We start from the raw sequence: 461,373 nt of genomic DNA, 5'->3' as shown, positions 1-461,373 counted from the left end.
GTCTGCTCGAATTTTATCGGCGAAGCCGCCGCGATTCATAATGGTTGCGGTGCTGCCCTGCTGGCAGTTGATCTGGCTGCCGCTGATACACGCATCGCAGTGGCCGCAGCTTCTTGCCGTCCAGCCGATGCCGACGCGTTGGCCGACTTTTAGCCCTTTGTTCTGTGCTGCCGACCCCAGCGCATGCACGCGGCCAATCACCTCATGCCCGGCAACCAGCGGATACTGCGAGAACCCCCATTCGTTGTCGATCATCGACAGATCGGAATGGCAGATGCCGCAATAATCGACCTTAACCTCGACATCCTCCGGCAGCAGATCCCCCGCGTCGAAATCCTGAAGCGCCAGCTCCGCACCGGCCTTTGGCGCGGCATAACTTTTGATAACAGACATTCGCTCTTCCTCTGTGTTGGGCTCTGCAACCAGTTTAGAACATTGGGCGAGACTGGAACCTGGTGGAATGTGCCCTGCCGGACTAAAGCGTTACCCAGCCGCCGCCCTGTTCCGCCGAAGCGTAGAGCGAGGCGACGATCTGCTGCACGACATAACCCTGTTCGGCATCGGCCACCATAGCCGCCTCGCCCTGAACGTGGCGGACAAAGCTTTCCATGGCGCGGAAATGGCGGCGATCGTCGGCTGTCTCCCGGCGCTGGAGCGTTTCCAGCTTGCCGTCGCGGTCGTGATAAATATGGGTCGGGAACAGCCTGGCACCGGCGCGTTCACCGCAGAATTCAACGTTCATTTGCGAGGTTTCTTCCACGTTGAGAATAAAAGAGGTGTCTAAACGTAGAATGCCGCCGCCCTCGAACTCCACCACGCCGAACAGCGCGTCTTCAACCGTATAAAGCGCCGGATCCCACTCGCCAAACTGGCCGCTGTTTTTGGTGTTGCCCAGCCTGCGGAAGCTGTGGGCCATCACCCGCGTCACCTTCGGGAAGCCGAGCACGTAAAGCGCGGCGTCGAGCATATGAATGCCGAGATCGATCAGCGGGCCGCCGCCCTGCGAATCCTTGCTGATGAAATTTCCCCACGACGGCACGCCGCTGCGGCGCAGCGCTTTGGCCGTGGTGATATAGACATCCCCCAGCGCCCCGGCCTGAACCTGCTCGCGCAGCAGGGCGCTGTCCAGCGCAAAGCGATGATGGAAATTGTAGGCCAGCACGCGGTTGGCCTTTTGCGCCGCTTGCCGCATCTCGTCTGCCTGCGCCACCGTCATCGCCGGAGGCTTCTCGCAGAGCACATGGCAACCCGCCTCCAGCGCCTGCATCACATGCTCGAAGTGCAGAATATTGGGCGAGCAAACACTGACGATCTCCGGCTTCGCCTCACGCAGCATCTGCCCGACATCGTCGTATGCAGAGGGAATATTTAACTTATCCGCAAATGCCCGAGTACGCGCCAGATCGCGTCCGCAGGCCGCCACTAACACCAGAGAAGGATTAGTCGCATAGTAAGCCGCGTGCACGTTCTCGGCGATCTGCCCCGGCCCGATGATAGCGACGCGCATGGGGGATGTGGGGTTGGGATTGGGCATGGGGGCTCCGTTGGGTGGCCAGGCTGAAAGCAAATCACATCGCAAACGAGCGGGAATGTAAACCGCAGAGTTGTTCATAGAAGTGACTGGGAAGAAAACGGCAGGCCGCTGAAAAATTCAGCACTTAACGCCACTTACGCACAGCGCCGCTTGCAAGGCCGCCAGCGACAGGTATAATCCACAGCGTTTCCGCATACCCCTTCAGTGCCGAAGTGGCGAAATCGGTAGACGCAGTTGATTCAAAATCAACCGTAGAAATACGTGCCGGTTCGAGTCCGGCCTTCGGCACCATCGATATGCAAATGAAAGCTACCTACGGGTGGCTTTTTTTGTGTCTGAGAATTAGAAATTATCCTTGTTTTATTATTACACTGGAAATAATTATTCTTAACTAGTGTGTTCGATAAGTAATGGTTATGTGTGACTTCAGAAAGTCAACTACTTAAATTAGTAGTTGGTGCTAGTAATTACATAATAATTTCCGCAGTAATAGAAATTATAAATATCACTTTTAATGTTCAAGGTATTAGTGGTTTTCTGTAATGAATCAAGTAAAAGTTCTATGGAGATCATTAATTAGCTCGTATAAAATAGGCTAATTCTTACTTTAGAGAACATGAAGTTATGAGCGCGATCACATTACGTAAAGCGTTAGGTGTACTTGCGAAGTCATCTTCGTTTTCAGTTACTACGGTGACAGATCGACAAAAGAATGATTTCGATCAGTTAAAGGAACAACTTTTTGTTAAACAAGAGATTGAAACCGAATTACAACGCTATCTGGATGTTGCTAAACTCGGTGAAATCATTTTTTTGTGTGGTAGTAGCGGGGACGGAAAATCCGAGATTTTAACCCGCTGTCAGTCAGATCCGCGTTATCAGCGGAGATTTATTTTTCATCTGGATGCCACTCATAGCTTTGCCCCTCGACAATCGGCCATTGATGCTTTGAATGAGTTATTTGCTAATCATCATCAGCAGTCATCTCCATTGCTCATTGGCATCAACACCGGAATGCTTGCTAACTTTGCCCGAGAAGGTGCTGAATGCCATAAGGTGATCCGGTCTGCAATTGACTCATTTTTATCAGGGCAGCAGGATGCAAGCCGTCCTTACCGTAACGAGAATTGTTCTTTTTTTGATTTTGAACATTACCCTAAATTCCAGTTTGACGAAAATAAAAACTATTCACCATTTATTAAAAGCTTATTAGATAATTTAACTCGCGATGATGATAATAATTTATTTCAGTTTATCTTTCGGAGCGATGAGTCAGTTAATCCAGATCTAAAAGAAGTCGCAAACTTTAAATTGCTTTGCTTGCCTGGTGTACAGAATATTTTAATTACGCAGCTATTCAAAGCCCGATTAATTAAAGACCAGTTTGTAACAACCAGAACTCTATTAGATTTTCTACATCATCTGCTGATGGGGCCAGGTTACTTATTTGATAATCTTTTCACTGGTGTAGAAAATGATCTGATTAAAAAGGTATCTGATTTCGATCCCGCTAGATTGCATACTTATGAGCTTGATCAGTTTATTTTACGCTATGAGCTTGGGCTGGTCGATGCAGAACTCGATGATTTTTTAGTCGCACTTGATACGTTGTACATTAAGTTTGATCGCCAGTGCGTTAAGCCAGGTGATGCAACCTCATTGATCCGGCTTTTTTGGCTTTTGCAACATGAATTATTGGGAAATGACTATCACCATAATTTTTCAGAATTCTTTAAAGAATCGTTGTTTGAACATTACTCAGAAATCTGGCGTCTGCATAGAAATTATACTGCAGCCCCTGAACAAAAAAAATTACTGAATCGCTTCTATACTTTTGAACTTATCGCTGCTATTCAACGCTATGCCAACCGAAAAGCACCGGAATTAAGTATGCAAAAAGAAGAGTTTTTTTTGGGCGAATTTGGTGGGGTTAAAATAACTGCACCAGTAGAATTAAAGCCTGACTGGGACGCGATCCGTAATAAGAATACGACCCTTTCAACTGGTTTTGATATATATTTAAAAGTTGGACAGCACTCTCTTCCTCCTATTCGTATTGGGCTCAACCTCTTTGAACTTTTGCATAAGTTGAACAATGGATATCGCCCGAATAAATACGATAAAAATGCCATAGTCCTATTGGATGAGCTAGTTGAGTTAATTACTGAACAGGCTAAGTCTAGTAGTGACATAAAATTCTACGATGGTAGGTCCATGGTTTATCGTGCAAAAGCAGATGACGACATAATTTCAATTAGCTACATGGAGGGATAACATAATGTATCCCATAACACTAAAAAAATTGAAAGTAAGAATTAATACAGTCGATAGCTACTTACCTGTGCGTAATAGTAATAATAATATTAATTGGAAAATAGTTACTGGTCTGGTACTTAGCTATGCACTTAAACATAAAATAGATGCCTACGATTTCGTACAATTTCAAAAAGCTTGTAAAGCTGATTTGCAGGATATGCTTGAAGATCAAGAATTTTGGTCAATACTCGAAAAGATGTACTTTACGAACGATGATATTTTCCGCGTATCTCCGCTTTTTTTACTATTCCATGCACAATTCTCTGATGAAAAAATCAATGTAGGTTCTACGGCAGATAAGCGTCTAGCTATTCTTTTTTCTAATTTAATCGGTGGTTTTTCATTAAGTTATCCTATACAAGACAAGCTAAACTTCATTGAACAAAAAATGATGGATAAACTTGGTGAAAATATAAAACCTTTTTTGGGAAGAGGTCCGTTCACAGAAGAACAACCATACCTACCCTACATGGTGGAGTGTTTTCAGGCGGATCTTTCATTTTTAGCTGAACATCCAAAGTATCTTTTACAAGAACTCACTAATACTCTTCGATTGTATGCCTTCAGCTGGTGTGCTCAATTAGCGCTCAACATTGATAACTGGAAAGAAGGAGCACCAAAAAGCAAGTCATTATTTTTTATTCTTGATAGTGAAAAAGCCAGTTCTGAACGCGATATGTTAAAACGTTACGGCTACAAGTTATTTTCAAGTCAATGTGAAAAACTTTTCCCGATGCTCTCTGCATTAGAGGTGCTGCAATGGGAAAAGGGTGAGAAAAAACGTCCGTTATGGCAAGTCTATCAAGATGTAATAAATTATTCTGACCCTTCCTCTCAGATACTAAATGAACTTAACAGATATTTGGGTGAGTTTATTGATAATCGTAAACTTAAAGTTAGAGATAAAGCAATAAATCTTGAAGGCGCTTTTGACCAATTTTTTACTGTTGCTCTTGAACAATTCCAAGATAAAAAAGATAGGGCAACAGTAAATCGGAAGTATATAAATGAGTTGGAAAGTGAAATCTGTACAGGCTTCATTCAGGTGCGTGGTCGGGCAGGGAAAGTGCTGGTGCTGAATCAGGATCGTCTTCTGTTACTGACCAATCTAACTGTGGGCAAAAATGACAAACTCCGCCTGCATGAACTGCTGCGTGGTTTTCAACAGCGCGGTTTTTATCTGGACAACCAGTCGGCGCAGACGCTGGTGGCGTTTTATGAACGCATGGGAAATGTAGAGCGAATGAGTGATAGTGGAGACGCCGTGTATGTCCGCAAAACAGTATGAAACCTATCTGGCAGAAACTTTTATTGAATGGGTAGGTGGCATCATTCAGCCCGGCGAGCGCTTCCAGTTCAAATCTCCCGATCCCGATAATGCCCTAAAACTGTGGGAAGCATTCGTCTCTCTGGCGGACGGCAATCAGTTGGAAATAGCGCCAGGGCAATATATTGATTGCCTCCTCTACAATGGTGTTCAGCTTATTCCTGTACTGCACGGAGCTGAGGCCCCAGCATTCACAGAAAATTACATTTCTCATTTGCGCGATGAAGTTGCAGGGCGCAGCGGCGTTTTTGCCCAAACAGCGCTGTTGATTATTCATAACAGTATGCTCGATACCCTGATTAACAGCACGAAAGACGTAGCTGCACCGGATGCTATTTGGTACCCACAAACTTTCAGTCATCAACTGGAAAAGCTCATTACTACTAATGGTAACCGTTCGGAATTGTCCCGCTGTTTGCTGGAGGATCAACTGGCGACGGTATTGGATGAAGGCGCGACCGTATTTGGTTTCTCGTCGCTGTATCGCTTGCTGGATGATGGCAATCTGGATTTCTCTGAGCTTCATCTGTTTAAAGATGATGAACTACTGAACTATAGCCAGAAGCAGCTACGCACCCGACTGAATGAAAACCGGAAATTATATCGCCAGATAGAAGACTGCGTTGAACGCTACAGCGGACAGCTGGAGAATGTACTACCTGAATTCAGTACAAAATTCATTCAGGAGCATTTTTACGATAAAGGCGACTGGCGTGAGCTAGATTTCTCTGACTACAGGAAAGAAAAAGAGCAGAACAGCGAACAAAAACTAGTGCTGGAGAATGTCTCCGTCGAAAACGGCGAAATTTGGCTACGAGCAAAAAGTGCCAGTAAGGCGGGCAAGCGTGACATCAGCCTACTGGTGCAGGTGCAGCCAGGGCAATCAAAGGCTGAGCTGGAGTTTAGTTTTCAGGGTAATGATCTTCAGGATAACCAGATAAAGATTGCCCATAACCGCCAGTTAAAGAATACATCTTTCTGGCGTACTAACCGGGCGGGAGGCAAGACTTCTCGCATTATGGCATCGGTGCCTTTTGACGGGCATCCCTGCTTCTTTAGTCTCGAACTGACCAACCGCAATAATTCAGCCGAAGAGTATAAATTTCGCCTGTTGTTGGTCGAGCAGGGACAATTCTGGCTAAACGATATTCAGCACTGCTACCGCGTTGAGCCAGGTAAAGAACAAATAACACTGCAACTGGAAGATAACACGCTGCGTATTGCCGAGTCTGGCAACCTAACCTGTATGTTGGATGACGAGAGCGAAGACATCGACTGCCAGCATTATGCTCAGGTGGATTTTGAGACGCTGGTAAATCAAAGTGACTTGGTTCAGTTTGCACTCGTTTCCGGTGATTCCCGTCTGTCGTTTAACATCGAGGGGCCGGGAGCAGAAGAAGGGCTAACGCTGCCGCTGCTTTTTGACCAAAGTCGTTTCAATAGGTTGTTCAAAGAAGAGGGCAATGCAACCTGGAACCGACTAAAAGGGCGCATCATACTCGATAATACCGAACACAAGGTCGTCGGTGTACGCCAGCAGTTGTTGATACTGGAAGCTTCATTAATTGAGCAACGTCTGCTGGGTACGGGAAGTGGCGATAGCGAGTTTGCGCTGGATGAACTTCTTACCAGCTACCCCGATCTTCATAACGCCTACGAGCGGTTATTTGCCTACTATTATCGTCGTAACACCCTACCGAGTCTGGTGTCGTGGTCAACGGAATATCGCACACTGGTCAGCTACATTGTTACTACGTTTGAACAGTCACTCAAGCAAATCGGCCAGAGCAGAGCGCTGACAGCGCAGGAGAAACGTCTTCTGCATCTGGGGATCTGCCGCAATGATATCCATGAGCGTCTCTCACCACTGCACCCATTAGTGTTGGCCTACCATCTACAATTGACAGAAACTATCGTTGCAGAGTCGGAACAGCACGATTCGGCTTCATTTGCCACATTACCGCCGGTCACTCTTGATCGCTTGATGGTTTCTGGCTTAATGCCGTTTGTTTATCACAGTGAGCATGAATACGCGCAACTACAGCCTGTGGAGGAGAACCGCTTCTGGATTGATGTAGTTCCTCAGCGACAGGTTAGTCATGACTACATTAAGCGTCTGGTAAAAGACAAACTTAATGAGTTCACGGACGCCTACGCTCTATTGTTCCAGAGCGCTGGTAACAATGCATTGATTATCAATGCTATTAATCAGGGTAATGCTAAAGAACTTTTTTTGGGATTAGTTGAATATTTTAAGCTGGAAAAAGAACAAGCTATTTCGGTGCATGTGAACTGCTACGATGAACGTTTGCTACCCAATATGTTCGATCACTTTGCCGAAAGTGGAAGCTATGAGCAGCTTAAAAACGATCTCGATCTGAACAGCGGTGTATGGCGTGCGGAAGCCGATATGCTGATTGATCTGCTGCGTAGCCGGTTAACGTTCAGCAAGTTTGTCCTGCCGTCAGAAAGCGACAAGCTTGCCTATGCACATCTGGCATTTTTCACCAATACAGCACCGGTGGATTGTCGCCAGATCCGCATTGAAGATGCGTCCAGCGGGGTATTGTGTCATGGATTGATCGCTGGGGAAGGTGCCGAAACGCAGGGGGATGCTTACTTTACCGCGTTTGGACTGCGTGATGTGGATACTGAGTCCTACTACGCCCTGCGTCTTGCCCGACTAATTGGCTGCCTGTGGCAACCTGCACGTCAAAGCAACAGCCAGTATCATGGACAAGGGATCGGTCTGGCTGTGAGCGGCAATTTTAAACAGCTGCTCAATTACTCCTACAATAGCGCGCTCTGGACCACCATTATTGATCCAAAAGTCACTCTCGACTTTTTTACCAGTCAGAAAGATGTGGTGCTTATCCACTATTCTGACCAGTACACCAGTTGCGCAGGCTACGATGCCGTCACCGTCACGAAGCAGGTTGATTTGTTCCTGAGGTTGCTCCAGACCGGAAGACAGTCAGGGCAACCTGCTGTTGATAGTCAGCATTTGCTGGCTGAATTTAATGCCTTTAACGGCGAATGGCTGCTGAAAATGCTGCGCTCCAATGAAAGAGAGCGTAAAGAGAAGCACGGCATTATAGGTGCGTACAAATTTGTGCAATCTATGTTGCACCAGTCCGACATTTGCTGGATTCCGTTATCGGTGGCCGAAATGATCCGTGTGTCCGGCAATGTCGGGCTGAAAATGAAAGAGAGCGATTTATCGAGAAATTTACAGGGTTATCGTAACGGCGCGATCTCTGATGATGTGCTCTTTGTGGGTTTCAAAGAAAACCGCCTCTATCTGTTACCGCTGGAAGTTAAAACCGGGGCGCGGCCTGACTACAGCTATGCAGGCCAACAGGCTCGTGAGCTGAAACGTTATTTACAGCAGGACATTCTGGAACCACAAACGCTGGCATCACAGCTGTATCGGGCACTCTTTATTCGTCAGGTGTTGATGCAAGTGGAGAAACTGCGTCTGTACGGTGTGCTGGACAGCAACAAACTGACTCCCTTGCTGGATCGACGCGAATGGTGGTTAACGGGCGACTATCAGTTAGGTGAGTTGGCCGACTATGTGGACGGCTTCGTCGTGGCGCATGTGGACAGCGCAACCTGTTTCGATCTCTCTTATAAAGAGACAGCGGAGAATATCTTACAGATCGAAATTCCTTATTCACTGCTGCCTTCGCTGATTGCTGCGCAGGGGGATGAACCACTGCTGGCTGAACGTTATCGGGTGCCGGAAAAATACCGGCTTAAGTCAGAGTGTGATGCCAGTCCGTCACAACCCGAAGTCGTGGTAGAAGTCACAACGCCGACTACTGCACAGTCCATTTCGGAACCAGAGTCGTTACAGCCTGTTGTACCGGTGGCGATTCCGGATATTAGCGATACTCCATTACAGATCCTGTTTGGTCATGATGCTGCGCGTCAGAGCCCGTTACATTGGGAGCCAACCAACACCGCGAAGTTCATGAATACCAATACCGGCATTATTGGAACGATGGGCACCGGTAAAACCCAGTTTACTAAATCGCTGGTCACACAATTGATGCGTAATCAGTCCTGTAACGTTGATGGTAAATCTATCGGTTTGCTGATCTTCGACTATAAATCAGACTATGTGGATGAGGCTTTTCTTGATGCTACGGGTGCTAAAAAGTACAAGTTATTTAAGCTGCCTTACAACCCCTTATCTCTGTTTGGCGACACGCCAATGCTACCAATCCACACTGCTGGTGGACTATCTGAAACGATGGCGAAAGCTTATGGGCTGGGGCATAAGCAGCAGCTCAAATTAGAAAATCTAATTTTAGAATGCTACGAAGCGGCAGGTATTTCGCCGGAAGATCCGACAACATGGTCAAGAACTGCACCGACGATTGAAGATGTATGGCAGCGCTTCCTCGCTCAGGAGAAGGTTGAAGAAGATTCGCTTTACGCAGCACTTTCTAAACTGGCGCGTTACAAGATATTCGAGACTAACCCGGAGAAGATGACCAGCTTGTACGAATTGATTGACGGCGTCACCGTGATCGAACTGGCTGGTTACCCGCCAGAAGTGCAAAACCTGGTAGTCGCACTTACGCTGGATCTGTTTTACGCTCAGATGCAAAAGCGCGGTAAACCGGTGGTGCGGGGGAATTATCGTCAGCTCACCAAAATGATTCTGGTGGACGAAGCCGATAACTTTATGCGTCAGGATTTTTCCAGCCTGCGTAAGATCCTTAAAGAAGGCCGTGAGTATGGTGTTGGTGCGATCCTGTCAACGCAGGAGATTACTCACTTTAAGACCGGGGAAAATAATTATGCTTCCTATATTTTGACATGGGTGATCCATCGTGTTTCTGAGATTAGGAATGCGGATATTAAGGCGGTATTTAACGTCGATGATAAAGGTGAGCAGGAGTCTTTGATGGGACAGATTCGGCAGCTTGAGAAGCATTTTAGCCTGTATGTGGATGGAGATAAGCGGGTTAAGAAAATGCGGGATCGTGCATTTTGGGAGTTAGTTAAATGACGATTATTGAAGCTATCGTAAATGTATTAAAGGAACATGGAAAACCTTTGTCACATAAGGATATTTATGATTGCATTATAAATAAAGAGTATTATTCATTTGGTGCAAAAGATCCTGTGGCAGTAGTTCGGGGGGAAATTAGAAAACATTGCTATGGCATTGATTTTCCTAGTGCATCTCCACGAAAAATATTTATTGAGGTTAAATCTGTAGGGCAATCAAAGCCATTATACGACCTATGGCAGGGACAAGCATCAAATGCTAGCCCTCTTAAAATTGAAAAGGTAACAAAAGATCAACTACCTGAAGAGATAATTCATGGGAAGTATATTGAGCATATTAAAACTATTAAAGAACAATTGCTTGATGCTATTAATTCTTCGGATCCAGCTTTCTTTGAGAGACTTGTTGTTACACTTTTATTAAAAATGGGTTATGGGTGGCACGAGTCTGAGGCAGGCAAGGTTGTTGGTGGCGCTGGGGATGAGGGCATAGATGGCATTATTAATGAAGATAAATTAGGTTTGGAAAAAATATATATCCAAGCTAAAAGATATAATAGTAAAAAGGTACCACCTAGCGAAATTAGAGAGTTTATTGGTTCGATGAACCAAAAAGGAGCACATAAAGGGGTGTTTTTTTCATCTTCATGTTTTACCGAACAGGCAATTAATAGTTCGGAAAAAGCACAAGGCATGAACATCACTCTTGTTGATGGTGAACAGTTATGTGAATATTTAGTCCAAAATGGCATGGGGGTTGCGAAGGTAAGTACATATGAAATTTATGAAATAGATAAAAATTTCTTTGATTTATAATTTTTATATAAAAATGGGGTATCCCCCCATTTTGTTAAATTTGTTTTTTTATCTCGTCCTTAAAATCTCTTATCTTATTGAAAAAACAGTTTTTTATCGTGTCTAATTCCTTTCTTATTTTTTCAATTTGACCTGAAATCTCCTTGCATTTTTCAGTATTTTGATTTTCATCGCTTGTTTCAAGATCTATTATAAGTTTCCTTAGTTCTACGGTTTTTTCCTTATAACTATCTACACATTTTTTAGGTTCAAAAGCGCCTATTGATAGTAAGAGGCTGGAAGCCATGTTTTGTTCTTTAAAAGCAGGGTAAACCTTTTCAGAGGACTCTTTTTCTTTATCACTAAAGCTTCCCTCTAATGGTTTACTACCAGGATCGCTCAATGTTTTATACTTTCTGTGTTTGTTCGAGGCATATAACCCTACAGCATCGGAAAATAGGCAAAAACAATCGAAGGCTTTATATAGTAGCTCAACTTCTTTTTCATAAATTTTGCTACGAGCAGTTTGATTAGGTGTTTTAAAAAAAATATAACAGGTTAAAAGTATTATTACCACAGAGCTAATTAAACTCCCTATGGAGGTCACGTAATCTACCCAATCTTTGCTGGTAACTATTTCTGTTAGTTCTTTAATCTGCTCAAAAGTAATTTCCATTTTATTTCCTTAATTACCAGTGCATAACGCACTGGCATAATAGTTATCATTACAATGAAATTAAAAAGTCTTTTAAATTTCGATGGTTTCTAACTGAAGCGATTCCATCCTCAACATGTGCTGCCCATGCTTTAATTATCAATTTTTGGTCGAGCTTAGGATAAAGCATCTTCAATACCAATTCTGTAGTCTGCAATGTTTCCCCCAGCCACGTTATTTTATCCAGCACCAGAGAGCCATCCAGCTTCTTACTATCCCGCTCAGGCGAATAACGAAACTCACTCTCCACCGAGCGGAAAAATGCCAGCCGAGCAGCTACATTGGGCGTGATCCCAGTATATCCTTTTAACTTCTTGAGCTGGTCTTCAGTCTGACGACTAAGCACCATTCGATTCGGGAGCATCAAACAGCCTCCTTAGTTAGTTCCCAGAAATAGCCAGGTTTCAGCGCAGATGATTTGGTATGCGCATTAAACACAATCTCATAAGCATGAGAAATATCATCACGCAGCTGATCGACGAAATAACGCTCGTCTACTTCTGTATCGGTGGACAACAGCACAACCTGATGGCTGGCCTCCGGGAAATAATGATTAATCAACTTATCCCGATGCTGAGAATCCAGACGCCCTAACGGCGTATCAATAATCACCGGGAAATCCCGCCCAGAGGTTTTTGCCAGCGCCTCAAGAATGGCAATCGCATAAATCTGCTTTTCACCCGCAGAAAGCAGCTTACGATTAATCACCGAACCCTTTTCATCCACCAGTTCAACATCAAATGTCTGTGGATTTATGTGCGCATTAAGCTGTAAATCCTCTTTACGAGCCAGCTTGTGGTAGGCAATTTCAAAGTTAGCAGATAATTTTTTCACTCGCGCCTGCGTTAGTACATCGCTGTAGTAATCGAGCAGGTTAATGGTCTCCTGTGCATTTTTAAATGCACTGCTAAGACCATATTGGCTACGCTTGATGTCATGTGCTTTCTGTACCTGGCGAACACAGTCCAGTTGCTGCTGTTTCGTCCGTTTAGCCTCTTCCAGTAGTGAGCGGTATTTTTGCCGCTGTTTTTCACGCTTATGATCGAGCTCGCGTAATGCTGCAAAGAGATCCATTAACTGCTCGTCTTCCGGGGCACGAGCAATGTTAGCAGCGGCCTGCTCCAGTTGTTGTTCAATATCCGCTAATTGATGGCGGTACATATCAAAACGCTGCCATGCCTTTTTGCTATCCTGCTCAATGGACTGCTGTAGCATACCGGCTTCACGTTCAGAAATATCAAACAGCAAATCACCTTTTGGTTTCGCTGCCATATATGAGTCCAAATTATTGGTAATCGCTTCGGTAGTGATGGCTCTGGTACTGCTCTCACTGCTGGAACGGAACGCGATATCATTTTTTAGTTGAGTTAAAAATTGATTTAACTCCGCCTCAAAATTTTTCGCCTGTTTGATCTGTGCTTCATTGGCAATTTTTTCCAGCAGCCGCGACAACGTATTAGGCGCTAACGCATAGGGCAACGATCCATCGCATTCCTGTCGTAACGCTTTTTCCAGACGTTCTTTTTCTTTGAGCAGCGTTTCAACTTTCTGTTTTTCCTGTGCTTTGGTCTGGGCAAATGCGCCGCCCTGCGCATTTAACAATCCCTCATGGCGAATAATGTCCTGGGATAAAAATTCAATCCGCGAGTTTACGAAATCGGCCTCTTCCAGCAATTTCTCTGCCTGACCGGCAAGCGTTTTAATCTTCGTCTCAAGCGCTTCGATCTGCTGTTGCTGGGGGCCACCTAACTGCGAGGTTTGCTGTTTTTTGACAAAAATCATCAGATCATTTTGCAGTCTGGCGATCAGATCCAGTCCCAACAAGCGACGCACCGCTGTACGCAGAATATTGCCGGATTCATCTTCCGCCAGCTCTGCAATCTTCTCTCCATCAAAAAAGAAAAGATCGGCAACACCGTGAGGAATTAATTCATTCAAAAAACCCTGGCACTGGTCATAACTGAGCTCACTACGCGGTTGTCCATCCTGCTGCAAAGAGAGACGATCTTTCTTTCCTTTCTTCCAGCTACGCGTGACGGTGAATTCAGTCTCATGGCCGTTTTGGTTGTAGGTAAAGGTCAGTTCTACTGCGGCCTCATCTGGGCGCTCTGCTGTATACGTCCCGTTGTGCACCAGTGCACCGAGTTGTTCAACATACTCCTGCTCGTGCATTGCCGAGCCAAATGCTAAACGCCCATACAGTGCCAGTCGAATTGCCGACAAAATAGATGTTTTCCCTGCACCATTTAAACCACCAAATAGAACAATCGGGCGAGGGTTTACTTCATGCGGACGCTTTCTGGGAGCCAGATCGATGGTGTGTGTGCCGCAAAATACGCGAAAATTATGTAATACTAGTTGCTTAATGAGCACGTTCATTTTCCTCGTCGATAAGCACAGACGATTCGCCCGCATCGATAATTCTGCGCTGTAAAGTCTGGAGTTCAGCTTCTAGCTTATCCACCTCATCCTGATGAATATCCCGATCGTTACGTTTTTGCAGCGTTGCCTGTTGCTGTTGGATCTCTTCCAGGCTGCCCCAGTCCTGCTTCAAAATTGTGCCGAGCTTGTCAAAAATCCCCTGACGACGACTTAACCCTTCCATCGAGGTTTCCAACTCAATCAGTTTCATTACCATTTCAGGTACTACGTCGAACCCTTGCGTTATCTGCGCCAGCAAATCAGCATCGTTGGCATCAAAGCGCGACTGATCGTCAACCACCCAATTCAGATCCTGCTGATATACCTCGCGATAAATCCCCGGTAATGTGTCATGCCAGTCTGGCTCGTTAGGATCTTTCAACCACTCCTGACGGATAGCGTGCAGCTCCGGCTGGGTAATTAACGTAATCGTGTGGCCCTGGACGTTTAAATCACGCTCAATTTCCAGTAAGTCTTTCAACCACTGCTGGCGGTATTTGAGCCAGTAGGGACCAGGAACATGCTTACGCTCTGCACTGCGATCTTCACCGTCTTTAGCGTACTGATAGCTCACCTTACCGGTGCGACGTTTATAGTTGCGATAAGTGTCTTTATTCGCCGGATCGGTGGTAAACGCCAGCAGATCACGATATTTCAGCAATGGTGACATCCACTCTTCGCCATTTTTGATCAGACTTTCCATCGCTTTATCTTTGGTGACTACAGTACAGGTCCAGCAGCCAAAGCGAGAATTCCCGCAAGAGGGGGTACTTTCGTCGATCACCAGGGGACACTCACCCTGTGCGGAAGAGTCCATATACAGCGTCCACAGAGGACGGTTGTTTCCACCCCACGGGCTTTCCCATTCGTCGATATCTTCAGGAGCATAGCGGAACGCGCCGCGCAGCAGTTTCCATACGTCTTCTACATCCCAAGTATCAATAGGGGTATAGATAAACGCATTTGCCAGAGTGGTATGCCGGGCCAGGCGTGAGCCATCAATTTTATGCTTGGCAATGACCTGCGCACGGGAGGCACTCTCGCTACTACGTGAGCCGAGGACAACAATCACTTCATCAAACTGGCTGACCTTATCTTTAATGAAGTCGCTCACCGGATTGATTTTCATACGCTCGGTACACCAGCGAAAACTACGGGTTGGGGCTGGATAACCTTTCCCCAGTAAATTGACCCAGAAGGTTTCATTAGTTTTAGGCATCACGGCATGTTGAGTGATCGGCAGGCCATTACGTTTTGCGCCTGCCTCAATCTGCACCATGGTTTTCTTAATCAGATCCACGACCACTGGTGTTTCCACCAGTGTATCTGATGACACCAGAAAAATATCTTTACTGCGCATTTCCGGGGGCAGACCGAGCAGGGCCAGATACACCAGCGTGATCACGGCGGAAGAATCTTTCCCCCCGCTATAGCCAATTACCCACGGTCGCTTATCCGCACAATAAATTCTTTGGACCTCAGCAACATATTCGGCCAGAGGGCGTCCAGCGAACTGCTCCTGATTAATAAAATCTTCGTATTCGGCCAAATCGTAGGCCTGAACTAATTTACTCATGAGACAACCATTTGAGCTTCAAGCTCCTGTTCTTCAGGAGTGAGGGGAATTGAGAGCGAGGTTTTTAGTGCATTGCAGGTAAGCTGGATTGCCGTACTGGTTTTACTCAGCTTGCCGTGCTGCATCGCGCGTTTGATCAGATCCGGATTGTTTCTGCGCCAATTAAAGGTTTTGAGTGCAGCAATTTTCTCCGGCCACTGCTCGGGGTAGTCTATAAGCAAGGTATACCCCAGCTGTCCGAGTGCCTGCAAACCAATGCCGTGAGCGTGGACATAGTCCTGACGTAGTTGAACCGGTGAAACTTCTTTTTTTGCGGCTAACTGCCAGTCCGGCATTACATGATAAATAGCCTGCCAATAGCGAGTTGCTATCTGGGTACATTCTTCAAAATTGCCCTCTTTAGGATCTTTTCCCAGCAACGCACGGGTAGCTTGTTTGATACTGCTTAACGTAAATAATTTATTTGACCGCTGACTGATACCGGATTTTTCCAGCTCAGTCATTCCGACAAATGGCTCTACGGACATTGCTAGATAGCGTGCCAGATTTGAACTGGCATCCCGATGATCATACAACGATGCCAGTGACGGGCTGGGGCGAATAGCGTATTTATTCAGATCGGCAAACATCTGTTGGCTGCGTTTTAATCCTTCATCGACAAAAAACAGCACCGGAATGTTGTCCTGCCCCAACTCTGGGCGTGCTTCTAAAGCATCTTCAATTGCTTTACGACGATGCTGACCGTCATTGATCAGAATTTGCGCATCCATCGGTACGCATAACGTTCCCAGGTTGTTTGTACCTGGGTGCTCATCAAACTGGACGTCAACGGCAATGGATGCTGTAAGTGCAGAGAACACATAATCTTTTGGATTTTCCAGAAGATAACGCACCATTTCGGGGATACGCGATTTATTCAGCGTGCGCTGTGCACGTAGCTCAGGCGGTACGTCATTTTCATCAAAGCTGAATATCTTGGGGATGATGCGCATCGGGCACGTGGCGATGTAGAAAGGACGACCAGCCTGAATGCCACGTATAGCTGGAAACGAATAGCAGTAATCTGCATCAACACTAGCCATGCTGTTATCCATGTAAAAAGTGAATGAACTTATGTACGCAATATTTTACGTAACGAATGAGTTGATTTACAGTCTTTTTTACGTAATATTTTGCGTACTAAGATCCATTAATCCATGTAATATTAGTGGTTATCAGTGGCTGAGAAGCTGCTGCACGTTTTTGTACCTAAATTAAGCTGCATCAAACTAGTCGGAGCTCGTTTCGTACCTGCTATTGCACGATACCTTAAAAAAGGGAAACAGATGATTGGCCAAGTAGACACGATGAGTCGTTACGCAGTTGATTATTTCCGCTTTCTTTAACAATGAGGTTTTTTTGTTAACCTGGACCTGTCATTTCTTTTGACATGCTCGAAGCGAGTCGGCTGTCTTTTGTCATTGAGCAGATAGCGTTACATGACACCCAATATATAACTCAATTATTCAAGTGCTGATATCTATGAACAGCGTTAAGCGGTAATTCTCTGTTTCAGAATATGTGGTGGAAAAATCTTAAAAGAGTTGAGCGTTATCTAAATGTGTTCTCGGCTCAAGTGAAAATATCATAATAAATTAGGTGATTTTATATGAATGGTAAATATGGGTCTTTGATCGTGAAAACGATGATTACAGCCATACTCCCTCTTTTTTTTGGGAGCTTGCTGTTTTCAGGATTGATTGAAAGCTATAAGAATGATATGAGCTCTCGGAAAGAAATCTTAAACGATTATTATCGTCCAATGAGAGATGCACGGAATGATTGCCATAAGAAACATAACGAGCTTTTTTTGCAGTATGGTTTAGTTGCTGGGGCTTTAAAGCTTTTTGCAGATGAAACGAAGCGGGTAAGTAAAATGAATTTTAATAGGATCACATATGAACAAGCAATTTTTTATGTTTCAGTAGTTGATACATTTCGCACTGAGCAGGGAAAATTGAATGAGCTCAAAAAAAATGTATCTGATTGCACTAGTGTGTTGAATCGTATGTATACAGAGTTATCAGTTGTTACGGGCAGCTATGATGAATTTGTAAGGATTCTTGCACAAAGAACAGCGTTAATAAATGATCTGTATAGAAAAAGGGCCGATTTTGTGAAGAACTCAAATGGCGATCTAAACGAAGATGAATATATGAAGATGATTCATGAGTTTATTTCATTAGACTTTTCAAATGACGCACTAATAGCTGAAAAATTGGAATCTATGCAAAGTGTGATTCTACCGTTGGTTCCAACTTATTTGGGCATTGGTGAGAATGAGAGAAAAGTTTTTGATGCAGAGTATGATATGTTTGTAAAGTTGAATGAAATATATTTAGAGGAAATGAATTCTCGTTTTAAGAGAGGGGTTATTGCACGTTTGTTTTTCTGATTTTATTATTGTGGGTAATTCTGATGTTTTTTATTGTGCTGTAGGTTTGTGCTATTCTTGAGTTATTTTACATGCGAAATGAAATTTTTCATAGGAATATTAATTTTTTAGGTGATTTATCAAGTTATACGAACCTAAGGCTCAGGCATTAATATGCCGGAGCCTTTAGCAAGTCTGCCAAGTGGTTTCTGTGCTTATAGGTTTTTAATACCTCTAAACAACCTCTTCCTTTCAATCACCACCCCATCTTCCCCGACATACCGCTCAGGCCATATCTCACTCGGATGCACCTCAAGCGCCTTGGCTATCAAAAACTCACCTTTCGGCCAAGGTCGCGTAAGCGCATTTGCCAGCGTTGAAGAGGCCAGGCCAGATTCTCGTGAAAGTGCCGCCAACGATGTTCCTTTCTTGCGTAAACCGGCAATGATATCCGCCGGATGCCAACCTTTAGTCATGATTCCCTCCACATATTTATGTAACAGTTATCTCTTAGTTCGAAGGCTAATTTAGAGGGAATAGTCAAGGTTGGATACTACGAAGAACGTAGTATTACTTCTTCTTTAAAGATGTACCACTCGCCCTTATCGAAGGACTTATTCGTCATGGGAAGTTATTTTTCACTAGTTGAGGATCTCCACAGTTTTTTTGTTTTATTTTCTTTATCATTGTTGTCAATGACATTTAAAATAAATAATCATGGCATTTGGTATGATTGTTTATTTTATGTAAAGAATAATCCCCATGAATAATTAAGGATGAATGTTTATGGCTGTGATTCCAATAATGCCGCGGGAAGGTACGAGTTTAATTATGAAAAATATGCGCGAGGCAAGGTCAAATGGCATGAGCCGCAATATGGCGTTGCCGCAAACGTACTACTGGTTTTATCAAAAAGTTAGAAATCGCGGCCCATGGGACTACAAACAGCAAGACAGAAATCTGGCTAACTTTGGCAATTTTAACTATGGTGCTTCGGGGTTTGCTGCTGGTATACCCGAAGAAACGCTATTTATTGCCGCGGGATTTGCTCAGAACCGCGCCGGAACATCGCAACCGCAATGGGGAACATGGTATGGTCCATTCCCGTATGGAGACGATCCACACGATCAATTCTGGATTAAACAGGGAATAGATTATGCCAAACAACACGGTTATTAAGAGCCTGCACTGTACGTTAACGGCTGTGCTTTTATTGCTTGTGGGGGGTTATGCGGCATATCAGTATTATTTCAATGGTCCACCGGATGATGTGTTTTTCTCCCGTCAAAAAGTCACCGATACTACGTTCTTATATATCACCCGCTACAACGGTGGAGGCGCTACGGTTTCGGATGTCTATCGCTATTATTTGGATGGCAATCTAGCGGGCGATCCAATGGATCATCTGAAGAAGCGTGCCCCGTTTTTGATATCAGCAGTAAGCAATGCGAAGGTTACGGGTTATGGCAGCCACGTTAACGTCACGCTCACTGGCCGCGTGTATTCGTTTACCAACTCTGACTTGTTCTATTCCGATGGCGTCGCGATTATGCCGGTTATCAGCTTTACGGCTAACGGCAGCCGTTAAAACCCCCGCACCAGTCGCGCCGGGCTGCCAACATAAACCCCGGCCACCAGAATATCCTTCGTCACCACGCTGCCTGCGCCAATCACCGCGCCGCTGCAAATATGCTCCGTCAGAATGGTGCTGCCACTGCCGATGGTGACGTTATCGCCGAGGGTGATGGCTATCCAGTTCTCCGGGTTGGGGTCTGGCCTGCCGCTGCGGAACAGGTCGTTGGCGAAGGTGACGCCGTGGCCGATAAAGCAGTTTTTGCCGGTGGTGACGTTTTCGCACAGGAACGAGTGGGACTGGATGCGGGTACCGGAGCCGATCACGCAGTGGCGTTGGATTTCGACAAAAGGCCCAACGAATACGCCGCTTTGCAGCGTACATTCGTAGAGGTTAACTGGCTCCACAACGGTGACATCGTCGCTGGCAATCACGTCGCGGATGCCGCTTTTGAGGATTTTCATACATGCCTGCCCTGGTTCATTAGTCCCGTCCATTAAACAGAAGCCCCGGCCTCCCTGCCAGGACTTTGCATACCGCTACTTCCTATAAAACTTATAGGTCGCCGTGTAAGGCACTTTTAGCGTCGCGCCAAAGGTTGCCGGGTCGCAAACCGTTGGGCTGGTCACGCCGCCGTGGGTGTCCACGCGCTGGATGCTGCTCACGTTGGCGAACAGGCCTGGCTGCGCGTCGGATGTACCGGTCAGCAGCAGCCACGGAATCGAGCCTTTATCTTTCGACGGGCGAGTGGCGCTTAGCGCTCCGGCCACTACGCTGCCGTCCGTGGCCTGCCAGTGCGGGCCGTCGAAGTGTTTGCCGACGAGGTGCTTCAGTCCTTTGTCGCTGAACAGGTCAGCTTCCGGGGCCTGGAACACCCAACTCCCGGTTTTTGCCTCTGCGTCCGCCGCCGCGCAGCGGTAGATTTGCACCCCGCGGGCATAAAGCTCGGTTTGCAGGTGTTCACCTTTGGGCGCATCGATGGAAGTCTCTGCCGCATTCGCCAGGGCCGGAAGCCCGCCCATCATCAGCGTGAAACACGCAACTGTTAAGACGCGTTTGCTCATGACGTCACTCCACAAACCATACGCGCACCGCCGCCGCCGAGCATTGCCGGGTGGTCAGAGTGGTTGTCGCCGCCGGCGTGGATCATCAGCGAGTGGCCTTTTAAATCAGACATGCGAAGGCGAGGGGCCAGCACCGGGTAGGTCGCGGTGCCGTCGCTGTCGACGTACAGCGCAGGCAGGTCGCCGAGGTGGCCGTTGCCCCACGGGCCTTCATGCTTGCCGGTGTGGGCCGGATCTAAGTGGCCGCCAGCCGCCAGGCCAGCCACCATTTTGCCGTCCTGCATGCCCGGGCCGCAGTTCGGATTAGTGTGAACGTGGAAGCCGTGAATCCCCGGCGGCAGGCCTTTAAGGTTTGGCGTAAAGACCACGCCGTACTGGGTGGCGTGGTATTCAATGGTGCCCGCCGGGGTGGACGTGCCGCTGGCGTCCACGGTGTTCATGGCGACAGTGGCGGCCTGCGCCAGCCCGGTGCAGGCGAGGGCGGTAATACACAGCGTCAGTTTTAGTGTTTTTAACTTATTCATCGTTTAACCCCGTACTTTTATTAGAAGGTGCAAAGCAATAGATGTCGCAAAATTTTGTGCTGCGGTCTTGTGCGCGGCAGTAAGCTGGTTATAACAAACTGTTTTGCGGCGTGTTTGATTGCTCTGATAGGTGAAATTGTGGGTTGAAAATCAGCGTGAAGATTTTTAAAAACAGTATTTTCATGAGGTTATCCAGTGGTCGGGAACAATTAAAGGGAGAAGCCTGAATGAAAAGAGAAACGGATAAAGCAGTAAAAAGGGAGAGTGAAAACGACCTGCTAACGATCGTTAAAAATTATGTCGCTGCTGTGCCTTTAATAAAGTGTAGATGAATACGCTGAGCGGGTTGAAAGCGGTCGCTGAAAATCTTGAGATTGTTTAAAAATCCCTTAATTTTCATGCGGCTTGATAAATGAGATATATCCGAATGGCAAAAGGGCCGCTTAGCGGCCCTTGAAGTCAATAAAAAGATTTAAGCGAGTGGGCGGGAGCCAATCATTCGGGCGCTCTTAATCCACGCCACAGATCCCATCACCGCAATCGCCGTCAGCAGGATATACTCCAGCGACATGGCATACACGCCCTGAATGGCGTAAATCACCACGCTAATCACGTCGATAATCACCCAAAGCAGCCAGTTCTCGACGTATTTACGCGTCATCAGCACCATTGCGGCAATCGACAGGATCAGCATCGCGGAATCCCACAGCGGGAAGGCATCTGGCTGCAGCTGCGGCATCTCAACCGCCACGCCAAGGCTCTGCATAATGCCTACCGCAATGTGGGTCAGCACGGCGAAGACCGGGTCGATGAAGAAGGTCATCAGCGCGATGGCGACCAGACAAACCGCCGCCAGCGTGAACGCCTTGCTGCGTGACAGCCAGCGGATCTTCAGCGCGGCCTCGTTGGCCTCGTTCTGGCGGCTCCACGCGTACCAGCCGTACAGGTTGGCGGCGAAGAAGAACACCTGTAGCAACAAGCTGGCGTAAAGCTGGATCTGGAAGAAGATCGCCGCAAACAGCGTGACGTTAATCAGGCCGAACAGGTAGTTGATGATTTTCTCTTTGCTGGCGAACCAGATGCAGAGCAGGCCGAAGACGGTGCCGATGGCCTCGATCCACGACAGCGCGTAGCCGCCTTCGCCGAGCGGAATGGTGACCATCACATTCTTAATGCTGAAGAAATCCATGATTACTGCTCCTGGCTGTCAAGGTAGAGCGCTTCGAGGGCGAGTAAAATCTCGCGGGATTCACCCTGCAGGCAGGAGTGTTCCTGCTGCTGGTAGTTATTAATGCCTTCTTCCAGATTGCCGCTGTGCTCCACCACCACGTTAAGCACGGAGGCGATGCGCAGGCCGCGCAATGCGCCGACCACCATCAGCGGCGCCGTTTCCATATCCGCAGCAAGAATGCCTTTGCCGGACCAGAACTGGTTAATCTCGTCTTCGCGTTCGGTGTAGAAGCTGTCGTGGCTGCGCACATAGCCGCAATGGCTGGCGTAGCCCAGGCGTTTGGCCTGCTGGGTCAGATGGTGTACCAGGCCGATGTCCGCACAGGCCGGGTAGCCTTTGTCGATGTACATCTGGCTGGTGCCGTCGTCCCGCACGGCGGCGGTGGCGATCACCAGGTCGCCGAGGCGAATGTGGTTTTGCATTGCCCCACAGCTGCCGATGCGGATCAGGTTGGTGACGCCAATCTGGCGTAGCTCTTCCACGGCGATGGCGGTAGAAGGCCCGCCCATGCCGGTGGACATCACCAGCACTTCCACGCCGCGGAACCAGCCGCGCAGGGCGCGATATTCCCGGTTGCTGCCGAAGTCTTCCACGTTGTCCAGAAACTGTGCGACGTGTTCCACGCGTTTCGGATCGCCCGGCAGGAGCGCATAACGGGCGTGCGTCATCTCCCGGCTGAGCCGGATATGGGGCTGGAGTTGGGTCATGATAGTTACCTGGCGTTAAACGAGCCATTTGGCATGGCTCAGGATTGGCTGCTGTTATTTAATGTTCGGCGTGCTGGCGCAGGCGCTGAGGGTCGAGAACCTGAATCTGCTCGCCGTGAATCGCAATAATATTGTCTTCCCGCAGTTCGGATAAAATGCGGTTAATGCTGCGCGGGGCCACCGCAAACTGCTCGCTTAATTGCTGCTTATTAAGCGGGATGCTGCCTTGTATTGGCTGGTATTTCTGCCACAGCACCAGGCAAATACGCTGATGTAACGAATAAAGAATGTCTTCCCCGGCCTTTTTGGAGAGCTGATAATATTGATCGCTCACGGCCTGTAATATCTTTTGATTAAAGTAATTGTCTAACCCCAGCCAGCGAATAAACTCTTCCCGCGTCAGCACTAAAAGTGCCGCGTCGCTAACTGCTTCTACCGAGCAGATGTATTGCCGCCGCTCGAAGATTTCCAGCTCCCCCAGAATGTCGCCTTTTTTATAGCGCGCCTGGGAATATTTTCGCCCGTCATCGGCGGTGGTGAAAACGTCGATTTCCCCTTTGACGATCAGGTGGAATTCATCGCAAATTTCTCCCTGACGAAAAATCAGCGAGCCACGAGGGTAATGTTTTAGCTGCCAGCTGCGCAGAATATCCAGAGGGCAATACTTCAGCAGCTCATACAGCACCGGGTCGCCGGTCACTCGCTCAATGACGTTCAGCCAGTCGCCGGGCCTGCTCTCGTTTTTCATGCTGTTCACTATAAAATTTCCCGTCAAATAAGGACAGGACGCCCGTCCTGCGTTGCCCACAGATTAGCGTGAAAACTGCCAGCGGGATCTGAAATCCGTATCGTCGCCGGGACATTTGTCCCGCCGTGGCGCTGGCGGAGTGGGCGATCTGTTTGTTTTTCGTACATACTGTTTTTGATGTTCATCCAATCTATTAACTGTTTATGATTTTAATCAAGGAGTTAACATGTCTGGTTGGTTCGAATTAAGCAAAAGCAGCGACGGGCAATTTAAATTCGTACTCAAGGCGGGCAATGGCGAAGTGGTGCTTACCAGTGAGCTGTATAAAACCCGTGCCTCGGCGGACAACGGCATCGCCTCCGTGCGCACCAACAGCCCGCTGGAGGAGCGCTACGACAAGAAGGTCGCCAGCAACGGGAAGTTCTACTTTAACCTCAAGGCCGGCAATCATCAGGTGATTGGCACCAGCCAGATGTACGCCACGGAGCAATCCCGGGATAAAGGCATTGCCTCGGTGAAAAATAACGGTGGAACCGAAACGGTGAAAGACAAGACTTAACCGGAACCAGGGCGGCGGGGCAATCCGCGAGCATTCACCTGGGTGATGTGTTCGCGTGAAGCTGCCCCGGTCGCTTTTTCCCGGCCGCAGCCTCAATGGCTTGTTGTTTATCGCCGGGAGCCTGGCCGTAAAAATGAAAGTTGAATCTACCCCTGTGGCGTATCGCCCTTTAGAGCTGCACCTGGCCGTAGCGAGTAAAACGCCAGGTACGGACCTCCCGCAGCTTGTCTCGCAAATCAAAGACAAAACCGGCATCGTGCCTGCGCACCTTATCCCGCTTCAAAAAGTCGCCTCGGAACACAATTGCATCATTGGTGTTCGCCCGGTGGACAAGCTGGCGACGGCGCTGATTGAGGCCGGGCATCCGACCAAAGGTTTTCACATTAAGGGGAAAAGTGCCTCGTGGGGGCCGCAGGCGGGGTTTATCTGCGTGGAGCAGCGGTTCAGCAAGCTGGAGAACGCTTCGCCCGAGCGGATCGCGAAGTCTAACCTGCAAACTCAGGCCTGTATTACCGAAGGGCATGCCGCAGCCGTGCCGCTGGAAGTTTCCCAGAGTCGTCTGCACGACCTGTTTGAGCAGGGGCTTATCGACAAGCTGTCGCTTGAGAACGCCAGCGGCGTGAGCCATCTCCGGGCCAGCGGTCCAGGCGGCGAGCGATATGCGTTTGAGGCCCGGCGTCTGCCGGGCTGCGGAGAAGCGCGATATCAAATTTCCCATCAGGGCGTGCCCCTGCAGGTGCTTGCCCCACACGCCGAAGCCCGGCCCTTCACCGCGGATTACGATCTGCTGGTTATCGCCCCGCACGTCAGCGAATTAGGGCCTGAGGATAATTTGCAGGTGCCGGATGTTTCCCATCAGGTCTTTCGCCAGCGGCTGGAAAATTACCGCACGCTGCCTGAGCATCAGGCGTTGCGCGGGGACTATGACAATCCGGCGAGCTTCTACCGCAAGAGCGATGATGAAATAGGCAACGCGAGCGAGCGTGCCCGCCGGATGATTGGCGTACTGAACCAGGCGCTGGTGGGGGAAGGGGAGAAAGTGGTGCATCACGCCACGGACAGCGCCAACCCGGTGACCGATCCGGAGAGCAACTACCCGGCCACGTTCGCGCTGCCGCATAAAATTGGTCGCTTCGATCCTTTGTGTATCATTGAAAACAAAGACGATCTGGCTGAACTGGTGCTGCAGGCCAAGAACGCGGGCTACCACGTGCCGCTGAATCCACTTTGGGAAAAGGAGGTCCTTGGCGTGCGCAGCGACAGGTTTACCGCCGCGAAGCTGACGCTGGAGGCGGCTCAGCTCACAAGGCCGATTCGGCAGCGCTAAAATTGTGTTTTGCGAGGCGGGCCGATATATCGCCGGGAGAAATCCCAAAAGCGCATTCATTGTTCAAAAAATAATCGTCAGCGGGTCGATACTCAAAACATAAGCATATGACTTACCCAAAAGTTAACTCACAGAGGGATATGCTGATGAACAGAGACCTACAGGCAGTGAAGAATTTTGATTTTCTGGCGCGCAGCTTTGCGCATATGCAGGCTTCGGGGCAGCAGGTGAATCTCCAGGCCGTGACCGGCAACATGAGCCGCGAGCAAAAAACGTGGTTCTGTGAACGGTTCAACCAGTATTGCGAAGAAGAATCCCGGGCCGCCGAGCTCGAGCACTGAAATAACGGGCCTGGTGGCCCGTTAAAGTTGCTGACAAAGAAGGAAAAAGCGTGGTTTTTCCTTCTTTGTGGCGAGCAGCCGAAAATCAATGAATTGATTTTCCAGTTTATTTTTCTGGTGACAGATTGCAGAATTTTATCCGCATGAGGTTTGTCATCAGTCTCGACGGGCCTGATGGCCCGTTATCTGTTTTAGCCCTTCAAAACGTTAATTTCATCCAGGCTCTCGTCAATTATCGGTTATCCGGCTGGGCGCGAACATTGTTCAGCCCGGTGGTGTTGATCCGGTATGGCTGCCCATTGCTGGATTTAATCAGCTTCTTGGTTCTGAGCTTTTTGAACACGGCCAGCGTACAGTCGCTTAGCAGCAACCCTTCGCGGGAATAACATTCAACGGCGGTGATGCGGCCTGAAGAGTCGCGGGTGTGAACGATTCGTCCCCCTTTCGCTAAAACGTGGAGGGTACGCTGTTCCTGACGGGATAAATTCATGCTGAAAAACCTTTTCATCATCATGTGCAAAACGTGCCAACACAACGCGTGTGTTCGCATACGGATTAAGCGCAGTGATAATCAGTCCGTCCTTTGGTGGGCGGGAAACTGATTATCGGATGATGACATTCTCCAGCATCAGGCCTCTGAGTGACTTTGGTTGAGGAAACGGGCGAATAATAACACATAAAAACTAAAGGGGAATAACTAAGGGATCCAGTTATCCCACGCCGGCTGCGGTGAAAGCTCCTCCACCAGGAAATCAATAAACGATCTGACCTTAGGGTTGCTGTATTTGCTCGGGAAGTAGAGGGCGTACAGCGCATGGGTTTCATAAGTGATGATGCCGTCCAGCAGCAGCGGGGTTAGCTCATCCTTTTGAATATGGTCGCCAATCAGGTAGGTGGGCAGGTAGGCTACGCCCTGGTTTTCCAGTACGGATTTAAGCAGCACCAGGCTGCTGTTGGCCTGGATTGGCGTACGCATTTTTAGCAGGTGCTGCCGTTCGTGCTCGTCGGTAGTTTTAATCAGCGGCGTTAACCCAGGGTAAACCAGGCAGTCGTGCGTGACCAGATCCGTGCGTTTGCCCGGCATCCCTTTCTTGCTGAGATAGTCTGCGGTGGCACAGTAAGCCCAGCGTACTGGTGCCAGTTTGCGCATGGCGTAATTTTGTGGCGGAGAAGTGGATATTCGCAGGGCGATATCGAAGTCGGATTCATTAAGATTAATAAAGTTATCGTTGAGATCAATATAAAGATTCACGTCGGGGAAACTTGCCCGATATTTATCAACAAGGTTGACCAGCCTGGCGTAACCGAACGCAATCGAGCAGGTGATGCGCAATTCCCCTTGAGGATTATTGTAATAGCTGGATGTGGTATTTAACGTATCGTCGAACTCTTTAATTAATTTATTAGCGCGGTTAAACAAATATTGCCCGGCGTCGGTCAGCGTAATGCTGCGTGTCGTTCTTTTGATAAGCGTTGTGCCCAGCAAATCCTCCAGCGCCGCCAGACTCTTGCTCACCGCCGAAGGCGACACGCTGAGCTGCGCCGCCGCTTCAGACAGCCCGCCGCAATCGATAATTTTGACGAATACCTCGAGATGCTTGAGTGAAATCGGCGCGCTCATTTTTTCCTTTTATTCACAAGTGATTTGCGGAAACGGTATTAATTCCCCATACCAATCCAATTTTAAAAGTGTAACTATTGCTCTGTAGTAAATAAAGAAGTCAGAAAATGAATTTTATACACTATTAGTGATTTGCATCACAAAAGCCCGGGGATTTAATTACAGCAGTTGGTAATTGTGATTTTCGTCCCAGTTATTATTACTTTTATTGAGAAGGTATCCTTTATGTGGACACGCCTCGAACCCTACAAATCATCATTTGTTCTTTTATTTGCTCTTATTGTCGGCGGCTTGCTGGGTATTTATGCCCCGACTTACGCCATTAAACTACAGCCCGTCGGGCAAATATTCCTCAACCTGTTGTTTATGATTATTGTGCCGCTGGTTGGCGTCAGCGTGATGTCTTCTATTGCCGGCATGACCGACCTTAAAAGGTTGGGGCGCATCATGGTGGTTATTTTTATTGTTTCCATCGCCATGGCGCTGATTCCCGCCGCAGGCATTGTGCTGTTGGCGCTTTGGTACAACCCGGCTCAGGGTGTGACCATCGATCTTTCCCATTCGGTGAAAGGCGGTTCGGGGGAGATGGATTTTGTTAGCATGGTCACCACCAGCGACTTCGTCGGCCTGTTCTCCAAGTCGAATATTCTGGCGCTGATCGTCATCGCGATTATCGCCGGTGTGGCGATTGGCCAGTCGGCGGATGCAGGCAAACGCATCGCCGCTCTGCTGCAGGACGCCAACACCGTTATCATGAAAATTGTCTCTATTATCATGAAGGTGGCACCTGTCGGCCTGGGTTGTTATTTCGCCGCAACCATGGCGAGCCAGGATGCCGCGCTGCTGATGACCTTTGCCCGGGCCATCGGGCTATTTATGGCGGCAACGCTTATCTATTACGTGCTGGGCTCCATTTTCTACTCGTGGATTGGCGGCGGGCTTCCGGCGGTGAAAGCGTTCTGGCGGCACGCCATTGAACCTTCAGCCACCGCGCTGGGCACCTGCTCTTCGCTCGGTACACTGCCGGTCACGCTGCGCGCTGGCAAAGCGATGGGCATCAATCCTGAAATTGTCGATGTCTCAATTCCGCTGCTGGTGAACCTCAATAAAGGCGGCGTGGCGATGATTGCTGCGCTGAAAATTGTCTTTATCTATTCGGTTCTCGGCCTGCCGTTTACCAGCGAAACCTTTTTCCTCGCGATGCTGATTGCCGTGCTGTCGGCCATCATCGTTGGCGGCGTGCCGGGCGGCGCGTTCCTCGGGGAAATCTTTATCGTCACGACGCTGGGGCTGCCAATGGAAGCCATCCCGCTGCTGGTGGTGCTTGGCACCATTACTGATGCACCGGCCACGCTTATCAACGTGATCCACGATCTTAATGCGGCACAAATCGTTGAACGCTTCGCCGGAAAGAAGCGCCATGAGCCGCAGGCAAGCGCCCCGCTGGCCGCAAACAGCATCGCTGGCTAATCCCTTTGAATGGAATGAATCAGGCAATAACAGGAGAATTTTATGAACCAGAAAAGTCATCTTGAAACTCAACTGGTCACCGCCGGGCGGGAAAAACGCTACACCCAGGGCGCGGTCAATGCGGTGATTCAGCGCGCTTCCTCGCTGGTTTTTGATAGCGTAAAAGACAAAAAATTTGCCACTGCCAACCGGGCAAACGGCGAACTGTTCTATGGCCGCAGAGGCACGCTGACGCATTTTTCCTTCCAGAAGGCGATGACGGAGTTAGAAGGTGGTGCCGGGTGCTCGCTTTATCCGTGCGGTGCGGCGGCGGTTACCAATGCGATTCTGGCTTTTGTCAGCGGCGGGGATCATATCCTGATGACCGGCGCGACCTACGAGCCCACGCAGGATTTCTGCAATAAGATCCTGAGCAAATTCAATGTCTCAACGACGTATTACGATCCGCTGATTGGCGCCGGGATCGCTGAGCTTATCCAGCCCAATACCCGCGTCGTTTTCCTTGAGTCTCCGGGCTCAATTACCATGGAAGTTCAGGACGTTCCCGGCATGATTAAGGCGATTCGCGCCGTTAACCCGGAAATTGTTGTCATGCTGGACAACACCTGGGCCGCCGGGGTGCTATTCCGCGCGTTGGATTATGGTGTAGATATCTCGATTCAGGCCGGAACCAAATACACCATCGGCCATTCGGACGGCATGTTGGGGACGGCAGTTGCCAACGAGCGCTGCTGGGATCGCCTGCGCGAAAACTCATACCTGATGGGCCAGACGCTGGATGCCGATACGGCGTATATGGCTGCCCGCGGCCTGCGCACGCTGGGAGTCAGGCTGAAGCAGCATGAGGAAAGCAGCCTCGCGATTGCCCGCTGGCTGTCGGCCCATCCGCTGGTGGAGCGGGTTAACCATCCCGCGCTGGCCGAATGTCCGGGGCATGCGTTTTTCGAACGCGATTTTTCCGGCAGCTCCGGCCTGTTCTCCTTCGTGCTGAAAAAGCGCCTCACAGACGAGCAGCTTGCGGGCTATCTCGACAACTTCACGCTGTTCCATATGGCGTATTCCTGGGGCGGGTTTGAGTCACTGATCCTGGCCAACCAGCCGGAAGAGCTGAACGAAATTCGTCCGGCAGGTAAGGTGGACTTCAGCGGCACGCTGGTGCGAGTGCACATTGGCCTGGAGAACGTTGAAGAATTAATTGCTGATCTGGAAGCCGGTTTCGCCCGCATCGCCTGATCCCCTCTTTTGCCGCTCGTAAGGGCGGCTTTCTCGCCTGAATTATTCTGCTATTCCCTTTTCGTTGGAATAAAATATTCGTGATTGTGTTCACGCACATGGAATAAAATATTCCATACTATGCACAACAGAACACACATAACGGATGCCCCGATGAAAATTAACTTAACCAAACTGGTCACCGAAGGCCGCAATCCGGCCAGCGCGGAAATCGACACGCTGCCAACCTTAGAGATGCTTAAAGTTATCAATAACGAAGACAAGCAGGTACCGCTGGCGGTGGAAGCCACGCTGCCGCAGGTCGCTCAGGTTGTCGATAAAGTGGTGGCTGCTTTCGCCCAGGGCGGCAGGCTGATTTACAGCGGCGCGGGAACGTCCGGCCGCCTGGGTATCCTGGATGCAAGTGAGTGCCCGCCAACTTTCGGCACGCCGCGTGAGCAGGTCGTCGGGCTGATTGCCGGTGGGCATCCGGCCATTCTGCAGGCGGTAGAAAACGCCGAAGATAACCGTGAAATGGGCGAGCAGGATCTGCGTAACCTGAATTTCAGCGCACGCGACGTGCTGGTGGGGATTGCCGCCAGCGGACGCACGCCCTACGTGCTGGGCGCCATGGCCTATGCAAAAAGCGTGGGTGCCACCGTGGCCGCGATCTCCTGTAATCCGGGCAGTGAAATGAGCCTGGCGGCGGATATCGCCATCGAGCCGGTCGTCGGCCCGGAAATCGTCACCGGCTCTTCACGCATGAAGGCCGGGACCGCACAGAAACTGATTCTGAATATGATCACTACCGGATCGATGATCCGCAGCGGCAAAGTCTACGGCAACCTGATGGTGGATGTGGAAGCCACCAACGCCAAGCTGATCCAGCGGCAGGTCAATATCGTGGTGGCGGCGACCGAATGTAGCGCGGAGCAGGCCGAAGCGGCGCTTAGCGCCTGTCACCGCCACTGTAAAACGGCGATCTTCATGCTGCTGAGCGGCCTGTCAGCCGAAGAGGCAAGCGATCTACTGGCGAAAAAACAAGGCTTTATACGTGAAGCATTGCGGGGGTTAAACGGGTAGCTATGGCGAAAATCACCGGCTCGATGATGGCAGACATCCTGCGCCTGACGGGCGGCAGCGGCAATATCCTTGTCTGTGGCAACTGCATGACGCGCCTCAGGCTGACGCTTAAAAACAGAGATCTCGTTCAGCACGACGACCTGAAAAAAATTCCCGGCGTGATGGGCGTGGTCAACGGCGACGACCAGCTGCAAATTATTCTCGGCCCTGGCAAAGCGCAAACCGCCAGCGAGCTGATGAATTCGATGCTCAAGCAGGAGGGCTTAAGCGAGCCGGAGCGTGGCGAAAGCGCGGATTTGGCCGCGCTCGCCAGTCAGAACAAACAGCAGATGAAGGCGAAGCAGAACAGCGCGGTGCATAACTTCCTCACTAAGTTTGCCACCATCTTCACGCCGCTGATCCCGGGCTTTATTGCCGCCGGGCTGCTGCTGGGGATTGCCACGCTGCTGCAGCAAACATTGGTGGTAGAAGGCACAACCCCTGCGGCCTGGCTGACCCAGCTTATCGCCTATATGAAGGTGTTCAGCATCGGGCTGTTTACCTTCCTGAGTATTCTGATTGGCTTCAACACCCAGAAAGCTTTCGGCGGCACCGGCGTAAACGGGGCTATTATCGCCTCGCTGTTTATTCTGCGCTACGTGCCGGAAGGCAAAGTCGGCTATTACGCCGGGATGGATACTTTCTTCGGGCTGACTATCGACCCTCGAGGCAACATTATTGGCGTGCTGCTGGCCTGTATGCTTGGGGCGTGGATCGAACGTCAGGTTCGGCGGATGATCCCGGATAACCTGGATATGATCCTCACTTCGACGATCACTTTATTGATCACCGGGGCGATCACCTTTGTGGCGATTATGCCCATCGGCGGCGAGCTGTTCAAAGGCATGTCCTGGCTGTTTATGCACCTGAACGGCAACCCGTTCGGCACGGCAATTCTGGCCGGGCTGTTCCTGATCGCCGTGGTGTTTGGTATTCATCAGGGATTTGTGCCGGTCTACTTTGCGCTGATGGATGCCCAGGGCTTTAACTCGCTGTTCCCGATTCTGGCGATGGCCGGTGCGGGGCAGGTGGGCGCGGCACTGGCGCTGTTTGCCCGTTCGCCGAAAGGCTCGGTCCTGCGTACGCAAATCAAAGGGGCGATTATTCCTGGCCTGCTGGGCATTGGTGAGCCGCTGATTTACGGCGTAACGCTGCCGCGCCTGAAGCCTTTTATCACCGCCTGTATCGGCGGCGGGATCGGCGGGTTCTTCATCGGGCTGGTGGCCTGGCTGGGGCTGCCTGTCGGGCTGAATACGGTGTTTGGGCCGTCGGGTTTGGTGTCGATTCCGCTGATGACTTCCCACCAGGGGATCTTCGCCGGGATGGCGGTTTACGTTGCCGGGATTGTGATTGCCTATGTAGCCGGGTTCATCATGACCTGGTGCTTTGGCAGCAAGAATGTTGATTTAACTTAAGTTAATATGACTCTGCCCGCCCGCGTTCTGCGGGCGGCGTTATTCCTGCCTGACAGCTAACCTTGCCCACTTTTTTTCTAATGACGGAAAGGCATTAGCGATAATTTTTTATTCTTTTATGGAATCGTTGCCGTTGGAAATACTGCTCTCTCCCCCGAGACAGGAGCAGAATCATGGCAGCAAAACGACACTCACTCTGGCTGGTTGCACTGGCCCTTATTGCGGCTCAGGCCCACGCGGTGGACGTCACCGTGGCGTATCAAACCTCCGCGGAACCAGCCAAAGTTGCGCAAGCCGACGACGCTTTTGCCAAAGACAGCGGGGCGAAAGTGGAATGGCGTAAGTTCGACAGCGGCGCGAGCGTGGTACGTGCGCTGGCCTCGGGCGATGTGCAAATCGGTAATATTGGCTCCAGCCCGCTGGCCGTTGCCGCCAGCCAGAACGTACCGATTGAAGTCTTCCTGCTGGCCTCCCAGCTCGGTAACTCTGAAGCGCTGGTGGTCAAAAAAGGCATCAAAACGCCGCAGGACTTGATCGGCAAACGTATCGCCGTGCCGTTTATTTCTACTACACATTACAGCCTATTGGCTTCCCTCAAGCATTGGGGCATCAAGCCGGACCAGGTGCAAATCCTTAATCTTCAGCCTCCGGCAATTATCGCCGCCTGGCAGCGCGGGGACATCGACGCCGCCTATGTCTGGGCTCCGGCGGTGAACGAGCTGGAAAAAGACGGCAACGTGCTGACGGACTCGGCGCAGGTGGGCAAATGGGGCTCCCCGACGCTCGACGTCTGGGTCGTGCGTAAAGACTTTGCTGAAAAACATCCTGATGTGGTCACCGCTTTTGCCCGCAGCGCCGTTGCGGCTCAGCAAAGCTACCTCACCAACCCGGATGGCTGGCTTAAACAGCCGGACAACCTGAACAAGCTTTCGCGCCTGAGCGGCGTACCGGAAGGCGACGTCCCGGGGCTGGTGAAGGGCAATACCTACCTGACGGCGAAGCAGCAGGTTGAGCAGCTTAGCGGCCCGGTGAATAAAGCCATTGTGGACACAGCACACTTCCTGAAAGAGCAGGGCAAAGTGCCGGCGGTAGCCACCGACTATAGCCAGTTTGTGACCGACCGCTTCGTGAAGCCGCTGGCGCAGTAAACAGGAGACACGGCGATGCTACAGGTTTCGCATCTCAGCGCGGAGTACGGCGGCAAGCCGGTACTCGACGACATTAATCTGACGGTGGATGAGGGCGAGCTGCTGGTGGTGCTCGGCCCTTCCGGCTGCGGTAAGACCACGCTGCTTAACCTGATCGCCGGTTTCGTACCGTATCACTCCGGCAGCATTACGCTGCAGGGCAAAACGGTTGCAGGCCCCGGCGCCGAGCGCGGGGTTGTTTTTCAGAACGAAGGGCTGCTGCCCTGGCGCTCGGCGCTGCATAACGTGGCCTTCGGGCTGCAGCTTGCCGGGCAGGCTAAGCCCGAGCGGGAAGAGATTGCGCTCGACATGCTGCGCAAGGTTGGGCTGGAAGATAAGGCGAGAAACGCCATCTGGCAGCTTTCTGGCGGGCAGCGGCAGCGGGTGGGCATTGCCCGGGCGCTGGCGACGAAGCCCCAGCTTTTGCTGCTGGACGAACCCTTCGGCGCGCTGGATGCCTTTACCCGCGAGCAGATGCAAACTCTGCTGCTGAAGCTGTGGCTCGAGAGCCGTCGCCAGGTGCTGCTGATCACCCACGATATTGAAGAGGCAGTGTTTCTGGCGACGGAGCTGGTCTTGCTGTCGCCTGGCCCCGGCCGCGTCCTGGAGCGTCTCCAGCTTGATTTTGGCCGCCGCTTTGCCGCCGGGGAGCCGTGCCGCAGTATCAAATCTGACCCGGAATTTATCGCCAAACGTGAATACGTGCTGAGCCGCGTGTTCGATCAGCGGGAGGGCTTCTTATGAGCGTAGTCATTCAGGACAAACCCGTGCGTCGCAGATTAGCGTGGCGCTGGCCGTTTTCGCGTCAGCTCACCCTGAGCGCAACCACGCTGGTGGTGTTGGTGCTGCTGTGGTGGTGGGTCGCGGCGCAGCACTGGATAAGCCCGCTGTTTCTGCCGCCGCCGGGACAGGTGCTGGCGAAGCTTATCACCATCGCCGGGCCGCAGGGCTTTATGGACGCCACGCTTTGGCAGCATCTGGCCGCGAGCCTGGGGCGCATTCTTACCGCGCTTGCCGCGGCGGTACTGATTGGTATTCCGGTGGGCATTGCGATGGGGTTGAGTCCCACCGTGCGCGGCATTCTTGATCCGCTGATCGAGCTTTACCGTCCGGTGCCGCCGCTGGCCTATTTACCGCTGATGGTGATTTGGTTTGGTATTGGCGAAACATCCAAAATCTTGCTGATTTATCTCGCGATTTTTGCACCTGTAGCCATGTCCACCATGGCTGGCGTGCGCAGCGCGAAGCAGGTACGCATTCGCGCCGCTCAGGCGCTCGGCGCATCTCGCTGGCAGGTTATCTGGCATGTGATTTTGCCGGGCGCGCTGCCGGAAATTCTGACCGGGTTCCGCATCGGGCTGGGCGTGGGCTGGTCCACGCTGGTGGCCGCAGAGCTTATCGCTGCCACGCGCGGGTTGGGTTTTATGGTGCAGTCCGCCGGTGAGTTTCTGGCGACCGACGTGGTGCTGGCCGGGATCGGCGTCATTGCCGTCATCGCATTTTGTTTAGAACTGGGGCTGCGGGCGCTACAGCGCCGCCTGACCCCGTGGCATGGAGAAGGGCAATGAGTGAAAAAGTGAACATTAAGCCGTTGGGGCCGTACATCGGGGCGCAGGTTGACGGCGTGGATTTAACGCGCGGCCTGAGCGACAACCAGTTTGAGCAGATTTACCACGCGCTGATCCGCCACCAGGTGCTGTTCTTCCGCGAACAGGAAATTACGCCCGAGCAGCAACGTGCGCTGGCTCTGCGCTTCGGTGACCTGCATATCCACCCGGTTTACCCCCATGCCGAAGGCGTGGAAGAAATTATCGTGCTGGATACCCACAACGATAATCCGCCGGATAACGACAACTGGCACACCGACGTGACCTTTATTGAAACGCCGCCTGCCGGGGCGATTCTGGCGGCGAAGCAGCTGCCGGAAACCGGCGGAGATACGCTGTGGACCAGCGGGATTGCCGCTTATGAGGCGCTGTCTGAACCGTTCAAAAAGCTGCTGTCCGGGCTTGAGGCCGAGCACGATTTCCGTAAATCGTTCCAGGAGTACAAGTACGCCCGCAGCGAAGTCGAACACCAGCGCTGGCGTGAAGCCGTGGCGAAGAACCCGCCGCTGCGCCATCCAGTGATTCGCACGCACCCGGTCAGCGGCAAGCAGGCGCTTTTCGTCAACGAAGGCTTTACCACGCGCATTGTTAACCTGACGGAGAAAGAGAGCGAGACGCTGCTGGGCTTCCTGTTTGCCCACATCACCAAACCGGAGTTCCAGGTGCGCTGGCGCTGGCAGCAAAACGATATTGCCATTTGGGACAACCGCGTGACGCAGCACTACGCCAATGCCGATTATCTCCCTGCTCGCCGCATCATGCACCGCGCGACAATCCTCGGGGATAAGCCTTTCTGGCGTGGTTGATAAAAAAATAGCGCCTAATTCAAGGCGCTATTTTTAGCTGTTTTTAAGCCCGAACCTTCACTGCAACCAGCACAGCCGTCAGCAGCATCAGGCTGCCGGACAGGATAAGCGGGGCCAGCAGGCCGAGGTTATCCAGCGCCAGACCGCCGACGGCAGCGCCGCAGGTGTTGGCCAACTGGATCACGGCCACCTGAATCGACCCGGCTTTTTCCGCCTGATCTGCCAGCGAGCGGGTGATCCATGTCGACCAGCCGACCGGCACCAGGGCAAAGGCCAGCCCCCAGACAATAGCAATCACTGACGCCACGGCTTTGTTCGCCCCCCAAAATACCAGTACCGCGGCGCTAATAGCGAGAATTAATGGCGCACAGGCCAGGGCCAGCTTGAGCGAGCGTTTCAGGATTGGGGCGGAAAGAGAGGTGCCGACGAAGCTGGCGATACCGAAGCTCAGCAGCACCAGCGTCAGGCCGTCCACGTCAAAGCCCGACAGGGTCATATAAACCGGGCGGATATAGGTAAAGAACGAGAACTGCCCGGCGAACGCCATGAAAATAGCCAGCATACCCGCCAGCACGCCCGGCCGCTTGAGCAGGCCAAACATGTTTTGCTTCTGGTGCGCCGCTTCGCCCGGCAGAGAAGGCAGCGCTTTCCAGACCCAAATAATACAGGCGACACCCATCAGCGCGGCGGCGTTAAAGACGTTGCGCCAGCCGATGATCCCCCCGAGGAAGCTGCCCAGCGGGGCGGCAATCACTAGTGCAATCGAGACGGCCCCGAAGATAACGGACAGCGCCTTAGGCACCGTGCGCGCGGGAACAAGGCGCATGGTCAGCGAGGCCGACATGGCCCAGAACCCGCCCAATGCCAGCCCAAGGCACGCGCGACCAAGCAGCAGCAGAGAAAAATTACCCGCGAACGAAACCAGCAGGCAGGAGGCGGTGAGCAGAACGGCAAAAAGCAGCACCACGCGGCGACGATCGGTCGATCCGATCAGGTTGGTGATAAACAGGCTGGCAAACATCGCTACAAAGGCTGTAACCGTAACCGACTGCCCGGCAAGGCCTTCGGAGATATTCAGTTCCTGCGCCATCGGCGTCAGCAGGCTAACCGGCAAAAATTCAACGGTAATCAGGCAGGCCACGCAAAACGCGATGGCAAAGACTGCCGACCAGTTGGGGCGGGTTATCGAGGTTGCCGGAATGGCGTGGAGGGCTGTTTCATTCATCCTGAAGTCCTGGGTCAAAGTGCGGGGCAAGCCTTCCAGTGTATCACCGCTTGCGCAACGTCTTTAACCTTTTGGCAACTTCACTCAGTATTGCGCATTAGGTGTTCAAAACCCGCCTTCCTTGATGAAACAAAAAATAAACAAATTTAACAAAAAATGAACAATATTCTGGTGCTCAGAGAACAATATAACCCCCTAAATTAACGAGCCTTTTATCCCTTTTTGCCCGTTTTCCCGAAATGTTTCCCTGGTGATTTCTTAGGTCTCATTAAGACCGCGCTTATATAACATAAAGAATTGGCATCTGTTACTTAATTCAAATTTGGCTTAATTTAGCCACACTTCGTAACCCATCACGAATATATAAAAATTTCATCTTGAATTATTAAGAATAACGTCGTTCGGCGCATTAAATAATGCGCTGGGGAAGCGTTTGTCTTTAATTCTAATGAAAACACTAAGCATTCTAAGGAATTCCCACAGGATGTGGGGAATGCGTTATGCGGTCATTTAAGACCGATGATGATTCAAACGGAGTCACGAAGGATGCCTGACTCCGATGTGCGTTTTATATATGAAGGAATACCCATGAAATTAAGCAAAATCGCCTCTTCTCTGATCGCCACCGTTGCTCTGGTCAGCAGCGCCGCTAACGCAGCAGATCCTGTTACCGTTAATGGCGGGACCGTGCACTTCCAGGGCGAGCTGGTTAACGCCGCTTGCGCAGTGAGCACGCAGTCCGACGGCCAGATCGTTAAACTGGGCCAGTACCGTACCGCAGCTTTCACCAAAGTGGGCGATACCTCTTCCCAGATCCCATTCAACATCGTTCTGACCGACTGCGATAGCACCGTTGCGGCCACCGCTTCTGTGGCATTCACCGGCCAGACTGATGCGACCGACCCAACGCTGCTGGCGGTAAACTCCGGCGGTAACGCAACTACCGCGAAAGGCGTAGGTATCGAGATCCTGGATCGTACCTCTAAGACCCTGTCTCCGAACGGTTCTACCTTCTCTACCGCTCAGACTCTGAACGACGGTGAGAACACCATTCCGTTCACCGCTCGCTATAAAGCAACCGCTGCCACCGCCACTGCCGGTGCTGCGAACGCGGACGCAACTTTCGTGATGAAATACGAATAATCAGCCACGGCTGAGCGCGCAGGGATGATTCAGCCTCACGGATGAGGCTTGTTCGACGCGAGTCCAGAGAGGACGATGATGATAAGGAAAATCCTGCTCCTGGCTATGCTGGCTGCGGTGAATCCCGTTCAGGCAAAGCGCATTGTGGTTATCCACGGTGGGGAAGTGCATATGCAGGGTGAGCTGGTTAACGGAGCCTGCGCTGTCGCGCCTGAAAGTCAGGAAATGACGGTGCAAATGGGCCAGTACCCGAGCAACGTATTTAAAGATGTTGGCAGTTACGCGCCGCCCAGCATCCCTTTTACCCTTCGGCTGACGGACTGTCGCCCGGAGGTTTATGACCATGTGGGCATCGCGTTTCAGGGATCTACCCCGGCGGAAGATCCTCTGGTCTTTCTGGCCACATCCAGCGTAAGTGGCAATGACGCCAGCAGCGGCATTGGCCTCGCGTTATTCGACCAACAGCAGCAGTTGATTATTCCCAATAGCGAACCGGCGTCTTATTCGGAAATAACCGCGCAGGAAATGAGTTTTCATTTTACTGCCCGTTATCGTGCGGTTTCTAAACATATGTCGCCCGGAAATATTCGCTCTGACGTCTGGTTCACGCTGGTTTATCCCTGAACCTCTGCTTCTCCATTCTGGCTATTTTGATGGTACCTGTCGTGATGAACAAATTATATAAAGCCGCTTCGGCACTGATGCTCTCTTTAATGATGATGACTTTTAATGCGCAGGCTGCGGGTGGTATTGCCCTGGGCGCGACGCGCGTTATTTATCCGGCCGACGCGAAACAAACTTCTTTGGCAATCACCAACAGCGATCCGAAAGAACGCTTCCTGGTGAATTCCTGGATCGAGAATGATCTGGGTCAGAAAGAGAAAAGTTTTGTGGTCACGCCGCCGCTGTTTGTCAGCGAGCCAAAAAGCGAAAACACGCTGCGTATTATCTACGCTGGACCTGCGCTGCCGACGGATCGTGAGTCTATTTTCTGGATGAACGTGAAGGCCATTCCTTCCGTGGATAAAAACAGCGTTGAGGGCAAAAACGTCCTTCAGCTGGCGGTGCTGTCCCGCATCAAGCTGTTCGTGCGTCCTAAAAATCTGCAGATGCAGCCGGAAGATGCGCTGAAAGAGATTCGCTTCGCGCGTAACGGTCAGTACCTGAAGATAAGCAACCCTTCGCCTTACTACGTTTCGCTGGTCAACCTGAAGATGGGGAGTGAAAAACTGCCTAACACCATGGTGGCACCGAAAAATAGCGTGCAGGTTGCGGTGCCGTCCGGCGTTCAGGGGGCTGTGAGCTTCCAGACCGTGAACGACTACGGCGCGGTGACCAAAGCACAAGCGGGTGTCATGCAGTAACGCCAGGCTGGCAAAGGGAAGCCGATAAATCATGAAGAGATCAGTCTCGCGTAAGGTGTTTACGCTAGCGCCGCTGGCGGCGACCATTGTGGCCTCACTCTGGCCCGCGTTCGCTGCCGCTGAGAGCTATTTCAACCCGGCATTTTTGTCGGACGATACCGCGACGGTGGCGGATCTGTCTCGTTTCGAAAAAGGCAGCAGCCAGCCGCCGGGCGTTTATCGCGTGGACATCTGGCGCAACGATGAATTTGTTGCCACCGAAGACGTGCATTTTGCTGCGACGGAATCGAAAGTCCCTGCTTCTGAAGCCGTGAAGTCCGGCGGGCTGACGGCCTGCCTCGACGTTGACTGGCTGAAGCGTCTTGGGCTGAATATGTTGGCGTATCCCGAGCTGGCGAAATATAAATCCGGCGAGTGCGTCCCCGTGACGACAGCGGTGCCCGGTGCAGAAGTTAGCTATGACTTTTCCCGACTGCGGCTTGATATCAGCCTGCCTCAGGCCTCTTTAATCAACAGCGCCCGCGGCTACATTCCGCCCGACCAGTGGGATGAAGGGATCCCTGCGGCGCTGTTGAACTATACCTTCACCGGCAACCGCGGCACGTACAACGACAGCTATTATCTGAACCTGCAAAGCGGCCTGAACCTTGGGCCGTGGCGTCTGCGCAACAACGGCGCATGGAACTACACCAGCGGCGATGGCCACCACCAGAATCAATGGCAGAACATCAGCACCACGCTGCAGCGCACGATTATTCCGCTCAAGGGCGAACTGGTCATGGGCGACAGCAACACCGGCAGCGATGTGTTCGACAGCCTCGGGTTTCGCGGGGCGCGCCTCTATTCTTCCGACAGCATGTACCCGGACAGCCTGCAGGGCTACGCGCCAACCGTGCGCGGGATTGCCCGTACCAACGCTAAAATTGTCGTCCGCCAGAATGGCTACGTGATTTATCAGAGCTACGTCTCTCCGGGCGCGTTCGCCATCAGCGACCTTAACCCGACCTCTTCCAGCGGTGACTTAGAAGTTACGGTAGAAGAGAAAGACGGTTCTGTGCAGAAGTACACGGTGCCTTATTCCACCGTGCCGATGCTGCAGCGTGAAGGCCGGTTTAAATATGACGTGGTGATGGGGGATTTCCGCAGCGGGAATAACCAGCAGGATAAGCCGTTCTTTACACAGGGCACGCTGATTGCCGGCCTGCCGAACGGCTATACCGCCTATGGCGGGACACAGCTTGCGGAGCGCTATACCGCCGTCGCGTTAGGCGCCGGTAAAAACCTCGGCGACTGGGGGGCCATTTCGCTCGATCTGACTCATGCGCGCAGCAAGCTGGCGGATGACAGTGAGCATCAGGGGCAGTCGCTGCGCTTCCTGTATGCCAAATCCCTGAGCGGCTTCGGGACCAACTTCCAGCTGCTGGGCTATCGCTACTCCACGCGCGGTTTTTACACCCTCGATGATGTGGCTTACCGGAACATGGAAGGCTACCAGTACGAGTGGCAAAACAACGACAGCAACCGGCAGGAGCTGGTGGCGACCAGCTATCACAACCTGCGCTATAACAAAAAGGGCCGATTTCAGGTCAACATCTCCCAGTCGCTGGGGGATTACGGCTCGGTCTATGTTTCCGGCAGCCAGCAAACTTACTGGGGAACCGATCAGGACAACACCTGGTACCAGCTGGGCTACTCCAGCGGCTGGCGCGGGATCAGCTACTCGCTTTCCTGGTCGTGGAGTAAGTCGCTCGGCCTGGCAGACACCAACCGGATTGTCGCCTTCAACCTTTCGATTCCGTTTAGCACGCTGCTTGGGCACGGTTATTCGCGCGATACGGCGCTGGATCGTGCCTATGCCACGCTGGCCACAAGCCGCAGCTCTGACGGCAAAAACAGCTGGCAAACCGGGGTCGGCGGCACGCTGCTGGAAGGCCGCAACCTGAACTACAGCGTCAGTCAGGGGCATACCAGCAATAACGGCTACTCCGGCAGCGCCACCGCCAACTGGCAGGCCACGTACGGCACGCTTGGCCTGGGCTACAACTATGACCGCAACCAGCATGACTTCAACTGGCAGGCTTCCGGCGGCGTGGTCGGCCATGCGGACGGGGTGACTTTCAGCCAGCCGCTGGGGGATACCAACGTATTGATTAAAGCGCCAGGCGCTTCCGGCGTCAGCATTGAAAACCAGACCGGGGTGAAAACCGACTGGCGTGGCTATGCGGTGATGCCGTACGCGACGGTTTACCGCTACAACCGCGTAGCGCTGGACACCAACACAATGGACAACCACACCGACATTGAAAACAACGTCAGCAGCGTTGTGCCGACGGAGGGCGCTCTGGTTCGTGCCACCTTCGACGCCAGAATTGGTGTGCGTGCGATCCTCACCGTTAAACGCGGCGATCGGCCGGTGCCGTTTGGTTCCGTGGTGCGGGAAGAGCAAAGCGGCGTGACCAGCATGGCCGGTGACGACGGGCAGATTTACCTCAGCGGCCTGCCGCTGAAGGGCAAGCTGCTGATCCAGTGGGGCGACGGGAAAGGTTCCCAGTGCCGCGCTAACTATTCCCTGCCGGAAGAGAGCCTGAAGCAGGCTGTCGTCATGGCAACCGCCACCTGTTCGTAGCGTGCGGAGAGATTCAGGAAGATGAAAATGAAACTGAACAATGTTATTGCGGGTGGCTTGCTGCTGCTCTGCGCGGGCCCTGCTGCGGCGACAGTCTGCTCAAACGAGAACGGCATTCCGACCGATATTCCTTATGATTTATCGGACAAATTTAACAGCAGTAATAACAACGTCGGGCAGATCATAACGCTGTCCGAAAAATCAGGGTTGATTGGGGTGAATGCGATTTGCCCGAAGGGGACATCGGGGAATACCACCAAGCGTAGCTATGTGACAGATTTGCCCATTCAGGAAGTGGTAGGCAGCTATAAGTACCTAAAAATAAATGACTACCTTAACGGCGCAATGAAAATCAACGACAGCTATGCCGGTGATTTTTATCCGCCGGTGAACTACATGCAAATGGGTTCGCACCCTAACGTGTCGAAGAATAAGCCTTTTGGCGTCACGGACTCGAAACTGGTGTTTCGCCTTAAGGTCACCCGCCGTTTTATCAATATGGTGCCCATTCCACAGCAGACGATGTTCCGTGTCTATGTGACCACCACTAACGCTGACCCGTTAAGCACGGTGGTTTATACCATCAGCTACAGCGGCAAAGTTGAAGTCCCGCAGACCTGTGAAATCAACGCCGGGCAGGTGGTGGAGTTTGATTTTGGCAGCATTGGCGCGTCGCTGTTCAGCCAGGCTGGGGCCGGGAACCGTCCGCAAAGCGTAACGCCGCAAAGTAAAACGGTCGGCATCAAATGCACCAATATTGATGCCCAGGCTTACCTCACTCTGCGCCTTGAGGCTGAGAAAAGCAGCGGCAATATGATGATATCCGATAACAGCGATCTGGGCTTTATCGTGGCGAACGCCAGCGGTACGCCGCTGACGCCAAACAATCTTGGCAGCAAGATTAATTTCCAGCTTGATGACGCCGCGTCGGCCAGAGTGGGGATTCGCGCCTGGCCGGTCAGCGTGACGGGCGTCAAGCCGAAGGAAGGGCCGTTCACGGCCCGTGGCTATCTGCGTGTTGATTTCGATTAAGGGGGCAGGATGAACAAATTTTTCCTGAGCGCGCTGGCGCTGGCCCCGATAGTGTTCATGTCCTCTGCGAAAGCCGCTACCCCGTTGGGTGAGATAAACGTTGAGTTGCGTGGGAACATTGTGGATTACACCTGTGTGGTGGAGACCGGCAGCGACAACAAGACCGTGAAGCTGGGATCGTGGCCGACCAAACAGCTGCGCACCGCCGGGAGCACAACTCAGGCAATGCCTTTCAACCTGAAGCTAACCGGCTGCCCGCCGAGCGGCACCGCATCTATCACCTTCAACGGCAAGAGTACCGGCACGGGGCTGCTGGCGCTCAACGCGGCCAGTACGGCGAAGAACGTGGCCATTGAGCTGCTGAATGAGGATAAGAGCCGATTGTTGCTGAATAACGCCAGTAAAACGATGCAGGTTGATGCCAACGGCGATGTGACACTGAAGTTCTGGGCCAACTACATTGCCACAGCGGACAATGCGGATGCCGGGCTGGCGAATGCGGATGCGACGTTTCTGATTAACTACAACTAAAGAGTCTTAATGGTTCCTGAAAATAACCGGGAGGAGCATTCCCGGTATTTCCGCTTCCAGTGCACAATGGTCCTTTATAGCAGTTCATGCACCTTGGCATAGTCAATCAGCTCGACAATGGAAGTGAGTCCGAGTTTAGAGAATATATTAGCTTTATGTGCGCTAATGGTTTTATTGCTAAGCAATAGCTGCTCGGCAATCTCTTTATTCGACAGACCGTTTGCCAAATAGCGTAAGACAGTGATTTCACGGTTGGATAATGGCATGTCGTCCATCGTTCCCCGGCGTGATTTATGGCTGCTGATAAAGTGCAGCGTTTCCGAAGGGAAAAAGGAGTAGCCCGAAAGCAACATTTCAACCGCGTTAAATATATCTTCCTGTTCCTTACGTTTGCTCACAAATCCGTTAGCACCTGCCTGAATGGCGCGTCCGGCGTAAAAAGATTCTGATTTTGAAGACAGGAAGAGGATCTTGGTTTTTTCCTGTATTCCTTTGATTCTCTTGAGTAATGTGAAGCCGTCGGTGTTGGGGAGTTCAATATCAAGAATCACCAGGTCGACCGGATTCGCTCGCATATAGTCGATAACTTCCCGACCATCATCTGTTTTTAAGACAACATTAATATCTTTATTTTTCTGGAGCAGGACTTCTATCGACATTCTGACAATAGGGTGTTCGTCCATAATGATTACGGATGCCGGTTTCATTTTTTTTGCCTCGATTGTTTGATAAAAACATCGCTTTGACACAGCGTCAATGGCAGCGAAAGTGATAAACAGTGAGTTGGCGGTTGCCGGTCTTTATGCGGGAACCTCCTTGTTTACTTTAAAACATATCCCTTTTTTAAATTCGTTATTCGCGGCGGGAGAATGAATGCCTAAATAACTTCACATTTAAACGTTATAAATGCCCTGGCAAATATAAATATGTGATGAGGTGATTATACAGCGCAGTTTTTGTGGGAAAAGTCTGATGTTCCTGGGCGTAATCCGAGCCAATACGAAATGCTGTCTAGTTAATTGGCCTTTTTCTAAATTGAATTAACGAACCTAAATTTTAAGTTAAGATGGTTTAAAAGACTTTTTATTGCAGAAAAAATGACATTTAGTTCTAAATGTTGTTAATTTGTTTTGGATCAAAAAGTGCTGAACGGCAGTATAGCGGAAGAATTGCTTCCAGGAATAGTTGTAATTGTTATTATTTTGTTTGTTTTTAACGCATGACAAACATAAAAATTAAGTAAATTCTTAAAATATCTTACCACTCAGTAGGTTAGTTCGATCGCCAATGTGCGTTATTTGCAACAGAAATTTCATGAAGCAGATGCAGCAGTTTACTGCGGTTATCGAGCGCCAGTCGGGTCAGCAAAACGTTAAATCGGTAAACGACGTAATGATAGGGTTTCTCCAGTAAAAGGGCGATAGATTTCAATGACTCTCCGCGACTTAGCGCCAGTAAAATAGCCCACTCTCTAATGGAAAAACCTGGCCTATCGTAAAGCGTGGCCAGATCGGGTTCGCTGCAGCTTAATGCCTGTTTTAGTTTATCCGGAGGGAGACGGCGTTCGACAATTTTGCAGTCAACGGCCTGCTGCATAAACCGCGTAATTTCAGGCTTTCGCAGCGTACTAAGCAGCGTAATTTGGTGCTGTGACGTGGTGATAATTTGCTGGCGGATGGCCTTCAGGACGTCAAGTATTGGTGTCTCCAGACTGTCGAGATCGATGATCAGACGCGGTACAGGAGACAGCGTCTGATGTGCGATAACATCATCCAGCGAAGGGGAGACTGGAATGTTAAGGTGATGGAAAAGGCTGCCAGTGATTGCGCTACTGAGAAAGCCGTCGGCTGAAACCAGGATGGCATCTGGCTTTTTTGGCTTTTGCCCTCCAATCAATTGCTGCTGAAGATATTCAAGTCGATCAAAAAAAAGCGGCGCGGTGTAGCTGGCGGGGTTTAGAAAATAATCAGTCCGACTACGCCGGTGTTTATTTCGCCTCATAGCTGCGCACATAGGCCTCCTCACAATGACAATGCATCAGAGAGCAGCCAGCGTTTATGCGGCCATAAATAGCCTTGTCCGTAGCTGGCGCCTGACTGGCGAGCGAGCTCGAGATGGTGGTTGTCTTCGATACCTTCAATGACAATCTGAGGTGAAATATCCGCGCACTGTGCAACCAGTTGCCGAAGTGCCCGCGGGTTTTTACTGAGCGTCCAGAATGCGTGCTTATCAATTTTTACTCCGCCGACATCAATGGCGTAGCGGTGGAAGCTTTCAATACAGCCATCGGTAAGGTCATCAAGCCACACCGATATCCTTTGTTGCTGTAACAGCTTAATTCGCTCACACAGGCAAAGCTGATGCTGCCTGGAGCACAGACCAAAAAGTGGAGCATCCTGTATCTCAATTGTTATCCATGATTCGCAAACATCAAGCAGCCGGGTGAATAGCCGCTCGTCAATCAGCGCCATAAGAGGAAGGTTAAGGGTGTATGTGCCTGGGGCTTGCAGGGACTTCAGCAGGCCAACCTGATGGCAGAAAATCGCCATGCTGTCGAAAACCGGCAGATGTGCAAAGAAATCGTCAGCGTCGCTCGATGGCGTTAGCTGGCTGAGTACTTCGTGACTAATAACGTGTCCATTGAATAAATTAACAATCGGCTCCAGGCGGAGGCCGGATATATGTTGGTTAACAGATAATAAAATGTTATCGCTAGAAATATTTATCATTATTTTGTCGCTAATTGTGACAATTATTACTGAATTGCTGAGCGATCAATGACCTGAGAGGTAGGGTTAGTATGCTGTCAGCAAATTTGGAGATTATTCTGAGCGTATTCTCTCAGCGACACGAATGAGTGAATAGCAGGGATGGCTTATTCCAGGTTGCGAAAATTCGCAACCCAAAAGAGTGAAGGAGGTGCTTTTTTAATAATTAAGAGTAATTCCCTGGCATAATAAGAAAATACTTAATTAAAAGATTCAATCCAACAAGAATGGCAAATTCAGTTTGATATAATTCATGAGTTTATATTGGCTCTTGATATTAAGTTTTTTCATAATCGACAGTCGTTTATCCCGCGCTGCATTTTCATCAATATGCATAATAAAAGCCGCGTCAATCAGCGAGTAACCGCAGGCCATTAGCTTCAGCAATTCCCGCTCCTGCATGTTGAAATGCCGTGTTGTGCAGTAGTGACAAATGGACGTAGGCACCGGTAGGGTGTTTTTTTTGCGCCGTTCGGGATCGACCCAGGGGGCCAGCTTGAGCCTGACATCTTCGACCTCATCCTCACGGTAGATAGACGGCAGCATATACAGGCAGGGACGAAACATCAGGTTCTCCTGATCCTGCTTTTTGCAGATCAGGATCACCCGCTGATGGCGCGTTGTCTGCGGTATTTTGTAGCAGTTGGCGGTTGACCAGTTGTCATCGAGCGCGAAAAAAACCAGATCGGCGACGTCCTGATGTGCCAACGGTAGGAAATGATAAGTCTCGCTAAACTGATGGCAGAGCTGCTGGATAATAATTTTAATGCCATTGGCAAAATGGCTATTTCTTTCACAGATAGCAACGGTAAGCATGCCTTCCTCCGGGCTGGTTGACTATTAAAAAAATGATAGTGAAAAAAACCCGTTTTATGAATGTGTTACGACTTAACCCCGCAGGTGTGGAGGATGAATTATTGCCAGGCCATTTCCTGGGAGTAGCAGAAAAAACGGCAAAAAAACGCTTTGGGTAAAGTTTTCTGCTGTTACGCCGATGATTAAGACTTGTCTTACAGGGAATGAGAAGCAATGTTAAACCGTATCAAAATCGTTACAAGCTTACTGGTCGTCCTGGGGCTGTTTGGCATTTTGCAGATAGCTTCCGGCGGATTGTTCTTCAATGCGCTGAAGCAGGACAAAGAAAATTTCACCGTTCTACAAACCATTCGTCAGCAGCAGTCAACGCTGAACGGCAGCTGGGTCGCGCTGTTGCAGACCCGTAACACCCTGAACCGCGCCGGCATTCGCTACATGATGGATGCCAATAAAATTGGCAGCGGTGCAACCGTTGAAGAACTGATGGCGATTGCCAGCACTTCGCTGAAACAGGCTGAGGTTGAGTGGGCGGCTTATGAAGCTTTACCGCGCGATCCACGCCAAAGCGACGCGGCCGCACAAGAAATTAAGCGCAACTATGATATTTATCACGGCGCTCTGGCGGAGCTGATTCAACTGCTTGGTGCGGGGAAAATTAATGAATTCTTCGATCAGCCAACCCAGGGATATCAGGATGGCTTTGAGAAGCAATACGTTAACTATCTGCAGCAAAACGACCACCTTTATCAGGAAGCAGTCGACAGCAGCAATAGCTCTTACAGCATGGCGATTTGGATCCTGATTGGCGTCCTGATTGTGGTGCTGGTGGTGATCCTTGCGGTCTGGCAGGGTATTCGCACCACGCTTATCTCTCCGCTGAATCGCCTGATCGAAAGCATTCGCCACATCGCCAGTGGCGATCTGGTGCGCAAAATCGACGTCGAAGGCACCAACGAAATGGGGCAGCTGGCCGAGAACCTGCGCCATATGCAAAACGAGCTGGTGATTACCGTGGGCGAGGTTCGCAACGGCGCGAATGCCATTTATAGCGGCGCCAGCGAGATTTCCATCGGCAATAACGATCTCTCTTCTCGTACCGAACAGCAGGCGGCTTCGCTTGAGGAAACGGCCGCGAGCATGGAGCAGCTGACTGCCACGGTTAAGCAGAATGCTGAAAATGCCCGCCAGGCTAGCCAGCTGGCGCTGAGCGCGTCTGAAACCGCGCAGCGCGGCGGTAAAGTCGTGGACAATGTGGTGCATACCATGAGCGAAATTGCCGGCAGTTCGCAGAAAATTGCCGACATTATCAGCGTCATTGACGGGATCGCCTTCCAGACTAACATCCTCGCTCTTAACGCCGCCGTTGAAGCTGCTCGTGCGGGTGAGCAGGGACGTGGTTTTGCCGTGGTCGCCGGGGAAGTACGTAATCTGGCACAGCGTAGCGCGCAGGCCGCGAAAGAGATTAAAACCCTGATTGAGGACTCGGTCAGCAAGGTCGATACCGGCTCAACGCTGGTTGAAAGCGCCGGGGAAACCATGGGGGAAATCGTTAATGCGGTGACCCGCGTGACCGATATCATGGGTGAGATTGCCTCTGCTTCTGACGAGCAAAGCCGCGGGATCGATCAGGTTGGATTAGCGGTTGCAGAAATGGACCGTGTGACCCAGCAGAACGCCGCGCTGGTGGAAGAGTCCGCCGCCGCCGCCGCCGCGCTGGAAGAACAGGCCAGCAGGCTCACGCAGTCCGTCTCCGTATTCCGCATCGCTCAGGAGCGCCAGGCCAAAGCCCAGGCCGCGGCGCCAAAGGTTGTCGCGACGACGGCTGCACCGCGTAAAGCCGTGGCTGCAGCGTCAGACGATAACTGGGAAACCTTCTGATTCGTTGATTTCCAGTGAAACAAGGCGGATAGCTCAGGCTCATCCGCCTTTTTTATATTCTAGCCACCATCTCCAGTGCGTCGCTGTCCAGGAGCCAATCGCGCGAATTGATCCTCAGCATTTCCATAAAAGTTGTTCCCGCAGTGGAAAGTCGCCCAAGGCTGGGGCATACGATGTTCACGCTGGTTGCCGGCAACACTTCTTTGAGCGTGAGTGGACGAAGGTTTTTTTCATAACCTGGAAAGCGCAGCCTGACCGATGTCCACATGCTGACAATGGGGGCCTGCTCCATCATGCGCGCCATAATCCACGGGGAAGAACAGTGAACAATCGTCGGTGGCAGCGGCAGGTTATAGCGGCGAAAAACCTGGCCCAGAATGGAGTGCTCTCCTGGTTCATCCCAGTCCAGCCAGGGAAATTGCATCAGACTTTTCAGCGTTGTGGTGTGGGTAACGGGGTGATGTTCGCCGGCAATAATGGTATTGCTCAGTGCGTAGAGTGTCTCGTGATAAAACGTACCGATGGGCGTTCCGCTGGCACTGGTCATTACCGCCATATCCAGCCTCTGATTCGCCAGCGCATCCAGAATCTGGTGCGGTCTGCCTTCCATCGCGGTTAGCTTCACGCCTGGGTATCGTGTCTGATACTGACTCATTGTGGTACAGAAGGGGCCGTAAGAGGCGGCGGAGGTAAATCCAACGCGCAACTGGCGCATTGCTTTCCCGAGCAGATTGTCTATTTCATCTCTTGCCTGATGTAACGATCGATCAATATCTCTGGCATGGCGCAGCAGCACTTGCCCATACTCATTCAACGTCACGCCCCGTGATGAGCGTTGCAAAATTGGCATGCCGATTTCAGTTTCCATCTCATGAATGGTCTTGGAAATGGCAGGTTGAGTGAGATGCAGGGCTCGGGCTGCTTTACCAATGCTGCCTTGTGCGGCAACTTCTAGTAATACATCTAACTGATTTAATTTGATTTTCATTTGTTACCCCGCCGTATGTCACCGCCATAGTGCAAAAAATGTGCTTTCAGGATAGGAAGAATATAACCAAAGGCATAACTAATTTTTATGTTTGCGATGTTCTTTTTTTATGCAGATAGTCGAATCACTCCCCGGAGTAACAACACACCATGCAAAAAATAATTAGAAGGAAGTGAGCATGAAATCATCTGCCAGTTCTGCCTCTACGGCCAGCGGGTTGATAGCCGTGATGCCGCCTCAGAGCCGCCCTGTGGAAGAGCAGACCAGCGCTAAGTCGCTGGTGGCCGTGACATTGGGAAACGGATTAGAAATCTATGATTTCGCGGTGTACAGCTTCTTTTCGGTCATCATTGGTCACCTCTTTTTCCCCTCCAGTAATGATTATGTTTCTTTGCTGCTGGCGGTCGCGACTTTTGGCGTCGGTTTTGTCATGCGCCCTTTGGGGAGCCTGGTGCTTGGCAATTATGCAGACAAACATGGCCGCCGTTCAGGAATGACGTTGATCCTCGGGCTGATGGCAGTTGGTGTCATGCTGGTGGCGTTTGCGCCAACTTACAGCCAGGCCGGGATTGTGGGGCCAGTGGTGCTGATAGCCGGGCGTTTGCTCCAGGGTTTTTCTGCCGGAGGAGAAATTGGCGCGGCAACCAGCTGGCTGATGGAGGCCGGGGATAAATCCCGCCGCGGGCAACGTGTGAGCTGGCAGATGACCAGCCAGGGGGGTGCCGCGCTTTTTGGTGCGGCCATAGGCGCGGGGTTGAGCCATTATCTCAGTGAAGAAGCCCTGTACGATTGGGGCTGGCGCGTCCCCTTTATTCTGGGCCTGGCGATCATGCCCATTGGCATGTACATCCGACGTCACCTGCCGGAAACCCATCATACTGAATCGGCTCCCCAGAAGGAGAATTCGGCAAAAACGCTCTGGCGGGAACATCGCCGCGCGCTGTTGCTCGGCATTTTGCTGATAATGAAAGGCACAACAACGTTTTACATTATTATTTATTACATGCCTGCCTATATGGTGAACACACTGCATATGCCGGCGGCAACCTCCTACTGGATCAGCCTGACGGCAGCGCTTATGACGCTCCTGATCCCCTTTTTTGCCGGAAAGCTGGCGGATCGCCTGCCCCGACGTAAACCGATCATGGCTATCTGTTTTACCGTGTCGCTGGTGCTGATTTGGCCGATCTTCGCGTCTATCCTTAACGGCATGCCGTTGTTTATCACTATCGCGCTAATTGCTGTCGATCAGGTGCTCGCTAATGTTTGCACTGTGGTGCTGTTTTTGCTGCTGCTCGAAGCATTCCCGCAAAAGGTTCGTGCCTCGGGTATCGGTATAGTTTATGCCGTTGGCGTAACGCTGTTTGGCGGCTTTGCGCAATTTAACGTGACCTGGTTACTTAAAGTGACGGGGCAGCCGATGACGCCGGCCTGGTATCTGATTTTTTGCTCTTTCGTTTCGCTGGCGGCGCTGCTTGCCTGGCGGGAACGGAAAACGCTACCCGATGCTTAATACAAGGAGCTACCTATGTTGATTAAAGAGATTCTGGATCGTGAAGAAGAGATGATCGCCATTCGACGCGATTTTCACCAGCACCCGGAACTGGGTTTTGAAGAGTTTCGCACCAGCGATCGTATTGCTGAGCTGTTGACGGGCTGGGGTTACGAAGTACATCGCGGATTAGGAGGTACCGGGGTAGTTGGGACGCTAAAAGTGGGTAGCGGCGGTAAAAGATTGGGGATCCGCGCCGATATGGATGCGCTGCCGATGCAGGAGCAAACAGGGCTGCCGTGGGCAAGCCAGATCGAAGGTAAAATGCATGCATGTGGGCATGACGGACACTGTGCCATTTTGCTTTCGGCGGCCTGCTATCTGGCGGAGAAGAAGCCTTTTAATGGGACGTTACACCTGATCTTCCAGCCCTCTGAAGAAAAGATCGGCGGTGCTAAGCGCATGATCGACGACGGCCTGTTCAGGCTATTTCCGTGCGACGCGGTGTTTGGCCTGCATAATTTCCCCCTGATCCCCGCCGGGCAATTTGTGACAAAACCAGGGGCGTTAATGGCATCTTCTGACAGTCTGACGATCACTCTGGAAGGCAAAGGCGGGCATGGTTCGATGCCGGAGCACTGTATCGATCCTACCGTCGCTGGGGCATCTATTGTGATGGCACTGCAGACCATAGTCTCTCGTAATATCGATCCTCAGGATTCTGCGGTGGTTACGGTGGGCAGCCTGCAGAGTGGCACAACGCACAACATTATTCCTCATAGCGCCGTGCTGAAACTGAACATGCGTGCCTTTAAAAAAGAGGTGCGTGAGGCGCTCAAACAAAGGGTTGAGACTCTCGTCCACGCTCAGGCGGAAAGTTTTGGCGTGAAGGCCAATATTGAAGTGGATTTTGGCTATCCGGTGACGATAAATAACGAAGCGCAAACGGCCTTTGCGCTTCAGGTTGCCCGGGATACATTCGGCCCAGATAAAGTCGCTGACCCTCAGGAGGTTAAGAGCATGATGGGCAGCGAGGATTTCTCTTTTATGCTGGAAGAAGTGCCGGGTTGTTATATCTGGCTGGGAACGGCGACGGGGAAAGACGACTACTCGGTACATCATCCGCTGTATCAGTTTAACGATGCTTGTATTTCTGTAGGCGCAACATACTGGGTCCGGTTGAGCGAGGCATTTTTGCGCTGAGCATTTCCCCCTGGCGCTTTCCTTTGCGGGAGCGCCAGGGGGATGGGGATTACTCGGCGTCTTTCGGGACTTCGCGGTTTTCCAGTTCGGTCAGACGCTGCTCCAGCAGAGCCAGTTTCTCGCGGGTGCGCAGTAGCACCTGAGTTTGCACGTCAAACTCTTCGCGGCTCACAAGGTCAAGACGGGTTAACTGAGACTGAAGGATCTGGCGTACTTTCTTCTCCACATCATCCCCGAACTCACGAATCCCTTTCGGCATTGACTCATGGACCTGGCGGGCGATTTGTTCAATTTTTTTCGGGTCAATCATAGCGGCTTCCATTATCTGGCGAGTAATAAGGCTAATTGTAATGCCTGATTGCCAGGGGATAAACTGGAAATGTTGCCTGTGTAATCGTTGCCCATAAAAATGATTAGCGCTATAGTGAACCTGCTTATTCTCAGGGCGGGGCGAAACTCCCCACCGGCGGTAAATCAGCGAACGCTGAAAGCCCGCGAGCGCTTCAGGCTTTGCCTGAAGGTCAGCAGATCCGGTGTAATTCCGGGGCCGACGGTTAAAGTCCGGATGGGAGAGAGTAACGATCACGTCAGGCCCTGGCCTGCCCGCGTTATTTTTTTAGCTCCTAAGACTGCCCTGATTCTGGTAACCATAATATTAATGAGGTTTTTATTACCATGAATCAGACGCTACTTTCTGCATTTGGCACCCCGACTGAGCGCGTTGAGCGTGCTCTTGATGCGCTTCGCGAAGGCCGTGGCGCCATGGTTCTCGACGATGAAAATCGTGAGAACGAAGGCGATATGATCTTCCCGGCTGAAACCATGACCGTGGAGCAAATGGCGCTGACCATTCGCCACGGGAGCGGCATTGTCTGCCTGTGCCTGACCGACGAACGCCGTAAACAGCTCGACCTGCCGATGATGGTCGAAAACAACACCAGCGCTTTCGGCACCGGGTTTACCGTGACCATCGAAGCAGCTCACGGCGTGACAACCGGGGTTTCCGCAGCCGATCGTCTGACCACCGTTCGTGCGGCGATTGCCGACGGCGCTAAGCCGAGCGACCTGCACCGCCCTGGTCACGTTTTCCCACTGCGTGCGCAGCCGGGCGGCGTGTTAACTCGCGGTGGCCACACCGAAGCCACTATCGACCTGGTTTCTCTGGCAGGTTTCAAACCTGCGGGTGTGTTGTGTGAACTGACCAACGACGACGGCACCATGGCGCGCGCGCCGGAGTGCATCGAGTTTGCCCGCAAACACAATATGGCGGTTGTGACCATCGAAGATCTGGTGGAATATCGCCAGGCGCAAGCGCGTAAAGCTAGCTAAAAAAGTAAAGCCCGGTCAGCGCGATCGGGCTTTTGTTTTTCATTCCCTTCTCGCTGTTTTCGTCTTTTCAGACCTGTTCAAAATTTCTGATGATCATCATCATGCTTATCTGAGTTCTTCCCACAAAAATTGGGCGTAATCTGTGTGTATTGAATCTTAGCCATTTAAGGACACCATCATGACAAGCCCACGTATGCCCGCGCTGTTCCTTGGCCACGGTAGCCCGATGAACGTGCTGGAAGATAACCGCTATACCCGCGCCTGGGCTCAGCTTGGCGAAACGCTGCCGCGGCCAAAAGCGATTGTGGTGGTGTCGGCCCACTGGTTCACCCGTGGAACGGGCGTGACCGCGATGGAAACGCCGAAGACGATCCACGACTTTGGTGGTTTTCCGCAGGCGCTGTATGACACGCATTACCCGGCACCCGGCTCGCCTGAGCTGGCGCAGCAACTGGTTGATCTGCTGGCACCGACGCCGGTGGCGTTAGATAAAGAAGCATGGGGCTTTGACCACGGTTCGTGGGGAGTGCTGATCAAGATGTACCCGAACGCGGATATCCCGATGGTGCAGCTGAGTATCGACAGCACGAAGCCGGCAGCCTGGCATCTGGAGATTGGCCGTAAACTGGCCACGCTCCGCGACCAGGGGATTATGCTGGTGGCGAGTGGTAACGTGGTGCATAACTTGCGCACGGCACGCTGGCACGGCGAAAATACGCCTTACCCCTGGGCCGAGTCGTTTAACGATTATGTTAAAGCGAACCTGACCTGGCAGGGGCCTGCGGAGCAGCATCCGCTGGTGAACTATCTCAGCCATGAAGGCGGTTCCCTGTCTAACCCGACGGCGGAACACTTCCTGCCGCTGCTTTATGTCCTGGGCGCATGGGATGGCAAAGAGTCGATCACGATTCCGGTCGACGGAATAGAAATGGGTTCGCTGAGTATGCTGTCGGTTGTGGTGGGATAAACAGAAAAGCGCCCAATGGGCGCTTTTTTAATGCTCTATTCCACAAAGATATGCGGATAGAAACGGGAAAGATCCTGCGTAATAAGTTCGCGATCCTCACGAATCCCGATCCCGGCAGGCTGATCGTTAATAAGCCAGCTGCCAATCAGCGTATAGCTGTCGCCGAATTTAGGTAGCTGATAGAACTGCTGGACGATCATGCCTTCTTCACCGTATGGCCCGTCAACGCGCGCGATCTCCTGGCCATTCTCGATGATCTTCACGTTGGCGCCTTCGCGGGAGAAGATCGGCTTCACGACGTATTTTTCCATCGGCGGGAAGTTATCTTCGGCGAAATAAGCCGGCAGCAGGTTAGGGTGGCCCGGGAACATCTCCCACAGCATCGGCAGCAGAGCTTTGTTGGAGATAATGCTTTTCCAGGCCGGCTCCAGCCAGCGGACGCCCGCATCTTCCAGCTTGGTGGAGAACATCTCACGCAGCATGAATTCCCACGGGTAGAGCTTGAACAGGTTGCTGATAACCTGATCCTGCAGATCGGTAAACTGGCCTTTCTCTCCAAGACCAATTTCCTCAATAAAGAGGAACTCGCTCGCGACGTCTGACTCAGCGGCGCAGTCCTGCAGATATTGCACGGTGCCGCGATCTTCTACCGTATCCTGGCAGCAGGCAAAGTGCAGCAGATTGAAGCCATGCTGCTGCTTCAGCTCGGCGAAACGCTCGATCAGCTTTTCCTGCAGGCTGTTGAACTGGTCTGCGTCTGCGGGCAGCTTGCCCGCAGCCACCTGATCTTCAAGCCAGATCCACTGGAAGAAGGCCGCTTCGTACAGCGACGTTGGCGTATCGGCATTATTTTCCAGCAGCTTGGGTTCACCCACTCCGTCCCACGCCAGATCCAGACGGGAATAAAGGGAAGGCTGCTGGCTGCGCCAGGACTGGCGAACAAATTCCCAGGTGTGTTTCGGAATGCGGAAACGGGCCATCAGCTCGTCGCTGGCCACCACCTTTTCCACAACCTGCAGACACATTTGATGCAGCCCGGCGGTCACCTCTTCCAGGCGTTCAACCTGAGCCAGCGTGAGCTTGTAATAGGCGTCTTCACACCAGTACGGCTCCCCGTACATGGTGTGAAAATTGAAGCCGTATTCCGTGGCTTTTTCGCGCCAGTCCGGGCGCTCAACAATAGAAACTCTTTCCATGATTTATCAGCCGCCCATTGAACGGCTGCTGCCGGAGGTGGCGCTGCTGCGCTGCATGGTGGATTGCTTGGCCACTGACTCACCAAAGCCGCCGCGAGTCACCGTTGAAGTGGTCGCAGGTTTTGGTGCCATCGCGCTTTTCGGGACGGTTGTCGTCCTGCCTGGGGTGGCCGCGCCGTAGCTCTTACCGCTGGCATCGGCGTACTTGCCGTAAGCCGGGCTGGCCGGGTTTTTTGAGGTAAACAGCGGCTGCTGCGCAAAGCCCGCACCGCCGCCCATCAGGCGACCCATCATGTAGCCCGCCATCAGCGGCATCCAGAAGCTGCCGCTTTGCTGCGGTTGAGCCTGAGCCTGGCTTTCACCGGCAAGACTTGCCTGAGCTGGCGCTGGCTGGCACTGGCCTTCGCCAAACTCGGCCACGCAGGCTTCTCGGGAAGCGTACTTCGGTGCGGTGCGCTCGGCTTCTTTCAGCGCGTTATTATAGGCGGTGGTACATTCCGCGCTTTTGCTCGGGTTCGCCTGTGAGCAGTCGTCCGCGTTTTGATACATTGAGACGGTTTCGTCGCTTTGTTCACAGCCGGCCAGCATAAAGACGGCGGTGACAGCCAACGCCACCGGCGTTAAATGGCGTGCGTTCCAGCTTTTGCGGAACGATGAATGATTTATATTTTTTGTCCGTTTCATTTAATCAGTCCTGAGCCCAGTAGGTTTGGTGCTAAGGATAGGGGATGAGCGGTTGAAATTGAAGCGATGTAGGCCTGTTGGCAGGAGATCTTTACGTTGCCTTACGTTCAAACGCGAGGCAGAAAAAAAGGGGCGTAAAAATACGCCCCTTTCGTTGGCATTCCAGCGATTAATTAGCGAATGGGTTCGCTTTTTTCCCGCTGGTGGCCGCTGCCGGAGTGGCATGAGTCGCTTTAGTGGATGCGGCTGCTGGCGTAGTGTTGTAGCCGTCAGCGCGGGCATCCTGTTCTGGGGTTTCCGGGGCAACGCTGTCCGCGGAGGTTGAAACCGGTTTGCCCAGGGTATTGTTCAGCGCAATCAGATCCTGCTCGTTCAACGTACCCAGCGCTGATTTAATATTCAGCTGGTTAATCAGGTAGTTATAACGTGCGCTGGAGAGTTGCTGCTTGGCGTTATACAGCGTGGTGGTCGCATCCAGCACGTCAACGATAGTACGGGTACCCACTGAGTAACCGGCTTCCATCGCATCCAGGGAGCTTTGTGCAGACACAACGGCCTGTTTATAAGCGTTGATGGTGCTGATAGAGGCATTCACGTTGTTGAAGGAGGAACGCACGGTCTGTACGACGCTGCGGTGTGCGCTTTCCAACTGCTCGCTGGCACCCACAAAGTTGTACTGAGCTTGTTTAACCTGAGAGTTAACCTGGCCACCCTGGTACAGCGGCAGCGAGAAGCTCAGGCCAACCTGGTTCTGCCCTTTGTAGCTGTTGTCATACGCCGAGTTATTCGCGGTTTTTGAACCGTTATAGCTGGTGTTAGACACGCCGCTGGACGCGTTCAGGCTCAGGGTTGGCAGATGGCCATCTTCAGCCAGGCGAATTTGTTCGCGGGCCAGATCCTGGCTCAGGCGAGCCTGAAGCAGGCTCAGGTTGCGTTTTTCAGCGTCTTTCAGCAGGTTGTTGACCGCATCTGGTTTGGTGGTTTTGAAACCGTCTACGTTCAGAGAAGCGAGGCTCAGATAGTCGTTGCCGGTGACCTGACGCAGTGATTCCACCGCGTTGTCCAGATTATTACGGGCGGTAACTTCGTTCGCCAGCACGGTGTCGTACTGTGCGCGGGCGTTTTGTACGTCAGTGATGGCAACCAGACCGACGTTAAAGCGCTGAGTGGTTTGATCCAACTGGCGATAGATGGCCTGTTTCTGCGCTTCAGTATAAGAAAGCGCGTCAATGGCGCTCAGCACGTTAAAATAGGCTGTGGCCGTGTTCAGGATCAAAGACTGCTGATCGGTCTGGAAGCTGACGTCCTGAATCCCCGCGGTTTTTTCCTGCAGGCTCAGGGCGCGCCATTTTGACATATCAAAAATGGTTTGCGTCAGCTGTAACGTTGCGCTGGTCGTGTTGGAGTTAACGCCGTTTGCGTCACGAAAACCGTTACCGTAGGTGTAATCTGCACCCAGGCCCAGCTGTGGTAATAATGGGCTGCGTGTTTCATTAATTTTTTCGAATGCGGCGTCACGGTCAGCAGCGGATTTACGCAGGTCCGGGTTGCTGGTGCGGGCCTGTTGATAAACCTGCAGCAGGTTTTCTGCCTGGCTCATGGCGCTGAAACCCGTTAGGCTCAGACCGATAAGAATGGGGAGCAGTTTCTTCATTTGCATTCCTTGTTGTGAAGCAGAATTATTTTGTTTAACGCCGACAGGAGTCAAATATGATCGCCGATTCTACAGATTCCGTCAGCCGGGCAGGTTGGCGTAAAGTGCCATCTACCTTAATTTTCACCAATCTACCACATCAAAATTGAAAGGGCAGTTACGCAGGGTTGAAATCGCCCGGCCAGCGCCCATTTGCCATCAGGACATCATTTATGAATAAGTCAGAAAAGCTTTCGGCTACTTTCGCCAAAAAGGATGTAGAAATTATTGCACGGGAAACGCTTTATCGTGGCTTTTTTTCACTCGATCTTTATCGTTTTCGCCATCGTTTGTTTAATGGCGAAATGAGTGACGAAGTCAGACGTGAAATTTTTGAACGCGGTCACGCCGCGGTGCTGCTACCCTATGACCCTGTGCGCGATGAAGTCGTGCTGATAGAGCAGATTCGTATTGCCGCCTGGGACACAAGCGAAACCCCATGGCTGTTAGAAATGATCGCCGGGATGATTGAAGAGGGCGAAAGCGTAGAAGATGTTGCGCGCCGTGAAGCCGTAGAAGAAGCAGGCCTTGTTGTGGGCCGGACCAAACCGGTTCTGAGCTATTTAGCCAGCCCCGGCGGCACCAGCGAAAGGTTGTCTATTTTAGTCGGCGAAGTGGATGCCACTCAGGCCAACGGTATTCATGGCCTGGTGGAAGAAAACGAAGATATTCGTGTTCATGTGGTCAGCCGGGAGCAGGCTTACCAGTGTGTCGAAGAGGGGAGCATCGACAACGCGGCGACGGTCATCGCTTTGCAATGGCTGCAGCTGCATTATGAGCAACTAAGAAAAGAGTGGAATCACTGATTATGAAGCGCTATACCCCTGACTTCCCCGAAATGATGCGTTTGTGCGAAACCAACTTCGCGCAGCTGCGCCGTCTGTTGCCAAAAAATGATGCAGCGGGCGAAACGGTAACCTATCAGGTTAATAGCGCCAGATATAGATTAACTATTTCAGAATCAACGCGTTATACCACCATGGTGGAAATAGAACAAACGCACCCCTCGGTGAGTTACTGGAGCCTGCCGTCAATGTCGGTCAGGCTGTATCACGATGCGATGGTCGCGGAAGTGTGTTCAAGCCAGCAGATCTTTCGCTTCAAAGCGCGATATGATTATCCGAATAAAAAGTTGCATCAACGCGACGAAAAGCATCAAATTAACCAGTTTCTTGCTGATTGGCTGCGCTACTGTTTAGCGCATGGAGCAATGGCCGTGCCTGTATATACCTAGCTTTTTAGGGTCGAGGACGGTTAACGGCACAACGCCCTGAATAATGGATGGTATTGATACCCTGAATGAATCGAGCTGCCGCCTGGATATCAGCAGCTTAAGTGTGGTGGGTAGTAAGTGTGCGTGAAACCTAAGGACACCATTTGGAAAGCCTGTTAACCCTTCCTGCGGCCGATGGAGGCCGAATCAGGATATTGCAAATAACCGATACCCATTTGTTCGCCGGAAAGAACGAAACGCTGCTCGGTATAAATACCTGGAAGAGCTATCAGGCGGTACTGACCGCCATTCTTGCCGAACAGCGTGCCTGCGACTTACTGGTGGCAACCGGGGATTTGGCCCAGGATCATAGCGTGGAGGCTTATCAGCACTTTGCTGAAGGGATCTCCCGCATTTCTGCGCCTTGCGTTTGGCTACCGGGTAATCACGATTTTCAGCCAGCAATGTTTAACGCTCTGCAGGAAGCGGGTATTTCCCCGGCCAAGCGCGTTTATATCGGCGATCGCTGGCAAATTTTGCTGCTGGACAGCCAGGTCTTTGGCGTCCCCCACGGTGAACTGAGCGACTATCAGCTGGAATGGCTTGAGCGTCAGCTGGCTGCGGCTCCGGAGCGCCACACGTTACTTTTACTGCATCATCACCCTCTTCCTGCCGGCTGCAGCTGGCTGGATCAGCACAGCCTGCGCAATGCTGCCGCACTGGATGCCGTGCTTAAGCCGTGGCCGCAGGTGAAAACGCTGCTTTGTGGGCACATTCATCAGGAACTGGATCTCGACTGGAACGGCCGTAGAATGCTGGCCACGCCTTCGACATGCGTCCAGTTCAAACCACACTGCGCAAATTTCACGCTCGACACCATTGAGCCGGGTTGGCGCTGGCTCGATCTTTACCCTGACGGCAGCCTGACGACGGAAGTTTGCCGTTTGCAAAGCGGTAAATTCAGTCCTGACACGGCTTCTGAGGGTTATTAATGCCTGCGTTACTGTATTTGCACGGGTTTAATAGCTCTCCGGCCTCCGCAAAAGCAACCCGTTTTAAGGCATGGCTGGCCCAGCATCATCCTGAAATTGAGATGATTGTGCCTCAGTTACCGCCTTACCCGGCAGAGGCCTCCGAACTGCTGGAGTCGCTGGTGCTTGAGCGGGGAGGAGAGCCTCTGGGCATCGTGGGGTCTTCCCTCGGTGGCTATTACGCAACCTGGCTTTCGCAATGTTTCACCTTGCCTGCGGTGGTGGTTAATCCGGCCGTTCGCCCTTTTGAGCTGCTGGTGGGTTACCTTGGTAAAAACGAGAACCCCTACACCGGGCAGCAATATGTGCTAGAGTCACGCCATATTTACGATCTAAAAGTCATGCAGATTGACCCGTTGGACGCGCCAGACTTGATTTGGCTGCTGCAACAAACGGGCGATGAGGTGCTTGATTACCGCCAGGCCGTAGCCTACTACGCGCTCTGCCGCCAGACGGTGAAACCCGGTGGCAATCATGCCTTCACGGGCTTCGAAGATTATTTCACACAGATTGTCGACTTCCTCGGCTTGCGCTGAGGCCTGACGGCCGATTTCCTGTTTCGCTATCTGAATGAATAAACCATGACGCAATCCTATAATGCCGATGATATAGAGGTACTCACCGGGCTTGAGCCTGTTCGCCGCCGTCCGGGGATGTACACTGACACCACTCGTCCTAACCATTTAGGGCAGGAAGTCATTGATAACAGCGTGGATGAGGCGCTGGCAGGTCACGCTAAGCGCGTGGATGTCATCCTTCACGCCGACCAGTCGCTGGAAGTCATTGATGACGGGCGCGGGATGCCTGTTGATATCCATTCCGAAGAGAAGGTTCCGGCCATTGAGCTGATCCTTTGCCGTCTGCATGCGGGCGGTAAATTCTCGAATAAAAACTACCAATTCTCCGGCGGCCTCCACGGCGTAGGGATCTCTGTAGTTAACGCCCTTTCCAAACGCGTTGAAGTGACCGTCCGCCGTGACGCTCAGGTATACAGCATCGCTTTTGAAAACGGCGAGAAGGTGCAGGATCTGGAAGTGATTGGCACCTGCGGGAAGCGCAATACCGGGACCAGCGTGCACTTCTGGCCGGATGAAAGCTTCTTTGACAGCCCGCGCTTTTCCGTTTCACGCCTCAGCCATCTGCTGAAAGCGAAAGCTGTACTGTGTCCTGGGGTCGAGATTACCTTTACCGATAAGGTGAATAATACCGAGCAGCGCTGGTGCTACCAGGACGGCCTGAACGACTACCTGTGCGAGGCGGTGAATGGCCTGATTACCCTCCCGGAAGCGCCATTTATTGGCAATTTTTCGGGCGATACCGAAGCCGTTGACTGGGCGCTGCTCTGGCTGCCGGAAGGCGGCGAGCTGCTGACGGAAAGCTACGTAAACCTGATCCCAACTATGCAGGGCGGTACTCACGTGAACGGCCTTCGTCAGGGGCTGCTCGATGCAATGCGTGAGTTCTGTGAATACCGCAATATTCTGCCGCGCGGCGTGAAGCTCTCAGCGGAAGATATTTGGGAGCGGTGCGCCTATGTGCTGTCGGTCAAAATGCAGGATCCGCAGTTTGCTGGCCAGACGAAAGAACGTCTCTCTTCGCGCCAGTGTGCAGCCTTTGTTTCCGGCGTAGTGAAGGATGCTTTCAGCCTGTGGCTGAATCAGAACGTGCAGGCGGCAGAACAACTGGCCGAGCTGGCCATTTCCAGCGCTCAGCGCCGTATGCGCGCCGCGAAGAAGGTTGTGCGTAAAAAGCTGACCAGCGGGCCGGCGCTGCCGGGTAAACTGGCGGACTGTACCGCGCAGGATTTAAGCCGGACCGAACTTTTCCTGGTGGAAGGGGACTCGGCGGGCGGCTCCGCGAAGCAGGCTCGCGATCGTGAATACCAGGCGATCATGCCGCTGAAAGGGAAGATCCTGAATACGTGGGAAGTTTCTTCTGACGAAGTGCTTGCCTCGCAAGAGGTCCACGATATTTCTGTGGCGATCGGTATCGATCCGGACAGCGAAGATCTGAGCCAGCTGCGCTATGGCAAGGTCTGTATCCTTGCGGATGCGGACTCCGATGGTCTGCATATTGCCACGCTGCTGTGCGCACTCTTTGTGCGCCATTTCCGGGCGCTGGTGAAAGGTGGCCATGTTTACGTGGCGATGCCGCCGCTTTACCGCATCGATCTGGGTAAAGAGGTTTATTACGCGTTGGATGAAGAAGAAAAAGCCGGCGTGCTGGAACAGCTTAAGCGCAAGAAAGGCAAGCCAAACGTGCAGCGCTTTAAAGGCTTGGGTGAGATGAACCCGCTTCAGCTTCGCGAGACCACGCTTGATCCGAATACCCGTCGCCTGGTTCAACTGACTATCAGCGATGAAGACGACCAGCGTACGCTGGCGACAATGGATATGCTACTGGCCAAGAAGCGTTCTGAAGATCGCCGCAACTGGCTGCAGGAAAAAGGCGACATGGCCGATATCGAGGGCTAAACGTTTTCTCCAAAACGTAAAAGGGATGGCTCAGGCCATCCCTTTTTGCATTCTCAGATGCCAGTTACTTCACGGCTTCTTCGAGAATGCGGATATGCACTTCCAGCACGTCGTCTTTTACGCGAGCGCTATGCTCTTTCATGTGTGTCGTCTGAAGATGGGCTTCCAGATGCGCAACACTTTCCCATTTTTCCAGCATGAAGATGGAATCCGGAGCGGTTGTCTGGAACGCGACCTGGGCGTTATGATCGACCAGCGGCGCGTAGCCGTGGCAGCCTTCTTCCTGCAGCACGGTTGGAATAATTTTCTCAAACGCTGCAATTACCGCCTGGCGATGGTGTGACCCAGGACGTGTGCGAATTTCTGCAATCACTGTCAGCATGACTAGCTCCTTATGTTATCCGGCAAACAGTTAAGCAAAAATACCAGCCAGATGCTTGCGATATTCTGCTACATAATGTGGCACATCAGGTGCTTTGATGACGTCATTAGCGATAAAGGTTGGCAGCCCTTCCATGCCCAGGAACTGGTTAGCCTTGTGGAATGGAAGATAAACGCCGTCCACGCCAACGCCATGGAAAAACTGATCTTTTTCGGTGAAAGCTTCTAAAGGTGCGTTCCAGGTCAGGGACATCATGTAGGTTTTGCCCTGAATCAGGCCGCCGGAACCATATTTTTTAGAAGCGTCTGAACGGGTACGGCCGTCGCTGGCATACAGCGAACCGTGGCCTTCGGTGAACACATCGTCAATGTACTTTTTGACCGTCCACGGGGCGCCCATCCACCAGCCCGGCATCTGCCAGATGATGCTGTCTGCCCAAAGGAATTTCTCAACTTCCGCTTTAACGTCATATTCGCTGTCTGCGCGGGTGACCTGAACATCATGCCCGAGGTCGCGCAAATAGCTTTCCGCGACTTCGGTCATGGTGTCATTAAGCTGGCCGTTGGAATGGCCGAATTTTTTACCGCCGTTAATAATCAGGATGTTGCTCATCGTTAGACCTTAAATAATTACGTTTGCCAATCATTATAATGAGCGCCTTGCTGTGTAAAAATGACCAAAATGTGCAAAGACTTTTGCTGCGCGAGCAATAATCCAGCTGAGATTTCTCAGTTCCAACGGATGCGAACCCTAAAACCCCCGTCTTCTGCGTTGCCAAAAGTGGCCTGCATACCGTGTAAGGTTGCAATTCGACTGACGATAGATAACCCGAGTCCGCTGCCGGTTTTTAGCTGCCCGGGTGGGCGAAAGAAGCGTTCCCCCAAAGAGGCAAGATATTCAGGAGTTACGCCAGGCCCGTTGTCGATAATCTCAAGCTCATTTTCCTTTAGCGTGACGTTCACAACGCTGCCTGCAGGGCTGTAGCGGGTGGCGTTATCGAGAACATTGCGTAGCATCAACCCGAGCAAAAGTGGCTGGCCACGGCGAATCACCGGCTGCTCCAGCATCTGCAGGCGGATATCAATGTGTTCTCGCTGAGCCCCGTGCCAGGCTTCCATCACGCTTTCCTGAAGCAGCGTCTGCAGTGACACATCTTGCACATCATTAAGTTCCGCCAGAGAGTCCAGCCGGGAAAGCGTCAGTAGTTGCTCAACAAGGCGGGAGGCGCGGTCAATGCCCTGGTGAAGTTGGTTCAGTGCCTGATCTCTGACTGGAGCATCATCTTCGGCCAGTTGAGCCACTTCGGCCTGTACTTTCAGGGCCGCAAGCGGGGTACGGAGTTCGTGTGCGGCATCGGACGTAAAGCGCCTCTCACGCTGCATAAATGCTTCTGTACGCTCAAAGAGCTGATTTAAGGCATCCACAAGCGGCCTGACTTCCAGCGGGAGCGGCTGAGTCTCGAGTCTGCTGTTGTCACCGGGGGGACGACGCTGTAGTTTTTGCGCCAGTTTACGCAGCGGGGCCAGCTCTCTGCTGACTAACCAAATCAGCAGGACCAGCATCAGCGGCAGTGCTATTAGCCAGGGCGTGAGCTGAGCAGAAACGATATCCAGAGCCATGTCGTTCCTGTAGTCCCATTCCTGGCCGACCACAATACGATAATGCCCGTCAGGCGTTGTCAGCCAGACCAGACGCCACAGATCGTCATCATCCACGAGTTGCCCATCAGTAAACCCGTCCCTACGCCATGAATAGTTCAGCCCTTTACCGCTGTCGCCGTCATTGAGCACAAGTCTGCCCTCAGTGGTAAAAATGGCGAAGGCTAATGTGTCATCATCGAGTTTACCTCGATGTTTTTTCAGAATGTTTTTACTGCGAGGAAGCTGTGGCTCGGCGTTGTTTGCGCCATCGAAATCCAGCGTGCTTAGCCGCTTAGCAAAAAGCAGTTGTTGGGTATCGAAGAGCTTGTTGAGCGATTTACGGGCTTCATACCACGCGGCGGCACTGGCAAAGGCTGCTGCTGCAAGGGTCAGCACTATAAAGCCTACGGTCAGGCGTGTGCGTAAGCTTTTGGTCAACGTTCTCAGCATGCATCACCTAACGTATAGCCGATACCGTGTACGGTACGAATAAAGCTGCTGCCCAGCTTTTTGCGGAGATGATGGATGTGAACTTCAAGGGCATTACGCGAGACTTCATCGTCCCAGTTATAGATTTTTTCCTCAATTAACGTGCGTGGCAGTACGCGCCCGGCGTTCCGCATGAGTAACTCGAGTAAAGCGAATTCCTTAGGCTTCAACTGCAAGGGCTCACCGTTAAGAGATACCGTATGGTTTGCTGGAGAAAGCACGACATTTCCGTAGGTCAGCTCTGGCTGAGCGTGGCCGTGCGCCCGGCGGATGAGCACTTGCAGCCGAACCGCGACTTCTGTGAGTGCGAAAGGTTTGCAAAGGTAGTCGTCCGCCCCCAGTTGCAGCCCTTCAATCCGTTCGTCCAGCGAGTCCCTGGCCGTTAAGATCAGCACCGGTTCGTTGTGGCCTTCTTTTCTCCAGGCACGGAGGATATCCAGACCATCCATGCCCGGAAGGCTGAGATCCAACACCACGGCGTCATAGGGGGCGAGGCTAAGTGCCGCTTGCCCCTGAACCCCATTGTTAAACCAATCAACCGCAAACCCCATTTTGATCAACCCGGCTTTAATACCGTCGCCAATCAGCGTGTCGTCCTCAATAAGTAACAAGCGCATGGCGCACTCCTTGTTGCTGCCGTTAAGACGTGAAGTAAATACCCGAAGCCCTTACGTGTACAGCAGAAAAGCCCACGGCTTCGGCAATGGCCGCATATTTATAATAAAAACATCTCGAGTGATGGGGATTAAGATCTCGCTAAGATTTGGGCGTTTTAATAGGGACCAGGAAACGAAAGGAGAATTACATTATGAAAAAGACAGCCGCTTTATTTGCCATTATTGCCTTAACTTCAGCCCCTCTCTTTGCCGCGCAAACGGGCGGATTTGTTGACCCGAACGCGCCTGTTCAAACCCAGCCAATGCAGCAGGGAGGGTTTATTGGCCCGATGGGGAATAAAACCACGGTAAAACAGGCTAAGACCTATTCCGACGATACCTGGGTAACGCTGACCGGGAAAATCGAACAGCGTATTGGGGGCGATCACTATATCTTCCGCGATGCGACCGATAGCATCAACGTGGATATCGATCACAAACGTTGGCAGGGCCTGACCGTAACCCCACAAGACACCGTCGTTATTCAGGGTGAAGTCGATAAAGACTGGAACTCAGTGGAAATCGACGTGAAGCAAATTAGCAAACTTAAATAACGTAAAAATGCGGCAAGCTTTCCCGGGTTGCCGCTTCGTATAAAGCTATTCATCGCTATGACTCAACAGGCCAGATAAGGTACTATCGGCGGCAATTACGCCGATTGTGGCCACAATCGGTTCGTCAGTTTGAGGATGAATGAGCAATGAGTGATTTGACTCATGATGGTGCTGAGCGTCTTGCGCTGCACGAATTCACGGAAAATGCGTATCTCAACTATTCCATGTACGTCATCATGGACCGCGCCCTGCCGTTTATCGGCGACGGGCTCAAGCCGGTCCAGCGTCGAATCGTATATGCGATGTCTGAGCTGGGGCTAAACGCCAGCGCAAAATTCAAAAAGTCAGCCCGTACCGTGGGTGATGTGCTGGGTAAATACCATCCGCACGGCGACAGCGCCTGTTATGAAGCGATGGTGTTGATGGCGCAGCCGTTCTCTTACCGCTATCCGCTGGTGGATGGGCAGGGGAACTGGGGCGCGCCGGACGATCCTAAGTCATTCGCTGCAATGCGTTATACCGAATCTCGCCTGTCGAAGTACGCGGAGCTGCTGCTTAGCGAGCTCGGGCAGGGAACGGTAGATTACATCCCGAACTTTGACGGAACGCTGCAGGAGCCAAAAATGCTGCCTGCGCGTTTACCGAACATCCTGCTTAACGGCACTACCGGCATTGCGGTAGGGATGGCGACAGACATACCTCCGCATAACCTGCGTGAAGTCGCCCAGGCCGCCATAACGTTGATTGACCAGCCCAAAACGACGCTGGACAGCCTGCTGGATATTGTTCACGGCCCGGACTATCCGACTGAAGCTGAAATCATTACGCCGCGAGAAGATATCCGCAAAATTTACCAGAACGGGCGCGGTTCAGTCCGCATGCGTGCGGTATGGCGTAAAGAAGACGGTGACGTTGTGATTACTGCGCTGCCACACCAGGTGTCAGGCGCTCGCGTGCTGGAACAGATTGCCAGCCAGATGCGTGCGAAAAAGCTGCCGATGGTTGAAGATCTGCGCGACGAGTCGGATCATGAAAACCCGACCCGACTGGTGATTGTGCCTCGTTCCAATCGCGTGGACGTTGAGCAGGTCATGAATCACCTGTTCGCGACCACCGACCTGGAAAAAAGCTATCGCGTTAACCTGAATATGATTGGCCTCGACGGTCGCCCGGCGGTGAAAAACCTGCTGGAGATCCTCAGCGAGTGGCTGGTTTACCGCCGTGACACGGTGCGCCGTCGCCTGAACTACCGTCTGGAAAAAGTCCTTAAACGCCTGCATATCCTTGAAGGTTTGCTGGTGGCGTTCCTCAATATCGACGAAGTGATCCATATCATTCGTACCGAGGATGAGCCGAAACCGGTGCTGATGTCTCGCTTCGATATCAGCGAAACGCAGGCCGAAGCCATCCTTGAACTGAAACTGCGCCATCTCGCCAAACTGGAAGAGATGAAGATTCGCGGCGAGCAGAACGAGCTGGAAAAAGAGCGCGATCAGCTGCAGGGGATTCTCGCGTCCGAGCGCAAAATGAACACGCTGCTGAAAAAAGAGCTGCAGTCAGATGCCGATACCTACGGCGACGACCGTCGCTCTCCACTGCATGAGCGCGGTGAAGCGAAGGCGATGAGCGAGCATGACATGGTGCCGTCTGAACCGGTAACTATTGTGCTGTCGCAAATGGGATGGGTGCGTAGCGCCAAAGGCCACGATATTGACGCGCCGGGCCTGAGTTACAAAGCGGGTGACAGCTACCTGGGGTCTGCCAAAGGTAAGAGCAATCAACCCGTGGCGTTCATTGACTCCACCGGGCGAAGCTACGCGCTGGATCCTATCACGCTGCCGTCAGCGCGTGGTCAGGGTGAGCCTCTGACCGGTAAGCTGACACCACCACCGGGGGCGACGGTTGACTATGTGCTGATGGCTGCAGACGATCAGAAGCTGTTGATGGCTTCGGACGCAGGCTATGGCTTCGTCTGTACCTTTAACGACGTTGTTTCCCGCAATCGTGCGGGTAAAACGTTGATTTCCCTTCCTGATAACGCCCGCGTTCTCCCTCCGCTGGAAATTCACAGCGCAGACGACATGCTGCTGGCTATCACCGCCGCCGGGCGCATGCTGATGTTCCCGGTGAGTGACCTGCCGGAACTGTCGAAAGGCAAGGGCAACAAAATTATCTCTATCCCGGCAGCCGAAGCGGCGAAAGGTGAAGATAAGCTGGCACATCTGTTTATCCTGCCGCCGCAGAGTACGCTGACGCTGCACGTCGGGAAGCGTAAAATTAAGCTGCGCCCTGAAGAGCTGCAGAAAATTACCGGTGAGCGAGGCCGCCGCGGGACGCTGATGCGTGGCCTGCAGCGTATCGACCGCGTAGACGTCGATTCCCCAATGCGGGCTGGAGCTGGAGACAGCGAAGAATAATCCGGGGTACGGCGGCAGCGTTGCCGCCGTCCGGTGTGTTTTACGCTAAAGCCGATATACTTATCAACGGCTTCGGCTCATGAGGTAGTTATGCTAGCGATTGTACGTTTTATTATTGTCGTTATTTACTGCATCCTGGTATGCATCTTTGGTTCAATTTATTGTCTGTTTAGCCCGCGCAACCCGCGCCATGTGGCGACTTTTGGGCACCTTTTCGGGCGTCTGGCACCGGTATTTGGCCTCAAGGTTGAAACTCGCTTACCTGCCGGAGCAGAAAACCATCCCACCGCGATTTACATCGGTAACCATCAGAACAACTACGATATGGTGACGGCCTCAAGTATTGTGCAGCCGCCGACGGTGACGGTTGGGAAAAAAAGCCTGGTGTGGATCCCGTTTTTTGGCCAGCTTTACTGGCTGACGGGCAACCTGTTGATCGACAGGGATAACCGGGCAAAAGCCCACGGCACTATCTCTCAGGTTGTCGAGCAGATTCGCAAACGCAATGTTTCTATCTGGATGTTCCCGGAAGGGACCCGCAGCCGTGGCCGTGGCCTGCTGCCGTTTAAAACTGGCGCGTTTCATGCCGCGATTGCCGCTGGTGTGCCGATTATTCCGGTGTGCGTTTCCAATACCAGTAATAAAATTAAGCTAAACCGTTGGAACAACGGATTGGTCATCGTCGAAATGCTGCCGCCAATTGATACCAGCGCTTATGGGAAAGATCAGGTCCGTAAGCTGGCCACTGACTGTCGGGAACTGATGATGGCCAAAATCGACGAACTCAATCAAGAAGTTGCCGCGCGTGAAGCTGCCGGCAAAGTTGAAAAGAATCAGGCGAGTTAAATGCCGCCTTTGGCGGTACGGTTTGTATCGCCTCTCGTTATTCAGTTTTACATGGAGCAATTATGTCACTCAGTCGGCGTCAGTTTATTCAGGCATCCGGGGTTGCGCTTTGTGCCGGCTCGGTGCCGCTGAGGGCAAACGCGGCAGGGCAGCAGCAGCCTTTACCTGTCCCCCCTCTGCTTGAATCTCGTCGCGGCCAGCCCTTATTCCTGACGCTGCAGCGCGCCCACTGGTCATTTACCGGCGGCGCGAAGGCACCCGTTTGGGGCTTTAACGGGCGCTATATGGGGCCAACCATTCGCGTCTGGAGCGGGGATGACGTGAAGATGATATACAGCAACCGTCTGCAGGAAAATGTGGCGATGACGATTGCTGGCCTGCAGGTGCCGGGTCCGCTGATTGGCGGCGCTGCACGTATGATGTCGCCAAACGTAGACTGGGCGCCCGTTTTACCTATTCGCCAGCGAGCCGCCACGCTGTGGTATCACGCCAACACGCCGAATCGCACCGCAAGGCAGGTTTACAACGGTCTCGCGGGGATGTGGTTAATTGAGGATGAAGTCAGCAAATCTCTGCCAATCCCTAACCATTACGGCGTGGATGACTTCCCGATCATTATCCAGGACAAACGGCTCGATAACTTCGGTGCGCCGGAATATCAGGAGCCGGGCAGCGGCGGTTTTGTTGGCGATACGCTGCTGGTGAATGGGGTGCAAAGCCCGTACGTGGAAGTGTCCCGCGGTTGGGTACGCCTGCGCTTATTGAACGCCTCAAACTCGCGTCGCTATCAGCTGCAAATGAGTGATGGGCGCTCCATCGCGGTGATTTCCAGCGATCAAGGGTTCCTGCCGGCACCCGTTTCGGTCAAGCAGCTGTCGCTGGCGCCGGGAGAGCGGCGAGAAATTCTGATCGACATGACCGAAGGCAAAGAGGTCTCGATTACTGCCGGTGAAGCTGCGGGGATCATGGATCGCATTCGTGGTTTCTTTGAGCCGTCGAGCATTTTGATCTCCACGCTGGTGTTAACGCTGCGGCCTACAGGGCTGCTGCCGCTGGTAACCGACACGCTGCCAATGCGCCTTCTGCCGGAAGAGATTATTGGCGGTAACCCAACGCGCAGCCGTGAAATCACCCTCGGTGACGATCCGGGCATTAACGGCCAGTTGTGGGACATGAAGCGGATTGATATTCAGACTCAGCAGGGCACCTGGGAACGCTGGACGGTGCGCGCCGACACGCCGCAGTCTTTCCACATTGAGGGCGTCAGTTTCCTGGTGCGCAACGTCAACGGGGCTTCGCCGTTCGGGGAAGATCGCGGCTGGAAGGACACCGTGTGGATCGACGGGCAGGTTGAGCTGCTGGTCTACTTTGGGCAGCCTTCCTGGGAGCATTTCCCGTTCCTCTATTCCAGCCAGACGCTGGAGCTTGCCGACCGCGGCTCCATCGGTCAGTTGCTGGTTCAGCCTGCACCGTAGTTTTACCCTCTCCCTGACCCTCTCCCTACAAGGGAGAGGGGATAGCTGCGATGATTAATTACGCTTTGTCCTGCTACTCATCTCCTTATTGCTGTAAGGAGAGGGGACAGTCCGTAGCCTCATGCTGACTCTTTTCCCCCTCGCCCCTTTGGGGAGAGGGCCGGGGTGAGGGGCATAAAACACCGAATAACCCTTCAAAAAATACTGCTAATAGGCGTATAATCGCCGCCCTTTTGTTCATTTCTACATCATCTCTTCGGAAATTCTATGAGCGTCAAAAGCCTGATCCAGCCGGATCGCGAACTCTTTTCATGGCCTCAATACTGGGCCGCCTGTTTTGGTCCGGCCCCGTTTTTACCCATGTCCCGCGCGGAGATGGATGAACTCGGCTGGGACAGCTGCGACATCATTCTGGTCACCGGCGACGCCTATGTGGATCACCCCAGCTTCGGGATGGCCATCTGTGGCCGTATGTTAGAGGCTCAGGGTTTCCGCGTGGGTATCATTGCTCAGCCGGACTGGTCTTCTAAGCAAGACTTTATGCGACTCGGTAAGCCGAACCTGTTCTTTGGCGTGACCGCCGGGAACATGGACTCGATGATCAACCGCTACACGGCGGATCGCAAGCTGCGCCATGATGACGCCTATACGCCGGATAACGTTGCGGGTAAGCGTCCCGATCGTGCTTCTCTGGTCTACACCCAGCGCTGTAAAGAAGCGTGGCGTGATGTGCCGGTGATCCTCGGCGGCATCGAAGCGAGCCTGCGGCGTACCGCGCACTATGACTACTGGTCTGATACCGTGCGCCGCTCGATTCTGGTGGATGCTAAAGCCGATATGCTGATTTTCGGCAACGGTGAGCGGCCACTGGTGGAAGTGGCGCATCGCCTGGCCAACGGTGAAGATATTGCAGATATTTGCGATGTGCGTAATACCGCTATTATGCGCAAAGAGGCGATGCCCGGCTGGGCAGGTATAGATTCCACCCGGCTTGATACACCAGGAAAAATCGACCCTATTCCGCACCCTTACGGGGACGATCTGCCCTGTGCCGACGGCAATAAACCGAAGGACACGAAAGCGGATGAAGTCAAAGCTGTTACCGTACAGCCGCCGCGACCCAAGCCGTGGGAAAAGACCTATGTCCTGCTGCCGTCTTTTGAGAAGGTGAAGGCCGATAAGGTAATGTACGCCCACGCGTCGCGGATCCTGCATCATGAAACTAACCCCGGTTGCGCCAGAGCGCTGATGCAAAAGCACGGCGATCGCTATATCTGGATCAACTCCCCGGCAATCCCGCTTTCTACCGAAGAGATGGACAGCGTGTTTGCGCTTCCTTACCAGCGTGTGCCTCATCCTTCCTACGGCAAGGCGCGTATTCCGGCCTATGAGATGATCCGCTTCTCGGTGAACATTATGCGCGGCTGCTTCGGCGGCTGCTCTTTCTGCTCAATCACCGAGCACGAAGGCCGCATTATCCAGAGCCGATCCGAAGATTCCATCATCAGTGAAATCGAAGCGATGCGCGATAGCGTGCCGGGCTTTACCGGCGTGGTGTCCGATCTCGGTGGCCCAACCGCCAATATGTATATGCTGCGCTGCAAGTCGCCGCGCGCGGAGCAAACCTGTCGCCGCCTGTCGTGCGTTTATCCGGAAATTTGCCAGCATATGGACACCAACCATCAGCCGACCATCGATCTCTACCGCCGTGCCCGCGATCTTAAGGGCGTGAAGAAGATCTTAATCGCCTCCGGCGTGCGCTACGATCTGGCGGTAGCCGACCCACGCTATATCAAAGAGCTGGCTACTCACCACGTAGGCGGTTACCTGAAAATTGCCCCAGAACATACCGAAGAAGGGCCTCTGTCGAAGATGATGAAGCCGGGGATGGGCAGCTATCATCGCTTTAAAGAGTTGTTCGATACCTATTCGAAGCAGGCTGGCAAAGAGCAGTATCTGATCCCATACTTTATCTCCGCGCACCCGGGAACGCGTGATGAGGACATGGTGAATCTCGCGCTGTGGCTGAAACAGCACCGGTTCCGCCTCGATCAGGTTCAGAATTTCTATCCGTCGCCGCTGGCTAACTCCACCACCATGTATTACACGGGCAAAAATCCGCTGAGCAAGGTGAGCTACAAAAGCGAGGATATCGTCGTGCCTCGCGGTGACCGCCAGCGCCGCCTCCATAAAGCCCTGCTGCGCTATCATGACCCGGCGAACTGGGCGCTGATTCGCGAGGCGCTGGAGGCGATGGGTAAAAAGCACCTGATTGGCGGCAGACGTGAATGCCTGGTGCCTGCCCCGACCCTGGAGGAGATGCGTGAGGCCCGCAGGCATGCTCGTCATGCCCGCCCGGCGCTGACGAAGCACACCCCGCTTGCGCACCAGCGCCGTCCGGCAGCAGCAGGAAAGAGGAAGCCGCATGTGAAGTAACGGCGTGCTTTCATGCCGCTGTCATTTTTTTCTGCGACAAAGAGAAGTGGGAACTCCTGTCCGCCGGGTCTGGTGTTAAGCTGCCCGGCGGCCTCTTTGCTGAAATGAGAAATGAACATGTCTAACCCGCTGTACGTTTTTGACCTCGACCATACCCTGATAGACGCCGATTGCAGCACCCTCTGGAGCCGCTTCCTTTCCCGCGAAGGACTGATAAAAGATCCCGATTATCTGGCCAAAGAGCACAAGCTGATGCTCGATTACCAGCGTGGTGAAATGAATATTCACGAATACGTTGGCGTCACGCTGGCACCGCTGGCCGGCATGACGATTGCCGATGTCGATACGCTGGTGGCCCGCTGCGTAGAAACTGATGTTCTGCCGCTGGTTTACCCGGAAGCGAAGCGCCTGATTGAGCAACTGCACGCTCAGGGCCAGCAGATGATGATTATCTCCGCGTCAGTCAGCCTGCTGGTAAAGGCCATTGCGCCGCGGCTGGGCATTGAACACGCCATCGGTATCGACCTGGTGACCGGCAATAATGCCTACACCAGCGTGATAAGCGGCGTGCCGAGCTATCAGGCAGGTAAAATCACCCGTCTGAAGGAGTGGCTGGCGGTGAACTCGGAATACAGCGGAGAGCTGACGTTTTATACCGACTCTATCAACGACCTACCGCTCTGCCTTGAGGCCGATAAAGTGCTGATGGTAAATCCATGTCAGAAACTTGCGGCGCAGGGCGCTCGCTATGGCTGGCAAACGCTGAGCTGGGCTTTATAGCGAAACCGGGGCATGGCGAGAACCGTGCCCCGTTTAAGGTGTTATTGCGGAGAATACAGCGGCACCGGCTTCCCGGTGATATAACGGCGGCGCAGCCAGGCCGAAATAGCATCCATCGCCATGACCACGCAGACCAGAATCAGGGTGATAAACATCACCACGTCCCAGTTCCACAACCGCATGTTCTCGGCATAAACCAGGCCGACACCGCCTGCGCCGACAAAGCCCAGCACCGCCGCTGAACGGGTGTTGGACTCAATCTGATACAGGCTGAGGGAGAGAAACGCCGGGAATGACTGGGTGAAGATCCCGAAGCGGTGCTTCTGAATTCCCGCCGCACCCACGGCGGTTAATCCCCGGCTCGGGGAGCGTTCTACCGCTTCGTGCCCCTCGGCGTACAGCCTGCCCAGTAAGCCGGTATCCTGCATGATAATTGCCAGCACACCTGCCAGCGGGCCAAGCCCCACGGCTCGTACAAATATTAGCCCCCAAATCGCCATATCCACGCCGCGCAGCAGGTCAAACAGGCGGCGAACCAGCAGCGCGACTATGCGTGCTACCGGGCCCTGCATGATATTTCGGGCGGCAAAGAACGACAGCAACAGCGCCAGCACCGTGGCGGTCAGCGTCCCGGCAAAAACAATGGCGAGCGTGATGGCGATTTGCGAGAAGTAATAGGCGAACGGCCAGTTAACAAAGTCATGCCAGACAAACATGCGCAGGAAGTAGCGCCCGAGCTGAGCTATGCCAGTCAGGATTTGCCCGGAGTCGATGCCAAAAGTGAAGAAAAACCAAACGTAGTAGCCGAGGATAGCGGCGGCCAGCAGCCCGATGTGGCGCAGATAGCGCCCCTGCATCCGGTAAAGTTCACGGTGCTGCTCGCGGCTTTTAGCGAGATCCGGTGTTGCCTGTGAAATGCTCATTTTTTCCCCTCCAGAACCCAGCGGCGCAGCCTGCCGGACAGGACATCGAGGATGGAAACCACCACGATAATCAGCAGCAGCGTGATGCTGACCTGATCGTAACGGTCGAGTTTAATGTTGGTCATCAGCTCCTGGCCGATCCCGCCCGCGCCAACGAGGCCGAGAATGGTGGAGGAACGGAAGTTAATCTCGAAGCGCATAAAGCTGTAGGACAGGAAGATCGGTTTCACCTGCGGCCACAGGGCGAAGCGTACGCGCTGAAGTGGCGTAGCACCGCAGGCCACCAGGCCGCGTACCGGTTTGTCGGATGCGCTTTCGATGGCTTCATAGAACAGTTTGGTCAGGCTGCCAATGGTGTGCAGGGCTAGCGCCAGAAACCCCGGAATAGCGCCGATACCGAAGGCCATCACGAACATTACCGCCCATGCCAGCTCCGGCATGGTTCTCAGAAACGCCACCGAAGCACGAACGCCGAAGCGCACGGCAGGGGGCGTCCATGTATTACCAGCGGCCAAAAATGCCAGCACGGCAGCAATACAGGTCGAAATCAGCGTTGAAGCCAGCGCCAGCTGCAGCGTTTCCCAAATCAGCGGCAGCTGAATCGGCAGACGGTATCCCCAGTAGGCCAGCGAGCCTTTGGTGTGGACGTCGGCCAGAAGAACCGGGAGGTGCAGGGTCGGCAGGGTTTCGAACATGTAGTCGAGGAAGTTTGGCAGCGATTGCCAGATGGTGGTCAGGCTGAACTCAGCGATATGACCGGCAGTAAGATACAGGCCTACCAGCAGCAGGGACCAAATCAGGGTGTCGCGCTTCTGGCGCATTCTGACCTGGTGATAGTAACGCTCAAATTCCGTATTCAACATCATCACTTATTATCCGGTTTGTTTCCGGTGACGGGTTGCCCCGTCCTGATAAAAAAGCACCCTGGCAGGCCGCCGGGGTGCGATTTTTATGCGGTGGGCGTCAATCAGCGAGCGCTAACCAGCTCACGCTTCATGTCGATGATCTGCTGGAAGTCAGCCACTGACGCCGGGCCGATGTGCTGGGTGCCGCCCATCGCCTTCACGAAGCAGCCGTGATCTTCTTTATCCAGCTTCTTCACTGCATCTACCACTTTGGCCTTGAAGTCAGCAGGCAGCTTGTTGCTGACCAGGATCGGGCCGTTCGGGATCAGTGGCGAAGTCCAGATGATGCGGATCTGCTTCATCAGGTCAGGGTGATCCATACGGATCAGGCGGTTAAACGCCCCGGCGGTGTAGCCGTCGTTATAGTCGCCAACCATGGAAGCCCAGGTCACCGCGCCAGCAAACTGGCCGTTCAGTACGCCCAGGATGTCCTGCTCGTGGCCGCCGGAGAAGGTGACGCTAGAGAAGAAGTTGTTGTATTTGTTGTCCGCGGTACCGCCGAGTTTCTGTTTGAACTCGTGGTTAGGGATCAGGTAGCCAGAGGTGGAGTCAGGATCCGCGAAGCCGAAGGATTTGCCTTTCAGGTCTTCGATGGTTTTGTACGGGCTGTCGGCTTTCACGATCACCACGGAGTGGTAACCGCGAGACTGGTCTTTATCGTCAACTGCGATGCCAACGATATCTACCGCTTTCGGGTCGTTCATGTACACCGAAGCGTAGGAAGAAGGAGACATGCTCAGCACCAGGTCGACTTTACCGCCGATCAGGCCCTGAATAACGCCAGAGTAGTCAGAAGAGTTACGCAGTTTAGTGTCGACATTCAGTTCTTTGTCCATGAACTGCTTCACACACTGGTTATCACCAATTTGCTGGGTCGCATTCTGCCCGCCGAGGATCCCGAGGTTCAGTTCGCGCGGCTGGTCAGCAGCCATAGCGTGGCCTGCAATCACAAGGCCAGTAATCACTGCAGATAAACGTAATGCGCCAGTCAGTTGCTTTTTCATTATCATTGCCTGTGTTGTATCAATTGGAGAGAGAATTAATGCACTTGATTGATTTCATCGCCGTACAAGAGATGCAGCACGTCGTCCGTTAACATCGACGGATGACCGTCAAACACGATATTTCCTTTTGCAACCCCGATAACGCGGGTGCAGTACTCTTTCACCAGCTCGATGGAATGCAGGTTCACCATCACGCTGATGCCTTGCTCACACACTTCACGCAGCACTTTCATGATGCGTTGGGTATTTTTCGGGTCGAGTGATGCCACCGGCTCATCGGCCAGCAAAATGCTTGGGTTTTGCATCAGCGCGCGGCAAATGGCGACGCGCTGCATCTGGCCGCCGGAAAGGTTCTCGGCGCGTTGCAGGGCGTGGGGCAGCATGTTCATCCACTCCAGAAGCGAAATCGCACGGGCGCGGTCTGCCTCAGGGAAAACCTTAAACAGGGATTTCAGCGTGGAGGTCTGGCTCAGGCGACCCAGCAGGACGTTGGTCAGCACGTCCAGTCTTGGCACCAGGCAGAAGTCCTGGAAAATCATGCCGCATTCGGTGCGCCATTGGTTCAGGGCGCGACCGCTGAGTTTAGACACATCGTGCGGCATCCCGACTTCCGGAAAGCTGAGGATCTCGCCCGACGTGGCAGAATGCGTACCGTTAAGAATATGCAGCAGCGTGGATTTCCCCGCGCCTGAACGGCCAATCACGCCCACCAGCTCACCGGCATGCAGGTCGAAGTTAATGTCATGCAGCACGGTCTGGTGTGCGTTATAGGCTTTACTCAGGCTCTTAACGCTCAGGACTTTACGCCCTGGCGCAGGCGCAAACTGCGGCAGCGACTCCAGGTCAGAGTTGATAACTACGGCAAGGGATCTGTTCATAACCATTCCAAATGAGTTAGCGAAGCTGGCCCTATTTATCGTGGTGTTGTGTGACTTTTTGATTACGGCTAAAAGAACAAATAATGAACGCCATGAAAATTCACGCGATGATCAAACGGATGTGTTACACGTAGAAAGCGCTGGGGCAGGGGGTGTGCAGGAAATAAAAAACCACCCGGCGGGTTAAGGCGAAGGTGGTTTGGGAGGGAAAAGAGAAGCCGGATTTAGCCGACAAACACGTCCGGGTCTGGCCCAAGGCGTTTGCCGCTGTCGAGCTTCGCGATTTCAGCCAGCTCTTCTTTGTCCAGGCGGAAGTCGAACACGTCAAAGTTTTCAGCAATACGGGCAGGCGTGACCGATTTAGGGATAACCACCAGTCCGCTATCGAGGTGCCAGCGAATCACTACCTGGGCCGGGGTTTTTCCGTATTTGTCCGCTAAATCACGAATGATTTTCTGATCAAATACGCCTTCACCACCCTGTGCCAGCGGGCTCCAGGACTCCGTCTGGATTTTGTGGGTCGCGTTCCAGGCGTGGAGCGAACGTTGTTGCAACAGAGGGTGCAGCTCAATCTGATTGATCACCGGGCTAACGCCGGTTTCGTCGATCAGCCGCTGGAGGTGATTAAGATTGAAGTTACATACCCCGATACTCTTCACCAGCCCCTCTTTTTGCAGCTCAATCAGCCCTTTCCAGGCTTCTAGATAGTGATCTTTACTCGGCACCGGCCAGTGCAGCAGATAAAGATCGACATAATCGAGCTGCAGTTTCTCAAGGCTATCTTCCAGCGCCTGGCGTGGACGCTGCTGGTCGCTGTTCCAGAGCTTGGTGGTAATAAACAGGTCGTCACGCGCAATGCCCGCGCTTTTCAGCGCGGCACCTACGCCATCCTCGTTTTTGTAGGCGGCGGCGGTATCAATGGAGCGATATCCCACTTCCAGGGCTTTCTCAATGGCTGTCCTGACCTGGTCGTTGCTGGCCTGCCAGACACCGAGCCCAAGCTGCGGCATTACGTTGCCATCCTGGAGCTTGATTAAGGTTGGATGAGTCATGCGTACCTCCTTAATAGTGCGAAAAACACCGGGCAAGCCCGGTGTAAGTTTTGTATTAAGTCTAGTCGAAACTCAGGCGATCAAATCGTTAACCTGGATTCTCTTAGCGCGCGGCTTCGTAAATGCGGCGGCTAACGTCCAGCGTGATGTCCTGATGTTCGCCCAGCTTAGTCATCCCTTTTTCTTCCAGTTTCACCAGCAGAGCAGGGATGGAGCTGCCGTCCAGGCCGTAGGCGGACAGGCGAGTTGCAGTACCCATTTTCTCGAAGAAATTGCGGGTCGCTTCGATAGCCGCATCAATACGCTCTTCTTCGCTGCCGGAGGTGATGTTCCAGACGCGTTCTGCGTATTGCAGCAGTTTGGCGCGCTTCTCGTTACGTTTTTCATTCATCAGAGAAGGCAGAACCACCGCCAGCGTTTGGGCGTGATCCAGACCGTGCATTGCGGTCAGTTCGTGGCCCAGCATATGGGTCGCCCAGTCCTGCGGCACGCCAGCCCCGATCAGGCCATTCAGCGCCATCGTTGCAGCCCACATCACGTTCGCACGCACGTCATAGTTTTCCGGATCTTTCAGCGCTTTCGGGCCGTCTTCGATAAGCGTCAGCAGAATGCCTTCCGCAAAACGATCCTGAACTTTGGCGTTAACCGGGTAAGTCAGGTACTGCTCGATAGTATGAACAAAGGCATCCACCACGCCGTTAGCAACCTGTTTAGGTGGCAGGGTGTAGGTGTAAACCGGATCCAGAACCGCAAAGACAGGCTGTACGAAGTCAGACATAAACGCCTGTTTGTCGCCGGTAGAGCGGCGGGAAACTACTGCGCCTTTGTTGGACTCGGAGCCGGTTGCAGGCAGCGTCAGCACTGAACCCATCGGGATCGCGCTTTTCACGTCGTTACCGCGGGTCAGCAGAATGTTCCACGGATCGATATCTTGCGGATAATGCGCCGCAGCGGCGATGAATTTGGTGCCGTCGAGCACGGAGCCACCGCCGACTGCCAGCAGGAAAGTCACGTTTTCTTTACGCGCGATTTCCACGGCTTTCATCAGCGTTTCGTAAGACGGGTTAGGTTCGATGCCGCCAAACTCCAGCACGTCCAGGCCTTTCAGCGCGTCTTTCACCTGGTCCAGTACGCCAGTTTTAATCACGCTGCCGCCGCCGTAGGTGATCAGTACGCGAGCGTCCGCTGGGATCTGGTCACGCAGTTCTGCCAGGGAGCCTTTACCAAACAGGATGCGGGTTGGGGTATGAAGATTGAAGTTATTCATGATGGGTTTCCCGTTCGTTAGATGAGTCACATTGCTAAATCTGATGGCGCTTATTGTGGTCCGCCACTCTGTCTCTCTCAATGCATATTCCTGCCTTTGTCTTGCCTGTTTCTCCAAACGACTGGAGAAATTGCAAAATCCATCGCACACTGTAAGCCGGATGAAACGCGCCGTGGAGACGTAATAAATGAGCAGCCAGGCTATCTGCCAGCAACTGACTGAAAAGATTAATCAGCTAATTTTAAAGGAAAAAAAAGAGAATTTTTTCGATGGCGTACGGCTGATGTACGGCACCAAACCGATGGCTCGTACCCCGGTCATGTACGAGCCGGGCATTGTTTTTCTCTTTTCGGGTCATAAAACGGGTTACCTCAATGACCGCGTGTTCCGCTATGACGTCAATGAATACCTGCTTCTGACGGTGCCCTTGCCCTTCGAGTGCGAAACTTTTGCGACGGCCGACGTACCGCTCGCCGGGATGCGTGTGAAAGTGGATATCCAGCAACTGCAGGATTTGCTGATGGACATCGGCGAAGACGATCTCTTCCGTCCGCAGTCCTGTACCGACGGGATAAATTCTGCCGAACTGTCGGAAGAAATTCTTTGCGCAGCGGAGCGGTTGCTGGACGTATTGGATCGTCCTCTTGATGCCCGAGTCCTGGGCAAGCAGATTATCCGCGAGATCCTTTATCACGTTTTGACGGGGCCAAGCGGCGGGGCGCTACTGGCGCTGGTCAGCCGTCAGACCCATTTTAGCTTGATCAGTCGGGTGCTGCGTCGGATTGAAAATCAGTACACCGAAAACTTGTCGGTGGACCAGCTGGCAGCCGAGGCCAACATGAGCGTTTCGGCTTTCCATCATAATTTTAAGTCGGTGACCAGCACTTCGCCGCTGCAATACTTGAAAACTTACCGCCTGCATAAGGCAAGAATGTTAATGCTGCATGACGGTATGAAGGCAAGCGCGGCGGCTATCCGCGTGGGCTACGAGAGCGCATCTCAGTTTAGTCGGGAGTTTAAACGCTATTTTGGCGTGACGCCGGGGGAAGATATGGCGCGGATGCGCGTGATTTGATGAGGCAAAAACGGAGAGCGAATAAGTCGGGCTTATCCGCTCTTTCTTTATTAAGCGGGATTACGCGGCGCTAACCTTTTTTTTCAGTACCACAAACACCGTGCCGACCAGGCCCACAATCAGCAGAGCAACCGGCAAAATCATCAGGAAGGTCATCACCTGATCTTCATGGCGCTTAACAAAGGGGATCATGCTGAGCGCGTAGCCAAGGCTAATCACAACGCCCACCCACAGCAGGCCGCTTAGCCAGTTAAAGAACTGGAAACGGCGATTGCTGAGGCCGGAAATCCCCGCCATGGTAGGCAGCAGAGTACGAACAAAGGCCAGGAAGCGGCCCGCGAGCAGGGCCAGTAAACCGTGGCGATCAAACATTTGCGTGGCGCGCTGGTGGTACTGGGTTGGCAGCTGTTTAAGCCAGCCCTTCACCGTGCGGGTATTGCCGAGCCAGCGCCCTTGTAAATAGCTAAGCCAGCAGCCCAGACTGGCTGCGATGGTTAAAATCACCAGCGTCGGCACAAAGCCCATCACGCCTTTGGCGATAAGCGCGCCTGCAAGCAGCAACAGGCTGTCACCCGGCAAAAAGGAAGCGGGAAGCAGCCCATTTTCCAGGAACAGCGTCGCAAACATGACGCAATAGACAATGCCAATCACATGGGGGTCGGCAAGCGCGGCAAAATCATGATGCCAAAGCGCCTCGACAATATTTTGTATAACAGCCATAGGTATTCCTGTGGAACCGCTTATTGAGTTCGCCCTGAGTATTGCACCCGCAACTTAGGCTCACCTTAATTTCTACACATTGTACTGCTAAAATCTTCGCGACACCTTGATCCCAGGCTCAACAAAACGCCGATGATGGCAAAAAAACGGTCCACGGTTACCGATAAACGGAATTTTTAGGCAATACGCTGGAAACCCGTTTCCAGATCCGCAATCAGATCGTCCACGTTTTCCAGCCCAATGTGAAGGCGAACCAGGGTGCCGCTAAAGTCGACGCCGCCAGCCGGGCGGATTTCCGCCAGCTCTTCAGGCTGATTAGCGAGAATAAGCGATTCATAGCCACCCCAGGAATAGGCCATGCTGAAATACTCGAAATGATTGAGGTACTGTTCATACTCTTCATCACTCAGCCGCTTTTTCAGCACAAATGAGAACAGCCCGCTGCTGCCCGTAAAGTCACGTTTCCAATATTCATGCCCTTTGCTGCCGGGCAGTGCCGGATGATTCACGCGCTCAACCTGCGGATGCTGTGCCAGCCACTCGGCGACTTTTAAGCTGCTTTCATGATGCTGGCGCAGGCGAACACCCAGCGTGCGAATGCCGCGGCTGGTCATATACGCGGTGTCTGCATCCAGCATTTGCCCCATCAGATAGGCGTTTTCACGTAGCTGATCCCAACATCGGGCATTGGACACCGCGGTGCCGACCATCGCATCCGAATGGCCAATTAGATATTTGGTTCCCGCCTGAATGGAGATATCGATGCCGAACTCCAGCGCTTTAAACAGCACGCCAGCCGCCCAGGTATTGTCGATCATGATGATAGCGTCAGGAGCAACGCGCCTTACTGCCGTGACAATCGCCGGAATATCGTGGACTTCCATCGTAATGGAACCGGGGGATTCCAGAAAAACGACTTTGGTGTTCGGCTGAACCAGGTCGGCAATATCAGCACCAATCTCCGGCGCGAACCAGCTGGTGCTGACCCCGAGCTTTGAGAGAATTTTGGTGCAGAAATCCTGCGTTGGCTCATAGGCCGTTCCGGTAACCAGAACGTGATCGCCCTGTTCGACAAAGGCCAGAATCGTATTAGCCACCGCAGCGGCACCGCAGGGGAAGAGGGCACAGCCTGCGCCGCCTTCCAGTTCGCACATCGCTTCCTGCAACGAGAAATGGGTCAGCGTGCCGCGGCGGCCATAGAACAGTTCGCCCTTAGCGCGGTTGGCGGTGGCCTGCTTTTTGGCCTCAACGCTTTCAAAGACGAGGGAGGAGGCGCGCTGAATCACGCTGTTAACCGAGCCCTGAGTAAACTTCTTGCTGCGACCGGCGTTGACCAGCGCCGTTTCGATGTGTTTTTCCGCCATTTCCGCTTCCCCGTCTAACCATCTGGATGTCTGGACGTAAATTAACACAAAATGCGCAAAGGGCATCATGGCGTTTTTTCAGGTTGGCGAAAAAAGTCATCATTTCGCCAGGCGGGCGCTTTTCCTGCGTAAGCGCAAGGAATGCTTCAACAATTTCCGGCACTCTGTAAATACTAATGAGAACGACTATCAATTCGATAGTTTTTTGATATATTAGTCTCAGTTTTGACTTTTATTTCTCGCTGGAGCGTAAGACGTGACGAGTAATCTGATGCAGACGGATCTGTCCGTTTGGGGCATGTATCAACATGCTGACATCGTAGTGAAGATCGTGATGATTGGCCTGATTCTGGCCTCTGTTGTCACCTGGGCCATCTTTTTCAGTAAGAGCGTGGAGCTGATCACCCAGAAACGTCGCCTCAAGCGAGAGCAGCAGCAGCTGGCTAACGTGCGCTCCCTGAATGAAGCGAGCAGCGCGGCCGAAGCGTTTGACAGCAAAAGCCTGATCACGCTGTTAATCAACGAAGCCCAGAACGAACTGGAACTTTCAGCCGGCGTGGAAGATAACGAAGGCATTAAAGATCGTACCGGTTTCCGCCTTGAGCGCCGCGTGGCTGCCGTTGGGCGTCACATGGGACGCGGGAACGGTTTCCTGGCCACCATTGGTGCGATTTCACCGTTCGTCGGCCTGTTCGGGACCGTTTGGGGCATCATGAACAGCTTCATCGGTATTGCCCAGTCCCAGACCACTAACCTGGCGGTAGTTGCCCCGGGCATCGCAGAGGCGTTGCTGGCGACGGCAATCGGCCTGGTCGCCGCTATCCCGGCGGTCGTTATCTATAACATCTTCGCGCGTATGATCGGCAGCTACAAAGCGACCCTCAGCGACGTTGCCGCTCAGGTTCTGCTGCTGCAAAGCCGCGATCTGGACCTGGATGGTACCGCTCAGCCGCGTCCGGTGCGTAATACCCAGCAACTGCGAGTAGGTTAATGCCCCATGGCAATGCGTCTGAACGAAAACCTCGATGACAATGGTGAAATGCACGAAATCAACGTTACGCCGTTTATCGACGTGATGTTGGTGCTGCTGATCATCTTCATGGTGGCGGCGCCGCTGGCAACGGTGGACGTGAAGGTTAACCTTCCGGCCTCCAGCAGTGAACCACAGCCACGCCCTGAGAAGCCGGTTTACCTGTCGGTGAAAGCCGATCATTCGATGTTTATCGGTAATGACCCGGTAACCAAAGAGTCGATGGTCAACGCGCTGATTGCCGCGACCGAAGGGAAAAAAGACACCACCATTTTCTTCCGCGCGGACAAAACGGTGGACTACGAAACGCTGATGGACGTGATGGATACGCTGCACCAGGCAGGGTATCTGAAGATTGGCCTGGTCGGCCAGGAAGTCACTAAAGCGAAGTAAGCGGTAGTGACCCTCACCCTAACCCTCTCCCAGAGGGAGAGGGAATAAACCATGTTCCCCGTACCTGTTTCCCCCCTCGCCCCTTTGGGGAGAGGGAATAAACCATGTTCCCCGCACCTGTATCCTCCCTCGCCCCTTTGGGGAGAGGGAATAAACCATGTTCCCCGCACCTGTATCCTCCCTCGCCCCCTTGGGGAGAGGAGCGTCACCGCACCTGTTTCCCCCCCGCCCCTTTGGGGAGAGGGCCGTCCCCGCACCTGTTTACTCCCTCGCCCCTTTGGGGAGAGGGCCGGGGTGAGGGGAAACAGATCGACGGGTGAACGGAGCATTCATCCAGCACAGCAAAGAGCATTTGTACTGCTGTAGGGATTAGATCACAGCGTAGAACTCTTCCAGGTCTTCTCTGCAAGACCACGGGTCATCGACAGCGTCTGCGCTTCCTGCTCTTTCAGGCGCTGATAATGCCCTTCCAGTCGCTTAAGAATCTGCTCTTTAAGCTTCGGATGATGGCTGAGGATCTCTTCCAGCACCGCCCCATACACCTCTTCTTTAGCGCGCCACGGGAAGATTTCACGGCGGTTCATCCACTTCAGGTCGATAAGCGCCGAAGTAATATCCGTAACTTCCTGCGTATTACGGGTGATGTTTTCGTTCTTAAGGCGAACCAGAATTGCTATATTTTTACTTAACGTAAATTCATGGTCTTTATTTTCATCAGCGCTAATTAACACTGGCTGTTTTTTTATAGGTTCTGCCATAGCACTACTCCTCAATTGAATAGCATAACGGCCAGGGCTTTTCTTGAGTCATTTGATTAACCCAAATTTCCTGTTCCTTGCTACTCACCCAGGCGGTTTTGTCTTCGATAAGCATCTGCAAATCGGCGGCACTAATAAGTTCTTTTTCAACCAGTTCGCCAATCAGGGCGTGTAACGCCTCTATCCTAACCGCACACAGCAACCGCTCTTTAATATGACGATCGGTTTCCTCAAGCAGGCGGTTTTTGGCCTGCCCGGCATAATGACCGCCGCTCAGGATGTTTTTTTCCAGCGTTAAAATCTTATCCTGAACGACTTCCGGCGTGGTACTATTTTCAGCTTCTGCAGGGAGCGTTGGCGGTGCAACAACGGGATAGCGCCGTGGTAAGAAGTGTTCAGGCAGCATCGAATGTGATCCTTTGAAATCGGTTCAATATTCAGGTTCAGAGATTCGCGATATGATGCCTCAATTCTAAAATAAAAAAAACAGGAGTTTCTTATGCACAGCATATTTTATTCTATTGTCACAATTTTGATTTTGTTATGCGCCGTGCTGGTTATGCGCAAAGAATTTAGTGCCTCAAATAATAAAAAAAATCGTGCCTCGGGTGAAATACAACCCTTCACCACCAGTGAAGAACGGGAAGATTATTTTGGCATGTTGATGTCTAAAATTACGCCCAGCTATTATTGGCGTATTAACAGTGAGTATATTGACTTCACTCACGCGACTATTAAAAAAATGCGTATCGATGAACTGACTTCTCAGCCGGTTTTATTTAGCGCCCAGCGTCGCTGCAGTGATTTAAATTCGGCGGTATATAAATATTATGACAACATTAAAAAACGCTGTGCCGAGGGCGAGCAGGTGCCATTGTCGGATATTGAAGTACTGAACCTGCGTCAGTGTTTTAACGAGTTTAGCCGCGACGCTTACCCTGAGCTGGTAGCGCTGGTATGGCCGCAGTACCAGCGCCCTGAGATCGACCTGAAAAGTGTTTAAGGCCTGCAATGCAGGTCACTCTTAAACACCGGAATTCGCTATAATGACGCCCTTTTGATATTTCCAGACAGGACATTATGGAACGTTTTATTGAGAATGCGATGTACGCCTCGCGCTGGCTTCTGGCTCCGGTTTACTTCGGGTTATCTCTGGCCCTGCTTGCGCTGACGGTGAAGTTTTTCCAGGAGATCATTCACGTTCTCCCGAATATCTTCTCGATTGCGGAAGCTGACTTAATTCTGACGCTGCTCTCGCTGGTGGATATGGCGCTGGTCGGCGGCCTGTTGGTTATGGTGATGTTTTCCGGCTATGAGAACTTTGTCTCGACGCTGGATATTTACGAAGGCAAAGAGAAACTAAGCTGGCTGGGGAAAATGGACTCCGGCTCGCTGAAGAATAAAGTCGCCGCATCCATCGTGGCCATCTCTTCTATCCATCTGCTGCGTATTTTTATGGACGCTAAAAACGTGCCGGACAACAAGCTGATGTGGTATGTGATCATCCACCTGACGTTTGTGCTGTCGGCGTTTGTGATGGGGTATCTCGACAAGCTTTCCCGCAGCGGGAAGTATTAAAAACTAAGCCCCTGTTTACAGGGGCTTTTGCTTTTATTTGTCGGACGATGCCTGCCACAGATTTAGCTCGCCATCGGCGACGTGGCGGTCAATTCTCTCCAGCTCTTCTGCCGTAAAGTGCAAATTATCCAGCGCTTTCACATTCTCTTTGAGCTGTTCTGCCCGGCTGGCACCAATCAGCACGGAGGTGACGCGTTCATCTTTCAGCAGCCAGCTCAGCGCCATCTGCGCCATTGTCTGGCCGCGCTGTTGCGCCATTTCGTTGAGCAAGCGCAGGCTGCTGAGATTCGCCTCGGTCAGCATCTTTTCATTCAGCCCGCGAATTTTTTTGCCTTCCACCTGCATCCTTGAACCTTCCGGGATGCCGTTCAGGTATTTGCCGGTCAGCAGGCCCTGGGCGAGCGGGGTAAAGGCGATGCAGCCGCTGCCGTTGTGCTGCAGCGTGTCCAGCAGCCCGCTTTTATCGACCCAGCGGTTTAACAGGTTGTAGGAGGGTTGGTGAATAAGCAGCGGAATTTTCCATTCTCGCAGCAGATCGGCCATTTTCTGTGTTCTTTCGGAGGAGTAAGAGGAGATCCCGACATAAAGCGCTTTGCCGCTTTGCACTGTGTGAGCCAGGGCGCTGGCCGTTTCTTCCATCGGCGTTCTCTCATCGACGCGATGGGAATAGAAAATATCGACGTATTCCAGCCCCATGCGCTTCAGGCTCTGATCCAGACTCGCCAGCAGGTACTTACGTGAGCCGCCGGAGCCATAAGGGCCTGGCCACATGTCATACCCCGCTTTGGTGGCGATAATCAGCTCGTCTCGGTAGCCGCTAAAATCCTGCTTCAGCAGGCGGCCAAAGTTTTCTTCCGCCGAGCCCGGAGGTGGCCCGTAGTTATTCGCCAGATCGAAATGCGTAATGCCAAGATCGAACGCGGTGCGCAGCAGATCGCGCTGGGATTCCAGCGGGCTCACGCCGCCAAAACTGTGCCACAGGCCAAGAGAAAGCGCGGGCAGCTGCAGGCCACTCTGACCGCAGAAGCGATACTGCATGGATTGATAACGCGACGGGCTGGCTTCGTAGGGCATGATGTCTCCTTAGGGTAAGAGTTATTTTTGAAACATTGTTTCCATCTTAACCCTGCGGAGACATTCGGCAATCCGAAAATCAGGCCTCCGGCGAGAGCGCGCTGTGCGGCGTACCCTGGTAATACGCCAGTGCCACCATTAGCGACTGCACCAAACAAAGCGTGGCGGACTGCGAACGAAAAGCGTCTACCTGCGCCTCTTTCACCACAAAACAGAGATCGCTAAACGTTGCAAACGGGCTAATTTGGCTGTCCGTGATCACTATCTGGCGAGCGCCCGCCTGGGCGGCAATTTCACTCACCATCAGCGTCTCTTCGGCGTACGGGGAGAAGCTTATCGACACCACAATATCTTTCGCTTTCACCCGGTTGACCTGCTCACGCAGCATCCCGCCAAGCCCGTCCAGCAGCACGGCGCGGCAATCCAGGTGGCTCAGGGCGTAGGTCAGATAGGCCGCCACGCTAAAGGAGCGACGCAGGCCGACAACGTAGATCGTGTCGGCTTCGGCAAGCAATTCCACGGCACGCTGCAGCATTTCCGGTTCGGTACGGGCGGCCAGCTGCTGCAGGGCCTGAGCATTGGAGCGGGCAAACTCCTGCAAAATATCCAGCGGCGTTTCCGGCACGGCCTCGCTGCCCAGTTCCCGGAATAATCTCGCCCGGTCGGTATAGCTGGCTGTCTCTTCCACCAGATTCATGCGAAACAGCTGTTTCATTTCGTTGAACCCGCTGAAATCAAAGGCATTGGCAAAACGGATAAGCGTAGAGGGCGGCACCTCGGCCCGCTCGGCAATGGCGGCCACGGTATCAAATGCCACGCTGTTGGTGTTATCCAGCACGTAACGGGAAACCTGCTGCAGCCTTTTGCTCAGGCTGTCGTAGCGGTCGCGGATCTGCTGCTGGAGTTCGCTCAGGGTTGTCGCCGTGGTCAATTTGCCATCCTCAAAAGTATTTGCTGAAACGTATTTAAGCGTAGTCCCGGCAAAAATGAAACAGATGCACCAAAACTGGTGGAGGCTGAAACGCAGCCGACCTCTCAGTCTTTGCACCTCATTCTGCGGGTTAACATAAAAACGAAGTGTTGATCACAATAATCAACATTTATTTTATTTCAACTTAAAATGGAATGTTTGTTTCATATACAGTGTTCGGGAGACAACCCTAACAGCAAGAGGCCAGAGATGGAGACGGTAGCGAATTTTATCCACGGTGAATGCGTCGCGGGCGAAGGCCAGCGGGTACAGGCGATCTTTAACCCGGCGACCGGCGCGCAGATCCGCCAGGTCGCCATGAGCACGGCCAGGCAGACGGAGCAGGCCATTGCCGCTGCCCAGCAGGCGTTTCCGGGCTGGGCTCGCCAGTCTCCGCTTAAGCGCGCCCGCGTGATGTTCCGCTTTAAAAGCCTGCTTGAGGAACACATGGACGGCCTGGCGAAGCTCATTAGCGAAGAGCACGGCAAAGTCTATTCTGACGCGGTGGGCGAGCTGACCCGTGGCCTTGAAGTGGTGGAGTTCGCCTGTGGCATCCCGCATCTGCAAAAAGGTGAGCATTCGGCCAACGTAGGAACGGGCGTGGACAGCCATTCTCTGATGCAGCCGCTTGGCGTCTGTGCGGGGATCACGCCGTTTAATTTCCCGGCGATGGTGCCGATGTGGATGTTCCCCATTGCGCTGGCAACCGGGAATACCTTTGTGCTCAAGCCGTCGGAAAAAGATCCGTCGCTGTCGCTGCGGCTGGCTCAGTTGCTGAAGGAAGCCGGGCTGCCGGACGGCGTGTTCAACGTGGTGCAGGGCGATAAAGAAGCCGTGGACGTATTGCTGACCGACCCGAGAGTTCAGGCCGTCAGCTTTGTCGGCTCAACGCCGATTGCCGAATACATTTACCAGACTGCTTCTGCCCACGGTAAGCGCTGCCAGGCGCTGGGCGGGGCAAAAAACCACTGCATTTTGATGCCGGATGCCGATCTGGATATGGCGACTAACGCCATTATGGGGGCGGCTTTTGGTGCCGCCGGGGAACGCTGCATGGCGCTTTCGGTGGTGGTCGCTGTGGGGGATGAAACTGCAGATGCGCTGTGCACGGGGCTGGAAAAACAGCTTGCTACGCTGCGTGTGGGGCCGGGGCTTGGGCTGGAGCCGGAAAACGAAATGGGGCCGCTGATTTCCGCGCCGCACCGGGCGAAAGTGCTGGGCTATATTGATAGCGGAGAGCAGCAGGGCGCGACGCTGCGCGTGGATGGCCGTGGCCTCAAGCTGGCAGGCCACGAAGGCGGCTATTTTGTTGGCCCAACGCTGTTTGACCATGTCACGCCTGAGATGACCATTTATAAAGAAGAGATCTTCGGCCCGGTGCTGAGCGTGGTAAGAGTGCCGGATTACGCCAGCGCGCTGGATCTGATCAACAAACACGAATACGGCAACGGCACGGCGATTTTTACCCGTGACGGCGGCACGGCCAGGCGCTTTACAGAAGAAGTCCTGGTGGGCATGGTTGGTGTCAATGTGCCTATCCCGGTGCCGATGGCTTTCCACAGCTTTGGCGGCTGGAAGCGTTCTATCTTCGGGCCGCTGAACGTGCACGGCAGTGACGGCGTGCGTTTCTACACGCGGATGAAAACCGTTACTGCCCGCTGGCCGGAAACCAGCCATCAGCAAGGATCTGCATTCTCAATGCCGACGCTGGGCTAAGGGGAGGAAAGATGACCACACAACGCATGACCATGGCGCAGGCGCTGGTCAGGTTTTTAAACCAGCAGTACGTAGAAATTGACGGGCAGGAGCAGCCGTTTATAGAAGGCGTAATGACCATTTTCGGGCACGGCAACGTGCTCGGCCTTGGGCAGGCGCTGGAGGAAGACCCCGGGCACCTGAAGGTGCATCAGGGCTGTAACGAGCAGGGGATGGCGCATATCGCCACCGGCTTCGCCAGGCAGCACAAGCGGCAGAGGATTTATGCCGTGACCTCCTCCGTGGGACCGGGAGCTGCCAATATGGTGACTGCCGCCGCAACGGCTACTGCCAACCGCATTCCGCTGCTGCTCTTGCCCGGCGACATCTATGCCAGCCGGCAGCCGGACCCGGTGCTCCAGCAAATCGAGCAGTTTCATGACCTGAGCATTAGCACCAACGACTGCTTCCGGCCGGTGTCCCGCTACTGGGACAGAATCAACCGCCCTGAACAGCTGATGAGCGCCATGATTAGTGCCATGCGAGTGCTTACTAACCCCGCTGATACCGGCGCGGTAACGATTTGCCTGCCACAGGACGTGCAGGGTGAAGCCTGGGATTACCCGCAAAGCTTCTTTGCCCGGCGAGTGCACCATCTCGAGCGGCGTCCGCCGGATGAAAACCGGCTGCAGACCGCGCTAAAGCTCATTGCCAGCAAGCGTCGGCCGCTGGTTATTTGCGGTGGCGGGGTTCGCTATTCCGGCGCGCATCGGGCTTTTCAGGATTTTGTGGAGCGCTTCGGGCTGCCGTTTGCCGAAACACAGGCCGGGAAAGGTGCAGTTGTAAGCGAGCACTCACTTAATCTGGGGGGCCTCGGAGTAACAGGCGGTCTGGCGGCTAACCTGCTGGCTCCGAAGGCGGATTTAATCATCGGCGTGGGGACACGGCTGACCGATTTTACCACCGGCTCGAAATCACTGTTTTCACCCGAGGCTGACTACCTGCTGCTGAACGTGGCCGAATTCGACGCCCTTAAGCTGGACGCCACGCCGCTGGTGGCCGATGCCCGGATTGGGCTTGAGCAGTTGGCTGCCGGGCTGCATCTGGCTGGCTATCACGCCGCCTGGCATAACGAGGCAGCAAACGCTAAAGCGGCCTGGCGCGAGGAGTGCCAGCGGCTGTGGACGCGGCAATGGCAGACAGGAGAAGCCCCGGAAGTGGCGGGCCATCTGGACGAAACATTGCAGGAATACAGCCGCGAGCTAGGCACTTCATTAACCCAAACCCGCGTGCTGGGCCTGGTGAATCAGCATATTGAAGATGACGCTATCGTGGTGGGCGCGGCGGGTTCTCTGCCGGGGGATTTACAGCGCCTGTGGCAGGTAAAAACGCCGGACAGCTATCACCTCGAATACGGCTATTCGTGTATGGGCTACGAGGTAGCCGCGGCGGTAGGGGCAAAGCTCGCGAAGCCGCAGCAGCCGGTGTATGCGATGGTGGGGGACGGTTCTTACCTGATGCTGCATTCCGAGCTGCAAACCGCCGTGCAGGAAGGGATAAAAATCACCATTCTGCTGTTCGATAACGCCGGGTTCGGCTGCATCAATAACCTGCAGATGGGCCACGGCATGGGCAGTTTTGGTACCGAAAACCGCCATCGAAATCCGCACAGCGGCAGGCTGGATGGTCCGCTGGTGAAGGTGGATTTTGCTCAAAATGCCGAAAGCTACGGCTGCAAAGCCTGGCGGGTCAACAGCGAGGCGGAGCTGCTAGCCGCGCTGGAGGCATCTCGTCAGGAGCCGGGGCCAACGCTGCTGGATATCAAAGTGCTGCCTAAAACCATGACTCACGACTACGAGGCCTGGTGGCGCACCGGTGATGCCCAGGTTTCGCGTTCGAGCGCGGTGGCCGATGCCGCGGAGCAAACCGCCGCTAAGCTTAAAAACGCCCGCCAATACTAACCCTTTAACATTCCGCTGGACTATCTGGCGGAATGTTTATTTCATTTTCACTTTCTTTTCCTCTGGCGCTGCAACATGGGCGCGCTCTTCCTCTCAAATCCCTTCTCTGTACAGGTTTTAATTCATTCGGCGTTGTGATTTTGCTAACAAAATACAGCCGATAAATTATCAAAATGTTAACCCCTGCGCAAAAATGAAGTTTTCACTCTGCATTAAAATGAAATAAATGTTTTATTTAAGGCGTCGTTATTCAGCTGCATGTGAAAGCCGGAAGACCCGGCTCATGACCCTACTGCAACACCACTCTCGGGAGCCGCCATGTTTAACATTGCTTTACTGGGCGCAGGCCGTATCGGCCAAATCCACGCCGCCAATATTGCCGCCCATCCCCATTCCACCCTCTGGTCCGTTGTCGATCCTAATGCAGAAAACGCCGCGCGCATTGCTGAAAAATACCAGGCGCGCCAGCAGAGCGTTGCCCAGGCGATGAGTGACCCGGAGGTTCATGCGGTGCTAATCGCCTCGGCGACCGACACCCACGCCGACCTGATTGAGCTGGCCGCCAGACACGGCAAAGCGATCTTCTGCGAAAAGCCGGTACATCTGGATCTGGCCCGCGTGCGCGACTGCCTGAAAGTGGTGAAAGCACATAATGTGCCGCTGTTTATCGGCTTTAACCGTCGCTTTGATCCGCAGTTCCGCAAGCTGAAAAACGAAGCGCTGCAGGGGCGCATTGGCACGCCGGAATCGCTGATGATTATTTCCCGCGACCCGTCGCCGCCGCCCGCTGAATATGTGCGTGTCTCCGGCGGCATGTTCCGCGACATGACCATTCATGATTTTGATATGGCTCGCTTCATCATGGGTGAAGAGCCGGTGGCCGTGTATGCCCAGGGCAGCAATCTGGTGGATCCGGCGATTGGCGAAGCGGGCGACATCGATACCGCTTTTATCGTCCTGAAATATGCCTCCGGGGCGCTGGCGACTATCGTCAACAGCCGCCGCTCGGCCTATGGCTACGACCAGCGTCTGGAGCTGCACGGCGCTAAGGGCCTGCTGACAGCGGGCAATATCCTGGAAAACCAGGTTCAATTCTTCGGCGACGGCGGCAACACCAGCGCATTGCCAGAACATTTCTTCCTCCAGCGCTACAAAGATGCCTACGCCGCCGAATGGCAGCACTTTGTTGCCGTCCTGCGCGGCGAGGCCAAACCCGAGTGCAGCGGCGATGACGGTGAACGCGCCCTGTACCTGGCCGACAAGGCGCTGGAGTCACTGCGTAGCCAGCGCGAAGTTGCTTTGTAACCTCCGAAGACCCTACACATAGAAGAGAGATAACAATGAAAAAGCTGATCCTCGCCGCCCTCATCGCCCTGACCACGGCTCCGGCGCTGGCCGAAAACGAACAGATTGTTTTTAGCACCCCCAACCTTGCGATGCCGTTTGAAGTGCATATGCAGCGCACCGCCGTGCAGGCCGCCAAAGAGATGGGCGTCAAGCTGCAGGTTCTCGACAGCCAGGGCAGCTCGCCTAAGCAGGTCGCGGACCTGGAAAACGCCATCACCCGTGGCGCTCAGGGGTTTATCGTTTCGCCAAACGACGTTAACGCCGTGTCGAGCGCGGTAGGGGAAATTCAGGATGCCAAACTGCCGGTGGTGACTCTGGACCGCTCGGTTGCCAGCGACAAGCCGGTACCGCACTTTGGTGCCAACAACTACAAAGGTGGCCAGGCCGTCGCTGATTTTGTGAAAGCCAAATTCCCTGACGGCGCGGACATCGTGCTGCTGACCGGGCAGCCAGGCTCCTCTTCCAATATCGAACGTACCAAAGGGATCCGCGACGGCCTGAAAGCCGGGGGTGACAAATACAAGATCGTCGCCGATCAGACCGGGAACTGGATGCGTTCTGAAGGTATGCGCATCGTTGAAAGCGTCCTGCCATCGCTGCCGAAAAAGCCTCAGGTGATCCTCTCCGCTAACGATGATATGGCGCTCGGTGCGATTGAAGCGCTGCAGGGCCAGGGCATGAAGCCAGGTGAAGTGCTGGTGACCGGCTTTGACGCCGTGCCGGAAGCGCTGGCCCGCGTGCGTGACGGCTGGATGGCGGCCACCGCCGATCAGCGCCCTGGTTTTGCGGTGAAAACGGCGATGAGCCAACTGGTGGCCAACATTCGTGAGAAGAAGGCGATCACCGGGGCAGATTACGCGCCCACGATGATCACCAAAGATAACCTCGATCAAGCAGAGCGTATCGGCGAAGCCGGCAAATAAATCTGAACGTGCCCGTCCGCCCGCGGGCGGGCGCAACAGAGGAGCAGTCTGATGTCGCAACCTTTACTGAAAGTGACCGACCTGGCGAAGAGTTTTTCCGGCGTCTGGGCGTTAAGCAGCGCGCAGCTCAGCGTTGGGCAGGGGGAAATCCATGCCCTGCTGGGGGAAAACGGTGCGGGGAAATCCACGCTGCTGAAGGCGCTGGCCGGGGCGCAGCCGCAAACGCGCGGTGAGATCTGGTTTAACGGTGAAACGCTTTCGGCGGATGACTCGCCGGTAGTGCGCCAGAACAAAGGCATTATCACGATTTATCAAGAATTTAACCTGCTGCCCAATATGACGGTGGCGGAAAACATGTTTCTTGGCCGCGAACCGCGCCGCCGCAACCTGATTGTCGACAGCAAAGCGGTGAACCAGGAAGCGCAGGTCATTCTGGATTATTTGCAGCTCAACGTCGCGCCAACGACCGCCGTGGCCCGCCTGAGCGTGGCCCAGCAGCAGATGGTTGAGATTGCCAGAGCGCTGACGCTGAACGCCCGACTGATCATTATGGATGAGCCTTCCGCAGCCCTGAGCGACAGCGAAGTTGAGAGCCTGCACCGCGTGGTGCGCGAGCTGAAAGGTCGCGGCGTCAGCATTATTTATGTGACGCATCGCCTGCATGAAGTCTTCCAGCTTTGTGACCGGTTCACCGTGTTCCAGGATGGCCGCTATACCGGCTCCGGCGACGTGGCGGGCACCAACGTGGAGCAAATTATCCGCCTGATGGTCGGCCGCGACGTGGTGTTTAACCGCCGCGATGCCAGCCTCACGCACCACGCAGACAAGCCCATCCGCCTGGCGGTGAAGGGGCTGAGCCGTGAAAAACCGCCGCTTGATCCGCACGGCATTGCGTTGAAAGACATCAGTTTCCACGTCCACACCGGAGAAGTGCTGGGCATCGCCGGGCTGGTAGGCGCCGGGCGCACCGAAGTTGCTCGCTGCCTGTTTGGCGCAGACAAATTTACCACCGGCAGCTTCGAGCTGGACGGCAAACCTTACCGGCCGCAAAACCCGATGCATGCCCTGGACCAGGGGATCGCGCTGGTGCCGGAAGATCGTAAAAAAGAAGGGGCGGTGCTGGGCCTGTCGATCCGCGACAACCTGTCGCTCTCCAGCCTTTCGTCGCTGCTGACCTGGCGCTACTTCGTCAGCCCGCGCAAAGAAGATGCGCTGATTGAGTCCTACCGGCAGGCGCTGCAAATCAAAATGGTGAACGCCGAGCAGGAGGTGCGCAAGCTCTCCGGCGGGAACCAGCAAAAAGTGATTCTGGCGCGCTGTATGGCGTTGAATCCGCGCGTGTTGATCGTCGACGAGCCGACTCGCGGCATTGACGTAGGCACTAAATCGGAAGTGCATCAGGTGCTGTTTGATATGGCTAAGCGGGGCGTGGCGGTGATCGTGATCTCTTCCGACCTGCCGGAGATTCTCGCGGTGTCGGATCGGATCATTACCCTCAGCGAAGGGCGAGTGACCGGCGAGCTGCACGGCGATGAAGCCAACGAAGAACGGCTGATGACCCTGATGGCCATCAACCATAGCGCCTTAAGCGCCGCATAACGGGGGAGCCCATGACGCAGATGATTACCAAAACCCAGACGCCGGCAAAAAGTGCCTCGCGCTTCGATCCGATCGCTTTCTTCGAGCGCTTCGGGGTGCTGATCTTCATGTTTCTGTTGCTGATCTTCTTCCAGTCGCAGAACAGCAACTTCCTGTCCGAACGCAATATTTTTAACATCCTGACCGAGGTTTCCATCTACGGGATCATCGCGGTGGGCATGACCTTTGTCATTCTCACGGCGGGTATCGATCTGTCGGTGGGTTCGATCCTGGCCGTGTGTGCCATGACCGCAGCCTACGTGATCAAGGGCGACAACTTTACCACCGTCGATCCCAACGCCTGGGGCGGCTTTAGCTGGCTGCTGGGGCTGGGGATTTGCCTGGCACTCGGCACGCTGATCGGCTTCCTGCACGGCCTGGGCGTCACTCGCCTGCGTCTGCCGCCGTTCATTGTCACGCTGGGCGGGATGACTATCTGGCGCGGCCTGACGCTGGTGATCAACGACGGCGCGCCAATCGCCGGGTTTGATGCCGGCTACCGCTGGTGGGGACGCGGCGAAATGCTCGGCATCTCGATACCTATCTGGATCTTCGCCATTGTCTCAATTCTGGGCTATCTGGCGTTGCATAAAACTCGCTGGGGGCGTTTTGTTTATGCCATCGGCGGCAACCCGGAAGCGGCTCGACTTGCCGGGGTTAACGTGAAGCGCGTGCTGGTTAGCGTGTACGTGGTGATTGGTTGTCTTGCCGGGCTGGCGGGTTTTGTGCTCAGCGCCCGATTGGGCAGCGCTGAAGCGGTGGCGGGGATCTCTTTTGAGCTGCGGGTGATCGCCTCGGTGGTGATCGGCGGGACATCGCTGATGGGCGGCTACGGGCGGATCAGCGGCACGATCATCGGCGCCATCATCATGGGGATCCTGATTAATGGCCTGGTGCTGATGAATGTGTCGGCCTACTACCAGCAGATCATTACCGGGCTGATTATCGTGCTGGCGGTGGCGTTTGATACCTACGCCAAGAATAGACGCGGTGCGCTGTAGGGATTGCCCCTCACCCTAACCCTCTCCCCAGAGGGGAGAGGGAATATTGTCAAAGCAGCCTCTGTTTTCCCCCTCTCCCTTTCAGGGAGAGGGCTGGGGTGAGGGTACAAAGGCTGGTCACGACTTCAGGAACAACACATGAAAAAGGTCAGAATTGGTTTAATCGGCACCGGCTACATCGGTAAAGCCCACGCCATCGCCTACGCGCAGGCGCCGACGGTCTTTGACCTGCAGGGCGAACTGGTGCGTGAAATGGTCGCGGAAGTCACGCCGGAACTGGCGGCAAAGCGCGCCGCCGCGTTTGGGTTTAATCGCTCCACCGGCGACTGGCGCGAACTGGTGGCGGACCCGAATATCGACGTGGTGGACATTTGTTCCCCAAACCACCTGCATAAGGAGATGGCGCTGGAGGCGATTCGCCACGGCAAGCACGTCTATTCAGAAAAGCCGCTGGCGCTGAACGCCCGCGACGCGCGCCTGATGGTGGATGCCGCCGATCTGGCCGGTGTTAAAACGTTGGTGGGCTTCAACTACATGAAGAACCCAACGGCGCAGCTGGCAAAGCAGATCATTGCGCGCGGTGAGATCGGGGAAGTAATCCACTTCTACGGCACCCACAACGAAGACTATATGGCCGATCCGCTTTCACCGATCCACTGGCACTGTTTCAAAGAAACCGCCGGGCTTGGTGCACTGGGGGATCTGGCGGCGCACATCGTCAATATGGCTCAGTACCTGGTCGGCGATATCCGCGAAGTCTGCGGCGATCTTAAAATCGTGGTGCCGCAGCGCCCGGCTTCGGCGGGCAGCCGCGAGATGATCGCCGTAGAAAACGAAGATCAGGCCCACGCGATGGTGCGCTTTGAAGGCGGTGCCCAGGGCGTGATTGAAACATCACGCGTAGCCAGCGGCAGAAAAATGGGGCTGACCTGGACGATCACCGGCACAAAAGGGGCGATGAGCTTTACCCAGGAACGTATGGCGGAGCTGAAACTTTATCTGCAAAGCGATCCCGAAGGCCGTCAGGGGTTCCGCACGCTGCTGGTTGGCCCGGCTCACCCGGACTACGGCTCGTTCTGCATGGGCGCGGGACACGGCATTGGCTTTAACGATCAAAAAACGGTGGAAGTACGCGATCTGATCGACGGCATTGCCGCCGACGCCCCGCTGTGGCCGGATTTTGAAGAGGGCTGGAAGGTATCACGCATTCTCGATGCGATTGCCCTGTCACACCAGCAGGGGCGCTGGGTCAACGTATCTGACATTGTCTGAGGACGAAGCATGAAAGAAAAGCAGTTGGATCTGATTTGCATGGGGCGGGTCGCGGTAGATCTCTACAGCCAGCAGATTGGCGCGCGGCTGGAAGATGCCAGCAGCTTCGCCCGTTATCTTGGCGGCTCGTCCGGCAATGTGGCCTACGGCACCGCTCGTCAGGGGCTGAAATCTTCCATGCTGGCGCGCGTTGGCGACGAGCACATGGGGCGCTTTCTGCGCGAAGAGCTTAGCCAGGTCGGCTGCGACACCAGCCATTTAATCACCGACAAAGATCGGCTGACGGCGCTGGTGCTGCTGGGCATCAAAGACCGCGACACTTTCCCGCTGATTTTTTACCGCGACAACTGTGCCGATATGGCAATTACGGCGGACGATTTCAGCGAAGAGTACATTGCCTCCGCCCGCTGCCTGGCGATTACCGGCACGCACCTTTCTAATCCACGTACTCGTGAGGCGGTGCTGACCGCACTGAGCTATGCCCGCCGGAATGATGTGCGCACCGTGCTGGATATTGATTACCGTCCGGTGCTGTGGGGGCTGACTTCCCTTGGCGACGGCGAGACGCGCTTTGTTGAAGCCAAACAGGTCACAACCCAACTGCAATCGGTCCTGCATCTTTTTGATGTGGTTGTCGGCACCGAAGAAGAATTTCACATTGCCGGTGGGTCAACCGACACGCTGACGGCGCTGAAAAAAGTACGGCAAAACACCGAGGCGACGCTGGTCTGTAAGCGTGGAGCGCAAGGTTGTTCTGTGTTCCTTGGGCTGATTCCTGACTCGCTGGACGGTGGGATCAACGTCAGCGGCGTGCGCGTGGAAGTGCTCAACGTGCTGGGCGCAGGGGATGCGTTCATGTCCGGCTTGCTGCGTGGTTACCTCAACGACGAAGGCTGGGAGCAGGCCTGCCGCTATGCCAATGCCTGCGGCGCGCTGGTGGTTTCACGCCACGGCTGCGCCCCGGCAATGCCGAGTAAAATTGAGCTGGATGATTACCTTTCGCGTGAGCATCAGGTGCCTCGCCCGGATCTCGACACTCGCCTGAACCACCTGCACCGCGTCACCACCCGCCGCCGCCAGTGGCCGGAACTCTGCGTGATGGCGTTCGACCATCGCAGCCAACTGGAAGAGATGGCGCTCAAAAGCGGCGCGGATTTACGCCGTATTCCGGTGTTGAAACAATTGATTCTGCAGGCCAGCCGCGAGGCCGCCCAGCGTGCCGAGCTGGAGGGTAAGGCCGGGCTGCTGTGCGACGGTACCTTTGGCCAGGATGCGCTGAATTCCATCACCGGTGAAGGCTGGTGGATTGGCCGTCCGATTGAGCTGCCGGGGTCACGCCCGCTGGAAATGGAACACGGCAATATCGGCTCGCAGCTGATTAGCTGGCCGCAGGAACACATCGTCAAGTGCCTGGTCTTTTTCCACCCGGAAGATGCCCACGCGCTCCGCCTGGAGCAGGAGCAGAAGGTTGCCGAAGTGTACCGGGCCTGCTGCCAGTCGGGCCACGAGCTGCTGCTGGAAGTTATCCTTCCGGCGGATATGCCGCGCAGCGATGAGCTTTATCTCAGAGCAGTTTCCCGCTTCTACAACCTCGGTATCTACCCGGACTGGTGGAAGCTGCCGCCGCTGAGCAGCGCTGGCTGGGCGGCGATGAGCGAGCTGGTTGAAAAACGCGATCCCCACTGCCGTGGCGTGGTGATCCTCGGCCTGGATGCCCCGGTTGATGTGCTGCGTGAAGGCTTCAATGCCGCCGCTAATTACCCGATTGTGAAAGGCTTTGCGGTAGGGCGTACGCTGTTTGGCGAAGCCTCGCAGGCCTGGTTAAAACGCGATATCGACGATGCGCAGCTGGTGGCGCGTATCCGTGACAATTACCTGCGGCTGATCGCCCTGTGGCGCGAGCGCGGCCAGCATAAACAATAAGGAGAGCATTATGACAGTGCATTTAGGCATTAACCCGCTGACCTGGACCAATGACGATCTGCCTTCTTTAGGCGCCGACACGCCGCTGGACACCTGCCTGAGCGAAGGGAAAGAGGCCGGGTTTGAAGGTTTTGAGCTGGGGAATAAGTTCCCGCGAGAGGCCGGCGTGCTGGGGCCGATTCTCGATAAACATGATTTGAAGCTGGTCTCCGGCTGGTATTCCGGCCGCTTGCTTGAGCGCTCCGTTGAGCAGGAAATCGAGGCCGTACAGCCGCATCTGACGCTGTTGCGTGAGCTAGGCGCGAAGGTGTTGGTGTTTGCCGAAGTCACCCACTGTATTCACGGGGAGCAGCAAACCCCGGTGCATTTACGGCCCCGTTTCCCGGCCGAACGCTGGCAGGAATACGGCGAAAAGCTTACCGCGTTTGCCCGTTATACCCAGCAGCAGGGAGTACAAATTGCCTATCATCACCACATGGGGACGGTGATTGAGAGCGCGGATGACGTGAATAATTTGATGGTTCACACCGGGCCGGAAGTCGGGCTGCTGCTGGACACCGGGCACCTGACTTTTGCGGGGGCCGATCCGCTGGCGGTAGCCGAGCGCTGGATCTCGCGTATTAACCATGTGCATTGCAAAGACGTGCGCGCTGGCGTGCTGGCGGACGTGAAAAACCGTAAAACCAGCTTCCTGGATGCGGTGCTGAGTGGCGTATTTACCGTGCCGGGCGACGGCTGCGTGAACTATCCGCCGATCATGACGTTGCTAAAAAAACACGACTATCAGGGCTGGCTGGTTGTTGAGGCCGAGCAGGATCCGGCGGTGGCACACCCGATGACCTACGCGCGGCTGGGCTACGCTAATTTGAGCCGTTTTGCTCGCGAAGCCGGGCTGATTTAAGGAGGGAGCATGGCCGAATTACTTTCCCGCTGGCAGCAGCCAGACGCGAAGGGGCAGACGCAGCACGTCACGCCGGAAAACGCGGGCTGGGGCTACGTGGGGTTTGCCGCTTATCAGCTTCAGGAAGGGCAGGTTCTGGAACTGCCCGCCGTGGAGGAGGAGCGCTGCCTGGTTCTGGTTGCTGGGCGCGCGACGGTGGACACGCCGCTCGCTCGCTTCCCTGAAATAGGCGACCGCATGAGCCCGTTTGAACGCCGTAAACCCTGGGCTGTGTACGTGACGTCCGGCGAGGCGGTTAAGGTGCAGGCGCTCACCGCGCTCGAACTGGCCGTTTGCTCCGCGCCAGGTAAAGGGACTTACGCCACGCGACTGATTGCCCCGCAGGATATTGATGCTGAGGCGCGTGGCAAAGGCCACAACCAGCGCTATGTCCACAATATTCTGCCGGAGGACAGGCCCGCAGACAGTCTGCTGGTGGTGGAAGTGTATACCAACGAAGGCTGCACCAGTTCGTACCCGAGCCACAAGCACGACACCGATAATCCGCCCAACGAAACCTATCTCGAAGAGACTTATTATCACCGCCTCAACCCGCCACAAGGGTTCTGTCTGCAGCGCGTGTATACCGACGATCGCGCGCTCGATGAGTGTATGGCGGTGTACGACAAAGATGTGGTGAAAGTGCCGAAAGGCTACCACCCGGTGGCGACGATGGCCGGGTACGACAGCTATTACCTGAACGTGATGGCGGGGCCGGTACGCAAGTGGATGTTTACCTGGGAGAAAGATCACGCCTGGGTTAACGGCAGCGAGTACGGGAACAAATAAACCGGCTGAATCACTTTTTAACAAAGGCTGCCCGCTGAGGCAGCCTTTTTCTTTGGTGAGGGCTTGCCAAAACACGCTTTGTTTAAGCGAAGCGCGACTGCACATAATGCCGGGCAGAGGTGTATGATGACTTCTCTGTCAGGTTAATTTTAACGTGCAGACGACAATCAGCGTGACCTTTGCCGCCTGCCTGATTTAGGTTGGACACATGCATACAGGAACACCAGACAACGATTCGCCCTTTGGTACACTTCTGGGTTATGCGCCGGGTGGCGTAGCGATTTACTCCTCCAATTACGGCAGCCTCGACCCGAAAAATTACCCCGAAGACGCAGAGTTTCGTAGCTACATCGGCAACGAATACATGGGCCACAAATGGCAGTGCGTAGAGTTTGCCCGCCGCTTCCTCTTTTTAAACTACGGCTTTGTCTTTACCGACGTTCACATGGCATGGGAAATCTTCTCGCTGCGCTTTTTACGTCAGGTGGTGAACGACAATATTCTGCCACTGCAGGCCTTTGCTAATGGCTCAAAACGGGCGCCAGAGGCGGGTGCGCTGCTTATCTGGCAGAAGGGCGGTGAGTTTCACGAAACCGGCCATGTCGCGGTGATCACGCAGCTTATCGGCAATAAAGTGCGCATCGCCGAGCAGAACGTGATTCATGCGCCGTTACCCGCCGGGCAGCAGTGGACGCGTGAATTAACCCTGGTTGAATGCGACGGGCACTACACGCTGCAGGATACGTTTGCCGACACTTCTATTCTTGGCTGGATGATTCAGACTGAAGAGACCGCCCACAGCGAACCACAGCCAGACATCGGCGGTGAAGCGCTAAAAATTGGCGGGGCTCGCCTGAAGAATAAGCGCCAGTTTGACGGCAAATGGCTGAATGAAAAAGATGAGCTCCAGCGGGCCTATGTCCAGGCTAACGGCCACGTTATCAATAAAGATCCTTGCCAGTATTTCACTATTACCGAAAGCGCCGAGCAGGAGCTGATTAAGGCCACCAACGAGCTGCACCTGATGTACCTGCACGCTACGGATAAAGTGCTGAAAGACGACAATTTGCTGGCACTTTTTGATATCCCCAAAATCCTCTGGCCTCGCCTGAGACTTTCCTGGCAATGGCGCCGCCACCAGATGGTCAGCGGCCGCATGGATTTTTGCATGGATGAGCGCGGCCTGAAGGTGTACGAATACAACGCCGATTCTGCTTCCTGCCACACCGAAAGCGGGCTTATCCTTGAGGAGTGGGTTAAGACGGGCTATCGCGGAACCGGGCATAATCCGGCGGAAGGGTTGCTGGAAGAGCTAACCGGGGCCTGGAAGCACAGCAGCGCTCGCCCGTTTGTCCACATCATGCAGGACAATGATGCTGAGGAGGATTACCACGCGTTGTTCATGCAGCGTTCGCTGATGCAGGCCGGGTTTGACACCAAAATATTGCACGGGCTGGGCGAGCTGCGCTGGGACAGTGCCGGGCAGCTTATTGATAATGACGGCCGGGCGGTGAACTGCGTCTGGAAAACCTGGGCGTGGGAAACCGCGATTGAGCAAATTCGTGAGGTGAGCGAAACCGAATATGCCGCCGTGCCAATCCGTACCGGTCATCCGCAAGGCGAGGTGCGCCTGATTGACGTCTTGCTTCGCCCGGAAGTGCTGGTGTTTGAGCCGCTGTGGACGGTTATCCCCGGCAACAAAGCCATTCTGCCGGTGCTCTGGCAGCTGTTCCCGAACCACCGTTACCTGCTGGATACGGATTTCGAGGTGAACGAACTGCTGGCAAAAACCGGCTACGCGGTGAAGCCGATTGCCGGGCGCTGTGGCAGCAATATCGATCTGGTCAGCCACCACGACGAACTGCTGGATAAAACCAGCGGCAAGTTTGTGGCCCGCAAGAATATCTATCAGCAGCTGTGGTGCCTGCCGAAGGTGGATGGCAAATATATCCAGGTCTGCACTTTTACCGTGGGCGGCAGCTATGGCGGCACTTGTTTACGTGGGGATGATTCACTGGTGATTAAAAAAGAGAGTGATATCGAACCACTGATTGTGGTCAAAGACAGGTAGCGTTTTGGCGTGACGGAGCTTTCGATGTAGAGCTCATATCTCCAAAAGCAAAAAACCCGCCATAGGCGGGTTCTTCTGAAATAGTGGTGCCCGGACTCGGCCAAAAACGTCGGGAACGTTTTTGAACAGCGCTTGCGCTGGCCCCTCACGGGGTGAGTCTCAGGGATGAGACGAATAATCGAACTTCAGTTCGATGCAGAGTCCACTTCTCCAAAAGCAAAAAACCCGCCATAGGCGGGTTCTTCTGAAATAGTGGTGCCCGGACTCGGAATCGAACCAAGGACACGGGGATTTTCAATCCCCTGCTCTACCGACTGAGCTATCCGGGCAACGGGGCGCATTAAACCGTAAACCCCATTCCGCGTCAATGGCTTTGTTGTACAGCACGGTGCGTTTGCCTGATTTATGTGCGGGCTGTTACAGACTTCATGTTGAACCCCCTGGCAGAAGGTGCCATGATTGCGCCAGTTTTCTTATCCACTACGGGGCGCCTTGATGTTTACTCTCAATTCCCATGCATCTTTCGGGATGGCGCTCGTCCGTGCGGCTATAACCTTCCGAAGTCCCTTGCTCACCATGCGGTGAGGGCAATGCTTGCTCGCTGCAGGACATCAGTAAAATCAGGAGTCGCCTGGTTTTACTGATGTCTGGCGGTCGAAGTGGATTCACACCTAAGACCTTCAGAACGCCTTCGTTGGGGAGTTTTCCCTTTGCTGTGCCGGTTGGCACTCACTCATCCTTGCAGACGGGGATTTGTGCTTATGAAATCACTGAAAATTGCCGCCAGCCACGACGTGGCTGCATTACTCTCAACGCATCGTGAAGTGGTCACGCTCGACGAGACCGACTTCACCGATGTGGCGGCAGTTGTCATCTCCGTTGCGGACAGCCGCAGCGGTATTCTGGCCCTGCTTAAACGCACGGGTTTTAATTTGCCTGTATTTATTTTTCGCGAAACCGCCGTTGATGGTTTGCCTGAGGTAACCGGCGTGATTACCGGAAAAGCGCAGGATTATCTGGAGCTGGAAACCGCGGCCAGTGACTACGAAGAAGATCTGTTGCCGCCGTTCTTCAACACGCTGACCAGGTATGTGGCGATGGACAACAGCACTTTTGCCTGTCCGGGTCACCAGCACGGGGAATTTTTCAAAAAACATCCAGCGGGGCGGCAGTTTTATGATTTCTTTGGCGAGAATGTGTTTCGAGCCGATATGTGCAATGCGGACGTTAAGCTGGGCGACCTGCTGATCCACGAAGGTTCAGCCAAGCACGCGCAGAAGTTTGCCGCGAAAGTATTCCACGCCGACAAAACCTATTTCGTACTTAACGGTACCTCTGCAGCGAACAAAGTGGTCACCAATGCGCTGCTGACGCGCGGCGATCTGGTGCTGTTTGACCGCAACAACCATAAATCAAACCACCACGGCGCACTCATCCAGGCCGGTGCGACCCCGGTTTATCTGGAAGCTTCCCGCAATCCTTTTGGCTTTATCGGCGGCATTGATGCGCACTGTTTTGATGAGAAATACCTGCGGGAGCTAATTGCGGAAGTGGCACCTGAGCGTGCTCAGGAGGCAAGGCCTTTCCGCCTGGCGGTGATCCAGCTAGGCACCTATGACGGCACAATTTATAACGCCCGTCAGGTAGTGGATAACATCGGCCATCTGTGCGATTACATCCTCTTTGATTCGGCGTGGGTGGGCTACGAGCAATTTATTCCTATGATGGCGGACTGTTCGCCACTGCTGCTGGAGCTGAATGAAAACGATCCGGGGATCTTTGTTACTCAGTCGGTTCACAAGCAACAGGCTGGGTTCTCCCAGACTTCGCAGATCCATAAGAAAGATAACCATCTTCGCGGCCAGGCCCGTTTTTGCCCGCACAAACGGCTGAATAATGCTTTTATGCTGCATGCTTCAACCAGCCCGTTTTACCCGCTGTTTGCCGCGCTGGATGTAAATGCCAAGATCCACGAGGGCGAAAGTGGTCGTCGCCTGTGGGCGGAATGTGTGGCACTGGGCATTGAAGCGCGTAAGGCGATTATCGCCAACTGTAAGATGATCAAACCTTTTATTCCACCGGAAGTGGCTGGGCGTCCGTGGCAGGATCATCCCACGGAGAAGATCGCTCAGGAGCGCCGCTTCTTCAGCTTTGAACCCGGTGAGCGCTGGCATGGCTTTGAGGGTTATGCGAAGGACGAATATTTTGTCGATCCCTGCAAACTGCTGCTCACCACGCCGGGCATCGATCCAGAAACCGGCCGCTACACCGAGTTCGGTGTGCCTGCGGCGATCCTCGCTAACTATCTGCGTGAAAATGGAATTGTGCCGGAGAAGTCGGATCTTAACTCGATTCTGTTCCTGCTTACCCCGGCGGAAAGCCACGAGAAGCTGGCTCAGCTGGTGGCCATGCTGGCGCAGTTTGAACAACATATTGAGGACGACACGCCGCTGGCGGATGTGCTGCCCACGATTTATCAGAAATACCCGGTGCGCTACAAGGGCTACACCCTGCGCCAGCTTTGCCAGGAGATGCATGACCTGTACGTGAGTTTCGAGGTTAAAGAGCTGCAGAGGGCGATGTTCCGCAAGGAGAGTCTGCCTGCCGTGGTGATGAACCCGCAGGACGCCAACATCGAATTTATTCGCGGCAACGTGGAGCTGGTGCGCCTGAGCGAGGCTGAGGGGCGTATCGCGGCGGAAGGTGCGTTGCCTTATCCACCAGGCGTGCTTTGCGTGGTGCCGGGTGAAGTTTGGGGCGGGGCGGCGCTGCGCTACTTCCTGGCGCTGGAAGAGGGCGTGAATATGCTGCCGGGCTTCTCCCCTGAGCTGCAGGGCGTGTACAGTGAGACGGATTCGGACGGCATTAAGCGACTGTATGGCTACATGCTGAAGTAAGAGGGAATCGCACCTCACCCCAGCCCTCTCCCCAAGGGGGCGAGGGAGCAGAGCAGGGTGAAGTAATGCCGTCCGGGAATATCCCCTCTCCCTTTTAGGGAGAGGGTTAGGGTGAGGGTCAATTACCGCCGACGATAGCTCTTCTGGGCGTTATTCACTTTATACAGATAGCGACGAGACTCTGCGGATGGATGGCGCGTGGTCAACGTTTGATAGACATCGCCCGGCGCCATGCTGTTAATCAGGCTAAACGCCTGCATCTTATCGTTAGAGAACACCCGCAGCACGCTGCCCGCACCGCCGTTATAGGCCGTAATCACCGCATAGCGACGTGACGTTGGGTTATCAATCTGCCCCAGATAGCTGTTCTGCAAAATTGCCAGATAAGCCGTGCCGGTATCGATATTGCTTTCCGGGTCGAACAGGAAGCTGCGGCTTGGTTTGCCCCATTTCCCCTGCGCCTTAAACACGTCTACCCCGGCGCTGTGCTGAACAACCTGCATCAGGCCCAGTGCGTCTGCGTGGCTCACCGCATACGGGTTGAAGCTGGATTCCGTTTGCATGATTGCCAGAATCAGCGACTCGTCCACGCCGTATTTCTTCGATGCTTTACGCACCATACCGATGTACTTATGGGCACGTTTGTCGAGGTGGTTAGGCACAAGGTTGATGGTCACGCTATAGACGATTTTCAGCCCGGTACTGCGCTTTTGCAGGCGCGTTTGCAGCAGATAGTCGGCAAACTTCGTCGCCCGGCCTTCCCAGCGAATAGGCTGGCCGGTGTTATCCACCACCTGGCCATAAAGGAACGGTTCTTTGGAGATCTGGACGTCGTTGGCATCGGAATAGAGATCTATTGAGCCAGGATCGTCCCCCATCAGCAAGGTGGTAATGATGGCCTGGCGCAGGTGTGCGGCAGGATCGGTGCCCGCGATGGTCTCAACGGTGATGGTACCTTCGTCGAAGTTGATGTGGCTACGCGTCAGATATTGGTCGGTGTATTTGACGTAATCCTTCGGGCCTGCGATCAGGACCTCTTTCATACCCCAGATATTTTCGATGTTGTTGGCAAACTGCCCCATCAAAATATCAAACCCGTTGGTGTCCTTTACGTAGGCTTCGTTAAAAGCGTCATCGCCTTTTTTACTGGAACAGGAGATCAGCAACGGGGCCACGAGAGCCAGCGCGAGAAGTTTTTTCATCATTCCGTGTATGCGTGTTGTGTTTGCAAAAAGGTGCCGACGATTACTGTTTTTCTGGCGGGGTGAAGCCTTCGATATGGACTTCTTTCCCTTCAAACAGGAAATTGACCATCTCGTTTTCCAGCTCTTTACGGTGTTCCGGGTTCATCATGCTCATCTTTCTTTCATTGATCAGCATGGTTTGTTTGGACTGCCACTGCGCCCAGGCTTCTTTGGAGATTTCGTTATAGATCCGCTTGCCGAGTTCGCCCGGGTACAGCTGGAAATCCTGGCCTTCAGCTTCGCGCTGCAGGTAAGTACAAAAAATCGTTCTGCTCATGATTATTCCTCTTCTTCGGCGCGAACGGGCGCTAAGGCAACCGGTTCGGCTCGTAATTGTTGTAGCAGGCGCTCTACGGGAGCCGCCAGCCCGACGGACGGTGGCTGGCCTAAGTTATACCAGAGAGCGGAGCCTTCATCCATGCAGCCATCCATTGACGACACCGGAAGCCACATTGGCACAATGTCCAAATGGAAATGGCTAAAGGTGTGGCGGAAAGCCGTTAACTGCGTGAGATTATCTGCCGGAATACCTCGGTGCTCCAGCCAGCGATGTAATTCTTGTTCTTCAGCGAACTGTGGGAAGCAGAATAGGCCTCCCCATAGCCCTACCGTCGGGCGCTGCGCCAGGAACACTTCATCGCCATGCTGCATCATCAGCATATAGCCGGTGCGTTCCGGTAGCGTCACTTTAGGCTTCTTGCCCGGATAGGTTGCCCAGCTATGGTTGGCATAGGCCACGCAGCCGTTGCTCAGCGGGCAAAGTTCGCATTTTGGCTTTGAGCGGGTACAGACCATGGCACCGAGGTCCATCATCGCCTGATTAAACTGGCTAACGCCCTGTGCCGGGGTTACGCGCTCGCTGATTTCCCAGAGACGATTTTCGACCTCTTTTTTACCCGGCCAGCCGGAAACGGCATAGCAACGGGCGAGCACGCGCTTTACGTTGCCGTCGAGAATCGGGAAGTGTTTACCCAACGAAAGCGACAGAATCGCGCCTGCGGTAGAACGCCCGACGCCAGGCAGGTCGGCCACTTCGTCATACGTTTGAGGGAAAACGCCACCGTGTTTATCGGCAACCTGCTTAGCGGCTTTATGCAGATTGCGCGCGCGGGCGTAATAACCCAGCCCGGTCCACAGATGAAGCACTTCATCCAGCGGGGCGTTTGCCAAATCGGTTACTGTGGGGAAACGCGCCATAAAGCGCTCAAAATAAGGGATGACCGTCGCGACCTGGGTTTGTTGCAACATCACCTCAGAGAGCCATACTTTATAAGGCGTTTTCTCCTGCTGCCACGGCAGGGTTTTACGCCCATACTTGTGGTACCAGTCGAGGACTTGTTGGGCGAATTGAGGAGCTTGCATGGTCAACGCGGGATATCCGGCAAAGGTGTAATAAAGGAGCCGATTCCAGCACAGCGGCGTAAAGCTGTAAACCGGAACTTTCTGCCACTTGCTTCTCATCCTTAACTTTGGATAATGCCCGTTTCCCGAACACTAAGCGAAGCGTTAAGAAAACCATGAAGAATGACGTCATTTCACCGGAATTTAATGAAGAAGGTCGTGTACTGCGCCGCATCCGCAGCTTTGTCCGTCGCCAGGGGCGGCTGACAAAAGGCCAGCAGCACGCGCTGGATAACTACTGGCCGGTGATGGGCGTTGAGTTCCAGGCCGAGCCTGCCGACTTTAGCGAGATTTTTGGCCGCGAAGCGCCGGTCACGCTGGAAATCGGTTTTGGTATGGGCACTTCGCTGGTGACCATGGCGGAAACCAATCCGCAGCATAACTACCTCGGTATTGAAGTGCATTCGCCGGGCGTGGGCGCTTGCCTGAGCACCGCTCATGAGGCGGGCGTAGAGAACCTCCGCGTGATGTGCCACGATGCGGTTGAAGTGCTGGAAAACATGATTCCTGACAATTCTTTGAACATGGTTCAGCTGTTTTTCCCTGATCCATGGCATAAAGCACGTCATAATAAACGCCGTATCGTTCAGGTACCGTTTGCTGACCTGGTAAAACGTAAGCTGAAGCTGGGTGGCGTGTTCCATATGGCCACCGACTGGGAACCTTATGCTGAACATATGCTCGAAGTGATGTCCTCTATCGAAGGGTATAAAAACCAGTCGGAGAGTCACGACTACGTACCGCGTCCGGATTCACGTCCGGTAACCAAATTTGAACAACGTGGCCATCGTCTTGGTCACGGCGTATGGGACTTAATGTTCGAGAGGGTGAAATAATGGCAAAGAATCGTAGCCGTCGTCTGCGTAAGAAAATGCACATCGAAGAGTTCCAGGAGCTGGGGTTCTCGATTGCCTGGCGCTTCCCGGAGGGCACTTCCGAAGAGCAAATTGATAAAACCGTGGACGAGCTGATCGCCGAAGTGATTGCGCCGAACAAGCTGGCGTTTGACGGCAGCGGTTACCTGGTCTGGGAAGGTTTGGTGTGCATGGAAGAGATTGGCAAATGCACCGAAGAGCATCAGGCGCTGGTGCGTAAATGGTTGGAAGACCGCAAGCTCGAAGATGTTCGCATCAGCGATCTGTTCGACGTCTGGTGGGACTAAGCTTTAGCAAAAAACAGGCTGGTTAATTAACCGGCCTTTTTTTCAGGAGCTGATTTTTCAGGAGAAAATATGATCCGTAAAGTTCTTTTAGGCGCGCTGCTGGTCACCGCCGCTTCAGCACACGCGGACTACCAGTGCAGCGCCAATCCACGCGATGACGTGGTCATTAACCCGCAGTCCGTGCAGGTGGTGGGTGAGAACGGCAATCTGGTCATCGCGCCTGACGGCAGCGTGAAATACAACGGTGTTCAGAAGACGCTGACTGCTGCACAGCGCCAGCAGGCTCTGAACTACCAGAAAGCCCTGCGCACGGATTTACCGTGGATCGATAACGGAGCTCGCTCTCGCGTAGAGAAAAGCCGCGTAGCGCTGGACGGCATTATTGCTAAACAGGTTGGGGAAAGCAGCAGCATGCGTAATCGCCTGACCAAGCTGGATGCCCAGCTAAAAGAGCAGATGAACCGAATTATTGAACGCCGCCAGGATGGGCTGACGTTCCACTATAAAGCGGTCGATCAGGTGAGAGCCGATGGCCAGCAGCTGGTGAACCAGGCGATGGGCGGCATTCTTCAGGACAGCATTAATGAGATGGGCGCGCAGGCGGTGCTGAAAGGTGGCGGCAACCCGCTGCAGAATGTGCTGGGCAACCTGGGCGGCCTGCAAACGGCGGTTCAGAACGAGTGGAACAATCAGCAGGCTGATTTTGAACAGTTCGGCCACGAGGTGTGTAACCGGGTGGTGTCGCTGGAAAATCAGCGTAAAGGGCTTGTGGGTTCGCTTAAGTAATTTTCCCCTCACCCTAACCCTCTCCCCTCAGGGGAGAGGGAATAAAAAATTCTCTGCAGACTGTATCCCCCTCTCCCTTTGGGAGAGGGCCGGGGTGAGGGTAAAAACTTACGCGTCGTCGGCTAAAAACAGCTCCAGCAGGGAGTTTAAAAACAGCTTCCCGTGCTCGGTTATCTGCCAGTACTCATCCGTCTCAGTCATATAGTTTTTCGCCAGCGCTGCATCCAGTTGCGGGCGAATTATCGCTTCATCTAAACCAGTATAAAGCGTGAATTCACTGCGCGGCGCGGCTTCCAGCAGGCGGAAGCGGTTCATAAAGAATTCGAACGGTTTATCTGCTTGTTCAACGTCATGCTGGCGGTCGAGGTACTTTCCTTCCATGTATCCGCGCGGATGGCGCGTTTTCGCCGTGCGCGTAATGCGCCCGTCCGGGAAGGTGATTTTGCCGTGCGCGCCGCAGCCAATCCCCAGATAGTCGCCAAAGCGCCAGTAGTTAAGGTTGTGCTGGCACTGATAACCGGGCTTAGCGTAGGCGGAGGTTTCGTATTGCTGGTAGCCCGCGGCGGTCAGCAGCTTATCGCCTTGTTCGAAGATGTCCCACAGCGCGTCGTCGTCCGGTAGCTTCGGCGGACGCGATCCAAACAGCGTGTTCGGCTCGATAGTCAGTTGATACCAGGAAAGATGCGGGGGATTCAGGGCAATGGCCTGGCGCAGGTCGTCCAGCGCCTCTTCGAGCGACTGGTCCGGCAGGCCGTGCATCAGGTCAAGGTTAAAGCTGCGCAGCCCCAGGCCGCTCGCCAGGTTCGCGGCACGTTTAGCCTCGCCCGCATCATGAATACGGCCCAGGCGTTTTAATTTGGGTTCGCTGAAGCTCTGTACGCCGATAGAAATACGGTTCACGCCTGCTTTCTGGTAGCCAACAAAGCGGTCGGCTTCGACCGTGCCGGGGTTGGCTTCCATGGTGATTTCTGCGTCGTCCGCCAGCTTCAGGCGTGAGCGCACGCCGTCCAGTAGCGTTTGCATTGCTTCGCTGGAGAGTAAGCTTGGCGTACCGCCGCCAATGAAAATAGTCTTTACCTCACGCCCCTGAGCAAGCGCTACGTCGCGGTCAAGATCGCGCAGCAGATGACTCACGTATTCGTCGTGCGGCACGTCGCCTTTAAGCGCGTGGGAGTTGAAGTCACAGTACGGGCACTTCTGTACGCACCATGGGATGTGAATGTAGAGACTAAGAGGTGGCAAATTAGCCATTACGCATTGCTTCCAGTAACAGTTTTAGCGCTTGCCCACGGTGGGAAATCGCGCTCTTTTCATCGCGGGTTAGCTCCGCCGCGGTTTTCCCCTCGGACGGAACATAGAAAATAGGGTCGTAGCCAAAGCCGCCTTGCCCGGCAGGCGCGTGGGTAATCACGCCCGGCCAGCTGCCGTGAAACACCAGCGGCGTTGGGTCTTCCGCGTGACGCATATAGACCAGCACGCAGTGGAACTGAGCCTTGCGTTTATCGTCGGGTACGTCTTTCAGCGCTTCCAGAAGCTTGTCGAGGTTCTGCCGATCGCTGGCATCTTCACCCGCGTAGCGTGCGGAATAGATGCCCGGCGCACCGCCCAGAGCATCCACCGCCAGGCCTGAATCGTCGGCCAGCGCCGGAAGCCCGGTCACTTTAGCCGCATGGCGAGCCTTGAGAATGGCATTCTCAATAAAGGTCAGGCCGGTCTCTTCGACAGACTCCACGTTCAGCTCGGTTTGCGCGACCACATCGAGGCCAAAATCCGCCAGCAGATCGGCGAGTTCACGCACTTTACCGGCGTTACCGGTAGCTAATACGACTTTTTGCATAGTCAGTCCTGTGTTATTCGAGGGGGGCAATCAATGCCGCGACTTCCGTCGGGATCTGCTGCGGGCCGATAATTTTAACTTGTTTATGGCGACCAAGTTCGCCTTTCTCTATCACGACCTGACCTTTCGCTACCCGGAACTGTTTGGCCAGATATTTTACCAGGTGAGCGTTAGCCTGCCCATCTACCGGCGGTGCGGTGATGGCGACTTTTAACTCGTCGCCATGCATACCGACCAGGCTATCGCGGCTGGCCTTTGGCTGAATATACAGCCGCAGAACCAGCCCGTCAGGCTGTTGTGTCACAGCACTCAAATGGCGTACCAGAGGCCAGGGAACAGGTCCATACCGAGGTAGTTCAGCGCATAAAGGATCAGAATGACCACCATGGCGGAGAAATCAATGCCGCCCATAGCAGGCAAGATGCGGCGAATCGGCGACATCATTGGCTCGGTCATTTGCATCAGCACGTATTCAATAGGGCTGCGGCCCTGGCTTATCCAGCTCATCAGGGAACGCACGATGATCACCCAGAACACCAGGGTGCCGGCTGATTTCAGCAGCGACAGTACGCCGATGAGCAAGTTTAACGGATCGAGCGACAGCCCGCCGGACTGGATCAGCAGCAGAATAGGGAATTTCAGCGTGGTGAGGATAAACGCCACCAGCAGGGATGAGGTGTCAATTGGGCCCAGAGACGGCAGTACGCGGCGAAGCGGTCCGACAACCGGCTGGGTAACTTTAACGATGAACTGGGCGAACGGGTTGTAGAAATCACAGCGTGCCCACTGCATCCAGATGCGGATAAGCAGCACCATTACGTAAAGCTCAATCAGGGTTTTGACCAGGAAAGTCAACGTAAGCATGGTTTTCCTCAACAATGATGGTGATTAACGAGCGGGGTAATCCCGCGCGCCGAAAATAGCGGTTCCAATGCGCACCATGGTGCTGCCTGCGGCAATCGCGGCTTCCATGTCATCGGTCATGCCGAGAGATAATGTATCGACCGTGGTAAAGCGGTCTTTGAGTGCATTGCAGGCTTCTGCCATTTTGCGGCAAACGGCAAGCTGGCGCTCGTAATCCGGTTCTGGCGCAGGAATAGCCATTAAGCCTCGCAGCGTCAGTCCCGGTAAGGCCGCCACTTCGGCAGCTAACTGCTCCAGCTCACTCAACGCGATGCCGGACTTACTGTTTTCGTCGCTGATATTAATTTGAATCAGCACGTTTAGCGGCGGCGACGTCGGCGGGCGTTGTTCGCTGAGTCTGCTGGCAATCTTCAGCCGATCAACGGTATGGCACCAGTCAAAATTTTCCGCCACAAGGCGGCTTTTGTTCGACTGCAGGGGCCCGATAAAGTGCCATTCCAGCCCTGTTACACCTTGTTCAGCAAAGTGGTGAATCTTATCCACGCCTTCCTGCACATAGTTTTCGCCAAAGGCGCGTTGCCCGGCAGCAATCGCTTCTGCGAGGGCGCTCGCAGGCTTGGTTTTGCTGACTGCAAGCAGAGTCACTTCTTCGGGGCTTCTGCCGCAACGTGCTGCAGCGGCTGAGATTTTCCCATGTACCTGTGCCAGATTGTGCGCTATCTCATTCATGATCGTTGGAAGTGATATGGATATCGAAGAAATTGTGGCCCTTAGTGTAAAGCATAATGTCTCCGATCTACACCTGTGCGCGCGCCAGGCGGCACGCTGGCGAAAGTGTGGCAGGCTGGAAGCGTGCCCGGAGAAGGTGCCGGAAGTCGAAGAGGTTCTCAACGGATGGTTAAGTGAAGAGCAAACGTTGCAGCTTAATCGCGCGGGGCAGCTCGATTTTTCATTTACGCTCGCGAACGGCATCAGGCTTCGCGGCAATGCTTTTCGCCATCAGGAAGGTTACTCGCTGGCGCTTAGATTACTCGCGTCTTCTTGCCCGGATCTGCATACGCTTGGCGCACCACCCCAACTGAAGGCGCTTTTACGGGAAAGTGAAGGGCTGATACTGGTGACAGGTGCGACCGGAAGCGGGAAGTCTACAACCCTTGCCGCGATGATCCAGCATCTCAACCAGCATCTTGACGGCCATGTGTTAACGCTGGAAGACCCCATCGAATTTATTCACGTCTCTGGCCGCTGCCTGATTCAGCAGCGCGAACCCGGCCTGCACTGTGAAAGCTATGCTGCAGCGCTAAAAGCCGCTTTGAGGGAAGATCCTGACGTTATCCTGCTGGGCGAGCTTAGGGATAGCGAGACGATTGGCCTGGCGCTGACCGCGGCAGAAACAGGGCATTTGGTTCTGGCGACATTGCACACACGCGGTGCTGCTCAGGCGGTAGAACGGCTGGTGGATGTGTTCCCTGCTCAGGAGAAAAGCCTGATTCAAACTCAGCTTGCCGGAAGCCTGAAGGCGGTGCTGGCACAAAAGCTTGTACCGGCAAGTGACGGTGGTCGGGTCGCGCTGTACGAACTGCTGGTCAATACCCCGGCCGTGGCAAATTTGATTCGTGAAGGGAAGACCCATCAACTACCTGGCGTGCTGCAAACCGGCCAGCAGCATGGCATGCAAAGCTTTGCCCAGAGCGAGGCGCTGCTGCTGCGTGAAGGTAAGATTGCTGGGCACGACCGAGCAGCCAGCGGGCCATGGGAGACGGCATATTGAGCGCTTTTGTTGCTTTTGTGTGTATTGGTGTGTATTATTTCCATCATTCAGGGAGAGCATGATGACCTCTGCTGAGCTGATAAAGGAATTGAGGGCCACGGGGTGCGAACCCGTCAGGCGTTCTGGGGGCAGCCACTGGATCTGGTGGTCGCCCACAACCGGAAAAACGTTCCCCGTTCCGCATCCCAAAAAGGATTTGCCCGTCGGTACCGTCAAATTCATTCGTAAAATGGCAGGCATTTAGTCTGTCGCCGCCGGAGGTTGATAATGTTTTTTTCCGTTGGTGTGGAATTACCTGCAACTGAAAACGAAGCGTTTGGCATGGTCGTGCCCGCGCTATGCAATGATGAATTTGGCTGCGTATCGGCAGCAGACAGTCAGGCGGATATCGCCCCGATGGTGCAGGATGCGGTGCTGTCGATTGTGGATTTAATGGTGGAGAGCGGCAAAGACATTACTCAACTGTGTGATGCCGGGCCTTTTGCTTATGCCGCAGACCCTGAGTACAGCTACTGCCAGCAATGGCTGCTGGTTGATGTGGATTTATCCGCGCTGGAAGGAAAGCAGCAGCGTCTAAACATCATGCTGCCGGACGCGCTGCTGCGGCGTATTGATTCCCGGGTTAAACAGCCCTCTTCAGGCTACCGGGACCGCAGCCATTTTCTGGCGATTGCCGCAAGGCATGAACTGCTGAACGCAGGGAACGACACGCCCGGCAGTTAAGCTCTTCACGGGTGGTACTCAAACCAGCTTTCAAGAATAATCACCGCAGAAGCGGAGTCGATGCTGCCTTTGTTCAGAGCGCGAAAACCGCCGTGTTCGAACAACCCGGCTCGGGCTTCGACGGTGCTCAATCGTTCGTCCTGTAGAGAAACTTTCACACCAAAGCGGCCGTGCAACCGGTTAGCAAACTTGCGGGCTCTCGCCGTCAGAGGCTGTTCGGTGCCATCCATATTCAGCGGCAGGCCGACAACGACTTCTTCCGGCTGCCACTCTTTGAGGATTTTTTCTACCGCGTTCCAGTCCGGGGTACCGTCCTGTGCCTTAAGCGCCGTTAGCGGTCGTGCAGTACCGGTAATACGCTGGCCGATAGCGACGCCGATACTTTTAGTGCCGAAGTCAAAAGCCATTAAAGTTCCGCTGCTCATCAGGCGTGCCCCGCTTCGCTTGGCATGGTGTGGATATCGATACCAATCAGGCGGGCGGCCTCGCGCCAGCGCTCTGAAATGGGCGTGTGGAACAGGATCTCAGGCGAGGCAGGTGCCGTCAGCCATGAGTTTTCCATGATCTCCTGCTCAAGCTGCCCCTTTTCCCAGGAAGCATAGCCGAGGGCAACAATCACCTCTTTTGGCTGCTTGGCCGTGCCTAATGTTTCCAGCACATCACGGGAAGTGGTAATCACCGTGTCGTCGGAGATGCGAATACTTGAGCCGAAGCTGTCCGGCGGCGAGTGCAGAATAAAACCACGATCTTCCGCCAGCGGGCCGCCGATAAATACGGGTTTATCCAGGCGAATCGTGGCGTCGCGCGGGTCTGGTTCTATTTTTAGCTTTTCGAGAACGCCATCCACCTGCAGGTTTTCCAGCGGTTTATTGATGATAATCCCCATCGCGCCTTCATCGTTGTATTCACAGATATAGACTACGGAGCGCTTAAATAAAGGGTCCTGGAGAGCCGGCATGGCAATAAGAAAGTGATGCTGTAAATTCATTGTCAGAGGTTCTGATCCCGGTTGATAAAAGCGGCAGTGGCTGCGCGAAGTGTGGCCAGCTTACCACTAATGAAGGAAGGCGGGCTACCCGCCGTGAATCGTGCCTTCGAAGGGGAATGGCGGGTAACAGCTACCCGCCAGATGTATTTAGTGAGCGAGGCGTTTTTCGATGGCGTCGAACAGCATCCCGGTGATCGACACGGGGAATTCGGCTTCAATTTCTCTGATGCAGGTTGGGCTGGTGACGTTAATCTCGGTCAGGCGATCGCCGATAATATCCAGACCAACAAAAATCAGCCCTTTAGCTTTCAGCGTAGGCCCAACGCGGCGGGCGATTTCCCAGTCGCTTTCGGTCAGTGGCCGTGGTTCGCCACGGCCACCAGCCGCCAGGTTGCCGCGAGTCTCGCCGCCCTGCGGAATACGCGCCAGGCAGTAAGGGACAGGTTCACCGTCCACCACCAGCACGCGCTTATCACCGTCTTTGATAGCCGGCAGGTAGTTCTGCGCCATGCAGTAGCGGGTACCCAGTTCAGTCAGCGTTTCAGCGATAACGCCGATGTTTGGGTCATCCTGTTTCACGCGGAAAATAGACGCACCGCCCATGCCGTCAAGCGGTTTCATAATGATGTCGCCGTGCTGCTGCCAGAAGGCTTTCAGCTGCGCTTTGTTACGGGTGACCAGCGTTTCTGGCGTTAAGTCGGCAAACCAGGCGGTGAACAGTTTTTCGTTACAGTCGCGCAGGCTCTGCGGTTTGTTAACGATCAGCGTGCCTTTCTCTTCTGCGCGCTCAAGAATATAGGTCGCGTAGATAAATTCAGTGTCGAATGGCGGGTCTTTGCGCATCAGGACCACGTTCAGATCGGCCAGGGCGATATCCTGCTCGGTGCCAAACTCATACCACTTATCGTAGTTCTGCTCGACGCTGAGCAGGCGTGTGCGGGCGCGTGCTTCGCCGTTGTTCAGGTACAGGTCAGCCATTTCCATGTAGTGCAGTTCGTAACCACGACGCTGCGCTTCCAGCAGCATGGCAAAGCTGGAGTCTTTTTTAATGTTGATGTGTGCGATGGGGTCCATCACGATGCCGAGCTTGATCATTGTTGTTCTCCTTTAGCCCAGGTCGCCAAAGCGCACCTGCAGTGCGGTGATGGCGGTGAGCGCGGTGGTCTCAGTACGCAGAACGCGCGGTCCCAACAGAATATCAGTAAATTGGTGCTCTGCGGTCATGGCAATCTCATCCGCAGACAGGCCACCTTCCGGGCCAATCAGCAGGCGGACGCGCTCGACCGGCTGCGGCAGCGTGTTGATGCTGGCGCTGGCTCGCGGATGCAGATTGAGCTTCAGGGCGTCATCCTGCTCGGCGCACCAGGCGGCCAGATCCATCGCCGGGCGAATGTCTGGCACCCGGTTGCGGCCGCATTGTTCGCAGGCGGCAATCGCAATCTTTTGCCACTGCTGGAGTTTCTTGTTCAGCCTTTCCGCATCCAGTTTTACCCCGCAGCGTTCGGAAAACAATGGGGTGATCTCGTTCACACCCAGTTCCACGGCCTTCTGAATGGTGAATTCCATTTTTTCACCGCGCGACATGACCTGGCCGAGATGCAGCCAGAGCGGTGACTCACGGTCGTCTTCATTGCTCGCCAGGATTTTAACGCGCACGCTTTTTTTATCCGCCTGCACGATTTCCGCGTCGAACACCTGATTGCTGCCGTCGAACAGCTGAATGGCCTGGCCTGCGCCCATGCGCAGCACGCGTCCAACATGGTTAGACGCATCTTCGCTCAGGGCAACGTCCTGGCCAACGGAAAGATTTTCAGGATGGTGAATGCGGGGTATACGCATGAAGTGAGTTCCGGTTAGTTGCGCTGCAGGAATGGACTCTTATCCTGACTCTATCCCAAAAAGATAGAGGGGGATTTTCGCCCCCTTGTTCTGTAGATCGAGGGCGATATTCGTCACAGCAAATAAAGAATTGCCGCTAGTGTAGGTTAGCTGTTTCGCGCCTGGCAAGCCCGCAGCACATATGGATTATGATTGCCCTGGACTTTCGCAATGCGTTCATCCCGCTCGCACTCCCAGTTGTTGACCGGATAGCGTTTATCCCATGCCTGGAAGAGCTGAGTCTGCTGGCGAGAGAGCGACAGCTGGTATTGGTCGCGCATGTAGAAATAAGTGCGCGCAATCGCGCCTCGAGCACGTTCCGGCGGCTCGGCCACTTTATCCTTAAAATCAATTTTCATTGCGCACTGGCCGTATTGGCCTTCGCCGCCGTTCCACTGGCTGTACATGAAGTTATTTCTGTCGGCGTTAACCTCGCCCACGGCAGGCTGCAGGTTGTGCATATCGCTTTCTATTTTGCGGTATACCGGATCTTTGGCGCAATTTTTACGCCCGCCGTCCTGCCAGCACTGCAGCAGGTGACCGAACTGCCAGGCAGGCATGACGTGTTCCCATTCAATGCGGGTGGCTCGGTTTTCATTCTTCCGCACTTTATAGCCGCAGGACTCCAGATCCGGGATACCTTTTTTACCCTGCCAGCTGATCTTACAGCCGCAGTAGAAGTCGCCCGGAGCATCGGCGTTGACCTTGACGCCTGCGGTTTTGGCTTGTGCGAAGCTATTGATGCCGTTGCTGAAGGCGGGAAGCGAACTGAAGGCTGCAACGAATGCAACAGCCCAAGAAATTTTGCGAGACATTTCCAGAATCCTTACTAAAACGTGCCCGCACCCTACCTGATCGAATATCCAGTTTCAATCAGAGGTGGCGTAAAAACTCCAGAAATAAATGATTAATTACATGGGGTTGTAACGTCGGGTTTTAATAACTGGCCGCAATGAGTGCAGCGATATTCGGCTTCGCCGCGCAGTACCCGATTGTGGCGGCGCACGGTGAGCTGATGCTGCTGGCAAGGGCAGCGGTAGGGGAAGGTATTTTTGCGTACGGAATCGACTTCAAATTTATGCGTGCGGCGGGCCGGAACGCCGAGCACGGTTTCCATCATCCATTTCCATTCCCTGCCGTGAGGGGCGACGCGGCCAAAGTGCTTCCAGACCAGCAGGTGAGCCAGCTCATGGGGGACGACTTCATCGACAAAAGCCTGCTGGTTTTCCATCAACAAGACGGGATTAAGGCGAATTTCGTTGCTTTCCAGCCAGGCAGTGCCGGCGGCGGTGCCGCGCTGCTGATAGACCACTTTGGGCTCAGGATAGTGGGTGCCTAAATGCACGTTGGCCTGCTGAAGTTTTTCACGCAGGCAACGCATCACGGCTTGCTGAAGAGCAATGGGGAGTCTGGGGGCTTTCATAACGGCAGAGAATAATGGGGCGGGAAGCGCGGTGCAAGCCCCTCCCGCTACCGGAAGGGGCCGTCAGGACTTAGTTGTGTGCGCCGATTTCGCGCAATTTACGGCCTTTCATCAGGTTACGTTCAATGTGTTCCAGAGATACATGTTTTGTCTCAGGAATGAGCCACAGCGTCAGAACAATGAAGAACAGGTTCAGCGCCGCATAAACCCAGAAGGTGTTCGCATTGCCCAGCGTGTTCAGCATGGTCAAGAAGGTAGCACCGACAATCATATTGGCAATCCAGTTGGTGGCTGTGGAGCAGGTGATACCGAAATCGCGCCCTTTGAGCGGCTGGATTTCGGAACACAGCACCCAAATCAGCGGACCTGCGCTCATGGCGAAGCCAACGATGAACATCAGCAGCATGGCAACCGCGAAGTACTGCGCACCCTGAGAATGAATGCCAACGTGTAGCATGGTGCCCAGCACGCCCATGCCAACGGCCATGACCAGGAAGCCGAGTACCAGCGTAGGTTTACGTCCCCAGCGGTCAACCAGACCGATAGCAATGAAGGTAGCCAGCACGTTGATCAGGCCGACGATCACGGTGCCCCACATTTGCTGCGTGGTGTTGGCGAAGCCGGCGATTTCGAAGATTTTTGGCGCGTAGTACATGATGACGTTCATGCCGGTGAACTGCTGCATCACCTGCAGCAGCACGCCGAGAAAGACCGCCCGGCGGAAGTTAGAGTTATCCTTAAACAACGCCCAACCGCTCTGTTTCACCTTCAGGCTTTCGCGGATTTCTTCCAGCTCACGTTTCGCCTCTGCACTGGTATCGCGCAGGCGCAGCAGCACGCGTTCAGCATCATGGAAGCGGCGTTTGGCGGCAAACCAGCGCGGACTGTCCGGCAGGAAGAACACGCCAACCAGCAGCAGCAGAGCGGGAAGGGTGATCACCCCAAGCATCCAGCGCCAGGACTCGGTGTAGCTGAAGGCGGTATCGGAGAGATAAGCTCCCAGAATACCGATGGTGATCATCAGCTGGTACATGGAGATCATGCTGCCGCGGATCTTCTCCGGCGCAATTTCTGACAGGTAAAGCGGGGCGGTATAGGACGCGACGCCAACGGCCAGGCCCAGCAGGACACGAGAAACGATTAACACTTCAACGTTGGGCGCAAAGGCCGAGAACAGGGAACCGAGCACAAACAGCACGGCGCCAATCATCAGGCTGTATTTTCGCCCCAGCTTGAAAGAGAGCCAGCCGCTGCCGATGGCCCCGACGGCAGCCCCGAACATCATTGAGCTCACCACCCATTCCTGGGTGTGGGAAGTGATGGCGAAGTCTTTGGCGATAAACGGCAGCGCCCCGGCAATCACGCCGATATCCAGGCCAAACAGCAGGCCGGCGAGCGCAGCCAGGAAGCAGACAAAAAAGGTCATGCTTTTGTTTGAGCGCCCGGTTTTTTTATTGTCAGGCATATCGCCCTCCACGTGGATTTTTCGGATTTGACGTTTTTAAGGGTAGGGCAGTAAACGGCGGAAGTGTGTGATGATAATCACAGTGATGTAATCGTTTACACTAAAGGTTTAAATTGAGAAGAAGCTGAATGCCGATAAAACAGCGTATTAATCACGAGAAAGGTCTCTATTGTGGTTAAAGATCGGTACCGTATGAAACCTTATGTAACAGATGATGTGTTTGAACATGCATTCAAATAAAAATAGCAATGAAGGCGATTTCTGATGAGTGTAATCGTTTTCAATATGTTGCTGGTGATGGCGGGGAACGGGTCAGAGCGAGGCCTGGTGGCACAGATCCAAAAAGCAAAAGGCCAGCATAAGCTGGCCTTTAAAGCACGAAGCGGTGGCGGGTTATTTCAGGCCAGCGGCTTCACGCAGCAGTGCGGCTTTGTCGGTTTTTTCCCATGGAAAATGTTCGCGACCAAAGTGACCGTATGCGGCGGTCTCTTTGTAAATCGGGTGCAGCAGATCCAGCATCTGAATCAGGCCGTATGGGCGCAGGTCGAAGAACTCGCGCACCAGCAGGGTCAGCTGCTCGGTAGAGATTTTCTCGGTACCGAAGGTTTCCACCATGATGGAAGTCGGTTCTGCTACGCCGATAGCGTAAGAAACCTGAATTTCACAGCGGTCAGCCAGGCCTGCAGCGACGATGTTTTTCGCGACATAACGCGCAGCATAGGCAGCAGAACGGTCAACTTTAGACGGATCTTTACCGGAGAATGCACCGCCACCGTGGCGAGCCATGCCGCCGTAGGTATCAACGATGATTTTACGGCCGGTCAGACCGCAGTCACCCATTGGGCCACCGATAACAAAACGGCCGGTTGGGTTGATGTGGTATTTAGTGGACGCGTTCAGCCACTCGCCCGGCAGAACAGGTTTGATGATCTCTTCCATCACCGCTTCCTGCAGGTCTTTCAGCGCGATGTCTTCAGAGTGCTGAGTGGACAGCACAACCGCATCGATACCGACGATTTTACCGTCGTCGTACTGGAAGGTGATCTGGCTTTTCGCGTCCGGACGCAGCCACGGCAGGGTGCCGTTTTTGCGCACTTCAGCCTGACGCTGCACCAGACGGTGTGCGTAGGTGATTGGCGCTGGCATCAACACGTCGGTTTCGTTGGTGGCGTAGCCAAACATCAGGCCCTGATCGCCCGCACCCTGTTCCAGCGGATCGGTACGGTCAACGCCCTGATTGATATCCGGGGACTGTTTACCAATCGCGCTCAGAACAGCGCAGGAGTTGGCATCAAAGCCCATATCTGAATGCACATAACCGATTTCACGCACGGTTTTGCGGGTGATTTCTTCGATATCAACCCACGCGCTGGTGGTGATTTCGCCGCCAACCAGAACCATACCGGTTTTGACGTAAGTCTCACAGGCTACGCGCGCTTTCGGATCCTGCTCGAGGATTGCGTCAAGGACGGCGTCGGAGATTTGGTCAGCGATTTTATCAGGATGCCCTTCAGATACAGACTCGGACGTAAAAAGGTGTTTAGCCATATTTTCTTCACCCTAAGAGGATTTATTTAGTTCAGGCTGCTGCTCTGCGCCACAGCGGTGGCGAGATAGACCAACCCGGGAACTTATTGCCACAGATTGAAAAACAGGCAGTCTAACAGTTAATCAGTATAGATGGATTAACATCTGGACGGCCATTTTAGATTAGACAATCGGCAGATAGCCAGAATTTTTTAGGGTAACGGCAACATGTGATAAATCTTGAGTGGAAAGTGGAGCTGACACTGCTGGCAATTTACACATTTTGTTTTGCTTTTTACCCCTTATATGGGTATAAAGCGGCGCGCGCGGCTTAATCAAAAGCACACGATTCGTGTTGCCCACTTCCAGCCGGGTTGAGCAATTATTTAGAGCCTGTCAGGTACAGTGTTCGCAGCTTTGGCTTGTCGCATACATACTCAACGTATGCGTGGAGGTGATACAAGTAATGAACCGCCGTCATTCATATAACCCAGCACGCCGTTCTGGCGCGCATATGCTCCTCGCAGCCTGCATCTCATGTTTTCAAACTTGCCGATGTTTTACCCATCTCGGCGCTTCTCAGGATCCCCGGGCCGGTCTGTAATCCGCCGTGGTAACTGAACAAGGGCGCTCTTGTATTACAAGAGTTTTCTCGTGGTTTCGCCGGCCTGTCATACAGGGTTCGGATACGTGTTTTACAATGATATGAAAATGAAACCGGTCGCACAGCCTCGCTGTCAGCGTCTTGTGCTGTCAATGCGCGCTGTTAATGGGTTGTTATTGCAGGATACCCCTGCGATAGTAGTCAACTGTTTTGCACAATCGACAAAATTTGAGGTTCGCCATGACTGACAAAATCACTTCTGTTTCGGGTTCGTCAGTGGGCGAGCAGGATGTACATCGTTCCATTCAGGAGGTTGCCATGAGCTCCGAGGAAGCCAGCAAGATGCTGCGTACATACAATATTGCCTGGTGGGGCAATAACTATTACGACGTTAACGAACTGGGCCATATTAGCGTTTGCCCGGATCCGGACGTTCCGGAAGCTCGCGTGGATCTCGCCGAGCTGGTGAAAGCGCGTGAAGCTCAGGGTCAGCGCCTGCCTGCGCTGTTCTGCTTCCCGCAGATCTTGCAGCACCGCCTGCGTTCGATTAACGCCGCCTTTAAGCGTGCGCGCGAATCCTACGGCTACAACGGTGACTATTTCCTGGTTTACCCGATCAAAGTTAACCAGCACCGCCGCGTGATTGAGTCGCTGATTCATTCCGGCGAACCGCTGGGCCTGGAAGCGGGCTCTAAAGCCGAGCTGATGGCCGTGCTGGCGCATGCGGGCATGACCCGGTCGGTCATCGTCTGTAATGGTTATAAAGACCGCGAATACATCCGCCTGGCGCTGATCGGCGAGAAGATGGGCCATAAGGTCTACCTGGTTATCGAGAAGATGTCCGAAATTGGCATCGTGCTCGAAGAAGCCGAGCGACTGAATGTGATCCCTCGCCTGGGCGTTCGTGCCCGTCTGGCCTCTCAGGGATCCGGTAAATGGCAGTCCTCCGGCGGCGAAAAATCCAAGTTCGGCCTGGCGGCGAACCAGGTTCTGCAACTGGTGGAAATCCTGCGTGAACGCGGCCGTCTGGACAGCATTCAGCTTCTGCACTTCCACCTGGGATCGCAGATGGCGAACATTCGCGATATCGCCACCGGCGTTCGTGAGTCCGCGCGCTTCTACGTTGAGCTGCATAAACTGGGCGTGAACATCCAGTGCTTCGACGTTGGCGGTGGCCTGGGCGTGGACTACGAAGGGACTCGCTCCCAGTCCGACTGCTCCGTTAACTACGGCCTGAATGAATACGCGAACAATATCATCTGGGCGATTGGCGATGCCTGCGAAGAAAATGGTCTGCCGCACCCAACGGTGATCACCGAGTCTGGTCGCGCCGTGACCGCGCACCACACCGTGCTGGTTTCTAATATTATCGGCGTGGAGCGTAATGAATATACCGAAGCGACCCCGCCTGCGGATGACGCCCCTCGCGCGCTGCAAAGCATGTGGGAAACCTGGGAGGAGATGCATCAGCCTGGGACTCGCCGCTCGCTGCGTGAATGGCTGCACGACAGCCAGATGGACCTGCACGATATCCACGTCGGCTACTCCTCCGGGGCCTATAGCCTGCAGGAACGTGCCTGGGCAGAACAGCTTTACCTGAACATGTGCCACGACGTGCAGAAGCAGCTTGATCCAAGCAACCGAGCGCACCGTCCAATCATCGACGAACTGCAGGAGCGCATGGCGGACAAAATGTACGTCAACTTCTCACTTTTCCAGTCGATGCCGGATGCGTGGGGGATCGATCAGCTGTTCCCGGTGTTACCGCTGGAAGGGTTGAATCACGCGCCTGAGCGCCGCGCAGTGCTGCTGGACATCACCTGCGACTCCGATGGGGCAATTGACCATTACATCGATGGCGACGGTATCGCTACAACGATGCCGATGCCGGAATACGATCCGGAGAACCCGCCGATGCTGGGCTTCTTCATGGTGGGCGCGTACCAGGAAATCCTCGGCAACATGCATAACCTGTTCGGCGACACCGAAGCGGTGGACGTCTTCGTCTTCCCTGACGGCTCCGTGGAAGTGGAGCTGTCTGACGAAGGCGATACCGTGGCGGACATGCTGCAGTACGTGCAGCTCGACCCGAACAAGCTGCTGACCCAGTTCCGTGACCAGGTGAAGAATACCGGCCTTGACGATGCGCTGCAGCAGCAGTTCCTCGAAGAGTTCGAAGCGGGCCTGTACGGTTATACGTATCTGGAAGACGAGTAAGCTATCGCTTTCCCTCTCCTCTTTGGGGAGAGGGCAAAGACGGCACAATAGCCTATACTCTCTTGAACCTGTATGAATTAGCGGCGATAATCCGCTCAATAAATAGCAGTACCCCAATCCAATCCCTTCCTCGTCGGGTTTAACGACGCGGAGGGGATTTTTTTTAGGCGTTTTTTAACCCCAACCGAGAGGTCAGACAATGAGCACCTTAGGCCACAAATACGATAACTCCCTGGTATCTAATGCCTTTGGTTTTTTACGTTTCCCGCTGAACTTCCAGCCGTACGATAGCGATGCAGACTGGGTGATCACCGGCGTTCCGTTTGATGCGGCAACTTCCGGTCGCGCAGGCGGCCGTCACGGCCCGGCAGCGATTCGTCAGGTGTCTACCAACCTGGCATGGGAAGGCAACCGCTTCCCGTGGAACTTCGACATGCGCGAGCGTCTGAACGTTGTGGACTGCGGCGACCTGGTCTACGCCTTCGGTGATGCCCGTGAGATGAGCGAAAATCTCCAGGCGCACGCTGAGCGTCTGCTGGCTGCCGGCAAGCGTATGCTTTCCTTCGGGGGCGACCACTTTGTGACTCTGCCGCTGCTGCGTGCTCACGCTAAGCACTTCGGCAAAATGGCGCTGGTTCACTTTGATGCCCACACCGACACCTACGCGAACGGCTGCGAGTTCGACCACGGCACGATGTTCTACACCGCGCCAAACGAAGGCCTGATCGATCCGAACCACTCTGTGCAGATCGGTATTCGTACCGAGTTCGACAAAGATAACGGCTTCACCGTGCTGGATGCCTGCCAGGTTAACGATCGCGGTGTAGACGATATCATTGCCCAGGTTAAGCAGATCGTCGGTGACATGCCGGTTTACCTGACCTTTGACATTGACTGCCTGGATCCTGCTTTTGCGCCAGGTACTGGTACGCCGGTGATTGGCGGCCTGACCTCTGACCGTGCTATCAAGCTGGTTCGTGGCCTGAAAGATCTGAACATCGTGGGGATGGACGTGGTGGAAGTGGCTCCGGCCTACGACCAGTCTGAAATCACCGCCCTGGCTGCGGCGACACTGGCGCTGGAAATGCTGTATATCCAGGCAGCCAAGAAAGGCGAATAAGCCCTCCGCGCTGATTGCTGCTGCGCAGGGCCTGTGCAGCAGCATTTCTCATCCAACAAGCCGGATTCTTCCCGGCGCGTCTCTTTCTTGCATAAAAGAATAGTGTATGTTCTGAACGATCATTCACTTTTTAAGCGGTAAAGAGATGAGACGGATTGAGATTATTTTGGGGGAGCTGGAACGGCTGACACAGGGAGTGGATCTTACTGATTTAGCAAAGGAAACGGCATTCACGGCAGAAGCTATTGGCTTTAACCTCGGGCTGGCTAGAAACTCGGTCAGTAAAGATCTCAACCAGTTATGGAACGATGGCCTGGCCATCAAAAGCCGGGGTCGCCCGGTTTTCTTTTTGCACCGTCATGCGCTGGAAGCCGTTCTTGGACGCAAGCTGGATGACTCCGAGCGTGAAGTGCGATCGGTGGCCGATCTGCTCCCATGCCAGGAAAAGCTCAGCGGGGACGATCCTTTTAGCGGTCTGATTGGCTACGATCGCAGCCTGCGCGATGCGGTAGACAAAGGCCGTGCCGCGGTACTTTACCCCCACGGATTACACGTGCTGCTAACCGGGCCTTCCGGCGTCGGTAAAACCTTTTTCGCCGAGTTAATGCACCGTTTTGCCTGTGAGCACGCTTCTGGCGGCACACCGCCGCTGGTCTATTTTAACTGCGCGGAATATGCCCATAACCCGGAGCTACTTTCTTCGCACCTGTTCGGCCACCGCCAGGGGGCGTTTACCGGGGCGAATGAAAATAAACCCGGCCTTGTGGAGCAGGCAGACGGCGGCTACCTGCTGCTGGATGAAGTACATCGCTTGCCGTATGAAGGGCAGGAGAAACTCTTTTCTATTCTCGACAAAGGGGAATACCGGCCGCTGGGATCCAGCGCCGTGGCTCGCTCAATCTCAGTCCGCCTGATTTGTGCCACCACCGAGCCGGTTAATTCCGCGCTGCTGCGTACTTTCCAGCGGCGTATTCAGGTGTGTATTGATTTGCCGGGTATTCGCCAGCGTTCTGTTGAAGAGCAAATTGAGTTGATTATTGGGTTCTTGCAGCGTGAAAGTCGCAAGATAGAGCGCACGGTCAGCCTTGATAAAACCCTGCTGCTCTGGCTGCTCAATAAGCCGCTGGAGGGCAATATCGGCCAGCTCAAAAGCGATATTCAGTTCTTGTGCGCTCAGGCATGGGCGTCGGGCATGACTGAGCATCAGGACACGCTGCAGCTGGATAAACGGCTGGCAGAAATGCCGTTTAATGCCACGCCAGAACAGCGGCTGCTGGTTGATACGCTGTTTGACGGCAAAGAGCGTTTAAACGTTGATGCGCGTACGCTGCCGGCGCTAAAAAGCTCCCTGGCCACCGGGAGTGAAATAGAAGAGAGCGATCTCTTTTACAGCTTCCTGACCCGCGAATACGTCAACCTGCGTAACAGCAATGTCCCCCCGGCGGAAACGTTGGCGATCCTGAAAAATAAGCTGAGTTCGATTTTTGAATACGGTCTCTATAGTCGGGATAGCGTGGTTCATCCCCCGCGATATGGCGGCCAGGTTGAAGTACGCGTGACGCTGCTTATCGGCTGCGTGGAGCAGGTGCTTGGATTTTCACTGCCTGAAAACCTGGTTAACCCGCTGCGTAAACACTTTCTGGCGCTGATTGGCTACGTGCAGCGCGGCTTGATCCCACAGCTTTATTCCTCAAGCCTGATCCTGGACCGCTGCAAAGACGAGTACGAAAACGCCACGCAGCTGTGCCGGAAAATTAACGAACTGCTGCACATTCAGTGCCCGGCGACGGAAGTTGTCTGGCTGTGCCTGTTCCTGAAAGAGTGCCGACATTATCGCCAGCGCATAGACGCCAGTCCCGACTGCGGGGTCATTTTGATTGCCCACGGGGCGACCACCGCCACCAGTATGGCGCAATACGTTAATCGCGTCGTAGAGCGCGAGCTGTTCAGCGCCATTGATATGCCTTTCGAGCAGTCGGTACATGACACCCTGGAAACGTTAACCCTGATGATTCAGACCCGGCGCTATCGACGACTGATCCTGATGGTGGATATTGGCTCACTGGTGCATTTTGGCAGCACCGTCAGCAAGTTATTCCAGATAGACGTTCTGCTGATGCCGAATATTACGCTTACCACTCTGTTGGAGGTGGGGCTGGATTTAAGCTATGAGACCAGCGAGTTACCGCAACTTGCCGCGTTGATGCAAAGCAAAAATATTCCCTGCCAGCTCTGTACGCCGCAACAGGAAAGCGGGGGCAAAGTGCTGGTGGTGTCCTGCATTACCGGAATGGGAACGGCGGATAAAATCAAAAAAGTGCTGGAGGAGAGCTTTGGTGAGCTGATGTCGCAGGACACGCGAATGGTTATCCTCGATTACAACGAAGTTCGCAGCCTGGAACGCGTGCAGCAGGCACTGGGCGTTGGCGAGCGGCTGGCGGGGATCGTCGGGACTTTCCAGCCTGGCCTCCCGGATATTCCGTTTATTTCGCTGGAGGAGTTGTTTTCCGAACAGGGGCCGGAGCTGGTGTTAAGCCTGCTGACGCCGGATCTCTCCAGCAGCGAACGGCGGCTGGAAATGGAACGTAGCGCCATGCGTTTTATCAGCGCGCTGACCATGGAGAGCATCATTAACCACATTTCAGTGCTCAACCCGCAGCGCATTCTCAAAGAGATGGAAGGCGTACTTAACCATCTGACCTCGGCACTTTCGCTCAAACCGAGTCGCCAGGTGACACTGCGCTTTCTGATCCACTGCTGCTGCATGGTCGAGCGTATCGTGATTAACCGTAAACCGTTACAGATGGCGCTGGAAAACAGGCCAGATCTGGACGTTCGCGCATTTAGTGTCATCAAATCTGTGTTCCAGCCAATAGAAGAGGCTTACGGCATTCGCTTATCGGATGCAGAATATATTTATATTTACGAACTGCTTTATAGCTAATCCCACAACTGGCGGGGCACTGCGCTCCGCCAGGCCTTTCTTACTCCTCGCGTGACACAAACTCTGGCACATCCTTTGCTCTCTCTACGTACGTAAACGTAATCGAGCCAGGAGGCCACTTTGACTACCACTGAATCCTTGCCCCAGATCCTGCTGTTAACGCACGGCGGTTGGGGGCAGCAGCTTTGCAACAGCCTGCGCATGGTGATGGGCGAAATTGAAGGCGTGACAGAAATCGCGCTGATGCCCGTCGACACGCTGGGTGATTTTTATCAACGCGTTGAAGCGGTGGTGAAAACGTTGCCTGAAGGCTCGCTGATCCTTACCGATTTTGTCGGCGGCACAACCTCTAATGTGGCGGCACGCCTGAGTGCTGATTATCCGATAGCGGTGATTTCCGGCCTGAATGCCTCTTTATTGCTGGAAGCACTGGACCGGCGCGAGCACGGTTTACTTACCGCCTGCGTGGCCGAGGTGGTCGAGGCCGGTCGCAGCAGCTGTCTCGATGTCGTGGCCCACGTTCGTCAGTTACAACAAACAAAATAAAGGAAAAATATCATGGCAAAGATCGTTTTATGTCGCATCGATAGTCGCCTTATTCATGGACAGGTGGTGACGAAATGGGTGGGCCAGTCTCAAGCTAACAGGATTGCGGTGGTCAGCGATGAGCTGGATGCGGACCCGTTTATGAAAAATATCTACCTGATGGCCGCGCCGCCAAGCATCAAAGTGGACTGCTACAGCAACCAAAGTTTTGCCGCGTCGTGGAAAGAAAACCAGCTGGGGGAGGGCAATGTGCTGGTGCTGTTCCCGTCGCTGGCGGCGATTCAGGACGCGGTGGCGCAAGGTTTTGACGTGACGGATATTCAGGTTGGCGGGCTGGGTGGTGGGCCAAACCGTAAAGCGGTTTTCCAGAACATCACGCTTGATGAGAAAGACGTCGGCATTCTTAACGATCTGAAAAATCGTGGGATTAAGGCCATTTTCCAGACCATCCCGGAAGATAAGCCGCAGTCGTTGGACGATATCCTGAAAAAATTCTAATCCTTTGATAATAGGGTAAATAATTATGGATACATTAGTCTTCGCAAGCCTGATGGGGTTGTATTACTGGTTTGCCCGTTTACGCCTTGGCTACACCTTCTCCGCCATGTTGCTCCAGCCTGTAGTGATTGCCGTCTTTGTCGGTTTGCTGCTCGGTAATATGCAAACGGCGATGATCATCGGCGCCGGTATGCAGCTCGTCTATCTTGGCGTGACGTCAACACCTGGAGGTAATGTTCCTTCAGATCCTGCCCTGGCAGCCTGTATTTCCATTCCGATTGCCGTTAAAGCGGGCATGGACCCAAACCTTGCCATTGCGTTGGCGATCCCCTTCGGCGTGATTGGCGTGTTCCTCGATCAGCTACGCCGCACGCTGAACGCCGCGTGGGTACACATGGCCGACAAGCACGCCGAAACGGCAAACATGGCGGGCATTATGCGCTGTGCTTTCCTTTACCCGGCGTTACTCGGGCTGGTGCTGCGGTTCCCGGTGGTGTTTGCCGCTAACTACTTTGGTCAGAACGTGGTGGAAAGCTTCCTTAAGCTGATGCCGCACTGGTTAACCCACTCCTTTGAAATTATGGGCGGGATCCTGCCTGCGCTGGGCTTCGCTATCACCATTATGGTGATTGGTAAAAAGAGCCTGCTGCCGTGGTTTATCGGCGGATTCTTCGCGGTGCTGTATCTCAAGGTGGACATTATGGCGATGGCAATCTTCGGCACCTGTGTGGCCTTCCTGATTAAAGGCCTGGCGAAAAATGAAGGAGCAGCATGATGAGCACTGATGTAATGCAGCATGAGCTGGTTGAACGCGCGCGCGAAAGCGGCGCACTGACCAAAGCCGATATCACCAAAGCGTGGTTTATCTACTGGCTGGGCGCCGAAGTGTCCAGTTCGTATGAGCGCCTGCAGAGCCTGATTTTTTGCGCCTCGATGACGCCGATTATTAAAAAGCTCTATCCGCAAAAAGAAGAGCAGGTGGAAGCGTTGAAACGCCACCTGAACTTCTTCAACTCAGAGCAGACTTTTGGCGCGGTTATCCAGGGGATCTCGATCGCCATGGAGGAACAAAAAACGCGCGGGGAGCCGATAAGTGATGCGTCGATCACCGGGATTAAAACCGGCCTGATGGGGCCGCTGGCCGGGATGGGGGACTCCATTATTTGGGCCGCGGTCATGCCGCTGCTGATCGCTATCTTTATCCCGTTTGCCGCTAACGGCAGCGCAATGGGCGGCATTATTCCGCTGATCCTCTATCCGGCAATTACGCTGGCGATCAGTTACGGCATGGTCCACAAAGGCTACACCCTGGGGCGTGACTCGATCATCGGCCTGTTACAAGGGGGGCGAATCAAAGAGCTTATCTACGGCGCTAACGTGCTGGGCCTGATCATGATGGGGGCGCTCTCGGCAAGCTACGTGAAGATAACCACGCCGCTCAAAATCAGCGCGCTGAAAGGGTCTGAAGTGGTGGTGCAGCAGATCCTGGATTCTATTGCTCCCGGTCTGTTGCCGCTGGCCGCGGTGTTTGCGATCTACTTCTATCTGATGAAGAAAGGCCCGCGTTATACCACTATTCTGCTGTCGATTGTGGCGTTGAGCGTGGTCTGTTCGCTGTTGGGAGTGCTGTAAGCCATGACACAGAACATCTATCAACAGCTGGGTTTAAAACAGGTGATAAACGCCTGTGGGAAAATGACGATTCTGGGGGTTTCCAGCGTTTCCCCCGACGTGATGCAAGCCACGGCGAAGGCGGCCTCGACTTTTGTGGAGATTGACCTGCTAGTGGACAGAACGGGGGAGCTCATCTCCCGCTATACCGGTGCGGAAGACAGCTACGCTACATCCTGTGCTTCGGCAGGCATTGCGATTGCCGTGGCCGCAGCAATTACCCGTGGTGACCAGGCGCGAGTGACGTTAATGCCTGAGAGTTCGGGCATGGCCAATGAAGTGATAATGCTGCGTGGGCATAACGTCGACTATGGCGCGCCAATCACCAGTGCGATTCGGCTGGGCGGTGGGCGAGTGGTGGAAGTCGGCTCCAGTAATCTGGCCGCTTGCTGGCAGCTCGAGAGCGCGGTGACTGAACAGAGCGCCGCGCTGTTGTACGTGAAGTCACATCACTGCGTACAGAAAGGGATGCTGAGCATTGAGGATTTCGTGCAGGTGGCACAGCGCCACAACCTGCCCTTGATTGTTGATGCCGCTGCCGAGGAAGATTTACAGGCCTGGGTGGCAAGCGGTGCAGATATGGTTATTTACAGTGGGGCAAAAGCCTTTAATGCGCCGACTTCTGGTTTTATCACCGGCAAAAAACAGTGGATTGCCGCCTGCAAGGCGCAGCATCACGGTATTGCCAGGGCGATGAAAATTGGCAAAGAGAATATGGTCGGGCTGGTGTATGCCCTGGAGAACTACCATCAGGGGCAGACCATCGTCACCGCGGAGCAGTTGCAACCGACGGTTGAGGCTATTTCCGCCATTCGCGGGCTGAGCGCTGATATAGAACAAGACGAGGCTGGGCGTGCCATCTGGCGTGTTCGTATCCGGGTGAATGCCCAGGAGCTGGGGCTGGATGCGCGGGAGGTTGAAGCTAGGCTACGCGGTGGCGATATCGCTATTTATGCCCGTCGCTATAACCTGCATCAGGGGATTTTTAGTCTTGATCCCAGAACGGTGGCGGAAGGGGAAATGGCGCTCATTGTCGCGCGACTACAGGAGATTGCAGACCATGCAGCAGATTAATTTTTATCGTCAGCGTGTGGCGATTAACGTGCTGGCGAAGGACATCGCCAATGCCCGGGAAATCTACGAGGCCGCCGAAGGCCATGCGGTCATTGGCGTGCTTTCCGCCCAGTTTGATTCTGTTGAGGAAGGGATCAATGAGGTTCAGCGCTGGATGGCTGAGGTGCCGTCAATTTCTGTTGGGCTGGGTGCCGGTGATCCGGCGCAATTTTATAAAGCGGCGATGATTGCCTCTAAAGTGCATCCGGCTCACGTCAACCAGACCTTTACCGGGTGCGGATTTGCGGCGGGCGCGCTGGCGGCAACGGGGGGTGAAAAAACGCACATTAACGCTTTGGTCAGCCCAACCGGAACAGCTGGCGAGGTGCTTATCTCTACCGGCGTCAGCAGCAGTAAAGGCACGCCAGCCCGCGTTTCCGGTGATGCTGCCGTACGCATGATGCTGGATGCTGGCGCACATGCCGCGAAGTTCTTTCCGATGGGAGGTGAGAAATCGTTGCCTGAACTCTATGCCCTGGCAGAGGCGGCGGCGCGCAGCGGTATGACGCTGATTGAACCGACTGGCGGTATTGATCTGGATAACTTTGGCATTATTTTGCAAACCTGTCTGGAAGCCGGAATGTTGCGTGTTATGCCGCACGTTTACACGTCAATTATTGACCCGCAGACGGGCAACACCCGGCCGGAAGATGTGGTTCGCTTGATGGATATCGTGAAGTCGCTGGTGGAATAAGTTTTGCGCACCATGGGGTGCGCAAGTTTTTTGATCATTACTTAATGCCATCCGCCGCCATGCGGTCACGAATATGCTGGGCACGAGCGGCCGACGCCGGGTGGTCGTCCAGCATGGAGCTTTGGCGGCCTTCGTCGAGCTTAGCCAGTTTCTCGAAGCTGGTGGCAAGGCCGGTCGGGTTGATGCCGCGTTTGCGCAACAGATCGTAAGAGTAATCGTCTGCCTCGGATTCCTGGCGCTGGGAGAACTGAGCGTTCACCAGTTTTTCGCCTAAATCCCCAAGCTGAGACTGCGACAGATTGCCAATCACGCCGCCTGCGGATGCTGCAGCGACACGCGCAGCGTTTGCCCCGAGCGCGACCTGCATGCCTTTTTTGACGTGGCCCAGCGCGACGTGCCCCATTTCGTGGCCAATCACCGCTTCGACTTCGTTGTCGTCCATCATGTCCATCAGGCCGCTGTAGACGCGGATGCAGCCGTTCGCCATGGCGAAGGCGTTGACGTCTTTGGTCACATAAACTTTGTAATTGACCGGCAGGCCGTTGATGTTATCGCCCAGCGCGGAGGCAATTTTGTTCAGCCGCTGGGTGTATGGGCTGTCTGCCGGGGCTATCGTGGCTTTGCTGTCCTGCTGCTTACAGGCATCATCGCTCAGGGTTTTCACCTGCGCGTCGCTTAAAGTGTAGGCCTGGAAAGCTTCGGCTCCAGAGGTCAATAGCCCGTTGGAATCCATTCCCTGGCAGCCGCTCAGCAGGGCTGCGACGCTCAGGCTCAACAATATTGGGCGCATCTTCATGGCCATTTTCCTTTCTTTATAATAGGTAAAAACAGAATCGGATTTACCGCAGGCGAGGCGGCTCCTGACCCAGTATAAAGAAGAATAAATGGCCTGCGCATCAGGTTGCGCAACTTGCGAGCGTTATCCAGAGATTTCTTACCCTGTCAACGGCACGCCGCATGTACATGACCATTCCCCTGGTGTACATTGTTGTCACATTTTCGGGCGTAGCCCATAACGCATCGTAGTCAAGGCGCGACCTTCAACCATCCGATCTGGAGTCAAAATGTCCTCTCGTAAAGAGCTTGCCAATGCTATTCGTGCGCTCAGCATGGACGCAGTACAAAAAGCCAAATCCGGTCACCCGGGTGCCCCTATGGGCATGGCCGACATTGCCGAAGTCCTGTGGCGTGATTTCCTGAACCATAACCCACAGAACCCGTCCTGGGCCGATCGCGACCGCTTCGTGCTGTCCAACGGCCACGGTTCTATGCTGATTTACAGCCTGCTGCACCTCAGCGGTTATGATCTGCCGATTGAACAGCTGAAAAACTTCCGTCAGCTGCACTCTCAGACTCCGGGCCACCCGGAAGTGGGCTACACCGCCGGTGTTGAAACCACGACTGGCCCACTGGGTCAGGGTATTGCGAATGCGGTTGGTATGGCTATCGCAGAGAAAACGCTGGCGGCACAGTTTAACCGTCCGGGTCACGACATCGTGGACCACTTCACCTATGCATTCATGGGTGATGGCTGCATGATGGAAGGCATCTCTCACGAGGTTTGCTCTCTGGCAGGTACCCTGAAGCTGGGTAAACTGGTTGCGTTCTATGACGACAACGGCATCTCCATCGACGGCCACGTTGAAGGCTGGTTCACCGACGATACCGCGAAACGCTTTGAAGCCTACGGCTGGCACGTAGTGCGCGGCGTAGACGGCCACGATGCCGCGGCTATCAAACGTGCAGTAGAAGAAGCGCGTGCGGTGACCGACAAACCATCCCTGCTGATGTGCAAAACCATCATCGGTTTCGGTTCCCCGAACAAAGCCGGCACCCATGACTCTCATGGCGCACCGCTGGGTGATGCAGAAATCGCACTGACTCGCGAAGCGCTGGGCTGGAACCACGTGCCGTTCGAAATCCCTTCTGACATCTACGCGCAGTGGGATGCGAAAGAAGCTGGTCAGGCTAAAGAAGCCGTATGGAACGAGAAGTTCGCTGCTTACGCGAAAGCTTTCCCGCAGGAAGCCGCGGAGTTTACTCGCCGCGTGAAAGGCGAAATGCCTGCTGACTTCGACGCGAAAGCGAACGAATTCATCGCTAAGCTGCAGGCTAACCCATCCAAGATCGCCAGCCGTAAAGCGTCCCAGAATGCTATCGAAGCGTTTGGCCCGCTGCTGCCAGAATTCCTGGGCGGCTCCGCTGACCTGGCGCCTTCTAACCTGACTATCTGGTCCGGTTCTAAAGCGATTAACGAAGATACCGCCGGGAACTACATCCATTACGGCGTGCGCGAATTCGGTATGACCGCTATCGCCAACGGTATCTCCCTGCACGGTGGCTTCCTGCCGTACACCTCTACCTTCCTGATGTTCGTAGAATACGCTCGTAACGCGGTGCGTATGGCTGCGCTGATGAAACAGCGTCAGGTGATGGTATACACCCACGACTCCATCGGCCTGGGCGAAGATGGCCCAACTCACCAGCCGGTTGAGCAGGTCGCTTCCCTGCGCGTAACCCCGAACATGAGCACCTGGCGCCCATGTGACCAGGTTGAGTCCGCAGTAGCGTGGAAGTACGGCGTTGAGCGTCACGACGGCCCGACCGCGCTGATCCTTTCCCGCCAGAACCTGGCTCAGCAGGATCGTACCGAGCAGCAGCTGAAAGACATCGCTCGCGGCGGCTACGTGCTGAAGGATTGCGCAGGTCAGCCTGAGCTTATCTTCATCGCTACCGGTTCTGAAGTTGAGCTGGCGGTTGCTGCATGGGACAAACTGACTGCCGAAGGCGTGAAAGCGCGCGTAGTGTCCATGCCGTCTACCGACGCGTTCGACAAACAGGATGCGGCTTACCGTGAATCCGTGCTGCCGAAAGCCGTTACTGCTCGCGTAGCTATCGAAGCTGGCATCGCTGACTACTGGTACAAATACGTTGGCCTGAACGGCGCTATCGTCGGCATGACCACCTTCGGTGAGTCTGCACCAGCGGAACTGCTGTTCGAAGAGTTTGGCTTCACCGTGGAAAACGTGGTGAAACAGGCTAAAGCGATTCTGTAATCCGTCTCGCTAACTATCAGGGTCGCTTCGGCGGCCCTTTTTTATGCCGATTATTCCACTTATACCCTGCTCTTTATTCCACCACTGCGGCGCTCAGTTGCAGTTATTCCACCAAAACTGTGATGTATGTCAGAAGTTGAGCGGAGCATGTTGGGGTATCGTTCCTTTTATTCCCGCTTTCGCTTAACATAGCTGAAGCGTTTCAGTCGAATAAATGTTCGACAATTAAGCAAACAAGTGCAGTTTCATGAGTGCGAGGATTCCCCTCAGGCGGTTGCTGGATTACTCTGTCAGCCACTAAATCCCAGGGATTCTGGCAGGAGAGATATGACCGTACGCATCGCTATTAATGGCTTCGGTCGCATTGGGCGCAACGTGGTACGTGCTTTGTACGAATCTGGTCGCCGTGCGGAAATTACCGTGGTAGCAATCAACGAACTGGCAGACGCTGCGGGTATCGCGCATCTGTTGAAGTACGATACCAGCCACGGCCGCTTTGCCTGGGATGTTCGCCAGGAGCGTGAAGTCCTGTTTGTGGGCGACGACAGCATTCGCCTGCTGCACGAACCGACCATTGAAGCGCTGCCATGGCGTGAACTGGGCGTTGATATCGTGCTGGACTGCACCGGCGTGTTCGGCTCCCGCGCTGACGGTGAAGCCCACCTGGCGGCAGGAGCGAAGAAAGTCTTGTTCTCGCACCCCGGCGGTAACGACCTCGATACGACCGTTGTTTACGGCGTGAACCATGAACAGGTCGAAGACAGCCATCGCATCGTCTCCAATGCCTCCTGCACCACAAACTGTATTATTCCAATCATTAAACTGCTGGATGAAGCGTTTGGCATTGAGTCCGGGACGGTCACCACCATCCACTCGGCCATGCACGATCAGCAGGTTATTGACGCTTACCACCCTGATTTGCGACGTACCCGCGCGGCGAGTCAGTCGATTATTCCGGTGGATACGCGTCTTGCAGCCGGTATCACGCGTATTTTTCCACAATTTAATGACCGTTTTGAGGCGATCGCGGTACGCGTTCCCACGATAAACGTAACGGCCATTGATTTAAGCGTGACGGTCAGAAATTCAGTAAATGCATGTGAAGTCAACCACTTGCTGCAAAAAGCGGCACAGGAAGCATTTCATGGTATAGTTGACTATACGGAATTACCGTTGGTCTCTACTGATTTTAACCACGATCCGCACAGTGCAATCGTCGACGGCACGCAAACGCGGGTCAGTGGGCAACATCTGATTAAAACTCTAGTCTGGTGTGATAACGAATGGGGCTTCGCCAACAGGATGCTCGACACCACGTTGGTTATGGCTCAATGGATTTCAGGTAAGGCGCACGTTGCGTCTGCAAAACTTTAAGAATCAACGAGAGGATTCACCATGTCTGTAATTAAGATGACCGATCTGGATCTGGCGGGCAAACGCGTATTCATCCGTGCCGATCTGAACGTGCCGGTTAAAGACGGGAAAGTCACCAGCGATGCGCGTATCCGTGCATCTCTGCCGACCATTGAACTGGCGCTGAAACAGGGTGCTAAAGTCATGGTGACTTCTCACCTGGGTCGTCCGACCGAAGGCGAGTACAACGAAGAATTCTCTCTGCTGCCAGTGGTTAACTACCTGAAAGACAAACTGTCTAACCCGGTTCGTCTGGTAAAAGATTACTTGGATGGCGTAGAAGTTGCTGCCGGTGAGCTGGTTGTTCTGGAAAACGTTCGCTTCAACAAAGGCGAGAAAAAAGACGACGAAGCGCTGTCTAAAAAATACGCTGCACTGTGTGACGTGTTCGTGATGGACGCTTTCGGTACTGCACACCGCGCGCAGGCTTCTACTCACGGTATCGCTAAATTTGCTGACGTTGCTTGTGCAGGTCCGCTGCTGGCTGACGAACTGGAAGCGCTGGGCAAAGCTCTGAAAGAACCTGCTCGCCCAATGGTTGCTATCGTTGGTGGTTCTAAAGTTTCTACCAAACTGACCGTGCTGGATTCCCTGTCCAAAATCGCTGACCAGCTGATTGTTGGCGGCGGCATCGCGAACACCTTCGTTGCAGCCCAGGGCCACAACGTAGGTAAATCCCTGTACGAAGCTGACCTGGTTGATACCGCAAAAGATCTGCTGACCCGCTGCGACATCCCAGTACCAACCGACGTGCGTGTTGCCACTGAGTTCTCCGAAACTGCGACCGCAACCCTGAAGTCTGTGAACGACATCAAAGACGAAGAGCAGATTCTGGACATGGGCGACGTTTCCGCTGAGAAACTGGCCGTGATCCTGAAAAACGCGAAAACCATTCTGTGGAACGGCCCGGTTGGCGTATTTGAATTCCCTAACTTCCGTAAAGGGACCGAAATCGTTGCCCGCGCTATCGCAGACAGCGAAGCCTTCTCTATCGCAGGCGGCGGCGACACTCTGGCCGCTATCGACCTGTTCGGTATCGCAGACAAAATTTCCTACATCTCTACCGGCGGCGGCGCATTCCTTGAGTTCGTGGAAGGCAAAGTACTGCCAGCTGTAGCAATGCTCGAAGAGCGCGCTAAGAAGTAATTCCTACGGGCAGGGTAACCTGCCCGTTGATTTATTGCCGCCCGGCAAGATTCAGGACGGTGATTCGATTTTTCCAAGGCCTACAGGACACATCAACATGTCTAAAATTTTTGATTTCGTAAAACCAGGTGTTGTAACTGGCGACGACGTACAGAAAATCTTCCAGGTAGCAAAAGAGAACAACTTTGCTCTGCCAGCCGTTAACTGCGTCGGTACCGACTCTATTAACGCCGTTCTGGAAACCGCTGCGAAAGTAAAATCTCCGGTTATCGTTCAGTTCTCTAACGGCGGTGCTGCGTTCATCGCTGGTAAAGGCGTGAAAACTGATGTTCCACAGGGTGCTGCTATCCTGGGTGCAATCTCTGGTGCACACCACGTACATCAGATGGCTGAACACTACGGCGTGCCGGTTATCCTGCATACTGACCACTGTGCTAAGAAACTGCTGCCGTGGATCGACGGCCTGCTGGATGCGGGTGAAAAACACTTTGCCGCTACCGGTAAACCACTGTTCTCTTCCCACATGATTGACCTGTCCGAAGAGTCTCTGGAAGAAAACATCGAAATCAGCTCCAAATACCTGGCTCGCATGTCCAAACTGGGCATGACCCTGGAAATCGAACTGGGCTGCACCGGCGGTGAAGAAGACGGCGTGGACAACAGCCACATGGACGCTTCTGCTCTGTACACCCAGCCAGAAGACGTTGATTACGCTTACACCGAACTGAGCAAAATCAGCCCACGTTTCACCATCGCAGCTTCCTTCGGTAACGTACACGGCGTGTACAAACCAGGTAACGTGGTTCTGACCCCGACCATCCTGCGCGATTCTCAGGAATACGTTTCTAAGAAACACAACCTGCCGCACAACAGCCTGAACTTCGTCTTCCACGGCGGTTCCGGTTCTTCTGCTCAGGAAATCAAAGACTCCGTAAGCTACGGCGTAATCAAAATGAACATCGATACCGATACCCAGTGGGCAACCTGGGACGGCATCCTGAACTACTACAAAGAAAACGAAGCTTACCTGCAGGGTCAGCTGGGTAACCCGAAAGGCGCTGACCAGCCGAACAAAAAATACTACGATCCACGTGTCTGGCTGCGCGCAGCTCAGACTTCTATGATCGTTCGCCTGGAGCAGGCATTCAAAGAGCTGAACGCGGTAGACGTTCTGTAATTTAAGCGAATACTTGCTTCGATAAAAACCCGCCTCGGCGGGTTTTTTTATATTCAAATAAAAGTGTAATATTTGCAGGTGTTTTTAATATTACGTTATATTTCGAACGGGATGGATAAATTAACGCCAATATTGATGAATCTTCATCCCTGATAACAGCTTACTGACATTTATATGAATTTATTATCACCATAACTTTATTTTATTCAGTATATTTAGGTTGACCTTAATCATATAAATGGCAGATCGTAAAATCATAACCAATTGTTATTATTGGTTTTTATTGTGTTCGCGTGCTTATTGAACAAATCATGGTTGAGCAGTTGTGAGTCGCCGCACATAACCTTTAACGGGGAATACGTAAGATCGCCGCCATTGGCAACTTATTAGGCATGGCGCTTTATGGATAATACGACATTACCTAAAACACAGCACCTGGTGGTATTTCAGGAAGTGGTAAGAAGTGGTTCATTTGGCTCTGCGGCGAAGCAGTTGAGTTTGACCCAGCCTGCGGTCAGTAAAATCATCAGCGACATGGAGGCGCTGTTCGGACTGGAGCTGATCATCCGCAAAAATACCGGTGTTCAGCTTACCGTTGCTGGTAAAGTACTGCTCGGTTATGCCGAGTCGATTACCCGTGAAATGCGCAACATGTGTAACGAAATGAGCAGCCTGGTCGGTAGTGAAGCGGTGGATGTTTCGTTCGGCTACCCTTCACTGATCGGCTTCACCTTCCTGCCGGGCATGATGAAAGCCTTCAAAGAGCAGTATCCTCATGCCGAAGTGTCCATGTTTGAAGCGCAACTTTGCTCCTTCTTACCGGCGATACGTGACGGCAGGCTGGATTTTGCCATCGGTACGCTGAGCGATGAGATGCTGCTTCAGGATTTGCACATCGAACCCCTGTTTGAATCAGAGTTTATTCTGGTAGCCGGACGAACACGAACGCGCGGAGGCGTGATGACGCTCCGCTCATTAAGCCATGAGCAGTGGGTGTTGCCTCAAACCGAAATGGGTTACTACAGCGAACTCCTGGCCATCCTGCAACAGAACCACATCACCAGCGATAAAATCATTAAAACCGACTCTGTCGTCACCATCTATAACATGGTGCTGACCGCCGGTTTCCTGACAATTATTCCCCGTGAAATGATCGCTCCTTTTGGTTCTCAGGAATTTATTCAGATTCCTTTAACGGATGAATTACCCGTCGCACGCTATGCCGCTGTATGGTCAAAAAATTGCAGAATAAAAAAATCGGCGGCGACTCTGGTCGAATTAGCCAAGGTACATTCAGTGCGTAATAAATATCAATTTAATAAATTAACGGTGGTGGCTTAACTTATTTAGCATAATCACTTTTTATTACTCATTCAATCAAAGTGGTGGGCCTTCTATTGTCCGCTGCTAATGCCCTTTATTGCTTTGATGCGGAGGTTAACATGCATATAGATAATGAACTGCCAGTCACAATTAATGATGTTCTTGAGGCGAAAAAAAGAATATCTGGATTTGTGTATAAAACCGGGATGCCTCGCTCTAATTATCTTAGCGAATGCTGTAAGGGCGACATCTATTTAAAATTTGAAAATATGCAGCGAACCGGCTCATTTAAAATGCGCGGTGCGTTCAACAAACTTAGCTCACTGAGTGAAGAAGAAAGAGCCCGGGGCGTGGTGGCCTGTTCTGCGGGCAACCATGCACAGGGGGTTTCACTGTCGTGCGCGCTGCTCGGTATTAACGGCAAAGTGGTGATGCCGAAAGGTGCACCGAAGTCAAAAGTTGCCGCCACGACTGACTATTCAGCTCAAGTGATTATCCACGGTGATAATTTTAACGAAACCATCGCTAAGGTCAGCGAAATTGTTGAGACGGAAGGGCGGATTTTTATCCCGCCTTACGATGATGAAAAAGTCATTGCCGGGCAGGGGACGATTGGCCTTGAAATTCTTGAAGACCTTTACGACGTCGATAACGTGATTGTGCCTATTGGCGGCGGCGGGCTGATCGCAGGCATTGCGGTAGCCATTAAATCCATTAATCCGACGATTAATATTATTGGCGTACAGGCAGAAAACGTTCACGGCATGGCTTCTTCTTTCCGTACTGGTGAAATTACCGCGTACCGAGCAAGCAGTACATTAGCTGACGGTTGTGATGTAGCCCGCCCAGGAAAGCTAACTTTCGAAATCGTTAAGAAATTAGTCACCGATATTATTTTGGTTAGCGAAGAAGAGATCAGAAACAGTATGGTTGCGCTTATTCAGCGAAATAAAATTGTCACTGAAGGTGCTGGGGCGCTGGCTTCCGCTGCATTATTAAGCGGCAAGCTGGACCAGTACATTAAAGGCCGTAAAACCGTGAGTATCATTTCTGGTGGAAATATCGATTTGTCTCGTGTTTCTGAAATTACTGGTGCAGCGGAAGCTTGCCTGGTCTAAATAAGGATCTTCATTATGAGTAATGTAGAAACCACCCTTGTTGGTCAAAAAGAGTCCTCCCTGTGGCGTAAGTCCGACACCACCTGGACTTTAGGTCTGTTCGGTACCGCCATTGGCGCGGGGGTCCTGTTTTTCCCGATTCGTGCGGGCTATGGCGGCCTGATACCTATTCTGATCATGCTGGTTTTAGCCTATCCCATTGCCTTTTTCTGCCACCGTGCGCTGGCGCGGCTGTGCCTTTCCGGCAGCAATCCCTCGGGTAATATCACCGAAGTTGTCGAGGAGCATTTTGGTAAAACGGGCGGTGTCGTCATCACCTTCCTGTACTTCTTCGCGATTTGCCCGCTGCTGTGGATTTACGGCGTCACTATTACCAATACCTTTATGACCTTCTGGGAGAACCAGCTCCAGCTGATGCCGCTCAATCGTGGGCTGGTAGCGCTTTTTCTGCTGATGCTGATGGCCTTTGTCATCTTCTTTGGCAAGGATCTGATGGTCAAGGTGATGAGCTGGCTTGTATTTCCGTTTATCGCCAGCCTGGTCATTATTTCTCTGTCCCTTATTCCTTACTGGAATTCAGCGGTTGTCGATCAGGTGAATCTGAGTGAAATCGCCCTCACCGGCCATGACGGCATCCTGGTGACCGTGTGGCTCGGGATCTCCATCATGGTGTTCTCCTTTAACTTCTCGCCAATTGTCTCTTCGTTTGTAGTGTCAAAGCGCGAAGAGTACGAAGCGGATTTCGGCAAAGTCTATACCGAAGACAAGTGCTCAAAAATCATCTCACGTGCCAGCATGTTGATGGTTGGCGTGGTGATGTTCTTCGCCTTCAGCTGCCTGTTTACGCTGTCACCACAGAATATGGCCGAAGCAAAAGCGCAGAACATCCCGGTGCTCTCCTATCTTGCGAACCACTTCTCTTCTCTGTCTGGTTCGAAATCTACTTTTGCCACGGTGCTGGAATATGGCGCGTCGATTATTGCCCTGGTCGCCATTTTCAAATCCTTCTTCGGCCATTACCTGGGGACGCTGGAAGGGCTTAATGGTCTGGTTCTGAAGTTCGGCTATAAGAGTGACAAAACGAAGATTTCCGAGGGCAAACTTAATCTGATCAGCATGGTGTTCATCATGGGGTCAACTTGGGTTGTGGCCTACGCCAACCCAAATATTCTTGACCTGATTGAAGCGATGGGCGCCCCGATTATTGCTTCACTGCTTTGCCTGCTGCCGATGTACGCGATTCGTAAAGTACCGGCGCTGAGCAAATACAAAGGCAGAAGTGAAAATATCTTTGTTACCGTGATCGGCTTACTGACGATCCTCAATATCGTATACAAAATTATTTAATTAATCGCCATTGGCTCAGGATGAGTGAACGTTAATATGAATGAATATCCGGTAATATTAACCATAAATTGCGGTTCATCTTCGGTTAAATTTTCCGTGCTGGATGAATTAACCATGGAGCCACTTTTAACGGGTATTTGCGAAGGTATAAATACCGAATCCGCAACGCTTACCGTTAATAGCGGTAAGCCGGTGAAGCTGGCGCATTCTGATTATGAGGATGCGCTGGCGGCAATCTCCCTTGAGCTTGAAAGACGTCATTTGACCGAAAGCGTGGCCTATATAGGCCACCGCATTGCGCACGGCGGCGCGATTTTTGGCGAGTCGGTATTGCTCACGGACGACGTCGTGGAGCAAATTCGCGCGGTCTCGCCTCTCGCGCCGCTGCACAACTATGCCAATCTCAGTGGAGTGGCTTCGGCCATGCAGCGCTTCCCAGGTGTGCCGCAGGTTGCCGTGTTTGATACCAGCTTTCACCAGACGATGCCCCCTGAAACCTATCTCTACGGCCTGCCATACCGCTATTTCAAAGAGCACGGCGTCAGGCGTTATGGATTTCACGGAACCTCTCACCGCTATGTTTCCATGCAGGCCAGCGAGCTAGCTGAACTGAAAGGGCGTTCATCGGGGCTGGTGATTGCTCATCTGGGCAACGGGGCTTCAGTGTGCGCGGTTGTGGACGGGCAAAGCGTTGATACCTCGATGGGGATGACCCCGCTGGAAGGTTTGATCATGGGGACACGCTGCGGTGACGTCGACTTTGGGGCGATGGTGTGGCTGGCAAGGCAGACCGGGCAGTCGCTGGACGATCTTGAGCAAGTGGCAAATACCGAGTCAGGGCTGCTGGGGCTTTCAGGGATATCTTCTGACCTGAGAACGCTGGAAAAAGCCAGGCTGCAGGGGGATACCCGCTCGGAGTTGGCTATCAACACGTTTGTGCACCGCATTGCTAAAACCATCGGCGGGCACGCCACATCGCTGCCACATTTTGATGGGCTAATTTTTACCGGTGGCATCGGTGAAAACTCAGCGCTTATTCGCCGTCTGGTAATTCAACATTTACGGGTATTCGGTTTCGAACTGGATGAAGAAAAAAACATGCGGCCTAATTCTGACGGCGAGCGTGTTATTTCAGCCAAAAACTCGGCGGTACTGTGTGCAGTTATTCCGACCAACGAAGAAAAAATGATTGCTCTTGATGCCCGTGAATTGGGCAAGGCATCGCAGTTTGCGGAATTCGCTTAATTTTATTTGCGGTACAGAGGATTGAATGCATGAAAATGGATATTGATATTTCCCATGAGAATTATGCTCAGGCCTGGCAGCAGTTCCGTGGGGAATGCTGGCAGCATGAGATTAATGTTCGGGATTTTATCCAGCAAAACTACACGCCGTATGAGGGGGATGATGCGTTTCTGGCGAGCGCAACATCTGAGACGACGGCGCTGTGGGAAAAGGTGATGGAGGGTATTCGCATTGAAAATGCTACTCATGCCCCGGTCGATTTTGACACTAACGTGGCCACCTCCATTACCGCCCATGCCCCCGGTTACATTATTCAGCAACATGAAAAAATAGTGGGTCTGCAGACGGACCAGCCGCTAAAGCGCGCGCTGCACCCGTTTGGTGGCATCAATATGATCAAAAGCTCGTTTGAAGCTTATGGCCGCAAAATGGACCCTGAGTTTGAGTATCAGTTTACCGAGCTGAGGAAAACGCACAATCAGGGCGTGTTCGACGTTTATTCGCCGGATATTCTGCGCTGCCGCAAGTCCGGCGTATTGACGGGGTTGCCGGATGGCTACGGGCGCGGCCGAATCATCGGCGATTACCGCCGCGTGGCGCTGTACGGCATTGCTTACCTGGTCCGCGAGCGCGAGCTGCAGTTTGCCGATCTGCAGCAGAAGCTTGAACGTGGCGAGGATCTTGAAGCAACGATTCGCCTGCGTGAAGAACTGGCGGAACATCGCCACGCGCTGCTGCAAATCCAGAAAATGGCCGCCGGGTACGGTTTCGATATCTCGAGGCCGGCGAGCAACGCGCAGGAGGCGATTCAATGGCTTTACTTCGCCTATCTGGCGGCGGTGAAGTCGCAAAACGGTGGGGCGATGTCGTTGGGGCGCACCGCAACCTTTATCGATGTTTACATCGAGCGCGATATTCGCTCTGGCCTGCTCAATGAGCAGCAGGCGCAGGAGCTGATTGACCACTTTATTATGAAAATCCGCATGGTGCGCTTCCTGCGCACGCCGGAGTTTGATTCGCTGTTCTCCGGGGACCCGATATGGGCAACGGAAGTTTTAGGTGGAATGGGGCAGGATGGTCGTACTTTGGTGACCAAAAGTACCTTCCGCTATTTGAATACGCTTTACACCATGGGGCCTGCGCCGGAGCCGAATTTAACCATCCTTTGGTCTGAGGCGTTGCCGAAAGCGTTCAAGGTTTATGCCGCCAGGGTGTCGATTGAAACCTCATCATTGCAGTATGAAAACGATGACCTCATGCGCAGCGATTTCGCCAGCGACGACTATGCGATTGCCTGCTGCGTTAGCCCGATGGTGATTGGCAAGCAGATGCAGTTCTTTGGCGCTCGCGCCAACCTGGCAAAAACGCTGCTGTACTGCATCAACGGGGGCATGGATGAAAAGCTGAAGATCCAGGTCGGGCCTAAAACGCCAATGTTGCTCGACGACGTGCTGGACTACGACAAGGTGATGACCAGCCTCGACAGCTTTATGGATTGGTTGGCGGTGCAGTACGTGACGGCCCTGAACCTGATCCACTACATGCACGATAAATACAGCTACGAAGCTTCGCTGATGGCGCTGCATGACCGGGATGTTTACCGGACGATGGCCTGTGGCATCGCCGGGCTTTCAGTGGCGGTGGATTCACTTTCGGCCATCAAACACGCCGTGGTTAAGCCGGTTCGCGACCACACCGGGCTGGCGGTAGATTTCGTGATCGAGGGCGACTATCCGCAGTATGGCAATAACGACGACCGCGTGGATGCCATTGCCTGCGATTTGGTTGAGCGTTTTATGAAGAAAATTCAGGCGTTGCCAACTTATCGTAATGCCGTGCCGACGCAGTCTATTTTGACCATTACGTCGAATGTGGTTTACGGGCAAAAAACGGGGAATACGCCGGATGGCCGCAGGGGAGGAACGCCGTTTGCACCCGGTGCTAACCCGATGCACGGGCGAGACACTAAAGGCGCTGTAGCCTCGTTAACCTCTGTGGCTAAGCTGCCGTTCAGCTATGCAAAAGACGGCATCTCTTATACGTTTTCCATCGTGCCTGCGGCGCTGGGGAAAGATGAATCCGTTCGCTGCCTGAACCTGGTCGGCTTGCTTGATGGCTACTTCCATCACGATGTCAAAACGGAAGGCGGGCAGCACCTGAACGTCAACGTATTGAACCGCGAAATGCTGATGGATGCTATTGCCCATCCTGAAAATTACCCGACGCTGACCATTCGTGTTTCAGGTTATGCGGTGCGTTTCAACGCGCTCACACGGGAACAGCAGCAGGATGTAATTTCCCGGACCTTCACGCAAACGTTGTAAGCCCACTTTTAGCCCGGACATTCGTCCGGGTTTTCCCCTTCTTTTGCCGCATTAATACGCAATTTGAGATCAATTTTGTGACGTACTTGGCACATTCATGCGTTTTTGTTTACCCTTTACGGTTTGAACTGCCTTACCGGGCGGAGAAACTTTTCAGACAAGGAACAGTAAATGGAAGATCTCAACGTAGTAGACAGTATTCATAATGCGGGAGGTTGGCTGGTGCGCAATCAGGAGCTTCTCCTGAGCTATGCGGTAAACATCGTCGCCGCCGTGGCCATTTTGATCGCCGGGATGATCGTTGCCCGTCTGGTCTCCGGGGCCGTTAATCGCCTGATGCTGGCTCGCAGCATCGACAGCACCGTCGCTGATTTCCTTTCCGCGCTGGTGCGCTATGGGATCATTGCTTTCACACTGATTGCAGCCCTGAGCCGTGTCGGGGTGCAGACCGCTTCGGTGATCGCCGTGCTGGGTGCCGCCGGTCTGGCCGTTGGTCTGGCGCTGCAGGGTTCCCTGTCCAACCTGGCCGCAGGCGTGTTGCTGGTCACCTTTCGTCCATTCCGTACAGGGGAATATGTCGATCTCGGCGGCATTGCGGGCACCGTGCTGAACGTGCAAATCTTCTCCACCACGCTGCGTACCGTGGATGGCAAAATCGTGGTTGTGCCGAACGGGAAAATCATCGCCGGCAATATCATTAACTTCTCCCGTGAACCCGCCCGCCGCAACGAATTCATCATCGGCGTGGCCTACGATGCGGATATTGATCAAGTCAAGCAGATCCTGACTGACATCATCACCAGCGACGAGCGCGTGCTGAAGGATCGCGACATTACCGTGCGCCTCAACGAGCTTGGCCCTTCATCCGTCAACTTTGTGGTGCGGGCGTGGAGCAAAAGCGGTGACCTGCAAAACGTTTACTGGGACGTGCTGGAGCGCATCAAGAAAGCCCTTGATGCAAACGGCATCGGCATTCCTTATCCGCAGATGGACGTTCACGTTCGCCAGATTAAAGACTCTGATAACGCCTAACCTCCAGGGCCAGCTTTCGCTGGCCTTATTTTTATCTGTAATAATTAGCCATTCTTATTAGCGATTAAAACTATCAATTTCCTCTAATAATTTTTGCGCATTACACTCACGCTCAATGATGAACATTTAAAGGGCGTATCGCGTGTTATCTTATTATTTTCAGGGTATTGCATTGGGAGCGGCGCTAATTCTGCCGCTAGGGCCGCAAAATGCCTTTGTGATGAACCAGGGCATTCGTCGGCAGTACCATCTGATGATTGCTTCCCTGTGCGCGCTGAGCGACATCATTCTGATTTGCGGCGGTATTTTTGGCGGCAGCGCCATTCTGATGCAGTCTCCCTGGCTGCTGGCGCTGGTCACCTGGGGCGGCGTGGCATTTCTGTTGTGGTACGGCTGGGGCGCGCTGCGCACGGCGATGAGCAGCAACCTGGAGCTTGCTTCGGCCGAAGTGTTGAAGCAGGGGCGCTGGAAAATCGTGGTCACCATGCTGGCGGTGACCTGGCTCAATCCGCACGTCTATCTGGACACTTTTGTGGTGCTTGGCAGCCTGGGCGGCCAGCTTGCGGATGATGCAAAACGCTGGTTTGCTTTGGGGACCATTAGCGCCTCTATTCTCTGGTTTTACGGCCTGGCGATTCTTGCCGCCTGGCTGGCTCCTCGGCTGCGTACCGCAAAAGCACAGCGGATTATCAACGGGGTGGTTGGGATTGTGATGTGGTTTATCGCCGCTCAACTGGCCCGGGATGGCGTGCAGCACATCGCGGCGCTCGTGGGCTAATTCGCCATAATCTGATAGACAAGTTACCATTACAGGCTAAGCTTGCTGGCAGACGCCGGGAGTTTGTTGAACGGCGTAATCACAGTGGAACGTAGCACGGAGGAGTTACAGTGAAGTTTAAAATTTTAGCATTAGCCGCGTTAATGGGATTAGGTTCTGTTTCTGTACAGGCAGGCGAGTTGCCAAACGGGCCGCACGTGGTCACCTCCGGGACAGCCAGCGTCGATGCCGTACCTGATATCGCCACGCTCGCTATCGAAGTCAACGTGTCCGCTAAGGACGCCGCTTCTGCCAAAAAACAGGCCGACGATCGCGTGGCACAATACCTGACTTTCCTGCAGAAAAATGGCGTAGAGAAGAAGGACATCAATGCCGCTAACCTGCGCACACAGCCAGAGTATGACTACCTGAAAGATGGCAAAACTCAGCTGAAAGGCTACCGTGCGGTACGCCAGGTGGAAGTCACCCTGCGTCAGCTGGATAAAATGAACGAGTTGCTGGATGGCGCGCTGAAATCTGGCCTGAACGAAATTCGTTCCGTGTCGCTGGGCGTTGCGCATCCGGAAGAGTACAAAGACAAAGCACGTAAAGAGGCGATTAACGACGCAACCCGCCAGGCGAAGCTGCTGGCCGAAGGCTTTAACAGCAAGCTGGGCCCGGTTTACAGCGTGCGTTACCACGTTTCTAACTACCAGCCAGCACCGATGGTTCGCATGATGAAAGCGGATGCAGCTGCACCGGTTTCCGCTCAGGATACCTACGATCAGCAGACTATTCAGTTTGACGATCAGGTCGATGTGGTGTTTGAACTGCAGGGCGCACAAACCCCGGCAGCACCTGCTCAGTAAGATGTGATTTTCACCTTAACCCTCGCCATTCCGGCGGGGGTTAATCAAAGCGTTATTCCGTATCCTGCCTCAAGACCTTGTGCCCGTACTCCAGTAACGCATCCGTCACGTTGCGCATCATGCGGCTTTCCGGCGCAAAGCGGTGCCAGTAAAGCATGCGGCGCTGCAGCAGACCCGGCGTCAGGTCGATTAATTCCCCGCTATTTAACTCGCGCTCAATTTGCAGGTGCGGGATCATACAGCATGTTGTGCCCTGGCGCGCCAGCTGCACAAAGGCTTCCGAAGAGTTCACGATATGGCACGGCACGCTGCCGGGAGACAGGTCAAAGTTCTGCTGTAAAAATGCCTGATGCATATCGTCGAGATGATCGAACGCAACGGCGGGGGCTTTAAGCAGCGCCGACCGCGTGACGCCATTCGGGAAATAACGCTCGGCAAAATCTTTTGAGCCTACAAACAGGTAGTCCAACGCGCCAAGGCGATCTACAAGGCAGCTCGGCAGCGGCTGAGGCTGAATGGACACCGCGCCAACCACTTCCCCGCGACGCAGGCGTTCCTGAGTGCGGGTTTCATCTTCCACCTGAAGATTCAGGCGAATGGGGGAGTCGGCTAAGACCGGCGCAAGGGCCGGCAGCAGCCAGGTTGCCAGGCTGTCGGCGTTAACTGCCAGCGAAAGCAGCAGCGGCGTGGAGCCGGTTTGCTCATCGCCCAGCCACTCTTCTTCCAGCAGTTCCACCTGACGTAAAAGCGCCAGCAGTTTTTGACCCTGCTCGGTAGGGCGGGGCGGCACGGTACGCACCAACAATGGCTGGCCGAACATCGTTTCCAGTTGCTTAATACGTTGTGACACCGCCGACTGAGTAATGCACAGCTTCTGCGCCGCGCGCTCAAATCCTCGTTCACGAATTACCGCATCCAGCGCCTGCAGCGTTCTGTAGTCCGGGCGTTTCATTGTTGTTCATCTGCTCCTGATTTCGTCGTGCAGCCACTATGACATAAATTTGCCGCTGATTCAGACCAAATCGGCAGGCTGACATTGTGTTTGAACGTGATGGGGTCGGCATTGCGGCAAAGCCGGGGACATTTTTCCGGCGCATGCTCTATAATGCGCGTCAGTTTCCACATCACAGGCATAAAATTATGACGCAGGATGAACTGAAAAAAGCAGTCGGATGGGCAGCACTCCAGTACGTGCAGCCGGGCACCATTGTTGGCGTGGGGACGGGCTCAACCGCCGCGCATTTTATTGATGCTTTGGGCACCATCAAACACCAGATTGAAGGTGCTGTTTCCAGCTCCGACGCTTCCACCGCGAAACTGAAAAGCCTTGGGATCCCCGTTTTCGATCTCAACGAGGTGGATTCATTAGGCGTTTACGTCGACGGTGCCGATGAGATCAACCATCAGATGCAGATGATCAAAGGCGGTGGCGCCGCGTTAACTCGCGAGAAAATCATCGCCTCCGTTGCCGACAAGTTTGTTTGCATCGCGGACGCTTCCAAGCAGGTTGATATTCTCGGTAACTTCCCGCTGCCGGTAGAAGTGATCCCGATGGCGCGCAGCGCCGTTGCGCGTGAGCTGGTAAAACTGGGTGGGCGCCCGGAGTACCGTCAGGGCGTGGTCACGGACAACGGTAACATCATTCTGGATGTGCATGGTTTGAGCATCATGGAGCCGATGAAGCTGGAAAACATCATCAACGGTATGCCTGGCGTTGTTACCGTGGGTCTGTTTGCGAACCGTGGCGCGGATGTGGCGCTGATCGGCACCGCTGACGGCGTAAAAACCATCGTGAAATGATCTGACCGGGGCGCGTTCTGCGCCCCAAAAAACCGTATAAAAAATGACAAATTATTTTAACCGCATATTTGGTGACATATATCACATTTTGGTAACAGTGCTGTGATTCATGCCTGGTTCACTCTCCCGCTCAGCATTTTATTCTGACTCCCGCCGCCTTATTCCCGCCTGACGATACGGCGACGCAATCGTTCATATTGCCCCAAACGTAGATTTTGATATTTTGACAGAAGGGTAACTTATAGGCGGTGGCGCATCACCGCCTAAAAACGAACACAACAGCACTGAAAATAGGGTCGGGAAATGGCAAAAGTATCACTGGATAAAGACAGAATTAAATTCCTGCTTGTGGAAGGCGTGCACCAGAAGGCGGTAGACAGCCTCCGTGCAGCGGGATACACCAACATTGAATTCCATAAAGGCGCGCTGGATTCCGAAGCGCTCAAAGAGTCGATCCGTGATGCTCACTTTATTGGCCTGCGTTCCCGCACCCATTTGACCGAAGAGATCTTTGCCGCGGCTGAAAAACTGGTAGCCGTGGGCTGCTTCTGCATCGGCACCAACCAGGTTGACCTGGATGCGGCGGCGAAGCGCGGTGTTCCTGTGTTTAACGCCCCGTTCTCAAACACCCGCTCCGTTGCCGAACTGGTGATTGGTGAATTGCTGCTGCTGCTGCGCGGCATTCCTGAAGCTAACGCTAAAGCACACCGTGGCGTGTGGAACAAGCTGGCGGTAGGCTCTTTTGAGGCCCGCGGTAAAAAGCTGGGCATCATTGGCTACGGCCACATCGGTACACAGCTAGGGATTCTGGCTGAATCTCTGGGGATGCACGTCTACTTCTACGATATCGAAAACAAGCTGCCGCTGGGCAATGCGACTCAGGTTCAGCATCTCTCTGACCTGCTGAATATGAGCGATGTGGTTAGCCTGCACGTGCCGGAAAACGCCTCCACCAAAAACATGATTGGCGCGAACGAACTGGCGCTGATGAAGCCGGGTTCATTGCTGATCAACGCCTCTCGCGGTACGGTGGTCGATATTCCTGCTCTGTGCGGCGCGCTTTCCAGCAAGCATCTGTCTGGTGCGGCGATTGATGTATTCCCTACTGAGCCGGCTACCAACAGCGATCCGTTCAACTCCCCGCTGTGCGAGTTTGACAACGTGATCCTGACCCCGCACATCGGCGGCTCAACTCAGGAAGCACAGGAAAACATTGGCCTGGAAGTCGCGGGCAAGCTGGCGAAATACTCTGATAACGGCTCTACGCTGTCTGCGGTTAACTTCCCGGAAGTTTCGCTGCCGCTGCACGGGGGGACAACCAGCCGCCTGCTGCACATTCATGAAAACCGCCCAGGGATCCTGACCGCGCTGAACCAGATCTTTGCTGAGCAGGGCATCAACATTGCCGCTCAGTTCCTGCAGACCACGCCGCATATGGGTTACGTAGTAATTGACATTGATGCGCCGGAAGATGTGGCTGAGAAAGCGCTGAAATCAATGAAAGCGATCCCGGGCACCATTCGCGCCCGCCTGCTTTACTGATTAGAAGAATGGCCTCTTCCTCAAAGGGGGAAGGGGCATCACCACTGCCAAAGGCGCGATGGCGTCACCACGGCAGGCAAAGGAATATCCCACTGTTCTACCGGCAACGTCTCCACCTGCTGGCAATCATGCGCCAGGCCAACCGGGTAAAAGCCGTGCTGCTGCCAGTTCTGCAGCGTTCTGTCGTAAAACCCGCCGCCCATCCCCAGACGCTGGCCTGTTTCATCGAAGGCAACCAGCGGCGTGATCAACACATCCAGATTATTCAGCGGCAGCACGTCGCGGACATCCAGCTTAGGCTCAAGAATTTTCAGGCGATTGATGACCAGATTACTTTGCGGCGTGTAGCGTAAAAATAGCAGGTTGCCGGGGCTAAAAGGATGAAGCACCGGGAGATAAACGTTTTTGCCCGCCTGCCATAAAGCCTCAATCAGCGGAGTGGTATTCAGTTCACCGTCGAACGAGAGAAACAGCGCCACAGTCTGAGCGTGTACAACGGGCTCAAACGCCAGCATGCGTTCAGCAGCCTGTAGGGCAAAGGTTTGTTGTTCTGGGGGAGTAAGCGACCGGCGTCGCTGCCGAATCGTTTGGCGAATGTCCTGACGAAGCGTTGAGGTTAACGGGATATGCGTCATGATTGCCGGGTAGTAAAGAGGGAATCTCCGAGATGCCGCCGCAGGCTGTAACCCTTGAACCCTTGGTTCAAGGTGAGTGTGTCGTCATGGTTTTAAGGCTTCTCGGACGGACCGAGCATGCTCACCAACCGCGGAGCGCCACACTCTTGTGGTATGAAATATCGGCTCAGGGGACTGGCCCGCTTGCAAACATCTCAGAGAAATTTTGTCTTCGAAGTTACTCTACCACAGTCAACTGCGAAGTGTTATTCAAACTTTGGACCCTGTCGGTCTGCTATGCGACCTTGCTCAAGCAACGCTTGTTCGATAGTCTGCTGTAACATCCGAATACGCTCTTCCATATTGGCGGCGTAGTCACGGGTTTTCGACTTTTCCTGAGCCAGTTCGTAGCAAATGTTAAGTGCTGCGATGAACACTAGCTGCTCGGTATTTGTGACTCTAGTGCGAACTTTTAAATCTTGCAACCGCTGATTCAGCTCTTCCGCAGCCTGATTCAGCGCATCCTGTTGTTCAGGCGGACAATTCACGCGCAATGAACGACCGAAAATTTGAATATCGACTGGTTGTGCAGACATGCCACCTTCCTGCTGTTTACTCGCCTGCCTTTACGCCACCGACCCCGGTAGCGGAAGGGGCGCCACTATAGCTATCCCGATATCAAGATACAAGCCCTTTTCTGGTATCTGCGGGGGTCCTGGTGGTAGCATAACACACACTATTCCTGCCAACGATGACGAATGCGCATGTCAATACAGAACGCAATGCCGGACTACGACTTAGTCGGCCAACTTTTGAACCAACAGGGTGTGGGTCTGACGCCTGCAGAAATGCACGGCTTGATCAGCGGCATGCTGTGCGGTGGTAACAAAGACACCAGCTGGCAAACGCTGCTGCATGACCTGACCAACGAAGGCCTGGCCTTTAGCCAGAACCTCGCGGATCCGCTGCGCCAGATGCACGGCGCCATTGGCGACGCGCTGGAAGACGAAGGCTTCCTGTTCCAGCTTTACCTGCCGGATGGGGATGATGTCTCCGTTTTCGATCGCGCCGATGCGCTTTCCGGCTGGGTAAACCACTTCCTGCTTGGTCTCGGCGTCATGCAGAGCAAGCTCGACAAAGTCACCGGCGAAACCGGCGAAGCCATTGACGATCTGCGTAATATTGCCCAGTTGGGTTACGACGAGGACGAAGACCAGGAAGAGTTGGAAATGTCGCTCGAAGAGATCATTGAGTATGTGCGTGTTGCCGCGCTACTGTGCCACGACACCTTTACTCATGCGGCACCGACCGCGCCAGAGGTACGCAAACCTACGCTCCACTAACGATCAAAAAATCAGGAGATGTGATGACCCAGCAGGAATTTCTTCGCCGCCGCCAGGCGCTACTGGCGAAAATGGTACCTGGCAGCGCTGCGTTAATTTTCGCGGCTCCGGAAGCGACCCGTAATGCCGATAGCGAATACCCTTATCGGCAGAGCAGCGATTTTTGGTACTTCACCGGTTTTAATGAGCCGGAAGCCGTGCTGGTGCTCATTAAAAGCGATGAGTCGCACAATCACAGCGTGTTGTTTAACCGCGTGCGGGACAAAAGCGCAGAAATTTGGTTTGGCCGCCGGCTAGGTCAGGAGGCCGCCCCGCAGAAGCTAGGGGTGGATCGCGCGCTGGCTTTCAGCGAAATCGGTGAGCAATTACATCTCCTGCTAAACGGCCTGGATGTGGTTTACCACGCTCAGGGCGAGTACGAATATGCGGATAACATCGTTTTTGCCGCTCTGGATAAGTTGCGTCGTGGTTCGCGTCAAAATCTCGCTGCGCCAGCAACACTGACCGACTGGCGCCCGACGGTACACGAACTGCGCCTCTTCAAATCCGAAGAAGAGATTGCCGTGATGCGTCGCGCCGGGGAAATCTCAGCGCTGGCGCATACTCGTGCCATGCAGGCCTGCCGCGCGGGGATGTTTGAATATCAGCTCGAAGGTGAAATTCACCACGAGTTTACCCGCCACGGCGCGCGGTATCCTTCGTACACCACTATTGTGGGCGGCGGCGAAAACGGCTGCATTCTGCATTACACCGAAAATGAAAGCGAACTGCGCGACGGCGATCTGGTGCTGATCGACGCCGGGTGCGAATACCAAAGCTACGCCGGAGACATCACGCGTACTTTCCCTGTTAACGGCAAATTCAGCCCGGCGCAGCGTGAAATTTACGACATCGTGCTGGAGTCGCTCGAAACCTCGCTAAAACTCTACCGGCCAGGCACCTCCATGCAGGAAGTGACGACGGAAGTGGTACGCATCATGGTTAAGGGGCTGGTAAAGCTCGGTATTCTGAAAGGTGATGTCGATCATCTGATAGCCAATAACGCCCACCGCGCGTTCTTCATGCATGGACTGAGCCACTGGCTGGGGCTGGATGTTCACGATGTAGGTTCTTATGGCGTGGACAAGTCACGCGTGCTTGAGCCGGGGATGGTCATCACCGTGGAACCAGGGCTTTATATTGCGCCGGATGCGGACGTGCCCGCACAGTACCGCGGCATTGGCATCCGCATTGAAGACGACATTGTGATCACCAAAGACGGCAACGAGAACCTGACCGCCAGCGTGGTGAAATCCGCAGACGATATCGAAGCGTTGATGGCGGCGGCGCGTCAGCCATGAGTGTGATCATTGTTGGTGGCGGGATGGCGGGGGCGACGCTGGCGTTAGCCATCTCAACCCTCACCCAGGGAAAATTGCCGGTGCACCTTATCGAGGCGATTGCCCCGGACTCAGCCGCTCATCCGGGGTTTGATGCCAGAGCCATCGCGCTCGCCCAGGGCACCCGGCAGCAGCTGGCCCGCATTGGCGTATGGTCTGCGCTGGCCGACTGCGCCACGGCAATTAAAACCGTGCACGTCAGCGACAAAGGCCACGCCGGCTTCGTCACCCTTGAAGCTGAGGATTACCAGATTGATGCGCTGGGGCAGGTTGTGGAGCTTCACGATGTCGGGCTGCGTCTTTTTAGCCTGCTGCGTAAAGCGCCAGGCGTAACGCTGCACTGCCCGCAGCGAGTTACGTCGTTTACCCGGCACGAACATAGCGTGCAGGTTGTGCTGGATAATGGCGTTGAGCTACAGGGCAATATTCTGGTTGCCGCGGATGGCACTCGTTCTAAGCTGGCGGCGCAGTGTGGTATCACCTGGCAGCCGCAGAGCTACCAGCAAATCGCCGTGATTGCCAACGTCACTACCTCTGAACCCCATCATGGCCGGGCATTTGAGCGCTTTACCGAACACGGGCCGATCGCCATGCTGCCGATGTCCGACGGGCGCTGCTCGCTGGTCTGGTGCCATGCGCTGGAAGCTCGTGAGGAAGTTGAAAGCTGGGGCGAAGCAGAGTTTTGCCAGCAGCTTCAACGTGCCTTTGGCTGGCGGCTGGGGCGAATTACCCATGCAGGCATTCGCCATCATTATCCGCTGGCGTTACAGCAGGCTTCGCAGACCGTATCCCATCGCCTGGCGCTGGTGGGCAATGCCGCGCAAACGCTGCACCCGATCGCCGGGCAGGGGTTCAACCTTGGCCTGCGCGACGTTATGTCGCTGGCTGAAGGGCTGGCAGAGGCCCACGCGGCAGGCGCAGATGTCGGCAGTTTCCCGGTTCTGGCGGCTTATCAGCAGCGCCGTGCCGCAGATAAAGCGGCAACCATCGGCGTCACTGACGGGCTGGTTCAGCTGTTTGCTAACCGCTGGGCACCGTTGGTGGCGGGCCGTAACCTTGGCCTGATGGCGATGGAACATTTTACTCCGGCACGAGATGTGCTGGCTCAGCGCACCCTGGGTTGGGTGGCGCGTTAAAGGAGAGTCAATTTGCAAAGCGTAGATGTGGCGATTGTCGGCGGCGGCATGGTGGGGCTGGCGGTGGCCTGCGGACTTCAGGGCAGCGGCCTGCGCGTTGCGGTCATTGAAAGCCATCTTCCTCAGCCGTTGGCGCCTGAAGCTGCCCCGGAGCTGCGCGTTTCGGCGATCAACGCGGCAAGCGAAAAGCTGCTGACGCACCTGGGCGCATGGCCAAAAATCAGCGAGCGAGCCAGCAGCTATCACGGGATGGAAGTCTGGGAGCGAGACAGCTTCGGGCAAATCGCCTTTGATGATAAGAGCTTCGGCTTTAGCCACCTGGGGCACATCATCGAAAACTCGGTGATCCACCAGGCGCTATGGCAACGGGCTGAGCAATGCAGCGACATTAGCCTGATGGCCCCCGTGGACATTAACCAGGTCGCCTGGGGGGAAAACGAAGCGTTCCTGACCCTTAAGGACGGCACAATGCTAACTGCAAGGCTGGTGGTAGGCGCAGACGGCGCCAACTCCTGGCTGCGTGACAAAGCCGATATCCCGCTGACGTTCTGGGACTATAACCACCATGCGCTGGTGGCGACGATTCGCACCGCTGAGCCGCATCAGTCCGTCGCGCGCCAGGTGTTCCACGGGGAAGGCATTCTGGCGTTTCTGCCGCTTTCTGACCCGCATCTTTGCTCGATTGTCTGGTCGCTGCCGCCGGAAGAAGCGGCGCGTATGCAGCAGGCCGACGATGAAGCGTTTAACCAGGCGCTTTCCGTCGCGTTTAACATGCGCCTCGGCCTGTGTTCTGTTGCAAGCGAGCGCCGCACCTTCCCGCTGACGGGCCGTTACGCCCGAAGCTTCGCTGGTCATCGTCTGGCGCTGGTGGGCGATGCTGCCCATACCATTCACCCGCTGGCAGGGCAGGGCGTCAACCTTGGCTTTATGGATGCCGCTGAATTGATTGCGGAAATTCGCCGCCTGCATCGCGAAGGCAAAGATTTTGGGCAGCATCTCTACCTGCGTCGCTATGAGCGCAGTCGCAAGCACAGCGCGGCGGTGATGCTGGCCAGTATGCAGGGCTTCCGCGATCTGTTCGCTGGCAGCAACCCGGCGAAAAAACTCTTCAGAGACATAGGCCTGAAGCTTGCCGATACGCTGCCAGGCGTTAAACCTCAGCTGGTTCGCCAGGCGATGGGGTTGCAAGATCTGCCGTCCTGGCTGCAATAAATACTCGTCATACTTCGAGCTACAGGTGTGTTAGCGGCACTCACTTACCCCAGTCACTTACTTTATGTAAGCTCCTGGGGATAAGCTCCCTTGCTGCCTACCTGTAACTCGAATTATTTAGAGTATTAGAGTGTCTCTCTGATTCAGCTTCCATGGCTGCAATAAATACTCGTCATACTTCGAGCTACAGGGGTGCTAGCCGTACTCACCCGCTCGATGGAATCCATAGTGATAACCTCGTCACATTTCCCTTCCCGATGACCGGGAAGGGTATCTGCTCCCTCGTTTGAAATATTCTAATCTCAGGACAAATCTCGGATTACATTTTCTAATCTTACAATTTTTACGATGTAGTCAATTTGTTTCTGAAATGGTCGTAAATGTTAGCCAGTGCTAAATTCGACATCAAATACCTGCTGTTAATGTGGAGTGAATCGCATTTTTACAGTGAATTACTCTGCACACTTCCTCTCCCATTTTGGTCATAAGCTAATGCAATGACCGTTTTTCGCTTATGGTTTACGCCCCCGTTCGGTGGTAAGTTCAGGTCAAAGGTAACGTTTGCGTCGCTATCGGGGAACGGTGGTGATGCCGGGTTTCGTCTGACGGTTGGCAAAGCCAAATCCGCTTTGCAACCAGATGGTTAAAGAGGAAAAGATGACTCAACAGACCCCCTTATTTGAACAGCACACGCTCTGCGGTGCCCGCATGGTTGATTTCCACGGCTGGATGATGCCGCTGCACTACGGCTCTCAAATTGATGAGCACCACGCTGTGCGCACCGACGCCGGTATGTTCGACGTGTCACACATGACCATCGTCGACCTGCACGGCAGCCGTACCCGCGAGTTTCTGCGTTACTTAGTCGCCAACGACGTCGCCAAACTCACCCAGCCGGGCAAAGCGCTTTACACCGCCATGCTCAATGCATCCGGCGGCGTGATTGACGACCTTATTATCTATTTCCTCACCGAAGATTATTTCCGCCTCGTTGTTAACTCCGCCACCCGTGAAAAAGACCTTGCCTGGATCAACCAGCACGCAGAACCGTTTGGCGTGTCCGTTACCGTGCGTGACGACCTGGCGCTGATTGCCGTTCAGGGGCCGAATGCGAAGGCCAAAGCCGCCACGCTGTTTAGCGAAGCGCAGCGTAAAGCCGTTGAAGGCATGAAACCGTTCTTTGGCGTGCAGTCCGGCGATTTGTTCATCGCCACCACCGGCTATACCGGCGAAGCGGGTTATGAAATTGCGATGCCGAATGACAAAGCCGCAGGATTCTGGGCGCAGCTGGTTGAAGCGGGCGTTAAGCCTTGCGGCCTGGGCGCTCGCGACACGCTGCGTCTTGAAGCTGGTATGAATCTCTACGGGCAGGACATGGACGAAGGCGTTTCTCCGCTAGCCGCGAACATGGGCTGGACTATCGCGTGGCAGCCTGAAGATCGTGCATTTATCGGCCGTGAAGCGCTGGAAGCACAGCGCGCGAACGGCACCGAAGAGCTGGTTGGCTTGATCATGACCGAAAAAGGCGTATTACGTAATGAGCTGCCGGTACGGTTTACCGACGCGCAGGGCAATACGCACGAAGGGGCAATCACCAGCGGCACCTTCTCGCCAACGCTCGGCTACAGCATTGCGCTGGCTCGCGTCCCGGCGGGCATCGGTGAAACGGCGATCGTGCAGATCCGCAACCGCGAAATGCCGGTCAAAGTCACTAAACCTATTTTTGTTCGCGCCGGTAAGCCGGTCGCGCTTTAAATTTTGAAATCAGGTATCAGGAGAAAACAATGAGCAATGTGCCGAACGAACTGAAATACAGCAAAGAGCACGAATGGCTGCGTAAAGAGGCTGACGGCAGCTACACCGTGGGCATCACCGAACACGCGCAGGAACTGCTGGGCGACATGGTATTTGTTGACCTGCCTGAAGTGGGTGCCACCGTTTCTGCCGGTGATGATTGCGCCGTTGCTGAATCCGTGAAAGCGGCTTCTGACATCTACGCCCCAATCAGCGGTGAAATCGTTGCGGTCAACGACGCGCTGAGCGACAGCCCGGAGCTGGTTAACAGCGAGCCTTACGGCGAAGGCTGGATCTTCAAAATTAAAGCCAGCGACGAAGCACAGGTTGCCGCGCTGCTGGATGCTTCTGCCTATGAAGCGCTGTTAGAAGACGAGTAATTTTTAAACCCCTCTCCCTGGTGGAGAGGGGAAACCATTTCAGGAATCACCGCTCATGACCCAGTCTTTACGTCAGTTAGAGAATCACGAAGCGTTTATCGATCGTCACATTGGCCCGGACGCGCAGCAGCAGCAAGAGATGCTGGAGACCGTCGGCGCGAAGACGCTCCCCGACCTGATCGCCAGCATTGTTCCGCAGGACATTCAGCTTGCTGAGCCGCCTCAGATTGGCGCCGCAGCGACCGAGTTTGCGGCTCTGGCCGAGTTAAAAGGCATTGCCAGCCGCAATAAACGCTTCAAAACTTACATTGGCATGGGTTACACCGCGGTACAAACGCCGCCGGTGATTCTGCGTAACATGCTGGAAAACCCAGGCTGGTACACCGCCTACACGCCTTACCAGCCTGAAGTTTCCCAGGGTCGCCTTGAAGCGCTGCTGAACTTCCAGCAGGTCACGCTCGACCTGACCGGCATGGATATCGCTTCCGCTTCTCTGCTTGATGAAGCCACTGCCGCAGCCGAAGCCATGGCAATGGCTAAGCGCGTCAGCAAGCTGAAAAACGCTAACCGTTTCTTCGTGGCCGCTGACGTTCACCCACAAACGCTGGACGTGGTGCGTACCCGCGCGGAAACCTTCGGCTTTGACGTCATTGTCGATGATGCTGCGAAAGTGCTGGACCACCAGGATGTGTTCGGCGTGCTGCTTCAGCAGGTGGGCACCACCGGCGAAGTGCATGATTACACGGGACTGATTGCCGAGCTGAAACAGCGCAAAGTTGTGGTCAGCGTAGCCGCAGATTTCATGACGCTGGTGATGCTGACCGCGCCGGGCAAACAGGGCGCAGACATTGTCTTCGGCTCTGCCCAGCGCTTCGGTGTGCCAATGGGCTACGGCGGCCCGCACGCGGCGTTCTTCGGCGCTCGCGATGAATTTAAACGCTCCATGCCTGGCCGTATTATCGGCGTTTCCCGCGATGCCGCTGGTCGCACCGCGCTGCGCATGGCGATGCAAACCCGCGAGCAGCACATCCGCCGCGAGAAAGCGAACTCCAACATCTGTACTTCCCAGGTACTGCTGGCGAACATTGCCAGCCTGTATGCGGTCTTCCACGGCCCGGCTGGCCTGAAGCGCATTGCAGGCCGCATCCACCGCCTGACCGATATTCTGGCAGCTGGTCTGGAGCAGAAAGGCCTGGTTCTGCGCCATAAGCACTGGTTCGACACGCTTTGTGTTGAAGTGGCTGACAAAGCCGCCGTGCTGGCGCGCGCCGAAGCGCGTGAAATTAACCTGCGCAGCGACATTCTGAACGCGGTAGGCATCACCCTTGATGAAGCCACCACCCGTGAAGATGTTGTTGCCCTGTTCGACGTGCTGCTGGGCGACGCTCACGGCCTGGATATCGACAAGCTGGATCGCGACGTTGCCAACGACAGCCAATCCATTCCGGCCCCGATGCTACGTGACGATGAGATCCTGACCCACCCGGTCTTTAACCGCTACCACAGCGAAACCGAGATGATGCGCTACATGCACTCTCTGGAACGTAAAGATCTGGCGCTCAACCAGGCGATGATCCCGCTCGGCTCCTGCACCATGAAGCTGAATGCCGCGGCCGAAATGATCCCAATCACCTGGCCGGAATTTGCCGAACTGCACCCGTTCTGCCCGGCAAACCAGGCTGAAGGCTACCACCAGATGATCGCCCAGCTGTCCGACTGGCTGGTGAAACTGACCGGCTACGACGCGCTGTGCATGCAGCCGAACTCCGGCGCCCAGGGCGAATACGCTGGCCTGCTGGCTATCCGCCGCTACCACGAAAGCCGTAACGAAGGCAGCCGCAACATCTGTCTGATCCCAAGCTCTGCGCACGGTACCAACCCGGCTTCGGCACAAATGGCGGGTATGGAAGTGATCGTCGTGGCCTGTGATAAACAAGGCAACATCGATCTGCAGGATCTGCGTGTTAAGGCCGAACAGGCGGGCGAAGCGCTCTCCTGCATCATGGTGACTTATCCGTCCACCCACGGCGTGTACGAAGAAACGATCCGCGAAGTGTGCCAGATCGTGCATCAGTTTGGGGGCCAGGTTTACCTGGACGGCGCCAACATGAACGCCCAGGTGGGGATCACTACGCCGGGCTATATCGGCGCGGATGTTTCACACCTCAACCTGCACAAAACCTTCTGCATTCCGCACGGCGGCGGCGGCCCGGGCATGGGCCCAATCGGCGTGAAAGCGCATCTGGCTCCGTTTGTGCCGGGTCACAGCGTGGTGCAGATTGAAGAGATGCTGACCCAGCAAGGCGCGGTTTCCGCCGCCCCGTTTGGCAGCGCGTCTATTCTGCCAATCAGCTGGATGTACATCCGCATGATGGGCGCGGACGGCCTGAAGAAAGCCAGTTCCGTAGCGATTCTGAACGCCAACTACATCGCGACCCGCCTGAAGTCCGCGTATCCGGTGCTGTACACCGGCGCGAACGGCCGCGTGGCGCACGAATGTATTCTGGATATTCGCCCGCTGAAAGAAGAAACCGGCATCAGCGAGCTGGATATCGCCAAACGCCTGATCGACTTCGGTTTCCACGCGCCAACCATGTCGTTCCCGGTGGCGGGTACGCTGATGGTTGAGCCAACCGAATCCGAAAGCAAAGTGGAACTGGATCGCTTTATTAATGCGATGCTGTCCATCCGCAGTGAAATCGACCGCGTGGTTGCAGGCGAATGGCCGCTGGAAGACAACCCGCTGGTGAACGCGCCGCACACTCAGGACGAAATCGTTGCCGAGTGGGCGCACCCGTACACCCGCGAACTGGCGGTCTTCCCGGCCGGTCACGGCAATAAATACTGGCCAACCGTGAAGCGCCTTGACGACGTTTACGGCGACCGCAATCTGTTCTGCTCCTGTGTGCCGATGAGCGAGTACGAATAGTTTTAGCGACGTTGATTAAGGGCACTTCGGTGCCCTTTCTTGTTTCTGGAGAAGACGTATGAAGATAGCTCTGGTTACCGGCGGCAGCCGGGGGATTGGCAAAGCCACCTCGCTGTTGCTGGCTCAGCATGGTTATAAAGTGGTGGTGAACTACCTCCGCAATAAACAGGCTGCGGATGAAGTGATAAATACGATCATTGCCCAGGGTGGCGAAGCGCTGGCGCTGCGGGCGGACATTGCCGATGAGCTGCAGGTGATGGCGATGTTCGCCGAAATCGATAACGCATTTGGACCGCTGACCGCGCTGGTGAATAACGCCGGGATCTTGTTCCAGCAATCGACCATTGAAAACCTGACGGCGGAACGTATCAATCGCGTACTGACGACAAACGTGACCGGGTATTTTCTCTGCTGCCGGGAAGCGGTGAAGCGTATGGCGTACCGCCACGGTGGGGAAGGCGGGGCGATTGTGAACGTCTCTTCTGCCGCGTCCCGCTTAGGCGCTGCTGGGGAATATGTTGATTATGCGGCGTCTAAAGGCGCGGTCGATACGTTGACCACCGGGCTGGCGGTAGAGGTTGCCGCGCAGGGGATCCGCGTGAACGGCGTGCGGCCTGGTTTCATTTATACCGAAATGCATGCTTCCGGCGGGGAAGCAGGGAGAGTTGATCGGGTGAAAACGGCATTGCCGATGCAGCGCGGCGGTCAGCCGGAAGAGATCGCGGAGGCCATTTTATGGCTGCTGAGCGAAAAGGCATCTTACGTGACCGGCACCTTTATTGATGCGGCCGGAGGGAAATAAGTTCGCTACGCCAGAAGAGGGTGAGACTGGCGTAGCGTCAGGCTTATTGCTTGCTCATGCTGTCTTTCGCCATACCGTCTTTGGCCATGCTGTCTTTGCCCATATGGTCTTTACTCATCCCGTCTTTCTTCATGCCGTCTTTGGACATGCAATCTTTCTTCATACCGTCTTTGTTCATGCCGTCTTTACAGGTGTGGGTCATTTTTCCCATGCCGTCTTTGGCCATGGAATCTTTGCTCATCGAATCCGCAGCGTTAGCCCCGGCGATACCGAACAGCATGGTGGAGCACAGCAGGGCAGCGTAGATCTTTTTCATGATGTATTTCCTTGATTTATCTGTGAGACAGAGAGTTAACTACCACCGAACCAGTTATAGCCCTGGTCTTCCCAGTAGCCGCCGGGGTAGCGATTGGTGACTTCAATGACCTGAATATGCTTCGGGTTCTTGTAGCCGAGTTTGGTAGGGATCCGCAGTTTCATCGGGTAGCCATATTTGCGCGGCAACACCTTGCCATCCCAGGTTAAAGCAATCAGCGTTTGCGGGTGCAGCGCGGTGGCCATATCAATGCTGGTGTAGTAATCATCCGCGCATTTAAAGCTGACGTATTTGGCTCGCAGGTCGGCGCCAATCCCTTTCAGAAACAGGGCAAAAGGGACGCCGCCCCACTTGCCGATGGCGCTCCAGCCTTCGACGCAGATATGGCGAGTCACCTGGCTGACCTGCGCCATCTGGTGAAGCTGTGCCAGCGTCCACGGGCGCTTGTCGGTAATCAGCCCGGCAAGCTCCAGGCGGTAGCTGTCACCGTTGATGTCCGGCGCTTCATCCTCACCGTAAAAAGCGTTAAACGGGAAGTTAGCGTCGATCATGCTTTCCGGGTAAATCGGTGCCAGCTGGCTGCCGTTAAACAGCCAGGCCTGGATGCGGTCGTTAAAACGTGAAATCTTGCTGAGCGAACTTTCAACCGTGGCGTTATCGCTGATATCGCAGCCGGTGAGCATCGCGATGCCGCCGAGCGTTAAGCCCTGCTTTAAAAAACGACGGCGGCCTTCCTGCGTGAGCTGCTTATTAATCAGCTGCGTCGCTTCTTTAATGATTTCATTTTTATCGCTCATGTTTCTTCCTCAGCGGCCACGGAGCATGGCGAGCAACGTGCGTGGCACCAGCGCCACCATCAGCAGATGAATCGCCACGAAACCGACGAGTGCGGACATGGCATAAAAGTGGATAAACCTCGCCGTGTCGTAGCCGCCAAGCAATTCTCGCAGCAGGGCAAACTGCACGGATTTCCACACCACCAGGCCTGACACAACCAGCAGTAGACAGTCAGCGATAACAAACAGATAAGCGGCTTTTTGCACCATGTTGTAATGGCTCAGGTCAGCGTGGGCTAATTTCCCCCGCAGCGCCGCAAACGCATCCTGGAAGAATTCACGAGGCGATAAGGGCCAGTATTTCTGCTTAAAGCGGCCGCTGAAGAGATTGCACAGCAGATAAATCACGCCGTTGACCGCAAACAGCCACATCCCGGCAAAGTGCCACTGCAGCGCGCCGCCCAGCCAGCCGCCGAGCGTCAATTCGTTGGCAAACTGGAAATGAAACAGTGGAGAGGCGTTATAAATGCGCCAGCCGCTGGTGACCATAATCAGGATCGCCAGCGCATTCAGCCAGTGGCAGAGCCTCAGCCATAGCGGGTGAATGAGCGTTGGGGCGGTATGCAGCGTTGAGCTTTCCATCGTCCGGCTTCCTCGTAATTCGATGCAGCGAGTATTGGCCAGATTTGTTCCCCATTGCCTCACGCAAAGTTAAATTAAATGTGACAACTTAACCGACGCGAGTTGTGTAAACTTTGGCTATGCCAGGCGTGTGGGGACAGACAAAGTGAATCAGGCAAAAAAAATACTGATCGTAGAAGACGACGAAAATATCGCCGAGCTTCTGCAACTGCATTTGCGGGAAGAAGGCTTTGAGATTGTGCATGCCGCCGACGGCAATGTCGGCCTGGAAAAGCTCAGGCAGGGTGGCTGGGATGCGCTGATTCTCGATCTGATGCTGCCCGGTGTCGATGGCCTGGAGATTTGCCGCTTTGCCAGAAGCATGACGCGCTACACGCCGATTATTATGATCAGCGCTCGCTCCAGCGAAACGCACCGCGTGCTGGGGCTTGAGCTGGGCGCGGACGACTACCTGGCAAAACCTTTTTCGATGCTCGAACTGGTCGCCCGCGTGAAGGCACTGTTCCGCCGTCAGGAGGCCATGAGCCAAAACCTCAAGATAGACGCAGGCACGCTGACGTTTGGCCCGCTGACAATTGATCCGTTGGCCCGAGATGTTCGGCTGAATCAGATGCCCGTGGAGCTCACCCCGCGAGAGTTTGATTTGCTCTACTTCTTTGCCCGCAACCCGGACAAAGTGTTTTCGCGTCTGCACCTGCTCAACCAGGTTTGGGGCTACCAGCACGAAGGCTATGAGCACACCGTAAACACCCATATCAACCGGCTGCGCATCAAGATTGAAGATAACCCGGCGGAGCCGAATTTTATCCGCACCGTGTGGGGTAAAGGCTACAAGTTTACCGCCCAGATACGTGAGTAACCCTATGCGAATTCTTACGCTTTCCCGTCGCCTGACGCTGGTTTTTGCCGTATTGCTGCTGACCGCCTGCGCCTTTTTGGGCTGGCTGCAAGTGCGTACCAGCACGCAGTACAGCCAGGCCGTGATTCAGCAGCTTTCCGGTGACCTGGCGCAGCACATCAACCAGAGCTACCCGCTGCTCGGGCAGGACGGGCTGAACAAAGACTCGGTGCGCACGCTGTTCGACCATCTGATGGCCGTTAACCCCAGCGTGGAAGTTTATCTGCTGGATAAACAAGGCAATATCATTGGCGATGCAGCCCCGGATGGGCATATCAAGCGCCATCAGGTCGATCTCGCTCCGCTGAGGGCCGCGCTGAACGGCGGCAAATTCCCTCTTTATGGCGACGACCCGCGCAGCCTGGACGGGCAGAAGGTGTTTAGCGTGGCGCCAATGATGCGGGACGGCAAGCTTGAGGGCTATTTGTACGTAGTGCTGCTGGGGGAGACCTACAACCAGCTTGCCAACAGTGCTCAATTCGATGCTGTGTTGAAGCTAAGTCTGTTTCTACTCAGCCTGATCTGCGTGCTGGGGCTGGTGGTGGGTGGCCTTGCGTTTCGCTGGATCACACGCCCGTTACGCGAACTTTCGCAGCACGTTAAGGCGCTTGAATCAGGCGGAATGGCCGAAATGCAGGCGATGGCGGCTCTGCCGCAAAATCCTGGAGGAGACGGGGATGAGCTGGCCCAACTGCGGCATGGGGTTATTGCTATGGCCGGGAGAATCTCCGAACAGTGGCATAGCCTGACCCAGCAAGATCAGCTGCGCCGTGAATTTATTGCCAATATCTCCCATGACCTGCGAACGCCGCTAACGTCGCTGCATGGTTACCTCGAAAGCCTGTCGGTCATGTCAGCCACGCTGAGCGAAGCGGAGAAAAAGCGTTATCTGGATATTGCGCTGGCCCAGAGCCAGAAGGTGGGGGCGCTGGCGCAGTCGCTGTTCGAACTGGCACGGCTGGAATATGGGGTGGTGAAACCGCACAAAGAGAGCTTCTCCCTGAGCGAATTGCTGCAGGATGTGTTCCAGAAATTTGAGCTGCCGGCGCAAACTCGCCAACTTGAACTTTTGGCTGACATCCAGCCTGGATTGCCGCTAATTGAAGCTGATGTCAGCATGATCGAGCGTGTGTTGACCAATCTGTTGGACAACGCCATTCGCCATACGCCGGACAAAGGCATGATTTCCGTCCGGCTGTGGAAAGAGCTGGATAAAGTCATGGTGCAGGTTAGTGACAGCGGGCCAGGCATTCCGCAGGAGCTAAAAGAAGGGTTGTTTGTGCGACCTTCGATTGTGAATCAATCCCGGCTCAGGGTTGGCGGGCTTGGGTTGATGATTGTGCGCCAGATGCTGCAACTGCACGGCAGCGATATTTCGCTGGTGGACCAGCCAAAACGCGGGGCCTGTTTCCGGTTTGGCTTACCCGTTTAAATAAGAAAGGCGCCGTGAAGGCGCCTTTTGCTTTAGAGATTCTCGCCGTTGCTGGCAATCACTTCTTTGTACCAGTTGAAGCTTTTCTTGCGGGAGCGCGACATATCGCCGGTGCCGTCGTCGTGTTTGTTGACGTAGATAAAGCCGTAGCGCTTGCTGTACTGGCCGGTGGTAAAAGACACACAGTCGATGCAGCCCCACGGCGTATAGCCCATCAGATCCACACCGTCGTAAGTCACGGCTTTTTTCAATTCTTCAACGTGAGCACGCAGGTAATCAATGCGGTAGTCATCGTTGATGGCGCCGTCCGCCTCGACTTTGTCGTAAGCGCCAAAGCCGTTTTCCACGATGAACAGCGGCTTCTGGTAGCGCTCATACAGTTCGCACAGCGCATAGCGCAGGCCAACCGGGTCAATCTGCCAGCCCCAGTCAGAGGCTTTGACGTGCGGGTTTGGCACGCTGCCCTGGAAGCCGGAAAGCGCATCGCCGCTGCCGCCTTCGGCCTGAACGGCGTTCGTCATGTAGTAGCTGAAACCGAGGTAATCACAGACGCCTTCGCGCAGGATCTGTTCGTCACCGGCTTCCATTTTTATGTGGAACTCGCGGCGTTCCCATTCGTTCAGTACATAAGACGGGTAGTAGCCACGCAGCTGCACGTCGGTAAACACATAGCGTTCACGCATCGATTCTTGCGCAAACATTTGGTCTTCAGGCTTACAGGAGAAGGCGTACAGCGGCACCATCGCCAGCATACAGCCAATCTTCATTTCCGGGTTGATGCGGTGGCCGATCTTCACTGCCATTGCGCTCGCCACAAACTGATGGTGCAGCACCTGGTACATCACCTCTTCCGGGTTGTCGTGCTCGGTGTAAACCACACCGGAGCAGCAGTAGCCGAACAGCGGCGCGCGCCAGTTACGCTGGTTATTGATTTCGTTAAAGGTCATCCAGTACTTCACTTTGCTCTTGTAGCGCTCGAACACAACTTCGGCGAAACGAACAAAGAAATCGACCACTTTGCGGTTGGTCCAGCCGCCGTATTCGGTCACCAGATGGTGCGGCATTTCGAAGTGGGAGAGGGTGATGACCGGCTCGATATTGTATTTCAGCAGCTCATCGAACATATCGTCGTAGAACTTAAGGCCAGCTTCGTTAGGCTGGAGTTCATCACCGTTGGGGAAAATGCGGGTCCAGGCAATGGAGGTACGGAAGCACTTGAAGCCCATCTCGGCGAACAGCTTGATGTCTTCTTTGTAGCGGCCATGAAAATCAATCGCTTCATGGTTTGGATAATATTTACCGGGTACAACCTGCTGAGTAATCTCGCGTGGGACGCCGTGGGCGCCGCCCGTCAGTACGTCACAAATGCTTGGGCCTTTACCGTCTTTGTTCCAGCCGCCTTCCACCTGGTGAGCGGCAACCGCTCCGCCCCACAAAAAGTCCTTCGGTAACTTCAGTTGTTTCATATTCTTTCATCTCATCGTTAGCGCAGAAAATAGTGTGCGTTGAATCACGCTGTGGCGCTGAATTTATTATTTCTGTTTTGGAGTCTAACAAATGAAAAAGGATTGTCACGATATAACAAATAGCGTGAATTGTGATTTGTCACAAATAAAAAACAGGGTGTTTTTTATAGCATTCTTTTTGCCAGACGGCGGCCAATGGTTTCAAGAATATAAATAACGGGAATTTGTGTAGTGATGTCATACACACCGGCAATACGTACCGGTGGAATATGCCAGGAAATATTAAAGTCGGCTAACTTAGCCAGCGACGAGTTCTCATGGCTGGTGACAGACATCACTTTACAGTGGTGAAGGCTGAACTGGCTGGCAAAGCGGAGGATCTCCTCCGTCTCACCGGAAACGGAAAGCACAATAGCCAGCGCGTTGCGTGCCATATCATTGGTGACCGGGAAATAAGGATCATCAATATGGTTGCTAAATTTACCAACGTTTGAGAAAAAGCGCGCGCCATATTTAGCTAAAGCACCGGATGTTCCCGCGCCAACAAAAATAATACGCTCGGAGGAACAAATAATATCTACGGCGTGGTCGATTAAATTATCGAACTCTTCATTATTTGTACTCTTAAAAAAACTAATAATTTCGCTGCTGCCGAAATTAGCGGGCTGAGTTTCCGTTTGCTCCAGAAATAATTTAAAGCGAACGCGAAACTCAGAATACCCTTCACAGTTGAGCTTGCGGCAAAAACGCAGCACGGTGGTGGTGGAGACGCCTGCGGCATCTGCCAGCTCACGGATGGTCATGTACATCACTTTGTCTTTGTTTTTAATGACAAAGTTGTAGACCATCATTTCCAGACCGTTCAGGTTGGCGATTGCCGCGTGGGTAAACATACTCTCTCTTCCTGCTGAGTCGACTTTTGCTAACGGCCAGGGCTAACGCAGCCAGCCTTTTTCGTGCGCCAGATATAATTGGCGCTCGACATGTTGCCATAATTCCGGCCAGCTTTCTCCCACCTGTGCGTTGCGGGTTAATACCTGTTGCAGGGAAATATTATTCTCCCGCCAGCTCTGCCCTTCGTTATGCAGGTTCAGCAGGATAGGCAAAATACGATCCAGTGCTCCGGCAAAACGAGCATCAGGGCTGGCGCCCGACTCATATTCTTCCCACAGTGCGAGGAATTGTGGCCCCTGCGGCGCGGGTAATAAACCAAACAGGCGGCGTGCGGCAGCGGCTTCTTTGTCGGCAATGGCTTCACGGGCCGCAATGTCATAAACCAGCACATCGCCAACATCGATTTCCACGATGTCGTGCAACAGAGCCATTTGGATCACGCGCTGGATATTCACCTCTTTTTCGGCCCAGGGAGCCAGACTCATCGCCGCCACGGCGAAGTGCCAGCTGTGCTCGGCAGAGTTTTCATGTCGTTCATGGCCAATGATTTTGGTGCGGCGTTGAACCAGCTTCAGCTTATCAATCTCCATCAGAAAATGGATGACTTCACTCATTTCACCAAATGCCTGCTGCATCGTGTTTTCCTTCGTTTTTTGCTGTCGTTTGATTGTAAAAGAAACCCTCCAGACTGAGGAAGGGAGCCGTCACAGACGCTCACATATTTATTTTAGCTTACATGTGTTCACTGGAATCATTCTCAGTTAGGCTAGGAACGCTGCGTTATTCTTCTTTATCTCGGGAGGAGCCAGATGGCTCGGAAACCACTTATCGCGCATGGATATTCTCTGGCTGAGGAAGTAGCCAATAGCATCAGTCACGGCATTGGGCTGGTGTTCGGTATTGTTGGGCTGGTGTTGTTGCTGGTGCAGGCGGTCGATGCCAATGCCAGCGCAACGGCAATCACCAGCTACAGCCTGTACGGCGGCAGTATGATCCTGCTGTTTCTCGCCTCAACGCTTTACCACGCCATTCCGCATGAGCGGGCTAAGCGGTGGCTCAAAAAGTTTGACCATTGCGCCATTTACCTGCTGATTGCCGGTACCTATACGCCTTTTTTACTGGTGGGACTCAACTCGCCGCTGTCAAAAGGGCTGATGATTGTTATCTGGAGCCTGGCGCTGGCGGGGATCCTGTTTAAACTCACCATTGCCCACCGGTTTAAGGTGCTGTCGCTGGTGACCTATCTGCTGATGGGCTGGCTGTCGCTGGTGGTTATCTATCAGATGGTGGTCAAACTGGCGCCTGGCAGCGTTACGCTGCTGGCGATTGGCGGTATCGTTTATTCGCTCGGGGTGATTTTCTACGTCTGCAAACGTATTCCATACAACCACGCCATCTGGCATGGGTTTGTGCTGGGCGGCAGCGTTTGTCACTTCCTCGCAATTTATCTCTATATCCGTTAAAGCGTCTGGCTCGCCAAAATCAAATTATTGAGCCCCGGTTTCGGGGCTCAGCGTTCGATTAATTCTCTTCCAGAGAATAAGGGAGTGGCTCAAGCGCCAGCTTGCTGTTTGCATCGTCTCGTACGCGCAAGACGCTGTCCGGCTCAAGATCGTTGTTCATCACCGCCTGCACAACAAGACGACCATCTTCTAATCGCGAAGCGGCCAGCACGGTGCCGGTACGACGCCAGTTTTCACCCATCTGCAATTCAAGATCTTCGCCTGCTTCAGGCACGCGGCTTGCGCTCCCGGCCAGCAGCCAGAGTGCGCGTTTATTTGCCCCGCGGAACTTGGCTCGGGCAACCATTTCCTGCCCGGTGTAGCAGCCTTTTTTAAAGCTGATACCGCCCAGCGCCTGAAGGTTTGTTGCCTGTGGAATAAACTGTGCGCTGTTTACGCTATCAATGACCGGCAATCCGCCTTCGATATCCAGTGCCAGCCACTGCTGGCTATCATTACGTTGGGCTTCTTCACTGAGTTTTTCGCTTAATACCTGAGCCGTTTCTTCGTCAGTGACAATGAGGAAGCGTTCCGCCGGCAGGCTTAACCACAGCAACGTCGTTGCGCCGTGCTGAACAACCTGAGTCTCTTCATCCGGCAGCGTATCGAAAACGGCTGCAAGCGCAGAACGCGCCTGGAAACCAGCCAGCCCTAACAAGACGCTTGCATCATCTGCATTAAAGGTGACTTTGGAAAAAACGGAATATTTCTTCAGCTCCGTGAGCTGGGCATCACGCAGATTACGACGCTCGATAAACGCAAAGCCTTCACCGCGATGAAACAGGCGCAGGTTACTCCACATCTTCCCTTTGGCATCGCAATGGGCGCAGAGCAGATGCTGGCCCGCGTCAAGTTTCGCGACGTCGGCAGTCACTTGACCCTGAAGATATTTCTCAGTGTCTGCACCCACGGCAGTCACGAGAGCCCAGTCGTCGAGCGTCATTAATGTCAGCGGTAGACGGGCGGCGGCACTGGGCTGGCGAGGAGGAAACGGATTAAAAGCCATAACAAAGATCCCGGGTTATCCAACGGTTTAATTTCTCAATGGTAAAAGAGCCAGAGGGCAATGCAAGCAGTTTGATAACGCCATTCGTGCGTTTGCGTGTTGCCTCGGGGAATCTTGTGCAATCGGTGCTGTTACACGGGTTTGTGTGGGGAAAGCGCGCACAATGGAACATTCAGGTAATCCCGGTGACAAAAACACGTTACACTAACTCCGTACCCAACTTGATGGCTAAGCAGGAAAGTGCACATGGATATCAATAATAAAGCCCGAATTCACTGGGCATGCCGCCGTGGAATGCGCGAGCTCGATATTTCGATTATGCCGTTCTTCGAACATGAATATGAAACGCTCAGCGACAGCGATAAGCAGCTGTTTGTTCGCCTGCTAGAGTCAGACGATCCAGACCTGTTTAACTGGTTGATGAACCACGGTAAACCAGCAGATGCCGAGCTTCAGCGTATGGTTGCCCTGATTCAGACACGGAATAAAGAACGTGGTCCTGTGGCAATCTGATCTCCGGGTTTCCTGGCGCGCGCAATGGATGTCATTGCTCCTCCACGGCCTGGTGGCGCTGTTCGTGCTGCTAATGCCGTGGCCGATGAGCTATACGCTCGTCTGGATGCTGCTGCTTTCCCTTGTGGTTTTCGACAGCGTACGCAGCCAGCGCCGTATTCACGCTCGCCAGGGCGAAATTAAACTGCTGGCGGACTTTCGCCTGCGCTGGCAGGGGCGTGACTGGGATATCGTCGGAAATCCGTGGCTTATTGACAGCGGGGCGATGCTAAGACTGCGTCGTGCCGGAAAACATCGTTGCCAGCATCTTTGGCTGGCAGCTGACAGCATGGATATCGGTGAATGGCGAGATCTACGCCGCCTGCTGATGCAGCAACAGGCGAGCGGAAGCGGGCAGATTTAAGCAAAGCGCTCGGCCATTTCGCCAAGAATCTGCTCACACCAGGTTTCAATGCGTTCGTCACTTAGGTCGTACTGATTGGTTTCATCCAGCGCAAGGCCAACAAACAGCTGTCCGTCAGCAATCACGGGTTTTGGGCTGGTAAATTCGTAGCCATCTGTCGGCCAGTAGCCGATGAATTGCGCCCCGCGCGGTGCCAGTTTGTCGTGCAGCATGCCTAACGCATCCAGGAACCACTCACCGTAGCCAAGCTGGTCACCCATGCCGTAAAGCGCCACGAGTTTGCCTTCCAGGTTCAGTTCATCCAACTGCGGCCAGACGGTTTCCCAGTCTTCCTGCAGTTCGCCAAAATCCCAGGTCGGGATGCCAAGGATCAGAACGTCATACTGCTCCATCAAGGCCGGGGCGTCATCTTTCAGGTTATGAAGCGTCACCAGTTCCGGGCCAATAATGTCGCGAATTTTTTCGGCGGCCATTTCGGTATAGCAGGTGCTGGAGCCGTAAAAAAGACCAATGTTCATAGCAATAACAACTCATTTTAATCGCGTGCAGATGGCCAAGTGTACCAGATCCCGCTCGCCATCATGCATAATGGACACAATTCGCCAAATCAGGAGTGGAGCGTGGAGCAGGATAAGATCCGTATAGAACAGTTTCTGGATGCGCTGTGGCTGGAAAGAAATCTGGCCGAAAATACGCTCAGCTCTTATCGCCGCGATCTTACTATGGTGGCCGAGTGGCTGCAGCGTCACCAGCTTAGTTTTTTAACCGTTCAGGCTTCGGATCTCCAGTCGCTGCTTGCGGAGCGCGTTGAGGGCGGTTATAAAGCCACCAGTTCCGCGCGGTTGCTTAGCGCTATGCGGCGGTTATTTCAGTACCTGTATCGCGAAAAAATGCGGGAGGACGATCCCAGTGCGCTGCTTTCATCGCCCAAACTTCCCCAGCGTTTGCCAAAGGATTTAAGCGAGGCTCAGGTTGAACGGCTGTTGCAATCTCCGTGTATCGATCAGCCGATCGAGCTGCGTGATAAAGCCATGCTGGAAGTATTGTACGCAACCGGGCTGCGCGTCTCGGAGCTGGTCGGACTAACAATGAGCGACATCAGCCTCCGGCAGGGCGTGGTGCGGGTTATCGGTAAAGGTAATAAAGAGCGTCTGGTCCCGCTGGGCGAAGAGGCGGTGTACTGGATTGAAGAGTATCTGAAGTATAGCCGCCCGGAGTTGTTAAGCGGGCAGTCTCTGGATGTGCTTTTCCCAAGCAATCGCGCACAGCAAATGACGCGGCAAACCTTTTGGCACCGCATTAAGCACTATGCCGTGCTGGCTGGCATCGATAGCGAAAAACTGTCTCCGCACGTGCTACGTCACGCTTTTGCCACGCACCTGCTGAACCATGGCGCGGATCTTCGTGTCGTACAGATGCTGCTGGGCCATAGTGATTTGTCCACCACACAAATTTATACACATGTAGCGACGGCGCGTTTACGTCAGCTGCATCAACAGCACCACCCTCGAGCGTGAGTGCCACAAGAGATAAAGGAATCCTCATGAAAAAAAGTTTTTGGCTGCTTTCGCTGTTGGCCGCTTCCGTTTCAGGTTTTGCTCACGCGGATGACGCCGCCATTAAACAATCCCTGGCGAAGCTGGGCGTACAGGGTGCGGAGATTCAAGCAGCACCGGTTGCCGGGATGAAAACCGTGTTAACCGACAGCGGCGTACTTTATGTTACCGAAGACGGCAAACATGTGATTCAGGGGCCGCTCTATGACGTGAGCGGCGCTCAGCCAGTGAACGTGACCAACCAACTGCTGATCGGCAAGCTGAACGCGCTCGAAAAAGAGATGATTATCTACAAAGCGCCGAAGGAGCAGCATGTGATTACGGTGTTTACCGACATCACCTGCGGCTACTGCCACAAGCTGCACGAAGAGATAAGCGACTACAACGCGCTGGGGATCACCGTGCGTTATCTGGCATTCCCTCGCCAGGGGCTGCAAAGCCAGGCTGAGAGCGACATGAAGTCCATCTGGTGCGCGAAAGATCGTAACAAAGCGTTCGATGCCGCCATGAAAGGCGGTGATGTGGCACCGGCAAGCTGTGACATTAACCTGGCCAATCACTATAACCTGGGCGTGCAGTTTGGCGTACAGGGGACGCCAGCGATCGTTCTCAGCAACGGCAGCATGATCCCGGGTTATCAGGGGCCTAAAGAGATGAAGCAAATGTTGGATGCCCACAAACAGCTGATGAAAGCGGGTGGTTGATTTCGGGTGAAACATCAAACGCAACTCCGCCGTCGGGCCGTTGACAGCTCGGTGGCGCTTCCGGCTACGTTACCTCCTTTACTACAGCGGCTGTATGCCAGCCGGGGCGTGCGTGGCGAACAAGAGCTGGAGCGCGGCGTAAAAGGAATGCTGCCGTGGCAGCAGCTCAGCGGCATCGATCGGGCCGTCGTCATGCTTTATAACGCCTTTCGCGAAGGCTTGCGCATCATCGTTGTCGGTGATTTTGATGCCGATGGGGCCACCAGTACCGCACTAAGCGTTCTGGCCCTGCGCAGCATGGGGGCTGAGAATATTGGCTACCTGGTGCCGAATCGCTTTGAGGATGGTTACGGGCTTAGCCCGGAGGTGGTCGATCAGGCCCATGCCCGCGGTGCGCAAGTGATAGTGACGGTCGACAACGGTATCTCATCCCATGCGGGCGTTGAACGCGCCCATGCGCTGGGGATCCCGGTGCTGGTGACCGATCACCACCTGCCAGGAGAAACGCTTCCCGCAGCTGAAGCCATTATTAACCCGAATCTCGCCGACTGTGCATTTCCATCTAAATCCCTGGCCGGTGTCGGCGTCGCGTTTTATCTGATGCTGGCGCTGCGTACCCATCTGCGTGATAACGGCTGGTTCGAACAGCGTGGGTTAGCCATTCCGAATCTCGCAGAACTGCTCGATTTAGTCGCGCTGGGCACCGTGGCGGACGTTGTGCCGCTGGATGCCAACAACCGCATTTTGACCTGGCAAGGGCTAAGCCGTATTCGTGCGGGGAAATGCCGCCCCGGTATTCGCGCGCTGCTTGAAGTGGCTAATCGTGAGCCGCAAAAGATCGCCGCCAGCGATCTGGGCTTTGCGCTGGGGCCACGCCTGAACGCCGCAGGCCGACTGGATGATATGTCGGTTGGCGTGGCGCTGCTGCTCAGCGAAAACATTGGCGAAGCACGCATGCTGGCTAACGAGCTGGACGCGCTTAACCAAACGCGAAAAGAAATTGAACAAGGCATGCAGGTCGAAGCACTGACTCTTTGTGAACAGCTGGAGCGCAGTAGCGAAGCCCTGCCTTACGGGCTGGCGATGTATCACCCGGAATGGCACCAGGGTGTGGTCGGCATTCTGGCCTCGCGCATCAAAGAGCGTTTCCACCGCCCGGTCATCGCGTTCGCACCTGCGGGAGACGGCACGCTTAAAGGCTCCGGCCGCTCGGTTCAGGGGCTGCACATGCGTGATGCCTTAGAGCGTCTGGACACACTTTATCCGGGTATGATGCTGAAGTTTGGCGGTCATGCCATGGCCGCAGGTTTGTCGCTGGAAGAGACTCGCTTTGAGGAATTTCGCCAGCGTTTTGGCGACCTGGTCGGTGAGTGGCTGGACCCGGCGTTGCTGCAGGGGGAAATTTGGTCCGACGGCCCGCTGTCCGCTCAGGAGATGACGCTCGAAGTGGCGGAGATGCTCAGAGATGCCGGGCCATGGGGGCAAATGTTCCCGGAGCCGCTGTTTGACGGCAGGTTCCGCATTCTTCAGCAGCGCCTGGTGGGCGAGCGCCACCTGAAGGTGATGGTGGAGCCTGTCGGCGGAGGCCCGCTGCTGGACGGTATCGCCTTCAATGTGGATACCACCCGCTGGCCGGACAACGGCGTGCGCGAAGTTGAGCTGGCCTACAAGCTGGACGTGAACGAGTTTCGCGGCAACCGCAGCGTGCAGCTTTTGATTGATCATCTCTGGCCGATATAGCTCGCATTCTCAACGCTGCTGCAGCGTTAATTACTTGGCTATATGTCAGGGAGAATGCTACAAAATGCGGCGTAAATCCGGTAAACTTTCCGGTTTACGACCGCATTTCGTCTTCTGAAATCAACATAAGAAATTACGCATGTTTGAAATTAACCCGGTAAAAAGCCGCATCCAGGACCTCACAGAGCGCAGCGACGTTCTTAGGGGGTATCTTTGACTACGATGCCAAGAAAGAGCGCCTCGAAGAAGTAAACGCCGAGCTGGAACAGCCCGATGTCTGGAACGAACCTGAACGCGCACAGGCGCTGGGGAAAGAACGTTCCTCACTGGAAGCCATTGTCGACACGTTAGACCAGATGTCTCAGGGCCTGGAAGACGTTTCCGGCCTGCTCGAACTGGCGGTAGAGGCCGACGACGAAGAGACCTTTAACGAGGCCGTTGCAGAACTGGACGTGCTGGACGCCAAGCTGGCGCAGCTTGAATTCCGCCGCATGTTCTCTGGCGAGTACGACAGCGCCGACTGCTATATCGACATCCAGGCAGGCTCCGGCGGTACGGAAGCGCAGGACTGGGCAAGCATGCTGGAGCGTATGTATCTGCGCTGGGCAGAAGCTCGCGGTTTCAAAACCGAAATTATTGAAGAGTCCGAAGGCGACGTGGCGGGCATCAAGTCCGTGACCATCCGCATTCAGGGCGATTATGCCTTTGGCTGGCTGCGTACCGAAACCGGCGTTCACCGCCTGGTGCGTAAGAGTCCGTTTGACTCCGGTGGCCGCCGCCATACCTCATTCAGCTCCGCGTTTGTTTACCCGGAAGTGGATGACAACATCGATATCGACATCAACCCGGCGGACCTGCGCATTGATGTTTATCGCGCATCCGGCGCGGGTGGTCAGCACGTTAACCGTACGGAATCTGCGGTACGTATTACCCACATTCCAACCGGCACCGTAACTCAGTGCCAGAATGACCGTTCTCAGCATAAGAACAAAGACCAGGCGATGAAGCAGATGAAGGCGAAGCTGTACGAGCTGGAAATGCAGAAAAAGAATGCTGAGAAGCAGGCGCTGGAAGACAACAAATCGGATATCGGCTGGGGCAGCCAGATTCGTTCTTACGTCCTCGACGACTCCCGCATTAAAGACCTGCGCACCGGGGTTGAAACCCGCAACACGCAGGCGGTGCTGGACGGCGATCTGGACAAATTTATCGAAGCAAGTTTGAAAGCAGGGTTATGAGGAACCAACATGTCTGAACAACAAGCACAGGGCGTTGACGCAGCAGCCGATCTTAACAATGAACTGAAAGCGCGCCGTGAGAAGCTGGTGGCTCTGCGTGAGCAGGGTATCCCATTCCCGAACGATTTCCGCCGCGATCACACTTCAGACCAACTGCACGCTGACTTCGATGCGAAAGAGAACGAAGAGCTGGAATACCTCGGCGTTGAGGTTAGCGTGGCTGGCCGTATGATGACCCGCCGTATCATGGGCAAAGCGTCCTTCGTGACCTTACAAGACGTTGGCGGCCGTATTCAGCTGTATGTCTCCCGTGATGACCTGGCGGAAGGCATCTACAACGAGCAGTTCAAAAAGTGGGACCTGGGCGATATCCTGGGCGCGCGCGGCAAGCTGTTTAAAACCAAAACCGGCGAGCTGTCCATTCACTGTACCGAACTGCGTCTGCTGACCAAAGCGCTGCGCCCGCTGCCGGACAAATTCCACGGCCTGGCCGATCAGGAAACCCGCTATCGCCAGCGTTACCTGGACCTGATCGCTAACGAAGAGTCCCGCAACACCTTTAAAGTGCGCTCTAAAATCATGGCCGGCATCCGCCAGTTCATGGTTGGCCGCGACTTTATGGAAGTTGAAACTCCAATGATGCAGGTGATCCCTGGCGGCGCATCCGCTCGCCCGTTCATCACGCACCACAACGCGCTGGACATCGACATGTACCTGCGTATCGCGCCAGAGCTGTACCTGAAGCGCCTGGTGGTGGGTGGTTTCGATCGCGTCTTTGAGATCAACCGTAACTTCCGTAACGAAGGCATCTCTCCGCGCCATAACCCTGAGTTCACCATGATGGAACTCTATATGGCTTACGCGGACTACAAAGATCTGATTGAGCTGACCGAATCCCTGTTCCGTACCCTGGCGCAGGATGTGCTGGGCACCACCGAAGTGCAGTATGGCGAAGAAACCTTCGACTTCGGCAAGCCGTTTGAAAAGCTCACCATGCGTGAGGCGATCAAAAAGCACCGTCCAGAAACCAACCTGGCCGATCTTGATAACTTCGACTCTGCGAAATCCATCGCGGAAAGCATTGGTATCAAAATCGAGAAAAGCTGGGGTCTGGGGCGCGTAGTGACCGAGATCTTCGAAGAGGTTGCGGAAAGCCACCTGATTCAGCCGACCTTCATTACTGAATACCCGGCAGAAGTCTCTCCGCTGGCTCGCCGTAACGACGAGAACCCGGAAATCACTGACCGCTTCGAGTTCTTCATCGGTGGCCGCGAAATCGGCAACGGCTTCTCCGAGCTGAACGATGCGGAAGATCAGGCACAGCGCTTCCAGGATCAGGTTGACGCGAAAGCGGCTGGCGACGACGAAGCCATGTTCTTCGACGAAGACTACGTTACCGCGCTGGAGCACGGCCTGCCGCCAACGGCGGGTCTGGGGATTGGTATTGACCGTATGGTGATGCTGTTCACCAACAGCCACACTATTCGCGACGTTATCCTGTTCCCGGCTCTGCGTCCGACTAAGTAAGCGTCTTTGTCGGCGGACAACCGCCTTCATTGCGATTAAAAAGCCCCGTCAGCTTACTGACGGGGCTTTTTTGCCTCAGAGCGTTAACCCGATACTGCTTTCTCCCGGCCACGCAGAATATGCGTTGTCATCAACTGCTCGGCCAGCTCAATATCCTGATTTCTCAGGGCTGCGACGATAGCTTTATGCTCCTCTGTGGAGGCGGTGTAATAGGCGTGGCGGCGTAAGGGATCGGGCTGGTAGTAAACTCGCTGCCGGATGTTGTCGGACAGCTCAAGAAAAACGTCATTGTTGGTCAGCGACATCAGATACCGATGGAAGTTTTTATCTTCTTCAAGCCAGCGATCGTAGGCCTGGTGGTCTAATGCATCCTGCTGTCTGCAAATGAGCGTCTCCAGCGGGCTAAAATGCTCTTCCGTCAGGTAACCCTGCAGCTGGCGCAGCGTTTGCAGCTCAATGGCCAACCGCAAGTCGTAGTAGTCGCGGATCTCTTTGAGGGAGAGTTGCTGAATAAGGATCCCTTTGCGCGGGATGATTTTGAGCAAACCTTCGCTTTGCAGCTGGTGCAGCGCCTCGCGAATCGGCGTCCGGCTCATGCCCAGCTCTTCGACCAGCTGATTCTCAGAGGTATAGCTATCACGCCGATACTCACGCTTGATGATCCGGTTCTTGATGGCGATATACGCCTGATGGCTCAGGGAGTGCTCTGACATACTGCATGGTTTCCTTAACCTGCGTGGAGTCCCTGAGTATAAGAAGTTGCCCGAAGAGGGACAAGCGCCCGCAATCAGGGAGCTACGGGCGCGGGTAGATTATTTGTTCAGGTGACTATAGAGTTCCGCGCGGCGATGCCCAAGGCAAGGCAGTGCCTCCCGGGTTTTACGCGTATGCTCATAATCTATTTCGCTGTAAATCAAGCCTTGTTCGATCCCCATACTGTTGCGGGCTACGCCCATCGCATCGCATACCAGGCTACGCCCGCTGTAGATATTTCCCGTTTGATCGCAGGCCACCACTGGCAGAGTATTTTCCAGCGCGCGGGCAGAGACCAGCGCCTGGAAATGCTGTTCCTTAAGCGGCCCGTGAACCCAGGCCGTGGGGACGATAAGCAAATCGGCCCCTTGAAGCGCCAGCTCCCGAGCTATCTCTGGGAAACGAAGCTCATAGCAAACCATTAACCCGATGCGGCCCATTTCAGTTTCAACCACTTTAAGCGGGTTATCCCCCGGAATAATATTGCGGGACTCCTGGTAGGAAAATGCATCGTACAGATGTGTTTTGCGGTAGGCATGCAGTAGCTTGCCGTGGTTATCTATTAGTAACGTGGTGTTCCAGGCGCGGATATTATCTTCGGGATTACGTTCAAACATCCCAACGATAAGATAAATATCGGCTGCACGGGCGGCAGCGCAAAGCCCGGTGACAAAAGGCCCCTCAAGGGGCTCGGCGATATCCGCATAACAGGTAGCAGAAGACGGAGAAATAAAAGCCATGAAGGTTTCCGGTAGCACCAGAAGTTTGGCGCCATTCTGGCTGGCTTCCTGAATTGCAGCCTCCGCTTTTGCCAGGTTAACGGCCTTGTCCGTATCGGTAGTGAACTGCCCCAGCGCAATTTTCATTAGCGGGACTCCTGCTCAAAGAAACGTGTCGCCCCGGAAATTGTTGCCAGGGATTCGCCGTTATCAATGCGCTGTTTAATAGCGATTTCCGCGTGCTGGGCTTTCAGCGCGCGTTCCGCCCACCCGCTTACCTGCTCGGGGGGAATAACCATAACCCCGTCGTCATCGGCAAGGATCAGGTCTCCCGGATTCACCGTTACACCACAAATAGAAACCGGGACGTTAATTGCGCCTTCAATGCCTAAAATACGGGTTGTGAGCGGACTGACATCGCGGGCGTAAAGCGGGACCCCAATTTCACGCAGTGCGCGCAGATCGGTTACGCAGCCGTCGATAACCGCCCCCGCGATGTTGCTGGCGCGAGCCATATAAGAAACCAGTTCTCCCCAGCATGCCCGGTCGACATCGCCCGACATATCGATACAAACCACATCGCCAGGTTGCACCGTATCAAACACTTTATGTACGGCGCAGGAGTCCATATGAGGAATGCGTACTGTCACTGCATTCCCCGCGAAGCGCTTTCCGGGAAGAATTGATGAGAGTGATTTAATAAAACCAAAATCGGTCATGTGGCCCAGTGTTGAAGGGCAAACTTCAGCCACCTCTTTTACCTGAGCGGGGCTAATACCAGAGACGCGTGGGTTTAACGTAAACATAAAGGCTCCTTAAGCGCGTTGGGAAGGGGTAAGTGGACGATCGGGCTTGATGAAGAACCAGCAGACAATCGCGAGAGTAATCGGCACGATGTTAAACAGCAGGGCGGTATTCCAGCCGAAATGCTGGGCAAGAAAGCCGCACAGCACCGGGGAAACCACGCCCCCGAGGTTCCCCCAAAGATTCATCCAGCCGCTGACCGACCCCGAATATTGTTGGCCTTTATCGGCGGCAACGGCCCAGGAAACCACCACGGGTAGCCCGAGGGCACCCAGCGTCAGCGTCAGCCAGAACACGCTAAGGAAAGGGTTGAGCGTGATCGCTACGCCCAGCGTGCCGAGAATAAACAGAATGAAGCCTGCTATAGCCAGGTAGCCACGAGCCGCCATCAGTGAACGGCCGCGCTGCAGTAAGCTATCCGACAATTTGCCGCCAAAAAGTACGCACAGGCAGATGGCAAGCCACGGGAAGCTGGCTGCAATACCCATGTGTGTAAGAGAGAACCCGCGAGCTTCCTGGAGATAGGTGGGCAGCCAGATCATGAATAGCGTGGTCATATACACCACGAAGAAATACTGGATCCCGACAGCCCAAAACTCACGATTACGCATGAACTGGCGCCATGGTGCTTTCGCTTTCGCCTCCTTCGGCGAAATTGCACGACCCTCACGAATATGCTTCAGCTCCGCGCTTGAGATCCATGGATGTACATCCGGCCTGTCCCGAGCAAGGAAGTACCAAAGCAGCGCAACAGCGACGCCGGCGGCGCCAAAAATGTAGAACACCGCGTGCCAGCCCCAGGCAAGCATAATTAACACCGTAATCGTAGGTGCAATCACGGGGCCAAAGTAAGAGCCAGCCAGCAGCAGGCTTGCAGCGCGTGCTTTTTCATTTTTGCGGAACCACCAACTGTTGAATACCGCGTTACCGGGGTAGGTTGGGGCTTCACCGACACCAAACAGAAAACGCACTACACACAACCAAATAAAGCGGGGCGTCAGGGCTGTCAGCAGCGTAAAGAGAGACCATAACAAGAGACTCAGACTGACAATCAGCCGGGAGCCAAACCGTTCTGCCAGCATACCGCTGGGGATTTGTGCCAGGGCATAGCCTAGTGAAAACAGAGCGCCCAGGAGGCCAAATTCGACTTTCGTCATACCCAGGTCACGCATCATATGCTCAGCGACGATGGAGATATTAGCGCGGTCCATATAAGCGATCAGACCGATCACAAAGAAAAGCAGGCCCAGACCCCAGCGCAACCTGCCGCGTGCCCGGACTTTTTCAGTGATGCCCGGCTGGCTAGCCGTAAGAGATGTTGGATGATTATTCATAGCATTATCCTGAAGTTGGTCGCGCCACGATTTGTTGTATTCATCTTGTATACAAGTTGAAATTATGAGAACTGATAGGTGATGTCAAAGAGTTGTTGCTGAATTGTGATCGGGCAGACAGGTAAAAATAGCTTTGCTTTTACTATCAGGGAATTGCCTGAATACGTGGGCAGATGTCAGCTACCGAAGGCAAAGGGTGATGCAATTTTGGCTGCAGGCTCAGAGATGGTAATATCCTGCCCGGAATGAATTTTGCCTGATGAGAGGTTGTTTTGAAGCCAGGATGCCGGATTGCGATGCCTGGATGTATCGCCCTGTTAACTGCCTGCCTGCTATTAGCCGGTTGCAGCAGTAAATCACCTTCATCTAACGAAGGCAGGTTTAGCGGCGCGGTTTACACCGTGAAGCGCGGTGATACGCTCTCAAAAATTTCCAGAATGACCGGCAGCAGCGTGGGTGAGCTCGCCCGGCTGAACGGTATCTCTGCGCCTTATACTATCCAGGTAGGTCAGCGTATTAGAATCAAAGGCTCAGGCTCTGCAAGCAGACCGAAAAACACCGCCATGGCCAAAAACACCAGTGCACCTGCTCGTTCGCAAAATACGACCATATCAAAGGTAGCACCGCCGCCGGTGGGAGCTCGCTGCTGGCTGTGGCCGACGAAGGGTAATATTGTAGAACCGTTCTCCGATAGCGACGGTGGTAACAAAGGCATTGATATCTCAGGCTCTCGCGGGCAAGCCATCTATGCATCCGGCGCGGGAACGGTGGTTTATGTCGGTAACCAACTTCGCGGTTACGGCAATCTGGTGATGATCAAACACAGCGAAGAGTACATCACCGCTTATGCTCATAATGACACGATGCTGGTTAATACTGGGGAGAAAGTAACAGCTGGGCAGAAAATTGCCACGATGGGCAGCACTGGGGCGGACTCGGTGCGTTTGCACTTCCAGATCCGCTACCGGGCTACAGCAATCGACCCGCAGCGTTACCTAAAACCGTCGTGTTAATTTAAAAAGTGCTTGAAAAACCATCACCTGGACACAAAGGCACTTGCCAGCGAGTGCTGAAAGTCTATAATGCCTGACGTACCTCAAAGCGGGCGTAGTTCAATGGTAGAACGAGAGCTTCCCAAGCTCTATACGAGGGTTCGATTCCCTTCGCCCGCTCCAATACTTCCCTGATATACCTATTCTCCCTGATTGCATAACGGCTGAACCTGCCCGGCAGTAGCTTGACGATCCATAACTCACAGAGCCTTTTTGCCCCACACCAGAGCCATCCCCTCGCTTTCCGGACGCACGCTTTTAAAACCGAATTTTTCATACAGCTCTGGTACATCCGCGACAAGGGTGATATATGCGCCGTCGGGAGACTGCTGCTCAAGCCATGCCATCAAATTCTCCATGACTGCGCGCCCAAGACCTTGCCCCTGATAATCTGGATCGACTGCAACATCGACGATTTCGAAATTCAACGCTCCATCGCCGACAATTCTGCCCATACCGACAACACGCCCGGAATGTTCAATATGAACCCCGTAACAACTTCTCGGGAGTCCATTCCTGGCCGCTTCTAAAGGCCGAGGTGTCAGACCGGAAATAGTACGTAAGCGACAGAAATCTTCGGCAGATGGAACAGCGTTAATAAGTACATACTTCGAGTCCATTTTTAACCTCATTATCGGGGAATTCGATTTATCACTAGCATTGAATTAAGCGGCGCACAATCATGATTTCCCCGGCTTAATTAACGCGTTCCCCTGCGATGCCCGATAAGCGTTAGCATCCCGCAAAGAATAAGCACAGCCGCAATACTCCTGCTGATAAAACTGCTCGCGTTTACAAATTTCCACCGTGCGCGTGGAGCCACCTTGTTTGCGCCAGTTGTGGGTCCAGTAAACCACTCCCGGATGGCGCGCCGCCGCTCGCTGGCCGCATTCGCACACCTGCTGAAAATTCTTCCAGCGTGAAATTCCCAGCGAACTGCAAATCGCCCCGAAACCGTGCTCGGCGGCATAGAGCGCGGTGCGTTCCAGGCGCATATCAAAGCAGACCGTACAGCGCACGCCGCGTTCGGGCTCCCACTCCATACCTTTTACCCGCGCAAACCAGTTATCGGCGTCATAATCCGCATCGATAAAGGGTACGCCGTGTTGTTCAGCAAAGCGCTTATTCTCCTCCTTACGGATGAGATACTCCTTTTGCGGATGGATATTGGGGTTGTAGAAAAAAATCGAAAAGTCGATGTCCGAGGCAAGCAATGCCTCGATGACTTCAGAAGAGCAGGGCGCGCAGTAGGTATGCAGCAGCAGCTTGTTTGCGCCCTCCGGCAGCGTAAGCTTCGGGCGTTTAAATTCGGTGGTTGTCATGGTATGTCGGCGGAAAGAAGGAAAACAGCGAGAATTGTACCACTAAAATTGTGGTCAAAGGCGGGAAGGAGTTTCTCCCGCCTTAGCTAGTGGCTATGCTTGTCCCGACAAATGCATCCCAACGTACCGCTCATAGCGGCTCTTTTTCAGGAACGTTAAATCGACCAGCACCAGCCCATCGACGCAGTTGTTAAAGGCCGGGTCGCTGCCAAAATCAATAAACTGCACGCCGCCCGGTTCGCAGAGCTCCGAATATTGCTTATACAGCGTTGGAATGCCGCAGCCCATATTGCTGAGCAGGGATTTTAAACGAGTCAGATCTTCGCCGTAATCCTCTCCCTTGAACTGTGCCAGCACGTCTGGAAGCGTTGCCGGATAAGGGCTACGGGATGAAGCTAGCGGGTGGCTCGCGGGGAACCACAGCCGGTAAAAGGCGACGAGCAGGTCGCGAGCATCCGGCGGCAGACCACCGGAAATAGATACCGGGCCGAACAGGTAGCGATACTGCGGGTAACGGGCGAGATAAGCGCCAATCCCCGACCATAAATAGTCCAGGCCACGGCGGCCCCAGTAGCGGGGCTGAATAAAGCTGCGCCCCAGCTCGATGCCGTGCTGCAGCACATCGTCCATCTTCTCGTCGTAGTGGAACAGGCTGTAGCTGTACAGGCCGTTCACGCCGCGTTTTTCAAGCTGCTGCGCGGTAGGCATAAAGCGGTATGCGCCGACAATCTCCAGATCCTGCTCGTCCCAGAGGATCAAATGCAGATAATCGTCGTCATAACGATCGAGATCCCGGCGTTTGCCGCAGCCTTCACCCACGGCGCGGAAGGCGATCTCACGCAGTCGCCCCAGCTCGCGCAGTAGGGGAGCCTCTTCTTTAGAATCGTTTCTCTGCCAAAGATAAATCACTTTATCGTCGGCGGTGCGACCCAGGCACTCCGCTTTTGCCAGTTCCCGCCGCAGTGTGGCGCGGTCTTCCGCCCGGGCAATGGCGCTCTCCGTTGTGAATTTGCCGGAAAGGCCTTTGCCCAGCAGTTGAACGTGCTGGCGGCACTTTTTGGCCAGCTCGCGTGGGAGTTGCTGCGGGCTATGCCAGCTTTCCCAGGGAATGCGCTGGCCTAAGGTCACCGGCAGGGTGGAGTTCCGGCGGCGGAACATTTGCTGCATCAGCAGCAGCATCGGCAGCGCAGGGGAAACCATCGCGCTGGCATAAAACAGCGCGCTATTACGTGCGTGAATAAAGGCGGGTAACAGCGGCACGCGGTACTTCGCGGCAAGTTTAATAAAGCCGGTGTGCCAGTGCCCGTCGGCAATCCCTTCGCGGGACAGGCGGGACACCTCACCTGCCGGGAAGAAGATCAGCACGCCGCCGTTTTGCAGCTGCTGTTCCATCTGCACGAGGGACGATTTAGGCGTGCGGCCATTGATATTGTCGACCGGAATAAACAGCGAACTCAGCGGCTCGAGGTGATTCAGCAGGCGGTTGGTCACCACTTTAACATCGCGACGAACGCGGGAAACGGCATACAGCAGCGCCAGCCCGTCGAGGGTGCCAGTGGGGTGGTTGGACATCATCACCACGGGGCCGTGCTCAGGGATATTTTCTAATTCGCGGGGAGAGATATTGCAGCGGATGTGTAGGTGATCCAGGACTTGTTCGATCATATCCAGCCCGCGCAGGTGCGGGTGATTTTCGGCAAAGGCCTGGAATTCTTCCTCGTGCAGCAGGCGTCTTAACAGGTTTTTTTGCCAGGGCGCAGGGTTTGCCTGGGGCCAAAGGTCGTCAAGTACGTTATCGAGACTAAACATATTCGCTCCTCTTACCGTTCTGCGCCTGACGGTAGAAGATGAAGATGAACGCTGCGTGTCAGTGAGGTGACGTTTCAGGGATACGCGCAGAAGCCGTGCCGATTTTTTATTCCGCAGTGATACGTCGTTGGGCAAATAACGCGGTTTCTGGTTTAGGTAACAGGACAAACCCGGATGAATTGTAGGTTAATGATGGGTGTTTCGTGAAAGGATTAGGTTTTTATTTAATTTATTGTTTTAAATGAATTTTATTTTTATGAATTTGAATTTTTGTTGTCAAGATAAAAGCGCATTTAATGAGATTTTTATCATGAAAAATGAGAGTTAAGTCGATTTTTAATCTAAAAACCCTCTATTAGGCATTAAAGTTACTCTTCGCCTTGATGATTTTTCAACGATCTACGCTAAAGTAGCCGCCGCTGGCTAACGACCAGCCTATGATTAAAAATCAGCAACCGAGCGCCGGGACTGGCGTTTTATCAACACCGCATCAAAAGAGATAACCTATGGGAGTTCACAGATGAGTCACTCTGCGACGAAAACAAAAACCTTTTTCGGGCATCCGTACCCGTTAAGTTCGCTCTTCCTCACCGAAATGTGGGAACGTTTTTCTTTCTACGGGGTTCGCCCGCTGCTCATTCTGTTTATGAGCGCCGCCCTGCTTCAGGGCGGGATGGGGCTGCCGATTGAGCAGGCCTCCGCCATTGTCGGGATCTTCGCCGGCGGCGTGTATATCACTTCTTTACCCGGCGGCTGGCTGGCCGATAACTGGCTCGGGCAGCGCCGTGCCGTATGGTATGGCTCGCTGATTATTGCGCTCGGCCACCTCTCGATTGCCCTGTCGGCATTCGTGGGCAATACCTTCTTCTTTGTCGGCCTGCTGCTGATCGTCCTGGGAACCGGGCTGTTCAAAACCTGTATTACCGTGATGGTCGGGACTCTGTATAAAAAAGAAGATACCCGCCGCGACGGAGGCTTCTCGCTGTTCTACATGGGCATCAACATGGGCTCGTTTATTGCACCGCTGATCATCGGCCCGCTGCATGAAAAATATGGCTGGCACATGGGCTTTGGCCTGGGTGGCTTAGGGATGCTGGTTGCGCTGTTCATCTTCCGCTTCTACGCCATTCCGCAAATGCGTCGCTATGACAAAGAAGTCGGCCTGGATTCCACCTGGAACCGCCCGACGACCGAGCGTAAAAACGTCGGTAAATGGGTGACGCTTGCCATGGTGCTGCTTGCCGGGCTGGTGGTGCTTATCTCCAACGGTACGATTCCGTTCAACCCGACTGTGATTGCTAAAAGCTCCGCATACATCATTTCTACCTGCGTGGGCCTCTACTTCCTGTTTATGTTCTTCTTTGCGGGCTTAAGCAGCAGCGAGCGTTCGCGCCTGCTTGCCTGCCTGATCCTGCTGATTGCGGCAGCATTCTTCTGGTCTGCCTTTGAGCAGAAGCCGACGTCATTCAACATCTTTGCCCGCGACTACACCGACCGCCAGATGGGCAGCTTTGAAATCCCGACGATCTGGTTCCAGTCGATCAACGCGCTGTTTATTATCCTGTTAGCCCCGGTGTTCAGCTGGTTCTGGCCGTCGCTGGCTAAGCGTAATTTGAACCCGAGCAGCATGACGAAATTTGTTATCGGCATTCTGTTTGCGGCAGCAGGTTTTGCGGTGATGATGGCGGCGGCAAACCAGGTGCTGGCGACGCAGAGCGGCGTTTCTCCGTTCTGGCTGGTAGGGAGCATCCTGCTGCTGACCCTGGGCGAGCTGTGTCTTAGCCCAATTGGCCTTGCGACCATGACGCTGCTGGCACCGCAGAAAATGCGCGGCCAGGTGATGGGGCTGTGGTTCTGCGCCAGTGCGCTGGGTAACCTGGCGGCAGGGATTATGGGCGGGCACATCAAAAAAGATCAGCTTAGCTCAATGCCGGAGCTATTCTCCCACGTGTCTATCGCCCTGGTTATCTGCGCCGTGGTGCTGGCTGTGCTGATTATCCCGGTCAGAAACATGCTGAGAAACGCTGACGCCAACGAAGCCAAATAACGGTTTTTAGGCGTCTTGCCCGGTAGCCTTTAAGGGGTTACCGGGCTTTTTTATTTCGTGGGCCGTTATTGCCCATCAGTCGAGCGGCTTACCGTTTCCCAGGTTTTAATATCCGCCCCCATTTGCACCAGCTTCTCTTTGACGAAGGTGACCGCGTCGCTGCCCAGCAATAGCGCTGCCGGTGGATTAGGGCTGCCGATAAGCGTCAATATTGCTTTGGCGGCTTTGACCGGATCGCCCGGTTGCTGCCCGCTACGCTTCTGGCGGGTATCGCGAATCGGGCCGAAGCTCTGGTCATAATCGCTGATGCTGCGCGGGGTTCGCACCATGGAACGTCCGGCCCAGTCTGTTCTGAAGGAACCGGGCTGCACGGCGGTCACCGCGATATTAAAAGGTTTGAGCTCTTTACTCAGCGTTTCGGAGATCCCCTGCAGTGCGAATTTACTGCCGCAGTAGTAGCTGATGCCGGGCAGAGTGATAAAGCCGCCCATCGAAGTGATATTAACAATATGGCCCGCACGACGAGTGCGGAACCCAGACAAACAGGCTTTTATCATCGCGACGGCACCAAACACGTTGACGTTGAACTGCTGAATTAGCTCGCTCATCGGGGATTCTTCCATCACCCCTTCGTGCCCGTAGCCTGCGTTGTTGACCAGTACATCAATGGGGCCAATCTCCTGTTCTATCGACGCCGCCAGCGGCGCAGCGGCATCAAAATCGGTGACGTCCAGAATTCGGGCAAAACATTTGCCGGGTGCCAGCGCCTCAAAGGCTTCCTTTGCCTGCTGATTGCGCACGGTGCCAACCACGCGGTGCCCGGCTTTCAGCGCCTCTTCTGCCAGTGAACGGCCAAAGCCGCTGCTGACCCCGGTAATCAAAAATAACTTCGATTGGCTCATTATCATTTCCTTCGTAAGTGGGAGGTAAAGCGTAGAACCGGGAGGGCCGAATGCGTAGCCTGGATCCTCTCTGATGTTTGCCTATTCCTATGAGGTGTATGGACGAGGGGAAATTTCACTGCCAGACTCTGGCCACATCTTCCTTTGCCAGATGAACCCTGATGACAAATGCCAGCCCGCAGGCCAGCAAACAAATGGTAGAGCTTCTGGACCGGCTAACCCCGCATGAAGGCTACAATCTTACGGTGCTAAACGAGGTGCGTTTCTTACGCTCTAACCGTCCGCTGATGCGAACCCCCGTTCTTTATGAACCCGGTATTGTGATTGTGGTTCAGGGGCGTAAGCGGGGTTTTTTAGGCGAGAGTGTCTATTTATATGATTCGCAGCACTATCTGATGGTTTCCGTACCCGTGCCGTTCACCATGGAAACGGAGGCCAGCGCCGAAGAACCCATGCTGGCTATCTACATGAGGCTAGACTTCACGCTGGCGGCTGAAGTCATGCTGGCGCTGGATGGGCGAGGCGCTGAGCTGGCCGTCGAGCCGCGAAGCATGATGTCCAGCCCAATGGATGAAGCGATGAGTGCTTCCGTACTGCGTTTCCTGCAGGTGATGTCGACGCCGCTGGATGCCGAGATGTTAGGACCTTCTATGGTGCGTGAGATTTATTACCGGGTACTGACGGGCGCGCAGGGGCACACGTTGCGCAGTGCGCTGGCTATGCAGGGGCAGTTTGGCAAAGTGGCGAAAGCGCTGCGCAAGCTTCATGCCGAATTTGATGGGCATCTGGATGTGAATGCTCTGGCAAAAGAAGCGGGCATGAGCGTGCCCACTTTCCACAGCCACTTCAAAACGGTGACCAACACTTCCCCCATGCAATATCTCAAATCCACAAGGTTGCATCAGGCGAGATTGTTGATGCTGAGAAACGATCTGACCGCTTCGGCGGCCAGTGCCCGCGTGGGCTACGAAAGTGTTTCGCAGTTCAGCCGCGAATTTAAGCGCCTTTTTGGGCTCACGCCGCTCAATGAGGTTGCGCGTATGCGGCAGCATTTCTCCATGCCGACCCCGCTCGCAGAGTCGGCATTTATCTCTTCCCACTGAAGAGGTTAGTACCGGTACTTCTTATCCAGGATCCGGCAGGTTGTATAAGCACCAGCGGCACACAGCAGCGCAGGGGCAAAATAGCTGTGGTCCATATGGGTAAACTCCATCACCAGCGCCACGGCGGTGATGGGCATCTGCATCGAAGCGGCTAAAAACGCCGCACCACCGACCAGCGCAAAGCTTCCCACGTCCCCGCCAGGGAAGACAAACTGCCAGACCACCGCCAGCAGCAGGCTCAGCAAAGCCCCCACCGTTAAGCCCGGCGTCAGCAGCCCACCCTCAGCACCGCCGCGCAGGACGGCGAGGATCACCAGCATTTTCAGCGCCAGCAAAATCGCCGCGAAGTTAACGTTCAGCCCGTTGCTGATGGCAAGCTGCATCGGGCCTTTGCCGTTGCCCGGCAGCTGTGGGAACCACAGGCTAAGCGCGGCCAGCAGCGCAAAGGCCAGCAGGCAAAATACCGGCATCTGCCAGTTAGTTTTGACCTGCGTTCTCACGCTCGTTGTTGCCTTGCGGAACAGCCAGGCGGCATAGCCCAGCAGCGGGCTGGCGACGATGGCCCAGCCGATAAACGCGTGGGGCAGCGCAAAAGAAGCGAAGTGATATTGGGACTCATCTCCCAGCCCTAATGTGGCGACCCAGGCCGCCACTGCCGAGGTGATGACCGCCGCCAGCGCTTTCTCCCAGCTAAACGAGATCAGCAACACTTCCAGCGTGAACAGTGCTCCGGCGAGGGGAACGTTATATACCGCCGCCAGGCCTGCGCCCGCACCGCAGGCAATCAGCGTGCGGGTTTCATCCGGCTGCAGGCTGAACTTCCGGGCGAGTAGCCCGGCTGCCAGAGCGCCCATTTCCCGAGGGGCGACTTCGCGCCCGAGCGGGGAACCCAGCGCAACGGTAATGATTTGCAGTAAAGCATGAATAGTCGTGGTACCCGTCGGCATCGGCACTGCAGGATTTGCCACGGCTGCAGCGATAGAGACTCTTTTCTTGCCGTAGCGCGCGAGCAGCCACCAGCCAAATCCGGCGACGGCCCCGCCGCCGAGAATCGCCGCGACCCGGCGCAAATGCGTGGCGTCCGTCACGCCCTCGAGGAACGTCTCGCTTCCCACCAGTTGATCAATGCTGTAGCCAAATGCCAGGTGCTGAATGGCGTGTAAAATCAGCGCGAGAAGCATCCCCGCGATGCCGGCAAGAATGCCGGTAAGTACGACCGCAATCAGGCGCACAAGATAGTTTTTAGCGTCAGCCTGTTCAGCTTGCTCGGTCATAACGGGATCCTTAACGCGGGAAAATTTGATGATAAGGGAGAAGAATTAAACAGTTAGTATAAATGTAGCATTCATCCGGCCCGAACCCTTCTCACCTTTCCCCGCGCAGGTTCCCCTTGTTTAACTCGCTTTCTGGCATGCCGCAATCAGCATACCTGCCACAGCGGCAGCGCCCAGCAGCCGGAAGGCCGTTGCCCACTGTGCTATATCTGGAGCCTGCCCGAGCACAACAGACAGCACCGCCAGCATCATGGCCCCGGCCATATACTGGCTGGTGGCCATTAACGCGCTGGCGCGCCCCTGTTGGGCAAGCGGGGTGGATGACAATCCCACGGCGAACATCGCCGGGAAGATGAGCCCGTGGCCAAGCCCGCTTAAGGCGATACCGCTGATAAAGACGGCAGACAGCGGCGATGTTAACCCAGCGGAAAGCAGCCACAACCCCAGCGCCGAACAGGCAAACCCGACGGCCAAAACCGTGGCGCTGGCGTAGCGGGCCGTCAGGCGGGTAAACAGCGTATTGCCAGCCACGATTAACAGCGCGAGCGGTGTGAACATCAGCCCGGTGGTAACGGCATCCTGCTGCAGCGTCTGCTGCCAGAGCAGGGTCATGGCATAAAACTGGCTGCCCACGCTTGCCATATAGCAGGCGCTGCTGAGCCAGCCCGTTTGAAGGCCTGGCAGAGCGCGAAGCGAGCGGGTCAGTAAAGGCTGAGGGGCGTAGCGTTCGTGCAGAAGGAACAAGATCCCCATGGCAACGGCAAAGCGGTTGGCAACATAGTCGGGCTGCCCGGTTTCGCCATAGCGCATCAGCGCCCAGACCAGCGCCCCGGCGGTGAAGCAGCCGACCAGTGACCCGATGCCCGTCTGTTGTTTTTCCCCCTGCGTGCTGAGCTGGAGATAATCCCGGCGAACCAGCCACAGCGCAAGCAGCCCCGGTGGAATGTTTATAAAGAAAATGGTTCGCCAGTCCAGCGCGGCCAGGATCCCGCCCAGCATCACGCCCGCAACCAGACCCAGCGCGCCGATGGCGCTCCATATCGCCAGTGCCCGCCGGTGCGCCTCGCCGTGAAACCGCTGCGCCATTAGCGCCAGCACCGCAGGCTGCAACAACGCCGCCGCCATCCCTTGCCCGCAGCGGGCGATAAGCAGCAGCGTGCCGCTCTGCGCCAGCCCGCCAGCCACTGACGAAAGCAAAAACAGCGCCATGCCGAGGCTGAACATCCGGCGGGCACCCAGCCGGTCACAGAGGCTGCCGCCCGCCAGCAAAAGGGCGGCAAACGTCAGGCCATACAGGGAAACCACCCACTGCATCTCGCTGAGGGAAAGACTCAGATCCTGCGCCAGCGTGGGCAGCGCGACGTAGACAATCGCGTAGTCGAGCGCGATCAGTGCCTGCGCAATGCCAGGAGCGAATAAAGCGCGAAATTGCCCGACGGCGGGCATCGCATAAGTTTGTGTCATCGACGTTTCCTGCTATTTTCTTTGTGATGAATCATTTTCATCATTTGATGGGCGTGAATAACAGGCTACGCCTTTATTTATGGTGCAATCAAAATCATATTATTCAGCAAAGGATGAGTTAAATTCATTCATGAAAAATCGTCGACTCCCGCCACTCACGGCCATTCGTGCCTTTGATGCCGTGGCACGGCACGCCAGCTTTAAAGCGGCTGCGGAAGAAATTGGCGTGACGCCCACCGCCATCAGCCACCAAATACGTCTGCTGGAAGATTCGCTGGAGCAGCGGTTATTCATCCGCTCCGCTCGCGGCGTGGCGCTGACTCCTGCGGGGGAGATTCTGTTCCGCGCCTCCGGGAACATGTTCGCCACGCTGCGCGAAGCCGTTGAGTCGATAGAAACGCTTTCCCACCCAGGCACGCTTACGCTCAGTACTACCTCGAACTTCCTGACTAACTGGCTGGTGCCGCGTTTACCGTCTTTACATCAGCAGCATCCCTCGCTGGAGCTGCGCTTTCACAGCGGTGTAGCCCTGGCCGATCTCCACGGCAAAATGGCGGATTGTGCGGTGCGTTACAGCATGCAGGCCGACGAATCTCTAGACAGCACGCTGCTGCATAGCGACAGCTTTGTGCTGGTGGCAAGCCCTCAGCTAAAACTCAGGAGCGTGAAGGATCTGCCGGGGATGACGCTTTTTCATATTGATAACCGGCACGTGCCCAGCCCTGAACCCAGCTGGCAGCACTGGAAGTCGGTCTTTGGGCCGGAGAATTTGGATGTGCAGGGCGGTATTCATTTTGACGACGAAACCCATGCGATCCAGGCGGCGATAGCCGGGCAGGGGATCTTGCTGGCAAGCGAGCTGCTGATTCGCCGCGCGCTACAGCAGGGCTTGTTGCACATTGCGCTGCCGGGGGCACTGCCTGGCGCGAATTATTATTTTGTGACCAGCCATGAAAAGGCGCGGAGAGAGGATGTGCGGCAGGTTAGGGCGTGGCTGCAGCAGGCGTTTGAGGCTGGGGAGTAGCGATAGCCCCTCACCCTAACCCTCTCCCCTGAGGGGATAGGGGATCGGATCGAGTTTGGTTCTCCCCCTCTCCCTCCCTGGGAGAGGGGCGGGGTGAGGGTCCTGTTACTCCCCGGATTCCCACCGCTTCAACAGCAGGCTCGCATTCACGCCGCCAAAACCAAACCCGTTCGACAGCGCATAGTGCAGCGCCTGCGGCCGGGCAGTAAGCGCCACCAGATCCAGCCCGGCAGCCTCTTCATCGGGGTGATGCAGATTCAGCGTCGGCGGCACAACCTGGTCACGCAATGCCTGAATAGTAAAGATAGCCTCGATGCCGCCCGCCGCGCCCAGCAGGTGACCGGTGGAGGATTTCGTTGACGTCACCGCCACCGGATGAGTACCGAAAAGCGCTTTAATTGCCGCCAGCTCGCCTTTGTCGCCGACCTGCGTCGAGGTTGCGTGCGCGTTGATATGGTCAACATCCGCGGCTGCAATACCGGCCTGGCGAAGGGCCGCTTCCATTGCTCTCCTCGCGCCGTTGCCATCTTCCGGCCCGGCAGTCAAATGCCAGGCATCCGCGCTGGTGCCGTAGCCGACCAGCTCAGCCAGCGGCGTTGCGCCACGGGCCAGCGCGTGTTCCAGGGATTCAATCACGATAAGCCCCGCGCCTTCGCCCATTACAAAGCCGTCCCGGTCGCGGTCGAACGGGCGTGAGGCGGCTTCAGGGTTGTCGTTGGAGGCGGTAGACAGCGCGCGTGCGGCGGCAAATCCGGCCAGGCTGACGCGGTGAATGGCCGCTTCTGCGCCGCCGCAAAGGGCAATATCGGCCTCGCCGCTGCGGATCAGACGGGCAGCATCGCCAATGGCCTGGGCTCCGGCGGCACAGGCGGTGACCGGGGCACCAATCGGCCCGCGGAAGCCGTGTGCGATGGACACATGTCCTGCGGCGAGGTTGGCGAGGAAAGAGGGGATAGTAAATGGCGACAGGCGGCGTGGCCCACGTTCGTCCGTGGTGCGCACGGCGTTGGCGATTTCGCCGAAGCCGCCGATCCCGGTGGCAATCACCGTCGCGGTACGATCTTTCTCTTCCTGCGAAGCCGGATACCAGCCAGCCTGTGCCAGCGCTTCATGGGCGGCAACCAACGCAAACTCGATGAACCGATCCATCTTTTTACGCTCTTTGGCGGGGATCACTGCCAGCGGATCAAAACCGTGCTCAGGATCCTGTTCAACCGACGGCACCTGACCGGCCACTTTGCAGGGAATATCCTCAACGATTTTCTCGTCCAGCGCCGAGATGCCGGATTTTCCCGCCAGCAGCGACTGCCAGACAGGCTGCACGCCACAGCCCAGCGGGCTGACGATACCCATGCCCGTGACCACAATCCTTTTCGCTGAAACGCCCATCATTATTCTCCTGAAATATCAGTGTGGCTGCGGCTTTTTCATCAATGGAACCAGCATCGCAGCAATCAAAAAACCTATCATGATCAGGTAAAAAGCATCCGAAAATGCCTGAGTTCGTGCCTCGCGCAGTGCCAGCGAGGACAAGTTTTTTAGCGCTCCGCCGGTGGCGGCATCCGGGGATAAGCCCTGTGCGGCCAGGCTGGCGGCGCTGCGCTGGACAAAGTCCGTCATCGCGAGGTTAGCGGTATTGAGATGGTCGGCCAGGCGGCTGTAGTGCAGATTGGTTCTGTCATTCAATACCGTGCCGCACAGGGCAATACCGATAGCGCCGCCGAGATTACGCATTAAATTGAACAGGCCGGAGGCAAGCTTAAGCCGCGCGGGCGGCAGGCTGCCCAGCGTTAACGTCACCGTTGGCGCAACGGCAAACTGCTGCGCAAGGCCACGAAACGCCTGCGGCAGCAGCAGTTGGTCCGCGCCCCAGTCGTGGGTGATCGGCACGAAGCTGTACATCGAAATAGCAAAGCCGACCAGCCCGGCCATCAGCAGCCAGCGGAGGTCCACGCGGTTCGCCAGCCAGGAATAAAAGGGTATCGACATCACCTGGAACAGGCCGGTGGAAAACACCGCCAGGCCGATTTCCAGGGCGCTAAAGCCGCGCACGGTGCCGAGATACAGCGGCGTTAAATAGATCGTGGCGAAAATGCCCACCCCGGCCATAAACGAGAAATAGCAGCCGAGGCTAAAGGTTCTGTCCTTGAGTGCCCGGAGATCCATCACCGGCTGGGTGTGGCGAAGCGTTCGAATAATAAAGGCGATGCCGCACAGCAGCGCTATCCAGCCGGTTGTGGCGATGGTGTTGTCGTCAAACCAACCCCAGCGTGGGCCTTCTTCCAGGGTGTATTCCAGGCAACCGAGCGAGGCTGCCAGCAGCAAAATACTGAAATAGTCCGCGCCGCGCAGCAGCGAGAAATCAGGGCTATCCACCTTCACCAGCAGCGGCACGGCGACGGCGATGTAAATTCCCGGGATGACGTTGATAAAGAACAGCCAGTGCCAGTTGAAGTTTTCGGTGATCCAACCGCCGACGGTGGGGCCAAGCGTCGGGGCCAGCGAGGCCAGGCCGCCGATGGTCGCGGCGGCAATAACGCGCTGTTTGCCCTGAAAGAAGGCGAAGGCGGTGGTAAACACCAGCGGGATCATCGAGCCGCCCGCCAGCCCCTGCAGGGCGCGGAAGGCAATCATGCTTTGAATATTCCATGCCCAGCCGCACAGCAGGCTCATCAGGGTGAAGCCTGCCGCCGAGGCGGCAAACAGCCAGCGCGTGGACATCACGCGCGCCAGCCAGCCAGACAGCGGAATAATAATGATCTCGGCGATCAGGTAGCTGGTCTGCACCCAGACGGTTTCGTCATCCCCAGCCGAAAGGCCGCCGCCGATGTCACGCAGCGATGCGGAGACGATTTGGATATCAATCAGCGCAATAAACATCCCTACGCACATGCTGGCAAAGGCGAAGATCTTTTTTGCCATTGGCATAGAGATGCCCTGCGGCATCGGTGCGGCCTGGGCGGTGCTCATCGTGTGCTCTTTTGATCAACGGTGACGATGACCGACAGGCCTGGACGAAGCACATCCAGTTTTGCGCCGTCACCTTCCAGCGCGATCCGCACCGGCACTCGCTGAACGATTTTGGTGAAGTTCCCCGTGGCGTTTTCCGCCGGAAGAATGCTGAACCGGGAGCCGGTTGCCGGGGAGACGCTGGCAATGTGGCCTTTAAAGGTGTGGTTTGGCAGCACGTCGGCCACCACGGTCACCGGTAAACCAGCCCGCATGTGCGCCAGCTGGTTTTCCTTGAAGTTGGCATCGACCCAAAGCCCCTGAGAAGGCACCAGCGAGAGCAACTGCGTGCCGCTAGTCACAAAGGAACCCGTCCACGCGCGGCGGTTGCCGATCACGCCGTCGAACGGGGCGCGAATTTCGGTATAGCTGAGATTCAGCTTCGCCATCGCCAGGTTAGCCTGCGCCTGTTCCAGCGCGGCCTGGGTTTGTTTTTCACGGGCATCAAGCACCGCAAGCTGGCGCTGGGCCACGGCTTTGTCGGCCAGGGCTTTGCTTTGTTCCGCTCGTGCCCGGCGATAATCCGCCGAAGCGTTGTCGCGTATCTGGGCTGAAATGGCGCTCGAGGCTTCCAGGGCGTTATAGCGGCGGTTGTCGTTGGCCGTTTTGTCCGTTGCCGCCGCCGCTGCCGCTAAGGAAGCGGCAGAACCTTCGATTGTCACCTGTTGTAGCTGGCGCGTGGCGGCGATGTCCGCCAGGGCAGCCTGCTGGGCGGCAACTTCGCCGAGGGCTTTGGCCAGCGCGGCCTGGTAATCACGGTCGTCAATGCGGATCAGCAGATCGCCTTTTTTCACCGCCATGTTGTCCTGCACCGCAATCTGCTGAATGTAGCCGGAGACTTTGGTTGAAATGGCGCTGATATCCCCGCCGATGTAGGCGTCGTCGGTAGACTGAATAAAGCGCCCGCTGTGCCACCACCATGTGCCATAGCCTGCGGCTGCCAGTACCGCAGCGCCAAGCACGGTCAGCGTAATCAATTTTTTCTTATGGGCGGCGTTCATCACTGGGGTTCTCTGTACGGTTCTGGCTGGAATTTAAGCCCGGCGTCACCGGCGTGTTTACGCTGCAGGTAGTCGTGGCGGTATTTCATCATCGGTGAGGCCACCGGGCCCGGCACCATGGCGTATTTTCCTGGCTCAATCGGCTCACCGGTTTCTTTATCGGTAAGAATGGGTTCTACCGGGCGCTGGGTTTCGCGCTCAACCAGCTGCATCTGCCGCCCTTCGGGCGCGAAGTGGCGATTGCCCCATTCCGCCAGCGCCAGAATCACCATCCGGAAATCGCGCCCGCTCTGGGTGAGGTGATATTCGTAGCGCGGCGGCGCGCTGCTGTAGCAAACCTTCTCCAGTAAGCCATCATCAACCAGCTCTTTCAGGCGGCGCGAAAGAATATTGGGCGCCACGTTGCTGCTCTTCTGGAACTCATCGAAGCGGGTAAAACCGGCCAGGGCATCCCGCAGGATCATGATGCTCCAGCTGTCGCCGATACGGCCAAGGCTGCGGGCAATGGGGCAGGGAGCGCTGCACAGAGGTTCGTTTTTCATGGATCGATCCGTTTACGGGTTAGCGTCTGGCGACAAATTGGCATAGTGACTTTCAAAATGCAAGTGACTTGCTGAAGCATGGAATAAAGTGACTTTGTCGTAACGTCACGGATATATTCAGAAAAGCGTCGTTCTTAAACGAAAAGTGCGGATTTAAAATCTTTTCAGTTGGCTTATGTCGGGATTAAACGCTGATTTATTTTATAAGATGGCTTTTCCATAAATCCAGGTAATAAATAATATACCCGCCCAAGTCTCGTACAGGATTACCTATGCTTAAGAATGCCAGCGTTCGGAGCGTTATTGTCTATTTTTTGGCAATATCCTTTTTAGTTATAGATTTCCTGGCATATGCTTTATCAGCCAGCGTGCTTGTTTTAGCCATGCTTAATATTGCCTGGGTTGTCTTACTATTCTCCCTGTGGACGTATATGACGATATATCTTGTACGGCCCATTAATAACGTTAAGCGCAGTATTGATGAAATAAATTCGGGGAATTTATCGGTCCATATTCCTGTGTTTGGTAATAATTGCGCCGGACGACTGATCCCGGGCATAAATACACTTTCCGCCGAAATTACTACCCTGGTAATGGATATTCGCAGGTCGTCCCAGTCGGCCAAAGCGCTCTCGGAAAGCCTGGCGCACCAAAGCGCCACGCTGTCGGTGAAAACCGAGCAGCAGTCGGCGATGCTGATTCAGACGGCATCGAGCATGGAACAGATTTCCGCCGGGACAAAAAACAATGCCGACAGCACTCGCGAGCTGAGCGACATCACCAGCGGCGCGCACCGTTCAGCCAACCACGGCAGCGACCTGATGCAGAAGCTGACCAGCAACATGACCTCGATAACCGATTGTGCCAATAAGATGACGGAAATTATCACCATCATCGACAGCATTGCCTTCCAGACCAATATCCTGGCGTTGAACGCCGCGGTGGAAGCCGCTCGTGCCGGGGAGCACGGCAAAGGCTTTGCGGTGGTGGCCGGTGAAGTCAGGAACCTGGCCCATAAAAGCTCTGAGTCGGCCAAGAACATTAAGTCGTTAATCGATATCACCAACCAGAATGTCCTCCAGGGCGCAAGCCTGGTCTCCGAAGCGGAAAAAAATATGAAGGATATTGTTTCCGGCTCAGAAAATATCGACGCGCTGATGGGGCATATTTTTATCTCCACCAACGAACAGGAAAAAGGCATTCAGCAAATTACTACGGCGCTCTCCGAGCTGGAGAAAGTCACCCAGGGGAACGTGGCGGTGGTGGAAGAACTGGCCGGATCTTCAGAAGTGCTGAATAAACAAGTGTTCGAGCTGGAAAAAAGAACCAGCAGCCTGCATCTGGGGGAAAGCGATGAGGCGAGCGTAATATTGTCGCCCCAGCTGGCTCCGCGTCGGGCATTAAAAAGAGAAGAGGAACACTGGCAGGCGTTTTAATCGTTAACTTTAGAGCAAATAATAAAAGGCTCCTTCGCATGAATATGCCGGGGCCTTTTATTTTTCACGGATCTTTTCATTGTGACGCGGATCACATTAAAGCATTGCTTCGGGTCAAAATGCTGATTTATCGACCGTTCCCCCCTGGTTTTTGCCTGCAGAAATAAGCGTGACCTCCGATATCGATTAACAACGTGGTTACAAAACACGCCATTCCCTCACGCCAGGCGTCGGGGGCACTCCGGGATGTGGTTTTCTAAGGAACGAGAATGAAACTAAGTAATTTGCGTGTAGGCGTCAGGCTGAGCGGCGGTTTTTTCCTGCTGTTATTTTTGATGATTTTGATGGGGATCGGCGCCAGCCTGTTCAGTCGGAACAATGTTCACGCCGTCGATGAGATGATTAACCAGCATTTGCTGAAGGAAAGGCTGGTCGAGGAATGGCTGGCGCAGGTCGATAAGAGTAGTGGGAACGCTATCGCGGCAATGGGAACTGAAAATGCGATGTTGCGTAAAAAACTGCTCGCCAGCATTGCTCAGAATTCCGCGGTAACCACCCGAGTCCAGTCCGAGCTCACGTCTTTGATTGCGTTGGAAACCGGCAAGCATCTGCTGGCTAACCTTGTCCCCGTGCGAGAAAAGTATTTGCAGGTTCGTTCCGAAGGGTTGGCCCGGTCTGAGCGAAGTGAACATGAGGGCATGGATACCTATATCTCGGAACGTTTTATTCCGATAAGCGAAGAATACCGGCAGGGGCTGCAGGCTCTGCTGGATTTCCAAAAACAGCTTATCGACAACACGCATGCCAGCATTCAGAAAAACTCGCGTAATAATGAGCTGCTTATGTTGCTGCTCGTCGCGCTGGGTGTGGCACTGGGGGCGGCAACGGCCTGGTACATAACCCGCAGTATTACGCATCCGCTGCAGCAGGCAGTTAACGTTGCCGGTAGGGTGGCGCAGGGCGATCTCACCGCCAAAGTGCAAGTGCATGCGAAGGATGAGCTGGGGCAGCTCATGCATTCATTGCAGGAAATGATTACTTCGCTTGGGAGTACGGTGAGGAACGTCAGCACCGGTGCGGAAAGTATTGCCCTGGCTGCGGATGAAATTGATGCCGGCAACCAGGATCTCGCCTCACGAACAGAGGAACAGGCGGCGAGCGTCGAGCAAACTGCCGCGACGCTAGAGCAGTTAACATCGACGATCAAGAGCACCGCCAGTAATGCCCATCGGGTGAATACGTTGTTTAATGAGTCCGGAGAAATGGTCAAGGCCAACAGCGAACGCATGCATGTTGTTGCCGATGCAATGGGCGAAATCCATGCTGATGCAGGCAGAATGACCGATATCATCACGGCCATTGAAGGGATTGCGTTCCAGACCAATATCTTGGCATTAAATGCCGCCGTTGAGGCTGCCAGAGCCGGTGAGCAGGGGCGTGGTTTTGCCGTGGTAGCCGGGGAAGTGAGAACGCTGGCGCAGAGAAGTTCGGCTTCCGCGAAAGAGATTCGTGACATCATTAGCGCGTCCGTGAACAAAATTACCGATGGTCGTAAGCTGGTCACAGAAGCGGATGAGGGGATGCAGGACATCGTTGAAAACGTTGCCCGCGTGCAGCAACTGGTGGATGAAATTGCCCGCGCGAGTCATGAGCAAAGCGACGGCATCGCGCAAATTAATGCTGCGATGGGGCAGATTGATACCACCACTCAGCAAAACGCCTCTCTGGTTGAGCAGTCCTCCGCGGCCAGCGGTTCCCTGAAGGAACAGTCCGGCATGCTGATTAACAGTATTCGGGTTTTCACGCTGCACGGCGCATAGTGTTTTTAGTTTTGGGGCAGAAAATGCCCCTTCTTCAAAAAAAATCCGATCCCAGCGAATTGATAAATCTGTCTTTTCTTCTCATTCCCGTCTGACCAGGGAGTAAATTTCATTTCCGCGTATTGCAAATTAAATCGCCAGTTTTATAATTGAGTGAGTGGTCAGTCATTTAATGATTGGCCACAATACTTACCATCAACAGCCGCCAGGCCACGCGCCGCGCTGATCAACCGAGGATACAAAGATGACGTCTAAAACTGAAAAGTGGTTTATCACCGGGGCTTCCGCTGGCCTGGGCCTGGCGCTGACCCATCGCGTGCTGGAGGCGGGCAACACCGTCGTGGCCGCAGTGCGGAACCCTGCCGCTTTGGCCGATCTGCAGCAGCAGTATGCCGCGCAGCTTATTGTTGAAAAGCTGGATGTGACCGACTTTGCCAGCTTGCCCGCTGTCGCCAAAAAGCACGGTGATAGCGATGTCGTCGTCAATAACGCCGGAGGGGCGATTATCGGTGCGATGGAAGAGTTCACCGGGCAGGAAATTGAGCATCAGCTTGCCCTGAACCTGCTTTCTCCGGTGCATATCACTCGCGCATTCTTGCCCGCTTTTCGCGCCAAAAAACAAGGCCGCCTGATTTACATCACCAGCATGGGCGGGCGCGTCGCGTTCCCTGGCGGAGCGTTCTACCACGCGGCGAAGTATGGCCTGGAAGGGTTTGCTGAAAGCACCGCGCAGGAAGTGGCGGAGTTCGGCATTAAAGTGCAAATCATCGAGCCGGGTTCGATTAAAACTAACTTCCAGGCGAATGTGCGCTGGACGGAAGAGTCCGAAGCCTACAAAAACGGCACCGTGGGGCAGCTGCGCCGCTGGATTGCCGGGCATGGCGAAGAGAGCAACGCCGGTGACCCGCAGAAAATGGCCGACGCCATTTATAGCCTGAGCCAGCAGGCGGAGCCGCCGCTCAGAACCGCGCTGGGTGCGGATGCATTCCAGATCCTCAAGGGCAGCTATGAGAAGAACCTGCAGTCGCTGGAAGATCAAAAAGCGCTGTCTGCCTCGGTGGTGATCGAAGGCAAAACCGGGTTTATTCCCGAGTAATGTGCGCTTCCGCCCTCGCGGGAGCAAAGCTCAAACCCCGGTGGCTAAATCTATTACACTATCCGGATATTTTATTGACCCCGGAGACGCTGGAATGGCAAGACCCCTAAGCCCGCAAAAACAGGCGGCACTTCTGGACGCCGCGGTGGCGATTATTGCGGAAAGCGGTTTGTCGGCCACCACGGCCAGCATTGCGAAACGAGCGGAGGTGGCGGTAGGCACGCTGTTTACCTACTTCCCGACGAAAGATCAGTTGCTAAACGAGGTCTATTTAAAACTGAAGCAGGATATGTCCGATCTGCTGGTGGCTGGCTATCCAAAGGAGGCCGACTTCCGCACGCAGATCCTGCACATCTGGCGCGGTTACACGGAATGGGCGCTGAAGAATCCCGAAGGAAAGCAGGTTCTCAGGCTGCTCACAGTGTCGGATCTACTGACCCCGGAAACGCTCGCCAGCACGCCGGAGGCGCTGAATCAGGCGGATAAGATGTTTGATGAGGCTATTAAACAGTCGCTGTTTGTCACCGACAGCAAAACGTTTATCTACGCCATTATTCAAAATATTTCTGATGCCACCAGCGAGCAAATCGTCAGGCATCCGGCAGACAAAGAGAAGTTGCTGCAGCTAGGTTTTCGCATGATGTGGCATGCCCTTGCGGCTTAACTCACAGGAAATTCTCATGAAAATTGTGATTGTAGGCTCCGGCGGCATGGTCGGGCAGGGCGTCCTGCTGGCGAGCCTGGCGGCAAAAGACGTGACCGACATTATTCTGCTCGTCAGGACGCAGCCAGCGGGCGAGCACGATCCCCGGATTCGGTACGTGGTGAACGGTGATTTGCTGGCGTTTGACGCGGCCGATCCGCTATTCCGCGATGTGGATGCCTGTTTCTTCTGCGCCGGGATCAGTTCATCCGGCGTCAGTGAAGCTAAGTATCGGCAGATAACCTACGACATGACGCTGCGGGTAGCGGAACAGCTCAAATCTCACAGCCCGCAGATGAAGTTTGTTTATGTCTCTGGCGCGGGAGCAGACAGCAGCGGGAAAAGCTCGCAGATGTGGGCTCGCGTGCGGGGCGAAGTGGAAAACGCATTGCTGGCGCTGTTCCCGGGCAAGGCCGCTATCTTCCGCCCGGCGTTTATTCTGCCGACGCCGGAAGTGCAGTCCCGAACCCCGGCCTATCGACTGTTCTACACCGTTATTGCGCCAGTGATGCGCCTTATCAGTGCCACCACCGGGAAGCGCTTTTTATCAATTATCGACATCGGCAACGCCATGCTGAATATCACGCGTTTTGGCGTGAACAAAACCATTATGGCGAAGCCCGATATCGTGGCCTGTGCCGACCGCCGGAACTAGGCTGGATCTTGCGCTGCCTGTCTGCCGCGGGTGCTGAATAACACCAGCGGCACGGCAATGGCGTACACCACGATCACCGACAGCCAGATAGCGCCGGGCCACGAGTCCTGCACCACAAAGTAGAAGCTTGAGAAGCCCAGCGGGGCAATGATAGACGCCAGGCTGACCGCCGAGGCGAGAATCCCCTGCAGCTGACCCTGGCTGGCTTCATCCACCTTCCGGGTGGCTAGCGCCTGCAGGGCCGGGGTGCCAACGCCGCCCAGCCCGAACAGCGGCATAATCAGAAACACCTGCCAGCCTGCTTGTACAAAGGCCAGCATCGTCAGTGCAATACACGAGCTAAAAATGCCAAACAGCACCGCGCCGCGCTCCCCCAGCCAGCGGGTTATCGGGCCGGGAAGCAGCGCCTGCGTCAGCGTCTGGCAGATACCGTAAGCCCCCAGCGAAAGCCCAATCCACAGCCCGTTCCAGCCGAAAGTATCTGTCCCCCAAAGCGCCCAGCAGGTGCCGTACACTTCGCCGGTTGCGCTCAGAATGAAAAATACCATCGCAATCGGGATAAGCCCTTTCAGGGTGAAAATTCGACGAAGAGGCTGCAGGGGATTGAGTACGGCAAAACTGAACCGCTGGCGGGCGGGTTCGCGGGATTCCGGCAGCATAAACAGCGCCATCAGCAGGTTAACGGTGTTGAGCACGGCAGCCGCAATAAACGGCAGCCGTACCCAGGCATCGCCCAACAGTCCGCCAAGCACCGGGCCGATGATAAACCCGGCCCCAAACATGGCGTTAAACAGCCCGAAGCGACGGGCGCGTTTATCCGCCGGGGTGACGTCGGTGATATAAGCCATCGCCACCGAGACGTTAGCGCTGGTCAACCCGGCAATGGCACGGCCCAGCAGCAGCATCCACAGGTGCGGGGCGAAGGCCATGATCAGGTAGTTCACGGCGGCCCCGATAAGGGAAACGAGCAGCACGGGACGGCGGCCATAGTTGTCGCTCATCGCCCCCAGCAGCGGGGCGAAAACAAACTGCATCAGGGCATACAGCGCGGTCATGATGCCGATCCAGTGGGCGATATCCGGGGTGTGCGTCACCTCTTCCAGCAGGCGTGGCAGAATAGGAAAGATCAGGCCGATGCCAACGGCATCCAGGCAAATGGTGGAGAAAATCACGACCAGCGCTTTGTTCATGTTTACCTGTACTAAGTACCAATATATACTCAGTACATAATTATCTATTCCACAGGATCCTGTCAATGTCCGTCGATCGCCGAACCCTTAACCGACTCGCCACCCGCCAGAAAATATCTAACGCTGCCACCCGGCTATTTCTGGAAAAGGGCTTTGAGCAGGTGACGATTGATGAAATCGCCGCGGCGGCAGGGGTTGGGAGAATGACGGTGTTCAACCACTTCCCGCGCAAAGAGGAGATGTTCTTCGACCGCGAAGAAGAGGGGCTGGAGATGCTGCGTTGTGCGCTGAGTCAGCGGGATAAAAACACGGGGCCGCTGGAAGCGCTGCGCCGCTTTGCTCACCACCTGATTGCACAAAATAGCCCGGTGGTGGCTTTCTCCGTGGCGGGCCAGGGCTTTGTCTCGACGATTGAGAACAGCCCGGCGCTGAAAGCGAGAGCCAGGGAGATTCGGGATGAATTTACCCAGGCGCTGGCGCATGAGCTGGCCGCCGGGGCTGGCCTTGAAAAAAGCGACCCGCAAACTCAGCTGGCGGCGGGCCTGGTGCTGGCCACGTGGAGCGCGGCGCTGATTCAGGCTCACCGGACTTTTAGCCAGACGCTGAGCAATACCGCCGCTGCTGCCGTGTTTCTTGAGCTGATCGACAGGGGAACTGCGGGCGTTATTGCGGCAATGAACGGGACAGTTTACGGCGAAAAATAACGGCATCAGGGCATTGTCGGCTGAGCTGAATTTCAGTAGATTTATTGTTTTCGGAGTCAGAAAAATGTCCGTCACCGATGCGCTTCTTGCTTTCACGCTAGCCGCCACGCTGCTCACGCTTACCCCCGGTCTTGATACCGCGCTTATCCTGCGAACCGCCGCCGCCGAAGGGGGCAAAAAGGCCTTTCACGCCGCGCTGGGCATCGACGTAGGCTGTTTTGTCTGGGGGGCGCTGGTTGCCTTCGGGCTTGGCGCTCTGCTGGCGGTGTCTGAATTTGCCTACACTTTGCTGAAGTGGTGCGGTGCCGCGTATTTGTGCTGGCTGGGTATTCAGTTGCTGTTGCGCCCTCGCCAGAGTTTCAGCCTCGCTTCTGCGGAATCAACCCGAGCCAACAACTGGTTTTTGCGCGGCATGCTCGGCAACGTGCTTAACCCGAAAATGGGCGTGTTCTATGTCTCTTTCCTGCCGCAGTTTATCCCCTCCGGCCATTCCCCGATCCTCTGGACTTTCCTGTTGGTTTCTATTCATGCGGTGCTCGGTACGCTGTGGTCGCTGACGCTGATTCTTGCCACGCGCTACGCTTCCGGTGTGCTCAGAAAACCTGGGGTCGTAAAGTGGATGGATCGCATCACCGGCTGCGTGTTCCTGCTGTTTGCCGCGAAGCTGGCCATCAGCCGTCGTTAAGTCTGTTTCGCCGTCAGCATACCTGGTGTCTGGCCGGTCATGCTGCGGTAAAAATAGATAAAGGCGCTATCGCTGGAAAAGCCGAGTGTTCCGGCAACAACAGTGACTTGTGCGTGGCTGGCCAGCATTTCCACCGCTTTCATTAAACGCCACTGCTGCCGCCATGGCTGGTAGGATAGGCCGGTTTCCCGGAGGAAAATACGGCCAATGGTGCGTTCACTTGCGCCGGTTACGGTGGCCAGTTCGTTGAGCGGCGGCGGCAGCGTGTCGCCCGTCAGGTGGCGCAGCCGCTTATCCTGCGGGAAGCGCAGCGTCATTGGGACTTCTTTTGCGGCATTCAGTTCCGCCACGCACAGGGCGGCCATGTGCATCTGGGCGCCTTGTTCCCAGTCCGTTTCCCAGGGGCTGGCCGAAATCCTTTCCAGCAGTTCATTGAGCAACGGCGTGACGTTGAGCACCAGCGCGGTGGAGGGCAGGGTGGGGTAACGCTTCATATCAAACCAGATTGAGCGGTAGGCCACGCTACTTTTCATTTCGGCTCGATGGCTGACGCCGCCGGGGAGCCAGGCGACTTTACCCGGCGGCAGCAAAGAGAGTATCCGGCCTTCATCCAGCGTGAGCTTCACGCAGCCTTCCCGGGTAAACAGCAGTTGCCCCATCCGGTGCCGATGTAGCCCGGAATCATGATCTCCGAGTTCAGCCTGCACCCCAATCACGCCGCGATGCAGCGCGTCAGGGTTAAATTCTGCATCCGCACTTAGCCAGCTCATTATGTCTGATTTCCGATATTAAATGTCCTGATGTTTATAATGGTGTATTTGCCGTTTGCCTACAATAGCGCCTCTTTTAAGGAGGATGCAGGGTGAACATACCTCGTGGCATGGCGCTCTTAACGGCGCTGCTGATGTTTCCGCAGATTGTGGAAACGCTTTATAGTCCGGCGCTGACCGATATCGCCCGACATTTTTCCGTTACTGCTCAGGACGCGGGCTGGACGCTCTCGCTGTACTTTTTTGGTTTTGCCGTTGGGGTGCTTTTCTGGGGAAGGATCTGCGATCTTCTGGGCCGTAAACCGGCGCTGCTGTTGGGGCTGTTTTGCTATACGACAGGTGCGGTTGCCGCGCTGTTGACGTCGCATTTTATGCTGTTGTTGGCGGCCAGGATGCTGGCGGCTTTTGGCGCGGCCACCGGATCGGTCGTGACCCAAACGGTGCTGCGCGATCGTTTTAACGGCAGCGAACTGGCGCGAATATTTTCCTTTATGGGAATCGCGCTGGCGGTGAGCCCGGCGCTGGGTCTTTGGCTGGGGGGGATACTTGTTTCTGCCGCAGGTTTCGAAGGCGTCTTTTATCTGCTGGCTGGTGTGGCCATTGCTCTGCTGGCCTGGAGTGCGTGGCAGCTTGGGGAAACGAGACCGCCACAGCATGCCCGGCAAGGGGTTGTCGAGGTGATGTGGCGTCTGCTGCGGGACAGGCAGATCTGGCGGGCAACCGGGCTGGTGGCGTTGTTCAATGTCAGCCTGTTCAGTTACTACAGCCAGGCGCCTTTTCTGTTTCAAACCTTAGGTTTTGGGCCTGCTGCTTTTGGCCTGACGGGGAGCGTGCTGGCGCTGGGCTCTCTGGCGGGGGCGCAGCTTAATCATCTGCTGATGAAGCGGAATTTAAGCGCCAAAGCGTTGCTGAATGTAGCGAGCGGCATTGGGCTGGTGGGGAGCGTTGGCGTCTGGGGACTGATGCACAGCATTTGGTTTTTGACACCGATGTTTTTGGTGATGGTCGCATTCTCAATGGCGATTCCGGTGGTGCTGGGCACCGCGCTCAGTGCCTATGCTGATTGTCGTGGCACGGCCGGGGCATTGTTCGGCTTTGCTTACTATTTACTGATCGGCATTGGCCTGATGGTGTCCGGCTGGGGTCAGCAGTTGGGGATCACGCTGGGGATATGCACCGTGGGGGTGGTGCTGGTGGGGCGGGGATATAGGCCGGGGTAATGTTATTGATCCCCTCTCCCTGGAAGGGAGAGGGGATCAATTGCGTACTACTCTGTTGATTTCCCCCTCTCCCCTGTGGGGAGAGGGCCGGGGTGAGGGGCTTTCCTGCGGAACAGAACCATAACCGAGCCAACTCAAACCATATTTGCTGCTACAGCAATCCCCCCAGATTCACATATTTAGTTTCCAGATACTCTTCCATCCCGCAGTCGGATCCTTCGCGGCCCAGGCCCGACTCCTTCACGCCGCCGAAAGGCGCGACTTCCGTGGAAATTATGCCTTCGTTAACGCCAACCATACCGCTTTCCAACTGCTGGGTGACGCGGAAGGCGCGAGCCAGATCGCGGGTATAGAGATAGGCTGCGAGGCCAAACGGCGTGGCGTTGGCGCGCCCAATCGCCTCCAGCTCGCCGCTGAAGCGGAAGCAGGCCGCCAGCGGGCCGAAGGTTTCCTCGCGGGCCAGAAGCATGGCTTCGGTAGCGTCCGCCAGCACGGTAGGCTGGTAGAACGATGCGCCGAGGGCGTGTCGCTCGCCGCCGCACAGCAGACGTGCGCCGTGCGCAAGGGCGTCCTTCACGTGGGCTTCCACTTTCTCAACCGCTTTCTGGTGGATCAACGGCCCCTGCTGGGCACCCGGCGTCAGGCCTGGGGCAACTTTCAGCGCCCGCGCGGCGGCAGCGAGTTTCTCAACAAACTGCTCATACACGCCGGCCTGGATATAGAAACGGTTAACGCACACGCAGGTCTGCCCGCTGTTGCGGAATTTGGCGGCCATCGCGCCCTCTACGGCGGCGTCAATGTCCGCATCGTCAAAGACGATAAACGGCGCGTTACCGCCCAGCTCCAGCGACAGTTTTTTCACAGTATCCGCCGCCTGACGCATCAGTAACTTGCCGGTTGGCGTGGAGCCGGTAAAGGAGATTTTACGCACCGTTGGGCTGGCCATCAGCGTACTACCGATTGCCACGGTATCACCGGTGACGGCGTTAATCACGCCCGCCGGGACGCCTGCCTGTTCGGCCAGCACGATAAGCGCGAAGGCCGAGAGCGGTGTTTCGTTCGCCGGTTTAATCACGGCGGTGCAGCCTGCAGCCAGCGCAGGGCCGAGTTTGCGGGTCAGCATCGCCAGCGGGAAGTTCCACGGGGTAATAGCCGCGACTACGCCAACGGGCTCCTTGAAGGTAAGGATTTGGTTACCCGCTTTTGTGGAAGGAATAGTTTTGCCGTTGGCACGTTTGGCTTCCTCGGCAAACCATTCGATAAAGCTGGCGGCGTAGGTCACTTCACCTTTGGCTTCCGCCAGCACTTTGCCCTGTTCGGTGACCATCAGTTCCGCCAGTTCAGCCTGGTGCTCCACGATCAGCGCGAACCAGCGCTGGAGGATCTGCGAGCGGGCTTTGGCGGTTAATGCTCGCCAGGCGGGCAGGGCCGCATGGGCAGCGGCGATGGCCGCCTCGGTCTCTTTTGTTCCAGCGTTGGCTACCTGAGCCACTACTTCATCGGTGGCCGGGTTTAATACGGCATAGCGCTCGTCGGCGTCCCGCCATTCACCGTTGCAGTACCAGCCGGTACGAACCAGTGCGTCAAAGCTGCTCATGCGATATTCCTTGTGGTTACGTTGTCGATAAACAGGCCGCGAGCGGCGCGGCTCTCACGCGCAATACGTTTGCCTGCGGTGTAGTCGTTGATGACGTCGCACGGCGTGTAGTTACGCTCCAGTTCGTAGCGCTCATCTTCATCCAGCGTGGTGCCGAGCGCGGCAATGGCGCTGTCAATTTGCTGAACGGAATCCGCGCCAACCAGCATGCAGTCCACGCCAGGATGGTTCAGGACCCACGCCTGAGCAATTTGCGCCGGAGGCAGGCCGCGCAGCTGAGCCACATGGCTGACGGATTGCGCGACGTTGCGGGAAGTGATATCCGCATACATTTCCTGGGTGAAGAAGTCGGTCTGGTTGCGCACGGAGGTAAAGTCACAGCTCAGCAGGCCGCGGGCGAGCGGGCTAAAGACTGACACGCCCAGCCCCTGGTCGCGGCAGAAGGGGATCATTTCCCGCTCTTCTTCGCGGTAGGCGCAGTTCAGCTGCAACTGCATGTTGATGGGTTTTGCGTAGCCGTAGCGCTCGCAGCACCAAAGGATTTTCGCCAGTTGCCAGGTGTACATGGTGGAAACGCCGACGTAGCGCGCTTTGCCGCTGCGCACGATCTCGTTCATTGCCGCCCAGGTTTCTTCGACAGGCGTATTTACGTCGAAGTAGTGCAGCATGTAGATATCGACGTAGTCGGTGCCGAGGCGCTTCAGGCTGCCGTCGATGCTTTCCATGATGTGCTTGCGTGAATGGCCCTGGTTGTTAAAGCCGGTGCCGATGGGGTAGCCGACTTTGGTGGTGAGGACCAGGTCATCGCGGCGGGCAATGCGTTTTAGCACGTTGCCGACCACTTCTTCCCCTGCGCCGCTGGAGTAGAAGTCCGCGAGGTCGATAAAGTTGATGCCTGATTCAAGCGCGTGGCGAATCAGCGGCTCGCTTTGCGACTCGTCAAAAATCCACGGTTTCCACTGTTTGCTGCCCATGTTCATGGTGCCGAGGCACAGGCGAGAGACTTTCAGGCCGCTGTGGCCCAGGTTGACGTATTCCATTTCGCCTCCTCAGGCTTTTGGGGTGTAGAAAGGGTTGCCGAGCTGCGGCAGGGCGTCGGCAATCTGGCTGCGCTGCGGCAGTTTGCCCATTGCCGCGCGGATAGCCTGGCGGCAGGCGCGGTAGTTGTTGTGGTACACCTCGTCGATATCGTTGCAGCCGGGGTTTACCCAGTTGGCGGTGACGATACACCAGTTGTCTTCCGCTTCCGGCGGCAGCGTGCCATCCAGCAGTGCTTCGGTAACTGCTTTGGCAATGGCGGCCTGAGAGGCGCCCCAGGTGGCATTGCCGTGCAGTTCGCCGCTGATCTCCGCTTTGTTGACGTACAGCGTCATCGGTTTGGCCGGAACGTTAGGTTTGATCACCACCATAAACGGGCAGTGACCCTGGCTGGGTGAAGCGAGGCTGCTGGAAAACGCCTGACCAACCACGCCGCTGCGTGGGCCAATCATGATGTTGATGTGCGAGGCGTTAACGCCGTTACCTTCAAACCCTTCTCCGATATACATTTCCACGAGACTTCTCCTGTTAAGCGTGAGCGTTATTTAGCCGGTTCAGCGGCGGCATTGCCGTGGCGCTGGGCCGGATCGTGAGCGGCATCGACCAGGGTTAATCCTTTGGTTTCAGGCGCCCAGGCGAGAGAGACGATGGCACCGATGACGAGGATCAGCGCCAGCATGCCGGTGGTGGCCTGCATGCCGTAATTCAGAATGGCCAGCGGCAGTAAACCGGTACCGATGGCAGAACCGAGGCGGCTCATGGAGGTGGCAAAACCGACGCCCATTGAGCGCACTTCCGTCGGGAAGCTTTCTGCCGGGAAGACGCCCACCAGATTGCTGACCGCCGACATCACCAAAGTGAATGCGGCAAAGAACAGAATTAGCCAGCCGGACTGGCTGACCGGAATGATGCTGAGCATCACCAGGCAGGCGGCGAGGAAGACAAATGAACCGATCAGGAAGCCACGACGTGAGCAAACGACGGTCAACAGGATCCCCACGAGGGCGCCGACGATCAGCAGGGCGTTCAGCAGCAGGTCGGTGGTGAAGTTATTGTTCAGGCCCATCACCTGCAGAATCGACGGCAGGAAGGTGTAGATGGCGAAATACGGGATCACCAGGCAGACAAAAAACAGACTGTTGAAGGCGGTGCGGCGGCGGTATTTCGGCCCGAACAGCGACATAAAGCGCTGTTTTGAGGCGACCGGGGCTTCATCCACTAGCAGCACGTTAGGGCCGAAGTGTTTATGGACAATCGCCATCGCTTCTTCTCGTCGCCCTTTGCCCATCAGCCAGCGTGGGGATTCCGGCGTGCCGATGCGCATCAGCAGAATAATCAGCGCGGGTAGAGCGGAAGAAGAGAGCAGCCAGCGCCAGGCGTCCGGCCCAAGCGCCGTCAGGAAGTGCCCGGCAAAGCCTGCGGCCACGTAGCCAAAGGTCCAGATCACGCTGAATGAACCGAGCAGGACGCCTCGGTGTTTACGCGGGGAAAACTCCGCCAGCATGGTGTGGCCGACGGAGAAGTCGCCGCCGAGGCCGATACCAACCATTACCCGCAAGAAGAACAACTGTTCTGGCGTGGTGGCGAAAAACTGCAGCGCCGAAGCGAGCGTGATCACCACGAAGCTGAAGCAGAAGATCTTCTGGCGGCCAACGTAATCGGAGATCCAGCCCAACACCAGGCTGCCGAGAAACAGGCCGATCAGCGCCGAACTGCCGAGCATCCCTTCCCAGAAGGGCGTTAACCCCATTTGAGGTTTGATTTGGGCCAGCGCGAAGCCAATGACGCCGAGCACGTAGCCGTCGGTAAAGTGTGCGCCGAAGGTCAGGCCGGCGATTTTGATATGGAAACGGTTTAACGGCACGTCATCCATACGGGTGTACTGTTGTGTCAGGTGGGACATAACGCCTCCTCCTGTGAGGTGGTTTTGTAGGGTATTTGTATTTTTTATGTTTCAAATTCGTTAACAATGTGGCAGCAAAACACATCAGCAGGCGAGTGTGTTTTAGTCATACCCCCAGGCGAAAAACGCATGTGATCCTCCTCCTGTTTTGCAGAAATAGGTGCGGCGAGGGATGGCGTTTCAGGGCAGGTTAGAAACATATTATTAACATGACTGGCGCTTGCCCGCGGATAATGACAACAATGAGAAAACTCCCGTCACTCAGTATGTTAAGGGTCTTTGAAGAGACCTGCCGGACGCTTAGCTTTAGCAAGGCTGCGCAGGCCTTGTGTATTACCCAGAGCGCAGCCAGTCGGCAAATCAAACAGCTCGAAGCGTTTCTCGGAAAACTGCTGTTTGTGCGGACCCACAGTGGGCTGGAGCTAACCCAGGATGCGATGTTGCTGCTGCCGGTAGTGCGCCAGTCGCTGGATATTCTTGAAGAGGGCATTTGCCGCGTTCAGCTTCGCAACCCTTTCCAGCACCTGCGCCTGCAGGTTGCCCCGACCTTTGCCACCCGCTGGCTGGCTCCAAGGCTGGTGGCGCTTCGCCAGCGCAATGGCCAGCTACAAATTGCCCTTATCAGCGAAACCCGGCAGAAATACAGCGATTTTGACTGCGCCATTCGTTTTGGTACCCGCCAGGAAAGCGAAGGCAGGGGGCAGTGGCTGTGTCATGAAAAACTGTTGCTGGTGGCTAGCCCGCTGCTGATGATTGATGGTGTTTTTCCGCCGCTGGCCTCGCAGCCGCAGTTGCACATTCTTAACGGCGACATCCGGCTGGATAACTGGTCGCGCTGGCTTGCGGCGACGGGAGAAAAGGACAGCCTGCTTTCCGGCGGGCTAGAGTTCAGCACTGAGGATCAGGTGATCAACGCCTGCGTGACCGGCGCGGGCTATGCGGTGCTCGATCGGATGATGGTCCGCAACGAGCTGCGTGGGGGATTATTGGTGCCGCTGGCGGAGCTGGAGCTTGAGAGTGGAAATGGTTACTGGCTGGAGATCCCCCAGGGCAAGCGGGAACTGCCGCGAGTAGGCTATTTTTGTGACTGGGTGCAGGCGGAAATCGCCCGGTTCTGGGAGGAAGAAGAGCTGGTTACTCCCCAGGTAAGCATTTTTCCTCCTGCCGAAGAAGCTATCGCCTTTCCTCACTAATTCATCAGTGTAACATTTTGTTATTATTCACTGATGTTTCTCAACGTTTCGTGAGCACGCATCAACACAATCCCCTTCATGTAGCACCCGCCCACAAGAAATGGTGCGCTGGATCTCATTTCTATTTTTGAGAAAAAAACAAATCTCAATATTGGTTGGTTGTTTTTAAGATTATTCTTGGTAATAATGCCCAAAAAACGCCCTTTTCACAAAACTACGTGCAGTGCTTTTAGCGCGTGGTGTTAAATACCAGTAATTAAATTGTTGTTACTTTTTTTTGCTCTGTGTTCAATCTATTAATTCCCTAGAGGAATAATTTCACCTGGCACCTATTATGAGTTGGTTAACATGTCCGCAATTGAGTTAAAAAGTGCTCCACTGGAAGATATTCGTGCTTTTCCTGTAGTCACTGAACAGAAACAGGAAATTGACCTGCTCGAGCTATTGGGATCTCTTTACGCAGCCAAAAAAACGGTGGCTTTCATCACGGTTGTTGCCGCTTTTGTTGGGCTGATATTTAGTTTTCTATTGCCTCAAAAATGGTCTAGCCAGGCCATTGTTACCCTTCCTGAGTCGTCCCAACTGATTGAACTTCGCCGGGCAACGGTACAACTTTCCGTGCTGGACGTTGCTACAAATGTTGATGCTGAGCATATTTATCAAAATTTCCTGAAGGATTTTGATTCCCAGGCATTGCGTGAAGCGTATTTAGCCAACTCTGACTATGTTAAACGCCTCGTCGATGCCAAAAATGCGGATAATAAAGCCATATTGCATCGCGCCATTCAGGAGACTGCTGCCAGATTTAAAGCGGTAAATAATGCGGATCCTAAGCTTACCAACGCGACATACTATTCTTCATGGACGTTAAGCTTCACCGGGCCGAACGCAGAAGAATCCCAGGAGGTACTGGGCAGCTACATTGATTTTATTACTCAGCGTGTCAACCAAGACGTAGTTCAAAACTTACGCTATGCCGTTGAATTAAAAAGTGCAGCGGAGAAAGACAAACTGCAGTTGGATAGGGTAAATCTTGAGAATCAGCATAAAGTGAATATCCAGCGACTGGGTTACTCCCTGGAAGTGGCCAACGCTGCTGGAATTAAGAAACCGGTATACAGCAATGGGCAAGCAGTTAAAGACGATCCTGACTACTCGGTTGCGTTGGGTGCTGATGGCCTGGCTGAAAAATTGAAAATTGAATCGTCGCTTAAAGATGTGGCGGAATTAAACGCCAGCGTTCAAAACCGTGAGTACTATTTGAGTAAGCTGTCGCAGGTCAAAATTAACGACGTAAACTTCCAGCCGTTCCGCTATCAGATGAACCCATCTTTACCGTTGAAAAAAGAAGGGACTGGAAAATCCATCGTGGTCATTGCGGCTACGCTGATTGGCCTGATGGGGGCATGCGGTTTTGTACTGCTGCGTAACCTTGTATCCAGCAGAAAGACCAGGCTGGACGTTGTTTAAACCTCACATGTTGTAGCCCTGAGCCTCCTGATGGAGGCTTTTTTATTCTCTGGATACGAGTTATAACCGGAGGGAAATGGCAACAGGGGATAGGAATGAAAACGATTGGGCTGCTGGGCGGCATGAGCTGGGAATCGACGATTCCCTATTACCGGTTAATTAACGAAGGGATTAAACAGCGTCTGGGCGGGCTGCATTCGGCCAAAATTGTGCTGCACAGCGTCGATTTTCACGAGATTGAGGCCTGCCAGTCTGCGGGTGAGTGGGACAAGGCCGGTGAGATGCTGGCCGACGCGGCACTGGGGCTGCAAAAGGCCGGTGCCGAAGGCATTGTGCTGTGTACAAACACTATGCACAAAGTCGCGGAGCATATTGAATCCCGCTGCTCGCTGCCGTTTCTGCACATTGCCGACGCCACCGGGCGGGTAATTGCAGCGCACGGAGTAAGCCAGGTGGCCCTGCTGGGCACGCGCTACACCATGGAACAGGACTTTTATCGTGGCCGCCTGCAGGCGCAGTTCGGGATCCGCTCGATTATTCCTGACGCCTCTCAGCGTCAGCGTATCAACCAGATAATCTTCGATGAGCTCTGCCTCGGGGTGATTAACCCTGAGTCGAAGCGCTATTACCAGCAGGTGATTCAGGCACTGCAGGCGCAGGGGGCGGAAGGGGTTATTTTCGGCTGTACCGAAATTGGCCTGCTGCTCAGCCAGCAGGATTGCCCGCTGCCGGTGTTTGATACCGCCGCCATCCACGCCGCCGATGCAGTTCGCTTTATGTGCGGTGATGAGTAAGATTTTATCCTTTTATATCAATTGAATAAGTGGAAATACCGTTTTCCCCCCACGACGAGCCGGGTCATGCCCGGCCGCTAATGTGTTATAAATTTGTTATGTAGCGCACATTATTCCAAAAAGCTGCTCCTCTGAAATCCTCACTTTGCAGGCCGCTGCATTTCGTAATGGTCTTTCATCATGTTCGTAACCGGGAGTTATACAATGCCTGTTTCCTTACTGGCGCTGGCGATGAGTGCGTTTGCCATCGGCACGACGGAGTTCGTGATTATGGGGCTGCTGCCCGAAGTGGCAGGGGATCTCCATGTCTCCATTCCCGTCGCCGGCTGGCTAATCAGCGGCTATGCGCTGGGGGTCGCCATCGGCGCGCCCATCATGGCGCTGCTGACCGCCCGACTGCCGCGCAAGCTGTCGTTAATTTTGCTGATGGTGATTTTCATTGTTGGCAACCTGTTGTGCGCCCTTGCGCTGAGCTACAACTTCCTGATGCTGGCCCGCGTTATTACGGCGCTGTGCCACGGCGCATTCTTCGGGATTGGCGCAGTCGTAGCGGCAAGTCTCGTACCCGCGGGGCGTAAAGCTTCGGCGGTGGCGCTGATGTTCACCGGCTTAACGCTGGCTAACGTGCTGGGCGTGCCGATTGGCACCTGGTTCGGGCAGCTTTACGGCTGGCGAGCTACTTTCTGGGGCGTGGCCGTTATCGGGGTGATTGCGTTCCTGGCGCTGGTGGTGAGTCTGCCGTCGCAGAAAGATGAAGAGGCCACCGACTTAAAAAGCGAAATCAAAGCGCTGGCGCACGGCAAGCTTTGGTTGTCCCTCTGCATGACAGTGTTCTTCTCTGCGGCGATGTTCGCGCTGTTCAGCTATGTGGCGCCGATGCTGTTGCAGGTAACGGGCATTACGCCAGAGGGCGTGAGCTGGACGCTGTTCCTGATTGGTGCGGGGCTGACGGTGGGGAACATTTTGGGCGGACGGCTGGCGGACTGGCGGGTGTCGTTCAGCCTGATCCTCAGCTTTAGCCTGATCGCGGTCTTCTCGTTGCTGTTCAGCTGGACAAGCCACGCCGCATGGCTGGCGGAAATTACGCTTTTCCTGTGGGCGATGGCGGCATTTGCTACCGTACCGGCGCTGCAAATCAACGTGGTGCTGCACGGCAAAGAAGCGCCGAATCTGGTGTCCACGCTGAATATTGCGGCCTTTAACGTGGGCAATGCGCTCGGTGCCTGGGTGGGCGGCACGGTGATTGACCGTGGCTTCGGCCTGACTGCGGTGCCGGTCGCCGCGGCTGCGCTGGCAGTAGTTGGCCTGATACTTTGCCTGATTAACTTTAGCAACGGCACGGGGCATCAGCAGCCGGTGACTGAGCAATAAGCTAGCGGTTAAGCAGCGCGTTGAGCGGGTCGCTATAGAGATGCATGTTGTGCTGTAAGTGGTCGCTGAACGCGCTGACCAGCGCTGATACCGGGCGGTGCAGGGGCCGAATCAGGCTGATGGTAAAAGGCACCGCCACGCTGAACCGGCGTACCACCACGCCGCGTTCATGATAATCCAGCGCGGTTAACGGGTTGACGATAGACACCCCAGCCCCTGCCTGAACCATCGCGCAGACGGACGCGGCGCTGTGCGTTTCCACCACCATTCTTCGCTTGACGTCATGTTCCTGAAACAGCGAGTCCAGCAGCTGGCGATAGCTGTCGGTCCGCGACAGGCTGATGTAATTCTCCCCGGCAAAATCCTGCGGCGTGAGTTCTGCTTTCGCGGCCAGTTTGTGCCCGGCGGGCAGCACGCAAACTTCATTCAGAGTGAGTAGGGTCTGGCGTTCCGTTCCGGCAGGCGTGGTGATGTTTTCCGTCAACCCCAGGTCGTGGCGCTGGGCAGACAGCCACTCTTCCAGCAGCGGGGATTCCTGCGGCACGATGTTCAGGCTGAGTTCCGGGTAGCGGGCCAGAAACGGCTGCATCAGGCGCGGTAAAAAGGACTGAGAAAATACCGGCAGGCAGGCGATGGACAGTTCGCCCTGGCGGAACTCACGCAGGCTTTCGGCGGCATTAATAATACGATCCAGCCCGTACCAGGAGCGCTGAACCTCTTCAAACAGCCTTAACCCCTGAACGGTGGGGTAAAGACGGCCCCGGCTGCGCTCGAACAGCTGCAGGCCGATGAGCTTTTCAAAGCGCGCCAGCTCCCGGCTGACCGTGGGCTGGGAGGTGTGCAGCAGGCCTGCGGCTTCGGTGAGGTTGCCGGCCGTCATCACGGCGTGGAAGATTTCGATGTGGCGCAGGTTGATGGCTGGCATGGTGTTATTCCGCTGATGTTGTTTACGCTCACCCTGGCCCTCTCCCCTCTGAGGAGAGGGGTAGGGTGAGGGGCGTTCTCTAAACCATATCATATTTGAATAGACTCGCTAGAAAACGATATTTTTTATCCCTCACTCTCTGTGGCGTAATAGGGAAAATGACGTTTACCCGGAGTTCACCATGCCACGCTCGCTGCACGACACCACCACCGCGCTGAACGCGCAAAACTTGCTGACCCTGCCTGCTGAATTTGGCTGCCCGGTTTGGGTATATGACGCGGAGATCATTCGCCAGCAAATTGCCCAGCTGCGCCAGTTCGATGTGATTCGCTTTGCCCAAAAGGCTTGCTCGAATATCCACATCCTGAAACTGATGCGTGAGCAGGGCGTGAAGGTGGATTCGGTGTCGCAGGGGGAAATCGAGCGCGCACTGGCGGCAGGCTACAAGCCGCTGGAAAACCCGGATGATATCGTCTTTACCGCCGACGTAATTGATAACGCCACGCTGGCGCTGGTGGCCGAGCAGAATATCCCGGTCAATATCGGATCTGTGGATATGCTGCATCAGCTCGGCGAAGTCTCGCCGGGGCACCGCGTCTGGCTGCGTATTAATCCGGGCTTTGGGCATGGGCACAGCCAGAAAACCAACACCGGCGGCGAGAACAGTAAGCACGGCATCTGGCTGAGCGATATGCCGAAAGCACTGGAAGCGATGCAGCGCTACGGTATCCATCTGGTGGGTATCCATATGCACATTGGTTCCGGCGTGGATTATGGCCATCTCGAGCAGGTCTGCGGTGCAATGGTGCAGCAGGTCATCGACTTCGGCCAGGATCTTGAGGCGATTTCTGCGGGCGGTGGGCTGTCCATTCCTTACCGCGAAGGTGAGGAAACGATCAATACTGATCACTATTACGGCCTGTGGAATACCGCGCGTGAAAAAATTGCCGCTCATCTGGGGCACCCGGTGAAGCTGGAGATCGAGCCGGGGCGTTTCCTGGTGGCGGAAGCCGGGGTGCTGGTTTCGCAGGTGCGCGCGGTGAAAGATATGGGATCCCGCCACTTTGTGCTGATCGACGCTGGTTTTAACGATCTGATGCGTCCGTCTATGTACGGCAGTTATCACCATATTTCCGCGCTGGCGGGGGATGGGCGGGATCTGTCTGCTCTGCAGCCGAAAGAAACGGTGGTGGCGGGGCCGCTGTGCGAGTCCGGAGATGTGTTTACCCAGCAGGAAGGCGGCAAGGTAGAAACCCGCCTGCTGCCGCCGGTAAAACCGGGTGATTACCTGGTGCTGCACGATACCGGCGCATACGGGGCTTCGATGTCATCTAACTACAATAGTCGCCCGCTGCTGCCGGAAGTGCTGTTTGATAACGGCAGCGCGCGCCTGATTCGCCGCCGCCAGACGATTCAGGAGCTGCTGGCGCTCGAGCTACTTTGATACCTTCCGTCCGGCCTCGAAAAAGGGGCCGGGTGCAACGGAATCCCTTAGTACCAGCGTCCCCACAAACGGCGGAATTGGCGCTAACGGTTCGCCACTTGCCAGCTTAATAGCTTGATCGATGGCGGTAATGATCATGTTGTCGATGGGCAAATAGACGGATGACAGCGCCGGTTCCAGCCACTGGGCGCTCGGCGCGTCGTCAAAGCCGAACAGCGAAATATCCTGTGGAATACGGATCCCGGCCTGGTGCAGCGCTTTCGAAGCACCCAGCGCCATATCGTCGTTACAGGAAAACAGCGCGCTGAAGGTTACGCCGCTGGTCAGTAGCTCCTGGCACAGATGGTGCCCTTCAGTCATGGTCGAATCCCCGTATTTCACCCGGTTTTCATCCCACGCTATGCCATGTTTTTGCAGCGCTTTCCGATAACCCATCAGGCGCGCTTTGCCGGTTGGCGTGGAAATAGGCACGGTAATGCAGGCGATTTCCCGGTGGCCTTGCTGGATAAGGTATTCGGTGGCCTGAAAGGCGGCATCCTGCTGTTCGAAGAAGACGCAGCGTTCACGGGCCTGGGTGACGTCCCGGTTAATGACCACCAGCGGCACCTGAATGGCATTCATCAGCGACATCAGCGCCCGCTCGCTCATAAAGCGCGTGTAGAGCACGATGGCGTCGCAGTGCCTGTCCGCCAGCATTTGGACGGCATCCAGCTCTTTTTCCGGCGTGTCATGCCCGTCGGTGACGATCAGCTGTTTACCGTAGAATTCCGTGCGGCGTGAAGCCTGCTGCAGCAGGCGACCGAAGTAGAAGCCATCGAAAGTAGAGACAACCAGCCCGATGCTGTTACTGCTGCGGTTTGCCAGCGATCGTGCCAGAAAATTAGGCTTATAGCCCAGCTCTTCCATGGCCTTAAACACCTGTTCGCGGGTGCTTGCTTTAACCTGTCCGGTGCCGTTTAACACGCGAGATACCGTCGCTTTGGAAACCCCTGCGCGTAACGAGACATCTAACATTGTTACCATTGTTTCCTTCCCGATCTGGACGCTGTCGCGATTTTCCAGCAGTTTATCACAGGAGTTTCGCCCGCAAGCGGCCTTGCCGTTTCGCCGTGCAAATTGTCGTCCCGGATCACGCTTTCAGAATTTGGTGTGGTTTTTTAGGAGTCTATCGTTGTGAAAATTGTCCCGTTGTACCAGGCCCCTCAGCACGCAGAACAAGTCACGGAGTGGCTTTGGCAGGCGTTTGGCAGTCAGGAAAGCCGAGGCTTTTTTGCGTCTATTGTTGCCGCCAGCCAGCGGGAAGGCGAAATGCCTCTGACGTTTATTGCGCTGGAGAGAGAAAAGATGGTGGGCACCGTCGGGCTGTGGCGCTGTGATCTGATTAGCCGGCAGGATCTCTGGCCCTGGCTGGCGGCGTTGTATATTGATGAAAGCCAGCGGGGGAAAGGGTTGGGCGAGCTTTTACAGCGGCACGTTGTGGAATATGCCCGCAATCTGGGTTTTGAGTCTTTGTATCTCTATTCGGCCTGTAAAGCCTATTATGAACGGTTTGGCTGGCGCTACATTGGCGACGGGCTGGATTACCCCGAGCCCGTACATCTTTATCAACTTACGCTTTAACCGTTGTCGCCTGGAGAAGCGACCGAGTGGCGTCGCACCAGCGTCGGGCTGAACATGTGGGTAATTTCCGGCAGCGGCAGGTTTTCGGCCAGCGCCAGCGCGAGTTCGGCTGCCTGAGTCGCCATGGTCACAATCGGGTAGCGAACCGTGGTCAGCTTTGGCCGCACGTAGCGTGAAATTAACACGTCATCAAAGCCAATCAGCGAAATCTCACCGGGAACATCAATGCCGTTGTCGTTCAGCACGCCCATCGCCCCGGCGGCCATTGAGTCGTTGTAGCAGGCTACGGCAGTGAAGTTTTTGCCACGCCCCAGCAGCTCCGTCAGGGCCTGCTCACCGCCGCTTTCATCGGGTTCACCAAAGGTCACCAGACGCTCGTTGACGGGGATATTGTGCTCGCGGAGCGCGTCGTAATAACCCTGGAGGCGGTCTTCTGCGTCCGATATCTGGTGGTTGGAACAGATGTAGCCGATGCGGGTGTGCCCCTGCTGAATCAAATGGCGCGTAGCAAGCCAGGCGCCGTAGCGGTCATCGAGCGCAACGCAGCGCTGCTCAAACCCTGGCACAATGCGGTTAATGAGCACCATGCCGGGGATTTGCTTCATCAGCGAGATCAGCTCTTCATCCGGGAGCTTTTTAGCGTGAACAACCAGCGCAGCGCTGCGGTGGCGAATCAGCTGCTCGATGGCCTGGCGTTCTTTTTGTTCGCTGTGGTAGCCATTGCCGATAAGCAGGAAGTTGCCGGTGCGGTAGGCAACCTGTTCCACGGCTTTAACCATCGAGCCAAAGAAGGGATCGGACACGTCGCCTACAATCAGGCCAATAGTTTCAGTGGCCTGTTGGGCAAGGGCTCTCGCGTTAGCGTTGGGATGATAATTCAGCGCTTCCATGGCGCTATTCACCGCCTGCTTTGAGGCATCGCTGGCTTTTGGGGAGTGGTTGATGACGCGTGAAACCGTGGCGACAGACACACCAGCCAGCCGAGCCACATCCTTAATTGTCGCCATGAAAAGCCTTCTTGTTAGGGGTAATCGTTTACACTGCGTTTAGTTTTACGGAAATCCCTGATGACTGCAAGGCAACAACTGATGGGTATATCGCAAAGTAGAGCAAAATCAAGGCGAAAGCGTGTAACGATTACACCTGTCTTTTATGGCTGCCTCTTTTTAGTGCATGTTGCGGATTTTTAAACGTTTCTGCTCAAATCTTTGCTTACATTTTGCAGTCGGCTGTTGCGATTTCAGCGTAGCTTAACGGAGGACTCCGCTGCTACATTTGTGATCCCAGAGGTATTGATAGGTGAAGTCAGCGATTATTTGCTGATCCTATGAATTACACCAACCTGCGCGGATGCGCAGGTTTTTTTTTGCCTGAATCCCGCCGCCTGTAACAAGAATCGAGAATTTAAACACCTGGTTGCACTTGGGCTCATTCCCTTGCTTTTTGCCGCTGGTTTCACCGCTGGCGGCACGAGACAATTCAGATCCCAGAGGTATTGATTGGTGAGAATTCCTGGTACTCTGCTGAGTACAATTCTTTTGCACCAACCTGCGCAGATGCGCAGGTTTTTTTTTGCCATTTTTTGAGCCCCCTCCCGCACTTAACGCAACTGGTGTACTCTGCGACTCTACACTTAATGCTGACCGACAGACGACAAAGAGAGTCGCTATGCTTCTTGCTTTTTTCCGTGCGCTATTTCGCATTCTGTTCCGGGTAACTCTTTCCGGCGATCCGCAGGTGCTTCAACGCCAGCGGGTGCTGATTGTGCCGAACCACGTCTCTTTTCTGGACGGGATCCTGGTTGCACTCTTTCTGCCTGTGCGTCCGGTATTCGCGGTCTACTCCTCAATAAGCCAGCAGTGGTTTATGCGCTGGCTTAAGCCGCTGATTGATTTTGTCCCGCTGGATCCGACCAGGCCGATGTCTATCAAGCACCTGGTGCGCCTGGTGGAGCAGGGGCGTCCGGTGGTGATTTTCCCGGAAGGGCGCATCAGCGTGACCGGATCGTTGATGAAAATCTACGATGGGGCCGGGTTTGTGGCAGCTAAAGCACAGGCCACGGTTGTGCCTTTGCGCATCGACGGCGCGGAGCTGACCTTCTTTAGTCGCCTGAAAGGGTTGGTAAAACGTCGGGCTTTCCCACGTATTAGTCTGCATCTTTTACCGCCAACCTCCATTGCTATGCCGGAAGCCCCACGGGCACGGGATCGCCGTAAAATGGCCGGCGAGATGCTGCACCAAATCATGATGGAAGCGCGTATGGCCGTGCGCCCGCGTGAGACGCTTTTTGAGGCGCTGCTGGCGGCGAAGGATCGGTACGGCTCGGGTAAAAACTGTATTGAAGACATTAACTTCAAGCCAGATACGTATAGCTCCCTGCTGAAAAAAACGTTGTTTGTGGGCCGAATCCTCGATAAATACAGCGAACAGGGTGAAACCATTGGTTTGATGCTGCCGAATGCGGCGATCAGCGCGGCGGTGATTTTTGGCGCTTCATCCCGGGGCCGTATTCCGGCAATGATGAACTACACGGCCGGCGTAAAAGGGCTGACCAGCGCGATTACTGCGGCGCAAATCAAGACGGTTTTTACCTCCCGACAGTTCCTGGATAAGGGCAAGCTGTGGCACCTACCGGAACAGCTGACGCAGGTGCGCTGGGTGTATCTGGAGGATTTAAAGTCCACCATCACCCTGCAGGATAAAGTGTGGATCTTTGCTCACCTGCTTGCGCCTCGCCTGGCCCAGGTGAAACAGCAGCCGGAAGAGGCGGCGATGGTGCTGTTTACCTCCGGTTCGGAAGGAAACCCAAAAGGCGTGGTGCACAGCCATAAAAGCCTGTTGGCCAACGTGGAGCAGATTCGCACCATCGCGGACTTCACCGCTGATGACCGATTTATGTCCGCGTTGCCGCTCTTTCACTCTTTTGGTCTGACGGTGGGGCTGTTCACGCCGCTGCTGACCGGGGCGGAAGTGTTCCTTTACCCAAGCCCGCTGCATTATCGCGTGGTGCCGGAACTTATTTACGACCGCAATTGCACGGTGGTCTTTGGCACCTCGACGTTCCTCGGCAACTATGCCCGCTTTGCTAATCCGTATGATTTCTTCCGCCTGCGCTATGTGGTTGCCGGGGCAGAAAAGCTACAGGAAAGCACAAAGCAGCTGTGGCAGGACAAATTTGGCCTGCGCATTCTGGAAGGCTACGGCGTGACCGAGTGTGCGCCGGTGGTGTCTATCAACGTACCGATGGCGGCGAAGCCGGGCACAGTGGGCCGCATTCTTCCGGCAATGGATGCTCGCTTGCTGGCGGTGCCTGGTATTGAGCAGGGCGGAAGGCTGCAGCTTAAAGGGCCAAACATCATGAACGGTTATCTGCGTGTGGAAAATCCTGGCGTGCTGGAAAAGCCTGAGGCTGAAAATGGCCTGGGTGAGATGGAACCCGGCTGGTACGACACCGGCGATATCGTGACCTTCGACGAGCAGGGCTATTGCGTGATCCAGGGGCGTGCGAAGCGCTTTGCCAAAATTGCCGGGGAGATGGTGTCGCTTGAGATGGTTGAGCAGATGGCGATCGGCATTTCGCCTGACAAGCTGCATGCCACCGTGGTGAAGCACGACGCCGCCAAAGGTGAAGCGTTGGTGATGTTTACCACCGACAGCGAACTTAACCGCGAAAAACTTCTGCATTATGCGCGTGAGCACGGTGTGCCTGAGCTGGCGGTGCCTCGCGATATTCGCTTCCTCAAACAGCTGCCGGTGTTAGGCAGCGGAAAACCAGATTTCGTTACCCTGAAAGCGCAGGTCGATGAAGCGGAGAAAGCCCATGGCTGAACAGGCTGACAATAGCGGTTCTTTGTGGTCTCGCGGCATGATGGCGGTGACCGCGGCACAGTTTTTATCAGCTTTTGGCGATAATGCGCTGCTGTTCGCCACGCTCGCGGTGCTCAAGCAACAGTTCTATCCGGACTGGAGTCAGCCGGTGCTGCAAATGGTGTTTGTTGGGGCCTATATCCTGTTCGCGCCGTTTGTGGGTCAGGTAGCCGACAGCTTCGCCAAAGGGCGAGTGATGATGCTGGCGAACAGCATGAAACTTGTTGGTGCGGCGGTGATTGCGCTGGGACTGAATCCGTTTGTCGGCTACACGCTGGTGGGCATCGGTGCGGCGGCCTATTCACCGGCTAAATACGGCATTCTCGGCGAGCTGACCACGGGCGACCGGCTGGTGAAGGCCAACGGCCTGATGGAGTCCTCTACCATTGCGGCGATCCTGCTGGGATCCGTTGCCGGCGGCGTGCTGGCAGACTGGAACCTGACGGCGGCGCTGGTCGTCTGTGCGCTGGTGTACGGTGGGGCGGTGGTTGCCAACGTCTTTATCCCTAAACTTGCCGCCGCGCGCCCCGGCCAGTCATGGCGTTTCAAGCCGATGACGCACAGCTTCTTTTCGGCATGCCGCAGCCTCTGGCGCAGCGGTGAAACGCGCTTTTCGCTGGTGGGTACCAGTCTGTTTTGGGGGGCGGGCGTGACGCTGCGCTTCCTGTTGGTGCTGTGGGTGCCGGTGGCGTTAGGGATCACGGATAACGCGACGCCGACTTACCTGAACGCGATGGTTGCGGTTGGGATTGTGGTGGGGGCCGGGGTAGCCGCGAAGCTGGTGACGCTGGAAACCGTCGCTCGCTGCATGCCAGCCGGGATTTTAATTGGCGTTGGCGTACTGATTTTTGCTCTTCAACATTCTTTGCTGCCTTCTTACGCTTTGCTGGTGTTAATTGGCCTGTTGGGCGGTTTCTTTGTGGTGCCGCTTAACGCGCTGCTACAGGAGCGCGGCAAGCACACGGTCGGGGCAGGTAATGCCATTGCCGTGCAAAACCTGGGTGAAAACACGGCGATGCTTTTGATGCTGGGTCTGTTCTCTCTGGCGGTGAAAACCGGGGCCTCCATCGTTGGCATTGGCATTGGGTTTGGGGCGGTGTTTGCGCTGGCCATTAGCGCGCTGTGGCTGTGGCAAATCAAACAGAAATAACAAAAAGGCCCTCTTTCGAGGGCCTTAGATTTTTACGGTGCCGGGTAAGTATAGATACGATGCACCGCGTCAATCTCCTCAATCACCTCTTCGCTTAGCGTCAAATGCAGGCTTTCAAGGTTGGTTTTCAGCTGTTCCAGCGTCGTGGCACCGAGCAGCGTGCTGGCCACAAACGGCTGGCGACGAACAAAGGCCAGCGCCATTTGTGCCGGGTCGAGATTATGGCGTTTAGCTATCTCCACGTAGGCCGCAACGGCTTTTTGCGACTGCTCGCCGCTGTAGCGCGTAAAGCGGCTAAACAGCGTGTTGCGAGCGCCCGCTGGTTTGGCTCCGTTAAGGTATTTGCCCGACAGCACGCCGAAGGCGAGGCAGGAATAAGCCAGCAGCTCAACGCCTTCGTGCTGGCTGATTTCAGACAGGCCAACTTCAAAGCTACGGTTTAACAGGCTGTAGGGGTTCTGAATGGTCACGATGCGTGGCAGATCGTGTTTTTCCGCAAGCTGCAGATAGCGCATTACGCCCCACGGCGTTTCGTTCGAGACGCCGATATAGCGAATTTTCCCGGCGCGCTGGCACTCGGTCAGCGCTTCAAGCGTTTCCAGCAGCGTTACCGGCAGCGAGGTTGTGTCGCTCCAGGTGTAGCCGAGTTTGCCAAACATGTTGGTCTGGCGCTGCGGCCAGTGGACCTGGTAGAGGTCGAGGTAATCGGTTTGCAGGCGTTTGAGGCTGGCATCCAGCGCCTCGCGGATGTTTTTCCGATCGAGGATCTGGTTTGGGCGGATGCCCGCGTCGTTGTTGCGGGTTGGGCCAGTGACTTTGGAAGCAACAACCAGTTTTTCGCGGTTGCCGCGAGCTTTAAGCCAGCTGCCGACATAGCTCTCGGTTAAGCCCTGGGTTTCCGGGCGCGGCGGCACCGGGTACATTTCCGCGACATCAATCAGATTCACGCCCTGACTGACGGCATAGTCGAGCTGCTGGTGGGCATCGGCCTCGCTGTTTTGTTCACCAAAGGTCATGGTTCCCAGCCCCAGCGTGCTGACTTCAAGTGAACTGTGGGGGATACGGTGATAGTGCATAGCCGGCTTCCTGTTGTTCTTTTGACACGTCAGGCATCGTTACCCGACAAAAGGTCTATAAACATGGCAGAGGCCGGAGCAAAGCGAAAGAGGGGAAAGTAAGAAAAATCATCAGGCCAGCCTGGGGGCTGACCCTGCAAGATTAGCGCTCAATAATCTGGGAAACGTCGTTGCGGTTGATCTGCATTTCATTACCTTGCTGGTCGCGATAGCTCACCAGACCGGTATCTTCATCGACCTTCGGCTTGCCTTCGGTCAAAATCATTCGTCCATCTTTGGTGGCCATTACGTAGTCGCTGCTGCAGCCTGAAACGGCGAAGGCAAGACCAATGGCGGAGATTGCTACTGCCCATTTAGTCATCGGTGTGTTCCTCGTCAGGAAGGGATCTCGTTAATAAGTCTAGTAATAACCTGATGAATAAGAGAAGGAAAGCGGCAAATTCTTAATAGGTCGAGGGAAATGTAACATTTCCCGGCACTTGCTGACAGAACCCTGGATTCCATTTCCTGCGGTGGGTATTAGAGTGTGAAGTGCCGTGCGAGAAGGGCGGTGGTGAAATTCTTCTTTAAGTAGAAGCCGCGAGGTAGCGTGAGAATAGGCGAGCCGTCAGCACCGATGGCCTCTGTTAACGCCCGGCTATTGGCGGCTTTTGGCCGCAGCTGCAGCACTTCGCCGTGACGGGCGGTAATGCGCTCGACCTGGCCCAGCACGATCAAATCCATCAGTTCTTCCCAGTCCAGGCGCAGCTGCTGCTCTTCTTCTTCTGAAGGGCTCCATAAGAGCGGAGAACCCACGTGCCGTTCGGCAAGCGGGATCTGCCTTTCTCCCTCAACCGGGATCCAAAGCACGCGCTTAAGCTTATGCCGCACATGGCTGGTTTCCCAAATGACGCCGCTATTACCGGTTAACGGCGCGACGCAGACGAATGTAGTTTCCAGCGGGCGGCCCAGACTATCCACCGGGATCGTTTTCAGTTCGATCCCGAGTGCGGCGAAATCTTGTTCGGGCTTGCTGCCCGCGCTGGCCCCCAGCCACAGCTCCAGTAATACGCCAATCCAGCCTTTATCTCGCTTCAGGTCTTTCGGCGTCTTTAGGCCAGCGCAGGCCGCCAGTTCGCCCAGAGTGTAACCGGCGACGCATTGTGCCTGCTGGAGCAGCTCGGCTTCGCTGCTTGGGGGCGTGATGAGCGGACGTATTGGTTGCATAACTCGTTGATGTTTTTTTTGGTTAAAAAATGAACGCACTTTGTGCACAGCGAAAGCTTAGTTTAGCCGTCTGAGGATAAGATTAACAATATTCTGATTTATAATGAGTTTTTAAAGGCAGCCGTTTCGTTGCGACAGGATTAAAAACGCTTTTCCAAATCTGGTCACTGACAATGAACAGGATCTTACACCATGTTATCCACAGAAAAATGGGATAACTGGGAAAAAGCGTGACTACTGGTTCCATTTACAGCCTTGACGGAGCACTAAAATACAATTTATCACCGATTTGTGACTAACTTGTTGGCACAATCTGTGGATAAAAACGACATTGTGCGATCTTTCATCAGTTGGCGATCTTCGTATGTGACGATCATCACATTATGAAAGTGGTGTGTCATTTTTATGGTGTTATGATTATGAAATATAAAGTTTTTAATGTGTACCCGGATTACGCCTGATTTTACTTGTCCCGAGTTGTCCCGATGTAATTCGGTAGTTCTTCACAGTTATATCCACAGAAAAAGTGAATAAAACCGCCGGTTTTGACCGTCCCCTGTTTATAACCCGGCTATCTTTTGTGAGTTATTCAAATGTTATTCCATGCAGGCGCCGCCGAGAGAGTGGTTTACCGCCTGACACTTGTATGAAACAATCGATGCAATCTAAGTTTGTTTTGAGGTAGTCCGGTGATCGATGATGATGGCTACCGCCCCAACGTTGGGATCGTAATATGTAATCGGCAGGGACAGGTGATGTGGGCGCGACGCTTTGGCCAACATTCCTGGCAATTTCCCCAGGGGGGCATTAATCCTGGCGAGTCCGCTGAACAGGCAATGTACCGGGAGCTTTTCGAAGAAGTCGGTCTACAAAGAAAAGATGTTCGCATTCTTGCCTCGACCCGAAACTGGTTGCGTTACAAATTACCTAAACGTTTGGTGCGTTGGGACACAAAGCCGGTTTGTATCGGCCAAAAACAAAAATGGTTTCTTTTGCAGTTGCTGAGCAGTGACGGTGAGATCAACATGCAAACCAGCAGCACGCCGGAATTTGATGGCTGGCGCTGGGTCAGTTATTGGTATCCGGTCCGTCAGGTTGTTTCATTCAAGCGCGATGTCTATCGCCGGGTAATGAAAGAGTTTGCCAGCGTGGTGATGCCACTGCAGGAAGTTACGCCACCACGCAATAACTCGCCGGCATGGCGACGTAAAAGAGGTTAAGTCACGCGAAAAATGCTCACCCGTCTGCGAGAAATAGTCGAAAAGGTCGCTAGTGCCCCGCGCCTCAATGAGGCGCTGGATATTTTGGTGACTGATATCTGCCTTGCGATGGATACCGAGGTTTGCTCGGTTTATCTCGCCGACCACGAGCGCCGCTGTTTTTACCTTATGGCGACGCGCGGGTTAAAGAAACCGCGCGGCCGCACCGTCACGCTTGCCTTTGATGAAGGTATTGTGGGCCTGGTTGGGCGGCTTGCGGAGCCGATTAACCTTGCCGATGCGCAAAAACACCCCAGCTTTAAATATGTTCCCGCCGTAAAAGAGGAGCGTTTTCGTGCGTTCCTCGGCGTGCCTATTATCCAGCGCCGTCAGCTTCTGGGGGTGCTGGTTGTCCAGCAGCGTGAACACCGGCAGTACGATGAGAGCGAAGAGTCTTTCCTCGTTACGCTGGCAACGCAGATGGCTGGGATATTATCGCAGTCTCAGTTAGCGGCTCTGTTTGGACAGTATCGCCAGACTCGTATCCGCGCGCTGCCTGCATCGCCTGGGGTGGCCATTGCCGAAGGCTGGATGGACACCACCCTCCCGCTGATGGAGCAAGTTTTTGAAGCGTCGACCCTGGACACGGCGCTTGAGCGTGAGCGCCTGACCGCCGCGCTGGAAGAGGCTTCCGGGGAGTTCCGCCGCTACAGCAAGCGTTTTGCCGCCGGGGCTCAGAAAGAGACTGCGGCAATCTTCGATCTTTACTCTCACCTGCTGACCGACGCCCGCCTTCGCCGCGAGCTTTTTGCCGAGGTAGATAAAGGCCTGGTCGCTGAATGGGCCGTGAAAACGGTGGTGGAGAAGTTTGCTGAACAGTTTGCCAGCCTTTCAGATAGCTACCTGAAAGAGCGAGCGGGCGACCTCAGAGCGCTGGGGCAGCGCCTGTTGTTCCACCTCGATGACACGATTCAAAGCCCGAATACCTGGCCTGAGCGCTTTGTGCTGGTTGCCGACGAACTTTCAGCCACCACGCTTGCTGAGCTGCCGCAAAACCGTCTGGCGGGCGTTGTGGTGCGCGATGGTGCGGCTAACTCGCATGCCGCTATTATGGTCCGTGCTCTGGGTATCCCAACCGTCATGGGCGCTGATATTCAGCCATCGGCTCTGCATCGCCGTATGCTGATCGTGGATGGCTATCGCGGTGAATTGCTGGTGGATCCTGAGCCGGTTTTACTGCAGGAATACCAGCGCCTGGTGACCGAGGAGAACGAACTTAGCCGTCTGGCGGAAGATGACGTGGAACAGCCCGCGGCGTTAAAAAGCGGCGAGCGGGTGCAGGTGATGCTGAATGCCGGGCTTAGTCCTGAGCATGAAGAACAGCTTGGCAGCCGTATCGACGGCATCGGGCTGTACCGCACCGAAATTCCGTTTATGCTGCAAAGCGGTTTTCCGTCGGAAGAAGAGCAGGTTGCACAGTATCAGGGCATGTTGCAGATGTTTAACGACAAACCTGTGACGCTGCGAACGCTGGACGTCGGGGCGGATAAACAGCTTCCGTATATGCCCATCAGCGAAGAGAACCCCTGTCTTGGCTGGCGAGGCATTCGTATTACGCTGGATCAGCCTGAGATCTTTCTGATCCAGGTCCGCGCAATGCTGCGAGCGAATGCGGCTACGGGGAATTTAAGTATTCTGCTGCCTATGATTACCAGCATCGATGAGATCGATGATGCACGCAGGCTTATCGATCGCGCGGGCCGGGAAGTCGAAGAGGAATTAGGCTATCAGTTGCCAAAGTTTAGGCTTGGGGTGATGGTTGAAGTGCCTTCCATGGTGTTCATGATGGGGCACCTGGCCGGGCGCATTGATTTTATTTCCGTTGGCACAAACGACCTTACCCAATATTTGCTGGCGGTTGACCGTAATAACACGCGGGTGGCTAACCTTTACGATAGCCTGCATCCGGCGATGCTGCGTACGTTGAACCTGATTGCCCGCGAGGCGGAACGTTATGACATCGATCTGTGCCTGTGCGGTGAAATGGCCGGTGACCCGATGTGCGTCGCGATTCTTGTGGGCATGGGGTACCGTCACCTCTCAATGAACGGCCGTTCCGTCGCACGTATCAAATACCTGTTACGCCATATTCAGCTTGAAGAGGCTGAAGTGCTTGCTCAGCGTACCCTTGAAGCTCAAATGGCGACGGAAGTGCGCCACCAGGTAGCAGCCTTTATGGAGCGTCGCGGCATGGGTGGCCTGATTCGCGGCGGGCGCTGATCCGTTCTCAATGCCCCGGTATCACCGGGACATTATCCTCCGTCTGACAACAAGGGAAAAAGCGTGGTCTTTCCCTTGTTGTGGCTTATCAGCCGAAAACCCCACAGGGTTTTCCCAGTCAGTTTTCTTTAATGCCTTGTGTTGGTTCACATTCCCGAATACGCTCTGCATTACCCTGTATGCCCCGCTATCACCGGGACATTACACATCTTTTACAACTTCCGTAATCAATCACTCTGGCTGTTTGTGCTATGATCCGCTGCTTTCGGAGCGCATCCAGAGTGGTGCGTACTTGCCACTCACCTTCTATTTTGGGTGAGGTAACAATAGCTTGTGGTGACAGATGAATAGTGGCTATCTGCGTTTCCCTGAATTTGATCCGGTGCTTTTCTCCATCGGGCCGGTTTCCCTGCACTGGTACGGGCTCATGTACCTGGTCGGGTTCGTGTTCGCCATGTGGCTTGCCGGGCGCCGCGCCAGCCGTCCGGGCAGCGGCTGGACGAAAAATGAAGTAGAGAACCTGCTGTATGCAGGCTTCCTGGGCGTGTTCCTGGGGGGGCGCCTGGGCTATGTCTTCTTCTACAATCTGCCGGTCTTCCTTGCCGATCCTCTCTACCTGTTCAAAGTCTGGGACGGCGGTATGTCCTTCCACGGCGGCCTGATCGGTGTTATCTGCGTGATGATTTGGTTTGCGCGTCGCACCAAACGCACTTTCTTCCAGGTCTCTGATTTTATTGCTCCGCTGATCCCGTTTGGTTTAGGGGCTGGCCGCCTCGGCAACTTTATCAATGGTGAACTGTGGGGCCGCGTTGACCCGAACTTCCGCTTCGCCATGCTGTTCCCTGGTTCTCGCAGTGAAGACGTTGGCCTGCTGGCTACGCACCCGGAATGGCAGTCGCTGTTCAATACCTACGGCGTACTGCCTCGCCACCCGTCTCAGCTTTATGAGCTGGCGTTGGAAGGGGTTGTCCTGTTCATCATCCTGAACCTGTTTATTCGTAAGCCTCGCCCAATGGGGTCCGTCTCTGGCCTGTTCCTGATTGGCTACGGTGCGTTCCGTATCATCGTGGAATTCTTCCGCCAGCCGGATGCGCAGTTCACCGGCACCTGGGTACAGTACATCAGCATGGGGCAGATCCTGTCGATTCCGATGATTGTTGCCGGTATCATTATGATGGTCTGGGCTTACCGCCGTCCGCAGCAGCAACTTTCGTGAGGTGACATGAAACAGTATCTTGATTTGATGAAAAAAGTGCTCGAAGAGGGCACGCCAAAAGCGGACCGTACCGGTACCGGCACGTTGTCGATTTTTGGGCATCAAATGCGCTTTAACCTGCAGGAAGGCTTCCCACTGGTTACCACCAAAAAATGTCACCTGCGTTCGATCATTCATGAGCTGCTGTGGTTCCTCAATGGTGATACCAATATCGCGTACCTGAAAGAAAACAAGGTGACGATTTGGGACGAATGGGCGGATGAAAACGGCGATCTCGGCCCGGTTTATGGCAAACAATGGCGTTCGTGGGCAACCCCTGACGGGCGTTATATTGATCAGCTAACCACCGTGATCAACCAATTGAAAAACGATCCTGATTCCCGGCGTATTATTGTCTCTGCGTGGAACGTGGGCGAGCTGGATAAAATGGCACTGGCCCCTTGCCATGCGTTTTTCCAGTTCTATGTGGCAGACGGCAAACTCTCTTGCCAGCTCTACCAGCGCTCTTGCGACATCTTCCTTGGTTTGCCGTTCAACATCGCCAGCTATGCGCTGCTGGTGCACATGATGGCTCAGCAGTGCGACCTGGAAGTGGGCGACTTTGTCTGGACCGGGGGCGATACGCACCTGTACAGCAACCACCTGGAACAGACTCGCCTGCAGCTAACCCGTGAACCGCGCGCGCTGCCTAAGCTGGTTATCAAACGTAAGCCGGAGTCTCTGTTTGACTACCGTTTCGAAGACTTCGAGATTGAAGGCTACGATCCGCATCCGGCGATCAAAGCGCCTGTCGCCATTTAACGTGCCGACAGCGTGACAGAACCGGTGCCAGAGTGCGCCGGTTTTTTTTGCCCTGGTTCTGCTTCTTCGGCATTGATTCCAGAGCGAATGCAAACCCCCGTAACGCCTTAATTATCTTCCAGCATGTGTCGCACCATCCGATTTGCGTACTGGCTGATTGAACCTCTGTTATCCACACTCCTTCCCATGAAAATCAATCAACGTGGTTTTAGCGTTATTGAGGTGATGGTGGTGATGGCTATTGTTGCCGTACTCAGCGCAGGGGGCCTTCACGGCTGGCGCGAATGGCAGCAGAGAGTGCAGTTGCGGCAAGCGGCTCAGCAACTGAGCCACTTTCTCTCGCGGCTAAGAAATGACGCCAACTGGTACAACCGAACCCATCTTTTGGTGCTGCATCAATTTGGGAAAAGCTGGTGCCTGACAAGCCGTGCCGTTGAAGAAAACTGTTCGGAAAGCCTGAGTCTGACGTTTACCCCCGAGTTTGACGATATCGCCGTGGAGGATATGACGGCCGGGTTAGGTTTCTACGGTATTCGCAACACAGCCTGGCCAGGCCACCTTATTTTGAAAAATCAGGTCGGGCGCTGGAAAGTGACTCTATCGGTTTGGGGGCGAATCCGGCTGTGCGAAATGTCCGGAGACAAGGCATGTTGAGCGGTCAGAAAGGATTTACTTTACTCGAAACGCTTATTGCGATGGCACTGAGCAGCGCGCTGTTGCTTGGCACCTCGAGGCTATTCCCAGCTTTGCAAGGGGAGGTTTTACGCCAGTACAGCTACGTTGCCCAGCAGGAAGCACTTTGGCAAATGGCGTTTACCGTTGGAAAAAATTTACAGCGTGCGGGTTATTGCCGTGGGCAGTGCCTGGGGGAGGCTGTAAGGCTGATGAATAACGGAAGCTGCGTAGTATTGCAGTGGGATGCCAACGGTAATGGCCGGTGGGACTCGGCCCCTGGTAGCCAAAATGAACAGACGGGCTATCGCTTGCGTAACGGCAGCCTGGAGACCCAAAAGAGCGTAGAGGATTGTGAAGGTACCGGCTGGGAAAGAATGTCTGACCCTACGCAATTGGTGGTGCAGCATTTTTCCGTAATTCGCCAGAATCGCAAAACTGGCAGGCCTTTATTCCGCATCAGTCTTGCAGCCTATCTGAATCAGGGTGGGCGTCCTGTGGAGCTTAGCTATACGGTGAGTGGAGAAAATTTATGAGCGGCAAGCAAGAGAAAGGGAGTACCTCTTTGCTGATGGTGTTAATGCTGCTCGCGGTTGGCTCTCTGATGCTGAGAGGGCTTTCCCGGCAACTTAGCGCTCAGCGCCTTGAGGTTGCCGCCGAAATTCAGTTTATTAAAAATCAGACGGCTGCAAGATCTGCGCTGGCATGGGGTGAAAAACAACGCTGGCAGCCGCAGAGAACCTGGCAATGTCAGTTTGAGTCACGTAATCAGTGGCACACATGCCTGCATCTAACCGATAAAGGTGAGGCCTTACTTGCTGCTTCCGGTTCTGTTGCTGGGCCCATGCTACCGTTCACATTGTGGCGCTGGGGTGTAATTCAGGGGAATAAATTAGTGGCTTCCGCGCAGGGCTGGCTGGATTTTTGCCCTTTACTGGACGATGACTTATGCAAATTGCCTCGATAGTCTCGCGGCAGGGTGGGTTTAGCCTCCTCGAGGTGCTATGTGCTCTGGCGCTGTTTGCGATTGTGATGACGGCATTGCTGGGGTACCACCGTGTATTGCAGCAGGGTTTCACCAGCCAATGGCAGCTAAGGCAGCTGTGGCGAGTCGCGCGTGAGCAGACCGAGCCAGAAGTTCCTCCACTTTCAGATGCATGGAATGTGCATCAACAGCAGACATCGTCTTTGGGATGTGTCAGCATCGACGTTACTGTAACAAGTCCAGAGGGCCGGATAGCGCAGCTTTCGAGGCTCGAGTGCCCACGGTCAGAACAACGTCAGGAGTAGCGATTTCATGTTGCGTGTCTACCATTCCAACCGCCTTGATGTGCTGGAAGCCATTATGGAGTTCATTGTGGAGCGCCAGCCATTGCCGGATCCTTTTGAGCCGGAAGTGGTGCTGGTGCAAAGCACCGGGATGGCGCAGTGGCTGCAAATGACGCTGGCACAAAAGTTTGGCATTGCGGCGAACATCGAGTTTCCGCTGCCCGCTAGCTTTATCTGGGACATGTTCGTGAGGGTACTGCCCGATATCCCGGAAGTGAGCGCTTTCAACAAGCAGAGCATGAGCTGGAAGCTGATGACGCTTATCCCCAATATGCTCCACAAACCAGAGTTTAAGATGCTTGGCCACTATCTGCAGGAAGACGACAGCAGCCGTAAGCTGTTTCAGCTTTCTTCCCGGATTGCCGACCTTTATGACCAGTATCTTGTCTATCGTCCCGGCTGGCTAAGCCGTTGGGAGAAGGGCGAGCTTGTCGACGGTGTGGGAGAGTCTCAGCTCTGGCAGGCTCCGCTCTGGGCGGAACTGGTGCGCTACACCGCTGAGCTGGGGCAGCCTGAATGGCATCGAGCCAATCTCTACCAGCGTTTTATTAGCGCTCTTGAGAAAAGTGAGGTTTGCCCGCCGGGGCTTCCATCTCGCGTCTTTATTTGTGGAATTTCTGCTCTGCCGCCGGTGTACCTCCAGGCTCTGCAGGCGCTCGGTAAGCATATCGACGTCCATGTGCTGTTTACCAACCCCTGCCGCTACTACTGGGGTGATATTAAAGATCCCGCGTTTCTTGCTCGTCTTGTCAGCCGCCGCCGCCGTTTGCATCAGGCCGACCGGGAACTGACCTTATTTAAGGACAACGACAATGCCTCTTCGTTGTTCAATGAGCTTGGTGAGCAGGATGTGGGGAATTCCCTGTTAGCCTCCTGGGGCAAGCTGGGACGAGATTACGCATTTTTGCTTTCCGAGCTGGAGCGTTTTGAAGAGATCGATGTTTTTGTCGATTTAGAACCCGATAACCTTCTCCGCGGCCTGCAGCATGACCTGCTGGAGCTGAAGGATTCGCAGGTGCTGGGGCTAACGGCTGAGGAGTATGAGCACAGTGATGGTAAACGATTACTGGATCTTAACGATCGTTCTTTGACATTCCATGAGTGCCATAGCCCGCAGCGAGAAGTTGAAGTTCTACACGATCAACTGTTGGCGATGCTGGAGGCTGATCCAGAACTTACGCCACGCGATATCATCGTAATGGTTGCGGATATTGATAGCTACAGTCCGTTTATTCAGGCGGTATTTGGTAGCGCGAAGGATGAACGTTGGCTGCCGTTTGCCATTTCTGACCGTCGGGCGCGCCAGGCTCACCCCGCCCTGCAGGCTTTCATTTTACTGCTTGGCTTGCCGGAAAGCCGTTTCGCGGCAGAAGATGTGCTTTCGTTGCTGGAAGTGCCTGCGCTGGCGGCGCGTTTTTCTATTGATGAGGAAGGGTTGCGCTACCTGCGCAAGTGGGTGAATGAGTCTGGAATTCGTTGGGGCATTGATGATGACAACGTCCGCGAACTGGATCTGCCTGCGACCGGGCAGCATACGTGGCGGTTTGGGCTGACCCGGATGCTGCTTGGCTATGCGATGGATAGCCAGGCTGGGGTCTGGGATTCTGTGCTGCCCTATGATGAGTCCAGCGGCCTGATTGCCGAGCTGGTGGGGCAGCTTGCGGAATTGCTGATGCAGCTGAACCGCTGGCGTCAGCTGTTAACTCAGGAGCGGCCTTTAGACGAATGGTTACCGCTATGCAGGGACATGCTGAACAGCTTCTTCCTGCCTGATGGTGAAACAGAAGCCGCCCTGGCGCTGATTGAGCAGCAGTGGCAGGAGATGATTGAGAAAGGCACTGATGCAGCCTACCGGCAACCTGTGCCATTAACTCTGCTGCGCGATGAACTGGCTCAGCGTCTTGACCAGGAGCGTATTAGCCAGCGCTTCCTCGCCGGGCCGGTAAACTTCTGTACCCTGATGCCAATGCGCGCCATTCCCTTTAAGGTCGTTTGTTTACTGGGCATGAATGACGGTGTCTATCCGCGAACGCTTGCGCCACTGGGTTTTGACCTGATGAGCCAGCACCCGCAGCGTGGGGACCGCAGCCGCCGGGACGATGACCGCTATCTGTTCCTGGAAGCGCTTATTTCGGCCCAGCAGCGGCTGTACATCAGCTATATCGGCCGTTCGATTCAGGACAACAGCAGGCGTTACCCGTCGGTGCTGGTGGAAGAACTGCTGGATTATGTCGCTCGTAGTCACTACCTCCCCGGAGATGCTGAATGTAATGCCGATGACAGCAGCGAGCATGTGAGAAAGCATCTGGTCACGCTTCATGCCCGAACACCTTTTGACAGCACCAACTACCTTGCCGGAGGCGATTGGCAAAGCTTTGCTCAGGAGTGGCTGCCAGCGGCAAGCGGCAGCGGCGTAGCGCATGCCCACTTTATTCAGCCTCTGGTTGCGGCTCCCTGGGACGACATCTCCCTTGAGCAGCTCCAGCGCTTTTGGCGGCACCCGGTGCGGGCATTTTTCCAGATGCGGCTGGGCATTAACTTCCGCCTTGAAGATACCGAATTGCCGGATGAAGAGCCTTTCACCCTCGATGTACTCGATCGTTTTCAGTTAAACCAGCACCTGCTTAATGCTCTGGTTCAGCAGGACGATCCTCAGCAGCTGTTTGTGCGCTACCGGGCTGCTGGCGTTTTACCTTACGGTGCCTTCGGTGAAATCTTGTGGGAAAACCAGCGGAATGAAATGCAAACGCTGGCCGAAAAAGTGCTGGCCGAACGGCAAAAAGGGGAAAGCCGTGAAGTTGATCTTCACATAGATGGAACCAGAGTGACGGGCTGGCTGTCGGACGTACAGGCTGATGGTTTGCTGCGCTGGCGCCCTTCGGTGCTGAATGTGGCTCACGGCATGCAGCTGTGGATTGAACATTTGGTTTACTGCGCCAGCGGCTATTCGGGCGAAAGCCGAATGTACGGACGCAAAGATTCGCAGTGGCGTTTCCCTGATATGGCACAGGACGAAGCCAAAGCCTGGTTGTTGCAACTGATTGAGGGTTATAAAGAAGGTCTCCGTCAGCCATTACTGCTGCTCCATAACAGCGGTGGCGCGTGGATAAAAACCTGTTATGACCCACAAAATGATGCCATTTTATGGGATGAGGAGACGCAGCAGAAAGCCCGCACTAAGCTGCTTGCGGCCTGGGAAGGAAACCATATGGTGGAAGGGGAAGGGGCTGATATTTGGCTGCAACGTTTGTACCGTACCCTTGATGCCGAGTATTACGAAGCGATTGTCGCAGAGGCCGAGCGCTACCTGCTTCCTCTGTTCCGATTCAACCAATCCTGAACAAGGGTTGTATAAAAATTGCACAGCCCGGTGAGTTCAATTATGATGCGATTTCTTGCTCAGGGCTGGCGAAGTATAACAACGGCGTTCGACGGATAGCTTCGAAAAGTTGTTAATGATGAGTAAGTTAGTGAAGACGAGGTTTGTGAATGCCTAAATGCAGCACCTGGTTTACCGCGCTTTTCTTGTTCGTTGCTCTTTGGGCACCCTTCAGTCAGGCAGATAACGGATGGCAACCGATTCAGGACACCATCCGTAAAAGTGAAAAAGATCCTCGTCAGTATCAGGCTATTCGTTTAGATAACGGGATGACCGTGCTGCTGGTTTCCGATCCGCAGGCGGTGAAGTCGCTGTCAGCGCTGGTGGTGCCGGTTGGCTCACTGGAAGATCCAGATGCTCACCTTGGGCTTGCCCATTTTCTGGAACATATGACGCTGATGGGTTCCAAAAAATATCCGGACCCGGATAGCCTGTCTGAATTCCTCAAAAAACATGGCGGCAGCCACAATGCCAGTACCGCCACCTATCGAACCGCATTTTATCTTGAAGTCGAAAATGATGCGCTCGACGGTGCCGTAGACCGCCTGGCTGACGCCATTGCTGAACCTAACCTCGCGGCACAATATGCCGAGCGTGAACGTAACGCGGTAAACGCCGAGCTGACGATGGCCCGTGCGCGTGACGGGATGCGCATGGCGCAGGTTAGCGCCGAAACAATCAACCCTTTACACCCGGCGGCTCGTTTCTCCGGCGGCAACCTTGAAACCCTGCGCGATAAACCCGGCAGCAAGCTGCTCGACGCGCTGGTGGCGTTCAGAGATAAGTACTACTCCGCAAATCTGATGAAAGCGGTTATCTACAGCAACAAGCCTTTGCCTGAACTGGCGAAGATTGCCGCTGAGACCTACGGCCGCGTTCCTAATAAAAATATCGAAAAGCCGGTTATCGACGTACCGGTGGTGACTGACGCGCAAAAAGGTATCTTTATCCACTATGTGCCGGTCATGCCGCGCAAGGTGGTTCGAGTTGAGTTCCGCATTGATAACAATAGCGATAAATTCCGCAGCAAAACCGATGAGCTGATTGGTTACCTGATCGGCAATCGCAGCCACGATACGCTGTCGGATTGGCTGCAAAAGCAGGGGCTTGCGGAAAGCGTACGCGCCGATTCTGACCCGATGGTGGCCGGCAATAGCGGTGTTTTCGCCATATCTGTCTCTCTGACTGATAAAGGCCTGGCTAACCGCGACCAGGTTGTTGCGGCGATATTCAGCTATCTCGATCAGTTGCGCGCCAAAGGTATCGATAAACGTTACTTTGACGAGCTTGCCCACGTGCTGGATCTCGACTTCCGCTACCCGTCCATCACCCGTGATATGGACTACATCGAATGGCTGGCGGATACCATGCTGCGCGTCCCGGTCGCCCATACGCTGGATTCCGCGAATATCGCTGACCAGTACGACTCTGCCGCGATTAAAGCGCGTCTGGATATGATGACGCCGCAAAATGCCCGCGTGTGGTATATCAGCCCGCAGGAGCCGCACAATAAAACAGCCTATTTCGTTGATGCACCTTACGAAGTGGACAAAATTCCGGCCCAGACCTTTGCCGACTGGCAGCAGAAGGCAGATGCCATCAAGCTTGAGCTTCCTCAGCTGAATCCTTACATTCCCGATGACTTCACGCTTTATAAGCCAGAGAAGCAGTACGACCATCCTGAGTTGCTGATCCACGAGCCGGATCTGCGTGTGGTGTATATGCCGAGCCGCTATTTTGGCAATGAGCCAAAAGCGGACGTGACGCTTGTGCTGCGTAATCCACAGGTGATGAACAGCGCGAAGAATCAGGTGCTGTTTGCCATCAATGATTACCTTGCGGGCATTGCGCTGGATGAACTCAGCAATCAGGCATCGGTTGGTGGCATCAGTTTCTCATCGAACGCGAATAGCGGGCTGATGATTAACGCCAACGGCTATACGCAGCGTCTGCCGCAGCTGTTTGAGGCGCTGCTGAAGGGCTATTTCAGCTATACCCCAACGCAGGAACAGCTGGATCAGGCCAAGTCCTGGTATGCGCAGATGATGGATTCGGCGGACAAAGGCAAAGCCTTTGAGCAGGCGATTGCGCCGGTGCAGATGGTTTCACAGGTGCCTTATTTTGAGCGTAGTACCCGCCGGGCACTGCTGCCTGAATTGACGCTTAAGGACGTGCTTGATTACCGTGAGCGGCTGAAAACCAACTCTCGACCTGAATTTATGGTCATTGGCAACATGTCTTCAGAGCAGACCAAACAGCTGGCGGAAAACGTCAAATCCCAGCTGGCGCCGAAGGGGGGAGAATGGTGCCGCAATGACGATGTGCTGATTAATAAACAGCATCTGGCGATGTTTGAAAAAGCCGGAAGCAGCACCGATTCAGCACTGGCAGCGGTTTATGTCCCCAAAGGTTATAACGAAGCCACCAGCACGGCCTACGGTTCAATGTTGGGGCAAATTATTCAGCCCTGGTTCTATAATCAATTGCGTACACAAGAGCAGCTTGGCTATGCGGTGTTTGCTTTCCCTATGTCAATTGGTCGTCAATGGGGCGTAGGTTTCCTGCTTCAGAGCAGCGATAGGCAACCAGCTTACCTGTATGAGCGGTTTAAAGCGTTTTATCCGGTCATCGAGAAAAAGCTGCGCGGCATGAGCGACGCCGAGTTTGCCCAAATTCAGCAGGGGATGATTGCCCAGATGCAACAGGCGCCTCAAACGCTTGCGGAAGAAGCGGCGCAGCTTAGCAAAGATTTCGACCGCCGAAACATGACGTTTGATTCCCGTGATAAAGTGATAGCCGAAATTAAGAAATTAACGCCGCAGAAGCTGGCGGATTTCTTCCATCAGGCGGTGATAGCTCCCCAGGGGATGGCGGTGCTGTCACAGATTTCCGGCAGCCATAACGGCAAAGCAGAGTATGCAGCTCCAAAAGGGTGGAAAACCTGGGAGGGGGCACGCAGTCTGCAGCAGGCGTTACCACTAGTAAGCGAGAAATAATGACCGATGTAACCGCGCAGCCCCTTGATCCTTTAAGTTTGCCGTTGTTCGGCGAACGGTTGATAGAAGCTTCCGCGGGGACCGGTAAGACCTTTACCATTGCCGCGCTTTATTTGCGGCTGCTGTTGGGCTTAGGGGGAGAGAATGCTTTCCCCCGTCCGCTGGGGGTTGAAGAACTGCTGGTGGTGACTTTCACCGAAGCGGCCACCGAAGAGCTGCGTGGCCGTATTCGGGCGAATATCCACGAATTGCGCATCGCCTGTATTCGTAACCGCACCAAAAACCCACTGATACAGAACTTGCTTGTCCAGATTACGGACAAACAGCTCGCTGCCCGAACCTTGCTGTTAGCCGAACAGCAGATGGATGAAGCGGCTATTTTCACTATCCACGGCTTTTGCCAGCGGATGCTCAGCCTCAATGCTTTTGAGTCCGGGATGCTTTTCGAGCAGCAGCTACTCGAGGATGAATCCTTGCTGCGCCGCCATGCCTGTGCTGATTTCTGGCGGCGTCACTGCTACCCGCTGCCAAAACCTGTCGCGCAGGCGATGAGTGAGGAGTGGTCGGGGCCGGAGGCGCTTTTAAGGGATATCAATAGCTGGCTTCAGGGCGAACAGCCCCGGTTGAAACAGCCCCCGGCGGATGACGAAACGCTGCTGGCTCGCCATGAAAAGATTATTTCTGCCATTGATGCAGTAAAAGCCCAATGGCGCGAGGCCGCGGGGGAGCTGTCAAGCCTGATTAGTGATTCCGGGGTGGATAAACGCAGCTACAGCAGTAAACATTTGCCGAACTGGCTGGAGATTGTTGGCCAGTGGGCGCAGCTGGAAACCACCGGTTATCAGCTCCCTGAGGCGCTGGCGAAGTTTGCGCAAAGCACGCTGGAAGAGAAAACCAAAAAAGGCGAAGTGCCCCGGCATAGCCTGTTCACCGCCATCGACGCATTGCTTGCAGAGCCGCTAACGCTGCGTGACCTGGTGATTGCCAGAGCGATGGCGGAAATTCGCTATATTGTTCAGCAAGAAAAGCGCCGCCGCGGCGAACTGGGCTTTGACGATATGCTGAGTCGACTCGATGAGTCTCTGCATCAGCCCGGTGGCGACGCCTTAGCGACGGCGATCCGCAGTCGTTTCCCGGTGGCGATGATCGATGAATTCCAGGATACCGACCCGCAGCAGTACCGCATCTTCCGCCGGCTGTATATCAAGCAGCAGGGCACCGCGCTGTTGCTGATTGGTGACCCCAAGCAGGCTATTTACGCTTTCCGCGGCGCCGATATTTTTACCTACATGAAGGCGCGTCAGGAAGTTAGTGCCCACTACACGCTGGACACTAACTGGCGCTCGTCTCCCTCGATGATCCACGGCGTAAACACGCTGTTCCAGCAGGTTGAGAATCCGTTCTTATTCCGCCAGATCCCATTCCTGCCGGTCAAATCAGCGCCCCGTAACGGTGGGCTGCGGTTTACCATCGGGGGGGAAAGCCAGGCGGCGGTGAAAATGTGGCTTCAGCCGGGGGATGGCGTCGGTGTAAGTGATTACCAACAAGCGATGGCATCGCAGTGTGCCCGGCAAATTCGCGACTGGCTCACCGCCGGACAGCGTGGGGATGCGCTGCTTTGGCAGGGGGATGACGCCCGGCCGCTCAGGGCATCGGATATGACGATTCTGGTTCGTAGCCGTGGAGAAGCGGCCATCGTACGTGATGCGCTGGGCGCGCTGAATATTCCTTCGGTGTATCTCTCTAACCGCGATTCCGTGTTTGCTACCGTTGAAGCGCGTGAGCTGCTGTGGGTGTTACAGGCCGTATTAACGCCTGAAATTGAGACGGCTATGCGCAGCGCCATTGCGACAGCCATGTTAGGGCTGGATGCCCAGGCTATCGAGTCTCTGAACAACGACGAACTGGCCTGGGATAGCCTGGTTGACGAATTCTTCGGCTACCGCGAACAGTGGCTTAAGCGGGGCGTGATGCCCATGTTAAGAGCCTTAATCGAAGCGAGAAATATAGCTGAAAACCTGCTGGCCACGCCGGGTGGAGAGCGCAGGCTGACAGATATTCTGCACATCAGCGAGCTGTTGCAGGAAGCCTCGGCAGAAATGGAGAGCGAGCATGCGCTGGTGCGCTGGCTGGCGCAGCGGATTGCCGAGCCGGACAGCAACGCTTCCAGTCAGCAGTTGAGGCTCGAAAGCGATAAACATCTGGTGCAGGTTGTGACCATCCACAAATCTAAAGGGCTGGAGTATCCGCTGGTCTGGCTGCCGTTTGTGGCCAACTATCGCCCGCAAAACAGCGGTCTGTATCACGACCGGACCACTTTTACCTCACTTCTGGATTTAAGCAACGATGCGGAAAGCCTGGGGCTGGCCGAAGAAGAACGTCTGGCGGAAGACTTGCGTCTGCTCTATGTGGCATTGACCCGCTCCGTCTGGCACTGCAGCCTGGGCGTTGCGCCGTTGTTCCGAGGTTCCAGGGCAAAAAAAGGCAGCAGCGACCTTCACCTCAGTGCGCTGGGCTATTTGCTGCAAAAAGGAGAAGCGCTCGATGCAGAGGGACTGCGCCAGGCGCTTGATGGTCTGGTAAGCGAGGCCATCGACGTTGAAACACTCTCTTCCGGGGACGATACCCCGTGGCAGCCGCGGCCCGATGCTTTGCCTGAGCTTGCCGCCCGCCAGCTCAGGCGTCGAATCACCGATAACTGGCGCGTGACCAGTTATTCTGGTCTGCAGCAGCACGGCAGCAGCCGGGTTCTGGATTTAGTGCCACGCCTGGATGTTGACGCAGTCGGGGAGGTCCCCGAACAAAGTGAGCCGTTACTTACGCCGCATACTTTCCCTCGCGGGGCCTCGCCGGGCACCTTCTTGCACAGCCTTTTCGAAGAGGTTGATTTTACTCAGCCAGTACAGCCTGAAGAGATAGAAAAACACCTGCTTGCCAATGGGTTTGGCGGCGAGTGGGGGCCGGTGGTAAGCCGCTGGCTGGAAGCGGTGCTTGCTGCGCCGCTCAATGATACCGGCGTTGCCCTGAACCTGCTTTCTGCGAAGGAAAGACAGGTGGAGCTGGAATTTTATTTACCTATCGACAATGAGCTCCAGGCCCCGGCGTTAGATGCGCTAATTCGTCATTACGACCCGCTGTCTGCTGGTTGTCCGCCTTTGGATTTCCGTCAGGTGAAGGGGATGCTGAAAGGGTTTATCGACCTGGTGTTCCGCTGGCAGGGGCGCTACTACCTGCTGGACTACAAATCTAACTGGCTGGGTGAAGACAGCAGTGCCTACACCCAGGAGGCGATGGCGAAGGCGATGCAATCCCACCGCTACGATTTGCAGTACCAGCTCTACACGCTGGCGCTGCATCGCTACCTGCGCCACCGTATGGCCGGGTATGACTACCAGCAGCACTTTGGTGGGGTCATTTATCTGTTCCTGCGCGGCGTGGAGCAAGGTAAGCCCGAGCAGGGTATTGTTTCAACGCGACCGGACGTCAGGCTGGTTGAAGCAATGGATGCGCTGTTCGCCGGGGCAGCAGAGGAGATCCCACTGTGAGTATGTCTCAGCTACTCAATCAGGCAGTGGCGCTGAAAGCCCTCAGGCCGCTGGATTCACAGTTTGCCATGATAGTGGCTAACGATAAGCAGCCCGCCGTCATGCTGGCCGCAGCGCTGCTGAGCCGTGAATCAGGCGAGGGGCATGTCTGCCTGCCGCTTGAGCGCATCAGGCCCGAATATGCCTTCGCTGGCAAACATCCTGAACTTGTGGCTCAACTTTTTGCCGAGGCGGAGCCTGCTTCGGGCTGGCACAGCGCTTTGCTGGCTTCCCATTCGGTAAGTTCTGGCGACGAATCCACGCCGCTGAAACTCATTGATAACCGCCTTTACCTCAACCGTATGTGGAGCAATGAGCGGCGGGTGGCGGCCTTCTTCGGTGAACATAACCAGCCTGTTGCAGTGGATGAGACCCGACTTCGCGAAGTCCTCGACGCACTGTTTGGTTGCAGCCCACAGACGGACTGGCAGAAAGTGGCTGCAGCGGTGGCGCTGACCCGACGTATCTCAGTTATTTCCGGCGGGCCGGGGACAGGCAAAACCACAACGGTGGCGAAACTGTTGGGCGCGCTGGTTCAGCTTTCCGATGGCCAGCCCGTGCGCATTCAGCTTGCGGCGCCTACGGGCAAAGCTGCCGCGCGCTTAACGGAATCGTTGGGAAGTGCGTTACGCCAGCTGCCGCTCAGCGATGAGCAGAAAAAGCGCCTGCCTGAAGAGGCTTCGACGCTGCACCGGCTTTTAGGCGCGCAGCCGAACAGCCAGCGTTTGCGCCACCATGCCGGGAATCCTCTGCACCTGGATGTGCTGGTGGTGGATGAGGCGTCAATGGTGGATCTGCCGATGATGTCCCGACTGATTGATGCTTTACCGGAGCAGGCACGCGTCATCTTTCTCGGAGACAGAGATCAGCTGGCTTCCGTAGAGGCGGGAGCGGTGCTGGGCGACATCTGTCATTACGTGAACGACGGGTATTCGGCTGAGCGTGCGGAGCAATTAAAACGGCTCACGGGCTGTGAGGTACCCGTGGGGGAGAGTACCCGGGCGAGCGCGCTGCGTGACGGGCTTTGCCTGTTGCGTAAGAGTTATCGGTTCGACAGTCAGTCCGGTATCGGTCAACTGGCATTTGCCGTTAATGCCAGCGACAGCAGGCAAGTGAAAGCTGCGTTTGGGCAAGGGTTTACGGACATCTCGCTGCAGCCGCTGCTGGAGCCAGAAGATTATACGGCGATGATTGCCGACGTGGTCAGCGGCTACGGCGAGTATTTGCAGCTGGTGCGTCAGAAAGCCGGGCCTGCAGAGATCATTGGTGCCTTTGGCCGTTATCAGTTGCTGTGTGCCTTACGTGAAGGGCCTTTCGGCGTTAGCGGCCTGAATGAGCGTATTGAGCAGGCGCTGGTACAGGCACGTTTGATTCAGCGGCCTTCGCAGGCGCTGTCCCGCTGGTATAATGGGCGTCCGGTGATGATTGCCCGCAATGATAGCTCTCTTGGCTTGTTTAATGGCGATATCGGTATTGCTTTGCAGCGTGAGGAGGGGCTTCGCGTCTGGTTTTCGATGCCGGATGGTTCGGTAAAATCCGTTCAGCCCAGCCGCCTGCCTGCACACGATACGGCCTTCGCCATGACCGTGCATAAATCTCAGGGGTCTGAGTTTGACCACGCCGCATTGGTGTTGCCGAATCAGTTTGTGCCGGTGGTGACGCGTGAGCTGGTGTATACCGCGATCACCCGCGCCCGTAAACAGCTTTCGCTGTATACCGATGAACGCGTTTTGAATAAAGCGATAGCCACGCGTACGGAGCGCCGCAGCGGGCTTATGGCAATTTTCTCTGGAGAATAAAAGACAAGGGAAGGCACACTTTATGCCTTCCCTTTTTTCAGGTCAGGTCGGCCATCAGCACTTTTGATTTGCGCTGATAGTTGTACATCTCTTTTTTGCTCGCCGGTAACAGCTCAACATCCACCGGCAAGAAGCCCCGCTCCTGGAACCAGTGAATGCTGCGGGTGGTCAGCACGAACAGTTTGCTCAACCCCATTTGCCGCGCCTGGTTGGCGATGCGGTTCAGCAACTCTTCGCCCCGGGACGAACTACGATAGTCCGGGTGCACTGCGACGCAGGCCATTTCGCCGATGCTTTCTTCCGGGAACGGATAGAGCGCGGCGCAGGCGATGGTCAGGTTATCCCGCTGAATAATCGTGAACTTGTCGATTTCCATTTCAAGCTGTTCGCGGGAACGGCGCACCAGGATCCCTTGCTGTTCCAGCGGGCGGATCAGCTCAAGAATACCGCCGATATCGTTGATGGTGGCGCGGCGGATCTGCTCGGCGCTTTCCATCACAATTTGTGTCCCGATCCCATCGCGTGAGAACAGTTCCTGCAGCAGGGCACCGTCTTCCTGATAGCTGAGCAGGTGGCTGCGGCGCACGCCGCTACGGCAGGCCTTCACCGCCCCGCGCAGGAAGCGCACGGTGCCGGAATGATAGTCGCCGCTGCTTTCCAGGGCTTCAATGCGCTGCTGAGCCTCGTTCGGGAACAGTTCAGAAATCACGTTCCCCAGGTCGTCGGTCACGCCCTGAGCGGAGCAGAACCCAATCATTTTCTCTGCTTTAAGCTTAACCGCAAGCTGGGTGGCGACTTCTTCGGAGGTGAGGTTAAAGCTTTCCCCCGTCACGGAAACCGCGACCGGCCCCATCAGCACAATCGCACCGCTGTCCAACTGGCGGTGAATGGCTTCTTCATCAATGCGGCGGACGCGCCCGCTGTGGCAGTAGTCCACGCCGTCATCCACGCCCAAAGGCTGAGCGATGATAAAGTTACCGCTGACTACGTTGATATGGGCGCCCTGAAGCGGCGTATTACCCAGGCTCATGGAGAGCCGTGCGGTGATGTCGAGCTGAAGCAGCCCCGCGGCCTGTTTCACCAGTTCGAGGGTTTTTGCGTCGGTGACTCGGGTGTGTTTGTGGTAAACCGGCTCGTGGTGGTGCTCGGCCAGGTTTTCGTCAATCTGCGGGCGTGCGCCGTACACCACGACCAGGCGAATGCCCAGGCTGTGAAGCAGGCCAATATCGTTGACGATGCTGGAAAAGTTTTCATGTTCAATGGCTTCGCCGCCGAGCATGATGACAAACGTTTTTCCCCGGTGGGCATTAATATAGGGAACAGAATGGCGGAATCCCTGGACCAGTTCAGTTCTGCGTTCCTTTACCACGGCACACCCTCATTGCATTATTATTCGTAATTTGTGTATTTTTATTCTTTTATGACGTCAGGTGCAAGCGCCAATTTTCATCCAGGATAAAATTCCTTCCACCTGACATTTGGTGACCTTTTCCGAACGTTTACCCTTTTATAGATGACAGTAACCGCGTGTTTCGCTAAAGTTTTTGGCTCAAAAAAATAAATTCATCCATTTAGTGATTATCGCTCAGGGGAGCCATGCCAGATTCCAGTTCGTTAATGAGTCGCCGCCGTCTACTTCAGGGTGCCGGAGCCATGTGGTTGTTGAGTGTCAGCAAGGTCGGTTTTGCTGCCTCAAGCCAGGTGATCGCCGTGCGCGTCTGGCCGGCCTCGTCTTATACCCGCGTGACGCTGGAATCTAACCATCAGCTGAAGTACCGCCAGTTTGCGCTCAGCAACCCGGAGCGGGTTGTTGTGGATATTGAAGGGGCGCATTTAAATTCAGTTTTAAAAGGCATTGGCAGCCAGGTTCGCGGCGACGATCCCTTTATTAAATCCGCTCGCGTGGGGCAGTTTGATCCCAAGACCGTGCGCATGGTTTTTGAATTGAAGCAAAACGTGACCCCGCATTTGTTTGCGCTGGCCCCTGTCGCCGAATTTAAAGAGCGTCTGGTAATGGATCTTTACCCCGCCAACATGAATAGCGAACAAGATCCGCTGCTGGCATTACTGGAAGATTACAACAACGGCCAGTTAGACAAGAAAATGCCGGTGGAAAAAGGGCCGCAGCCGGGTAAGGCCGGGCGAGACAGGCCGATTGTCATCATGCTAGATCCAGGCCACGGCGGCGAAGATCCCGGCGCGATTGGCCCGAACAAGACCCGTGAAAAAGATATTGTGCTCAGCATTGCGCGCAGGCTGAAGGCCTTGCTCGATAAAGAGGGCAATATGAAGGCCTACATGACGCGCAATGAAGATGTGTTCATCCCGCTAAAAGTGCGCGTTGCCAAGGCGCAAAAGCAGCGAGCCGATCTGTTTGTTTCTATTCATGCGGATGCATTTACGACCGCTGCTGCGCGCGGATCGTCAGTCTTTGCGTTGTCCACCAAAGGGGCGACCAGTACGGCGGCGAAATACCTGGCGCAAACGCAGAACGCCTCGGATTTAATTGGCGGCGTGGGCAAAAGCGGAGATCGCTATCTCGACCATACGATGTTCGACATGGTGCAGTCGCTGACTATTAACGACAGTCTGAAGTTCGGGAAAGAGGTGCTTAACCGGCTGGGGAAAGTGAACAAGCTGCATAAAAACAGCGTCGATCAGGCCGGGTTTGCGGTGCTGAAAGCGCCGGATATTCCCTCTATTCTGGTGGAGACCGCGTTCCTGAGTAATCCTGAAGAGGAGCGCAAGCTGCGTACGGCCAAATTCCAGCAGGAAGTTGCGGAGTCAATTCTGGCGGGGATTAAGGCGTACTTTTCTGACAGCTCACGTCTGGCGCGACGGGGCTAACACAGATGATAAAGGCGGGAGATAAACCTGCCTTATTTTTTTATAAACGATACAAACAAAAAAACACCCGTAAGGGTGTTCTCAATGTTGGTTGCGGGGGCCGGATTTGAACCGACGACCTTCGGGTTATGAGCCCGACGAGCTACCAGGCTGCTCCACCCCGCGTCCGTCATACTACTCTTTTTAATGATTTTTCATCATTGCGCTGTTAAATCAGCGACTTTTAATTGGTTGCGGGGGCCGGATTTGAACCGACGACCTTCGGGTTATGAGCCCGACGAGCTACCAAGCTGCTCCACCCCGCGTCCGTGGATGCGCACTATACTCCGCTCGCTTTTTGATGCAACCCTTTTTTTGAGTAAATACCTGAATTTCCCCTTGGTTGTTGAATTAACCCGCACAGTGACCACAAAACAGACGTTTTTGCTGTATGGGTTGTGCAACTCGTTTAATTCTCGCGGCGCGTTTGCTATCTTCGGCGAGGCATACAGAGGCAACGAGCAGGGCGAAAGGTAAATGAAAGGACGTTGGATTAAGTACATAGCAGCGGGAGCCATGTTAACCATGCTGGCTGCCTGTTCATCAAAACCGACCGATCGCGGTCAGCAATATAAAGACGGGAAATTCTCCCAGCCTTTCTCACTGGTGAATCAGCCTGATGCGGTTGGCGCGCCTATCAACGGCGGCGACTATGCCGAGCAGGTTAACCAGATTCGTTCTGCTTCTCCCCGCCTCTATAATAACGGTAGCGATATCTATAATGCCGTGCAGCAGTGGCTGCGGGCCGGGGGCGATACCCGCCAGCTGAAGCAGTTCGGCCTCGATGCCTGGCAGATGGAAGGCGCTGACAACTACGGCAATGTGCAGTTTACCGGCTACTACACCCCGGTGATTCAGGCTCGTCATACTCGCCAGGGTGAATTCCAGTACCCTATTTACCGCATGCCGCCGAAACGTGGGCGTCTGCCGTCCCGCGCGGAAATCTACGCCGGTGGGCTGAGCGACAGCTATGTGCTGGCCTACAGCAACTCTCTGATGGATAACTTCATCATGGATGTGCAGGGCAGCGGCTACATTGATTTTGGCGATGGTCAGCCTTTGACCTTCTTCGGCTATGCCGGTAAAAACGGCCACGCCTATCGCAGTATCGGCAAAGTGCTGATCGACCGCGGTGAAGTGAAGAAAGAAGACATGTCGATGCAGGCGATTCGCCACTGGGGTGAAACCCATAGCGAAGCGGCAGTACGAGAGCTGCTTGAGCAGAATCCTTCTTTTGTCTTCTTTAAGCCCGCAAGCTATGCGCCGGTGAAAGGCGCGAGTGCGGTACCGTTGATTGGACGTGCCTCCGTGGCGTCTGACCGCTCCATCATTCCTGCGGGTACCACACTGCTGACCGAAGTCCCGCTGCTGGACAACAACGGGAAGTTCACCGGACAGTACGAGCTGCGCGTGATGGTGGCCCTGGACGTTGGGGGCGCGATCAAAGGCCAGCACTTCGACATCTATCAGGGCATTGGCCCGGATGCCGGGCACCGCGCGGGTTGGTACAACCATTACGGGCGAGTCTGGGTGCTGAAAGCGGCGCCTGGCACGGGCAGCGTTTTTAACGGTTAATGCTACAACGTTTCCACGCTGAACAACGGGCTGTATAATCAGCCCGTTTTTTATTTCTGAGGATCTCCCCGATGTCTGTCGTTCTCTCTGATGCCTGGCTGCAACGCTTTGGCGGCACCGCTCGTCTGTATGGCCAGGCGGCGCTTCAGCTTTTTGCAGAAGCGCACGTTTGCGTGATTGGCATCGGTGGGGTGGGCTCGTGGGCGGCAGAAGCGCTGGCGCGAACCGGGATTGGGGCAATTACGCTTATCGACATGGATGACGTGTGCGTCACCAACACCAACCGCCAAATCCATGCCCTGAAAGACAGCGTAGGCCAGGCCAAAACGGAAGTTATGGCCGCGCGCATCAAGGAGATCAATCCTGAGTGTCGGGTTACGGTGGTGGATGACTTTATTACCGCCGACAACGCCGCTGAGCTGCTTAGCCAGGGGTTCAGCTATGTTATCGATGCCATTGACAGCGTGCGGCCAAAAGCGGCGCTGATCGCGTATTGCCGTCGCTATAAGATCCCGCTGGTGACCACGGGTGGAGCCGGTGGGCAAATCGACCCGACGCAGATTCAGGTCAGCGATCTGGCCAAAACTATTCAGGATCCTCTGGCGGCGAAGCTGCGTGAACGCCTGAAAAGTGATTTTGGCGTGGTGAAAAACAGCAAAGGGAAGTTGGGCGTAGACTGTGTATTTTCCACGGAAGCGCTGGTGTATCCGCAGGCTGACGGGTCAGTTTGCGCGATGAAAAGCACCGCCGAAGGCCCAAAACGAATGGACTGCGCCTCGGGCTTTGGTGCGGCGACGATGGTGACCGCCAGCTTTGGTTTTGTGGCGGTGTCTCATGTGCTGAAGAAGATGATGGCGAAGGCGGTACGAACCGCCGCCTGATTAACCCTCGTGCGCGGCCTGTTGAACGGCCGCGGCCAGGGCCGTAAGCCCGCTGCTGCGGGAAGCGCTTAGCTGATGGCGAAGCCCAAGATCGTCAAACAGGCTTAGAGGATCGTTTTCCAACAGCTGCCGGGCGGTTTTCCCCTCTACTGCGGTCAACAGCACCGCCAATAAGCCGCGCACGATGCGCCCCTCGCTGTCGCCGTAAAAGTGCAGCGTTCCGTCCGGCAGGCGTTCGTGACCCAGCCAGACGCGGTTTTCGCAGCCGCTGATTTCAATCCGCTCGGTTTTTAATGCCTCCGGCAGGGCTGGCAGCTTCTTGCCCAATAAAATCAGCTGGCGGTATTTGTCTTCCCACTGCCGCTGTGCCTCGAACGTAGCTCGCAGCATCTCTGCGTTAATTTCTGTGCCAAAGGGATGATTAGCCTGCATTCAGTCCACCAGAATATCGAGGGCGCGATCGACTGCGGCGAGCAGTTCGTGCACATCCTGCTGTGTGTTGTAAGGGGCGAAAGAAGCGCGCAGCGTTCCGCTAACGCGTAATGCGGCCATCAAGGGCTGGGCGCAGTGCTGGCCCGCCCGCAGCGCTATGCCTGATTCGGCGAGCAGCGTGACCATATCGCTATGGTGAACATCGGCAAAATCAAACGCCAGCAGGCTGGAGTCCTGGCAGCGGAAGCTACGGAAACCGGGGCGTTTTGCCAGCTCTGACTCCGTGAGCGTGGCCAGGCTGCGGCTCCAGTTTTCCGCCTGTTGTAGATCGACAGTTTCAAGCCACTCCAGCGCGGCGCTAAGGCCAATGACGCCCGCGACGTTTGGCGTCCCGGCTTCAAAGCGATAGGGCACTGGCTGAGTCTTAAACCCGTGGAATGAGACATGGGTAATCATTTTCCCGCCGCCGAGCCACGGCGACATCTGCTCAAGGAGCTCTGCTTTGCCATAGAGCGCACCGATGCCGGTCGGGCCATACAGTTTATGGGCGGAGAAGGCGTAAAAGTCGATATCCAGCGTCTGTACGTCCGGCGGGCAGTGAACAATGCCCTGCGCGCCATCGACCATCACGACGGCACCTGATTCGTGGGCAAGCTTGATGGCTTTCGCAAGATCGGGACAGCCCCCGGTGACGTTAGACATTTGCCCAAGCGCCAGAATACGCGAGCGCTCATTCAACAATGCCGGGAGCTGGTTTAGATCGGGCAGGGCCTGGTCATTCAGCGGCAGTTTCACCACTTTCGCACCGGTTTGCTCAGCCAGCATCAGCCACGGCACAAAATTGGCGTGATGCTCTGCCTCACTCACAATGATTTCATCCCCGGCTTTGAGGCGAGGGCGGGCATAGCATTGCGCAACCAGGTTTATGGCTTCGGTTGTGCCCCGGGTCCAGACCACGGTTTTACCGCTTTCGGCGTTGATCAAACGCGCTACCTGGTCACGTGCCGCTTCGTAGCGTGCCGTCAGACGCTGCGCCTCTGGAAACTGGCTGCGGTGAACGTTCCCGGCACTCAGGCTGTAAAACTGTTGGGTAGCGTCGATCACGGCCTTGGGTTTTAGCGCCGTGGCCGCGCTGTCGAGATAGACGCCTGCATCTGCCAGTGCGGGAAACTGCGCGCGAAAATGAGCGGGGTTAAATGCTGTCATGGGGATCCTCAGTTCAATGCACAGATCGTCGCGCAAAACTGGCGTTGGCACAAGGTTTCCGTCATTCTCGGAATCGTCTGTTTCTCCTGGCGGAATCAGAAAAGCAGGTTATGCTAATTATTGTTGGACTAATATTTAAGCATGTTAGTAGAAGAGATTTAAGTAGCATTAAACTCTATCCACAAGGAGAAGAATAATGAACAAAGCCACCGCTATCGTTTCTGCCTGTATGATGACTTTTGCACTTGCAGCCTGTTCCAGCCCGAACTACATCATGCATACCAATGACGGACGCGCGATCGTCTCCGAAGGTAAACCGAAGACCGATGACGAAACCGGGATGATCAAGTACAAAGATGCCAACGGAAATATGCAGCAGATTAACCGTTCGGACGTGAAAGAGATGGTTGAGCTGAAGAAGTAATACGGCAGGCAAAAAAAAGCACCGCATTCGGCGGTGCTACATTAATCACTATGGACAGACAGGGTAAATGTACAGGAAGTGAAAAGGGGTAGCCTGGCTACCGTGGTCCGAAATGTCAGACCAATTGCAAACACAACAACACAACATCACAACCGTAAGCCAAAAGCCCTCCAGAACACGCATTCCAGACAACTTTTCGTTCCGACTCAGGAAGTGCCGCCACTATAGGTATTTGCTGGTGCATCCTCAACGGACAATTTATAATGGCTCAGATAAAAAAAACTAATAGGTAAACAAACGCTATCCGTTTGTTAACTGTTATTAACACTTAAGCCAAATAACCCATGTCTAAGCGATTACCCCCTCTGAATGCGTTGCGCGTTTTTGACGCTGCAGCTCGTCACTTGAGTTTTACTAAAGCGGCTGAGGAACTGTTCGTTACTCAGGCCGCGGTAAGCCACCAGATCAAGTCCCTGGAGGATTTTCTTGGCCTGAAGCTGTTCCGCCGCCGTAACCGTTCGCTGCTGTTGACGGAGGAGGGACAGAGTTATTATCAGGATATTAAAGAGATTTTTTCCCAGCTGACGGAAGCCACCCGTAAGCTGCAGGCACGCAGTGCAAAAGGCGCATTGACGGTAAGTTTATTGCCCAGTTTTGCGATTCACTGGCTGGTGCCTCGCTTAACAAGCTTTAACTCAGCTTATCCGGGCATCGACGTGCGAATTCAGGCGGTGGACCGCCAGGAAGACAAGCTGTCTGATGATGTGGACGTGGCGATATTCTATGGGCGGGGAAACTGGCCGGGGCTTAGAGTTGAGAAACTTTATGCTGAGTATTTGCTGCCGGTTTGTTCACCTATGCTACTAACCGGCGACAAACCGATTAAAACGCCGGAAGATTTGGCAAAGCACACTTTATTGCATGACGCTTCGCGCCGCGACTGGCAGACTTATACCCGCCAGCTTGGCGTGAGCCATATTAATGTCCAGCAAGGGCCCATTTTCAGCCACAGCGCAATGGTACTCCAGGCCGCGATTCACGGGCAGGGGATTGCGCTCGCCAATAACGTCATGGCCCAAACGGAAATCGAAGCGGGCCGTCTGGTATGCCCGTTCAATGATGTGCTGGTAAGTAAAAACGCCTTTTATCTGGTTTGTCATGACAGCCAGGCAGAACTGGGTAAAATAGCCGCGTTTAGACAGTGGATCCTGGCAAAGGCGGCCAGTGAGCAAGAAAAATTCCGTTTTCGCTACGAACAATAAGCAATCTTCGCGTGGCGCGGCCACGCCTTACTTTAGGGTTACACCATGACCAGCCGATTCATGCTGATTTTTGCCGCCATCAGCGGTTTTGTTTTTGTTGCCCTGGGTGCCTTTGGGGCGCACGTATTGAGCAAGTCTCTGGGTGTTGCAGAGATGGGGTGGATCCAGACCGGGCTTGAGTATCAGGCGTTTCACACGCTCGCGATTTTTGGCCTTGCGGTGGCGATGCAGCGCCGTATCAGCATCTGGTTCTACTGGAGCAGCGTCTTTATGGCGTTAGGCACCGTATTGTTTAGCGGCAGTTTGTACTGCCTGGCCCTGTCGCACCTGCGGCTGTGGGCCTTTGTTACCCCGGTGGGCGGCGTCAGCTTCCTGGCCGGCTGGATATTGATGTTAATTGGTGCTGTGCGCCTGAAACGTAAGGGCGTAAGCCATGAATAAAGTGATTTTGTACTGCCGCCAGGGATTCGAGAAAGAGTGCGCGGCAGAGATAACCGACAAAGCGGGTCAGCGCGGCGTCTACGGCTTTGCCCGCGTCAAAGAGCAAAGCGGCTATGTCATTTTTGAATGCTACCAGCCTGAAGAGGCGGAAAAGCTGGCGCGCGAGTTGCCGTTCAGCGACCTGATTTTTGCCCGCCAGATGTTTGTTGCCGGTGAGCTGTTAAAAGATTTACCGCCGGAAGACCGCATCACGCCTGTTGTCGGCATGCTGCAGGGCGTGGTGGAGAAGGGCGGCGACCTGCGGGTTGAAGTGGCCGACACCAATGAAAGCAAAGAGCTGATGAAGTTCTGCCGCAAGTTTACCGTGCCGCTGCGTGCCAGCCTGCGCGAAGCCGGAGTGCTGACCAACTACGAAACGCCGAAGCGCCCGGTTGTGCATGTGTTCTTTATCGCCCCCGGCTGCTGTTACACGGGTTACTCCTACACCACCAACAATTCGCCGTTCTATATGGGCATCCCGCGCCTCAAGTTCCCGGCGGATGCACCAAGCCGATCTACGCTGAAGCTGGAAGAGGCGTTTCACGTCTTTATTCCTGCCGATGAATGGGACGAGCGTCTGGCCAACGGCATGTACGCCGTGGATTTGGGCGCCTGCCCGGGCGGCTGGACCTATCAACTGGTGAAACGCAATATGTGGGTTTCGTCCGTCGATAACGGCCCGATGGCGCAGAGCCTGATGGACACCGGACAGGTCACCTGGCTGCGCGAAGACGGCTTCAAATACCGCCCGACCCGCACCAACATCTCCTGGATGGTCTGCGACATGGTGGAAAAACCGGCGAAAGTGGCCCATTTAATGGCAACCTGGCTGGTAAACGGCTGGTGCCGTGAGACTATCTTTAACCTCAAGTTGCCGATGAAAAAGCGCTACGAAGAGGTGTCGCAAAACCTGGCGCAGATCCGCGAAATCCTCGAGAGCAACGGGATTAACGCTGAAATCAAAGCCCGCCAGCTTTACCACGATCGCGAGGAAGTGACCGTTCACATCCGCCGCTGGTGGGCGGCCGTGGGTGGCCGTCGCGACGAACGTTAATGACCAACCCCTTGCTCATTCGGGCAAGGGGAATTCTTTTCCGTTACGCAGAAGGCAATGCACCCGGCAGCCTGAGCTGCTGTAAGTTCCCGTCAAGCTGTAAATCCGTCTCAAGCCTTGCTACCCGGCGACTGATAAACGCACTTTCTCTGTGCAGCTCCAGCTTCTTGCGCCATTTTTCCGGAACTTCATCCAGCCGCTGATACAGCGTTTCCAGGTCAGAAAACTGGTTAATGAGCTGCGTGGCGCTTTTCGGGCCGATGCCGGGCACACCGGGAATTTTGCTGCTACTGATGCCTGCCAGCCCCCAGAAGTCCCCCAGTTGTTCCGGCTGAACGCCATATTCCTGAGCAATGAAGGGCGCATCCAGCCAGCGTTTTTGGAAGTAGTCGCGAATTTGCAGCGTTGGCGCGAGCAGCTGGCAATAGCCTTTGTCGGTGGACACAATGGTTGCCCGATGGCCGCCGGAGGCGACTTTCACCGCCAGCGTAGCCGCAAGATCGTCCGCCTCGTTGCCTTTTGAGTGCCAGCACTGAACGCCACGGCGGGTAAATGCTTCTCGCAGAGCCGGCATTTCGGCATGCAGATCGTCCGGCATCGGCGAACGGCCCGCTTTGTAGTCGGGCAGAATCTGATGCCGCCAGCCTTCGCGGCGTTCTTCGTCATCAAACACCGCCACCGCATGAGTTGGCTGACTGTGGCCGATAAGCTGGTCTAGCGCATGCAAACATGTATCGACACAGGGCGAACCCTGCACCGCATGTATACGGCGAATCAGGTTCAGGGCATCGACGATAAGTAAATGAATAGCCATAAGAAATTAACTCGTCACTCTGATGGGCCTACCCTAACACTTCCCGCCATGATGAGCTATTCTCATCGCAGCATTCAGGAATGCCTCTCGCAAAACCTTATAGGGACCGGGTGGAAAGCCATTGCGTAGTTGTTAGCGGGCTATGTATATTTCTAACGCATAAAAAAATAGAGAACATCAATATGAGTAATACTAAACACCTCGCGCAACGCATTCAAAACCTGCAACCCTCGGCCATCCGCGAGCTTCTTAAACACAGCAAAATGCCCGGCGTGATTTCACTGGCTGGCGGCATTCCCTCCAGCGAGCTGTTTGACAAGCAAGGGCTTGAGCTGGCGACCCGTAAAGTGCTGGAAGAGAACTTCAACGATGCTTTTCAGTATGGCCTGACCGAAGGCAATTCAGAGCTGCGTGACCAGTTAGTTGAGCTGTGCAAGGCTCGCGGGATTACTACGCGCAGCGACCAGTTGCTCATCACCTCTGGCTCTCAGCAGGCATTGGATTTGCTGATTCGCGCGCTGGCCGACGAAGGCGACGTTTTTGTCGTTGAGCGCCCAACCTACCTGGCTACGCTGCAAATCCTCAGTTTGACCGCCGCGAAGGTTGAGTCCGTGGGTGGGGATGAGCACGGCATGATTGTCGATGAGCTGGAAGCTTTGCTGAAAACCACGCGGGTGAAAGGCGTTTATCTGGTGCCAACCTTTGGTAACCCAAGCGGCACAACCCTGAGCGCTGAGCGTCGTGAAAAGTTGGTGAAACTGGCTGCCGAACATGATTTTGTGATTATTGAAGACGATCCGTACGGGGCGATTAGTTTTACCGATCGCCGCGAGAAGACCCTGATTCAGGTCGCCACAGAGTTAGGGCATGAAGACCACGTGGTTTATACCTCAACGTTCTCGAAAATTCTGGCTCCGGGGCTGCGCGTCGGCTGGATTATTCTGCCGGAGTGGATGAAGCAAAAGGTCGCCATCATTAAACAGGCGACTGATTTACATGCTAACTCGTTTACGCAGGCGCTGGCGGCGGCTTACCTGAAACTGGGGCGTCTTGAGCCGCAGATTGAGCTGATCCGTGAGGCCTATAAGCAGAAGTGCCTGACGCTGTCGCGTCTGCTGGAAGAAGAGCTTGGTGAGCACATTACCTTTAACCAGCCGCAGGGCGGAATGTTCCTTTGGGCCGCTTTCCGCTACGACTTCGATACCACGGCGTGGCTACAAAAAACGCTGGAGAAAGGCGTGGTTTACGTGCCGGGAGAGTTCTTCTTTAGCGATCATGCGGATAAACGCACGCTGCGCTTCTCTTACGCGACGGCAACTGATGAGCAACTGGGTGAAGCCGTGAAGCGTTTGAAAGCGGCGCTCTAAGAAAAAGGCTCCCGAATGGGAGCCTTTAAGGTTGCTGACAAAGAGGTAAAAAGCGTGGTTTTTCCCTCTTTGTGGTTATCAGCCGAAAATCAATGAATTGATTTTCCTATTTTTTAACCAGCCGCTGGTATTTCTTTTATCACCATAGGTTGGTCAGTCGTCTGCAAGGCTCCCGGTTGGGAGCCTTAATTTTTAGTCACAGGCGACAATTTTCAGCGCCAGGCCACCGCGAGAGGTTTCGCGGTATTTGGCGTTCATGTCCTTGCCCGTTTCATACATTGTCTCGATAACCTTATCCAGGCAGACGCGAGGCTCGCTGGTGCGACGCATCGCCATACGTGCGGCGTTCACCGCTTTTACGGCGGCAATGGCGTTACGCTCGATGCACGGAACCTGAACCTGGCCCGCAACCGGGTCACACGTCAGCCCCAGATTGTGCTCCATGCCGATTTCCGCGGCGATACAAACCTGCATCGGGCTACCGCCCAGCAGCTCGGCAAGCCCTGCGGCCGCCATTGAACAGGCTACGCCGACTTCCCCCTGGCAGCCTACTTCGGCACCGGAGATAGAAGCGTTCATTTTGTACAGCGAACCAATAGCACCGGCGGCCAGGAAATAGCGGGCGCAGGAGTTAGCATTCACCTGACGAATGAATTTGTCGTAGTACGCCAATACCGCCGGAACAATACCGCAGGCCCCGTTTGTTGGGGCAGTGACCACGCGGCCACCGGCAGCATTTTCTTCGTTTACCGCCAGCGCGAACATATTGATCCAGTCCACTACGGCCATTGGATCTGAGTTGTTTTTGTCGGTGGTCACCAGCATACGACGCAGGGCTGCAGCACGACGCGGTACGCGCATTTTACCCGGCAGTACGCCTTCTGTAGTAATACCGCGTTCAATTCCGCTGCTCATTACTTCCCAGACCGCCGCAAAGTGGGCGTCGATCTCTTCCTGGCTGTGCAGGGCACGTTCGTTCTGCATCATCAGGCCGGAAAGCGATAAGCCCGTTTCGCGGCAGTGTTTTTGCAGGTCAGCAGCATTCTTATACGGGTACGGCACGCTGACCGGGTTTTCGCTCTCTACGCCAAAATGCGCTTCATCAACGATGAAGCCACCGCCGATAGAGTAATAGGTCTGAGAGTACAGCACCTTGTCGCCAGCCAGGGCGGTGATGCGCATACCATTCTCGTGGAGCGCCAGGTTGTCGGCATGGAAGTTCATGCAGCAGTCCACCGGGAATTCAACTTCATGCTGGCCGTTGGCCAACATCAGGCGCCCGTGGGTATTTACATCCTGGATGAAGTGCGGAATAGCGTCGATATCTACGGTGTCCGGCAGGTTACCCGCCAGGCCCATGATAATGGCTATATCGGTATGGTGGCCTTTACCTGTCAGGGACAGAGAGCCATAGACATCCACAACTACACGAGTGACATCGCGCAGGATCCCTTGCTCAATCAGGTCATCGGAAAATTGTTTACCGGCCTTCATCGGGCCGACGGTATGTGAACTGGAGGGACCAATACCGATTTTGAAAATGTCGAATACGCTAATCATAAGATTTCCCTGCGTAAGTGACTTGGGGGAGGAGAGCCGCCCTGGCGGGCGACTCTTTAGCTTGCTTAGCTGAACAGCGAGTAGAAGATAGCGGAGATAGCAATCAGGCCCATAATCACAACGAAGACGTTGCTGATATGGCCGCTGTACTTACGCATCGCCGGCACTTTCTGAATGGCATACATCGGCATCAGGAACAGAATCATCGCAATAACCGGGCCGCCCAGGGTTTCAATCATCCCGAGGATGCTTGGGTTCAGCGTCGCTACTGCCCAGGTAGTCACCAGCATGAACAGCGCGGTGATTTTGTTCAGTTTACCGATTTCAATGCTCTTGCCTTTGCCGCGCAGAGACTTAATGACCATGCCGTTAAAGCCTTCACGTGCGCCCAGGTAGTGGCCGAGGAAGGATTTGGTGATGGCAATCATCGCAATGATTGGCGCCATCCAGGCAATAACCGGTGCATTAAAGTGGTTAGCCAGGTAAGACAGGATAGAGATGTTCTGCGCTTTTGCCGCGGCCAGGTCTGCCGGGGTCAGGCTCAGCACGCAGCTGAACACGAAGAACATCACGGTCAGTACCATCATGACATGGGCACGAGCCAGAATGCTGGAGCATTTTTTCTCAGCGCCTGCGCCGTACTCTTCGCGTTTAGCCACGGCGAAAGAGGAGATGATCGGCGAGTGGTTGAAGGAGAAGACCATCACCGGAATCGCCAGCCACAGAGTCATCCACAGGCCGCTGCCGGTTGCCGGAGTTGCGCTGAAGGACAGGGTTTCAAAGGCCGCACCGCTCCAGTTAGGGATCAGGTACAGCGCCAGAACCATCAGAGCCGCAACAAACGGAAATACCAGGATGCTCATCGCTTTGACGATCATCTGCTCACCGAAACGCACGATGGTCATCATGCCGACGATCAGAATCAGGGAAAGGATAGCGCGTGGTGGAGCAGTCATTCCCAACTGGTGGGTGATGAAGCTGTCCACGGTGTTGGTGATAGCCACGCTGTAAACCAGCAGGATCGGGTAGATAGCAAAGAAGTACAGCAGGGTGATGAGCTTACCTGCGCCGATACCAAAGTGCTCTTCTACAACTTCGGTGATGTCTTCACCTGGGTTTTTACCCGACAGAACAAAACGCGTCAGGCCACGGTGGGCAAAGAAAGTCATCGGGAAAGCCAGAATCGCCATGATGAACAGCGGGATCAGGCCACCAACGCCGGCGTTGATTGGCAGGAACAGGACGCCTGCACCGATAGCTGTGCCGTACAGGCCCAGCATCCACATGGTGTCGGTCTTGCGCCATGCGCCTTTTTTCTCAGCAGAGACAATACTGCCGGTTTGAGTGGTTTCCATTTACATCTCCAAAGGAATGTTTCGTGCAATGTTTAAAAATTCGCAGTTAACGCAATGTGTGCGGCGTAACTGCTGAAACTAAATTCTGGCCGGGGGCGTTTTTGTAGTCGTTGTGGCCCGTGACTATCGGCGGGCGGAAAGATACATTTATGTCATCTATGTATCAGTGATCGCGATCCCAAATGCGATAATCTACGTTTGTTAAGCAACAAATCCGCATAACAGTCTGTTCATGGACATCAATATGACATTTATGGTCGCGAAGCCTAACACTTGTGGATGATGCAATAAATTAAACCTGACCAAATAACTCGGTTTTTACCAAAGAAAGTGCCTAAAACAGCATTTTTCAACGAGTATTTGCTTCAGGTCGCAATGTTTGTGCTTTTAAGTGTGAGCGCAATCGATTAAATGGCTTTGAGAAGGGTAAAAAGAAGGGCGACCGCTGGGCCGCCCTGGAAGGTTAACGTACGATTTCGTAGCAGGGAATGTAGGCGCTGCCGGGTAACTTCATGCGGTGCTGGGCGACAAAGCCCTGCAGCAGAACATCCATGCGTTTCATCATGTCCGGGTCCCCGTGCAGTTTGTACGGGCCGTATTTCTCGATAGCATGAATACCTGGCTCCTTCACGTTGCCGGCAACGATGCCTGAGAAGGCACGACGCAGCGAAGCCGCCAGTTTTTCTGCAGGCTGGTCCGGGTAAAGTTGCAGGTTGGCCATGTTTTCATGGGTAGGCTCAAACGGCATCTGTAGATCCGGCGAGATGCGAATAGACCAGTTGAAGCCGTAGGCATCGCCGGTTTCACGACGATTCTCTTTCACCTGCGGCATGGCCTTTTTCATCAGGCGGGCGACTTCAGTTGCGTCGTCGATGATGATTTTATAATGGCGGCGCGCTTTCTCGCCCAGGGTGCTAACGATAAATTCATCCAGCACACGGAAGTAATCTGCGCTTTCTTTCGGCCCGGTCAGGATCAGCGGCAGCACCTGATCGTGGTTATGCGGGTTCATCAGAATGCCGAGCAGGTAGAGCAGCTCTTCTGCGGTACCGACCCCGCCAGGGAAGATAATGATGCCGTGGGCAATGCGCACGAACGCCTCAAGCCGTTTTTCAATATCCGGCATGATGATCAGTTCGTTGACCAGCGGGTTAGGCGGCTCGGCGGCGATGATCGAAGGCTCCGTCAGGCCGATAAAACGCCCTTCTTTATAGCGCTGCTGGGCGTGGCCGACGGCGGCACCTTTCATTGGCGCTTCCATCGCGCCAGGCCCGCAGCCGGTGCAGATATTCAGCTCGCGTAAGCCAAGCTGGGTGCCCACACGGCGGGCATAAAGATATTCGTTTTCGTTAATCGAGTGGCCACCCCAGCAAACCACCAGATTCGGGGCTTCACCCACGTGCAGCGCGCGGGCATTTCGTAAAATAGAAAACACCATATTGGTAATATGAATAGAGTTTTCTTTGTTTAAATGCTGAAAACGGCCTGCGTTAGTAATTTGGCCGTTAACAAACAGAATATCGCGCAGAACGGCAAACAGGTTAGCCTGCAGCGCGCGGATGATTCGGCCGTCAACAAAGGCGTCTTCCGGGGGATTAATCAGTTCGAGTTTTACGCCACGTTCACGGCGTAACACATTGATGTCAAAGTTCTGGTAGCGAGAGAGCAGCTCTTTGCTGCTGTCGGTTTGACTGCCGGAATTAAGGACCGCCAGTGAGCAGTTACGAAACAGTTGATAAAGGTCGCTGCTGGCGGTGCGTTTAAGCATATCGACTTCCAGCTGCGACAACATATCCATTGAGCCAAGCGGGCTAATATGTGTAATCAAGTGAACTCCTTACGGAACGAAAAGTGCCGTTCTCACAGATTACAATAGCCCTGGCTTGTTCACTTTAACAACCCGTAAACCGCATTCGCTTTTGGCGCTGGGAGCTATTTCGCACTTATTGGCGGGTCAGGCGGCCAAAAGCAGGATGGAAATCAGTATTCGTACGCCACGGGTTAATGTCCAACCCGCCCCGACGCGTGTAGCGTGCGTAGACGCTGAGCGATTGTGGCTGGCAGAAGCGCTGCAGGTCATTAAAGATACGCTCCACGCACTGCTCATGAAACTCGTTGTGATGGCGGAAGGAGACAAGATAGCGCAGCAGCTTTTCGCGATCGATTTTCGGGCCGCGATAGCGAATCTGCACTGAACCCCAGTCTGGCTGGTGGGTGATCAAGCAGTTGGACTTCAGCAGGTGGCTGACCAGCGTCTCTTCCACGATCTCATCCCCGGCGGCCTGTTGCAGATAATCGGCGTTAAAGTCGTAGCTGTCGATGGTGATGTCCTGCCCGTCGATGCATTCTCCGCTGAACGCTGAAATTTCCTGTCCTTCCAGCTCATGCAGGCGGAACAGCACCACGCTGACGTCGCCTTCGGCACAGGCGCTTAAATCATGCTTTAGCGTTGCCTGGATGGTTTCCCAGTCGGCGAAACGAGTCTGGTTAAAGCTGTTCAGGTAGAGCTTAAAGCTTTTGGACTCCACAAGATTGACGCTGTTGGCGTCTAACTGCACATGGCCCACGGCGACCTGAGGCAGGCCTTTACTGTTTAGCCACGAGAGTTCGTAGAGCGTCCAGATGTCGCCGCCGCTGAAGGGCAGACTGTCGGCGTGGAGGCCCAGTGGGTCGCGATTCAGGCTGCGCGGTACGGCCTGCAGCAGCGAAGGCTGGTATTGATCCTGATAAGCCGTGGGCTTACCCAGCGTCAGGCCACTTAGAGCCTGGTGATTTTCGTAGGACATGTTTCACCGAGATAAAGGTACAATTGGCTTTTATTGTACCCCAGCCTACGCGAGTGAGAAATTAATGAACGAAGTCGCCTTTGCCCTTAAAGAGTTTACCCGCCGTTTTTGCGACCAGTGGCAGGAGGAAACGGGAGGCTGGCCCGCCAGTGAAGCGCTATACGGCATTCCGTCTCCGTGTATTGTAACGACCACCGGGGGAGACGTGCGCTGGCAGCCCCAGCCGTTTACGCCAGAAGCGGATTTAAGCGCCGTTGAGCGAGCATTAGATATTTCCCTCCAACCTGCCGTTGAAGCGTTTTACACCACGCAGTTTGCCGGAGATATGCCCGCCGTACATGGAAATACTGCGCTGACGCTGTTGCAAGCGTGGAGTGAGGACGACTTTGTTCGCGTGCAGGAAAATCTGATTGGCCATCTGGTGACGCAGAAGCGTTTGAAGTTATCTCCGACGCTGTTTTTGGCCACTACCGACGATGAAATGGAAGTCGTTTCACTATGCAACTTGACAGGTGAAGTAGTGCTTGAAAGAATCGGCACCCCGCAGCGGACCGTGCTTTCCGCCTCCCTCCCTGACTTTCTGAATGCCTTAACGCCACAGGTGATCTAGCTTTTTTGCCCAAGCCCTTGTGAGAGATCTCTTACAAGCCGTGTGAGAGATCGCTACATTTGACGGCAGATGAAAGCGACTCTCATTTATTTATGTCTTTATAAAACAATGAGTTATTTTTGTTTTAGGAAAGTTCCGAATGAAAGTTTTTGCCCACAGCACCGCTGCATCCCTTGTCACAAGCGGGCAAATAGAGGATTCTATATTCATCGACAGGATGTCGGCGTAATGAAGGAGACATTAGGATGATGTCGCTTCTTTACCAAAGGAACCCGCCGGGATGGCGTACAGGGAAGGCTTCACAGATGAAGCACGGATAACTCAGGCAGAGTTAAAGGACACCTCCAGGACGGAGAATGAGAGCCGTAACAGGAGTACGGTGGGTCAGGAAGACTCAAGGATTTCGCGTCAGGATGATGCTGGACACCCAACAGGATGATGGTAGCAGGAAGCCCTGGCGATGGATTGCTGGTCAGGAGACCAGAGGACAAAGTTGTCATGGATGAGCAGGGAGCATGAAAAGTAGCCGGATTAGCTGCGAAACGAACCGGGAGCACTGTGTAAACAGTGCTCCCTTTTTTTATGCCTTTTTCACGGGCAGTGAAGAAGTGGTATTCTCTCCCGCTCTTTCCCACTGACGTATGAGGTTTTCATGGAGCGCCAGACGCTGGTTCGCCATCATTTACTCACCATTGAGCAGATCCTGCGCGATCATTCCCTCTGGCAGGACCTGCCTCCCGATCCCTCTGCATTTGAGAGCACGCAGCCTTTCTGCATGGATACGCTACAGCCTCACGAATGGCTGCAATGGGTCCTGATCCCTCGTATGCACGCGCTGCTGGACAGCCAGCATCCTCTGCCTGAAGCCTTTGCCATCGCCCCTTACTATGAGATGGCATTGGATGCGACGCATGCCGTGCGTGAACCCCTTCTCGCCGCGCTGCTTGAGCTGGATGCACTGTTTGACGCGGAACAGGGTTGATGCTGGAGATTATTTACCAGGATGAATGGCTGGTTGCCGTGAACAAACCGTCCGGCTGGCTGGTTCACCGTAGCTGGCTGGACAGGCACGAGAAAGTTGTAGTGATGCAAACCGTGCGCGACCAGATTGGCCAGCACGTGTTTACCGTTCATCGCCTCGACAGGCCAACCTCTGGCGTATTGCTGATGGGGTTGTCCAGCGAAGTTGGCCGTCTGCTGTCACAGCAATTTGAGCAGCATCAAATGCAGAAACGCTACCATGCCGTGGTGCGCGGCTGGCTGCAGGACAAAGCCGTGCTGGATTATCCGCTGGTTGAGGAGCTGGATAAAATCGCCGATAAATTTAGCGACCAGGATAAAGGGCCACAGCCGGCAGTGACGCATTATCGCGGTCTGGCAACGGTCGAAATGCCGGTGGCGGTGGGGCGCTATTCCAGCGCGCGCTACAGCCTGGTCGAGCTTGAGCCGAAGACCGGCCGTAAACACCAGCTTCGGCGGCACCTGGCGCACCTTCGACATCCCATTATTGGCGATTCCAAACACGGTGATTTGCGCCAGAATCGCGGTGCAGCGGAGCATTTTGGCTGCCAGCGCCTGATGCTGCATGCCAGCCAGCTCTCTTTAAATCATCCCGTGACCGGGGAATCGCTGACGCTAAAAGCGGGGCTGGATGAGACCTGGATGCAAATGCTGACACAATTTGGCTGGCGTGGTCAGCTACCGGATGTTGAAAATAGTGAGTATGATCCGGCGAGCAGCCAGGATAAGCCTTGTCTCTAATTCTTAAGGAGTTACCGATGGCCGAAGTGGGTATTTTTGTAGGCACGATGTACGGCAATGCGCTGTTAGTGGCGGAAGAAGCCGAAACCATTCTGAAAAAACACGGCCATCAGGCAAAGGTGTTTGAAGATCCCGATCTGACCGAGTGGCAATACTATCGCAATCATTATGCGCTGGTGGTGACCTCCACGACCGGGCAGGGCGATCTGCCGGACAGCATTGTCCCGCTGTTCCAGGCTATCAAAGATCAGCTGGGTTACCAGCCTGAGCTACATTACGGCTTGATTGCGCTGGGTGACAGCAACTATGACCACTTCTGCGGCGGCGGCAAGCAGTTTGATGCTTTATTGCAGGAGCAGGGCGCAACCCGTATCGCTGAAGTTTTGACGATTGACGCCAATGACCATCCAGAGCCTGAAGTGGTTTCCGGCCCGTGGGTTGAGCAGTGGGCGACTTTACTGAAGTAAGTGAAAACTGGGTGGATAAGCTGCATAAATCCACCCAGAAAAGATCTTAATTAAGCGGCTGTTCGTGCTCGCGGCGGTAGGCACCGGGAGAAGTATTGAACCGTTTTCCGAACGTGCGGGTAAAAGATTGCTGCGAATCAAAGCCGTATCGCACTGAGATATCGAGGATTTTGTCCTCGGTATTTTTCAGATCCTCTGCCGCTAGCTGCAATTTACGTTCACGAATGTAGGCCCCGAGGCTTTTCCCCGCCCAGTCTGAGAACATCCGCTGCAGGTACCACTTCGAGTAGCCGGACTGCCTGGCGACTTCTTCAATACGCAGCGGGCGCTGCATATTGCCATCGACCCACTCAAGCAGAGATTCCATAAAATCTTTAGGCATGGACATATCACCTCCTTCTACATCTTGCTCGTTCGATAATTGATAATGCTATTCCCACCAGGCATCGAAGGCCTGGCGCGGTTGACTGACTTCCAGTATTTGCCCCATTTCCGGCGTGAGCAGTTGATAGCTGCGGCCTGCGCTGGCGGTTGCTATACGGCGGAAAGGCTCGTCCCAGCTATGGTTCGCCAATGCAAACCGGCCAGCATGCCCCGGCACCATGGTTTTCGCCCCCAGCTCTTCCGTCGCCTGAGCGGCTTCTTCCGGCATCATGTGGATGTATTTCCAGCCTTCGTCGTACTGGCCGTTTTCCATGATGGCGAGATCGATATCGCTAAATTGTTCACCGATCTGTTTGAAATGCGGGCCGTAGCCGGAATCGCCGCTGTAATAAACTTTTCGCTGTGGCGTGACGAACATAAAGCTTGCCCACAGCGTTTTGTTGCCGGTTAACCCGCGGCCAGAGAAGTGGCGTGCCGGCAGGGCGTGAATGGTTAACTCATCATCAATGGCGGCTTTTTCCTGCCAGTCCAGCTCGTGGATAAGCGCGGGATCGAAGCCCCAGGCTTCAAAATGTGCGCCCACGCCAAGCGGGGTGACTACCTGCTTAATCTTTGGCTTAAGCGCCCGCAGCGTGGGATAGTCCAGGTGATCCCAGTGATCGTGAGAGATGATCAACGTGTCGATGTCCGGCATATCTTCTGCTCGCCACGGATAATCACCCGCAAACGCTTTGTTCAGAAAGGCGAACGGGGCGGCATAGTGGCTGAACACCGGATCGATAAGAATGCGCTTGCCGCCGAGCTGGATGAACCAGGAGGAATGGCCCAGCCACACCACCAGATCCTGCTGTTTATCAAGCTTCGCCAGATCGGTTTTGATCAGCGGCAGGGGACGATCGGGTTTGACCGTGTCTGGCCGGGCGAAAAAGAAATCCCACAGCGCTGCAAGGCGACCGCGTTTGTCGGTCATCATTGGCGTGTCCTGCTGATTGTGGAACTTGCCGTCGCGGTACTGGGGCGATTGCTGGATGCGTTCAAGGCGGCTGCCCTGCGGCAGTTTGCCAAATTCAGTCATCGGGAACAGCGCAGCGCTAGTGGCAGTAAGGCCTAATAACATAATCACGACCATGAATTTTAGGGTTAACGAACGCTTGCCAGATTGCGCGGCAGCCATAAAGGATTCTCTTAGAAACTGTGCGGGTTATATTGCTATTGAGTGAGTAAACACTCATTATAGGCAGGCAAGGTCAACCGTCAACAAAATTTACGGTATGATAAAGAACATGACATTCAGCGATCGAGGCGATCCCGATGGCTGAAACCTATCCACTCAGATAACTGGCTTGTGAGGAACCGTGGCTCGTCCAAAAAGTGAAGATAAACGATTAGCATTACTCGATGCGGCAACCGACGCGATAGCGGAGCTGGGGTTAGGGGCGGCGACCTCTTTGATTGCCAGAAAGGCGGGGGTAGCCGAAGGAACGTTGTTCCGTTATTTTCCCACTAAAGACGAGTTGCTGAACGCCGTTTATCTTCATCATAAGCAAGATCTTGGTAGCGAGCTGATGAAAACCTACGACCGGCATGCGCCCAGCAAAGAACGCTCCAGAACGGTATGGGGAAATTACATCGACTGGGGGCTGGTGAATGTTAATGCCCGCAAAGCGATGCGTCAGCTGGCGGTTTCCGGCAAGATCACGCCTGAAACAATGGAGCAGGTTTACCAGGCTTACCCGGACCTGCGCGATTTGTCGAAAGAGTGTGTGACTAACGAAGTACTGACCGGCATTGAATCGGCATTTGCGGATGCGATTTTCTTCGGCCTGGCCGAAACCACGATGGAATTTGCCGGGCGCGATCCTTCACGCAGGGATGAATACAAATCTGCCGGGTTTGACGTGATGTGGCGTGGCATGACTAAAGGCTAACATTTTGTGAAAACGAAGAGGGCGCGCGGGAACCCTCTTCGTACCTGGCTTAAACTCAAATCTGATACTTCTTCGCTTCCCGCGCAACGTTATCCATCTCGTCCAGCAGCTCCAGAATTTCAGGCTCCATCTCCTCCGGCGCTACGCCGTGGCGCAGCTCGTGCTCCAGCGTCTGGCAGAGTTTTTTCATCCTCGGGACGCCGCTGTAGCTGCAGCTCCCGTGCAGTTTATGCACGATATCAATCAACCCTTCGGGCTTGTCGCCCACCAGCTGTTCTTCGAGGACATTTCTCACCTCCGGTAAAAACTCCAGCAGCATGTTAAGCATCTCCCGGGCGAGATCGGCTTTATTGGCGGCCTGACGAAGCGCCAGGTTCCAGTCCAGCGTCTGATTGATGTTAATCGCCGGCGGGACGGGTTCTTCCTGCTGAACGGGAAGCTGGCCGATATTGCCCGGATGGTAGCGCATCAGCAGGCGGTGCAGCTTTTCTTCTTCAATCGGCTTAGCGAGGTAGTCGTTCATGCCGGCGCTCATGAGTTTCTCTTTTTGCCCCGCCAGCGCGTGGGCGGTGACGGCAATCACCGGGGTTTGCTGGTGATGCGGCAACTGGCGGATCAGCTCGCAGGCGCGGATGCCGTCCATTTCCGGCATCTGTATGTCCATCAGAATAATGTCGATGTTCATCTGCCGGGCCCGCTCCAGCGCCTGCGTGCCGCTTTCACACAGCACAACTTGCTGAACTCTGTCTTCCAGTAACGCGCCGATCAGCTTCAGGTTGGCCGGGTTATCGTCCACCGCCATGACAGCCATCGGCAGCTTATCGCTATGTTCAACGAACGGCAGGGCCAGATTAGCTTTAGGGCAGCTTTCAAGCAGCATCGGGAACAGGCGCGTAGAGGTGATAGGTTTTAGCAGGCAGCCCGCCACGCCCTGGCGCTTAAGCTCTTCCGCGCCGACCTGGGTATGGCAAGGCAAGGCCAGAATCAGGCAATCTGCCATGGTCACCGCCTTCGCGAGCTTAGGGTTTGCCAGCGTGAGCGTTTCTGTGAAGGTGACGGGAATGCCGCACAGCAGAATATCGTAGTGTTCATCAGGCAGCCCGGAAAGTGACGGGCTGTGCACGACGTCCAGCGGTGTGTTTTGCAGCAAATTCAGGGTGCTCTGCGCGGCGGTCGCGTTCGGCTCGACGTAGCCCAGACGCTTGCCTGCCAGTTTGTCCAGTACCTGCCTGTCGTTCACGGCGTTAGGGTTCAGGTCCAGGCTGATGTGGAACCAGAACGTTGAGCCGCGATTCGGCTTGCTGTGGAAGGAGATATCGCCGCCCATTTCATTCACCAGCTTCTGGGTGATCACCAGCCCCAGCCCGGTGCCGCCGTGGCGGCGGGAAATACTGGCATCCGCCTGGCGGAAGGCCTGGAAGAGACGCGATTGTTCTTTCTCAGGAATGCCGATGCCGGTGTCGTGGATCTGCATTTCAATCTGAACTTTGTTGTTCCCTTCTGCCCGTTTTTCCACCAGCAGGTCGATGTTGCCGGTTTCGGTGAATTTAATGGCGTTGCCCACCAGATTTGTGATGACCTGCTGCAGGCGCAGGGGGTCACCAATCACGTTATCCGGCACGTCATTTTTAATGTTGAGCGTCAGCTCAAGGCCTTTGTCGTGGGCGGAATGTGCCAGCAGAGTTACGACCTCATCCAGCGTGTTGCGCAGCGGGAAGGGAATGGATTCCAGCAGCAGCTTGCCTGCTTCGAGCTTGGAGAAGTCCAGCACGTCATTAATGATAGTGAGCAAGTTATTGGCCGAGCGTTCAATCGTGTAGAGATGGTCGCGCTGGGTTGGCGTCAAATCGGTTTTTAAGGCCAGGCGAGTGAAGCCAATGACGCCGTTTAGCGGCGTACGCAGCTCGTGAGACATATTTGCCAGAAACTCAGATTTTATACGGGCGGCTTCCTGCGCCCGCTTCTTGGCAAGATCGAGCTCCACGTTCTGAATTTCCATCTGCTCAAGGGTTTCACGCAGATCGGATGTGGCCTGGTCGACGTTGTGCTGCATCTCTTCGTGATACGCCGTCAGCGACATTGCCATCGAGTTAATGCCGTTTTTCAGCATATCCAGCTCGCCCAACATAAACCCTTCCACGCGGCTGTCGAGCTGCCCGCGGCGAATACGGTCCACGGTATTCACCATATTGCGGATTGGCCCGGTCACGTCGCGCATCAGGCGATAGGCAAACAGCATCGCGATGCCGATACAGAACAGCATCATTAACGTTGAGATGAAGATCTCGCGGTACTGCTGCAGGCGAACGGATTTGAGATCCAGCTCCATGGCGACGTAGCCGAGGGTGCTGTTGCTTTGTTTGACGTTGGTTTCAGCGGATTCATCCGGCGAATACCTTTCGGAAATGATCGGCATTCGCAGGATCATGATGTCTCCTGCGCGGGTGACGGTGAGATCTTTCGGGGGCTTTTCCCCGTCGGGCAGCTTCAGGCGAGCGGCGTTATGCTGAAAATTAGAGGTGACGAAGAGCTTGTTACTGTCATCGTAAATCGAAATCCCCCGCACGATATCCGAATGGCGGCGGTGCAGCACGCTGACCAGCTGGCGAATTGATTCCCGGCTGTGGAAGTTCATGCCGTATTCGCTGGAGACCGCCAGCGGCTCAATAATACTGGCGCCGGCATCTTCCAGCTGGCGCTGTAAGTCATTGTAACGATGGACAACGAAAAAGATGCTGAGCAGCAAACCGACCAACAGCGTCGGGGCCAGAATCAGGATCATCATACGTGCGCGCAGGCTGTAGTTGGTCATGGGGTTCCGATATGGGACAATAAAAGCAACAGTGACATTTGAGAACACATCTACTTACATCATGGCGCAATTCTACTCTGCAAAGCGACGCGATACGAATCGTGAATTACTTACCGTGACCGTCACCGACCTCGATCCATTCGGTCAGGGCGTCGCGCGCCACAAAGGCAAAGCGCTCTTTATTCGTGGAGCACTGCCCGGCGAACAGGTTGAGGTTCGCATTACCGAAGATAAGCGTAGCTACGCTCAGGCTGAGGTAAAGCGCCGTTTAAATGACAGCCCTGAGCGTGTTAAGCCGCGTTGCCCGCATTTTGGCGTTTGCGGCGGCTGCCAGCAGCAGCACGCGAGCGTGGCGCTACAGCAGGAGGCAAAAGCTAAGGCTCTTGGGCGCATGATGGGCGAGCGCGAACAGCCTCGCGAGGTGGATGAAATCATTTCTGCCGGGGCATGGGGATACCGTCGTCGCGCGCGGTTGGGGTTGAATTATCAGCCCCGTACACAGACCTTACAGATGGGTTTTCGCAAGGCTAGCGACAAGGCGCTGGTAGATATTCATCATTGCCCCGTGCTGGCGCCCCGGCTTGAAGCATTACTGGAACCTTTACGCCAGTGCTTGTCTGAATTAAGTATCGTGAACCGGTTAGGGCACCTGGAGCTGGTTCTGGCTGACGGTGGACCGCTGATGGTGCTGCGCCATTTGGCACCGCTCAGCAAAGACGACCGGGAAAAACTGGAACAGTTTTCGCATTCCCATGAGGTGGCATTGTTCCTCGCCCCGGATAGCGAGAGCCTGGAATCCCTGGCCGAAGAAGAGCCCTGGTATCATTCAGACGGACTACGCTTAACCTTTAGCCCAAGGGATTTCATCCAGGTTAACGACGCGGTGAATCAGCAAATGGTGGCGCGGGCGATCGAGTGGTTGGAGGTGCAGCCTGAGGATCGGGTGCTAGATTTGTTCTGCGGAATGGGGAATTTTACCCTGCCGTTGGCAAAACGAGCCGCCGCGGTCGTGGGGGTCGAAGGCGTTGCTGCGCTGGTGGCGAAAGGTGAATATAATGCTCAGCGTAATGCGCTGAAAAACGTGACATTCTTCCATGAAAACCTGGAAGATGACGTGACGCGGCAGCCCTGGGCGCAACAAGGATTTACGAAAATATTGCTCGACCCGGCGCGTGCCGGTGCGGCGGGCGTTATGCAGCACGTCATCAATCTTGCGCCGAGCCGCGTGGTGTACGTTTCCTGCAACCCCACCACGCTTGCGCGCGACAGTGAAACGTTACTGGCCGCCGGGTACCACATTAAACGACTGGCCATGCTCGATATGTTCCCCCACACCGGGCATCTGGAGTCTATGGCGCTCTTTGAGCGTAATTGAAAGGGTTAATCAGGCACACTGGCCTGAGCGTTAGCCCGACAGGAGAGGATAATGGTTGCGGTAAGAAGTGCACATCTCAACAAAGCTGGCGAATTTGCGCCCGAAAAATGGATTGCAAGCCTCGGGATTTCCAACCAGCAGTCGTGTGAACGCTTAGCCGAAACCTGGGCGTATTGTGAACGCCAGACCAAAGGACATCCTGACGCTGAATTATTGCTGTGGCGCGGCGTGGAGATGGTCGAAATCCTCTCGATGCTGAGTATGGACAACGATACGCTGCGCGCCGCGCTGCTGTTCCCGCTGGCGGATGCCGGCGTGGTCAGCGAAGAAGTGATGCTGGAAAGCGTCGGCAAACAAGTGGTGACGCTGATTCACGGCGTGCGTGATATGGACGCGATTCGCCATCTGAAGGCGACTCACAACGACTCTGTTTCTTCCGACCAGGTGGATAACGTTCGCCGTATGCTGCTGGCGATGGTGGATGACTTCCGCTGCGTGGTTATCAAGCTTGCCGAACGTATCGCTCATCTGCGCGAAGTGAAAGACGCGCCGGAAGATGAGCGCGTACTGGCGGCCAAAGAATGTACCAATATTTACGCCCCGCTGGCGAACCGCCTCGGTATTGGCCAGCTCAAATGGGAGCTGGAGGATTACTGTTTCCGCTACCTGCACCCTGAGGAATACAAGCGTATCGCGAAGCTGCTGCACGAGCGCCGTATCGATCGCGAGCAGTACATCGATGATTTTGTCGGCACATTACGTTCTTCGATGAAAGAAGAGGGCGTAAAGGCTGAGGTTTATGGCCGACCAAAACACATCTACAGCATCTGGCGTAAAATGCAGAAAAAGCACCTCGCGTTTGACGAGCTGTTTGACGTGCGCGCGGTGCGTATCGTCGCCGAGCGCCTGCAGGATTGCTACGCGGCGCTGGGGATAGTGCATACTCACTTCCGTCATTTGCCGGATGAGTTTGACGACTATGTCGCAAACCCTAAACCGAACGGCTACCAGTCCATTCATACCGTGGTGCTTGGCCCGAACGGCAAAACCATAGAGATTCAGATCCGCACCAAACAGATGCATGAAGAGTCAGAGCTGGGCGTGGCCGCACACTGGAAGTACAAAGAAGGCAATGCGCGCAGCGGCAGTTCCGGCCATGAAGACCGCATTGCGTGGCTGCGCAAGCTTATCGCCTGGCAGGAAGAGATGTCCGACTCGGGTGAAATGCTCGACGAAGTCCGCAGCCAGGTCTTTGACGACCGCGTATACGTGTTTACGCCGAAAGGGGACGTGGTTGACCTGCCTGCTGGCTCGACGCCGCTGGACTTTGCCTACCATATTCACAGCGATGTCGGGCACCGCTGCATCGGGGCAAAAATCGGTGGGCGCATCGTGCCGTTCACCTATCAACTGCAAATGGGAGACCAGATCGAGGTCATTACCCAGAAGCAGCCGAACCCGAGCCGCGACTGGCTGAACCCTAACCTGGGGTATATCACCACCAGCCGCGGGCGCGCGAAGATCCACAACTGGTTCCGCAAGCAGGACCGGGACAAGAACATTCTTGCCGGACGCCAGATCCTCGACGACGAAATTGAGCATCTGGGCATTAGCCTGAAAGAAGCAGAGAAAACGCTGCTGCCGCGCTACAACTTCAACGAAATTGAAGAGCTGCTGGCGGCTATCGGCGGTGGCGACATCCGCCTCAACCAGATGAGCAACTATCTGCAGGCGCAGTTTAATAAGCCAAGCGCCGAAGAACAGGATGCCGCCGCGCTGCGTCAGCTGACGCAAAAGAGCTATTCCCCGCCGCAGTCGCGCAGTAAAGACAATGGCCGCGTCGTCGTGGAAGGTGTAGGAAATCTGATGCACCACATCGCCCGCTGCTGCCAGCCGATTCCGGGGGATGAAATCGTCGGCTTTATTACCCAGGGGCGCGGGATTTCGATTCACCGTGCCGACTGTGACCAACTGGCCGAGCTGCAATCCCACGCGCCGGAACGTATCGTCGATGCCGTTTGGGGTGAAAGCTACTCCAGCGGTTATTCGCTGGTGGTTCGCGTCACAGCGAACGATCGCAGCGGCCTGCTTCGCGACATCACCACGATTCTGGCGAACGAAAAGGTCAACGTGCTTGGCGTGGCCAGCCGCAGCGATACAAAGCAGCAGCTTGCCACCATCGACATGACTATCGAGATCTACAACCTGCAGGTACTTGGCCGCGTGCTGGGCAAACTCAACCAGGTGCCGGACATTATTGATGCCCGCAGGCTGCACGGTTAATTGATTGCCCCACCATCGGTAAGAACAATTCTACTCGATCCATCCCCTCTCCCTTTTAGGGAGAGGGTGAGGGTAAAAAAAACAAGGAATTACAATGTCTCAAATCGACCGCCTGCTCGGGATCATGCAGCGTCTGCGTGACCCTGAAAACGGCTGCCCATGGGATCGCGAGCAAACTTTTGCCACCATCGCCCCTTACACGCTCGAAGAAACCTATGAAGTGCTCGACGCCATTAATCGCGAAGATTTTGATGACCTGCGCGGCGAGCTGGGTGACCTGTTGTTCCAGGTGGTGTTTTACGCGCAGATGGGGCAGGAGGAAGGGCGCTTTAATTTTGAAGATATTTGCCAGGGCATCAGTGACAAGCTTGAGCGCCGCCACCCGCATATCTTTGCTGACGGTGACGCGGCAACCAGCGGAGAAGTGCTTGCGAGATGGGAGCAAATCAAAATCGAAGAGCGTGCGCAGAAGGCTCAGCACTCGGCGCTGGACGATATCCCGGAAGCGCTCCCTGCGCTAATGCGTGCGCAAAAAATTCAAAAACGCTGCTCAAACGTCGGCTTTGACTGGAAGACGCTTGGCCCGGTGCTGGATAAAGTGCACGAAGAGATCGACGAAGTGATGTTTGAAGCCCAGCAGGCCGTTGTGGACGAGGCAAAGCTGGAAGAAGAAGTGGGCGATTTATTGTTCGCTACCGTTAATCTGGCTCGCCATTTGGGCACCAAAGCGGAGGTGGCGTTGCAAAAAGCTAACCGAAAATTTGAGGCTCGTTTCCGAAAAGTGGAGGCGATTGTCGCCGCTCAGGGGTTAACCATGGAGCATGCCGGGCTGGAAATTATGGAAAAAGCCTGGCAAGAAGTGAAACGCCAGGAAACTGAAATCTAAAGCGTTTTTGCTATCAGCTGCACTTTTTTGCGCTTTTTATTTAACAAGCGATTGATTTGCGTCAAAAACATTTCTCACGGAAGGGCTATTTTCTTAGCCTGACTGTGGGGCCGGATTGATTTCCGGGGAACAGAATGAATGTTTGTGGCGCCCATGCTGTTCGGGTATACTACTTTCCCGTCCTGGTTATTCCATCGTCTTTAAACCTAACTTCTCAGGTTCAGCATGACAACGAACTATATTTTTGTGACCGGCGGGGTCGTTTCCTCTCTGGGTAAAGGCATTGCCGCAGCCTCCCTCGCAGCTATTCTTGAAGCCCGTGGCCTCAACGTATCCATCATGAAACTCGATCCGTACATCAACGTCGATCCGGGTACCATGAGCCCTATTCAACATGGGGAAGTGTTCGTTACCGAAGACGGCGCTGAAACCGACCTGGATCTGGGTCACTACGAGCGTTTCATCCGTAACAAGATGAGCCGCCGTAACAACTTCACCACCGGCCGTATCTACTCTGACGTTCTGCGTAAAGAACGCCGTGGTGACTATCTTGGCGCGACCGTGCAGGTTATCCCGCACATCACCAACGCCATTAAAGAACGTATTCTGGAAGGCGGCGAAGGCCACGACGTGGTGCTGGTAGAAATCGGCGGCACCGTCGGTGACATCGAATCCCTGCCGTTCCTTGAAGCGATTCGCCAGATGGCGGTAGAAGTGGGCCGCGAGCACACGCTCTACATGCATCTGACGCTGGTGCCTTACATGGCCGCAGCCGGCGAAGTGAAAACCAAGCCGACCCAGCACTCCGTAAAAGAACTGCTCTCTATTGGCATCCAGCCAGACGTGTTGATCTGCCGTTCTGACCGCGTTGTACCGGCCAACGAACGTGCGAAGATTGCATTGTTCTGTAACGTTCCAGAGAAAGCGGTAATCTCTCTGAAAGACGTCGATTCTATCTATAAAATTCCAGGCCTGTTGAAATCCCAGGGGCTGGACGATTATATTTGTAAACGATTCAGCTTGAACGCGCCGGAAGCCAATCTGGCAGAATGGGAACAGGTTATCTACGAAGAAGCCAACCCAACGGGCGAAATCACCATCGGTATGGTCGGCAAGTACATTGAGCTGCCGGATGCCTATAAGTCGGTGATTGAAGCGCTTAAACACGGTGGCTTGAAAAACCGTCTGACCGTGAACATCAAGCTGATTGATTCACAGGATGTTGAAACCCGTGGCGTAGAGCTGCTGAAAGGCCTGGATGCGATTCTGATCCCTGGCGGCTTCGGCTACCGCGGCGTTGAAGGCAAGATTGCCACCGCGCGCTATGCCCGTGAAAACAACATTCCATACCTCGGTATTTGCCTGGGTATGCAGGTTGCCCTTATCGAGTTCGCCCGTAACGTGGCGGGCATGGATAACGCCAACTCCACTGAATTTGTGCCAGACTGTAAGTACCCTGTGGTGGCATTGATCACCGAGTGGCGCGATGAAGAAGGCAATGTTGAAGTGCGCAGCGAGAAGAGCGATCTGGGCGGCACCATGCGCCTCGGCGGCCAGCAGTGTCAGCTGACCGACGGCAGTCTGGTTCGTCAGATGTACGGTGAGCCAACAATTGTTGAACGCCATCGCCATCGCTACGAAGTCAACAACATGCTGCTGAAACCGATTGAAGCAGCTGGTTTACGTGTTGCAGGTCGTTCCGGTGATGACCAACTGGTAGAAATCATTGAGGTGCCAAACCATCCATGGTTTGTTGCCTGCCAGTTCCACCCGGAATTCACTTCGACTCCGCGTGACGGGCACCCACTGTTTGCAGGCTTCGTGAAAGCCGCCGGTGAGTACCAGAAACGCCAGGCGAAGTAAGCAGAGTTAGAACGGCAACGCGCGACATTATCGCGCGTTGTTTGTCTGGAGTTTTAGTTTAACGTTGTGACTTGAGGAAAACCTACTATGTCCAAAATTGTGAAAGTGATCGGTCGTGAAATCATCGACTCCCGCGGTAACCCGACTGTTGAAGCCGAAGTTCACCTGGAAGGCGGTTTCGTTGGTCTGGCAGCTGCACCATCAGGTGCTTCTACCGGTTCCCGTGAAGCTCTGGAACTGCGCGATGGCGACAAATCTCGTTTCATGGGTAAAGGCGTACTGAAAGCTGTTGCTGCGGTTAACGGCCCGATCGCTGAAGCTGTGCTTGGCAAAGATGCTAAAGACCAGGCTAACATCGATAAGATCATGATCGATCTGGATGGCACCGAGAACAAATCCAAGTTTGGCGCAAACGCCATCCTGGCGGTTTCTCTGGCTGCTGCTAAAGCTGCAGCTGCCTCTAAAGGCCTGCCGCTTTACGCTCACATCGCTGAACTGAACGGCACCCCAGGCAAATTCTCTATGCCTCTGCCAATGATGAACATCATCAACGGCGGCGAGCACGCTGACAACAACGTTGATATTCAGGAATTCATGATTCAGCCTGTTGGCGCGAAAACCCTGAAAGAAGCGGTACGTATCGGTTCAGAAGTGTTCCACAACCTGGCAAAAGTGCTGAAGTCTAAAGGCATGAACACTGCTGTAGGTGACGAAGGTGGCTACGCGCCTAACCTGGGTTCCAACGCAGAAGCGCTGGCTGTTATCGCTGAAGCGGTTAAAGCAGCAGGCTACGAGCTGGGCAAAGATGTTACCCTGGCAATGGACTGTGCAGCGTCTGAGTTCTACAAAGACGGCAAATACGTTCTGGCTGGCGAAGGCAACAAAGCGTTCACCTCTGAAGAGTTCACTCACTTCCTGGAAAACCTGACCAAAGATTACCCAATCGTTTCTATCGAAGACGGTCTGGACGAATCTGACTGGGCTGGTTTCGCATACCAGACCAAAGTACTGGGCGACAAAATCCAGCTGGTTGGTGACGATCTGTTCGTAACCAACACCAAGATCCTGAAAGAAGGTATCGAAAAAGGCATCGTTAACTCCATCCTGATCAAATTCAACCAGATCGGTTCCCTGACCGAAACTCTGGCTGCGATCAAAATGGCGAAAGACGCTGGCTACACTGCGGTTATCTCTCACCGTTCTGGCGAAACCGAAGATGCGACCATCGCTGACCTGGCTGTGGGCACCGCTGCTGGCCAGATCAAAACTGGTTCTATGAGCCGTTCTGACCGTGTTGCTAAGTACAACCAGCTGATTCGTATCGAAGAAGCACTGGCTGCACAGGGCACCCCAGCACCGTTCAACGGTCTGAAAGAAGTTAAAGGCCAGTAAGTTCTTACTGCTGCTTTAGACTTTGAAAAACCCGCTTCGGCGGGTTTTTTTTCGCCTTTTATTTCTTACTGAGCCAGAGATTTCCACGCTTGCAATATTGCATGTTGTCTTCTGAAGCATAAAGATCACATATTTATCAATGGCGTGTTTAGTCGTGTATTGAAAGAACCGTATGATTAAAGTGTATATGTATCAATAACAATGAAGGAATAACCTCCGGGGATATAATGAATCAAAAAAGCATTTTTTTATCTTTAGTGCCACTGATGCTGTTAGGTATCTCTTCTGCACATGCGGCGATGATTTCAAGTGACAGTCTGGGGCAAGACCCTGCAAAAGTAGCGCTTTGCAAGTCACGCTCGACGATGGCGAAAGAGAAGTCGGTTCCTTTTGAGATCAATGCCAATTATGCAAAACTCACGCTGCAATCTGAGCCTGGCACCACTTTCGTTGCTATCGATGGAGTCAGTCCTCAACTGATCGTTTGTGCCGTGCGCTCTGGAACCGGGCGATTTGAACCTGGCGTCTATATGCCACAGTCAGATATTTGGCGCCTGGCTAATCTTCCACAAAAGTATGAGCCTGGTATGGGCACGATGCAGGGGCGTGATGCTGCAAACAGGGCTTGTCTCAATGCGGCGTTGTCGAAATCTAACCGTAGTGATGTTATCAGCACCGGACTTGAGCGGTTGGTTGAGATTAGTCCTGACTCACCCGCTTTTGCTCCCGGTAAGGTCATTGCCGGTAAGAAGAGCGAACGCTATGACGTTGTCGTAGAAGGTTCGGCATTTTTCCCGGGGAAAGGGCCAGACAATGACAAACTTAGTTATACCTGTCTGCTGACACCGATGCTGGATGTGAAGGCTGTTAAGATCAAATAATCCAGGAACAGGCTCCCGATCGGCTTCAGGTGCTCATTGCCCTTTACCCTGAAATGGAGAGCGGCAAGATTAAAGGCCGCATGGTGATTGATTTTAAACTGAAAAAGTAATGAAGCAGGCCGGGAATTTCCCGGCCTTTTTTTACAGCGAGCGGATCACTTCGCGCAGCAGCCGAACCCGAGGCTCGATACTGCTCAGCTCCAGATATTCGGAAGGGGAATGGAAACCCGCGCCGACAGGGCCAAATCCGTCCAGAGATGGCACGCCAAGTGCCGCCGTGTGGTTAGCGTCTGAGCCGCCGCCCACCGCTTGCCAGCGAACCTCCACGTCGACAGCTTCACCGGCTTTTTCCACCAGCCTCATCAGCTTTTCCGTTTCCGCGGAAGGCGACATCGCTGGCGTTTGTGCCTGCTGTTCGACGCTGGTTAACACATCAGGCTCGAATTGACGCTGGCTGAACGATTGAATGGCCTCATTAACCCGCAGATATTCGTCGTTATCATTGAAGCGGAGATCGACAATCATCTCCGCGCGATCCGACACGATATTCGCCCCAACGCCGCCGGAAATCACGCCGGTGTTCAGCGTGGTGCCCTTTGTCATATCGGCCAGATCGCTGATTGCCAGCACTGCATGAGCGAGCGCTTTCACCGCAGAACGGCCTTTTTCTGGATCGTTACCCGCATGGGCGGCTACGCCTTTAAACGCCAGGCGATAACGAGCCATGCCTTTTCTGGCTTTCACCAGAGAGCCGTCGGCTCTTGCCGCCTCGCACACCAGCACGCAGCGGCTGCGTTTTGCTATGCCGCCAATCCATTCATGTGAATGGGCCGAGCCAGTTTCTTCGTCAGGGTTCATGGCCACGGCGATAGCCAACCTTTCAAGGTCGGCTTTGTCCAGGCCACGTAAAGCCCAAAGGATAGATAACAATCCGCTTTTCATGTCTGACACGCCAGGCCCATAGGCGCGATCGCCTTCAATGCTGAAAGGCCGCTCTGAAACGGTTCCTGGTGGGAATACGGTATCCATATGACCCACAAGTAAAACGTCGTACTGTGCGGCATCGGGCTTATTGGTGGCAAACAAACCCGGCCCTACTTTATTCCCCAGATCAATGCTGTCGCAGTGCCAGTTTTCTGACAGATACCATTGCTGAAAGATACGGCTGACCTCTTCTACGCCCGCAGCGGTGGCGGTGCCACAGTCGATATTTACGACTCTTTTTAACTCTTGAAGATACTGTTTCAGATCCATAGGTTACTCCAGAATAAGAACGCGCATGATCAGCATGGCGCAAAATGCGTTGAGTACGGAGAGGGCTATCATCAGCGGAATACGCTTCGCCGGAATGCCGACCACGCCGAGAATACGCCCGGCGTACTGCACCTGAGAGCCCATCAAATAGATGGCCGGCGCGAGAATAGCCAGATGTTCTCCGCTGAGAATTCCTCTTTCAAACAGACTGATAGCGACACCTACGCCACCGCCCATAGACATCCAGCCGCCGATGAGTACTGCCGCAGCTTCACCGGGCAGCCCAAAGAATTTCATTACCGGACCAAACAGCCACGCCATGCCCTGCAGTGCGCCCGTAAGCTCAAGCGCATAAATAATAATGAATGCCATCAACACATTAGGCAGCGTACTGGTTGTCGCTATGGTCCAGCCTTTGCGCGCCCCGGCAACAAAGACATCGGTGATCATCGGTTTTGCTGCATCAGCCATGTTGCACCTCCGTTTTTGTTTTCCGTTCCGTGATGTTCAGGATCAGGCGCATCATGTTTGCCCCCACAATTTTCATAATGAACATCACGGCGACGCACATGCCGATAGAGCTTGGTACGGCCTGGCTGCCGTCAACGGCGATCAGCGTGAAGAGCACCGCCCCGGAAGAGAAAAAGTTGGTGATCATGGCTCCGGCGGAAAACTGGAACATAGTGAACACGGTTTTTTCTTTTTCGGTGATCTGGCCTTCATCCGCCAGTACGCGGGTGAGCGATGCGCCAACGTCGGTGCTTTGCAGGCTGCCGATTAGCGCAAGGCCCGTGGCACCGGGAACGCCCATCAGGGGGCGAAGGAGAGGGGTCAGTAGTTTTCTTGCGGCCCGCAGGGCGCCGTAGTGTTCCAGCACGTTAATCATGCCCAGCGCAAACATCACGGCGGGAATCAGGCCGAAAGCGAAGAGAAAACCGTCCATTGCGCCATATCCACCGTTGCCGCGGAAGGCACTTTTTGCAACATCCAGCGATTCTCCGGCCGGGTTAACACCGCTGACAACTTTGCCAAAGGCACCGTTTAGCGTGGTGAAGTCAAACACCCCGTACCAGTTTTTTCCGCCCAACAGGCCAGAGAAAAAGACCATCGCAAACAGCAGGCTAAACCAGGCGGCGGGCCCAACTCTTTGGTGTCCGGGAACAGAAGAATCATCCATTTATCATTTCCTTATGTAAATTCAGGGGGAAAGCCAGAGGGATGCTAGAAGTTAGCAATACGTGCTGTTATGACGACGATCAACATGAGGAGCAAACGTTTAATCACCATAAGAAAGTTGAGAGCTGGCACACAGTAACCATGAAAATAGAGGCTGTTTACGCGGCATGGGGATCAGGCATCCCGGCGGCGCAGCCGCTTTCGCATGATCTCCATCGCCAGTTCTGCGATAATTACTTTTTGTGACTATGACCGAGATGATTATGCAGTACCCGATTAACGAGATGTTCCAGACCCTGCAAGGGGAAGGCTATTTTACCGGCGTGCCCGCCATTTTTATTCGCCTGCAGGGTTGCCCGGTAGGCTGCGCCTGGTGCGATACCAAACATACCTGGGATAAGCTCGCGGATCGTGAAGTGTCGCTGTTCAGTATCCTGGCCAAAACCAAAGAAAGCGATAAGTGGGGTGCGGCAAGCGCCGAAGATCTACTGGCCGTGATTGGCCGCCAGGGCTATACCGCGCGGCATGTGGTGATCACCGGCGGTGAGCCTTGCATTCATGACCTAACTCCGCTGACAGATTTGCTGGAGAAAAACGGGTTTAGCTGCCAGATAGAAACCAGCGGCACACATGAAGTGCGCTGCACGGCAAATACCTGGGTGACGGTTTCCCCGAAGGTGAACATGCGCGGCGGGTATGACATTCTCTCCCAGGCGCTGGAACGTGCGGATGAAATTAAGCACCCGGTGGGGCGTATGCGTGACGTCGAGGCGCTGGACGAACTGCTGGCAACGCTGACGGATGAGAAAAGCCGTATCATCGCGTTGCAGCCGATCAGCCAAAAAGACGATGCTACCCGCCTGTGCATTGAAACCTGCATCGCGCGCAACTGGCGCCTGTCGATGCAGACGCACAAATATTTGAATATTGCCTGATATGCAAAGCCGGGTGCGGTCATCACACCCGGCGTTAACCGTTAGTTAAGCGTTGGACCAGCTTTGAATCGAATCCGTGTTATCTAACTCTCCGTGCATCACCTGATAAGATTTTTTCAAAATAACGTCAGTGTGCTGCGTTAACTCCCTGAAAATCCCTTTGTTTAGCGCCTCATAGCGTCGCGCGTTGTTTTCAATCGGCATAAACACATCTTTGACCCGCACCATTTTTTCGACGGCGGTTTCATAGCTGGTATACAGGCCCAGCCCGACGGCGGTGTTGATTGCCGCCCCCAGACTTGCGCAGCCGTTGATCGCGTTACGCCTGACCGGCAGGTTAAACACGTCGGCAAAGATCTGCATAAACAGATCGCTGTTGGAGCCGCCGCCGGTGATGATCACATGTTTGGCAAAGTGGTCCATCTCATGGCACATATTGTCGTAGTTGTTTTTCAGCGTCAGGGCGATGCTTTCGAGGATCGAGCGGTAAATCCACGCGTAGTCCATGCTGGAATCAAAGCCGATCATTATCCCGCGTTTGAAGGGTTCCCACGGATTGGTCAGCCAGTCCAGCACGGTCATCAGGCCGTTACAGCCCGGCGGCACCAGCGCGGCTTTCTTGTTCAGTAACCCTTCCGGGGAAAGATTCTGTGCTTTCGCATCCTGAATCAATGACTCACCCAGCATGTCCCGCAGCCAGCTTACCGTCCACATCCCTTTGCGGATGCCGTAGCCTTCATACAGCAGCGTTTCAGGAATCGATGACATAATGGGCCAGTAGGCTACCGGGGCTTTTGGCAACGCTTTGCCGTTCATCATCAGCGCGATATAGGTGCCGAGAGAAATCACCGCCGTTTCGTCATCCAGCAGTCCGGCCCCAAGCGCTTCTACCGGCTTATCGCTGGTGGTACAAACTACCGGTAATCCGGCCGGGAAGCCCGTAGCCTTTGCGGCATTTTCGGTAAGATGGCCAATGACCGTACCGGGCATCTGAACATCAAACAGCATGGTGCGTGGAATATTAAATTTCTTCAGTACTTCTCTGTCATCGCTCCATGACCACGTTTTGTAGTCCACCGGCCATTGGCCAAAATAGTTGGCGATATTGTCTTTGAACTCGCCGGTTAAGCGGTGAGACAGGTACCCCGAGAAAGAGGTAACCCAGGCGACGTCAGGATTTGTGTGCTCGTAGGGACGGGTGACGCGGGCATCCTGCCAGCTGATTAGCGGCTCAGCCGGTGTGCCGTCAGCCTTTAATAGGGCGCGACAGCAGCGTATGGAGCCAAGGCCAATCCCGACGATGGCATTCTTGTCGCCCGTGAAGTGGCTCATTAAATCCTGCCCGGCGCGGCACAGTGAGTCCCATAGGTCGTCGTCGGGGTGTTCGGCGGTATCCGCGTCCGGCGTGTACATCGGCTGAAGCGGCCCCTTGCCTTCACAGACGATATTGCCAGCCAGATCGTACATCACGACTTTTGTACTCTGGCTTCCACCATCAATCCCAATGATGTATTGCTTCGACATTGCCTTTCTCCTTCAATTTTCCCTCATCACTCGCCCGTTGCGGCCAGTGATGCCAATTTTTCCTGTGCAATGTCGGCGGCGCGAATTTTGCGAATCAGCAAAATGGCAAACACGATGACCATGCACAGCGCGGCTAATCCCATCAGCCACATATTGCGGTAGGCTTCCTCTGCAGGGAGTGTGTCCTGCCAGTGGCCAACAAGTGGATAAACGAACACGTCCGGCAAGAAGCCGATGACTGAACAGATCCCCACGGTAGTCCCCATAATGTAGGGTGGCGTTCTCGCTTCGCCGGGGCAGGCCCAGTAAAGCCCGCGTGAGGCGTAACAGGTGAATCCCAGCAGCAAAATAAGCCCAATACCCATCGCAACGGACTGAGGATTGGCGTTGGTTGCCAGCAGCGCGACTAGTGCGGCTGCGCCAACAATAGAGAGCAACTGCACCACACGAGTCGGCGATTTGATTCTGCTGTAGGTCGTAATAATGCCGCCCAGTGGACCACAAACTGCGCGGAAGATTTTATTGATCACGATACCCATGTAGCTGGCGGCCACTAACGACATGCCGTACATCTCTGTCAGGTAGTTGGTGGAATAACTCAGGATGGCATAAATGGTGTAGACCCCGAAGATCACCATACTGCAGTACCAGGTAGTACTTATCCGTAAAACGGACAGAATATCTTTTAGCTGGAAAGCCGGTTTTTTGGCTTCCTGAGCACCTTCTGTACGGCCGGTAAAGCCGTCGCTGACAAAGAACCAACACAGCACGCCGAGCGCAATATAAACGCCGCTGTAGATAAGGATGACGGCTTTAAGGCTGTTGGCATCTTCCGGCGCAAAGCGCGAGAACACCCACATAGTGAATACCGCCAGCGCCATCACGCCGACGCCGCGCAGGCCTTCCATCCAGCCCATAATTTTTCCCTGCTCGCTATGATCGCCCAGCAGGGAAGCCGCCTTAATGGAGACCGACCACAGCATCAGAATGGTAGTCACGGCGAATGCGACCTGAATGACAATCATCACCCACAGCGGCGGGTAGAAAGCCATCACAATCCCCAACAGGCCGGTGGCAATCATCGCCAGCGTCATCATTACGCGGTGGGAGAATTTATCAGCAATAATTCCGCTCGGAGCATAAAGTATAATTGCGGTTATTCCGAAAGTACTCATAATTAAGCCTATTTCGGTATTGCTAAACCCCATAAATTTTGCCATGGGGATTTGGTAAATATACCTTAAATAAGCAAGGTCAAAACTTACACCACCACTGATACTTATTATTGCCAGCGTTAGCCAGCGACGAAAATTTGAATCACGCATGGTGTGCTCTCAGTAATCAGGATTGTTAAAGACAAAAAAAAGAGAAAAGTAACCAATCCCCTTTTAAGGGCTGATTACTTTTCTCATGGACTCTAGTAATTGCGAAGATTATTAACATGCAACGTGGTTTTTTAGTGTGAGAAATATCACGATATTGATTTTCACGATGAATAATTTAGCGATAAAACCTTTCTGTTAATGAGTTGTGAGATTGATCACATAACGCGGTTCCTCGCTATGATACTTATTTTAGCCAGTTACTAGAGACGATGAGAAAAGTAACTTCCCTTTCGGGGGAAGCTTGCTTTTCTCATTTTTTTTTGCGTTTAAAAAATTTAAGGAGTTCATCATGTCGCTCAGCGCACTCAACGAATTCTCACTGGACTTCTTCTCGCTTAAAGGGAAGACGGCGATTGTCACCGGCGGTAACAGCGGGCTGGGGCAGGCGTTCGCCATGGCACTGGCTAAGGCTGGCGCGAATGTGTTTATTCCCACGGTGGTGGAAGAGAAAGGCGAAACGCGTCAACTTATTGAACAGCAAGGCGTAAAAGTGGCGTTTATGACGGTGGACATCACGGAGAAAGGCGCCCCGGCTCAGGTCATCGCCCAGTGCCTGGAAACCTTTGGTTCGGTGGATATTCTGGTTAACAACGCCGGGATCTGTAAGCTTAACAAGGTGCTGGATTTCGGCCGTGCCGACTGGGACCCGATGATCAACATCAACCTGACCGCGGCGTTCGAATTAAGTTACGAAGCGGCTAAAGTGATGATCCCGCAAAAGCACGGAAAAATCATTAATATCTGCTCGCTATTTTCTTATCTTGGTGGACAGTGGTCTCCGGCTTATTCCGCCACAAAACATGCGCTGGCCGGTTTAACGAAAGCCTATTGTGACGAATTAGGTCAATATAATATTCAGGTGAACGGCATCGCACCTGGTTATTATGCCACCGATATTACTACCGAAACTCGTAAAAACCCGGAAACCAACAAACGCGTGCTTGATCATATTCCAGCCAACCGCTGGGGTGAAACTCAGGATCTTATGGGGGCAATGGTTTATTTATCCAGTCGTGCTTCAGATTATGTTAATGGTCATTTGTTAGTCGTTGATGGTGGTTATTTAGTCAGGTAATTCTCGCAGGGTGGTTCCTGCTTTCTCTTATTTATATCCGTATTCCCTTATTTGTCAGGAAGGAGTTGTCATGTCTTTATCTCGCGAAGCAATTGTGGATCAATTAAAAGAAATTGTTGGCCCGCAGCAGGTTATTACCGATGAAAAAGTATTGCAGAAAAACAGTATCGACCGGTTCAGAAAATATGCGGATATTCATGGCGTGTTCACCCTGCCGTTGCCGGCCGCGGTGGTGAAGCTACAAAGTACTGAACAAGTTTCTAACGTGCTGGCGTTCCTGAACGGCAACCACATCAACTGCGTACCGCGCACCGGGGCTTCAGCAACGGAAGGCGGCCTGGAAACCGTGGTGAAAAACTCCGTGGTGCTGGACGGTTCCGGGCTGAACAAGATAGTCGATATCGACATTGAAAACATGCAGGCCACCGCCCAGTGCGGCGTGCCGCTGGAAGTGCTGGAAGATGCCCTGCGCGCAAAAGGCTACACCACTGGCCACTCGCCGCAGTCCAAGCCGCTGGCACAAATGGGCGGCCTTGTGGCAACCCGCAGCATCGGCCAGTTCTCAACCCTGTACGGTGCGATTGAGGACATGGTGGTTGGTCTCGAAGCCGTGTTCCCGGACGGCAGCATCACGCGCATTAAAAACGTGCCGCGTCGTGCCGCTGGCCCGGACATTCGCCATGTGATTATCGGCAACGAAGGGGCACTCTGCTACATCACCGAAGTGACGGTAAAAATCTTCAAGTACATGCCGGAAAACAACCTGTTCTATGGCTACATCCTCGACAACATGAAAACCGGGTTCAACATCCTGCGTGAAGTGATGGTGGAAGGCTATCGCCCGTCGATTGCCCGCCTGTATGACGCCGAAGATGGCACCCAGCACTTCACCCATTTTGCCGACGGCAAATGCGTGCTGATCTTTATGGCAGAAGGCTCTAAGCGCCTGGCGGAAGCGACCGGCGCGGGCATCGAAGAAATTGTTGCCCGCTACCCGGAATGCAAGAAGGTGGACAGCAAGCTGATTGAAACCTGGTTCAACAACCTGAACTGGGGGCCGGATAAAGTGGCTGCCGAGCGCGTGCAGATCCTGAAAACCGGCAACATGGGCTTTACCACTGAAGTCTCCGGCAGCTGGAGCTGCATTAATGAGATTTACCACAATGTGATCGAGCGCATTCGCAACGAGTTCCCACATGCAGGTGATATCACTATGCTGGGTGGCCACTCTTCCCACAGCTACATCAACGGCACCAACATGTACTTCGTGTACGACTACAACGTGGTGGACTGCAAGCCGGAAGAGGAGATCGACAAGTACCACAACCCGCTGAACAAAATCATCGTGGAAGAGACGATTCGCCTCGGCGGCTCGATGGTGCACCACCACGGGATCGGCAAGCACCGCGTGCACTGGTCCAAGCTTGAGCACGGCACCGCCTGGCCAATCATGCAGGGCCTGAAAGATCAGTACGATCCGAACGGCATCATGAATACCGGCACGATTTGGCCGATTGAAAAATAACCGTACAGGTCGGCTCTCAGGAGCCGACCTCTTCATTTACGGATCGACAAAGGAATCAGTATGCACGCCGAACCGGTTCGTATGGATGACCTGCCGCTTAATCGCTTTCATTTACGCATAGCCGGGCTGACCTTTGGCGCTCACCTGACGGATGGCTACGTGCTCGGCGTAATTGGTTTTGCGCTGGTGATGATTACGCCGCAAATGGGCCTGACGCCACTTCAGGAAGGATTAGTGGGCGGCTCGGCGCTGTTTGGGCTGTTTCTTGGCAGCTTGGTGCTGGGTTGGATCTCCGATCATATTGGTCGTCAGAAAATTTTTAACTTCAGCTTCGTGCTCATCACGTTGGCCTCTTTTTTACAGTTTTTCGTTAGCAACGTAGAGCAGCTGATTCTGCTGCGGGTGTTAATTGGTATCGGGCTGGGCGGTGACTACTCAGTGGGCCACACCATGCTGGCCGAATTTGCCCCACGTAAACATCGTGGCGTGCTGCTAGGCGCTTTTAGCGTGGTCTGGACGCTGGGCTACGTGCTGGCGAGCCTCATTGGCCATCAGCTGGTGGAGAGCGGGCCGGATGCCTGGCGCTGGCTGCTGGCGTCGGCCGCGTTGCCCGCGTTGTTAATCACTTTCTTGCGGTGGGGAACGCCGGAATCTCCCCGCTGGCTGCTTCGCCAGGGGCGGGTGTCCGAAGCACATCAGATTGTGCGCCGCTACTTTGGTGAACATGTTGTTATTAGCGATGAAATTGCGGTGCCGACCTCCCGCCATCTCCGCACGTTGTTTTCCGGGCAATACTGGAGGCGTACCGCGTTTAATAGCCTGTTCTTTGTTTGCCTGGTGATCCCGTGGTTTGCAATTTATACCTGGCTGCCGTCCATTACCGGGCTGCTGGGCATGCGGGATGGCCTGACCGCCAGTCTGCTGCTGAATATGGTGCTGGTGGCGGGCGCGATCGCGGGCCTGGTGCTGACCCACCACTGTTCAAGGCGAGGTTTCCTGATCGGCGGTTTTCTGGTGCTGTTCTTCAGCCTGACTGCATTGGCGCTGGTGCCGGAACAACACGGTACAATTATTCTGCTGCTGTTCTTTGTTTTTACTCTGACTATTTCGGCGGTCAGCAACCTGGTCGGCGTGCTGCCGGCGGAGAGTTTCCCGACGGATATTCGCTCTCTGGGCGTAGGGTTTGCGACGTCGATGAGTCGCCTGGGCTCGGCAATTAGCACCGGACTGCTGCCGGTGGCGCTGGTCTCCTTCGGGGTGCAAAACACCATGCTGTTGTTGAGCGCGGTTCTGATGCTGGGCCTGCTGGTTTCCGTCTTCTGGGCGCCGGAAACGCGAAACATGAGCCTTGTGGCCGCATCCGGGAATAAAGAGCAGCCGTCGGGAGTAAATCATGAACATTCTGTTAGCCTTTAAGGCCGAGCCAGACCTCGCCATGCTGGCGGAAAAGGACTGGCTGTCTGCCGGGCAGGGTAGTCTGGACACGTCGATAACGCGCCCTTGCCTGGGGGAAGATGAGGCTGCTGCCGCTGAGATATTGCTGCGTCAGGCAGAAGGCCTGAAGCTTACCGCATTGAGCATTGGCCGTGAGCGTGCGGACAGTTTTCTGCGCCAGTTCAAAGCGCTGGGGTTCCAGCGGGCCATTCGATTACAGCCGGATGGCGAGCTGACTTTTTCCCCTGCCGCAGTGGCCGCTTTGCTGGCCGCATGGCAACAGCAACATTCTCAATCACTGGTGGTGACAGGCTCACGCAGCGCTGAAGGTAACAGCGGGCAAACGGGGTTTTACCTCGCCGAACGGCTGGGCTGGCCGTGCTTCACTCAGGTTTATGATTTCACGCTCGACGTTGAACGGCAGCAGGTTTGCCTGAAACAGCGGTACGGTGCAGGGAAACGCAGCCTTACCGTGCGGCTGCCTGCGGTGCTGATGATTGAAAGCGGGGGGGATTACTGCCTGAGAACGCCTGGCCTGCGGCAAAAACTGGCGGTGAAAGCTTCGGACGTTGAAGTTTTACCTGTGAAAGTCCAGGGCGATGAGGAGGCTGTCTCTCCACTGGTGGGGCTGAAGTATGCTCAGCGACATCGCGGCGGTTTAATTATTCAGGGCAGCGATGCGCGTGAAAAGGCCCGTAGCCTCTACCGTGGCTGGCTACGTGAAAGGATGACGCCATGAAAATTGCTGTGATTCTGCCCGAGGCCCGGAAAGTGTCGGTGCTTAATGAGATAGGGCATTTCATTGCACGCAGTGAAATGGCACCAGAACATTTCGAAGCCTGGTTGCTGCCGGAGAGCGAATGCAGTGAGCCGCTGCTGGAGGGTTTGTATACCCACTTCCTGCGTGCTCCAGTAGAAATGCTGTTATTTCCTTCTGGCTGGCAGGGCGCAGAGCTAGCTACCCGGCTGGCGCACCGGCTGCAAGGGGAGGCGTGGAGCGCGATTAATGACGCGAATTTTGCCCGGCAGGTAGTGCGTAAAAACGCCTATGGCGGCGCGCTGGTGGCTGAGCTTCAACTGCAAAATAAGCCCTGGTGTCTGAGCGTAGCCGCCGCGCCGGGAGCCAAAACCTGGCAGCCGGAGATGGAATATGTACAGATTCCCGTGGCACCACAGAAGCCAGCCTGGCTGGTTGAATCTGGGGCAATTGCCAATGAAGCCGCATCCGGCCTGGCTGATGCCAGACTTGTGCTGGCGGTGGGGAGGGGCGTTGGTAGCCCGCAAGTCATGGTGCAAGTGGAAGAGATTGCCTGCGGGTTGGGCATGGAAACTGGCGCCAGCCGCGAAGCGGTGATGCACGCCTGGTGCAGCATGGACAAACTGCTGGGGATGTCCGGTACCCAGGTTGCCGCAGACGTTTGTATTGCGGCAGGCGTTTCCGGCGCACCGGCTTTTATCAGCGGCATTGCCCACAGTCAGTTCATTGTTGCCATCAACAACGATCCGCAGGCGGCAATTTTCCGCCATGCTGATGTGGGGATCGTGGATGATTTGCTGCCGGTGTTAACCGAGCTGCAAACCTGCGTCAGGGAAGATATTTAGCCAACTGCCAGACGCCGGTATTAGTGGTGGAGATAGCCAGTGCTCCGGCGTTGAGCGCGTTGTTGGCATCTTCCGCGTCGCACACCAGGCCACCGGCAATGACCGGCAGGTCGATTTTTTCCGTCACCCATTTCATTACTTTCGGCATACAGCCCGGCAGGATTTCGATGCAATCCGGGTTTGACTGGGCCACCTGCTTATCGATGTTGTGATAAGAGATGGAATCGACGATAAACAGCCGGTGAATGGCAAAGAACCCCTGTGCCCTGGCCGCTTTCACCATTGGCGCTTTGGTGCTAATCACCCCGTCGGCCTGGGTCACCAGTTTCAGAAAGTTAATCACAATCTCTTTATTCGATGTCCCTTCCAGTAAATCGACGTGTACCAGCGCATATTTATTCGCCTTCTTAATTTGCTGCACGATGCCGGTAATGGTGCAGATATTGCCGTACAGCACGGAAATCACCTGGCAGTCGGATTCCAGCGCCAGCTGCAGGCTCTGGGTATCTTTTACCGCTGCAATCAGCGGGTGTTGCTTGAGTAGGGACATCAGGGACACAGCTTGGACTCCATTAACCAAAGCGTAATTGGATGCCGCAGCCGGCGGGCGGATAGCGCCAGCGGCTGAGGGTTTGTTCGTCGCACAGCAGACGGCAGGTGCCGCATTCCAGGCAGCCGGTGTTGTAAATGTGCAGGCTGCCGTCTTCTTTCTGTCGGTATAACCCGGCTGGGCAGGCGCGTACCAGCAGAGCAAGCTGTTCAATATCGGGATTGTCTGCCGGGACAATATGCGGTTTCTCCGCAGGCTGCCAGGCGTTCCTGGCCAGTTTCTCATGCAGGTTCACAGGCTGCGTCCTCCGCGAAAAATGTCTTTAACCAGTCTGGAAATGCCTGCTTTGCGGGCATGTTTCCACAGTAGGCTGCTGAGTCGTGGCGGCGGTAAATATTGGGGATCAAAGATATCACGCTGCAGCCCGGCCAGTAGGCCAGGCCAGGTCTGAAACAGCCCCGGCGTTTGTAAAAAATCGGGCATCTTGCGATAGCGCTCCAGCACCGCCCATAGTGAGGTACGCTCCAGCTGTTGGCGGTATGCCTGGTGAAGATCGACACTAACATTATCCTGCAGCGTTTGAATCAGCGTTTGCGCCGCCGCTTTTGCCGAAAGCGCAGCCAAATCCATGCCGCGGACGGTGAAACCGGTATTGATACAGAAACGGGCGCTATCGCCCACCAGCAAATAGCCGGGGCCGGCCAGACGCTCGGGGAGCCCGTTCAGGCCACATTCAGGAATAAGATGGGCGCCGTATTCCACCAGTTCGGCACGGCGCAGAAGCGGGCGCAGCGTCGGGTGCTGCTTGACGTTTTCCAGCAAGTCGTGAAGCGAAGTTGAGGAAGCTCGAATTGAAGATAGCGGACAAACGATGCCGACTGACAGCGTATCGTGATTGGTGTAGAGGAACCCGCCCGCAGGCCGATCGCCGCAAACGCCGCCGGTGAATAGCCAGGCAGCACCTTCGTTACCTTCAAGCGAGAAGCGGTTTTCGAGATCTTCTTTCGGCAGCGCAAGCACTTCTTTAACGCCAACGGCAACGCTGTGCTCAGGCAACTTATTTAACAGCTTGTGTTGCTCGGCCAGCAGGGTATTAGCGCCTTCGGCGATAACCACGGCTCTGGCGCTTAACACTTCGCCGTCAATCACGACTCCGCTCACCACGCCATTTTCGACGTGCAGGCTATCGACCTGGGTCGTTGTCAGGCACTGCGCGCCGGCTTGTTCAGCCTGCTGGAAGAGCCACGGATCCAGCCGCGCACGCAGCACGCTGTATGACGCCGCCGAAGGATATTGAAAACTCAGCGTGGTGGAAGTCTCTGCCGTCAGTGCGGAGAGCTTTTCATGGGTAATACAGCGTTCGAGTGGGGCGGAGCGAGAAAAATCAGGAAAGAGATTTTCAAACGCTGCGGTGTAGAGTCTGCCGCCCGACATGTTTTTGCCTCCGGGCTGATTTGCCCGCTCAACAAGCAGAACATTGAGTCCGGCGCGCGCGCACTCTACCGCGCAGCAGGAGCCTGCGATCCCCGCACCAACGACGATAATATCGAAATCTGTAGTGGCCATCCCGTGCACCTTTTAGTTGCGACGGAGCAGCTTACCAAAGCGGGAGAAAAATTAGCTTGATGCGGGGCGCAGAGAGGAAAAGTCCGGGGTGAATCCCGGACTTTTTTTGCTTATTCGCCGCGGTAGACGCAGCCTGCGGTGCAGGTTTCTTTGATCATCACCGCGCTCAACAGCGGTACGACAGGTTTCATCTGATCCCAAATCCATTTCGCCAGCACTTCGCTGGTGGGGTTTTCAAGCCCAGGGATATCGTTCAGATAGTAGTGATCGAGGCGATCGTAGGTCGGCTTAAACGCCGCTTTCAGCTCGGAGAAGTCCATGATCCAGCCGGTATACGGATCTACCTCGCCGGTAATTTCCAGGCGCACCATAAAGGAGTGGCCATGCAGGCGACCGCATTTGTGGCCTTCCGGGACGTGCGGCAGGCGGTGGGCGGCTTCGAAGGTAAAATCTTTAAACAGGGTGGTGGACATCATTCGACTCTCTGGAATTCAAAAAACCGCCGCATGATAGCGGAATGGACTATTTTTCGCATTAACTAAACGGCGCATTGCCCGGCGACACGGTGTAAGCAACGGTGAATACGCTGAAATGTCATATTCATCAGGTAGTTAGTTAATCACTTTTAACACTATGATTTACCTGAAAAAACGATTAGTCGTTTTAGTTATTTATTATTTCCATCCCTTCTTTAATTGTTGATAACCTGCTGGTTAACCTTGACTCATTACAGTCTGTAAGCCCTTTTTTTGCCCTTTGCTACTGGAAGCTAAATACGTATGACTTCTCAGGTTCCACCGAGCGCTTTGCTGCCGCTAACGCCGGACCAGCTGGCACGCCTTCAGGCGGCGACCACTGATTTTTCAACCACTCAGCTGGCCTGGTTATCCGGTTATTTCTGGGGAATGATTAACCAGCAGCCTGGTGCTGTTGCGGCGGCTCCGGCCCCTGCGGCAGAAGTCCCGGTGATTACGCTGATCTCCGCTTCGCAGACCGGCAACGCGCGCCGCGTGAGCGAGCAATTGCGGGACGACCTGCTGGCGGCGAAACTGAACGTTAACCTGGTGAACGCGGGCGACTATAAATTCAAGCAAATTGCCCAGGAAAAGCTGCTGATTGTCGTCAGTTCTACGCAAGGGGAAGGGGAGCCGCCTGAAGAGGCCGTGGCCCTGCACAAATTCCTGTTCTCGAAAAAAGCACCGAAGTTGGACGGCACCGCGTTTGCCGTCTTTGGCCTCGGCGACAGCTCGTATGAATTCTTCTGCCAGTCCGGCAAAGACTTCGACAGCAAACTGGCTGAACTGGGCGGCGAGCGCCTGTTGGATCGCGTTGATACCGACGTGGAGTACCAGCCTGCGGCGCAGGAATGGCGCGGTAAAATCGTCGAACTGCTGAAATCCCGCGTCCCGGCTGAAACTCCGGCTCAGGCTGCCGCGACGGCCACGGGCGTGAGCAACGAAATCTTCACCAGCCCTTACAGCAAAGAATCTCCGTTAACCGCCACACTTGCGGTTAACCAGAAAATTACCGGCCGCGACTCCGATAAAGACGTGCGCCACATCGAAATCGATCTTGGCGATTCCGGCCTGCGTTATCAGCCGGGCGATGCGCTTGGCGTCTGGTATCAGAACGATTCTGCGCTGGTGAAAGAGCTGACGGATCTGCTGTGGCTGAAAGGCGATGAAAGCGTTACCGTCGACGGCAAAACGTTGCCGCTGAGCGAAGCCCTACAGTGGCACTTCGAGCTGACGGTTAACACCGGCAACATCGTCGAAAATTATGCCCAGCTGACCCGCAACACGGCGCTGTTGGAGCTGGTGGGCGATAAAGCAAAACTTCAGCATTACGCGCAGGCCACGCCGATTGTGGACATGGCGCGCTACGCCCCGGCAGAGTTGACGGCAGAACAGCTGACTGGCCTGCTGCGTCCGCTCACGCCGCGCCTTTACTCTATCGCTTCTTCACAGGCCGAAGCTGAAACCGAAGTCCACATTACCGTGGGCGCGGTGCGCTATGACATCGAAGGCCGTGCCCGCAGCGGTGGCGCTTCAGGCTTCCTGGCCGACCGCCTTGAGGAGGATGGTGAAGTGCGTGTGTTCATTGAACATAACGATAACTTCCGCTTACCGGCCAACCCGGAAACTCCGGTCATTATGATTGGCCCCGGCACCGGCATCGCCCCGTTCCGCGCCTTTATTCAGCAGCGCGACAACGACGGAGCCGGCGGTAAGAACTGGCTGTTCTTTGGCAACCCGCACTTTACCGAAGATTTCCTTTATCAGGTGGAATGGCAGCGCTACGTCAAAGACGGCCTGCTGACGAACATCGATTTAGCCTGGTCCCGCGACCAGCAGCATAAAATATACGTACAAGACAAACTGCGCGAAAAAGGCGCGGAACTGTGGCGCTGGATTCAGGAAGGTGCCCACATTTACGTCTGCGGCGACGCCAACCGTATGGCGAAGGACGTTGAGCAGGCGTTACTGGAAGTGGTTGCCGTCCACGGTGGCATGGACACCGAAGCGGCAGATGAATTTTTAAGTGAGCTGCGCGTTGAGCGCCGTTATCAGCGAGATGTCTACTAATGAGCGAAAAACACCCTGGCCCTCTGGTGGTCGAAGGCAAACTGGTCGACGCCGAACGCCTGAAGCGCGACAGCGATTTTCTGCGCGGCACCATTAAAGAAGATCTGCAGGATGGCCTGACCGGCGGTTTCAACGGCGACAACTTCCTGCTGATCCGTTTCCACGGCATGTATCAGCAGGATGACCGCGATATTCGCGCCGAACGCGCAGAGCAGAAGCTGGAGCCGCGTCATGCGATGATGCTCCGCTGCCGTTTGCCGGGGGGGATTATCACCACCCAGCAGTGGCAGGCTATTGATAAGTTTGCCGAAGATAAGACTATCTACGGCAGCATTCGTCTGACCAACCGGCAGACGTTCCAGTTCCACGGCATTCTGAAGAAGAACGTCAAGCCCGCGCATGAAATGCTGCACGAGGTTGGCCTGGACGCACTGGCGACCGCCAACGACGTGAACCGCAACGTGCTGTGTACTTCCAACCCGGTGGAGTCTGAGCTGCATCAGGAAGCCTACGAATGGGCGAAAAAGCTCTCTGAGCACCTGCTGCCGCGCACCCGCGCCTACGCCGAGATTTGGTGGGACAAAGAAAAAGTCGCTACCACCGACGAAGAGCCGATTTTGGGGCCGACCTATCTGCCGCGTAAGTTTAAAACTACGGTAGTGATCCCGCCGCAGAACGACGTGGATCTGCACGCCAATGACATGAACTTCATTGCGATTGCGGAAAACGGCAAGCTGGTTGGCTTTAACCTGTTGGTTGGCGGTGGTTTGTCCATCGAGCACGGGAATAAAAATACCTATGCCCGCACGGCAAGCGAATTCGGCTACATTCCGCTGGAGCATACTCTGGCGGTAGCGGAAGCGGTGGTGACGACCCAGCGCGACTGGGGAAACCGTACCGACCGTAAAAACGCTAAAACCAAATATACCCTTGAGCGCGTTGGCGTTGACGTGTTTAAGGCAGAAGTTGAGCGCCGGGCTGGCATCAAGTTTGAGCCAACCCGCGCTTACGAATTTACCGGCCGCGGCGATCGTATTGGCTGGGTGAAGGGCATCGACGACAAATGGCACCTGACGCTGTTTATCGAAAATGGCCGCATCCTGGATTATCCCGGCCGACCGCTGAAAACCGGCCTGCTGGAGATCGCTAAGATCCACAAAGGTGATTTCCGCCTGACGGCAAACCAGAACCTGATCGTCGCCGGCGTGCCGGAAAGCGAAAAGGCTAAAATTGAGAAGCTAGCGACCGAGTCTGGCTTGATGAATGCGGTTACGCCGCAACGTGAGAACTCAATGGCCTGCGTGGCGTTCCCGACCTGCCCGCTGGCGATGGCGGAAGCCGAACGCTTCCTGCCGGAGTTTGTCACCAAAGTTGAGCAGGTGATGGACAAACACAAGGTGCCGGATGAGCACATTGTGATGCGCGTCACCGGCTGCCCGAACGGCTGTGGCCGTGCAATGCTGGCCGAAATTGGCCTTGTAGGGAAAGCGCCAGGGCGCTACAACCTGCACATTGGCGGCAACCGCATCGGGACGCGTATTCCACGCATGTACCGCGAAAACATCACCGAGCCGGAGATCCTCAGCTCGATTGATGAGCTGGTGGGGCGCTGGGCGAAAGAGCGCGAGGCCGACGAAGGCTTTGGTGATTTCACCGTGCGTGCCGGGATTATTCGCCCGGTGCTCGATCCGGCCAGGGATTTGTGGGACTAGTTTTTCCCCTCACCCTAACCCTCTCCCCAAAGGGGAGAGGGGATTAACATAACGATCGCCGAACTTCGCTTCCCCCCTCTCCCTTTCAGGGAGAGGCCTGGGAGAGGGGATTAACATAACGATCGCCGAACTTCGCTTCCCCCCTCCCCCTTGCAGGGAGAGGCCGGGGAGAGGGGATTAACATAACGATCGCCGAACTTCGCTTCCCCCCTCTCCCTTTCAGGGAGAGGCCTGGGAGAGGGGATTAACATAACGATCGCCGAACTTCGCTTCCCCCCTCCCCCTTGCAGGGAGAGGCCGGGGAGAGGGGATTAACATAACGATCGCCGAACTTCGCTTCCCCCCTATCCCTTTCAGGGAGAGGCCTGGGAGAGGGGATTAATATAACGATCGCCGAACTTCGCTTCCCCCTCTCCCTTCCAGGGAGAGGGCTGGGGTGAGGGTCATTCATCACTAAGTGAGGCACGTATGTCCGTACTCGATTTGAACGCGCTGAACGCCCTTCCTAAGGTCGAACGCGTCATGGCGCTCGCCGAAGTCAACGCCCAGTTGGAAAAACTCAGCGCACAAAAGCGCGTGACCTGGGCGCTGGAAAACCTGCCGGGGGAATTTGTGCTCTCGTCCAGCTTCGGCATCCAGGCCGCCGTGTGCCTGCATTTGGTCACCCAGCAGCGTCCCGATATCCCGGTGATCCTGACCGATACCGGCTATCTGTTCCCGGAAACCTACCAGTTTATCGACGAGCTTACCGACAAGCTGAAGCTGAATTTGCAGGTGTTCCGCGCCACCGAAAGCCCGGCCTGGCAGGAAGCGCGTTACGGTAAACTGTGGGAGCAGGGCGTAGAGGGAATTGAACGTTACAACGACATCAACAAAGTTGAGCCGATGAACCGCGCGCTGAAAACGCTGGAGGCACAAACCTGGTTTGCGGGCCTGCGCCGTGAACAGTCCGGTAGCAGGGCTAATTTACCGGTACTGGCGGTACAGCGTGAAGTCTTTAAAATTTTGCCGATCATCGACTGGGATAACCGCACGGTTTACCAGTACCTGACCGAGCACGGGCTGAAGTACCATCCGCTCTGGGATCAGGGCTATTTGTCCGTCGGCGATACCCACACCACCCGTAAATGGGAACCAGGCATGGCAGAAGAAGAGACGCGCTTCTTTGGCCTGAAGCGCGAGTGCGGTTTGCACGAATAAATACACCCTCGCCATTGCGGCGAGGGGAAAATCACTTCCCGGCCTTCGCCAACTCTTTTACCAGCGGCAGCAGAATACGCACCGTGTCATGGCTGCGTCGCTTAATTCTGCCCGGCAGGGCTTTATCCAGATACTCAAGGTTGTCGATGGTCGCGTTATGCCAGCTGGTGCCGTCTGGAAATGCCTTGTTTTTACTGCGCTGCTGATAACCATCTTTCGCCCCAAGCGCCCAGTTAGTGGCTTCTACGGACAGCACAGGGATCCCGGCCTTGTCGAACGGTTCAGCATCGCCACAGCAGCCTGTGCCTTTCGGGTATTTTGCATTTAGCCCAGGATTGCTGGTGGCCTGAATCCCGGCGCGATGAGCGAGCATCAGAGCGCGATCGCGGGTCAGTTTACGCACGGCGGCAGGCGTTGATGCTCCGCTATTGAAATAGAGCTTATCGCCAACAATTAGGCTATCCAGGTTGATCACCAGCAGCGTGTTGGCCTGCTCCTCTTTGCTCATGCGTGCCAGAATATTTTTCGCACCCAGGGAGCCAATTTCTTCTCCACTGGTGGCAATAAAGCGAACGCCGTAGCGGGTAGGGATATCTTTCAGCCGCTCGGCCAGCTCCAGCATCACGCCAAGACCAGAAGCATTATCGTCCACGCCCTGCAGCGTAAGGCCGCCCAGGTTGTTGTCCACGTCTTTATCATTAAGCGGCGTATAGGTGTCCAGATGCGCCATGATAATAATTTGCTGCGGCAGTTTACCTTCACGGGCGGCAATCACGCTGCTGGTGGTTACGTTATGCCAGGTCTGGTGTCCCGCTTTCGTGGTGTAGATATAGCGAGTATTAAACTGGCGAATATCGCTCTGGTATCCCCAGCTTTTAAACTGCTGCTGAATATAGTCTGCGGCCAGCATTTCGGCTGGGCTGCCGGTCATTCTGCCCGGAAAATAAGTGGCGATGTGGCGGGTTTGCTGGTCGGCAATATCGCCTTGCTGCGTGACCTTCGCCGCTGCGGGAAAGCTAAAGCACGCGCCCAGCGCCAGGCAAATCACCGAGCGGCGCAATGCGGAAAACATAGTACGTCCTTATTCATCTTTATTAGTCGGAAGTTTTAAGCGCCGTTAGTATGAAACTGTGAGCCAGGTTAAACAATTTCATTTGCTCTTAAACCCGCGAAAAAACGGCTGGTTAAGCACATTTTGTTGTTAGCTTTGCCGTGGCGTTATTCTTTTCGGGAACTAGTCATTCCAATTCGTAATTTCATAACAAATAAGCCCAAGACTTATAGTCCCCTTAGATTAAATCTCAAGCGGCTGCGATGAACGGCCGCGGCGCATCTGCTTAAGGGAAGGTTATGGACCAAAAACGACTCACTCACTTGCGGCAACTGGAGGCTGAAAGCATCCATATTATCCGTGAGGTCGCTGCCGAATTTTCTAATCCGGTGATGATGTATTCCATTGGGAAAGACTCTTCGGTCATGCTGCATTTGGCCCGTAAAGCTTTCTACCCAGGTACGCTGCCGTTCCCGCTGCTGCACGTTGATACCGGCTGGAAATTCCGCGAAATGTACGAATTCCGTGACCGCACGGCGAAAGCCTACGGCTGCGATCTTATCGTGCACCGCAACCCTGAAGGCGTGGCGATGGGCATTAACCCGTTTGTTCACGGCAGCGCAAAGCATACCGATATCATGAAAACCGAAGGGCTTAAGCAGGCGCTGAATAAATACGGTTTTGATGCTGCCTTTGGCGGCGCGCGTCGCGATGAAGAGAAATCCCGTGCCAAAGAGCGTATTTACTCTTTCCGCGATCGCTTCCATCGCTGGGACCCCAAAAACCAGCGCCCTGAGCTGTGGCATAACTACAACGGCCAGATAAATAAAGGCGAAAGCATTCGCGTTTTCCCTCTCTCTAACTGGACCGAGCTGGATATCTGGCAATATATCTACCTGGAAAATATCGACATCGTTCCGCTGTATCTGGCGGCTCCGCGTCCCGTACTGGAACGCGACGGTATGCTGATGATGATTGACGACGATCGTATCGATTTGCAGCCGGGTGAAGTGATTGAACAACGTATGGTGCGCTTCCGTACCCTGGGTTGCTGGCCGCTGACCGGCGCGGTGGAGTCAACCGCGCAGACGCTGCCGGAGATCATCGAAGAGATGCTGGTTTCCACTACCAGTGAACGCCAGGGACGCATGATTGACCGCGACCAGGCCGGCTCGATGGAGCTGAAAAAACGCCAGGGTTATTTCTAAGGAGCCGCCAGATGAACACCACTATTGCACAACAAATCGCTGATGAAGGCGGCGTCGAAGCTTACCTGCATGCCCAGCAGCACAAAAGCCTGCTGCGCTTTTTGACCTGCGGCAGCGTCGATGACGGCAAAAGCACCCTGATTGGTCGCCTGCTGCACGACACGCGCCAGATTTATGAAGATCAGCTCTCCTCGCTGCATACCGACAGCAAACGTCACGGCACGCAGGGCGAGAAGCTCGACTTAGCGTTGCTGGTAGACGGGCTGCAGGCCGAGCGCGAGCAGGGCATTACCATAGATGTGGCGTACCGCTATTTCTCCACCGAGAAGCGCAAATTCATTATTGCCGACACGCCGGGGCACGAACAGTACACCCGCAATATGGCGACCGGAGCATCAACCTGCGACCTGGCGATCCTGCTGATCGACGCCCGCAAAGGCGTGCTGGATCAAACCCGTCGCCACAGCTTTATCTCCACGCTGCTGGGGATCAAACATCTGGTGGTGGCGATCAACAAAATGGATCTGGTGGCGTTCAGCGAGCAGACCTTCGAGCAGATCAAGCAGGATTACCTGACCTTTGCCCAGCAGCTGCCGGCGGACCTGGATATCCGTTTTGTGCCGCTTTCCGCGCTGGAAGGGGACAACGTCGCCGGCGCCAGCGCTCAAATGCCGTGGTACAGCGGCCCGACGCTGCTCGAAGTGCTGGAAACGGTAGAGATTATTCGCGGCGTGGAGCAGCAGCCAATGCGCTTCCCTGTGCAGTACGTGAACCGTCCTAATCTCGACTTCCGCGGCTATGCGGGAACGCTAGCTTCGGGCATCGTGAACGTCGGCCAGCGCGTCAAAGTGCTGCCGTCCGGCGTGGAATCCAGCATTGCCCGAATCGTGACTTTTGATGGAGATTTGCAACAAGCCGGCGCGGGGGAAGCGATTACCCTGGTGCTGAAAGACGAAATCGACATCAGCCGGGGCGACCTGTTGGTAGAGGCGACGGAATCGCTGGCTGCGGTGCAGAGTGCGAAGGTGGATGTCGTCTGGATGGCGGAACAGCCGCTGGTGCCGGGCCAGAGCTTCGATATCAAAATCGCCGGGAAGAAAACCCGTGCGCGCGTCGACAATATTCAGTACCAGGTTGAAATTAACTCGCTGACTCAGCGCGTGGTAGAAAGCCTGCCGCTGAACGGGATTGGGCTGGTAGATCTCACCTTCGATGAGCCGCTGGTGCTCGATAAATACCAGGCCAACCCGGTGACCGGCGGGCTGATTTTCATCGACCGCCTGAGCAACGTGACCGTCGGTGCAGGCATGGTGCGTGAGCCGCAGGCAGAGGTTTATCAGGAACCTTCGGCCTACAGCGCATTTGAGCTTGAGCTTAACGCTCTGGTGCGTCGCCACTTCCCACACTGGGGCGCGCGTGACCTGCTGGGAGGCAAGTAATGGCCGACCATGATGAAAACGTGGTCTGGCATGCTCATCCGGTGACGCGTGAGCAGCGTGAAGCCTTGCACAAGCACCGCGGCGCGGTGCTGTGGTTTACCGGCTTGTCCGGCTCCGGGAAATCAACCGTCGCCGGTGCCCTTGAGCAAGAACTGCATAAACTTGGCGTAAGCACATATTTGCTTGATGGCGACAATGTGCGGCACGGCTTGTGCAGCGATTTGGGCTTTAGCGATGAGGACCGTAAAGAGAACATCCGGCGAGTCGGCGAAGTAGCCGGCCTGATGGTGGATGCGGGCCTGGTCGTGCTCAGCGCGTTTATCTCGCCGCATCGGGCCGAAAGGCAAATGGTGCGCGAGCGCGCCGGAGAAGGTCGCTTCTACGAAGTGTTTGTGGACACGCCGCTGGCCATCTGCGAAACGCGCGATCCTAAAGGGCTTTACAAGAAAGCCAGAGCCGGGGAGCTGAAGAATTTTACCGGGATTGATTCTGCGTATGAGGCGCCGTTGCGGGCCGAAATTCACTTAGACGGCGAACAATTAGTAACAAATTTAGTGGCCCAAATATTAGACCTGCTGCGTCGCGACGATATCATCAATTGCTGAAGACGCCCGGAAGCACAACGCTTCCGGCCATCAGGGTTATGAAATCAGTTATGCGCAACAGCACGAATATCGTTATCTCTCAGGCTGAACCCAGTCCGACGGTCGAGGAAACTACCTGGTCATTGCCCGGGGCGTTTATCGGCTTTTTGTCGTGGCTGCTGGCGCTAGGTATTCCCTTTTTGGTCTATGGCCCCAACACGCTCTTTTTCTTCCTCTACACCTGGCCATTCTTCCTGGCGCTGATGCCGGTCGCGGTGGTGGTGGGTATTGCCTTGCACTCCATTTTGCGTGGCAAGCTGCTGTTCAGCTGTGTGGCTACGCTGCTCTCCGTGGCGCTGATGTTCGGTGTGCTCTTTATGTGGCTTATGGGTTAGCCGTGCCGAACTGCGTCAAACCGTAACAGACTATTTATGGGCAACGTTAAGCTAAACTTGCTCCAATCGCGCATGAATTCGCGTTATGTGGTAAATTCTGGCGCGATTTGGCGCGCAGGGTGGCTTGCCGCAGTGGAGTCGACGAAAAAGTTGTGGGATGATTGTGCCGTTTTTCAGGGGGCAGGATGGGTAAACTAACGCTGCTGTTGCTGGCCTTGCTGGTCTGGCTTCAGTATTCGCTGTGGTTCGGAAAAAACGGCGTACACGATTACACACGCGTCAGCGAAGATGTCGCTGCGCAGCAGGCAACCAATGCCAAACTAAAATCTCGCAACGATCAGCTTTTTGCCGAAATTGACGACCTCAACGGTGGCCAGGAAGCGATTGAAGAGCGCGCTCGCAACGAACTCAGCATGACCAAGCCGGGGGAGACTTTCTACCGCCTGGTGCCGGATGCCTCCAAACGCGCAGCTAACGGTAATACCTCCAACGCCGGGCAAAATAATCGATAACTCAGCATAAGTGAAAGGCATGGCAGACTCCTCCCCGGACGTAATTGCCGTGGTACCGGCCGCCGGTATCGGCAGCCGTATGCAAACGGAATGTCCTAAGCAGTACCTACACATCGGCGACAAAACGATTCTCGAACACACGGTGGCCAGCCTGATGGCGCATCCGCGTGTGGGCCAGGTGATCGTGGCTCTCAGTCCCAACGACACCTATTTTTCCTCTTTGCCGCTGGCAACCCATCCTCGCGTCACCGTGGTGACTGGCGGTAAGCAGCGCGCAGATTCCGTGCTGGCTGGCCTGCAGGCCGCAGGTGATGCGGAATGGGTGCTGGTGCATGATGCCGCACGCCCCTGTCTGCATCGGGACGACCTGGATAACCTGCTGTCGATTACCACCAGCAGCAAAGTCGGCGGTATTCTGGCGGCACCGGTTCGCGACACCATGAAGCGCGGTGAGCCCGGCAAAGGGCTGATTGCCCATACGGTCGATCGTGAAGATCTCTGGCATGCCCTGACGCCGCAGCTTTTCCCACTCGAACTTTTGCGCAGCTGCCTGCTGCGCGCGCTGGATGAAGGCGCCACTATTACCGATGAAGCGTCGGCCCTCGAATATTGCGGCTTTCATCCAGAATTGATTAGCGCCAGGGCGGATAATATCAAGGTGACTCGCCCTGAAGACCTTGCCCTGGCGGCTTTCTATCTTACGCGGTTAACCCAAACGGAGAATTTATAATGCGTATCGGACATGGTTTTGATGTTCATGCTTTTGGCGGCGAAGGCCCGATTATTATTGGCGGCGTTCGTGTCCCGTTCGAAAAAGGGCTACTGGCTCATTCCGACGGTGACGTTGCTCTGCATGCCCTGACCGATGCGCTGCTGGGTGCGGCTGCGCTGGGGGATATTGGCAAGCTGTTCCCGGACACCGATCCGGCCTTCAAAGGGGCGGACAGCCGTGAACTGCTGCGTGAAGCCTGGCGTCGTATTCAGGCCAAAGGTTTTACCCTCGGGAACGTAGACGTGACGATTATCGCCCAGGCGCCGAAAATGGCTCCGCACATCCCGCAGATGCGCGTGTTTATTGCCGAAGATCTCGGCTGCCATATGGATGACGTCAACGTCAAAGCAACCACCACCGAGAAACTCGGCTTTACCGGCCGCGGCGAAGGTATTGCCTGCGAAGCCGTCGCGCTGCTGCATAAGGCCAGCAAGTAATGGACATGCAAAACCTGACCTGGCTGCACGGCAAGCCGCAGGGCAGCGGCGTGATCAAGGCCAGCCCGGAAGATTTCGTGGTCATTGAGGATCTGGGTTTTGGCCCGGACGGTGACGGCGAACATCTGCTGCTGCGCATTCTGAAAAGTGGCTGCAATACGCGTTTCGTGGCCGATGCGCTAGCGAAATTCCTCAAAGTTCATGCGCGTGAAGTTAGCTTTGCCGGGCAAAAAGACAAACATGCGGTGACCGAACAGTGGTTCTGCGTTCGCCTGCCGGGCAAAGAGATGCCGGATATGAGCGCTTTTACGCTCGAAGGTTGCCAGGTGCTGGAGTTTGCTCGTCACCGACGCAAGCTGCGCTTAGGGGCGCTGAAGGGAAACCGCTTTACCCTCGTGCTGCGCGAGGTGAGCGATCTCCTCGAGATGGAGCAGCGCCTGCAGGCCGTATCGGAGCAGGGCGTGCCTAACTATTTCGGCAGCCAGCGTTTTGGCATCGGCGGCAATAACCTGCATCAGGCGAAGCGCTGGGCAGAAAGCAATGCGCCGCTGCGCGACAGAAATAAACGCAGTTTTTGGTTGTCGGCGGCCCGCAGCGCGTTGTTTAATCAGATTGTTAGCCAGCGCCTGAAAAAAACAGACTTTAATCAAGTTGTTGATGGCGATGCGCTACAATTGGCAGGACGCGGCAGCTGGTTTGTGGCGACCCCGGAAGAACTTCCCACCCTGCAACAGCGAGTGAATGACGGCGAACTGCTGATCACCGCTTCGCTGCCGGGCGATGGCGAGTGGGGAACGCAAAATGCAGCGCTGGCTTTTGAGCAGCAATCCGTGGCGGACGAAGAGATTCTGCTGGGGCTGCTGAAGCGTGAGCGGGTGGAAGCGGCGCGCCGTGCGATGCTGGTTCAGCCGAAAGAGCTGAGCTGGAACTGGTGGGATGATGTCACCGTCGAGCTGAATTTCTGGTTACCGGCGGGAAGTTTTGCCACCAGCGTTGTCAGGGAACTCATGAACACAGCGGGTGATTATGCGAATATTGCTGAGTAACGATGACGGAATCCATGCACCTGGTATTCAGGTGCTGGCGAAGGCGTTGCGTGAATTTGCCGAGGTGCAGGTGGTGGCGCCGGACAGAAACCGCAGCGGCGCATCAAACTCGCTGACGCTCGAGTCATCGCTAAGAACCTTTACCCTCGCCAACGGGGATATCTCCGTTCAAATGGGAACGCCGACGGATTGTGTCTATCTCGGCGTCAATGCCTTGATGCATCCGCGCCCGGATATTGTGGTTTCGGGCATCAACGCCGGGCCAAACCTCGGCGACGACGTTATCTACTCCGGCACCGTTGCGGCGGCGACGGAAGGGCGCCATTTAGGGCTGCCAGCGCTGGCCGTTTCGCTGGATGGCCATCAGCATTATGAGACCGCAGCCGCGGTCACCTGCTCTATCCTCCGGGCGCTGGCCCGTGAACCGCTGCGCACCGGGCGTATTCTAAATATCAACGTCCCAGATTTACCGCTGGACCAAATCAAAGGCATTCGCGTCACGCGTTGCGGCAGCCGTCATCCGGCGGACCAGGTGATTCGCCAGGAAGATCCACGTGGCAACACGGTGTACTGGATTGGCCCGCCGGGAGAAAAACTGGATGTTGCACCAGATACTGACTTTGCCGCCGTCGACGAAGGCTATGTGTCGGTGACGCCACTGCACGTCGATTTAACCGCACATAGCGCCCATGAAGTCGTTGGCCACTGGCTTGAAAAGGCCGGAGTTGAGGCGCAATGGTAAGCAAACGCGTACAGGCTCTTCTCGATCAATTACGTGCCCAGGGCATCAAGAATGAACAGGTTCTTGAGGCTATTGCGCAGGTGCCGCGTGAGAAGTTTGTCGACGAAGCGTTTGAACACAAAGCCTGGGAAAATACCGCGTTACCTATTGGGTCTGGTCAGACTATCTCTCAGCCGTATATGGTAGCGAGGATGACGGAGCTGCTGGAGCTGACGTCGCAGTCAAAAGTGCTGGAAATTGGCACCGGGTCTGGCTACCAGACCGCGATTCTGGCACATCTCGTGGGGCATGTTTGCTCCGTGGAGCGTATCAAAGGTCTGCAATGGCACGCCAGGCGTCGCCTGAAGCAGCTGGATTTACACAATGTTTCGACTCGTCACGGCGATGGCTGGCAGGGCTGGCAGGCAAAAGCCCCGTTCGACGCTATCATTGTGACAGCGGCACCGCCGGAAATTCCCACTGCGCTGCTGTCGCAGCTGGATGAAGGCGGCATTCTTGTTTTACCCGTGGGGGACGACCGGCAGTTTTTGAAGCGTGTGCGGCGCCACGGGGATGAATTTTTAATCGACACGGTAGAAGCTGTTCGCTTTGTGCCCTTAGTGCGCGGCGAATTAGCATAACCCGGAAATATCCGGTTTTCTTGCTGCCGATTCGGCGTAACGTAGCCGAATTCAGCAAAAGCTGGCGTGGTTTACGCCGCTTTTCTACAGTGTTTTATGCATATCTGGTTGTTATCATTTTGGGGGATAAATGAGCGCGGGAAGCCCAACTTTCACTTTACGCCGGGCGGCGATGTTGACGCTAACCAGCCTTTGGCTGGCAGGCTGTACAAGCAATAATAACACCCAGGCACCCATCAGTTCCGTTGGCGGCAACGGCAATGCTTCAGGCTCTTCAACTGGCAGCCTGCTGGTGACGAAGCCACCGACAATGTCCGCTCCGATTCAACAACCTCAGATCCAACCTGTTCAGCAGCCGCAGATTCAGCCGGTTCGTCAGCCTCAGGCTCAACCTGTCGTTTCAGAACCAGTGCGCACCGAAAATGGCCGCATTGTTTACAACCGTCAGTACGGCAACATCCCTAAAGGGAGCTACGCGGGCGGCAGCACCTACACCGTTAAACGCGGCGATACTCTGTTCTACATTGCGTGGATTACCGGGAACGACTTCCGTGACCTGGCGCAGCGCAACAACGTACCGGCCCCGTACGGTCTGGAAGTAGGGCAAACCCTCCAGGTCGGCAACGCCTCCGGCACGCCAATCACCGGTGGGAACGCGGTGACCGCCGCCGATGCCCGCGCGCAGGGCGTCGCGACGCCAGTTGAACAAAACTCAACCAGGGTAGTTGCTTCTAAACCGACAATTACGTATTCTGAGGATTCAGGTGAACAGAGTGCTACTAAAATGTTACCGGGCAATAAGCCAGCTGAGACTGTTGTCACAGCACCGGTGACGGCACCTGTGGTTAGCTCTACCGAACCTACCGTTAGCAGTACGTCTAACAGCTCGCCAATCTCAACCTGGCGCTGGCCGACCGACGGTAAGATCATCGAAAACTTTGCGGCAACCGAAGGGGGCAACAAAGGGATCGATATCGCTGGCAGTAAAGGACAGGCAATTATCGCGACCGCCGCAGGGCGCGTGGTATATGCCGGTAACGCGCTGCGCGGTTACGGTAATCTAATCATCATCAAACACAACGATGATTATCTGAGTGCCTACGCCCATAACGATACAATGCTGGTCCGGGAACAAGAAGAAGTTAAGGCGGGGCAAAAAATAGCTACCATGGGTAGCACCGGAACCAGTTCTACACGATTGCATTTTGAAATTCGTTACAAGGGGAAATCCGTAAACCCGCTGCGTTATTTGCCGCAGCGATAAACCGGCAAAACATTCATTGAATGTATTGCCCAGGGATCACGGGTAGGAGCCACCTTATGAGTCAGAATACGCTGAAAGTTAACGAGTTAAACGAAGACGCGGAATATGATGAGAACGGAGTTGAGGCTTTTGACGAAAAAGCCCTTGTAGAAGAGGAACCCAGTGATAACGACCTTGCAGAAGAAGAGCTGCTGTCACAGGGTGCTACACAGCGTGTACTGGATGCGACTCAGCTTTATCTTGGAGAGATCGGTTACTCTCCATTATTAACAGCCGAAGAAGAAGTTTATTTTGCTCGCCGCGCATTGCGCGGTGATGTGGCCTCCCGCAGACGCATGATTGAAAGTAACCTGCGTCTGGTGGTAAAAATTGCCCGTCGCTACAGCAATCGTGGTCTGGCGCTGCTGGATCTGATTGAAGAGGGTAATCTGGGGCTGATTCGTGCGGTTGAGAAGTTCGATCCGGAACGTGGGTTCCGTTTCTCAACGTACGCCACATGGTGGATTCGTCAGACCATCGAACGGGCAATCATGAACCAAACCCGTACGATTCGCCTGCCGATTCATATTGTGAAAGAGCTGAACGTTTACCTGCGTACCGCTCGCGAACTCTCCCACAAGCTCGACCACGAGCCGAGTGCCGAAGAGATTGCCGAGCAGCTGGATAAACCGGTTGATGACGTTAGCCGTATGCTGCGCCTCAACGAGCGCATTACCTCGGTAGACACCCCGCTGGGCGGTGACTCTGAGAAAGCGCTGCTGGATATCCTGGCGGACGAGAAAGACAACGGCCCGGAAGACACCACGCAAGACGATGACATGAAACAAAGCATCGTGAAGTGGCTGTTCGAACTGAACGCTAAGCAGCGTGAAGTGCTGGCCCGTCGTTTTGGTCTGCTGGGTTATGAAGCTGCAACGCTGGAAGATGTGGGCCGTGAAATTGGCCTGACTCGTGAACGCGTTCGCCAGATTCAGGTTGAAGGTCTGCGTCGTCTGCGTGAAATCCTGCAGGCTCAGGGGCTGAACCTCGAAGCGCTGTTCCGCGAATAATCGACTCCTCAAATAAAAAAGCGGTGATGCAAATCACCGCTTTTTTTATGCCTGCCGTTCGGTAACGGCTACACCAAACTCTTCAGTCGGTAGATCCACTCCAGCGCCTGACGCGGAGAAAGTGAATCCGGATCCAGGTTCTCCAGCGCCTCGACGGCAGGGGATGTCTCTTCCGCCGTGATCAGCAGCGACATTTGCGTTCCATCCACCTGGCTTGCGGCCGCATTACCGGAAATGTTTTCCAGCTCGCGCAGCTTCTGACGTGCACGTTTGATCACGTCTTTCGGTACACCCGCCAGCGCGGCTACGGCCAGACCGTAACTCTTGCTTGCCGCCCCGTCCTGCACGCTGTGCATAAAGGCTATGGTATCCCCATGCTCCACGGCATCAAGATGGACGTTAGCCACGCCTTCCATTTTTTCCGGCAGAGTAGTCAGCTCGAAATAGTGGGTAGCGAACAGCGTCAGCGACTTGATACGGTTGGCCAGGCTTTCGGCGCAGGCCCAGGCCAGCGACAGGCCATCATAGGTTGACGTGCCGCGGCCAATCTCGTCCATCAGCACCAGACTGTGTTCCGTAGCGTTGTGCAGAATATTGGCGGTTTCTGTCATCTCCACCATGAAGGTTGAGCGACCGGAAGCCAGGTCATCGGCAGCGCCCACGCGGGTAAAGATGCGATCAACCGGGCCGATTTCAGCCTGCTGCGCCGGCACAAAACTGCCGATATAGGCCAGCAGAGCAATTAATGCAGTCTGGCGCATATAGGTACTTTTACCGCCCATGTTCGGGCCGGTAATAATCAGCATTCTACGCTGAGGGGAAAGGTTTAGCGGGTTAGCGATAAACGGTTCGCTGAGCACTTGTTCCACTACCGGATGGCGACCACCGACCAGCTTAATGCCGGGCTTATCCGTCAGCGTCGGGCAGATGTAGTTCAGGGTATAAGCGCGCTCGGCCAGGTTAACCAGCACGTCCAGCTCCGCCAGCGCGGTGGCGCTTTTTTGCAGCGCTTCCAGGTGCGGCAGCAGCAGATCAAACAGCTGATCGTAAAGCTGTTTCTCCAGCGCCAGCGCTTTGCCTTTAGAGGTCAGGACCTTGTCTTCGTACTCTTTCAGCTCAGGAATAATGTAGCGTTCGGCGTTCTTCAGCGTCTGACGACGAACATAGTTGATCGGCACCAGATGGCTTTGACCACGGCTGACCTGAATGTAGTAGCCGTGTACGGCGTTAAACCCGACCTTCAGCGTATCAAGGCCCAGGCGTTCGCGTTCGCGGATTTCCAGACGATCCAGATAGTCGGTTGCGCCGTCGGCCAGGGCTCGCCATTCGTCCAGTTCTTCGTTATAGCCGGGGGCGATCACGCCACCGTCGCGCACCAGTACTGGCGGAGATTCGATAACGGCATGCTCGAGTAATTCGCGCAGCTCTGCAAATTCGCCCATCTGCTCGCGCAGGGTTTGCACATAGTCGGTGCTTACATCCGACAAGGTTTCACGCAAGGCGGGCAGCTGTTGGAAGGCATATCGCATACGTGCCAGATCGCGTGGGCGAGCGGTGCGCAGTGCCAGGCGGGCAAGAATACGCTCCAGGTCGCCGACCTGGCGCAGCGTAGGCTGAATATCTGTGGTGCGCTCCTGCAGGGCCGCAATAGTTTGCTGCCGCTTAGTGAGCACGTCGACGTTACGCACCGGCATATGCAGCCAGCGTTTGAGCATCCGGCTGCCCATCGGCGTCACGGTGCAGTCCAGCACCGAGGCCAGCGTGTTCTCCACGCCGCCGGACAGGTTTTGGGTGATCTCAAGATTACGACGGGTGGCGGCATCCATGATGATGCTGTCCTGCTGTCGATCCATGGTTACGGAACGAATATGCGGCAGGGAAGTGCGCTGGGTATCTTTGACGTACTGCAGCAGGCAGCCGGCGGCGCAAAGTGCATGGTGGGCGTTTTCGACGCCAAAACCGGTCAGGTCCCGAGTGCCAAACTGCAGATTTAGCTGCTGGCGCGCGGTTTCAATTTCGAACTCCCAGAGCGGGCGGCGGCGAAGACCGCGGCGGCCATCAATCAGGCTTATCTCGGCGAAGTCTTCCGCATACAGCAGCTCGGCCGGATTGGTGCGCTGAAGCTCCGCGGCCATGGTTTCACGGTCTTCCGGCTCGGTCAGGCGAAAGCGCCCGGAACTGATGTCCAGCGTCGCATAGCCAAAGCCTTTGCTGTCCTGCCAGATAGCCGCCAGCAGGTTATCCTGACGTTCCTGCAGCAGCGCTTCATCGCTGATGGTGCCCGGCGTGACGATGCGAACGACTTTACGCTCAACCGGCCCTTTGGTGGTGGCCGGGTCGCCAACTTGTTCGCAGATAGCCACGGATTCGCCGAGATTCACCAGCTTGGCCAGGTAGTTTTCCACCGCGTGATGAGGCACACCCGCCATAGGAATAGGTTCGCCTGCAGAAGCCCCGCGCTTGGTCAGGGAGATATCCAACAGCTGAGAAGCGCGTTTTGCATCGTCATAGAACAGTTCGTAGAAGTCACCCATGCGGTAAAACAGTAGAATGTCACGGTGTTCAGATTTAAGACGCAGGTACTGTTGCATCATCGGGGTGTGGGCGTCGAAGGTTTCGCTAGTACTCATGGAGTGATGATATCCATTTCGTTGAATTTTAAGTGGTTAGTGATGTTTCTGGTTCTCATTATTGCTCACTAATACGGCGTAAACTGCACGCGGGAATCGCCCCGCAGATGGCCCATGATAACGGAGTATCAAAGGCAGGAAAACAGCGGTTAAACGACATTGCTGAAAGCCTCGCAACTCGTTGCCATTCCCAGCGTGATGGACTGTATGCACGACATTAAGAGTCTCAACAACGATTACAAAAGATAACGTCTGCCTGAACCGGCAACCCGCTTGAATAGCCGGGTGTTGCGTTTAGACACATCTTTTTCACCCTATTTTCAGGAACTCAATTTTCCGAGACCCACTTACCAGAAAACATCCCAACATCGGAGATAACCATGTTTTCTGCAGTCGGTCAGTCAAATCGCGTTCAGCCCGCCGCACTTAACGCCAGCGGAAGGATCCACCCAGATATTAAAATTAAGCCGCCGGTAAACGATCCCGTTCAGGCTCTGGCTAACCTGTTCCGTGATAACAAGCTTGCTTACCTGGGCGATGTGCATGGTCAGCTTGCGATCCCAGAATTTGTCGGCCATGCCATTCCCGAGTTGAAAAAGGCGGGTGTGGATCTGCTGGCGGTAGAGTTTGTGAAGTACAGCGATAACGCCTTGTTTCGCGAAGCGCTGGCTCATGGCAAAGAGGCGACAAAAAATTTCATCATGAATGCCTGGTCAAAGCACGGAGAGGCCTGGGTGGATAAGGTTGCCGGGGCACTTTATGAAGCGCACAAAGCCGGCATTTCCGTCGCTGGCATTGACCGCCATATTCCCGGCGCTGCGCCAAAAACGCCGATGGAAGCCATCAAATACATGAACAAACGACTGGCGCTCAATATTGCCTGGAACGCTGCGGCAGAAAAGGAAGAGCGCGCCATTGGCGCTCGTAAAACGCTGGTTTGGGGCGGCGGCGGTCATTTTCACCATAGCCGTGAGCAAGGGCCTAAAGATATGCGTCCCGGCCCTGTGGTTTCTTTCGACTCGAGCGATAAAGCCCCGGGCTGTTCACTGAACCAGAAGGACGACAACAGCCACCTGGTGATTAATTTCCCGAAATAAAAAAACGGGGAATGACGATTCCCCGTTTTCTCTCAGGACGCGACCTGGAAAACGCTGACGGTTTCGCGCAGAATGCGGGATTGCGTATCGAGAGAGGTTGCCGTGGAAGAGGTCACCTCAACCAGCGCGACGTTCTGCTGCAGGTTTTTATCCATCTGCGCTACGGCCTCGGCAACCTCATTCACGCCGGTCGCCTGTTCTGCTGAGTTATGCGCAATTTCGTTGACGATGCTGTTCACCTGGCTGACGGTGGTTAAAATCTTGCTCATGGTTTCCGCCGCCTGATCGATCTCCTGCGCACCGCTATTCACCCGCTGTACTGAGCCAGTAATCAGGCCTTTAATTTCTTTCGCGGCACTGGAGGAGCGTTGGGCGAGGGCGCGAACCTCAGTGGCGACAACGGCAAAACCCCGGCCTTGTTCACCCGCTCTGGCGGCCTCAACGGCGGCGTTCAGCGCCAAAATGTTGGTCTGGAAAGCAATGCCTTCAATCACCGACGTGATATCCGCAATACGCACGGACTCCTGAGTAATTTCCTCCATGGTGCTGACGATCCCCTGCACCATTTCACTTCCCTGCGCGACTTCGCTGGCGGCAGAGCTGGCAAGCTTGCTGGCGTACTGAGCGCTTTCCGCATTGTTTCGCACCGTGCTCGCGACCTGGTCCATCGCCGCTGAAGTTTGCTGCAGCGCCGCGGCCTGGTTCTCCGTCCTTGCAGAAAGCGAGCTGCTTCCTTTAGCTATTTCTGCACTGGCGCTCGCCACACCCTCCGCGTTCTGGCGTACTTCCAGCACCAGCTGGCGCAGCGCATTTTGCATATGGCTAAGCGAGGCCAGAATACTGCTGGTATCTTTTTTACGCAGCTCAGGCGTTTGTGTCAGATCTCCGGCGGCGATGGCGTTGGTCATCCGAAGCAAATCAACCGGCTCACCGCCGAGGGAAAGTGTGATTTTGCGTGTGGTTGACCAGGTGATTAGCAGGCCAAGCGCTACGGCAACCAGCGCCAGCGTGAGCATCAGAAGATGGAATGTGCGGGCAATCCCGCGTGCAGTGTTAGCCAGCGCGTCGTTGAGCTGCGTCTCCATGTCGATAAAACCGTTAATGGTGGCCAGCCAGTTAACAAAAGCCGGGCGAGCCTGATTGAGGATGACCTGGCGTGCACCTTCCACATCGCCTTTTTGCTGCAGAGCGATAATCTCATTCACCAGCGGCAGCGTTTGCTGCTCAGCTTCTTTTATCTTTTCGTACTGAGTTCGCTCTTCGGTTGTCACGTCGCTGCCCTGGGCAAAGATGCCTTCCATCGGCTGGACGGAGGCCTGGTAATCCTGCTCCAGCTTGCGGATGTGTTCGATAACGCTCTGCAGCTCGCCTGTGGGCACCAATGTCACGTCGCGGATGGCAATCGAACGATCATGCACGCTGCCCCGAAAATTAACGGCGTAGCGCTGTTTAACGTTATTGACATCGTTGATGGCGATCAGCGCGTTGTTTATTTTATTCACCTGCATAATTGCCACCAGCGTCAGCACAACCAGCGTTAATAAAATAATGATAAAGCTGCCGCTTATTCGCGCACCTATGGAAAGGTTTTTAAACATAATAACTCTCTTTTAATTAATATTGAGCGTGATGTTAATGGTGTTGTCGGAGTATTTTCCTGCAGTGGATACAGGAGGGTAAGTTGTCTTGCAGGCTTACAGGGTGGAAAGGAAATTAATCTGCAGGCAAAAAGTTGTCAATAGGGCAGCTTTGCACCGATGCTTGCAGTGTTGACGATGGTGGAATGCTTTATTCCATAAATAGCTATGGTGTTTATTTTTGTTTTCCCTAAGTGAAATGATTTTGTTTTTCACTTGCAGTTTTACTTTGTTTCTATTTTTTAAACTTGCCTGTGCGGGGCTGGAATAATTACCTTAGTACATTCGTTACGTCTGCTAACAAATGTTTATTATTTATTTAAGATTTAAATTTTTACCTGGTAATGCAAGAGGCTGATCCAGTAGTTTTAAAATTGACATCTACGGAATGTAGGGAAATTAATAACAATAATCCCCCTGCTTTTGATGATGGAATACGACGGTAAAAAATTTTTAAGACCAGGGAATAAATGGTCATTTCGTTCGTCCTATGAGCTCAAAAACCAAATGCCATTTCATTATTGTGAGCCGAACCTATGCGAGAACCCCGTCCGTCTTTCTGCGCGATGTTTAAAAATTTGCGCTACCCACAGCAATTTTTGCTGCGGGGCACTGTGATCGTCGCCATTCCGCTAGCCCTTTGCTTGCTGTTTGCCTGGGCGTGGGGAGCCCTGACACCGGAGCGTTTGTCTCCCGACAAGTTGGTTAATGCGTTGGAAAAAACGGGAGGAGAGCACCCCGGCTATCGCCGTAATCATGCCAAAGGGATCTGCGTGGTGGGGTATTTTGACTCCAACGGTAGCGCCAGCGCGCTGTCGAAAGCCACGGTGTTTCTGCCGGGTAATACGCCGGTCATTGGCCGCCTGGCAATTGCTGGCGGTAACCCCAACGCGCCCGATGGTGCGGTGCCAGTGCGCAGTATGGCGCTGCAGTTTATCACCCGTGATGGCCAGGAGTGGCGCACGGGGATGAACGCGCTACCGTTCTTTAGCGTTGCTACGCCGCAGGGCTTCTACGATCAGCAAATGGCGGGTATGCCCGATCCTAAGACGGGCAAACCTGATCCAGCCAAAATGAAAGCATTTATCAGCGCTCACCCGGAGGCAAAGCCGTTTTTTGCCTGGGTGAAGAGCTATGTGCCGACGTCGAGCTGGGCCAGCGACAGCTATAACAGCCTGAACGCTTACTTGTTTACCAATAAAGCCGGGGACGTTCACGGCGTGCGCTGGAGTATGCAGTCGCAAACCCCCGGCGTGCCGGTGACGGCGCAGGACAAAGCGAATCCTTTGTTCCTGCAGCAGGACATCAAGCAGCGCCTGCAGCAGGGGCCGCTGAAATGGGATTTGATCATCAGCGTGGCTGAAAAGGGCGATGTGATTAACGATGCAACAAAAGCCTGGCCCGACAGCCGTCAAAAACTTAACGCAGGCACGCTGGTGCTGACGTCCGCACAAGATCAGGCCGACGGCAACTGCCGGGACATCAACTACGATCCGCTGATATTGCCAGAGGGCATTTCGGGCTCGGACGATCCGCTGCTTAGCGCGCGATCTGCGGCCTATTCGTCATCCTTCAATCGCCGCACGCACGAAGAAGCTCAGGTAAATAAAGGGGGCCAGTTATGAGCAAAGTGACTTACTTTCACCCTGTGCTGCGCGTCGTTCACTGGGCGATGGCGCTGATGATCGTGGCAATGCTGTTTATCGGCGTGGGGATGGTGTCCACGGTGTCGGAATTACACGCTTTTTTATACTCGTTGCATAAACCGCTTGGCGTCGCCATTTTGCTGCTGGTTATGCTGAGGGTTTATCTCCGCCTTCGTTATAAAACGCCGTCGCTCCCTGCAAATCTGCCGGGTTTTCAGGTGGCGCTGGCGCATTTATCCCACTGGCTGCTCTATCTTCTGATGGTGGCTCAGCCGCTGGTAGGCTGGGCGATGCTCTCTGCCGCGGGCTATCCCGTGACGCTGGGGGGCGGCATCACGCTACCGGCGCTGGCGACGAAAAATATTGAGCTTTATGCCGTGCTTCGGCCGCTACATACCTGGCTTGCGCTGCTGTTATTCGTCACCGTGGTGTTGCATCTGACCGCTGCTCTGTTCCATGCGCTGTTATTGCGTGATGGGGTGTTCAGCAGCATGACGGGCTTCAAAGGCCGGGGCTAACATCGCGCAGTGGAGTAAATCATGTCAAAACTGAGCGAACAGGAAATACGGGAAATGCTGCCGCATCTGCAGCGTTTCGCCCTATGGCTCACGCGTAATCCTCATGCCGCGGAGGATCTGGTGCAGTCCTGCCTTGAGAAAGCGTTTACCCGCGAGAGGGATCTGGCGGCGAGAGAGAGCCTTCGCAGCTGGCTGTTCTCTATTCTCTACCGGCAATTCATTGACGGCGAGCGGCGAAAAAGACGCTATCAGCGCATTTTGTCGCTGTTTACTGGCGATGAAAACCCGGTAGCCGCGTCAACGGAAGAGATGCTGATCAACGACGATATGCTGGCGATGTTCAGCCAGCTTCCCGTGGAGCAGCGTGCGTTATTGCTGCTCATCAGCGTGGAAGGGTTGAGTTATAAGGAAGCGGCTGAGTCGCTGGATATTCCGTTGGGAACCGTGATGTCGCGCTTGTCCCGAGCCAGAAAACAGCTGCAAAAATGGGATGAGGGCACGCCATCCACCCCGGCATTAAGGAGATTAAAATGAAATCGCGCATACCTGACGAGCAGGATCTCCATGCCTGGGTTGACGGGCAACTGGATGACGAGCGCAAAAAGTGGGTTGAGCACTATTTGCAGCAGCATCCCGAGCAGGCCGAACAGGTCAAAAAATGGCAGGCCGATGCCCGGCGTTTACGCCTTTCTTTGGATGAATTTGTGCCGCAGGTTTCTGCTCCTGCCCTGGAAGTGCAGCGGGCACGCCAGCAGATTCAGCGTACCCGCCGGTGGCGTTTAGCCGTTGCTTTTTGCCTCCTGTTTTCCGTCGGCATGGGCGGAGTGGCCGGGTGGCAGCTGCATGCCAGCGAAGTCCTGCGGCAAATTCTGCCGATGGAGGATGCTGTGCAGGCCTATCGTCTGGTGAACAGCGGCAGCGTGAAAGCGCTGGATGTGGTGGCCAGCGATCGTGCGGAGGTGAACAACTGGATGAGCCGCTATTTTATTAACGGCGCGCTGGCTCCCGATCTGGATAATTATGGTTTTACGCTGGTGGGCGGGCGTTTAATGGTGACCGAGCAGGGGCCAGCGGCACTGGTGGTCTACCGGGACACTCAGGGCACGCGCGTGGCGTATTACATCCGGCCTTCCGGTATGTTTACGCTGGGGAAAGGAGAGCGCCAGGCCGATAATCTGAAGGCACAATACTGGAGCGATCGCCGCTATAACTACGCGATGATAAGCCCGGCCAACGACAGCCAGACGGCGAGGTTACAGCAGGCGGTAGCGCAGTACGCGGGGGATGCGAGATCGATTTAAATAACAGCCCTGGTCTTGGTTTGTGTCCTAATGTCAGAAAAAGGCTACCCTTTTTTCTCTTACCGCTTATCCTGAATGGAGTGAGGTGGCGCCGGATCCCCCGAAACCACCTCCGTCATTCCTTAAGGATAAAACATGGTATCTACACATATTGGTTTCCCGACCGAAACGGTAGCGGTATTTCTTGCGCTCTCGGTAGGGGCCATTTTCATCGACCTCTTTATGCACCGCAAAGACGAACCTATTTCGCTGAAAAGTGCCGCATTGTGGTCGGTGTTCTGGGTTGCAGTGGCAATGCTTTTTGCCGGTTTTTTATATCTTCATCACGGGGCGGAAGTCGCCAGCCTGTTTGTCACCGGTTATGCCCTTGAAAAGGTGCTTTCCGTCGATAACCTGTTCGTGATGATGGCGATTTTTGCCTGGTTTGGTATTCCCGATCGCTACCGGCACCGCGTGCTCTACTGGGGCGTTATCGGCGCGATTGTCTTCAGAGGCGTGTTTGTGGCTATCGGTACGGGGCTGCTGTCGCTGGGGCCTTATGTTGAAATCGTGTTTGCGCTGATTGTGGCGTGGACGGCGGTGATGATGCTCAAAGGCAACGATGGAGAGGACGAAGTTGAGGACTACTCTCAGCATCTGGCTTATCGGCTGGTAAAACGCTTTTTCCCTCTCTGGCCAAAGCTTGCCGGGCGCAAATTCTTGCTTAACCAGGCTGAGGTTGACCACGAGCTGGCGAAGCCAGAAAACCAGGCCATCACCGTGGGACGAGTAAAAAAAGCCACGCTGTATGCTACACCGCTGATGCTCTGCGTGGCGGTAGTTGAGCTGTCTGACGTGATGTTTGCTTTCGACTCCGTCCCGGCCATTATTGCCGTCAGCCGTGAACCGCTGATCGTCTACAGCGCAATGATGTTCGCCATACTTGGTTTGCGTACCCTGTATTTTGTGCTGGAAGCGTTAAAGCAGTATCTCGTTCATCTGGAAAAAGCGGTGGTGGTGCTGCTGTTCTTTATCGCCGCTAAGCTCGGGCTTAACGCCAGCGAACACATCTGGCACCACGGTTACAGCATCTCGGCCACCGCCAGCCTGTACGTTGTGTTGGGCGTGCTGGCCGTGGGCATCATCCTCAGCGTGATGTTCCCGGCGAAAGCCGAATCAAGCGACAGCAAGAACTAGATAAGATGAAGGACGCCTTCGGGCGAGGGCGTCCTGATGACGAGGTTTAGAGATGTTTGTCGAGGCGTAATCTTTCGATAGGTGAGCGACGACGAGATTTGGCGCGGTGGAAGTGGCGCCAGTGGTAATCTCTGGCCGCGGTCAGCAGCTCATAATCCCCTCTGGAATCGCCCCAGGCGCGCAAATGCAGCTGGTTGAGCGGGCCATAAACTTGTTCCAGACGCTGAATCTTTTGATCGCAGCGGCAGTTGTGGCCATTAATGCGGCCGGTTAACACGCCGTCCACCACTTCAAGCTGAGTCCCGATGAGCTTCACGCCCAGACGTTCGGCGAACGGCAGCAGCACGATAGCTGGCGATGCAGAGCACAGCGTTACTTCGGCGCCAGAACGCAGTTCAGCGGCAACAGCCATCAGCCCACGCGGGCGCATCATTTTTTCGAAGTTTTTCGCGCAATACACTTCGGCTTTGTCCTTGACCCACTGCTCATTCACGCCGGTTAAGAAGGTGGAAATCAGTATTTCTTTTAATTCATCGCGGGTCAGTTTCCGGCGCAGGCATTTGAGCGTCGGAATGACCATACGCATCATCTTGCGCGCGAAGGTTTTTCGCCCAAAGGCAAACCGCAGGAACGGGACAAAGCTATCGCTATGGGTCAGCGTGCCGTCAAAATCAAAAACCGACAGGACGCCTGGCGAAGGATCATTCATAACAACCATAGATTCCCAACTTTCCTTTTTATCTGTTCGTCGCGAGGGCATCTTGCGAACGATGGGGAAATTATAAACTTTTAAATCCCGCTACGGAAACCGTCGCGAAATGTGATAGGGTAGTCGAATGAACATAAATCACACCGCACTTATCGTTAGCCGTTGGTGGCTGTCTCTTTAGAGGCGGCAGGAATTCGTTCACCCTTTTCTAATAGCCGCCGGAAGGCGGCTATTTCGTTTTAACTGTTCGCCCTCCGGCAAGATTTATCAGTCTCAGGAGGCCCTTATGAGCAGTTCACACGTTTTACAGCAAACCATTCTTACCGGCGACCGTCCAACCGGGCAGCTTCACCTTGGGCACTACGTAGGATCACTACGTAAACGCGTCCAGCTTCAGGATGAGCACCAGCAGCACATTTTGGTGGCCGACCTTCAGGGGCTAACCGACAACGGCAGCCGCCCTGAGAAAGTTGCCGAAAACATTCTGCAGGTGATGGCGGACTACCTGGCGGTTGGCATTGATCCCCAGAAAACCACAATCTGCCTGCAATCCTCTCTGCCAGCGCTGGCCGAACTCACCATGCTTTACATGAATATCGTGACCGTCGCCCGGCTGGAAAGAAACCCGACGGTAAAAAGCGAGATTGCCCAGAAGGGATTCGCTCGCTCTTTGCCTTCAGGTTTTCTTGTCTATCCGATAAGCCAGGCCGCGGATATCACCGCGTTTAAAGCCAGTCTGGTGCCGGTGGGGGACGATCAGCTACCGATGATCGAACAGGCCAATGAAATTGTGCATAAGATGAATAGCCTGACGCCGACGCCGATATTAACCCCCTGCAAAGCGTTGCTCAGCCCGGTCGGCCGCCTGCCGGGCATTGACGGCAACGCGAAAATGTCAAAATCCCTGGGCAATACGCTCACCCTTTCCGCCAGCGAACAGCAGATTCATCGGGCCGTGAGCGCCATGTTTACCGATCCGGATCATCTGCGCGTCAACGATCCGGGAAAAATTGAAGGCAATGTGGTGTTTACTTATCTGGATGCTTTCCATGAAGACAAAGAGAAAGTCGAGGCGATGAAAGAGCACTACCAGCGCGGCGGGCTGGGGGATCGGCAGTGTAAAAACGAGCTGGAAACCTGCCTGCAAAACCTGCTGGCACCGATCAGAGAGCGGCGAAATCGCTTTATCGAAGATAAGCCTTATTTACTTGAGGTGCTAAAAGCCGGGAGTGAAAAAGCGCGAGCGCTGACTCAGCAGACGGCGGACGAAGTGAAACGTGCGCTGGGGCTGCCGGTGCTATTTTAACGGCAGAAGGGCGCGAGAGGCATACTCAGATGAGTGATTATGGATTACCATTATTGCGAAACTTTCGCGAACATTCACAGGGACAGCCCATCAGATGCGTTATTCAGCCGCAGCACTTCTTCCTATGCTGGTTTTACTCTCCGCCTGTAGCAGTAAGCCGAAAACCGCCGAACAGCAGCAAACCAGCGGCACGCCGTCGGGTGGTTTCCTGCTCCAGCCGCAGCACGATGTCTTTATGCAAACCGGTGATTTTGCCTACAACCCGGAAGCAGAGAAGTTCATCGACAAAATGGTGAATGAGCATGGCTTCGACCGTAGACAGCTGCATGAAGTGTTGTCCCAGGCCAAACGTCTGGATTACGTGCTGCGCCTGATGGATCAGCAGGCGCCGACGACCGCGCCACCCGCCGGGCCGAACGGAGCTTGGCTACGCTATCGCGCTAAATTCATCACGCCGGATAACGTACAAAACGGCGTTAAGTTCTGGAACCAGTATGAATCTGCCCTGAACCGCGCGTACCAGGTTTACGGTGTGCCACCGGAAATCATCGTCGGGATCATCGGGGTTGAAACCCGCTGGGGCCGCGTGATGGGGAAAACGCGCATTGTGGATGCTCTCGCGACGCTCGCCTTTGCCTACCCGCGCCGCGCGCAATACTTTGCTGGCGAGCTGGAAACTTTCCTGCTGATGGCACGCAATGAAGGGGACGATCCGCTGGCGCTGAAAGGTTCCTTCGCCGGAGCAATGGGCTACGGGCAGTTCATGCCTTCCTCATTTAAAGAGTACGCGGTGGACTTCAACGGCGACGGACACGTGAACCTGTGGGATCCGGAAGATGCTATCGGCAGCGTGGCGAACTATTTCAAAGCTCACGGCTGGGAGAAGGGCGACATGGTTGCCGTGCCGGCCAATGGCCAGGTGCCGGGGCTGGCAAACGGCTTCAACACCAAATATTCCGTGGCGGCGCTGGGCCAGTCCGGCCTGAGTCCGCAGGGCTCTTTGGGCAACCATCAGGAAGTGAGCCTGCTGCGCCTGGATATGGGCGACCGTTACCAGTACTGGTACGGGCTGCCAAACTTCTACGCGATTACCCGCTACAACCACAGCACCCACTATGCGATGGCGGTGTGGCAATTAGGGCAGGCCGTCGCGCTGGCTCGCGTTCAGTAATACGTTTTATCGCCCCCGTTTGGGGGCGATAAAGACGCCGATTAAATACCAGCCTGATGAAAATCATGCAGGTTAATTGCCCCCAGCAGCCTGCCGTTTTCATCCACGACCGGCGCCGCGCTAATGCGTTTTTTCATCAGCATCTCTTTGGCATCTATCGCCCGGGTTTCGGCATTTAGCACCGTGCCATTCTTCGTCATGGCGTCTTTGATCCCGGCTTCCAGTTTGCCGCCGCCCACCAGCCAGCGGCGCAGGTCGCCATCGGTAAAGACGCCTGCAACTTGCTGCGCTTTGTCACAGACGGCAACTAACCCCAGCCCTGTGCGGCTTAGCTCTAGCATCGCATCCATGACGGAAGCGCTGTCCGCTACCTGTGGGAGCTGCTCATTGGTGCGCATCAGGTGATGAACCCGATTTAACAAACGTGCGCCTAACGCCCCGGCAGGGTGTGAACGCGCAAAGTCCTCTTCGTTAAAGCCACGCTCTTGCATGACGGCCATGGCCAGTGCGTCCCCCATCATTAATGTGTTTACCGCGCTCGAGGTCGGCGCAAGGCGCATCGGGCAGGCTTCACGCTCTACCGAAATATCTACGGTGGCAAAGGCCGCTTTCGCCAGCGGCGACTCAGCTTTACCGGTAATGGCAATCAGCTTAACGGCCTTTTCCTGCAGGCGAGGAATAATTAAATCCAGCTCTTTCGCGTGGCCGGAATAGGAGATAAACAGCAGGATGTCGCGGCTTTCGATCATCCCCAAATCGCCGTGTAACGCTTCGGCGGGGTGAACGAAGAAGGCGGGCGTGCCGGTGCTGGCAAAGGTGGCGGCAATTTTCTTCCCGATATGCCCGGACTTGCCCATGCCGGAAACAATCACTTTCCCCTGACAGGTGAGCACGGCGTTGGCGGCGGCGACAAAATCTTCGCCAAGTCTGTCCGGCAGGCGGCTTGCTTCCTGTAATTCCAGCAGCAGGGTTTCTCGTGCGGCGTCAATCATTCGCTGATTCATCTTCTTCTCCAGTAACAATCACTTTCACGCCTTTTTCACGCAGCGCGGTGAGGAATTCGTGGCTAATGCCCCTGTCGGTGATGATGGTATCGACTCTCTCCAGCCCGCAGACAATATTCGGGCTTTTGCGGCCAAACTTTGAGGAGTCGGCCATCAGGATCACTTCGCGCGCCGCGTTGCACATCGCTTTGCTGACGGTATAAACCTCGTTGTAGGTTGTGACCCCGGCAGTGAGATCGATGCCATCGGTGCCCATAAAAAGCCTGTCAAAGCTGAAGTGTTCGAAGGCGTTTTCCGCCAGTTGGCCATGAAACGAGGCTGATTTCTTACGGAAGGTGCCGCCGGGCATCAGGATGGTTTGTTCGTTGTCCAGCTCAGACAGCGCGTTGACGATATGCAGGCTGTTGGTCATCACCGTAATGTTATTGAAGTGCTGGAGCAGCGGGACCAGCTGCAAAACGGTGCTGCCCGCATCCAGAATGATGGAATCGCCATCGTGGATGTACTTGACCGCCGCCTCGGCAATTTGCTGTTTTTGCAGGGTATTGATCAGCGTTTTGTGATCAATAGGCGGATCGGGTTCGTCTTTACTGAGCACTACGCCGCCATAGGTGCGAATCACGGTGCCAGCCGTTTCAAGCAGCACTAAATCTTTACGGATCGTGGTGCCGGTGGTTTGAAAATGCTGGGCGAGATCTTCCACCGAGCATTTTCCCTGCTTTTGCAGATGTTCCAGGATCGCCGCCTGTCGCTGACGTGGTTTCATAGGCTCTTATTACCTTGCAATAAATTTCGATTCGGTAATTTCGCAAGCAATAAGCATTCGAAACGAAATTAACCCTGTTTCAGTTTAAGCGCTAATGATAGAGCATTCTGACAATCACGATCATGGGGAAAGATCACATCGGGCTGCAATTCCTGCCGATTCATGCCGTGTAACTGCATTAAAGGCTGTGGGAGGGCAAAAACCGTCAGACCTTTCATTATCAGGCTGTCGCGGACGTTTTGCCGCTCATCAAAGGCGAGGGCAATGACCACTCTGGGCCGAAAACGCCCGGATGAACGGCCTACGCCAACGGCCCCCTGCTGGCAGAGCCTGTCAAAGGCCCGATTAAAACGGCGGATTTGCCAGCCGCCGAGCAGTAACTGGCTGAGCCAGGCGATCGCCGCCAGGGCGATCAGTGCATTCATCATGCATCCTCCTTTAGGCAGCCTCTGGCTGAGGGCCAGAGGCAACCGGTGACCTGATAGTTAAAACATAACCTGCCCGCCGGTGACGTTGATCGACTGTCCGGTACAGTAAGAGGCTTTATCGCTGGCGTAAAACAGGAGCGTGTTAAGCACGTCCTGATAGTCACAGCCGCGTTTTAAGGGGACCTTGTCGATGTAGTATTGCTCTACTTCGTCAGCGGGAATGCCGAGTTTTTCCGCGTACTGCGGCAGCAGAGACTGGAACATCGGGGATTTGAGCAGATTGCCCAGCATTAGCGCATGCACGGTGATGCCGTATTCCGCCAGATCCAGGGCAAGAGACTGCGTCAGCCCCACGCCGCCAAATTTCGCCGCGCTGTAGCCGGAGTTGTGCTTGCTGCCGACCTTGCCGGACTTTGAGTTAATCTGGATGATGCGGCCTTTAATTCCGTCCCGGATCATCAGGCGGGAGAATTCCCTGGCGCACAGGAAGTAGCCCACAAGATTTACCTGCAGCGAGCGGTCAAAATCCCCCAGAGCGAAATCACCAATAAACGCCGCTTTGGCGATGCCCGCACTGTAAACCAGCAGATCGACCTGGCCGAAAATCTCGTCCACGCCGTGAGCCAGCGCGGTAACGCTTTGCTCGCTGGTGGCGTCCGAGCCAAATCCCCAGGCAGATCCCGGCCCGTACTGGTCGTTAATTTCCTGCGCGACGCGGGCCGCTTTCTCACTTTGAATATCCACCACGGCAACTTTGTAGCCTTCCTGGGCCAGCCCATGGCAGATAAACGCCCCGAGTGTTTGCCCTCCACCGATGACAACGGCAACCTGATTCATGTTTTACTCCTTTGATTAAATAACAATGTTTATGCAACAAACTTCAGCTGGCAGCCGGGTTCAATGCCCTGAGGCAGCGGGCCATTGACGTGTACGGTGCCTGGGTATTCCGCCCGTGCTTCACCGTCGAAGCGCAGGGTGATGTGCCCGAGTTCCTGCAAGTTTTGCTGGGCCACGTCGCCTACGGCGGTGACGGCGTAGTGCTGGCCATTGAGTTCAAAATGAATGCCAGGCTTTAGCTGGCCGGTCAGCTCACCGTGGCAGTGGATAAAGCAGTAATCCTGAATATCTGCCGGGGCACCTTCCCGAAAGGTAATAAGCATGTTGTCTGCCAGCGCCTCGCGCGCGCACTCTCCAATCTGGACGATGGTGGTCTGGTAAATGATCTGCATGGGGCTTTCCTTTATTGGTAGATGAAGCCGGACACCAGCCAGGCGATTAACACAGTGGGAGCGCCCGTTAAAAAGCGCCCGACCAAAACAGAAGGCACGCCGACGCGTACCGTTTCCTGCCGGGCTTCTGCCAGAGACAGGCCAACAGGAATAAAATCGCAGGCGGCCTGGGCGTTAATGGCAAACAGCGCGGGCAGCGCCAGGTGAGGAGGGATATGTCCGAGGCCAATCTGCACCCCAATCAGCACCCCGATGACCTGCGCAATCACCGCCCCTGGGCCGAGGAAAGGTGAGAGCAGGGGGAAAGAACAAATCAGCGCGAGCGTAATCAGGCCGATAGGGTTGTTGGCGAGCGGGGCCAGACCGTGGGCAATCCAGTCGCCTAGCCCGGATGCCATGATGATGCCAATCAGCGCCGACACGAAGGCCATAAAAGGCAGAATCGTTTTCAGAACCGTATCGATAGTGTCGCGTCCTGCCTGAAACAGCACTGCTACGGCTGAGCCCATTCCCATACCGACTTTAGCCAGCAGGCCATCGCTTTGTTCGGTGATTTTTTTGCTGGCGTCGTAGTCCCGCGCTGGCGCATGTTTGCGCTCGACCTGCGGTTCGCCGCTGGCCCAGCTAATGTTTTCTTCCCGGACGCCTGAGACGTAAATATCTTCAACAATGTACTGCGCCAGGGGACCGGATTTGCCGGTGGCGTGGATATTGATGGTCGGGATGCGGCGTTTGGGGTAGAGCCCGCAGCGCAGTGTGCCGCCGCAGTCTATGATTGCCAGTGCGATTTCTGCCTCCGGCGGCTCGCCGTCTTTAAAACCGTCTACCGCCTGGCAGCCAGTCATTTCGCTTAACTTGTCGACGATTACCGGGCGTGTGCCGGCCGTGATGTAAACGATCTTTTTGCTCGGATCGACCGGGACGATCAGCGGCCCGCCCCATCCACCCTGGCCTTTTTCAATACGAATGCTTTGAGTCATGATTTTTCCTTAGAGACGGACCTGGCGTTCCAGCTCAATGCCCATTTTTTTCTCGAAAATCGAGGTGGTGAGATCGGTTATCCAGCCGCGGAAGAAGTTGGTGACCAGCCCAACAAGCAGATAACTCACTGCGAGAGGAGCCAGCGGCAGGCCCAGCGTCGTTAACCCGCTGGCAATCCCCAGATAAACAAACAGTTCGCCAGGGTTTATGTGGGGGAATAGACCGTTCATGGAATGACAGCTATAAGATGCCGCGGCGTAATAGCTCGGCTTGTACTTCTCAGGCATAAAGCGCCCCAGACTGAGCGTCATTGGGTTGCAAAACACAAAGGTGCCGATGCAGGGCAGCAAGAGGTAACGCGATACGGGGTTGCCGGCACAGCGCTGCGCCATGCGTTCAATGCGGTGTTGGCCGATAAAGTTAATCAGCGCGTTCATTATCACCAGCAGGCTGATCAGCAGAGGGAGAATGCCGGTCACCATGCCGGTAAAGACCTCTCCGCCTTTCTGAAACAGGCCAATAAACCACTCCGCCCCGTGGGTAATCATGTCGATCATTTCTGTCTCCTGTAGGGTTATCTGCTCACCGTTGTTTCCGGTGGTGGCTCATATTAATCATTTTGAAATGCGAAAATATGTTATTTAGATCTCATTGTGAAATATAAATCTGTTAGTTTGAAAGATTATTGAGTGGTAAACGAGGTGGAAAAATGACGTTCTGATTGACCGAAGGGGAAAGTGTGCTTGATTGAGGGTTCGTTTATGCCGAGGTGTAAAACAGAAATTTACAAGAGCTATTGGGTAGATTATGTTATGTTATAACGAAACAATATTGGTGCCAGTATGTCTGTTGCAGCTCCCTCCTCACTGTTTAGCCTTTCCGGGCTGCTTCGCGCGGCCCTTGTCGCGCTGCTGATCTTCGGCCTGTGGGGCGCCATTCATTGGGCGGTTATCCTGCCATGATCGAATTGCAGAATCTCGAGCTGGGCTATTACGGCAACGTGGTTGTGTCAGCCCTTAGCGGCCAGTTCCGGCGCGGCAGCATGACTGCGGTGATCGGGGCGAACGGCTGCGGCAAATCGACGCTGTTAAAAACCCTGGCCGGGCTGCTGCCTCCCATTTCCGGCAGCGTAAAGTTTCAGGACAATATGCGCCCACGCATTGCCTGGCTCCCGCAGTTGGGGGAGATGGATCGGCAATTTCCCGCCACGGTTTATGACGTAGTTTGTATGGGGAGCTGGCCGGGGCGCGGGCTGTTTTCCGGCCTTCGTCGCCAGCACCGTGAACGCGTGATGGAAGCAATTGAACGCGTGGGATTAAGTGAGCATTACCTGCGGCCGATTGATGTGCTCTCAGGGGGACAGTTTCAACGCATGCTGTTTGCTCGCCTGCTGGTTCAGGACGCACCGCTGGTGCTGCTCGATGAGCCGTTCACCGGCGTGGATGTGCAGACCAGTGAGTTTTTAATGGAACTGATGTGCCAGATGCACCGGGATGGCAAGACGCTTATCAGCGTGCTGCACAACAACGAGCTGGTACGCCGGCACTTTCCTGAAGTTTTGCTGCTCACCCCGGAGGGTTACCAGTGGGGTAACGCCGACGAAGCCTTAGCGCAATATGCTTCCTTTCGCCCGCGCCTGGTACAAACAGCATGATTTATCACCTTTTTATTGAGCCGTTTGTGGCTTACGGCTTTATGCGCCGCGCGCTGGTGGCCTGCCTGTCGCTTTCCCTGAGTACCGTTCCGCTTGGCATTTTTCTTCTGCTTCGCCGTATGAGTCTGGTGGGTGACGCGCTTTCTCATGCCATTTTACCCGGCGTTGCCGTGGGCTATCTGGTCGCCGGTATGTCGCTGGTGGCAATGGGCATTGGTGGGTTTGTGGCCGGCGTGCTGGTGGCCTTACTTTCCGGCTGGGTTAGCGCCCGGACGCCATTAAAAGAAGATGCCAGCTTTGCTGGATTCTATCTTGGTTCGCTGGCGCTCGGCGTGACGCTGATTTCTTTGCGCGGGTCAAGCGTTGACCTGCTGCACCTGCTTTTTGGCTCAATTCTCGCCGTGGATGGTGAAGCTATTAAGTTTGTGGGTCTCATTGCCAGCGTGACGCTGATTGCGCTGGCGCTGCTTTATCGCGGCCTGGTGCTGGAGTCTTTTGACCGCAGCTTTTTACAGGTGAACAACCGGTTGCTGCCGTCGCTGATACACGGCACGTTTTTGGCGCTGCTGGTGCTTAACCTGGTTGCCGGTTTCCAAATCCTCGGCACATTAATGTCCGTTGGCCTGATGATGCTGCCCGCTATTGCCGCGCGCTGCTGGGCTAAAACATTGCCTGGCTCAATCGCTCTTGCCGTGGTGTGTGGCCTGATTTGTGCCTGGTTAGGGCTGGTGTGGTCTTTCTACGCCTCCTTACCCGCCGGGCCGGCCATTGTGCTTACCGCGAGCGTCGCATTCTTTATCTCAATACTTTTCGGACCGCGCAGCGTGCTTGCAGGGAGCCTGCTGCGTAGGAAATTGGCAATCATAAAGGGGGTTAAATGAAACGTTTAGGGATTGGTATTGCGCTGGCTCTGGCACTCTCCAGCCAGATGGCTGCAGCGAAAACGCTGAATGTAGTGGCAAGTTTTACCGTTCTGGCTGACATGGCTAAACAGGTTGGCGGCGACCATGTCAAAGTCACCAGCCTGGTTGGGCCGGATGGCGACCCGCATAGCTTTGAACCTTCGCCGAAAGACAGCGTCGCGCTGCGTAATGCGGATGTGGTGATTGTGAGCGGGCTCGGCATGGAAGGGTGGATGGATCGCCTGGTGACGGCGTCCGGCTACAAGGGCAAAGTTATCGTGGCTTCTCAGGGAATTAACACCCGCAGTATGGAAGAAGACGGTAAATCAATCACTGACCCACATGCGTGGAACAGCGCGGCAAATGGGGCTATCTACGCGGAAAATATCTCTGCGGCGCTGGTTGCGGCCGATCCACAGGATGCAGAGGCTATCCGTAAAAGCGGCGATAGCTATGCAGCGCGCCTGAAACAGCTCGACAGCTGGGCGAAAAAACGCTTTGCTGATGTGCCGCAGTCTAAACGCAAGGTCCTGACCAGCCACGATGCTTTTGGCTACTTTGGCGAGGCTTACGGCGTCACGTTCCTGGCCCCGGTAGGCTTTTCCACGGAAGCCCAGGCCAGCGCCAGCGACGTTGCCTCTCTGATTAAACAGCTGAAAGATGAACATATCTCCACCTATTTCATCGAAAACCAGACCGACCCACGCCTGGTGAAGCAAATTGCCAGCGCGACCGGCGCTAAGCCCGGCGGTGAGCTGTATCCAGAGGCACTTTCACGCCCAGACGGCCCGGCAAGCACCTATGAAATGGCGTTCAAACATAACGTGAACACCATTGCCAACAGCATGAAATAGTTTTCCCCCGGCCAGCTTTTGCTGGCCGTTCCATTTCTGGAATCCTTCCCGAGTATCCCGATGTAATCCCCTGCAACGCCCGTAAAGTGCTATCGTGTTGGCTGATGATATGTCTACAATCGGAGCCAGCATGACAGACAGCGCATTGTTTGAGCTAAGCCAGTGGGTAGGGAATGGCCTTGGGCAGCTTGGGGCCACCGTAACCACCGCAGAATCTTGTACCGGCGGCTGGATCGCGAAAGTGATTACTGACGTTGCCGGCAGCTCAGCCTGGTTTGAGCGGGGCTTTGTAACCTACAGCAATGAAGCCAAACATCAGCTGATCGGCGTGAACGAATCTACGCTGGAAGCCTATGGCGCCGTGAGCAAAGGCGTAGTGCTTGAGATGGCGCAAGGCGCACTTGCTGCCGCGAAAGCGGATTATGCAGTTTCTGTCAGCGGTATCGCCGGGCCAGATGGCGGCACGCCTGAAAAACCGGTCGGTACGGTGTGGTTTGGTTTTGCGGACAAGCACGGCAGAACGCTGGCAAAGGTGCAGCGCTTTGACGGTGACCGCGATGCCGTTCGCCGCCAGGCCACGGAATTCGCCCTGCAGAGCCTGTGGGACGATTTTCTAAAAAATAAACTTGATACTGTATGACTGTACAGTATAATTGCCTCAACGAAACAGTATTGAGAACGCGGGGTTGCGAATCATCGCATCGCTCAGCATGACAGGAGTAGAAATGGCTATCGACGAAAACAAACAGAAGGCGTTAGCGGCAGCACTGGGCCAGATTGAAAAGCAATTTGGTAAAGGCTCCATCATGCGCTTGGGTGAAGACCGCTCCATGGACGTGGAAACGATCTCTACCGGTTCACTTTCTCTGGATATTGCGCTGGGCGCAGGCGGCCTGCCAATGGGCCGTATCGTAGAAATCTACGGGCCTGAATCTTCCGGTAAAACAACGCTGACCCTGCAGGTTATTGCGGCCGCACAGCGTAGCGGTAAAACCTGTGCGTTCATTGATGCCGAGCACGCGCTGGACCCGGTCTATGCCAAAAAACTGGGCGTTGATATCGACAATCTGCTGTGTTCCCAGCCGGATACCGGTGAGCAGGCGCTGGAAATCTGTGACGCGCTGGCACGTTCCGGCGCGGTTGACGTCATCATCGTTGACTCCGTTGCGGCGCTGACGCCGAAAGCGGAAATCGAAGGTGAAATCGGCGACTCTCACATGGGCCTTGCGGCACGTATGATGAGCCAGGCAATGCGTAAGCTTGCTGGTAACCTGAAGCAGTCCAACACGCTGCTGATCTTCATCAACCAGATCCGTATGAAAATTGGCGTGATGTTCGGTAACCCGGAAACCACGACCGGCGGTAACGCGCTGAAATTCTACGCGTCTGTCCGTCTCGACATTCGTCGTATCGGTGCCGTGAAGGATGGCGAAAACGTCGTCGGTAGCGAAACCCGCGTGAAGGTAGTGAAAAACAAAATTGCCGCGCCATTTAAACAGGCTGAGTTCCAGATCCTCTACGGCGAAGGTATCAACTTCTACGGTGAGCTGGTTGACCTGGGCGTGAAGCACAAGCTGATTGAAAAAGCGGGTGCATGGTACAGCTACAACGGTGAAAAAATCGGTCAGGGCAAGGCAAACGCCAGCAATTTCCTGAAAGAGAACAAGCCGATGGCGGAAGAAATTGAGAAGAAACTGCGCGAAATGCTGCTGAATAACCAGGACAGCACGCCGGACTTCACGGTAGATGACCACGACGAAGACGCGGTCGAAACCAACGAAGACTTCTAAAATAATACAAAGGGCTGCTAACGCGGCCCTTTGTGCTTTCTCTCCCCCTGATATCGATCTTTGCCACACGACCCTATGCCCGACAACACCGCTTCTCCCCGCCGCAGTGCTTTTGCCCGCCTTTTAGATAAGGCGACCCGTATTCTTGCCATGCGTGACCACAGCGAACATGAGCTGCGCCGTAAGCTGGCAACGCCTTCTGCCTTTGCGGCAAAATTTGCTAAAGAGGACGAACCTGAGATTACTCAGGACGATATTGATAAGGTTATTGCCTGGTGTTACGAACACCGCTGGCTGGACGACGTGCAGTTTGCGTCACGTTTTATTGCCAGCCGCAGCCGTAAGGGATATGGCCCTCAGCGTATTCGGCAGGAACTGAAGCAAAAGGGAATAGACCGGGCTATTGGTGAGTCGGCGATGATGGCTTGTGAAATTGACTGGCAGCCTCTGGCGCGTGAGCTGGCCGAACGTAAGTTTGGCTCGCCGCTGCCGACGGAGTGGCAGGCAAAGGCGAAAGTGCAGCGTTTTCTTCTCTATCGTGGCTTCTTTATGGAAGACATTCAGGAGATCTGGCGAAATTTTGCTGATTAGGGCCACACTGGATTTTACTTCCCACGCCAGAAAACTTATCTTATTCCCACTTTTTTCCAGGTAAGCTGGCCTGAGCCGTCTGCGTTACGGCCGTCATGGCAGCTTTACAACTCTTCGTTAGCTTGATTCCAGGATAATTATGAGCAAGAGCACCGCTGAGATCCGTCAGGCGTTTCTCGATTTTTTCCATAGTAAAGGCCACCAGGTTGTAGCGAGCAGCTCCCTGGTCCCGAACAACGATCCGACTTTGCTGTTTACCAATGCCGGGATGAACCAGTTCAAGGATGTTTTCCTGGGCCTCGACAAACGTAACTATTCCCGCGCCACAACGTCTCAGCGTTGCGTCCGCGCAGGCGGCAAGCACAACGATCTGGAAAACGTCGGTTACACCGCGCGTCACCATACCTTCTTCGAGATGCTGGGTAACTTCAGCTTTGGCGACTATTTCAAACACGATGCCATTAACTTTGCCTGGGAACTGCTGACCGGCGAAAACTGGTTTGCGCTGCCGAAAGAACGTCTGTGGGTGACCGTCTACGAAACCGATGACGAGGCCTACGAGATCTGGGAAAAAGAAGTGGGTGTGCCGCGTGAGCGCATTATTCGCATTGGCGATAACAAAGGCGCAGCCTTCGCATCCGATAACTTCTGGCAGATGGGCGATACCGGTCCTTGCGGTCCGTGCACCGAGATTTTCTACGATCACGGCGATCACATCTGGGGCGGCCCTCCGGGAAGTCCTGAAGAAGATGGCGATCGCTACATTGAGATCTGGAACATCGTGTTCATGCAGTTCAACCGTCAGATCGACGGCACGATGCTGCCACTGCCAAAACCTTCTGTAGATACCGGCATGGGTCTGGAGCGTATTGCGGCCGTGCTACAGCATGTGAACTCCAACTACGATATCGATCTGTTCAAAAAGCTGATTCAGTCCGTTGCCGAAGTGACCGGCGCGACCGATCTGTCGAACAAATCCCTGCGCGTTATTGCGGACCATATCCGTTCATGTGCGTTCCTGATTGCCGACGGCGTAACCCCTTCTAACGAAAACCGTGGTTACGTGCTACGTCGCATCATTCGTCGCGCGATTCGTCACGGCAACATGCTGGGCGCGAAAGACACCTTCTTCTATAAGCTGGTTGGCCCGCTGGTCGAAGTCATGGGTTCCGCAGGCGAAGAGCTGGCCAAACAGCAGGCGCTGGTTGAGCAGGTTCTGAAAACTGAAGAAGAGCAGTTTGCCCGCACGCTGGAGCGTGGTCTCGCACTGCTGGATGACGAGCTGGCGAAGCTGAAGGGCGACACGCTGGATGGCGAAACCGCTTTCCGCCTGTATGACACCTACGGCTTCCCTGTGGACCTGACGGCAGACGTGTGCCGTGAGCGCAACATCAAAGTTGACGAAGCAGGCTTTGAAGCCGCAATGGAAGAGCAGCGTCGTCGTGCGCGTGAGTCCAGCGGGTTTGGTGCAGATTACAACAGCATGATCCGCGTGGATTCTGCTTCTGAATTCAAAGGCTATGACAGCCTCGATCTGAACGCGAAAGTGACTGCGTTGTTCGTTGACGGCAAATCCGTTGACCAGGTTACTGCCGGTCAGGATGCCGTCGTGGTGCTGAACGAGACGCCGTTCTACGGTGAGTCCGGCGGCCAGGTTGGCGATAAAGGTGCTGTGAAAGGTCACGGCGTTGACTTCGCCGTCAACGACACTCAGAAATACGGCCAGGCCATCGGCCACCTGGGCAAGCTGGTTTCCGGCGTGCTGAAAGTGGGCGACAGCGTTGAAGCGAAAGTTGATGAAGCTCGTCGCGCTCGCATTCGTCTGAACCACTCTGCAACGCACCTTCTGCATGCTGCGCTGCGCCAGGTGCTTGGCACTCACGTTGCTCAGAAAGGCTCCCTGGTCAACGATAAAGGCCTGCGCTTCGACTTCTCTCATTTTGAAGCGATGAAGCCGGCTGAAATCCGCGCCGTAGAAGATATTGTTAACGCACAGATTCGTCGTAACCTGCCTATTGAAACCAACGTCATGGATCTCGAAGCCGCGAAAGCGAAGGGTGCCATGGCGCTGTTCGGCGAGAAGTATGACGACCACGTGCGCGTTCTGAGCATGGGAGATTTCTCCACCGAACTGTGTGGTGGTACTCACGCCTCTCGTACGGGTGATATCGGTTTGTTCCGTATCGTTGCGGAATCCGGTACGGCGGCTGGTGTGCGTCGTATTGAAGCTGTGACCGGCGAAGGCGCACTGGCTAATCTCCATGCGCAAAGCGACCAGCTGCACGACATCGCTCAACTGTTGAAAGGCGACAGCCAGAACCTGAACGAGAAAGTCCGTTCGGTACTGGAACGTACCCGCCAGCTGGAAAAAGAGCTGCAGCAGTTGAAAGAACAGCAGGCTTCGCAGGAGAGCGCAAATCTCTCCAGCAAAGCGGTTGAAGTAAAAGGCGTTAAATTACTGGTAAGCGAGCTGAGCAACGTCGAGCCTAAGATGTTGCGTACCATGGTCGATGACCTGAAAAATCAGCTTGGCTCCGCCGTGATTGTTCTGGCCACTGTGGCAGAAGGGAAAGTGTCTCTGATTGCTGGTGTCTCCAAAGATGTGACCGACCGTGTGAAAGCGGGGGAGCTGGTGGGGATGGTTGCACAGCAAGTTGGTGGCAAAGGGGGCGGTCGTCCTGATATGGCTCAGGCGGGTGGTACAGACGCAGCGGCATTGCCGGGCGCACTGGCCGGCGTTGAGGCCTGGGTTACGGCAAAACTCTGAAAATAACTAAAAGTGTAATTGCGCCATAACTGTTCTCAGTTATGGCGTACTACCATTTACACACTATCAATAATGATAAAGTCAGGTTGAAGTTGTGTATATCGGCTAAACTTAGATATAACAGAGTGTAATGCTATGACAGAGTGCGTCTTATCTATTTGTCATTCGTTACGATTTCGCGTTATATGATGGATAATGCCGGGATACAGAGACCCGACTCTTTTAATCTTTCAAGGAGCAAAGAATGTTAATTCTGACTCGTCGAGTTGGTGAGACCCTTATGATTGGGGATGAGGTGACCGTGACTGTGCTTGGGGTAAAAGGCAACCAGGTCCGTATCGGTGTTAACGCCCCGAAGGAAGTCTCTGTACACCGCGAAGAAATCTACCAACGTATCCAGGCTGAAAAATCCCAGCAAACGAATTTCTAAAAATATCGCGCCTCGCTAATCTACAGCGAGGCGCATCTCTCTTCTTCCTGCTTTTCCCTTTCTCTGTCGTTAACATCATTTTTGCTTCGCTTATCCGTATGCCGTTTCTGCGTGCTTATTGCCGGTTGCCTGTTGATAAAACACTCTTTTTGTCTCCAAATTACGCTAATCGAGCGTGATTTGTGCAATCGATAGCGAGTAGGGAAAAATTGTTTGACTTATAAGTCCCAGAAAGTAATATGTGCGCCACGCAGCGACGAGAAGCTCTTACGAGTAACTCGAAGCACTCGAAAGAGGCGTGTGGTGAGGTGGCCGAGAGGCTGAAGGCGCTCCCCTGCTAAGGGAGTATGCGGTCAAAAGCTGCATCCGGGGTTCGAATCCCCGCCTCACCGCCATTTTGCATCCGTAGCTCAGCTGGATAGAGTACTCGGCTACGAACCGAGCGGTCGGAGGTTCGAATCCTCCCGGATGCACCATTCTTCTCCGGTATTGCCTGAGAATGTAGGCAGTACTGAGTCAGTAGTAAAAAGCAGTAATCCCGATGCATCCGTAGCTCAGCTGGATAGAGTACTCGGCTACGAACCGAGCGGTCGGAGGTTCGAATCCTCCCGGATGCACCATATTTTCCCGCATCATTAGCGATGTAGGTGTGACAGAGAAAGTTAATTTCTCCGCCAGCACCAGGGAGGATAACGTTGCTTCAGCAACGGCCCTTTAGGGCAAGCCTTCGGTGAGTCATCCTCCCGGATGCACCATTCTTCTCCGGTATTGCCTGAGAATGTAGGTAGTACTGAGTCAGCAGTAAAAGTAGTAATCCCGATGCATCCGTAGCTCAGCTGGATAGAGTACTCGGCTACGAACCGAGCGGTCGGAGGTTCGAATCCTCCCGGATGCACCATTCTTCTCCGGTATTGCCTGAGAATGTAGGCAGTACTGAGTCAGCAGTAAAAGCAGTAATCCCGATGCATCCGTAGCTCAGCTGGATAGAGTACTCGGCTACGAACCGAGCGGTCGGAGGTTCGAATCCTCCCGGATGCACCATATTTTCCCGCATCATTAGCGATGTAGGTGTGACAGAGAAAGTTAATTTCTCCGCCAGCACCAGGGAGGATAACGTTGCTTCAGCAACGGCCCTTTAGGGCGAGCCTTCGGCGAGTCATCCTCCCGGATGCACCATATTCCCCTTCAATACTTCATTTAAACTCCCCAGTTATCAACATACCGTTCAGCTTTCAATACTCCTTATTCGCAATAGCGCCTCTACCCGCAGACAGCGACAATTTCAGCCATTTACGCTAAAGTACCGCCTCGACATTCAGTGAAGTGAGGGTGAGATGTACGATCGCTATGACGGTTTAATCTTTGATATGGACGGTACGATCCTTGATACGGAGCCGACTCACCGTAAAGCCTGGCACGAAACCCTTGGCCGCTATGGCATGAGCTTCGACGAGCAGGCGATGGTTGCCCTGAATGGCGCGCCAAGCTGGAAAATTGCCGCGGCAATTATTGAAAGCCACAATGCCGATCTCGATCCCCACAGTCTGGCGGCTGAAAAAACCGTTGCCGTTCGAGCCATGCTGCTCGATACCGTACGTCCGCTGCCGCTGATTGAAGTGGTGAAAGCCTGGCATGGCCGCCGCCCAATGTCGGTTGGCACAGGGAGCGAAAGCGATATTGCGGAAGCGCTGCTTAAGCATCTTGGCCTGCGTCAGTATTTTGCGGCGGTGGTGGCAGCAGATCATGTTAAACACCATAAGCCAGCACCTGATACCTTCTTACGCTGCGCTGAACTGATGGGCGTGGCGCCGGAGAAATGCGTGGTGTTTGAAGATGCTGATTTTGGTCTTCAGGCTGCGCGTAGCGCGGGTATGGATGTTGTGGATGTGCGCTTACTGTGAGCGACACGCTATCGCTCCTTTCACTGTTCACCAGCAGCTTCCTGAGTGCGACGCTGCTGCCGGGGAGCTCGGAAGCGGTACTTGTGGCGCTTCTGGTTGCCGGTAGCGGCCCGGTATCGGTTCTTGTGATAATAGCAACAATCGGTAATAGCCTTGGCGGTATGACTAACGTTATTCTGGGGCGCTTTTTCCCGCAGCGTATACAATCGCGCTGGCAGGGGAAAGCGACTGACTGGTTGACTCGTTTTGGCCCAGCAACGTTATTACTGAGCTGGATGCCGCTGATAGGCGATCTACTGTGTCTGCTAGCCGGGTGGTTACGCCTGAGCTGGGGGCCGGTGATATTCTTTTTATGCCTTGGCAAAGCGCTACGCTACATCGTTGTCGCGGCTGCAACGGTACAAGGCATGGCGTGGTGGCACTAATTGCGTGGGATGAGTCTTCATCACCGGCGAAAACAATTATGCTTATTAAAATAAATTCGACAGGCGGGAGGTCAATTTGATCCCGGACGTATCACAGGCTTTGGCCTGGCTGGAAAAACACCCTGAAGCAGTAAAAGGCATTTGCCGTGGTCTTGAGCGTGAAACGCTGCGCGTGACGCCAGAAGGCGATTTAGCCACCACCGGGCATCCTGAAAGCCTTGGCTCAGCGTTTACGCATAAATGGATTACCACGGACTTCGCCGAAGCCCTCCTGGAATTTATTACTCCGGTTGATGGTGACATTGACCATATGCTGACCTTCCTGCGCGACATTCATCGCCACACGGCGCGTGAGCTGGGCGAGGAACGTATGTGGCCGCTGAGTATGCCGTGCTACATCGATGACGGCCAGAACATCGAGCTGGCGCAGTACGGTTCTTCTAATGCGGGGCGTTTTAAAACCCTGTACCGCGAAGGGCTGAAAAATCGCTATGGCGCGCTGATGCAAACCATTTCCGGCGTGCATTACAATTTCTCCCTGCCGATGGCTTTCTGGCAGGCAAAATGCGGCGTACAGGATGCAGAAAGTGGCAAAGAGGCAATTTCTGCCGGTTATTTCCGCCTGATCCGCAACTATTATCGCTTTGGTTGGGTTATACCTTACCTCTTCGGTGCTTCTCCGGCGATCTGCTCTTCGTTCCTGCAGGGGAAAGAGAGCGCGTTGCCGTTTGAGAAAACCGAATGCGGCATGTATTACCTGCCGTATGCCACTTCATTACGCTTGAGTGACCTGGGTTACACCAACAAGTCGCAGAGCAATCTGGGCATTACCTTCAACGACCTGAACACCTATGTTGATGCGCTGAAGCGGGCGATTAAAACCCCGTCAGAAGAGTACGCTAAGATTGGTTTGATGAAGGACGGCAAGCACCTGCAGCTCAACACCAACGTGCTGCAAATTGAAAACGAACTCTACGCACCGATTCGTCCAAAACGCGTGACGCGTGACGGAGAATCGCCGTCAGATGCGCTGCTGCGTGGCGGTATCGAGTATATCGAAGTGCGTTCTCTGGATATCAACCCGTTCTCACCCATCGGCGTGGATGAGCAGCAGGTTCGCTTCCTTGACCTGTTTATGATTTGGTGCGTACTGGCGGATGCGCCGGAAATGAGCAGCGACGAGCTGCTGTGCACCCGTACCAACTGGAACCGCGTGATTCTGGAAGGACGTAAGCCTGGACTTACCCTTGGTATTGGCTGTGAAACGGCTCAGCACCCGCTGTCAAAAGTAGGCAAAGATCTGTTTACCGATTTACGTCGCGTGGCGGAAACGCTGGACGGCATGACCGACAGTCAGGAGTACCAGCAAGTTTGTGACCAACTGGTCGCCAGCTTTGACGATCCAGAATTGACGTATTCAGCACGTATTTTACGTTCTATGATTGATAACGGGATTGGCGGCACCGGCCTTGCGCTGGCCGAACAATACCGTCAGATGTTGACTCAGGAGCCGTTGGAAATTTTAACTGCGGATGCCCTGCAGAAAGAGCATGATGCTTCATGGCAGCGTCAGCGGGATATTGAGGCGGCGGATACGGAGTCGTTCGATAGCTGGCTGGCGAAGAAGGCCTGACAGAAAAGAAAATGGCCACATACTTGTGGCCAAATATTCATCTCTGAATAACAGGGATGATGATAACAAATGCGCGTCTTTCATATACTCAGACTCGCGTGCGTAAAAATAGTTTCAATTATTTTAAAAAAAAATCATTTTATCGGAGGTGACCAGATGCCGTTGTTGGATAGCTTCACAGTCGACCATACTCGTATGGGTGCGCCTGCAGTCCGTGTAGCCAAAACTATGCACACGCCACACGGTGACACCATTACGGTGTTTGACCTGCGCTTTTGTGTCCCAAACAAGGAAGTGATGCCGGAAAAAGGGATCCATACTCTGGAGCACCTTTTCGCCGGTTTTATGCGTGACCACCTGAACGGGAACGGGGTAGAGATCATCGACATCTCCCCAATGGGCTGCCGCACCGGGTTCTACATGAGCCTGATCGGTGTCCCGGCTGAGCAGCGCGTGGCGGATGCCTGGAAAGCGGCGATGCAGGACGTGCTGAAAGTGAAAGAGCAAAATCAGATCCCAGAGCTGAACGTTTACCAGTGTGGGACGTATCAGATGCACTCTCTGCAGGAAGCGCAGGATATCGCGCGCCACATCATCGAGCATGGCGTCAGCGTCAACAGTAATGATGAGCTGGCTCTGCCGAAAGAGAAGCTGCAGGAGCTGCACATCTAGTTTTGTGCACACAGTAATAAAAAAGGAGCCATATGGCTCCTTTTTTATTACTGTCGTTTTAGCAAGTCTGCTGGCCTGTGGTTTTACCTCCTCTGGCAAGCTTTATTCCCCAGGCGATTGTCATCACCAGCAAAATAATGAAGCAGGCGCCAAAGGCAAGGAAGCAGGCCTGCGCCATGTTCATGAACTTGATGGACGGAATGAGATACCACCCTTCGGCCTGAACGTACATATCGACGAAGAACTGCTGGATGCTGCTCAGGGTTACGCCTTCCGGAACGAGAGGGGCATCAAAGCCACAATCGCCGGTCGGAAGAAACCAATCGGGAGCCCACTTTGCCAACGGCAGGCCAAAAGGGAATGTGGGATCGGTGGAACATCCCTGCACGCCGAATAGCGCATCCGGACTATGAACCGCATGGTGGATACCGTTGAGCTTAATGGCATACCCAAGGCCGATAATAGAGCCGTAAAAAGCCGCGATGCAGCCTGTCAGCTTAAGCACCAGTATCTTCGGATTAATCGCGGCAATCAGCCCGCCGATAACCATGACGAACATTGCAAAACGGATATATACGCACTGCTCGCAGGGCGCCATGTAGAGATAGATTTGGAAAAACGAGTGAGCGAGGATAATCAGACCGCCCATCGCCACCACCATCAGACACCATAGAAAACGCTGTTCCTGCCACCTCACCAGCGTATCCACCGGTGAGGTACGCAAGTTTTTCCACATGTTCTTCAACATATTGTGAAATCCCTATTTTTCGGCCAGCTCCCGAATCAGTTCAGCCAGCGAATCGATAGACTTAATGCTCTTTGTCATGATCAGGTATTTGCCATTAACGACGTAAGCGGGAACGCCCTGGATCTTCGCCACGTCATAGGAGGACGCTTTCCATTTTTCCAGAGTCTCCTGAACGGCAGGCTGTTTTAACGCGGCCTCAAAGTCGGCTTTGTTCATACCCGCGGCGTCCAGTCCCGTTTTGATAAAGGCTTCTGGATCTTTACCGTCAGACCAGCGCTGTTTCTTGTCGTGGTAGGCAATGTAGTACGCAAATTTGGCTTTTTTAAACTGAGATTTGTCGTCAAAAATAGAGATGCCGGCCGCGTGATCTTTTGCCAGCATGACTGCAAAAATTTCGCTGCCCTGGAGGCCGTACTGACCTTTGGTTTCCAGATGGAAAGGGGCAAATGTGACGATATCGGCGACTTTTTTAGCCACCGGAGCGGTTACGGCTTTGTCGTACTTGTAACAAAAAGGGCAGTCGTAGCTGAACACCTTAATCAGGGTTTTTTCCGCATTTGGAATCGGCTTCTCCAGAACAATATAGTCAGTTCCTTCGGTAAAGGCTGAAGCCAAAAACGACGTAGCCAGCAAGCCTGCGCACAATGCGCCTTTGAAGAGTCTTTTTAATGGACTGGTATACATAATGGGCACTCCTTAGCACTTAATTTGTTTTTAAATCAGTACAAAGCTATAAAGCCCTGCCAGTCAGGGCTTTGAGATCGTTTACTTAAACATGTTTTCAGGGCGAACCAGAACGGCGCGATAGTGCGCCTGGTTGGGTTTGTCAGACAGAACATCGATTTCGACTTTCACGTCCTTGGTTGTGTAGTCGATTTCGTTCAGTTTGCCGATGGTCGGTTTGCCTATCTCAAACAAGTTAATTGAGCCGCCGAAGCCGAACATGGTGTCACGGTCTTTTTGGTACTCCACGATGGAAGTGATCGGGCTGTACCAGTCGTAGCCGCGATCTTTACCGTATTCCCATACCTGTTGGACAGTCATGTTTTGTTCGTCGATCTTGTACTCAACAAAGCGGGAATACTTCATAGTTGGCAGGGCGGGTTGCTCAAGGCCTCTGCCATCCCCGTTATCAAATACCGTCAGTGTGCCTTTGCTGGAAAGCCAGGCGGTATGCTGCGTATAGCTGAAATCGAAATCGGTGTTCTCGCACTTGCCGTTGCTGGCGCACTTGAGTGGTTTACCGTTGGCGTCAACCGGCTTGAGCAACTTAGGCGCCAGCTTCTCGTTCCAGCCTTCCGCTGGTGCGAGGATCCACTTCACCTGCTTGTCACGAGTGATTTTCACTACGCCCTGATGGCGGAATGACAGGATGATAGCGTCGTCTTTCTGGTCGTATGCAATAGAGTTTACGTGTGCCCAGTTGCGCCCCGGCCCGACACCCAGCGCATCGCCGAACGGTGTATCGGGTTCCAGCTTGGCGGTCTTGCCCGCGTTGTCTAAATCGACGTTAACACAGACAGCCCCCGCGTCCAGTGAGCCAAGCAGGCTGTCGCGCAGCGGGTCAAGAATCAGGTTCAGGTCCCACACGTCAATGACTCGGCCAGATTTGTCAACTTCAATGATGTGGTCGCGGATGGTGTGAACACGCTGGCCATCTTCGCGAACATAGTTCCGCTTGCCAACGCGAAGCAGCACGGTGCCTTTAGGGGTCTCAACAGATTCATGGGTCGCATCCATGTAGCCACGCGGCAGCTTATGGTCGACCAGGAATTGACCGAGCATATCAAACTCATACCAGTGTTGACCCTGCACGGCCGTGAACGTGCCGCGTGGGGTTTCGCGAATACCCATGAGATATCCGCGCTTGTTGATGTCAACATCGTGGCTGTTGTATATGGCATCCTGAGACAGCCACCAGCGATATTCCCCTTGCGTATCGACAACGAAGGTAAACGGCGGTATGTCAAACGGCAGGGCACCTGATGCCGGACCCGCATCAAGGAGGCCGGCATTCTTATCTTTCTCGCCGTGCCAGTGCAGGTCTGCGCCCTGAGCGTTAAAGGTATGGGTGTTGACCAGATAGAGGCGGTCTTCAAAGCCCTTTGCAACCTTGACCACCTTCGTTTGCTGAAGATCGCTCAGGGAGCGGTTGTCCATATATTTGTTGGAGATGGCCGTTGTTCTGATCGTGTACTCGTCCTTTATGAGTTTGCCCTTTTCTTTAAACTCGACGGTCACCTTGTTCTCATGCTTTTGATACAGGCCGAAGATCGGTACGCCATCATAGTTTTTTAGCGACTGCGCGCCGACGCTGTAGCTGATCGGCACCCCTTTGTCTCCTTTGCCATGAATGGTGACCTTTACATCAGTAATTTTATGCCCGGCCATGTCTATCAGTGCCGTCAGCGGGGCATTGCCGTAGGGGTCTACTATTACAGCACCGAGGCTGGCCGCTGAGGGGGCCGGCGGCATCCCGGCGGCAATAGCGCCCGTGGCCGTCAGGCCAAATGCCAGAGCGACAGTGCCTGCGACCAACGTTTTCTTGGCTTTGGTAAACATAGATATCTCCTTAGTTAGCAATATTAATGCTGGGATTACATCCTGGTAAAAATCTATTTTCCTGCCCGGTTTTGGTGCTAAAGGGTTCTAATGTTTTCTAATTGAAGTGCATTAATGAAATTTATGTAACTTATTGATTTTATTTTTATTACTTGAGGGTGGTTGTTTGCGGCGATGATAGGATTTTTAAAAAAAGAGGGCAATTGAGTTTCCACTCTGATTGCTGTCAGAATTTTCTGACTGATAATAAATCGTGAAGGGTGAGAGATATTTTAGGTTGGGAAGTAGGAGCCTCCGGAACGAAGGCTCCTTTAGTGAGAAATGTCAGTGCGCGCCACCGCCGCCACCGCCCGCCCCGAAAGGCGGTTTGGCAAACCACACCAGGCCAAGCAGCAGAATAAACACCCCTGCCGAGAACCAGAAAATCTCGTTGGCGGAGATGATCAGCCCCTGGTTGGTGATCTGCTGGGCGATGTAGCCGGAAGCCTGCTGGTGCGACATGCCTAAACCCTGCAGCTGGTTGTAGGTTTCAACCGAGTTCGGGTTATACGGCGTGACAGACTCCGTCAGCTGCGCATGGTGCAGCGACTCGCGGTTCGTCCACAGCGTGGTGGTTATCGACGTCCCAATCGAACCCGCCAGAGTACGGGTAAAGTTCGACAGGCTCGACGCCGCGGCAAGGCGCTCCGGCGGCAGGCCAGACAGGGTAATCGTGGTCAGCGGCATGAAGAAGCACGCCACCGCAAAGCCCTGAATAAACTGCGGCCAGGCCGACGCGGCGAAGTCCATGCCCGGCTCAAAGGTATATGCGCGCCAGTAGAAGCACACCGCATACATAATGAAGCTGAAGGTCACCAGGCGGCGCATATCGAGCTTGTGCGCGAAGCGGCCGATAATTGGCGATAGCAGCACCGGGATGACCCCCACCGGCGCGGACGCAAGCCCGGCCCAGGTCGCGGTATAGCCATATACTTCCTGTAATAGCTGCGGCAGCAGCACAATCGCGCCGAAGTAGAGCATGTAGGCGAGACTGATACACAGACAGCCGATGGTAAAGTTTCGCGACTTAAACAGCGACAGATCGACTATCGGGTTATCGTCGGTCAGCTCCCAGACAATCAGGAAGCTGATGGTGACCACCGCAATCACCGTCAATACGATGATTTCCGTCGAGTTAAACCAGTCCAGCTCTTTACCCCGGTCGAGCATGATCTGCAGGCTACCGATCCCAAGTACCAGCAAGGCAAGCCCCACGCCGTCAATACGGCGCTGCTCGGTTCGGGTTTCGCGGCCTCGCAGGGCCTGCAGGCTCATCAGCACCACGACGATACCAATCGGCACGTTGATGAAGAAGATCCAGCCCCAGTGATAGTTGTCGCTGATATAGCCGCCCAGAATCGGGCCGCAAATAGGCGCCACGATCACCGTCATCGACCACAGTGCCAGCGCAATGCTGCGCTTGGCGGGCGGATAGTTGCTCAGCAGCAGGCTCTGCGACAGCGGAATCAGCGGCCCGGCAACGATCCCCTGGATAACGCGGAAGAAGATCAGCATCGTCAGGCTGTTCGACATGCCGCACGCCCAGGAGGCGATAGCAAACAGCACGGTCGACCACAGGAACAGCCTCACTTCCCCGAAGCGTTTTGCCAGCCAGCCGGTGATTGGGATGGAGATGGCGTTCGCCACCCCAAACGAGGTGATAACCCACGTGCCCTGGCTCAGAGATGAGCCAAGGTTACCGGCAATCGTCGGGATAGCCACGTTAGCGATGGTGGAGTCCAGCACCTGCATAAAGGTCGCCAGCGACAGGGCGATGGTCATAATGACCAGCTGGGCGCCTTCTAGCGGTTTTTGTTGTGCCATACACCCTCCGCTTTATTAACCCGCATTGGCCTGAATAATCTGGTCAATAAGCTGGTTAGCCGGCGTTAGATTCAGCTCACGCGCGTTACTCTCGTAAACCGGCGTGGTGCGGGTCTGAGATGACAGTACGCTCCCGTCGCGGTTGCTGGTATCCACGTTTACCAGCGTGGACAGGCCGATACGCAGCGGATGTTGTTCAACCTGTTTGGCATCCAGCTCGATACGAACCGGCAGGCGCTGAACCACTTTGATCCAGTTCCCGGTGGCGTTCTGCGCTGGCAGCAGCGAGAAGGCGCTGCCGGTGCCCATATCCAGGCCGACAACTTTCCCGGTGTACTTCACGTCATCACCGTAGATATCGCTGACGATGGTGGCTGTCTGGCCAATGCGCATATGCGCCAGCTGAGTTTCTTTAAAGTTAGCGTCAACCCACATACCGCTTGCAGGCACGATAGCCATCAGCGCCGTGGACGGGCTAATTTGGGCGCCAACCTGCACGGCACGGCGGGAAACATAGCCGGTCATTGGGCTAACGATAGTGGTGCGCTGCAGCGCCATCCAGCTGTTACGCACTTCGGTCGCCGCCTGTTGAACCGCAGGCTGCTCTTCCAGTTTGGTACCGAGAATCATGGCCTGGTTGGCGTTGTATTGCTGCACGGCCACATCCAACTGAGCCTGAGCGCTGGTGACCGCATCACGGGCGTGCTGCAGTTCTTCGCGGCCAATCAGATTGGCACTGCCCAGCGGAATACGGCGGTTCAGGTCGCTTTGCGCCTGTGCCAGAGCCGTTTTCTGCAGTTCGATATTGGCCTGATACTGCTTGCTGTTGATCATCAGCTGGCGAGTCTGCCGCACGCTGGAGGCCAGTTGGGTTTTGGCCTTCTCGAACGCCTGTTCTGCGTCGGCGCGGTCGAGGCTGACCAGCACGTCACCCTGTTTCACATAATCGGTATTGTCCGCCCAGACTTTGGTGACGCTACCGGAAACCTGGGCCATGATCTGCACCTGATTTCCTGCCACATAAGCATCATCGGTCTCTTCATAGTGACGCAGCACCAAAAACCAATAGATTCCATATGCCACAGCAATAATGACAAAGAGCAAGGTCAACAAGATCAGGGCGCTTTTACGCTTCCCCTTCTTGTTAGCCGGTTGCTGCGGGGCTTGAGTCTCCGCATTTGCGCTCATGCTAATCTCCACCTGGTTATTATTATTTCCGGTCAGCTGAGCCGACCTGTTAGACCTGACAGGCCAGCAAGGAGATTGCTGGCCTGAAAGTAGTTTTGAAATCGGATTGTTGTCAGACGTACAGACGGTGAAAGCTTAGCTCAGAGCTTCAAGGATCACTTTGTCCTCTTCCATCTGGTCGAGGCGGTTGAGCAGCTTACGGGTGATTGTTTCCAGCTGTGTTTTTTCGTCAGCATCCAGAGCGGACCACAGTTGATGCAGGCAGTTATGCTGCGGTGGCAGTACCTGACGCAGGAATTCGTGACCTTTTTCGGTCAAATGCAGATGCAGGCAGCGGCGGTCGTTGTCGCTTTCACGGCGCTCAATCCAGCCGCGTTTTTCCAGCTCATCGGCAATACGCGTGGCGTTAGTGCGGGATGAACCCAGCGCGCAGCTCAGTTCAGAAGGCTGGATGCTATGGTTTTCCTGGGACTCAAGGGTAATGAGTGCCATGAATAAGGTCTCGTTGATCCCCTGCGCCTTCAGCATCTTATTGCGGTTTTCCAGCAGTTTACCCTGCATGTGCATACAAAGACGCGTCAACAGAACTTCCTGGTACGGGAACTCCTGATAACGTTTGGCGCGGAACTTCAGCATTTGTTCTATGGGCGTGAACGAACTATCCATTTTGGCATAACCTCATTAGTTGCAGCCGATATAGTAACGATGGTGACAAATAAAGTAAATGCATTATTTATACGTTTATATGCGTTTGTATACGTTTATATACGTTTGGTTGTTGCCACCATCGGCGTAAACCACGCTAAGCCGTAGCCCAGAGCGCTAAGCAGCGTGGGGAGAGAAAATGGGTTTCGAGTGGTATAACGGCGTTTAACGGCAGCGAAGCCGGAGGCTTTGTGCCTTGAGGACAGGAGAAATGGCAATGGAAACGCTGCTTTCAGACTGAAGAACAATTCCGCCCCGTGGCGGTTGTCGGCTGAAACAGTTGCGGGTCTATCCATATAGGGTGTTAATAAATAACCTGCGTTAATGTCACTCGAATTAGTAAACGGGGACAACCTTAACAGACTGTCCCCGCCATTACATCTTCAATTTCCCTTACGGGAAGCGACGATATCGCGCTAATCGGCCTGCCGCTGGTATCCGCGCCACCACACTACCAAATTTAGTAGGGCGACGCTGGCGCCAGCAATACACACCCCGTTCCAGCCAGCATGTTGGTAAGCGCTCGCTGAAATTAGAGACCCCGCCGCGCCGCCAATGAAGTAGCTGGTCATGTACCCGGCGGTCAGTCGGTTACGGGCTTCCGGCATCATGCGATAGATCAGGCTCTGGTTGGTGATGTGGACACCCTGGACGGTGAGATCCAGCACCAGAATACCCACAATCAGGGCGATGGCAGAGAACTGACCAAAAGCGATCGCTGCCCAGGAAAGTAACAGCAGCAGCAGGCCAATAGTGGTGGTGTGGTGCCCTTTGCCTTTATCAACCAGCCCGCCAGCGGGGCGAGCGCCGAGTGCGCCAGCAGCTCCCGCAAGGCCGAACAGACCGATGACCCCTTCGGAATAGTTAAACGGCGGGGAAGCCAGCAGGAACGCCATCGACGTCCAGAGAATGCTGAAGTTGGCAAAGGTCAGGCAGCCCAGCAGGGCGCGGGTGCGCAGCAGGCTATTTTTAATAAACAGGCTGAAGATAGAGGTCAGCAGCTGCGGGTAGTTGAGGTGGCTGTCCTGCTTCACCTGCGGCAGTCCGCGCCACAGGGCCAGCGCCATCAGCGCCATCAACACGCTGGCAACCCAATAAACGGTGCGCCAGCCGCCAAGGCTTGCCAACAAACCGGCCACGGTACGTGCCAGCAGGATCCCAAGCAGCAGCCCGCTCATGATAGTCCCGACCACTTTCCCGCGCTTTTCCGGTGCCGCGAGCGTCGCGGCAAACGGCACAAGAATCTGCGCCACCACGGAGAAAAGCCCGGTCAGCGCGGTACCCAGAATCATCATCCACAGGGACTGGCTGGTGGCGGTGATCAGCATCCCACCTGCCGCCAGCAGCGTCATAAAGACGATCAGCCCCCGGCGCTCGAACATGTCGCCAAGCGGCACCAGCAGTAACAGGCCTGCGGCATAGCCGAGCTGGGCAGTGGTAACGATAAAACCGGCCTGATTCACCGAGAGCGAAAAGGCGTTTGCGATGGTATCGAGCAGCGGCTGCGCGTAGTAGTTGCTGGCAACCGCGAGGCCGGTCGCGACGGACATCAGGACGATCAGCGCCGGGCTGAGTTCGTGAGTGTTGTTTTTCATTATTATCTTCAACTTGCCAAAGAGAGGTCTGAATAATAGCGAAAAATGATGACAGCAGAAGCGAAGGTGGGTGTCGGATCGTGCGGTTATTGACCCTCACCCCGGCCCTCTCCCTGAGAGGGAGAGGGGAAAAGAAGGAGGAAGGCAAATATGTGTGCCGGTTTATTCCCTCTCCCCTTTGGGGAGAGGGTTAGGGTGAGGGGCTGTTTATTTCGCCGCTAATGCCTCTTTCACCCAGCCGTCAAACTGCGCCTGGTGCGCCTTAATCCAGCCGTCGACGTGGCCGTTAATGTCGGCCTCAGAAGACTTACCGTTATGCATCATCGCATTCTGGGCATTGATATCCGCCAGCGGCAATTTCATGATGGCAAACAGCTTCGCCGCCTGTGGGTTTTTCTCGGCCCAGGCCTTGTTGGCCACAATGTGCATGGTGTTCACCGGGAAGCCGTAGTTCGCCCCGTTAGGCAGTTTAGTATCAATATCTTTCTGCTCGCCCGGCAGGGAAGAGAACGGCACCTGCAGCCATACCACGTCTTTGCCCGGCTTCAGCACATCGCTCACCCAGTACGGCGTCCAGGTGTAATACAGCACCGGCTTACCTTCTTTGAAGCGCGCGATAGTGTCGGCCATCATCGCCGAGTAGTTGCCGTGATTCACGGTCACGGTGTTCGCCAGCTTATAGGCTTCATTCTGGTGATTAATCACCGCCTCGCAGCCCCAGCCTGGCGTACAGCCCATCATGTCAGCTTTGCCATCGCCGTTGCTGTCGAACAGTTTGGCGATTTTCGGATCTTTAAGCTGCTCGATATTGGTGATGTGGTACTGGTCGGCGGTTTTTTTATCGATAAGGTAGCCCTGAGCCGCGCCGGTCACGAAGGTCCCTTCCCGGTAGAATTTCTTGCTCCCGCCCGCCGCGGAGTACATATCATCATGCAGCGGCTGCCAGTTAACGGCGGTGAAGGTGGCGTCGCCGGAAGCGATGGAGGTGTAGCCGACGTTATAGTCGACTTCACTTGGCTTGTTCACGGTGTAGCCCATTTTCTCCAGCGCGCGGCTAACCAGCAGCGTCTGGAAGGTTTCTTCGGCTATGGTGCTCTGTACCGGTTGAACGGTAATGCCTTTGCCCGGCAGGTCCGCGGCAAAAGCGCTGGTGGTAACGAGTGTCGCAAGAGCTGTGGCTAAAATAGCGTTGTGTCGCATCGTTATTCCTTTTTAATGGTGATGGCGCGAGGGGCGGCCGAAGCCGCCGCCAGGCTTATTTCATGAAGGGACGGGTCACAAGACCCAGCGGGCCGGTGGTATACCAGCGGCGGTTGCCACGGGAGCGGGAGTCGCGCCCAATGGACTGAGTCAGGCGGTCGAGAATAATGGCGAGGATCACGATCCCCACGCCACCGACCGTAGCCAGACCCATATCGAGGCGGCCAATGCCGCGCAGCACCATCTGGCCGAGTCCGCCCACGGCGATCATCGACGCGATAACCACCATCGACAGCGCCAGCATCAGCGTCTGGTTAACGCCGGCCATAATGGTTGGCGTCGCCAGCGGGAGCTGCACTTTGAACAACATCTGGCGCGGGCTGGCACCGAATGAACGCGCCGCTTCAACCAAATCTTCCGGCACCTGCTTAATGCCCAGGATAGTCAGGCGTACGATAGGCGGCAGGGCAAAGATTATCGTCACCACCACGCCAGGCACGTTGCCGATGCCGAACAGCATCACGATAGGCACCAGGTAAACAAACGCCGGGGTGGTCTGCATGGCATCGAGCAATGGGCGAACGATTTTCGCCGCACGTTCGCTGCGCGCCAGCCAAATCCCGAGAGGCAGACCGAGCACCATACAAAACAGCAGGGCCGTCAGCACCAGCGCCAGGGTGACCATCGCCTGCGACCAGGCACCAATCGCCCCAATGGCGACCAGCGAGATCAGCGTGGCGACGCCCATGCCGAGGCTGGACATCTGCCAGGCAATCAGCGCAAAGACGATAATCGCGACCGGGGCGGGCATCCCCAAAAGCAGCTGCTGGAAGCCGCTGAGAATATAATCCACCGGCACGCGAATGCCCTGGAACACCGGGCGGAAATGGGTCACCACCCAGTCGATCCCCTCCGTCACCCAGCTGTCGAGAGGGATCAGCGTTTTGTGGAACGGATCCAGAATATTGAAATGCTCAGGCGCGGCTGCCGGGGCTGAATTCAGCCAGTCAGCGCCTCCGCTGGTGGCCGCATCCGACGCCGGAGCGCCCCATGCGTCTGCAGACCCTGCTGCCTGACTGGTTGCGGCGTCTGTTGCCGCGCTGCCGGTATCCCACGGATTATTTGCGTCACTCATTGACTTGCCCCCTCACGATCTAATGCCTGCAGCAGCACCCCTTTTGAGATGATGCCCACGTACTGCCCCTCTTCACTGACCACCGGCACCGCGCACGGAGCCTGGCCGACATGAGAGAGCAGATCGCTCAGCGAGGTTTCGGCGGAAACCGCCTCCGGGGAAGCCAGGAACGCATGGTCCAGACCTTCGCCCGCCGCCAGCGCCGCTTTTAGCGAATCGGTGGAGACGATGCCAAGGAATTTTTGTCCGCGCTCAATGACATATCCATATTCGCGGTCGTCATCCTGCAGCAGTTTCAACGCCGAACGAGGGCCAAAACCGCTGGTTTTACGCAGTAACCCAGCCGGACTACGGCGGGCGATATCTTTGGCGCTAAAGACCTGGCTGATGTCCACGCCGCGGAAGAAGGTGCGCACGTAATCGTTCGCCGGATTGTTAAGGATTTCATCCGGCGTGCCGACCTGCACCACTTCACCGCCCTGCATAATGGCAATGCGATCGCCAATACGCATGGCTTCGTCGAGATCGTGGGAAATAAACACGATGGTGCGCTGATGTTTTGCCTGCAGCTTAATTAATTCGTCCTGCATTTCGGTTCGAATTAAAGGGTCGAGCGCGGAGAAGGCTTCATCCATAAGTAATATGTCTGGATTAATGGCCAGCGCACGGGCTAAACCTACGCGCTGACGCATTCCGCCGGACAATTCATCGGGGTAAGCATGGGCATAATTCTCAAGCCCGACCTGACGCAGCGCATCCAGCGCTTTTTCATGCCGTTCTTTGACCGAAATTCCCGCAAGTTCCATACCGAAAGCGGCATTATTTAATACCGTCATATGCGGCATTAAAGCAAAGGACTGGAAGACCATTGCGATCTTTTTTTTGCGCACCTCGCGGAGTTCTGAGTCTGATATTTTGGCAATATCAATGCCGTCAATCAGCACCTGTCCACGGGTGGGTTCAATCAGGCGATTGAGAAGGCGAACCATGGTGGATTTTCCTGAGCCGGACAACCCCATGATGACAAAAATCTCGCCTTCTTCAATGGCCAGACTGGCGTCTTTTACGCCAAGCGACAGACCCGTTTTTTCCAGTAATTCACTCTTGGAAATGCCCTTCTCAATGTATTTGAATGCGCGCTGCGGATGCTCGCCAAATACTTTATATAAATTTTTTACTTCTAATTTAATTGCCATGCAATAAACGGCTTCCTGTATTTGATTTATTTATAGATGATTCCTGATGGAAATATTGACCGGTATATACCCTAACATACTAAGAATCTGAGGCAACCCTCGATTCTGTGATATCAAAATATCCGCGCGATGAATGTGGGTGAAATTTCCCATGAGCTCTGGGCTGAGAGGGAATAAATGTGGTGGAATATTTTTTGTCAACGAGGTGAATATTCGGCCTGAATCTGAGTGATTCAGGCTGAAATGACAGGTGTATTACGGCTGAGAAATTAAATTAATAACGGCAGTTTTATTCCGGTTCAGCAGCCATTTGGCTTTATCTGTAAATGTATTATTTTCCCGCCAGGCATGTGCGGCGGTAACAATATTCTCCAGGGCTTCATCAGGCTTGAAGGGCTCTATATTGGGCCAGGGCCACGGGGTTTGGCTATCGACAAACTGGGCGATATACAGGTAGCCATTTTCCAGGCTGTGTTCACCACTTTTGGCCTGCCAGACATTGACCCCAACTTTTTCACCCAACAGCCCTAACGGGTTCCAGGCATCCAGAATAAAGTTGCTGTAATGCCAGGATCTGGTGCGCTCAATTTCGGTCACCGGCACGCCTTTGGCGTCAAACTGCACCGGAATGCGCTGGGTGGCAGAAATCAAACGCTGTTTGGCCGCGTCCTTATCCCCCAGCCACAGGGCAATCGCGGCGGCCTGAACGTCGTACCAGGTGCCGTGGTTATTTTCAGCCGCAGCCTCTTTTTGGCCGTTTTCGCTGGTGGTCAGCCATTGATAATAATCCCGATACCACTGCCTCAGCGAGCGCCAGGTTTTATCGTCCAGTTTGCCGCCGTCGTGCAGCAGTTCAATGGCGTCGATCAGCCGCACAAAGCCGCGTCCATCGAGAATACCAGTGCCGCGCACGCCTTTTCGCCCGGGAATGGTTTGGGCGTGAGCTAGATTCGGCGTCATACGGGTTTCCGGCGTGATAAACCAGTTCACCAGCTGCTGGCGGGCTTTATCCGCGTAGGCATCTTTGCCGGAAAGTTGCCAGGCCAGCGCCAGATTCCATACGTCATCCGTCATGCTGTTCAGGCGGGCTTTGTCACTTTGTTTGCCGACGGCGGCGGGGTTGATCTGGCCATCTTTTCGCACCCACGGCAGGCCATCGGGGCTTTTAGGATCGGGCCACCAGTAGTCAGAAAAGCTGTAATAGTCGTGGGGATCGCCTGCCGGCGCACCGGGGCTTTTTTGGGTGATGCTGTAGAGCGGATGAATCAGCGCCTGGTCGGCTTTATGCTTGAGGGCTTGCCAGGCGGGCATGAGATCGGGATTTTGCTGGCTAATCTCTTGCTTACTGTGCGCCAGCTGTGCCGTGTCCAGCAGCAGCGGGGCGCCAAAGGCTAACGGTGCGCAGCCGCAAAGCAGCGCCAAAACAGAACAACGAAATAACGACATAGGCCACCTCGCAAAATGCTCAGCGGCCAGATTACTAGAAATCCCAGTCCTCGTCCTCGGTTTCCACCGCCTTGCCCATCACGTAGGAGGAGCCTGAGCCGGAGAAGAAATCGTGGTTCTCGTCGGCATTGGGAGACAGCGCGGCGAGAATGGCCGGGTTAACGTCCGCCATCTCCGCCGGAAACAGCGCCTGGTAGCCCAGGTTCATCAGTGCTTTATTGGCGTTGTAGCTCAGAAACGCCTTCACCTCGTCTTCCCAGCCCAGTTCACGGTAAAGCGTTTCGCTGTACGCCAGCTCGTTATCGTAGAGATCCATCAGCAGATCGAGGGCAAAGTTTTGCAGCTCGGTCTGGCGTTCGGGGCTCTGCTGCACCAGCGCTTTCTGGTACTTGTAGCCGATGTAATAGCCGTGCACCGCCTCGTCGCGGATGATCAGCCGGATGAGATCGGCGGTGTTGGTGAGCTTGCCGCGGCTGGAGTAATACATCGGCAGCCAGAAGCCAGAGTAAAACAGGAAGGACTCAAGGAACACGCTGGCAATTTTCTTCTTCAACGGGTCGTTGTCCCGATAATGGCCCAGAATAATCGAGGCTTTACGCTGCAAGGCTTCGTTCTGCTCGCTCCAGTCGTAGGCGGCGTCCACGTCTTTGGTCTGGCAGAGCGTGGAAAATATCGAGCTGTAGGAACGGGCGTGTACCGCTTCCATAAAGCTGATATTCGACATCACTGCCTCTTCGTGTGGCGTCAGCGAATCGGCCATCAGCGCCGGGGCGCCCACGGTATTCTGAATCGTGTCCAGCAGCGTCAGCCCGGTAAACACGCGGATAACGAGCTGCTGCTCCTGCTCGCTGAGCGATTGCCAGGCCGGAATGTCATTAGAGAGCGGCACCTTCTCCGGCAGCCAGAAGTTACTGGTCAGGCGGTTCCAGACCTCGAGGTCTTTATCGTCCTCGATTTTGTTCCAGTTGATGGCGCTTACGCGCGTCAGTTGCGTCATTTTCTTTCCTTGTGCTTTCGCGTTATAGCGCGCAGGACACGCAGCCCTGCACCTCGGTGCCTTCCAGCGCCAGCTGCCGCAGACGAATGTAGTAGAGCGTTTTAATGCCTTTCTTCCAGGCATAAATCTGCGCTTTATTAATGTCGCGGGTGGTGGCGGTATCGCGGAAGAACAGCGTCAGCGAAAGCCCCTGGTCAACGTGTCGGGTGGCCTCGGCGTAGGTGTCGATGATCTTTTCCGGGCCGATGTCGTAGGCGTCCTGGTAAAACTCAAGATTGTCGTTGGTCATGAACGGGGCAGGGTAGTACACACGCCCGGTTTTGCCCTCTTTGCGAATCTCAATCCGGGAGACAATCGGGTGAATGCTCGAAGTCGCGTGATTGATGTAAGAGATCGATCCCGTCGGTGGGATAGCTTGCAAATTTTGGTTATACAGGCCGTGTTCGCGTACATCGTCGCATAGCTGTTGCCACTGTTCGCGGGTTGGAATCGCAATCCCCGCTTTGGCAAACAGCCCCCGGACTTTCTCCGTTTTTGGCTCCCATGTTTGCTCGAGGTACTGGCGGAAGTATTCGCCGCTGGCGTAGCGGGATTGCTCAAAACCGGCAAAACGCTGCTGCCGTTCACGGGCTAAAGCATTGGAAGCGCGAAGCGCGTGCCAGGTGATGGTGTAGAAATAGATATTGGTGAAATCCAGGCCTTCCGCTGAGCCGTAGGCAATGCCCTCGCGCGCCAGGTAGCCGTGCAGGTTCATTTGCCCGAGGCCAATGGCGTGGGAGGCGGCATTTCCGGCTTCGACCGATGGCACTGAGCGAATATGGCTCATATCAGACACCGCCGTCAGGCCGCGAATGGCGGTCTCCACGGTGCGGCCAAAATCTGCAGAATCCATGGTATGGGCGATGTTCAGCGAGCCAAGGTTGCAGGAAATGTCTTTGCCCGTCTGCGCGTAATCCAGGTTTTCATCGTAGGTCGAGGCGCTGTTTACCTGCAAAATTTCCGAGCAGAGATTGCTCATGTTAATGCGCCCGGCAATCGGGTTGACGCGGTTAACCGTGTCTTCAAACATGATGTACGGGTAGCCGGACTCAAACTGGATCTCCGCCAGCGTCTGGAAGAAGTCGCGGGCGTTGATCCAGCTTTTGCGAATGCGATCGTCATCCACCATTTGCTGATAAAGATCGTTGACGCTGATGTCGCCAAACGGCTTGCCGTAGATTCTCTCCACATCGTAAGGCGAAAACAGCGCCATCTGCTGATTGGTTTTGGCGAGCTGGAAGGTAATGTCCGGGATAGTTACCCCGAGCGACAGCGTTTTAATGCGGATCTTCTCGTCGGCATTTTCCCGCTTGGTATCGAGGAAGCGCAGGATATCCGGGTGGTGCGCGTTAAGGTAAACCGCCCCCGCGCCCTGGCGTGCGCCAAGCTGGTTGGCGTAGGAAAAAGCGTCTTCCAGCATCTTCATTACCGGGATCACCCCTGAAGACTGGTTCTCAATGCGTTTGATGGGCGCCCCGGCTTCACGCAGGTTGGAAAGCAGGAAGGCGACGCCACCGCCGCGTTTGGACAGCTGAAGCGCCGAGTTAACCGCGCGGCCAATCGACTCCATATTGTCCTCAATCCGCAGCAGGAAGCAGGAAACCAGCTCGCCCCGCTGCTTCTTGCCGCAGTTGAGGAACGTTGGCGTGGCGGGCTGGAAACGGCCGCTGAGCATCTCTTCCATCAGGCGTGTGGCAAGCGACTCATCTCCCTGCGCCAGGGTCAGCGCCACCATGCAAACGCGGTCCGGGAAATGTTCCAGATATTGCTTTCCGTCCCAGGTTTTCAGGGTATAGCTGGTGTAGTACTTCCAGGCCCCTAAAAAGGTCTGAAACTGAAAGCCGCTGCCGTGGGCTCTGTCGAACAGGTCGAGGATAAACGGGCGTGAATAGCGGGTTAGCACGGCATCGTCGTAATAGTGTTCTGCCACCAGGTAGTCCAGCTTAGCCTGCAGGCTCGGGAAGCTGACGGTGTTCGGTAAGACGTGCTGCGCGAAGAAGCTTTCTACGGCCTGTTTGTCTTTATCAAACTGGATGTTTCCCTCTTTGTCATAGAGGTTGAGCATGGCGTTGAGGGCGTGGTAGTCCACGCTTTCCGTCGCTAAACGGACTGCTTCTGTCGTTGCCAAAATTCGCTTACTCCCTTACGCACGTTGTCGATGTCTTGCGGGGTGCCCAGTAGCTCAAAACGGTAGAGATAAGGCACCTGGCACTTTTGTGAAATGACGTCTCCGGCCCGGCAAAACCCTTCGCCAAAACTGCGGTTGCCGCTGGCGATCACGCCGCGGATCAGCGCGCGATTTTTCGGGTTGTTCAGGAAGCGGATCACCTGCGGCGGTACCGCCCCGGCAATGCCGCCGCCGCCATAGCTGGGCACGATTAAAATGTAGGGTTCCGTCACTTCCAGGCGCGCTTTTACCTCCAGGGGAATGCGTAAGGCGGGTAGCCCCAGGCGTTCGATAAAACGCAGGGTGTTTTCCGACTCGCTGGAGAAGTAGACGAGGGTGCTCATACGCTGGCGGCAACGCACAGGCGATTGATCATATCCGGGCGAAAACCACTCCAGCTTTCGGCTTCTGTTACCACCACCGGCAGCTGGCGGAAGCCTTGGGCTCTCAGGTCGTCAGCCGCCTCTGGACACTGATCGAGATTAATCATTTCGAAGGCAAAACCCCGGCTCTCCATCGCCCGTTTTGTAGCATGGCACTGAACACAATCATCTTTAGTGTAAATAGTAATGCGCATGATTCGTATTTCCCTTTAGAATAATGGAACGCCGCATAAAGTGGACTGCGGGTGGTGTGTTCTTACTGAAAGAAATACTAGATGTTGATTTTAAAATTTGCAACCACGCAAGATATGGTGTTTTTGTGATTTTTTGTAGGGGGTTGAAAAGTGTAGGGGAAGGGGAGACTTCTTCGGCACTAGGTACCTTTATCTGTGAAAGATCGGTTGAGATTCCGTTCACTAGTTAGTCAGGATCACATGGTGGACATGTCAAAGAGATTACGCCATGCCGCTGATAGCCCCCTCACCCCGGCCCTCTCCCCAAGGGGGCGAGGGAGAAAACAAAAGCTGCGTGAAACATTGTTTATTCCCTCTCCCTTTCAGGGAGAGGGTTAGGGTGAGGGTAAAAAACCAGAAGCGACGCTGCGATTTAAGCCTGAGCAGGCCATATAGAACGTGTTTGTGTCTCAAAGACACAAAAATCTCTTACTGCCGCATCCCAATCGCGACGCGGTTAAACGCATTCATCATGCTGGCCGCCAGCGTCAAATCAACAATCTCCTCGGCGCTGAAAAACTGCAGCAGCGGCTGGTACACATCATCTTCGGCATTGCTGTCGGCAATCAGGGTGAGCGCTTCTGCCCACGCCAGCGCCGCACGCTCTTTCTCCGTGAACTGGTGGCTGACTTTCCAGCCCGCCAGTGAATCCAGCTTCACCTGATCAACGCCGGATTTACGCAGCGCTTTGGCATGCATTTCGAGACAATAAGCGCAGCCGTTAATCTGCGACACACGCAGGAAAACAAGCTCGATCAGCTCGTTGCTCAATGGGCCATTTTCCAGCCCCTGCAGCGCCTGCCGCATCGGTTTGATCACGTTGGGGGAAAGCTCATAGTAAGGCTGACGTAATTCGATCATGGTGTGGCTCCTCATATTGGTGTGAGGGCAATTTATCACTATGATGGACTATCAAAGAGAGCCATAAATTAACTAAGAAACCAGACCATGAAACCAAAATTCGCGCCGCTGACCGTGGCCTCTCATCCCGCTCAGCCCCGCTACCAGCAAATCGCCCGTCAGCTAAAGCAGGCGATAAACAGCGGTGAACTGGCGGCGGGGAGCCGCCTGCCGTCCAGCCGGACGCTGGCGCTGGAGCTGGGGGTTGCCAGAGCCACGGTTGAGAACGCTTATGGCGACCTGGTGGCTCAGGGCTGGCTGGAGCGACGTGGGCAGGCGGGCACTTTTGTGAGCCCGTCTGTGAAGCACGATCCCGGTGGTCAAAACGTTTCAGCTGCTCACCCACAGGGTGCGCCCAGACCTTTTCAGATGGGCCTTCCCGCGCTGGATCTCTTCCCTCGCGCGATTTGGGCCCGGCTGATGGGGCGGCGTTTGCGCCAGCAAACTCGTTTTGACCTGATGCTGCCGGAACCCAGCGGGGAGGCCTCATTGAAGCAGGCGATTGTGGATTATCTGCGCTTCTCCCGCAGCATTGACTGCCAGCCGGAACAGATCTTTATTACTTCCGGCTTCCAGGCTGGTATTGCCCTGATACTCTCTACGCTTGCGCGGCCCGGAGATGGCATCTGGCTGGAAGATCCCGGCTACCTCTTTGTTCGGCCTGATTTTGCAAAAGCCGGGATGGCGATCCGGGCGATCCCCGTGGACGATGAGGGCATGCAGGTTGATTACGGCGTGAGTCGTTTTCCCGATGCCCGCTTTGCACTTTTGACGCCTGCGCATCAAAGTCCGTCAGGCGTGGCGCTCTCTCTTTCACGGCGGCATGGGCTGCTGGAATGGGCCAGTCGGGAACAAAGCTGGATCATTGAAGATGATTACGACAGCGAGTTTCGCTACCAGGGCAAGCCTTTGCCGCCGCTAAAAAGTCTGGACAGCCCGCAGCGGGTTATCTACGCGGGGACTTTCAGTAAGTCGATGTTTCCGGCCCTGCGTGTTGCATGGCTGGTGGTGCCTTCCCACGCGGTAGAAGATTTTCAGCGTCAGGCTCGCAGGCAACCCTGCACCGCGCCAATTCTCATTCAGCAGGCTATCGCCGACTTTCTGCGGGAAGGGCATTTCTGGCGGCACTTAAAAAAAATGCGTCAGCGCTATGCCGAACGTCGGCTGTGGCTTGAGCGGGCGCTGAGCGAGCAGGGCTTCGTTGTTGTGCCTCAGGCAGGCGGCATTCAGATGGTAATTGGCGTCGAAGGGAATGACAAAATCGTGGCGGATAAAGCCAGAGCCGCAGGGCTTGCGGTTCAGGCGCTTAGCCGATGGCGAATTGAACATCCTGGGCCTGGCGGTTTACTGCTGAGTTTTACCAATATCAGCTCGTATGAAATGGCCCAGCGCTATGCGCTTCAACTTCGGCTGGCCATAAAGTAAAAACCCCGGCGAAAGGGGCCGGGGTTACAACGCGCATTTAGTCTCATTTATCGACTGTTAAACGCCTGGGGTTAGCGGCGTGACACCAGCAATGCCCCAAGGACAATACCTACCGCCGCGCCAATCCCCACGCTCTGCCAGGGTTTGTCGCGGACATAGGAATCTGCGCAGCCAACGGCATCGCATGCGGCTTGCTTCACACGCCCCTGATTGCCGTTAATCCGTGCGCGGGTCTCTTTCAGAAGTGCTTCAGCTTTTTTGCGAGCGGCGTCAACTTCGTCTTTTGCATCGCTCCCGAAGGACTTCAGTACATCTTCCAGCGTATCCGCCAGCTGGCTGACATCGTTATTTATTTCGTCTACCTGATCGTCAACGTTATTTTTGTTTGCTCGGCTAGCCATTATTGTCTCCCTTTCTAAGATGTAACGCTAAGTGTAGACCATGGATTTTAGTTATGGGACGGCGCAAAGCCTTTGCTGGCCTTTCTGGACAATTCCGAAAGCGTTGTCAATGCTGCTTATTGTATGGTTGCGATGCAGTAAATGATGACGAGGAAAATCTATGTATTTACGACCGGATGAGGTGGCCCGAGTGCTTGAGAAATCGGGTTTTACCATGGATGTGGTAACGGCAAAAACCTACGGCTACCGTCGTGGTGATAATTACGTGTATGTTAACCGCGAAGCGCGCATGGGGCGCACCGCCCTGATAATTCACCCTACTCTGAGAGAGCGCAGCCAGTCGCTGGCAGAACCGGCTTCAGAGATGAAAACCTGCGATCACTACCAGCAGTTCCCGCTCTATCTTGCCGGCGAAACGCACGAGCACTACGGTATTCCACACGGTTTCAGTTCCCGTATTGCGCTGGAAAGATATCTGACAGGGTTATTTGGCGAGTCTGAATAAGTGAACGACTGGCTTCTGGCCAGTCGGCCTTGCATGTCGGGACTCAGGCGCCCGCTTTCACGCCCATCTGGCCGCTGACGCGAAACAGGCGGCGGCAGAAATCCAGGAAGTAGCCGTAAGCGGCACCCATCATCATCGACACCAGCAGGTTCGAGGTCACGGCAGCTACAATCTGGTGCCAGTCAGCGCCCACGCTCCATAAAATCAGCACGTAAACCGGGGACTGGAAAGTCACATAAGCCAGCACGTCAGCCAGGTTTTTTGCCCAGCTCGCCGGGGTCAGGCGGCGCGCGGTACGCATAAAGGCATCGCGGTAGAAGCCATAGGGCCAGGCGATAATAATATTGACCGGCACGGCGACCAGGCGGGAAGAGAGCGATTGCTCGAAGGTCATGCCTGAGAGGAAGATCTCAATCATCATGTTCACTACCGAGCAATACACTACCATTGCAAAAATATCTGCGGCGGCATGGCGTAAGCGTGACTCAGGGGAAAACATAATGTTGACTCCGGTTTAAAAGTAGTCTTTTGAGCTGTATTTTTGGCTTTTATGCAGCGTTATAAAACACATAATTTCTTGTGAGTAGAGTATGTCACTGCAATGCTTTCATCAATTAGCTATAAATTTTTATTTATAGGTTTTTTGTCGATAAAGTGCGTTGAAACACACTTTGCCGCTGGCATTTCCTGATTTTGTGGTTCTGATTTTAATTTCTTATTGATTATCAACAAGATGGTTTGGCTGCGCCTTAAAGCACGGAATCCCACAAAAACCCTGGGTTTTAGGGATACCCATCCCGCTTAGAATCGTTATATAATTGTTTATATAGCGAGTGATGAGGAGCCGCTGATGGATAACCATTTTGGTAAGGGTCTGATGGCCGGAATGAAAGCCCGACAGGCCGACAGTGCGGTTAACGTGGAGCGTTTTTGTGCGGATTACAAACGCGGCTTTGTGCTGGGCTTTACTCATCATATGGCCGAGCAGACCGGCGATCGCCAGCGTGCAGCCTGGGAAGCCGGGGTGCTAACCCGTCGCTATCAGCTGGATAAAGAGTCGGTGGCTGACTTTCTGAAAGAGGTCAACGCGGACGTTGTGGTTCGATGTTTCTTTGCGGGTTATGAGAAGGGCTATTGATTGCTGGCCTGGATTGCCGCCGTGCCCGGTTGTTTATGAATGGCGACGACAAGGATAGGGGCACTTTTATTGAGAAAAACGGCGTGATTAACCTCACGCCGTTTTTTGTTGCTTAGCAAACGCCGAAATCGCCTTCTTCCTGGTACAGCGAAACCGAATCTGCCTTCAGCGTCAGTTGTTCCGCACCTAAGGTCGCGGCCGGGACGCAAATCAAATCCTCTCCCTGAACCTCAACCACCTGTAGCTTAGGGCCACCCTGTTTGGGCTGAACCACATCACCTGGTTTAAACATAGAAAAACCTCTGAATGCTAAGGGAATTTAATGCGGTTTTGCCGCCTGATAACCATAGATCAGAAATCGAGGCGGATAAAGCAAGATACGTTAGCGCCGGTTCCACGGCAGCCAGGCCAGCAGACGTGCCATACCGCAAAAGCCGCTGATACCTGCGAACAATAAACCCGCGCCAACAAAGCCGGAAAGCAGGAAAAATCCGCTATTCACGCTGTACCCGAGCACGACCCCAAGCAGGATTAACGTCCCCGCGACAATTTGTACCTGCCGCATGATTGGCAGAGGCTGGCTTTTATCTGCCAGAACCTCCTGTCCGCCTTTTTTCCACGCTTCGAGGCCACCGGCCAGCAGCATGACCTGGGCCGGTTCGGCAAGCGCCGCCAGCTTTTGGGCATGCTGAGAAGAACGCATTCCAGACTGGCAGTGGAAAATCACCACATCGTGGGGATCGAGTGGCCCCAGCCTGGCGCCGTTTTCAATGGCGGAAAGCGGCATCAGATGCGCTTCGGCAATGTTTTCGCGGGCATGTTCATCCGGCTCGCGGATGTCGATCAGCGCGGCACCGCCGGCAATGAGCTTTTTCGCTTCTTCTGGCAAGATGGCTGAAATTGTCATGGTATTCCTCAGGGGCAGTAAATGGTTTTCAGCGTGGCGATCACTTCGCGTACCGCGCTATTTTTGATGAAATAGAGCACGCGCTGAGCATCACGCTGGTGCTCTATGAGCCCTTCATCTTTCATTTTCGCCAGGTGTTGGGAGGTCGCTGATGGGCTTAATCCTGCGGCGGCAGCAAGTTCTCCGGCCCCGGTACCAGGGGAGTCGAGCAGCAGGCAGAGGATCAGCAAACGCCGGGGATTACTCATGGCTTTTAGCAGTTTGGCGGCTTCGTCCGCACTGGACTGGAGCTGGGAAAGTTCAGGCGTCATGATTTTTACTTTAGATAGTTCTAAATTTAGTAAATGCTAAATTAAATTTTCAACAAAGGAAAGAGCATGCGGGCAATTCTGGTACGGCATGGCGAAAGTGAGGGGAATCAACAAGGGATTATTCAGGGAAGGCTGGAAAGCCAGCTCACGGCGAGGGGGCTCCGGCAAAGCTTTGCGCTGGCTGCCGAGTTGGCCGATTTATCCGTCGCCCATATTTACTCGTCACCGGCGCTGCGTGCGCAGGGCACGGCTAATGTGCTGGCCAGTGAATTGCACAGTCAGATAACCGTGGATGAACGTCTACAAGAACGCGATTTTGGGCTGCTTCAGGGGAAAAATGTGTTGGAGGCGCGAAAACAGCATCCTGAATTATTTGCTGCCCTGCTATCGGGGGATCCGCAGCGGGTTAGCGCTCAGGGAGAGAGTCTGAATAATGTTAATAACCGCCTGTTTTCCTGCCTGAAAACACTCAACGAACGCCACCAGAATGATACCGTTATTATTGTCAGCCATGGCCATGCATTAGAAATAGCCATCTGGCAATTGAAAGGAGCTTTAATTACCGACGATCTCAGACAATATGGACATCAAAACTGCAGTTATAGCATCATGAATATTTCGGCGGAATGTATAAATTTGGTTAAATGGGGTGTTGCGACGCATTTACGTAATATCTGATCGGCATTATTGGGCAGTTTAAGCTTGTTGATGGTTTATTTGTTGCACTGAAAACAGGTTTTTCATGGGTGTTTTTTGATGACTAAATTAATTTTTTACTTTCAAAAATAAAATAGAGGCTAATCTTTTAATAGGATTAATCTGTAAATTGCTGTTTTTGGATATTCCATTCCTATCTGTTCCCTTCAATTTTAAAATCATAAAAATCAATTTGTTGCATCGTTATTTTTGTGTTGAATTATAGGTTGTCACACTCTTTTAAATTCCTCTTATTATTCATTCCATGCGCCAAGTCAAATTGTAATACAATTTAGTTTTACTTAAGGCTATTTTCATAGTGTTAAAATTAGTCACCGAAATGAATTTTCTCTCTGAAAGAGATAGCCGTGAAAGGTTAATTTTGTCGCCATCTGGGTGTTTTTGTAATTACATAATTTTAACACGATGATGATTTTTAAATGAACTCAGCTTTCATTTGAAAGTTATTTCGCTCGTCTTTTAAAACCCAAAGGCAATTTTAAATAAATTGTTGCACGCCTGTTTCTGATATTTCGAATCAACACGACTCCGCAGAGTTAAAGAGGACGGAAATGCCCCATATATTACAGAACCCTGGTAAGCGACGTTTGATTGCCACCGCTATCGGTGCTGCGTTATTAAGCTCCGCTCCGCAATATGTGCTCGCTGCTGACGGCCAGACAGGCGCGCCTTCTACCGTGTCTGACAGTGCGCAGGGCGGCGGCGGCGGTACTATGGACACCACCACCGGCATCGGCGGCAACGGAGGTGACGGCGGCTCGGGTGAGCGTGGTCAAGGGAGCAGTCAGGGGGAAAATGGCGGCGCAGGAAGCGTGGATGGCGTGGATAATTCACTCCCTCCTGGCACCGCTACCGGAGGCACAGGCCAGCAGCCAGACGGGGCTGCCACCAACGGCAGCGGTTCTGCCGGCGGCGGCGGTGGAGGCGGCTCAGCCGGGTCGGTGCTGAACAGCAGCAGCGGTAGCAACAGCGGCGATATCAAAGGCGGAAACGGTGGCCGGGGAGGCAACGGCGGCAGCAATACCACGGACGTGGCTGATGCGGGCAACGGGGGCAACGGCGGCGACGGCGGCGACGGTGGGGCTGGCGCGCTGATCACCGGCACGGGCAGCTATACCAACAGTGGTTCCATTACCGGCGGCGACGGTGGTACCGGCGGCAACACCGGGAGTGCGACGGCAAACGATCAAACGACGGCGGGAGAAACGCTCCACGGCGGCAGCGGTGGAGCAGGCGGCGCAGGCGGTGACGGTGTGATGTTGACCCAGGGTGGGAACGTCACTAACACCGGGGAAATTACCGGTGGGCACGGTGCCACAGGCGGCCTGGCGGCTAACGCTGACACCAAAAACAACGCCGATGTGACCGGCGTGGGTGGCAGCGGCGGTGAGGCGGCCGAAGGCGGGAGCGGTGCCTGGCTGAGTGGCACCAGTACGATAACCAACAGCGGCCGTATTGTGGGCGGCGACGGCGGTGACGGCGGTAACGGCGGGGCGGTTGAGTCTGGGCAGGGCTCTGGTGTTGTAGGGTATGGTTCCGCAGGCGGCAACGGCGGCAGCGGGATCACCGTAGAGGGCAGTGGCAAGGTCATTAATAACAGCGGCGGCCATATTATCGGCGGCAACGCCGGGACGGGCGGCGGCGGTAACTCCAACAGTACCGGGGATAACCTCAGCGGTGGCGACGGTGGCGACGGCGGGAAAGGCGGTACCGGGATCGAGCTTAAAGGCGGCGGCAGCGTCAGTAACTTCGGCGAAGTCACCGGCGGGCTCGGTAATCGCGGCGGCGGTAGCGGTAACTTAAGCACCTCGCAGGGTGGTGACTCCGGTGCAGGGGGCATTGGGATTGAAATCAACGGCGGCGGGGATGTTGTCAACGAAGCCAGTGGCGTCGTCACCGGTGGGAAAGGCGGCGATGATTCTGCGGGCGGCGGTGGCGTAGGCGGTGCCGGCGGCGATGCGGTCTCCATTGTCGGGGCCGGGAACGTGACTAACCATGGCTCGTTTGTAGGCGGCAATGGTGGTGCGGGGGCAAACGGCAACAGCCCGACATCCGATGGCGGTACTGGCGCAAAAGGCGGGAACGGTTTGTCCATTGAAGGGAACGGCACACTGACCAACGACGCTGGCGCCAGCATTACCGGCGGGCTCGGGGGTACCGGTGGCGGCAGCGGTGGTGATACAAGCCACGGCGGCAGCGGCGGTGAAGGCGGGAGCGGCGTGCTAATTGGCGCGGGCGGCCAGGTGGTGAATAACGGCGATATTCTTGGCGGCACGGGTAACCGGGGCGGCGGCGGCGGTGGCGATGCCGGTGGCGCAGGTGGCGCGGGGATCCGCATTACCTCTGGCGGCGGCAGCGTTGAGAATACAGGTACTATTTCCGGCGGTAACGGCGGGGAATCCGGTACGGCAGGCGGAACAATCGGTGTCGGAGATATCGGCGTTGGCGGGGTAGGGATCAGCGGCAGCGATATGACCATCGTCAACAGCGGGACAATCAGCGGTGGGATGGATTTTGCCGGGCAAAACCGCTCGCAGGCCATTTTGTTTACCGGCGGGACAAACTCGCTGGAGCTACGCGATGGCTACAACGTGCTGGGTATCGTGCAGGCTACAGGCGGTGACGACACGCTTATTCTGGGCGGTGACGCCAATAGCCAGTTCGATGCCGCCAGTATTGGCGCGAGTGCTCAGTATGAAGGATTCGAACACTTCCATAAAACGGGGGCAAGTACCTGGGTGCTGAACAACACCACGGATGCGGCAACGCCCTGGACTTTGTATGACGGCATCCTGCAGGTGGCTGAGAACGGTGCGCTGGGATCAGATACCAGCCTGCTGACTTTTGACGGCGGTACTCTGCAATTAAGCAACAGCTTTGATTTAGATCGCCCCATCACGCTGGAAAGCGCGGGTGGGACGCTGGATACCCAGGGGTTCAATACGACCATCAGCCAGGGTGTGACCGGCAGCGGCGATCTGACCAAGATCGGCAGCGGGGCGCTGACCATGACCGGAGGCAGCACCTACACCGGCGCGACCACGCTGGCGGAAGGCAGCCTGGACGTGACGGGATCTCTGGTCAGTGATGTCACGGCTAAGAGCGCGACCCTGCTTTCCGGTACAGGCAGTATCGGTGCGGCCACGCTGGAAACCGGCAGTACCTTAACCGTCGGCAGCCCGCTGCAGGGTAACGACGACGCCGCCAGTTTCACCGTAAATGGCGACCTGAATAACAGCGGGATCGTGAATCTGTCTCGCCGTGCCGATATCGTCGGTAACACACTGAGTGTTGGCGGCGACTATGCAGGCGGCACCGGTAGCCAACTGAACGTGAATACCGTGTTGGGGGATGATGCCTCTGTCACTGACAAACTGGTGATTCAGGGGACGACGTCTGGTTCAACCGTGCTGGCGGTCAACAACGTTGGCGGCCAGGGAGCTGAAACTCAGCAGGGTATAGAAGTGGTGACCGTGGGCGGTACCTCTGCGGCGGGGGCATTTACCCAGTCCGGGCGTATCGTTGCCGGAGCATGGGACTACAGCCTGGTGCAGAAAGGGCAGAACTGGTATTTGACCTCTATGAGTAATCTACCTCCGGAACCGCCTGTTGATCCTGTGATACCGCCAGTTGACCCTGTGGTGCCCACTACACCACCAACCCAGCCCGATCCGGTACCTGTTTACCGGCCTGAGGCGGGCAGCTATCTGGTGAACCTGACGGCGGCGAATACGCTGTTCAACCTGACGCTAGACGATCGCGAAGGTGCTACCGAGTACCGTGCCCCGCTGGACGAACGCGGCATCGCCCGCAGCACTTTCTGGCTACGTCAGGAAGGGGGGCAGAACCGCTTCCACACCGGAGAAGGTCAGATAAGCTCCAGCGCCAATCGCTATGTTGCGCAGATGGGGAATGAATTCCTGCACGGCACCAGCAATCAGACCGACCGCTGGGGCGCTGGCCTGATGGCCGGGTACGGCAACGTGCAGGGCAACTCACGTTCAAACTTGACCGGCTATCGCTCTGAATCAGAGCTGGACGGCTATAGCGTCGGGGCCTACGGGACGTGGTATCAAAATGCTGTCTCCCGCGAAGGCATCTATGTTGACGGCTGGGTGATGTACAACTGGTTTAACAACCGCGTCAGCGGTGACGATTTGCCGAACGAGGATTACAAGAGTCGCGGCTTTACCGCATCTCTGGAAAGCGGCTACAACATGCTGCTTAGCGAAAGCGAGCGTCAGGCCGTCTACCTTGAACCTCAGGCGCAGCTGACCTGGATGGGCGTTCACAGCGCTGAACACACGGAAGCTAACGGCACTCGCGTGCAGGACAGCGGCCAGGGTAACCTGCAGTCTCGCCTTGGCGTGCGGTTATACCTGCGCGGCCACCGCACAGAGGACGACGGCAAAGGGCGTGAATTCAAGCCTTATGTAGAAGCTGACTGGCTGCATAACACCAAAAACTTTGGCGTGAGAATGGGGGATAAGCTGCTCAATGAAGAGGGGGCCCGCAACATCGGCCAGCTTAAACTTGGCGTGCAGGGGCAGATTTCGCATGACCTCAACATGTGGGGCGGCGTCGCGCAGCAAATTGGCGATAAAGGCTATCACGACACTTCCGCGATGATTGGCGTGAAATACGGGTTCTGATAAACCAATAAGGCGGCCGTAATAATTCGGCCGCTTTTTCATAAAAAGACTTTTTTCCCTTCTGTTTTATTTTTCTTTTTATTATTCAATCAGTATCTCTCTCATAGATAAGTTCTATCTAAATAATCTACTTAAAAAATAAATCCTTCTGGCTATGCTACACAGGCACCGACAGCGCTGGTGCATTTCTTTTTTTCTCATCACGACGCGGAAATATATTGTTATGGCCACATTTGACAGAAGAGATTTTATTAAATCGGTCCTGGCGGCCGGGGCTGGAATAGCGCTCACCTCAACCCGCGGTTGGGCCAGTTCGGGAATAACACCTGAAGTCACAATAATTACGGCCAACGGCTGGGTGCCTAATAATGCAAAGCTGCCGGTTCTGCATTACAGAAATGTGGTGATGCAGGGCGATATAGCCTCGCAAATGGAGGCCATCTTCGCGGCGAATCAGTGGTTTCCACAATGGCGTAACGGCGTTTATGACTACCACCATTACCACTCCACGGCGCATGAAGTTCTCGGGTTTGCCAGCGGCACGGCGCGCCTGATGCTGGGGGGGCCTGAGGGGCATGAAGTCACGGTCAATGCCGGTGATGTGGTGCTTTTGCCTGCCGGTACCGGGCATTGCCGCCTGGCGGCTAGCGACGATTTTCTGGTTGTTGGGGCTTACCCGGCAGGACAGAGTTTTGATATTTGCCGGGAAGCGCCTACCGCCGAAATGAAGACGCGTATGGCCTCCCTGCCGTTTCCAAAAAACGATCCGGTGAATGGGCTGGTGCCAGATATTACGGCTTACTGGAAGGCGTAATATTTCTATTTTTCAGTGAATTAAATATTTTACGGGAGTCTCTATGCAGTATGTCAATCTGGGTCAGTCAGGCCTGCAGGTCTCGCAGTACGTGCTCGGCACTTTAACTTTTGGCGGTGATTTTGGTTTTGATCGGGCCGGGAGCGTTGATGTGAAGCAGGCTGCCTCGATGATCGCGCTGTCACGCGACGCGGGGATTAATGCGATTGATACCGCCAATCTTTACTCTTTTGGCCAGGCGGAAAGCATCCTGGGCGAGGCTTTACTGGGGCAGCGTGATGACTGGTTACTGTTCAGCAAAGCACGGTTTCGTATGCATGAAGGGCCGAACGGCAGTGGTGCCTCTCGTCAGCATCTCATTCCTCAGGTTAATGATTCCCTCCGCCGCCTGAAAACGGACTGGCTGGATTTCTTTTGGATTCATGGCTGGGACGGCGTGACGCCGGTGGAAGAGACGCTGGAGGTGATGGATTCGCTGGTCCTGGCCGGTAAAATTCGCTACTGGGGCGTGTCTAACTACAGCGGCTGGCAGCTGGCAAAAACCAAATATCTGGCGGAAAAATTGGGCTATACCGCGCCGGTTGCCCAGCAGATTTATTACACTGCGGAAGGGCGTGATGCCGAATATGAACTGCTGCCCGGAGGTAAAGAAATGGGCATTGGGTCGATGATCTGGAGCCCGCTGGGTGAAGGCTTGTTGACCGGGCTTATTGACCGGGAGACGCCGCCGCAGGATGGAACGCGCCAGGGATCGACCTGGACCGAGCCGCACATCAGCGATCGCGAACGGCTTTACCAGGTGATCGACGTGCTGAAAGAGGTTGCGGCGGAATGTGGTAAAACCGTGCCACAGGTCGCATTGGCGTGGGTCAGGCAGCGCCCGAATGTAGATACTCTGGTTTTAGGGGCGCGTAACGAAGCGCAGCTCAGGGAAAATATTGCCTCTATCCACCTGACGCTGACGGATGCACAGATGTTGAAAATCGAAGCGGCGGGGCGCCCGGCGGCCATTTATCCATTCTGGCATCGTGCCCAGCTGGCATTAGATCTGCCGTCACCGGCGGAAAAAATGTATCTGGAAGGATGGCGCGAAATTCAGGGATTGTAGGTTGCAGGTAGCACTTTGTTGTTCATGAGAGGCCATTGGCCTCTCTTTTCTGCTCTGGGATTTAAATCAAAAATGATGCAGTCATATAAGAAATCAATGTTAACGCTGTTTGCGCTCTATTTTATTAACGGCGTTATTTTCTCGACCTGGGGCGTCTTTATCCCCTGGCTAAAACAGGCCCATCAGGTGAGTAACAGCGTATTGTCTATCGCGCTGTTTTCGATGTCGTTAGGCGCGATTCTGGCGATGAAACGGCTGGGGTTGTGGGTCTCATCGCTGGGAACCAAAAAGGCCATTGTGACGTTCAGCGTACTCTATCCCTTAAGCTTATGGCTGGTTTTTCTGAGTCCTTCTTTCGCTGTCTCTTGCCTGCTGCTGATGGTTTTTGGCCTGTCTCTGGCGGCACTTGACGTGGCAACCAATGTGGAAGCCACGTCCGTTGAACGAGCCAGTGGACATAAATTTATGTCCAGGCTGCACGGTATGTTTAGCCTTGGAGGGATAATCGGATCGTTGGCAGGATTACTGTCGCATCACCTCACATTCTCTTCGCTTTACTATCTGTCCGTAATGCTGATTGTGGCCACGATAATCTCTTTACTGCTTGCCAGAGCACTGCCAGAAACGGTGCCCCCTAAGGAAGAAGATAAAGCAGAGGAAAAGATTACCCACGGCAAGCTGTCGCTTTGGATATTAGGGCTGTTGGCCTTCCTGGCTTTGTTATGTGAGGGGGCCATTTACGACTGGAGTACGCTCTACATGCAGGAGTTTCTGCATCCGGAACAGAGCCGGGCTTATCTAGGCTACGCCTTTTTCTCCGTGGGAATGACGGCGGGGCGTTTTAGCGGTGATATTTTACGTCGTGCCGTGCATGAGAAAATCCTGCTGTCGCTGATGGCCTCGCTTGGATTTATCGGGATGAGTACCGTGCTGCTCTCTTCGTCATCGGGCAATGCACTGACGGGTTTTTTGCTGCTGGGGCTGGGGGTTTCCACGCTCGTGCCGCTGATGTTTATTATCGTCGCCTCGCTGGGGGAGGGTGATGCCAGTCAGGAGATTGCACTTGTCACCCGCATGGCCTATACCGGCATGCTGCTGGGGCCGGTGATTATTGGGGCGTTGAGCGGGTGGTTTGGACTACAGCTCTCTTTGTGGCTGGTGGCTCTGCTGTTGGCCGGGATTGCGCTGACCGCCAGAACGTTACGAATTTCTGTCCCGCCAGCGGCTGCGGGTTCCTGATTGGGCCGGGATATTTAGGCTTCCCCGCCCGCTGGATCCAGAATATCCAAAAACTCTTGTACCGGGCGGTCGTGAACCTTCAGACTGCCCGGAGTATCACTTAACCAGACCACGGCCAGCTCCCAGCATAAATCTGCATTACTGATTTTTAGTCGTGCCAGCTTGTCTCCCCGGGCCAGCACCACCTCTTCCGGCAGCAGTGCAACCCCCATTTTTCGCTCTACAAGGCTCAGTAACGTATCAAGATCGCTGACTTCAAAGGTGATTTTTCGACTTAACCCCTGTAGCGCAAAACAGCCGTCGTTGACCTTTCGTGTCCCCTGGCCTGACTCAAAATCAATAAATGACAAGCCGGCCAGCGCTTCCATCGCGATGGTTTCCCCCTCTACGGACAGGCCGGGAAAATCGTGGGCGAAGGCCAGCACCATTTCATCGCAGGCAATGATGCGGGAGGCCAGCCGGTCGGAGACTTCTTCCACCGGCATAATGGCGAGATCGATTTGCTGGTTTTGGATTTTTTCATTCAGCCTTTCAGAGGAGCCCTGGCAGAGTTTGACCTCGAAATCGGGAAACTTACGGATAAATGTTTCCAGAAGTTCTGGTAAATCAATAAACGGCGGCACGCTTTGTACGGTGCCAATGGAGAGCGTTCCGGTTTTCAATGACACAATCGCGTCCACTTCCTGTACCGCTTTATCCACGTAATGGCCGATGGTGTGGGCATAGTGCAAAAACACTTTTCCGGCCATCGTCAGGCGGACTTTACGTGTGGAGCGTATAAACAGCGGTGTCCCCAGCTCTTCTTCCAGTTGCTTGATGGAGGTGGACAACGCCGACTGCACAATATGCATGCTGAGTGCGGCGCGGGTAAAATTTTCGTGTTCCGAAACGGCAATAAAATGCCGAATTTGGCGCAGCTCCATCATTTATCTCCAGTAAAGATTAATTCAATCTCAATAATGAATTTTACAGATTAACGATACGCTGAGAAAATAGATTTCGCAATGGATATTTATCGCGCCCAACATAGCTATTCATTGGTTAATTTCCTTTTTATTACGTCGGTGATTTATCGTCGGTTATAAACCTCTGCTTTATAAGTTTTGCTTTATTAATCTAATGCGAACTTGTCGTTGATATTTTTCTTCACCATGAGGAATGCGTTATGAATTACAGTGCTGCACCATCTCGTTACAGCAATAATATGCAATACCGTAAAACGGGAAAAAGTGGCCTGGCGTTACCGCTTATTTCGTTAGGGCTGTGGCAAAACTTCGGCGGGGTGGATGTTTTTGAAACCGGCAGAGCCATTCTGCGTCACGCTTTTGATAACGGTATTACCCACTTCGATCTTGCCAACAATTATGGCCCGCCGGCGGGATCGGCGGAAGAGAACTTCGGGCGCTGGATGGCGAAAGACTTTGCCCCTTACCGTGACGAACTGATTATTTCCACCAAAGCCGGATGGGATATGTGGCCAGGTCCTTACGGTGGTCCAACGGGCACCAAAAAACACCTGGTTGCCAGCTGCGAGCAAAGCCTGAAGCGCATGGGATTGGATTATGTTGATATCTTCTATAGCCATCGCGTGGATGCCGATACGCCGCTTGAGGAAACAATGGGGGCGCTGGTACAGCTGCATCGCCAGGGCAAAGCGCTTTACGTGGGCATATCTTCTTACTCCCCTGAGCTGACTCGTCAGGCGGCGCAAATTCTGGCTGAAGAGAAAGTCCCGCTGTTCATTCACCAGCCGAATTACTCAATGCTGAACCGGACTATTGAGAACGGGTTGCTGGATACGCTGGCAGAGATCGGCAGTGGCTGTATTGCTTTCTCCCCGCTGGCTCAGGGAATGCTGACGTCGAAATACCTGAACGGTGTGCCACAGGGGGCGCGTGCTGCCGGAGAAGGCTCTCGGGTGGCTGGTATGTTAAATACGGAGAACCTCAATAAGATCCGCGCGCTGAATGCCGTGGCGGAAAGTCGTGGGCAAACGCTGGCGCAAATGGCGATTGCCTGGGTTCTGCGTGATGCTCGAGTCACCTCTGCGTTGATTGGTGCACGTACCGTAGAGCAGCTTGCGGACTCGCTAAAAGCGCTGGATAACCTGGCGTTTAGTGCTCAGGAGCTGGCCGAGATTGACAGGCATGCCACCGAAGGCGGCGTGGACTTATGGCGTGTCTCTTCGCAAATTAAATAAGGTCATTTCACTGATTCAACGCCGCCACTGTGCGGCGTTTTTTTATTCTCAACTTACCGTGTTGCGAGCGGCGTTACGCCATGCTTTCGGCGACAGCCCGGTTTCACGCTTAAAGGCGTTGCTAAAGGCGCTTTCCGAGGTGTAGCCCAGGGACTGGGCCACCATGGCAATTTGGTCTGCCTGCTCGCGCAGCGCTTTCTCCGCCAGCCGCATTCGCCACTGGGTAAGATAAGCCACGGGCGTAATACCCGATACGTTACGGAAATACTCCGCAAATGTGGTGCGCGACATGGCACAGGCTTTGGCGAGATCTTCCAGGCGCCAGTTACGAGCCGGGTTGGCGTGGATAAGCTGCAGCGCCGGGGCAAGGCGGGTATCTCCCAGCGCGCGCAGTATACCTGCCGGAAGCGAACTGCTGGTTTGCAAATGGGCACGCAGGATCTGAATAAACAGCAGCTGCGAAAGTTGCGCGGAGGCGAGCTGGGTGCCGGGCTGGGCTGTTTCTCTTTCGGCAATCAGCTGATCGAGCAGCCAGCGGAAGGACGCCGCCTGTGGGGATGCGGCCGGGATGTGAATCCACTGCGGCAGCACCTGAGCAAGCATTTGCCCGCGGTTGGGATCCAGCAGGACGTGCCCGCCCATATACTCAAACTCTTTCCCTTCCCCCAGTGCGGCGTAGTTTCGCTCTCCGGCCTTAAAGACGCTCATGGCATCGACCGGTTTTATCTCCGGTGAACTGGCGACAATAAATGCCCGCCTGGCATTCAGCAGGCCGACGTCGCCGGTGCAAAAATGAATCGGTTCGGGATGACCTTCGAGCATCACCCAGCAACTGCCTTTGACGATGGCGAAGAACTTGATTTTGTCCGGCGGGGGGAAGTGAAGTGCCCAGTCGCCGCCCGCGGTAAAGCCGCCGGTGACCAGCGACTCGGCGTCGGCAAACTTGAGGATTTCAGAAAACGGGTCGGTATGCATTGCCGTACTATTGCGCAAGTAGAACGGACTATCAAGCATTCAAAATCCGACTGGCCGGTTTTATTCTGCGCAGCAAGTGAACGTATACCGCCTGCTTGCCAGGCCACAGAGGACAAAAGCATGACACAAGATAGCGTATTGGTTACCGGCGGGACCGGATTTATTGCCCAGCATTGCATCATTACGCTGCTGGCAAAAGGCTATGACGTTCGTACCACCGTGCGTTCCGCTGACCGCAAAGCGGAAGTGCTCAAAAACCTGAAAGAGGGTGGCTGCGAGCCGGGCGATCGTCTCTCCTTTTTCGTTGCAGATTTAATGGCGGATGAAGGCTGGGCTGACGCGATGGCCGGGTGCCGCTATGTGATGCATGGCGCATCGCCGACGCCTTCCGGCCACCACGCCACCGACGAAGACTGGATCAAACCTGCGGTAGACGGCAACCTGCGAGTGCTCCGCGCTGCGAGCTTTGCCGGGGTTAAGCGTGTCGTCCTCACCTCTGCCTTTGGGGCCGTTGGCGTCGGGCACCCGGCAAGCCACCGCCGCCCGTTTGATGAAACGGACTGGAGCGACGTGTCTGGTAACGTGTGGCCTTATCAGAAATCGAAAACGCTGGCGGAAAAAGCTGCCTGGGACTTTGTGGAGAAAGAAGGCCGTGGCCTGGAGCTGTCGGCTGTGAACCCGGTGGCGGTGATGGGGCCGGTATTGGGGCCTGATTTTTCCCATTCCACGCGGCTGGTGAAAAACATGCTGGACGGGCAAAAAGGCAACCCGAACATCAACTCTTGCTTTGTGGATGTGCGCGACGTGGCCGACTTGCACTGGCTGGCGATGACGCACCCGGCAGCCAACGGCGAGCGCTTACTTGCCAGTTCCGGCCACAGCCTGCTGATGGTAGAGGTGGCGAAAATCCTGCGTAAACACCTCGGCGAAGCCGCCAGCAAAGTTTCTACTCTTGCATTGCCCGACTGGATGGTGCGCCTGGCGGCGCACAAAAATCCGGGTATGAAAGGATCGCTGACTCTGCTGGGCGTGGACATGAACGTGACCAATGCGAAAGCGGTGAACCTGCTCGGCTGGGCACCGCGTTCCCCGGAAGAGGCGATTGTCGCCACCGCCGAAAGCTTTATCCGCCTGGGCTTACTGGAAAAATAAGCGCTACCGCTTTGCGCTCAGCAGCAGCGCTGATAGCGAAGCGATAAGCCCGAAGAGCGACATTAGCAGCCACGCAGTGTGGTACTGCTCGCTGGCAACGGCGCTGCCGGACACGGCCACAAACACCGCCACGCCTATGGCGGCGCCAATTTGCCTCGATGTGTTGATGATCCCGGTGCCGGTGGCATATTGATGCGCCGGTAGCGCCGCCGTGCCGCCTGCAATAAACCCTGTCTGGCCGATACCCGCTCCGGCTCCTGTCAGCATCAGCGCAGGCAGGTAGGCCAGCAGATAGTCCGGTTCGGCGTTCAGAGTGCTGTGCCACCAGAGGCCGGCTATCACATACAAAATACCGGCGGCGATGGTGAGTTTTTTAGGGGAAAACCCTGTTCTGCCGGCGATCAACGAAGCGACCACGGCAGTGCCGGGGCCGAGACCAAAAGCGGCACCCGCCTCAACGGTTGGCCAGTGCCAGACCTGGGTCAAAAACAGGCTGCCGCCCAGCAGCATGATGGCAAATCCCATGTAGAAAAAGGCCATGCCCAGCGTCGCCAGGGTAAAGGCAGGCACGCGGAATACCCGCAGGTCGAGCGCCGGGGAGGGCTGAGTCAGGCAGCGACGAACGAACAGCGTCAGGAAGACGAATGCCCCGCCCAACACCGTCCAGAGCCTGGCGCTGGCGAAGCCCCAGTCGCTGGCCCAGGAGATCCCGGCCACCAGCAGCGCAAGCCCAACAACCAGCATTAGCGAGCCGAGAATATCCGGGAGGCGGCTTTTAACGACCGCCGTTTCTGTCAGATGCTTGCTCAGCCACAGCGCCGGGATCGCCACCGGCAGGTTGATCAGGAAGATCAATCGCCAGTCGATATTTACCAGCGCCCCGCCGAGCATTGGGCCCAGTGCGGCGGCAACGGAGCCGGTCGCGGCCCAAATCCCTACCATTTGCTTATGGCGCTCTTTTGGATACGCTGCCAGCAATAGCCCCAGGCTGGTGGGGATCATCAACGCTGCGCCAACGCCTTTCAGGCCCCGCGCGCAAATCAGCGAGATAACATCCGGGGCAAAAGCACAGGCTACGCTCGCCACCGAAAACACCGCCAGGCCTGCCTTGAAGATACGTTTGCGGCCGTATATATCTGCCATTCGGCCTGCAGGCACCAGAAACGCAGCAAAGGCAATGGAATAGGCGCTGATCACCCAGGACAGCGCCTGGTTAGTGGCGCCGGCAAAGCTATCGCGAATAGCCGGGAAAGCAAGGTTAACGACAAACAGGTCGAGCGACGACAGCACGCTTCCCGCGCCAATCACAATCATGACCCAGGCGGATACGCGTGCGCTGGTCTGGCTGACGGACGGTGAATCCGTGGAATGAGACATACTCTGCTCCAAAGGAAAGAAAGACCTTAAAGCGCAGGAGTATGAAAAAGTCAGCGGCGGCCGTATTGGATATCTGAAAAATGAGCGCTAACAAATTGTGCCGGAGTGATGCCGAAGCAGCCTTTAAAACGGCGAATCAAATGGCTCTGATCGAAGAGGCCTACGGCGCTGGCGACGTCCACCGCGGGCAGGCCCGCGCGGAGCATTTGCCTGGCGGCATCCATGCGGACTCTGTTGAGGTAGGCGTGCAGCGACAAGCCATATGCGGCACGGAATAGCTGGTTCAGGCGAACACGGCTCAGCCCGGAGGCCTGCGCCATATCTTCCGTGGTCAGCGTGGAAGCAAAGCTGGCGTGAATCAGGTCACGCACTCTGGCGATTCGCGGCTCGTGGCATTCTTCCTGCGGGGTAAATCGGCGCGTGGAATAGCGGCTCAGCAGCGGTTTTAACGCGTCAATCAGCGTCACCTCCAGCGCTAAGCTGTCCTGCTGTTGAAAAAGGGTGCGGTGAAGGGTTTGCAGCCCGACCACGATATCCGGGTCGCTTAACACCGGGCGGGTAAAACAAAGGCTGCGGTCGGGATTCAGTTCCAGCTCGTGAGCAATGCCGTCCACAACCCAGGGCTGCACGTAGAGCATGCTATAGGTGTACCCCTGCTCGGAGTAAACGCTGCCGTCGTGGGCATCCCCCGGATTCACAATCATCGCGCTGCCTGCAGGTGCGATGATTGATCCGCTGCCGAGCCCCACTTTCGAGGCCCCGACGTCCATAGTGCCGATCACAAAGTAATCGTGGGAATGGCGCTCATAGCGGTGCTTATTAAAATGGGCGTGCAGGCCCTGGAGCCCCTGCGACGGCGCCGCGACAAATTGCGTCCACTCGTTAGCGAGAAGCTCCATACAACCTCGTTATTTGAACGGCTGCTGAACTGCCGCACCCGGCGTACGCTGGTGGGCATAAACCTGGAGATGGCAGTACGCCGCCCGATAAAGCGGAACGTTCAGACCGTGCCGGGTGGCTCGGGTAATCATATCGCCGACGATAGCATCACCTTCAAGGCGTGACGCGTTGCTGGCAATGTCGCGCATCATCGAGGCGGCCCAGGCGGATTGTGGATCCAGCAGGCGTTTTTCGATGCTGGTGATTTCCTCCTGCGGCAGCGCATAGCCTTCCGCTGCGGCGACGCTAAGGCTCTCCGAAATCGCCTGTTTCATCAGCGCTTCGCCGTCCTGTGTCGCCAGGATATCCCCCACCGTGCCGCGCATCAGGCAGTTCATCAACGCGCCGGAAGCCAGCATCACCCACTTATTCCACAGCGCCTGCATGATGTTATCTGACAGGACGCGCACGCCAGCGGAAGAGGCTAACAGCGCGTAAGCCGCTTTTGCTACATCAAGCGTGGCTGGCGATCTCGCGCCGACAACAACCTGATCCGCCGCCCCCATTTGTTTGATCTCACCGTTAGCGTTAAGCGTGGTGGCAATATAAGCCGCGCCGCCGAGCACCCGGTCACGGCCAAAACGGGCGTCGAGTTCGTCGTAAACCGAGAGGCCATTGAGGAAAGGCAAAATGGCGGTAGAAGGGCTCACAGCAGGCGTAATATCCTCGATAGCCGACTGCAGATCGTATGTTTTGCAACTGAGCAAAATCAGATCGTAGTCTGGCCGGAGACTGTCCCGGGCGACCGCATTAACCGGGGCGTTAAAATCGCCCAGGCTGCTTTCCAGCCGCAGCCCCTGTTTAGCCAACAGCTCAGCCCGTTTTGGCCGAACGAGAAAAGTCACGTCAGCGCCAGCTTGAATCAGCCTTGCGCCGTAATAACCGCCGATAGCACCTGCCCCAACCACCAGTATTTTCATCACTTTTCTCTCTGCGCTTTACAAGGATCGTCCCCGACTTAGCTTTCGCTGGGTTCAGGGTTTCTGATTCGGCCCGCCGAACGCCAGCGGGTGAGGTCGTCGGCACCAGGCCCCAACTCCACCATCACGTCCTGCGGTGAAACTTGCTGCCCGGTTTCGACATCCACAAGGGCAACTTTCACTTTATGTCCGCTGCTGCCATCCACCATTAAAAGCGACGGCCCCACAAGGTCAGGGATATTCCACTTACTGCCTATCTGCATCATGCTCAGCAGCACCAGCCCAATATCCCGCCCTTTTTCGGTGAGCAAATATTCGTAGCGATCCGGCCTCGTCTGGTAGCGCTGACGGGTAATCAGCCCTTGTTCTTCAAGCGCTTTTAGCCTGTCAGATAGCGTGGCATTGGTGATGCCGCTTGAGCGGCGAAAATCGTCATAACGGCGGAGGCCTAAAAACAGGTCCCGCATAATCAGCATTCCCCAGCGGTCGCCTAAGGCTCCCATCACGCAGGCGACGGAGCAGGTCATACCTTCAAAACCTTTCGAGCGCATAGCGTTCCTTATTTTTCATCAACGTGGGCCCGGTAACAGTGTATAGCCGGATTTAAGCCACCGGCTAATCGTTAAGCTGCTGTTGATCTTTTTATTATTACTCTTATTATAAGAGTTAATGGCGAAAGGGCAAGTTTTAAACAGCCGATGCCAGAGAACAGTCGCTCATTTACCCAGGTGAACCTTAATGAAATCTACGCGTACCCTTACGAAAACCAGTCTGTTGTTAAGCCTTCTGTTGGCCGGAACCGGGCTCTCCAGCCCCGTATTTGCCGCCCCCACAGCAGCACCCGCGGCTCCCTGGGACACTCAGCTCAACCCGGCGGCACATCAGGCCGATGCCGTATTCACTGACTACAAGTTTCGGGATGGTGAAACGCTGGCTCAGGTGAAACTGCACTACGCCACGCTCGGGAAGGCGCACCGAAATGCGCAGGGAGAGATTGATAATGCGATCCTCGTGCTGCACTGGACGGGGGCAGACAGCCGGGCGCTGCTGAGCCCGGTCTGGACCAAATCCCTTTACGGACCTGGCCGCCCGCTGGATTCGAATCGCTACTATCTGATTTTTGCCGACAGCATTGGTCACGGTCAGTCGAGCAAACCGAGCGACGGCTTAAAGGCAAAATTCCCCAACTACGATTACGGCGATATGGTTGATTTGCAGCATAAGCTGGTAACTGAAACGCTGGGGATTAAACATCTGCATGCCGTGATAGGGATGTCGATGGGGGGAATGAACGCCTGGCAGTGGGCGGTGGCGTACCCGAACATGATGGATGGCGTTATGCCGGTCGTGTCGCTGCCGATCAAGGTCTCCGGGCGTAATCTGCTGTGGCGCAGAATGATCGTAGACTCGGTGCGAGCCGATCCGGCCTGGCACAACGGCAATTATACTCAGGCGCCTGAGAGCTGGCTTCAGGGCTACAACATCCTGAGAATGATGATCGACAGTGCGCCGGATCTGCAAAGAACGATCCCGGACGGGGCCGCAGCGGACAAGTTCCTGGCGAACAACCGTTTCACCGCCAATCATATCGACACCAACGATGTTCTCTATTCGCTCAAATCCTCCTTCAGCTATAACCCGCAGCCTGATCTGAGCAAAATCACCACCAAACTGTATGCGCTGAACTTCTCGGACGACGAGTTCAATCCGGACAGCCTGCGCGTGCTGGAAACCGAGGTGCCGAAGCTAAAACAGGGCCGCTATGTAGTGCAGGCTGGCACCCCGACATCGCCGGGGCATTTCACCATGACGCGCCCGGATCTGTGGGCTAATCACGTCGGCGAATTTATGCAATGGATTGGCGATAAAGGGTAACTCTCATCGGGCGTCACCTATTTCTGGAGATGCCTCGAGGATTTCTACCGGACTGATTTACACGCACCGGGAACAAAATTAACCTATTTGCATATTTTTGCAGATAGGTTAATCTCATGGAGAAGAGAATGCCCCATACCCGCCTGAATTTTATTCACTCGATGGTCAGAGCAGGCAATGTTGCGATAACCCATACCGCATTAGCGAGTGGCGCAGCGCTTGGTTTTACCGCAAAGCGGGATTTTTTCGACGTCGTGCTGGCGCTTAGCCCGAGGGATTTCGAAAAAAGTATGACGGCTTACCACGATCATACCCTCTGGCATGAGGTCTACCGGCCAGTTTTCAATGGGCAGTCACTTTATATAAAGCTGGTTGTTCATGGCGGAGTGCTTATCGTGTCATTTAAGGAGTGCTGAGATGAAATGCCCTGTGTGCGGCGGCGAAAATGCCGTTCATGAAGCCCGCGATATTCACTACGAATACAAAGGCCATTCCAAAACGTTTCCGGGCGTGACCGGGCTGCATTGCAATGACTGCGGTGAAATTGTTTTCGCCGATGGGGAAGGTGATGCCTATTTCAGCGGCATGCTGGCGTTTAACCGCGAAGTGAACGCCCAGGAGGTCGACCCCGCCTTTATTGCCGCCGTGCGTAAACGCCTGAAGCTGAATCAGGCGCAGGCCGCCGAATTTTTTGGCGGGGGAGCCAATGCGTTCAGCCGTTATGAAACGGGGCGCATTGCCCCTCCGCGGCCGCTGATCCTGCTGTTTAAAGCGCTGGATAAACACCCTGAGCTTTTTGACGAGCTCAAAACGAGCTAAATGTCCTGCCAGTAAGGCGGAGAGCCAAACTTCGCCATAAAAAAGTCTATTGCCGTGCGGGTGTTAAGCGACGGAAAGCGCCCGCCGGGGTAGAGCATATAGAGCGAATGGTCGGTGGCGCTGTAGGACGCGGTGTAATCCGTCATCATCGGGATAAGCCGCTTGGCCCGCAGCGAATCGCTGATTTGCCAGTCCGGAAACAGCACGATACCCGCGCCATCTTCTGCCGCTTTCACCAGCATCTCAGCGTTCCCGGAGATGATTTTAGGCTCCGGCGTTAGCTGTATTTTTTCTTCGCCCTGCGTGAAATACCAGCGCTGAAGGCCCATCAGGCCGCGGTAGGCTAGTAACCTGTGATTGTGTAGCTCTTCGGGCTTTTGCGGCGTGCCGTAGCGTGCGAGATAGGCCGGGCTGGCGACCAGATAAGCGCGCTGGCGGGTAATAAAGCGCCCGTGCAGCGAGCTGTCCTGCATCGGCGAGATACGCAGCAGCAGATCGGTGCCGTCCGCCAGCGGGTCGATGTAGTTATCGGTCAGGTTTAACTCCAGCCTCAGCGCCGGGTAGCGCTCGCTGAATTCAGCAATCCACGGGGCGATGTGACGCAGGCCGAAAGACACCGGCGCGTTGAAACGAAGCACGCCGCCGGGCTGCTGGCGGCGCTCGCCAATCTGGTTCTGTGCCTGCTCAAGCTGGCTCAGCATTTCCCTGAACGCTGCAGCGTAAATATTCCCCGCCTCGGTGGCGACCACGGCTCGCGTGTTGCGGTAAAGCAGCTGTGTCTCCAGCGATTGCTCAAGCTGAATTACGGTGCGGGAAACGGAAGAGGGGGAAAGGTTCTCCTGGCGGGCCACTTCTGAAAAGCTGCCTTCGTTGATAACGGCAAGGAAGAGGCGCATTGAGCGCGCGTTTATCTGGCTCAGATCTTTCATTTGTGCAATTTCCGCAAAAGTCCTTAATGGATTATACGGTTTTTCGCTACGTCCGGCAGCGTTATCCTCCCCGGCAAGTAACGATGCCTGGCTTCGCCGGGCAAGCACAGAGAGGATGGTATGAGCAATTCAGTTTTGGCTTTTGACGAGGCCGTACGTCAGCGTTTTTCATCCAGAGCGTTTCTGCCTACGCCGCTGACAGAGGCACAAATTCGGGATGTTTTGCAGGATGCCCAGCATTCTCCGTCCAACTGCAACACGCAGCCGTGGAACGTCCATATTGCCTCTGGCGCAACCAAAGATGCGCTGCAAAAGATGATGATTGAGAACGATACGGCGGGTAACGTCACGCCAGATTTCAGCTTCAGCTATGACGATTTTCACGGCGATTATTACGAGCGCAGCCAGCGCCAGGCGAAGGTTTATTACGATGCGCTTGGCATCGCCCGTGACGATAAAGAGAAGCGCCGCGAAGCGTATCTGCGTAACTTCAACTTCTTCGGTGCCCCACACGTAGCGTTCCTGTTTATGCCCTCGTTTGGCGACAACGTGCGCGTGGCGTCCGACATCGGCATGTACGGGCAGAGCTTCCTGCTGTCTTTGGCGGCGCGTGGTTTTGCCGGCATTCCGCAGACGCTGCTCGGCTTCCATGCCGATGCGACGCGTAAAATTCTTGGCGTGCCGGACGAGTATCGCCTGCTGTTCGGGATCTCCTTCGGCTATGCCGACCCGAATGCACCTTCTGCGCAGGTTCGCATGTGGCGCCAGAGCGTGGACGACAGCGTGACGCTGCATAACTAGCGGCTGAGCGGGCGTTCTTTTTTCATGCCGATGGCCAGGGCCAGCAGGATCGCAGCCAGCGAAAGCGCGCTGGTGAGATCGGGAAGCTGGCCAAGAATCAACGCCGAGCTGAGCATGGCGAAGACCGGGATCAGCAGAGAAAGCGGTGCCACGCGGGAAGCCGGGTATTTGTGAAGCAAGGTGTTCCAGCCCCAGTAACAGAAATGCGTTGCGGCATAAACCTGAAACATAAGTGAAAGCACGGCCTGTTTATCGATATTTTGCGCCAGCGAAGTGAAGGGCGCGGAACCGTGCCAGACCCAGGTCAGCAGCACCAGCGGTACAGGGGGAAACAGGCTGGCCCATACCACAAAAGCAAAGATCTCTTTCACGCCGGAAAGTTTGATGATGATGTTCCCGGCGCTCCAGGCCAGCGCGCTGATAACAATCAGTATCAACCCGGTTAGCGTTGCGCTGCCGGCGCTATCCAGCAGCACGCCAAGCAGCCCCGCCGCCGCCAGAACAATACCGCAGCGCTGCGGGCGTGTCAGACGCTCGCCAAACAGCAGAACGCCCCAACCCAGGGTAAAAAAGGCGCTGAGCTGGATAAGCAAGGCGGCGCTGCCGGGCGGTACGCCAAACGCGATACCCAGATTGATCAGCGCCCACATCGCCACGCCAAAAATCAGCCCATAGGCCGCTACCCAATGCAAAGCTACTGCCGGGCGTTGGATAAAGAAAACCCACGGCAGGGCGGCAAGCGTAAACCGCAGGGCGGTTAAGAGAAGTGGATCGATATGGGCCAGCCCGAGCCGGGTAAGAGGAAAGTTAATTCCCCAGGCGGCGGTGACGGCCAGGGCGAGAAAAAGGTGTTTGCGCTGCATGTCTGTGTCCGGTGAAAAGTGTCGCCGTGACTGTAGCGCTTCCCGAATTGGCCTGCTTTTATTAACGGGTCAATTATTGGTAAAATTGGGCCATGCAAAATAACAGCGCTGAAGTTTATCAGGATTCGCCTCAGGCCATCATCGTCACGGAAAAGCACTTCGCCGACGGGGATTGCTTCCCAATGCACAGCCACGAACGCGGGCAGTTTGCCTACGCCGCAAGCGGCGTTATCTCCGTTGAAACGCTTGGCGGAAACTGGGCCGTGCCGCCGCAGTGTGCCATTTGGGTACCTGGCGGTCTGGTTCACGCCATGCAAATGCGTGGGCCAGTCATCATGCTTAACGGCTATATCAGTGACACCGCAGCGCACCGGCTCAGACTGCCGCAGACAAGCCAGGTTTTTGGCGTGTCGCGGCTGCTACGCGAACTGCTGGCGCAGTCTGTCGACCTGACCAATGTCACTCAGCCTGAAGGGCGCAGCCAAAGCCTGCTTGATTTGCTGCTCTATGAAATTGCCTCGATGCCCGCGCTTTCTCTCAATGCCCCGCTGCCCGACGAACCTCGTCTGCAGGCGGCCTGCCGGGCGTTCTTGCTGGCACCTTCGCTGGAAACGTCCGTCGACGATATGGCGGCGCGCGCGGGCATGAGCCGCCGAACCTTTACCCGCCAGTTCAGGCAGCAGACCGGCATCAGCTTTGTGGCATGGCGGCAACAGGCCTGCCTGCTGGCGGCAATAGGTCGGTTAGGTGAAGGGGAAGCGATCACGCGGGTTGCGCTGGATTTAGGCTACAGCAGTCCGGGCGCTTTTTCTGGCGTGTTTAAAAAGGCTTTGGGGAAAACGCCGGGGCGATATTTTGCAGAAAAACAGACAGATTGAGGCAATAAAAAAGCCGCTTTCGCGGCTTATTGTGCAGAGAAGGCTAATTATTCAGTGACCTTTTTCTTCAGGTCAGCCGCGCCTTCTTTGGTCTTATTCCAGCCTTTTTCAGCGCCTTCTTTGGTTGCGTCCCAACCCTTCTCGGTGCCTTCTTTGGTTTTATGCCAGGCCTTCTGGGAGCCTTCGCTCACCTTGCTGCCTACGCTGTCGCTTTTACCTTCGGCGGCGTGTTTAGACTTAAGCTTCAGCTCTTCGCCTTTGTTTTCCGCCTCGTGCAGTTTCTCTTTGGCGGTGTTCGCGCCTTCGTGTGCCGCAGCGACGGTCTCATCGGTTGCATGTGTGGTGGTCGCGGCAAAAACAGGGGCAGCCAGCAGAATTGCAGATAAAGCGATGATCGTTTTTTTCATAATATCCTCAACAAACGTTATCAGTCCTTATGACCGTGAATAAGCCTGGCACAGCGAAGCGGATGTTGCCTTAGGTAATATTCCTAAATGAATCAGGATGTTCATGGCTGGTGGATATATTCTGCTGAATAATCCACCAGAAGATGCGCTTATGGATGGCGAATAAAACGCCCTATACGCTGCCGGAGCAGGCGATTTTCCTGCCGCAGGCGTTCGTTCTCCTCCATCAGGGTGAGCGCCACGGCAATGCCCGGCCAGTCGAGTTCTAATTCTCGTCGTAACCGCAATGCCCGCTGCGCTATGTTGATCGCGTGGTCGTCAAACTGCCACGGCCTGACCTCAAAATCGTAAGGTTCGACGACGCCAAGGCCGACGATCTCATTGAGTTCCTCCTCCTGAATGCCGGTGTGCAGACAGAACTCGGTGATGGTAAAAGTGACGGTGACGTTAGCCATTATTTTTTCCCCCAATCTTTGCGCGGATTGAACGCCGACTCGACGTCTGCCAGCTGTTGCCAAAGCGCCGCAGCGTTTTCATCCGGCTTAGGCGGCATCACGATTTTGATCACCGCGAACAGGTCGCCGGTATGCTGTTTGCTGACCAGCCCTTTGCCCTTGATGCGCAGCTTCTGCCCGGCCTGGCTGCCGGCAGGAATGGTCATCAGAATGCTGTCTTTGAGGGTCGGAACCTCGACTTTTGCCCCCAGCGCGGCTTCCCACGGGGCAAGCGGCACCACGACTTCCAGATTGTGGCCGACAATGTCGAACAGCGGATGCGGCGCGATATGAATCACCAGCCACAGGTCACCGTTTGGCCCGCCGTTTTCACCCGGCGTGCCCTGGCCTTTGAGCCGGATGCGCTGCCCGTCGCCAACGCCTGCCGGGATTTTTACATTCAGTGTTTTAGGGATTTCCTGCTCGACGATACCAAAGACGTTATAGACCGGCAGCTTATAGCTGATGGTACGGCTGTGTTCGGCCAGCGTCTCTTCAAGGAATACGGCGACTTCGATTTCTAAATCGTGGCCGCGCGCGGCGTGCGGCTGGCGAGAATGTCTGGCCTGCTGGCCGAACATAGAAGAGAAAATATCTTCGAAGTCCTGGGCGTTGTAGCTCTGCTCGCCGCCCTGGTGGAACTGCTGATTAAACTGCGGGTCGTTGCGGTGCTGCCACATCTGGTCGTACTCGGCGCGGCGCTGCTCGTCGCTCAGCACTTCCCAGGCTTCGGCCACCTCTTTAAAGCGGGCTTCTGCGTCGGGCTCTTTGCTGACGTCGGGGTGATATTTGCGCGCCAGGCGGCGGTAGGCGGTTTTGATGGTTTTGAGTTCATCCGTCGGTTTCACGCCCATGATGGCGTAATAATCCTTTAATTCCATAGCGTTATCTCGCATAAATCGGTGCATGCAGAACAGAACGTGCGGAAAAGTGTCGCCGGTAAGTATAGGCCCGTTGCGGGAAGGTGGGGGGGGGAGGGAGGATTTTTCAGGACGATGATCTGGCCAGAATTTATGACACATCAATCCCCGGGTGCTGTTGAAAATTTATCCCGACAGGCGTATTGTTTGCGTACGGTTTTTTTCCGTACATTTTATGGTGCTTAGCCTTAAAGTGTTCATTGATTTCATCGTCCTGCTGACACCTGCGGCAGGTCGGGGAGTAAATACAGGATGTCAGCTTTAAAAAAACAGCGCATCGACCTCAGATTGAGTGACGACGACAAAAGCATGATCGAAGAGGCGGCAGCCATGTCCAATCAGACGATCACCCAGTTTATGATTGCCTGTGCGTCGGCGCGCGCTGCGGAAGTGATCGAACAGCATCGCCGCCTGGTGCTGAATGAAGCATCGTGGAACCGAGTGATGGATGCTATTAGTAATCCGCCTGAACCGGATGACAGGCTAAAACGTGCAGCAAGGCGTCTGAAAGACATGGAGTAAGCCGTGGCCGACCTGACTATTGAATTGTTTTCAGCAGATACCGCCTATGATTTTCGCGGTTTTGACTGCGGAGAAACGTCTCTGAATGCTTTTCTCGGCGAACACTTTATTCGCCAGCACAATGGCCGCTTTTTACGTGGCTATCTTCTTGTGACCAAAGATGTAAATCCCAAAGTGCTGGGTTACTACACCTTATCCGGCAGCTGCTTTGAAAAAGAGGCGCTGCCGTCGAACACCCAAAAACGAAAAATCCCCTATGCAAATGTCCCCAGCGTGACGCTGGGGCGGCTGGCCATTCATAAAGATCTGCAGGGTCAGGAATGGGGTTCAGCGCTTGTGGCGCACGCAATGAAAGTGGTTTATTTAGCGTCACAGGCGGTGGGCGTTCATGGGATTTTTGTCGATGCCATTAACGATAATGCGAAGCACTTTTATCAAAAATTAGGCTTTATTGCGCTGGTAGGGAAAAACGCTAATTCGCTTTTTTATCCTACCAGGTCGATTGAAAAATTATTTGAGCATGAATAAGCGATCTATTTGATCCCCCGCGCCTTTCAGACTTCTTGAATTGAAAATCCCTTCACTTCCTTCTAAGGTCAGAGAGCATAAAATCGCCTGAAAGCATCGCTTCAGGCTGCTCCAGGCTATTTTCTGCTTCGACTTCTGGCGTGATTAAATAACAAAAAGAAGGAAACTTACCGTTGAATCGTTACTCCATCGCTGTTCTGGCTTCGACCTGCCTGCTGGCCGCCTGTGCTGGCCCGCAGTCGGCAAAAACATCGCAAATTAAAGACCTGAATGCCCCGCAAAGCATCGCTTTTGCCGGTAAAACTTACGGGCAATCCTTCACTCGCTCAACGCCGCAGCAGGCAGTGTGGGAATACACCACCGACGGTGAAAAAGCCGAAAACTGGCAGTGGACCCGGCTGATTACGGTTAATCAGATCAAACTCAATGCCCCGCTTGACCGCTGGATGCAGGCGACCGCGCTGGAGTTAAACCGCACGGTGCCGAAGCCGCATTTTGATGTGGCGCGAAACGGGGATGTGGCCGAAGTCCGCATTATCTATCTGCCAAAGCCGGGTGATGCCAAACAAAGCGGCTACGAGTCAGACGTGTGGCTTGCCCGTGAAGCCTGCGGCGGTATCGTCAATCTACAGTTTGCCCGCCAATATCCTGCCGATCCAAACGTCACCGAAAACGAAATGGTGAAGCGAATCAAAGGGGATAATGACAAAGATATGGCGACGCTGCAGGCGTTAAACTGGAAACCAGAATGCCGCTAATTAGATTCCCCGGTCAAAACAGGCCGGGGCATTTTATTAAACGTGAGCTAGATGACTTATTATTCAGTATGGCAAATACTTGAATTAATTAACCAGCCTGGCAGAATTCATTTATTGAATAGTTTAGTACCGTAACTTATTGAAAATGAGCTTTCGGTTATTTTGAGCTGGCTCGCAGCTAAAGCTCAGATTGCTTCAAAAAAAACGTGACATTTGGTATATTGTTGCTCATTGATTATTCACCTTAGCGGTGCCAAAAAGAACAAGATCCACCGCGACCCAGGAAAATGAAATGTTAGATTACCGCTTCCCGACAGCTTTGCAGATGGTTCTCAGCGTAGCGATGGCGGAGCAAATGGGTGAACGTTCGACCAGCGCCATCCTCGCCTACGGCCTGGAAGCCAACCCGAGCTTTATCCGTAAACTGATGGTTCCCCTTACGCGCGACGGCATTATTGTCTCGACGCTGGGGCGCAACGGTTCCATTCATCTTGGCCGCCCGGCCGAAGAGATAACCCTGCGAGATATTTACCTGTCGGTGATTGAAGACAAAAAGATTTGGGCTTCCCGCCCGGACGTGCCTGCCCGCTGCGTGGTGAGCGCCAACGCCTGCTGGTACTTCAAAACGATTGCAGAAGAAGCCGAAGAGGCGTCGCTGGCAGTGTTGGCTCGCCATACCGTGGCCAGCGCGCTGGAGAAAGTGAAAAAGAGCGATACCAGCGGCTGCCAGCCGGTGCCCGAGCTTGAGGCGCTGTACAAAAAAGGCCATTAAGCCCACAGCCACTTTCCGCAAAAATAAAAAAACCGCCTCTTTGAAAGGCGGTTTTTTATTGGGCGAATCGGGCGGCTATGCACCGCCCGTTTTATTCGTTTCACGCCTCGACAGTTTTTGCCTGGGTTTTGCCGCGTGTAACGAGCTTGCGCAGCGTGACGTAGAACACCGGCGTCAGGAACAGACCAAACAGCGTCACCCCTAACATGCCCGAGAACACCGTCACCCCGGTCACGCCGCGCACTTCTGCCCCTGCGCCGTGGCCCAGAATCAGCGGGATAGTCCCGGCGATAAAGGCAATCGAGGTCATCACGATAGGGCGCAGACGCAGGCGGCAGGCTTCCAGTGCGGACTCCATAATGCCTTTGCCCTGCATCTCCAGCTCGCGGGCGAATTCGACGATCAGGATGGCGTTCTTACAGGCCAGGCCCATCAGCACCACCAGCCCAACCTGTACGAACACGTTGTTATCGCCCCCGGTCAGCCAGACGCCGAACAGCGCGGACAGCATGGTCATCGGCACGATCAGGATCACCGCCAGCGGCAGCGTCCAGCTTTCGTACAGCGCGGCGAGTACCAGGAACGCCAGCAGCACCGCCACCGGGAAGACGATCATCGCCGTGTTGCCCTGGGTTGCCTGCTGGTAGCTCAGATCCGTCCATTCGATGTTCATCCCGTTCGGCAATACCTGCCCGGACATCGCGGCCAGCTTAGTCATCGCCTGTGCGGAGGAGAGCACGCGTGGATCGGCATCGCCGATGAGATCCGCAGCCGGGTAGCCGTTATAGCGGATCACTGGGTCCGGCCCGTAGGTGGTGGTGATTTTCACCATGCTGCCGATCGGCACCATTTCCCCCTGGCTGTTGCGGGTGCGCAGGTTGCCGATGTCTTCCACGCTGTCACGGAACTGCCCGTCGGCCTGAGCCATCACGCGCCAGGTGCGGCCAAACTCGTTGAAGTCGTTCACGTAGGACGAGCCCAAATAAGTCTGCAGCGTACCGAACAGATCGGTCAGCGACACGCCCTGCGCCTTGGCTTTGTCGCGGTCTACCTGCACATCCAGCTGCGGCACGTTCGCCTGGTAGGTGGAGATCGGGAAGTGCATCCCCGGCGTTTGCATAATCGCGCCGGACATGGTGTTCACCGCGGTTTGCAGCGCCCCGTAGCCTAAGCCCGCCCGGTCCTGGATATACAGCGAGTAGCCGGAACCCTGGCCCAGCCCCAGAATCGGCGGTGGCAGAATTGAGAAGCCGAAGCCTTCCTGAATTTGCGAGATTTTGGCGTTGATCTCGGCGTTAATTTGCGCCGCGGTATGTTTCCGTTCGCCGAACGGTTTCAGGCCGAAGAACACCGTGCCGGTATTCGGCGTGTTGGTGAACTGCAGCGCGTTCAGGCCAGGGAATGCCACCGCGTAATCCACGCCTTCGGTGTTCATCCCGATTTCGCTCATCTTGCGGATCACAGCGTCGGTGCGCTCCAGCGAAGCGCCTTCCGGCATCTTCACGCCGCCGATCAGGTAGAGCTTATCCTGGGTTGGAATAAACCCGCCCGGCACGGTTTTGAACATCACCCCGGCAGCACACAGCAGCAGCACGTACACCGCAAACACCGCGCCACGGCGACCAAGGGTTTTACTCACCAGACCCTGGTAGCCTTCCGAACTGCGGTGGAAGAAGCGGTTGAACGGGCGGAACAGCCAGCCGAACAGGCGGTCGATCAGCCGGGTAGGCATGTCCTTCGGCGCGCCGTGTGGCTTCAGCAGCAGGGCCGCCAGCGCCGGGGAAAGCGTCAGGGAGTTAATCGCCGAAATCACCGTCGAAATGGCGATGGTCACCGCGAACTGCTTGTAGAACTGCCCGGTTACGCCGGAGAGGAACGCCATCGGCACGAACACCGCGCACAGCACCAGGGCGATAGCGATAATCGGCCCGGAAACCTCGCGCATGGCCTGGTGCGCCGCCTGCAGCGGGGCCAGCCCTTCTTCGATGTTACGCTCGACGTTTTCCACCACCACGATGGCATCATCCACCACGATGCCGATGGCGAGCACCAGCCCGAACAGGCTCAACGTGTTCAGCGAGAAGCCAAGCAGATAAAGAATGCTGAACGTCCCCACCACTGAAACCGGGACGGCAATCAGCGGGATGATGGACGCGCGCCAGGTTTGCAGGAACAGGATCACCACCAGTACAACCAGCACCACGGCTTCCAGCAGGGTTTGCACCACTGCCCGGATGGAGTCGCGGACGAACACGGTCGGGTCGTAAGGTGCGGCCCACTTCATGTCTTCCGGGAAGCGCGTGGACAGCTCGGCCATCTTGGCGCGCACGGCGTTAGACAGATCGATGGCGTTGGCGCCCGGTGCCTGGAAGATACCGATCCCGACCGCATCTTTGTTGTTCAACTGGGAGCGCAGGGCATAACTGCCGGAACCAAGCTCGATGCGCGCCACGTCACGCAGGCGCACCAGCGAGCCGTCCGGGGCGGTTTTCAGGATGATGTTGCCGAACTCTTCTTCGCTGTGCAGGCGGCCCTGGGCGTTAATAGAAATCAGGAAGTCGCTCGCTTTCGGCAGCGGCTCTGCGCCGAGCTGACCGGCAGACACCTGCACGTTCTGCTCCTGCATTGCCGTGACCACGTCAGAGGCCGTCAGGCCACGCGCAGCCACTTTGTTCGGATCCAACCACACGCGCATGGCGTATTCGCCGGAGCCGAAAATCTGGATCTGCCCGACGCCCGGCAGGCGCGCGAGTTCGTCCTTCACTTTCAGCGTGGCGTAGTTACGCATGTACAGCGAGTCGTACTTGCCGTTCGGCGAGAACAGATGCACCACCAGGGTCAGCGTGGGCGACTGTTTCTGGGTGGTAATACCGAGGCGGCGAACGTCTTCCGGCAGGCGAGCTTCGGCCTGGGAAACGCGGTTCTGCACCTGAACCTGCGCCTGATCCGGATCGGTACCCGGGCGGAAGGTCACGGTCGTCACCAGCACGCCGTCAGAGCCAGCAACGGACTTCATGTACATCATGTTTTCGACGCCGTTGATCGCTTCTTCCAGCGGCGTTGCCACGGTTTCAGCGATCACTTTCGGGTTGGCGCCAGGGTATTCTGCCCGGACCTGCACGCTTGGCGGCACGACGTCCGGGTATTCACTGATCGGCAGCAGCGGGATCGCGATAAGCCCCGTAATAAAAATCAGAATCGACAGCACCGCGGCAAAAATCGGCCTGTCGATAAAAAAGCGGGAAAAGTCCATGCGTCGGATTCTCTGGTAAGGGATCAGTTAACGGCAGCGCTGGTGGCGGCCATGGCGACAGGTTTCGCGTTCACCGGCATGCCCGGCATAAACACTTTCTGCAGCCCGTCGACGATGACTTTATCGCCAGGGTTCAGCCCCTGCTGGACGATACGCAGCCCGGCAGCGAGGCGGCCCGGCGTGATGTCGCGGCGCTGGGCCTTGCCGTCTTTATCCACGATGTAGACGTATTTTCTGTCCTGGTCGGTCAGCACTGCTTTGTCGTTGATCAGCAGCGCCTGGAACTCCGCGCTGCCCGGCAGACGAACGCGGGCGAACAGCCCCGGGGTGAACTGACGCTGGGCGTTATCCAGCAGGGCGCGCATGCGGATGGTGCCGGTGCTGGCGGTGAGCTGGTTGTCGAGGAAGTCCACGGTGCCCTGATGCGGGTAACCTTCTTCGCCGGACAGGCCAATTTCTACCGGCAGTGCCTTATGGTCGCTGGACGCGCCCTGGCCGCTGCGGGCGAGGTTCTGGTAGTGCAGATAGGTGGATTCATCCACGTCGAAGTAGGCGTAAACCGTCTTCTGGGACACCACGGTGGTGAGTACGCTGGCGCTGTCGCCCGCCGTGACCAGGTTCCCGCTGGTGATCAGCGCGCGGCTGGCGCGGCCGTCGATCGGGGCGGTGACTTTGGTGAAGTCGAGGTTTAGCTGCGCCGCGTCAACCGCCGCCTGGGCCGCACGAATATCGGCGTCAGCCTGGGTGGCGGCGGAGCGGCGCTGTTCCCACTCTTCGCGGGAAATCACGTTGGTGCCGATCAGCTTGTTGGTGCGGCTGGCTTCGCTGCGGGCGAGGCTGGCCTGGGTTTTGGCTCTCATCAACGCCGCCTGCGCCTGTTCCAGCGCGGCGCGGTAGGTTCTGTCGTCGATGGTGAAGAGGACTTCACCTTTCTTCACTTCCTGGCCGTCGGTGTAGTTCACTTTGTCGATGTAGCCGGAGACGCGGGGGCGGAGCTGAACGCTTTCCACCGCTTCGATGCGGCCGTTAAAACTATCCCACTGGCTAACGGGTTTCACCACCACGTCGGCGACGCTCACGGCTGGTGCCTGCGGCACGGCGTTTTGTGCGACTCCCCGGTCGCATCCGGCGAGCAGCGCGGCAAGCAGTACCGGCCCCAACACGCGCAGATGAAGGCTAACCCAATGTTTTTGCAGGCTCATTATTCTTATTCCGATAGTTGAAGTCGGCCGGGCAAGACGCAGCGGAGGGTGCCGCGCCACTTCCTTTGTCCGGGCTGACCTGAGGCCATTTGTGTCGCTCATCGGCACAAAATGTGTATCAATTACGAATACAGTATCGCGGCGATTGTAGGAAGGCGTAGAACTAAGTGCAAGAATAATTGTTGCACTTTCTGTGCTATTTGTGCCATTCGAAAAAGGCCCATTTGTAACGAGGATTTAATGTAACAATAAAACTTGCAATTATTGTCAAAGCAGGTCAGATTTAAATGCAACTGATAAAGATGCTTTTAACAAACCCGCAGGGGAGAGAGACAATGAGCACCGATGCCTTCATGCATGATTTACTCGGCTGGATTGATAACCACCTCGACAGCCGCCTCGACATCAACACCGTTTCCGAGCGGGCAGGGTACTCGAAGTGGCACCTGCAGCGGATCTTCAAGCAGCACACCGGCTACAACCTGGGCGAGTACATTCGCGCGCAAAAGCTGAAGAAATCAGCCGAGCGCCTGAGCCGCACCGAAGAGCCGATCCTGAACGTGGCGATCTCCCTGGGCTTTGACTCGCAGCAGTCTTTCAACCGCAGCTTCAAGCGCCAGTTCGGCATTGCGCCGGGCGTGTGGCGTCGGCAGCTGGCGCACACCGGGAACCGCTATGGGGCCTGAGAGACATCGACTTCCAGCCTGCTCTTTGGTCAGAGCGGGTTGGGGGATGCCTGTTTCGTTTTAAGTCATATTAAAATGGCGTTCAGACTGTTGAATCAGAATGAATATATAGTCGATGAAATAAACCTGCCTATATACAATATATAACATAGTTAACCCACCTTTTCGCTATATTCCATTTTGTACAAATGCTTATTCAAATAATCACCATTAAAGTAATGTGACATTTATAAGCCTGTTAAAAACAGGCCTATTAAAAATAAAAAAATAATGTTTTATGGTGGTTTGATCTTTTGCCTGGCCTGTATTAGAAATTATATCAGGGTAGGGAATGCATTGTTTTACCGCCTCACTATCCGCGAGAGCTTTTAACCTTTCTTTCCGTTTATTTTATTATGGTGAAAATCATGAAAGAATTATCCACTCAGGAAGTTAAGTCAGTTAGCGGTGCGGGTTTACTGGATGGCGTGATCGGCGGCGCGGGCGATCCGCTGGGCACCGTGGGCGGCATTGTTAGCGGCCTGCCGGTTGTGGGCGGCGTTCTCAATGGCGTGACCCAGCTTGTGGGTGGCGTGGTGAATAGCGTGGTTAGCGGTGTGAGTTCTATTCTGGGCGGGCTGCTTGGCGGCACCGGTCTGTTCGGCAGCACCAAGCGTTAATATCACGGACGCAATGCTTTTCCCAATGGAATAACGGAACGGCATTTTAATGGATTAAAACACTCCCCATAATATATGGCAGCCGCCGGAAAGGTGCTGCTGTATATTTTATTTGCGTTTATATATTTTCCTTTTCTGTTTAATCACTATTGCCCTGGCAAAAACAAGAGGAATGTCTCCTCTTATTTAAGCCTCTGTTCACTCTCCTAAATCTATGACCCGGTTAGCGCTGGCGATTGTTGACGGGCGATGGGCAATAAAGATGCGGGTTATTTTCAGCGAAGCGATAGCGGCATTGATATGGGCTTCATTGGCCAGATCCAGGTGGCTGGTGGCCTCGTCGAGAAACAGCAGATTGGGCTGACGATAAAGCGCCCTGGCGATCAGCAGCCGCTGTTTCTGCCCCCCGGAAAGGTTGCCCCCCAGTTCGCCAATCAGCGTTTCATAGCCCATCGGCAGGCTCATAATTTCGTCATGGATGTTGCAGTTCCGGGCGCAGCTGATAATGCGCTCTGCATCTTTGCTGATGTCGAAGCTGCCGATGTTGTCGGCTATCGACCCGGCAAAAAGTTTGTCGTCCTGCAGCACGCAGGCGATGCTGTCGCGGTAGTTATTCAGCCCGACTTTACTGATGTCCAGGCCGTCGATCAGGATTTGTCCGCGCGTAGGATCGAGTAGCCCGGCCATCACCTTCATTAAGGTTGTTTTCCCGATCCCGGAAGGGCCCACGATGGCCACGCTTTCCCCGGCGGCGACGGTGATATTCAGATCGGCGAAAATCGGCCGCGACAGCCCGTCGTACTGGAAGACCAGGTCGCGGGCTTCAAAGCTGGCGGGCTGATTTTTGGGTAGCAGCTTGCGAGGCGGCTGGCTGGTTTCGGTGTCGGTAAACACCACATCGGCGATACGGTCGCTGTGCAGGCCGAGCATACGCAGCTGCAGGATCATATCGATCAGGTTGGCTGCCCGCTCAGAGAACTGCCCGCGATAGGCGTTGAAGGCGACGAACATCCCGAGCGTCATCTGGCCGTTGATCACCATCAGCGCGCCCAGCCACAAAATCACTATCTGGTCGACGGCACCGATAAAGGTGTTGATGCCCCCAAACAGCATATCCAGCTTGGTGATGCGGATGTTGGCGTTGGCGGTATCTATATTGAGGTTGAGCCAGTACTGCGAGCGCGTGGTGGACAGCCCCAACGCTTTCAGCGTGCCGATGCCGTAAAGGGTTTCCATAAAGTGGGAATTGGCCCGCGCGCCTTTGACGATCTTCTCTTCCGAGGCCTGGCGGTACTGGTTGTAGGTGGCCAGGCGCAGCACCATATAAAACGCGGTAAAGCCCAGCACGACCCACACCAGCCAGCCGCCGTAAAGCACCATCATAATCAGCACGCCGACCGACATCAGGGTGTCGATAATGCCGTTGACCAGGTTGGTGGTCAGCGTGGTGCGGATAGTATCCAGGGAGCCAAAACGGGACTGGATATCGCCGAGTTTGCGCTTTTCGAAATAGGCCAGCGGCAGTTTGAGCAGGTGATCGAACATGCCCGCTTTCCACTGCACTTCAATCAGGGAATTCATCACCAGCGACGTCCAGGCCCGGAGCATGCTGACGAAGGTGCGAAACAGGGTAAAGAACAGCAGCCCGATACAGATCAGCGCCAGTAAGTCATGATCCTCGGCGATGATGACGTGGTCCATCACCAACTGGGTGCCGATGGGGATCAGCAGGTTGATTGCCTCCACCACCAGAGACAGGCAGAAGATTTTCGTCAAAAAACCTTTCAGGCCACCGATGTTGCCGAGCAGGGTGCGGAAGCTGAGGCGGCTGCGCTGGGTCACGCGGGCAAACTCGCTGTCCGGCCACAGCTCCAGCGCGACGCCGGTAAAATGCTGGGACATTTCCGCCAGGCCCACGACGCGGCGGCCAAAGCCCGGATCGTGGATCACAAAGCCCGAGCGTTTGACGGCGACCAGCACCACAAAGTGGCTCATGTCCCAGTGGAGAATGCAGGGCGTTTTCAGCTCGCGCAGCTCGTTCAGATCCAGCGAAAGCGGGCGGCTTTTCAGGCGCAGCTGGGTGGCGATGTCGATCAGCAACGCCAGCGTTGCGCCGTGCGAGGAGATGCCAAACCGCTGGCGCAGGTTGAAGAGGTCGATGTTCATGCCGTGGTAGCGGCAGACCATCACCAGGCAAGCCAGGCCGCACTCTGCCGCTTCCGTTTGCAGGACCTGGGGCACTCTGCGGCGCAGGCTAAAGTTCAGCTGATGCATCATGTCTTTAAAAGCGGATTCATTCATGCACGGGTCCGGTTAGGCTTTTTTTAAGGTCGTAGTAAGGGGCGAGCATCCACTGGTAGACGGGGCGTTTTTCCAGGAATAGCGTGGATTCCGCCTTCATGCCGCTGGAGAGCCGCAGGGGGTTGTCTCTGGCGGTGAGGCGGCTCAGGTCGAGCGCGACCAGCACTTTGTAAAAGGGCTGATTGGTGGTGCCGGACGGCTGGCGGGGCACATTGTTGTACATCGCCATTTCCTGCGCCGAGGCAGGCACGCTGGAAATCGACAGGATCTTGCCAGGGAACTGGCCGAACTTCTCAAATGGAAAAGCTTCGTAACGGATGTTGATGCTGTCCCCCGGCGTGACGTAGGGCAGGCTGCTGTTGGGGAGCCACAGCACCAGCGCGTAGCCGTCGCCCCCGTTAGGCACCAGCTGCGCGAGGCTGTCGCCGGCGTTGACCATCTGCCCCTGGGTGACGCTCAGGGAGTCGATTTTGCCGTCGCTGGGGGCGTCGATAAACACGGTCCCGCCGCCGTCCACTTCCGCCAGCTGGCGGTTGAGGCCGCTCAGCTGGAACTGGTACTGGGAGATTTGGTTGTCAAAATCTGTCGCCCGCGTGGAGAGCTCGCTTTGCAGGTTGGTGATCTGCAGGCTTTCCTGAATGCTCTGGGTGTTCAGACTTTGATAGGCGGTTTGCTGCTGGTAATAGAGGTAGCGCTGGTTGTTGAGCTGGTCTTTGGTGATCATGCCCTTGCGCTGGTAGCCATCGTAGTTGTCCATGCTCTGGCGCATCTCTTCCATGCCTTTGGCGGCGTTCGCCACCAGGGCAAGGGACTTCTCGTGCGCGGTCTGGTACTGATTCAGCTGCTGCCTGAGGTTTTGCTCGGTTTTCTGCTTGTTCTGCTGCAGCTTGAGGATGATTTCCTCGATAAGCTGGATCTGTTTCTGGATGGCGGCGATAGAGTTCTGGCTGACGTTGCCCGACTGGGTCGAGCGGCTGGTATCTATCTGATAAAGATGATCGCCTTTTGCCACGCTGTCGCCGGTTTTAACCCAGGTGTGGGTGATAAACCCCTGCTGCGGAGAGAAGATATTGATGGCGTGCGGCTGGGTGATGACTTCCCCGCTGACGTTAATCCGCCGGGTATAGCTGGAGAAGGCCATCAGGCTTATCAAAATAATTAAAAACGCGGCGGAAAGTAAAACCACCACCCAGGCGGGATACCCGGAGATCAGTAACGCTTTACCCAGCCAGTTGCTGCGGGTGTGCTCTATGGCTTCCTTGCGGAATATATTTCTGTTCATTGGGAGAGAGCAGGCCATCATCGTTTTTTATACTCATTAGAGTAGTTTAAGCGTTTGCGCGCGCCAGCAATGCGGTGAGTTTTTTTATACTTATGGCGGAAGGGAATAATATATTTTATATAGAGAAGCCCGAACCCGGAATAGGGTTTTTATTTCCAGGGTTATTTAAAGTGAAATTAACGTGGCGGTAAAATTTAGTTCATTAACCCCGGCAATTCACCGGGGCCAGGTTCAGCCGTTAACGCACCGGCGGTTTAGGGGCGATCACGTCCTCGATAAACGCTTTGACCTGCTTCTGCCTGCGGGCGGAAAACTTACACACCTTGCGCAGCGTCTGCATTATTTCTGGCTCTTCCACCGGCGGCAGCGGCTCTTTGGCCGTTAATATCAGGCAGCCCGGCAGAACCCGCACCTCCACGCTTGTGCCCGTATCAAAACCTGCGTCTGCAAGCCAGAACCCATTCAACGTTATGGCGGGTGAAGGCTGGAATTTTTTCGAATCTCGAATGTAGCCCACAGTATAAGTCCTTGTTGTTGTGGGGATGTGGTTCTCTGGCTTATTATGCTCTTCAGTCATGGTCAACTCCGTTGGTAGTTGGTTGTGATTAGCGGTTAGGGCGGGTTGCCGCCTGCCTTAATCGCGCTTTCTTTTGTCTTCTTTTCTTACTGCTCTCTTACTTCTGCTCTTACTGCTTTTGGTTTGTGCTTTCTGATTGATTCATGCGGGAATTATACCTTGCTGGAGGGTTTTGCTGGGAAAAGGGGGGGATAAATGGAATGTGCCTCGCAGAAAAAATATGGATGGATTTACAGGGGAAAGACCTTTTATTTTTTTACTATCGCTTATCTTTGGCCCTTGTTAATCATTGATGAAAACAGGTGCATTCTTGGTTACTTTGTCGCTAACAGATCTGAATGTTTACCCTGCTTCCCCTGGCGATGCACAGATGCTGGTTGGTATACGCGTTGAATAGTTCAGGTGGCCAAATTAACTATACTGCTAAAATTTAACTCCGAAACTATATTCCAATGAAACAATCATTTTCGGATAACAGGAGAATGCATTGCGGTATATTACGTACTATTTTACCTTGCAGTTTAGTTCGTAGCACGTCATGGTAACTGGTATAGCACCAGTTAATGGGAAGGTAGGGGATTATGGCTCTACATACTCAACATCATTTATTCAGCTAGCATCGGCTAGATGACGCGCGATGGTTACTACTCAGTACTGTTTCAATTGTTGGTATCTGTTCCATTTACCTGCTCGTTGTCTGTATAAAATTCTAATCTCTATCAAAATAGGTGATTTATGAGAATGTTATCTGTAGTCGTATTGTTTTTGTGTGGTGCTTCGGCTACATCTGCTTTCGCGGGCGAATACCATGCTGCTGATGGTAGTTTGCAGGGTTCTTCCAAAACAGCTTATGGAAAAACGGATTACTATGGGGCTGATGGGTCTCTGCAGGGATCTTCATCTACGTCTTACGGGAAAACAGAGTATCACAATGCGGACGGCAGCCTAAAAATGTCTTCCACAACGTCTTATGGAAAAACAGAATATCGTAATGCTGATGGTAGTTTGCAGGGAACCTCTACGACATCTTATGGAAAAACGGAATATCGTAACGCTGATGGGAGTCTAAAAGGTACTTCCACGACATCTTATGGTAAAACGGAGTTTCGTGATGCTGATGGGCGATTAGTGAGCACTCTTGAGTAACTAATTGTCACCTGTATGAACAACCCCAAACTCAACCATTTAAATAAAGTACAGGGCGTGTTTGGGGGGCATTCTCTATGCCTCAACGGAAATTCATATCAGACAATATTAAAACAACCAATTCCTGCGCAACATTAATTTTTTCGACTTTGCTTGTGATATTGATGCTCGCTACTACATCATTGGACAACTCTGCACAAGATAGTAACAGCGGTTACACGCGCGATATATTAATCAACGAGGGGCAGGTCATAGCAATTCGTAGGATTAAACCATCACCGCCAAACAAGTTGATTCCTTTATCGGCTGACCTGGTGCTTTTGATTACAGTGTCAGGGAGTTTCTTAGCGATCTTTGCCATTTTAGGACCCTCGATTTTGATATTCTTTACATCGGGTCTCAAAAGGGCGTCATAACAAGCAGCTTCTAGTAGAACTCAGTAGACTGCGACAGACACAAAAAAGCCCGCAGGGCTTGCGCCATGCGGGCTTTCAGGACTTCGTATCGGGCTCTGGTAACCGTCAACAAAGGATTTTGGTGGAGCTGGCGGGAGTTGAACCCGCGTCCGAAATTTCTACATCCTCGGTACTACATGCTTAGTCAGTCTTTACATTCGCCGGGCAACTGCGGACAGACACGCCATTACCAGACTATCCTGATTAGTTTTAATGCTTCAACCCCAGGCAAGGCATCCACACGATCTCTTTTGGGTTTGACCTCTCTTTGATCCCCGTCTTAAGAGCGGAAGCTAGGGAGAGAGGGCTCAGAGCAGGTTATTAAGCTGCTAAAGCGTAGTTTTCGTCGTTTGCGACTATTTTTTTGCGGCTTTTTACGAGGCCAACCGCCCCTCGGCATGCACCTTGGGTTTCGCAAATCCCGTCGAATCCAGAATCAGCCCCAATGTGTACCGGCGAGTATAACAGATTTATTACGCGTGTGACCAGCCGTCTAAAGAGAAATCCCGCTGAGTGCCTGGCGTACAAAATTCCTTCAGCACCAGCGGGATAGGTGGTCAATTAACGTTCGCGCAGCGCCTCGCGGGCGCGGTTGAACGGCTTAATCAGGTACTCAACGATGGTTTTCTGCCCGGTTTTAATGTCCACGGTCGCCACCATCCCCGGTGAGATGGAGAAATGGTGGCCGACTTTGTTCACCAGGTAGTCCTGATTGGTGCGGATAAACACCCGGTAGTAGACGATTTCCGGCTTCACCTTGTCCTGAATGGTGTCCGGGGAGATGGTTTCCACGGTGCCTTCCAGCCCGCCGTAAATGGCGTAATCGTAGGCGGTGATTTTCACCAGCGCGCGCTGGCCGGGGTGAATAAAGGCAATGTCGCGGGGGGAGAGCCGGGCCTCAATCAGCAGGTGATCGTCCACCGGCACAATCTCCATCATCTCACCGTTCGGCGGAATAACGCCGCCGATGGTGGTCACCTGAATGTTCTTCACGATGCCGCGCACCGGCGAGCGCACGGTCATGCGGGTGACAGAATCTTCACGGCCTTTGATGATGGCGTCCAGCATGTCCACTTCGGCATTGGCCTTCGACAGCGCCTCGCGCGCCTGCACGTAATACTGCGAGCGCAGGTCGGTAATTCTCAGGCCCAGGTCGCTTTTCTGCCGCTGCAGGCGCAGCACTTCCACGTGGCTCGCCGCGCCGCTTTTCACCAGCCGCTGGGTGATATCCAGCTCTTTGTTGACCGACGTCAGCGCATCCCGCAACTCGGCTTCGGAGTCGTTCAGCTGCGCCCGGCGGGTTTTATACAGCCGGGTTTCGGAGGCGATCAGGTCCGGGAACGCTTTGAGCGAGTCCGGGAACTTCAGCGGCTGGTCGTTCACTTCCGCGTAAAGCCGCGCGCTGGAGGCCAGAGAAGCACGGTAGCGAGCCGTGCTTTCGCCGACGTTGGACTCGGAGCGGGTCGGGTCGAGGCGGGCGACGATTTGCCCGGCCTGCACTTTGTCGCCCTCGTGCACCAGCAGCTCGGTGACTATCCCGCCGTCCAGCGACTGCAAAATCTGCTCGCGGGAACTCGGCACTACTTTCCCGGTGCCGGTGGAGACTTCGTCCAGCGTGCCGAACCAGGCCCAGACGCCGAACAGAGCAAACAGCAGCGTGATGAGCAGGATAATGCGGCTCGCCCCGGAGAATTCGCTTTCGCGCTGGATGTCCGGGTCATCCATGGTGACGTCATGCTGACTGGTTTTCATTGTTCCACTCCCGCGGTGGTGTCTGGGCGGCGGCCGGGGCCTGAGCCTGTGCCGGTCTTGCGGCGCCGAGCGCCTGCGCCTTCGGTGCATCCATTACCAGCTGGCCGTCTTTCAGCACCAGCACGCGTTCGACCAGTTCGAGCACCGGCACGCGGTGGGTGGCGACGACCAGCGTACGGTGGCCTAGCCATTGGTTTAGGCGCTGAATAAATTCCCGTTCGGTATGGTCGTCCAGCGAGGCGGTGGGCTCATCGAGCAGCACGATGTTGGGCGAGCGCAGCAGCATCCTCGCCAGCAGGATCGACTGACGTTGCCCGCCGGAAAGCCCGCTGCCGCCTTCCATGATCGGGTGATCCAGGCCTTTGGGCAGGTGCTTCACAAAGTTGCTCGCGCCGCTCACGTCCAGCGTCTCGAAGATAGCCTCGTCGCTGGCGTGCGGTGCACCGAGGGTGAGGTTTTCCCGCAGCGTGCCGTAGAACAGCCGCGCGTTCTGGCTCAGGAAGCCGATGTTGCGGCGCAGATCCGCCATGTCGATTTGCGACATCGCGAGATCGTCGAGCCGGGCTTCTCCGCTGGCGAGATCGACCCCGCCGGCAAGCGCCTGCAGCAGCGTGGATTTGCCCGCGCCGTTGCGTCCGAGCACGGCAATGCGCTCGCCGCGCTGGATCTCAAGGCGGGCAATACGCAGCGGAATGCGCGGATCTTCGCTGTGGTATTTGAACTGCGCGCTTTCAAACAGATAGTGGCCGTAGAGGATGTCCTTGTGGATCAGGTTTTCATCGCGCTGGGTTTCTACCGGCAGCTGCATGATGCTGTCCAGCCCCTGTTTGGCGGCTTTGACCTGCTGCCAGCGGGCGAGCACGCCGCACAGGTTGGCCATCGGGGCAATCATCCTTGAGGCCAGCATTGAGGCGGCGACCATCGCCCCGGTGGTCATTTCACCTTCAATGACCAGCGGGGCGCCGAACAGCACCACCACCACAAACACCAGGCTCTGAATGGTGATCCCCCAGCTGATTAAGCCCTGGGTCAGTTCGCGGGTTTTCAGGCCGGACTCGGCGGTAATGCGGATGTAGCTGTTCCACTGCTGGAGGAAGCGGTTTTCCGCCTGCATCAGCTTGATGTCCTCCAGCCCCTGCACGCTTTCCACCAGCACGGCGTTGCGCAGGGTGGATTCGTGGGCGGCCTGGTTGGCCAGCGTGGCGAGCTTTTTCTGCAGCAGCAGGCCAGGCAGCACCATCACGATGGCGGCGACCGGGGCGATCCACGCCAGCTGCGGCGCGATGATCGCCAGCACCCCAACGAACAAGATAAAGAACGGCAGATCGACGATCGTGGAGATGGTCGAGGAGGTGATCATCTCGCGGATCTGCTCCAGCTCGCGCAGCTGAGAAATAAAGCTGCCGGTGGAGCGGGGCACGGCGCTGTTGCGCAGCCGCAGGGCGTGGCTGAACACTCGATCCGAAATGCGCATGTCGGCCCGCTTGCCCAGCACGTCCATGATGTTGCTGCGCGTGACTTTCAGGATAAAGCCGAACACCACGGCGATCAGTACCCCGGTCGCCAGCACGTAGAGCGTCGGGTACGACTGGGCGGGGATCACCCGGTCGTACACCTGCATCGAGAACAGGATCCCGGCCAGCGACAGCACGTTCACCCAAAAAGCCGCCAGCATTACCGGGCCGTACGGGCGAATATCCAGCATGATCAGCTCTTTCATCCAGTCCGGGCTGAAGCGTGAGATATAGGCGTCGACGCGGCTGTCTTTCAGCGCCGAAAGCGGGCGCAGGGCGGCCACAAAGCGGATTTCCGGCAGCAGCTTGCTGAGCGACTGGCGGTTGGTGTGGCGGTCGTCGTCGAAGTAGCAGATATCCACGGTGTCTTCGCCGTCAAACTGCTCGATCACCGCGATCTGACCGTTGGCTAAGTCCACCACCACCGGCAGCCGCCACTGGGATATCGCTTTTTCGGTGTTGCCGAGCAGGTGGAAGGAAAGCCCGGCCTGGCGTGAAAGCTGGGTCAGCGCGGCGACTTTGGTTTTGTCCTTGAACCACGGGGCGTTGGCCTGAATGGTGCCGGGCGAGCAAACCACGCGGTAGTGCCCGGCGACGTGACTGATGGCGTGGGCCCATTGGGTCAGGGCCTGTTCGCTTAAAAACTCCCCGGCGGGAGAGGCTGTCTGGCTCATGGCTGGATCTCCAGGGACTGGATGTTGCGGTGTTCCAGACCAAATGCGGTGCGTAATTTGCCGGTGTTATACAGGCAGTTAAGCTGCAGTTGATGGAGCTGGCTCAGCGTTTGTTGTTGGGCGAAGCGCGCCTGGAAGACTTCCTGTTCGGCGTTGAGCACGTCCAGCAGCGGACGGGAGCCCAGGTCGAGATACTGCTGTTGGTACAGTTCGCGGGTGCGGGCGCTCAGCTGTTCCTGGCGCTGCAGCACCTGAAGCGCGGTGGCGAGGCTAATGGCCTGGCTGCGGGATTCCAGCAACTTCTGGCGCACGTCCAGGCGAACCCGGTCGATACCGGACTGCGCGGCTTCCAGCGCATGGCTGGCGGCGTTGCGGCGTGCAGTCAGGCCACCGCCCTGGTAGATCGGCATTTCGACGCGGATATACGCCGAATATTGCGTGCGGTTCAGCACTTCGCTGCCGGAGTAGTTGTTGTTCAGGTAGTGCTGCACGGACGGCTCCAGCGAGATGGTCGGTGTCATCTGCGCGTTGGCATAGTCCAGGTTGGCCTGCGCAACGTTAGCCTGCGCCCAGGCGGCGAGCACGGCAGGCACCAGGCGGTCATCAGGCTTCGCCACATTGCAGCTGTTATTCAGCTTCTGCGGGAAATCGGGGCTGACTTTGTTGAGGCTCGTCCAGCCGAGCTGACTCATCAGCGTCGCCTGGGTGCTGTCGAGGTTCGATTCGTACTGAATCAGCTGCGAACGGGCGGATTCGATACGCGCGTCGGTTTGCACCACGTCGGACATCGAAGTCGCGCCCTGGTCGTTACGCTCCTGAGTCAGGCGGCCAATGGCGGTCAGCGCGTCCAGCTGTTCTTTGGCGATGTCGACCATTTGCTGCCAGAGCTGCACCTGTACCATCGCCGAGGCGGTGTCGTGCCCGACGGTATCAATGCTCACCAGCACGTTGGCCTGGGCCTGGGCTTCCCCGGCGGTTTCAGCGCGGACCTGGCTTGCGACTTTGCCGAAGTCGTAGAGCATCTGGGACAGAGAAAGCACCAGCGACGGGCTGTAGCCGCTGTTGGTGTAGGTGTTGGTGTAGCCGTTGTTCATCCCGGCGCTGATCTGCGGGTAGTACTTCGATTTGGCGACGTTGATCTGTTCGGACTGGCCGTAAAGTTTGCCGATAGCTTCACGAATGCTGGGGTGCCAGGTGACAGAGCGGTTGACCGCGTCGTTAAGCGTTAAGATTCCGGGCGCAGGGGCATTGAGCGGGAGGGCGGTTGGGCCGTCGAGTGAGGGCAGCTCTTGTTGTTGAGCCAGACCCTGAGTCGTAATAGAAACGGGCGTGTCGTCGGCCGAGGCCTGGAGTGAAAACAGACCGCAAGCCAGCCATAACGCAACAGGCTGTAATTTTCCCATATTTTTTCCCTAATAAATGGCACTGCGTTTTTGTCTTATTCCCCGGGCGTCTGCGCGCCCGGGGATTTTTCGCTACAACTATCAGGCAACAATGTGGTTGTTCTGGATCAGCTCATCGAGTGTGGTGTGCACGTTCTCCAAAGTGACAAGAGTGGTTGAATGGAATGTTCCGGCGGTGCCGTCACGGTCGATGGAGATGACCGTGTTGTTGCCGACGGTAGCCACGCTCAGGTAGTTGCCCAGCGTTGAGGTCTGCCCGTTCCAGCCGACCAGCAGGTCGTGGATGTTGATCTGGTCGCCCTGAGTGAGCGAGAAGTTCTTCCAGACGTCCGATCCGTTGCCGCCGGTGCCGTCGTTCGCCCCGCCAGCAAGGACGTGGTACACCAGCGTATCGGCATAGGCCGACGAGCCGTTGATGATGTCCCCATAGGCGGTACTGACGATCTGCGGGTTCATGTTGATGGTCAGCGTGGCGGAGTCTGAATGCCCGTTCTGATCGTTCAGGATGTAGGTAAAGACCTCTTTATTGGTGATTGAGCCCGGTGCCACCCCGGCATTCAGGGTGTAGGTGTAGTTCCCCCCGATGCCGATAGTCAGCGTGCCGTACTGGCCCTGAATCGTGGCCACCGCGTCGCTGTTGGTGAGTGGATTCAGCGTAGCCGTGCTGCCGTTGGCGCCAGTAATCGTCATCAGCGTGTGGACGCTGCCAAGCTGGTCAGCCGCGCCGGCGGAGTCGGTGCCGTCATACAGGTTGCCGTGTACGACGGTACTTTGCGCCGTGAAGCTGTCCAGCAGGTTCGAGGTCCCGGTGATGTTCGGCGTGATGGTAATGGTACCCAGCCCCAGCGGCCCCATGTTCCCGACGTAGCTCAGCGTCCAGGTGCCTGAATGCAGGTCCGTGACCGGGATGGTCGCCGTGCCGCCCAGCAGGGCGCTGCCGCTAAAGGTGCCGGTGTAGGTATGGCCCAGCCCGTCGCTCAGCGTCCAGCTCACTGACAGCCCGCCCAGTACCAGCCCGGAAGCCACTTTGAACACGATGGCAGCCCCGCTCAGCACGGTGTTATCCGCAATGGTAAAGGTGCCGCTGCCGTTGCCGTGGGTAGAGGCCAGCAGCGCCGTGTTCCAGGAGGTTTGACCGACCGTGGCGCTCGCGTAAGCCGCAGTGTTCTGTGTCGACGTGATAGCCATAATCGAGCTGACGTCGTTCACGGCATCCACGATGTGCGGCGTGGAGGTGATGTTCAGCGACGCGGTACCGGTATCACCGTTTGGCGCGGTGACGGTGTACACGAAGCTGTCTGGCGTATTGATGCTGTCGGCACCCTGGCCGCTGTTCAGCGTATAGGTATAGTTGCCGTGGGCATCAATAGTCAGCGTCCCGAACTTGCCGACGATGGTGGTGGTGCCGGTTGCCGAGACAGACACACCGTTCACCGCCGTCAGCAGACTGCCTGCCGGGGCGATATCATCCTGCATCACGTTACCGGTGGTTGACGCTGCCAGGCTGTCGACCGCATAGGTGTGATCCTGCAGGATATTCAGCGTGTAGCTGGTCAGCAGTGATACGCCACTCGCGTTCATCAGCAGGAACAGGTAATCCCCGCCGCCCAACGTCACGGTCAACTGACCGGAGGTGCCGCCCAACAGCGGAGCCGTCAGCCAGGTTTTCTGCACCTGGAACTGCTCGTACTGCTGAGTCGCCGCGTTGAACTTGTAGATGTACAGGTCAAAGGTGGAGAGCAGCGCTACCCCGCCGACGCTCGCCTGCAGCGTCATGGTGCGGGTCGATCCGTCCGCGACATCAAACAGGATCGGGTTGCTCATGTTAGCCAGCAGGTTGAGGTTGACCACGTTACCCAGGCCTACGCTCAGTACCGACAGCCCCGTTTGCTGCGAAGCCCCATGGTCAACGGCAACAACATCGGTGCCGAAGGTCAGCGAACCGGTGTTATCAGTGGCGGTGACCGTGCTGGCCGGTGCGCCGTTGCCCAGGGTGACAATCAGCTGTGCAGAGTCGCTGATGCCGTTTTGAGTAATGGTGTAGGTGAAGTTTTCCGTGCTGCCCAGTACCGAAGCCGCGGTGTTGGTTAAGGTATAGGTGTAGCTGCCGTCCTGATTGATGTGCAGGGTGCCGTATTTGCCCTGAACATCCAGCCCGCCTGCGCCCACGGTGTGCGTCACGCCCTGGCCGTCGGTGATCGCCGTCACCACCGTGCCGGTAGGGGCGTTATCGACTGCCCCGCCAGGACCTGGATCGGTAATGACGTTCCCGCTAGAGCTGGTGGTACCGCTGACCACGCCTGCGCTGGTCTGCTCGACGGTGACCGCGAGGTTAGTGGCCGCCCCCGTTGCCAGCAGGCTGGTGTTATAGCCCAGGACGCGGTATTGCCCTTCACCCAGACCTTCGAGGTTCAGCGTCACGCCCGTGGCGCCCAACGTCAGCAGGTTCAGGAACTGCGGCAAGGATGAGTCGACAACCGTCGTCCACGAGTTGGTGCCCGGGTTATATTTCTGAATCGCGATTTCCAGCGTGTTCAGCAGGGACAGCACTACCCCGGTGGCGGCGGCGTTAATGGTGATATTCCCCGTCGCCCCGCTGCCAATGGTGAAGCCGACCTGAGCGGTATTGCTGCCCAGCACCGAAGCCACGTTGCCCAGGGCGCCAATCAACAGGTTACCGTAGCCGCTGTAGTGCTCGGTGGTGATAGTGGCATCGGTGGTTAGCGCCAAATCGACCACGTTGCTGCTCGCCGAAAGCGGCAGGATCGGTGCGGTAATCGAGAGCGACGGTGAGACGTTCCCGGCCGCATCGGCGGCTGATATCGACAGCGACTGCCCTTCAATCTGGCGAGTTGGCAGGGTAATGCTGAACGCGCCGGAAGCATTCGCCGTGCCGGTGACGGTGATCCCGCCCGGCAGCGTCACTGTCACGGTGCTGTTCGCTTCCGCTACGCCGGTGATTGTTGAACCGTCGGCACTGATAACCCCGGTAGGGATCAATGGCGGGATGGTATCGACAATCACCGAGGTTGGCAGAGAGGCCCCGCCTGTCCCGTTGGCGTTGGTTGCCGTCGCGGTAAAGGCATGCACGCCATCACCCAGCGCGCCAGTTGGGGTGAACGTCCAGATGCCGCTTGCGTTGGCGGTCACCGTTCCCAGCAGCGCCCCGTTGTCGTAGATCTTGACGGTGGAGTTGGCTTCGGCGGTGCCGTTGATCGTCGGCTGGGTGTCATTGGTGCTCTGCCCGTTGCCCACCACGCCGGTTTTCGGCAGAACATCGTCCACGATGCTGGTGATCACCGGCAGCCCAGGCACACCGGTAAACGGTGCGGTGAAGCTGGCAGAAACGCCGATGTTCCCGGCGGCATCCTGAGCGAAGGCCAGCAGCGGCTGGGCGCTGGTTTGCGCAGGGGAGAGCGTAATGCTGAAGTTCCCGTTGCCGTCAGCCTGAGCCGTACCCAGAACGGTACCCGTCGCCGAGGTAACGGTCACTTTGCTGTTGGCCTCCGCAACGCCGGTAACAACTGTACCGGTGGCGTTGACCGCAATGCCCGTTGGCGCCAACGGTGGGACGGTATCGACGATAATGCCAGCCGGAACGGACGGCACGCTGACGTTACCCGCCGTATCCGTTGCGGTGACGGTGAACGAGTGGTTGCCCTGAAGCAGAGGCAGCGTTGGCGTGAACGTCCAGACGCCGCTGCCGTTCGCCGTTGTGGTCCCCAGCAGCACGCCGTTATCAAAGATATTGACCGTGGCGTTGGCTTCGGCAGTCCCGTTCAGGGTTGGGCGCGTATCGTCCGTTGGTTGGTTGTTGCCTACCGGGCCAGTGATCGGGCCGACATCATCTACCACAGAGGTTATCGCCGGTTGGTTAGGTGCCACGGTATCCACCACAATGGTGAAACCTGCCGTTGGGCTACTGACCACGCCCGCGGTATTGGTGGCGGTGATGGTGAAGGTATGCGAGCCGTTTGCCAGCACGGTCGGCGGGGTAAAGACCCAAATGCCAAGGGCGTTCGCCGTCACGGTGCCAATCAGGTTACCACCATCGTAAATCTTGATGGTGCTGTTGGCATCCGCCGTCCCGTTCAGGGTTGGACGCGGATCGTTAGTCGCCTGGCCGCTGGTTAATGGCCCGACCGTGCCACCGGCGACGTCATCCACCACAGAGGTCAGCACCGGCGTATTCGACACGCCGCTGGCGATGGTCAGGGTAAAGCCAGCCGAAGGTACGCTGGTGTTGCCTGCCGCATCGGTCGCGGTGACGGTGAAGACGTGCTGGCCGAGAGGCAGTGCGGTACCAGGTGTGAAGCTCCATGCGCCCAGCGCGTTGGTGGTCGCGGTGCCAATCAGGGTGCCATTATCGTAAATGCTAATGGTGGAGTTGGCTTCCGCTGTCCCGCTGAGGGCTGGCTGAGTGTCGTCCGTGGTCTGGCCGCTGACCAGTGGACCCTGAACCGGGCCAACGTCATCGAAGGCCTGAACCACAATCGGCTGAGTCGGCGCAATGGTATCAACCACCACGTTAAACGGTGTTGACGGCAGGCTGATGTTGCCCGCGGCGTCCGTCGCGGTCACGGTCAGCGCATGACCACCGTTAATCAACGGTGTGGATGGTCTGAAGGTCCATGCTCCGCCCGCATCTGCCTGGACGGTGCCAAGCAGAACGCCGTTGTCGTACACGCTGACGGTGGCGTTGCCCTCGGCGGTACCGGTCAGCACCGGACGGGTATCGTCGGTGACCTGACCATTAGACAGGTTGCCGACGATTGGGCCGACGGCATCCGCCACGTTACTGATAACCGGCGCGTTCGGCGCAATGGTGTCAACGGTCAACGAGAAGCCGTTAGACGGATTGCTGACGTTGCCAGCCGCATCGGTCGCGGTCACGGTTAAGGTATGTGAACCGTTGCCGAGCGCGGCCACCGGGGTCAGCGTCCATGCGCCAACCCCGTTGGCAATGGTGGTGCCGATCAGGTTGCCATCGCTGTAAACCTTAATGGTGGCACCGGCTTCTGCCGTCCCGCTCAGGGAAGGGCGGGTTTCGTTGGTGGCCTGGCCGTTGGTGATTGGCCCCAGCACCGGCGCGGTGTTGTCCAGCACGGTAACGATCACCGGTGGGTTCGGTGCAACAGAGTCAATGTTCACGCCAAACGAAGCCGCGTTACTGACGTTGCCCGCGGCATCGGTCGCCGTGACGTTCAGGGTATGTACCCCCTGACCCAGCGGCGTCGTTGGGGTGAAGGTCCAGTTGCCCAGCCCGTCCGCCTGAGTCGTACCCAGCACGTTGTTACCGTCTTTCACCGTGATGATGGCGTTGGCTTCCGCCGTACCGGTCAGGGTTGGCTGCGTGTCCTTCGTCAACTGGCCGTTGATCAGCGGCAGGCTGCTGCCTGGCAGCGTCTGGTCGTCTGTCACGGACAGAATAACCGGCACTATCGGTGGCACGGTATCCACTACCACGGTAAAGCCAGGGCTTGGGTTACTGACGTTGCCCGCCGCATCGGTCGCGGTGACGGTGACGGTATGGTTGCCGTCCAGCAGCGGAACCGTTGGGGTGAATGTCCAGTTTCCGCCCACCGGTACCGTGACGGTGCCGATCACCACGTTGCCGTCTTTAAAGATCAGCGTGCTACCCGCCTCGGCGGTGCCGCTGAAGGTCGGCGTATTGTCGTTAGTCGGCTGCCCGGAGGTGACTGGCTGCGAGGTCACGTCGTTAATGACGGTGGATATCACCGGCGAGGCTGGGGCGATGGTATCCACATTGACCACAAAGCCGGTGGAAGGCACGCTGACGTTACCGGCGGCGTCGGTTGCCGTCACGGTCAGGGTGTGCGAACCCTCACCGAGGTTAACCGTTGGCGTAAAGGTCCAGACGCCAAGGACGTTAGCGGTGGCGGTGCCAATAACGACGCCGTTATCGAGGATGTTCACCGTCGAACCGGCTTCTGCCGTACCGCTCAGCGTTGGTTTTGGATCGTTGGTGGCCTGGCCGTTGGTCAGCCCGCCGACGTTCGGCAGCACGGCATCAACCACGGTGAGGATCACCGGCTGCGCTGGCGGAATGGTGTCCACGATAATGTTGTACACCATGGACGGAACACTGGTTTCCAGGCCCACGGTCTGGGTGGCCGTGAAGGTATGCGGCCCCTGAAGCAGCGGCGTTGTCACGGTCCATGACCACTGGCCAGAGCCGTTGGCTGATACCGTGGCGACATTTATGCCATCGATGAAGATATGCACGATGGCGTTAGCCGCCGCTGTACCATTCAGCATTGGCTGAGTGTCATCGGTCGATTTACCGTTTCCGACGTTACCGGTAATGGTGCCGACATCGTCCATCACGGTGTCAATGGTCGGCGCGGCCGGGATACCCAGATTGATGCCAGCGTTAAAGTCCGTGGCCGGGCTTTGGTTCCCGGCGGCATCCTGAGCGATGGCCGTCAGCGCTTCACCGTTATACTGCGGCGGCACCAGGGTGACGGTCCAGATCCCGGTCACAGGCAATGCCGTGCCGGTACCCAGAATATGCCCGTCGCTATCTTTGATAATGACCGTGCTCCCCGGCTCCGCTGTCCCGGTAACCAGAGCCCCGGTGATATCGGTAATCGGGTTCACCACTGGCGGTGCTGGTGGAACGGTATCGACGGTGATCACGATCGGCGTGGATGGCCCTACAGAGTTGCCTGCAGGATCGGTCGCTTTGATGGTAATGCTGTGCGGCCCATCGCCCAGCGTCGAGGTCGTAATACTCCAGGTGCCGTTGGCTCCTACCACCGCGCTGCCAAGCACGGTTGTGCCGTTAGTGTCGTACAGCGTGACGGTGCTGCCGACGCTGCCGGTCCCGGTAAAGGTCGGTGTGGTGTCATCGGTCAGGCTGCCGTTTGTGAGCGGCGTCTGGATTGGCCCGACATTATCGATAATCTCGGTGACAACCGGCAGCGTCAGCGGGGTGGCGTCCACGGTCAATATGAAGGTTGAGGACGGCCCGCTGGCGTTACCGGCGGCATCCGTCTGAACTGCCGTCAGGTTGTAAACGCCATTGACCAGCGGGGTGGTTGGGGTGATAGCCCAGTTGCCGCTGCCGTCGACTGTCGCAGTCCCGATAACGGTGGTGCCGTTATACAGCGTCACTGTCTCACCCGTGACGCCTGTCCCGCGGAATACCGGGGAAACATCATCGGTGACAGAACCGCTGCCCAGAGGGCCGGTGACGGCGCCCACGCTATCGTCGGCGGACTCTATAGTCGGTGCCGCTGGCGCGGTGGTATCGACGGTAATGGCGATCGAGACTGATGGTGGGCTGATGTTTCCCGCCGGGTCGGTCACCTGGACCGTAATGTTGTAGGTCGCTTCCCCTAATGGCGTCGATGGCGTAAAGCTCCAGGTGCCATCGGAGCGCACGGTTGTGCTGCCGATTAATACGTTCCCGTTGTTGTAAATATCGATGGTCGAACCCGCAACGCCGGTGCCGCTGAAGGTTGGCGTCGTGTCGTTGGTGCTGCCGCCAGGAGCGACGGGACCTACGACAGGCGGCACATCATCGGTCACAATTGGGGCGGCTGGCTGAACCGGAGCTGTTGCGTAAACGGACAGCGTGAAGCCAGAGGAAGGCATCCCCGAGTTACCCGCTGCGTCCGTGGCTACGGTCGTGAATACGTGCGTGCCGCTCAACAGCGGTGCGTTCGGGGTGATGCTCCAGTTGCCGTTCGAATCGACAGTGGCTGTGCCAATAGGCGTTGTACCCCCGTCAACGTACAGTGTGATGATGGCACCCACTTCGCCCTTACCGGAGATCACCGGCTCGGTACTTTGGGTGCTGCCGCCGTTTATCAGCGTGACAGGCGAACCGGAAACGTTACCCAGCGCGCTGTCGATGGTCGGTGCGCCTGGTGGGGTGGTGTCGATAACCACAATCTGCGTGGTGGCAGAGCTGGTGTTTCCGGCCGCATCCGTGACGTAAACATTCAGGGTATGCGAGCCTTCGCTCAGCGGCTGAGTTGGTCTGAATGTCCACGCGCCAGTGCCGTCTGCCGTGACGGTTCCAATAAGCGTGGTGCCATCGTAAATTTGGACGACCGCATTAGCGCCCGCAGTTCCGTTGATCACCGGCTGAGGATCGTTGGTTGAGCCACCCGGCAGCACCGGGCCAAGATCCGGAGAGACATTATCTATTATCTCGCCAATCGTCGGTGCGTTTGGCAGGACAGTGATCAGCTCAACGTTCCACGGTGTGGAGTGCGCGGTGACGTTGCCAGCGGCATCCGAAGCCGTGACCGTAAAGGAATGCGGCCCGTCCAGCAGCGGCGTAGTTGGCGTATATGTCCAGGTCCCGTTGCCGTTCACGGTGGTGGTTCCCAGGACGTTCAGGCCATCGTAGACCGTGATGGTGGAACCCGGTTCCCCGCTGCCGCTTAGGGTTGGCGTTGGGTCGTTGGTCGCACCGTTATTGCTGACCGGCCCGGTCACGGTGCCCACATCGTCATACACCTGGGTAATCGTTGGGGCAGTCGGTGCGATGGAGTCAACGTTGATGGTAAAGGCGGCGCTTGGCTGGCTGACGTTACCTGCGGCATCGGTGGCGGTCACCGTCAGGCTATGCAAGCCCTGGCCGATAGAGGTGGTCGGCGTAAATGTCCATGCGCCGGTCCCGTCCGCGCTGACTGTGCCAATCAGCGTGCCGTTGTCGTAGATCTTCACGGTTGAGTTAGCCTCAGCCGTGCCGGAGATCGTCGGTTTGTCGTCGTTAGTCAGGTCACCGTTGTTCAGGTTGCCGGTATGCTCAGGCACGTTGTCGACCACGGAACCAATGATCGGCATATTTGGTGGCGTGATGTCCGGGGCCGTGACCGGGGCATTCGGGCCGATATTCCCTGCGGCATCCGTGGCGTTGACTTCCAGAAGCTGGCCGTTAGCCTGCGGCGTGGTCAGGGTGATGGTAAAGCTGCCGTCCGGCCCGGCTACGGCCTGGCCCAATGGATTCCCCAGCGCATCGGTGACTTTTACCGTGCTGCCCGCTTCTGCTTTACCGGTCAGGACGGTGCCATCTTCATTAACCAGAAGGTTGGTTGGCGCCACTGGCGGCGTGTGATCCTGGGCAACCACAGTTGCAGGCAGGCTGGTATTGGCGGCGGCGTCCGTCGCGGTTACCAGCAGTGTCTGGCCGTTAAGCTGCGGCGGTACTAGCAGGATATCGAAATGCCCGCTTGGGTCGGCGGTGCCGACGCCAATGATGTTGCCGTTGCCGTCTTTGACTGTGACGGTGCTGCCAATTTCGGCGGTACCGGTTAACTGCAGACCATCGGCGGAGACCGCCAGGTTACCCGGCGCGTTTGGTGCCGTGTGGTCCGGGGCAGGAATGGTCGCACCGAGCCCGGTGTTGCCTGCGGCGTCGGTGGCTTTAGCCGTCAGAAGCTGCCCGTTAAGCTGAGGCGGGTTAAGCGTGACGGTGAAGCTGCCCGTTCCGTCTGCCGTGGCGCTACCGAGCGTGTTGCCGTTAGCGTCAGTAATGGTCACTTTGCTGTTGGCTTCGGCTGTCCCGCTGAGCGTTGTCCCGTCGTTGGAAACCGTCAGCGCGGTTGGCACGCCCGGAGGAATGGTATCCACCACTACGCCAAACGGTGCCGATGCGCCACTGGTACCGTTGTTATTCGTGGCGGTAAAGGTGAAGGAGTGTGGACCATCCAGCAGCGGCAGTAGCGGCGTAAATGTCCAGTTACCATTCGCGTCAGGCGTCGCGAATCCAATCACCAATCCATTATCGTAAACAGTGATGCTGGTGGTACCCGCTTCGGCAGTCCCGGTTAGCGTTGGGCGACTGTCGTCCGTTGCCTGGCCATTAGCCAGCGGTCCCTGGATTGGGCCGACGTCGTCAGTCACTGAGACCAGAACCGGCACGGTCGGGAAGCCGGAGTTCGAGGCGCTAAATGTGGTGTCTGGCCCGACGTTACCTGCGGCATCCTGTACCTGAGCGGTTAATGTCCCACCGTGGGTCTGAGCCGGCGAAAGCGTCAGCGTGAAGTGCCCGGTTTGGTCAATTTGCGCCGTGCCTAGCACCACGCCATTCGGACCGACCACTTTCACGGTATCGCCAGCTTCACCGGTCCCGGTCACGGTCGTTCCGTCCTGACTCACGAGGTCAATGGTGACGGCAACCGGCGGGATGGTATCGACGGTGAAGGTTGGGCCAACGGTAATCGTACTGACGTTGCCAGCCAGATCGGTCTGCTGCAGGGTGATCGTATGTGGACCATCAAGCAGAGAGACTGGCGGAGTAAAGGTCCAGTTACCATCATTGCCCACGGTGACCTGACCAATTGGAATACCATTATCAAAGATGGTTAACGTACTGCCCGCCTCACCGGTGCCGCTGAAAATCGGTTTACTGTCATCGGTGATACCGTTGTTGCCGATAGGGCCAGTGATAGAGCCGGTGGTATCAAGAATTTGATCGAGCACCGGCGGATTCACTACGGTATCCACAACCACGGTATAGGATGCGGAATTACCGCTGTCGCCGCGAATGTTAGAGGCAGTGGCGGTAAAGCTGTGCGGACCGTCAGGTAAGTTTGCGCCAGGAGTGAAGCTCCACGTGCCGCCAGGCAGGACGAGAGTGGTGCCGATCTCAACCCCATTATCAAAGATATGAATGGTTTCACCGGCTACGCCCGTACCCTGCAGCGTCGGGGTTTGGTCATTGGTTGGCTGGTTGTTTGGTACGGTGCCCACGATAGGCGGCACGCTATCAATAATGGCGGTGATCGTCGGCACCGTCGGCAGCGGGAAGAATGGCGCGGTTGCTTCGGCAGGCGGGCTGACATTGCCTGCTGCATCGGTGGCCGTAACCTGGAGGTGGCTACCGTCAAGCTGCGGTGTGGTCAGGGTGATGCTGAACACGCCGGTCACAGGGGCGGCGGTGCCGGTACCAATCACGTTCCCGTTCGCATCTTTGATGGTGACGGTGCTGCCTGCCTCGGCAAGCCCCGTCACGGTATCGCCGTTAGCGCTGACTATCAGACCTGTAGGTTCGGCTGGCGCGGAAGTGTCCACGGTAACGGTGTAGCTGACCGAGGTTCCGCTGTCGCCTCTGACGTTAGAGGCCATTGCCGTGAAGGTGTATGAGTTATCAGTCAGAGGAGTTTGCGGCGTAAAGCTCCAGGCCCCGTTGACGTCAACCTTGGTGGTGCCGATTTCAGTGCCGTTGGCGTAAATATGAATGGTGTCCCCGGCCTGGCCGGTACCCTGTAGGGTTGGCGTGTTGTCATTAGTCGACTGGCCGTTCCCCACGTTGCCTGTAACGGGGGCTACATCATCAAGCACGCCTGTGATCACTGGCAGTACCGGCGCTTGCACGTCTGGTGCAATCACGTTGGCTGGTGGGCTGTTGTTACCTGCCGGATCGGTGACGACGACGCTCAGTGTTTCACCGTCTACCTGCGGCGTTGTCAGGGTGATACTGATATTGCCGTTGTTATCGGCAGTACCAGTCCCGACGACCACACCGTTCGGATCTTTGATGGTTATTGTGCTGCCAGCTTCTGCATGACCCGTGACGACTTCCCCATCCGGGCTAACCGTCAGGCCAGTTGCTGCCGAAGGTGGCATAGTATCAATGGTGACGGTGTATGCAAGGGAGGGAGCGCTTTCGCCTCTTTCGTTACTTGCCGTGGCGGTGAAGACATGGGAACCATCAGCCAGTGCAGTGCCCGGAGTAAAGCTCCATGTACCGCCAGCGCCTACCACGACGGTCCCAATTTGCACGCCGTTGTCATAGATGTGGATTGTCGTCCCAGCCTGACCAGTACCGTTCAGCGTCGGGGCGTTGTCGTTAGTCGGGGAATTATTGCCGATATTGCCGCCGTTAGGCGCGCCTGGGTTATCGTTAATCAGCCCAGTGATAGTTGGCTCATCCGGCAGCGGGATATTCGGTGCGGTAATGGTGGCACCAGGACTGCTATTCCCTGAGGGATCGGTCGCCGTGACGGTCAGCGTTTCACCGGTTATTTGTGGCGTGGTCAAAGTGATAGTGAAGCTGCCATCGTTGCCCGCCGTGCCGGTGCCAATCACATTGCCATTGGCATCTTTTACCGTGACCGTGGAACCTGATTCAGCATGGCCGGTCAGGGTATCACCGTCCGGACTAATGGCCAGATCGGTCGCAGCCGCAGGTGGCACGGTATCAATGGTGATGGTATAGGCAGGAGAAGTGGCGCTTTCACCTCTTTCATTTGTCGCCGTGACGGTGAAAGAGTGGGTGCCGTCAGCCAAAGCGGTGCCAGGCGTGAAGCTCCAGGTCCCATTGGCGCCGACCACAACGGTGCCAATCTGCACGCCATTGTCGTAAATGTGCACTGTGGTACCGGCCTGACCGGTGCCGTTCAGCGTTGGCGTGTTGTCATTGGTTGGCGAGTTATTGCCGATATTACCGCCGTTAGGCGCATTCGGATGATCGTTCGTGATACCTGTAATGCCTGGTTCGTCCGGCAGCGGAATAGTGGGTGCGGTAATGGTGGCACCTGGACCGGTGTTACCGGAAGGATCGGTTGCCGTGACGGTAAGTGTTTCACCGGTAACTTGCGGCGAGCTCAGGGTGATGGTGAAGCTGCCGTCGGTGCCCGCCGTGCCGGTGCCAATCACGTTGCCATTGGCATCTTTTACTGTGACCGTAGAGCCAGCTTCGGCATTACCGGTAATGGTTCTGCCATCTGCAGAGACAGCAAGGCCGGTAGGCGCGGCAGGTGGCGTAACGTCTGGTCTGCCAGGATTGCCTGGGTTGGTGCCACTGTCAGAGTGCCCGCCGCCGCCGCTTGAGGCTGCCGCAATGGCGCCACCCGCGGCCACTGCCAGACCACCCAGCACCCACGGCCACACGGCCCCGCCTTCGGCGTGTGCGCCAGTGGCAGCCATAATTTGGTCAATATTGGCAATTTGTTCATAGTGAGCTGCAGTTTCTGGATCCTGAACCCACCAAAGCACGCCGTCGTGGCCTTCCAGCACCAGCTGGTTGCCACCTTGATCGGCAAAAGCGTAGTAGTTTTTGATGGTAATGGTTTCGCCGGAATGGAGTTTGATAACCAGGTCCTGGCCCGAACGAGTGAAGCTGGCGACCTCTTCACGTTCAATTTTCAGCTCGACAATTGAAGGACCTTTTAAGGTGATTTCAGAGGCTTCGACGTTATTTTTTACGCCGGTTAATTTAGAGATAATTGAAATTGAACGCATTGTTATCACTCCATTCGCGATGAACGTGGTGGTAGTCAATTGCCCGGCGTAATGTGTTGATTACCGAAAGCAAAATTTTTAGGTGTAAGAGGCCCTTCGCGATGTATTGGCGAAAAAAAGGCCTGTATCAAAAAAATTGATGACAGTGATTATTAATAACCAGGGCGTTTCCGGTGCGGAATCGAAATTAGTTAATTCTCAGGGTCATAGGCTTGTCGTTTATTAAATAGAGACTATTGATGATATAGACAGGAAAAAATGAAAGCGCAACTTAAGCCATATTTAACACTATGTAAGTCACTCTAAAGTATCAGTGAACCTAACGGACTCACCCAAACGGCTGAAGCCAGTTTCCTGGCTGCCGGTTGGCTATTACTATTCTTATCGTGTTGAAAGATTTAAGATAAGTTTCAGCAAGCGTTTTGCATTTCCCTGATTAATTTGAGGCTTTAGGTTGAATAATACGTGCATCTGATGGGGATGTAGTGCCTTTTTTGGTGGGGTGTTTTCTTTTGTAAAGCAGAAAAATTTGGAAAAAATTATCTATTTTGTGAGGCGTATAAAGAGAGGGTTAGAAGAAGAAATATTATATATCTTTGTGTTTTTGGCTTTCAGTACGAATGATAATGATGAAGGGAAATAGTATATATTGTTTAGTGTCGCTTAATTAATTTCAAAGCTTCCTTACCTGACCGCGCAATAATAGCTGATAATTAAAGAAGCGTGTAATTTTTTTATACTGGCTCTTCAGACGAAGAGCCAGCAGAGAGATGAATAACGAGAATCGCCTTAACGACCCGCATTTTTCATGATACGGGCTTTATCGACTGCCCATTCGCGATCCTTCGCATCGGAGCGCTTATCATGCTGTTTCTTACCTTTCGCGACGCCGATTTTCACTTTACACCAGGCATTTTTCCAGTAGAGGGACAGGGCGACGATGGTGTAGCCGTCGCGACTGACGCTGCCGAACAGATTGTCCAACTCGCGCTGGTTAAGCAGCAGCTTGCGGGTGCGGGTAGGATCGCAGACGACGTGGCTGGAGGCGACGGTAAGCGGCGTGAAGTTAGCGCCAAACAAATACGCTTCGCCATCTTTAAAGATAACGTAGCTGTCGCCGATGTTTGCCTTCCCGGCACGTAATGATTTTACTTCCCAGCCTTGCAGCGCGAGGCCCGCTTCAATCTCATCTTCGATAAAGTATTCGTGGCGGGCACGCTTGTTTAGCGCAATGGTGGCTGAGCCTGGTTTGTGTGCTTTTTTCTTAGTCATAGTGCTGCTCAGTATATGTAATCCAGGAGTTCAAAGACACCCCGCGACCTGCGCGAGGAGGAAGCGCTTATCTTAGCATGAGCGGCAGAGAGTTTTTGTTTGCGCGGTGATAAATGTTATTATTTGCCCGATTTATGACTCCCAGGAATTGTTATGCCGCAGATTAGCCGTACTGCTTTGGTGCCCTACAGCGCTGAGCAGATGTACCAGTTAGTAAACGACGTGAATTCGTACCCGGAATTTTTACCTGGCTGCACCGGTAGCCGGGTGATTGACGCATCGGCGAATCAGATGACGGCGGCGGTGGACGTTTCAAAAGCTGGGATCAGCAAAACCTTTACCACCCGAAATACCCTGACCGACAATCAGAGCATCCTGATGCATCTGGTGGATGGCCCCTTCAAAAAGCTGATGGGTGGCTGGAAGTTCACGCCGCTTAGCGAAGATGCCTGCCGGATTGAGTTCCAGCTTGATTTCGAATTTACCAATAAGCTGATTGAACTGGCCTTTGGCCGTATCTTTAAAGAGCTTGCCGGTAACATGGTTCAGGCATTTACTACCCGCGCCAAAGAGGTTTACCGTGTCGCGTGAGATTCAGGTTGAGGTGGTTTATGCCCTGCCGCAAAAACAGTACCTGCGCCAGGTGAAGCTTGAGGAAGGCAGCACGGTTGAGCAGGCGATTGTCGCCTCTGGTCTGCTTGAGCTTCGTGACGATATCGATCTGGCGAAAAACAAAGTCGGTGTGTACAGCCGCCCGGTAAAGCTGGGGGATAAAGTGAATGACGGCGATCGGGTTGAGATTTACCGGCCGCTGATTGCCGATCCAAAAGAGCTGCGTCGCCAGCGTGCGGAACGTTCTGCCCAGAAATAATCCTGTGTGAAAGTGACAAAAAAAGGTGCCTCAGGCACCTTTTTTTATGCATCAAGCCAGCCTTATTCCCCTTTGGTCAGGGCTGGTTTGTTGTCGATGTTGGTCAGAACGCCGCTGCTGTTAAAGGTCAGGGTCAGCGTCTGCTGAGTCACGTTCTCGTGGCCCGGCTGCTGGCGGAAGACATAGAACCAGGTATTGGTGCCGAACGGATCGGACATCATTGGCGTCCCGAGGGTGTAGGCCACCTGCTGCTGGGTCATGCCCACACGGAGTTTGGACACGTCATTGGGGGCCAGATAGTTACCCTGGTTGATGTCTGGGCGGTAAACCACTCGCTCCAGAGTGGAACAGCCTGCGGTCAACATCAGAAGAACCGCTGCGGCAGCAGTCAGCATTTTACAACGCATAGTGATTTGATTCCTTTTCGGGCCGGAGTAGTGCGTGGCTCATTCGTATTATGCCGATGATAATAGACCTTTAAGCAGTTTAAAACCTCAAGGCGCTCAACTCTGACAGTGGGAGCATAAAAAAGTTGGTTGAAAAGGTAACAGAAAGACGGATTCTCGAATGGGGTGGGCGTTTTTTGCACAATGCACGGTGCGGAACACACCGTGCATGATAAAGCCTCAGGCGGCCAGCAGCTCTTTGGCATTCGCCAGCGTGTTGCGGGTTACTTCACTGCCACCGAGAAGACGGGCAAGCTCCTGCAGACGAGAACGTTTATCCAGTGGCTGCATATGAGTTTCGGTCATTTCACCGTCGGTTTCTTTGCTGACGAAGAAGTGATGGTGACCGCAGCCAGCAACCTGCGGCAGGTGGGTGACGCACATCACCTGGGTAGATTCGCCTAGCTGGCGTAATAGCTTACCCACCACCGCGGCAGTCGGGCCACTGATCCCCACGTCGACTTCATCGAAGATCAGCGCCGGTGTTTCCATTTTACGGGCGGTGATCACCTGAATCGCCAGCGCGATGCGAGAAAGCTCGCCGCCCGAGGCGACTTTTGCCAGCGGCTGAAGCGGCTGTCCAGGGTTGGTGCTGACGCGAAAATCAATGCGGTCAGCGCCTTCGGCGGTCAGGTGGTTTTCGTTAAATTCGACGTCTATGGCGAGCTTGCCGTGCGGCATTGAGAGCGAGTGCATGCTTTCCGTAATCAACTGGCACAGTTCATTGGCATGTCTGGCCCGGCTTTGGTGCAGCGCCTGCGCTACGGCAAGCGCCTGCTGATGATGCTGGGCAACGGCCTGCAGAAGCTCTTCCAGCGACCCGGTTTGCTCATCCAGCAACTGTTGTTCATCCAGCAATTTCTGGTGGAACGCAGGGAGCTCTTCGGGCGTGATGTGGTGCTTACGCGCCAGAGAGATCTGACGAGAAATACGCTGTTCCAGCTCATAAAGACGGTTTGGGTCCAAATCCAGACGATCGCAGTAATGACGCAGTTCATCGCTGGCTTCGGAAATTTGAATGGCGGCTTCTTCCAGCATATCCAGCACGCCAGAAAGTTTGTTATCCATGCCCACCAGTTCACCCATGAGGTGGCGAACGGTATAGAGCTGGCTTTGGAGATTGGTTTCTTCCCCGTCGGCCAGTACGTCCAGCGTCTGCTGGCTGGTGGAGAGCAGCTGGCCGCTGTTGGCGAGGCGCTTGTACTCTTCATCAATCAGTTCAAATTCACCGGCAACAGGAGAAAACTCGTTCAGCTCTTTAAGCTGGTAGTGAAGCAGTTCGGCTTTGGCTGAACGCTCCTGAGCCAGTTGCTGATGCTGCGCCAGAGTGCGGCAGCTTTGGTGCCATTCACGATAGTGCTCCGCCATTTGCTGGGTCAGCGCCTGCTCGCCGGCATAGCCGTCCAGCAGCATTTTTTGATGCTCGGGCTTGAGTAACAGCTGGTGGGCATGTTGGCCATGAATCTGGATAAGTAACTGGCCGAGATCGCGCAGTTGGGAAAGGGGCACGGCGGTACCGTTGATAAAACCCCGGGAGCGCCCGTCGCTGCTGATTACGCGGCGCAGCAGGCATTCGCTGCCGTCTTCCAGCTGGTTTTCTTCCAGCCAGCGTAGTGCCGCCGGCGTGTCTTTCAGGGAAAAGCGGGCGCAGAGATCCGCGCGATTCGCCCCAGAACGCACCATATCCGCTTCCGCGCGACCGCCCAGGCACAGGCCCAGCGCATCTATGGCAATAGATTTACCGGCACCGGTTTCCCCGGTGATGGCCGTCATCCCGTGATGAAAGTCTATTTCAAGTTCACGAACGATAGCGAAGTTACTGATGGTGAGTTGAGCGAGCATGACCACTCTCCTGTATGAGCTCGTCATACTTCAAGCTGCAGGGGTGTTGGCTGCTTTCACTTACCCCAGTCACTTACTCAAGTAAGCTCCTGGGGATGCACTCTCTTGCCGCCTACCTGCAACTCGAATTATTTAGAGCCAGATTGAGTTACTGTGTTTCCATACAGTATAAACTGGTTTTATATACAGTAAAGTGGTCGGGCTATTTTTTAGAACAATTTTTTCGACCAGCCGAGTTTCGAGCTTAATGTGTTGAAATAGCTGTAGTCTTTTGGGTGGATCAGATTGAGGTGGTAGTCACAGCGGCGAATGAGCACGTCTTCACCTTCCTGAATAGGCAGTGCAATCTGGCTGTCGCAGCTGATTTCAAGGTCACTTCGCATATGGGAAAAACGCAGGCGAATGGTGCTGCTGCTGTTGATGACCAGCGGGCGTGCAGACAGCGTGTGCGGGAACATCGGTACCAGTGTGATAGCATCCAGCGAAGGCGTAAGAATTGGGCCTCCGGCTGAAAGCGAATAGGCGGTTGAGCCGGTCGGCGTAGAGATAATCAGTCCGTCAGAACGCTGTGAAAACGCAAAAATTTCGTCGATATAGACTTCGAACTCAATCATATGCGCGACTTTGCCTGGGTGAAGCACCACTTCGTTTATCGCGGTACTGAGGCGTGTAGGAGTATCGTGCTGGCAAACCTGAGCTTCGAGCAGGAAACGGCGCTCGGTAATGTAATGACCCTCAAGAACGTCCGCCAACTGCTGCTGGGCATTGTCCGGGTCAAGGTCGGTCAGGAAACCCAGGTTACCACGGTTGATGCCAATGACTTTGATGTCATAGCGTGCGAGCACCCGAGCAGCGCCCAGCATGTTGCCATCCCCGCCGACCACCACCGCCAAATCAGCCTGCTGGCCTATCTCCGCCAGCGTGCCGGTTTTCACCTGTTTGAGGTTTAGCTCCTGGGCAATTTGCTGTTCCACCATCACTTCATAGCCTTTGGCGCGCAGCCAGCGATAGAGCATTTCATGCGTGGTCAGAGCGGTGGGGTGACGCGGGTGTCCGACAATACCGATGCAGTTGAAATGTTTGTTCATTATCCTGGTGGTCCTTATTCGCAGACGTTCCTGCGACAATATGACAGGTTCCCTTGAAACCCTGAAACTGATCCCCATAATAAGCGAAGCAGCGAGATGAATGCTAAAAACGCGGAGAATTTCATGAGTAGTAAAGAACAGAAAACACCTAACGAGCAAGCCCCGGAAGATATCGTCATGGATCAGCACGAAGAAGTCGAGGCCGTAGAAGGTGCCGATGTCGTGGATCCGCGCGACGAAGAGATTGCAAATCTGCAGGCCCAGCTGGCAGAAATGAAGCAGCGCGAGCGTGAAATTGAGCCACGCCATCAGGCTGATTTAGCTAACCTGCGTCGTCGTACCGAACAGGATATCGAGAAAGCGCACAAGTTCGCCCTGGAAAAGTTCGTGAATGAGCTGCTGCCGGTCATCGACAGCCTGGATCGCGCGCTGGAAGTGGCCGACAAGTCCAACCCGGATTTAGCCCCAATGATCGAAGGCATTGAGCTGACCCAGAAGTCGATGCTGGATGTGGTTCGCAAGTTCGGCGTGGAAGTTGTGGGTGAGACTAACGTGCCGTTTAACCCGGACGTGCACCAGGCCATTGCGATGGTTGAATCTGCCGACGTTGCGCCAAATAACGTGCTGATGGTAATGCAGAAAGGTTACACGCTGAACGGCCGTACTATTCGTGCCGCGATGGTTTCCGTAGCCAAAGCCTGATTCGTTTCCAGTACGAGAAAGCCAGCCCTGAGGCTGGCTTTTTTGTCTCTATTGCTCCACGCTTTGCCGCAAAGGCTTCACCGGCGTGACGCGCACCTGCTTAATCATGTTGTCCTGTACGTCTAGAATATCGATGTCGTACTGACTGAGCCGGATGCGGGTCCCTGCCGCAGGGATCTCCTGAATCTCTTCCAGAATCATCCCGTTTACCGTGCGGGCGTCGTCTTCCGGCAGCGTCCAGTTAAAGGCTTTGTTGAGTTCTCGCACATTGGCGCTGCCTTCGATAATAACCGAGCCGTCGTTTTGCGGCGTGACTTCTTCCGCAAGCGTTGGAGACATGGACGTGGTGAAGTCCCCGACGATCTCTTCCAGAATATCTTCTACGGTCACCAGCCCCTGGATATCGCCGTATTCATCCACCACCAGGCCAACTTTCTTTTTATTGCGCTGGAATTTCACCAACTGCACGCTGAGCGGGGTGCCTTCCGGCACAAAGTAAATCTCATCGGCGGAGCGGAGCATCACCTCCTTGGTGAACTCTTTTTTCTCGGTCATCAGGCGGTAGGCTTCGCGGACGCGCAGCATGCCGATGGCATCATCCAGGCTGTCGCGGTAGAGCACGATGCGGCCGTGCGGGGAGTGCGTTAACTGGCGGACGATGGACTTCCAGTCGTCATTTATATTGATGCCGACGATTTCGTTTCGCGGCACCATGATGTCGTCGACGCTGACCTTTTCCAAATCCAGGACCGACAGCAGCATATCCTGGTTGCGCCGCGAAATTTGCGAGCGGGATTCATGCACGATGGTTCGCAGCTCGTCTTTGCTGAGGGCGGTGCTAATAATGTTGTCGACCTTGATGCCAACCATGCGCATCAGGAGGCGGGTAATGGTATTCAGCAGCCAGACCAGCGGCATCATCAGGAATTGCAGCGGGCCGAGCAGCCAACTGCTTGGGTAGGCCACTTTTTCCGGGTACAAGGCGGCGATGGTTTTAGGCAGAACTTCGGCAAACACCAGCACAACAAAGGTTAAAACGCCGGTCGCTATTGCCACACCTGCGTTACCGTAAAGGCGAATGCCGACGATGGTTGCCAGCGCAGAAGCCAGAATATTCACCAGGTTATTGCCGATTAACACCAGGCTAATCAGGCGGTCTGGTTTACGCAGGAGTTTTTCAACGCGCTTCGCTGCCCGGTTGCCCTGTTTGGCGCGGTGGCGCAGGCGGTAGCGGTTTAGCGTCATCATGCCGGTTTCTGAACCGGAGAAGTACGCGGACACCACCACCATGATGATCAGGGTGACGATCAGCGTGGTGGTTGAGATGTGTTCCAAAAGTGATTTCCTTTAAGAGATTAACTAGCTAACGAACTGCTGCAGGACACGGCTGCCAAAATAAGCGAGGGTTAAAATGCCCGCGCCGGCAACGTTGAACCAGACCACGCGACGGCCTCGCCATCCTTCATGATAGTGTCCCCAGAGCAGAACGACGTAGACAAACCAGGCGAGAATCGATAGCACGGCTTTGTCGACGTTTTCCATGCTGAACAGGTTTTTCATGTAAAAGAGGCCGGTGCACAGCGTCAACGTTAACAGGACAACACCCACCTGGGTGATATGAAACATTTTACGCTCGATCACCATCAGCGGCGGCATTTCTGCGCTGAAGGCCAGTTTTTTGTTCTTTAATTGATAGTCAATCCACGCCAGCTGCAAAGCGTATAGCGCGGCAATGATCAGCGTTGCATAGGCAAAGAGCGACAGGCCAATATGCACCATCATCCCCGGTGTGGCTTCGAGATGGGTGATAAATTCGTTGGGCATAAAGGTCGCCAGCGCCAGATTTATCAGCGCAAAGGCGTAAACAATCGGTAACAGTAGCCAGCCCCGATTACGGGAGGCGACAATGGTCATCACCGTACAAATCATCAGGCTGACGAGAGAGCCCACGTTCAGCAGGCTCAGGTTTTGCCCACCATCGACGGTGAAGAAGCGCGCTTCCAGCGCCAGCGCATGGCTGACCAGAGCAATGGCGGCGGACAAAATGGCAAAGCGGCGCCATCCGCTGTTCTTCCGCAGAAGACCGGGAATGATCAGCGCCAGGCTGACGGAGTAGGCTACAAGCGCAAGAATGGCGAAAACGGGCATAGTAAGGTGTCGGTCAAATTGGCCAGAGAACAAAAAAGTCAGTATAACGTTACCTGTCGCCTGCTCCAACCGTTGGATCACACCCGAGGCGGCTTCATGTTATAATCCGCCAAATTCAGTTTTGTGTCGCGAGCTGCGGCCCCAGTTACCACGTTAGGCAAAATACCATGTTTGATAATTTAACAGACCGTCTGTCGCGTACCCTGCGCAATATTAGCGGCCGTGGGCGGCTAACCGAAGAAAACGTTAAAGAGACGCTGCGCGAAGTGCGCATGGCGCTGCTGGAGGCGGACGTTGCGCTGCCGGTAGTGCGTGATTTTATTAGCCGCGTTAAAGAAAAAGCGGTGGGGCATGAAGTCAACAAAAGCCTGACTCCGGGCCAGGAGTTCGTCAAAATCGTTCGCGCTGAACTGGTTTCCGCGATGGGCGAAGAGAACAGCAGCCTGAACCTGGCGGCGCAGCCACCGGCAGTCGTGCTGATGGCGGGCCTGCAGGGGGCCGGTAAAACCACCAGCGTCGGTAAGTTAGGTAAATTCCTGCGCGAAAAGCAGAAGAAAAAAGTATTGGTGGTTTCAGCGGACGTTTATCGCCCTGCGGCGATTAAACAGCTGGAAACTTTGGCCCAGCAGGTTGAAGTGGACTTCTTCCCGTCTGACGCTCAGCAAAAACCTGTCGATATCGTTAACGCAGCGCTGAAAGAAGCGAAGCTGAAGTTCTACGACGTGCTGCTGGTGGATACCGCCGGTCGTCTGCACGTTGACGAAGCGATGATGGAGGAAATCAAACAGGTTCATGCCGCGATTAAGCCGGTAGAAACGTTGTTTGTGGTTGATGCCATGACCGGTCAGGATGCGGCGAATACCGCGAAGGCGTTCAACGAAGCGCTGCCGCTGACCGGTGTGGTGCTGACTAAAGTGGACGGCGACGCCCGCGGCGGTGCAGCGCTGTCAATTCGCCATATCACCGGCAAACCAATCAAGTTCCTCGGCGTGGGTGAGAAAACCGAAGCGCTGGAGCCGTTCCACCCGGACCGTATTGCCTCCCGTATCCTCGGCATGGGTGACGTGCTGTCGTTGATTGAAGATATCGAAAGCAAGGTTGACCGCGCGCAGGCTGAGAAACTTGCCAGCAAGCTGAAAAAAGGCGATGGCTTCGACCTGACCGACTTCCTTGAGCAGCTCAAGCAGATGAAGAACATGGGCGGCATGGCGAGCATGATGAGCAAGCTGCCGGGCATGGGTCAGTTGCCGGATAACGTCAAATCCCAGATGGACGACAAAGTGCTGGTGCGTATGGAGGCGATTATCAGCTCGATGACGCTGAAAGAACGCGCGCAGCCGGACATCATCAAGGGTTCCCGCAAGCGCCGTATCGCGCAGGGTTCCGGCATGCAGGTGCAGGACGTTAACCGTTTACTGAAGCAGTTTGACGACATGCAGCGCATGATGAAGAAAATGAAAAAAGGCGGCATGGCCAAAATGATGCGCGGTATGAAAGGGATGATGCCGCCAGGTTTCCCTGGCCGCTAATTGCCCTGGTTTACTTACCATTTTGACGCCGGGGTGTGAGCGTTATCCTTGCGTGCGACGTGTACGCTCCGGTGACTGCGCGTTCGGCGTCGCAAAACTGGCTTCATCGCAAACGGCCTTTTGCAGCAGAGTGATTAACTGCTGATTGCATTTTCCACAGAAATCAGTAAAATTTTCGGGCTTTTAATATGACACCGGGCTCCATCCCTCGATGGGGCCCGGCGTTTTATTCACTAAAGAGGATGTTATGGTAACTATTCGTTTAGCACGTCACGGCGCTAAAAAGCGTCCGTTCTACCAGGTTGTCGTTACTGATAGCCGTAATGCACGTAACGGTCGCTTCATTGAGCGCGTTGGTTTCTTCAACCCTATCGCTAACGAGAAAGAAGAAGGCGTTCGCCTGGATCTGGATCGCGTAGCTCATTGGGTTGGCCAGGGCGCAACCGTTTCTGATCGCGTTGCTGCGCTGATCAAAGAAGCTAAGAAAGCAGCTTAATCTGTCACGGTGGTCATGATGAGCAAGCAACTCGCCGCACAGGTTCCTGTTAACCCAATTGTGTTGGGCAAGATGGGCTCCTCCTACGGTATTCGTGGTTGGCTCAGAGTGTTTTCCTCCACCGAAGACGCCGAAAGCATTTTTGACTACCAGCCCTGGTTTATCCAGCGCGGCGGTCAGTGGCAGCAAGTACAGCTGGAAAGCTGGAAGCACCACAATCAGGATCTGATCATCAAGCTGCAAGGCGTTGACGATCGGGATGCCGCGAATCTTCTGACCAATTGCGAAATTGTCGTGGATTCAACGCAACTGCCGGCTCTTGAAGCGGGTGACTATTACTGGAAAGACCTTATGGGCTGCCAGGTAGTGACCACTCAAGGGTACCAGCTCGGTAAAGTCATCGACATGATGGAAACCGGCTCGAATGACGTTCTCGTCATCAAGGCAAACCTGAAAGATGCATTTGGTATCAAGGAGCGGCTGGTTCCGTTCCTCGATGGGCAGGTTATCAAGAAAGTCGATCTCGCTACTCAAACCATTGAAGTAGATTGGGATCCTGGTTTTTAAAACTCCGAAATCATACGGTAGTCGTTAGCATAGTGGGGATTGGCTTGTGTTTATTGGTATTGTTAGCCTGTTTCCTGAGATGTTCCGCGCAATTACCGATTACGGGGTAACTGGCCGGGCAGTAAAAAATGGCCTGCTGAGCATTCAAAGCTGGAGTCCGCGCGACTTCACCTATGACCGGCACCGTACCGTGGACGATCGTCCTTACGGCGGCGGACCGGGAATGCTGATGATGGTGAACCCGTTACGGGAAGCCATCCACGCAGCGAAAGCAGCGGCAGGGGAAGGTGCTAAGGTTATCTATCTTTCACCTCAGGGGCGCAAGCTTGATCAAGCGGGCGTCAGTGAACTGGCAGCAAACGAGAAGTTAATTCTGGTTTGTGGTCGTTACGAAGGGATCGATGAGCGCGTGATCCAAACCGAAATTGACGAAGAATGGTCAATCGGCGATTACGTTCTCAGCGGCGGTGAGCTACCAGCGATGACGCTGATTGACTCAGTCTCCCGGTTTATTCCGGGCGTTTTGGGGCATGAAGCATCGGCAACCGAAGATTCGTTTGCTGAAGGGTTGCTGGATTGCCCTCACTACACCCGGCCTGAAGTGTTGGATGGCATGGAAGTACCGGCGGTGTTATTGTCGGGGAACCATGCGGAGATTCGCCGTTGGCGCCTGAAACAGTCGCTGGGCCGCACCTGGCTTAGAAGACCTGAACTTTTGGAAAACCTGGCTCTGACTGAAGAGCAAGCAAGGTTGCTGGCGGAGTTCAAAAAAGAGCATACGCAACAGCAACATAAACATGATGGGCAGGCGTGAGCCCCCAAATATCAGTTTACCCAGGATAAGAGATAAATTATGAGCAATATTATTAAGCAACTTGAACAAGAACAGATGAAACAGGATGTACCTTCCTTCCGTCCGGGCGACTCCGTGGAAGTGAAAGTATGGGTCGTTGAAGGTTCTAAAAAACGTCTGCAGGCATTTGAGGGCGTGGTTATCGCTATCCGTAACCGCGGTCTGCACTCTGCATTCACTGTTCGTAAAATTTCCAACGGCGAAGGTGTTGAGCGTGTATTCCAGACTCACTCCCCAGTAATCGACAGCATTACTGTTAAACGTCGTGGTGCCGTTCGTAAAGCTAAACTGTACTACCTGCGTGAGCGTACTGGTAAGTCTGCTCGTATCAAAGAGCGTCTTAACTAAGATTCGCTTAGGCGACATCCAAATAAAAGGGCTGCCATCTGGCAGCCCTTTTTTATGCGCTGAATTTGTTGAAACTATGGGGCGGTGATAACGACCGCGACACGGCGGTTTTCAGCACGCCCTTCGCCGGTGTTGTTGCTGGCAACCGGGTATTTCTTACCCTGGCCTTGAGTGGTCAGGTTACTGCGAGGGATGTGAGCACCTTCGGCCCAGGCATCTGCCACGATGTTAGCTCGCTTGAGGGATAGTTGTTCGTTGTAGCCGTCCTCACCGTAGTTATCGGTATGGCCATCCATACGGGCGTGCTTCAGGCCGGTTGCTGAAAGTTTGGCGGCCATGCTCTGAATGGTTTGATAGCTTTCAGGCTGTAGTTTGTACTGGTTCTTACCAAACAGGATCTTGTCTGACAGCCCAAGTGACCAACCGTCATTTGACTCAGAGAAGCCGTATGAGCGCATCGCGGCGACTTGCTCAGGAGAGAACGTCGATGGCGGTGCCTGGCAGCCGGTTAACAGAAACGAGAAGAGGATTGCCGGTGCAAATAAGCGTGAAGCTTTCATAATGTATCCCTTTGGGGCTGTTTTATTAGCAACTCACGTTGCTTGTGTTTTTCTATGTACATATTGCGGTCAGCGGTTTCCATCAGGTTCTCCGCTGAGGTGATATCTTTTGCGAGCGCAACGCCGATGCTTAGGGTCATGGTGACCCAGTGCTCACCAGGTAAAAGGATTGGCTGTTCGACGATCTCTTTCAGTTGCTTCAGCACGGAAGTGGCCTGCTCTTCGCTATCCACCGAATGAAGCAGCATGGCAAATTCATCACCGCCAAGGCGGAAGGCAAGGTGGCGAGTGCTGGCAAACACCAGCAGCCGTTTTGCGACCTCGATAAGCACGGCATCCCCGGCCGCATGTCCCCAGGTATCGTTAACAAATTTGAAGTTGTCGCCGTCCATAAACAGCAACGCGCTGTTCTGGAGTGTTTCGGGATCTGCAATCAGTTTATCCAGCGCGGTTCGGAAGGCCGCCCGGTTTGCCAGACCCGTTAGTGAGTCCTGCAGGGCCGTTTTCTGCAGCGAAGCATTTTTCAGCTGAAGCTGTTTTTGCCATTCTTCCATCTCATCCAGCAGGCTGTTAAAGTCCTGGGCAAAAAGGTGGAACTCCTCAATTTTTTCCGGTGATACGCGGCGAGAAAAGTTACGGTTGCTGCGAACGTCGTGCACAACATCGGTGATATTCTGCAGCGCGGCATCAATATCTCGATGTAAATGGCGTGAAATACCTAATGCAATAACTGAAGCGAGTAAAATACAGGCCGTCAGCACGCCTAATGAGAGCCAGACAAACAGGGTCACGGTAGCATCCGTACCTATCAGGCGCATTTCACCGATGATTTTACCGTTATGCCAGATAGGCTGCCTGATCGGATGAGGATATAGCCATCGGGTGACCAGGCCTCCCACCATGTCGTGCTGAGAGGGCTTGTCTGCCTGCCAATGCGTTAGCTCCTGACCATTAACATCAACCACTTTTGCGGCGGTAAATTGCCCTTGTTTGCCCAGCACGGACAGGGTTTCATTGGCCGCTGTGCCATCACGGAAAACAACGGCAGCTTCGAGGCTGTGACTCACTGTCACTGCCAGCAATTCGAGATTTTTTTGCGCATACTGTTTTAGCGTCAGCATCGAGGCGACGGAAAGCAGTAGCCAGACAACCAACATGGCAATGACCACGCTGATTATGCTGATTCTACGTAACGTTCCTTTAAACGTTGGACGTGACGACGTGGTCAAATCCTTATTCATGACTATTATTCCCTGGCCGGGCCAGCAGTAATACATCCGGACTAACCCTGACGCCGCTGCGGCTGAGTGCATCAAGGTTTACCGAAAAAGAAACTGCGTCATTATGAATATTCAGGCAGAAAGCACTGCCAATTATGCATTGTGGGTTCTGCTCGGCAATGAGTAATAAAGGCCGGGATTGATAACGTTCTATTAATTGCAACTGCTGTTGTGGTGACTCGTTACCAAAATATATCCCGTCGCAGTTCGCTCGCAATGCCTCGTCTGATGACTGAACGAGCAGGGGTTGATATGAGATATCGTTATTTTCCGTGCTTAGCGTCGCGGCATAGGTTGCCGTTGAAAATATGCAGAGCTTTGGAAGCCCCTGCAACTGAGGCCAACGCGTGTAGCTGACAATCCCGGCCACTGTAGTGCGGACTTTGTCGGGCAGCACGGCGCTCGTTGCCTGCGCAGCTTGCATTCTGAATATTGTTAGCAGGAGGACGATACACGTTAAAAATAACGTCAGCCCGCGGAGTTGAGACGTGGTTTTCACGCGGCACCAGCCCAAAAGCATCCTGGCCAGTGAAACCAGCCTTTATTATTTATGATGTTGCCTTTGAGCATATCACTCCCACGTATTTCCGTCATTCATTCCCAGGTACGATGATATTCCTGATTATCCAAAATAATAACGAGAATAGCCCTGGAATGATGGCGTAAATCGTTATCGGCTTCCCCCACGAAAAACGCACACGCAAGGGATAATATCAGCATAGAAGGCGGAATGAATTTTTACGCGTGCTTTTGTTTAGTCATGCATTTTTGCCCGAAAAATACGCATCTTTATGCCTCTTGTAACTATTTATTTACAGTAAAGGCGGTTTTATGCGGGATTTAATTGCCTGTGTAACGATTGTTTTACGTATAATGGATTGCAATCTTTACTGTTGGCGGTTACAGTAAGCCCTCCTCTACGAGGAAACGACTATCGCAAACGAGCTAAATACAGGACAGACATCATGCAAAAAGACGCGCTTAACAACGTTCATATCTCTGACGAACAGATACTCATCACGCCGGACCAGCTGAAAGCGGAATTTCCACTCACTGCGGCTCAGGAAGCGCAAATTGAGCAGTCCCGCCAGACGATCTCCAATATTATTGCTGGCCGCGATCCGCGCCTGCTGGTTGTTTGTGGACCTTGCTCGATCCACGATCCGGAAGCTGCGATTGAATACGCTCGTCGTTTTAAAGTTCTGTCTGAACAAGTTAGCGATAGTCTGTACCTCGTGATGCGCGTCTATTTTGAAAAGCCTCGTACGACCGTGGGTTGGAAAGGGCTTATCAACGACCCGCACATGGATGGCTCGTTTGATGTGGAAGCAGGGCTGAAAATTGCGCGTCGCCTGCTGGTTGAGCTGGTAAGCCTGGGGCTGCCGCTGGCAACCGAGGCACTGGATCCAAATAGCCCGCAATACCTGGGCGATCTGTTTAGCTGGTCTGCAATTGGTGCTCGTACCACTGAATCCCAGACCCACCGTGAAATGGCTTCCGGCCTTTCTATGCCGGTTGGTTTTAAAAATGGGACTGACGGTAGTCTGGGCACGGCGATTAACGCGATGCGTGCTGCTGCAATGCCGCACCGTTTCGTGGGTATCAACCAGGCAGGGCAGGTTTGTCTGCTGCAGACTCAGGGTAACCCGGATGGGCATGTGATTCTGCGCGGCGGTAAAGCACCGAACTACAGTCCGGCTGATGTCGCTCAGTGCGAAACTGAAATGCAGAAAGCAGGCCTGCGTCCTTCCTTGATGATCGATTGCAGCCACGGCAACTCAAATAAAGACTTCCGTCGCCAGCCGGGCGTGGCCGAATCCGCCATTGCTCAGATTAAAGATGGTAACCGCTCTATTATTGGCCTGATGATTGAAAGTAATATCCATGAAGGGAATCAATCATCAGAGCAGCCGCGCAGCGAAATGAAATACGGCGTGTCCGTTACCGATGCCTGCATCGACTGGGAAACTACGGACAGCCTGCTGCGTGAGATCCACAAAGATCTGAGCGGCGTGCTGGCGGCTCGTCAGGCATAAGAGGTTTACTATGGTGGCTGAATTGACCGCGCTACGCGATCAAATCGATGAAGTGGATAAAGCGTTACTGGATTTGCTGGCTAAGCGGCTGGAGCTGGTAGCGGAAGTGGGTGAAGTCAAAAGTCGCTTCGGCTTGCCGATTTATGTGCCGGAGCGAGAAACCTCCATGCTGGCATCTCGCCGGAAAGAGGCTGAAGCTCTGGGCGTTCCGCCGGATTTAATTGAGGATGTGCTGCGCCGTGTGATGCGTGAGTCGTACTCCAGCGAGAACGATAAGGGCTTTAAAACCCTGCATCCTGCACTGCGCCCGGTGGTGATTGTGGGCGGCGGTGGCCAGATGGGGCGTCTGTTTGAAAAAATGCTGACGCTTTCCGGCTACCAGGTTCGTATTCTTGAAAAAGAAGACTGGGACAAAGCACCGCAGCTGCTGGCCGATGCGGGAATGGTGATTGTCAGCGTGCCGATTCATATCACCGAGCAGGTTATTGCTAAGCTGCCTCCTCTGCCAGCGGACTGTATCCTGGTGGATTTAGCTTCGGTGAAGAATGGCCCGCTGCAGGCAATGCTTGCCGTACATTCTGGCCCGGTACTTGGCCTGCACCCGATGTTTGGCCCGGACAGCGGCAGCCTGGCAAAACAGGTTGTGGTCTACTGTGATGGCCGTCAGCCAGAAGCCTATCAGTGGCTGCTGGAACAGATTCAGGTCTGGGGTGCGCGCTTGCACCGCTCCAGCGCGGTTGAGCATGACCAGAACATGGCGTTTATTCAGGCTTTGCGCCATTTCGCCACATTCGCATATGGCCTGCATCTGGCGGAAGAAAATGTGCAGCTTGAGCAGCTGCTGGCGCTGTCTTCGCCGATTTACCGCCTGGAGCTGGCGATGGTGGGGCGGCTGTTTGCTCAGGATCCACAGCTGTATGCCGACATAATCATGTCGTCGGAAAGTAACCTGGCGCTGATCAAGCGCTATTACAAACGGTTCGGCGAGGCGATTGGTCTGCTGGAACACGGCGACAAACAGGCGTTTATCGACAGCTTCCGGAAAGTGGAGCACTGGTTCGGGGATTACGCGCAGCGTTTCCAGAATGAGAGCCGCGTTCTGTTACGGCAGGCAAATGATAACCGTCAGTAAGTGCCAAAAGGTCTTATAATCAAAAGCCAGTGGGAGTCTGCCCGCTGGCTTTTTTGTTTGTCAAAAGGATCCCTGAAATGGCTGAGCCGCAGCTGCTGTTTGACTATACCGGTCACTTACCCGAATGCCCTACGTGGAGCGCAGAAGAAGGTAGCCTCTACTGGACGGATATTCTTGAGAATGAAATCCACCGCTACCATCTGGCCAGCGGCAAACATGATGTTATTCAGTTTTCTGAAGAGGTAGGTTGCTTTGCCTTGCGCGAGCCAGGCGGGTTTATTGTGGCAATGCGCAGTGGTATCTGGCTTACCAACCAAACCGGGCTGATTGTGGGCAAAGTTTGTGATAACCCGAGTAATCCGGATTTAGCGCGTTTCAACGATGGCGGCACCGACAGGCAGGGGCGTTTTTATGCCGGCACGTTCTGGGGGCCTGGCGATTACAACGGTGCGCTACTTTGCCGGGTGGATAACGATCTGACACCGCATGTGATTCAGCACGATATCCACGGCGCAAATGGGCTGGCATTTAGCCCGGATGGAAAATGGATGTATACGTCTGACACGCCCAATGCCGTGATTTACCGGACGCCGCTGGATGAGAAAGGCGAGCCAGGCCGACGTGAAGTCTTTAGGCGGTTTACCGAAGGTGAGGGCATTCCAGATGGCGCTGCGATGGATTGCGAAGGTTATTACTGGACGGCGTTGTTCGATGGCTATCGCATTGTGCGCATTTCGCCGCAGGGTGAGATTGTGGAAGAGCATCGCTTACCCGTGCGTTGCCCGACGATGGTCTGTTTTGGCGGCGACGATATGAAAACGCTGTTTATTACCACCACCAGAGAAAACATGGACGATGAAGAGGTGGCTCGGTTACCGCTTTCCGGGGCGCTTTTCACCCTTCGCGTTGGGGTAGCAGGAATGGAAAAGCTGAAGTTTCGGGAAGTGTGATTTGTGCAGCCCGGTAGACACCGGGCTGGCATTGTTATCAGGCCGGGTCGACCGGCACCACGTTTTCGCTTGGGTAGCTGCCGAGCACTTTCAGCGAGCGGGTGATCTCGCCCAGCTCGCGTAGCGCCTTACGCATGCCCTCATCTTTCAGGTTTGCCTGAATATCCAGATAGAACATCTCTTCCCACGGGTTGCCGTTGATCGGGCGTGATTCCAGCTTGGTCATGATCAGGTTGTGATTGCGTAATACCAGCAGGGCTTCTACCAGGGCACCTGCCTGCTGACCAGTCGCCATCAGCAGTGTGGTTTTGGCGGGTACCTGGTCGGACACTTCCACGGCCTTGCGGGCCAGAACGATAAAGCGGGTGATGTTTTGAGTCTGGTTCGCGAGGTTACGCTCCAGCACCTGCAGGCCATAAAGTGCGCCACCGGCCTCGCTACCCAGTGCGGCAACGTAAGGAGAGTTAGCCTGAGCGACTTTTTCCATCGCGGCAGAGGTACTTTCTGTGTATTCAATTTTCCAGTGCGGATAACGATTGATGAACTGGCTACATTGCTGGAAAGGTTGAGGGTGGCTATAAACCGTTTGGATTTTCTCGAGGTCGGTGGAACCGGAAACCAGTACGCAGTGGTCAATTGGCACGGTCATTTCGGCGACAATCGACAAGCTGGTGTGCTGCAGTAGATCGTAGACGTCGTTAATGGCGCCCGAACTTGTGTTCTCGATTGGCACCACGGCGTAATCGGCCTGGCCGGTTTCTACCTGATTGAAGATGTCGTGGAATTTGGCACAACCGCTTTCGATGAACTGCTCAAAGTGACGCGCGGCGTACTGGCGCGCGGCAAGGTGAGAATAAGAACCTTTAGGACCGAGGAAAGCAATGCGAGCAGAATGCGGGTTCGTTTTGTTCAGGTGCTGCTGCAGCAGAGTTTGCTGGGTCAGAACGGAGTCTTCAATAATGAGCTGGAACAGGCGCGTGATGTAATGGGCATCGAGATGGTGACCTTTACCGAGAGTAATCAGACGTTCCAGTAAGTCTCTTTCACGATCGATATCGCGTACCGGGCGGTGAGAAGCGAGTTTTGCTTTGCCAACCTCAACCGCCAGCAGACGGCGCTCTGCCAGCAGGGCTAACAGCTTTTCATCCAGCGCGCTGATTTTATCGCGCAGGGCCAGCAACGGATTAATTTCGGTCATAACGCTACCTTTTCGGTGTCCATAAAAAAAGCCTCCCGTTTGGGAGGCTTGTTTGTTCGTCTTCGCATTCTTTATCACACGACGAATTGCCTCCCAGTCAGGGGAAGGTAAAAAAGAATGCGAAGAAGAACGGGAAAAGTTTCATGTCAGGTTTCCTGAGGAATCTGAGAGGTAAAGTACCTGCTCTGTTTTCGTTCTGTCAATAAAAAACGCGCCCGGAGGCGCGTTGCGGTGAGTGGAAGGAGAGTGATGTATTACTCTTCGTCAGCTTCTGCTTCTGCGAAGGACACGTCTTTCACTGAACCTGCTGCGCGACGTGCTTCACCTTTGTGTTGCACTTTATTTAACTGCCGCTCCAGTTTGTTGATCAAATCGTTGATAGCTGTGTACATATCTTCATGCCTGGCACTGGCTACGAGGTGCCCATTCGGTGTGTTAATCGTGGCATCAGCCACAAAACCTTGAGGCTCTTTGGACAAGATAATATGTGGATTAATAAGATGAGTTTGCCACTTGTCCAGTTTGCTGAGACGGTCGGCGACATGCTGGCGAATAGCTGGGGTGATTTCCATTTGCTTGCTGGTAATGTTCATTGTCATAAATTTACCTCTTGTCTTTGCCGTCTTGGTAACTCCAGCATACCGTTCTTAATGTCAAAATGTGTGATGTAAATCACGTTATTTTGTCACTTTTTGTCAAGGAGACCTTTTTGTGAGGCAGGACAGGATATGTGCTTTTAAGGCTTGTGGTTATCGGAAATCACGTCCATATTTGATGGGATGACCTGACGCTAAACCGTTTCAGTTTTTGCGTCGGCAGATAAAAAAACGGCAGCCGAGGCTGCCGTTTTTCTTGTGATATTGTCGGTCAGGTGTTGCTGCTGTTGGCGGCAATGATCTTCGCTACTTTCTCTGCCTGACCCGGCATCTGCAGCTCGCGGTAGGCATTTTCCATTAGCTTCAGGCCATCACGGGTGGCCTGAGTGTCAGGATAATCACGCAGCATACCTTCAACGCGATTAACTACTGCCACCCACGCGCCGCGTTTCGTGTAATATTGCGCCACGGAAAGCTCATACTTCGCCAGGCGATCTTTAAGGAACACGAGACGTTTAGTCGCATCGGTAACGTACTGGCTGTTCGGGTAGCCGCGCACCAGCTTCGAGAAGTCGTTAAAGGCATCGCGAGCGTGCTGTGGATCACGGTCGGAACGGTCAACGCCGAAGAAGCCCTGCAGCGCACTGTCATCCAACGCCATGTCCGTCAGGCCACGCATGTAAAGTACGTAGTCGATGTTTGGATGAGTTGGATTGAGGCGCATAAAGCGATCGATCGCCGCCTGAGCCAGCGGTAAGTCCGCATTTTTGTAGTAGGCGTAGATCAGGTCGAGCTGCACTTGCTGAGAGTACGGGCCGAATGGATAGCGGTTATCCAGCGCTTCCAGTTGCGTTATCGCAGCTTTAAAGTTACCGTCCTGCAGCTTTTGCTGGGCAGTCGCGTAGATCTCAGAAGGCGGATTATCAGGAACCTCATCCTTGGAACTGGAGCAACCAGCCAAAGCCAGGCTCAACGTGGCAGCTGCCACCAGATATTTCATGCGCGTCATGACGTTTGACTTTCCTAAGTAATGTTATTTCCGGGAGAGTTCGTGTTCCGGCTCCCGATAAAGACCAGCTACAATAGCACATTATATTAAACGGCATTGCCGTAAAACCCAACGTTAACGAAAGAAGCTGTCTATGGCACAACTAGTACAACTCACCGAAACGGTGTCCGATTCACAACTGGGTCAACGCTTAGATCAGGCATTGGCCGAATTGTTCCCGGATTATTCGCGTTCGCGCATAAAAGAATGGATTCTTGACCAGCGAGTTACGGTCAACGGCGTTGTCTGGGACAAGCCGAAAGAGAAAGTGTTGGGTGGCGAGAGCGTAACCATCAATGCTGAAATTGAAGAAGAGGTGCGCTGGGAGGCTCAGGATATCCCGCTGAATATCGTCTACGAAGATGAAGATATCCTGGTGATCAACAAGCCACGCGACCTCGTTGTTCACCCCGGTGCAGGCAACCCGGACGGTACTGTGCTCAATGCATTGCTGCACTATTACCCGCCAATTGCGGATGTGCCGCGTGCGGGCATTGTTCACCGTCTGGATAAAGACACCACCGGCCTGATGGTTGTGGCAAAAACTGTCCCGGCGCAAACTCGCCTGGTTGAAGCCCTTCAGCTGCGTGAAATCACCCGTGAGTACGAAGCAGTAGCTATTGGCCACATGACTGGTGGCGGTACGGTAGAAGAACCAATCAGCCGCCATCCAACTAAACGTACCCACATGTCCGTGCATCCAATGGGTAAACCAGCGGTGACGCACTACCGCATTATGGAACACTTCCGCGTGCACACGCGTTTGCGTCTGCGTCTGGAAACCGGTCGTACTCACCAGATCCGCGTTCACATGGCGCATATCAGTCATCCGCTGGTGGGCGATCAGCTCTACGGTGGCCGTCCTCGTCCGCCGAAAGGTGCATCGGAAGAGTTCGTCAGCGTACTGCGCAAGTTTGACCGTCAGGCGCTACACGCGACCATGCTGCGCCTGTACCATCCTATCAGCGGTATTCTGATGGAATGGAGCGCGCCAATCCCACAGGATATGGTTGAACTGATCGAAGCTCTACGCGCTGATACCGAAACCCATAAAGACCAACTGGACTGGCTATGACCAAAACCATCGTCCCGCACTGGCCGCTTCCAAAAGGTGTTGCGGCCTGTAGCTCAACCCGCGTGGGAGGCGTTAGTCTCGCGCCGTATGACTCGATGAATCTGGGTGCCCATTGCGGCGACGATCTGGCACATGTTGAAGAGAACCGCCGGCTATTTTACGCAGCCGCGGGCTTTCCTTCGAAGCCAGTCTGGCTTGAGCAGGTCCACGGGAAAACTGTGTTGAAGCTAACGGGCGAACCATATGCCTCAAAGCGAGCGGATGCTTCTTATAGCAATACGCCGGGGACGGTTTGCGCGGTGATGACGGCGGATTGCCTGCCGGTACTGTTTTGTAATGAGGCGGGAACTGAGGTCGCGGCAGCGCATGCTGGCTGGCGCGGTTTATGTGAAGGCGTGCTCGAAGAGACGGTAGCCTGTTTCCAGGATCGCCCGCAGAATATTCGTGCCTGGCTCGGGCCAGCAATTGGCCCTTTGGCGTTCGAAGTGGGGCCGGAGGTCCGTGAAGCCTTTGTGGCAAAAGACCAACAAGCAGCAAGTGCTTTCCGTGCAGCAGGTGAAAAGTACTATGCTGATATCTACCAGCTTGCAAGGCAGCGGCTGGAGAACGCGGGTGTTACGCAGGTGTACGGCGGCGACCGCTGTACCTGGAGCGAAAGTGGCGATTTCTTCTCATATCGCCGTGACAGAACAACGGGTCGTATGGCAAGTTTCATCTGGCTGATATAACCTATCGAATCAAGACGATCCAGTGCGGATAGCTCGCGCTTCATATATTTCAGGTCATTAACCTTGAATAATTGAGGGATGACCTCATTTAATCTCCAGTAGCAAATTTGACCTGTTTATGGGAGGAGTTATGCGTCTGGATCGTCTTACCAATAAATTCCAGCTTGCTCTCGCCGATGCCCAATCTCTTGCTCTTGGGCACGACAATCAATTCATCGAACCTCTGCATCTGATGAGCGCTCTGCTCAATCAGGAAGGGGGATCCGTGCGTCCGTTACTGACCTCTGCGGGAGTCAATGCGGGCAAATTACGTACCGACATCGAGCAGGCATTAAGCCGTCTGCCACAGGTAGAAGGCACCGGCGGTGACGTCCAGCCTTCTCAGGATTTGGTGCGTGTACTGAACCTGTGCGACAAACTTGCACAAAAAAGAAACGACAACTTTATTTCGTCAGAGCTTTTTGTTCTGGCGGTACTTGACTCACGCGGCACTCTGACCGACCTGCTGAAAGCAGCGGGAGCAACGCCAGCAAACGTCACCGCCGCGATTGAGCAAATGCGTGGAGGGGAGAGTGTGAACGATCAAGGTGCCGAAGACCAACGTCAGGCATTGAAGAAATACACCGTTGATTTAACTGAGCGGGCCGAACAAGGCAAGCTTGACCCGGTGATTGGCCGTGATGAAGAAATTCGCCGTACTATCCAGGTATTGCAGCGCCGTACCAAAAACAACCCGGTACTGATTGGTGAACCGGGCGTTGGTAAAACGGCCATCGTCGAAGGACTTGCGCAGCGCATCATTAATGGCGAAGTCCCTGAAGGGCTGAAAGGCCGACGCGTGCTTGCGCTGGATATGGGGGCGCTGGTGGCCGGTGCCAAATACCGGGGTGAATTTGAAGAGCGTCTTAAAGGTGTGCTCAACGATCTTGCTAAGCAAGAAGGCAACGTCATTCTGTTTATTGACGAGCTGCATACCATGGTCGGGGCAGGCAAAGCTGACGGTGCAATGGATGCCGGGAACATGCTTAAGCCAGCCCTGGCTCGAGGTGAATTGCATTGCGTTGGCGCGACCACGCTCGACGAGTACCGTCAATATATAGAAAAAGATGCCGCGCTTGAGCGTCGTTTCCAAAAAGTGTTTGTAGCAGAGCCTTCTGTAGAAGACACCATCGCGATTCTGCGTGGGCTGAAAGAACGCTATGAGCTGCATCACCATGTACAAATTACCGACCCGGCGATTGTCGCGGCAGCTACGCTGTCCCACCGTTATATTGCCGATCGCCAGTTGCCAGATAAAGCTATCGACCTCATTGATGAGGCCGCATCCAGTATTCGTATGCAGATAGACTCCAAGCCGGAAGAGCTTGATCGTCTTGACCGCCGTATTATTCAGCTCAAGCTGGAACAACAGGCGTTGAAGAAAGAATCTGATGAAGCCAGTCAGAAACGCCTCAGCATGTTGAATGAAGAGCTCGAAGATAAAGAGCGTCAGTATTCGGAGCTGGAAGAAGAGTGGAAGGCGGAGAAAGCTTCACTGTCAGGGACGCAGACCATTAAGGCTGAGCTTGAGCAGGCGAAAATCGCAATTGAGCAGGCTCGCCGCGTGGGTGACCTTGGACGCATGTCTGAATTGCAGTACGGCAAAATTCCAGAGCTTGAAAAACAGCTGGCCGCGGCAACCCAAAGCGAAGGGAAAACCATGCGTCTGCTGCGTAATAAAGTGACGGATGCAGAAATAGCAGAAGTGCTGGCTCGCTGGACCGGGATCCCGGTTGCCCGAATGCTGGAAGGGGAGCGTGACAAACTTCTGCGCATGGAAAAAGAACTGCATCAGCGGGTTATTGGCCAGGATGAAGCCGTCGAAGCCGTCTCTAACGCGATTCGCCGTAGCCGTGCCGGGTTGTCTGATCCTAATCGCCCAATCGGTTCGTTCCTGTTCCTGGGGCCAACCGGGGTAGGTAAGACTGAGTTGTGCAAAGCGTTAGCGAACTTTATGTTCGACAGCGACGATGCGATGGTGCGTATCGACATGTCCGAGTTTATGGAGAAACACTCCGTATCGCGGCTGGTGGGGGCTCCCCCCGGCTATGTCGGTTATGAAGAAGGCGGCTATCTGACAGAAGCCGTTCGTCGCCGTCCTTATTCCGTTATTCTCCTGGATGAGGTAGAGAAAGCGCATCCGGATGTGTTTAACATTCTGCTGCAGGTTCTGGACGACGGTCGTCTGACCGATGGGCAGGGGCGTACTGTTGATTTCCGTAATACGGTTGTCATTATGACCTCTAACCTTGGTTCAGACTTAATTCAGGAACGCTTCGGTGAACTGGATTACGGGCATATGAAGGATCTGGTGCTGGGCGTGGTGAGCCAAAGTTTCCGTCCGGAGTTCATCAACCGTATCGATGAGGTTGTTGTCTTCCATCCTCTTGGGGAGCGCCACATTGCTTCTATTGCTCAGATTCAGCTGCAGCGTCTGTACAAACGGCTGGAAGAGCGTGGCTATGGCGTCAGTATCTCAGATGACGCACTGAAGCTCATCAGCGAGAACGGTTACGACCCGGTCTACGGTGCACGTCCGTTGAAACGCGCGATTCAGCAGCAAATTGAGAACCCATTGGCTCAGCAAATCCTTTCCGGTGAGCTGATTCCTGGGAAAACAATCAAGCTGGAAGTCAAAGACGACCGCATTGTGGCAGTGCAGTAAGTCACGCAACGTAAAAAACGAGCCCATCCGGGCTCGTTTTTGTTTGAAAAATAGTCGCTATTGACCGGGTTTTATACTTTTAGCCTGGAAAGTGAGCGGTCAGAAAGTTTTTTCAAATTAGGGGTTGTCAGACTCTGAGAACTCCCTATAATGCGCCTCCACTGACACGGCGAAGCGGCTTCGAAAGCGGCTTCACAACCCGGTAGTCAGTCAGGCGAAAGCGAAAATAAACGCTTGACTCTGAAAGAGGAAAGCGTAATATACGCCACCTCGAGTTAGCAAGCGAAAGCGCCTAACTCACTGCTCTTTAACAATTTATCAGACAATCTGTGTGGGCACTCGCAGGATTGATATCTCAGCGTCTTCGGATGCAAACAAATATCAAGTCTTGAAGAGTGACTACTGATTTTATAAACAGTTTTAATTCTTTGAGCATCAAACACTTTTAAATTGAAGAGTTTGATCATGGCTCAGATTGAACGCTGGCGGCAGGCCTAACACATGCAAGTCGAGCGGTAGCACGGGGAGCTTGCTCCTGGGTGACGAGCGGCGGACGGGTGAGTAATGTCTGGGGATCTGCCTGATGGAGGGGGATAACTACTGGAAACGGTAGCTAATACCGCATAACGTCGCAAGACCAAAGAGGGGGACCTTCGGGCCTCTTGCCATCAGATGAACCCAGATGGGATTAGCTAGTAGGTGGGGTAATGGCTCACCTAGGCGACGATCCCTAGCTGGTCTGAGAGGATGACCAGCCACACTGGAACTGAGACACGGTCCAGACTCCTACGGGAGGCAGCAGTGGGGAATATTGCACAATGGGCGCAAGCCTGATGCAGCCATGCCGCGTGTATGAAGAAGGCCTTCGGGTTGTAAAGTACTTTCAGCGAGGAGGAAGGCATTAAGGTTAATAACCTTGGTGATTGACGTTACTCGCAGAAGAAGCACCGGCTAACTCCGTGCCAGCAGCCGCGGTAATACGGAGGGTGCAAGCGTTAATCGGAATTACTGGGCGTAAAGCGCACGCAGGCGGTTTGTTAAGTCGGATGTGAAATCCCCGGGCTCAACCTGGGAACTGCATTCGAAACTGGCAAGCTTGAGTCTTGTAGAGGGGGGTAGAATTCCAGGTGTAGCGGTGAAATGCGTAGAGATCTGGAGGAATACCGGTGGCGAAGGCGGCCCCCTGGACAAAGACTGACGCTCAGGTGCGAAAGCGTGGGGAGCAAACAGGATTAGATACCCTGGTAGTCCACGCCGTAAACGATGTCGACTTGGAGGTTGTGCCCTTGAGGCGTGGCTTCCGGAGCTAACGCGTTAAGTCGACCGCCTGGGGAGTACGGCCGCAAGGTTAAAACTCAAATGAATTGACGGGGGCCCGCACAAGCGGTGGAGCATGTGGTTTAATTCGATGCAACGCGAAGAACCTTACCTACTCTTGACATCCAGAGAACTTTCCAGAGATGGATTGGTGCCTTCGGGAACTCTGAGACAGGTGCTGCATGGCTGTCGTCAGCTCGTGTTGTGAAATGTTGGGTTAAGTCCCGCAACGAGCGCAACCCTTATCCTTTGTTGCCAGCGGTTCGGCCGGGAACTCAAAGGAGACTGCCAGTGATAAACTGGAGGAAGGTGGGGATGACGTCAAGTCATCATGGCCCTTACGAGTAGGGCTACACACGTGCTACAATGGCGCATACAAAGAGAAGCGACCTCGCGAGAGCAAGCGGACCTCATAAAGTGCGTCGTAGTCCGGATTGGAGTCTGCAACTCGACTCCATGAAGTCGGAATCGCTAGTAATCGTAGATCAGAATGCTACGGTGAATACGTTCCCGGGCCTTGTACACACCGCCCGTCACACCATGGGAGTGGGTTGCAAAAGAAGTAGGTAGCTTAACCTTCGGGAGGGCGCTTACCACTTTGTGATTCATGACTGGGGTGAAGTCGTAACAAGGTAACCGTAGGGGAACCTGCGGTTGGATCACCTCCTTACCTAATAGATACAACCCGCGTAGTGCTCACACAGATTGTCTGATAGAAAACGAGCAGTAAAACCTTATAGGCTTGTAGCTCAGGTGGTTAGAGCGCACCCCTGATAAGGGTGAGGTCGGTGGTTCAAGTCCACTCAGGCCTACCAAATTCTCCGCTATCCTGCGTTACAGCACCACTCACAGACTGAAGTATGCTTCGTGGCGCTGCGCCTTGACTAGCGATGAATTCACGGTAATTCAAAGGTTTTACGAAATCGATGGGGCTATAGCTCAGCTGGGAGAGCGCCTGCCTTGCACGCAGGAGGTCAGCGGTTCGATCCCGCTTAGCTCCACCATCATTTCATGCACCAAAACTTACTTCAGAGTGTACCGGTGACGGTGTACTGCGAAGTATTTGCTCTTTAACAATCCGGAACAAGCTGAAAATTGAAACGACATGTCGTCTCATTCTTCCGTAATAAAGAATGAGGTTAAGACATGTTCGAGTCTCTCAAATTTTCATAATCTGAAGCGAAACATCTTCGGGTTGTGAGGTTAAGCGACTAAGCGTACACGGTGGATGCCCTGGCAGTCAGAGGCGATGAAGGACGTGCTAATCTGCGATAAGCGTCGGTAAGGTGATATGAACCGTTATAGCCGGCGATTTCCGAATGGGGAAACCCAGTGTGATTCGTCACACTATCATTACGTGAATACATAGCGTAATGAAGCGAACCGGGGGAACTGAAACATCTAAGTACCCCGAGGAAAAGAAATCAACCGAGATTCCCCCAGTAGCGGCGAGCGAACGGGGAGCAGCCCAGAACCTGAATCAGTTTGTGTGTTAGTGGAAGCGTCTGGAAAGTCGCAGGGTACAGGGTGATACTCCCGTACACTAAAATGCACAGGCTGTGAGTTCGAAGAGTAGGGCGGGACAC

At 54.8% G+C, this 461,373-nt stretch carries 415 protein-coding genes, 12 tRNA genes, 2 rRNA genes, 2 other RNA genes, 1 pseudogene, 1 riboswitch and 1 other annotated feature (2 of these 434 running past the window's edge); of the genes and pseudogenes, 245 read left to right on the top strand and 187 right to left on the bottom strand.

The window, feature by feature from the left end:
* Window positions 1–393: the 5' portion of an NADPH-dependent aldehyde reductase Ahr gene (gene ahr / locus LH86_RS02445; protein WP_039298069.1), read on the bottom strand. The gene continues 627 nt to the left of window position 1, outside the view; only the first 393 of its 1,020 coding nucleotides appear in the window; it begins with the start codon at window positions 391–393; the stop codon falls past the left edge of the window.
* Window positions 394–475: 82 nt separating this feature from the next.
* Window positions 476–1,534, bottom strand: a complete 1,059-nt coding sequence (locus LH86_RS02440) for a Gfo/Idh/MocA family protein (protein WP_039298065.1) — start codon at window positions 1,532–1,534, stop codon at window positions 476–478.
* 206 nt (window positions 1,535–1,740) lie between these two features.
* Here LH86_RS02440 and LH86_RS02435 point away from each other — a divergent pair.
* From LH86_RS02435 to LH86_RS02415, 5 genes are all read left to right on the top strand, one after another.
* Window positions 1,741–1,825, top strand: a tRNA-Leu gene (locus LH86_RS02435).
* A gap of 333 nt (window positions 1,826–2,158) precedes the next feature.
* Window positions 2,159–3,808 (top strand): DNA phosphorothioation-dependent restriction protein DptF, encoded by a 1,650-nt coding sequence (gene dptF / locus LH86_RS02430; RefSeq protein WP_039298063.1) that lies wholly within the window; start codon window positions 2,159–2,161, stop codon window positions 3,806–3,808.
* Between the two features lie 4 nt (window positions 3,809–3,812).
* Window positions 3,813–5,138 (top strand): DNA phosphorothioation-dependent restriction protein DptG, encoded by a 1,326-nt coding sequence (gene dptG / locus LH86_RS02425; protein ID WP_039298061.1) that lies wholly within the window; start codon window positions 3,813–3,815, stop codon window positions 5,136–5,138.
* Window positions 5,119–10,200, top strand: coding sequence for a DNA phosphorothioation-dependent restriction protein DptH (dptH, locus tag LH86_RS02420; protein WP_039298059.1), 5,082 nt, complete (start codon window positions 5,119–5,121; stop codon window positions 10,198–10,200). The genes dptG and dptH overlap by 20 nt, the downstream gene beginning before the upstream one ends.
* Window positions 10,197–11,018: a restriction endonuclease gene (locus LH86_RS02415; RefSeq protein WP_039298057.1), complete on the top strand. Its 822-nt coding sequence runs from the start codon at window positions 10,197–10,199 to the stop codon at window positions 11,016–11,018. Before dptH ends, LH86_RS02415 begins: the two co-directional genes overlap by 4 nt.
* A gap of 34 nt (window positions 11,019–11,052) precedes the next feature.
* Here the strand turns inward: LH86_RS02415 and LH86_RS02410 are convergent, their stop codons facing one another.
* From LH86_RS02410 to dndB, 5 genes are read right to left on the bottom strand one after another with little or no spacing between them, the layout of a single operon-like run.
* Complete coding sequence (locus LH86_RS02410; RefSeq protein WP_039298055.1) at window positions 11,053–11,673, bottom strand: hypothetical protein; 621 nt, start codon at window positions 11,671–11,673, stop codon at window positions 11,053–11,055.
* Between the two features lie 49 nt (window positions 11,674–11,722).
* A complete protein-coding gene (gene dndE, locus LH86_RS02405; RefSeq protein ID WP_039298054.1) occupies window positions 11,723–12,076 on the bottom strand; it encodes a DNA sulfur modification protein DndE in 354 nt (117 codons plus the stop codon).
* Entirely contained in the window at window positions 12,076–14,085 is a 2,010-nt protein-coding gene (gene dndD / locus LH86_RS02400; RefSeq protein ID WP_039305864.1) for a DNA sulfur modification protein DndD, read from the bottom strand. The genes dndE and dndD overlap by 1 nt, the downstream gene beginning before the upstream one ends.
* Window positions 14,075–15,709 carry a DNA phosphorothioation system sulfurtransferase DndC gene (gene dndC / locus LH86_RS02395; protein ID WP_039298051.1) on the bottom strand — a complete coding sequence of 545 codons (1,635 nt, stop codon included), beginning with the start codon at window positions 15,707–15,709 and terminating at the stop codon, window positions 14,075–14,077. Before dndC ends, dndD begins: the two co-directional genes overlap by 11 nt.
* Window positions 15,706–16,791, bottom strand: a complete 1,086-nt coding sequence (gene dndB, locus LH86_RS02390) for a DNA sulfur modification protein DndB (protein ID WP_039298049.1) — start codon at window positions 16,789–16,791, stop codon at window positions 15,706–15,708. The genes dndC and dndB overlap by 4 nt, the downstream gene beginning before the upstream one ends.
* 593 nt (window positions 16,792–17,384) lie before the next feature.
* On the opposite strand from dndB, the gene LH86_RS02385 reads away from it, so the two are divergent.
* On the top strand, window positions 17,385–18,143 hold the full coding sequence (locus LH86_RS02385; protein WP_156107001.1) for a hypothetical protein: 759 nt from the start codon (window positions 17,385–17,387) through the stop codon (window positions 18,141–18,143).
* A gap of 194 nt (window positions 18,144–18,337) precedes the next feature.
* On the opposite strand, the gene LH86_RS02380 is transcribed toward LH86_RS02385, so the two are convergent.
* Window positions 18,338–18,598: a helix-turn-helix domain-containing protein gene (locus LH86_RS02380; RefSeq protein ID WP_039298045.1), complete on the bottom strand. Its 261-nt coding sequence runs from the start codon at window positions 18,596–18,598 to the stop codon at window positions 18,338–18,340.
* A gap of 310 nt (window positions 18,599–18,908) precedes the next feature.
* Here LH86_RS02380 and LH86_RS02375 point away from each other — a divergent pair, with 310 nt between their 5' ends.
* Window positions 18,909–19,301, top strand: coding sequence for a polymorphic toxin type 44 domain-containing protein (locus tag LH86_RS02375; RefSeq protein ID WP_039298043.1), 393 nt, complete (start codon window positions 18,909–18,911; stop codon window positions 19,299–19,301).
* On the top strand, window positions 19,279–19,710 hold the full coding sequence (locus tag LH86_RS02370; RefSeq protein WP_039298041.1) for a hypothetical protein: 432 nt from the start codon (window positions 19,279–19,281) through the stop codon (window positions 19,708–19,710). Before LH86_RS02375 ends, LH86_RS02370 begins: the two co-directional genes overlap by 23 nt.
* On the opposite strand, the gene LH86_RS02365 is transcribed toward LH86_RS02370, so the two are convergent.
* The 6 genes from LH86_RS02365 to LH86_RS02340 all read right to left on the bottom strand — a co-directional run bounded on the left by LH86_RS02365 (window position 19,707) and on the right by LH86_RS02340 (window position 23,978).
* A complete protein-coding gene (locus LH86_RS02365) occupies window positions 19,707–20,159 on the bottom strand; it encodes an acyltransferase (protein ID WP_039298039.1) in 453 nt (150 codons plus the stop codon). The two genes, LH86_RS02370 and LH86_RS02365, sit on opposite strands and share 4 nt — an antisense overlap.
* A gap of 75 nt (window positions 20,160–20,234) precedes the next feature.
* Entirely contained in the window at window positions 20,235–20,759 is a 525-nt protein-coding gene (locus LH86_RS02360; protein WP_039298037.1) for a DUF3455 domain-containing protein, read from the bottom strand.
* Entirely contained in the window at window positions 20,756–21,283 is a 528-nt protein-coding gene (gene sodC / locus LH86_RS02355) for a superoxide dismutase family protein (RefSeq protein WP_052045539.1), read from the bottom strand. Before sodC ends, LH86_RS02360 begins: the two co-directional genes overlap by 4 nt.
* Before the next feature lie 472 nt (window positions 21,284–21,755).
* Window positions 21,756–22,472 carry a nicotinamide riboside transporter PnuC gene (pnuC, locus tag LH86_RS02350; protein ID WP_039298035.1) on the bottom strand — a complete coding sequence of 239 codons (717 nt, stop codon included), beginning with the start codon at window positions 22,470–22,472 and terminating at the stop codon, window positions 21,756–21,758.
* A gap of 2 nt (window positions 22,473–22,474) precedes the next feature.
* On the bottom strand, window positions 22,475–23,221 hold the full coding sequence (locus LH86_RS02345) for a nucleoside phosphorylase (RefSeq protein WP_008460849.1): 747 nt from the start codon (window positions 23,219–23,221) through the stop codon (window positions 22,475–22,477).
* 58 nt (window positions 23,222–23,279) lie between these two features.
* Complete coding sequence (locus LH86_RS02340) at window positions 23,280–23,978, bottom strand: Crp/Fnr family transcriptional regulator (RefSeq protein WP_419656438.1); 699 nt, start codon at window positions 23,976–23,978, stop codon at window positions 23,280–23,282.
* Window positions 23,979–24,195: 217 nt separating this feature from the next.
* On the opposite strand from LH86_RS02340, the gene LH86_RS02335 reads away from it, so the two are divergent.
* The 3 genes from LH86_RS02335 to LH86_RS02325 all read left to right on the top strand — a co-directional run bounded on the left by LH86_RS02335 (window position 24,196) and on the right by LH86_RS02325 (window position 26,196).
* Entirely contained in the window at window positions 24,196–24,528 is a 333-nt protein-coding gene (locus tag LH86_RS02335; RefSeq protein ID WP_008460852.1) for a YegP family protein, read from the top strand.
* A 55-nt stretch (window positions 24,529–24,583) separates the two neighbouring features.
* Window positions 24,584–25,855 (top strand): CyaA/EF/ExoY family adenylyl cyclase toxin, encoded by a 1,272-nt coding sequence (locus tag LH86_RS02330; protein ID WP_231562717.1) that lies wholly within the window; start codon window positions 24,584–24,586, stop codon window positions 25,853–25,855.
* 140 nt (window positions 25,856–25,995) lie between these two features.
* A complete protein-coding gene (locus LH86_RS02325) occupies window positions 25,996–26,196 on the top strand; it encodes a glycogen synthesis protein GlgS (RefSeq protein WP_197061699.1) in 201 nt (66 codons plus the stop codon).
* Between the two features lie 232 nt (window positions 26,197–26,428).
* On the opposite strand, the gene LH86_RS02320 is transcribed toward LH86_RS02325, so the two are convergent.
* Both LH86_RS02320 and LH86_RS02315 read right to left on the bottom strand, forming a co-directional pair.
* Window positions 26,429–26,686 carry a YjhX family toxin gene (locus tag LH86_RS02320; protein WP_039298031.1) on the bottom strand — a complete coding sequence of 86 codons (258 nt, stop codon included), beginning with the start codon at window positions 26,684–26,686 and terminating at the stop codon, window positions 26,429–26,431.
* Window positions 26,687–26,893: 207 nt separating this feature from the next.
* Window positions 26,894–27,817, bottom strand: coding sequence for a LysR family transcriptional regulator (locus LH86_RS02315; RefSeq protein ID WP_039298029.1), 924 nt, complete (start codon window positions 27,815–27,817; stop codon window positions 26,894–26,896).
* Window positions 27,818–28,042: 225 nt separating this feature from the next.
* Here LH86_RS02315 and LH86_RS02310 point away from each other — a divergent pair, with 225 nt between their 5' ends.
* The 8 genes from LH86_RS02310 (at window position 28,043) to tauD (ending at window position 36,636) form a co-directional block, all read left to right on the top strand.
* Window positions 28,043–29,287: a dicarboxylate/amino acid:cation symporter gene (locus LH86_RS02310; protein ID WP_039298028.1), complete on the top strand. Its 1,245-nt coding sequence runs from the start codon at window positions 28,043–28,045 to the stop codon at window positions 29,285–29,287.
* A 42-nt stretch (window positions 29,288–29,329) separates the two neighbouring features.
* Window positions 29,330–30,520 carry a cystathionine beta-lyase gene (metC, locus tag LH86_RS02305; protein ID WP_039298027.1) on the top strand — a complete coding sequence of 397 codons (1,191 nt, stop codon included), beginning with the start codon at window positions 29,330–29,332 and terminating at the stop codon, window positions 30,518–30,520.
* A gap of 153 nt (window positions 30,521–30,673) precedes the next feature.
* Window positions 30,674–31,582 carry an N-acetylmuramic acid 6-phosphate etherase gene (murQ, locus tag LH86_RS02300; protein WP_039298026.1) on the top strand — a complete coding sequence of 303 codons (909 nt, stop codon included), beginning with the start codon at window positions 30,674–30,676 and terminating at the stop codon, window positions 31,580–31,582.
* 2 nt (window positions 31,583–31,584) lie between these two features.
* Window positions 31,585–33,036 carry a PTS N-acetylmuramic acid transporter subunit IIBC gene (murP, locus tag LH86_RS02295; RefSeq protein WP_039298025.1) on the top strand — a complete coding sequence of 484 codons (1,452 nt, stop codon included), beginning with the start codon at window positions 31,585–31,587 and terminating at the stop codon, window positions 33,034–33,036.
* Window positions 33,037–33,209: 173 nt separating this feature from the next.
* Complete coding sequence (gene tauA, locus LH86_RS02290) at window positions 33,210–34,184, top strand: taurine ABC transporter substrate-binding protein (RefSeq protein WP_039298024.1); 975 nt, start codon at window positions 33,210–33,212, stop codon at window positions 34,182–34,184.
* Window positions 34,185–34,199: 15 nt separating this feature from the next.
* A complete protein-coding gene (gene tauB / locus LH86_RS02285) occupies window positions 34,200–34,967 on the top strand; it encodes a taurine ABC transporter ATP-binding subunit (RefSeq protein ID WP_039298022.1) in 768 nt (255 codons plus the stop codon).
* Window positions 34,964–35,791, top strand: a complete 828-nt coding sequence (gene tauC, locus LH86_RS02280; protein ID WP_039298019.1) for a taurine ABC transporter permease TauC — start codon at window positions 34,964–34,966, stop codon at window positions 35,789–35,791. Before tauB ends, tauC begins: the two co-directional genes overlap by 4 nt.
* A complete protein-coding gene (tauD, locus tag LH86_RS02275) occupies window positions 35,788–36,636 on the top strand; it encodes a taurine dioxygenase (RefSeq protein WP_039298017.1) in 849 nt (282 codons plus the stop codon). Before tauC ends, tauD begins: the two co-directional genes overlap by 4 nt.
* 43 nt (window positions 36,637–36,679) lie before the next feature.
* Here tauD and nepI read toward each other — a convergent pair whose 3' ends face one another.
* Window positions 36,680–37,861 (bottom strand): purine ribonucleoside efflux pump NepI, encoded by a 1,182-nt coding sequence (nepI, locus tag LH86_RS02270; protein ID WP_039298015.1) that lies wholly within the window; start codon window positions 37,859–37,861, stop codon window positions 36,680–36,682.
* 588 nt (window positions 37,862–38,449) lie between these two features.
* On the opposite strand from nepI, the gene fimA reads away from it, so the two are divergent.
* The 6 genes from fimA (at window position 38,450) to sfmF (ending at window position 44,557) form a co-directional block, all read left to right on the top strand.
* Complete coding sequence (gene fimA / locus LH86_RS02265; RefSeq protein ID WP_039298013.1) at window positions 38,450–39,004, top strand: type 1 fimbrial major subunit FimA; 555 nt, start codon at window positions 38,450–38,452, stop codon at window positions 39,002–39,004.
* A gap of 78 nt (window positions 39,005–39,082) precedes the next feature.
* Window positions 39,083–39,628, top strand: coding sequence for a type 1 fimbrial protein subunit FimI (fimI, locus tag LH86_RS02260; protein ID WP_039305853.1), 546 nt, complete (start codon window positions 39,083–39,085; stop codon window positions 39,626–39,628).
* Window positions 39,629–39,672: 44 nt separating this feature from the next.
* The gene (fimC, locus tag LH86_RS02255) at window positions 39,673–40,368 is read left to right on the top strand and encodes a type 1 fimbria chaperone FimC (protein WP_008460886.1); all 696 of its coding nucleotides are present in this window, start codon (window positions 39,673–39,675) and stop codon (window positions 40,366–40,368) included.
* A gap of 31 nt (window positions 40,369–40,399) precedes the next feature.
* Window positions 40,400–42,994, top strand: a complete 2,595-nt coding sequence (locus LH86_RS02250; RefSeq protein WP_039298010.1) for a fimbrial biogenesis usher protein — start codon at window positions 40,400–40,402, stop codon at window positions 42,992–42,994.
* Between the two features lie 27 nt (window positions 42,995–43,021).
* A complete protein-coding gene (gene fimH / locus LH86_RS02245; protein WP_039298008.1) occupies window positions 43,022–44,026 on the top strand; it encodes a type 1 fimbria D-mannose specific adhesin FimH in 1,005 nt (334 codons plus the stop codon).
* A gap of 9 nt (window positions 44,027–44,035) precedes the next feature.
* Window positions 44,036–44,557, top strand: a complete 522-nt coding sequence (gene sfmF / locus LH86_RS02240) for a fimbria assembly protein (RefSeq protein ID WP_039298006.1) — start codon at window positions 44,036–44,038, stop codon at window positions 44,555–44,557.
* A gap of 74 nt (window positions 44,558–44,631) precedes the next feature.
* Here sfmF and fimZ read toward each other — a convergent pair whose 3' ends face one another.
* The 4 genes from fimZ to fimW all read right to left on the bottom strand — a co-directional run bounded on the left by fimZ (window position 44,632) and on the right by fimW (window position 48,141).
* Entirely contained in the window at window positions 44,632–45,264 is a 633-nt protein-coding gene (gene fimZ, locus LH86_RS02235; protein ID WP_039298005.1) for a fimbria biosynthesis transcriptional regulator FimZ, read from the bottom strand.
* Between the two features lie 565 nt (window positions 45,265–45,829).
* The gene (locus tag LH86_RS02230) at window positions 45,830–46,453 is read right to left on the bottom strand and encodes a DNA-binding response regulator (protein ID WP_231562716.1); all 624 of its coding nucleotides are present in this window, start codon (window positions 46,451–46,453) and stop codon (window positions 45,830–45,832) included.
* Window positions 46,454–46,578: 125 nt separating this feature from the next.
* Window positions 46,579–47,286: an EAL domain-containing protein gene (locus LH86_RS02225; RefSeq protein ID WP_039298003.1), complete on the bottom strand. Its 708-nt coding sequence runs from the start codon at window positions 47,284–47,286 to the stop codon at window positions 46,579–46,581.
* Window positions 47,287–47,538: 252 nt separating this feature from the next.
* Window positions 47,539–48,141 carry a fimbria biosynthesis transcriptional regulator FimW gene (fimW, locus tag LH86_RS02220; RefSeq protein ID WP_039298002.1) on the bottom strand — a complete coding sequence of 201 codons (603 nt, stop codon included), beginning with the start codon at window positions 48,139–48,141 and terminating at the stop codon, window positions 47,539–47,541.
* 213 nt (window positions 48,142–48,354) lie between these two features.
* On the opposite strand from fimW, the gene tsr reads away from it, so the two are divergent.
* Window positions 48,355–50,019, top strand: coding sequence for a methyl-accepting chemotaxis protein (gene tsr / locus LH86_RS02215; RefSeq protein ID WP_039298001.1), 1,665 nt, complete (start codon window positions 48,355–48,357; stop codon window positions 50,017–50,019).
* 52 nt (window positions 50,020–50,071) lie between these two features.
* On the opposite strand, the gene LH86_RS02210 is transcribed toward tsr, so the two are convergent.
* Window positions 50,072–51,007, bottom strand: a complete 936-nt coding sequence (locus tag LH86_RS02210) for a LysR family transcriptional regulator (RefSeq protein WP_039298000.1) — start codon at window positions 51,005–51,007, stop codon at window positions 50,072–50,074.
* Window positions 51,008–51,185: 178 nt separating this feature from the next.
* Here LH86_RS02210 and LH86_RS02205 point away from each other — a divergent pair, with 178 nt between their 5' ends.
* Both LH86_RS02205 and LH86_RS02200 read left to right on the top strand, forming a co-directional pair.
* Window positions 51,186–52,520, top strand: a complete 1,335-nt coding sequence (locus tag LH86_RS02205) for an MFS transporter (protein WP_039297999.1) — start codon at window positions 51,186–51,188, stop codon at window positions 52,518–52,520.
* Between the two features lie 15 nt (window positions 52,521–52,535).
* Complete coding sequence (locus LH86_RS02200) at window positions 52,536–53,702, top strand: M20 aminoacylase family protein (RefSeq protein ID WP_039297998.1); 1,167 nt, start codon at window positions 52,536–52,538, stop codon at window positions 53,700–53,702.
* Between the two features lie 49 nt (window positions 53,703–53,751).
* On the opposite strand, the gene ubiK is transcribed toward LH86_RS02200, so the two are convergent.
* The gene (gene ubiK / locus LH86_RS02195) at window positions 53,752–54,012 is read right to left on the bottom strand and encodes a ubiquinone biosynthesis accessory factor UbiK (RefSeq protein ID WP_039296297.1); all 261 of its coding nucleotides are present in this window, start codon (window positions 54,010–54,012) and stop codon (window positions 53,752–53,754) included.
* A 122-nt stretch (window positions 54,013–54,134) separates the two neighbouring features.
* Window positions 54,135–54,283, top strand: a riboswitch (FMN riboswitch).
* 94 nt (window positions 54,284–54,377) lie between these two features.
* Between ubiK and ribB the strand changes: the two genes are divergently transcribed.
* Together ribB and ygiD are read left to right on the top strand one after the other, a co-directional pair.
* Window positions 54,378–55,031, top strand: coding sequence for a 3,4-dihydroxy-2-butanone-4-phosphate synthase (gene ribB, locus LH86_RS02185; protein ID WP_008460907.1), 654 nt, complete (start codon window positions 54,378–54,380; stop codon window positions 55,029–55,031).
* 178 nt (window positions 55,032–55,209) lie between these two features.
* Window positions 55,210–55,998 (top strand): 4,5-DOPA dioxygenase extradiol, encoded by a 789-nt coding sequence (gene ygiD, locus LH86_RS02180; protein WP_039297997.1) that lies wholly within the window; start codon window positions 55,210–55,212, stop codon window positions 55,996–55,998.
* A 35-nt stretch (window positions 55,999–56,033) separates the two neighbouring features.
* Here ygiD and LH86_RS02175 read toward each other — a convergent pair whose 3' ends face one another.
* The 3 genes from LH86_RS02175 to tolC all read right to left on the bottom strand — a co-directional run bounded on the left by LH86_RS02175 (window position 56,034) and on the right by tolC (window position 59,532).
* Complete coding sequence (locus LH86_RS02175; RefSeq protein ID WP_039297996.1) at window positions 56,034–57,194, bottom strand: glutathionylspermidine synthase family protein; 1,161 nt, start codon at window positions 57,192–57,194, stop codon at window positions 56,034–56,036.
* A gap of 6 nt (window positions 57,195–57,200) precedes the next feature.
* Entirely contained in the window at window positions 57,201–57,878 is a 678-nt protein-coding gene (locus LH86_RS02170; protein WP_008460913.1) for a DUF1190 family protein, read from the bottom strand.
* A 169-nt stretch (window positions 57,879–58,047) separates the two neighbouring features.
* Window positions 58,048–59,532 carry an outer membrane channel protein TolC gene (tolC, locus tag LH86_RS02165; RefSeq protein ID WP_039297995.1) on the bottom strand — a complete coding sequence of 495 codons (1,485 nt, stop codon included), beginning with the start codon at window positions 59,530–59,532 and terminating at the stop codon, window positions 58,048–58,050.
* Between the two features lie 212 nt (window positions 59,533–59,744).
* Here tolC and nudF point away from each other — a divergent pair, with 212 nt between their 5' ends.
* The 5 genes from nudF to parE all read left to right on the top strand — a co-directional run bounded on the left by nudF (window position 59,745) and on the right by parE (window position 64,289).
* Complete coding sequence (gene nudF, locus LH86_RS02160) at window positions 59,745–60,377, top strand: ADP-ribose diphosphatase (RefSeq protein ID WP_039297993.1); 633 nt, start codon at window positions 59,745–59,747, stop codon at window positions 60,375–60,377.
* A gap of 2 nt (window positions 60,378–60,379) precedes the next feature.
* The gene (locus tag LH86_RS02155) at window positions 60,380–60,805 is read left to right on the top strand and encodes a DUF1249 family protein (RefSeq protein ID WP_039297991.1); all 426 of its coding nucleotides are present in this window, start codon (window positions 60,380–60,382) and stop codon (window positions 60,803–60,805) included.
* A 143-nt stretch (window positions 60,806–60,948) separates the two neighbouring features.
* On the top strand, window positions 60,949–61,776 hold the full coding sequence (cpdA, locus tag LH86_RS02150) for a 3',5'-cyclic-AMP phosphodiesterase (protein ID WP_039297989.1): 828 nt from the start codon (window positions 60,949–60,951) through the stop codon (window positions 61,774–61,776).
* Window positions 61,776–62,351 carry an esterase YqiA gene (gene yqiA, locus LH86_RS02145; RefSeq protein WP_039287825.1) on the top strand — a complete coding sequence of 192 codons (576 nt, stop codon included), beginning with the start codon at window positions 61,776–61,778 and terminating at the stop codon, window positions 62,349–62,351. The genes cpdA and yqiA overlap by 1 nt, the downstream gene beginning before the upstream one ends.
* Window positions 62,352–62,396: 45 nt before the next feature.
* Window positions 62,397–64,289 (top strand): DNA topoisomerase IV subunit B, encoded by a 1,893-nt coding sequence (gene parE / locus LH86_RS02140; protein WP_008460924.1) that lies wholly within the window; start codon window positions 62,397–62,399, stop codon window positions 64,287–64,289.
* Between the two features lie 64 nt (window positions 64,290–64,353).
* On the opposite strand, the gene LH86_RS02135 is transcribed toward parE, so the two are convergent.
* The 4 genes from LH86_RS02135 to qseB all read right to left on the bottom strand — a co-directional run bounded on the left by LH86_RS02135 (window position 64,354) and on the right by qseB (window position 67,417).
* Entirely contained in the window at window positions 64,354–64,671 is a 318-nt protein-coding gene (locus LH86_RS02135; protein WP_039297987.1) for a putative quinol monooxygenase, read from the bottom strand.
* Window positions 64,672–64,701: 30 nt separating this feature from the next.
* Window positions 64,702–65,283, bottom strand: coding sequence for an NAD(P)H-dependent oxidoreductase (locus LH86_RS02130; protein WP_039297985.1), 582 nt, complete (start codon window positions 65,281–65,283; stop codon window positions 64,702–64,704).
* A 116-nt stretch (window positions 65,284–65,399) separates the two neighbouring features.
* Window positions 65,400–66,761 (bottom strand): quorum sensing histidine kinase QseC, encoded by a 1,362-nt coding sequence (gene qseC / locus LH86_RS02125; RefSeq protein ID WP_039297983.1) that lies wholly within the window; start codon window positions 66,759–66,761, stop codon window positions 65,400–65,402.
* Window positions 66,755–67,417, bottom strand: coding sequence for a quorum sensing response regulator transcription factor QseB (gene qseB, locus LH86_RS02120; protein ID WP_039297981.1), 663 nt, complete (start codon window positions 67,415–67,417; stop codon window positions 66,755–66,757). Before qseB ends, qseC begins: the two co-directional genes overlap by 7 nt.
* 191 nt (window positions 67,418–67,608) lie before the next feature.
* Here qseB and LH86_RS02115 point away from each other — a divergent pair, with 191 nt between their 5' ends.
* The 6 genes from LH86_RS02115 to LH86_RS02090 all read left to right on the top strand — a co-directional run bounded on the left by LH86_RS02115 (window position 67,609) and on the right by LH86_RS02090 (window position 75,964).
* The gene (locus LH86_RS02115) at window positions 67,609–68,010 is read left to right on the top strand and encodes a YgiW/YdeI family stress tolerance OB fold protein (protein ID WP_039297978.1); all 402 of its coding nucleotides are present in this window, start codon (window positions 67,609–67,611) and stop codon (window positions 68,008–68,010) included.
* 146 nt (window positions 68,011–68,156) lie between these two features.
* The gene (parC, locus tag LH86_RS02110) at window positions 68,157–70,427 is read left to right on the top strand and encodes a DNA topoisomerase IV subunit A (protein ID WP_039297977.1); all 2,271 of its coding nucleotides are present in this window, start codon (window positions 68,157–68,159) and stop codon (window positions 70,425–70,427) included.
* Between the two features lie 90 nt (window positions 70,428–70,517).
* The gene (locus LH86_RS02105) at window positions 70,518–71,273 is read left to right on the top strand and encodes a 1-acylglycerol-3-phosphate O-acyltransferase (protein ID WP_008460931.1); all 756 of its coding nucleotides are present in this window, start codon (window positions 70,518–70,520) and stop codon (window positions 71,271–71,273) included.
* Between the two features lie 62 nt (window positions 71,274–71,335).
* A complete protein-coding gene (gene ftsP / locus LH86_RS02100) occupies window positions 71,336–72,748 on the top strand; it encodes a cell division protein FtsP (RefSeq protein ID WP_039297975.1) in 1,413 nt (470 codons plus the stop codon).
* A 267-nt stretch (window positions 72,749–73,015) separates the two neighbouring features.
* Entirely contained in the window at window positions 73,016–75,184 is a 2,169-nt protein-coding gene (locus LH86_RS02095; protein ID WP_039297973.1) for a YgiQ family radical SAM protein, read from the top strand.
* A 117-nt stretch (window positions 75,185–75,301) separates the two neighbouring features.
* Complete coding sequence (locus tag LH86_RS02090; RefSeq protein ID WP_039305850.1) at window positions 75,302–75,964, top strand: HAD family hydrolase; 663 nt, start codon at window positions 75,302–75,304, stop codon at window positions 75,962–75,964.
* Window positions 75,965–76,005: 41 nt separating this feature from the next.
* Here the strand turns inward: LH86_RS02090 and phnE (LH86_RS02085) are convergent, their stop codons facing one another.
* From phnE (LH86_RS02085) to yqhD, 6 genes are all read right to left on the bottom strand, one after another.
* Window positions 76,006–76,887 carry a phosphonate ABC transporter, permease protein PhnE gene (gene phnE / locus LH86_RS02085; protein WP_039287792.1) on the bottom strand — a complete coding sequence of 294 codons (882 nt, stop codon included), beginning with the start codon at window positions 76,885–76,887 and terminating at the stop codon, window positions 76,006–76,008.
* The gene (gene phnE / locus LH86_RS02080; protein WP_034810028.1) at window positions 76,884–77,753 is read right to left on the bottom strand and encodes a phosphonate ABC transporter, permease protein PhnE; all 870 of its coding nucleotides are present in this window, start codon (window positions 77,751–77,753) and stop codon (window positions 76,884–76,886) included. Before phnE (LH86_RS02080) ends, phnE (LH86_RS02085) begins: the two co-directional genes overlap by 4 nt.
* 101 nt (window positions 77,754–77,854) lie before the next feature.
* Window positions 77,855–78,796 carry a phosphonate ABC transporter substrate-binding protein gene (phnD, locus tag LH86_RS02075; RefSeq protein WP_008460942.1) on the bottom strand — a complete coding sequence of 314 codons (942 nt, stop codon included), beginning with the start codon at window positions 78,794–78,796 and terminating at the stop codon, window positions 77,855–77,857.
* Between the two features lie 35 nt (window positions 78,797–78,831).
* Window positions 78,832–79,674: a phosphonate ABC transporter ATP-binding protein gene (phnC, locus tag LH86_RS02070; RefSeq protein ID WP_039297971.1), complete on the bottom strand. Its 843-nt coding sequence runs from the start codon at window positions 79,672–79,674 to the stop codon at window positions 78,832–78,834.
* Between the two features lie 224 nt (window positions 79,675–79,898).
* A complete protein-coding gene (dkgA, locus tag LH86_RS02065) occupies window positions 79,899–80,726 on the bottom strand; it encodes a 2,5-didehydrogluconate reductase DkgA (RefSeq protein ID WP_039297970.1) in 828 nt (275 codons plus the stop codon).
* 103 nt (window positions 80,727–80,829) lie between these two features.
* The gene (yqhD, locus tag LH86_RS02060; RefSeq protein ID WP_039297968.1) at window positions 80,830–81,993 is read right to left on the bottom strand and encodes an alcohol dehydrogenase; all 1,164 of its coding nucleotides are present in this window, start codon (window positions 81,991–81,993) and stop codon (window positions 80,830–80,832) included.
* A gap of 187 nt (window positions 81,994–82,180) precedes the next feature.
* Here yqhD and LH86_RS02055 point away from each other — a divergent pair, with 187 nt between their 5' ends.
* Entirely contained in the window at window positions 82,181–83,068 is an 888-nt protein-coding gene (locus LH86_RS02055; protein ID WP_039297966.1) for an AraC family transcriptional regulator, read from the top strand.
* Window positions 83,069–83,128: 60 nt separating this feature from the next.
* Here the strand turns inward: LH86_RS02055 and yghB are convergent, their stop codons facing one another.
* Window positions 83,129–83,788 (bottom strand): DedA family general envelope maintenance protein YghB, encoded by a 660-nt coding sequence (gene yghB / locus LH86_RS02050; RefSeq protein WP_008460953.1) that lies wholly within the window; start codon window positions 83,786–83,788, stop codon window positions 83,129–83,131.
* 176 nt (window positions 83,789–83,964) lie between these two features.
* Window positions 83,965–85,152 carry a cystathionine beta-lyase gene (gene metC / locus LH86_RS02045; protein WP_039305847.1) on the bottom strand — a complete coding sequence of 396 codons (1,188 nt, stop codon included), beginning with the start codon at window positions 85,150–85,152 and terminating at the stop codon, window positions 83,965–83,967.
* A 256-nt stretch (window positions 85,153–85,408) separates the two neighbouring features.
* Here metC (LH86_RS02045) and exbB point away from each other — a divergent pair, with 256 nt between their 5' ends.
* Both exbB and exbD read left to right on the top strand, forming a co-directional pair.
* Complete coding sequence (gene exbB / locus LH86_RS02040) at window positions 85,409–86,143, top strand: tol-pal system-associated acyl-CoA thioesterase (RefSeq protein ID WP_039297964.1); 735 nt, start codon at window positions 85,409–85,411, stop codon at window positions 86,141–86,143.
* A 6-nt stretch (window positions 86,144–86,149) separates the two neighbouring features.
* The gene (exbD, locus tag LH86_RS02035) at window positions 86,150–86,575 is read left to right on the top strand and encodes a TonB system transport protein ExbD (RefSeq protein WP_008460960.1); all 426 of its coding nucleotides are present in this window, start codon (window positions 86,150–86,152) and stop codon (window positions 86,573–86,575) included.
* A gap of 374 nt (window positions 86,576–86,949) precedes the next feature.
* On the opposite strand, the gene LH86_RS02030 is transcribed toward exbD, so the two are convergent.
* Window positions 86,950–87,333, bottom strand: a complete 384-nt coding sequence (locus tag LH86_RS02030) for a hypothetical protein (RefSeq protein WP_052045538.1) — start codon at window positions 87,331–87,333, stop codon at window positions 86,950–86,952.
* Window positions 87,334–87,337: 4 nt separating this feature from the next.
* Window positions 87,338–87,739, bottom strand: a complete 402-nt coding sequence (locus LH86_RS02025) for a hypothetical protein (protein ID WP_039297962.1) — start codon at window positions 87,737–87,739, stop codon at window positions 87,338–87,340.
* 93 nt (window positions 87,740–87,832) lie between these two features.
* Here LH86_RS02025 and LH86_RS02020 point away from each other — a divergent pair, with 93 nt between their 5' ends.
* Both LH86_RS02020 and LH86_RS02015 read left to right on the top strand, forming a co-directional pair.
* Complete coding sequence (locus tag LH86_RS02020) at window positions 87,833–88,336, top strand: ESA_00282 family adhesion-associated protein (protein WP_039297961.1); 504 nt, start codon at window positions 87,833–87,835, stop codon at window positions 88,334–88,336.
* 77 nt (window positions 88,337–88,413) lie between these two features.
* Window positions 88,414–88,911 (top strand): TIGR00645 family protein, encoded by a 498-nt coding sequence (locus tag LH86_RS02015; protein ID WP_008457009.1) that lies wholly within the window; start codon window positions 88,414–88,416, stop codon window positions 88,909–88,911.
* A 33-nt stretch (window positions 88,912–88,944) separates the two neighbouring features.
* Here LH86_RS02015 and mgrA (LH86_RS02010) read toward each other — a convergent pair whose 3' ends face one another.
* Window positions 88,945–89,985: an L-glyceraldehyde 3-phosphate reductase gene (gene mgrA, locus LH86_RS02010; protein ID WP_039297960.1), complete on the bottom strand. Its 1,041-nt coding sequence runs from the start codon at window positions 89,983–89,985 to the stop codon at window positions 88,945–88,947.
* Between the two features lie 79 nt (window positions 89,986–90,064).
* The gene (locus tag LH86_RS02005; RefSeq protein ID WP_008457013.1) at window positions 90,065–90,916 is read right to left on the bottom strand and encodes a MurR/RpiR family transcriptional regulator; all 852 of its coding nucleotides are present in this window, start codon (window positions 90,914–90,916) and stop codon (window positions 90,065–90,067) included.
* Window positions 90,917–91,165: 249 nt separating this feature from the next.
* On the opposite strand from LH86_RS02005, the gene LH86_RS02000 reads away from it, so the two are divergent.
* From LH86_RS02000 to gss, 11 genes are all read left to right on the top strand, one after another.
* On the top strand, window positions 91,166–92,671 hold the full coding sequence (locus LH86_RS02000; RefSeq protein WP_039297959.1) for a CoA-acylating methylmalonate-semialdehyde dehydrogenase: 1,506 nt from the start codon (window positions 91,166–91,168) through the stop codon (window positions 92,669–92,671).
* 11 nt (window positions 92,672–92,682) lie between these two features.
* On the top strand, window positions 92,683–94,611 hold the full coding sequence (iolD, locus tag LH86_RS01995) for a 3D-(3,5/4)-trihydroxycyclohexane-1,2-dione acylhydrolase (decyclizing) (protein WP_039297957.1): 1,929 nt from the start codon (window positions 92,683–92,685) through the stop codon (window positions 94,609–94,611).
* A gap of 318 nt (window positions 94,612–94,929) precedes the next feature.
* Window positions 94,930–95,916, top strand: coding sequence for an inositol 2-dehydrogenase (gene iolG, locus LH86_RS01990; protein ID WP_039297955.1), 987 nt, complete (start codon window positions 94,930–94,932; stop codon window positions 95,914–95,916).
* A gap of 35 nt (window positions 95,917–95,951) precedes the next feature.
* Window positions 95,952–96,881 carry a sugar ABC transporter substrate-binding protein gene (locus LH86_RS01985; RefSeq protein ID WP_039287700.1) on the top strand — a complete coding sequence of 310 codons (930 nt, stop codon included), beginning with the start codon at window positions 95,952–95,954 and terminating at the stop codon, window positions 96,879–96,881.
* Between the two features lie 51 nt (window positions 96,882–96,932).
* A complete protein-coding gene (locus LH86_RS01980) occupies window positions 96,933–98,480 on the top strand; it encodes a sugar ABC transporter ATP-binding protein (RefSeq protein ID WP_039297953.1) in 1,548 nt (515 codons plus the stop codon).
* Window positions 98,481–98,491: 11 nt separating this feature from the next.
* A complete protein-coding gene (locus tag LH86_RS01975) occupies window positions 98,492–99,520 on the top strand; it encodes an ABC transporter permease (protein ID WP_039287696.1) in 1,029 nt (342 codons plus the stop codon).
* Window positions 99,521–99,658: 138 nt separating this feature from the next.
* On the top strand, window positions 99,659–100,792 hold the full coding sequence (locus LH86_RS01970) for a Gfo/Idh/MocA family protein (RefSeq protein WP_039297950.1): 1,134 nt from the start codon (window positions 99,659–99,661) through the stop codon (window positions 100,790–100,792).
* Window positions 100,793–100,801: 9 nt separating this feature from the next.
* On the top strand, window positions 100,802–102,715 hold the full coding sequence (locus LH86_RS01965) for a bifunctional 5-dehydro-2-deoxygluconokinase/5-dehydro-2-deoxyphosphogluconate aldolase (RefSeq protein ID WP_039297949.1): 1,914 nt from the start codon (window positions 100,802–100,804) through the stop codon (window positions 102,713–102,715).
* A 10-nt stretch (window positions 102,716–102,725) separates the two neighbouring features.
* The gene (iolE, locus tag LH86_RS01960) at window positions 102,726–103,616 is read left to right on the top strand and encodes a myo-inosose-2 dehydratase (protein ID WP_039297947.1); all 891 of its coding nucleotides are present in this window, start codon (window positions 102,726–102,728) and stop codon (window positions 103,614–103,616) included.
* Between the two features lie 9 nt (window positions 103,617–103,625).
* On the top strand, window positions 103,626–104,444 hold the full coding sequence (iolB, locus tag LH86_RS01955; RefSeq protein ID WP_039297945.1) for a 5-deoxy-glucuronate isomerase: 819 nt from the start codon (window positions 103,626–103,628) through the stop codon (window positions 104,442–104,444).
* A 208-nt stretch (window positions 104,445–104,652) separates the two neighbouring features.
* Window positions 104,653–106,515 (top strand): bifunctional glutathionylspermidine amidase/synthase, encoded by a 1,863-nt coding sequence (gss, locus tag LH86_RS01950; protein WP_039297944.1) that lies wholly within the window; start codon window positions 104,653–104,655, stop codon window positions 106,513–106,515.
* A 253-nt stretch (window positions 106,516–106,768) separates the two neighbouring features.
* Here the strand turns inward: gss and LH86_RS01945 are convergent.
* Window positions 106,769–106,844, bottom strand: a tRNA-Phe gene (locus LH86_RS01945).
* 432 nt (window positions 106,845–107,276) lie between these two features.
* On the opposite strand from LH86_RS01945, the gene LH86_RS01940 reads away from it, so the two are divergent.
* On the top strand, window positions 107,277–109,412 hold the full coding sequence (locus LH86_RS01940; RefSeq protein WP_039297941.1) for an ornithine decarboxylase: 2,136 nt from the start codon (window positions 107,277–107,279) through the stop codon (window positions 109,410–109,412).
* A 122-nt stretch (window positions 109,413–109,534) separates the two neighbouring features.
* Here the strand turns inward: LH86_RS01940 and mltC are convergent, their stop codons facing one another.
* The 3 genes from mltC to mutY are packed head-to-tail and all read right to left on the bottom strand — an operon-like array spanning window position 109,535 to window position 112,018.
* The gene (mltC, locus tag LH86_RS01935; protein ID WP_008461527.1) at window positions 109,535–110,614 is read right to left on the bottom strand and encodes a membrane-bound lytic murein transglycosylase MltC; all 1,080 of its coding nucleotides are present in this window, start codon (window positions 110,612–110,614) and stop codon (window positions 109,535–109,537) included.
* Between the two features lie 43 nt (window positions 110,615–110,657).
* A complete protein-coding gene (locus LH86_RS01930) occupies window positions 110,658–110,933 on the bottom strand; it encodes an oxidative damage protection protein (RefSeq protein WP_039297939.1) in 276 nt (91 codons plus the stop codon).
* A 2-nt stretch (window positions 110,934–110,935) separates the two neighbouring features.
* On the bottom strand, window positions 110,936–112,018 hold the full coding sequence (gene mutY, locus LH86_RS01925) for an A/G-specific adenine glycosylase (protein ID WP_039305842.1): 1,083 nt from the start codon (window positions 112,016–112,018) through the stop codon (window positions 110,936–110,938).
* A gap of 155 nt (window positions 112,019–112,173) precedes the next feature.
* Between mutY and trmB the strand changes: the two genes are divergently transcribed.
* The 3 genes from trmB to LH86_RS01910 all read left to right on the top strand — a co-directional run bounded on the left by trmB (window position 112,174) and on the right by LH86_RS01910 (window position 114,005).
* Entirely contained in the window at window positions 112,174–112,893 is a 720-nt protein-coding gene (gene trmB, locus LH86_RS01920; protein WP_039287659.1) for a tRNA (guanosine(46)-N7)-methyltransferase TrmB, read from the top strand.
* Complete coding sequence (locus LH86_RS01915; protein WP_008461534.1) at window positions 112,893–113,219, top strand: YggL family protein; 327 nt, start codon at window positions 112,893–112,895, stop codon at window positions 113,217–113,219. Before trmB ends, LH86_RS01915 begins: the two co-directional genes overlap by 1 nt.
* Before the next feature lie 69 nt (window positions 113,220–113,288).
* A complete protein-coding gene (locus LH86_RS01910) occupies window positions 113,289–114,005 on the top strand; it encodes a DUF2884 domain-containing protein (RefSeq protein WP_039287658.1) in 717 nt (238 codons plus the stop codon).
* A 108-nt stretch (window positions 114,006–114,113) separates the two neighbouring features.
* Here LH86_RS01910 and hemW read toward each other — a convergent pair whose 3' ends face one another.
* The 5 genes from hemW to LH86_RS01885 are packed head-to-tail and all read right to left on the bottom strand — an operon-like array spanning window position 114,114 to window position 117,435.
* On the bottom strand, window positions 114,114–115,256 hold the full coding sequence (gene hemW, locus LH86_RS01905; RefSeq protein WP_039287655.1) for a radical SAM family heme chaperone HemW: 1,143 nt from the start codon (window positions 115,254–115,256) through the stop codon (window positions 114,114–114,116).
* Entirely contained in the window at window positions 115,249–115,842 is a 594-nt protein-coding gene (locus tag LH86_RS01900; RefSeq protein ID WP_039297938.1) for an XTP/dITP diphosphatase, read from the bottom strand. Before LH86_RS01900 ends, hemW begins: the two co-directional genes overlap by 8 nt.
* Before the next feature lie 13 nt (window positions 115,843–115,855).
* A complete protein-coding gene (gene yggU / locus LH86_RS01895; RefSeq protein ID WP_008461542.1) occupies window positions 115,856–116,155 on the bottom strand; it encodes a DUF167 family protein YggU in 300 nt (99 codons plus the stop codon).
* The gene (locus LH86_RS01890; protein ID WP_039287645.1) at window positions 116,152–116,706 is read right to left on the bottom strand and encodes a YggT family protein; all 555 of its coding nucleotides are present in this window, start codon (window positions 116,704–116,706) and stop codon (window positions 116,152–116,154) included. Before LH86_RS01890 ends, yggU begins: the two co-directional genes overlap by 4 nt.
* A 24-nt stretch (window positions 116,707–116,730) precedes the next feature.
* Window positions 116,731–117,435, bottom strand: coding sequence for a YggS family pyridoxal phosphate-dependent enzyme (locus tag LH86_RS01885; RefSeq protein WP_039297937.1), 705 nt, complete (start codon window positions 117,433–117,435; stop codon window positions 116,731–116,733).
* Between the two features lie 16 nt (window positions 117,436–117,451).
* Here LH86_RS01885 and LH86_RS01880 point away from each other — a divergent pair, with 16 nt between their 5' ends.
* The 3 genes from LH86_RS01880 (at window position 117,452) to LH86_RS01870 (ending at window position 119,200) form a co-directional block, all read left to right on the top strand.
* A complete protein-coding gene (locus LH86_RS01880; RefSeq protein WP_039305839.1) occupies window positions 117,452–118,477 on the top strand; it encodes a type IV pilus twitching motility protein PilT in 1,026 nt (341 codons plus the stop codon).
* A 61-nt stretch (window positions 118,478–118,538) separates the two neighbouring features.
* A complete protein-coding gene (locus tag LH86_RS01875) occupies window positions 118,539–118,721 on the top strand; it encodes a type II toxin-antitoxin system HicA family toxin (RefSeq protein WP_039305836.1) in 183 nt (60 codons plus the stop codon).
* 23 nt (window positions 118,722–118,744) lie between these two features.
* Complete coding sequence (locus LH86_RS01870) at window positions 118,745–119,200, top strand: type II toxin-antitoxin system HicB family antitoxin (RefSeq protein ID WP_039297936.1); 456 nt, start codon at window positions 118,745–118,747, stop codon at window positions 119,198–119,200.
* A gap of 5 nt (window positions 119,201–119,205) precedes the next feature.
* Here the strand turns inward: LH86_RS01870 and ruvX are convergent, their stop codons facing one another.
* The 8 genes from ruvX to metK form a co-directional block, all read right to left on the bottom strand.
* Window positions 119,206–119,625, bottom strand: a complete 420-nt coding sequence (gene ruvX, locus LH86_RS01865; protein ID WP_008461550.1) for a Holliday junction resolvase RuvX — start codon at window positions 119,623–119,625, stop codon at window positions 119,206–119,208.
* Window positions 119,625–120,188: a YqgE/AlgH family protein gene (locus LH86_RS01860; RefSeq protein WP_039297934.1), complete on the bottom strand. Its 564-nt coding sequence runs from the start codon at window positions 120,186–120,188 to the stop codon at window positions 119,625–119,627. Before LH86_RS01860 ends, ruvX begins: the two co-directional genes overlap by 1 nt.
* A gap of 147 nt (window positions 120,189–120,335) precedes the next feature.
* Window positions 120,336–121,283 carry a glutathione synthase gene (gene gshB / locus LH86_RS01855; RefSeq protein ID WP_039297932.1) on the bottom strand — a complete coding sequence of 316 codons (948 nt, stop codon included), beginning with the start codon at window positions 121,281–121,283 and terminating at the stop codon, window positions 120,336–120,338.
* Window positions 121,284–121,295: 12 nt separating this feature from the next.
* Window positions 121,296–122,027 carry a 16S rRNA (uracil(1498)-N(3))-methyltransferase gene (gene rsmE, locus LH86_RS01850; RefSeq protein WP_039297930.1) on the bottom strand — a complete coding sequence of 244 codons (732 nt, stop codon included), beginning with the start codon at window positions 122,025–122,027 and terminating at the stop codon, window positions 121,296–121,298.
* 146 nt (window positions 122,028–122,173) lie between these two features.
* Complete coding sequence (gene endA, locus LH86_RS01845; RefSeq protein ID WP_039297928.1) at window positions 122,174–122,881, bottom strand: deoxyribonuclease I; 708 nt, start codon at window positions 122,879–122,881, stop codon at window positions 122,174–122,176.
* 92 nt (window positions 122,882–122,973) lie between these two features.
* Window positions 122,974–123,489 (bottom strand): SprT family zinc-dependent metalloprotease, encoded by a 516-nt coding sequence (locus tag LH86_RS01840; protein ID WP_039297926.1) that lies wholly within the window; start codon window positions 123,487–123,489, stop codon window positions 122,974–122,976.
* A 70-nt stretch (window positions 123,490–123,559) separates the two neighbouring features.
* The gene (locus LH86_RS01835) at window positions 123,560–124,954 is read right to left on the bottom strand and encodes a sugar porter family MFS transporter (protein ID WP_039297923.1); all 1,395 of its coding nucleotides are present in this window, start codon (window positions 124,952–124,954) and stop codon (window positions 123,560–123,562) included.
* Between the two features lie 393 nt (window positions 124,955–125,347).
* Window positions 125,348–126,502 (bottom strand): methionine adenosyltransferase, encoded by a 1,155-nt coding sequence (gene metK, locus LH86_RS01830; protein ID WP_008461565.1) that lies wholly within the window; start codon window positions 126,500–126,502, stop codon window positions 125,348–125,350.
* A 445-nt stretch (window positions 126,503–126,947) separates the two neighbouring features.
* Here metK and LH86_RS23005 point away from each other — a divergent pair, with 445 nt between their 5' ends.
* The 11 genes from LH86_RS23005 (at window position 126,948) to dagF (ending at window position 137,888) form a co-directional block, all read left to right on the top strand.
* Entirely contained in the window at window positions 126,948–127,085 is a 138-nt protein-coding gene (locus LH86_RS23005) for a hypothetical protein (RefSeq protein ID WP_419656403.1), read from the top strand.
* 101 nt (window positions 127,086–127,186) lie between these two features.
* The gene (gene yqgB, locus LH86_RS22525) at window positions 127,187–127,333 is read left to right on the top strand and encodes an acid stress response protein YqgB (protein WP_156107058.1); all 147 of its coding nucleotides are present in this window, start codon (window positions 127,187–127,189) and stop codon (window positions 127,331–127,333) included.
* The gene (speA, locus tag LH86_RS01825; protein ID WP_071842805.1) at window positions 127,326–129,302 is read left to right on the top strand and encodes a biosynthetic arginine decarboxylase; all 1,977 of its coding nucleotides are present in this window, start codon (window positions 127,326–127,328) and stop codon (window positions 129,300–129,302) included. Before yqgB ends, speA begins: the two co-directional genes overlap by 8 nt.
* A gap of 199 nt (window positions 129,303–129,501) precedes the next feature.
* Window positions 129,502–130,422 (top strand): agmatinase, encoded by a 921-nt coding sequence (speB, locus tag LH86_RS01820; protein ID WP_038479002.1) that lies wholly within the window; start codon window positions 129,502–129,504, stop codon window positions 130,420–130,422.
* A gap of 145 nt (window positions 130,423–130,567) precedes the next feature.
* Window positions 130,568–133,366, top strand: a complete 2,799-nt coding sequence (dagR, locus tag LH86_RS01815; protein WP_039297919.1) for a transcriptional regulator DagR — start codon at window positions 130,568–130,570, stop codon at window positions 133,364–133,366.
* Between the two features lie 120 nt (window positions 133,367–133,486).
* A complete protein-coding gene (locus LH86_RS01810; RefSeq protein WP_039287606.1) occupies window positions 133,487–133,912 on the top strand; it encodes a PTS sugar transporter subunit IIA in 426 nt (141 codons plus the stop codon).
* Window positions 133,913–133,924: 12 nt separating this feature from the next.
* Window positions 133,925–134,410 carry a PTS system mannose/fructose/N-acetylgalactosamine-transporter subunit IIB gene (locus LH86_RS01805; protein ID WP_039297917.1) on the top strand — a complete coding sequence of 162 codons (486 nt, stop codon included), beginning with the start codon at window positions 133,925–133,927 and terminating at the stop codon, window positions 134,408–134,410.
* A 25-nt stretch (window positions 134,411–134,435) separates the two neighbouring features.
* Window positions 134,436–135,185, top strand: a complete 750-nt coding sequence (locus LH86_RS01800; protein WP_039287601.1) for a PTS mannose/fructose/sorbose/N-acetylgalactosamine transporter subunit IIC — start codon at window positions 134,436–134,438, stop codon at window positions 135,183–135,185.
* Window positions 135,182–136,042 carry a PTS system mannose/fructose/sorbose family transporter subunit IID gene (locus tag LH86_RS01795; RefSeq protein ID WP_197061698.1) on the top strand — a complete coding sequence of 287 codons (861 nt, stop codon included), beginning with the start codon at window positions 135,182–135,184 and terminating at the stop codon, window positions 136,040–136,042. Before LH86_RS01800 ends, LH86_RS01795 begins: the two co-directional genes overlap by 4 nt.
* Window positions 136,043–136,045: 3 nt before the next feature.
* The gene (gene dgaE, locus LH86_RS01790; RefSeq protein WP_039297914.1) at window positions 136,046–137,155 is read left to right on the top strand and encodes a D-glucosaminate-6-phosphate ammonia lyase; all 1,110 of its coding nucleotides are present in this window, start codon (window positions 136,046–136,048) and stop codon (window positions 137,153–137,155) included.
* The gene (gene dagF / locus LH86_RS01785) at window positions 137,142–137,888 is read left to right on the top strand and encodes a 2-dehydro-3-deoxy-phosphogluconate aldolase (protein ID WP_039297912.1); all 747 of its coding nucleotides are present in this window, start codon (window positions 137,142–137,144) and stop codon (window positions 137,886–137,888) included. The genes dgaE and dagF overlap by 14 nt, the downstream gene beginning before the upstream one ends.
* A 37-nt stretch (window positions 137,889–137,925) precedes the next feature.
* Here the strand turns inward: dagF and LH86_RS01780 are convergent, their stop codons facing one another.
* The gene (locus tag LH86_RS01780; protein ID WP_008461569.1) at window positions 137,926–138,684 is read right to left on the bottom strand and encodes a M48 family metallopeptidase; all 759 of its coding nucleotides are present in this window, start codon (window positions 138,682–138,684) and stop codon (window positions 137,926–137,928) included.
* A gap of 268 nt (window positions 138,685–138,952) precedes the next feature.
* Between LH86_RS01780 and tkt the strand changes: the two genes are divergently transcribed.
* The 12 genes from tkt (at window position 138,953) to LH86_RS01720 (ending at window position 154,695) form a co-directional block, all read left to right on the top strand.
* Window positions 138,953–140,944, top strand: a complete 1,992-nt coding sequence (gene tkt / locus LH86_RS01775) for a transketolase (RefSeq protein ID WP_039297910.1) — start codon at window positions 138,953–138,955, stop codon at window positions 140,942–140,944.
* Window positions 140,945–141,271: 327 nt separating this feature from the next.
* On the top strand, window positions 141,272–142,318 hold the full coding sequence (gene epd, locus LH86_RS01770) for an erythrose-4-phosphate dehydrogenase (RefSeq protein ID WP_008461572.1): 1,047 nt from the start codon (window positions 141,272–141,274) through the stop codon (window positions 142,316–142,318).
* A gap of 21 nt (window positions 142,319–142,339) precedes the next feature.
* Window positions 142,340–143,503: a phosphoglycerate kinase gene (gene pgk / locus LH86_RS01765; RefSeq protein WP_008461573.1), complete on the top strand. Its 1,164-nt coding sequence runs from the start codon at window positions 142,340–142,342 to the stop codon at window positions 143,501–143,503.
* Window positions 143,504–143,600: 97 nt separating this feature from the next.
* Entirely contained in the window at window positions 143,601–144,680 is a 1,080-nt protein-coding gene (gene fbaA / locus LH86_RS01760) for a class II fructose-bisphosphate aldolase (protein WP_008461574.1), read from the top strand.
* Window positions 144,681–145,082: 402 nt separating this feature from the next.
* Window positions 145,083–146,021, top strand: coding sequence for a transcriptional regulator TdcA (gene tdcA / locus LH86_RS01755; RefSeq protein WP_039297909.1), 939 nt, complete (start codon window positions 145,083–145,085; stop codon window positions 146,019–146,021).
* A 101-nt stretch (window positions 146,022–146,122) separates the two neighbouring features.
* Window positions 146,123–147,121: a bifunctional threonine ammonia-lyase/L-serine ammonia-lyase TdcB gene (tdcB, locus tag LH86_RS01750; RefSeq protein ID WP_039287573.1), complete on the top strand. Its 999-nt coding sequence runs from the start codon at window positions 146,123–146,125 to the stop codon at window positions 147,119–147,121.
* Between the two features lie 15 nt (window positions 147,122–147,136).
* Window positions 147,137–148,468, top strand: a complete 1,332-nt coding sequence (tdcC, locus tag LH86_RS01745; protein WP_039297908.1) for a threonine/serine transporter TdcC — start codon at window positions 147,137–147,139, stop codon at window positions 148,466–148,468.
* Window positions 148,469–148,504: 36 nt separating this feature from the next.
* On the top strand, window positions 148,505–149,713 hold the full coding sequence (gene tdcD, locus LH86_RS01740) for a propionate kinase (RefSeq protein ID WP_039297905.1): 1,209 nt from the start codon (window positions 148,505–148,507) through the stop codon (window positions 149,711–149,713).
* Between the two features lie 29 nt (window positions 149,714–149,742).
* Complete coding sequence (pflB, locus tag LH86_RS01735) at window positions 149,743–152,037, top strand: formate C-acetyltransferase (protein WP_039297903.1); 2,295 nt, start codon at window positions 149,743–149,745, stop codon at window positions 152,035–152,037.
* A 171-nt stretch (window positions 152,038–152,208) separates the two neighbouring features.
* A complete protein-coding gene (locus LH86_RS01730) occupies window positions 152,209–153,069 on the top strand; it encodes a small-conductance mechanosensitive channel MscS (RefSeq protein WP_039287559.1) in 861 nt (286 codons plus the stop codon).
* 142 nt (window positions 153,070–153,211) lie between these two features.
* Complete coding sequence (argO, locus tag LH86_RS01725) at window positions 153,212–153,847, top strand: arginine exporter ArgO (protein ID WP_039297901.1); 636 nt, start codon at window positions 153,212–153,214, stop codon at window positions 153,845–153,847.
* A gap of 110 nt (window positions 153,848–153,957) precedes the next feature.
* Window positions 153,958–154,695, top strand: a complete 738-nt coding sequence (locus LH86_RS01720) for an oxidative stress defense protein (protein WP_039297898.1) — start codon at window positions 153,958–153,960, stop codon at window positions 154,693–154,695.
* Window positions 154,696–154,747: 52 nt separating this feature from the next.
* On the opposite strand, the gene argP is transcribed toward LH86_RS01720, so the two are convergent.
* Window positions 154,748–155,647 carry a DNA-binding transcriptional regulator ArgP gene (argP, locus tag LH86_RS01715; protein ID WP_008461592.1) on the bottom strand — a complete coding sequence of 300 codons (900 nt, stop codon included), beginning with the start codon at window positions 155,645–155,647 and terminating at the stop codon, window positions 154,748–154,750.
* Between the two features lie 188 nt (window positions 155,648–155,835).
* Between argP and rpiA the strand changes: the two genes are divergently transcribed.
* On the top strand, window positions 155,836–156,495 hold the full coding sequence (rpiA, locus tag LH86_RS01710) for a ribose-5-phosphate isomerase RpiA (protein ID WP_008461594.1): 660 nt from the start codon (window positions 155,836–155,838) through the stop codon (window positions 156,493–156,495).
* 303 nt (window positions 156,496–156,798) lie between these two features.
* Window positions 156,799–158,037 (top strand): phosphoglycerate dehydrogenase, encoded by a 1,239-nt coding sequence (serA, locus tag LH86_RS01705; protein ID WP_039297896.1) that lies wholly within the window; start codon window positions 156,799–156,801, stop codon window positions 158,035–158,037.
* A gap of 38 nt (window positions 158,038–158,075) precedes the next feature.
* On the opposite strand, the gene LH86_RS01700 is transcribed toward serA, so the two are convergent.
* From LH86_RS01700 to zapA, 3 genes are all read right to left on the bottom strand, one after another.
* The gene (locus LH86_RS01700; RefSeq protein WP_052045537.1) at window positions 158,076–158,672 is read right to left on the bottom strand and encodes a 5-formyltetrahydrofolate cyclo-ligase; all 597 of its coding nucleotides are present in this window, start codon (window positions 158,670–158,672) and stop codon (window positions 158,076–158,078) included.
* A 20-nt stretch (window positions 158,673–158,692) separates the two neighbouring features.
* Window positions 158,693–158,876, bottom strand: a non-coding RNA gene (gene ssrS, locus LH86_RS21820) — 6S RNA.
* 41 nt (window positions 158,877–158,917) lie between these two features.
* Entirely contained in the window at window positions 158,918–159,247 is a 330-nt protein-coding gene (zapA, locus tag LH86_RS01695) for a cell division protein ZapA (protein ID WP_008461599.1), read from the bottom strand.
* A 168-nt stretch (window positions 159,248–159,415) separates the two neighbouring features.
* Here zapA and LH86_RS01690 point away from each other — a divergent pair, with 168 nt between their 5' ends.
* The 8 genes from LH86_RS01690 to LH86_RS01655 all read left to right on the top strand — a co-directional run bounded on the left by LH86_RS01690 (window position 159,416) and on the right by LH86_RS01655 (window position 169,626).
* Window positions 159,416–159,994, top strand: coding sequence for a YecA family protein (locus LH86_RS01690; RefSeq protein ID WP_008461600.1), 579 nt, complete (start codon window positions 159,416–159,418; stop codon window positions 159,992–159,994).
* Between the two features lie 23 nt (window positions 159,995–160,017).
* Window positions 160,018–161,334, top strand: coding sequence for a Xaa-Pro aminopeptidase (pepP, locus tag LH86_RS01685; RefSeq protein WP_039297894.1), 1,317 nt, complete (start codon window positions 160,018–160,020; stop codon window positions 161,332–161,334).
* Window positions 161,331–162,509: a 2-octaprenyl-6-methoxyphenyl hydroxylase gene (gene ubiH / locus LH86_RS01680; protein ID WP_039297892.1), complete on the top strand. Its 1,179-nt coding sequence runs from the start codon at window positions 161,331–161,333 to the stop codon at window positions 162,507–162,509. The genes pepP and ubiH overlap by 4 nt, the downstream gene beginning before the upstream one ends.
* Window positions 162,510–162,521: 12 nt before the next feature.
* Window positions 162,522–163,721, top strand: coding sequence for an FAD-dependent 2-octaprenylphenol hydroxylase (gene ubiI, locus LH86_RS01675; protein ID WP_039297889.1), 1,200 nt, complete (start codon window positions 162,522–162,524; stop codon window positions 163,719–163,721).
* 657 nt (window positions 163,722–164,378) lie between these two features.
* Entirely contained in the window at window positions 164,379–165,476 is a 1,098-nt protein-coding gene (gene gcvT / locus LH86_RS01670; RefSeq protein ID WP_039287537.1) for a glycine cleavage system aminomethyltransferase GcvT, read from the top strand.
* Between the two features lie 29 nt (window positions 165,477–165,505).
* Window positions 165,506–165,895, top strand: coding sequence for a glycine cleavage system protein GcvH (gene gcvH / locus LH86_RS01665; protein WP_008461608.1), 390 nt, complete (start codon window positions 165,506–165,508; stop codon window positions 165,893–165,895).
* Window positions 165,896–165,950: 55 nt separating this feature from the next.
* On the top strand, window positions 165,951–168,824 hold the full coding sequence (gene gcvP / locus LH86_RS01660; protein ID WP_039297888.1) for an aminomethyl-transferring glycine dehydrogenase: 2,874 nt from the start codon (window positions 165,951–165,953) through the stop codon (window positions 168,822–168,824).
* 58 nt (window positions 168,825–168,882) lie between these two features.
* Window positions 168,883–169,626, top strand: a complete 744-nt coding sequence (locus tag LH86_RS01655) for an SDR family oxidoreductase (RefSeq protein WP_039297886.1) — start codon at window positions 168,883–168,885, stop codon at window positions 169,624–169,626.
* A gap of 43 nt (window positions 169,627–169,669) precedes the next feature.
* Here the strand turns inward: LH86_RS01655 and LH86_RS01650 are convergent, their stop codons facing one another.
* The 3 genes from LH86_RS01650 to LH86_RS01640 are packed head-to-tail and all read right to left on the bottom strand — an operon-like array spanning window position 169,670 to window position 171,360.
* Window positions 169,670–169,942, bottom strand: coding sequence for a pentapeptide MXKDX repeat protein (locus LH86_RS01650; RefSeq protein WP_039297884.1), 273 nt, complete (start codon window positions 169,940–169,942; stop codon window positions 169,670–169,672).
* A gap of 35 nt (window positions 169,943–169,977) precedes the next feature.
* Window positions 169,978–170,739 (bottom strand): molybdopterin-dependent oxidoreductase, encoded by a 762-nt coding sequence (locus LH86_RS01645; protein ID WP_039297882.1) that lies wholly within the window; start codon window positions 170,737–170,739, stop codon window positions 169,978–169,980.
* A gap of 9 nt (window positions 170,740–170,748) precedes the next feature.
* Window positions 170,749–171,360, bottom strand: coding sequence for a cytochrome b/b6 domain-containing protein (locus LH86_RS01640; protein ID WP_039297879.1), 612 nt, complete (start codon window positions 171,358–171,360; stop codon window positions 170,749–170,751).
* Window positions 171,361–171,505: 145 nt separating this feature from the next.
* Here LH86_RS01640 and LH86_RS01635 point away from each other — a divergent pair, with 145 nt between their 5' ends.
* Together LH86_RS01635 and LH86_RS01630 are read left to right on the top strand one after the other, a co-directional pair.
* Entirely contained in the window at window positions 171,506–172,219 is a 714-nt protein-coding gene (locus LH86_RS01635; RefSeq protein ID WP_039287526.1) for a response regulator transcription factor, read from the top strand.
* Between the two features lie 4 nt (window positions 172,220–172,223).
* A complete protein-coding gene (locus LH86_RS01630; protein ID WP_039297877.1) occupies window positions 172,224–173,690 on the top strand; it encodes a sensor histidine kinase in 1,467 nt (488 codons plus the stop codon).
* Between the two features lie 32 nt (window positions 173,691–173,722).
* Here LH86_RS01630 and LH86_RS01625 read toward each other — a convergent pair whose 3' ends face one another.
* The 3 genes from LH86_RS01625 to LH86_RS01615 all read right to left on the bottom strand — a co-directional run bounded on the left by LH86_RS01625 (window position 173,723) and on the right by LH86_RS01615 (window position 176,685).
* Entirely contained in the window at window positions 173,723–175,156 is a 1,434-nt protein-coding gene (locus LH86_RS01625; RefSeq protein ID WP_039297875.1) for a 6-phospho-beta-glucosidase, read from the bottom strand.
* A gap of 164 nt (window positions 175,157–175,320) precedes the next feature.
* On the bottom strand, window positions 175,321–176,049 hold the full coding sequence (locus LH86_RS01620) for a MurR/RpiR family transcriptional regulator (protein WP_039297872.1): 729 nt from the start codon (window positions 176,047–176,049) through the stop codon (window positions 175,321–175,323).
* A 42-nt stretch (window positions 176,050–176,091) separates the two neighbouring features.
* The gene (locus LH86_RS01615; protein WP_039297870.1) at window positions 176,092–176,685 is read right to left on the bottom strand and encodes an HD domain-containing protein; all 594 of its coding nucleotides are present in this window, start codon (window positions 176,683–176,685) and stop codon (window positions 176,092–176,094) included.
* 174 nt (window positions 176,686–176,859) lie between these two features.
* Here LH86_RS01615 and trhA point away from each other — a divergent pair, with 174 nt between their 5' ends.
* Window positions 176,860–177,513, top strand: coding sequence for a PAQR family membrane homeostasis protein TrhA (gene trhA, locus LH86_RS01610; RefSeq protein ID WP_039297867.1), 654 nt, complete (start codon window positions 176,860–176,862; stop codon window positions 177,511–177,513).
* A 58-nt stretch (window positions 177,514–177,571) separates the two neighbouring features.
* Here the strand turns inward: trhA and ygfZ are convergent, their stop codons facing one another.
* A complete protein-coding gene (ygfZ, locus tag LH86_RS01605; RefSeq protein WP_039297865.1) occupies window positions 177,572–178,558 on the bottom strand; it encodes a tRNA-modifying protein YgfZ in 987 nt (328 codons plus the stop codon).
* 246 nt (window positions 178,559–178,804) lie between these two features.
* Between ygfZ and sdhE the strand changes: the two genes are divergently transcribed.
* Window positions 178,805–179,071, top strand: coding sequence for an FAD assembly factor SdhE (sdhE, locus tag LH86_RS01600; protein WP_008461626.1), 267 nt, complete (start codon window positions 178,805–178,807; stop codon window positions 179,069–179,071).
* Window positions 179,052–179,474, top strand: coding sequence for a protein YgfX (locus LH86_RS01595; RefSeq protein ID WP_039297862.1), 423 nt, complete (start codon window positions 179,052–179,054; stop codon window positions 179,472–179,474). The genes sdhE and LH86_RS01595 overlap by 20 nt, the downstream gene beginning before the upstream one ends.
* On the opposite strand, the gene fldB is transcribed toward LH86_RS01595, so the two are convergent.
* The gene (fldB, locus tag LH86_RS01590) at window positions 179,471–179,992 is read right to left on the bottom strand and encodes a flavodoxin FldB (RefSeq protein WP_039297860.1); all 522 of its coding nucleotides are present in this window, start codon (window positions 179,990–179,992) and stop codon (window positions 179,471–179,473) included. The two genes, LH86_RS01595 and fldB, sit on opposite strands and share 4 nt — an antisense overlap.
* Window positions 179,993–180,094: 102 nt before the next feature.
* On the opposite strand from fldB, the gene xerD reads away from it, so the two are divergent.
* The 5 genes from xerD (at window position 180,095) to lysS (ending at window position 186,239) form a co-directional block, all read left to right on the top strand.
* Window positions 180,095–180,991 (top strand): site-specific tyrosine recombinase XerD, encoded by an 897-nt coding sequence (gene xerD, locus LH86_RS01585; RefSeq protein ID WP_039297857.1) that lies wholly within the window; start codon window positions 180,095–180,097, stop codon window positions 180,989–180,991.
* A gap of 26 nt (window positions 180,992–181,017) precedes the next feature.
* Window positions 181,018–181,734 (top strand): bifunctional protein-disulfide isomerase/oxidoreductase DsbC, encoded by a 717-nt coding sequence (gene dsbC / locus LH86_RS01580; RefSeq protein WP_039297854.1) that lies wholly within the window; start codon window positions 181,018–181,020, stop codon window positions 181,732–181,734.
* 6 nt (window positions 181,735–181,740) lie between these two features.
* Window positions 181,741–183,474, top strand: coding sequence for a single-stranded-DNA-specific exonuclease RecJ (gene recJ / locus LH86_RS01575; protein WP_039297852.1), 1,734 nt, complete (start codon window positions 181,741–181,743; stop codon window positions 183,472–183,474).
* Between the two features lie 139 nt (window positions 183,475–183,613).
* Window positions 183,614–184,712 (top strand): peptide chain release factor 2 gene (prfB, locus tag LH86_RS01570; protein WP_156107000.1). Its coding sequence is split into 2 segments (ribosomal slippage): window positions 183,614–183,688 and window positions 183,690–184,712, totalling 1,098 coding nucleotides; the frame shifts between segments, so codons are not numbered across the junction.
* Window positions 184,713–184,721: 9 nt separating this feature from the next.
* On the top strand, window positions 184,722–186,239 hold the full coding sequence (gene lysS, locus LH86_RS01565) for a lysine--tRNA ligase (protein WP_039297849.1): 1,518 nt from the start codon (window positions 184,722–184,724) through the stop codon (window positions 186,237–186,239).
* Window positions 186,240–186,322: 83 nt separating this feature from the next.
* Here the strand turns inward: lysS and LH86_RS01560 are convergent, their stop codons facing one another.
* The 4 genes from LH86_RS01560 to LH86_RS01545 form a co-directional block, all read right to left on the bottom strand.
* Entirely contained in the window at window positions 186,323–186,952 is a 630-nt protein-coding gene (locus LH86_RS01560) for a GntR family transcriptional regulator (protein WP_039297847.1), read from the bottom strand.
* Window positions 186,953–187,051: 99 nt separating this feature from the next.
* On the bottom strand, window positions 187,052–187,858 hold the full coding sequence (locus LH86_RS01555) for a carbon-nitrogen hydrolase family protein (RefSeq protein WP_039297845.1): 807 nt from the start codon (window positions 187,856–187,858) through the stop codon (window positions 187,052–187,054).
* Window positions 187,858–188,517 (bottom strand): RraA family protein, encoded by a 660-nt coding sequence (locus LH86_RS01550; RefSeq protein ID WP_039297843.1) that lies wholly within the window; start codon window positions 188,515–188,517, stop codon window positions 187,858–187,860. The genes LH86_RS01555 and LH86_RS01550 overlap by 1 nt, the downstream gene beginning before the upstream one ends.
* 9 nt (window positions 188,518–188,526) lie before the next feature.
* Window positions 188,527–189,849, bottom strand: coding sequence for an MFS transporter (locus LH86_RS01545; RefSeq protein ID WP_039297840.1), 1,323 nt, complete (start codon window positions 189,847–189,849; stop codon window positions 188,527–188,529).
* Window positions 189,850–190,145: 296 nt separating this feature from the next.
* On the opposite strand from LH86_RS01545, the gene actS reads away from it, so the two are divergent.
* A complete protein-coding gene (actS, locus tag LH86_RS01540) occupies window positions 190,146–190,862 on the top strand; it encodes an amidase activator ActS (protein WP_039297838.1) in 717 nt (238 codons plus the stop codon).
* Between the two features lie 88 nt (window positions 190,863–190,950).
* Window positions 190,951–191,024, top strand: a tRNA-Gly gene (locus tag LH86_RS01535).
* Between the two features lie 77 nt (window positions 191,025–191,101).
* On the opposite strand, the gene LH86_RS01530 is transcribed toward LH86_RS01535, so the two are convergent.
* The 3 genes from LH86_RS01530 to LH86_RS01520 all read right to left on the bottom strand — a co-directional run bounded on the left by LH86_RS01530 (window position 191,102) and on the right by LH86_RS01520 (window position 194,032).
* Entirely contained in the window at window positions 191,102–191,521 is a 420-nt protein-coding gene (locus LH86_RS01530; protein WP_039297836.1) for a GNAT family N-acetyltransferase, read from the bottom strand.
* A gap of 60 nt (window positions 191,522–191,581) precedes the next feature.
* On the bottom strand, window positions 191,582–192,223 hold the full coding sequence (locus LH86_RS01525) for an epoxyqueuosine reductase QueH (RefSeq protein WP_039297833.1): 642 nt from the start codon (window positions 192,221–192,223) through the stop codon (window positions 191,582–191,584).
* Window positions 192,224–192,316: 93 nt separating this feature from the next.
* Complete coding sequence (locus tag LH86_RS01520; protein ID WP_039297831.1) at window positions 192,317–194,032, bottom strand: lysophospholipid acyltransferase family protein; 1,716 nt, start codon at window positions 194,030–194,032, stop codon at window positions 192,317–192,319.
* 520 nt (window positions 194,033–194,552) lie between these two features.
* On the opposite strand from LH86_RS01520, the gene LH86_RS01515 reads away from it, so the two are divergent.
* The gene (locus LH86_RS01515; RefSeq protein WP_039297828.1) at window positions 194,553–196,079 is read left to right on the top strand and encodes a peptide MFS transporter; all 1,527 of its coding nucleotides are present in this window, start codon (window positions 194,553–194,555) and stop codon (window positions 196,077–196,079) included.
* A gap of 65 nt (window positions 196,080–196,144) precedes the next feature.
* Here LH86_RS01515 and LH86_RS01510 read toward each other — a convergent pair whose 3' ends face one another.
* The gene (locus LH86_RS01510; RefSeq protein ID WP_039297827.1) at window positions 196,145–196,981 is read right to left on the bottom strand and encodes an oxidoreductase; all 837 of its coding nucleotides are present in this window, start codon (window positions 196,979–196,981) and stop codon (window positions 196,145–196,147) included.
* A gap of 161 nt (window positions 196,982–197,142) precedes the next feature.
* Here LH86_RS01510 and LH86_RS01505 point away from each other — a divergent pair, with 161 nt between their 5' ends.
* Complete coding sequence (locus LH86_RS01505; protein WP_039297825.1) at window positions 197,143–198,084, top strand: AraC family transcriptional regulator; 942 nt, start codon at window positions 197,143–197,145, stop codon at window positions 198,082–198,084.
* Window positions 198,085–198,089: 5 nt separating this feature from the next.
* On the opposite strand, the gene LH86_RS01500 is transcribed toward LH86_RS01505, so the two are convergent.
* The gene (locus LH86_RS01500) at window positions 198,090–199,358 is read right to left on the bottom strand and encodes a chloride channel protein (RefSeq protein ID WP_039297824.1); all 1,269 of its coding nucleotides are present in this window, start codon (window positions 199,356–199,358) and stop codon (window positions 198,090–198,092) included.
* A gap of 120 nt (window positions 199,359–199,478) precedes the next feature.
* A complete protein-coding gene (locus LH86_RS01495; protein WP_039297821.1) occupies window positions 199,479–200,822 on the bottom strand; it encodes an MFS transporter in 1,344 nt (447 codons plus the stop codon).
* A 130-nt stretch (window positions 200,823–200,952) separates the two neighbouring features.
* Between LH86_RS01495 and LH86_RS01490 the strand changes: the two genes are divergently transcribed.
* Entirely contained in the window at window positions 200,953–201,846 is an 894-nt protein-coding gene (locus LH86_RS01490) for a LysR substrate-binding domain-containing protein (RefSeq protein WP_039297819.1), read from the top strand.
* 105 nt (window positions 201,847–201,951) lie between these two features.
* Here LH86_RS01490 and fabF read toward each other — a convergent pair whose 3' ends face one another.
* Genes fabF through LH86_RS01470 form a run of 4 tightly spaced genes read right to left on the bottom strand, consistent with a single transcriptional unit; the run spans window position 201,952 to window position 206,398 of the window.
* Entirely contained in the window at window positions 201,952–203,235 is a 1,284-nt protein-coding gene (gene fabF, locus LH86_RS01485; protein ID WP_039297817.1) for a beta-ketoacyl-ACP synthase II, read from the bottom strand.
* Window positions 203,236–203,253: 18 nt separating this feature from the next.
* A complete protein-coding gene (locus tag LH86_RS01480; protein WP_039297814.1) occupies window positions 203,254–204,816 on the bottom strand; it encodes a DHA2 family efflux MFS transporter permease subunit in 1,563 nt (520 codons plus the stop codon).
* A complete protein-coding gene (locus tag LH86_RS01475; protein ID WP_039297811.1) occupies window positions 204,813–205,856 on the bottom strand; it encodes an HlyD family secretion protein in 1,044 nt (347 codons plus the stop codon). Before LH86_RS01475 ends, LH86_RS01480 begins: the two co-directional genes overlap by 4 nt.
* Complete coding sequence (locus LH86_RS01470) at window positions 205,856–206,398, bottom strand: winged helix-turn-helix transcriptional regulator (protein WP_039297808.1); 543 nt, start codon at window positions 206,396–206,398, stop codon at window positions 205,856–205,858. The genes LH86_RS01475 and LH86_RS01470 overlap by 1 nt, the downstream gene beginning before the upstream one ends.
* A gap of 272 nt (window positions 206,399–206,670) precedes the next feature.
* Here LH86_RS01470 and LH86_RS01465 point away from each other — a divergent pair, with 272 nt between their 5' ends.
* The 5 genes from LH86_RS01465 to LH86_RS01445 all read left to right on the top strand — a co-directional run bounded on the left by LH86_RS01465 (window position 206,671) and on the right by LH86_RS01445 (window position 212,108).
* A complete protein-coding gene (locus LH86_RS01465) occupies window positions 206,671–207,834 on the top strand; it encodes a methyl-accepting chemotaxis protein (RefSeq protein WP_039297805.1) in 1,164 nt (387 codons plus the stop codon).
* Between the two features lie 269 nt (window positions 207,835–208,103).
* Complete coding sequence (locus LH86_RS01460; RefSeq protein WP_039297803.1) at window positions 208,104–209,654, top strand: methyl-accepting chemotaxis protein; 1,551 nt, start codon at window positions 208,104–208,106, stop codon at window positions 209,652–209,654.
* A 244-nt stretch (window positions 209,655–209,898) separates the two neighbouring features.
* Complete coding sequence (locus tag LH86_RS01455) at window positions 209,899–210,750, top strand: SDR family NAD(P)-dependent oxidoreductase (protein WP_039297800.1); 852 nt, start codon at window positions 209,899–209,901, stop codon at window positions 210,748–210,750.
* Between the two features lie 94 nt (window positions 210,751–210,844).
* Window positions 210,845–211,414 carry a TetR/AcrR family transcriptional regulator gene (locus tag LH86_RS01450; protein ID WP_039297797.1) on the top strand — a complete coding sequence of 190 codons (570 nt, stop codon included), beginning with the start codon at window positions 210,845–210,847 and terminating at the stop codon, window positions 211,412–211,414.
* Between the two features lie 16 nt (window positions 211,415–211,430).
* Complete coding sequence (locus LH86_RS01445) at window positions 211,431–212,108, top strand: NAD-dependent epimerase/dehydratase family protein (RefSeq protein WP_039297794.1); 678 nt, start codon at window positions 211,431–211,433, stop codon at window positions 212,106–212,108.
* Here the strand turns inward: LH86_RS01445 and LH86_RS01440 are convergent.
* A complete protein-coding gene (locus LH86_RS01440) occupies window positions 212,105–213,298 on the bottom strand; it encodes a TCR/Tet family MFS transporter (protein WP_039297791.1) in 1,194 nt (397 codons plus the stop codon). The genes LH86_RS01445 and LH86_RS01440 overlap by 4 nt on opposite strands.
* Window positions 213,299–213,363: 65 nt before the next feature.
* On the opposite strand from LH86_RS01440, the gene LH86_RS01435 reads away from it, so the two are divergent.
* Both LH86_RS01435 and LH86_RS01430 read left to right on the top strand, forming a co-directional pair.
* On the top strand, window positions 213,364–214,002 hold the full coding sequence (locus tag LH86_RS01435) for a TetR/AcrR family transcriptional regulator (RefSeq protein WP_039297790.1): 639 nt from the start codon (window positions 213,364–213,366) through the stop codon (window positions 214,000–214,002).
* A 64-nt stretch (window positions 214,003–214,066) separates the two neighbouring features.
* Window positions 214,067–214,687, top strand: a complete 621-nt coding sequence (locus tag LH86_RS01430; protein WP_039297788.1) for a LysE family translocator — start codon at window positions 214,067–214,069, stop codon at window positions 214,685–214,687.
* On the opposite strand, the gene LH86_RS01425 is transcribed toward LH86_RS01430, so the two are convergent.
* On the bottom strand, window positions 214,684–215,457 hold the full coding sequence (locus LH86_RS01425) for an AraC family transcriptional regulator (RefSeq protein ID WP_039297786.1): 774 nt from the start codon (window positions 215,455–215,457) through the stop codon (window positions 214,684–214,686). The genes LH86_RS01430 and LH86_RS01425 overlap by 4 nt on opposite strands.
* A gap of 110 nt (window positions 215,458–215,567) precedes the next feature.
* On the opposite strand from LH86_RS01425, the gene LH86_RS01420 reads away from it, so the two are divergent.
* The gene (locus LH86_RS01420) at window positions 215,568–216,677 is read left to right on the top strand and encodes a multidrug effflux MFS transporter (protein ID WP_039297785.1); all 1,110 of its coding nucleotides are present in this window, start codon (window positions 215,568–215,570) and stop codon (window positions 216,675–216,677) included.
* Between the two features lie 151 nt (window positions 216,678–216,828).
* Here LH86_RS01420 and LH86_RS01415 read toward each other — a convergent pair whose 3' ends face one another.
* Genes LH86_RS01415 through LH86_RS01400 form a run of 4 tightly spaced genes read right to left on the bottom strand, consistent with a single transcriptional unit; the run spans window position 216,829 to window position 221,215 of the window.
* The gene (locus LH86_RS01415) at window positions 216,829–218,274 is read right to left on the bottom strand and encodes an NAD-dependent succinate-semialdehyde dehydrogenase (protein ID WP_039297784.1); all 1,446 of its coding nucleotides are present in this window, start codon (window positions 218,272–218,274) and stop codon (window positions 216,829–216,831) included.
* Window positions 218,271–219,314 carry an aldo/keto reductase gene (locus LH86_RS01410; protein ID WP_039297782.1) on the bottom strand — a complete coding sequence of 348 codons (1,044 nt, stop codon included), beginning with the start codon at window positions 219,312–219,314 and terminating at the stop codon, window positions 218,271–218,273. Before LH86_RS01410 ends, LH86_RS01415 begins: the two co-directional genes overlap by 4 nt.
* A gap of 9 nt (window positions 219,315–219,323) precedes the next feature.
* Window positions 219,324–219,827, bottom strand: coding sequence for a formaldehyde-activating enzyme (fae, locus tag LH86_RS01405; protein WP_008458495.1), 504 nt, complete (start codon window positions 219,825–219,827; stop codon window positions 219,324–219,326).
* A 26-nt stretch (window positions 219,828–219,853) separates the two neighbouring features.
* Window positions 219,854–221,215: an MFS transporter gene (locus LH86_RS01400; protein ID WP_039297778.1), complete on the bottom strand. Its 1,362-nt coding sequence runs from the start codon at window positions 221,213–221,215 to the stop codon at window positions 219,854–219,856.
* 242 nt (window positions 221,216–221,457) lie between these two features.
* Between LH86_RS01400 and LH86_RS01395 the strand changes: the two genes are divergently transcribed.
* From LH86_RS01395 to LH86_RS01380, 4 genes are all read left to right on the top strand, one after another.
* On the top strand, window positions 221,458–222,408 hold the full coding sequence (locus LH86_RS01395) for a LysR substrate-binding domain-containing protein (RefSeq protein ID WP_052045536.1): 951 nt from the start codon (window positions 221,458–221,460) through the stop codon (window positions 222,406–222,408).
* 348 nt (window positions 222,409–222,756) lie between these two features.
* Complete coding sequence (wzz(fepE), locus tag LH86_RS01390) at window positions 222,757–223,878, top strand: LPS O-antigen length regulator Wzz(fepE) (RefSeq protein ID WP_039297776.1); 1,122 nt, start codon at window positions 222,757–222,759, stop codon at window positions 223,876–223,878.
* Window positions 223,879–223,973: 95 nt separating this feature from the next.
* Window positions 223,974–224,672 carry an aspartate/glutamate racemase gene (locus LH86_RS01385; protein ID WP_039297773.1) on the top strand — a complete coding sequence of 233 codons (699 nt, stop codon included), beginning with the start codon at window positions 223,974–223,976 and terminating at the stop codon, window positions 224,670–224,672.
* A 204-nt stretch (window positions 224,673–224,876) separates the two neighbouring features.
* Entirely contained in the window at window positions 224,877–226,043 is a 1,167-nt protein-coding gene (locus tag LH86_RS01380) for an MFS transporter (RefSeq protein WP_039297771.1), read from the top strand.
* 1 nt (window position 226,044) lies between these two features.
* Here the strand turns inward: LH86_RS01380 and LH86_RS01375 are convergent, their stop codons facing one another.
* Window positions 226,045–226,968: a LysR family transcriptional regulator gene (locus tag LH86_RS01375; protein ID WP_039297768.1), complete on the bottom strand. Its 924-nt coding sequence runs from the start codon at window positions 226,966–226,968 to the stop codon at window positions 226,045–226,047.
* Window positions 226,969–227,149: 181 nt separating this feature from the next.
* Here LH86_RS01375 and lysA point away from each other — a divergent pair, with 181 nt between their 5' ends.
* Complete coding sequence (gene lysA / locus LH86_RS01370) at window positions 227,150–228,412, top strand: diaminopimelate decarboxylase (protein WP_039297765.1); 1,263 nt, start codon at window positions 227,150–227,152, stop codon at window positions 228,410–228,412.
* On the opposite strand, the gene LH86_RS01365 is transcribed toward lysA, so the two are convergent.
* The gene (locus LH86_RS01365) at window positions 228,404–229,435 is read right to left on the bottom strand and encodes a LacI family DNA-binding transcriptional regulator (protein WP_039297763.1); all 1,032 of its coding nucleotides are present in this window, start codon (window positions 229,433–229,435) and stop codon (window positions 228,404–228,406) included. The two genes, lysA and LH86_RS01365, sit on opposite strands and share 9 nt — an antisense overlap.
* A 150-nt stretch (window positions 229,436–229,585) precedes the next feature.
* On the opposite strand from LH86_RS01365, the gene LH86_RS01360 reads away from it, so the two are divergent.
* Window positions 229,586–230,032: a GNAT family N-acetyltransferase gene (locus tag LH86_RS01360; protein WP_039297761.1), complete on the top strand. Its 447-nt coding sequence runs from the start codon at window positions 229,586–229,588 to the stop codon at window positions 230,030–230,032.
* Here LH86_RS01360 and galR read toward each other — a convergent pair.
* The gene (gene galR, locus LH86_RS01355) at window positions 230,029–231,039 is read right to left on the bottom strand and encodes an HTH-type transcriptional regulator GalR (RefSeq protein ID WP_039297757.1); all 1,011 of its coding nucleotides are present in this window, start codon (window positions 231,037–231,039) and stop codon (window positions 230,029–230,031) included. The two genes, LH86_RS01360 and galR, sit on opposite strands and share 4 nt — an antisense overlap.
* A 661-nt stretch (window positions 231,040–231,700) precedes the next feature.
* On the opposite strand from galR, the gene aas reads away from it, so the two are divergent.
* Window positions 231,701–233,860, top strand: coding sequence for a bifunctional acyl-ACP--phospholipid O-acyltransferase/long-chain-fatty-acid--ACP ligase (gene aas / locus LH86_RS01350; RefSeq protein WP_039297755.1), 2,160 nt, complete (start codon window positions 231,701–231,703; stop codon window positions 233,858–233,860).
* Window positions 233,853–235,049 carry a lysophospholipid transporter LplT gene (gene lplT, locus LH86_RS01345; RefSeq protein WP_039297753.1) on the top strand — a complete coding sequence of 399 codons (1,197 nt, stop codon included), beginning with the start codon at window positions 233,853–233,855 and terminating at the stop codon, window positions 235,047–235,049. Before aas ends, lplT begins: the two co-directional genes overlap by 8 nt.
* A gap of 32 nt (window positions 235,050–235,081) precedes the next feature.
* Here the strand turns inward: lplT and LH86_RS01340 are convergent, their stop codons facing one another.
* From LH86_RS01340 to mutH, 3 genes are all read right to left on the bottom strand, one after another.
* The gene (locus tag LH86_RS01340; RefSeq protein ID WP_039297750.1) at window positions 235,082–236,125 is read right to left on the bottom strand and encodes an NADP(H)-dependent aldo-keto reductase; all 1,044 of its coding nucleotides are present in this window, start codon (window positions 236,123–236,125) and stop codon (window positions 235,082–235,084) included.
* Window positions 236,126–236,267: 142 nt separating this feature from the next.
* The gene (locus LH86_RS01335; protein WP_008458470.1) at window positions 236,268–236,486 is read right to left on the bottom strand and encodes a YgdI/YgdR family lipoprotein; all 219 of its coding nucleotides are present in this window, start codon (window positions 236,484–236,486) and stop codon (window positions 236,268–236,270) included.
* A 158-nt stretch (window positions 236,487–236,644) separates the two neighbouring features.
* Window positions 236,645–237,331: a DNA mismatch repair endonuclease MutH gene (gene mutH, locus LH86_RS01330; protein WP_039297748.1), complete on the bottom strand. Its 687-nt coding sequence runs from the start codon at window positions 237,329–237,331 to the stop codon at window positions 236,645–236,647.
* Between the two features lie 689 nt (window positions 237,332–238,020).
* On the opposite strand from mutH, the gene rppH reads away from it, so the two are divergent.
* The 12 genes from rppH (at window position 238,021) to recD (ending at window position 256,586) form a co-directional block, all read left to right on the top strand.
* Window positions 238,021–238,551, top strand: a complete 531-nt coding sequence (gene rppH, locus LH86_RS01325; RefSeq protein WP_008458467.1) for an RNA pyrophosphohydrolase — start codon at window positions 238,021–238,023, stop codon at window positions 238,549–238,551.
* 12 nt (window positions 238,552–238,563) lie between these two features.
* Window positions 238,564–240,810: a phosphoenolpyruvate--protein phosphotransferase gene (gene ptsP / locus LH86_RS01320; RefSeq protein WP_039297746.1), complete on the top strand. Its 2,247-nt coding sequence runs from the start codon at window positions 238,564–238,566 to the stop codon at window positions 240,808–240,810.
* A gap of 343 nt (window positions 240,811–241,153) precedes the next feature.
* Window positions 241,154–242,026 carry a prolipoprotein diacylglyceryl transferase gene (gene lgt, locus LH86_RS01315; RefSeq protein WP_008458462.1) on the top strand — a complete coding sequence of 291 codons (873 nt, stop codon included), beginning with the start codon at window positions 241,154–241,156 and terminating at the stop codon, window positions 242,024–242,026.
* 6 nt (window positions 242,027–242,032) lie between these two features.
* Complete coding sequence (gene thyA / locus LH86_RS01310; RefSeq protein WP_039297744.1) at window positions 242,033–242,827, top strand: thymidylate synthase; 795 nt, start codon at window positions 242,033–242,035, stop codon at window positions 242,825–242,827.
* A gap of 186 nt (window positions 242,828–243,013) precedes the next feature.
* Window positions 243,014–243,481, top strand: coding sequence for a prepilin peptidase-dependent protein (locus LH86_RS01305; protein WP_039297742.1), 468 nt, complete (start codon window positions 243,014–243,016; stop codon window positions 243,479–243,481).
* On the top strand, window positions 243,475–244,035 hold the full coding sequence (locus LH86_RS01300) for a prepilin peptidase-dependent protein (RefSeq protein WP_039297740.1): 561 nt from the start codon (window positions 243,475–243,477) through the stop codon (window positions 244,033–244,035). Before LH86_RS01305 ends, LH86_RS01300 begins: the two co-directional genes overlap by 7 nt.
* Window positions 244,032–244,466: a DUF2509 family protein gene (locus LH86_RS01295; RefSeq protein WP_039297738.1), complete on the top strand. Its 435-nt coding sequence runs from the start codon at window positions 244,032–244,034 to the stop codon at window positions 244,464–244,466. Before LH86_RS01300 ends, LH86_RS01295 begins: the two co-directional genes overlap by 4 nt.
* Window positions 244,448–244,789 (top strand): prepilin-type N-terminal cleavage/methylation domain-containing protein, encoded by a 342-nt coding sequence (locus LH86_RS01290; RefSeq protein WP_039297737.1) that lies wholly within the window; start codon window positions 244,448–244,450, stop codon window positions 244,787–244,789. Before LH86_RS01295 ends, LH86_RS01290 begins: the two co-directional genes overlap by 19 nt.
* Before the next feature lie 7 nt (window positions 244,790–244,796).
* Complete coding sequence (gene recC / locus LH86_RS01285; protein ID WP_039297734.1) at window positions 244,797–248,168, top strand: exodeoxyribonuclease V subunit gamma; 3,372 nt, start codon at window positions 244,797–244,799, stop codon at window positions 248,166–248,168.
* A gap of 149 nt (window positions 248,169–248,317) precedes the next feature.
* Window positions 248,318–251,203, top strand: a complete 2,886-nt coding sequence (gene ptrA, locus LH86_RS01280) for a pitrilysin (RefSeq protein WP_039297732.1) — start codon at window positions 248,318–248,320, stop codon at window positions 251,201–251,203.
* Window positions 251,203–254,748, top strand: a complete 3,546-nt coding sequence (recB, locus tag LH86_RS01275) for an exodeoxyribonuclease V subunit beta (protein WP_039297730.1) — start codon at window positions 251,203–251,205, stop codon at window positions 254,746–254,748. The genes ptrA and recB overlap by 1 nt, the downstream gene beginning before the upstream one ends.
* Complete coding sequence (recD, locus tag LH86_RS01270) at window positions 254,745–256,586, top strand: exodeoxyribonuclease V subunit alpha (RefSeq protein ID WP_039297727.1); 1,842 nt, start codon at window positions 254,745–254,747, stop codon at window positions 256,584–256,586. Before recB ends, recD begins: the two co-directional genes overlap by 4 nt.
* Window positions 256,587–256,623: 37 nt before the next feature.
* Here the strand turns inward: recD and argA are convergent, their stop codons facing one another.
* The gene (gene argA / locus LH86_RS01265) at window positions 256,624–257,955 is read right to left on the bottom strand and encodes an amino-acid N-acetyltransferase (protein WP_039297725.1); all 1,332 of its coding nucleotides are present in this window, start codon (window positions 257,953–257,955) and stop codon (window positions 256,624–256,626) included.
* A 227-nt stretch (window positions 257,956–258,182) separates the two neighbouring features.
* Between argA and amiC the strand changes: the two genes are divergently transcribed.
* Window positions 258,183–259,433, top strand: coding sequence for an N-acetylmuramoyl-L-alanine amidase AmiC (amiC, locus tag LH86_RS01260; protein ID WP_039297723.1), 1,251 nt, complete (start codon window positions 258,183–258,185; stop codon window positions 259,431–259,433).
* An 88-nt stretch (window positions 259,434–259,521) separates the two neighbouring features.
* Here the strand turns inward: amiC and LH86_RS01255 are convergent.
* Together LH86_RS01255 and LH86_RS01250 are read right to left on the bottom strand one after the other, a co-directional pair.
* Window positions 259,522–259,598, bottom strand: a tRNA-Met gene (locus LH86_RS01255).
* A gap of 63 nt (window positions 259,599–259,661) precedes the next feature.
* Window positions 259,662–259,738, bottom strand: a tRNA-Met gene (locus tag LH86_RS01250).
* 211 nt (window positions 259,739–259,949) lie between these two features.
* Here LH86_RS01250 and mltA point away from each other — a divergent pair.
* The gene (gene mltA, locus LH86_RS01240; protein ID WP_039287307.1) at window positions 259,950–261,047 is read left to right on the top strand and encodes a murein transglycosylase A; all 1,098 of its coding nucleotides are present in this window, start codon (window positions 259,950–259,952) and stop codon (window positions 261,045–261,047) included.
* A gap of 71 nt (window positions 261,048–261,118) precedes the next feature.
* Window positions 261,119–261,928: a tRNA cyclic N6-threonylcarbamoyladenosine(37) synthase TcdA gene (tcdA, locus tag LH86_RS01235; protein ID WP_039297718.1), complete on the top strand. Its 810-nt coding sequence runs from the start codon at window positions 261,119–261,121 to the stop codon at window positions 261,926–261,928.
* On the opposite strand, the gene csdE is transcribed toward tcdA, so the two are convergent.
* Both csdE and csdA read right to left on the bottom strand, forming a co-directional pair.
* Window positions 261,929–262,360: a cysteine desulfurase sulfur acceptor subunit CsdE gene (gene csdE / locus LH86_RS01230; RefSeq protein ID WP_039297717.1), complete on the bottom strand. Its 432-nt coding sequence runs from the start codon at window positions 262,358–262,360 to the stop codon at window positions 261,929–261,931.
* Entirely contained in the window at window positions 262,361–263,566 is a 1,206-nt protein-coding gene (csdA, locus tag LH86_RS01225) for a cysteine desulfurase CsdA (RefSeq protein WP_039297714.1), read from the bottom strand. It abuts the gene before it with no gap.
* A gap of 196 nt (window positions 263,567–263,762) precedes the next feature.
* Here csdA and LH86_RS01220 point away from each other — a divergent pair, with 196 nt between their 5' ends.
* The 4 genes from LH86_RS01220 to rlmM all read left to right on the top strand — a co-directional run bounded on the left by LH86_RS01220 (window position 263,763) and on the right by rlmM (window position 266,786).
* Window positions 263,763–263,990: a YgdI/YgdR family lipoprotein gene (locus LH86_RS01220; protein WP_038479329.1), complete on the top strand. Its 228-nt coding sequence runs from the start codon at window positions 263,763–263,765 to the stop codon at window positions 263,988–263,990.
* 344 nt (window positions 263,991–264,334) lie between these two features.
* On the top strand, window positions 264,335–265,252 hold the full coding sequence (gene gcvA / locus LH86_RS01215; RefSeq protein ID WP_016538028.1) for a glycine cleavage system transcriptional regulator GcvA: 918 nt from the start codon (window positions 264,335–264,337) through the stop codon (window positions 265,250–265,252).
* 45 nt (window positions 265,253–265,297) lie between these two features.
* A complete protein-coding gene (locus LH86_RS01210; protein ID WP_008458426.1) occupies window positions 265,298–265,693 on the top strand; it encodes a DUF423 domain-containing protein in 396 nt (131 codons plus the stop codon).
* Entirely contained in the window at window positions 265,686–266,786 is a 1,101-nt protein-coding gene (rlmM, locus tag LH86_RS01205) for a 23S rRNA (cytidine(2498)-2'-O)-methyltransferase RlmM (protein ID WP_039297711.1), read from the top strand. Before LH86_RS01210 ends, rlmM begins: the two co-directional genes overlap by 8 nt.
* 43 nt (window positions 266,787–266,829) lie before the next feature.
* On the opposite strand, the gene xni is transcribed toward rlmM, so the two are convergent.
* A complete protein-coding gene (xni, locus tag LH86_RS01200) occupies window positions 266,830–267,600 on the bottom strand; it encodes a flap endonuclease Xni (protein ID WP_039297707.1) in 771 nt (256 codons plus the stop codon).
* A 182-nt stretch (window positions 267,601–267,782) separates the two neighbouring features.
* Here xni and LH86_RS01195 point away from each other — a divergent pair, with 182 nt between their 5' ends.
* Window positions 267,783–268,967 carry a PLP-dependent aminotransferase family protein gene (locus tag LH86_RS01195; RefSeq protein WP_039297704.1) on the top strand — a complete coding sequence of 395 codons (1,185 nt, stop codon included), beginning with the start codon at window positions 267,783–267,785 and terminating at the stop codon, window positions 268,965–268,967.
* 192 nt (window positions 268,968–269,159) lie between these two features.
* Here the strand turns inward: LH86_RS01195 and LH86_RS01190 are convergent, their stop codons facing one another.
* The 4 genes from LH86_RS01190 to queF form a co-directional block, all read right to left on the bottom strand.
* On the bottom strand, window positions 269,160–270,527 hold the full coding sequence (locus LH86_RS01190) for an L-serine ammonia-lyase (protein WP_039297701.1): 1,368 nt from the start codon (window positions 270,525–270,527) through the stop codon (window positions 269,160–269,162).
* Between the two features lie 65 nt (window positions 270,528–270,592).
* Complete coding sequence (locus LH86_RS01185) at window positions 270,593–271,882, bottom strand: HAAAP family serine/threonine permease (RefSeq protein WP_039297698.1); 1,290 nt, start codon at window positions 271,880–271,882, stop codon at window positions 270,593–270,595.
* A gap of 463 nt (window positions 271,883–272,345) precedes the next feature.
* The gene (gene ppnN, locus LH86_RS01180; protein WP_039297694.1) at window positions 272,346–273,710 is read right to left on the bottom strand and encodes a nucleotide 5'-monophosphate nucleosidase PpnN; all 1,365 of its coding nucleotides are present in this window, start codon (window positions 273,708–273,710) and stop codon (window positions 272,346–272,348) included.
* A 115-nt stretch (window positions 273,711–273,825) separates the two neighbouring features.
* Window positions 273,826–274,668: an NADPH-dependent 7-cyano-7-deazaguanine reductase QueF gene (gene queF / locus LH86_RS01175; RefSeq protein ID WP_039297691.1), complete on the bottom strand. Its 843-nt coding sequence runs from the start codon at window positions 274,666–274,668 to the stop codon at window positions 273,826–273,828.
* 64 nt (window positions 274,669–274,732) lie between these two features.
* Here queF and syd point away from each other — a divergent pair, with 64 nt between their 5' ends.
* The 4 genes from syd (at window position 274,733) to LH86_RS01155 (ending at window position 277,506) form a co-directional block, all read left to right on the top strand.
* Entirely contained in the window at window positions 274,733–275,278 is a 546-nt protein-coding gene (gene syd, locus LH86_RS01170) for a SecY-interacting protein (RefSeq protein WP_039297688.1), read from the top strand.
* A gap of 652 nt (window positions 275,279–275,930) precedes the next feature.
* Complete coding sequence (locus LH86_RS01165) at window positions 275,931–276,260, top strand: YqcC family protein (RefSeq protein ID WP_039297686.1); 330 nt, start codon at window positions 275,931–275,933, stop codon at window positions 276,258–276,260.
* Window positions 276,260–277,039: a tRNA pseudouridine(65) synthase TruC gene (gene truC, locus LH86_RS01160; protein WP_039297684.1), complete on the top strand. Its 780-nt coding sequence runs from the start codon at window positions 276,260–276,262 to the stop codon at window positions 277,037–277,039. The genes LH86_RS01165 and truC overlap by 1 nt, the downstream gene beginning before the upstream one ends.
* A 17-nt stretch (window positions 277,040–277,056) precedes the next feature.
* Window positions 277,057–277,506 carry a flavodoxin gene (locus LH86_RS01155; RefSeq protein ID WP_039297682.1) on the top strand — a complete coding sequence of 150 codons (450 nt, stop codon included), beginning with the start codon at window positions 277,057–277,059 and terminating at the stop codon, window positions 277,504–277,506.
* Between the two features lie 46 nt (window positions 277,507–277,552).
* On the opposite strand, the gene LH86_RS01150 is transcribed toward LH86_RS01155, so the two are convergent.
* Complete coding sequence (locus LH86_RS01150) at window positions 277,553–277,894, bottom strand: helix-turn-helix domain-containing protein (RefSeq protein ID WP_039287227.1); 342 nt, start codon at window positions 277,892–277,894, stop codon at window positions 277,553–277,555.
* Window positions 277,895–277,936: 42 nt separating this feature from the next.
* Complete coding sequence (locus LH86_RS01145) at window positions 277,937–279,064, bottom strand: MBL fold metallo-hydrolase (RefSeq protein ID WP_052045534.1); 1,128 nt, start codon at window positions 279,062–279,064, stop codon at window positions 277,937–277,939.
* Window positions 279,065–279,245: 181 nt separating this feature from the next.
* Here LH86_RS01145 and LH86_RS01140 point away from each other — a divergent pair, with 181 nt between their 5' ends.
* Window positions 279,246–279,818, top strand: a complete 573-nt coding sequence (locus LH86_RS01140; RefSeq protein ID WP_039297679.1) for a TetR/AcrR family transcriptional regulator — start codon at window positions 279,246–279,248, stop codon at window positions 279,816–279,818.
* Between the two features lie 55 nt (window positions 279,819–279,873).
* Here the strand turns inward: LH86_RS01140 and barA are convergent, their stop codons facing one another.
* Entirely contained in the window at window positions 279,874–282,630 is a 2,757-nt protein-coding gene (gene barA, locus LH86_RS01135) for a two-component sensor histidine kinase BarA (RefSeq protein ID WP_039297675.1), read from the bottom strand.
* 61 nt (window positions 282,631–282,691) lie between these two features.
* On the opposite strand from barA, the gene rlmD reads away from it, so the two are divergent.
* The 6 genes from rlmD to LH86_RS01105 all read left to right on the top strand — a co-directional run bounded on the left by rlmD (window position 282,692) and on the right by LH86_RS01105 (window position 291,310).
* Window positions 282,692–284,005, top strand: a complete 1,314-nt coding sequence (rlmD, locus tag LH86_RS01130; protein ID WP_039297673.1) for a 23S rRNA (uracil(1939)-C(5))-methyltransferase RlmD — start codon at window positions 282,692–282,694, stop codon at window positions 284,003–284,005.
* 51 nt (window positions 284,006–284,056) lie between these two features.
* Window positions 284,057–286,288: a GTP diphosphokinase gene (gene relA / locus LH86_RS01125; RefSeq protein WP_008458386.1), complete on the top strand. Its 2,232-nt coding sequence runs from the start codon at window positions 284,057–284,059 to the stop codon at window positions 286,286–286,288.
* Window positions 286,289–286,382: 94 nt separating this feature from the next.
* Window positions 286,383–287,174: a nucleoside triphosphate pyrophosphohydrolase gene (gene mazG / locus LH86_RS01120; protein ID WP_039297671.1), complete on the top strand. Its 792-nt coding sequence runs from the start codon at window positions 286,383–286,385 to the stop codon at window positions 287,172–287,174.
* A 225-nt stretch (window positions 287,175–287,399) separates the two neighbouring features.
* On the top strand, window positions 287,400–289,037 hold the full coding sequence (gene pyrG / locus LH86_RS01115; RefSeq protein ID WP_008458383.1) for a glutamine hydrolyzing CTP synthase: 1,638 nt from the start codon (window positions 287,400–287,402) through the stop codon (window positions 289,035–289,037).
* 87 nt (window positions 289,038–289,124) lie between these two features.
* A complete protein-coding gene (eno, locus tag LH86_RS01110) occupies window positions 289,125–290,429 on the top strand; it encodes a phosphopyruvate hydratase (RefSeq protein WP_008458382.1) in 1,305 nt (434 codons plus the stop codon).
* Between the two features lie 227 nt (window positions 290,430–290,656).
* Window positions 290,657–291,310 (top strand): hypothetical protein, encoded by a 654-nt coding sequence (locus tag LH86_RS01105; RefSeq protein WP_039287214.1) that lies wholly within the window; start codon window positions 290,657–290,659, stop codon window positions 291,308–291,310.
* Between the two features lie 141 nt (window positions 291,311–291,451).
* Here the strand turns inward: LH86_RS01105 and LH86_RS01100 are convergent, their stop codons facing one another.
* Genes LH86_RS01100 through LH86_RS01090 form a run of 3 tightly spaced genes read right to left on the bottom strand, consistent with a single transcriptional unit; the run spans window position 291,452 to window position 293,741 of the window.
* Entirely contained in the window at window positions 291,452–292,564 is a 1,113-nt protein-coding gene (locus tag LH86_RS01100) for a M20 family metallopeptidase (RefSeq protein WP_039297669.1), read from the bottom strand.
* A 3-nt stretch (window positions 292,565–292,567) separates the two neighbouring features.
* Complete coding sequence (locus LH86_RS01095) at window positions 292,568–293,035, bottom strand: YjiG family protein (protein WP_039297663.1); 468 nt, start codon at window positions 293,033–293,035, stop codon at window positions 292,568–292,570.
* Complete coding sequence (locus tag LH86_RS01090) at window positions 293,028–293,741, bottom strand: nucleoside recognition domain-containing protein (protein ID WP_039297662.1); 714 nt, start codon at window positions 293,739–293,741, stop codon at window positions 293,028–293,030. The genes LH86_RS01095 and LH86_RS01090 overlap by 8 nt, the downstream gene beginning before the upstream one ends.
* 262 nt (window positions 293,742–294,003) lie before the next feature.
* Between LH86_RS01090 and queE the strand changes: the two genes are divergently transcribed.
* Window positions 294,004–294,675 carry a 7-carboxy-7-deazaguanine synthase QueE gene (gene queE, locus LH86_RS01080; protein WP_039305824.1) on the top strand — a complete coding sequence of 224 codons (672 nt, stop codon included), beginning with the start codon at window positions 294,004–294,006 and terminating at the stop codon, window positions 294,673–294,675.
* A 45-nt stretch (window positions 294,676–294,720) separates the two neighbouring features.
* Here the strand turns inward: queE and LH86_RS01075 are convergent, their stop codons facing one another.
* Both LH86_RS01075 and LH86_RS01070 read right to left on the bottom strand, forming a co-directional pair.
* A complete protein-coding gene (locus tag LH86_RS01075; protein WP_039297657.1) occupies window positions 294,721–296,199 on the bottom strand; it encodes an FGGY-family carbohydrate kinase in 1,479 nt (492 codons plus the stop codon).
* 26 nt (window positions 296,200–296,225) lie between these two features.
* Window positions 296,226–297,524 carry an MFS transporter gene (locus tag LH86_RS01070; RefSeq protein WP_039297654.1) on the bottom strand — a complete coding sequence of 433 codons (1,299 nt, stop codon included), beginning with the start codon at window positions 297,522–297,524 and terminating at the stop codon, window positions 296,226–296,228.
* Between the two features lie 349 nt (window positions 297,525–297,873).
* Between LH86_RS01070 and LH86_RS01065 the strand changes: the two genes are divergently transcribed.
* From LH86_RS01065 to LH86_RS01045, 5 genes are all read left to right on the top strand, one after another.
* Entirely contained in the window at window positions 297,874–298,659 is a 786-nt protein-coding gene (locus LH86_RS01065) for an SDR family oxidoreductase (RefSeq protein ID WP_039287198.1), read from the top strand.
* Window positions 298,660–298,729: 70 nt separating this feature from the next.
* Entirely contained in the window at window positions 298,730–300,184 is a 1,455-nt protein-coding gene (locus LH86_RS01060; protein ID WP_039297651.1) for an FAD-binding oxidoreductase, read from the top strand.
* A gap of 60 nt (window positions 300,185–300,244) precedes the next feature.
* Window positions 300,245–301,600, top strand: coding sequence for an MFS transporter (locus tag LH86_RS01055; RefSeq protein ID WP_039297648.1), 1,356 nt, complete (start codon window positions 300,245–300,247; stop codon window positions 301,598–301,600).
* Window positions 301,578–302,357: an electron transfer flavoprotein subunit beta/FixA family protein gene (locus tag LH86_RS01050; protein WP_039297645.1), complete on the top strand. Its 780-nt coding sequence runs from the start codon at window positions 301,578–301,580 to the stop codon at window positions 302,355–302,357. Before LH86_RS01055 ends, LH86_RS01050 begins: the two co-directional genes overlap by 23 nt.
* On the top strand, window positions 302,354–303,220 hold the full coding sequence (locus LH86_RS01045; RefSeq protein ID WP_052045533.1) for an electron transfer flavoprotein subunit alpha/FixB family protein: 867 nt from the start codon (window positions 302,354–302,356) through the stop codon (window positions 303,218–303,220). The genes LH86_RS01050 and LH86_RS01045 overlap by 4 nt, the downstream gene beginning before the upstream one ends.
* Here LH86_RS01045 and LH86_RS01040 read toward each other — a convergent pair.
* The 4 genes from LH86_RS01040 to queD form a co-directional block, all read right to left on the bottom strand.
* Window positions 303,204–303,779: a glycerol-3-phosphate responsive antiterminator gene (locus LH86_RS01040; protein WP_039297643.1), complete on the bottom strand. Its 576-nt coding sequence runs from the start codon at window positions 303,777–303,779 to the stop codon at window positions 303,204–303,206. The two genes, LH86_RS01045 and LH86_RS01040, sit on opposite strands and share 17 nt — an antisense overlap.
* A gap of 13 nt (window positions 303,780–303,792) precedes the next feature.
* Complete coding sequence (locus LH86_RS01035; protein ID WP_039297640.1) at window positions 303,793–304,065, bottom strand: 4Fe-4S dicluster domain-containing protein; 273 nt, start codon at window positions 304,063–304,065, stop codon at window positions 303,793–303,795.
* Complete coding sequence (locus LH86_RS01030) at window positions 304,062–305,336, bottom strand: FAD-dependent oxidoreductase (protein WP_039297637.1); 1,275 nt, start codon at window positions 305,334–305,336, stop codon at window positions 304,062–304,064. The genes LH86_RS01035 and LH86_RS01030 overlap by 4 nt, the downstream gene beginning before the upstream one ends.
* A gap of 110 nt (window positions 305,337–305,446) precedes the next feature.
* Window positions 305,447–305,812 carry a 6-carboxytetrahydropterin synthase QueD gene (gene queD, locus LH86_RS01025; protein ID WP_162473299.1) on the bottom strand — a complete coding sequence of 122 codons (366 nt, stop codon included), beginning with the start codon at window positions 305,810–305,812 and terminating at the stop codon, window positions 305,447–305,449.
* A gap of 303 nt (window positions 305,813–306,115) precedes the next feature.
* On the opposite strand from queD, the gene cysJ reads away from it, so the two are divergent.
* The 3 genes from cysJ to cysH all read left to right on the top strand — a co-directional run bounded on the left by cysJ (window position 306,116) and on the right by cysH (window position 310,833).
* Window positions 306,116–307,921: an NADPH-dependent assimilatory sulfite reductase flavoprotein subunit gene (gene cysJ, locus LH86_RS01020; protein WP_039297634.1), complete on the top strand. Its 1,806-nt coding sequence runs from the start codon at window positions 306,116–306,118 to the stop codon at window positions 307,919–307,921.
* On the top strand, window positions 307,921–309,633 hold the full coding sequence (gene cysI, locus LH86_RS01015; protein WP_039287170.1) for an assimilatory sulfite reductase (NADPH) hemoprotein subunit: 1,713 nt from the start codon (window positions 307,921–307,923) through the stop codon (window positions 309,631–309,633). The genes cysJ and cysI overlap by 1 nt, the downstream gene beginning before the upstream one ends.
* 468 nt (window positions 309,634–310,101) lie before the next feature.
* Entirely contained in the window at window positions 310,102–310,833 is a 732-nt protein-coding gene (cysH, locus tag LH86_RS01010) for a phosphoadenosine phosphosulfate reductase (RefSeq protein WP_039297631.1), read from the top strand.
* Window positions 310,834–310,864: 31 nt separating this feature from the next.
* On the opposite strand, the gene LH86_RS01005 is transcribed toward cysH, so the two are convergent.
* Complete coding sequence (locus tag LH86_RS01005) at window positions 310,865–311,905, bottom strand: aminopeptidase (RefSeq protein WP_039297628.1); 1,041 nt, start codon at window positions 311,903–311,905, stop codon at window positions 310,865–310,867.
* Window positions 311,906–312,183: 278 nt separating this feature from the next.
* Here LH86_RS01005 and cysD point away from each other — a divergent pair, with 278 nt between their 5' ends.
* The 12 genes from cysD (at window position 312,184) to rpoS (ending at window position 321,952) form a co-directional block, all read left to right on the top strand.
* Window positions 312,184–313,092: a sulfate adenylyltransferase subunit CysD gene (cysD, locus tag LH86_RS01000; protein WP_008458345.1), complete on the top strand. Its 909-nt coding sequence runs from the start codon at window positions 312,184–312,186 to the stop codon at window positions 313,090–313,092.
* A gap of 11 nt (window positions 313,093–313,103) precedes the next feature.
* Window positions 313,104–314,531, top strand: coding sequence for a sulfate adenylyltransferase subunit CysN (gene cysN, locus LH86_RS00995; RefSeq protein ID WP_039297624.1), 1,428 nt, complete (start codon window positions 313,104–313,106; stop codon window positions 314,529–314,531).
* Window positions 314,531–315,136: an adenylyl-sulfate kinase gene (gene cysC, locus LH86_RS00990; RefSeq protein WP_039287155.1), complete on the top strand. Its 606-nt coding sequence runs from the start codon at window positions 314,531–314,533 to the stop codon at window positions 315,134–315,136. The genes cysN and cysC overlap by 1 nt, the downstream gene beginning before the upstream one ends.
* A 50-nt stretch (window positions 315,137–315,186) precedes the next feature.
* Window positions 315,187–315,510, top strand: a complete 324-nt coding sequence (locus tag LH86_RS00985; protein WP_008458338.1) for a DUF3561 family protein — start codon at window positions 315,187–315,189, stop codon at window positions 315,508–315,510.
* Window positions 315,511–315,695: 185 nt separating this feature from the next.
* On the top strand, window positions 315,696–316,022 hold the full coding sequence (gene ftsB, locus LH86_RS00980) for a cell division protein FtsB (protein ID WP_008458337.1): 327 nt from the start codon (window positions 315,696–315,698) through the stop codon (window positions 316,020–316,022).
* A gap of 19 nt (window positions 316,023–316,041) precedes the next feature.
* Window positions 316,042–316,752, top strand: coding sequence for a 2-C-methyl-D-erythritol 4-phosphate cytidylyltransferase (ispD, locus tag LH86_RS00975; RefSeq protein WP_039297621.1), 711 nt, complete (start codon window positions 316,042–316,044; stop codon window positions 316,750–316,752).
* Entirely contained in the window at window positions 316,752–317,231 is a 480-nt protein-coding gene (gene ispF / locus LH86_RS00970; RefSeq protein ID WP_038479457.1) for a 2-C-methyl-D-erythritol 2,4-cyclodiphosphate synthase, read from the top strand. The genes ispD and ispF overlap by 1 nt, the downstream gene beginning before the upstream one ends.
* Entirely contained in the window at window positions 317,231–318,277 is a 1,047-nt protein-coding gene (gene truD, locus LH86_RS00965) for a tRNA pseudouridine(13) synthase TruD (protein ID WP_039297617.1), read from the top strand. The genes ispF and truD overlap by 1 nt, the downstream gene beginning before the upstream one ends.
* The gene (gene surE, locus LH86_RS00960; RefSeq protein WP_039297614.1) at window positions 318,258–319,019 is read left to right on the top strand and encodes a 5'/3'-nucleotidase SurE; all 762 of its coding nucleotides are present in this window, start codon (window positions 318,258–318,260) and stop codon (window positions 319,017–319,019) included. Before truD ends, surE begins: the two co-directional genes overlap by 20 nt.
* Window positions 319,013–319,639, top strand: coding sequence for a protein-L-isoaspartate(D-aspartate) O-methyltransferase (locus LH86_RS00955; protein WP_039297611.1), 627 nt, complete (start codon window positions 319,013–319,015; stop codon window positions 319,637–319,639). Before surE ends, LH86_RS00955 begins: the two co-directional genes overlap by 7 nt.
* 130 nt (window positions 319,640–319,769) lie before the next feature.
* Window positions 319,770–320,903 (top strand): murein hydrolase activator NlpD, encoded by a 1,134-nt coding sequence (gene nlpD / locus LH86_RS00950; RefSeq protein ID WP_039297608.1) that lies wholly within the window; start codon window positions 319,770–319,772, stop codon window positions 320,901–320,903.
* A 56-nt stretch (window positions 320,904–320,959) separates the two neighbouring features.
* Window positions 320,960–321,952 carry an RNA polymerase sigma factor RpoS gene (rpoS, locus tag LH86_RS00945; protein ID WP_008458325.1) on the top strand — a complete coding sequence of 331 codons (993 nt, stop codon included), beginning with the start codon at window positions 320,960–320,962 and terminating at the stop codon, window positions 321,950–321,952.
* Between the two features lie 68 nt (window positions 321,953–322,020).
* On the opposite strand, the gene mutS is transcribed toward rpoS, so the two are convergent.
* Window positions 322,021–324,582, bottom strand: a complete 2,562-nt coding sequence (gene mutS / locus LH86_RS00940; protein WP_039297605.1) for a DNA mismatch repair protein MutS — start codon at window positions 324,580–324,582, stop codon at window positions 322,021–322,023.
* A 380-nt stretch (window positions 324,583–324,962) separates the two neighbouring features.
* Between mutS and LH86_RS00935 the strand changes: the two genes are divergently transcribed.
* A complete protein-coding gene (locus tag LH86_RS00935; protein ID WP_081942988.1) occupies window positions 324,963–325,679 on the top strand; it encodes a Type III secretion system effector HopBA1 in 717 nt (238 codons plus the stop codon).
* 32 nt (window positions 325,680–325,711) lie between these two features.
* Here LH86_RS00935 and LH86_RS00930 read toward each other — a convergent pair whose 3' ends face one another.
* Entirely contained in the window at window positions 325,712–327,277 is a 1,566-nt protein-coding gene (locus LH86_RS00930; protein WP_039305815.1) for a methyl-accepting chemotaxis protein, read from the bottom strand.
* Between the two features lie 575 nt (window positions 327,278–327,852).
* On the opposite strand from LH86_RS00930, the gene LH86_RS00925 reads away from it, so the two are divergent.
* The 5 genes from LH86_RS00925 (at window position 327,853) to LH86_RS00905 (ending at window position 331,957) form a co-directional block, all read left to right on the top strand.
* Window positions 327,853–328,941, top strand: a complete 1,089-nt coding sequence (locus tag LH86_RS00925) for a catalase family peroxidase (RefSeq protein ID WP_419656341.1) — start codon at window positions 327,853–327,855, stop codon at window positions 328,939–328,941.
* Window positions 328,938–329,480 (top strand): cytochrome b, encoded by a 543-nt coding sequence (locus LH86_RS00920; protein WP_039297602.1) that lies wholly within the window; start codon window positions 328,938–328,940, stop codon window positions 329,478–329,480. The genes LH86_RS00925 and LH86_RS00920 overlap by 4 nt, the downstream gene beginning before the upstream one ends.
* Window positions 329,481–329,501: 21 nt before the next feature.
* Window positions 329,502–330,014 carry an RNA polymerase sigma factor gene (locus tag LH86_RS00915; protein WP_039297598.1) on the top strand — a complete coding sequence of 171 codons (513 nt, stop codon included), beginning with the start codon at window positions 329,502–329,504 and terminating at the stop codon, window positions 330,012–330,014.
* Entirely contained in the window at window positions 330,011–330,781 is a 771-nt protein-coding gene (locus tag LH86_RS00910; RefSeq protein WP_039297596.1) for an anti-sigma factor family protein, read from the top strand. Before LH86_RS00915 ends, LH86_RS00910 begins: the two co-directional genes overlap by 4 nt.
* A 135-nt stretch (window positions 330,782–330,916) precedes the next feature.
* Complete coding sequence (locus LH86_RS00905) at window positions 330,917–331,957, top strand: TerC/Alx family metal homeostasis membrane protein (protein ID WP_039297594.1); 1,041 nt, start codon at window positions 330,917–330,919, stop codon at window positions 331,955–331,957.
* A 46-nt stretch (window positions 331,958–332,003) separates the two neighbouring features.
* On the opposite strand, the gene LH86_RS00900 is transcribed toward LH86_RS00905, so the two are convergent.
* Complete coding sequence (locus LH86_RS00900) at window positions 332,004–332,675, bottom strand: HAD-IB family hydrolase (protein WP_156106999.1); 672 nt, start codon at window positions 332,673–332,675, stop codon at window positions 332,004–332,006.
* A gap of 277 nt (window positions 332,676–332,952) precedes the next feature.
* On the opposite strand from LH86_RS00900, the gene trpS reads away from it, so the two are divergent.
* Both trpS and mltB read left to right on the top strand, forming a co-directional pair.
* Complete coding sequence (gene trpS / locus LH86_RS00895) at window positions 332,953–333,972, top strand: tryptophan--tRNA ligase (protein WP_039297592.1); 1,020 nt, start codon at window positions 332,953–332,955, stop codon at window positions 333,970–333,972.
* A 94-nt stretch (window positions 333,973–334,066) separates the two neighbouring features.
* The gene (mltB, locus tag LH86_RS00890; RefSeq protein ID WP_039297590.1) at window positions 334,067–335,143 is read left to right on the top strand and encodes a lytic murein transglycosylase B; all 1,077 of its coding nucleotides are present in this window, start codon (window positions 334,067–334,069) and stop codon (window positions 335,141–335,143) included.
* Window positions 335,144–335,184: 41 nt separating this feature from the next.
* Here mltB and gutQ read toward each other — a convergent pair whose 3' ends face one another.
* The 7 genes from gutQ to LH86_RS00855 all read right to left on the bottom strand — a co-directional run bounded on the left by gutQ (window position 335,185) and on the right by LH86_RS00855 (window position 340,108).
* Window positions 335,185–336,147 (bottom strand): arabinose-5-phosphate isomerase GutQ, encoded by a 963-nt coding sequence (gene gutQ / locus LH86_RS00885; RefSeq protein WP_039297588.1) that lies wholly within the window; start codon window positions 336,145–336,147, stop codon window positions 335,185–335,187.
* A complete protein-coding gene (srlR, locus tag LH86_RS00880) occupies window positions 336,128–336,913 on the bottom strand; it encodes a glucitol operon DNA-binding transcriptional repressor SrlR (RefSeq protein WP_039297584.1) in 786 nt (261 codons plus the stop codon). The genes gutQ and srlR overlap by 20 nt, the downstream gene beginning before the upstream one ends.
* Before the next feature lie 68 nt (window positions 336,914–336,981).
* A complete protein-coding gene (gene gutM, locus LH86_RS00875) occupies window positions 336,982–337,341 on the bottom strand; it encodes a transcriptional regulator GutM (RefSeq protein ID WP_039297581.1) in 360 nt (119 codons plus the stop codon).
* A gap of 57 nt (window positions 337,342–337,398) precedes the next feature.
* On the bottom strand, window positions 337,399–338,178 hold the full coding sequence (gene srlD, locus LH86_RS00870) for a sorbitol-6-phosphate dehydrogenase (RefSeq protein ID WP_039297579.1): 780 nt from the start codon (window positions 338,176–338,178) through the stop codon (window positions 337,399–337,401).
* 29 nt (window positions 338,179–338,207) lie between these two features.
* Entirely contained in the window at window positions 338,208–338,570 is a 363-nt protein-coding gene (gene srlB / locus LH86_RS00865) for a PTS glucitol/sorbitol transporter subunit IIA (protein ID WP_039297576.1), read from the bottom strand.
* Between the two features lie 11 nt (window positions 338,571–338,581).
* Window positions 338,582–339,550, bottom strand: a complete 969-nt coding sequence (locus LH86_RS00860; protein ID WP_039297573.1) for a PTS glucitol/sorbitol transporter subunit IIB — start codon at window positions 339,548–339,550, stop codon at window positions 338,582–338,584.
* A gap of 9 nt (window positions 339,551–339,559) precedes the next feature.
* Window positions 339,560–340,108 (bottom strand): PTS glucitol/sorbitol transporter subunit IIC, encoded by a 549-nt coding sequence (locus LH86_RS00855; protein WP_008458272.1) that lies wholly within the window; start codon window positions 340,106–340,108, stop codon window positions 339,560–339,562.
* A gap of 401 nt (window positions 340,109–340,509) precedes the next feature.
* Here LH86_RS00855 and LH86_RS00850 point away from each other — a divergent pair, with 401 nt between their 5' ends.
* The 17 genes from LH86_RS00850 to luxS all read left to right on the top strand — a co-directional run bounded on the left by LH86_RS00850 (window position 340,510) and on the right by luxS (window position 353,170).
* Window positions 340,510–341,205, top strand: coding sequence for a metal ABC transporter ATP-binding protein (locus tag LH86_RS00850; RefSeq protein ID WP_039297571.1), 696 nt, complete (start codon window positions 340,510–340,512; stop codon window positions 341,203–341,205).
* A complete protein-coding gene (locus LH86_RS00845) occupies window positions 341,202–342,086 on the top strand; it encodes a metal ABC transporter permease (RefSeq protein WP_008458268.1) in 885 nt (294 codons plus the stop codon). The genes LH86_RS00850 and LH86_RS00845 overlap by 4 nt, the downstream gene beginning before the upstream one ends.
* Window positions 342,083–342,961, top strand: coding sequence for a metal ABC transporter substrate-binding protein (locus tag LH86_RS00840; RefSeq protein ID WP_039297568.1), 879 nt, complete (start codon window positions 342,083–342,085; stop codon window positions 342,959–342,961). The genes LH86_RS00845 and LH86_RS00840 overlap by 4 nt, the downstream gene beginning before the upstream one ends.
* A gap of 130 nt (window positions 342,962–343,091) precedes the next feature.
* A complete protein-coding gene (gene pncC / locus LH86_RS00835) occupies window positions 343,092–343,601 on the top strand; it encodes a nicotinamide-nucleotide amidase (protein WP_039297566.1) in 510 nt (169 codons plus the stop codon).
* Window positions 343,602–343,686: 85 nt separating this feature from the next.
* Complete coding sequence (gene recA, locus LH86_RS00830; RefSeq protein ID WP_008458263.1) at window positions 343,687–344,751, top strand: recombinase RecA; 1,065 nt, start codon at window positions 343,687–343,689, stop codon at window positions 344,749–344,751.
* 75 nt (window positions 344,752–344,826) lie between these two features.
* A complete protein-coding gene (locus LH86_RS00825) occupies window positions 344,827–345,342 on the top strand; it encodes a regulatory protein RecX (RefSeq protein WP_039297563.1) in 516 nt (171 codons plus the stop codon).
* A 139-nt stretch (window positions 345,343–345,481) separates the two neighbouring features.
* Window positions 345,482–348,109: an alanine--tRNA ligase gene (alaS, locus tag LH86_RS00820; RefSeq protein WP_039297561.1), complete on the top strand. Its 2,628-nt coding sequence runs from the start codon at window positions 345,482–345,484 to the stop codon at window positions 348,107–348,109.
* Window positions 348,110–348,353: 244 nt separating this feature from the next.
* Window positions 348,354–348,539: a carbon storage regulator CsrA gene (gene csrA / locus LH86_RS00815; RefSeq protein ID WP_008458257.1), complete on the top strand. Its 186-nt coding sequence runs from the start codon at window positions 348,354–348,356 to the stop codon at window positions 348,537–348,539.
* A gap of 302 nt (window positions 348,540–348,841) precedes the next feature.
* Window positions 348,842–348,934, top strand: a tRNA-Ser gene (locus LH86_RS00810).
* A 4-nt stretch (window positions 348,935–348,938) separates the two neighbouring features.
* Window positions 348,939–349,015, top strand: a tRNA-Arg gene (locus tag LH86_RS00805).
* A 67-nt stretch (window positions 349,016–349,082) separates the two neighbouring features.
* Window positions 349,083–349,159: transfer RNA gene (locus LH86_RS00800), tRNA-Arg, on the top strand.
* A 201-nt stretch (window positions 349,160–349,360) separates the two neighbouring features.
* Window positions 349,361–349,437 (top strand) — tRNA-Arg (locus tag LH86_RS00795).
* Between the two features lie 66 nt (window positions 349,438–349,503).
* Window positions 349,504–349,580: transfer RNA gene (locus LH86_RS00790), tRNA-Arg, on the top strand.
* 293 nt (window positions 349,581–349,873) lie between these two features.
* Entirely contained in the window at window positions 349,874–350,440 is a 567-nt protein-coding gene (gene yqaB, locus LH86_RS00785; protein ID WP_039297558.1) for a fructose-1-phosphate/6-phosphogluconate phosphatase, read from the top strand.
* Complete coding sequence (locus tag LH86_RS00780; RefSeq protein WP_008458252.1) at window positions 350,437–350,865, top strand: YqaA family protein; 429 nt, start codon at window positions 350,437–350,439, stop codon at window positions 350,863–350,865. The genes yqaB and LH86_RS00780 overlap by 4 nt, the downstream gene beginning before the upstream one ends.
* 76 nt (window positions 350,866–350,941) lie before the next feature.
* On the top strand, window positions 350,942–352,498 hold the full coding sequence (gene gshA, locus LH86_RS00775) for a glutamate--cysteine ligase (RefSeq protein ID WP_039297555.1): 1,557 nt from the start codon (window positions 350,942–350,944) through the stop codon (window positions 352,496–352,498).
* A gap of 156 nt (window positions 352,499–352,654) precedes the next feature.
* Entirely contained in the window at window positions 352,655–353,170 is a 516-nt protein-coding gene (gene luxS / locus LH86_RS00770; protein WP_008458247.1) for an S-ribosylhomocysteine lyase, read from the top strand.
* A 58-nt stretch (window positions 353,171–353,228) separates the two neighbouring features.
* Here luxS and dsbI read toward each other — a convergent pair whose 3' ends face one another.
* The 16 genes from dsbI to LH86_RS00690 form a co-directional block, all read right to left on the bottom strand.
* Complete coding sequence (dsbI, locus tag LH86_RS00765) at window positions 353,229–353,918, bottom strand: protein-disulfide oxidoreductase DsbI (RefSeq protein ID WP_039297553.1); 690 nt, start codon at window positions 353,916–353,918, stop codon at window positions 353,229–353,231.
* 12 nt (window positions 353,919–353,930) lie between these two features.
* Window positions 353,931–354,602 (bottom strand): thiol:disulfide interchange protein DsbA/DsbL, encoded by a 672-nt coding sequence (locus LH86_RS00760; RefSeq protein WP_039297550.1) that lies wholly within the window; start codon window positions 354,600–354,602, stop codon window positions 353,931–353,933.
* An 81-nt stretch (window positions 354,603–354,683) separates the two neighbouring features.
* A complete protein-coding gene (locus LH86_RS00755) occupies window positions 354,684–356,480 on the bottom strand; it encodes an aryl-sulfate sulfotransferase (protein WP_039297546.1) in 1,797 nt (598 codons plus the stop codon).
* Window positions 356,481–356,804: 324 nt separating this feature from the next.
* The gene (gene emrB, locus LH86_RS00750; RefSeq protein WP_039287050.1) at window positions 356,805–358,343 is read right to left on the bottom strand and encodes a multidrug efflux MFS transporter permease subunit EmrB; all 1,539 of its coding nucleotides are present in this window, start codon (window positions 358,341–358,343) and stop codon (window positions 356,805–356,807) included.
* Between the two features lie 15 nt (window positions 358,344–358,358).
* Window positions 358,359–359,531 (bottom strand): multidrug efflux MFS transporter periplasmic adaptor subunit EmrA, encoded by a 1,173-nt coding sequence (emrA, locus tag LH86_RS00745; protein WP_039297543.1) that lies wholly within the window; start codon window positions 359,529–359,531, stop codon window positions 358,359–358,361.
* A 135-nt stretch (window positions 359,532–359,666) separates the two neighbouring features.
* A complete protein-coding gene (mprA, locus tag LH86_RS00740) occupies window positions 359,667–360,197 on the bottom strand; it encodes a transcriptional repressor MprA (RefSeq protein ID WP_008458241.1) in 531 nt (176 codons plus the stop codon).
* A gap of 455 nt (window positions 360,198–360,652) precedes the next feature.
* Window positions 360,653–361,831, bottom strand: a complete 1,179-nt coding sequence (locus LH86_RS00735; RefSeq protein ID WP_039297540.1) for an MFS transporter — start codon at window positions 361,829–361,831, stop codon at window positions 360,653–360,655.
* Between the two features lie 207 nt (window positions 361,832–362,038).
* The gene (gene proX / locus LH86_RS00730) at window positions 362,039–363,031 is read right to left on the bottom strand and encodes a glycine betaine/L-proline ABC transporter substrate-binding protein ProX (RefSeq protein WP_039297536.1); all 993 of its coding nucleotides are present in this window, start codon (window positions 363,029–363,031) and stop codon (window positions 362,039–362,041) included.
* A gap of 55 nt (window positions 363,032–363,086) precedes the next feature.
* On the bottom strand, window positions 363,087–364,166 hold the full coding sequence (gene proW, locus LH86_RS00725; RefSeq protein ID WP_039297533.1) for a glycine betaine/L-proline ABC transporter permease ProW: 1,080 nt from the start codon (window positions 364,164–364,166) through the stop codon (window positions 363,087–363,089).
* On the bottom strand, window positions 364,163–365,362 hold the full coding sequence (proV, locus tag LH86_RS00720) for a glycine betaine/L-proline ABC transporter ATP-binding protein ProV (RefSeq protein ID WP_039297530.1): 1,200 nt from the start codon (window positions 365,360–365,362) through the stop codon (window positions 364,163–364,165). Before proV ends, proW begins: the two co-directional genes overlap by 4 nt.
* 255 nt (window positions 365,363–365,617) lie before the next feature.
* Window positions 365,618–366,808 carry an alginate lyase family protein gene (locus tag LH86_RS00715; RefSeq protein ID WP_039297527.1) on the bottom strand — a complete coding sequence of 397 codons (1,191 nt, stop codon included), beginning with the start codon at window positions 366,806–366,808 and terminating at the stop codon, window positions 365,618–365,620.
* 34 nt (window positions 366,809–366,842) lie between these two features.
* The gene (gene nrdF, locus LH86_RS00710) at window positions 366,843–367,805 is read right to left on the bottom strand and encodes a class 1b ribonucleoside-diphosphate reductase subunit beta (protein ID WP_039297525.1); all 963 of its coding nucleotides are present in this window, start codon (window positions 367,803–367,805) and stop codon (window positions 366,843–366,845) included.
* Between the two features lie 22 nt (window positions 367,806–367,827).
* Window positions 367,828–369,972, bottom strand: a complete 2,145-nt coding sequence (gene nrdE, locus LH86_RS00705; RefSeq protein ID WP_039297522.1) for a class 1b ribonucleoside-diphosphate reductase subunit alpha — start codon at window positions 369,970–369,972, stop codon at window positions 367,828–367,830.
* Complete coding sequence (nrdI, locus tag LH86_RS00700; RefSeq protein ID WP_039297519.1) at window positions 369,945–370,355, bottom strand: class Ib ribonucleoside-diphosphate reductase assembly flavoprotein NrdI; 411 nt, start codon at window positions 370,353–370,355, stop codon at window positions 369,945–369,947. The genes nrdE and nrdI overlap by 28 nt, the downstream gene beginning before the upstream one ends.
* Window positions 370,352–370,588, bottom strand: coding sequence for a glutaredoxin-like protein NrdH (gene nrdH / locus LH86_RS00695; protein WP_039287022.1), 237 nt, complete (start codon window positions 370,586–370,588; stop codon window positions 370,352–370,354). Before nrdH ends, nrdI begins: the two co-directional genes overlap by 4 nt.
* Window positions 370,589–371,056: 468 nt before the next feature.
* A complete protein-coding gene (locus tag LH86_RS00690; protein ID WP_008458225.1) occupies window positions 371,057–371,488 on the bottom strand; it encodes a carboxymuconolactone decarboxylase family protein in 432 nt (143 codons plus the stop codon).
* Between the two features lie 87 nt (window positions 371,489–371,575).
* Between LH86_RS00690 and LH86_RS00685 the strand changes: the two genes are divergently transcribed.
* Window positions 371,576–372,952: a PLP-dependent aminotransferase family protein gene (locus LH86_RS00685; RefSeq protein ID WP_052045531.1), complete on the top strand. Its 1,377-nt coding sequence runs from the start codon at window positions 371,576–371,578 to the stop codon at window positions 372,950–372,952.
* A gap of 71 nt (window positions 372,953–373,023) precedes the next feature.
* Here LH86_RS00685 and LH86_RS00680 read toward each other — a convergent pair whose 3' ends face one another.
* A complete protein-coding gene (locus LH86_RS00680) occupies window positions 373,024–373,353 on the bottom strand; it encodes a DUF883 family protein (protein ID WP_039297516.1) in 330 nt (109 codons plus the stop codon).
* Between the two features lie 160 nt (window positions 373,354–373,513).
* Here LH86_RS00680 and LH86_RS00675 point away from each other — a divergent pair, with 160 nt between their 5' ends.
* On the top strand, window positions 373,514–373,858 hold the full coding sequence (locus tag LH86_RS00675; RefSeq protein ID WP_039297513.1) for a DUF2002 family protein: 345 nt from the start codon (window positions 373,514–373,516) through the stop codon (window positions 373,856–373,858).
* A gap of 43 nt (window positions 373,859–373,901) precedes the next feature.
* Here LH86_RS00675 and LH86_RS00670 read toward each other — a convergent pair whose 3' ends face one another.
* Window positions 373,902–374,357 carry an L-alanine exporter AlaE gene (locus tag LH86_RS00670; RefSeq protein WP_039297511.1) on the bottom strand — a complete coding sequence of 152 codons (456 nt, stop codon included), beginning with the start codon at window positions 374,355–374,357 and terminating at the stop codon, window positions 373,902–373,904.
* Window positions 374,358–374,708: 351 nt separating this feature from the next.
* On the opposite strand from LH86_RS00670, the gene LH86_RS00665 reads away from it, so the two are divergent.
* The gene (locus tag LH86_RS00665) at window positions 374,709–374,996 is read left to right on the top strand and encodes a DUF2623 family protein (protein ID WP_008458220.1); all 288 of its coding nucleotides are present in this window, start codon (window positions 374,709–374,711) and stop codon (window positions 374,994–374,996) included.
* A gap of 112 nt (window positions 374,997–375,108) precedes the next feature.
* On the opposite strand, the gene LH86_RS00660 is transcribed toward LH86_RS00665, so the two are convergent.
* The 3 genes from LH86_RS00660 to LH86_RS00650 all read right to left on the bottom strand — a co-directional run bounded on the left by LH86_RS00660 (window position 375,109) and on the right by LH86_RS00650 (window position 376,214).
* Window positions 375,109–375,288 (bottom strand): hypothetical protein, encoded by a 180-nt coding sequence (locus tag LH86_RS00660; protein WP_039287014.1) that lies wholly within the window; start codon window positions 375,286–375,288, stop codon window positions 375,109–375,111.
* A gap of 90 nt (window positions 375,289–375,378) precedes the next feature.
* Window positions 375,379–375,903: a rhodanese family protein gene (locus LH86_RS00655; RefSeq protein WP_039297508.1), complete on the bottom strand. Its 525-nt coding sequence runs from the start codon at window positions 375,901–375,903 to the stop codon at window positions 375,379–375,381.
* A gap of 8 nt (window positions 375,904–375,911) precedes the next feature.
* Window positions 375,912–376,214: an ArsR/SmtB family transcription factor gene (locus tag LH86_RS00650; protein WP_039297505.1), complete on the bottom strand. Its 303-nt coding sequence runs from the start codon at window positions 376,212–376,214 to the stop codon at window positions 375,912–375,914.
* A 66-nt stretch (window positions 376,215–376,280) separates the two neighbouring features.
* Between LH86_RS00650 and LH86_RS00645 the strand changes: the two genes are divergently transcribed.
* From LH86_RS00645 to LH86_RS00615, 5 genes are all read left to right on the top strand, one after another.
* On the top strand, window positions 376,281–376,892 hold the full coding sequence (locus LH86_RS00645) for a histidine phosphatase family protein (protein WP_039297503.1): 612 nt from the start codon (window positions 376,281–376,283) through the stop codon (window positions 376,890–376,892).
* A gap of 590 nt (window positions 376,893–377,482) precedes the next feature.
* Window positions 377,483–381,583 carry an autotransporter outer membrane beta-barrel domain-containing protein gene (locus tag LH86_RS22895; protein WP_156106998.1) on the top strand — a complete coding sequence of 1,367 codons (4,101 nt, stop codon included), beginning with the start codon at window positions 377,483–377,485 and terminating at the stop codon, window positions 381,581–381,583.
* 406 nt (window positions 381,584–381,989) lie between these two features.
* Window positions 381,990–382,397 (top strand): cupin domain-containing protein, encoded by a 408-nt coding sequence (locus tag LH86_RS00625; protein WP_231562715.1) that lies wholly within the window; start codon window positions 381,990–381,992, stop codon window positions 382,395–382,397.
* A 43-nt stretch (window positions 382,398–382,440) separates the two neighbouring features.
* A complete protein-coding gene (locus LH86_RS00620; protein ID WP_039297497.1) occupies window positions 382,441–383,505 on the top strand; it encodes an aldo/keto reductase in 1,065 nt (354 codons plus the stop codon).
* 72 nt (window positions 383,506–383,577) lie between these two features.
* Window positions 383,578–384,744, top strand: a complete 1,167-nt coding sequence (locus LH86_RS00615; protein WP_197061697.1) for an MFS transporter — start codon at window positions 383,578–383,580, stop codon at window positions 384,742–384,744.
* 14 nt (window positions 384,745–384,758) lie between these two features.
* On the opposite strand, the gene LH86_RS00610 is transcribed toward LH86_RS00615, so the two are convergent.
* On the bottom strand, window positions 384,759–385,670 hold the full coding sequence (locus LH86_RS00610; protein ID WP_197061696.1) for a LysR family transcriptional regulator: 912 nt from the start codon (window positions 385,668–385,670) through the stop codon (window positions 384,759–384,761).
* Window positions 385,671–385,909: 239 nt separating this feature from the next.
* Here LH86_RS00610 and mgrA (LH86_RS00605) point away from each other — a divergent pair, with 239 nt between their 5' ends.
* Entirely contained in the window at window positions 385,910–386,944 is a 1,035-nt protein-coding gene (gene mgrA, locus LH86_RS00605; RefSeq protein ID WP_039297489.1) for an L-glyceraldehyde 3-phosphate reductase, read from the top strand.
* Between the two features lie 48 nt (window positions 386,945–386,992).
* On the opposite strand, the gene LH86_RS00600 is transcribed toward mgrA (LH86_RS00605), so the two are convergent.
* Complete coding sequence (locus LH86_RS00600) at window positions 386,993–387,958, bottom strand: AraC family transcriptional regulator (protein WP_039297486.1); 966 nt, start codon at window positions 387,956–387,958, stop codon at window positions 386,993–386,995.
* Between the two features lie 81 nt (window positions 387,959–388,039).
* On the opposite strand from LH86_RS00600, the gene LH86_RS00595 reads away from it, so the two are divergent.
* A complete protein-coding gene (locus tag LH86_RS00595) occupies window positions 388,040–389,071 on the top strand; it encodes an SDR family oxidoreductase (RefSeq protein WP_039297482.1) in 1,032 nt (343 codons plus the stop codon).
* A 3-nt stretch (window positions 389,072–389,074) separates the two neighbouring features.
* On the opposite strand, the gene LH86_RS00590 is transcribed toward LH86_RS00595, so the two are convergent.
* From LH86_RS00590 to LH86_RS00575, 4 genes are read right to left on the bottom strand one after another with little or no spacing between them, the layout of a single operon-like run.
* Window positions 389,075–390,448, bottom strand: a complete 1,374-nt coding sequence (locus LH86_RS00590) for an MFS transporter (protein ID WP_231562714.1) — start codon at window positions 390,446–390,448, stop codon at window positions 389,075–389,077.
* A gap of 50 nt (window positions 390,449–390,498) precedes the next feature.
* On the bottom strand, window positions 390,499–391,347 hold the full coding sequence (locus LH86_RS00585) for a helix-turn-helix transcriptional regulator (protein ID WP_039297480.1): 849 nt from the start codon (window positions 391,345–391,347) through the stop codon (window positions 390,499–390,501).
* Between the two features lie 9 nt (window positions 391,348–391,356).
* Window positions 391,357–392,307, bottom strand: a complete 951-nt coding sequence (locus LH86_RS00580) for a 2-dehydropantoate 2-reductase (protein ID WP_039297478.1) — start codon at window positions 392,305–392,307, stop codon at window positions 391,357–391,359.
* Window positions 392,308–392,345: 38 nt separating this feature from the next.
* Window positions 392,346–392,858 (bottom strand): winged helix-turn-helix transcriptional regulator, encoded by a 513-nt coding sequence (locus tag LH86_RS00575; RefSeq protein WP_039297475.1) that lies wholly within the window; start codon window positions 392,856–392,858, stop codon window positions 392,346–392,348.
* A 187-nt stretch (window positions 392,859–393,045) separates the two neighbouring features.
* Between LH86_RS00575 and LH86_RS00570 the strand changes: the two genes are divergently transcribed.
* From LH86_RS00570 to LH86_RS00560, 3 genes are all read left to right on the top strand, one after another.
* Entirely contained in the window at window positions 393,046–394,182 is a 1,137-nt protein-coding gene (locus tag LH86_RS00570) for an alpha/beta fold hydrolase (RefSeq protein ID WP_039297473.1), read from the top strand.
* A 128-nt stretch (window positions 394,183–394,310) separates the two neighbouring features.
* Window positions 394,311–394,598 (top strand): type II toxin-antitoxin system MqsR family toxin, encoded by a 288-nt coding sequence (locus tag LH86_RS00565; RefSeq protein WP_231562713.1) that lies wholly within the window; start codon window positions 394,311–394,313, stop codon window positions 394,596–394,598.
* A 1-nt stretch (window position 394,599) separates the two neighbouring features.
* Window positions 394,600–395,001 (top strand): type II TA system antitoxin MqsA family protein, encoded by a 402-nt coding sequence (locus LH86_RS00560; protein ID WP_039297468.1) that lies wholly within the window; start codon window positions 394,600–394,602, stop codon window positions 394,999–395,001.
* On the opposite strand, the gene LH86_RS00555 is transcribed toward LH86_RS00560, so the two are convergent.
* Window positions 394,998–395,930, bottom strand: a complete 933-nt coding sequence (locus LH86_RS00555; protein WP_039297465.1) for a LysR family transcriptional regulator — start codon at window positions 395,928–395,930, stop codon at window positions 394,998–395,000. The genes LH86_RS00560 and LH86_RS00555 overlap by 4 nt on opposite strands.
* A 120-nt stretch (window positions 395,931–396,050) precedes the next feature.
* On the opposite strand from LH86_RS00555, the gene LH86_RS00550 reads away from it, so the two are divergent.
* Window positions 396,051–396,731: a nitroreductase gene (locus tag LH86_RS00550; protein WP_039297463.1), complete on the top strand. Its 681-nt coding sequence runs from the start codon at window positions 396,051–396,053 to the stop codon at window positions 396,729–396,731.
* On the opposite strand, the gene LH86_RS00545 is transcribed toward LH86_RS00550, so the two are convergent.
* Window positions 396,728–397,594 (bottom strand): EamA family transporter, encoded by an 867-nt coding sequence (locus LH86_RS00545; RefSeq protein ID WP_039297460.1) that lies wholly within the window; start codon window positions 397,592–397,594, stop codon window positions 396,728–396,730. The genes LH86_RS00550 and LH86_RS00545 overlap by 4 nt on opposite strands.
* Before the next feature lie 92 nt (window positions 397,595–397,686).
* Between LH86_RS00545 and LH86_RS00540 the strand changes: the two genes are divergently transcribed.
* A complete protein-coding gene (locus LH86_RS00540) occupies window positions 397,687–398,472 on the top strand; it encodes an AraC family transcriptional regulator (RefSeq protein ID WP_039297457.1) in 786 nt (261 codons plus the stop codon).
* A gap of 47 nt (window positions 398,473–398,519) precedes the next feature.
* Here the strand turns inward: LH86_RS00540 and LH86_RS00535 are convergent, their stop codons facing one another.
* From LH86_RS00535 to cbpA, 3 genes are all read right to left on the bottom strand, one after another.
* Complete coding sequence (locus LH86_RS00535; protein ID WP_039286956.1) at window positions 398,520–398,879, bottom strand: hypothetical protein; 360 nt, start codon at window positions 398,877–398,879, stop codon at window positions 398,520–398,522.
* 149 nt (window positions 398,880–399,028) lie between these two features.
* Window positions 399,029–399,334, bottom strand: a complete 306-nt coding sequence (gene cbpM, locus LH86_RS00530) for a chaperone modulator CbpM (protein WP_039297454.1) — start codon at window positions 399,332–399,334, stop codon at window positions 399,029–399,031.
* Window positions 399,334–400,254: a curved DNA-binding protein gene (gene cbpA, locus LH86_RS00525; protein WP_039297451.1), complete on the bottom strand. Its 921-nt coding sequence runs from the start codon at window positions 400,252–400,254 to the stop codon at window positions 399,334–399,336. Before cbpA ends, cbpM begins: the two co-directional genes overlap by 1 nt.
* A 291-nt stretch (window positions 400,255–400,545) precedes the next feature.
* Here cbpA and LH86_RS00520 point away from each other — a divergent pair, with 291 nt between their 5' ends.
* From LH86_RS00520 to LH86_RS00505, 4 genes are all read left to right on the top strand, one after another.
* On the top strand, window positions 400,546–400,815 hold the full coding sequence (locus LH86_RS00520; protein ID WP_039297448.1) for a DUF1778 domain-containing protein: 270 nt from the start codon (window positions 400,546–400,548) through the stop codon (window positions 400,813–400,815).
* Window positions 400,816–400,818: 3 nt separating this feature from the next.
* Window positions 400,819–401,343 (top strand): GNAT family N-acetyltransferase, encoded by a 525-nt coding sequence (locus tag LH86_RS00515; RefSeq protein WP_039297445.1) that lies wholly within the window; start codon window positions 400,819–400,821, stop codon window positions 401,341–401,343.
* A 173-nt stretch (window positions 401,344–401,516) separates the two neighbouring features.
* Entirely contained in the window at window positions 401,517–402,101 is a 585-nt protein-coding gene (locus tag LH86_RS00510) for a hypothetical protein (protein WP_039297442.1), read from the top strand.
* A gap of 292 nt (window positions 402,102–402,393) precedes the next feature.
* Window positions 402,394–402,873 (top strand): RrF2 family transcriptional regulator, encoded by a 480-nt coding sequence (locus tag LH86_RS00505; protein WP_008458195.1) that lies wholly within the window; start codon window positions 402,394–402,396, stop codon window positions 402,871–402,873.
* 100 nt (window positions 402,874–402,973) lie between these two features.
* Here the strand turns inward: LH86_RS00505 and oqxB are convergent, their stop codons facing one another.
* Together oqxB and LH86_RS00495 are read right to left on the bottom strand one after the other, a co-directional pair.
* A complete protein-coding gene (gene oqxB / locus LH86_RS00500; RefSeq protein ID WP_039297439.1) occupies window positions 402,974–406,126 on the bottom strand; it encodes a multidrug efflux RND transporter permease subunit OqxB in 3,153 nt (1,050 codons plus the stop codon).
* Between the two features lie 23 nt (window positions 406,127–406,149).
* The gene (locus tag LH86_RS00495) at window positions 406,150–407,328 is read right to left on the bottom strand and encodes an efflux RND transporter periplasmic adaptor subunit (protein WP_039297436.1); all 1,179 of its coding nucleotides are present in this window, start codon (window positions 407,326–407,328) and stop codon (window positions 406,150–406,152) included.
* 335 nt (window positions 407,329–407,663) lie between these two features.
* On the opposite strand from LH86_RS00495, the gene LH86_RS00490 reads away from it, so the two are divergent.
* Entirely contained in the window at window positions 407,664–408,014 is a 351-nt protein-coding gene (locus LH86_RS00490) for a helix-turn-helix domain-containing protein (RefSeq protein WP_039286935.1), read from the top strand.
* Between the two features lie 407 nt (window positions 408,015–408,421).
* The gene (locus LH86_RS00485) at window positions 408,422–408,673 is read left to right on the top strand and encodes a hypothetical protein (protein ID WP_039286933.1); all 252 of its coding nucleotides are present in this window, start codon (window positions 408,422–408,424) and stop codon (window positions 408,671–408,673) included.
* A gap of 198 nt (window positions 408,674–408,871) precedes the next feature.
* On the opposite strand, the gene LH86_RS00480 is transcribed toward LH86_RS00485, so the two are convergent.
* The 3 genes from LH86_RS00480 to LH86_RS00470 all read right to left on the bottom strand — a co-directional run bounded on the left by LH86_RS00480 (window position 408,872) and on the right by LH86_RS00470 (window position 412,833).
* Window positions 408,872–410,974 (bottom strand): peptidase domain-containing ABC transporter, encoded by a 2,103-nt coding sequence (locus LH86_RS00480; RefSeq protein WP_039297433.1) that lies wholly within the window; start codon window positions 410,972–410,974, stop codon window positions 408,872–408,874.
* A complete protein-coding gene (locus tag LH86_RS00475; protein WP_039297430.1) occupies window positions 410,967–412,256 on the bottom strand; it encodes an HlyD family secretion protein in 1,290 nt (429 codons plus the stop codon). The genes LH86_RS00480 and LH86_RS00475 overlap by 8 nt, the downstream gene beginning before the upstream one ends.
* A 238-nt stretch (window positions 412,257–412,494) precedes the next feature.
* Window positions 412,495–412,833, bottom strand: coding sequence for a SymE family type I addiction module toxin (locus LH86_RS00470; RefSeq protein WP_052045529.1), 339 nt, complete (start codon window positions 412,831–412,833; stop codon window positions 412,495–412,497).
* 741 nt (window positions 412,834–413,574) lie between these two features.
* On the opposite strand from LH86_RS00470, the gene LH86_RS22520 reads away from it, so the two are divergent.
* Window positions 413,575–413,979, top strand: coding sequence for a hypothetical protein (locus LH86_RS22520; RefSeq protein ID WP_156106997.1), 405 nt, complete (start codon window positions 413,575–413,577; stop codon window positions 413,977–413,979).
* Window positions 413,980–414,232: 253 nt separating this feature from the next.
* On the opposite strand, the pseudogene LH86_RS22705 reads toward LH86_RS22520, so the two are convergent.
* The 7 genes and pseudogenes from LH86_RS22705 to smpB form a co-directional block, all read right to left on the bottom strand.
* A pseudogene (locus tag LH86_RS22705) lies at window positions 414,233–414,340 on the bottom strand (integrase); the annotation flags it as partial.
* Window positions 414,341–414,514: 174 nt separating this feature from the next.
* Window positions 414,515–414,878, bottom strand: a transfer-messenger RNA (tmRNA) gene (ssrA, locus tag LH86_RS21805).
* 117 nt (window positions 414,879–414,995) lie between these two features.
* Window positions 414,996–416,159: an HlyD family type I secretion periplasmic adaptor subunit gene (locus tag LH86_RS00465; RefSeq protein ID WP_156107057.1), complete on the bottom strand. Its 1,164-nt coding sequence runs from the start codon at window positions 416,157–416,159 to the stop codon at window positions 414,996–414,998.
* A gap of 7 nt (window positions 416,160–416,166) precedes the next feature.
* Window positions 416,167–418,374, bottom strand: coding sequence for a type I secretion system permease/ATPase (locus LH86_RS00460; RefSeq protein WP_039297428.1), 2,208 nt, complete (start codon window positions 418,372–418,374; stop codon window positions 416,167–416,169).
* On the bottom strand, window positions 418,371–419,777 hold the full coding sequence (locus tag LH86_RS00455; protein WP_039297426.1) for a TolC family outer membrane protein: 1,407 nt from the start codon (window positions 419,775–419,777) through the stop codon (window positions 418,371–418,373). The genes LH86_RS00460 and LH86_RS00455 overlap by 4 nt, the downstream gene beginning before the upstream one ends.
* A gap of 81 nt (window positions 419,778–419,858) precedes the next feature.
* Window positions 419,859–433,001, bottom strand: coding sequence for a BapA/Bap/LapF family large adhesin (locus LH86_RS00450; RefSeq protein ID WP_039297424.1), 13,143 nt, complete (start codon window positions 432,999–433,001; stop codon window positions 419,859–419,861).
* Between the two features lie 789 nt (window positions 433,002–433,790).
* The gene (gene smpB / locus LH86_RS00445; RefSeq protein ID WP_008458185.1) at window positions 433,791–434,273 is read right to left on the bottom strand and encodes an SsrA-binding protein SmpB; all 483 of its coding nucleotides are present in this window, start codon (window positions 434,271–434,273) and stop codon (window positions 433,791–433,793) included.
* A 153-nt stretch (window positions 434,274–434,426) separates the two neighbouring features.
* Between smpB and LH86_RS00440 the strand changes: the two genes are divergently transcribed.
* Both LH86_RS00440 and LH86_RS00435 read left to right on the top strand, forming a co-directional pair.
* Window positions 434,427–434,864: a type II toxin-antitoxin system RatA family toxin gene (locus LH86_RS00440; protein ID WP_039297422.1), complete on the top strand. Its 438-nt coding sequence runs from the start codon at window positions 434,427–434,429 to the stop codon at window positions 434,862–434,864.
* Window positions 434,854–435,144 (top strand): RnfH family protein, encoded by a 291-nt coding sequence (locus LH86_RS00435; RefSeq protein WP_039297419.1) that lies wholly within the window; start codon window positions 434,854–434,856, stop codon window positions 435,142–435,144. The genes LH86_RS00440 and LH86_RS00435 overlap by 11 nt, the downstream gene beginning before the upstream one ends.
* A gap of 62 nt (window positions 435,145–435,206) precedes the next feature.
* Here the strand turns inward: LH86_RS00435 and bamE are convergent, their stop codons facing one another.
* From bamE to nadK, 3 genes are all read right to left on the bottom strand, one after another.
* The gene (gene bamE / locus LH86_RS00430) at window positions 435,207–435,551 is read right to left on the bottom strand and encodes an outer membrane protein assembly factor BamE (protein WP_008458182.1); all 345 of its coding nucleotides are present in this window, start codon (window positions 435,549–435,551) and stop codon (window positions 435,207–435,209) included.
* A gap of 219 nt (window positions 435,552–435,770) precedes the next feature.
* Window positions 435,771–437,432: a DNA repair protein RecN gene (gene recN, locus LH86_RS00425; RefSeq protein ID WP_039297417.1), complete on the bottom strand. Its 1,662-nt coding sequence runs from the start codon at window positions 437,430–437,432 to the stop codon at window positions 435,771–435,773.
* A 209-nt stretch (window positions 437,433–437,641) separates the two neighbouring features.
* Window positions 437,642–438,520, bottom strand: coding sequence for an NAD(+) kinase (nadK, locus tag LH86_RS00420; protein ID WP_039297414.1), 879 nt, complete (start codon window positions 438,518–438,520; stop codon window positions 437,642–437,644).
* 123 nt (window positions 438,521–438,643) lie between these two features.
* Here nadK and grpE point away from each other — a divergent pair, with 123 nt between their 5' ends.
* Window positions 438,644–439,222: a nucleotide exchange factor GrpE gene (grpE, locus tag LH86_RS00415; protein ID WP_008458175.1), complete on the top strand. Its 579-nt coding sequence runs from the start codon at window positions 438,644–438,646 to the stop codon at window positions 439,220–439,222.
* A 48-nt stretch (window positions 439,223–439,270) separates the two neighbouring features.
* On the opposite strand, the gene LH86_RS00410 is transcribed toward grpE, so the two are convergent.
* Window positions 439,271–440,557, bottom strand: a complete 1,287-nt coding sequence (locus LH86_RS00410; RefSeq protein WP_039286882.1) for an HlyC/CorC family transporter — start codon at window positions 440,555–440,557, stop codon at window positions 439,271–439,273.
* A 24-nt stretch (window positions 440,558–440,581) separates the two neighbouring features.
* The gene (locus LH86_RS00405; RefSeq protein WP_008458173.1) at window positions 440,582–441,370 is read right to left on the bottom strand and encodes a cytochrome C assembly family protein; all 789 of its coding nucleotides are present in this window, start codon (window positions 441,368–441,370) and stop codon (window positions 440,582–440,584) included.
* A 167-nt stretch (window positions 441,371–441,537) separates the two neighbouring features.
* Between LH86_RS00405 and ffh the strand changes: the two genes are divergently transcribed.
* The 5 genes from ffh (at window position 441,538) to rplS (ending at window position 445,163) form a co-directional block, all read left to right on the top strand.
* On the top strand, window positions 441,538–442,899 hold the full coding sequence (gene ffh / locus LH86_RS00400; protein ID WP_039297411.1) for a signal recognition particle protein: 1,362 nt from the start codon (window positions 441,538–441,540) through the stop codon (window positions 442,897–442,899).
* Window positions 442,900–443,146: 247 nt separating this feature from the next.
* Window positions 443,147–443,395, top strand: a complete 249-nt coding sequence (gene rpsP, locus LH86_RS00395) for a 30S ribosomal protein S16 (RefSeq protein WP_038479704.1) — start codon at window positions 443,147–443,149, stop codon at window positions 443,393–443,395.
* Window positions 443,396–443,413: 18 nt separating this feature from the next.
* Window positions 443,414–443,962: a ribosome maturation factor RimM gene (gene rimM, locus LH86_RS00390; RefSeq protein WP_008458170.1), complete on the top strand. Its 549-nt coding sequence runs from the start codon at window positions 443,414–443,416 to the stop codon at window positions 443,960–443,962.
* A 46-nt stretch (window positions 443,963–444,008) separates the two neighbouring features.
* On the top strand, window positions 444,009–444,776 hold the full coding sequence (gene trmD / locus LH86_RS00385) for a tRNA (guanosine(37)-N1)-methyltransferase TrmD (RefSeq protein ID WP_039297408.1): 768 nt from the start codon (window positions 444,009–444,011) through the stop codon (window positions 444,774–444,776).
* A gap of 39 nt (window positions 444,777–444,815) precedes the next feature.
* On the top strand, window positions 444,816–445,163 hold the full coding sequence (gene rplS, locus LH86_RS00380; protein WP_008458168.1) for a 50S ribosomal protein L19: 348 nt from the start codon (window positions 444,816–444,818) through the stop codon (window positions 445,161–445,163).
* A gap of 74 nt (window positions 445,164–445,237) precedes the next feature.
* Here rplS and LH86_RS00375 read toward each other — a convergent pair whose 3' ends face one another.
* Genes LH86_RS00375 through LH86_RS00365 form a run of 3 tightly spaced genes read right to left on the bottom strand, consistent with a single transcriptional unit; the run spans window position 445,238 to window position 447,427 of the window.
* The gene (locus tag LH86_RS00375; RefSeq protein WP_039297405.1) at window positions 445,238–445,723 is read right to left on the bottom strand and encodes an OmpA family protein; all 486 of its coding nucleotides are present in this window, start codon (window positions 445,721–445,723) and stop codon (window positions 445,238–445,240) included.
* On the bottom strand, window positions 445,720–446,964 hold the full coding sequence (gene dgcN, locus LH86_RS00370) for a diguanylate cyclase DgcN (RefSeq protein WP_039297402.1): 1,245 nt from the start codon (window positions 446,962–446,964) through the stop codon (window positions 445,720–445,722). Before dgcN ends, LH86_RS00375 begins: the two co-directional genes overlap by 4 nt.
* Window positions 446,957–447,427, bottom strand: a complete 471-nt coding sequence (locus tag LH86_RS00365; protein ID WP_231562723.1) for a YfiR family protein — start codon at window positions 447,425–447,427, stop codon at window positions 446,957–446,959. Before LH86_RS00365 ends, dgcN begins: the two co-directional genes overlap by 8 nt.
* 541 nt (window positions 447,428–447,968) lie before the next feature.
* Here LH86_RS00365 and aroF point away from each other — a divergent pair.
* From aroF to LH86_RS00350, 3 genes are all read left to right on the top strand, one after another.
* On the top strand, window positions 447,969–449,039 hold the full coding sequence (aroF, locus tag LH86_RS00360; RefSeq protein WP_039297395.1) for a 3-deoxy-7-phosphoheptulonate synthase AroF: 1,071 nt from the start codon (window positions 447,969–447,971) through the stop codon (window positions 449,037–449,039).
* Window positions 449,040–449,049: 10 nt separating this feature from the next.
* A complete protein-coding gene (gene tyrA, locus LH86_RS00355; protein WP_039297392.1) occupies window positions 449,050–450,171 on the top strand; it encodes a bifunctional chorismate mutase/prephenate dehydrogenase in 1,122 nt (373 codons plus the stop codon).
* 77 nt (window positions 450,172–450,248) lie between these two features.
* Complete coding sequence (locus tag LH86_RS00350) at window positions 450,249–451,121, top strand: SMP-30/gluconolactonase/LRE family protein (protein WP_039297389.1); 873 nt, start codon at window positions 450,249–450,251, stop codon at window positions 451,119–451,121.
* 37 nt (window positions 451,122–451,158) lie between these two features.
* On the opposite strand, the gene pheA is transcribed toward LH86_RS00350, so the two are convergent.
* The 4 genes from pheA to bamD form a co-directional block, all read right to left on the bottom strand.
* Complete coding sequence (pheA, locus tag LH86_RS00345; protein WP_039297386.1) at window positions 451,159–452,319, bottom strand: bifunctional chorismate mutase/prephenate dehydratase; 1,161 nt, start codon at window positions 452,317–452,319, stop codon at window positions 451,159–451,161.
* 21 nt (window positions 452,320–452,340) lie between these two features.
* Window positions 452,341–452,465, bottom strand: a sequence feature (Phe leader region).
* Window positions 452,417–452,464: a pheA operon leader peptide PheL gene (gene pheL, locus LH86_RS22700; RefSeq protein WP_193216298.1), complete on the bottom strand. Its 48-nt coding sequence runs from the start codon at window positions 452,462–452,464 to the stop codon at window positions 452,417–452,419. (Overlaps the previous feature by 48 nt.)
* A 108-nt stretch (window positions 452,466–452,573) precedes the next feature.
* A complete protein-coding gene (raiA, locus tag LH86_RS00340) occupies window positions 452,574–452,918 on the bottom strand; it encodes a ribosome-associated translation inhibitor RaiA (protein WP_008458158.1) in 345 nt (114 codons plus the stop codon).
* Between the two features lie 268 nt (window positions 452,919–453,186).
* A complete protein-coding gene (gene bamD, locus LH86_RS00335) occupies window positions 453,187–453,924 on the bottom strand; it encodes an outer membrane protein assembly factor BamD (RefSeq protein ID WP_008458157.1) in 738 nt (245 codons plus the stop codon).
* 133 nt (window positions 453,925–454,057) lie between these two features.
* Here bamD and rluD point away from each other — a divergent pair, with 133 nt between their 5' ends.
* The 7 genes from rluD to LH86_RS00300 form a co-directional block, all read left to right on the top strand.
* Entirely contained in the window at window positions 454,058–455,038 is a 981-nt protein-coding gene (gene rluD, locus LH86_RS00330) for a 23S rRNA pseudouridine(1911/1915/1917) synthase RluD (protein ID WP_008458156.1), read from the top strand.
* Complete coding sequence (gene yfiH, locus LH86_RS00325; RefSeq protein ID WP_039297383.1) at window positions 455,035–455,766, top strand: purine nucleoside phosphorylase YfiH; 732 nt, start codon at window positions 455,035–455,037, stop codon at window positions 455,764–455,766. Before rluD ends, yfiH begins: the two co-directional genes overlap by 4 nt.
* A gap of 130 nt (window positions 455,767–455,896) precedes the next feature.
* Window positions 455,897–458,470 carry an ATP-dependent chaperone ClpB gene (gene clpB, locus LH86_RS00320; protein WP_039286837.1) on the top strand — a complete coding sequence of 858 codons (2,574 nt, stop codon included), beginning with the start codon at window positions 455,897–455,899 and terminating at the stop codon, window positions 458,468–458,470.
* A gap of 447 nt (window positions 458,471–458,917) precedes the next feature.
* A 16S ribosomal RNA gene (locus LH86_RS00315) occupies window positions 458,918–460,457 on the top strand.
* 68 nt (window positions 460,458–460,525) lie between these two features.
* Window positions 460,526–460,602 (top strand) — tRNA-Ile (locus tag LH86_RS00310).
* Between the two features lie 113 nt (window positions 460,603–460,715).
* Window positions 460,716–460,791 (top strand) — tRNA-Ala (locus LH86_RS00305).
* A 197-nt stretch (window positions 460,792–460,988) separates the two neighbouring features.
* Window positions 460,989–461,373 (top strand): 23S ribosomal RNA (locus LH86_RS00300) (it continues 2,521 nt past the right edge of the window).
* The 16S and 23S rRNA genes sit together here with 2 tRNA genes alongside, the layout of an rRNA operon.

The sequence above is a fragment of the Cedecea neteri genome (assembly GCF_000758325.1).
Lineage (GTDB): Bacteria > Pseudomonadota > Gammaproteobacteria > Enterobacterales > Enterobacteriaceae > Cedecea > Cedecea neteri_B.
The sequence above is the reverse complement of the archived record's forward strand: the minus strand, read 5'-3'. Positions and strand labels throughout refer to the sequence as shown.

Excerpts from the sequence above, each read along its gene's own strand:
- dsbC (WP_039297854.1), top strand. The coding sequence starts at position 181,018 with ATGAAAAAAAGTTTTTGGCTGCTTTCGCTGTTGGCCGCTTCCGTTTCA.
- mutY (WP_039305842.1), bottom strand. The coding sequence starts at position 112,018 with ATGCAAGCTCCTCAATTCGCCCAACAAGTCCTCGACTGGTACCACAAG.
- dkgA (WP_039297970.1), bottom strand. The coding sequence starts at position 80,726 with ATGACTCATCCAACCTTAATCAAGCTCCAGGATGGCAACGTAATGCCG.
- LH86_RS00985 (WP_008458338.1), top strand. The coding sequence starts at position 315,187 with ATGCGCAACAGCACGAATATCGTTATCTCTCAGGCTGAACCCAGTCCG.
- LH86_RS02415 (WP_039298057.1), top strand. The coding sequence starts at position 10,197 with ATGACGATTATTGAAGCTATCGTAAATGTATTAAAGGAACATGGAAAA.
- LH86_RS01530 (WP_039297836.1), bottom strand. The coding sequence starts at position 191,521 with ATGGACTCGAAGTATGTACTTATTAACGCTGTTCCATCTGCCGAAGAT.
- recB (WP_039297730.1), top strand. The coding sequence starts at position 251,203 with ATGACCGATGTAACCGCGCAGCCCCTTGATCCTTTAAGTTTGCCGTTG.
- qseC (WP_039297983.1), bottom strand. The coding sequence starts at position 66,761 with ATGCTGAGAACGTTGACCAAAAGCTTACGCACACGCCTGACCGTAGGC.
- yqgB (WP_156107058.1), top strand. The coding sequence starts at position 127,187 with ATGAAAATGAAACCGGTCGCACAGCCTCGCTGTCAGCGTCTTGTGCTG.
- gss (WP_039297944.1), top strand. The coding sequence starts at position 104,653 with ATGCATACAGGAACACCAGACAACGATTCGCCCTTTGGTACACTTCTG.
- LH86_RS01805 (WP_039297917.1), top strand. The coding sequence starts at position 133,925 with ATGGCAAAGATCGTTTTATGTCGCATCGATAGTCGCCTTATTCATGGA.
- LH86_RS01145 (WP_052045534.1), bottom strand. The coding sequence starts at position 279,064 with ATGGCTGCCGCGCAATCTGGCAAGCGTTCGTTAACCCTAAAATTCATG.
- bamD (WP_008458157.1), bottom strand. The coding sequence starts at position 453,924 with ATGACGCGCATGAAATATCTGGTGGCAGCTGCCACGTTGAGCCTGGCT.
- LH86_RS01295 (WP_039297738.1), top strand. The coding sequence starts at position 244,032 with ATGAGCGGCAAGCAAGAGAAAGGGAGTACCTCTTTGCTGATGGTGTTA.
- tolC (WP_039297995.1), bottom strand. The coding sequence starts at position 59,532 with ATGAAGAAACTGCTCCCCATTCTTATCGGTCTGAGCCTAACGGGTTTC.
- LH86_RS01495 (WP_039297821.1), bottom strand. The coding sequence starts at position 200,822 with ATGACACAAACTTATGCGATGCCCGCCGTCGGGCAATTTCGCGCTTTA.
- LH86_RS01645 (WP_039297882.1), bottom strand. The coding sequence starts at position 170,739 with ATGAGCGATAAAAATGAAATCATTAAAGAAGCGACGCAGCTGATTAAT.
- raiA (WP_008458158.1), bottom strand. The coding sequence starts at position 452,918 with ATGACAATGAACATTACCAGCAAGCAAATGGAAATCACCCCAGCTATT.
- ptrA (WP_039297732.1), top strand. The coding sequence starts at position 248,318 with ATGCCTAAATGCAGCACCTGGTTTACCGCGCTTTTCTTGTTCGTTGCT.
- LH86_RS01615 (WP_039297870.1), bottom strand. The coding sequence starts at position 176,685 with ATGCAGCAGGCATTTGGTGAAATGAGTGAAGTCATCCATTTTCTGATG.
- LH86_RS02105 (WP_008460931.1), top strand. The coding sequence starts at position 70,518 with ATGCTAGCGATTGTACGTTTTATTATTGTCGTTATTTACTGCATCCTG.
- LH86_RS00905 (WP_039297594.1), top strand. The coding sequence starts at position 330,917 with ATGGTATCTACACATATTGGTTTCCCGACCGAAACGGTAGCGGTATTT.
- emrA (WP_039297543.1), bottom strand. The coding sequence starts at position 359,531 with ATGAGCGCAAATGCGGAGACTCAAGCCCCGCAGCAACCGGCTAACAAG.
- actS (WP_039297838.1), top strand. The coding sequence starts at position 190,146 with ATGCCTGGATGTATCGCCCTGTTAACTGCCTGCCTGCTATTAGCCGGT.
- grpE (WP_008458175.1), top strand. The coding sequence starts at position 438,644 with ATGAGTAGTAAAGAACAGAAAACACCTAACGAGCAAGCCCCGGAAGAT.
- dagF (WP_039297912.1), top strand. The coding sequence starts at position 137,142 with ATGCAGCAGATTAATTTTTATCGTCAGCGTGTGGCGATTAACGTGCTG.
- LH86_RS00480 (WP_039297433.1), bottom strand. The coding sequence starts at position 410,974 with ATGAATGAATCCGCTTTTAAAGACATGATGCATCAGCTGAACTTTAGC.
- exbD (WP_008460960.1), top strand. The coding sequence starts at position 86,150 with ATGGCAATGCGTCTGAACGAAAACCTCGATGACAATGGTGAAATGCAC.
- tdcB (WP_039287573.1), top strand. The coding sequence starts at position 146,123 with ATGCATATAGATAATGAACTGCCAGTCACAATTAATGATGTTCTTGAG.
- tsr (WP_039298001.1), top strand. The coding sequence starts at position 48,355 with ATGTTAAACCGTATCAAAATCGTTACAAGCTTACTGGTCGTCCTGGGG.
- LH86_RS00535 (WP_039286956.1), bottom strand. The coding sequence starts at position 398,879 with ATGAAAAAAACGATCATCGCTTTATCTGCAATTCTGCTGGCTGCCCCT.
- syd (WP_039297688.1), top strand. The coding sequence starts at position 274,733 with ATGAACGAAGTCGCCTTTGCCCTTAAAGAGTTTACCCGCCGTTTTTGC.
- tdcA (WP_039297909.1), top strand. The coding sequence starts at position 145,083 with ATGGATAATACGACATTACCTAAAACACAGCACCTGGTGGTATTTCAG.
- LH86_RS01465 (WP_039297805.1), top strand. The coding sequence starts at position 206,671 with ATGCTTAAGAATGCCAGCGTTCGGAGCGTTATTGTCTATTTTTTGGCA.
- LH86_RS00925 (WP_419656341.1), top strand. The coding sequence starts at position 327,853 with ATGCGAGAACCCCGTCCGTCTTTCTGCGCGATGTTTAAAAATTTGCGC.
- tdcD (WP_039297905.1), top strand. The coding sequence starts at position 148,505 with ATGAATGAATATCCGGTAATATTAACCATAAATTGCGGTTCATCTTCG.
- metK (WP_008461565.1), bottom strand. The coding sequence starts at position 126,502 with ATGGCTAAACACCTTTTTACGTCCGAGTCTGTATCTGAAGGGCATCCT.
- ftsP (WP_039297975.1), top strand. The coding sequence starts at position 71,336 with ATGTCACTCAGTCGGCGTCAGTTTATTCAGGCATCCGGGGTTGCGCTT.
- LH86_RS00490 (WP_039286935.1), top strand. The coding sequence starts at position 407,664 with ATGAGCACCGATGCCTTCATGCATGATTTACTCGGCTGGATTGATAAC.
- mltB (WP_039297590.1), top strand. The coding sequence starts at position 334,067 with ATGCGTTATTCAGCCGCAGCACTTCTTCCTATGCTGGTTTTACTCTCC.
- LH86_RS00475 (WP_039297430.1), bottom strand. The coding sequence starts at position 412,256 with ATGAACAGAAATATATTCCGCAAGGAAGCCATAGAGCACACCCGCAGC.
- LH86_RS01105 (WP_039287214.1), top strand. The coding sequence starts at position 290,657 with ATGAATCAAAAAAGCATTTTTTTATCTTTAGTGCCACTGATGCTGTTA.
- LH86_RS00840 (WP_039297568.1), top strand. The coding sequence starts at position 342,083 with ATGAAACGTTTAGGGATTGGTATTGCGCTGGCTCTGGCACTCTCCAGC.
- LH86_RS02315 (WP_039298029.1), bottom strand. The coding sequence starts at position 27,817 with ATGAGCGCGCCGATTTCACTCAAGCATCTCGAGGTATTCGTCAAAATT.
- LH86_RS02410 (WP_039298055.1), bottom strand. The coding sequence starts at position 11,673 with ATGGAAATTACTTTTGAGCAGATTAAAGAACTAACAGAAATAGTTACC.
- phnC (WP_039297971.1), bottom strand. The coding sequence starts at position 79,674 with ATGAACAGATCCCTTGCCGTAGTTATCAACTCTGACCTGGAGTCGCTG.
- yghB (WP_008460953.1), bottom strand. The coding sequence starts at position 83,788 with ATGGCTGTTATACAAAATATTGTCGAGGCGCTTTGGCATCATGATTTT.
- murP (WP_039298025.1), top strand. The coding sequence starts at position 31,585 with ATGGCGAAAATCACCGGCTCGATGATGGCAGACATCCTGCGCCTGACG.
- queD (WP_162473299.1), bottom strand. The coding sequence starts at position 305,812 with ATGATGTCCACCACCCTGTTTAAAGATTTTACCTTCGAAGCCGCCCAC.
- iolD (WP_039297957.1), top strand. The coding sequence starts at position 92,683 with ATGACCACACAACGCATGACCATGGCGCAGGCGCTGGTCAGGTTTTTA.
- LH86_RS01835 (WP_039297923.1), bottom strand. The coding sequence starts at position 124,954 with ATGCCTGACAATAAAAAAACCGGGCGCTCAAACAAAAGCATGACCTTT.
- alaS (WP_039297561.1), top strand. The coding sequence starts at position 345,482 with ATGAGCAAGAGCACCGCTGAGATCCGTCAGGCGTTTCTCGATTTTTTC.
- LH86_RS01070 (WP_039297654.1), bottom strand. The coding sequence starts at position 297,524 with ATGCGTGATTCAAATTTTCGTCGCTGGCTAACGCTGGCAATAATAAGT.
- LH86_RS02210 (WP_039298000.1), bottom strand. The coding sequence starts at position 51,007 with ATGAAAATCAAATTAAATCAGTTAGATGTATTACTAGAAGTTGCCGCA.
- LH86_RS02440 (WP_039298065.1), bottom strand. The coding sequence starts at position 1,534 with ATGCCCAATCCCAACCCCACATCCCCCATGCGCGTCGCTATCATCGGG.
- speB (WP_038479002.1), top strand. The coding sequence starts at position 129,502 with ATGAGCACCTTAGGCCACAAATACGATAACTCCCTGGTATCTAATGCC.
- LH86_RS00470 (WP_052045529.1), bottom strand. The coding sequence starts at position 412,833 with ATGACTGAAGAGCATAATAAGCCAGAGAACCACATCCCCACAACAACA.
- dptH (WP_039298059.1), top strand. The coding sequence starts at position 5,119 with ATGTCCGCAAAACAGTATGAAACCTATCTGGCAGAAACTTTTATTGAA.
- LH86_RS02320 (WP_039298031.1), bottom strand. The coding sequence starts at position 26,686 with ATGAATTTATCCCGTCAGGAACAGCGTACCCTCCACGTTTTAGCGAAA.
- LH86_RS23005 (WP_419656403.1), top strand. The coding sequence starts at position 126,948 with ATGAACCGCCGTCATTCATATAACCCAGCACGCCGTTCTGGCGCGCAT.
- cysI (WP_039287170.1), top strand. The coding sequence starts at position 307,921 with ATGAGCGAAAAACACCCTGGCCCTCTGGTGGTCGAAGGCAAACTGGTC.
- trmB (WP_039287659.1), top strand. The coding sequence starts at position 112,174 with ATGAAGAATGACGTCATTTCACCGGAATTTAATGAAGAAGGTCGTGTA.
- LH86_RS02115 (WP_039297978.1), top strand. The coding sequence starts at position 67,609 with ATGAAAAAGACAGCCGCTTTATTTGCCATTATTGCCTTAACTTCAGCC.
- fimW (WP_039298002.1), bottom strand. The coding sequence starts at position 48,141 with ATGCTTACCGTTGCTATCTGTGAAAGAAATAGCCATTTTGCCAATGGC.
- fabF (WP_039297817.1), bottom strand. The coding sequence starts at position 203,235 with ATGGGCGTTTCAGCGAAAAGGATTGTGGTCACGGGCATGGGTATCGTC.
- LH86_RS01190 (WP_039297701.1), bottom strand. The coding sequence starts at position 270,527 with ATGATTAGCGTATTCGACATTTTCAAAATCGGTATTGGTCCCTCCAGT.
- rplS (WP_008458168.1), top strand. The coding sequence starts at position 444,816 with ATGAGCAATATTATTAAGCAACTTGAACAAGAACAGATGAAACAGGAT.
- LH86_RS02000 (WP_039297959.1), top strand. The coding sequence starts at position 91,166 with ATGGAGACGGTAGCGAATTTTATCCACGGTGAATGCGTCGCGGGCGAA.
- LH86_RS02175 (WP_039297996.1), bottom strand. The coding sequence starts at position 57,194 with ATGGAAAGAGTTTCTATTGTTGAGCGCCCGGACTGGCGCGAAAAAGCC.
- LH86_RS01380 (WP_039297771.1), top strand. The coding sequence starts at position 224,877 with ATGCCTGTTTCCTTACTGGCGCTGGCGATGAGTGCGTTTGCCATCGGC.
- LH86_RS01420 (WP_039297785.1), top strand. The coding sequence starts at position 215,568 with ATGGCGCTCTTAACGGCGCTGCTGATGTTTCCGCAGATTGTGGAAACG.
- LH86_RS00565 (WP_231562713.1), top strand. The coding sequence starts at position 394,311 with ATGCCCCATACCCGCCTGAATTTTATTCACTCGATGGTCAGAGCAGGC.
- proX (WP_039297536.1), bottom strand. The coding sequence starts at position 363,031 with ATGCGACACAACGCTATTTTAGCCACAGCTCTTGCGACACTCGTTACC.
- eno (WP_008458382.1), top strand. The coding sequence starts at position 289,125 with ATGTCCAAAATTGTGAAAGTGATCGGTCGTGAAATCATCGACTCCCGC.
- LH86_RS00615 (WP_197061697.1), top strand. The coding sequence starts at position 383,578 with ATGATGCAGTCATATAAGAAATCAATGTTAACGCTGTTTGCGCTCTAT.
- LH86_RS02380 (WP_039298045.1), bottom strand. The coding sequence starts at position 18,598 with ATGACTAAAGGTTGGCATCCGGCGGATATCATTGCCGGTTTACGCAAG.
- LH86_RS00575 (WP_039297475.1), bottom strand. The coding sequence starts at position 392,858 with ATGCGCTCGAAAGGTTTTGAAGGTATGACCTGCTCCGTCGCCTGCGTG.
- LH86_RS00660 (WP_039287014.1), bottom strand. The coding sequence starts at position 375,288 with ATGTTTAAACCAGGTGATGTGGTTCAGCCCAAACAGGGTGGCCCTAAG.
- LH86_RS00845 (WP_008458268.1), top strand. The coding sequence starts at position 341,202 with ATGATTTATCACCTTTTTATTGAGCCGTTTGTGGCTTACGGCTTTATG.
- barA (WP_039297675.1), bottom strand. The coding sequence starts at position 282,630 with ATGACCAACTACAGCCTGCGCGCACGTATGATGATCCTGATTCTGGCC.
- LH86_RS01220 (WP_038479329.1), top strand. The coding sequence starts at position 263,763 with ATGAACAAAGCCACCGCTATCGTTTCTGCCTGTATGATGACTTTTGCA.
- truD (WP_039297617.1), top strand. The coding sequence starts at position 317,231 with ATGGACATGCAAAACCTGACCTGGCTGCACGGCAAGCCGCAGGGCAGC.
- zapA (WP_008461599.1), bottom strand. The coding sequence starts at position 159,247 with ATGTCTGCACAACCAGTCGATATTCAAATTTTCGGTCGTTCATTGCGC.
- rlmD (WP_039297673.1), top strand. The coding sequence starts at position 282,692 with ATGGCGCAATTCTACTCTGCAAAGCGACGCGATACGAATCGTGAATTA.
- LH86_RS02310 (WP_039298028.1), top strand. The coding sequence starts at position 28,043 with ATGTGGACACGCCTCGAACCCTACAAATCATCATTTGTTCTTTTATTT.
- sodC (WP_052045539.1), bottom strand. The coding sequence starts at position 21,283 with ATGAATAAGTTAAAAACACTAAAACTGACGCTGTGTATTACCGCCCTC.
- LH86_RS02250 (WP_039298010.1), top strand. The coding sequence starts at position 40,400 with ATGAAGAGATCAGTCTCGCGTAAGGTGTTTACGCTAGCGCCGCTGGCG.
- mprA (WP_008458241.1), bottom strand. The coding sequence starts at position 360,197 with ATGGATAGTTCGTTCACGCCCATAGAACAAATGCTGAAGTTCCGCGCC.
- LH86_RS00540 (WP_039297457.1), top strand. The coding sequence starts at position 397,687 with ATGCAAAATAACAGCGCTGAAGTTTATCAGGATTCGCCTCAGGCCATC.
- LH86_RS01700 (WP_052045537.1), bottom strand. The coding sequence starts at position 158,672 with ATGACGCATATCCCGTTAACCTCAACGCTTCGTCAGGACATTCGCCAA.
- epd (WP_008461572.1), top strand. The coding sequence starts at position 141,272 with ATGACCGTACGCATCGCTATTAATGGCTTCGGTCGCATTGGGCGCAAC.
- LH86_RS00585 (WP_039297480.1), bottom strand. The coding sequence starts at position 391,347 with ATGGAGCTTCTCGCTAACGAGTGGACGCAATTTGTCGCGGCGCCGTCG.
- metC (WP_039305847.1), bottom strand. The coding sequence starts at position 85,152 with ATGGCGGAAAAACACATCGAAACGGCGCTGGTCAACGCCGGTCGCAGC.
- LH86_RS00935 (WP_081942988.1), top strand. The coding sequence starts at position 324,963 with ATGTTTTCTGCAGTCGGTCAGTCAAATCGCGTTCAGCCCGCCGCACTT.
- pyrG (WP_008458383.1), top strand. The coding sequence starts at position 287,400 with ATGACAACGAACTATATTTTTGTGACCGGCGGGGTCGTTTCCTCTCTG.
- LH86_RS01910 (WP_039287658.1), top strand. The coding sequence starts at position 113,289 with ATGATCCGTAAAGTTCTTTTAGGCGCGCTGCTGGTCACCGCCGCTTCA.
- sfmF (WP_039298006.1), top strand. The coding sequence starts at position 44,036 with ATGAACAAATTTTTCCTGAGCGCGCTGGCGCTGGCCCCGATAGTGTTC.
- fimI (WP_039305853.1), top strand. The coding sequence starts at position 39,083 with ATGATAAGGAAAATCCTGCTCCTGGCTATGCTGGCTGCGGTGAATCCC.
- LH86_RS01415 (WP_039297784.1), bottom strand. The coding sequence starts at position 218,274 with ATGAGCAGCTTTGACGCACTGGTTCGTACCGGCTGGTACTGCAACGGT.
- LH86_RS01510 (WP_039297827.1), bottom strand. The coding sequence starts at position 196,981 with ATGAGCCAATCGAAGTTATTTTTGATTACCGGGGTCAGCAGCGGCTTT.
- mgrA (WP_039297489.1), top strand. The coding sequence starts at position 385,910 with ATGAATTACAGTGCTGCACCATCTCGTTACAGCAATAATATGCAATAC.
- LH86_RS00850 (WP_039297571.1), top strand. The coding sequence starts at position 340,510 with ATGATCGAATTGCAGAATCTCGAGCTGGGCTATTACGGCAACGTGGTT.
- mutS (WP_039297605.1), bottom strand. The coding sequence starts at position 324,582 with ATGAGTACTAGCGAAACCTTCGACGCCCACACCCCGATGATGCAACAG.
- LH86_RS00455 (WP_039297426.1), bottom strand. The coding sequence starts at position 419,777 with ATGGGAAAATTACAGCCTGTTGCGTTATGGCTGGCTTGCGGTCTGTTT.
- LH86_RS00910 (WP_039297596.1), top strand. The coding sequence starts at position 330,011 with ATGAAATCGCGCATACCTGACGAGCAGGATCTCCATGCCTGGGTTGAC.
- pheA (WP_039297386.1), bottom strand. The coding sequence starts at position 452,319 with ATGACCGAAATTAATCCGTTGCTGGCCCTGCGCGATAAAATCAGCGCG.
- nudF (WP_039297993.1), top strand. The coding sequence starts at position 59,745 with ATGAATAAGTCAGAAAAGCTTTCGGCTACTTTCGCCAAAAAGGATGTA.
- rpiA (WP_008461594.1), top strand. The coding sequence starts at position 155,836 with ATGACGCAGGATGAACTGAAAAAAGCAGTCGGATGGGCAGCACTCCAG.
- ptsP (WP_039297746.1), top strand. The coding sequence starts at position 238,564 with ATGCTCACCCGTCTGCGAGAAATAGTCGAAAAGGTCGCTAGTGCCCCG.
- LH86_RS01525 (WP_039297833.1), bottom strand. The coding sequence starts at position 192,223 with ATGACAACCACCGAATTTAAACGCCCGAAGCTTACGCTGCCGGAGGGC.
- LH86_RS01800 (WP_039287601.1), top strand. The coding sequence starts at position 134,436 with ATGGATACATTAGTCTTCGCAAGCCTGATGGGGTTGTATTACTGGTTT.
- LH86_RS01650 (WP_039297884.1), bottom strand. The coding sequence starts at position 169,942 with ATGAAAAAGATCTACGCTGCCCTGCTGTGCTCCACCATGCTGTTCGGT.
- LH86_RS01430 (WP_039297788.1), top strand. The coding sequence starts at position 214,067 with ATGTCCGTCACCGATGCGCTTCTTGCTTTCACGCTAGCCGCCACGCTG.
- LH86_RS01150 (WP_039287227.1), bottom strand. The coding sequence starts at position 277,894 with ATGTCCATGCCTAAAGATTTTATGGAATCTCTGCTTGAGTGGGTCGAT.
- LH86_RS02205 (WP_039297999.1), top strand. The coding sequence starts at position 51,186 with ATGAAATCATCTGCCAGTTCTGCCTCTACGGCCAGCGGGTTGATAGCC.
- LH86_RS00670 (WP_039297511.1), bottom strand. The coding sequence starts at position 374,357 with ATGTTTTCCCCTGAGTCACGCTTACGCCATGCCGCCGCAGATATTTTT.
- ribB (WP_008460907.1), top strand. The coding sequence starts at position 54,378 with ATGAATCAGACGCTACTTTCTGCATTTGGCACCCCGACTGAGCGCGTT.
- luxS (WP_008458247.1), top strand. The coding sequence starts at position 352,655 with ATGCCGTTGTTGGATAGCTTCACAGTCGACCATACTCGTATGGGTGCG.
- LH86_RS01410 (WP_039297782.1), bottom strand. The coding sequence starts at position 219,314 with ATGGAATACGTCAACCTGGGCCACAGCGGCCTGAAAGTCTCTCGCCTG.
- LH86_RS00460 (WP_039297428.1), bottom strand. The coding sequence starts at position 418,374 with ATGAGCCAGACAGCCTCTCCCGCCGGGGAGTTTTTAAGCGAACAGGCC.
- LH86_RS00645 (WP_039297503.1), top strand. The coding sequence starts at position 376,281 with ATGCGGGCAATTCTGGTACGGCATGGCGAAAGTGAGGGGAATCAACAA.
- gcvA (WP_016538028.1), top strand. The coding sequence starts at position 264,335 with ATGTCTAAGCGATTACCCCCTCTGAATGCGTTGCGCGTTTTTGACGCT.
- fbaA (WP_008461574.1), top strand. The coding sequence starts at position 143,601 with ATGTCTAAAATTTTTGATTTCGTAAAACCAGGTGTTGTAACTGGCGAC.
- lgt (WP_008458462.1), top strand. The coding sequence starts at position 241,154 with ATGAATAGTGGCTATCTGCGTTTCCCTGAATTTGATCCGGTGCTTTTC.
- LH86_RS01620 (WP_039297872.1), bottom strand. The coding sequence starts at position 176,049 with ATGTTTACCCACGCGGCAATCGCCAACCTGAACGGTCTGGAAATGATG.
- LH86_RS01980 (WP_039297953.1), top strand. The coding sequence starts at position 96,933 with ATGTCGCAACCTTTACTGAAAGTGACCGACCTGGCGAAGAGTTTTTCC.
- gcvT (WP_039287537.1), top strand. The coding sequence starts at position 164,379 with ATGACTCAACAGACCCCCTTATTTGAACAGCACACGCTCTGCGGTGCC.
- LH86_RS01375 (WP_039297768.1), bottom strand. The coding sequence starts at position 226,968 with ATGCCAGCCATCAACCTGCGCCACATCGAAATCTTCCACGCCGTGATG.
- yqiA (WP_039287825.1), top strand. The coding sequence starts at position 61,776 with ATGCCTGCGTTACTGTATTTGCACGGGTTTAATAGCTCTCCGGCCTCC.
- amiC (WP_039297723.1), top strand. The coding sequence starts at position 258,183 with ATGCCAGATTCCAGTTCGTTAATGAGTCGCCGCCGTCTACTTCAGGGT.
- rlmM (WP_039297711.1), top strand. The coding sequence starts at position 265,686 with ATGAATAAAGTGATTTTGTACTGCCGCCAGGGATTCGAGAAAGAGTGC.
- murQ (WP_039298026.1), top strand. The coding sequence starts at position 30,674 with ATGAAAATTAACTTAACCAAACTGGTCACCGAAGGCCGCAATCCGGCC.
- emrB (WP_039287050.1), bottom strand. The coding sequence starts at position 358,343 with ATGGCACAACAAAAACCGCTAGAAGGCGCCCAGCTGGTCATTATGACC.
- cysJ (WP_039297634.1), top strand. The coding sequence starts at position 306,116 with ATGACTTCTCAGGTTCCACCGAGCGCTTTGCTGCCGCTAACGCCGGAC.
- truC (WP_039297684.1), top strand. The coding sequence starts at position 276,260 with ATGCTGGAGATTATTTACCAGGATGAATGGCTGGTTGCCGTGAACAAA.
- tauC (WP_039298019.1), top strand. The coding sequence starts at position 34,964 with ATGAGCGTAGTCATTCAGGACAAACCCGTGCGTCGCAGATTAGCGTGG.
- LH86_RS01155 (WP_039297682.1), top strand. The coding sequence starts at position 277,057 with ATGGCCGAAGTGGGTATTTTTGTAGGCACGATGTACGGCAATGCGCTG.
- LH86_RS01030 (WP_039297637.1), bottom strand. The coding sequence starts at position 305,336 with ATGGCCACTACAGATTTCGATATTATCGTCGTTGGTGCGGGGATCGCA.
- LH86_RS01970 (WP_039297950.1), top strand. The coding sequence starts at position 99,659 with ATGAAAAAGGTCAGAATTGGTTTAATCGGCACCGGCTACATCGGTAAA.
- LH86_RS22895 (WP_156106998.1), top strand. The coding sequence starts at position 377,483 with ATGCCCCATATATTACAGAACCCTGGTAAGCGACGTTTGATTGCCACC.
- LH86_RS02345 (WP_008460849.1), bottom strand. The coding sequence starts at position 23,221 with ATGACCCAACTCCAGCCCCATATCCGGCTCAGCCGGGAGATGACGCAC.
- LH86_RS01840 (WP_039297926.1), bottom strand. The coding sequence starts at position 123,489 with ATGAAAGCCCCCAGACTCCCCATTGCTCTTCAGCAAGCCGTGATGCGT.
- LH86_RS02155 (WP_039297991.1), top strand. The coding sequence starts at position 60,380 with ATGAAGCGCTATACCCCTGACTTCCCCGAAATGATGCGTTTGTGCGAA.
- ygiD (WP_039297997.1), top strand. The coding sequence starts at position 55,210 with ATGACAAGCCCACGTATGCCCGCGCTGTTCCTTGGCCACGGTAGCCCG.
- LH86_RS01460 (WP_039297803.1), top strand. The coding sequence starts at position 208,104 with ATGAAACTAAGTAATTTGCGTGTAGGCGTCAGGCTGAGCGGCGGTTTT.
- nlpD (WP_039297608.1), top strand. The coding sequence starts at position 319,770 with ATGAGCGCGGGAAGCCCAACTTTCACTTTACGCCGGGCGGCGATGTTG.
- argP (WP_008461592.1), bottom strand. The coding sequence starts at position 155,647 with ATGAAACGCCCGGACTACAGAACGCTGCAGGCGCTGGATGCGGTAATT.
- dptG (WP_039298061.1), top strand. The coding sequence starts at position 3,813 with ATGTATCCCATAACACTAAAAAAATTGAAAGTAAGAATTAATACAGTC.
- queF (WP_039297691.1), bottom strand. The coding sequence starts at position 274,668 with ATGTCCTACGAAAATCACCAGGCTCTAAGTGGCCTGACGCTGGGTAAG.
- recN (WP_039297417.1), bottom strand. The coding sequence starts at position 437,432 with ATGCTCGCTCAACTCACCATCAGTAACTTCGCTATCGTTCGTGAACTT.
- clpB (WP_039286837.1), top strand. The coding sequence starts at position 455,897 with ATGCGTCTGGATCGTCTTACCAATAAATTCCAGCTTGCTCTCGCCGAT.
- LH86_RS01860 (WP_039297934.1), bottom strand. The coding sequence starts at position 120,188 with ATGAATTTACAGCATCACTTTCTTATTGCCATGCCGGCTCTCCAGGAC.
- aroF (WP_039297395.1), top strand. The coding sequence starts at position 447,969 with ATGCAAAAAGACGCGCTTAACAACGTTCATATCTCTGACGAACAGATA.
- gshB (WP_039297932.1), bottom strand. The coding sequence starts at position 121,283 with ATGATCAAGCTCGGCATCGTGATGGACCCCATCGCACACATCAACATT.
- mutH (WP_039297748.1), bottom strand. The coding sequence starts at position 237,331 with ATGCAACCAATACGTCCGCTCATCACGCCCCCAAGCAGCGAAGCCGAG.
- parC (WP_039297977.1), top strand. The coding sequence starts at position 68,157 with ATGAGTGATTTGACTCATGATGGTGCTGAGCGTCTTGCGCTGCACGAA.
- srlD (WP_039297579.1), bottom strand. The coding sequence starts at position 338,178 with ATGAATCAGGTTGCCGTTGTCATCGGTGGAGGGCAAACACTCGGGGCG.
- fimH (WP_039298008.1), top strand. The coding sequence starts at position 43,022 with ATGAAACTGAACAATGTTATTGCGGGTGGCTTGCTGCTGCTCTGCGCG.
- LH86_RS02020 (WP_039297961.1), top strand. The coding sequence starts at position 87,833 with ATGCACAGCATATTTTATTCTATTGTCACAATTTTGATTTTGTTATGC.
- qseB (WP_039297981.1), bottom strand. The coding sequence starts at position 67,417 with ATGCGCTTGTTACTTATTGAGGACGACACGCTGATTGGCGACGGTATT.
- phnD (WP_008460942.1), bottom strand. The coding sequence starts at position 78,796 with ATGAAAAAGCAACTGACTGGCGCATTACGTTTATCTGCAGTGATTACT.
- LH86_RS00405 (WP_008458173.1), bottom strand. The coding sequence starts at position 441,370 with ATGCCCGTTTTCGCCATTCTTGCGCTTGTAGCCTACTCCGTCAGCCTG.
- gutQ (WP_039297588.1), bottom strand. The coding sequence starts at position 336,147 with ATGAATCAGCGAATGATTGACGCCGCACGAGAAACCCTGCTGCTGGAA.
- LH86_RS00655 (WP_039297508.1), bottom strand. The coding sequence starts at position 375,903 with ATGACAATTTCAGCCATCTTGCCAGAAGAAGCGAAAAAGCTCATTGCC.
- tdcC (WP_039297908.1), top strand. The coding sequence starts at position 147,137 with ATGAGTAATGTAGAAACCACCCTTGTTGGTCAAAAAGAGTCCTCCCTG.
- mgrA (WP_039297960.1), bottom strand. The coding sequence starts at position 89,985 with ATGCCCTACGAAGCCAGCCCGTCGCGTTATCAATCCATGCAGTATCGC.
- LH86_RS02335 (WP_008460852.1), top strand. The coding sequence starts at position 24,196 with ATGTCTGGTTGGTTCGAATTAAGCAAAAGCAGCGACGGGCAATTTAAA.
- gutM (WP_039297581.1), bottom strand. The coding sequence starts at position 337,341 with ATGATGAATGCACTGATCGCCCTGGCGGCGATCGCCTGGCTCAGCCAG.
- LH86_RS01975 (WP_039287696.1), top strand. The coding sequence starts at position 98,492 with ATGACGCAGATGATTACCAAAACCCAGACGCCGGCAAAAAGTGCCTCG.
- LH86_RS02325 (WP_197061699.1), top strand. The coding sequence starts at position 25,996 with ATGCTGATGAACAGAGACCTACAGGCAGTGAAGAATTTTGATTTTCTG.
- LH86_RS00685 (WP_052045531.1), top strand. The coding sequence starts at position 371,576 with ATGAAACCAAAATTCGCGCCGCTGACCGTGGCCTCTCATCCCGCTCAG.
- LH86_RS02170 (WP_008460913.1), bottom strand. The coding sequence starts at position 57,878 with ATGAAACGGACAAAAAATATAAATCATTCATCGTTCCGCAAAAGCTGG.
- pflB (WP_039297903.1), top strand. The coding sequence starts at position 149,743 with ATGAAAATGGATATTGATATTTCCCATGAGAATTATGCTCAGGCCTGG.
- cysD (WP_008458345.1), top strand. The coding sequence starts at position 312,184 with ATGGACCAAAAACGACTCACTCACTTGCGGCAACTGGAGGCTGAAAGC.
- csdE (WP_039297717.1), bottom strand. The coding sequence starts at position 262,360 with ATGCAGGCTAATCATCCCTTTGGCACAGAAATTAACGCAGAGATGCTG.
- LH86_RS00600 (WP_039297486.1), bottom strand. The coding sequence starts at position 387,958 with ATGCTTGATAGTCCGTTCTACTTGCGCAATAGTACGGCAATGCATACC.
- ffh (WP_039297411.1), top strand. The coding sequence starts at position 441,538 with ATGTTTGATAATTTAACAGACCGTCTGTCGCGTACCCTGCGCAATATT.
- smpB (WP_008458185.1), bottom strand. The coding sequence starts at position 434,273 with ATGACTAAGAAAAAAGCACACAAACCAGGCTCAGCCACCATTGCGCTA.
- LH86_RS01985 (WP_039287700.1), top strand. The coding sequence starts at position 95,952 with ATGAAAAAGCTGATCCTCGCCGCCCTCATCGCCCTGACCACGGCTCCG.
- LH86_RS00620 (WP_039297497.1), top strand. The coding sequence starts at position 382,441 with ATGCAGTATGTCAATCTGGGTCAGTCAGGCCTGCAGGTCTCGCAGTAC.
- LH86_RS00450 (WP_039297424.1), bottom strand. The coding sequence starts at position 433,001 with ATGCGTTCAATTTCAATTATCTCTAAATTAACCGGCGTAAAAAATAAC.
- LH86_RS01045 (WP_052045533.1), top strand. The coding sequence starts at position 302,354 with ATGAAAATTGCTGTGATTCTGCCCGAGGCCCGGAAAGTGTCGGTGCTT.
- xni (WP_039297707.1), bottom strand. The coding sequence starts at position 267,600 with ATGGCTATTCATTTACTTATCGTCGATGCCCTGAACCTGATTCGCCGT.
- LH86_RS00545 (WP_039297460.1), bottom strand. The coding sequence starts at position 397,594 with ATGCAGCGCAAACACCTTTTTCTCGCCCTGGCCGTCACCGCCGCCTGG.
- LH86_RS01730 (WP_039287559.1), top strand. The coding sequence starts at position 152,209 with ATGGAAGATCTCAACGTAGTAGACAGTATTCATAATGCGGGAGGTTGG.
- LH86_RS01305 (WP_039297742.1), top strand. The coding sequence starts at position 243,014 with ATGAAAATCAATCAACGTGGTTTTAGCGTTATTGAGGTGATGGTGGTG.
- ispD (WP_039297621.1), top strand. The coding sequence starts at position 316,042 with ATGGCAGACTCCTCCCCGGACGTAATTGCCGTGGTACCGGCCGCCGGT.
- LH86_RS01425 (WP_039297786.1), bottom strand. The coding sequence starts at position 215,457 with ATGAGCTGGCTAAGTGCGGATGCAGAATTTAACCCTGACGCGCTGCAT.
- dndB (WP_039298049.1), bottom strand. The coding sequence starts at position 16,791 with ATGGCTAGTGTTGATGCAGATTACTGCTATTCGTTTCCAGCTATACGT.
- LH86_RS00915 (WP_039297598.1), top strand. The coding sequence starts at position 329,502 with ATGTCAAAACTGAGCGAACAGGAAATACGGGAAATGCTGCCGCATCTG.
- LH86_RS01560 (WP_039297847.1), bottom strand. The coding sequence starts at position 186,952 with ATGTCAGAGCACTCCCTGAGCCATCAGGCGTATATCGCCATCAAGAAC.
- LH86_RS00550 (WP_039297463.1), top strand. The coding sequence starts at position 396,051 with ATGAGCAATTCAGTTTTGGCTTTTGACGAGGCCGTACGTCAGCGTTTT.
- ubiH (WP_039297892.1), top strand. The coding sequence starts at position 161,331 with ATGAGTGTGATCATTGTTGGTGGCGGGATGGCGGGGGCGACGCTGGCG.
- LH86_RS01210 (WP_008458426.1), top strand. The coding sequence starts at position 265,298 with ATGACCAGCCGATTCATGCTGATTTTTGCCGCCATCAGCGGTTTTGTT.
- LH86_RS01075 (WP_039297657.1), bottom strand. The coding sequence starts at position 296,199 with ATGTCGAAGCAATACATCATTGGGATTGATGGTGGAAGCCAGAGTACA.
- LH86_RS01875 (WP_039305836.1), top strand. The coding sequence starts at position 118,539 with ATGACCTCTGCTGAGCTGATAAAGGAATTGAGGGCCACGGGGTGCGAA.
- pepP (WP_039297894.1), top strand. The coding sequence starts at position 160,018 with ATGACCCAGCAGGAATTTCTTCGCCGCCGCCAGGCGCTACTGGCGAAA.
- LH86_RS02030 (WP_052045538.1), bottom strand. The coding sequence starts at position 87,333 with ATGGCAGAACCTATAAAAAAACAGCCAGTGTTAATTAGCGCTGATGAA.
- rpoS (WP_008458325.1), top strand. The coding sequence starts at position 320,960 with ATGAGTCAGAATACGCTGAAAGTTAACGAGTTAAACGAAGACGCGGAA.
- LH86_RS00650 (WP_039297505.1), bottom strand. The coding sequence starts at position 376,214 with ATGACGCCTGAACTTTCCCAGCTCCAGTCCAGTGCGGACGAAGCCGCC.
- LH86_RS00665 (WP_008458220.1), top strand. The coding sequence starts at position 374,709 with ATGGATAACCATTTTGGTAAGGGTCTGATGGCCGGAATGAAAGCCCGA.
- LH86_RS01195 (WP_039297704.1), top strand. The coding sequence starts at position 267,783 with ATGAGTAATACTAAACACCTCGCGCAACGCATTCAAAACCTGCAACCC.
- LH86_RS01885 (WP_039297937.1), bottom strand. The coding sequence starts at position 117,435 with ATGAATGAGATAGCGCACAATCTGGCACAGGTACATGGGAAAATCTCA.
- LH86_RS22520 (WP_156106997.1), top strand. The coding sequence starts at position 413,575 with ATGTTATCTGTAGTCGTATTGTTTTTGTGTGGTGCTTCGGCTACATCT.
- proV (WP_039297530.1), bottom strand. The coding sequence starts at position 365,362 with ATGGCAATTAAATTAGAAGTAAAAAATTTATATAAAGTATTTGGCGAG.
- LH86_RS00860 (WP_039297573.1), bottom strand. The coding sequence starts at position 339,550 with ATGACTCAAAGCATTCGTATTGAAAAAGGCCAGGGTGGATGGGGCGGG.
- LH86_RS01095 (WP_039297663.1), bottom strand. The coding sequence starts at position 293,035 with ATGGCTGATGCAGCAAAACCGATGATCACCGATGTCTTTGTTGCCGGG.
- sdhE (WP_008461626.1), top strand. The coding sequence starts at position 178,805 with ATGGATATCAATAATAAAGCCCGAATTCACTGGGCATGCCGCCGTGGA.
- LH86_RS00520 (WP_039297448.1), top strand. The coding sequence starts at position 400,546 with ATGTCAGCTTTAAAAAAACAGCGCATCGACCTCAGATTGAGTGACGAC.
- ispF (WP_038479457.1), top strand. The coding sequence starts at position 316,752 with ATGCGTATCGGACATGGTTTTGATGTTCATGCTTTTGGCGGCGAAGGC.
- cbpM (WP_039297454.1), bottom strand. The coding sequence starts at position 399,334 with ATGGCTAACGTCACCGTCACTTTTACCATCACCGAGTTCTGTCTGCAC.
- LH86_RS01915 (WP_008461534.1), top strand. The coding sequence starts at position 112,893 with ATGGCAAAGAATCGTAGCCGTCGTCTGCGTAAGAAAATGCACATCGAA.
- LH86_RS00465 (WP_156107057.1), bottom strand. The coding sequence starts at position 416,159 with ATGGATGACCCGGACATCCAGCGCGAAAGCGAATTCTCCGGGGCGAGC.
- LH86_RS01625 (WP_039297875.1), bottom strand. The coding sequence starts at position 175,156 with ATGAAACAACTGAAGTTACCGAAGGACTTTTTGTGGGGCGGAGCGGTT.
- aas (WP_039297755.1), top strand. The coding sequence starts at position 231,701 with ATGCTTCTTGCTTTTTTCCGTGCGCTATTTCGCATTCTGTTCCGGGTA.
- LH86_RS01630 (WP_039297877.1), top strand. The coding sequence starts at position 172,224 with ATGCGAATTCTTACGCTTTCCCGTCGCCTGACGCTGGTTTTTGCCGTA.
- LH86_RS01335 (WP_008458470.1), bottom strand. The coding sequence starts at position 236,486 with ATGACTAAATGGGCAGTAGCAATCTCCGCCATTGGTCTTGCCTTCGCC.
- lysA (WP_039297765.1), top strand. The coding sequence starts at position 227,150 with ATGCCACGCTCGCTGCACGACACCACCACCGCGCTGAACGCGCAAAAC.
- queE (WP_039305824.1), top strand. The coding sequence starts at position 294,004 with ATGCAGTACCCGATTAACGAGATGTTCCAGACCCTGCAAGGGGAAGGC.
- dsbI (WP_039297553.1), bottom strand. The coding sequence starts at position 353,918 with ATGTTGAAGAACATGTGGAAAAACTTGCGTACCTCACCGGTGGATACG.
- LH86_RS00715 (WP_039297527.1), bottom strand. The coding sequence starts at position 366,808 with ATGTCGTTATTTCGTTGTTCTGTTTTGGCGCTGCTTTGCGGCTGCGCA.
- LH86_RS01940 (WP_039297941.1), top strand. The coding sequence starts at position 107,277 with ATGAAATCACTGAAAATTGCCGCCAGCCACGACGTGGCTGCATTACTC.
- LH86_RS00580 (WP_039297478.1), bottom strand. The coding sequence starts at position 392,307 with ATGAAAATACTGGTGGTTGGGGCAGGTGCTATCGGCGGTTATTACGGC.
- LH86_RS00930 (WP_039305815.1), bottom strand. The coding sequence starts at position 327,277 with ATGTTTAAAAACCTTTCCATAGGTGCGCGAATAAGCGGCAGCTTTATC.
- metC (WP_039298027.1), top strand. The coding sequence starts at position 29,330 with ATGAACCAGAAAAGTCATCTTGAAACTCAACTGGTCACCGCCGGGCGG.
- pnuC (WP_039298035.1), bottom strand. The coding sequence starts at position 22,472 with ATGGATTTCTTCAGCATTAAGAATGTGATGGTCACCATTCCGCTCGGC.
- tyrA (WP_039297392.1), top strand. The coding sequence starts at position 449,050 with ATGGTGGCTGAATTGACCGCGCTACGCGATCAAATCGATGAAGTGGAT.
- LH86_RS01060 (WP_039297651.1), top strand. The coding sequence starts at position 298,730 with ATGTCTTTATCTCGCGAAGCAATTGTGGATCAATTAAAAGAAATTGTT.
- ubiK (WP_039296297.1), bottom strand. The coding sequence starts at position 54,012 with ATGATTGACCCGAAAAAAATTGAACAAATCGCCCGCCAGGTCCATGAG.
- LH86_RS01545 (WP_039297840.1), bottom strand. The coding sequence starts at position 189,849 with ATGAATAATCATCCAACATCTCTTACGGCTAGCCAGCCGGGCATCACT.
- LH86_RS01365 (WP_039297763.1), bottom strand. The coding sequence starts at position 229,435 with ATGGTAACAATGTTAGATGTCTCGTTACGCGCAGGGGTTTCCAAAGCG.
- csdA (WP_039297714.1), bottom strand. The coding sequence starts at position 263,566 with ATGACAGCATTTAACCCCGCTCATTTTCGCGCGCAGTTTCCCGCACTG.
- LH86_RS01055 (WP_039297648.1), top strand. The coding sequence starts at position 300,245 with ATGCACGCCGAACCGGTTCGTATGGATGACCTGCCGCTTAATCGCTTT.
- tauA (WP_039298024.1), top strand. The coding sequence starts at position 33,210 with ATGGCAGCAAAACGACACTCACTCTGGCTGGTTGCACTGGCCCTTATT.
- LH86_RS02225 (WP_039298003.1), bottom strand. The coding sequence starts at position 47,286 with ATGATAAATATTTCTAGCGATAACATTTTATTATCTGTTAACCAACAT.
- LH86_RS01090 (WP_039297662.1), bottom strand. The coding sequence starts at position 293,741 with ATGGATGATTCTTCTGTTCCCGGACACCAAAGAGTTGGGCCCGCCGCC.
- LH86_RS00590 (WP_231562714.1), bottom strand. The coding sequence starts at position 390,448 with ATGTCTCATTCCACGGATTCACCGTCCGTCAGCCAGACCAGCGCACGC.
- dndE (WP_039298054.1), bottom strand. The coding sequence starts at position 12,076 with ATGCTCCCGAATCGAATGGTGCTTAGTCGTCAGACTGAAGACCAGCTC.
- LH86_RS00625 (WP_231562715.1), top strand. The coding sequence starts at position 381,990 with ATGCAGGGCGATATAGCCTCGCAAATGGAGGCCATCTTCGCGGCGAAT.
- LH86_RS00375 (WP_039297405.1), bottom strand. The coding sequence starts at position 445,723 with ATGAAAGCTTCACGCTTATTTGCACCGGCAATCCTCTTCTCGTTTCTG.
- LH86_RS01470 (WP_039297808.1), bottom strand. The coding sequence starts at position 206,398 with ATGAAAAACGAACCTCTGTGCAGCGCTCCCTGCCCCATTGCCCGCAGC.
- LH86_RS01890 (WP_039287645.1), bottom strand. The coding sequence starts at position 116,706 with ATGCTTACGTTGACTTTCCTGGTCAAAACCCTGATTGAGCTTTACGTA.
- parE (WP_008460924.1), top strand. The coding sequence starts at position 62,397 with ATGACGCAATCCTATAATGCCGATGATATAGAGGTACTCACCGGGCTT.
- LH86_RS01440 (WP_039297791.1), bottom strand. The coding sequence starts at position 213,298 with ATGAACAAAGCGCTGGTCGTGATTTTCTCCACCATTTGCCTGGATGCC.
- ftsB (WP_008458337.1), top strand. The coding sequence starts at position 315,696 with ATGGGTAAACTAACGCTGCTGTTGCTGGCCTTGCTGGTCTGGCTTCAG.
- oqxB (WP_039297439.1), bottom strand. The coding sequence starts at position 406,126 with ATGGACTTTTCCCGCTTTTTTATCGACAGGCCGATTTTTGCCGCGGTG.
- LH86_RS00595 (WP_039297482.1), top strand. The coding sequence starts at position 388,040 with ATGACACAAGATAGCGTATTGGTTACCGGCGGGACCGGATTTATTGCC.
- LH86_RS01400 (WP_039297778.1), bottom strand. The coding sequence starts at position 221,215 with ATGTCCCACCTGACACAACAGTACACCCGTATGGATGACGTGCCGTTA.
- LH86_RS01640 (WP_039297879.1), bottom strand. The coding sequence starts at position 171,360 with ATGGAAAGCTCAACGCTGCATACCGCCCCAACGCTCATTCACCCGCTA.
- pgk (WP_008461573.1), top strand. The coding sequence starts at position 142,340 with ATGTCTGTAATTAAGATGACCGATCTGGATCTGGCGGGCAAACGCGTA.
- LH86_RS00825 (WP_039297563.1), top strand. The coding sequence starts at position 344,827 with ATGCCCGACAACACCGCTTCTCCCCGCCGCAGTGCTTTTGCCCGCCTT.
- LH86_RS02130 (WP_039297985.1), bottom strand. The coding sequence starts at position 65,283 with ATGAGCAACATCCTGATTATTAACGGCGGTAAAAAATTCGGCCATTCC.
- LH86_RS00920 (WP_039297602.1), top strand. The coding sequence starts at position 328,938 with ATGAGCAAAGTGACTTACTTTCACCCTGTGCTGCGCGTCGTTCACTGG.
- gcvH (WP_008461608.1), top strand. The coding sequence starts at position 165,506 with ATGAGCAATGTGCCGAACGAACTGAAATACAGCAAAGAGCACGAATGG.
- LH86_RS01340 (WP_039297750.1), bottom strand. The coding sequence starts at position 236,125 with ATGCACTATCACCGTATCCCCCACAGTTCACTTGAAGTCAGCACGCTG.
- tauD (WP_039298017.1), top strand. The coding sequence starts at position 35,788 with ATGAGTGAAAAAGTGAACATTAAGCCGTTGGGGCCGTACATCGGGGCG.
- iolG (WP_039297955.1), top strand. The coding sequence starts at position 94,930 with ATGTTTAACATTGCTTTACTGGGCGCAGGCCGTATCGGCCAAATCCAC.
- serA (WP_039297896.1), top strand. The coding sequence starts at position 156,799 with ATGGCAAAAGTATCACTGGATAAAGACAGAATTAAATTCCTGCTTGTG.
- trhA (WP_039297867.1), top strand. The coding sequence starts at position 176,860 with ATGGCTCGGAAACCACTTATCGCGCATGGATATTCTCTGGCTGAGGAA.
- LH86_RS02135 (WP_039297987.1), bottom strand. The coding sequence starts at position 64,671 with ATGCTGACAGTGATTGCAGAAATTCGCACACGTCCTGGGTCACACCAT.
- lplT (WP_039297753.1), top strand. The coding sequence starts at position 233,853 with ATGGCTGAACAGGCTGACAATAGCGGTTCTTTGTGGTCTCGCGGCATG.
- LH86_RS01930 (WP_039297939.1), bottom strand. The coding sequence starts at position 110,933 with ATGAGCAGAACGATTTTTTGTACTTACCTGCAGCGCGAAGCTGAAGGC.
- bamE (WP_008458182.1), bottom strand. The coding sequence starts at position 435,551 with ATGCGTTGTAAAATGCTGACTGCTGCCGCAGCGGTTCTTCTGATGTTG.
- yfiH (WP_039297383.1), top strand. The coding sequence starts at position 455,035 with ATGACCAAAACCATCGTCCCGCACTGGCCGCTTCCAAAAGGTGTTGCG.
- LH86_RS00680 (WP_039297516.1), bottom strand. The coding sequence starts at position 373,353 with ATGGCTAGCCGAGCAAACAAAAATAACGTTGACGATCAGGTAGACGAA.
- mltA (WP_039287307.1), top strand. The coding sequence starts at position 259,950 with ATGAAAGGACGTTGGATTAAGTACATAGCAGCGGGAGCCATGTTAACC.
- LH86_RS02015 (WP_008457009.1), top strand. The coding sequence starts at position 88,414 with ATGGAACGTTTTATTGAGAATGCGATGTACGCCTCGCGCTGGCTTCTG.
- trpS (WP_039297592.1), top strand. The coding sequence starts at position 332,953 with ATGAGCAGTTCACACGTTTTACAGCAAACCATTCTTACCGGCGACCGT.
- LH86_RS01555 (WP_039297845.1), bottom strand. The coding sequence starts at position 187,858 with ATGAAAATTGCGCTGGGGCAGTTCACTACCGATACGGACAAGGCCGTT.
- LH86_RS00690 (WP_008458225.1), bottom strand. The coding sequence starts at position 371,488 with ATGATCGAATTACGTCAGCCTTACTATGAGCTTTCCCCCAACGTGATC.
- speA (WP_071842805.1), top strand. The coding sequence starts at position 127,326 with ATGACTGACAAAATCACTTCTGTTTCGGGTTCGTCAGTGGGCGAGCAG.
- proW (WP_039297533.1), bottom strand. The coding sequence starts at position 364,166 with ATGAGTGACGCAAATAATCCGTGGGATACCGGCAGCGCGGCAACAGAC.
- dptF (WP_039298063.1), top strand. The coding sequence starts at position 2,159 with ATGAGCGCGATCACATTACGTAAAGCGTTAGGTGTACTTGCGAAGTCA.
- surE (WP_039297614.1), top strand. The coding sequence starts at position 318,258 with ATGCGAATATTGCTGAGTAACGATGACGGAATCCATGCACCTGGTATT.
- nrdH (WP_039287022.1), bottom strand. The coding sequence starts at position 370,588 with ATGCGCATTACTATTTACACTAAAGATGATTGTGTTCAGTGCCATGCT.
- cysH (WP_039297631.1), top strand. The coding sequence starts at position 310,102 with ATGTCCGTACTCGATTTGAACGCGCTGAACGCCCTTCCTAAGGTCGAA.
- LH86_RS02090 (WP_039305850.1), top strand. The coding sequence starts at position 75,302 with ATGTCTAACCCGCTGTACGTTTTTGACCTCGACCATACCCTGATAGAC.
- LH86_RS00900 (WP_156106999.1), bottom strand. The coding sequence starts at position 332,675 with ATGGTTGTTATGAATGATCCTTCGCCAGGCGTCCTGTCGGTTTTTGAT.
- nrdI (WP_039297519.1), bottom strand. The coding sequence starts at position 370,355 with ATGAGCACCCTCGTCTACTTCTCCAGCGAGTCGGAAAACACCCTGCGT.
- LH86_RS00505 (WP_008458195.1), top strand. The coding sequence starts at position 402,394 with ATGTTAGATTACCGCTTCCCGACAGCTTTGCAGATGGTTCTCAGCGTA.
- relA (WP_008458386.1), top strand. The coding sequence starts at position 284,057 with ATGGTTGCGGTAAGAAGTGCACATCTCAACAAAGCTGGCGAATTTGCG.
- LH86_RS01385 (WP_039297773.1), top strand. The coding sequence starts at position 223,974 with ATGAAAACGATTGGGCTGCTGGGCGGCATGAGCTGGGAATCGACGATT.
- phnE (WP_039287792.1), bottom strand. The coding sequence starts at position 76,887 with ATGAGCATTTCACAGGCAACACCGGATCTCGCTAAAAGCCGCGAGCAG.
- fldB (WP_039297860.1), bottom strand. The coding sequence starts at position 179,992 with ATGAACATTGGTCTTTTTTACGGCTCCAGCACCTGCTATACCGAAATG.
- LH86_RS00570 (WP_039297473.1), top strand. The coding sequence starts at position 393,046 with ATGAAATCTACGCGTACCCTTACGAAAACCAGTCTGTTGTTAAGCCTT.
- LH86_RS01655 (WP_039297886.1), top strand. The coding sequence starts at position 168,883 with ATGAAGATAGCTCTGGTTACCGGCGGCAGCCGGGGGATTGGCAAAGCC.
- LH86_RS01395 (WP_052045536.1), top strand. The coding sequence starts at position 221,458 with ATGAGAAAACTCCCGTCACTCAGTATGTTAAGGGTCTTTGAAGAGACC.
- rluD (WP_008458156.1), top strand. The coding sequence starts at position 454,058 with ATGGCACAACTAGTACAACTCACCGAAACGGTGTCCGATTCACAACTG.
- dgaE (WP_039297914.1), top strand. The coding sequence starts at position 136,046 with ATGACACAGAACATCTATCAACAGCTGGGTTTAAAACAGGTGATAAAC.
- phnE (WP_034810028.1), bottom strand. The coding sequence starts at position 77,753 with ATGATGTTGAATACGGAATTTGAGCGTTACTATCACCAGGTCAGAATG.
- LH86_RS00610 (WP_197061696.1), bottom strand. The coding sequence starts at position 385,670 with ATGATGGAGCTGCGCCAAATTCGGCATTTTATTGCCGTTTCGGAACAC.
- LH86_RS01005 (WP_039297628.1), bottom strand. The coding sequence starts at position 311,905 with ATGTTTTCCGCATTGCGCCGCTCGGTGATTTGCCTGGCGCTGGGCGCG.
- LH86_RS01550 (WP_039297843.1), bottom strand. The coding sequence starts at position 188,517 with ATGTTTACGTTAAACCCACGCGTCTCTGGTATTAGCCCCGCTCAGGTA.
- LH86_RS02025 (WP_039297962.1), bottom strand. The coding sequence starts at position 87,739 with ATGCTGCCTGAACACTTCTTACCACGGCGCTATCCCGTTGTTGCACCG.
- cysN (WP_039297624.1), top strand. The coding sequence starts at position 313,104 with ATGAACACCACTATTGCACAACAAATCGCTGATGAAGGCGGCGTCGAA.
- lysS (WP_039297849.1), top strand. The coding sequence starts at position 184,722 with ATGTCTGAACAACAAGCACAGGGCGTTGACGCAGCAGCCGATCTTAAC.
- endA (WP_039297928.1), bottom strand. The coding sequence starts at position 122,881 with ATGTCTCGCAAAATTTCTTGGGCTGTTGCATTCGTTGCAGCCTTCAGT.
- srlR (WP_039297584.1), bottom strand. The coding sequence starts at position 336,913 with ATGAAACCACGTCAGCGACAGGCGGCGATCCTGGAACATCTGCAAAAG.
- LH86_RS00560 (WP_039297468.1), top strand. The coding sequence starts at position 394,600 with ATGAAATGCCCTGTGTGCGGCGGCGAAAATGCCGTTCATGAAGCCCGC.
- rimM (WP_008458170.1), top strand. The coding sequence starts at position 443,414 with ATGAGCAAGCAACTCGCCGCACAGGTTCCTGTTAACCCAATTGTGTTG.
- LH86_RS01795 (WP_197061698.1), top strand. The coding sequence starts at position 135,182 with ATGATGAGCACTGATGTAATGCAGCATGAGCTGGTTGAACGCGCGCGC.
- srlB (WP_039297576.1), bottom strand. The coding sequence starts at position 338,570 with ATGCAGATCATTTACCAGACCACCATCGTCCAGATTGGAGAGTGCGCG.
- cbpA (WP_039297451.1), bottom strand. The coding sequence starts at position 400,254 with ATGGAATTAAAGGATTATTACGCCATCATGGGCGTGAAACCGACGGAT.
- LH86_RS00485 (WP_039286933.1), top strand. The coding sequence starts at position 408,422 with ATGAAAGAATTATCCACTCAGGAAGTTAAGTCAGTTAGCGGTGCGGGT.
- LH86_RS01475 (WP_039297811.1), bottom strand. The coding sequence starts at position 205,856 with ATGAACGCCGCCCATAAGAAAAAATTGATTACGCTGACCGTGCTTGGC.
- ygfZ (WP_039297865.1), bottom strand. The coding sequence starts at position 178,558 with ATGGCTTTTAATCCGTTTCCTCCTCGCCAGCCCAGTGCCGCCGCCCGT.
- LH86_RS02055 (WP_039297966.1), top strand. The coding sequence starts at position 82,181 with ATGAGCAGCCAGGCTATCTGCCAGCAACTGACTGAAAAGATTAATCAG.
- LH86_RS02095 (WP_039297973.1), top strand. The coding sequence starts at position 73,016 with ATGAGCGTCAAAAGCCTGATCCAGCCGGATCGCGAACTCTTTTCATGG.
- LH86_RS01965 (WP_039297949.1), top strand. The coding sequence starts at position 100,802 with ATGAAAGAAAAGCAGTTGGATCTGATTTGCATGGGGCGGGTCGCGGTA.
- LH86_RS01165 (WP_039297686.1), top strand. The coding sequence starts at position 275,931 with ATGGAGCGCCAGACGCTGGTTCGCCATCATTTACTCACCATTGAGCAG.
- LH86_RS00735 (WP_039297540.1), bottom strand. The coding sequence starts at position 361,831 with ATGAAAAACAACACTCACGAACTCAGCCCGGCGCTGATCGTCCTGATG.
- LH86_RS00350 (WP_039297389.1), top strand. The coding sequence starts at position 450,249 with ATGGCTGAGCCGCAGCTGCTGTTTGACTATACCGGTCACTTACCCGAA.
- tauB (WP_039298022.1), top strand. The coding sequence starts at position 34,200 with ATGCTACAGGTTTCGCATCTCAGCGCGGAGTACGGCGGCAAGCCGGTA.
- LH86_RS02370 (WP_039298041.1), top strand. The coding sequence starts at position 19,279 with ATGCCAAACAACACGGTTATTAAGAGCCTGCACTGTACGTTAACGGCT.
- nrdF (WP_039297525.1), bottom strand. The coding sequence starts at position 367,805 with ATGACGCAACTGACGCGCGTAAGCGCCATCAACTGGAACAAAATCGAG.
- LH86_RS00760 (WP_039297550.1), bottom strand. The coding sequence starts at position 354,602 with ATGTATACCAGTCCATTAAAAAGACTCTTCAAAGGCGCATTGTGCGCA.
- LH86_RS01435 (WP_039297790.1), top strand. The coding sequence starts at position 213,364 with ATGTCCGTCGATCGCCGAACCCTTAACCGACTCGCCACCCGCCAGAAA.
- dgcN (WP_039297402.1), bottom strand. The coding sequence starts at position 446,964 with ATGAATAAGGATTTGACCACGTCGTCACGTCCAACGTTTAAAGGAACG.
- LH86_RS00495 (WP_039297436.1), bottom strand. The coding sequence starts at position 407,328 with ATGAGCCTGCAAAAACATTGGGTTAGCCTTCATCTGCGCGTGTTGGGG.
- yqhD (WP_039297968.1), bottom strand. The coding sequence starts at position 81,993 with ATGAATAACTTCAATCTTCATACCCCAACCCGCATCCTGTTTGGTAAA.
- fimZ (WP_039298005.1), bottom strand. The coding sequence starts at position 45,264 with ATGAAACCGGCATCCGTAATCATTATGGACGAACACCCTATTGTCAGA.
- recA (WP_008458263.1), top strand. The coding sequence starts at position 343,687 with ATGGCTATCGACGAAAACAAACAGAAGGCGTTAGCGGCAGCACTGGGC.
- LH86_RS02360 (WP_039298037.1), bottom strand. The coding sequence starts at position 20,759 with ATGAGCAAACGCGTCTTAACAGTTGCGTGTTTCACGCTGATGATGGGC.
- iolB (WP_039297945.1), top strand. The coding sequence starts at position 103,626 with ATGGCCGAATTACTTTCCCGCTGGCAGCAGCCAGACGCGAAGGGGCAG.
- hemW (WP_039287655.1), bottom strand. The coding sequence starts at position 115,256 with ATGGCTAATTTGCCACCTCTTAGTCTCTACATTCACATCCCATGGTGC.
- dndC (WP_039298051.1), bottom strand. The coding sequence starts at position 15,709 with ATGAGTAAATTAGTTCAGGCCTACGATTTGGCCGAATACGAAGATTTT.
- LH86_RS01300 (WP_039297740.1), top strand. The coding sequence starts at position 243,475 with ATGTTGAGCGGTCAGAAAGGATTTACTTTACTCGAAACGCTTATTGCG.
- LH86_RS01690 (WP_008461600.1), top strand. The coding sequence starts at position 159,416 with ATGTCAATACAGAACGCAATGCCGGACTACGACTTAGTCGGCCAACTT.
- LH86_RS01870 (WP_039297936.1), top strand. The coding sequence starts at position 118,745 with ATGTTTTTTTCCGTTGGTGTGGAATTACCTGCAACTGAAAACGAAGCG.
- galR (WP_039297757.1), bottom strand. The coding sequence starts at position 231,039 with ATGGCGACAATTAAGGATGTGGCTCGGCTGGCTGGTGTGTCTGTCGCC.
- LH86_RS01515 (WP_039297828.1), top strand. The coding sequence starts at position 194,553 with ATGAGTCACTCTGCGACGAAAACAAAAACCTTTTTCGGGCATCCGTAC.
- tkt (WP_039297910.1), top strand. The coding sequence starts at position 138,953 with ATGTCCTCTCGTAAAGAGCTTGCCAATGCTATTCGTGCGCTCAGCATG.
- cysC (WP_039287155.1), top strand. The coding sequence starts at position 314,531 with ATGGCCGACCATGATGAAAACGTGGTCTGGCATGCTCATCCGGTGACG.
- LH86_RS01780 (WP_008461569.1), bottom strand. The coding sequence starts at position 138,684 with ATGAAGATGCGCCCAATATTGTTGAGCCTGAGCGTCGCAGCCCTGCTG.
- LH86_RS01050 (WP_039297645.1), top strand. The coding sequence starts at position 301,578 with ATGAACATTCTGTTAGCCTTTAAGGCCGAGCCAGACCTCGCCATGCTG.
- mltC (WP_008461527.1), bottom strand. The coding sequence starts at position 110,614 with ATGAAAAAACTTCTCGCGCTGGCTCTCGTGGCCCCGTTGCTGATCTCC.
- iolE (WP_039297947.1), top strand. The coding sequence starts at position 102,726 with ATGACAGTGCATTTAGGCATTAACCCGCTGACCTGGACCAATGACGAT.
- LH86_RS00855 (WP_008458272.1), bottom strand. The coding sequence starts at position 340,108 with ATGATCGACATGATTACCCACGGGGCGGAGTGGTTTATTGGCCTGTTT.
- mazG (WP_039297671.1), top strand. The coding sequence starts at position 286,383 with ATGTCTCAAATCGACCGCCTGCTCGGGATCATGCAGCGTCTGCGTGAC.
- ruvX (WP_008461550.1), bottom strand. The coding sequence starts at position 119,625 with ATGAGCAGCGGAACTTTAATGGCTTTTGACTTCGGCACTAAAAGTATC.
- dagR (WP_039297919.1), top strand. The coding sequence starts at position 130,568 with ATGAGACGGATTGAGATTATTTTGGGGGAGCTGGAACGGCTGACACAG.
- rpsP (WP_038479704.1), top strand. The coding sequence starts at position 443,147 with ATGGTAACTATTCGTTTAGCACGTCACGGCGCTAAAAAGCGTCCGTTC.
- LH86_RS01450 (WP_039297797.1), top strand. The coding sequence starts at position 210,845 with ATGGCAAGACCCCTAAGCCCGCAAAAACAGGCGGCACTTCTGGACGCC.
- LH86_RS01185 (WP_039297698.1), bottom strand. The coding sequence starts at position 271,882 with ATGGAAACCACTCAAACCGGCAGTATTGTCTCTGCTGAGAAAAAAGGC.
- LH86_RS00755 (WP_039297546.1), bottom strand. The coding sequence starts at position 356,480 with ATGTTTACCAAAGCCAAGAAAACGTTGGTCGCAGGCACTGTCGCTCTG.
- gcvP (WP_039297888.1), top strand. The coding sequence starts at position 165,951 with ATGACCCAGTCTTTACGTCAGTTAGAGAATCACGAAGCGTTTATCGAT.
- tcdA (WP_039297718.1), top strand. The coding sequence starts at position 261,119 with ATGTCTGTCGTTCTCTCTGATGCCTGGCTGCAACGCTTTGGCGGCACC.
- LH86_RS00955 (WP_039297611.1), top strand. The coding sequence starts at position 319,013 with ATGGTAAGCAAACGCGTACAGGCTCTTCTCGATCAATTACGTGCCCAG.
- LH86_RS02200 (WP_039297998.1), top strand. The coding sequence starts at position 52,536 with ATGTTGATTAAAGAGATTCTGGATCGTGAAGAAGAGATGATCGCCATT.
- LH86_RS02365 (WP_039298039.1), bottom strand. The coding sequence starts at position 20,159 with ATGAAAATCCTCAAAAGCGGCATCCGCGACGTGATTGCCAGCGACGAT.
- LH86_RS01100 (WP_039297669.1), bottom strand. The coding sequence starts at position 292,564 with ATGGATCTGAAACAGTATCTTCAAGAGTTAAAAAGAGTCGTAAATATC.
- LH86_RS01490 (WP_039297819.1), top strand. The coding sequence starts at position 200,953 with ATGAAAAATCGTCGACTCCCGCCACTCACGGCCATTCGTGCCTTTGAT.
- fimC (WP_008460886.1), top strand. The coding sequence starts at position 39,673 with ATGAACAAATTATATAAAGCCGCTTCGGCACTGATGCTCTCTTTAATG.
- LH86_RS00440 (WP_039297422.1), top strand. The coding sequence starts at position 434,427 with ATGCCGCAGATTAGCCGTACTGCTTTGGTGCCCTACAGCGCTGAGCAG.
- LH86_RS01880 (WP_039305839.1), top strand. The coding sequence starts at position 117,452 with ATGGATATCGAAGAAATTGTGGCCCTTAGTGTAAAGCATAATGTCTCC.
- LH86_RS01480 (WP_039297814.1), bottom strand. The coding sequence starts at position 204,816 with ATGAGCACCGCCCAGGCCGCACCGATGCCGCAGGGCATCTCTATGCCA.
- LH86_RS01505 (WP_039297825.1), top strand. The coding sequence starts at position 197,143 with ATGACAAATGCCAGCCCGCAGGCCAGCAAACAAATGGTAGAGCTTCTG.
- LH86_RS01065 (WP_039287198.1), top strand. The coding sequence starts at position 297,874 with ATGTCGCTCAGCGCACTCAACGAATTCTCACTGGACTTCTTCTCGCTT.
- nepI (WP_039298015.1), bottom strand. The coding sequence starts at position 37,861 with ATGAATGAAACAGCCCTCCACGCCATTCCGGCAACCTCGATAACCCGC.
- nadK (WP_039297414.1), bottom strand. The coding sequence starts at position 438,520 with ATGAACAAACATTTCAACTGCATCGGTATTGTCGGACACCCGCGTCAC.
- pncC (WP_039297566.1), top strand. The coding sequence starts at position 343,092 with ATGACAGACAGCGCATTGTTTGAGCTAAGCCAGTGGGTAGGGAATGGC.
- LH86_RS01290 (WP_039297737.1), top strand. The coding sequence starts at position 244,448 with ATGCAAATTGCCTCGATAGTCTCGCGGCAGGGTGGGTTTAGCCTCCTC.
- fimA (WP_039298013.1), top strand. The coding sequence starts at position 38,450 with ATGAAATTAAGCAAAATCGCCTCTTCTCTGATCGCCACCGTTGCTCTG.
- LH86_RS01900 (WP_039297938.1), bottom strand. The coding sequence starts at position 115,842 with ATGCAAAAAGTCGTATTAGCTACCGGTAACGCCGGTAAAGTGCGTGAA.
- LH86_RS00365 (WP_231562723.1), bottom strand. The coding sequence starts at position 447,427 with ATGCAAGCTGCGCAGGCAACGAGCGCCGTGCTGCCCGACAAAGTCCGC.
- rsmE (WP_039297930.1), bottom strand. The coding sequence starts at position 122,027 with ATGCGTATACCCCGCATTCACCATCCTGAAAATCTTTCCGTTGGCCAG.
- LH86_RS01455 (WP_039297800.1), top strand. The coding sequence starts at position 209,899 with ATGACGTCTAAAACTGAAAAGTGGTTTATCACCGGGGCTTCCGCTGGC.
- LH86_RS02375 (WP_039298043.1), top strand. The coding sequence starts at position 18,909 with ATGGCTGTGATTCCAATAATGCCGCGGGAAGGTACGAGTTTAATTATG.
- csrA (WP_008458257.1), top strand. The coding sequence starts at position 348,354 with ATGTTAATTCTGACTCGTCGAGTTGGTGAGACCCTTATGATTGGGGAT.
- thyA (WP_039297744.1), top strand. The coding sequence starts at position 242,033 with ATGAAACAGTATCTTGATTTGATGAAAAAAGTGCTCGAAGAGGGCACG.
- LH86_RS00555 (WP_039297465.1), bottom strand. The coding sequence starts at position 395,930 with ATGAAAGATCTGAGCCAGATAAACGCGCGCTCAATGCGCCTCTTCCTT.
- recC (WP_039297734.1), top strand. The coding sequence starts at position 244,797 with ATGTTGCGTGTCTACCATTCCAACCGCCTTGATGTGCTGGAAGCCATT.
- yqaB (WP_039297558.1), top strand. The coding sequence starts at position 349,874 with ATGTACGATCGCTATGACGGTTTAATCTTTGATATGGACGGTACGATC.
- LH86_RS00675 (WP_039297513.1), top strand. The coding sequence starts at position 373,514 with ATGTATTTACGACCGGATGAGGTGGCCCGAGTGCTTGAGAAATCGGGT.
- LH86_RS01520 (WP_039297831.1), bottom strand. The coding sequence starts at position 194,032 with ATGTTTAGTCTCGATAACGTACTTGACGACCTTTGGCCCCAGGCAAAC.
- LH86_RS01500 (WP_039297824.1), bottom strand. The coding sequence starts at position 199,358 with ATGACCGAGCAAGCTGAACAGGCTGACGCTAAAAACTATCTTGTGCGC.
- LH86_RS01445 (WP_039297794.1), top strand. The coding sequence starts at position 211,431 with ATGAAAATTGTGATTGTAGGCTCCGGCGGCATGGTCGGGCAGGGCGTC.